Origin of the sequence: Thiomonas sp. OC7, assembly GCF_900634595.1 — a bacterium.
Classification (GTDB): domain Bacteria; phylum Pseudomonadota; class Gammaproteobacteria; order Burkholderiales; family Burkholderiaceae_C; genus Thiomonas; species Thiomonas arsenitoxydans.
The window spans coordinates 1,236,693-1,684,504 of the sequence record NZ_LR131953.1; the positions used below are offsets into that span (position 1 = coordinate 1,236,693).

General features: G+C 64.4%; 433 protein-coding genes, 6 tRNA genes, 3 rRNA genes, 4 pseudogenes and 3 riboswitches (2 of these 449 cut by a window edge). Of the genes and pseudogenes, 183 read left to right on the forward strand and 263 right to left on the reverse strand.

Annotated features, from left to right (window positions below):
- A protein-coding gene (locus BIO17B3_RS05920) for a helix-turn-helix transcriptional regulator (RefSeq protein ID WP_156053410.1) crosses the window boundary here: on the forward strand, nt 1-41 show its 3' end. The gene continues 787 nt to the left of window position 1, outside the view; the window shows 41 of its 828 coding nt (coding positions 788-828); its start codon lies off the left edge, out of view; it ends in the stop codon at nt 39-41.
- A 267-nt stretch (nt 42-308) separates the two neighbouring features.
- Here the strand turns inward: BIO17B3_RS05920 and aroC are convergent, their stop codons facing one another.
- Both aroC and mpl read right to left on the reverse strand, forming a co-directional pair.
- Nucleotides 309-1,403: a chorismate synthase gene (gene aroC, locus BIO17B3_RS05925; RefSeq protein WP_156053411.1), complete on the reverse strand. Its 1,095-nt coding sequence runs from the start codon at nt 1,401-1,403 to the stop codon at nt 309-311.
- A gap of 10 nt (nt 1,404-1,413) precedes the next feature.
- A complete protein-coding gene (mpl, locus tag BIO17B3_RS05930; RefSeq protein ID WP_156053412.1) occupies nt 1,414-2,910 on the reverse strand; it encodes a UDP-N-acetylmuramate:L-alanyl-gamma-D-glutamyl-meso-diaminopimelate ligase in 1,497 nt (498 codons plus the stop codon).
- Between the two features lie 108 nt (nt 2,911-3,018).
- Between mpl and BIO17B3_RS05935 the strand changes: the two genes are divergently transcribed.
- The 4 genes from BIO17B3_RS05935 (at nt 3,019) to BIO17B3_RS05950 (ending at nt 7,359) form a co-directional block, all read left to right on the forward strand.
- Nucleotides 3,019-3,696 (forward strand): nucleoside triphosphate pyrophosphatase, encoded by a 678-nt coding sequence (locus tag BIO17B3_RS05935; RefSeq protein ID WP_156053413.1) that lies wholly within the window; start codon nt 3,019-3,021, stop codon nt 3,694-3,696.
- On the forward strand, nt 3,693-5,198 hold the full coding sequence (gene rng / locus BIO17B3_RS05940; protein WP_156053414.1) for a ribonuclease G: 1,506 nt from the start codon (nt 3,693-3,695) through the stop codon (nt 5,196-5,198). The genes BIO17B3_RS05935 and rng overlap by 4 nt, the downstream gene beginning before the upstream one ends.
- Nucleotides 5,199-5,672: 474 nt before the next feature.
- Nucleotides 5,673-6,842 carry a porin gene (locus tag BIO17B3_RS05945; RefSeq protein WP_156053415.1) on the forward strand — a complete coding sequence of 390 codons (1,170 nt, stop codon included), beginning with the start codon at nt 5,673-5,675 and terminating at the stop codon, nt 6,840-6,842.
- A gap of 40 nt (nt 6,843-6,882) precedes the next feature.
- Nucleotides 6,883-7,359, forward strand: coding sequence for a DsrE family protein (locus tag BIO17B3_RS05950; protein WP_013106837.1), 477 nt, complete (start codon nt 6,883-6,885; stop codon nt 7,357-7,359).
- Between the two features lie 77 nt (nt 7,360-7,436).
- On the opposite strand, the gene BIO17B3_RS05955 is transcribed toward BIO17B3_RS05950, so the two are convergent.
- The 3 genes from BIO17B3_RS05955 to BIO17B3_RS05965 all read right to left on the reverse strand — a co-directional run bounded on the left by BIO17B3_RS05955 (nt 7,437) and on the right by BIO17B3_RS05965 (nt 10,759).
- Complete coding sequence (locus BIO17B3_RS05955; protein ID WP_013124062.1) at nt 7,437-7,979, reverse strand: SCP2 sterol-binding domain-containing protein; 543 nt, start codon at nt 7,977-7,979, stop codon at nt 7,437-7,439.
- Between the two features lie 105 nt (nt 7,980-8,084).
- Complete coding sequence (locus BIO17B3_RS05960) at nt 8,085-8,573, reverse strand: hypothetical protein (protein ID WP_156053416.1); 489 nt, start codon at nt 8,571-8,573, stop codon at nt 8,085-8,087.
- A gap of 170 nt (nt 8,574-8,743) precedes the next feature.
- Nucleotides 8,744-10,759, reverse strand: coding sequence for a PhoX family phosphatase (locus tag BIO17B3_RS05965; RefSeq protein WP_156053417.1), 2,016 nt, complete (start codon nt 10,757-10,759; stop codon nt 8,744-8,746).
- A 173-nt stretch (nt 10,760-10,932) separates the two neighbouring features.
- Between BIO17B3_RS05965 and mltB the strand changes: the two genes are divergently transcribed.
- The gene (mltB, locus tag BIO17B3_RS05970) at nt 10,933-12,084 is read left to right on the forward strand and encodes a lytic murein transglycosylase B (protein WP_232054197.1); all 1,152 of its coding nucleotides are present in this window, start codon (nt 10,933-10,935) and stop codon (nt 12,082-12,084) included.
- Here the strand turns inward: mltB and BIO17B3_RS05975 are convergent.
- From BIO17B3_RS05975 to BIO17B3_RS06030, 12 genes are all read right to left on the reverse strand, one after another.
- Nucleotides 12,075-14,870, reverse strand: coding sequence for an EAL domain-containing protein (locus BIO17B3_RS05975; RefSeq protein ID WP_156053419.1), 2,796 nt, complete (start codon nt 14,868-14,870; stop codon nt 12,075-12,077). The genes mltB and BIO17B3_RS05975 overlap by 10 nt on opposite strands.
- Nucleotides 14,871-14,996: 126 nt before the next feature.
- A complete protein-coding gene (locus BIO17B3_RS05980; RefSeq protein WP_156053420.1) occupies nt 14,997-15,932 on the reverse strand; it encodes a DMT family transporter in 936 nt (311 codons plus the stop codon).
- 82 nt (nt 15,933-16,014) lie between these two features.
- The gene (gene rfbC / locus BIO17B3_RS05985) at nt 16,015-16,578 is read right to left on the reverse strand and encodes a dTDP-4-dehydrorhamnose 3,5-epimerase (protein WP_156053421.1); all 564 of its coding nucleotides are present in this window, start codon (nt 16,576-16,578) and stop codon (nt 16,015-16,017) included.
- The gene (gene rfbA / locus BIO17B3_RS05990) at nt 16,575-17,462 is read right to left on the reverse strand and encodes a glucose-1-phosphate thymidylyltransferase RfbA (RefSeq protein ID WP_156053422.1); all 888 of its coding nucleotides are present in this window, start codon (nt 17,460-17,462) and stop codon (nt 16,575-16,577) included. Before rfbA ends, rfbC begins: the two co-directional genes overlap by 4 nt.
- 8 nt (nt 17,463-17,470) lie before the next feature.
- Entirely contained in the window at nt 17,471-18,379 is a 909-nt protein-coding gene (gene rfbD, locus BIO17B3_RS05995; protein ID WP_156053423.1) for a dTDP-4-dehydrorhamnose reductase, read from the reverse strand.
- Nucleotides 18,376-19,440: a dTDP-glucose 4,6-dehydratase gene (rfbB, locus tag BIO17B3_RS06000; RefSeq protein WP_156053424.1), complete on the reverse strand. Its 1,065-nt coding sequence runs from the start codon at nt 19,438-19,440 to the stop codon at nt 18,376-18,378. Before rfbB ends, rfbD begins: the two co-directional genes overlap by 4 nt.
- A gap of 96 nt (nt 19,441-19,536) precedes the next feature.
- On the reverse strand, nt 19,537-20,967 hold the full coding sequence (locus BIO17B3_RS06005; RefSeq protein ID WP_156053425.1) for an L-serine ammonia-lyase: 1,431 nt from the start codon (nt 20,965-20,967) through the stop codon (nt 19,537-19,539).
- A 15-nt stretch (nt 20,968-20,982) separates the two neighbouring features.
- Nucleotides 20,983-22,053 (reverse strand): low specificity L-threonine aldolase, encoded by a 1,071-nt coding sequence (locus BIO17B3_RS06010; protein ID WP_156053426.1) that lies wholly within the window; start codon nt 22,051-22,053, stop codon nt 20,983-20,985.
- An 11-nt stretch (nt 22,054-22,064) separates the two neighbouring features.
- Nucleotides 22,065-24,950, reverse strand: a complete 2,886-nt coding sequence (gcvP, locus tag BIO17B3_RS06015; protein WP_156053427.1) for an aminomethyl-transferring glycine dehydrogenase — start codon at nt 24,948-24,950, stop codon at nt 22,065-22,067.
- Between the two features lie 26 nt (nt 24,951-24,976).
- Nucleotides 24,977-25,351 (reverse strand): glycine cleavage system protein GcvH, encoded by a 375-nt coding sequence (gene gcvH, locus BIO17B3_RS06020; protein WP_156053428.1) that lies wholly within the window; start codon nt 25,349-25,351, stop codon nt 24,977-24,979.
- A gap of 69 nt (nt 25,352-25,420) precedes the next feature.
- Nucleotides 25,421-26,581 (reverse strand): glycine cleavage system aminomethyltransferase GcvT, encoded by a 1,161-nt coding sequence (gene gcvT, locus BIO17B3_RS06025; protein WP_156053429.1) that lies wholly within the window; start codon nt 26,579-26,581, stop codon nt 25,421-25,423.
- 81 nt (nt 26,582-26,662) lie between these two features.
- Nucleotides 26,663-26,773: riboswitch (glycine riboswitch) on the reverse strand.
- Between the two features lie 3 nt (nt 26,774-26,776).
- Nucleotides 26,777-26,873, reverse strand: a riboswitch (glycine riboswitch).
- 31 nt (nt 26,874-26,904) lie between these two features.
- Nucleotides 26,905-27,156, reverse strand: coding sequence for a TIGR04438 family Trp-rich protein (locus BIO17B3_RS06030; protein ID WP_156053430.1), 252 nt, complete (start codon nt 27,154-27,156; stop codon nt 26,905-26,907).
- Nucleotides 27,157-27,352: 196 nt separating this feature from the next.
- Here BIO17B3_RS06030 and BIO17B3_RS06035 point away from each other — a divergent pair, with 196 nt between their 5' ends.
- A complete protein-coding gene (locus BIO17B3_RS06035) occupies nt 27,353-27,679 on the forward strand; it encodes a c-type cytochrome (protein WP_013106855.1) in 327 nt (108 codons plus the stop codon).
- 234 nt (nt 27,680-27,913) lie between these two features.
- On the opposite strand, the gene BIO17B3_RS06040 is transcribed toward BIO17B3_RS06035, so the two are convergent.
- From BIO17B3_RS06040 to BIO17B3_RS06055, 4 genes are all read right to left on the reverse strand, one after another.
- Entirely contained in the window at nt 27,914-29,050 is a 1,137-nt protein-coding gene (locus BIO17B3_RS06040) for a branched-chain amino acid ABC transporter substrate-binding protein (protein ID WP_013124077.1), read from the reverse strand.
- A 180-nt stretch (nt 29,051-29,230) separates the two neighbouring features.
- On the reverse strand, nt 29,231-29,593 hold the full coding sequence (locus BIO17B3_RS06045) for a hypothetical protein (RefSeq protein WP_156053431.1): 363 nt from the start codon (nt 29,591-29,593) through the stop codon (nt 29,231-29,233).
- Nucleotides 29,590-30,015 (reverse strand): DNA polymerase III subunit chi, encoded by a 426-nt coding sequence (locus tag BIO17B3_RS06050; RefSeq protein ID WP_156053432.1) that lies wholly within the window; start codon nt 30,013-30,015, stop codon nt 29,590-29,592. Before BIO17B3_RS06050 ends, BIO17B3_RS06045 begins: the two co-directional genes overlap by 4 nt.
- Before the next feature lie 33 nt (nt 30,016-30,048).
- Nucleotides 30,049-31,512: a leucyl aminopeptidase gene (locus tag BIO17B3_RS06055; RefSeq protein ID WP_156053433.1), complete on the reverse strand. Its 1,464-nt coding sequence runs from the start codon at nt 31,510-31,512 to the stop codon at nt 30,049-30,051.
- A gap of 88 nt (nt 31,513-31,600) precedes the next feature.
- Between BIO17B3_RS06055 and lptF the strand changes: the two genes are divergently transcribed.
- The 4 genes from lptF to BIO17B3_RS06075 are packed head-to-tail and all read left to right on the forward strand — an operon-like array spanning nt 31,601 to nt 35,983.
- Entirely contained in the window at nt 31,601-32,734 is a 1,134-nt protein-coding gene (gene lptF / locus BIO17B3_RS06060; protein WP_156053434.1) for an LPS export ABC transporter permease LptF, read from the forward strand.
- Nucleotides 32,734-33,831: an LPS export ABC transporter permease LptG gene (lptG, locus tag BIO17B3_RS06065; RefSeq protein ID WP_013106861.1), complete on the forward strand. Its 1,098-nt coding sequence runs from the start codon at nt 32,734-32,736 to the stop codon at nt 33,829-33,831. The genes lptF and lptG overlap by 1 nt, the downstream gene beginning before the upstream one ends.
- A 22-nt stretch (nt 33,832-33,853) precedes the next feature.
- Nucleotides 33,854-34,804 carry a CysB family HTH-type transcriptional regulator gene (locus tag BIO17B3_RS06070; RefSeq protein ID WP_156053435.1) on the forward strand — a complete coding sequence of 317 codons (951 nt, stop codon included), beginning with the start codon at nt 33,854-33,856 and terminating at the stop codon, nt 34,802-34,804.
- Nucleotides 34,805-34,819: 15 nt separating this feature from the next.
- Complete coding sequence (locus BIO17B3_RS06075; RefSeq protein WP_156053436.1) at nt 34,820-35,983, forward strand: pyridoxal phosphate-dependent aminotransferase; 1,164 nt, start codon at nt 34,820-34,822, stop codon at nt 35,981-35,983.
- A gap of 1 nt (nt 35,984) precedes the next feature.
- Here the strand turns inward: BIO17B3_RS06075 and gluQRS are convergent, their stop codons facing one another.
- From gluQRS to BIO17B3_RS06105, 6 genes are all read right to left on the reverse strand, one after another.
- Nucleotides 35,985-36,869 (reverse strand): tRNA glutamyl-Q(34) synthetase GluQRS, encoded by an 885-nt coding sequence (gene gluQRS, locus BIO17B3_RS06080; protein ID WP_156053437.1) that lies wholly within the window; start codon nt 36,867-36,869, stop codon nt 35,985-35,987.
- Nucleotides 36,870-36,894: 25 nt separating this feature from the next.
- The gene (locus tag BIO17B3_RS06085) at nt 36,895-37,509 is read right to left on the reverse strand and encodes an SCO family protein (protein WP_013124085.1); all 615 of its coding nucleotides are present in this window, start codon (nt 37,507-37,509) and stop codon (nt 36,895-36,897) included.
- Nucleotides 37,510-37,520: 11 nt separating this feature from the next.
- Entirely contained in the window at nt 37,521-38,429 is a 909-nt protein-coding gene (cyoE, locus tag BIO17B3_RS06090; protein WP_013106866.1) for a heme o synthase, read from the reverse strand.
- 21 nt (nt 38,430-38,450) lie between these two features.
- Nucleotides 38,451-39,614, reverse strand: coding sequence for a heme A synthase (locus BIO17B3_RS06095; RefSeq protein ID WP_013124086.1), 1,164 nt, complete (start codon nt 39,612-39,614; stop codon nt 38,451-38,453).
- Nucleotides 39,611-40,261 (reverse strand): hypothetical protein, encoded by a 651-nt coding sequence (locus BIO17B3_RS06100; RefSeq protein ID WP_232054198.1) that lies wholly within the window; start codon nt 40,259-40,261, stop codon nt 39,611-39,613. Before BIO17B3_RS06100 ends, BIO17B3_RS06095 begins: the two co-directional genes overlap by 4 nt.
- Nucleotides 40,262-40,325: 64 nt before the next feature.
- Entirely contained in the window at nt 40,326-41,123 is a 798-nt protein-coding gene (locus BIO17B3_RS06105) for an SURF1 family protein (RefSeq protein ID WP_232054357.1), read from the reverse strand.
- Nucleotides 41,124-41,140: 17 nt separating this feature from the next.
- Between BIO17B3_RS06105 and BIO17B3_RS06110 the strand changes: the two genes are divergently transcribed.
- Entirely contained in the window at nt 41,141-41,344 is a 204-nt protein-coding gene (locus BIO17B3_RS06110; RefSeq protein WP_013106870.1) for a twin transmembrane helix small protein, read from the forward strand.
- Between the two features lie 52 nt (nt 41,345-41,396).
- Here BIO17B3_RS06110 and BIO17B3_RS06115 read toward each other — a convergent pair whose 3' ends face one another.
- The 7 genes from BIO17B3_RS06115 to BIO17B3_RS06140 form a co-directional block, all read right to left on the reverse strand.
- On the reverse strand, nt 41,397-42,257 hold the full coding sequence (locus BIO17B3_RS06115; protein WP_013106871.1) for a cytochrome c oxidase subunit 3: 861 nt from the start codon (nt 42,255-42,257) through the stop codon (nt 41,397-41,399).
- An 11-nt stretch (nt 42,258-42,268) separates the two neighbouring features.
- On the reverse strand, nt 42,269-42,481 hold the full coding sequence (locus BIO17B3_RS06120; RefSeq protein ID WP_013106872.1) for a DUF2970 domain-containing protein: 213 nt from the start codon (nt 42,479-42,481) through the stop codon (nt 42,269-42,271).
- Nucleotides 42,482-42,545: 64 nt separating this feature from the next.
- A complete protein-coding gene (locus tag BIO17B3_RS19355; protein WP_013124088.1) occupies nt 42,546-42,671 on the reverse strand; it encodes a hypothetical protein in 126 nt (41 codons plus the stop codon).
- An 8-nt stretch (nt 42,672-42,679) separates the two neighbouring features.
- Nucleotides 42,680-44,311 (reverse strand): cytochrome c oxidase subunit I, encoded by a 1,632-nt coding sequence (gene ctaD, locus BIO17B3_RS06125; protein WP_013106873.1) that lies wholly within the window; start codon nt 44,309-44,311, stop codon nt 42,680-42,682.
- A gap of 89 nt (nt 44,312-44,400) precedes the next feature.
- Entirely contained in the window at nt 44,401-45,267 is an 867-nt protein-coding gene (gene coxB, locus BIO17B3_RS06130; RefSeq protein WP_156053439.1) for a cytochrome c oxidase subunit II, read from the reverse strand.
- A 40-nt stretch (nt 45,268-45,307) separates the two neighbouring features.
- Nucleotides 45,308-45,865: a DUF2244 domain-containing protein gene (locus BIO17B3_RS06135; protein ID WP_232054199.1), complete on the reverse strand. Its 558-nt coding sequence runs from the start codon at nt 45,863-45,865 to the stop codon at nt 45,308-45,310.
- A gap of 199 nt (nt 45,866-46,064) precedes the next feature.
- Entirely contained in the window at nt 46,065-47,009 is a 945-nt protein-coding gene (locus BIO17B3_RS06140) for a methyltransferase domain-containing protein (RefSeq protein ID WP_232054200.1), read from the reverse strand.
- A gap of 61 nt (nt 47,010-47,070) precedes the next feature.
- Between BIO17B3_RS06140 and BIO17B3_RS06145 the strand changes: the two genes are divergently transcribed.
- Nucleotides 47,071-47,790 (forward strand): ComF family protein, encoded by a 720-nt coding sequence (locus tag BIO17B3_RS06145; RefSeq protein WP_156053440.1) that lies wholly within the window; start codon nt 47,071-47,073, stop codon nt 47,788-47,790.
- A 29-nt stretch (nt 47,791-47,819) separates the two neighbouring features.
- On the forward strand, nt 47,820-48,290 hold the full coding sequence (gene trmL / locus BIO17B3_RS06150) for a tRNA (uridine(34)/cytosine(34)/5-carboxymethylaminomethyluridine(34)-2'-O)-methyltransferase TrmL (protein WP_156053441.1): 471 nt from the start codon (nt 47,820-47,822) through the stop codon (nt 48,288-48,290).
- Between the two features lie 2 nt (nt 48,291-48,292).
- Here the strand turns inward: trmL and BIO17B3_RS06155 are convergent, their stop codons facing one another.
- The 5 genes from BIO17B3_RS06155 to BIO17B3_RS06175 all read right to left on the reverse strand — a co-directional run bounded on the left by BIO17B3_RS06155 (nt 48,293) and on the right by BIO17B3_RS06175 (nt 55,435).
- Complete coding sequence (locus BIO17B3_RS06155; RefSeq protein ID WP_156053442.1) at nt 48,293-49,069, reverse strand: enoyl-CoA hydratase; 777 nt, start codon at nt 49,067-49,069, stop codon at nt 48,293-48,295.
- A 72-nt stretch (nt 49,070-49,141) separates the two neighbouring features.
- Nucleotides 49,142-50,341 (reverse strand): acetyl-CoA C-acyltransferase, encoded by a 1,200-nt coding sequence (locus tag BIO17B3_RS06160; RefSeq protein WP_156053443.1) that lies wholly within the window; start codon nt 50,339-50,341, stop codon nt 49,142-49,144.
- 20 nt (nt 50,342-50,361) lie between these two features.
- Nucleotides 50,362-52,761, reverse strand: coding sequence for a 3-hydroxyacyl-CoA dehydrogenase/enoyl-CoA hydratase family protein (locus BIO17B3_RS06165; protein WP_156053444.1), 2,400 nt, complete (start codon nt 52,759-52,761; stop codon nt 50,362-50,364).
- A gap of 19 nt (nt 52,762-52,780) precedes the next feature.
- Nucleotides 52,781-54,577: an acyl-CoA dehydrogenase C-terminal domain-containing protein gene (locus tag BIO17B3_RS06170; protein ID WP_156053445.1), complete on the reverse strand. Its 1,797-nt coding sequence runs from the start codon at nt 54,575-54,577 to the stop codon at nt 52,781-52,783.
- A 69-nt stretch (nt 54,578-54,646) separates the two neighbouring features.
- The gene (locus BIO17B3_RS06175; protein WP_232054201.1) at nt 54,647-55,435 is read right to left on the reverse strand and encodes a TetR/AcrR family transcriptional regulator; all 789 of its coding nucleotides are present in this window, start codon (nt 55,433-55,435) and stop codon (nt 54,647-54,649) included.
- Nucleotides 55,436-55,578: 143 nt separating this feature from the next.
- Here BIO17B3_RS06175 and BIO17B3_RS06180 point away from each other — a divergent pair, with 143 nt between their 5' ends.
- Nucleotides 55,579-57,666, forward strand: coding sequence for a molybdopterin-dependent oxidoreductase (locus tag BIO17B3_RS06180; RefSeq protein ID WP_156053446.1), 2,088 nt, complete (start codon nt 55,579-55,581; stop codon nt 57,664-57,666).
- The gene (locus BIO17B3_RS06185; protein ID WP_156053447.1) at nt 57,663-58,154 is read left to right on the forward strand and encodes a protein tyrosine phosphatase family protein; all 492 of its coding nucleotides are present in this window, start codon (nt 57,663-57,665) and stop codon (nt 58,152-58,154) included. The genes BIO17B3_RS06180 and BIO17B3_RS06185 overlap by 4 nt, the downstream gene beginning before the upstream one ends.
- A gap of 27 nt (nt 58,155-58,181) precedes the next feature.
- Here BIO17B3_RS06185 and dsbD read toward each other — a convergent pair whose 3' ends face one another.
- The 21 genes from dsbD to rplN all read right to left on the reverse strand — a co-directional run bounded on the left by dsbD (nt 58,182) and on the right by rplN (nt 71,511).
- Nucleotides 58,182-60,176: a protein-disulfide reductase DsbD gene (dsbD, locus tag BIO17B3_RS06190; RefSeq protein WP_156053448.1), complete on the reverse strand. Its 1,995-nt coding sequence runs from the start codon at nt 60,174-60,176 to the stop codon at nt 58,182-58,184.
- A 250-nt stretch (nt 60,177-60,426) separates the two neighbouring features.
- Nucleotides 60,427-61,209, reverse strand: a complete 783-nt coding sequence (locus BIO17B3_RS06195) for an ABC transporter permease (RefSeq protein WP_156053449.1) — start codon at nt 61,207-61,209, stop codon at nt 60,427-60,429.
- Between the two features lie 30 nt (nt 61,210-61,239).
- On the reverse strand, nt 61,240-62,190 hold the full coding sequence (locus BIO17B3_RS06200; RefSeq protein WP_156053450.1) for an ATP-binding cassette domain-containing protein: 951 nt from the start codon (nt 62,188-62,190) through the stop codon (nt 61,240-61,242).
- A gap of 120 nt (nt 62,191-62,310) precedes the next feature.
- Nucleotides 62,311-62,706, reverse strand: coding sequence for a 50S ribosomal protein L17 (rplQ, locus tag BIO17B3_RS06205; protein ID WP_013106889.1), 396 nt, complete (start codon nt 62,704-62,706; stop codon nt 62,311-62,313).
- A gap of 128 nt (nt 62,707-62,834) precedes the next feature.
- Nucleotides 62,835-63,821, reverse strand: a complete 987-nt coding sequence (gene rpoA / locus BIO17B3_RS06210) for a DNA-directed RNA polymerase subunit alpha (RefSeq protein WP_013106890.1) — start codon at nt 63,819-63,821, stop codon at nt 62,835-62,837.
- 115 nt (nt 63,822-63,936) lie between these two features.
- Nucleotides 63,937-64,560, reverse strand: coding sequence for a 30S ribosomal protein S4 (gene rpsD / locus BIO17B3_RS06215; protein WP_156053451.1), 624 nt, complete (start codon nt 64,558-64,560; stop codon nt 63,937-63,939).
- A 175-nt stretch (nt 64,561-64,735) separates the two neighbouring features.
- Nucleotides 64,736-65,143, reverse strand: a complete 408-nt coding sequence (rpsK, locus tag BIO17B3_RS06220; RefSeq protein ID WP_013106892.1) for a 30S ribosomal protein S11 — start codon at nt 65,141-65,143, stop codon at nt 64,736-64,738.
- Nucleotides 65,144-65,159: 16 nt separating this feature from the next.
- Nucleotides 65,160-65,525: a 30S ribosomal protein S13 gene (gene rpsM, locus BIO17B3_RS06225; RefSeq protein ID WP_013106893.1), complete on the reverse strand. Its 366-nt coding sequence runs from the start codon at nt 65,523-65,525 to the stop codon at nt 65,160-65,162.
- Between the two features lie 33 nt (nt 65,526-65,558).
- Nucleotides 65,559-65,672: a 50S ribosomal protein L36 gene (gene rpmJ / locus BIO17B3_RS06230; RefSeq protein ID WP_013106894.1), complete on the reverse strand. Its 114-nt coding sequence runs from the start codon at nt 65,670-65,672 to the stop codon at nt 65,559-65,561.
- A gap of 18 nt (nt 65,673-65,690) precedes the next feature.
- A complete protein-coding gene (gene infA, locus BIO17B3_RS06235; protein WP_013106895.1) occupies nt 65,691-65,909 on the reverse strand; it encodes a translation initiation factor IF-1 in 219 nt (72 codons plus the stop codon).
- Between the two features lie 9 nt (nt 65,910-65,918).
- Nucleotides 65,919-67,238 carry a preprotein translocase subunit SecY gene (gene secY, locus BIO17B3_RS06240; protein WP_013124107.1) on the reverse strand — a complete coding sequence of 440 codons (1,320 nt, stop codon included), beginning with the start codon at nt 67,236-67,238 and terminating at the stop codon, nt 65,919-65,921.
- A 14-nt stretch (nt 67,239-67,252) separates the two neighbouring features.
- Entirely contained in the window at nt 67,253-67,699 is a 447-nt protein-coding gene (gene rplO / locus BIO17B3_RS06245) for a 50S ribosomal protein L15 (RefSeq protein WP_156053452.1), read from the reverse strand.
- Nucleotides 67,700-67,794: 95 nt separating this feature from the next.
- Nucleotides 67,795-67,980, reverse strand: coding sequence for a 50S ribosomal protein L30 (rpmD, locus tag BIO17B3_RS06250; protein ID WP_156053453.1), 186 nt, complete (start codon nt 67,978-67,980; stop codon nt 67,795-67,797).
- Nucleotides 67,981-67,985: 5 nt separating this feature from the next.
- The gene (gene rpsE, locus BIO17B3_RS06255; RefSeq protein ID WP_013106899.1) at nt 67,986-68,504 is read right to left on the reverse strand and encodes a 30S ribosomal protein S5; all 519 of its coding nucleotides are present in this window, start codon (nt 68,502-68,504) and stop codon (nt 67,986-67,988) included.
- A 13-nt stretch (nt 68,505-68,517) separates the two neighbouring features.
- Nucleotides 68,518-68,874: a 50S ribosomal protein L18 gene (gene rplR, locus BIO17B3_RS06260; RefSeq protein WP_156055242.1), complete on the reverse strand. Its 357-nt coding sequence runs from the start codon at nt 68,872-68,874 to the stop codon at nt 68,518-68,520.
- A gap of 14 nt (nt 68,875-68,888) precedes the next feature.
- Complete coding sequence (gene rplF, locus BIO17B3_RS06265; protein ID WP_156053454.1) at nt 68,889-69,422, reverse strand: 50S ribosomal protein L6; 534 nt, start codon at nt 69,420-69,422, stop codon at nt 68,889-68,891.
- 13 nt (nt 69,423-69,435) lie between these two features.
- A complete protein-coding gene (gene rpsH, locus BIO17B3_RS06270) occupies nt 69,436-69,834 on the reverse strand; it encodes a 30S ribosomal protein S8 (RefSeq protein ID WP_013106902.1) in 399 nt (132 codons plus the stop codon).
- Between the two features lie 91 nt (nt 69,835-69,925).
- Complete coding sequence (gene rpsN / locus BIO17B3_RS06275; protein WP_013106903.1) at nt 69,926-70,231, reverse strand: 30S ribosomal protein S14; 306 nt, start codon at nt 70,229-70,231, stop codon at nt 69,926-69,928.
- Nucleotides 70,232-70,240: 9 nt separating this feature from the next.
- Nucleotides 70,241-70,780, reverse strand: coding sequence for a 50S ribosomal protein L5 (gene rplE, locus BIO17B3_RS06280; protein WP_013106904.1), 540 nt, complete (start codon nt 70,778-70,780; stop codon nt 70,241-70,243).
- A gap of 11 nt (nt 70,781-70,791) precedes the next feature.
- Complete coding sequence (rplX, locus tag BIO17B3_RS06285) at nt 70,792-71,109, reverse strand: 50S ribosomal protein L24 (RefSeq protein WP_013124110.1); 318 nt, start codon at nt 71,107-71,109, stop codon at nt 70,792-70,794.
- 33 nt (nt 71,110-71,142) lie between these two features.
- Entirely contained in the window at nt 71,143-71,511 is a 369-nt protein-coding gene (gene rplN / locus BIO17B3_RS06290; RefSeq protein WP_013106906.1) for a 50S ribosomal protein L14, read from the reverse strand.
- A 716-nt stretch (nt 71,512-72,227) separates the two neighbouring features.
- Between rplN and hemA the strand changes: the two genes are divergently transcribed.
- The 6 genes from hemA (at nt 72,228) to ppk2 (ending at nt 77,981) form a co-directional block, all read left to right on the forward strand.
- Nucleotides 72,228-73,535: a glutamyl-tRNA reductase gene (gene hemA, locus BIO17B3_RS06295; RefSeq protein ID WP_156053455.1), complete on the forward strand. Its 1,308-nt coding sequence runs from the start codon at nt 72,228-72,230 to the stop codon at nt 73,533-73,535.
- Nucleotides 73,536-73,630: 95 nt separating this feature from the next.
- Nucleotides 73,631-74,707 (forward strand): peptide chain release factor 1, encoded by a 1,077-nt coding sequence (prfA, locus tag BIO17B3_RS06300; RefSeq protein WP_156053456.1) that lies wholly within the window; start codon nt 73,631-73,633, stop codon nt 74,705-74,707.
- Nucleotide 74,708: 1 nt separating this feature from the next.
- Nucleotides 74,709-75,629, forward strand: a complete 921-nt coding sequence (gene prmC / locus BIO17B3_RS06305) for a peptide chain release factor N(5)-glutamine methyltransferase (protein WP_156053457.1) — start codon at nt 74,709-74,711, stop codon at nt 75,627-75,629.
- Between the two features lie 35 nt (nt 75,630-75,664).
- Nucleotides 75,665-75,982, forward strand: a complete 318-nt coding sequence (gene grxD, locus BIO17B3_RS06310) for a Grx4 family monothiol glutaredoxin (RefSeq protein ID WP_013106911.1) — start codon at nt 75,665-75,667, stop codon at nt 75,980-75,982.
- Between the two features lie 56 nt (nt 75,983-76,038).
- Entirely contained in the window at nt 76,039-76,617 is a 579-nt protein-coding gene (locus BIO17B3_RS06315) for a UbiX family flavin prenyltransferase (RefSeq protein WP_156053458.1), read from the forward strand.
- Nucleotides 76,618-76,787: 170 nt separating this feature from the next.
- Nucleotides 76,788-77,981, forward strand: coding sequence for a polyphosphate kinase 2 (gene ppk2, locus BIO17B3_RS06320; protein WP_156053459.1), 1,194 nt, complete (start codon nt 76,788-76,790; stop codon nt 77,979-77,981).
- A gap of 23 nt (nt 77,982-78,004) precedes the next feature.
- On the opposite strand, the gene BIO17B3_RS06325 is transcribed toward ppk2, so the two are convergent.
- The 4 genes from BIO17B3_RS06325 to BIO17B3_RS06340 are packed head-to-tail and all read right to left on the reverse strand — an operon-like array spanning nt 78,005 to nt 80,501.
- Nucleotides 78,005-78,451, reverse strand: coding sequence for an HIT family protein (locus BIO17B3_RS06325; protein ID WP_156053460.1), 447 nt, complete (start codon nt 78,449-78,451; stop codon nt 78,005-78,007).
- A 3-nt stretch (nt 78,452-78,454) separates the two neighbouring features.
- Nucleotides 78,455-79,183: an anti-sigma factor domain-containing protein gene (locus BIO17B3_RS06330; protein WP_232054202.1), complete on the reverse strand. Its 729-nt coding sequence runs from the start codon at nt 79,181-79,183 to the stop codon at nt 78,455-78,457.
- A 2-nt stretch (nt 79,184-79,185) separates the two neighbouring features.
- Nucleotides 79,186-79,842 carry a sigma-70 family RNA polymerase sigma factor gene (locus BIO17B3_RS06335; protein WP_232054203.1) on the reverse strand — a complete coding sequence of 219 codons (657 nt, stop codon included), beginning with the start codon at nt 79,840-79,842 and terminating at the stop codon, nt 79,186-79,188.
- Between the two features lie 35 nt (nt 79,843-79,877).
- Nucleotides 79,878-80,501, reverse strand: coding sequence for a ferritin-like domain-containing protein (locus BIO17B3_RS06340; RefSeq protein ID WP_156053462.1), 624 nt, complete (start codon nt 80,499-80,501; stop codon nt 79,878-79,880).
- Between the two features lie 241 nt (nt 80,502-80,742).
- Between BIO17B3_RS06340 and BIO17B3_RS06345 the strand changes: the two genes are divergently transcribed.
- Together BIO17B3_RS06345 and BIO17B3_RS06350 are read left to right on the forward strand one after the other, a co-directional pair.
- Nucleotides 80,743-82,503, forward strand: coding sequence for a tetrathionate reductase family octaheme c-type cytochrome (locus tag BIO17B3_RS06345; RefSeq protein ID WP_156053463.1), 1,761 nt, complete (start codon nt 80,743-80,745; stop codon nt 82,501-82,503).
- A gap of 48 nt (nt 82,504-82,551) precedes the next feature.
- The gene (locus BIO17B3_RS06350) at nt 82,552-83,241 is read left to right on the forward strand and encodes a cytochrome b/b6 domain-containing protein (RefSeq protein WP_156053464.1); all 690 of its coding nucleotides are present in this window, start codon (nt 82,552-82,554) and stop codon (nt 83,239-83,241) included.
- Between the two features lie 269 nt (nt 83,242-83,510).
- On the opposite strand, the gene pncA is transcribed toward BIO17B3_RS06350, so the two are convergent.
- A complete protein-coding gene (pncA, locus tag BIO17B3_RS06355; RefSeq protein WP_156053465.1) occupies nt 83,511-84,128 on the reverse strand; it encodes a bifunctional nicotinamidase/pyrazinamidase in 618 nt (205 codons plus the stop codon).
- 2 nt (nt 84,129-84,130) lie between these two features.
- Nucleotides 84,131-88,120, reverse strand: coding sequence for a DUF3683 domain-containing protein (locus BIO17B3_RS06360; protein WP_156053466.1), 3,990 nt, complete (start codon nt 88,118-88,120; stop codon nt 84,131-84,133).
- 172 nt (nt 88,121-88,292) lie between these two features.
- Here BIO17B3_RS06360 and BIO17B3_RS06365 point away from each other — a divergent pair, with 172 nt between their 5' ends.
- Nucleotides 88,293-89,657 (forward strand): HD-GYP domain-containing protein, encoded by a 1,365-nt coding sequence (locus BIO17B3_RS06365; protein WP_156053467.1) that lies wholly within the window; start codon nt 88,293-88,295, stop codon nt 89,655-89,657.
- 43 nt (nt 89,658-89,700) lie between these two features.
- Here BIO17B3_RS06365 and BIO17B3_RS06370 read toward each other — a convergent pair whose 3' ends face one another.
- Nucleotides 89,701-90,381, reverse strand: coding sequence for an OmpA family protein (locus BIO17B3_RS06370; protein ID WP_156053468.1), 681 nt, complete (start codon nt 90,379-90,381; stop codon nt 89,701-89,703).
- Nucleotides 90,382-90,513: 132 nt separating this feature from the next.
- On the opposite strand from BIO17B3_RS06370, the gene BIO17B3_RS06375 reads away from it, so the two are divergent.
- The 6 genes from BIO17B3_RS06375 to BIO17B3_RS06400 all read left to right on the forward strand — a co-directional run bounded on the left by BIO17B3_RS06375 (nt 90,514) and on the right by BIO17B3_RS06400 (nt 95,987).
- Nucleotides 90,514-91,374, forward strand: coding sequence for a ferritin-like domain-containing protein (locus tag BIO17B3_RS06375; protein ID WP_156053469.1), 861 nt, complete (start codon nt 90,514-90,516; stop codon nt 91,372-91,374).
- 239 nt (nt 91,375-91,613) lie between these two features.
- Nucleotides 91,614-92,090, forward strand: a complete 477-nt coding sequence (locus BIO17B3_RS06380) for a 4Fe-4S dicluster domain-containing protein (protein WP_013124126.1) — start codon at nt 91,614-91,616, stop codon at nt 92,088-92,090.
- Nucleotides 92,091-92,115: 25 nt separating this feature from the next.
- The gene (locus BIO17B3_RS06385; protein WP_156053470.1) at nt 92,116-93,963 is read left to right on the forward strand and encodes an aldehyde ferredoxin oxidoreductase family protein; all 1,848 of its coding nucleotides are present in this window, start codon (nt 92,116-92,118) and stop codon (nt 93,961-93,963) included.
- A gap of 108 nt (nt 93,964-94,071) precedes the next feature.
- Entirely contained in the window at nt 94,072-95,358 is a 1,287-nt protein-coding gene (locus BIO17B3_RS06390; protein WP_156053471.1) for an NAD(P)/FAD-dependent oxidoreductase, read from the forward strand.
- Nucleotides 95,359-95,426: 68 nt separating this feature from the next.
- Nucleotides 95,427-95,678: a MoaD/ThiS family protein gene (locus tag BIO17B3_RS06395; protein WP_013107030.1), complete on the forward strand. Its 252-nt coding sequence runs from the start codon at nt 95,427-95,429 to the stop codon at nt 95,676-95,678.
- A 48-nt stretch (nt 95,679-95,726) separates the two neighbouring features.
- Nucleotides 95,727-95,987, forward strand: a complete 261-nt coding sequence (locus BIO17B3_RS06400; RefSeq protein ID WP_232054204.1) for a hypothetical protein — start codon at nt 95,727-95,729, stop codon at nt 95,985-95,987.
- Here the strand turns inward: BIO17B3_RS06400 and BIO17B3_RS06405 are convergent.
- The 8 genes from BIO17B3_RS06405 to BIO17B3_RS06440 form a co-directional block, all read right to left on the reverse strand.
- Entirely contained in the window at nt 95,956-97,146 is a 1,191-nt protein-coding gene (locus BIO17B3_RS06405; RefSeq protein WP_156053472.1) for a glycosyltransferase, read from the reverse strand. The two genes, BIO17B3_RS06400 and BIO17B3_RS06405, sit on opposite strands and share 32 nt — an antisense overlap.
- Nucleotides 97,147-97,419: 273 nt before the next feature.
- Nucleotides 97,420-98,550, reverse strand: a complete 1,131-nt coding sequence (gene neuB / locus BIO17B3_RS06410) for an N-acetylneuraminate synthase (RefSeq protein ID WP_156053473.1) — start codon at nt 98,548-98,550, stop codon at nt 97,420-97,422.
- A gap of 1 nt (nt 98,551) precedes the next feature.
- Nucleotides 98,552-99,256: an acylneuraminate cytidylyltransferase family protein gene (locus tag BIO17B3_RS06415; RefSeq protein ID WP_156053474.1), complete on the reverse strand. Its 705-nt coding sequence runs from the start codon at nt 99,254-99,256 to the stop codon at nt 98,552-98,554.
- 4 nt (nt 99,257-99,260) lie between these two features.
- The gene (locus BIO17B3_RS06420) at nt 99,261-100,691 is read right to left on the reverse strand and encodes a glycosyltransferase (RefSeq protein WP_156053475.1); all 1,431 of its coding nucleotides are present in this window, start codon (nt 100,689-100,691) and stop codon (nt 99,261-99,263) included.
- The gene (gene asnB / locus BIO17B3_RS06425; RefSeq protein ID WP_156053476.1) at nt 100,688-102,490 is read right to left on the reverse strand and encodes an asparagine synthase (glutamine-hydrolyzing); all 1,803 of its coding nucleotides are present in this window, start codon (nt 102,488-102,490) and stop codon (nt 100,688-100,690) included. The genes BIO17B3_RS06420 and asnB overlap by 4 nt, the downstream gene beginning before the upstream one ends.
- A 43-nt stretch (nt 102,491-102,533) precedes the next feature.
- A complete protein-coding gene (locus tag BIO17B3_RS06430; protein ID WP_156053477.1) occupies nt 102,534-103,091 on the reverse strand; it encodes a sugar transferase in 558 nt (185 codons plus the stop codon).
- A 17-nt stretch (nt 103,092-103,108) separates the two neighbouring features.
- The gene (locus BIO17B3_RS06435; protein WP_156053478.1) at nt 103,109-103,930 is read right to left on the reverse strand and encodes an aldolase/citrate lyase family protein; all 822 of its coding nucleotides are present in this window, start codon (nt 103,928-103,930) and stop codon (nt 103,109-103,111) included.
- Nucleotides 103,931-103,942: 12 nt separating this feature from the next.
- Nucleotides 103,943-105,427, reverse strand: coding sequence for a lipid II flippase MurJ (locus tag BIO17B3_RS06440; protein WP_156053479.1), 1,485 nt, complete (start codon nt 105,425-105,427; stop codon nt 103,943-103,945).
- Nucleotides 105,428-105,524: 97 nt separating this feature from the next.
- Here BIO17B3_RS06440 and BIO17B3_RS06445 point away from each other — a divergent pair.
- The 5 genes from BIO17B3_RS06445 to greB all read left to right on the forward strand — a co-directional run bounded on the left by BIO17B3_RS06445 (nt 105,525) and on the right by greB (nt 115,444).
- Nucleotides 105,525-105,602 (forward strand) — tRNA-Arg (locus tag BIO17B3_RS06445).
- Between the two features lie 167 nt (nt 105,603-105,769).
- Nucleotides 105,770-109,291 (forward strand): exodeoxyribonuclease V subunit gamma, encoded by a 3,522-nt coding sequence (recC, locus tag BIO17B3_RS06450; RefSeq protein ID WP_156053480.1) that lies wholly within the window; start codon nt 105,770-105,772, stop codon nt 109,289-109,291.
- A complete protein-coding gene (recB, locus tag BIO17B3_RS06455) occupies nt 109,288-112,890 on the forward strand; it encodes an exodeoxyribonuclease V subunit beta (protein ID WP_156053481.1) in 3,603 nt (1,200 codons plus the stop codon). The genes recC and recB overlap by 4 nt, the downstream gene beginning before the upstream one ends.
- A gap of 8 nt (nt 112,891-112,898) precedes the next feature.
- Nucleotides 112,899-114,881 (forward strand): exodeoxyribonuclease V subunit alpha, encoded by a 1,983-nt coding sequence (recD, locus tag BIO17B3_RS06460; RefSeq protein ID WP_156053482.1) that lies wholly within the window; start codon nt 112,899-112,901, stop codon nt 114,879-114,881.
- Nucleotides 114,878-115,444: a transcription elongation factor GreB gene (gene greB / locus BIO17B3_RS06465; protein ID WP_156053483.1), complete on the forward strand. Its 567-nt coding sequence runs from the start codon at nt 114,878-114,880 to the stop codon at nt 115,442-115,444. The genes recD and greB overlap by 4 nt, the downstream gene beginning before the upstream one ends.
- 25 nt (nt 115,445-115,469) lie before the next feature.
- Here greB and BIO17B3_RS06470 read toward each other — a convergent pair whose 3' ends face one another.
- From BIO17B3_RS06470 to BIO17B3_RS06485, 4 genes are read right to left on the reverse strand one after another with little or no spacing between them, the layout of a single operon-like run.
- Nucleotides 115,470-117,845 (reverse strand): bifunctional (p)ppGpp synthetase/guanosine-3',5'-bis(diphosphate) 3'-pyrophosphohydrolase, encoded by a 2,376-nt coding sequence (locus tag BIO17B3_RS06470; RefSeq protein ID WP_156053484.1) that lies wholly within the window; start codon nt 117,843-117,845, stop codon nt 115,470-115,472.
- A gap of 7 nt (nt 117,846-117,852) precedes the next feature.
- Nucleotides 117,853-118,056 carry a DNA-directed RNA polymerase subunit omega gene (gene rpoZ, locus BIO17B3_RS06475; RefSeq protein WP_013107045.1) on the reverse strand — a complete coding sequence of 68 codons (204 nt, stop codon included), beginning with the start codon at nt 118,054-118,056 and terminating at the stop codon, nt 117,853-117,855.
- 17 nt (nt 118,057-118,073) lie between these two features.
- Complete coding sequence (gene gmk / locus BIO17B3_RS06480; RefSeq protein WP_013107046.1) at nt 118,074-118,700, reverse strand: guanylate kinase; 627 nt, start codon at nt 118,698-118,700, stop codon at nt 118,074-118,076.
- 13 nt (nt 118,701-118,713) lie between these two features.
- Nucleotides 118,714-119,592, reverse strand: a complete 879-nt coding sequence (locus BIO17B3_RS06485; RefSeq protein WP_232054205.1) for a YicC/YloC family endoribonuclease — start codon at nt 119,590-119,592, stop codon at nt 118,714-118,716.
- An 83-nt stretch (nt 119,593-119,675) separates the two neighbouring features.
- Here BIO17B3_RS06485 and BIO17B3_RS06490 point away from each other — a divergent pair, with 83 nt between their 5' ends.
- The 6 genes from BIO17B3_RS06490 to BIO17B3_RS06515 all read left to right on the forward strand — a co-directional run bounded on the left by BIO17B3_RS06490 (nt 119,676) and on the right by BIO17B3_RS06515 (nt 124,629).
- Complete coding sequence (locus BIO17B3_RS06490) at nt 119,676-120,755, forward strand: serine/threonine-protein kinase (RefSeq protein WP_013107048.1); 1,080 nt, start codon at nt 119,676-119,678, stop codon at nt 120,753-120,755.
- Nucleotides 120,752-121,675 (forward strand): PP2C family serine/threonine-protein phosphatase, encoded by a 924-nt coding sequence (locus tag BIO17B3_RS06495; protein ID WP_156053486.1) that lies wholly within the window; start codon nt 120,752-120,754, stop codon nt 121,673-121,675. The genes BIO17B3_RS06490 and BIO17B3_RS06495 overlap by 4 nt, the downstream gene beginning before the upstream one ends.
- Before the next feature lie 24 nt (nt 121,676-121,699).
- Nucleotides 121,700-122,431: a ribonuclease PH gene (gene rph, locus BIO17B3_RS06500; RefSeq protein WP_013107050.1), complete on the forward strand. Its 732-nt coding sequence runs from the start codon at nt 121,700-121,702 to the stop codon at nt 122,429-122,431.
- A gap of 2 nt (nt 122,432-122,433) precedes the next feature.
- Complete coding sequence (gene rdgB / locus BIO17B3_RS06505; RefSeq protein ID WP_156053487.1) at nt 122,434-123,195, forward strand: RdgB/HAM1 family non-canonical purine NTP pyrophosphatase; 762 nt, start codon at nt 122,434-122,436, stop codon at nt 123,193-123,195.
- A gap of 19 nt (nt 123,196-123,214) precedes the next feature.
- The gene (gene hemW / locus BIO17B3_RS06510) at nt 123,215-124,504 is read left to right on the forward strand and encodes a radical SAM family heme chaperone HemW (protein WP_370512636.1); all 1,290 of its coding nucleotides are present in this window, start codon (nt 123,215-123,217) and stop codon (nt 124,502-124,504) included.
- 37 nt (nt 124,505-124,541) lie between these two features.
- A tRNA-Ser gene (locus tag BIO17B3_RS06515) sits at nt 124,542-124,629 on the forward strand.
- A 125-nt stretch (nt 124,630-124,754) separates the two neighbouring features.
- Here the strand turns inward: BIO17B3_RS06515 and BIO17B3_RS06520 are convergent.
- Nucleotides 124,755-124,979 (reverse strand): hypothetical protein, encoded by a 225-nt coding sequence (locus BIO17B3_RS06520; RefSeq protein WP_156053488.1) that lies wholly within the window; start codon nt 124,977-124,979, stop codon nt 124,755-124,757.
- A 170-nt stretch (nt 124,980-125,149) separates the two neighbouring features.
- Between BIO17B3_RS06520 and BIO17B3_RS06525 the strand changes: the two genes are divergently transcribed.
- Nucleotides 125,150-125,299 carry a hypothetical protein gene (locus BIO17B3_RS06525; RefSeq protein WP_156053489.1) on the forward strand — a complete coding sequence of 50 codons (150 nt, stop codon included), beginning with the start codon at nt 125,150-125,152 and terminating at the stop codon, nt 125,297-125,299.
- 93 nt (nt 125,300-125,392) lie between these two features.
- On the opposite strand, the gene BIO17B3_RS06530 is transcribed toward BIO17B3_RS06525, so the two are convergent.
- Both BIO17B3_RS06530 and BIO17B3_RS06535 read right to left on the reverse strand, forming a co-directional pair.
- Nucleotides 125,393-126,751: an AAA-associated domain-containing protein gene (locus tag BIO17B3_RS06530; protein WP_156053490.1), complete on the reverse strand. Its 1,359-nt coding sequence runs from the start codon at nt 126,749-126,751 to the stop codon at nt 125,393-125,395.
- Nucleotides 126,752-126,851: 100 nt separating this feature from the next.
- Nucleotides 126,852-128,564, reverse strand: coding sequence for an ABC transporter permease subunit (locus BIO17B3_RS06535; RefSeq protein ID WP_156053491.1), 1,713 nt, complete (start codon nt 128,562-128,564; stop codon nt 126,852-126,854).
- 221 nt (nt 128,565-128,785) lie between these two features.
- Between BIO17B3_RS06535 and BIO17B3_RS06540 the strand changes: the two genes are divergently transcribed.
- From BIO17B3_RS06540 to BIO17B3_RS06550, 3 genes are read left to right on the forward strand one after another with little or no spacing between them, the layout of a single operon-like run.
- Nucleotides 128,786-129,733: a cation diffusion facilitator family transporter gene (locus tag BIO17B3_RS06540; protein ID WP_172979053.1), complete on the forward strand. Its 948-nt coding sequence runs from the start codon at nt 128,786-128,788 to the stop codon at nt 129,731-129,733.
- Between the two features lie 43 nt (nt 129,734-129,776).
- A complete protein-coding gene (locus tag BIO17B3_RS06545; RefSeq protein ID WP_156053493.1) occupies nt 129,777-130,403 on the forward strand; it encodes a YbhB/YbcL family Raf kinase inhibitor-like protein in 627 nt (208 codons plus the stop codon).
- Between the two features lie 3 nt (nt 130,404-130,406).
- On the forward strand, nt 130,407-130,700 hold the full coding sequence (locus BIO17B3_RS06550; RefSeq protein ID WP_013124152.1) for a hypothetical protein: 294 nt from the start codon (nt 130,407-130,409) through the stop codon (nt 130,698-130,700).
- 33 nt (nt 130,701-130,733) lie between these two features.
- Here BIO17B3_RS06550 and BIO17B3_RS06555 read toward each other — a convergent pair whose 3' ends face one another.
- Together BIO17B3_RS06555 and BIO17B3_RS06560 are read right to left on the reverse strand one after the other, a co-directional pair.
- A complete protein-coding gene (locus BIO17B3_RS06555; protein ID WP_156053494.1) occupies nt 130,734-132,233 on the reverse strand; it encodes a sensor histidine kinase in 1,500 nt (499 codons plus the stop codon).
- Nucleotides 132,226-132,945 (reverse strand): response regulator transcription factor, encoded by a 720-nt coding sequence (locus BIO17B3_RS06560; protein ID WP_156053495.1) that lies wholly within the window; start codon nt 132,943-132,945, stop codon nt 132,226-132,228. Before BIO17B3_RS06560 ends, BIO17B3_RS06555 begins: the two co-directional genes overlap by 8 nt.
- A 249-nt stretch (nt 132,946-133,194) precedes the next feature.
- Here BIO17B3_RS06560 and BIO17B3_RS06565 point away from each other — a divergent pair.
- Nucleotides 133,195-133,958 (forward strand): IS5 family transposase gene (locus tag BIO17B3_RS06565; RefSeq protein WP_156052812.1). Its coding sequence is split into 2 segments (ribosomal slippage): nt 133,195-133,567 and nt 133,567-133,958, totalling 765 coding nucleotides; the frame shifts between segments, so codons are not numbered across the junction.
- Between the two features lie 294 nt (nt 133,959-134,252).
- Here BIO17B3_RS06565 and BIO17B3_RS06570 read toward each other — a convergent pair.
- Together BIO17B3_RS06570 and dacB are read right to left on the reverse strand one after the other, a co-directional pair.
- Complete coding sequence (locus BIO17B3_RS06570; protein WP_156053496.1) at nt 134,253-134,528, reverse strand: SemiSWEET family sugar transporter; 276 nt, start codon at nt 134,526-134,528, stop codon at nt 134,253-134,255.
- Between the two features lie 43 nt (nt 134,529-134,571).
- Nucleotides 134,572-136,017: a D-alanyl-D-alanine carboxypeptidase/D-alanyl-D-alanine-endopeptidase gene (gene dacB, locus BIO17B3_RS06575; protein WP_156053497.1), complete on the reverse strand. Its 1,446-nt coding sequence runs from the start codon at nt 136,015-136,017 to the stop codon at nt 134,572-134,574.
- A gap of 86 nt (nt 136,018-136,103) precedes the next feature.
- Between dacB and pyrF the strand changes: the two genes are divergently transcribed.
- From pyrF to BIO17B3_RS06600, 5 genes are all read left to right on the forward strand, one after another.
- Entirely contained in the window at nt 136,104-136,991 is an 888-nt protein-coding gene (gene pyrF, locus BIO17B3_RS06580) for an orotidine-5'-phosphate decarboxylase (RefSeq protein ID WP_156053498.1), read from the forward strand.
- Nucleotides 136,988-137,488: a cyclic pyranopterin monophosphate synthase MoaC gene (moaC, locus tag BIO17B3_RS06585; protein ID WP_013107081.1), complete on the forward strand. Its 501-nt coding sequence runs from the start codon at nt 136,988-136,990 to the stop codon at nt 137,486-137,488. Before pyrF ends, moaC begins: the two co-directional genes overlap by 4 nt.
- A 75-nt stretch (nt 137,489-137,563) precedes the next feature.
- The gene (gene tldD, locus BIO17B3_RS06590; RefSeq protein ID WP_013107082.1) at nt 137,564-139,027 is read left to right on the forward strand and encodes a metalloprotease TldD; all 1,464 of its coding nucleotides are present in this window, start codon (nt 137,564-137,566) and stop codon (nt 139,025-139,027) included.
- Between the two features lie 196 nt (nt 139,028-139,223).
- Nucleotides 139,224-139,670, forward strand: a complete 447-nt coding sequence (locus tag BIO17B3_RS06595) for a PsiF family protein (RefSeq protein ID WP_156053499.1) — start codon at nt 139,224-139,226, stop codon at nt 139,668-139,670.
- Nucleotides 139,671-139,763: 93 nt separating this feature from the next.
- Nucleotides 139,764-140,297: a cytochrome b gene (locus BIO17B3_RS06600; protein ID WP_156053500.1), complete on the forward strand. Its 534-nt coding sequence runs from the start codon at nt 139,764-139,766 to the stop codon at nt 140,295-140,297.
- A 12-nt stretch (nt 140,298-140,309) separates the two neighbouring features.
- On the opposite strand, the gene BIO17B3_RS06605 is transcribed toward BIO17B3_RS06600, so the two are convergent.
- Nucleotides 140,310-141,131: a PPK2 family polyphosphate kinase gene (locus tag BIO17B3_RS06605; RefSeq protein ID WP_232054206.1), complete on the reverse strand. Its 822-nt coding sequence runs from the start codon at nt 141,129-141,131 to the stop codon at nt 140,310-140,312.
- Nucleotides 141,132-141,150: 19 nt separating this feature from the next.
- Entirely contained in the window at nt 141,151-142,059 is a 909-nt protein-coding gene (locus BIO17B3_RS06610) for a tetratricopeptide repeat protein (protein ID WP_156053502.1), read from the reverse strand.
- Nucleotides 142,060-142,399: 340 nt separating this feature from the next.
- Here BIO17B3_RS06610 and BIO17B3_RS06615 point away from each other — a divergent pair, with 340 nt between their 5' ends.
- From BIO17B3_RS06615 to BIO17B3_RS06625, 3 genes are read left to right on the forward strand one after another with little or no spacing between them, the layout of a single operon-like run.
- The gene (locus BIO17B3_RS06615; protein ID WP_156053503.1) at nt 142,400-143,020 is read left to right on the forward strand and encodes a LemA family protein; all 621 of its coding nucleotides are present in this window, start codon (nt 142,400-142,402) and stop codon (nt 143,018-143,020) included.
- 6 nt (nt 143,021-143,026) lie between these two features.
- Entirely contained in the window at nt 143,027-143,887 is an 861-nt protein-coding gene (locus BIO17B3_RS06620) for a YgcG family protein (protein WP_156053504.1), read from the forward strand.
- Between the two features lies 1 nt (nt 143,888).
- On the forward strand, nt 143,889-144,395 hold the full coding sequence (locus BIO17B3_RS06625; RefSeq protein ID WP_156053505.1) for a TPM domain-containing protein: 507 nt from the start codon (nt 143,889-143,891) through the stop codon (nt 144,393-144,395).
- 1 nt (nt 144,396) lies between these two features.
- On the opposite strand, the gene BIO17B3_RS06630 is transcribed toward BIO17B3_RS06625, so the two are convergent.
- Entirely contained in the window at nt 144,397-146,721 is a 2,325-nt protein-coding gene (locus tag BIO17B3_RS06630) for an AsmA family protein (RefSeq protein ID WP_156053506.1), read from the reverse strand.
- A gap of 141 nt (nt 146,722-146,862) precedes the next feature.
- Here BIO17B3_RS06630 and BIO17B3_RS06635 point away from each other — a divergent pair, with 141 nt between their 5' ends.
- Together BIO17B3_RS06635 and BIO17B3_RS06640 are read left to right on the forward strand one after the other, a co-directional pair.
- The gene (locus BIO17B3_RS06635) at nt 146,863-148,071 is read left to right on the forward strand and encodes an FAD-dependent monooxygenase (protein WP_156053507.1); all 1,209 of its coding nucleotides are present in this window, start codon (nt 146,863-146,865) and stop codon (nt 148,069-148,071) included.
- A 27-nt stretch (nt 148,072-148,098) separates the two neighbouring features.
- Entirely contained in the window at nt 148,099-148,836 is a 738-nt protein-coding gene (locus tag BIO17B3_RS06640) for a DsbC family protein (RefSeq protein ID WP_013124174.1), read from the forward strand.
- A gap of 1 nt (nt 148,837) precedes the next feature.
- Here the strand turns inward: BIO17B3_RS06640 and BIO17B3_RS06645 are convergent, their stop codons facing one another.
- From BIO17B3_RS06645 to BIO17B3_RS06655, 3 genes are read right to left on the reverse strand one after another with little or no spacing between them, the layout of a single operon-like run.
- A complete protein-coding gene (locus BIO17B3_RS06645; protein WP_156053508.1) occupies nt 148,838-149,164 on the reverse strand; it encodes an AzlD domain-containing protein in 327 nt (108 codons plus the stop codon).
- The gene (locus BIO17B3_RS06650; RefSeq protein ID WP_156053509.1) at nt 149,161-149,916 is read right to left on the reverse strand and encodes an AzlC family ABC transporter permease; all 756 of its coding nucleotides are present in this window, start codon (nt 149,914-149,916) and stop codon (nt 149,161-149,163) included. The genes BIO17B3_RS06645 and BIO17B3_RS06650 overlap by 4 nt, the downstream gene beginning before the upstream one ends.
- A 9-nt stretch (nt 149,917-149,925) precedes the next feature.
- Nucleotides 149,926-150,786 carry an AraC family transcriptional regulator gene (locus BIO17B3_RS06655; RefSeq protein ID WP_156053510.1) on the reverse strand — a complete coding sequence of 287 codons (861 nt, stop codon included), beginning with the start codon at nt 150,784-150,786 and terminating at the stop codon, nt 149,926-149,928.
- Between the two features lie 146 nt (nt 150,787-150,932).
- Between BIO17B3_RS06655 and BIO17B3_RS06660 the strand changes: the two genes are divergently transcribed.
- Entirely contained in the window at nt 150,933-151,349 is a 417-nt protein-coding gene (locus BIO17B3_RS06660) for a DUF3806 domain-containing protein (protein WP_156053511.1), read from the forward strand.
- Nucleotides 151,350-151,394: 45 nt separating this feature from the next.
- On the opposite strand, the gene BIO17B3_RS06665 is transcribed toward BIO17B3_RS06660, so the two are convergent.
- From BIO17B3_RS06665 to ruvA, 3 genes are all read right to left on the reverse strand, one after another.
- Nucleotides 151,395-152,948 carry a cytochrome-c peroxidase gene (locus BIO17B3_RS06665; RefSeq protein ID WP_156053512.1) on the reverse strand — a complete coding sequence of 518 codons (1,554 nt, stop codon included), beginning with the start codon at nt 152,946-152,948 and terminating at the stop codon, nt 151,395-151,397.
- Between the two features lie 115 nt (nt 152,949-153,063).
- Nucleotides 153,064-154,812 (reverse strand): phospholipase C, encoded by a 1,749-nt coding sequence (locus tag BIO17B3_RS06670; protein WP_156053513.1) that lies wholly within the window; start codon nt 154,810-154,812, stop codon nt 153,064-153,066.
- A 233-nt stretch (nt 154,813-155,045) separates the two neighbouring features.
- A complete protein-coding gene (gene ruvA / locus BIO17B3_RS06675) occupies nt 155,046-155,618 on the reverse strand; it encodes a Holliday junction branch migration protein RuvA (protein ID WP_156053514.1) in 573 nt (190 codons plus the stop codon).
- 60 nt (nt 155,619-155,678) lie between these two features.
- Between ruvA and fabA the strand changes: the two genes are divergently transcribed.
- Nucleotides 155,679-156,194 carry a bifunctional 3-hydroxydecanoyl-ACP dehydratase/trans-2-decenoyl-ACP isomerase gene (gene fabA, locus BIO17B3_RS06680; protein ID WP_013107100.1) on the forward strand — a complete coding sequence of 172 codons (516 nt, stop codon included), beginning with the start codon at nt 155,679-155,681 and terminating at the stop codon, nt 156,192-156,194.
- Nucleotides 156,195-156,306: 112 nt separating this feature from the next.
- The gene (locus tag BIO17B3_RS06685; protein WP_156053515.1) at nt 156,307-157,338 is read left to right on the forward strand and encodes an MBL fold metallo-hydrolase; all 1,032 of its coding nucleotides are present in this window, start codon (nt 156,307-156,309) and stop codon (nt 157,336-157,338) included.
- 41 nt (nt 157,339-157,379) lie between these two features.
- On the opposite strand, the pseudogene BIO17B3_RS06690 reads toward BIO17B3_RS06685, so the two are convergent.
- The 22 genes and pseudogenes from BIO17B3_RS06690 to aceK all read right to left on the reverse strand — a co-directional run bounded on the left by BIO17B3_RS06690 (nt 157,380) and on the right by aceK (nt 179,544).
- Nucleotides 157,380-158,526, reverse strand: a pseudogene (locus BIO17B3_RS06690) (branched-chain amino acid ABC transporter substrate-binding protein).
- A gap of 110 nt (nt 158,527-158,636) precedes the next feature.
- On the reverse strand, nt 158,637-159,224 hold the full coding sequence (gene ruvC, locus BIO17B3_RS06695) for a crossover junction endodeoxyribonuclease RuvC (protein ID WP_156053516.1): 588 nt from the start codon (nt 159,222-159,224) through the stop codon (nt 158,637-158,639).
- Nucleotides 159,225-159,240: 16 nt separating this feature from the next.
- Entirely contained in the window at nt 159,241-160,791 is a 1,551-nt protein-coding gene (gene purH / locus BIO17B3_RS06700) for a bifunctional phosphoribosylaminoimidazolecarboxamide formyltransferase/IMP cyclohydrolase (protein WP_156053517.1), read from the reverse strand.
- 43 nt (nt 160,792-160,834) lie between these two features.
- On the reverse strand, nt 160,835-161,080 hold the full coding sequence (locus BIO17B3_RS06705; RefSeq protein WP_013107110.1) for a helix-turn-helix domain-containing protein: 246 nt from the start codon (nt 161,078-161,080) through the stop codon (nt 160,835-160,837).
- A 27-nt stretch (nt 161,081-161,107) separates the two neighbouring features.
- Nucleotides 161,108-162,160 (reverse strand): tRNA dihydrouridine synthase DusB, encoded by a 1,053-nt coding sequence (dusB, locus tag BIO17B3_RS06710; protein WP_156053518.1) that lies wholly within the window; start codon nt 162,158-162,160, stop codon nt 161,108-161,110.
- A gap of 418 nt (nt 162,161-162,578) precedes the next feature.
- The gene (locus tag BIO17B3_RS06715; RefSeq protein WP_156053519.1) at nt 162,579-162,797 is read right to left on the reverse strand and encodes a DUF1289 domain-containing protein; all 219 of its coding nucleotides are present in this window, start codon (nt 162,795-162,797) and stop codon (nt 162,579-162,581) included.
- Complete coding sequence (locus tag BIO17B3_RS06720; protein WP_156053520.1) at nt 162,794-163,294, reverse strand: YbaK/EbsC family protein; 501 nt, start codon at nt 163,292-163,294, stop codon at nt 162,794-162,796. The genes BIO17B3_RS06715 and BIO17B3_RS06720 overlap by 4 nt, the downstream gene beginning before the upstream one ends.
- 274 nt (nt 163,295-163,568) lie before the next feature.
- Nucleotides 163,569-164,516: a hydroxymethylglutaryl-CoA lyase gene (locus BIO17B3_RS06725; RefSeq protein ID WP_156053521.1), complete on the reverse strand. Its 948-nt coding sequence runs from the start codon at nt 164,514-164,516 to the stop codon at nt 163,569-163,571.
- 13 nt (nt 164,517-164,529) lie between these two features.
- Nucleotides 164,530-165,480, reverse strand: a complete 951-nt coding sequence (locus tag BIO17B3_RS06730; RefSeq protein ID WP_156053522.1) for a glyoxylate/hydroxypyruvate reductase A — start codon at nt 165,478-165,480, stop codon at nt 164,530-164,532.
- Nucleotides 165,477-167,558 (reverse strand): acetyl/propionyl/methylcrotonyl-CoA carboxylase subunit alpha, encoded by a 2,082-nt coding sequence (locus BIO17B3_RS06735; protein WP_156053523.1) that lies wholly within the window; start codon nt 167,556-167,558, stop codon nt 165,477-165,479. Before BIO17B3_RS06735 ends, BIO17B3_RS06730 begins: the two co-directional genes overlap by 4 nt.
- Before the next feature lie 26 nt (nt 167,559-167,584).
- On the reverse strand, nt 167,585-168,262 hold the full coding sequence (locus BIO17B3_RS06740; protein WP_156053524.1) for a DUF4126 domain-containing protein: 678 nt from the start codon (nt 168,260-168,262) through the stop codon (nt 167,585-167,587).
- Nucleotides 168,259-169,287, reverse strand: coding sequence for a biotin synthase BioB (gene bioB / locus BIO17B3_RS06745; RefSeq protein WP_156053525.1), 1,029 nt, complete (start codon nt 169,285-169,287; stop codon nt 168,259-168,261). The genes BIO17B3_RS06740 and bioB overlap by 4 nt, the downstream gene beginning before the upstream one ends.
- A 39-nt stretch (nt 169,288-169,326) precedes the next feature.
- The gene (locus BIO17B3_RS06750) at nt 169,327-170,127 is read right to left on the reverse strand and encodes an enoyl-CoA hydratase/isomerase family protein (RefSeq protein WP_156053526.1); all 801 of its coding nucleotides are present in this window, start codon (nt 170,125-170,127) and stop codon (nt 169,327-169,329) included.
- A complete protein-coding gene (locus BIO17B3_RS06755; RefSeq protein WP_156053527.1) occupies nt 170,124-170,651 on the reverse strand; it encodes a DinB family protein in 528 nt (175 codons plus the stop codon). The genes BIO17B3_RS06750 and BIO17B3_RS06755 overlap by 4 nt, the downstream gene beginning before the upstream one ends.
- A 28-nt stretch (nt 170,652-170,679) precedes the next feature.
- Complete coding sequence (locus BIO17B3_RS06760; RefSeq protein ID WP_013124195.1) at nt 170,680-171,078, reverse strand: PIN domain nuclease; 399 nt, start codon at nt 171,076-171,078, stop codon at nt 170,680-170,682.
- Nucleotides 171,079-171,082: 4 nt separating this feature from the next.
- The gene (locus BIO17B3_RS06765; RefSeq protein ID WP_156053528.1) at nt 171,083-171,391 is read right to left on the reverse strand and encodes a type II toxin-antitoxin system VapB family antitoxin; all 309 of its coding nucleotides are present in this window, start codon (nt 171,389-171,391) and stop codon (nt 171,083-171,085) included.
- 46 nt (nt 171,392-171,437) lie between these two features.
- Nucleotides 171,438-173,045 (reverse strand): carboxyl transferase domain-containing protein, encoded by a 1,608-nt coding sequence (locus tag BIO17B3_RS06770; protein ID WP_156053529.1) that lies wholly within the window; start codon nt 173,043-173,045, stop codon nt 171,438-171,440.
- Between the two features lie 8 nt (nt 173,046-173,053).
- Entirely contained in the window at nt 173,054-174,760 is a 1,707-nt protein-coding gene (locus tag BIO17B3_RS06775) for an AMP-binding protein (protein ID WP_156053530.1), read from the reverse strand.
- 31 nt (nt 174,761-174,791) lie between these two features.
- On the reverse strand, nt 174,792-175,397 hold the full coding sequence (locus BIO17B3_RS06780; RefSeq protein WP_156053531.1) for a 2-hydroxychromene-2-carboxylate isomerase: 606 nt from the start codon (nt 175,395-175,397) through the stop codon (nt 174,792-174,794).
- A gap of 23 nt (nt 175,398-175,420) precedes the next feature.
- Complete coding sequence (locus BIO17B3_RS06785) at nt 175,421-176,548, reverse strand: acyl-CoA dehydrogenase family protein (protein WP_156053532.1); 1,128 nt, start codon at nt 176,546-176,548, stop codon at nt 175,421-175,423.
- A 6-nt stretch (nt 176,549-176,554) separates the two neighbouring features.
- Nucleotides 176,555-177,733: an acetyl-CoA C-acyltransferase gene (locus tag BIO17B3_RS06790; RefSeq protein ID WP_156053533.1), complete on the reverse strand. Its 1,179-nt coding sequence runs from the start codon at nt 177,731-177,733 to the stop codon at nt 176,555-176,557.
- A complete protein-coding gene (aceK, locus tag BIO17B3_RS06795; RefSeq protein ID WP_156053534.1) occupies nt 177,730-179,544 on the reverse strand; it encodes a bifunctional isocitrate dehydrogenase kinase/phosphatase in 1,815 nt (604 codons plus the stop codon). Before aceK ends, BIO17B3_RS06790 begins: the two co-directional genes overlap by 4 nt.
- A 158-nt stretch (nt 179,545-179,702) precedes the next feature.
- Here aceK and BIO17B3_RS06800 point away from each other — a divergent pair, with 158 nt between their 5' ends.
- Nucleotides 179,703-180,857 (forward strand): aminotransferase class V-fold PLP-dependent enzyme, encoded by a 1,155-nt coding sequence (locus BIO17B3_RS06800; RefSeq protein ID WP_156053535.1) that lies wholly within the window; start codon nt 179,703-179,705, stop codon nt 180,855-180,857.
- An 80-nt stretch (nt 180,858-180,937) separates the two neighbouring features.
- On the opposite strand, the gene BIO17B3_RS06805 is transcribed toward BIO17B3_RS06800, so the two are convergent.
- From BIO17B3_RS06805 to BIO17B3_RS06815, 3 genes are all read right to left on the reverse strand, one after another.
- The gene (locus BIO17B3_RS06805; protein ID WP_156053536.1) at nt 180,938-182,116 is read right to left on the reverse strand and encodes an isovaleryl-CoA dehydrogenase; all 1,179 of its coding nucleotides are present in this window, start codon (nt 182,114-182,116) and stop codon (nt 180,938-180,940) included.
- A gap of 45 nt (nt 182,117-182,161) precedes the next feature.
- Entirely contained in the window at nt 182,162-182,611 is a 450-nt protein-coding gene (locus BIO17B3_RS06810) for a PaaI family thioesterase (RefSeq protein ID WP_156053537.1), read from the reverse strand.
- Nucleotides 182,612-182,725: 114 nt separating this feature from the next.
- On the reverse strand, nt 182,726-183,130 hold the full coding sequence (locus BIO17B3_RS06815; RefSeq protein WP_156053538.1) for a MerR family DNA-binding transcriptional regulator: 405 nt from the start codon (nt 183,128-183,130) through the stop codon (nt 182,726-182,728).
- 84 nt (nt 183,131-183,214) lie between these two features.
- Between BIO17B3_RS06815 and BIO17B3_RS06820 the strand changes: the two genes are divergently transcribed.
- Genes BIO17B3_RS06820 through corA form a run of 3 tightly spaced genes read left to right on the forward strand, consistent with a single transcriptional unit; the run spans nt 183,215 to nt 186,502 of the window.
- Nucleotides 183,215-184,270, forward strand: a complete 1,056-nt coding sequence (locus BIO17B3_RS06820) for an MBL fold metallo-hydrolase (protein WP_156053539.1) — start codon at nt 183,215-183,217, stop codon at nt 184,268-184,270.
- Between the two features lie 45 nt (nt 184,271-184,315).
- Nucleotides 184,316-185,527: a patatin-like phospholipase family protein gene (locus BIO17B3_RS06825; RefSeq protein ID WP_156053540.1), complete on the forward strand. Its 1,212-nt coding sequence runs from the start codon at nt 184,316-184,318 to the stop codon at nt 185,525-185,527.
- Between the two features lie 9 nt (nt 185,528-185,536).
- Entirely contained in the window at nt 185,537-186,502 is a 966-nt protein-coding gene (corA, locus tag BIO17B3_RS06830; protein ID WP_156053541.1) for a magnesium/cobalt transporter CorA, read from the forward strand.
- Nucleotides 186,503-186,509: 7 nt separating this feature from the next.
- Here the strand turns inward: corA and BIO17B3_RS06835 are convergent, their stop codons facing one another.
- From BIO17B3_RS06835 to BIO17B3_RS06850, 4 genes are all read right to left on the reverse strand, one after another.
- The gene (locus BIO17B3_RS06835; protein ID WP_232054207.1) at nt 186,510-186,965 is read right to left on the reverse strand and encodes a nuclear transport factor 2 family protein; all 456 of its coding nucleotides are present in this window, start codon (nt 186,963-186,965) and stop codon (nt 186,510-186,512) included.
- Nucleotides 186,966-187,019: 54 nt separating this feature from the next.
- Nucleotides 187,020-187,442, reverse strand: coding sequence for a diacylglycerol kinase (locus BIO17B3_RS06840; RefSeq protein WP_156053542.1), 423 nt, complete (start codon nt 187,440-187,442; stop codon nt 187,020-187,022).
- Between the two features lie 4 nt (nt 187,443-187,446).
- Nucleotides 187,447-188,487 carry a glycosyltransferase family 1 protein gene (locus BIO17B3_RS06845; protein WP_197737922.1) on the reverse strand — a complete coding sequence of 347 codons (1,041 nt, stop codon included), beginning with the start codon at nt 188,485-188,487 and terminating at the stop codon, nt 187,447-187,449.
- 74 nt (nt 188,488-188,561) lie between these two features.
- Entirely contained in the window at nt 188,562-189,521 is a 960-nt protein-coding gene (locus BIO17B3_RS06850; protein ID WP_156053544.1) for a UDP-2,3-diacylglucosamine diphosphatase, read from the reverse strand.
- A gap of 130 nt (nt 189,522-189,651) precedes the next feature.
- Here BIO17B3_RS06850 and BIO17B3_RS06855 point away from each other — a divergent pair, with 130 nt between their 5' ends.
- Nucleotides 189,652-191,208, forward strand: coding sequence for a CHAD domain-containing protein (locus BIO17B3_RS06855; RefSeq protein WP_156053545.1), 1,557 nt, complete (start codon nt 189,652-189,654; stop codon nt 191,206-191,208).
- Here the strand turns inward: BIO17B3_RS06855 and BIO17B3_RS06860 are convergent.
- From BIO17B3_RS06860 to argS, 7 genes are all read right to left on the reverse strand, one after another.
- Nucleotides 191,194-192,015 (reverse strand): hypothetical protein, encoded by an 822-nt coding sequence (locus BIO17B3_RS06860; protein ID WP_156053546.1) that lies wholly within the window; start codon nt 192,013-192,015, stop codon nt 191,194-191,196. The genes BIO17B3_RS06855 and BIO17B3_RS06860 overlap by 15 nt on opposite strands.
- Nucleotides 192,016-192,135: 120 nt before the next feature.
- Nucleotides 192,136-193,650: an RNA polymerase factor sigma-54 gene (locus BIO17B3_RS06865; RefSeq protein ID WP_156053547.1), complete on the reverse strand. Its 1,515-nt coding sequence runs from the start codon at nt 193,648-193,650 to the stop codon at nt 192,136-192,138.
- Between the two features lie 6 nt (nt 193,651-193,656).
- Nucleotides 193,657-194,430: an LPS export ABC transporter ATP-binding protein gene (gene lptB / locus BIO17B3_RS06870; RefSeq protein WP_156055245.1), complete on the reverse strand. Its 774-nt coding sequence runs from the start codon at nt 194,428-194,430 to the stop codon at nt 193,657-193,659.
- Between the two features lie 77 nt (nt 194,431-194,507).
- Nucleotides 194,508-195,143: a lipopolysaccharide transport periplasmic protein LptA gene (gene lptA, locus BIO17B3_RS06875; RefSeq protein WP_156053548.1), complete on the reverse strand. Its 636-nt coding sequence runs from the start codon at nt 195,141-195,143 to the stop codon at nt 194,508-194,510.
- A 122-nt stretch (nt 195,144-195,265) separates the two neighbouring features.
- A complete protein-coding gene (locus BIO17B3_RS06880) occupies nt 195,266-195,931 on the reverse strand; it encodes a thiol:disulfide interchange protein DsbA/DsbL (protein ID WP_013124216.1) in 666 nt (221 codons plus the stop codon).
- A 35-nt stretch (nt 195,932-195,966) separates the two neighbouring features.
- On the reverse strand, nt 195,967-196,593 hold the full coding sequence (locus BIO17B3_RS06885) for an SPOR domain-containing protein (RefSeq protein ID WP_013124217.1): 627 nt from the start codon (nt 196,591-196,593) through the stop codon (nt 195,967-195,969).
- 52 nt (nt 196,594-196,645) lie between these two features.
- Nucleotides 196,646-198,400: an arginine--tRNA ligase gene (gene argS / locus BIO17B3_RS06890; protein ID WP_156053549.1), complete on the reverse strand. Its 1,755-nt coding sequence runs from the start codon at nt 198,398-198,400 to the stop codon at nt 196,646-196,648.
- A 169-nt stretch (nt 198,401-198,569) separates the two neighbouring features.
- Here argS and BIO17B3_RS06895 point away from each other — a divergent pair, with 169 nt between their 5' ends.
- Nucleotides 198,570-198,950, forward strand: coding sequence for a PsiF family protein (locus tag BIO17B3_RS06895; protein WP_156053550.1), 381 nt, complete (start codon nt 198,570-198,572; stop codon nt 198,948-198,950).
- A gap of 78 nt (nt 198,951-199,028) precedes the next feature.
- On the opposite strand, the gene BIO17B3_RS06900 is transcribed toward BIO17B3_RS06895, so the two are convergent.
- The 10 genes from BIO17B3_RS06900 to BIO17B3_RS06945 form a co-directional block, all read right to left on the reverse strand.
- The gene (locus BIO17B3_RS06900) at nt 199,029-200,186 is read right to left on the reverse strand and encodes a septal ring lytic transglycosylase RlpA family protein (RefSeq protein WP_156053551.1); all 1,158 of its coding nucleotides are present in this window, start codon (nt 200,184-200,186) and stop codon (nt 199,029-199,031) included.
- A gap of 190 nt (nt 200,187-200,376) precedes the next feature.
- Nucleotides 200,377-200,811, reverse strand: a complete 435-nt coding sequence (locus BIO17B3_RS06905; protein WP_013107150.1) for a F0F1 ATP synthase subunit epsilon — start codon at nt 200,809-200,811, stop codon at nt 200,377-200,379.
- Nucleotides 200,812-200,901: 90 nt separating this feature from the next.
- Nucleotides 200,902-202,317: a F0F1 ATP synthase subunit beta gene (atpD, locus tag BIO17B3_RS06910; RefSeq protein WP_156053552.1), complete on the reverse strand. Its 1,416-nt coding sequence runs from the start codon at nt 202,315-202,317 to the stop codon at nt 200,902-200,904.
- A gap of 37 nt (nt 202,318-202,354) precedes the next feature.
- The gene (gene atpG / locus BIO17B3_RS06915) at nt 202,355-203,233 is read right to left on the reverse strand and encodes a F0F1 ATP synthase subunit gamma (RefSeq protein WP_013107152.1); all 879 of its coding nucleotides are present in this window, start codon (nt 203,231-203,233) and stop codon (nt 202,355-202,357) included.
- A gap of 68 nt (nt 203,234-203,301) precedes the next feature.
- A complete protein-coding gene (gene atpA, locus BIO17B3_RS06920) occupies nt 203,302-204,843 on the reverse strand; it encodes a F0F1 ATP synthase subunit alpha (RefSeq protein WP_013107153.1) in 1,542 nt (513 codons plus the stop codon).
- 16 nt (nt 204,844-204,859) lie between these two features.
- Nucleotides 204,860-205,399, reverse strand: a complete 540-nt coding sequence (locus tag BIO17B3_RS06925; RefSeq protein WP_156053553.1) for a F0F1 ATP synthase subunit delta — start codon at nt 205,397-205,399, stop codon at nt 204,860-204,862.
- Between the two features lie 12 nt (nt 205,400-205,411).
- Nucleotides 205,412-205,882 carry a F0F1 ATP synthase subunit B gene (locus BIO17B3_RS06930; RefSeq protein WP_013107155.1) on the reverse strand — a complete coding sequence of 157 codons (471 nt, stop codon included), beginning with the start codon at nt 205,880-205,882 and terminating at the stop codon, nt 205,412-205,414.
- 56 nt (nt 205,883-205,938) lie between these two features.
- Nucleotides 205,939-206,187 carry a F0F1 ATP synthase subunit C gene (atpE, locus tag BIO17B3_RS06935; RefSeq protein ID WP_013107156.1) on the reverse strand — a complete coding sequence of 83 codons (249 nt, stop codon included), beginning with the start codon at nt 206,185-206,187 and terminating at the stop codon, nt 205,939-205,941.
- A 70-nt stretch (nt 206,188-206,257) separates the two neighbouring features.
- Nucleotides 206,258-207,118, reverse strand: a complete 861-nt coding sequence (gene atpB / locus BIO17B3_RS06940; RefSeq protein WP_013107157.1) for a F0F1 ATP synthase subunit A — start codon at nt 207,116-207,118, stop codon at nt 206,258-206,260.
- Nucleotides 207,119-207,166: 48 nt separating this feature from the next.
- Nucleotides 207,167-207,643 (reverse strand): ATP synthase subunit I, encoded by a 477-nt coding sequence (locus tag BIO17B3_RS06945; RefSeq protein ID WP_232054208.1) that lies wholly within the window; start codon nt 207,641-207,643, stop codon nt 207,167-207,169.
- A 321-nt stretch (nt 207,644-207,964) separates the two neighbouring features.
- On the opposite strand from BIO17B3_RS06945, the gene BIO17B3_RS06950 reads away from it, so the two are divergent.
- The gene (locus tag BIO17B3_RS06950) at nt 207,965-208,411 is read left to right on the forward strand and encodes a CopD family protein (RefSeq protein WP_156053554.1); all 447 of its coding nucleotides are present in this window, start codon (nt 207,965-207,967) and stop codon (nt 208,409-208,411) included.
- Nucleotides 208,412-208,423: 12 nt separating this feature from the next.
- Here BIO17B3_RS06950 and waaF read toward each other — a convergent pair whose 3' ends face one another.
- The 16 genes from waaF to gspG all read right to left on the reverse strand — a co-directional run bounded on the left by waaF (nt 208,424) and on the right by gspG (nt 223,797).
- The gene (waaF, locus tag BIO17B3_RS06955; RefSeq protein WP_156053555.1) at nt 208,424-209,509 is read right to left on the reverse strand and encodes a lipopolysaccharide heptosyltransferase II; all 1,086 of its coding nucleotides are present in this window, start codon (nt 209,507-209,509) and stop codon (nt 208,424-208,426) included.
- 13 nt (nt 209,510-209,522) lie between these two features.
- Nucleotides 209,523-209,723, reverse strand: coding sequence for a zinc-finger domain-containing protein (locus tag BIO17B3_RS06960; RefSeq protein WP_013107161.1), 201 nt, complete (start codon nt 209,721-209,723; stop codon nt 209,523-209,525).
- Nucleotides 209,724-209,755: 32 nt separating this feature from the next.
- Nucleotides 209,756-210,691 carry a branched-chain amino acid transaminase gene (locus BIO17B3_RS06965; RefSeq protein ID WP_156053556.1) on the reverse strand — a complete coding sequence of 312 codons (936 nt, stop codon included), beginning with the start codon at nt 210,689-210,691 and terminating at the stop codon, nt 209,756-209,758.
- 79 nt (nt 210,692-210,770) lie between these two features.
- Nucleotides 210,771-211,268 (reverse strand): thiol peroxidase, encoded by a 498-nt coding sequence (tpx, locus tag BIO17B3_RS06970; protein ID WP_156053557.1) that lies wholly within the window; start codon nt 211,266-211,268, stop codon nt 210,771-210,773.
- 99 nt (nt 211,269-211,367) lie between these two features.
- Entirely contained in the window at nt 211,368-212,282 is a 915-nt protein-coding gene (locus BIO17B3_RS06975) for a 5'-nucleotidase (protein ID WP_013107164.1), read from the reverse strand.
- A gap of 3 nt (nt 212,283-212,285) precedes the next feature.
- The gene (gene gspF, locus BIO17B3_RS06980) at nt 212,286-213,500 is read right to left on the reverse strand and encodes a type II secretion system inner membrane protein GspF (protein WP_156053558.1); all 1,215 of its coding nucleotides are present in this window, start codon (nt 213,498-213,500) and stop codon (nt 212,286-212,288) included.
- Nucleotides 213,501-213,514: 14 nt separating this feature from the next.
- Nucleotides 213,515-214,939, reverse strand: coding sequence for a type II secretion system ATPase GspE (gene gspE, locus BIO17B3_RS06985; protein WP_013107166.1), 1,425 nt, complete (start codon nt 214,937-214,939; stop codon nt 213,515-213,517).
- 13 nt (nt 214,940-214,952) lie between these two features.
- Nucleotides 214,953-217,607, reverse strand: a complete 2,655-nt coding sequence (gene gspD / locus BIO17B3_RS06990) for a type II secretion system secretin GspD (RefSeq protein ID WP_232054209.1) — start codon at nt 217,605-217,607, stop codon at nt 214,953-214,955.
- A gap of 66 nt (nt 217,608-217,673) precedes the next feature.
- Nucleotides 217,674-218,603, reverse strand: coding sequence for a type II secretion system protein N (gene gspN, locus BIO17B3_RS06995; RefSeq protein WP_156053560.1), 930 nt, complete (start codon nt 218,601-218,603; stop codon nt 217,674-217,676).
- The gene (gene gspM, locus BIO17B3_RS07000) at nt 218,604-219,164 is read right to left on the reverse strand and encodes a type II secretion system protein GspM (protein ID WP_156053561.1); all 561 of its coding nucleotides are present in this window, start codon (nt 219,162-219,164) and stop codon (nt 218,604-218,606) included. It lies immediately after the preceding gene.
- Nucleotides 219,161-220,354, reverse strand: coding sequence for a type II secretion system protein GspL (gspL, locus tag BIO17B3_RS07005; RefSeq protein ID WP_156053562.1), 1,194 nt, complete (start codon nt 220,352-220,354; stop codon nt 219,161-219,163). Before gspL ends, gspM begins: the two co-directional genes overlap by 4 nt.
- Before the next feature lie 94 nt (nt 220,355-220,448).
- Nucleotides 220,449-221,522, reverse strand: a complete 1,074-nt coding sequence (gspK, locus tag BIO17B3_RS07010) for a type II secretion system minor pseudopilin GspK (protein ID WP_255421398.1) — start codon at nt 221,520-221,522, stop codon at nt 220,449-220,451.
- Nucleotides 221,509-222,258 (reverse strand): type II secretion system protein J, encoded by a 750-nt coding sequence (locus BIO17B3_RS07015; RefSeq protein ID WP_156053563.1) that lies wholly within the window; start codon nt 222,256-222,258, stop codon nt 221,509-221,511. The genes gspK and BIO17B3_RS07015 overlap by 14 nt, the downstream gene beginning before the upstream one ends.
- Nucleotides 222,259-222,621 (reverse strand): type II secretion system minor pseudopilin GspI, encoded by a 363-nt coding sequence (gene gspI, locus BIO17B3_RS07020; protein ID WP_321164557.1) that lies wholly within the window; start codon nt 222,619-222,621, stop codon nt 222,259-222,261. It abuts the gene before it with no gap.
- Nucleotides 222,622-222,737: 116 nt separating this feature from the next.
- Nucleotides 222,738-223,355, reverse strand: a complete 618-nt coding sequence (locus tag BIO17B3_RS07025; RefSeq protein ID WP_156053565.1) for a Tfp pilus assembly protein FimT/FimU — start codon at nt 223,353-223,355, stop codon at nt 222,738-222,740.
- Complete coding sequence (gspG, locus tag BIO17B3_RS07030; RefSeq protein WP_156053566.1) at nt 223,330-223,797, reverse strand: type II secretion system major pseudopilin GspG; 468 nt, start codon at nt 223,795-223,797, stop codon at nt 223,330-223,332. The genes BIO17B3_RS07025 and gspG overlap by 26 nt, the downstream gene beginning before the upstream one ends.
- A gap of 113 nt (nt 223,798-223,910) precedes the next feature.
- Here gspG and BIO17B3_RS07035 point away from each other — a divergent pair, with 113 nt between their 5' ends.
- From BIO17B3_RS07035 to BIO17B3_RS07060, 6 genes are all read left to right on the forward strand, one after another.
- The gene (locus BIO17B3_RS07035) at nt 223,911-224,504 is read left to right on the forward strand and encodes a type II secretion system protein N (protein ID WP_156053567.1); all 594 of its coding nucleotides are present in this window, start codon (nt 223,911-223,913) and stop codon (nt 224,502-224,504) included.
- Between the two features lie 152 nt (nt 224,505-224,656).
- Nucleotides 224,657-224,929, forward strand: a complete 273-nt coding sequence (locus BIO17B3_RS07040; protein WP_156053568.1) for an FmdB family zinc ribbon protein — start codon at nt 224,657-224,659, stop codon at nt 224,927-224,929.
- 87 nt (nt 224,930-225,016) lie between these two features.
- Complete coding sequence (locus BIO17B3_RS07045; protein ID WP_013107178.1) at nt 225,017-225,655, forward strand: DUF502 domain-containing protein; 639 nt, start codon at nt 225,017-225,019, stop codon at nt 225,653-225,655.
- Between the two features lie 81 nt (nt 225,656-225,736).
- Nucleotides 225,737-227,536: an aspartate--tRNA ligase gene (gene aspS, locus BIO17B3_RS07050; protein ID WP_156053569.1), complete on the forward strand. Its 1,800-nt coding sequence runs from the start codon at nt 225,737-225,739 to the stop codon at nt 227,534-227,536.
- A gap of 6 nt (nt 227,537-227,542) precedes the next feature.
- On the forward strand, nt 227,543-228,466 hold the full coding sequence (locus BIO17B3_RS07055; RefSeq protein ID WP_156053570.1) for a restriction endonuclease: 924 nt from the start codon (nt 227,543-227,545) through the stop codon (nt 228,464-228,466).
- A 3-nt stretch (nt 228,467-228,469) separates the two neighbouring features.
- Nucleotides 228,470-229,585, forward strand: coding sequence for a 3-deoxy-7-phosphoheptulonate synthase (locus BIO17B3_RS07060; RefSeq protein ID WP_232054211.1), 1,116 nt, complete (start codon nt 228,470-228,472; stop codon nt 229,583-229,585).
- 3 nt (nt 229,586-229,588) lie between these two features.
- Here BIO17B3_RS07060 and BIO17B3_RS07065 read toward each other — a convergent pair whose 3' ends face one another.
- The 4 genes from BIO17B3_RS07065 to BIO17B3_RS07080 all read right to left on the reverse strand — a co-directional run bounded on the left by BIO17B3_RS07065 (nt 229,589) and on the right by BIO17B3_RS07080 (nt 233,417).
- Complete coding sequence (locus tag BIO17B3_RS07065; protein ID WP_156053571.1) at nt 229,589-230,431, reverse strand: extracellular solute-binding protein; 843 nt, start codon at nt 230,429-230,431, stop codon at nt 229,589-229,591.
- Nucleotides 230,395-231,153 (reverse strand): ATP-binding cassette domain-containing protein, encoded by a 759-nt coding sequence (locus BIO17B3_RS07070; RefSeq protein WP_156053572.1) that lies wholly within the window; start codon nt 231,151-231,153, stop codon nt 230,395-230,397. Before BIO17B3_RS07070 ends, BIO17B3_RS07065 begins: the two co-directional genes overlap by 37 nt.
- The gene (locus BIO17B3_RS07075; RefSeq protein ID WP_013107184.1) at nt 231,150-231,845 is read right to left on the reverse strand and encodes an ABC transporter permease; all 696 of its coding nucleotides are present in this window, start codon (nt 231,843-231,845) and stop codon (nt 231,150-231,152) included. Before BIO17B3_RS07075 ends, BIO17B3_RS07070 begins: the two co-directional genes overlap by 4 nt.
- Nucleotides 231,846-231,947: 102 nt before the next feature.
- Nucleotides 231,948-233,417: a PLP-dependent aminotransferase family protein gene (locus tag BIO17B3_RS07080; protein ID WP_156053573.1), complete on the reverse strand. Its 1,470-nt coding sequence runs from the start codon at nt 233,415-233,417 to the stop codon at nt 231,948-231,950.
- A gap of 67 nt (nt 233,418-233,484) precedes the next feature.
- Between BIO17B3_RS07080 and BIO17B3_RS07085 the strand changes: the two genes are divergently transcribed.
- The 3 genes from BIO17B3_RS07085 to BIO17B3_RS07095 are packed head-to-tail and all read left to right on the forward strand — an operon-like array spanning nt 233,485 to nt 236,518.
- Complete coding sequence (locus BIO17B3_RS07085) at nt 233,485-234,471, forward strand: DMT family transporter (protein ID WP_156053574.1); 987 nt, start codon at nt 233,485-233,487, stop codon at nt 234,469-234,471.
- Nucleotides 234,472-234,474: 3 nt separating this feature from the next.
- Nucleotides 234,475-235,686 carry a PLP-dependent aminotransferase family protein gene (locus BIO17B3_RS07090; protein ID WP_156053575.1) on the forward strand — a complete coding sequence of 404 codons (1,212 nt, stop codon included), beginning with the start codon at nt 234,475-234,477 and terminating at the stop codon, nt 235,684-235,686.
- Nucleotides 235,661-236,518: a PhzF family phenazine biosynthesis protein gene (locus tag BIO17B3_RS07095; protein WP_156053576.1), complete on the forward strand. Its 858-nt coding sequence runs from the start codon at nt 235,661-235,663 to the stop codon at nt 236,516-236,518. The genes BIO17B3_RS07090 and BIO17B3_RS07095 overlap by 26 nt, the downstream gene beginning before the upstream one ends.
- 56 nt (nt 236,519-236,574) lie before the next feature.
- Here the strand turns inward: BIO17B3_RS07095 and BIO17B3_RS07100 are convergent, their stop codons facing one another.
- Nucleotides 236,575-237,048, reverse strand: a complete 474-nt coding sequence (locus BIO17B3_RS07100; protein ID WP_013107188.1) for a cytochrome c — start codon at nt 237,046-237,048, stop codon at nt 236,575-236,577.
- Nucleotides 237,049-237,552: 504 nt separating this feature from the next.
- Here BIO17B3_RS07100 and BIO17B3_RS07105 point away from each other — a divergent pair.
- The 3 genes from BIO17B3_RS07105 to BIO17B3_RS07115 all read left to right on the forward strand — a co-directional run bounded on the left by BIO17B3_RS07105 (nt 237,553) and on the right by BIO17B3_RS07115 (nt 239,161).
- Entirely contained in the window at nt 237,553-237,852 is a 300-nt protein-coding gene (locus BIO17B3_RS07105; protein ID WP_156053577.1) for an SWIB/MDM2 domain-containing protein, read from the forward strand.
- A gap of 74 nt (nt 237,853-237,926) precedes the next feature.
- A complete protein-coding gene (locus BIO17B3_RS07110) occupies nt 237,927-238,523 on the forward strand; it encodes a phospholipase D family protein (protein WP_156053578.1) in 597 nt (198 codons plus the stop codon).
- A 122-nt stretch (nt 238,524-238,645) separates the two neighbouring features.
- A complete protein-coding gene (locus tag BIO17B3_RS07115) occupies nt 238,646-239,161 on the forward strand; it encodes a peroxiredoxin (protein WP_156053579.1) in 516 nt (171 codons plus the stop codon).
- Nucleotides 239,162-239,170: 9 nt separating this feature from the next.
- Here BIO17B3_RS07115 and BIO17B3_RS07120 read toward each other — a convergent pair whose 3' ends face one another.
- Nucleotides 239,171-240,076 (reverse strand): LysR family transcriptional regulator, encoded by a 906-nt coding sequence (locus BIO17B3_RS07120; RefSeq protein WP_156053580.1) that lies wholly within the window; start codon nt 240,074-240,076, stop codon nt 239,171-239,173.
- A gap of 188 nt (nt 240,077-240,264) precedes the next feature.
- On the opposite strand from BIO17B3_RS07120, the gene aceB reads away from it, so the two are divergent.
- Nucleotides 240,265-241,851, forward strand: coding sequence for a malate synthase A (gene aceB / locus BIO17B3_RS07125; RefSeq protein ID WP_156053581.1), 1,587 nt, complete (start codon nt 240,265-240,267; stop codon nt 241,849-241,851).
- Nucleotides 241,852-242,076: 225 nt separating this feature from the next.
- Complete coding sequence (locus BIO17B3_RS07130; protein ID WP_156053582.1) at nt 242,077-243,279, forward strand: diguanylate cyclase; 1,203 nt, start codon at nt 242,077-242,079, stop codon at nt 243,277-243,279.
- A 108-nt stretch (nt 243,280-243,387) separates the two neighbouring features.
- Here the strand turns inward: BIO17B3_RS07130 and BIO17B3_RS07135 are convergent.
- Nucleotides 243,388-244,151 (reverse strand): IS5 family transposase gene (locus BIO17B3_RS07135; RefSeq protein WP_156052812.1). Its coding sequence is split into 2 segments (ribosomal slippage): nt 243,388-243,779 and nt 243,779-244,151, totalling 765 coding nucleotides; the frame shifts between segments, so codons are not numbered across the junction.
- Nucleotides 244,152-244,209: 58 nt separating this feature from the next.
- Here BIO17B3_RS07135 and BIO17B3_RS07140 point away from each other — a divergent pair.
- Nucleotides 244,210-245,079 (forward strand): annotated as a pseudogene (locus BIO17B3_RS07140) (IS3 family transposase); the annotation flags it as partial.
- Nucleotides 245,080-245,587: 508 nt separating this feature from the next.
- Here BIO17B3_RS07140 and BIO17B3_RS07150 read toward each other — a convergent pair.
- A protein-coding gene (locus BIO17B3_RS07150) for an IS5 family transposase (protein WP_156052812.1) occupies nt 245,588-246,351 on the reverse strand; the annotation gives its coding sequence in 2 pieces (ribosomal slippage) (nt 245,588-245,979 and nt 245,979-246,351; 765 coding nt in all).
- A gap of 92 nt (nt 246,352-246,443) precedes the next feature.
- Between BIO17B3_RS07150 and BIO17B3_RS07155 the strand changes: the two genes are divergently transcribed.
- The 3 genes from BIO17B3_RS07155 to BIO17B3_RS07165 are packed head-to-tail and all read left to right on the forward strand — an operon-like array spanning nt 246,444 to nt 248,370.
- On the forward strand, nt 246,444-247,178 hold the full coding sequence (locus BIO17B3_RS07155; RefSeq protein WP_156053584.1) for an SDR family oxidoreductase: 735 nt from the start codon (nt 246,444-246,446) through the stop codon (nt 247,176-247,178).
- Nucleotides 247,175-247,867, forward strand: coding sequence for a cupin domain-containing protein (locus BIO17B3_RS07160; protein WP_013107196.1), 693 nt, complete (start codon nt 247,175-247,177; stop codon nt 247,865-247,867). The genes BIO17B3_RS07155 and BIO17B3_RS07160 overlap by 4 nt, the downstream gene beginning before the upstream one ends.
- Before the next feature lie 38 nt (nt 247,868-247,905).
- On the forward strand, nt 247,906-248,370 hold the full coding sequence (locus tag BIO17B3_RS07165; protein WP_156053585.1) for a transcriptional repressor: 465 nt from the start codon (nt 247,906-247,908) through the stop codon (nt 248,368-248,370).
- A 7-nt stretch (nt 248,371-248,377) separates the two neighbouring features.
- Here the strand turns inward: BIO17B3_RS07165 and BIO17B3_RS07170 are convergent, their stop codons facing one another.
- From BIO17B3_RS07170 to lipB, 3 genes are all read right to left on the reverse strand, one after another.
- Nucleotides 248,378-248,833 carry a DUF3429 domain-containing protein gene (locus BIO17B3_RS07170; RefSeq protein ID WP_013107198.1) on the reverse strand — a complete coding sequence of 152 codons (456 nt, stop codon included), beginning with the start codon at nt 248,831-248,833 and terminating at the stop codon, nt 248,378-248,380.
- An 87-nt stretch (nt 248,834-248,920) separates the two neighbouring features.
- Nucleotides 248,921-249,886: a lipoyl synthase gene (gene lipA, locus BIO17B3_RS07175; RefSeq protein WP_013107199.1), complete on the reverse strand. Its 966-nt coding sequence runs from the start codon at nt 249,884-249,886 to the stop codon at nt 248,921-248,923.
- Nucleotides 249,887-249,914: 28 nt separating this feature from the next.
- A complete protein-coding gene (lipB, locus tag BIO17B3_RS07180) occupies nt 249,915-250,586 on the reverse strand; it encodes a lipoyl(octanoyl) transferase LipB (RefSeq protein ID WP_156053586.1) in 672 nt (223 codons plus the stop codon).
- A 180-nt stretch (nt 250,587-250,766) separates the two neighbouring features.
- Between lipB and BIO17B3_RS07185 the strand changes: the two genes are divergently transcribed.
- Entirely contained in the window at nt 250,767-251,441 is a 675-nt protein-coding gene (locus BIO17B3_RS07185; protein WP_156053587.1) for a class I SAM-dependent methyltransferase, read from the forward strand.
- A gap of 27 nt (nt 251,442-251,468) precedes the next feature.
- Nucleotides 251,469-251,633 (forward strand): hypothetical protein, encoded by a 165-nt coding sequence (locus BIO17B3_RS07190; RefSeq protein WP_013107202.1) that lies wholly within the window; start codon nt 251,469-251,471, stop codon nt 251,631-251,633.
- Between the two features lies 1 nt (nt 251,634).
- Here BIO17B3_RS07190 and BIO17B3_RS07195 read toward each other — a convergent pair whose 3' ends face one another.
- Nucleotides 251,635-252,234, reverse strand: coding sequence for a Crp/Fnr family transcriptional regulator (locus BIO17B3_RS07195; protein ID WP_156053588.1), 600 nt, complete (start codon nt 252,232-252,234; stop codon nt 251,635-251,637).
- 70 nt (nt 252,235-252,304) lie between these two features.
- A riboswitch (S-adenosyl-L-homocysteine riboswitch) is annotated at nt 252,305-252,384 on the forward strand.
- A 44-nt stretch (nt 252,385-252,428) separates the two neighbouring features.
- Here BIO17B3_RS07195 and metH point away from each other — a divergent pair.
- The gene (metH, locus tag BIO17B3_RS07200; protein WP_156053589.1) at nt 252,429-255,167 is read left to right on the forward strand and encodes a methionine synthase; all 2,739 of its coding nucleotides are present in this window, start codon (nt 252,429-252,431) and stop codon (nt 255,165-255,167) included.
- 273 nt (nt 255,168-255,440) lie between these two features.
- Here metH and BIO17B3_RS07205 read toward each other — a convergent pair whose 3' ends face one another.
- From BIO17B3_RS07205 to BIO17B3_RS07215, 3 genes are all read right to left on the reverse strand, one after another.
- On the reverse strand, nt 255,441-258,569 hold the full coding sequence (locus BIO17B3_RS07205; RefSeq protein ID WP_156053590.1) for an efflux RND transporter permease subunit: 3,129 nt from the start codon (nt 258,567-258,569) through the stop codon (nt 255,441-255,443).
- A 15-nt stretch (nt 258,570-258,584) separates the two neighbouring features.
- Nucleotides 258,585-259,769: an efflux RND transporter periplasmic adaptor subunit gene (locus BIO17B3_RS07210; protein WP_156053591.1), complete on the reverse strand. Its 1,185-nt coding sequence runs from the start codon at nt 259,767-259,769 to the stop codon at nt 258,585-258,587.
- 65 nt (nt 259,770-259,834) lie between these two features.
- Complete coding sequence (locus BIO17B3_RS07215; protein WP_156053592.1) at nt 259,835-261,337, reverse strand: efflux transporter outer membrane subunit; 1,503 nt, start codon at nt 261,335-261,337, stop codon at nt 259,835-259,837.
- 238 nt (nt 261,338-261,575) lie between these two features.
- Here BIO17B3_RS07215 and BIO17B3_RS07220 point away from each other — a divergent pair, with 238 nt between their 5' ends.
- The 3 genes from BIO17B3_RS07220 to BIO17B3_RS07230 all read left to right on the forward strand — a co-directional run bounded on the left by BIO17B3_RS07220 (nt 261,576) and on the right by BIO17B3_RS07230 (nt 264,706).
- Entirely contained in the window at nt 261,576-262,460 is an 885-nt protein-coding gene (locus tag BIO17B3_RS07220; RefSeq protein WP_156053593.1) for an AraC family transcriptional regulator, read from the forward strand.
- A gap of 93 nt (nt 262,461-262,553) precedes the next feature.
- Nucleotides 262,554-263,831: an O-acetylhomoserine aminocarboxypropyltransferase/cysteine synthase family protein gene (locus BIO17B3_RS07225; protein WP_156053594.1), complete on the forward strand. Its 1,278-nt coding sequence runs from the start codon at nt 262,554-262,556 to the stop codon at nt 263,829-263,831.
- A 113-nt stretch (nt 263,832-263,944) separates the two neighbouring features.
- The gene (locus BIO17B3_RS07230) at nt 263,945-264,706 is read left to right on the forward strand and encodes a glycine zipper 2TM domain-containing protein (RefSeq protein ID WP_156053595.1); all 762 of its coding nucleotides are present in this window, start codon (nt 263,945-263,947) and stop codon (nt 264,704-264,706) included.
- 271 nt (nt 264,707-264,977) lie between these two features.
- On the opposite strand, the gene BIO17B3_RS07235 is transcribed toward BIO17B3_RS07230, so the two are convergent.
- A complete protein-coding gene (locus BIO17B3_RS07235) occupies nt 264,978-266,504 on the reverse strand; it encodes a YifB family Mg chelatase-like AAA ATPase (protein ID WP_156053596.1) in 1,527 nt (508 codons plus the stop codon).
- Between the two features lie 9 nt (nt 266,505-266,513).
- Nucleotides 266,514-266,801, reverse strand: a complete 288-nt coding sequence (locus BIO17B3_RS07240; RefSeq protein WP_156053597.1) for an accessory factor UbiK family protein — start codon at nt 266,799-266,801, stop codon at nt 266,514-266,516.
- Between the two features lie 296 nt (nt 266,802-267,097).
- On the opposite strand from BIO17B3_RS07240, the gene BIO17B3_RS07245 reads away from it, so the two are divergent.
- The 14 genes from BIO17B3_RS07245 to clsB all read left to right on the forward strand — a co-directional run bounded on the left by BIO17B3_RS07245 (nt 267,098) and on the right by clsB (nt 281,399).
- Complete coding sequence (locus tag BIO17B3_RS07245; RefSeq protein WP_156053598.1) at nt 267,098-268,213, forward strand: outer membrane beta-barrel protein; 1,116 nt, start codon at nt 267,098-267,100, stop codon at nt 268,211-268,213.
- A 36-nt stretch (nt 268,214-268,249) separates the two neighbouring features.
- Complete coding sequence (locus BIO17B3_RS07250) at nt 268,250-268,588, forward strand: P-II family nitrogen regulator (RefSeq protein ID WP_013107214.1); 339 nt, start codon at nt 268,250-268,252, stop codon at nt 268,586-268,588.
- The gene (locus tag BIO17B3_RS07255; RefSeq protein WP_304940764.1) at nt 268,530-269,942 is read left to right on the forward strand and encodes an ammonium transporter; all 1,413 of its coding nucleotides are present in this window, start codon (nt 268,530-268,532) and stop codon (nt 269,940-269,942) included. Before BIO17B3_RS07250 ends, BIO17B3_RS07255 begins: the two co-directional genes overlap by 59 nt.
- Before the next feature lie 182 nt (nt 269,943-270,124).
- Nucleotides 270,125-270,583: a nuclear transport factor 2 family protein gene (locus tag BIO17B3_RS07260; protein ID WP_156053600.1), complete on the forward strand. Its 459-nt coding sequence runs from the start codon at nt 270,125-270,127 to the stop codon at nt 270,581-270,583.
- A 34-nt stretch (nt 270,584-270,617) separates the two neighbouring features.
- On the forward strand, nt 270,618-271,157 hold the full coding sequence (locus tag BIO17B3_RS07265) for a sigma-70 family RNA polymerase sigma factor (protein WP_156053601.1): 540 nt from the start codon (nt 270,618-270,620) through the stop codon (nt 271,155-271,157).
- A complete protein-coding gene (locus BIO17B3_RS07270; RefSeq protein WP_156053602.1) occupies nt 271,154-272,020 on the forward strand; it encodes an anti-sigma factor in 867 nt (288 codons plus the stop codon). Before BIO17B3_RS07265 ends, BIO17B3_RS07270 begins: the two co-directional genes overlap by 4 nt.
- A gap of 156 nt (nt 272,021-272,176) precedes the next feature.
- Nucleotides 272,177-272,947, forward strand: a complete 771-nt coding sequence (locus tag BIO17B3_RS07275) for an extracellular solute-binding protein (protein ID WP_156055248.1) — start codon at nt 272,177-272,179, stop codon at nt 272,945-272,947.
- Between the two features lie 81 nt (nt 272,948-273,028).
- Nucleotides 273,029-274,321 (forward strand): glutamate--cysteine ligase, encoded by a 1,293-nt coding sequence (gene gshA / locus BIO17B3_RS07280; protein WP_156053603.1) that lies wholly within the window; start codon nt 273,029-273,031, stop codon nt 274,319-274,321.
- A gap of 19 nt (nt 274,322-274,340) precedes the next feature.
- Nucleotides 274,341-275,369 carry a glutathione synthase gene (gene gshB / locus BIO17B3_RS07285; protein ID WP_156053604.1) on the forward strand — a complete coding sequence of 343 codons (1,029 nt, stop codon included), beginning with the start codon at nt 274,341-274,343 and terminating at the stop codon, nt 275,367-275,369.
- Nucleotides 275,370-275,405: 36 nt separating this feature from the next.
- Nucleotides 275,406-277,661: a sensor histidine kinase gene (locus BIO17B3_RS07290; RefSeq protein ID WP_156053605.1), complete on the forward strand. Its 2,256-nt coding sequence runs from the start codon at nt 275,406-275,408 to the stop codon at nt 277,659-277,661.
- 196 nt (nt 277,662-277,857) lie between these two features.
- Complete coding sequence (locus tag BIO17B3_RS07295) at nt 277,858-278,517, forward strand: peroxiredoxin (RefSeq protein WP_013124279.1); 660 nt, start codon at nt 277,858-277,860, stop codon at nt 278,515-278,517.
- 141 nt (nt 278,518-278,658) lie between these two features.
- Nucleotides 278,659-279,162 (forward strand): dihydroneopterin triphosphate diphosphatase, encoded by a 504-nt coding sequence (nudB, locus tag BIO17B3_RS07300; protein WP_156053606.1) that lies wholly within the window; start codon nt 278,659-278,661, stop codon nt 279,160-279,162.
- A 12-nt stretch (nt 279,163-279,174) separates the two neighbouring features.
- The gene (locus tag BIO17B3_RS07305) at nt 279,175-280,011 is read left to right on the forward strand and encodes an endonuclease/exonuclease/phosphatase family protein (protein ID WP_156053607.1); all 837 of its coding nucleotides are present in this window, start codon (nt 279,175-279,177) and stop codon (nt 280,009-280,011) included.
- 23 nt (nt 280,012-280,034) lie between these two features.
- Nucleotides 280,035-281,399 (forward strand): cardiolipin synthase ClsB, encoded by a 1,365-nt coding sequence (gene clsB, locus BIO17B3_RS07310; RefSeq protein WP_156053608.1) that lies wholly within the window; start codon nt 280,035-280,037, stop codon nt 281,397-281,399.
- Nucleotides 281,400-281,475: 76 nt separating this feature from the next.
- Here the strand turns inward: clsB and BIO17B3_RS07315 are convergent, their stop codons facing one another.
- Entirely contained in the window at nt 281,476-282,738 is a 1,263-nt protein-coding gene (locus tag BIO17B3_RS07315) for a GGDEF domain-containing protein (RefSeq protein WP_156053609.1), read from the reverse strand.
- Nucleotides 282,739-282,944: 206 nt separating this feature from the next.
- On the opposite strand from BIO17B3_RS07315, the gene BIO17B3_RS07320 reads away from it, so the two are divergent.
- From BIO17B3_RS07320 to BIO17B3_RS07330, 3 genes are all read left to right on the forward strand, one after another.
- A complete protein-coding gene (locus BIO17B3_RS07320; protein WP_232054212.1) occupies nt 282,945-283,988 on the forward strand; it encodes a sulfurtransferase in 1,044 nt (347 codons plus the stop codon).
- The gene (locus BIO17B3_RS07325; protein ID WP_156053610.1) at nt 283,973-285,127 is read left to right on the forward strand and encodes a YeeE/YedE family protein; all 1,155 of its coding nucleotides are present in this window, start codon (nt 283,973-283,975) and stop codon (nt 285,125-285,127) included. Before BIO17B3_RS07320 ends, BIO17B3_RS07325 begins: the two co-directional genes overlap by 16 nt.
- 91 nt (nt 285,128-285,218) lie before the next feature.
- On the forward strand, nt 285,219-285,407 hold the full coding sequence (locus BIO17B3_RS07330; protein ID WP_156053611.1) for a hypothetical protein: 189 nt from the start codon (nt 285,219-285,221) through the stop codon (nt 285,405-285,407).
- Here the strand turns inward: BIO17B3_RS07330 and rapZ are convergent.
- Genes rapZ through BIO17B3_RS07345 form a run of 3 tightly spaced genes read right to left on the reverse strand, consistent with a single transcriptional unit; the run spans nt 285,368 to nt 288,919 of the window.
- Nucleotides 285,368-286,327 carry an RNase adapter RapZ gene (rapZ, locus tag BIO17B3_RS07335; protein WP_156053612.1) on the reverse strand — a complete coding sequence of 320 codons (960 nt, stop codon included), beginning with the start codon at nt 286,325-286,327 and terminating at the stop codon, nt 285,368-285,370. The genes BIO17B3_RS07330 and rapZ overlap by 40 nt on opposite strands.
- A complete protein-coding gene (gene recN / locus BIO17B3_RS07340) occupies nt 286,324-288,000 on the reverse strand; it encodes a DNA repair protein RecN (RefSeq protein WP_156053613.1) in 1,677 nt (558 codons plus the stop codon). The genes rapZ and recN overlap by 4 nt, the downstream gene beginning before the upstream one ends.
- 25 nt (nt 288,001-288,025) lie before the next feature.
- On the reverse strand, nt 288,026-288,919 hold the full coding sequence (locus BIO17B3_RS07345; protein WP_156053614.1) for an NAD kinase: 894 nt from the start codon (nt 288,917-288,919) through the stop codon (nt 288,026-288,028).
- A 116-nt stretch (nt 288,920-289,035) separates the two neighbouring features.
- Here BIO17B3_RS07345 and hrcA point away from each other — a divergent pair, with 116 nt between their 5' ends.
- Nucleotides 289,036-290,055: a heat-inducible transcriptional repressor HrcA gene (gene hrcA / locus BIO17B3_RS07350; RefSeq protein WP_156053615.1), complete on the forward strand. Its 1,020-nt coding sequence runs from the start codon at nt 289,036-289,038 to the stop codon at nt 290,053-290,055.
- Between the two features lie 27 nt (nt 290,056-290,082).
- Here the strand turns inward: hrcA and BIO17B3_RS07355 are convergent, their stop codons facing one another.
- The 4 genes from BIO17B3_RS07355 to BIO17B3_RS07370 all read right to left on the reverse strand — a co-directional run bounded on the left by BIO17B3_RS07355 (nt 290,083) and on the right by BIO17B3_RS07370 (nt 293,967).
- Nucleotides 290,083-290,508, reverse strand: coding sequence for a universal stress protein (locus tag BIO17B3_RS07355; RefSeq protein ID WP_013124291.1), 426 nt, complete (start codon nt 290,506-290,508; stop codon nt 290,083-290,085).
- Between the two features lie 133 nt (nt 290,509-290,641).
- Complete coding sequence (locus tag BIO17B3_RS07360; protein WP_013124292.1) at nt 290,642-291,769, reverse strand: porin; 1,128 nt, start codon at nt 291,767-291,769, stop codon at nt 290,642-290,644.
- 288 nt (nt 291,770-292,057) lie between these two features.
- Nucleotides 292,058-293,302 carry a porin gene (locus BIO17B3_RS07365; RefSeq protein ID WP_013124293.1) on the reverse strand — a complete coding sequence of 415 codons (1,245 nt, stop codon included), beginning with the start codon at nt 293,300-293,302 and terminating at the stop codon, nt 292,058-292,060.
- A gap of 212 nt (nt 293,303-293,514) precedes the next feature.
- The gene (locus BIO17B3_RS07370; RefSeq protein WP_156053616.1) at nt 293,515-293,967 is read right to left on the reverse strand and encodes an OsmC family protein; all 453 of its coding nucleotides are present in this window, start codon (nt 293,965-293,967) and stop codon (nt 293,515-293,517) included.
- A gap of 74 nt (nt 293,968-294,041) precedes the next feature.
- Here BIO17B3_RS07370 and BIO17B3_RS07375 point away from each other — a divergent pair, with 74 nt between their 5' ends.
- Nucleotides 294,042-294,272 carry a hypothetical protein gene (locus BIO17B3_RS07375; protein ID WP_013124295.1) on the forward strand — a complete coding sequence of 77 codons (231 nt, stop codon included), beginning with the start codon at nt 294,042-294,044 and terminating at the stop codon, nt 294,270-294,272.
- A 300-nt stretch (nt 294,273-294,572) separates the two neighbouring features.
- On the opposite strand, the gene BIO17B3_RS07380 is transcribed toward BIO17B3_RS07375, so the two are convergent.
- Nucleotides 294,573-295,052 (reverse strand): YqaA family protein, encoded by a 480-nt coding sequence (locus tag BIO17B3_RS07380; protein ID WP_013124296.1) that lies wholly within the window; start codon nt 295,050-295,052, stop codon nt 294,573-294,575.
- Between the two features lie 61 nt (nt 295,053-295,113).
- On the opposite strand from BIO17B3_RS07380, the gene ilvA reads away from it, so the two are divergent.
- Nucleotides 295,114-296,664 (forward strand): threonine ammonia-lyase, biosynthetic, encoded by a 1,551-nt coding sequence (gene ilvA / locus BIO17B3_RS07385; RefSeq protein WP_156053617.1) that lies wholly within the window; start codon nt 295,114-295,116, stop codon nt 296,662-296,664.
- Nucleotides 296,665-296,718: 54 nt separating this feature from the next.
- Here ilvA and BIO17B3_RS07390 read toward each other — a convergent pair whose 3' ends face one another.
- From BIO17B3_RS07390 to BIO17B3_RS07410, 5 genes are all read right to left on the reverse strand, one after another.
- Entirely contained in the window at nt 296,719-298,761 is a 2,043-nt protein-coding gene (locus BIO17B3_RS07390) for an esterase-like activity of phytase family protein (protein ID WP_156053618.1), read from the reverse strand.
- An 81-nt stretch (nt 298,762-298,842) separates the two neighbouring features.
- The gene (locus tag BIO17B3_RS07395; protein ID WP_156053619.1) at nt 298,843-299,469 is read right to left on the reverse strand and encodes a DUF4136 domain-containing protein; all 627 of its coding nucleotides are present in this window, start codon (nt 299,467-299,469) and stop codon (nt 298,843-298,845) included.
- An 18-nt stretch (nt 299,470-299,487) separates the two neighbouring features.
- Nucleotides 299,488-300,492: a tRNA 2-thiocytidine(32) synthetase TtcA gene (gene ttcA / locus BIO17B3_RS07400; protein ID WP_156053620.1), complete on the reverse strand. Its 1,005-nt coding sequence runs from the start codon at nt 300,490-300,492 to the stop codon at nt 299,488-299,490.
- Nucleotides 300,489-300,890 (reverse strand): dihydroneopterin aldolase, encoded by a 402-nt coding sequence (locus tag BIO17B3_RS07405; protein WP_013107245.1) that lies wholly within the window; start codon nt 300,888-300,890, stop codon nt 300,489-300,491. The genes ttcA and BIO17B3_RS07405 overlap by 4 nt, the downstream gene beginning before the upstream one ends.
- Before the next feature lie 16 nt (nt 300,891-300,906).
- The gene (locus BIO17B3_RS07410) at nt 300,907-301,710 is read right to left on the reverse strand and encodes an SDR family oxidoreductase (RefSeq protein WP_156053621.1); all 804 of its coding nucleotides are present in this window, start codon (nt 301,708-301,710) and stop codon (nt 300,907-300,909) included.
- An 18-nt stretch (nt 301,711-301,728) separates the two neighbouring features.
- Here BIO17B3_RS07410 and BIO17B3_RS07415 point away from each other — a divergent pair, with 18 nt between their 5' ends.
- Complete coding sequence (locus BIO17B3_RS07415) at nt 301,729-302,961, forward strand: class I SAM-dependent methyltransferase (protein WP_156053622.1); 1,233 nt, start codon at nt 301,729-301,731, stop codon at nt 302,959-302,961.
- An 8-nt stretch (nt 302,962-302,969) separates the two neighbouring features.
- A complete protein-coding gene (locus tag BIO17B3_RS07420) occupies nt 302,970-303,161 on the forward strand; it encodes a DUF2905 domain-containing protein (RefSeq protein WP_156053623.1) in 192 nt (63 codons plus the stop codon).
- Here the strand turns inward: BIO17B3_RS07420 and BIO17B3_RS07425 are convergent.
- Nucleotides 303,142-304,350, reverse strand: a complete 1,209-nt coding sequence (locus tag BIO17B3_RS07425; protein ID WP_232054213.1) for an MFS transporter — start codon at nt 304,348-304,350, stop codon at nt 303,142-303,144. The genes BIO17B3_RS07420 and BIO17B3_RS07425 overlap by 20 nt on opposite strands.
- A 117-nt stretch (nt 304,351-304,467) precedes the next feature.
- On the opposite strand from BIO17B3_RS07425, the gene BIO17B3_RS07430 reads away from it, so the two are divergent.
- Nucleotides 304,468-305,409, forward strand: a complete 942-nt coding sequence (locus tag BIO17B3_RS07430; protein ID WP_156053625.1) for a LysR substrate-binding domain-containing protein — start codon at nt 304,468-304,470, stop codon at nt 305,407-305,409.
- Here the strand turns inward: BIO17B3_RS07430 and BIO17B3_RS07435 are convergent.
- From BIO17B3_RS07435 to BIO17B3_RS07470, 8 genes are all read right to left on the reverse strand, one after another.
- Nucleotides 305,327-306,241 (reverse strand): DUF3014 domain-containing protein, encoded by a 915-nt coding sequence (locus BIO17B3_RS07435; RefSeq protein WP_156053626.1) that lies wholly within the window; start codon nt 306,239-306,241, stop codon nt 305,327-305,329. The genes BIO17B3_RS07430 and BIO17B3_RS07435 overlap by 83 nt on opposite strands.
- Nucleotides 306,242-306,322: 81 nt before the next feature.
- Nucleotides 306,323-307,630: a glycerate kinase gene (locus BIO17B3_RS07440; protein WP_156053627.1), complete on the reverse strand. Its 1,308-nt coding sequence runs from the start codon at nt 307,628-307,630 to the stop codon at nt 306,323-306,325.
- Nucleotides 307,631-307,651: 21 nt separating this feature from the next.
- A complete protein-coding gene (locus BIO17B3_RS07445; RefSeq protein WP_370512644.1) occupies nt 307,652-308,581 on the reverse strand; it encodes a 2-hydroxy-3-oxopropionate reductase in 930 nt (309 codons plus the stop codon).
- Nucleotides 308,578-309,351, reverse strand: a complete 774-nt coding sequence (hyi, locus tag BIO17B3_RS07450) for a hydroxypyruvate isomerase (RefSeq protein ID WP_156053628.1) — start codon at nt 309,349-309,351, stop codon at nt 308,578-308,580. Before hyi ends, BIO17B3_RS07445 begins: the two co-directional genes overlap by 4 nt.
- Nucleotides 309,352-309,354: 3 nt before the next feature.
- Nucleotides 309,355-311,109 carry a glyoxylate carboligase gene (gene gcl / locus BIO17B3_RS07455; protein ID WP_156053629.1) on the reverse strand — a complete coding sequence of 585 codons (1,755 nt, stop codon included), beginning with the start codon at nt 311,107-311,109 and terminating at the stop codon, nt 309,355-309,357.
- A gap of 127 nt (nt 311,110-311,236) precedes the next feature.
- Entirely contained in the window at nt 311,237-311,686 is a 450-nt protein-coding gene (locus BIO17B3_RS07460; RefSeq protein ID WP_156053630.1) for a phosphate-starvation-inducible PsiE family protein, read from the reverse strand.
- A 42-nt stretch (nt 311,687-311,728) separates the two neighbouring features.
- Complete coding sequence (locus BIO17B3_RS07465) at nt 311,729-311,920, reverse strand: 4-oxalocrotonate tautomerase (protein WP_013107261.1); 192 nt, start codon at nt 311,918-311,920, stop codon at nt 311,729-311,731.
- Between the two features lie 34 nt (nt 311,921-311,954).
- Nucleotides 311,955-313,085 carry a 3-deoxy-7-phosphoheptulonate synthase gene (locus BIO17B3_RS07470; protein WP_013124310.1) on the reverse strand — a complete coding sequence of 377 codons (1,131 nt, stop codon included), beginning with the start codon at nt 313,083-313,085 and terminating at the stop codon, nt 311,955-311,957.
- A 469-nt stretch (nt 313,086-313,554) separates the two neighbouring features.
- Here BIO17B3_RS07470 and BIO17B3_RS07475 point away from each other — a divergent pair, with 469 nt between their 5' ends.
- The 6 genes from BIO17B3_RS07475 to rarD all read left to right on the forward strand — a co-directional run bounded on the left by BIO17B3_RS07475 (nt 313,555) and on the right by rarD (nt 320,123).
- Nucleotides 313,555-314,793 (forward strand): efflux RND transporter periplasmic adaptor subunit, encoded by a 1,239-nt coding sequence (locus BIO17B3_RS07475; RefSeq protein ID WP_013124311.1) that lies wholly within the window; start codon nt 313,555-313,557, stop codon nt 314,791-314,793.
- Between the two features lie 20 nt (nt 314,794-314,813).
- Nucleotides 314,814-316,016: an ABC transporter permease gene (locus BIO17B3_RS07480; RefSeq protein WP_156053631.1), complete on the forward strand. Its 1,203-nt coding sequence runs from the start codon at nt 314,814-314,816 to the stop codon at nt 316,014-316,016.
- Between the two features lie 8 nt (nt 316,017-316,024).
- Nucleotides 316,025-316,753, forward strand: coding sequence for an ABC transporter ATP-binding protein (locus BIO17B3_RS07485; protein ID WP_156053632.1), 729 nt, complete (start codon nt 316,025-316,027; stop codon nt 316,751-316,753).
- 38 nt (nt 316,754-316,791) lie between these two features.
- Nucleotides 316,792-317,931, forward strand: a complete 1,140-nt coding sequence (locus tag BIO17B3_RS07490; protein ID WP_156053633.1) for a carbohydrate porin — start codon at nt 316,792-316,794, stop codon at nt 317,929-317,931.
- 60 nt (nt 317,932-317,991) lie between these two features.
- Nucleotides 317,992-319,083 carry a redox-regulated ATPase YchF gene (gene ychF / locus BIO17B3_RS07495; protein WP_156053634.1) on the forward strand — a complete coding sequence of 364 codons (1,092 nt, stop codon included), beginning with the start codon at nt 317,992-317,994 and terminating at the stop codon, nt 319,081-319,083.
- Between the two features lie 116 nt (nt 319,084-319,199).
- Nucleotides 319,200-320,123, forward strand: a complete 924-nt coding sequence (rarD, locus tag BIO17B3_RS07500; protein WP_156053635.1) for an EamA family transporter RarD — start codon at nt 319,200-319,202, stop codon at nt 320,121-320,123.
- A gap of 30 nt (nt 320,124-320,153) precedes the next feature.
- Here the strand turns inward: rarD and BIO17B3_RS07505 are convergent, their stop codons facing one another.
- The 24 genes from BIO17B3_RS07505 to BIO17B3_RS07620 all read right to left on the reverse strand — a co-directional run bounded on the left by BIO17B3_RS07505 (nt 320,154) and on the right by BIO17B3_RS07620 (nt 338,689).
- Nucleotides 320,154-321,467 carry a Glu/Leu/Phe/Val dehydrogenase gene (locus BIO17B3_RS07505; RefSeq protein ID WP_156053636.1) on the reverse strand — a complete coding sequence of 438 codons (1,314 nt, stop codon included), beginning with the start codon at nt 321,465-321,467 and terminating at the stop codon, nt 320,154-320,156.
- 333 nt (nt 321,468-321,800) lie between these two features.
- A complete protein-coding gene (rpsQ, locus tag BIO17B3_RS07510; RefSeq protein ID WP_013107270.1) occupies nt 321,801-322,067 on the reverse strand; it encodes a 30S ribosomal protein S17 in 267 nt (88 codons plus the stop codon).
- A gap of 3 nt (nt 322,068-322,070) precedes the next feature.
- Nucleotides 322,071-322,277, reverse strand: a complete 207-nt coding sequence (gene rpmC, locus BIO17B3_RS07515; protein WP_013107271.1) for a 50S ribosomal protein L29 — start codon at nt 322,275-322,277, stop codon at nt 322,071-322,073.
- 10 nt (nt 322,278-322,287) lie between these two features.
- The gene (gene rplP / locus BIO17B3_RS07520) at nt 322,288-322,704 is read right to left on the reverse strand and encodes a 50S ribosomal protein L16 (RefSeq protein WP_013107272.1); all 417 of its coding nucleotides are present in this window, start codon (nt 322,702-322,704) and stop codon (nt 322,288-322,290) included.
- Nucleotides 322,705-322,728: 24 nt separating this feature from the next.
- On the reverse strand, nt 322,729-323,565 hold the full coding sequence (rpsC, locus tag BIO17B3_RS07525) for a 30S ribosomal protein S3 (protein WP_156053637.1): 837 nt from the start codon (nt 323,563-323,565) through the stop codon (nt 322,729-322,731).
- Between the two features lie 9 nt (nt 323,566-323,574).
- On the reverse strand, nt 323,575-323,904 hold the full coding sequence (gene rplV / locus BIO17B3_RS07530) for a 50S ribosomal protein L22 (protein ID WP_013107274.1): 330 nt from the start codon (nt 323,902-323,904) through the stop codon (nt 323,575-323,577).
- A 9-nt stretch (nt 323,905-323,913) separates the two neighbouring features.
- Entirely contained in the window at nt 323,914-324,189 is a 276-nt protein-coding gene (gene rpsS, locus BIO17B3_RS07535) for a 30S ribosomal protein S19 (protein ID WP_013107275.1), read from the reverse strand.
- Nucleotides 324,190-324,199: 10 nt separating this feature from the next.
- Nucleotides 324,200-325,024 (reverse strand): 50S ribosomal protein L2, encoded by an 825-nt coding sequence (rplB, locus tag BIO17B3_RS07540; protein ID WP_013107276.1) that lies wholly within the window; start codon nt 325,022-325,024, stop codon nt 324,200-324,202.
- Nucleotides 325,025-325,339 carry a 50S ribosomal protein L23 gene (gene rplW, locus BIO17B3_RS07545; protein ID WP_156053638.1) on the reverse strand — a complete coding sequence of 105 codons (315 nt, stop codon included), beginning with the start codon at nt 325,337-325,339 and terminating at the stop codon, nt 325,025-325,027.
- On the reverse strand, nt 325,336-325,956 hold the full coding sequence (gene rplD / locus BIO17B3_RS07550) for a 50S ribosomal protein L4 (protein WP_156053639.1): 621 nt from the start codon (nt 325,954-325,956) through the stop codon (nt 325,336-325,338). The genes rplW and rplD overlap by 4 nt, the downstream gene beginning before the upstream one ends.
- Nucleotides 325,956-326,618, reverse strand: a complete 663-nt coding sequence (rplC, locus tag BIO17B3_RS07555) for a 50S ribosomal protein L3 (RefSeq protein WP_013124322.1) — start codon at nt 326,616-326,618, stop codon at nt 325,956-325,958. Before rplC ends, rplD begins: the two co-directional genes overlap by 1 nt.
- 174 nt (nt 326,619-326,792) lie before the next feature.
- Nucleotides 326,793-327,104 carry a 30S ribosomal protein S10 gene (gene rpsJ / locus BIO17B3_RS07560; RefSeq protein WP_013107280.1) on the reverse strand — a complete coding sequence of 104 codons (312 nt, stop codon included), beginning with the start codon at nt 327,102-327,104 and terminating at the stop codon, nt 326,793-326,795.
- Between the two features lie 68 nt (nt 327,105-327,172).
- The gene (gene tuf / locus BIO17B3_RS07565; RefSeq protein WP_013107281.1) at nt 327,173-328,363 is read right to left on the reverse strand and encodes an elongation factor Tu; all 1,191 of its coding nucleotides are present in this window, start codon (nt 328,361-328,363) and stop codon (nt 327,173-327,175) included.
- Between the two features lie 49 nt (nt 328,364-328,412).
- Nucleotides 328,413-328,481, reverse strand: a tRNA-OTHER gene (locus BIO17B3_RS07570).
- A gap of 29 nt (nt 328,482-328,510) precedes the next feature.
- On the reverse strand, nt 328,511-330,616 hold the full coding sequence (gene fusA / locus BIO17B3_RS07575) for an elongation factor G (RefSeq protein ID WP_156053640.1): 2,106 nt from the start codon (nt 330,614-330,616) through the stop codon (nt 328,511-328,513).
- A gap of 20 nt (nt 330,617-330,636) precedes the next feature.
- Complete coding sequence (gene rpsG, locus BIO17B3_RS07580; protein WP_013107283.1) at nt 330,637-331,107, reverse strand: 30S ribosomal protein S7; 471 nt, start codon at nt 331,105-331,107, stop codon at nt 330,637-330,639.
- A gap of 96 nt (nt 331,108-331,203) precedes the next feature.
- On the reverse strand, nt 331,204-331,578 hold the full coding sequence (gene rpsL, locus BIO17B3_RS07585) for a 30S ribosomal protein S12 (protein WP_013107284.1): 375 nt from the start codon (nt 331,576-331,578) through the stop codon (nt 331,204-331,206).
- A 93-nt stretch (nt 331,579-331,671) separates the two neighbouring features.
- Nucleotides 331,672-331,784 (reverse strand): 5S ribosomal RNA (gene rrf / locus BIO17B3_RS07590).
- Between the two features lie 68 nt (nt 331,785-331,852).
- Nucleotides 331,853-334,726 (reverse strand): 23S ribosomal RNA (locus tag BIO17B3_RS07595).
- Nucleotides 334,727-334,877: 151 nt separating this feature from the next.
- A tRNA-Ala gene (locus tag BIO17B3_RS07600) sits at nt 334,878-334,953 on the reverse strand.
- A gap of 17 nt (nt 334,954-334,970) precedes the next feature.
- Nucleotides 334,971-335,047: transfer RNA gene (locus BIO17B3_RS07605), tRNA-Ile, on the reverse strand.
- Nucleotides 335,048-335,131: 84 nt separating this feature from the next.
- A 16S ribosomal RNA gene (locus BIO17B3_RS07610) occupies nt 335,132-336,660 on the reverse strand.
- The 16S, 23S and 5S rRNA genes sit together here with 2 tRNA genes alongside, the layout of an rRNA operon.
- 438 nt (nt 336,661-337,098) lie before the next feature.
- Nucleotides 337,099-337,974 (reverse strand): D-amino acid aminotransferase, encoded by an 876-nt coding sequence (locus BIO17B3_RS07615; RefSeq protein WP_156053641.1) that lies wholly within the window; start codon nt 337,972-337,974, stop codon nt 337,099-337,101.
- Nucleotides 337,975-338,017: 43 nt separating this feature from the next.
- Nucleotides 338,018-338,689: a response regulator transcription factor gene (locus BIO17B3_RS07620; protein ID WP_013107287.1), complete on the reverse strand. Its 672-nt coding sequence runs from the start codon at nt 338,687-338,689 to the stop codon at nt 338,018-338,020.
- Nucleotides 338,690-338,811: 122 nt separating this feature from the next.
- Between BIO17B3_RS07620 and BIO17B3_RS07625 the strand changes: the two genes are divergently transcribed.
- From BIO17B3_RS07625 to lnt, 3 genes are read left to right on the forward strand one after another with little or no spacing between them, the layout of a single operon-like run.
- Entirely contained in the window at nt 338,812-339,858 is a 1,047-nt protein-coding gene (locus BIO17B3_RS07625; RefSeq protein ID WP_156053642.1) for a PhoH family protein, read from the forward strand.
- Entirely contained in the window at nt 339,855-340,382 is a 528-nt protein-coding gene (gene ybeY / locus BIO17B3_RS07630; RefSeq protein ID WP_156053643.1) for an rRNA maturation RNase YbeY, read from the forward strand. Before BIO17B3_RS07625 ends, ybeY begins: the two co-directional genes overlap by 4 nt.
- Before the next feature lie 44 nt (nt 340,383-340,426).
- Entirely contained in the window at nt 340,427-342,079 is a 1,653-nt protein-coding gene (gene lnt / locus BIO17B3_RS07635; protein WP_156053644.1) for an apolipoprotein N-acyltransferase, read from the forward strand.
- Here the strand turns inward: lnt and BIO17B3_RS07640 are convergent.
- Entirely contained in the window at nt 341,971-342,429 is a 459-nt protein-coding gene (locus tag BIO17B3_RS07640) for a DUF2784 domain-containing protein (RefSeq protein WP_156053645.1), read from the reverse strand. The two genes, lnt and BIO17B3_RS07640, sit on opposite strands and share 109 nt — an antisense overlap.
- Nucleotides 342,430-342,616: 187 nt before the next feature.
- Between BIO17B3_RS07640 and BIO17B3_RS07645 the strand changes: the two genes are divergently transcribed.
- Complete coding sequence (locus BIO17B3_RS07645; protein ID WP_156053646.1) at nt 342,617-343,261, forward strand: TlpA disulfide reductase family protein; 645 nt, start codon at nt 342,617-342,619, stop codon at nt 343,259-343,261.
- Between the two features lie 13 nt (nt 343,262-343,274).
- The gene (locus tag BIO17B3_RS07650) at nt 343,275-344,594 is read left to right on the forward strand and encodes an MFS transporter (RefSeq protein ID WP_013124331.1); all 1,320 of its coding nucleotides are present in this window, start codon (nt 343,275-343,277) and stop codon (nt 344,592-344,594) included.
- An 85-nt stretch (nt 344,595-344,679) separates the two neighbouring features.
- On the opposite strand, the gene BIO17B3_RS07655 is transcribed toward BIO17B3_RS07650, so the two are convergent.
- The 3 genes from BIO17B3_RS07655 to BIO17B3_RS07665 form a co-directional block, all read right to left on the reverse strand.
- Nucleotides 344,680-345,624, reverse strand: coding sequence for a c-type cytochrome (locus tag BIO17B3_RS07655; RefSeq protein WP_156053647.1), 945 nt, complete (start codon nt 345,622-345,624; stop codon nt 344,680-344,682).
- Nucleotides 345,625-345,636: 12 nt separating this feature from the next.
- Complete coding sequence (locus BIO17B3_RS07660; RefSeq protein ID WP_013107295.1) at nt 345,637-346,302, reverse strand: c-type cytochrome; 666 nt, start codon at nt 346,300-346,302, stop codon at nt 345,637-345,639.
- Between the two features lie 194 nt (nt 346,303-346,496).
- Nucleotides 346,497-346,916 (reverse strand): YidB family protein, encoded by a 420-nt coding sequence (locus BIO17B3_RS07665; RefSeq protein ID WP_156053648.1) that lies wholly within the window; start codon nt 346,914-346,916, stop codon nt 346,497-346,499.
- Nucleotides 346,917-347,074: 158 nt separating this feature from the next.
- Between BIO17B3_RS07665 and BIO17B3_RS07670 the strand changes: the two genes are divergently transcribed.
- From BIO17B3_RS07670 to BIO17B3_RS07725, 12 genes are all read left to right on the forward strand, one after another.
- On the forward strand, nt 347,075-348,367 hold the full coding sequence (locus tag BIO17B3_RS07670) for a glutamate-5-semialdehyde dehydrogenase (protein WP_156053649.1): 1,293 nt from the start codon (nt 347,075-347,077) through the stop codon (nt 348,365-348,367).
- 17 nt (nt 348,368-348,384) lie between these two features.
- Nucleotides 348,385-348,684: a hypothetical protein gene (locus BIO17B3_RS07675; RefSeq protein WP_013107298.1), complete on the forward strand. Its 300-nt coding sequence runs from the start codon at nt 348,385-348,387 to the stop codon at nt 348,682-348,684.
- A gap of 22 nt (nt 348,685-348,706) precedes the next feature.
- On the forward strand, nt 348,707-349,174 hold the full coding sequence (locus BIO17B3_RS07680; RefSeq protein WP_013107299.1) for a DsrE family protein: 468 nt from the start codon (nt 348,707-348,709) through the stop codon (nt 349,172-349,174).
- 247 nt (nt 349,175-349,421) lie between these two features.
- Nucleotides 349,422-349,724, forward strand: coding sequence for a c-type cytochrome (locus BIO17B3_RS07685; RefSeq protein WP_156053650.1), 303 nt, complete (start codon nt 349,422-349,424; stop codon nt 349,722-349,724).
- A gap of 13 nt (nt 349,725-349,737) precedes the next feature.
- Nucleotides 349,738-351,030 (forward strand): FAD/NAD(P)-binding oxidoreductase, encoded by a 1,293-nt coding sequence (locus BIO17B3_RS07690; RefSeq protein WP_156053651.1) that lies wholly within the window; start codon nt 349,738-349,740, stop codon nt 351,028-351,030.
- 154 nt (nt 351,031-351,184) lie between these two features.
- The gene (locus tag BIO17B3_RS07695) at nt 351,185-351,649 is read left to right on the forward strand and encodes a DsrE family protein (RefSeq protein WP_156053652.1); all 465 of its coding nucleotides are present in this window, start codon (nt 351,185-351,187) and stop codon (nt 351,647-351,649) included.
- Nucleotides 351,650-351,697: 48 nt separating this feature from the next.
- Nucleotides 351,698-353,077, forward strand: coding sequence for a 16S rRNA (cytosine(967)-C(5))-methyltransferase RsmB (gene rsmB, locus BIO17B3_RS07700; RefSeq protein ID WP_156053653.1), 1,380 nt, complete (start codon nt 351,698-351,700; stop codon nt 353,075-353,077).
- Nucleotides 353,074-353,664 (forward strand): DUF4390 domain-containing protein, encoded by a 591-nt coding sequence (locus BIO17B3_RS07705; RefSeq protein WP_156053654.1) that lies wholly within the window; start codon nt 353,074-353,076, stop codon nt 353,662-353,664. The genes rsmB and BIO17B3_RS07705 overlap by 4 nt, the downstream gene beginning before the upstream one ends.
- Nucleotides 353,661-355,964 carry an ATP-binding protein gene (locus tag BIO17B3_RS07710; protein WP_156053655.1) on the forward strand — a complete coding sequence of 768 codons (2,304 nt, stop codon included), beginning with the start codon at nt 353,661-353,663 and terminating at the stop codon, nt 355,962-355,964. The genes BIO17B3_RS07705 and BIO17B3_RS07710 overlap by 4 nt, the downstream gene beginning before the upstream one ends.
- Nucleotides 355,965-355,976: 12 nt before the next feature.
- On the forward strand, nt 355,977-356,696 hold the full coding sequence (locus tag BIO17B3_RS07715; RefSeq protein WP_156053656.1) for a response regulator: 720 nt from the start codon (nt 355,977-355,979) through the stop codon (nt 356,694-356,696).
- Between the two features lie 113 nt (nt 356,697-356,809).
- A tRNA-Phe gene (locus BIO17B3_RS07720) sits at nt 356,810-356,885 on the forward strand.
- A gap of 152 nt (nt 356,886-357,037) precedes the next feature.
- Entirely contained in the window at nt 357,038-358,543 is a 1,506-nt protein-coding gene (locus BIO17B3_RS07725; RefSeq protein WP_156053657.1) for an amidase, read from the forward strand.
- Between the two features lie 43 nt (nt 358,544-358,586).
- Here BIO17B3_RS07725 and BIO17B3_RS07730 read toward each other — a convergent pair whose 3' ends face one another.
- From BIO17B3_RS07730 to BIO17B3_RS07745, 4 genes are all read right to left on the reverse strand, one after another.
- Entirely contained in the window at nt 358,587-359,789 is a 1,203-nt protein-coding gene (locus BIO17B3_RS07730; protein ID WP_156053658.1) for a hypothetical protein, read from the reverse strand.
- A 333-nt stretch (nt 359,790-360,122) separates the two neighbouring features.
- Nucleotides 360,123-360,674 carry a chorismate lyase gene (locus BIO17B3_RS07735; RefSeq protein ID WP_156053659.1) on the reverse strand — a complete coding sequence of 184 codons (552 nt, stop codon included), beginning with the start codon at nt 360,672-360,674 and terminating at the stop codon, nt 360,123-360,125.
- Nucleotides 360,675-360,725: 51 nt separating this feature from the next.
- Nucleotides 360,726-361,391: a dienelactone hydrolase family protein gene (locus BIO17B3_RS07740; RefSeq protein ID WP_156053660.1), complete on the reverse strand. Its 666-nt coding sequence runs from the start codon at nt 361,389-361,391 to the stop codon at nt 360,726-360,728.
- Between the two features lie 111 nt (nt 361,392-361,502).
- The gene (locus tag BIO17B3_RS07745) at nt 361,503-362,414 is read right to left on the reverse strand and encodes a LysR family transcriptional regulator (RefSeq protein WP_156053661.1); all 912 of its coding nucleotides are present in this window, start codon (nt 362,412-362,414) and stop codon (nt 361,503-361,505) included.
- Nucleotides 362,415-362,525: 111 nt separating this feature from the next.
- Here BIO17B3_RS07745 and metE point away from each other — a divergent pair, with 111 nt between their 5' ends.
- The 5 genes from metE to BIO17B3_RS07770 all read left to right on the forward strand — a co-directional run bounded on the left by metE (nt 362,526) and on the right by BIO17B3_RS07770 (nt 370,875).
- Complete coding sequence (gene metE / locus BIO17B3_RS07750; protein ID WP_156053662.1) at nt 362,526-364,907, forward strand: 5-methyltetrahydropteroyltriglutamate--homocysteine S-methyltransferase; 2,382 nt, start codon at nt 362,526-362,528, stop codon at nt 364,905-364,907.
- Between the two features lie 379 nt (nt 364,908-365,286).
- On the forward strand, nt 365,287-367,659 hold the full coding sequence (locus BIO17B3_RS07755) for a DUF1631 family protein (protein ID WP_156053663.1): 2,373 nt from the start codon (nt 365,287-365,289) through the stop codon (nt 367,657-367,659).
- A gap of 306 nt (nt 367,660-367,965) precedes the next feature.
- A complete protein-coding gene (locus BIO17B3_RS07760) occupies nt 367,966-368,901 on the forward strand; it encodes an extracellular solute-binding protein (RefSeq protein ID WP_156053664.1) in 936 nt (311 codons plus the stop codon).
- Nucleotides 368,902-368,952: 51 nt separating this feature from the next.
- Complete coding sequence (locus tag BIO17B3_RS07765; protein ID WP_156053665.1) at nt 368,953-369,783, forward strand: ABC transporter permease; 831 nt, start codon at nt 368,953-368,955, stop codon at nt 369,781-369,783.
- 39 nt (nt 369,784-369,822) lie between these two features.
- Nucleotides 369,823-370,875, forward strand: coding sequence for an ABC transporter ATP-binding protein (locus BIO17B3_RS07770; protein WP_156053666.1), 1,053 nt, complete (start codon nt 369,823-369,825; stop codon nt 370,873-370,875).
- 16 nt (nt 370,876-370,891) lie between these two features.
- Here BIO17B3_RS07770 and BIO17B3_RS07775 read toward each other — a convergent pair whose 3' ends face one another.
- Nucleotides 370,892-371,275 carry a winged helix-turn-helix domain-containing protein gene (locus BIO17B3_RS07775; RefSeq protein WP_156053667.1) on the reverse strand — a complete coding sequence of 128 codons (384 nt, stop codon included), beginning with the start codon at nt 371,273-371,275 and terminating at the stop codon, nt 370,892-370,894.
- A gap of 34 nt (nt 371,276-371,309) precedes the next feature.
- Nucleotides 371,310-372,185: a hypothetical protein gene (locus BIO17B3_RS07780; RefSeq protein ID WP_156053668.1), complete on the reverse strand. Its 876-nt coding sequence runs from the start codon at nt 372,183-372,185 to the stop codon at nt 371,310-371,312.
- 159 nt (nt 372,186-372,344) lie between these two features.
- On the opposite strand from BIO17B3_RS07780, the gene BIO17B3_RS07785 reads away from it, so the two are divergent.
- On the forward strand, nt 372,345-373,484 hold the full coding sequence (locus BIO17B3_RS07785) for a TDT family transporter (RefSeq protein WP_156053669.1): 1,140 nt from the start codon (nt 372,345-372,347) through the stop codon (nt 373,482-373,484).
- A 7-nt stretch (nt 373,485-373,491) separates the two neighbouring features.
- On the opposite strand, the gene BIO17B3_RS07790 is transcribed toward BIO17B3_RS07785, so the two are convergent.
- From BIO17B3_RS07790 to BIO17B3_RS07840, 11 genes are all read right to left on the reverse strand, one after another.
- Nucleotides 373,492-374,133: a molecular chaperone gene (locus BIO17B3_RS07790; RefSeq protein ID WP_156053670.1), complete on the reverse strand. Its 642-nt coding sequence runs from the start codon at nt 374,131-374,133 to the stop codon at nt 373,492-373,494.
- Between the two features lie 5 nt (nt 374,134-374,138).
- On the reverse strand, nt 374,139-376,349 hold the full coding sequence (locus BIO17B3_RS07795; protein ID WP_156053671.1) for a 4Fe-4S dicluster domain-containing protein: 2,211 nt from the start codon (nt 376,347-376,349) through the stop codon (nt 374,139-374,141).
- Nucleotides 376,346-376,945 (reverse strand): DUF3306 domain-containing protein, encoded by a 600-nt coding sequence (locus BIO17B3_RS07800; RefSeq protein WP_156053672.1) that lies wholly within the window; start codon nt 376,943-376,945, stop codon nt 376,346-376,348. Before BIO17B3_RS07800 ends, BIO17B3_RS07795 begins: the two co-directional genes overlap by 4 nt.
- Nucleotides 376,942-377,535, reverse strand: coding sequence for a DUF3305 domain-containing protein (locus BIO17B3_RS07805; RefSeq protein ID WP_156053673.1), 594 nt, complete (start codon nt 377,533-377,535; stop codon nt 376,942-376,944). The genes BIO17B3_RS07800 and BIO17B3_RS07805 overlap by 4 nt, the downstream gene beginning before the upstream one ends.
- Nucleotides 377,532-378,416 carry a formate dehydrogenase accessory sulfurtransferase FdhD gene (locus BIO17B3_RS07810; protein ID WP_232054215.1) on the reverse strand — a complete coding sequence of 295 codons (885 nt, stop codon included), beginning with the start codon at nt 378,414-378,416 and terminating at the stop codon, nt 377,532-377,534. Before BIO17B3_RS07810 ends, BIO17B3_RS07805 begins: the two co-directional genes overlap by 4 nt.
- 79 nt (nt 378,417-378,495) lie before the next feature.
- The gene (locus tag BIO17B3_RS07815; protein WP_232054216.1) at nt 378,496-378,804 is read right to left on the reverse strand and encodes a hypothetical protein; all 309 of its coding nucleotides are present in this window, start codon (nt 378,802-378,804) and stop codon (nt 378,496-378,498) included.
- 19 nt (nt 378,805-378,823) lie between these two features.
- A complete protein-coding gene (locus BIO17B3_RS07820) occupies nt 378,824-380,008 on the reverse strand; it encodes a formate dehydrogenase subunit gamma (protein ID WP_156053675.1) in 1,185 nt (394 codons plus the stop codon).
- A gap of 9 nt (nt 380,009-380,017) precedes the next feature.
- Nucleotides 380,018-380,251: a hypothetical protein gene (locus BIO17B3_RS07825; RefSeq protein WP_013107344.1), complete on the reverse strand. Its 234-nt coding sequence runs from the start codon at nt 380,249-380,251 to the stop codon at nt 380,018-380,020.
- Nucleotides 380,248-380,880: a formate dehydrogenase FDH3 subunit beta gene (gene fdh3B, locus BIO17B3_RS07830; protein ID WP_013107345.1), complete on the reverse strand. Its 633-nt coding sequence runs from the start codon at nt 380,878-380,880 to the stop codon at nt 380,248-380,250. Before fdh3B ends, BIO17B3_RS07825 begins: the two co-directional genes overlap by 4 nt.
- Before the next feature lie 31 nt (nt 380,881-380,911).
- Nucleotides 380,912-383,899, reverse strand: coding sequence for a formate dehydrogenase subunit alpha (locus BIO17B3_RS07835; RefSeq protein WP_156053676.1), 2,988 nt, complete (start codon nt 383,897-383,899; stop codon nt 380,912-380,914).
- 128 nt (nt 383,900-384,027) lie between these two features.
- Nucleotides 384,028-384,273: a hypothetical protein gene (locus BIO17B3_RS07840; protein WP_156053677.1), complete on the reverse strand. Its 246-nt coding sequence runs from the start codon at nt 384,271-384,273 to the stop codon at nt 384,028-384,030.
- A 206-nt stretch (nt 384,274-384,479) separates the two neighbouring features.
- Here BIO17B3_RS07840 and BIO17B3_RS07845 point away from each other — a divergent pair, with 206 nt between their 5' ends.
- Nucleotides 384,480-385,157, forward strand: a complete 678-nt coding sequence (locus tag BIO17B3_RS07845; protein WP_156053678.1) for a hypothetical protein — start codon at nt 384,480-384,482, stop codon at nt 385,155-385,157.
- Nucleotides 385,154-386,506: a (Fe-S)-binding protein gene (locus BIO17B3_RS07850; protein ID WP_156053679.1), complete on the forward strand. Its 1,353-nt coding sequence runs from the start codon at nt 385,154-385,156 to the stop codon at nt 386,504-386,506. Before BIO17B3_RS07845 ends, BIO17B3_RS07850 begins: the two co-directional genes overlap by 4 nt.
- Nucleotides 386,507-386,610: 104 nt before the next feature.
- Here BIO17B3_RS07850 and BIO17B3_RS07855 read toward each other — a convergent pair whose 3' ends face one another.
- Nucleotides 386,611-388,272 carry an MFS transporter gene (locus tag BIO17B3_RS07855; protein ID WP_156053680.1) on the reverse strand — a complete coding sequence of 554 codons (1,662 nt, stop codon included), beginning with the start codon at nt 388,270-388,272 and terminating at the stop codon, nt 386,611-386,613.
- Nucleotides 388,273-388,624: 352 nt separating this feature from the next.
- Complete coding sequence (locus BIO17B3_RS07860) at nt 388,625-389,599, reverse strand: sulfurtransferase (RefSeq protein ID WP_156053681.1); 975 nt, start codon at nt 389,597-389,599, stop codon at nt 388,625-388,627.
- Between the two features lie 590 nt (nt 389,600-390,189).
- Here BIO17B3_RS07860 and BIO17B3_RS07865 point away from each other — a divergent pair.
- Both BIO17B3_RS07865 and mscL read left to right on the forward strand, forming a co-directional pair.
- On the forward strand, nt 390,190-390,651 hold the full coding sequence (locus tag BIO17B3_RS07865; RefSeq protein ID WP_156053682.1) for a CZB domain-containing protein: 462 nt from the start codon (nt 390,190-390,192) through the stop codon (nt 390,649-390,651).
- Between the two features lie 134 nt (nt 390,652-390,785).
- Nucleotides 390,786-391,208: a large conductance mechanosensitive channel protein MscL gene (mscL, locus tag BIO17B3_RS07870; protein WP_013107353.1), complete on the forward strand. Its 423-nt coding sequence runs from the start codon at nt 390,786-390,788 to the stop codon at nt 391,206-391,208.
- 33 nt (nt 391,209-391,241) lie between these two features.
- On the opposite strand, the gene BIO17B3_RS07875 is transcribed toward mscL, so the two are convergent.
- The 3 genes from BIO17B3_RS07875 to BIO17B3_RS07885 all read right to left on the reverse strand — a co-directional run bounded on the left by BIO17B3_RS07875 (nt 391,242) and on the right by BIO17B3_RS07885 (nt 395,821).
- Nucleotides 391,242-393,263 (reverse strand): CHASE2 domain-containing protein, encoded by a 2,022-nt coding sequence (locus tag BIO17B3_RS07875; protein ID WP_156053683.1) that lies wholly within the window; start codon nt 393,261-393,263, stop codon nt 391,242-391,244.
- 15 nt (nt 393,264-393,278) lie between these two features.
- Nucleotides 393,279-394,991, reverse strand: coding sequence for a FecR domain-containing protein (locus BIO17B3_RS07880; protein ID WP_232054217.1), 1,713 nt, complete (start codon nt 394,989-394,991; stop codon nt 393,279-393,281).
- A gap of 80 nt (nt 394,992-395,071) precedes the next feature.
- Entirely contained in the window at nt 395,072-395,821 is a 750-nt protein-coding gene (locus tag BIO17B3_RS07885; RefSeq protein WP_232054218.1) for a response regulator transcription factor, read from the reverse strand.
- A 291-nt stretch (nt 395,822-396,112) separates the two neighbouring features.
- Here BIO17B3_RS07885 and BIO17B3_RS07890 point away from each other — a divergent pair, with 291 nt between their 5' ends.
- The 4 genes from BIO17B3_RS07890 to BIO17B3_RS07905 all read left to right on the forward strand — a co-directional run bounded on the left by BIO17B3_RS07890 (nt 396,113) and on the right by BIO17B3_RS07905 (nt 403,816).
- Entirely contained in the window at nt 396,113-397,999 is a 1,887-nt protein-coding gene (locus BIO17B3_RS07890) for an autotransporter assembly complex family protein (RefSeq protein WP_232054219.1), read from the forward strand.
- A complete protein-coding gene (locus BIO17B3_RS07895) occupies nt 397,999-402,207 on the forward strand; it encodes a translocation/assembly module TamB domain-containing protein (RefSeq protein WP_156053687.1) in 4,209 nt (1,402 codons plus the stop codon). The genes BIO17B3_RS07890 and BIO17B3_RS07895 overlap by 1 nt, the downstream gene beginning before the upstream one ends.
- 338 nt (nt 402,208-402,545) lie before the next feature.
- Nucleotides 402,546-403,337, forward strand: a complete 792-nt coding sequence (locus tag BIO17B3_RS07900) for a gamma-glutamyl-gamma-aminobutyrate hydrolase family protein (protein WP_156053688.1) — start codon at nt 402,546-402,548, stop codon at nt 403,335-403,337.
- 35 nt (nt 403,338-403,372) lie between these two features.
- Nucleotides 403,373-403,816, forward strand: a complete 444-nt coding sequence (locus tag BIO17B3_RS07905; protein ID WP_156053689.1) for an isoprenylcysteine carboxylmethyltransferase family protein — start codon at nt 403,373-403,375, stop codon at nt 403,814-403,816.
- Here the strand turns inward: BIO17B3_RS07905 and BIO17B3_RS07910 are convergent.
- The gene (locus BIO17B3_RS07910) at nt 403,748-404,509 is read right to left on the reverse strand and encodes a hypothetical protein (protein ID WP_232054220.1); all 762 of its coding nucleotides are present in this window, start codon (nt 404,507-404,509) and stop codon (nt 403,748-403,750) included. The genes BIO17B3_RS07905 and BIO17B3_RS07910 overlap by 69 nt on opposite strands.
- Nucleotides 404,510-404,617: 108 nt before the next feature.
- On the opposite strand from BIO17B3_RS07910, the gene BIO17B3_RS07915 reads away from it, so the two are divergent.
- Complete coding sequence (locus BIO17B3_RS07915) at nt 404,618-405,091, forward strand: hypothetical protein (RefSeq protein WP_156053690.1); 474 nt, start codon at nt 404,618-404,620, stop codon at nt 405,089-405,091.
- A gap of 30 nt (nt 405,092-405,121) precedes the next feature.
- Here the strand turns inward: BIO17B3_RS07915 and gstA are convergent, their stop codons facing one another.
- From gstA to BIO17B3_RS07940, 5 genes are all read right to left on the reverse strand, one after another.
- On the reverse strand, nt 405,122-405,736 hold the full coding sequence (gstA, locus tag BIO17B3_RS07920) for a glutathione transferase GstA (protein WP_156053691.1): 615 nt from the start codon (nt 405,734-405,736) through the stop codon (nt 405,122-405,124).
- Nucleotides 405,737-405,833: 97 nt separating this feature from the next.
- On the reverse strand, nt 405,834-406,565 hold the full coding sequence (locus BIO17B3_RS07925; protein ID WP_156053692.1) for a HugZ family protein: 732 nt from the start codon (nt 406,563-406,565) through the stop codon (nt 405,834-405,836).
- Between the two features lie 90 nt (nt 406,566-406,655).
- Nucleotides 406,656-408,005, reverse strand: coding sequence for an MFS transporter (locus tag BIO17B3_RS07930; protein WP_156053693.1), 1,350 nt, complete (start codon nt 408,003-408,005; stop codon nt 406,656-406,658).
- 70 nt (nt 408,006-408,075) lie between these two features.
- The gene (locus tag BIO17B3_RS07935; RefSeq protein WP_156053694.1) at nt 408,076-408,477 is read right to left on the reverse strand and encodes an ATPase with chaperone activity; all 402 of its coding nucleotides are present in this window, start codon (nt 408,475-408,477) and stop codon (nt 408,076-408,078) included.
- Nucleotides 408,477-409,457: an aldo/keto reductase gene (locus tag BIO17B3_RS07940; protein WP_156053695.1), complete on the reverse strand. Its 981-nt coding sequence runs from the start codon at nt 409,455-409,457 to the stop codon at nt 408,477-408,479. The genes BIO17B3_RS07935 and BIO17B3_RS07940 overlap by 1 nt, the downstream gene beginning before the upstream one ends.
- Before the next feature lie 201 nt (nt 409,458-409,658).
- Between BIO17B3_RS07940 and BIO17B3_RS07945 the strand changes: the two genes are divergently transcribed.
- From BIO17B3_RS07945 to BIO17B3_RS07985, 9 genes are all read left to right on the forward strand, one after another.
- Complete coding sequence (locus tag BIO17B3_RS07945) at nt 409,659-409,886, forward strand: hypothetical protein (RefSeq protein ID WP_232054221.1); 228 nt, start codon at nt 409,659-409,661, stop codon at nt 409,884-409,886.
- Between the two features lie 219 nt (nt 409,887-410,105).
- Nucleotides 410,106-410,342 (forward strand): addiction module antitoxin, encoded by a 237-nt coding sequence (locus BIO17B3_RS07950; RefSeq protein ID WP_232054222.1) that lies wholly within the window; start codon nt 410,106-410,108, stop codon nt 410,340-410,342.
- Between the two features lie 4 nt (nt 410,343-410,346).
- Nucleotides 410,347-410,661, forward strand: a complete 315-nt coding sequence (locus BIO17B3_RS07955) for a type II toxin-antitoxin system RelE/ParE family toxin (protein ID WP_156053697.1) — start codon at nt 410,347-410,349, stop codon at nt 410,659-410,661.
- Between the two features lie 400 nt (nt 410,662-411,061).
- On the forward strand, nt 411,062-412,855 hold the full coding sequence (locus BIO17B3_RS07960) for an N-acetylglutaminylglutamine amidotransferase (RefSeq protein WP_156053698.1): 1,794 nt from the start codon (nt 411,062-411,064) through the stop codon (nt 412,853-412,855).
- Nucleotides 412,856-412,862: 7 nt separating this feature from the next.
- A complete protein-coding gene (locus BIO17B3_RS07965) occupies nt 412,863-414,173 on the forward strand; it encodes a hypothetical protein (protein ID WP_156053699.1) in 1,311 nt (436 codons plus the stop codon).
- Nucleotides 414,174-414,361: 188 nt separating this feature from the next.
- Nucleotides 414,362-414,781 (forward strand): permease, encoded by a 420-nt coding sequence (locus BIO17B3_RS07970; protein ID WP_232054223.1) that lies wholly within the window; start codon nt 414,362-414,364, stop codon nt 414,779-414,781.
- Nucleotides 414,763-414,912 carry a hypothetical protein gene (locus BIO17B3_RS07975; protein ID WP_156053700.1) on the forward strand — a complete coding sequence of 50 codons (150 nt, stop codon included), beginning with the start codon at nt 414,763-414,765 and terminating at the stop codon, nt 414,910-414,912. Before BIO17B3_RS07970 ends, BIO17B3_RS07975 begins: the two co-directional genes overlap by 19 nt.
- 87 nt (nt 414,913-414,999) lie before the next feature.
- Nucleotides 415,000-415,692 carry a VIT family protein gene (locus BIO17B3_RS07980; protein ID WP_013107369.1) on the forward strand — a complete coding sequence of 231 codons (693 nt, stop codon included), beginning with the start codon at nt 415,000-415,002 and terminating at the stop codon, nt 415,690-415,692.
- A gap of 286 nt (nt 415,693-415,978) precedes the next feature.
- On the forward strand, nt 415,979-416,971 hold the full coding sequence (locus tag BIO17B3_RS07985) for a site-specific integrase (protein WP_231480411.1): 993 nt from the start codon (nt 415,979-415,981) through the stop codon (nt 416,969-416,971).
- Nucleotides 416,972-417,405: 434 nt separating this feature from the next.
- On the opposite strand, the pseudogene BIO17B3_RS07990 reads toward BIO17B3_RS07985, so the two are convergent.
- The 5 genes and pseudogenes from BIO17B3_RS07990 to BIO17B3_RS08010 all read right to left on the reverse strand — a co-directional run.
- Nucleotides 417,406-417,825 (reverse strand): annotated as a pseudogene (locus BIO17B3_RS07990) (IS1380 family transposase); the annotation flags it as partial.
- A gap of 105 nt (nt 417,826-417,930) precedes the next feature.
- Nucleotides 417,931-419,136, reverse strand: a complete 1,206-nt coding sequence (locus BIO17B3_RS07995) for a HoxN/HupN/NixA family nickel/cobalt transporter (protein ID WP_081857737.1) — start codon at nt 419,134-419,136, stop codon at nt 417,931-417,933.
- Nucleotides 419,137-419,206: 70 nt separating this feature from the next.
- Nucleotides 419,207-419,926 (reverse strand): Ni/Fe-hydrogenase, b-type cytochrome subunit, encoded by a 720-nt coding sequence (gene cybH, locus BIO17B3_RS08000; RefSeq protein WP_031403923.1) that lies wholly within the window; start codon nt 419,924-419,926, stop codon nt 419,207-419,209.
- A 57-nt stretch (nt 419,927-419,983) separates the two neighbouring features.
- Nucleotides 419,984-421,801: a nickel-dependent hydrogenase large subunit gene (locus BIO17B3_RS08005; protein ID WP_031403922.1), complete on the reverse strand. Its 1,818-nt coding sequence runs from the start codon at nt 421,799-421,801 to the stop codon at nt 419,984-419,986.
- Nucleotides 421,798-422,898 (reverse strand): hydrogenase small subunit, encoded by a 1,101-nt coding sequence (locus tag BIO17B3_RS08010; protein ID WP_031403921.1) that lies wholly within the window; start codon nt 422,896-422,898, stop codon nt 421,798-421,800. The genes BIO17B3_RS08005 and BIO17B3_RS08010 overlap by 4 nt, the downstream gene beginning before the upstream one ends.
- A gap of 438 nt (nt 422,899-423,336) precedes the next feature.
- On the opposite strand from BIO17B3_RS08010, the gene BIO17B3_RS08015 reads away from it, so the two are divergent.
- From BIO17B3_RS08015 to hypE, 18 genes are read left to right on the forward strand one after another with little or no spacing between them, the layout of a single operon-like run.
- On the forward strand, nt 423,337-424,038 hold the full coding sequence (locus tag BIO17B3_RS08015; protein WP_031403920.1) for a HyaD/HybD family hydrogenase maturation endopeptidase: 702 nt from the start codon (nt 423,337-423,339) through the stop codon (nt 424,036-424,038).
- 2 nt (nt 424,039-424,040) lie between these two features.
- Nucleotides 424,041-424,364, forward strand: coding sequence for a HypC/HybG/HupF family hydrogenase formation chaperone (locus BIO17B3_RS08020; RefSeq protein ID WP_031403919.1), 324 nt, complete (start codon nt 424,041-424,043; stop codon nt 424,362-424,364).
- Between the two features lie 15 nt (nt 424,365-424,379).
- On the forward strand, nt 424,380-424,790 hold the full coding sequence (locus BIO17B3_RS08025; RefSeq protein ID WP_031403918.1) for a hydrogenase-1 expression HyaE: 411 nt from the start codon (nt 424,380-424,382) through the stop codon (nt 424,788-424,790).
- Nucleotides 424,791-424,800: 10 nt separating this feature from the next.
- Complete coding sequence (locus BIO17B3_RS08030; protein WP_031403917.1) at nt 424,801-425,664, forward strand: hydrogenase expression/formation protein; 864 nt, start codon at nt 424,801-424,803, stop codon at nt 425,662-425,664.
- Nucleotides 425,661-425,882 carry a rubredoxin gene (locus BIO17B3_RS08035; RefSeq protein WP_031403916.1) on the forward strand — a complete coding sequence of 74 codons (222 nt, stop codon included), beginning with the start codon at nt 425,661-425,663 and terminating at the stop codon, nt 425,880-425,882. The genes BIO17B3_RS08030 and BIO17B3_RS08035 overlap by 4 nt, the downstream gene beginning before the upstream one ends.
- Nucleotides 425,879-426,355: a [NiFe]-hydrogenase assembly chaperone HybE gene (gene hybE / locus BIO17B3_RS08040; RefSeq protein ID WP_031403915.1), complete on the forward strand. Its 477-nt coding sequence runs from the start codon at nt 425,879-425,881 to the stop codon at nt 426,353-426,355. Before BIO17B3_RS08035 ends, hybE begins: the two co-directional genes overlap by 4 nt.
- A gap of 8 nt (nt 426,356-426,363) precedes the next feature.
- Nucleotides 426,364-427,476, forward strand: coding sequence for a nickel-dependent hydrogenase large subunit (locus BIO17B3_RS08045; protein ID WP_156053701.1), 1,113 nt, complete (start codon nt 426,364-426,366; stop codon nt 427,474-427,476).
- Complete coding sequence (hypA, locus tag BIO17B3_RS08050) at nt 427,469-427,810, forward strand: hydrogenase maturation nickel metallochaperone HypA (protein ID WP_031403913.1); 342 nt, start codon at nt 427,469-427,471, stop codon at nt 427,808-427,810. The genes BIO17B3_RS08045 and hypA overlap by 8 nt, the downstream gene beginning before the upstream one ends.
- A 1-nt stretch (nt 427,811) precedes the next feature.
- Nucleotides 427,812-428,735 (forward strand): hydrogenase nickel incorporation protein HypB, encoded by a 924-nt coding sequence (gene hypB, locus BIO17B3_RS08055; protein ID WP_031403912.1) that lies wholly within the window; start codon nt 427,812-427,814, stop codon nt 428,733-428,735.
- A gap of 8 nt (nt 428,736-428,743) precedes the next feature.
- Complete coding sequence (locus BIO17B3_RS08060; RefSeq protein WP_156053702.1) at nt 428,744-430,219, forward strand: sigma-54 dependent transcriptional regulator; 1,476 nt, start codon at nt 428,744-428,746, stop codon at nt 430,217-430,219.
- The gene (locus tag BIO17B3_RS08065) at nt 430,212-431,573 is read left to right on the forward strand and encodes an ATP-binding protein (protein ID WP_038167370.1); all 1,362 of its coding nucleotides are present in this window, start codon (nt 430,212-430,214) and stop codon (nt 431,571-431,573) included. Before BIO17B3_RS08060 ends, BIO17B3_RS08065 begins: the two co-directional genes overlap by 8 nt.
- Nucleotides 431,566-432,567: a HupU protein gene (locus tag BIO17B3_RS08070; protein WP_031403909.1), complete on the forward strand. Its 1,002-nt coding sequence runs from the start codon at nt 431,566-431,568 to the stop codon at nt 432,565-432,567. The genes BIO17B3_RS08065 and BIO17B3_RS08070 overlap by 8 nt, the downstream gene beginning before the upstream one ends.
- Before the next feature lie 39 nt (nt 432,568-432,606).
- Complete coding sequence (locus BIO17B3_RS08075) at nt 432,607-434,046, forward strand: nickel-dependent hydrogenase large subunit (protein ID WP_031403908.1); 1,440 nt, start codon at nt 432,607-432,609, stop codon at nt 434,044-434,046.
- A 5-nt stretch (nt 434,047-434,051) separates the two neighbouring features.
- The gene (hypF, locus tag BIO17B3_RS08080; RefSeq protein WP_051848829.1) at nt 434,052-436,415 is read left to right on the forward strand and encodes a carbamoyltransferase HypF; all 2,364 of its coding nucleotides are present in this window, start codon (nt 434,052-434,054) and stop codon (nt 436,413-436,415) included.
- 1 nt (nt 436,416) lies between these two features.
- Complete coding sequence (locus BIO17B3_RS08085) at nt 436,417-436,698, forward strand: HypC/HybG/HupF family hydrogenase formation chaperone (RefSeq protein ID WP_031403906.1); 282 nt, start codon at nt 436,417-436,419, stop codon at nt 436,696-436,698.
- Between the two features lies 1 nt (nt 436,699).
- Entirely contained in the window at nt 436,700-437,395 is a 696-nt protein-coding gene (locus tag BIO17B3_RS08090) for an SIS domain-containing protein (protein WP_031403905.1), read from the forward strand.
- Entirely contained in the window at nt 437,382-438,545 is a 1,164-nt protein-coding gene (gene hypD, locus BIO17B3_RS08095; protein ID WP_038167367.1) for a hydrogenase formation protein HypD, read from the forward strand. Before BIO17B3_RS08090 ends, hypD begins: the two co-directional genes overlap by 14 nt.
- Complete coding sequence (hypE, locus tag BIO17B3_RS08100) at nt 438,542-439,609, forward strand: hydrogenase expression/formation protein HypE (RefSeq protein WP_031403903.1); 1,068 nt, start codon at nt 438,542-438,544, stop codon at nt 439,607-439,609. Before hypD ends, hypE begins: the two co-directional genes overlap by 4 nt.
- A gap of 90 nt (nt 439,610-439,699) precedes the next feature.
- On the opposite strand, the gene BIO17B3_RS08105 is transcribed toward hypE, so the two are convergent.
- Nucleotides 439,700-440,020, reverse strand: a complete 321-nt coding sequence (locus BIO17B3_RS08105; RefSeq protein ID WP_031403902.1) for a hypothetical protein — start codon at nt 440,018-440,020, stop codon at nt 439,700-439,702.
- Between the two features lie 62 nt (nt 440,021-440,082).
- On the opposite strand from BIO17B3_RS08105, the pseudogene BIO17B3_RS08110 reads away from it, so the two are divergent.
- Nucleotides 440,083-440,960 (forward strand): annotated as a pseudogene (locus BIO17B3_RS08110) (IS3 family transposase); the annotation flags it as partial.
- Here BIO17B3_RS08110 and BIO17B3_RS08115 read toward each other — a convergent pair.
- On the reverse strand, nt 440,889-441,998 hold the full coding sequence (locus tag BIO17B3_RS08115; protein ID WP_031403900.1) for a dynamin family protein: 1,110 nt from the start codon (nt 441,996-441,998) through the stop codon (nt 440,889-440,891). The pseudogene BIO17B3_RS08110 and the gene BIO17B3_RS08115 sit on opposite strands and share 72 nt — an antisense overlap.
- A gap of 29 nt (nt 441,999-442,027) precedes the next feature.
- Nucleotides 442,028-442,354: a hypothetical protein gene (locus tag BIO17B3_RS08120; RefSeq protein ID WP_156053704.1), complete on the reverse strand. Its 327-nt coding sequence runs from the start codon at nt 442,352-442,354 to the stop codon at nt 442,028-442,030.
- Between the two features lie 92 nt (nt 442,355-442,446).
- Here BIO17B3_RS08120 and BIO17B3_RS08125 point away from each other — a divergent pair, with 92 nt between their 5' ends.
- Complete coding sequence (locus BIO17B3_RS08125) at nt 442,447-443,802, forward strand: IS1182 family transposase (RefSeq protein WP_156053705.1); 1,356 nt, start codon at nt 442,447-442,449, stop codon at nt 443,800-443,802.
- A gap of 256 nt (nt 443,803-444,058) precedes the next feature.
- On the opposite strand, the gene BIO17B3_RS08130 is transcribed toward BIO17B3_RS08125, so the two are convergent.
- Nucleotides 444,059-444,724, reverse strand: coding sequence for an MFS transporter (locus BIO17B3_RS08130; protein WP_370512645.1), 666 nt, complete (start codon nt 444,722-444,724; stop codon nt 444,059-444,061).
- Between the two features lie 44 nt (nt 444,725-444,768).
- On the opposite strand from BIO17B3_RS08130, the gene istA reads away from it, so the two are divergent.
- Entirely contained in the window at nt 444,769-446,349 is a 1,581-nt protein-coding gene (gene istA, locus BIO17B3_RS08135; RefSeq protein WP_156053707.1) for an IS21 family transposase, read from the forward strand.
- Nucleotides 446,336-447,100 (forward strand): IS21-like element helper ATPase IstB, encoded by a 765-nt coding sequence (gene istB / locus BIO17B3_RS08140; RefSeq protein WP_156053708.1) that lies wholly within the window; start codon nt 446,336-446,338, stop codon nt 447,098-447,100. The genes istA and istB overlap by 14 nt, the downstream gene beginning before the upstream one ends.
- On the opposite strand, the gene BIO17B3_RS08145 is transcribed toward istB, so the two are convergent.
- Nucleotides 447,095-447,812: the 3' portion of an MFS transporter gene (locus tag BIO17B3_RS08145; protein WP_156053709.1), read on the reverse strand. 38 nt of this gene lie beyond the right edge of the window; the window shows 718 of its 756 coding nt (coding positions 39-756); its start codon lies off the right edge, out of view; the stop codon is at nt 447,095-447,097. The genes istB and BIO17B3_RS08145 overlap by 6 nt on opposite strands.

Genomic DNA, 447,812 nt, shown 5'->3' on the forward strand with positions numbered 1-447,812 from the left:
CTTTGACCCCGCATTCGCGGCGGATCACTACTGATCAGTAGGTGTTTTTATACGCGCACGCAGCCTAAGGTGAAAACCAATGGAACAGCAATTGGCTGTTCCAGAGGGTCCCAGAAATCTAATCACCTAAGGAGAACGTCATGTCCAGACTACTTTTGTTCGCCGCTATTTTTGCCGTGCCACTTTTGCTCAGCGCATGCGGCACGCCACTACTCATGTGATGCCAGCTCACGCACCAGGGAGTCCATTGATCAAGTGGTCATCCCAGGGCGAGCAAAGCCGGGATCAGATCAGCAGCTTGGTCATCTTCAGGTGCCCGCAATAGGCGGCACGTCGAATTGCACGTCGCCGCATTGCGCGCGGTGGCGCAGGGCGTGGTCGATGAGGACGATGGCCACCAGCGCTTCGGCGATGGGCGCGGCGCGGATGCCCACGCAGGGATCGTGCCGACCATGCGTTTCCACCGTGGTGGGCGCGTTGTGCAGGTCCACGGACTGCCGCGGCAGGCGGATGCTCGATGTGGGTTTGATGGCGATGGAGGCCACCACGTCCTGCCCGGTGCTGATGCCGCCGAGCACGCCGCCGGCGTTGTTCGAGGTGAAGCCCTGCGGGGTGAGTTCGTCGCCATGCTGCGTGCCTTTTTGCGCCACGCTGGCGAAGCCCGCACCGATCTCCACACCTTTCACGGCGTTGAGCCCCATGAGCGCGTGGGCGATGTCGGCGTCGAGCTTGTCGTAGAGCGGCTCGCCCCAGCCTGCGGGCACGCCGCTGGCGGCAACCATGATGCGCGCGCCGACCGAGTCGCCCGATTTGCGCAGCGCGTCCATATACGCTTCCAGCTCGGGCACGATGTCGGCGTTGGGCGCGAAAAACGGGTTCTGATGCACCGCGTCCCAGGTCTGGAAGGGAATGGGCACTTCGCCGAGCTGGGTCATGCAGGCGCGAACCGTCACGCCGTACTGCGCGGCCAGCCACTTCTTGGCCACCGCACCGGCGGCGACGATAGGCGCGGTCAGCCGGGCCGACGAGCGACCGCCGCCGCGCGGATCGCGCAGGCCGTATTTGCGCCAATAGGTGTAGTCGGCATGGCCGGGACGGAAGGTGTTGAGAATGTTGCCGTAGTCCTTGCTGCGCTGGTCGGTATTGCGGATGAGCAGGGCGATGGGCGTGCCGGTGGTCTTGCCCTCGAACACGCCGGAGAGGATTTCCACCTGATCGGCTTCCTGCCGCTGCGTCACATGGCGGCTGGTGCCCGGACGGCGGCGGTCGAGATCGGGCTGGATGTCGGCCTCGCTCAACGCCATGCCCGGCGGGCAGCCGTCGATCACGCAACCGATGGCCGGGCCGTGGGATTCGCCGAAGGTGGTGACTGCAAACAGCAGGCCGAGGGTGTTGCCGGACATGGGAGGACTTTCAGGGTTGAGGGGGAAGGTCGCGCGCTTGCAAGGCTTGGAGCAGCTTGTCGTGCACCCCGCCAAAGCCGCCGTTGCTCATCACCAGCACGCGGTCGCCGGGGCGGGCGGCTGCGGCCACGGCGGCCACCAGCGCGCCGAGATCGTCGAACGCCTGCGCCTTGTCGCCCAGCGGCTGCAGCGCTTCGGCGAGGTTCCAGCCCAAGCCGCCGGCATAGCCAAAGCTCAGGTCGGCGTCGGCCAGGGCGCCGGGCAGCAGCGCCTTCATCGCGCCGAGTTTCATGGTGTTGGAACGCGGCTCGAACACCGCCAGAATGCGGCCTGAAGCGGCATGGGAATCGGCCAGCATGCGATGCCGCAGCCCGGCGATCGTGGTGGCGATGGCCGTGGGGTGGTGAGCGAAGTCGTCGATGACCTGCACGCCGCCCGCGGCGCCGCGCAGTTCCATACGGCGCCTCACGCCCTGAAAGCTGCACAGCGCGGCGCAGGCTTCGTCGGCGAACACCCCGGCGTGCTGGGCCGCGGCAATGGCGGCCAGGGCATTGCTGCGGTTGTGCGCGCCGGTTTGGTTCCAGCGCACTTCGCCCACGCGTTTGCCGCGCAGCCGCACCTCGAACTGCTGCTCGCCGCCCTGCGCGCTCCAGCCGTTCTCTTCGTCGTCAAAACGCACCACTTCGCTCCAGCAGCCGCGCGCGAGCACGCGCTGCAAGGCGTCCGAGCGGGCGTTGACCACGAGCTGCCCGCTGCGCGGCACGGTGCGCACCAGATGGTGGAACTGGGTTTCGATGGCGGCGAGATCGGGGAAGATGTCGGCGTGGTCGAACTCCAGGTTGTTGAGCACGGCGGTACGCGGGCGGTAATGCACGAACTTGGAGCGTTTGTCGAAAAAGGCGGTGTCGTATTCGTCGGCTTCGATGACGAAAAAGCCTCCCCCTCCCAGCCTCCCCCACGCTGTGGAGGAGGGGCTTTCCCCCTCCCCGCGCGCGGAAGAAGCGAGATCGCTCCCTCCCTGCTCGCGGGGAGGGTTGGGGTAGGGAGTCTTGTCGCCCCCCAAACGTGCCGAGGCCCCAAAGTCCAGCGGCACGCCGCCGATGAGAAAACCGGGATTCAGCCCGGCAACGTCGAGAATGTGCGACAGCATCGAGGTGGTGGTGGTCTTGCCGTGCGTACCGGCGACCGCCAGCGTCCAGCGGCCCTGCAGCACATGTTCGGCCAGCCACTGCGGCCCGCTGATGTAAGGCTGCCCGGCATCGAGAATCGCCTCCATCAAGGCATTGCCGCGCGACACCACATTGCCGATGACCCACAGATCGGGCCTGAGCGCGAGTTGATCGGCGCCGTAGCCCTCGACCAGTTCGATGCCCAACTGCTGCAACTGCGTGCTCATGGGCGGATAGACCTGCGCGTCGCAGCCGGTCACGCGGTGCCCGGACTCCTTCGCCAGCGCCGCCAGGCCGCCCATGAAGGTACCGCAAATGCCAAGAATATGAATATGCATGGCGGCAGATTCTAGGAGCCGCCGTCCGCACCGCCGCAAACCCGCATAAACCGGTTTTCACAGGCGTTTACACGGACAATAAGCGCTCCGTCGTTTTCCGCTCCCCGCATGCAGCCCAACCCGAACCGCACGTCCGCCATCACCGTCTATCTGGCCTCCGCCAGCCCGCGGCGTCAGGAGTTGCTACGGCAGATCGGCATGCCCTTCGCGCTGCTGGCGCCGCTGCCCGACGAAGACAGCGAGGCGCTGGAAGCCGCGCGGCCCGGCGAGCCCCCGGCCGACTATGTGCAGCGCGTCACCCGTCTCAAGCTGGAGGCGGCGCGCGAGCGTCTGGCGCGGCGCCGCCCCGAGGTCTCGCCCGACGCCGCCGTGTTGCTCTGCGCCGACACCACCGTGGCGCTGGACGGCGTGATTTACGGCAAGCCGGAAAGCGCCGACGACGCTGCGCGCATTCTTCGCATCCTCTCCGGCAAAACGCACCAGGTGCTCACCGCGGTGTGTGTGCAACGCGGCGCGGCGCGACACGCGGCGCTGCAAACCTCGCAGGTGCGCTTCGCCGCCTTGAGCGAGCAGGACATTGCTGATTACATCGCCAGCGGCGAACCCTTTGGCAAGGCCGGCGCCTATGCCCTGCAAGGGCGCGGCGCGGCCTTCGTCGAACACCTCAGCGGCAGCGCCAGTGGCATCATCGGCCTGCCGCTGTTTGAAACGCTGCAGCTGCTGCGCGCAGCCGGTTGGTCTGCCCACCCGCACAGCCCCACACAACAAGAGACAACGCGCCCATGAATCCCACACCCGAAGACATTCTCATCAACATCACCCCGCAGGAAACCCGGGTCGCCTTGGTGGCCCACGCGGCGGTGCAGGAGCTGCACATCGAACGCAGCCTGGAACGCGGGCTGGTGGGCAATATCTATCTGGGCAAAGTGGCGCGGGTGCTGCCCGGCATGCAGTCCGCCTTCATCGACATCGGTCTGGAGCGCACGGCCTTTTTGCATGTGGCCGACCTGTGGCAGCGCCAGGCCATCCCCGTGCCCACCGAGGCCGCCAGCGAAGCCGCGACAGCACCGCCCCTTCAGCCCATCGAAAAGCTGATCTACGAAGGCCAGACGTTGATGGTGCAGGTGCTCAAAGACCCGATCAACACCAAGGGCGCGCGCCTGACCACGCAGATCAGCCTGGCCGGACGCATGCTGGTGCACCTGCCGCAAGACAACCATATCGGCATTTCGCAAAAAATCGACGGCGCAGAGCTGCGCACCGCATTGCGCGAACGCATGACCGCCCTGCTGGCGGCGGATGCCGGCGATTCGCAAGGCTTCATCGTGCGCACCAATGCCGAAGACGCCAGCGACGCGGAGCTGGCCGAAGACATCGCCTATCTGCGCAAGACCTGGGCCGCCATTCAGCAGCGCGCCCACGTCACCAGCCCCAGCGCCCTGATCTACCAGGAACTCAGCCTGGCGCAACGCGTGCTGCGCGATCTGGTGAGCGACGCCACCCGCAGCGTGCAGATCGACTCGCGCGAAAACTTCGAGCTGCTTCAGAGCTTCGCCGCCGAATACATGCCCCGGGTCAGCGGCCGCCTGCAGCTCTACCGCGGCGAGCGCCCGCTGTTCGAGACCGCCAACGTGGACGAGGAAATCGAGCGCGCGCTGGGGCGGCGGGTCGATCTCAAATCCGGCGGCTACCTCATCATCGACCAGACCGAGGCGATGACCACCATCGACGTCAACACCGGCGGTTTCGTCGGCGCGCGCAACTTCGACGACACCATCTACCGCACCAATCTCGAGGCCACGCAAGCCATCGCGCGCCAACTGCGACTGCGCAATCTGGGCGGCATCATCATCATCGACTTCATCGACATGCACAACGCCCAGCACCGCGCCGCCGTGCTCGACGAACTGCGTAAATCGCTGGCGCGCGACAAGGTGAAAGTCACCGTCAGCGGTTTCTCGCAACTCGGTCTGGTGGAACTCACCCGCAAGCGCACCCGCGACTCGCTGGCGCACATGCTGCTGGAGCCCTGCCCCACCTGCGGCGGGCTGGGGCAAGTGAAAACGGCGCGCACCGTGTGCTATGAAATCCTGCGGGAAATCCTGCGCGAGGCCAAGCAATTCAACCCGCGCGAGTTCCGCATCGTCGGCGCCGCCGACGTCATCGACCTGTTCCTCGAAGAAGAAAGCCAGCATCTGGCCTCGCTCTCCGACTTCATCGGCAAGCCCGTCTCGCTACAGGTCGAGCCCGCGTTTTCGCAGCAACAGTACGACATTGTGCTGACCTGACAGCCCCCGCCTGTTTCCCGCCAGTCCTGAGCTGGTCGATACGGTTTGCCCAGCGCAATCAGCTTGGCAGCACGACGGCAAAGCCAAGGACGCGCCAGGCCACTTGCAACAAATCCGTCTTAATGTAACAGCGGAGATTTCGCCGTCTTGCCGCGATTGGACTGATCACGCCGTGTCAATTGGCTGCATTGCATGAATATTCTTTGCGAATTTTCTTATAGGAATGCCGAGGAATCGCGCAACCCATTGAAATTCTTAAAATATAAGAAAATAATTATTATATTTTTACACCATATAATTATTTTCTTATATTTAATGCCGCGAATTTGGCATAAATTTAATTCATATAAGTAACAAGAAAAATCAATTTGTTGAGAGTTGCAATCTCTATTTGAATCCGCCTTGCTGAAGTACTTCAGTCCAGAGCCGAGCAGCACGCTATCGGGTTCCAAAATAGATCAAGGAGGAGATTGCATGAAAAAAAGCATCATGGCAGCTGTAGTCATAGGGGCATGCTGTCAAATGGCCCACGCTAAGGAGGGTGCCCAGCTCTACGGCGTCATTGACATGGGCATTGAAAGGCTGACCTATGACAACACCAGCCTGAACCGGCTCGGTTCCGGCGTGCAATCCACAGACCGGATCGGGATACGAGGACAGGAAAATTTGGGAGGGGGTTTGCAAACATTTTTTGATGTCGAAACCGGATTTTGTGGAAACGGCACCAATTCGTTTCCAGGCAGCCTCGTATACAAGGGGGATAACAGTGCCGTGGGATCGAGTGTTTGCTCGGGTGGGGGGTTCATGGGTCGCCTCAGCCTGCTGGGGTTAAAAAGCCGCTATGGCGTTTTTAAGGCCGGTCGCTTTTACAGTCTGAATTATGACAATCTCGTCAAGATCGATCCATTCATGACAGGGATGACTGGGGCTGTGAAAAACATCGACCCCGCAGGCTATAACTACGTTCGATTTTCGCAGGCTGTTGGATACCGGACTCCCGATTTTGGCGGGCTAACGGCCGCCATGCTCTACGCATTTGGTGGACAGCCCGGAAGCTTCTCAAAGGGACAGTCTTATGAACTGAACGTGGATTATGAATCCAAAAAATTTACCGCTGGAATTGATTATCTAAAAAATAACCATCCGTACAGCGCAGGCAGCAAATTTAATCCTTATGTTGCACTGGCCTGGGAATTCGGTCCAGCTGCAACGCTCACCCAAAAGGGCTCGTTCAATAATGAAGTCGTCCAGCTCTATGGTGGATATGATTTTTCCGTCGCCAAACTGACTGCACTTTATTCTGACGAAAAATACGGCGATGGTCTGCCCTATGCGGCAGGACATTTCGTACCGGATTTGAAAATATGGATGCTTGGCGCAACTATTCCCCTGCCGCGAGGGAAATTTCTGGCTTCAATTTCCAGGCGCAGTGACATGAACAAATCTGACACCACTGCAACGCAAGTGGCCATTGGTTATCTTTATCCGCTCTCCAAGAGGACGAACATCTATACATCGTATTCACGCATCCGCAACGATTCGGCAACAGATTTGTATGTTGGCGATAACGGTTTCACCGCACAGGGAACCGTTGGCGGCGCGAGTGCCAGTGGTCTAACCATCGGCCTGCGTCATTTCTTCTGATGGCTCCAGCGCCATTACCCACTTTGTCCAAGGAAACATCATGAACATGTTCATCCGACGTGCGCTTGTTGGCGCAACGCTCACTACATTTGCATTCTTGCCCGGTCTGGCACACGCTGAGGATACGGTTCCGGCAATCGCCACGCAGTCGCACTACGGTGCGATCTTCCAGATCGACTCCGGTAGTCCAGGCGCTATCAAAAAGACCATCAACAATATAGAAAACCTGCTCCATGACCCCAGGCTCAAAGGCAAGGTCCAGGTCGAGTTGATCGCCAACGCCCAGGGATTCGCCGCCTACGTCAAGAACAATGGTTTTGAGAAAAAATTGCAAGTTCTGCAACAGCAGGGCGTGCTGTTAGCGCAATGTGCCAATACCTTGCGCGAGTTGCATGTGGATCGCAAGGATCTATATCCATTCATCACTGTGGTGCCGTCCGGAATGGGAGAAATCACCATTCGGGAAGCGCAAGGGTGGGCGTATATCCATCCCTCAGCACCGAAGCCTGGTCTATGATCGAGGCACATCAAAAAGATAGGGATGCACTGCGTCCCTGTCTTTTTGATTTCAGGCGCGTGAAACGCACCTCTTGCTTATTTCGGGCAGGTGGCCGTGCTGCCCGGCACTTTGCCGACCAGCAGCAGGAAAGAGGAGAACGGGTCCATGGCGCGCATGGCCACCATCTTCGGCCCCTGGAATTCGAGGCGACCGAACATCATGGCCTTCATCGGGCCGTATTCGCCCTTGCCCATTTCTTCCCACTGCTTGGTGTTGGCGTGCATGAGAAAGTCGACATCGAAATTAGGCTTGAGGGTGGGCGCGCCGCCGGAGACGCACATGGCCTTGTCGTTTTGCAACTGCAACTTGAGTTCAACCGCGGTGTCCTTGCCGCAATCGGTGCGGTACATCTCCACCAGCTTGTAGCCGCGGCCTTTGTCGTCGTGCATGAACTCGCCCTTGAGTCCGTTGGTCAGCTCGGGGGTGTTGTTCCAGGCGGTGCAGGCTTCGCTGGCCCATTGCGGTGACATCAGCACCGGGGTGTCGGCCCAGGCTGTGGCCGACACGCAGGACAGGGCCATACCGGCGGCCAGACCGAGGGCTTGCAGCGAACGGCGGGGGTTGAACAGTGTTTTCATGTAGGGTTGTCTCCAAGAGGGTTTGAAACACTCGCGCAGGGGATGGTGATGGAGCCCTGCCGTGGCGCGACGACACGGCGACAGGCTGGATTTCAAGCGGAAGGGTCAGTCAGGCAACAGCTCCTGCGCGCGCTGAGCGAAGGCTTGTGCTTGTTTCTCGTCGATGAACAAGCGGATGAATTTGACGCAGGCTTGCACGGCGGCAGCGCGGCCTTCCGGGGTGTCGGGATGTTGTTCGATTTTCTGCACCAGCCGCGCGGCCTGGGCGCCGAACTGTTCTTCGACGAGGGCGATGAGCAGGCCGTGGGGGGTCTGCTGCGGCGCGTCGGCGGCAAACAAGGAGACGGGCGCAACTGAGGGAGACGCGGCGGCGTTGCGCACCAGATAGCCCTCATCGAGCAAGCCGCGCAGCGCTAGAAGACAGCGCTCGGGGTCGGCGCCCGCTTTGAGCAACTCGGCCACCGGCCGATGGCCATCGGCCATGATGAGCAGATTGCGCTGCCCGGGCAGGAGATGGTGGGCACGGGTGGCGAGTTCTTCACGACCCTTGGGCGTTTTTTCCAGTATCCAGTCGAGCGGCAATTCAGCAGACATCTCCTTCGGGTGCGACTTGGGCGCCGCACCGGTCTCCTTGGTTTTGATCGCGCAACACGCTGCGCCACAGTCCCGGGAGTATGCCGATTTGTTGCCCGGCTGACACCGGGATGAACCCGCAGAAAAAAGGCCCGCACGCGGCGGGCCTGGATGAAACGTCTGCGGGATGCTCAGACTTTGGTGGTCTGCGGCAAGCCGGTGATGTAGCCCACGGCAGCGCCATAGCCGTTTTCGTAGTTCTTGTCGATCAGCGGCTCCAGAGTCTGGAACACCTTGGCGTGCAGGCCGGTGGTATTGGTCACACCGTTGGCGGTGACGGTCTTGATCTCCCAGTCGCCGGGGTGCTGGAAGTTGCTCATCACATACATCCAGCCGTTCACGTTATCGACGCCCTGCAAGCCAGTGCTCTCGGCACCCGCCGGGGTGGAGAGGATGCGGCTGAGTTGCTTGGTATCGACGTTATAGGCCCAGAGGAAGTTGTTGACGTGCATGCCGCTGTCTTCGCCGATGAACAGGGTGCGCAGCTTTTCCGAGAACTTGATGTTGTCGGGGTTGGCAATCTTGTTCGGATTGGCGAGATTGCCCAAGGCATCGGGCGTGGCCAGGTCTTCGCCCACCAGCGCGGCAGGCGCAGCCATGTCCACCGGCACCCACTCGCTGTTCATCGCGGCGCCGCTGGTGTCCACTTGCCCGGCCTTGAGGTTGAGGGCGTACACCGCACCGGCCTTCGGCCCGGCGACTTTGAAGCCGGGGATCGAGCCATCGACCATCGACGACTGGATATAGGACATGGCGGAGTAGGCGATCTTGTCCTTGGCGTTGACGGTCGTGCCTTCCATTTTGGTGAAGGCCATGGTGCCGCCCTTGAGCCCGGCGTAGCGGTGGGTTTCGAGGAAGGCTGCCGCCTTTTCCTGCCCCGGAACGAGCTTGATCCAGTTTTTCTTGCCGCCCAGCCAGACCTGGGTGTAGGTGGAATCGCCCGGGTCGGTGGTCTTGACGTCCATGATGCTGGGCGTGCCGCCGTTTTGCGCCGCGGCCTGCGCCAGCGCCAGCACTTCCGCGCTGGTGGCATGGCCGAGGTTCACCCATTTCAGCGTGAAGGTGCCGGTGCCCACACCCGGAGCGCTGGTCTGCGTTGCTTGAGCAACGTACAGCGTGCCAGCCGACAGGTCGGCGGCTTTATCGGCGATGAACAGGAACAGACCGCCGTTGGTGGCGTCGTCGCCCATCAGCGCGGTGCGCTGGTCGGGCATGACCTGGATGAGTTCATGCGAAATGCGGCCCATGCAGTAATGTTTTTTCACCGTGCCGGTGCCGTCGGCGTTGACGGTAACTTCGGGCAGATGGCCGTAAAGATAAGGATTGGCCTTGACCGGATCGCTCACCGCGGCGGCGTCGCCGTACAGATTGGTGATGAAGGCCTGGAACTGGGTGTTCTTGGCGATGGAGGCGGCGTCGGGCTCGTATTCTTCGCTGGACAGATGGGTGCCCCAGGGCGACAAGCTGGCGCCGCAGGTGATCCACAGGCCATTGGCCGGTGCGGTGGGCACGTTGTAATACTTCACCAGACTGAGCTTGCCGGTGGCCGGATCTTGGTCGAGGGTGAGCACGGCGATGGGCGAAGGCAGTTTGCCGTAGGCCGAGACACCCGCCTGATCCAGGCTGGTGTATTCGAACTGCACCACGGCGAACACGGTATTGCCCTTCACACCGGCAACCTTGGCGCCCGGCACGCTGAGCAGCGTAGTGCCGTCGGGGGCGTCAGAGAAGAACTGGCGTGCCGACGCCGGCACGGAGTTATCCATGATGGGCTTGCCGTTGATGTCGAAGTAGCTACCGGCGATCAGTGTGCCGCCGTTGCCGTTGGGCACTTGCTGGCCAGTGATGAAAAACGGTTGATAACCAAGTTGGTAAGTCTGGCTGCTGCCGTCGCTGTAGGCCACTTTGAGCGCTGAAGCGACGTTGGTGGTCGCCATGCTCGCCGGGTCGGCGATGCCGGGCGCGGCCATCGCGGTGAAGGCTGCGGCCGTGGGGGTGGCGGTGGCCGCAGTGGCCGCCGTCGAGCCGCCACCGCAGGCGGCGAGCAGGGCGGAACCGCCCAGGCCGACGCCCAGCGGCAGCAAAGGCGCGCCACCGAACAGCTTCAGGGCCTGGCGTCGTGAAGGATTGGCTGGGGATTGGGACATCTTGAACTCCATCAGGGAAGAGCCGACAACAATAGCGTTACGGCTGAAAACGAAAAGTTACAGTCCAAATGTGACAAGATGTTGAATCGTCTGCCGCGCCCTGCGCGTTTGCGTCCGGCGCAAAGCTCCATCGTGCGAACATGTCGGCATTGCTCTGCTCGCTGCCCGCTGCGATGTTCAAACTCCCGCAAGTCCCCTTCCCTCCCGGCAATATGGGCCGCCGCCGTTGCCTGCACGCCGGTGCCGGACTGGCTTTGGGCGCGCTGCTGCCCCCTGCCGCCCTGGCTCAAAGCGCTGGTGCGTCCGCGCCGCTTCCCGGCGCGAGCAGCGTGGCTCCAGCCGCAGCGCTGTCTTCGGCCCAACTGGGCGACTGGAATGTCGGCGCCGCACAGGCCTTGATTGCGCGCATTGTGGAGCGCAACAAGCTGCCCGAAGCCCTGGTGGCGCGGCTGATCGGCCGGGCGCAATACAGCGCCACGGTGGCCCGACTCATTCTGCCGGGGCCGCCGGGCAAGAAAAACTGGCGGGTGTACCGCAGCCGGTTTCTCGACAGTCTGCGCATCGGCTCGGGCAGTGACTTCATGCAGGAATTCGGCGTGTGGTTCCAGCGAGCGCAGGAGCGCTACGGCGTGCCGCCGCACATCGTCGCGGGCATCCTCGGGGTGGAGACGATCTACGGCCGCAATATGGGCAACTTCCGCGTGGTCGATGCGCTCTCCACCCTGGCGCTGCGCTACCCCACGCAAGCGCCACGCGACCGCAGCGCTTACTTCGGCGTGCAGCTCGGTGATTTTTTCCAGTGGTGCGCACAAGATGCACGCAACCCGCTGCAGGTGCGCGGCTCGTATGCGGGAGCCATCGGCATGCCGCAGTTCATGCCCGAGAGCATCTTGAAATATGCGGTGGACTTCGACCACGGCGGCGGCATCGATCTGATCAACGACCCGGCAGACGCCATCGGCTCGGTGGCCAGCTACCTAGCCGCCAAGGGCTGGGTGCGCGGCCAGCCAGCGCACTTCCCCCTGCAACTGCCGCCCGATCTGCCGCAAGCCAGTCTCGACACCTTGCTCGGGCCCGACATTACGCCAACCTTCACCGCCGACCAGCTCGTGGCAATGGGCCTGCCGCTGCTGCCGCAGGCCCGCGCCTATGCGGGCAAGCTGGCCGTGGTGCAACTGCCCAATGCCGACGCCGCGCCCGACTATGTGCTGGGCACGGACAATTTTTACGCCATCACCCGCTACAACCAGTCGGCGTTCTACGCGTTGGCGGTCATCGAGCTGGGCGAGGTAGTGGCTGCTGCTGCGGCGGCAGCTCAATCCTGAGGCGTGGCGCTGAGCTGGCGGATGCCCGCAAGCACGATGGCGCTGAGCTCGGCCACATCCTGCCCGTAGCGGCGGGCGGCGTTCAGCTCGCCCAGATCGAGCGCGGCCTTGGCCTGGCGCGCGAGTTCATGGATTTCGGCATGCTGCTCCAGCAGCAGCGCGTAGCGCGGGTCGCGGCCGTAATACAGCCGCCCTTGACCGTTGAGCCACAGGCCGAGGTGGCACTGGTTTTCCGCCGCCACGTCGAGCACATGGTCGGGAAACGGCACCTCGCCGCGCACCGCCTGCTGCAGCCGTTCCACCCGGCGTAGCTGAGCCACCTCGACTTCGTGCGGAAACTCGGCGGCGCGCAGATTGGCCGTGGGCCGCACCCAGGTCTGCACCCAGGTGGCCACGGCGTCGGCGGGCAGCGGGCGGGCAATGGCGTAGCCCTGCGCCAGGGTGCAGTTCATCGCCGCCAGCACCGAGAGATGCTCCAGCGTTTCGGCGCCTTCGCCAATGACTTCCAGCCCGAGCAGATTGGCCGCGGTGACCACGGCGGAGACGATGGCGAAGTCTTTCGGGTCGTTGACCATGTCGCGCACGAAGGACTGATCGATCTTGATCGATTGCGCCGGAAGCTGCTGCAAGTAAGTGAGCGAGGCCGCGCCGGTGCCGAAGTCGTCGAGCGCGACGCTCAGGCCAAGATCCTGGCAGCTTTGCAAAATCTGCCGCGCCTGCTCCAGGTTGCGCAGCGGCGCCGACTCGGTGACCTCGAGCATCAGCCCGCTCGCGGGAAAACCGGGATGGTTGTGCAGCGCCTGATGCAGATCGTCCAGAAACTCGGGCGCCAGAAGATGCTCGGCGCTGATATTGACGGCGATATGCAGCTCCAAGCCCTCGGCGCGCCACTGCACGCCCTGGGTCAGCGCCTGGTCGAGCACGAAGCGGCCGATGGCGCGCGCCAGCCGTCCGTGGTCGAGCACGCTGGCAAAGTCGGCCGCCACCATTTGCCCGCCCTGCTCGGTCTGCAGACGCAGCAAGGCTTCGACGCCCACCACCGCGGGCCGCGCCGGGTCTCCCCCGATGGCCACGATGGGCTGGTAATTGAGCGACAGCCGCCCTTGCTGCAAAGCGGCCTCCACGCTTTCGAGCAAATTTTTCTGGCGCTGAGCCTCGCGCTCGAAATCGGGCTTGAAACGCAGGTAGCGATCTCGCCCCGCAGCCTTGGCGGCATAGAGCGCCAGATCGGCGCGGCGCAGCAAGGTCTCGGCATCGCCACCGTCTTGCGGATAAAGTGCGCAGCCCAGACTCACCGAAATCGACGCCTGCCGACCCACGCCCAGATCGAAGGGCTGGCGCAGCGCCGAGAGGATGCGCTGCGCCGCCGCTTCGGCCGCGATTTCGCCGCTGCCCAGCCCCTCCGTCAGCAGCACGGCGAATTCGTCCCCGCCCATGCGGGCCATGACTTCACCTTCGCGCAGGATGGTCTGTAGACGCTGCGCGGTTTCGCGCAACAAAGCATCGCCGGCCGAGTGCCCATAGGCATCGTTGACTTGTTTGAAGCCATCGAGATCGAGCAGGAGCAGGCCGAATTCGCCCTGACGTCTCCAGGCGGTTTCAAGCGCCACCTGGAGCCGCTCGCGCAGCAGCGCACGGTTGCCGACCGCCGTGAGCGGATCGGTGATGGCCAGGGTGCGCAACCGCTGCTGCTGAACTTGCGCCAGCGCCTGTTCGCGGCCGATCTGACCCAAGGCGTAGCGATACAGCACCGTGAGCAGCAGCAACAGCAGCAACAGCCCGACCATCGGCGGCCAGATGGTGTGCAGATATTGCGTCCACAGCAGACTGCTCGGCACCGAAACCGCCACCGCCAGATCGGGATATCCCGGCAGCCGCTGCCAACTGCCGATGCGCATCGAACCGTCCGCCACCACCCAACCCTCGTAATGCGCACTATGGGTCGCCGGCTGATCGGTCAAAGACCGGACGAACACCCCAAGCTGCGGCTTGGAAAAGAACGACGCGTCTTTGGGCGCTGGCCAACGAGCGAGCACATAGCCATCGTTGCGCGCCAGCACGGCGGCAATGCCGCTGTAAGGCAGCGCCGTGTTCGCCAGGGTTTGCTGCAGAAAAGTCTGGGTGCTGACCGCGGCAATGACGTAGAACGCCGGATGCGTCTGCCCCGCGGGAATCTCGCGCACCAGCGGGATCACCCATTTACCCACCAGCGGCCCGATCAGAGGGCGACCGATGATGAGCCCGTTTTTCTGCGGCTGGGCGCGCAGGCGCGCCAGCGCGTGCTGCAGATCGGGATAGTGCTGCAGATCGGGGAGTTTGTCCGAGCGCAGCGAGCTGCCCAGCAGACGGCCGTCGGCCGACACAATGTTGATGGACAGCGAGCCCGGCAGCAGCGCCTGCCTGCGTTCGAGCAGAATCTGCAGCACTTCGGGGTGTTGCAGCAGATCGGCCTTGTCTTGAAGGTCGGAGCCGGTGGCTTCGAGCACCGACGAAAAACCCTGGAAGTAAGACTGCGTGGCGCTCACCAGAAAACTGGAGCTGGTGTCGAGCGAGCCATAGAGAATCTCCCGCTGCCCCCGCCAGGAGGTCACGGCATAGACCAGCGCCAGCACGACGAAGGTGATGAATAGCGCCCAGTAGGTGCGGCGAATCCAGCGCTGCACGATGGGCGTCGGCGCCAGTTGCGGCGCCTGACCAGAGGCAAACAGGGGCAGTTCAGTCTGCCGCTCCATCCCGAAAGTCAGGGTATCGGGTGAGGCGCCGTTGACGTTCGGCTCGGAAGTCATGCAATCGGGGCAGTGGACATCATCGGGGAGGATTTCAGGCTTGGTGCACTTTACCCTGCGCTGACAAACCACCACAACGCCCCATTCCCGGAAATCGGTAGAGAGCCGCGGATTGTGTGAAAGACTTCACAATTCCTGCTCCAGCGGCACTGGCTGCTGGCGCGCGTTGAGGGCGACGTGAATCCCGGCGAAGATCAGCAAGGCCGCCCACAAGTGATACCAGTGGATGGTTTCGCCCAGAAACAACCAGCTCAGCAGCGCGGCGAACAGAGGCGCCAGATTGCCGAAGTAAGACGGAATCTGCGCCCCGACCTTGCCCACCGCGCTGCCCCAGCACCAGTAAGCCAGCAGCGAAGGCAACACCGCCACATAGGCCAGCGCCAGCCAGACCGGGCCGCCCCAATGAGTCGTCTCACCGCCAATCCAGCGTTCGGCCAGCATGAAGGGCAGGATGGACAGCACGCCCCAGATCATCTGCGCGGCCAGCGAGGTCATCGGCGCGAGGCCCAGGGGCCGCTGCCGCAGTTCCCAGGTGTAGATGGCCCACAGAAACACGGCCACGAGCATGATGAGATCGCCCGGCGCGAAGTGCAGCGCCGTCAGATGCGCCAGATCGCCCTTGGCCACGACCACCGCCACCCCGGCGATCGACAGCATGGCGCCGATCCATTGCGCCCGTCCCACAGTCTGCTTGTAAAACGCCCCGCCGATCAGCAGGATGAACACCGGCGCGCTGGAAGTGATGAGCGAGACGTTGAGCGGCGTGGTGGTCTCCAGCGCCACGTATTGCAGCGAGTTGTAGCTGCCCACCCCCAGAATGCCCATGACCGCAAGCGACTTCCACTTGCTGCGCAACACCGCCCGGTTGCGCCACAGATCGGGGCCGACGATGAGCAGCGCCAGCAGCAGCGCGAACAACCAGCGGTAAAAGCTCAGCGCCATGGGGGGAATCTGCCCCACCATCAGCCGCCCCACGACGGCATTGCCAGCCCAGAACAGAGGCGGGAGGGTCAGCAGAAGAACCGTGCTTGGGTCAAGAAAGGAGTGGCTTTTGGAAGGCATGGGTGCATTATTTCAGTGCACCCGTCAATCTGCTCAACAAAGCGCACGCCGCAAGGGGGCCTGAGAGACGGTCAGTCAGCCCTCATTCGTACACCTCGGCCTGCGCCAGCCGGGGCGCCGCCGCATCCTTGGCGGCCAGACTCGGCTGGCCGCCCGGCAGGTGCAAACCTTTCAGCGGCCAGTCGATGGCCAGTTCCGGATCGTTCCAGGCGAGATTGCGGTCGTGTTCCGGGTACCAGTAGTCGGTGGTCTTGTAGAGGAAGTCGGCGGTTTCGCTCAGCACCACAAAGCCGTGGCCGAAGCCCGGCGGCACCCACAGCAGGCGCTGGTTCTGCGCGCTCAGTTCCACGCCCACCCACTGCTTGAAGCGCGGCGAGCTGCGGCGCAGATCCACCGCCACATCCCAGACCGTGCCGGTGACCGCGCGCACCAGCTTGCCCTGCGGCTTGATGAGCTGGTAGTGCAGGCCGCGCAGCACGCCCTGGGCGGATTTGGAATGGTTGTCCTGCACGAATTCCACATCCAGCCCGGTGTCCAACGCGAAGGTCTTGCGGTTATAGCTCTCGAAAAAAAAGCCGCGCTCGTCCCCAAAGACTTTGGGCTCCAGAATGAGCACTTCGGGCAGGGCGGTGGGAATGACCTTCATACCTTCTCCTCGGCCAGCAGGCGCAGCAGATATTGGCCGTAGCCGTTCTTTTTCATCGGGGCGGCGAGTTGTTCGAGCTGGGCGGCAGTAATCCAGCGTTGGCGGAAGGCGATTTCCTCCGGGCAAGCGACCTTCAGGCCCTGGCGCTTTTCAATCGTGGCGATGAACTGCCCGGCTTCGAGCAGGCTGTCGTGGGTGCCGGTGTCCAGCCAGGCGTAGCCGCGGCCGAGGGTCTGCACCTGCAGCGTGCCCTGCTGCAGGTAGACGCGGTTGACGTCGGTGATCTCCAGCTCGCCGCGCGGCGAGGGCTTGAGGTGGGCGGCGATGTCGCACACCTGCGGGTCGTAGAAGTACAGGCCGGTGACGGCGTAGCTGCTCTTCGGTTGGGCGGGTTTTTCTTCGATGCTGATGGCGCGGCCGGTGGCGTCGAACTCGACCACGCCGTAGCGTTCAGGGTCGTGCACGTGATAGGCGTAGACCGTCGCGCCTTGGGTCTGGGCGTGAGCCTCTTTGAGTGAGGCTTGCAGATCGTGGCCCCAGAACAGGTTGTCGCCCAGCACCAGCGCGCTCGGCGCGTTGCCGATGAAGTCGCGGCCGATGATAAAAGCCTGCGCCAGGCCGTCGGGGCTGGGCTGCACCGCGTACTGCAGGCTCAAGCCCCACTGGCTGCCGTCGCCCAGCAACTGGGCAAAGCGCGGGGTGTCTTGCGGGGTGGAGATGATGAGCACCTCGCGGATGCCTGCGAGCATGAGCGCGGACAACGGGTAGTAGATCATCGGCTTGTCGTACACCGGCAGCAGTTGCTTGCTCACCGCCTGGGTGACGGGGTAGAGCCGGGTGCCGGAGCCGCCGGCGAGGATGAGGCCTTTGCGGGCTTGGGTCATAGCGGAAGTCACAGCGGAAGTTCGTCGATCAGGCGTTGCACCTGGGTCTGCCAGGGCGGCAGAAACAGGTCGAAGGTGGTTTGGAGTTTGCTGCAGTCCAGCCGGGAGTTGACCGGGCGCGGGGCGGGCAGCGGGTAGTCCGCCGTGGTGATGGCCTGCACGTGTTCGGGCGCGCAGCGCAGCGGCAGGCCGCGGGCGGCAGCGGCAGCGATGACGAATTGCGCGTAGCCGTGCCAACTGGTGCTGCCCTGCGCGGTGAGGTGGTAGAGGCCGCTGGCCTGCTGTGCCAGAGCGGAGTCGGTGCGCAGGCGTTGCAGCATCTGCACGGTGGTGTCGGCGATGAGCTCGGCGCTGGTGGGGGCGCCGAACTGGTCGGCGATCACCCGCAGGCTGTCGCGCTCGGCGGCGAGCTTGAGCATGGTCTTGGCGAAGTTGCCGCCACGCGCGGCGTACACCCAGGAAGTGCGCAGGATGAGATGGCGGCAGCCGCTGGCGGTGATGGCCTGCTCACCCGCGAGCTTGCTGCGGCCGTAGGCGCTTTGCGGGTTGGGGGTGTCGGCCTCGGTGTAGCTGCCGGGCGCGGGTTTGGCGCCGTCGAACACGTAGTCGGTGGAGTAATGCACCAGCATGGCGTGGTGTTCAGCGGCCCAGGCGGCGAGCACGCCCGGCGCAGCGGCGTTGATGCGCTGGGCCAGTTCGGGGTCGGTCTCGGCTTTGTCGACGGCGGTGTAGGCGGCGGCGTTGACGATAAGCTCAGGCTGCTCGCGTTGCAGCACGATGCGCAAGGCATCGAGGTCGCCAAGGTCGGCTTGGGTGCGATTCAGCGGCCGCACCTCGCCCAGCGGCAGCAAGGCGCGACGCAGCTCCCAGCCGACCTGGCCGTCTGCGCCCAGCAGCAGGATGCGCGGCGGGTTCAAGCGGCGGCTCCGTACTGTTTGCCGACCCACTGGCGGTAGGCGCCGCTGGTGACGTGTTCCACCCAATCCGGGTTGTCGAGATACCACTGCACGGTTTTGCGCAGGCCGGTGGCGAAGGTCTCCTGCGGAGTCCAGCCCAGTTCGCGCTCGATCTTGCGGGCGTCGATGGCGTAGCGCCGGTCATGGCCGGGACGGTCGGTGACGAAAGTGATCTGCGCCCGGTAGCTGCTGCCATCCATCTTGGGGCGGAGTTGATCGAGCAGGTCGCACAGGGTGTGCACCACATCGAGATTCTTCACCTCGTTGCAGCCGCCGACGTTGTAGGTCTCACCTAGGCGACCGGCTTCGAGCACGCGGGCGATGGCGCGGCAGTGGTCTTGCACATACAGCCAGTCGCGCACGTTCTGGCCGTCGCCATACACCGGCAGGGGTTTGCCGGCCAGGGCGTTGTGGATCATCAGCGGGATGAGTTTCTCGGGGAACTGGTAGGGGCCGTAGTTGTTGGAGCAGTTGGTGGTGAGCACCGGCAGGCCGTAGGTGTGATGCCAGGCGCGAACGAGGTGATCGCTTGCTGCCTTGCTCGCGCTGTAGGGGCTGTTGGGCGCGTAGGGGGTGGTCTCGGTGAAGGCGGGGTCGGTGGGCGAGAGGCTGCCGTACACCTCATCGGTGGAGACGTGCAGGAAGCGGAAGGCGGCTTTCTCCGGCGCGGGCAACGCGGCCCAGTAGGCGCGGGTGGCTTCGAGCAGTTCGAAGGTGCCTTGCACATTGGTGCGGATGAAGTCGCCGGGGCCGTGGATGGAGCGGTCGACATGGCTCTCGGCGGCGAAGTGCAGGAGGGCGCGGGGGCGGTGCTGGGTCAGCAGCGCGGCCACCGCTGGGCGGTCGCAAATATCGACCCGCGCGAAGTGGTAGCGCGGGTCGGAAGCCACTGGGGCCAGGCTCTCCAGGTTGCCCGCATAAGTGAGCGCGTCGAGCACCAGCACGGGCTCGTCCATCTGGCCCAGCCAGTGGTGCACAAAATTGGCGCCGATGAAACCGGCGGCTCCGGTGAGGAAGATCATGAGGAAACGTCCGATGCAGGTCAGCAAAATTCTCAAAGCATAACCAAGGCTGCCGTTGCCGACGGCTGCCGGCTTCGGCGTACGCGGCAGCCGCGCTCAACATTCGACGATATTCACCGCCAGACCGCCGCGGGCGGTTTCTTTGTATTTGGTCTGCATGTCGGCGCCGGTGTCGCGCATGGTCTTGATGACCTGATCGAGCGAAACGATGTGGCGACCGTCGCCGTGCAGGGCCATGCGCGCAGCATTGAGCGCCTGCACCGAAGCGATGGCGTTGCGCTCGATGCAGGGCACTTGCACCAGCCCGCCAACGGGGTCGCAAGTCAGGCCGAGGTGGTGTTCCATGCCGATTTCCGCAGCGTTTTCCACCTGTTCGGGCGTGCCGCCGATGACAGCGCAGAGCGCACCGGCGGCCATGGAGCAGGCCACGCCCACCTCACCCTGGCAGCCGACCTCGGCGCCGCTGATCGAGGCGTTTTCTTTGTAGAGCAGGCCGATGGCGCCCGCGGTGAGCAGAAAGTCGGCCACGCCCGCCTCGCTCGCGTCCGGGACGAAGCGGGTGTAGTAGTGCAGCACGGCGGGGATGATGCCCGCAGCGCCGTTGGTCGGCGCGGTGACCACGCGACCGCCCGCGGCGTTTTCTTCATTGACGGCCAGGGCGAAGAGGTTGACCCAGTCGATGACTTGCAGCGGATCGCTCAGCGGCGTTGGCGGCATCGGCAGCGCGGAGGCATCAGTCAGCGCAACTCCGTGTGCACCGCTCAGGGTGCGATAGAGCTTTGGCGCACGGCGCCGCACATGCAGCCAGCCGGGCAACTCGCCTTCGGTGGCGCAGCCATGCGCGACGCAGGCTTGCATGACCTGCCAGATGTGCTGCAGGTCGCGGTTGATTTCGGCATCGCTGCGCCAATGCTGCTCGTTGCGGCGCATGACACCCGCGATGCTGAGTTGGTGCGCACGAGTGAGTTCCAGCAGCTCTGCCCCGCTGTGAAACGGCAGGGGCAGCACGGTGGTGTCGGGCGCGATGCGTTTTTGCTTTTCGCCATCGGCCGCGACGTCTTCGCTCACCACGAAGCCGCCGCCCACAGAGTAGTAAACGCGCTGATCAATCAGCGCTCCAGCAGCGTCATAGGCGGAAAATTGCAGGCCGTTGGCATGCAGCGGCAACTGCTTGAGCGCGAAAAAAACAATGTCGCGCGCGGGGTCGAAGTCCAGCGCTTGCGTGCCGAGCAGGCCGAGCCGGTGCGTGGTCTGCAGCGCCGCGATGCGCGCGGCAATGGTGTCCACATCCACGGTATCGGGCTGCTCACCCATCAGACCGAGGATGACCGCCTTGTCGCTGCCATGCCCCTTGCCCGTAGCGCCTAGCGAGCCATACAGCGCGCATTCCAGTCGGGCGACGCGGGACATGAGTTGGCTGCTTTGCAGATACAGGGCGAACAGTCGCGCAGCCCGCATCGGCCCCACGGTATGCGAACTGCTGGGGCCGATACCTACCTTGAACAGATCGAACACGGAGACGGCCATGACGTCTCCTTCAGATCAAGCCTGCGCCGTGCAGGCCGCGGTGAGATCGGCGGCAAAAGCATCGACCGATTCCGGCGTGGTGTCCCAGGCGCACATCAGGCGACAGCCGCCGTCGGCGATGAATTCATAGAAGCGCCAGCCCTGGCCGTGCAGGGTGTCGATGACGGCCCGCGGCAGATGGGCGAACACCGCGTTGGCCTCGGGCGGATGCATCACCCGTACGCCGGGCACCTCATGGATGGCAGCATAAAGACGCTGCGCCATGGCGTTGGCATGACGGGCGTGACGCAGCCAGTTGTCGTTTTCCAGCATGCCCAGCCAGGGCGCGGAAATGAAGCGCATCTTCGAGGCGAGCTGCCCGGCTTGCTTCACGCGCCAGGCGAAATCGGCGGACAGTTCGCGGTCGAAAAACACCACGGCTTCGCCCACGGGTAGGCCGTTCTTGGTGCCGCCGAAGCACAGCACGTCCACCCCGGCGCGCCAGGTGATGTCACTCGGATGACAGCCCAGCGTGGCCACGGCGTTAGCGAACCGGGCCCCGTCCATGTGCAGCTTGAGATGGTGGCGCTTGGCCATGGCGGCAATGGCGCGCACCTCTTCGACGCTATACACCGTGCCCAACTCGGTGGCCTGGGTGATGGAGACGACCTTGGGCTTGGGCGAATGAATGTCGCTGCGCTTGGTGGCCAGAAAGTCGATGGCCTCGGGCGTGAGCTTGCCGCGCCGCGCCTGCGCGCTTTCAGCCTCGGTGATCAGCAGCTTGGAGCCGCCGGAGAAAAACTCCGGACAGCCGCACTCATCGGTTTCGATATGCGCCACCGGGGTGCAGATCACTGCGTGATAGCTCTGGCACATGGCGGCCAGCGCCAGCGAGTTGGCCGCGGTGCCGTTGAACACGAAGTACACGTCGCAATCGGTCTGGAACAGATCGCGCAGCCGGTCGGAGACGCGGTGCGTCCAGCCATCGTCGCCATACGCCGGCTGATGGCCCGAGGCATTGGCCTGCAGCAGCCAGTGCAGGGCTTCGGGACAGATGCCGGCGTAGTTGTCGCTGGCGAAATGCTGGCGGAGTTCAGGGGGGTGCATGGTGCGTCTTTTTAGGTGTAGTCGCTGATGGGCAGGCAGGCGCACTGCAGGTTGCGGTCGCCCCAGGCGTTATCCACCCGGCCCACCGGCGGCCAGTATTTGTTGGCCCTCAAGGCGGAAATCGGAAAGGCGGCCTCCTCGCGGCTGTGGGCATGCGCCCAATCCGCGCCGAGCACGCTCGCTGCGGTGTGCGGGGCGGCCTTTAAAGGATTGTCCTCAGGAGGCCATTCCCCTTTTTCCACCCGGGCAATCTCGGCGCGGATGGCGATCATGGCGTCGATGAAGCGGTCGAGCTCGGCCAGCGACTCGCTTTCGGTCGGCTCGATCATCAGCGTGCCCGGCACCGGGAAGCTCATGGTCGGTGCGTGAAAACCGTAGTCCATCAGGCGCTTGGCGACATCTTCGTTGCTGATGCCGGTGGCATCCTTCAGCGGACGCAGGTCGAGAATGCATTCGTGCGCCACGCGGCCGTTCTCGCCGGTGTAGAGCACCGGATAGTGGTCCTTGAGCTTTTCGGCGATGTAGTTGGCCGACAGAATGGCCACGCGGCTGGCCTGCGTCAGCCCGTCCGCGCCCATCATGCGCATATACATCCACGAAATCGGCAGCACGCTGGCATTGCCCAGCGGCGCGGCGCTCACTGCCCCCACCGCTTCAGGGCGGTCCACTCCCGCAGTGCGATGCACCGGCAGGAACGGGGCGAGGTGGGCGCGCACGCCGATCGGCCCCACGCCGGGGCCGCCGCCGCCGTGCGGAATGCAGAAGGTCTTGTGCAGATTCAGGTGCGACACATCCGCACCGAACTCGGGCGGGCTGGCCAGGCCGACCAGCGCATTCATATTGGCGCCGTCCACATACACCTGCCCGCCATACTGGTGGATGATGTCGCAGATGGCGCGCACTTCGGTCTCGAACACGCCGTGCGTGCTCGGGTAGGTGATCATGCACGCGGCGAGTTGGTCGGCATGCTGCTCGGCCTTGGCGCGCAGATCGGCCAGATCGACGTTGCCCTGCGCATCGCAGGCGGTGACGACCACTCGCATGCCCGCCATCTGCGCAGACGCCGGGTTGGTGCCGTGGGCCGAAGAGGGAATCAGGCAGACATCGCGATGCCCTTCACCCCGGCTGGCGTGATAGGCGCGAATGACCAGCAGCCCTGAGTACTCGCCCTGCGACCCGGCGTTGGGCTGCAGGCACATGGCGTCGTAGCCCGTGGCGGCACACAGCCATTGTTCGAGCTGCTTGGCCAGTTGGGTGTAGCCGCGGGTTTGGTCTGCGGGCGCAAAGGGGTGAATGGCGGAAAACTCGGGCCAGGTGATGGGCGTCATCTCGCTGGTGGCGTTGAGCTTCATGGTGCAGGAGCCCAGCGGAATCATGGCGCGGTCGAGCGCGATGTCCTTGTCGGCCAGACGGCGCAGGTAGCGCAGCATTTCAGTCTCGCTGCGATACCGATGGAACACCGGATGGGTGAGGAATGCGCTGACTCGGGCCAGTTGCTGCGGCCAGCGCGGCGCCACACCCTTTTCTGCGGCGGCAAACAGCGCCTCATTCTGCGTCACGCCGAAGCAGGCCAGGATGTCGGCCAGATCGCCGCGGGTGACGGTTTCGTCCAGCGACACCGCGACATGCTGTGCGCCGATACGGCGGAAGTTGATGCCCCGCTTCAGCGCAGCGGCATGCACCTCTTCAGTGCGCGCGCCGGTGTGCACCGTCAGGGTGTCGAAGAACTGGGCGTTGAGCACCGGCAGGCCGACCTGCTCCAGCCCCTGCGCCAGCAATACGGTGTAGGCATGCACCCGCTGGGCGATGCGCTTGAGACCCTCAGGGCCGTGATAAACCGCGTACATGCTGGCCAGCACGGCGGGCAGCACCTGCGCGGTGCAAATATTGCTGGTGGCTTTTTCGCGGCGGATGTGCTGCTCGCGGGTTTGCAGCGCCAAGCGATAAGCCGGTTGTCCATGCGCGTCCTGGCTCACGCCGACGAGGCGGCCGGGCATCGAGCGCTTGAGCGCGTCGCGCACCGCCAGATAACCGGCGTGCGGGCCGCCCAGCCCCAGCGGCAGTCCGAAACGCTGGGTGGTGCCGCAGGCGATGTCGGCCCCGAGTTCGCCCGGCGACATCAGCAGGGTGAGCGCCAGGAGATCGGCCGCCACCACGACCAGCACGCCTTTGGCCTTGAGCGCGGCGATGCGTTCGCGGTCGTCGCGCACGGTACCGTCCACGCCCGGGTATTGCAGCAGCACGCCGAAATACTCACCTTCCAGCGCCTCGTCCACCGCACCGGTAACGACCTCGATGTCCAGCGGCGCGGCGCGGGTGTGCAGCACTTCGAGGGTTTGCGGCAGCACATCGTCAGCGACAAAAAAGCGCTGCGATTTGGAGGGCGACTTGCTCGAACGCAGCGCCAGGGTCATGGCCTCGGCGGCGGCGGTGGCCTCGTCGAGCATGGAGGCGTTGGAAACATCCATGCCGGTGAGATCGGCCACCAGGGTTTGGAAGTTGAGCAGCGCCTCCAGCCGCCCCTGGCTGATCTCCGGCTGATACGGCGTGTACGCGGTGTACCAGGCCGGGTTCTCCAGCACATTGCGCTGAATGACGCCGGGCATCAGGGCGTTGTAGTAGCCCTGGCCGATATAGCTGCGCATCACCCGGTTGCCGCTGGCGATGCCGCGCAACTCGCTCAGCGCCTGAGCTTCGTCGATGGCCGTCGGCAAATCGAACGCCTGCTTGCGACGGATAGCTGCAGGGATCACCGCGCTCATCAAACCCGACAGATCTTCAGCGCCCAGCGCCGACAGCATGTGCTGCTGCTCTGCCGCATCGGGGCCGATGTGACGGCGCTGGAAGGCCTGCGCATCTTCAAGATCGCGCAGCGCGGGTTGGGTGGACATCAACATGCGTATCTCCGGAAAGGCAGGTGTGTTCAGGCGTTCTTGAGCAGTTCGGCGTAGGCGGCTTCGTCCATGAGGCCGTCGAGCTGGCTCGGATCAGACAGCTTGATGCGGAAAAACCAGCCGCTGTCCTGCGGGTCGGTGTTGGCGAGCGACGGATCAGCGCGCAGGGTCTCATTGACCTCGGTCACTTCGCCCGAAACCGGGCTGAATACATCGGCCGCCGCCTTCACCGACTCGACCACGCCCACGGTGTCGTGCGCGGCGTAGGTCTTGCCCACTTCGGGTAGATCGACGAACACCACGTCGCCCAGCGCATCTTGCGCATGCGGGGTGATGCCCACGGTGGCGACGCCAGCGGCATCGACGCGAATCCATTCATGGTCGGGGGTGAATTTCAGGCTCATGGAAAACTCCGGATATCAAAAAGGGAATCAAATTAGACGCGGCAAGGCATCAAGGCTGCAATCGCGCCATCAACCACGCCAATAGCGGTGCGGCACAAACGGCATGGGTTGCAACTGCATGGGCACGGCACGGCCGCGCACCTGGGCGTACAGCGTGCCCGCGGGAACGGCAAACTCGGCGGCGACATAGGCCATCGCCACGGGGCCGCCCGCGCTCGGCGCAAAGCTGCCGCTGCTCACACGGCCCGCCGAGCGGCCATCGGCGGCCAGCAACTCCGTGCCCTCTCGCACCGGGGTGCGATCCAGACCGATAAGGCCGATGCGGCGCCGGGGCGCGAGATTCGGCTGATCGATTTGGGCCAGGATGACTTCGGCGCCCGGAAATCCTCCGGCGCGCGCGCCACCGTGGCGCCGCACCTTCTGAATCGCCCAGGTCAGCCCCGCCTCGACCGGCGTGGTCGAGGTGTCGATATCGTGACCGTAAAGACAGAGCCCGGCTTCGAGCCGCAAGGTGTCGCGTGCCCCCAAACCGATGGGCTCAACCTCGGGCAGAGAGAGCAGCAAACGCGCAAGCCGCTGCGCATCGGCGGCGGTCACCGAGATTTCCAGCCCGTCTTCTCCGGTGTAGCCACTGCGTGTGGCGAAAATGCGAATCGCCCCGCCCTCGGCCGGCACATCCATCCAGCGACCTGTCATGAACACCAGGTCGGCCGCCTCGGGCACCAGACGGGCGAAGGTCTGCACGGCTTGCGGCCCCTGCAGCGCCAGCAAGGCCTGCTCGGGCAGGGGCACAACCTCGCAGCGATCAGAAAGCGTCTGCAGCAAGGCCACATCCTGCACCTTGCAGGCGGCATTGACGATAAGGAACAGTTCCTGCCCGTCTCCATCGGCACGCTGACGCGGAATCACCATCAGGTCGTCGAGCACGCCGCCCTGCTCATTGGTGAACAAGGCGTAGCGCTGCTTGCCCTCGGGCAGCCCCTGGATGTCCATAGGCACCAAGGTTTCGAGCGCCGCAGCGGCGTCATCGCCGCGCAGCGCCACTTGCCCCATATGCGAAATATCGAACAGCCCCGCGCTTTGCCGGGTATGCAGGTGCTCGGCCAGAATGCCCTTCGGATATTGCACCGGCATGGCATAACCGGCAAATGGCACCATGCGCGCACCGAGTTCAAGGTGCAGGGCGTGCAGGGGCGTCAAAATCAGTTCGGAATCTGCGGAGTGGGACACGTCGGTTCTCGCGGGGGGTGAGACGCCTGAAGGCGCCAATGCCGCCGCATCTCTTGCCATCGCGGCGCAAGACACGGCACTCAACCCCTCGCTGTCCCGGGTACCTGAGAGATTGATCCGGCGAACCCGAGTTGCCAGACTTGCCCCTTCGGTGAGCGCTCAATTTCAGCGCCACTCTCCAGTGAGGAACACCTTGCGGTGTGGTCAGTCCTTTTGCCTGAGCGGTACACCCGGTAAGGGCTTACGCCTTCGGCGGCCGCATGACATCGCAGCGCTCTCCTGACAAAGCCAGTGTATCGCAGCCCGGCAAAGGCTTGCGCGGATTATTTTTTTCGGCGCTCTCCACCGCCCAGCCCCAGGCTTTCACGATACTTTTGCCGTCTTGCCTGCTGCCGATCGGCCATGTCGCCCATGGCCCGCTTTTTCGAGATGCCGAACATGGGGTCGATGATCTCCCACCAGATGAACGCCAGCGCCAAGGGCAGGAGCACCCACCACCAAGACCAGGCCGCCACGGGCCCGATGCTCAGGAGTTTGAGGACGATAAAGATCAGACCCAGAATGACAAACGCCATGACAGTGCACCCATGAGAGGAAATAGCGACAAGATACAAAAGGAAACACCGATTTGCACTGCGCGTGTTGCGTGAAATCAATCTGAAATGACACCTGAGCAATTCTCGCTGACTTCTTGTGCTGCGCGTCAACCGAATTGATTAAGATGCGTTACTTGGCTGTACCCGTTTTGTTTAACCCTACTGGAGGACTGGAATGAAAAAAGCTGTTTTCGCTGCTGCCCTGGCCGCTGCCGCCACCATGACCATGTCATCGGCTTTCGCCGCTGAAGACATGCTGGCTCTGGCCAAATCGAAGAACTGCCTGGCTTGCCACGCAGTGGACAAAAAACTGGTTGGCCCGTCCTACCAGGAAGTCGCCGCCAAGTACGCCGGCAAGCCGGGTGCGGTTGACACCCTGAGCAAGGCCATCCTGCACGGCGTGTCTGGCGTGTGGGGCCCGGTGCCCATGCCCGCCAACCCGCAAGTCACCCCCGCCCAAGCCAAGCAACTGGCCGAGTGGGTGCTGTCGCTGAAGAAGTAATTCATACGCATTCATAGGCGACACCCGCAATCAATATCTAGTGTTTCTAGTGTTGCCTTGAAGGACGTAGATCGATAGGTCTGCGCCGCTGAAAAGCCGAGATGCCGCGAGGTCTCTCGGCTTTTTTATGCGCGCCGCTCCCACAGACTGAGTCGGCGCGCATAAAAAAGCGCCCCGAAGGGCGCTTGGGTTTGATGGACCGCTGCCGCAACAGACGGTCCAATCGCACCGGGTTTACTGCACGGCCACCACACTCTTCTTGCCGTCCTTGTCGAACGTCGAGATGGTGATGGTGGCGTCCACCAACTCACCGGTCTTGGTGAAGTGAATATCTTTCTTGGTCACGCCGTTGTAGTCGATGTTCTGGATGAAGGGCAGGTACTTCTTCGGATCGACTGACTTGGCTTTCATCATCGCATGCGCCAGCACCATGGTGCCGTCATACGAGTAAGGCGAATAAAGCTGGAACGCGCTGGCGCCGAACTCGGCGTCATAGCGCTTTTTCCAGGCTTCGCCGCCCGGCATCTGGCTCAGCGGGGAGCCGCCTTCGGCGCAGGTGACGCCAGCAACGGCTTCACCCGCGAGCTTGCCCAGTTCCGGTGCGCAGATGCCATCGCCGCCCATCAGCGTGGCCTTGATGCCCAGTTGGCGCATCTGGCGAACCAGCGGGCCGGCCTGGGGATACATGCCGCCGTAGAAAATGATGTCCGGCTGCGAAGCCTTGATCTTGGTCAGAATGGCGGAGAAGTCGGTGGCTTTGTCGTTGGTGTACTCGCGATCCACCAATTTCATGCCGTCTTTCTGGGCCGTCTTGGCGAACACGTCGGCCACACCCTGACCGTAGGCGGTACGGTCATCGATCACGGCGACGGTCTTGGCTTTCAGCGTGTTCTTGGCGTAGTTGGCCAGACCTGCGCCCAGCGCGCTGTCGTTGGCGATGATGCGGAAGAAGGTCTTGAAGCCTTGTTGCGAAATCTTGGGATCGGTGGATGAAGGGGTGATGTTGGGGATGCCGGCGTTGTTGTAAATGCGCGAAGCGGGGAAGGTGCAGCCGGAGTTCAGGTGGCCGACGACGCCATTGACCTTTTCATCAACGAATTTTTGCGCCACGGTGGTGGCTTGTTTCGGGTCGGCTTGGTCGTCCTGGGCATCGACCTTCCACTCGACCTTTTTGCCGCCGATGACGATGTTCTGCGCGTTCAGATCTTTGATGGCCATTTTCACGCCGTTGGCGTTGTCCTGGCCGAAGCTGGCTTGCGGGCCAGACAGGGGAGATGCGCTACCGATGGTGACGGTGATGGTGTCCGCAGCGTAGGCGGTGCCAATGGCCATGGACAGGGCCAGCAGCGGAGCGACGTATTTCAGTTTCATGAATGAGCCTCCAATAGGAAAGACGTGTGTTGTGTTGTGAAGTCAGCTTGAATCTGACAGGGCGATACATTAACCGAGTTACAGAATTTTGAACAGATCGCCTTTACCAACACTAGCAAGCAATGTGCCTGCTGGCGTTTGGGTTGACCGTCTGACAAAACTATTTCAGTTCAAGCGGTTTCAAGCTTGCTGCAACGCCTCGGCGAGCGAGGCGCGCAGGGTTGGCTTGAGGGTGTCGAACAGTCTGGCGGCCAGTTGGGGGGCCAGCGCATCCAGCTCGGCGTAAACCAGCTCCAGCAACTGCTGCTGAAGCCCGGGTGCGATGCGTAGCCAGAGTTCGTCGAGGTCGATGGCGGGCACCTCCAGCAACGGAACGTCTTCAGACTGTGCAAGCTCGGGGCCGCGATAGACCGCCTGCGCATAGGCCGAGGGCTGGACTGCAAACGGAGGGTCGACGATGTCTTCCTCGATCACGGCATCCTGAGGTTCCAGACGCTCGGTGAGCACGGGCAAGACGACAGGGTTGGGCGGTAAAGATTTCATGATCGGGACGGGATGATGGCGGGATCGAATCCGGCGGCCCGATAAGCGCGCAGGCGTTCGCGGGCGGCGGGCTTGTCGGGCCCGTTTTCACTGACGAGTTCGATCACTCGCTCCAGAGATTCCCAGCCGGTCACCAGACCGGGGCCGAGATTCACCAGGGCAGTCACCCGCCCGGCCCGGGGCAGATCGGGCTGAGGCGCCAGGATGACCGGCGTTTTGTCAGCGAGCGGGTCGTCCTGCCAGACATGCGGCACAAAACTGCCGGGCTGAAAAGTCCACAACAACGGATCGAGTTCCGTGAGCAAGGGCTCGGGCGCGGCTACCAGCACGCGAGCGCCGCGCTGTGTCGCCGTGCGCAGCAGCCCACAGGCGTAACGCAGCGGGTCAGGCAGGTTCACACGAAACTCGACTGAGCAGGGCATGATGGCGCGCAACGGCGGGTTGCCGGACAACGCTTACTGCGCCTGCGACAGCAGGTAGCTGACCAGCAGCGGCACCGGGCGGCCGGTGGCCCCCTTGTTGGCGCCGCTGTTCCAGGCCGTGCCCGCGATGTCGAGGTGCGCCCAGCGGTAGTCTTTGGCGAAACGCCACAGGAAGCAGGCTGCGGTGATGGCGCCAGCAGGGCGCCCGCCGATATTGGCCACATCGGCGAAATTGCTCTTGAGCGCATCGGCGTAGTCGGTCTCAAGCGGCATGCGCCAGCAGGGATCGAGCGTGGCGCGACCGGCTTCGAGCAGCGCGTCGGCCAGAGCGTCGTCTGCGGTGAACAGGCCGCTGTTGACCTTGCCCAGCGCAATCACGCAGGCCCCGGTGAGCGTGGCGATGTCCACCACCGACTGCGGTTTGTAGCGTGCCGCGTAGGTCAGCGCGTCGCAGAGGATGAGGCGGCCTTCGGCGTCGGTGTTGAGAATTTCGATGGTCTGACCCGACATGCTGGTCACCACATCACCGGGTTTGATGGCACCGCCGTCGGGCATGTTCTCGGTGGCCGCGATCAGGCCGACCACGTTGATCTTGGGTTTGATGCGGGCAATGGCCTCGAACGCGCCCAGCACCGACGCGGCCCCGGACATGTCGAACTTCATTTCGTCCATCTCGGCGCCGGGCTTGAGCGAAATGCCGCCGGTATCGAAGGTCACGCCTTTACCGACGAGCACATGCGGCGCGTCTTTCTTGCCCGCGCCGCGATATTCCAGCACGATGAACTTGGGCGGCTGCACCGAGCCCTGCGCCACGGCCAGAAACGAACCCATGCCGAGCTTTTCCATTTCCGGACGCCCGAGCACCTTGCAGTCCAGCCCGTGGAATTTGGCCATCTTTTTCGCCATTTCAGCGAGATAGGTGGGCGTGCAGTAATTGGCCGGCAGATTGGCGAGTTCGCGCGTGAGGCGCACGCCGATGGCGACCGACTCGGCCTGCTGCAGGGCGGCTTTCGCCGAAGTCGGCACGGCATCGCCCCCCACGGCGCAGAGCTGAACGGCTTCGAGCGCAGGGGTATCGGCGTCTTCGACGTTACGCGTCGTATCGAAGCGGTAGAACACCTCGGAGAACACCGTGGGCGTGAGTTCAGCCAGGGTATCCAGGCCATTGACCGACAGCAGATGCGCCTGCTTGACCGGCAAGGTCTTGAGCATCTGGGCGGCGGCCTGCAGCGCCTTTTTCCAGTCGCGCAATTCCGGCTTGGCCGCCAGCCCCACGAGCAGCAGACGCCGCGCCGCGACTGCGGTGGGCCGGTGCAGTGATAGAACGGTGCCAGGCTTGGCCTTGAAATCGCCATCCACGGCCAGTTGGGCGATCAGGTTGTCGAGTGCGTCCGCATCGTTCAGACCGCTGGCGCCGCGCCCCTCGGGCACAAAGACCACCAGGGCATCGGTTTTGGTCTGAAGCGGCTTTTTGACGGCGGATATACTGAATTTCATGTTCAGGGTTCCTGAGTGAGTGTGGCTGCATTATTCCATCGCGCTTCGCTTTACGCCCCCCTCATCGTCCCTGCCGCCAGTTTTCCTCATGCTCCTCGATTTGACCCTGCGCCGTGAAATGAGCCGCAATTTCGGCGGCGCTTTCACCGTGCTGTTCACCGTGGTCATCACCCTGATGCTCATTCGCATTCTGGGTCAGGCGTCCGATGGTCAGGCCAGCCCGCAGGATGTGTTTCTGCTCATCGGTCTGACCGCGCTGAGCTATTTGCAGATCGTCATCACCCTGTCGCTGTTTCTGGCGGTGCTGCTCACTTTCACTCGCATGTGGCTCGATTCCGAGATGACCATCTGGCGCACCACCGGGGTAGGGCGGCTGCGGTTGATGGTCAGCGTGCTGCGCTTTTCGTGGCCCATTCTGCTGTTGATCGCCGCACTCACCCTGTTTGCCTGGCCCTGGGCCAACCAGCAGTCCACGGCGTTGCGCATTCGCTTCGAGCAGCGCTCCGACATTTCGCGCGTGGCGCCGGGGCAGTTCCGCGAATCGGCCTCGGGCAAGCGGGTATTTTTCATCGACAAGGGCGCGCAGGCCGGGGGGGTGGCGCACGACATCTTCATCCGCGATGACACCTCGGGCCAGACGGTGCTGATCACGGCGCGATCGGCGCAGGTGCAGCGCATCGATGGTCAGCCCTTTCTGGTGCTGAGCAACGGCAACCGCTACGCGCATACGCCGGGTCAGGCCAGCTACACCATCACTTCCTTCGATTCGCTGGACATGCGGCTCGATGCAACCACCGGTTTGAGCAATGTGGCGGATAACAAAACCGGGCCGGTCAACTGGCTCACGCAGCCCAACCGCAACGTACCCACCGAGTATCTGTTCAACCCGGCCATTCCCAACTGGCTGGGCGAACTGTCGTGGCGGCTGGGTGTACCGTTGTCTGCGGCCCTGCTGGCCTTGATGGCGCTGCCCTTGGCCTCGGGCTCGGTGCGTACCGGACGCGCGGGCAGCCTGATCAGCGCCATTCTGGTTTATCTGATTTATTTCAACCTGCTCAATGTGCTGCAAGGCTGGATCAGCGAAGGCCGGGTGGGATTTACCAGCGGCTTCCTGCTGGTGCATGGCGGCGCGGTACTGTTCCTGTTGCTGCTGCTGATGCGGGGCAACGGCTGGCTGCACCGCCTGTGGCCAGTCCGCGCACGATCCGGAGCACACGCCTGATGCGCACGGTACGCCGCTTTCTGCTGCTGCATGTGCTCAGCGCCGTGGGTCTGGTGACCCTGGCCTTTCTCGCGCTGCTGTTTTTCATCGACATGCTCAACGACCTGAGCAATCTGGGCAAGCCGGGTTTCAGCCTGAGCGGCACCCTGCTGCATGTCGCGCTGAGCATGCCCAGCCGCGCCTATGAAGTCTTGCCCATCGCCACTCTGGTGGGCGGCGTGTTCGCACTGGCCTCTTTGGCTGCGAGCAGCGAGTTCACCATTCTGCGAATTTCGGGACTGAGCCCGCGCGCGGCGCTGGGTTTGCTGCTGCAACTGGCCGCCGCACTGGTGGTCACCCTGTTCTTGCTCGGTGAGTGGCTTGCCCCGGCAGCCGGGCAGCTGTCGGCGCGCTTGCAGGCCGGGGGAGGGTCAGGCATCGGCACCCAATTGGCTTCGGGCGTTTGGCTGCGCAACGATTCAGACCGAAGCGGCAATCAGACCGTCAACATCAAGGCCATCAACACCCGAGGCGATCTCACTGACATCCACATCTATGTGCTCAATGCCCAGGCGCAGATTGCTGCCGAACTGCATGCGCCCAGTGGCCAGTACGAAGGCGGCGGCACCTGGATGCTGCACAACGTCACCCGCACCGAACTCCCGCAACAGACCGGCGCCGCCTTGAAAGTGACCCAGTTGCCGAGCTATCGCTGGCGGACCTCGCTCTCGCCCAGCGTGCTCGGAGTGCTGTTGCTGTCGCCCGACAAGATGTCGGCCATCGATCTGTGGCGTTACATCCAGCATTTGCGCGCCAATCATCAGGCGGCCGAACGCTATGAAATCCAACTGTGGAAAAAGCTGTTCTATCCCTTCAGCGCCGTGGTGATGTTGCTGCTCGCCCTGCCCTTCGCCTACCTGCACACGCGCTCGAAAGGCGTCAGCGGCAAAGTGCTCGCGGGCATCGTGCTGGGAATCGCGTTCATCCTGCTCAACACCTTGTTTTCCAGTCTGGGCATTTTGGGAACGTGGCCGCCGGCCATCACCGCGGCCATGCCCATGCTGTTGTTTGGCGGACTGGGGCTGATCGTGTTTGCCTGGCAGGTACGGTTCCGCTAAAACCGGCCGGACAAGGATAGCGATGAACTTGCACCAATTCCGTTTTCTGCAAGAGGCCGTGCGCCGTAAGCTCAACCTCACCGAGGCGGCGCGGGCGCTGCATACCTCGCAGCCCGGCGTTTCCAAGGCCATTATCGAGTTGGAGAGCGAGCTGGGGGTGGAAATTTTCAGCCGCCACGGCAAGCGCATCCGCAAACTCACCGAGCCGGGCATCGAGGTGCTGCGCAGTGTGGACATCATCCTGCGCGAGGTCGCCAACCTCAAGCGCATCGGACAAGACTACGCCGCGCGCGACGCGGGCCAGCTCACGGTGGCCGCCACTCACACCCAGGCCCGCTACAAACTGCCCTGGGTGATCGCCGAGTTCCGCCGACGCATGCCCGCCGTGCAGGTGCAGCTGCTGCAGGGCACGCCCGACCAAGTGGCGCAGGCCGTGCGCGAAGAACGCGCCGATCTGGGCCTGGCCAGCGAGTCGCTGCAAGATTCGCCCGACCTGCTCACCCTGCCCTGCTACAGCTGGCAGCATCTGGCCGTCGTGCCGCACGGGCACGCCTTGTGTGATCGCACCGAGCTCACCCTGGCCGAATTGGCCACCTTTCCGCTGGTGACCTACGAGCCCACCTTTGCCGGACGCCGCCAGATCGATGCCGCCTTCGCCCATGCCAACCTGCAACCGCAGATCGTGCTCGAAGCGCTCGATTCCGACGTGCTCAAAACCTATGTCGAACTGGGGCTGGGTGTGGGGCTGATCGCCGAAATGGCCATCTCGGCTGAACGTGACACCGCACTGCGCGCGCTTCCCGCCGGGCATCTGTTCGGTCAGCAGCTCACGCGCGTGGCGTTCAAGCGCGGCGTGCTGCAACGCAGTTTCGTGCCCCTGTTCACCGAGCTGATCTCGCCCCGCCTGCCGCGCAAATTGGTGGAGCAAACCCTGCGTGGTGAGCTGGACGGACAAGACGTGTTTTCCATCTGATCGCCGCCGTCCCCCATGTCGCTCCAAACTCACCAAACGCCCCACATTGCCTCGCGTCTGCCGCAAGTTGGCACCACCATCTTCACCGTCATGTCGGCACTGGCGCAGGAGCATGGCGCCATCAACCTCGGCCAGGGATTTCCGGATTTTTCCTGTGACCCGCGCCTCATCGACGCGGTGGATCAGGCCATGCGCCGCGGCGCCAACCAATATCCGCCCATGACCGGCGTTCCCGCCTTGCGGCAAGCGGTGGCCGACAAGATCGCCGCGCTGCACGGTATGCGCTATGACGCCGACGCCGAAATCACCATCACCGCCGGGGCGACTCAGGCCATTTTCACGGCCCTGCTCGCCGTGGTGCATCCGGGCGATGAAGTCATTGTGCTCACGCCCAGCTACGACAGCTACTTGCCCAACATCGCCCTGTGCGGCGGCGTGGCCCGCACCGTGCCCTTGCAAGCCGACTTCCGCCCGGATTTCGCCGCCATTGCCGCGGCCATCACCCCACGCACCCGTGCCTTGCTCATCAACAGTCCGCACAATCCCAGCGGCACGGTCTGGAGCGAGGCCGATATGCGCCAGCTCGAAGCGCTGCTCGCGCCCACCGACATCGTGCTGATTGCCGATGAGGTGTACGAGCACATGGTGTTCGACGGCGCACAGCATCAGAGCGCCGCGCGGTTTCCCGGCCTGGCCGCGCGTACCTTCGTGGTGTCGAGTTTCGGCAAAACCTTTCACGTCACGGGTTGGAAGGTCGGCAGCGTCGCCGCCCCGGCCGCGCTCACCGCCGAGTTCCGCAAGGTGCATCAGTTCAACGTATTCACCGTCAACACGCCCATGCAGCATGGCTTGGCCCACTATCTGGCCGACCCGGCGCCTTACCGCGATCTGCCCGGCTTCTATCAGGCCAAGCGCGACCGCTTCCGCGCCGGGCTCGCGGGCAGCCGGTTTGAACTGCTGCCCTGCAGCGGCAGCTACTTTCAGTGCGTGCGCTACGACGCCATCAGCGACCTGCCGGACGACGCCTTCTGCCGCTGGCTCACCGCCGAGATCGGCGTGGCCGCTATTCCGCTATCGGCCTTCGAGCCCGACGGACGGCAGCGCGGCGTGGTTCGTTTCTGTTTCGCCAAACAAGACGCCACACTGGACGCCGCGCTCAAACGGCTTGCTGCGCTGTAGGCTATTTGTCGCGCCACGCCTGCACCGCCTGCGCCAGCAGTTCGGGCAGGGTGTTGGAACGAACGTCCAGCCCCAGTACACCGAGCGCCTCCTGCACGCTCTGCGCCCCGCCCACGAAGGCTGCCGCGCCCTGGTGCTTGGAGAGTTTTTCTCCCTGCGCATCTCGCACCAGCGGGGTGTGCAGATAGCGCGGCGTCGGCAGCCCGAGCAGACGCTGCAGGGCGATCTGCCGGGCGGTTGACGCGGCCAGGTCTTCCCCGCGCACCACATCGGTCACGCCTTGCGCCGCATCGTCCACCACCACGGCGAGCTGATAGGCCCAGGCGCCGTCGGCGCGTTTGAGCACAAAGTCGCCCACCTCCTGGCTAAGCACCTGAGACTGCGCGCCCAAGCGGCGGTCGCTCCAGCGCAGGGGCTGCGCGGCATCGTCAGGCAGACGCACGCGCCATGATCGCGGACTGCGGCCGTGCAGCCCTGCGCGGCAAGTTCCGGGATAGACCGCCTCTTGCCCGCGCGCCGGCAGGCGGCCCTGCGCGCCAAGTAGCGCCAGAATGTCCGCACGGGAACAGCCACAGGGGTAAGCCCGACCGGAGGTGACGAGTTGGTCGAGCGCCTGCTGATAGAGCGCCTCGCGCTGCGATTGCCAAACGGGCGGCTGATCGGGCTGCAGACCGCAGTCCGCAAGTTGCTGCAGGATGCACTCAGCGGCGCCGGGCTGGTTGCGGGTGAAGTCCACATCTTCCACGCGCACCAGCCAGAGCCCGCCATGCGCGCGCGCGTCCAGCCAGGAGGCCAGCGCAGCGACCAGAGAGCCCGCATGCAGCGGCCCGGTAGGTGACGGCGCAAACCGGCCGACGTAAGTCTGTATCTGTAGGGATGTCGTCATGCCAGCGGACACTGGCGACCCGGGCTCAATGCCCTTCAATCAGGGCGTTGATGTCCTGTGCCAGATCTTTGGCCGAGACGCCCTCGCGCTCGAACAGCCGGATCTTGCCCTTGGGATCGAACACATAAAACCCGGCGGTGTGATCCATGGTGTAGCTGCCCGGCGTCTTGCCCGGCACTTTTTTGTAATAGACCTTGAAGTCTTTCGCCGTTAGCGCGATCTGCGCGGGCGTGCCGGTAAGCGCCAGGAAAGTCGGGTTGAAATGAGTGACGTAGGCCTTGAGGATTTCCGGCGTGTCACGCTCGGGGTCGACGGTAACGAACAGAAACTGCACATCGCGGGCTTTCTCGCCCAGATCGTCCATGGCCTGCGCCACCACCTGCATCGATGCCGGGCAGATGTCGGGGCATTGGGTATAGCCGAAGTACATCACCACCACCTTGCCGGCAAAGTCAGCCAGGGTGCGGGTCTTGCCATTGAAGTCGGTCAGCGAAAAGCCGTCGGCATAAGGCACCCCGGTGATGTCCACGCCGTGAAACACATAGGGCTTGCTGCAGGCCGCCAGCACCAAAGGTGCAAGGGGCGCAAAAGCGGCAGACAGAACCAGCGAGCGGCGTGCGGCAGAAAAGCGGGCGGGCATCAGACGAGCGTTCAGACGAAATGGAAGTGCAGGTAATGGTCCACCAGCAAGGCGGCGAAGAGCAGCGAAAGGTACAGGATGGAATAGCGGAAAGTCTTGCGCGAGAGCAAATCGCTGTACTCGCGCTTGAGCGCCCAGGCGTAGGCGATAAAAATGCCGTCGAGCACCACCGCGCTGGCCAAATAGATCAGGCCGCTCATGCCCAGCACATAGGGCAGCAGCGTCACCGCGCTGAGCAGCAGGGTGTAGAGCAGAATCTGCGTACGGGTGAACTCGGAACCATGCGTGACCGGCAGCATAGGCAGTCCGGACTTTTTGTAATCTTCCACCCGGTAAAGCGCCAGCGCCCAGAAATGCGGCGGCGTCCACAGAAAGATGATGAGAAACAGCAGCATGGCGTCGACCGAGACGTTGCCGCTCACTGCCGCCCAGCCCAGTACCGGCGGCATGGCGCCCGAGGCGCCGCCAATGACGATGTTCTGCGGCGTGGCCGGTTTGAGAAAGATGGTGTAAACCACGGCATAGCCGACGAAGGTGCCGAAGGTCAGCCACATGGTCAGCGGGTTGACCTGGGTGTAGAGCAGCCACATGCCGGCGGCGCACAGCACCCCAGAAAACGTGATGATGACCGGCGCGCTCAGTTCACCATTGGCCGAGGGCCGCCAGGCGGTGCGGCGCATCACCGCATCGATCTTCTGCTCAACCAGGCAGTTGAACGCAGCTGCAGCGCTGGCCACCAGCCAGATGCCCAGCGTGCCGAACAACACCGGCTGCCAAGCCGGCAGGGTGGGCTCGGCGAGAAACATGCCGATGACCGCGCAAAACACGATCAGCTGCACCACGCGCGGCTTGGTCAGCGCATAAAGCTGCGACGCAACTCGCAGGGGGCTGGGAGTGTTGTTGAGAACTTGATGATTCATGAGAGTCTCCTGAAGCAGGCCTCAATGCTTCGGCAAGGGATGGGGCGGCGTCACTTTGACGAAGGCCGAGCCGAGCGATTCCGAAGGCGCTTGTTGACGCGCGGTGGCGCTGACGCGGTAAATCCCCATGACGAGCAGCAGCATCAGAACGGCTGAGCCGCCGTTATGCGCCACGGCAACAATCAGGGGATGGCCCTCGGTGACCAGCACGATGCCGAAAACGACTTGCAGCACTACGGCAATTGCAATCCACATCGCCAGACGGCGCAATGCTGTAAATCGCCAGAGCGCCGCCACGGCCGCAAACACCGCCGCGGTGGCGACGATGGCGAACAGGCGGTGCCCCCATTGAATGGCCACCAGCGCGGCCTCGGTGATCGGCTGGCCGTCACCGGTCAGACCTAGGTGGCGCCAAAGCGTGAAACCCTGCGCCCAGTTGGCATTGGGGTCGAAACTTCCATTGCAGGTAGGAAAGCCGCTGCAGGCCAGAGCGGCGTAGTTGGTACTCGTCCAGCCGCCGAGGAAAATCTGAATGCCGACCGCGATCATCGCGATCCACAGCAAAGCGCGCGTGAGCGTACCGGCGTTCACGCTCACCAAATCTGCCCGGTTTCGCATCCAGAACCAGGCCAGTAGCGCCAGCAGGATGACGCCCCCCATGAGATGCAGGGTGACGATCAGGGGAATCAACTGCATGGTCACCGTCCATTTACCGAACAGGCCTTGCAGGACCACCCAGAAAAAGAGCACGATAGGCAAGCCGAGCTTGATGTCTTCTCCATGTTTTTTCGCCCAAATCGCCCGGGCCAGCAGCACCATGATCAACGTGCCGATAATGCTGCCGGCGTAGCGATGGATCATTTCCACCCAGGCTTTGAAGGGGCTCACATAGCCCTGGGTGCCGCCTTGCTCTTCTACCGCCTGCGCGATCTGCTCATGCGCCTGCAGCGGCGTGAACTTGGCATAACAGCCGGGCCAGTCGGGGCAGCCCAGGCCGGAGTCGGTCAGGCGCACATACGAGCCGAACATCACCAGATCGAGAGTGAGAAACACCAGTACCGCTGTGAGCTTGGACCAGCGCATTTTCAGCCCCATCCAGAACACCCCGGCCAGCACCAGCACCCACACCAGCGCCTGCACCCAGTGCAGAGAAAACTGCCAAATGGCATTGCTTGCGACACTCATTGGACGGGCTCCACATGCTTGAACTTGATACCGGCGTTGTTGTAGAGCAGCTTGGCGAGCACACGCCGCATCCGGGTGGGATCGGGGTTGGCCGGAAACTGCATCATCAGGTGGCCGAACGGATCGACTAGCCACGTCGGCCCCTGCAAGCTGCCGTCTTTGTGAGGCAGCCAACTGGCCAGTTGTTGCGGGTTGCCGCGCAAGATCAACGTTCCTTCGGCCGGCTCCAACACGCCTGGGTTGATCGGCGCATCGTCCGTCACCAGCCAGACGCGCACGACCTGGTCGCGGTTATCGCCCTGGGCGATGCGGATCTGCCGCATGTAAAACAAGGATTGTTGGCACTCTTTGTCGCAGGCGCCCGGCGCTGCCATCACCATCAGCCAGTAGCCCTCGAGCCGCTTCAGGTTGTAGGGTTGACCGTCCAGCGTTTTAAGGCCCAGATTCAAGGGAATCGGGCGCTGCGGCTCGACCAGACTGCCGTAAGGCGGCTTGCCCGCAGGATGGACGACGTAAAACAGAAAAAACGCGGCCACGATGGGCGCTGCCGCCATGGCGAACAACAGCCACAGCGTCAACATCGACCGCGGTTTGCGCACAGGCGGCTGGGCGGAGGGGGGCAGGCTGGAGGTCAAGGGAGAGCTCACGGTCGGGGCATCAAGTCAAAGGCGTCGAAACAATCAATCGGTCAATTAAGGGCTGAACGTGCGGTCACAGCACATGCGGTGCAGTCGGGCCTTCGGCGCCACGCTTTGACTTGGTCTTGCGCAAACGCTGAAAGACAAAATACAGCAGTAACACCACACCCGTGGCACTCATGCCAAACCACTGCGCGGCATAGCCATAGTTGGTGCCGACTCCGGTTTTCGCTGCGGGCCACTGCCTGCCAAGGCCATCGTGCAGGTCGCCTGACTGTCTCAACACGAAGGGCAGAAGCTTGATGTGATGAAAGTCCGCGTACTTCTGCAGATTGACGTTCTGGCGTATGACCTGGCCCGGCGGCTCGGCAAAAAACGAAAACCATTCTGATGGCGGCGGGGCAATAAGTCCATCGATCACTGTCAATCCTTGAGGCGTTTTATAGGGCTTGATCAAGTCCATCGCCTGAAAATTTCGCGGCACCCAACCGCGCAGCACCATCAAATAAGTATCGCTGCCTGCGAGTTTCAACGGCGTCAGCACCCAGAAGCCCACCTGCTCGTTCTGCTGTCGGTTCTGCAGGTAGATCGTCCACTGCTCGGCAAACACGCCACGCGCTTCAGCGCGCCGCCAGACATCGCGACTGAGCCGAACTTCGGCCTGACCGATCTGCAGCGGATGCGCCTTTTCACGCTGATCCATCTGCAAATTGAGCGCCTCTTTTTCGTGCGCGCGGCCCAGTTGCCAAAATCCGAGCGACGTTGTCACTCCGATCACCAACAGCCCCAAAATGATGATCAGCAACTCTTTGGGGCCAAAGGCCTTCTCAGACATCAGCATCCCGGAATCTGAGGTAATCTGTTTAGACATCTGCACAAGCCCGCACCATGAAAATCCTGATCCCCATCGCCTTCCTGCTCATCATCGGCAGCCTGTTTTCCGGCCTGTTCTTTGTGATGAAGGATAAGGGCAAAAGCAATCGCGCTGTGTACGCACTGACTTTCCGGGTGGGATTCTCGGTCTTGCTTTTTTTGATTCTGATCATCAGCTACAAGATGGGGTGGATACACCCACATGATGTCGGGCAATAACCCGAACAAAAATGCGCCGCAACGTGCGGCGCATTTTTTTGCTGAGTGGAGCTTAGAGCCAGTAAACCAAGACGTACAGCAGCAACCAGACCACGTCGACGAAGTGCCAATACCAGGCGGCGCCTTCGAAGGCGAAGTGATGATCTGCGGTGAAATTACCCCTGATCAAGCGAACCAGCACTACGGACAACATGGTCGCACCGAGAAACACGTGGAAACCGTGAAACCCGGTCAGCATGAAAAAGGTCGAACCGTAAATACCTGAGGTCAGTTTCACACCCTCAACGGTGTAAGCGTGGTGATACTCATAGCCCTGCATGAAAAGGAACAACACACCAAGCGCAATCGTCAGTGACAGCCAGAAAATAGCCTTACCGCGATGCGATGCCCGCAGCGCATGGTGAGAAATGGTGAGCGTAACGCCAGAACTCAGCAGCAGTGCGGTGTTGATGGTCGGAATAGGCCATGGGCCTAGCGCCTCATGCAAGGACGGAATCAAGCCGCCCGGACCGGTGGACGGCCAGGTGCCCGTGAAATTCGGCCACAGAATCTTGCTGTGCAGAGCCGAGAGATCCGGCAGAGAAAATTCGCGTGAGTAATACAGCGCGCCAAAAAACGAGGCGAAGAACATCACCTCGGAGAAGATGAACCAGGCCATGCTCCAGCGAAAGGAGGTATCGACGCGCTGGCTATGTTTGCCGCCCTCGCTCTCACCGATCGCCTGACCGAACCAGTGGTAAACGACATACACCAGCCAGAGGAAACCGGCCAGCAGCAGCCACTCCATGTGCTGTACGCCATTGAACCAGAGCCCTGCGCCAAACGCCATCGCCAGCAAACCCGCCGCCGTCAGCAGGGGATATGCGGAAGGCCCGGGCAGAAAATAGCCATGGGGCTGGGTTGTAGATGCCATATTGCCTCCTGTTATGTGCGCGCCGCGCTTGAAATCACTAAATTAACGATCAATATCAGTCCGACCACAAAGACCAAAGCAGCCAATAGTCCTGCCGCAATGATGTGCTCGGGTTTTGCATTCTGAAAATCTTTACTTCGCTCACTCGATTTGCGTATTCCGGCAAAAGACCAGAGTACGGCAACCAATGCGCGCAGGAAAGAAGGCTGAGAAGGTGAGCTCAACGCATATTTCCTTGATGAAAAGAGAGCGACAGCACCAGTACTGATGGCCTATCGCTCTCGTTCGTCAAAAACCGAGAACCTGTGCCTTGATCAGATAACCGAAGTAAATCGCCAAGGCAATACTGACCATAATCATTGCCGTTTTGAAATTCTGGCGGCGTTTTTCCGGGGGAAGTTGGCGATTACTCATATCTGATCTCAGTTATAACCCAGCACACGGGTGGCATCGGCATTCAGCTTGGGAGGGGTTTCATAAGTGTGGAACGGCGCCGGGGAGGGAACTTCCCATTCCAGACCTTCCGCACCTTCCCAGGGACGTTGAGGGGCTTTTTCACCCTTGCCGCGCAACACCGGAATCACCACTGCGAACAGGAAGTAAGCCTGTGACAGACCGAACAGCCAGGCGCCGATGGTGGAGATCTGGTTGAAGTCGGTGAACTGCACCGGGTAGGCCACATAGCGACGCGGCATGCCAGCCAGACCCAGGAAGTGTTGCGGGAAGAAGGCGATGTTGAACGAGATCATCGAGGTCCAGAAATGAATCTTGCCTGCGGTTTCGTTGTACATCACACCCGACCACTTGGGCGACCAGTAATAGAAGCCCATGAAGATACCGAACAGCGAACCTGCGACCAGCACGTAATGGAAGTGCGCGATCACGAAGTAGGTGTTGTGCACCTGCGTGTCGATGGGCACCATGGCCAGCATCAAGCCAGTGAAACCGCCCAGGGTGAACACGAAGATGAAGCCCACGGCGAACAGCATGGGAGTTTCAAACGTCATGGAACCGCGCCACATGGTGGCCACCCAGTTGAACACCTTCACGCCCGTGGGAACGGCGATCAGCATGGTGGCGTACATGAAGAACAACTGTCCGGTCGTGGGCATGCCCGCGGTGAACATGTGGTGCGCCCAGACCAGGAAGGACAGAATGGCGATGGAGGCCGAGGCATACACCATCGAGCTGTAGCCGAACAGGCGCTTGCGGGCGAAGGCCGGGATGACGGAGCTGACAATACCGAAGACCGGCAGAATCATCACGTACACCTCGGGGTGGCCGAAGAACCAGAACAGATGCTGATAGAGCACCGGGTCACCGCCGCCGGTGGCACTGAAGAAGCTGGTGCCGAAGTGGCGGTCAGTCAGGGTCATGGTGACGGCGCCAGCCAGCACCGGCATGATGGCCAGCAGCAGGTAGGCGGTGATCAGCCAGGTCCAGACGAACAGCGGCATTTTCATCAGCGTCATGCCGGGGGCGCGCAGATTGAGAATGGTCACGATGATGTTGATCGAGCCCATGATCGACGAAGCGCCCATGAGGTGGATGGCGAAAATCACCAGATCCATGCCCATACCTTGCTGCAGGGTGAGCGGGGCATACAGCGTCCAGCCCACACCCGGGGCGCCGCCTGGCACGAAGAACGAGGCCGTCAGCAGAATGCCTGCGGGAATCAGCAGCCAGAAGCTGAGGTTGTTCAGCCGCGGGAAGGCCATGTCGGGCGCGCCGATCTGCAGCGGAATCATCCAGTTGGCAAAGCCCACCAGCGCGGGCATGACCGAACCGAAGATCATCATGATGCCGTGCATGGTGCCGAAGGCGTTGAACAACTCAGGGTTCAGCAGCCAGACATACGGTTTCCACAACTCGGTGCGAATCGCTAGGGCCAGAATGCCGCCCTCGAACAGCATCCACAAGGCAAACAGCAGATACATCGTGCCGATGTCTTTGTGGTTGGTGGACATCAGCCAACGGCGCCAGCCGTGCGGATGTTCGTGGGCATGATCACCGGCGTGAGCCGATGGCGGTGCGTGATCGATGACTGCGCTCATAGTGCTTTCCTTTCCTGCCAATCCAGAAAATGTTGATACTTCGTTCTAAGCTCGACTACTTTTTATGGTTTGTCTCTCATCACACCTGCTCAGGTCTTGCTGGGCGCCGCGCCGTCGGCCGGAGGGGTGCTGTCGGGATGGGCTTTTTTCCACTGCGCGACCCATTGCTCGTACTCGGGCAGGGTCACCACCTTGATCACGATGGGCATGAAGGCGTGGTACTTGCCGCAGATCTGGGCGCACTGACCGTAGTAGGTGCCGGTTTTTTCGGCGGTGAACCAGGTCGAACGGACGAAGCCGGGAATCGCATCCATCTGCACACCCAGCGAGTTGACGTAGAAACCGTGCAGCACATCATCCGAGGTGGTGACGATCTTGATCTTCTTGTCCACCGGCACGACCAGTTCGTGATCGACGGCCAGCACGAAGTTGCTGGGCAGATCCTTGCCTTCGTAGATTTCCGAATAAGGCGTAGTCAGCGTGGACCAGAAGGAAATGCCCTTGCCCGGACCGGCCATGTAGTCGTAGCCCCACTTCCACTGCGCGCCAGTCGCTTTGACGGTCATGAAGGAGTCGCTATGGTTTTCCTGCGCGATCACGGTACGGGTCGCCGGAATCAGGATGGCAATCACGATCAGAATGGGGATGATCGTCCAGGCAATCTCGACCTTGGTGCTTTCATGGAAGTGGGCCGCTACGGCGCCCTTGGATTTGCGGTGCTTGTAAACCGAATAGAACATCGCCCCGAAAACCACGATACCGATCCCCAGGCAGACCCAGAGCATCATGTCCATCAGGAATTTTTCCTGCTTGGCAATGGGCGAAACCGGGTTCTGGAAATACAGCCCCAGCACCTGCGGCCCACCCGGCAGACTTTCCACTGCGGCATGGGCCGCGCCCATGACACCCAGCAGCGATGCTGCGGTGGTCAGACGGATTTGATGTATTGCTTTCATGTCGCCCCACTCTAAGAATTGGTCTCGTCCCTAAAACACTTCAAAGGGCCCGTAACGCGGCCCTCAAATCTTTTGCCAGCACGGCGCGCCGCTCGGGGCGCGAATACCGGCCGATGTAAACCGTGCGACCAGCCGAAGACACTTCGATCAGCCCACTATCCGGCAGCGACACCCGCACCCATTGCGGATTGAAGCTGACCGACTGCACCACACCCGCGTTTTCCCACTCGACCTGCAACTGCTGCGCCGATAGGCGCACTCGTTCGCGGTCCGTGGCATGACGCCCATACACCACCAGCGCCAGCGCCACCGAACCCAGTTCGATACCGGTGAACGGCAGCACCAGCGAACCGCCCACATCCCACGCGATGGACGCCACGATCAGCGACACCACGCACAGCGAGGCGTAAAACACGATCAGTTGTCGCGGTGACATGGAACAGTTGCGGCGGAACACCCAGTCGCGCATCCAGCCATCACCCGACTCCCGATAGGGCGCTTGGTCGCACGCCAGCTCATGCGCCACCCCAGCCTCGGCTGCAGGAACATCCTGCGGCGGGAGGTTGGATGCGCTTTGCGGAAGATCAGCGTGGTGCATTTGCGTCAATCGGGGTCACAACCCGGCATCTGAGCCGAGCCATGACGGGTCTATATGAGTGGGCGATTATAGGTGCGACAGAATGACGCATCGAAAATCAAGGCATCAGTTGATCTGATTTTGCGTGAGATCAAGATGGACGCGTTACATTTTGATCCATCTATGTAACCGCCATCCACCGCGACGATTTGCCGCAGTTTTAGCCCCGATGGGTACGGGTCGGCAATCCGGGTTGACGCGCAGTGTTGCGCAATTGTTCAACGCCGAAAGTGGCCTCTCCAGCCCGTGCCCGCTCGGTGCGCGGACGGAAAGCGTGTCCATAGACCAGTTCGAAAGACAGGGTGATGCGACCATCCGCCTGCGCTGTGGCGTTCAGGGCATCGACCAAAGCCTGCCAGGCCCGTGGGGTGCGTAGGCCTCGCGCATGCGCGGCGTGAGGCACGGCGCCGAGTGCGCGCAGCTCAATCAGCGCCGCCTGCGCCGACGGCCAGGTCATTCGCACCATCTCCATATCCATTACCGGGTCGGCAAATCCGGCCTGCACCAGTTCGTCGCCCAGGTCGTGCATGTCGGTGAACGCCATGGGCTGCGAGGAATGGCCGAGGGTGCGGCACACCTCGCCAAGCTCCTTGAGCGTGTCGGGCCCGAAGGTGGTGAAAAACAGCGCGCCCTCAGGCTGAAGCTGCCGCCGCCAGGCTTCGAGCACCCGCATGCGGTCATGGTGCCAATCGAGATAAAGGTTGGACCACAGCACGTCGGCCTGCGCGGGATATTCGGGGTCTGCCGCATCCACCGCCTGCACCTGCACCCGGCTGGGCCGCCCGAACCAGCGCGCCAGACCCGCACGAGCAAACCGCTTCGAGGCCAGTTGCGCCAGCAGGGGCGAGGGCTCGTAGCCCAGAATCAACGCGGCGGGATACTGCTTTTGCAGCAAGTCGAGCCCATCGCCCCAGGCACAGCCCGCGTCGAGCACGCGCTGCGCCTGCGCCCGCAGCAAAGGCAGACGTTCGGCCATGCGGCGCGCGGCTTCCTGCCAGATGTAGGGCGCGGGCCAGCGCGCCAGGCGATCACGCGCGCAGGCCGCAGCCGCCAGCCAGCGGGCCTGTTGTTGTGCGGCAAGGAATTGATCGGGGCGATCCATCATCTCATTCAAGGGACTGCGACGAAGGCGGCGACACCGCTGGCGCGGGCGATATAGTGCGGCGATGTCCGCACTTGAGCGTCCTATTTTGCCTGCCTCGCGCTGGTCTGCGCTCTGGCCCGGTCGCTGCGCCCATTGCGACGCGCGCAGCAGTCAGCCGCTGTGCGACGATTGCCTGCATGAAGACTTGCCCCTGGGCCCACGCTGCCCGCGCTGTGCGGTGGCGGTAGCGCAAGAGGGGCAGGTCTGCGGCCAGTGTCTGCTGCATCCCCCGCGGTGGACGGGCGCCCTGGCGCTGGGCGACTATCGATTTCCCAACGATCAGTTCATTCTGCGCATGAAGTTCGGCGCAGAACCCGCGCTGGGCCGCTGGTTTGGCGACCTGCTCGGTGCGAGCTGGGCGCAAGCCGACATGCCGCTGCCCGACCACATTCTGCCCATACCGCTTTCGCGCGAGCGCTTGCTGGAGCGCGGCTTCAACCCCGCGTGGGAAATGGCGCGGCGCATCGCTGCCACGCTGAACCGCCCTGGCGATGCCTACGCGCTGCAGCGGCTGCGGCATAGCGCCGCGCAAAGCAGCCTGCCGCTGGACGCGCGCAGCCGCAACATCCGCGGCGCCTACGCCTGCGATACCCGCTGGGACGGCCAGACTCTGCTGCTGGTGGACGATGTGATGACCTCCGGCGCCACGCTGCATGAAGCCACCCGGGTGCTGCTGCGCCAGGGCGCCGCTGCGGTCTGGGTCGCCATCGCCTTGCGCACTCCCCGCGATTCCACCCCCTGATCTTCCGCTGATCTTCCGCCCTGCGACCCATGTTCCACATCGTTCTTGTCGAGCCCGAAATTCCGCCCAACACCGGCAACGTCATCCGCCTGTGCGCCAATACCGGCTGCACCCTGCACCTGGTTGAACCGCTGGGTTTTTCGCTGGATGACAAACAGCTCCGCCGCGCCGGACTCGACTATCACGAATACGCCACGCTGCAAACGCACGCCAGTTGGGACGCGTTGATGCGAACGCTGCAGCCGCGCCCCGAGCGCCTGTTCGCTTTCACTACGCGCGGCAGTCGATTGATCGGCTCCGTGCGCTTCGAGCCGGGCGATTGTTTTGTCTTCGGCGCCGAAACCCGCGGCCTGTCCGATGCGGTGCGCGAGCAATTCGCCCCGACGCAACGGCTGCGACTGCCCATGCGCGAAGGCCAGCGCAGTCTCAATCTGTCGAACTCGGTCGCTGTCGCCGTGTTCGAAGCCTGGCGGCAGAACGGCTATGCCGGTGGAATTTAAACTCAGGTGATGGACGAGAAGTCGGGCTTGCGCTTTTGCAAAAACGCCATCATCGCCTCGCGCGCAGCCGGTGCGCCGAGTAGCGCCTGAAACACCGCCTCCTCCGAGCGCATACGCGCCAGCACGGCCTGCGGCCCCTGATCGCCCAGGCCTTTGAGCAGGCGCTTGGTCGCCCGCACCGAGGGCGCAGGCAGACGAGAGAATTTTTCGGCCTGCGCTACGGCAAATTCACGCAGATTTTCGATAGGCAGCACGCGGTTGACCAGGCCCATGCTCAAGGCCTCGGCAGCGTCGAACGGTTCGCCCAGCAAGAGCTTTTCGGCCGCGCGCTGGTACCCCGCAATCTGCGGCAGCAGCAGGCTGGACGCCGCCTCGGGGCACAGACCCAAATGCACGAAGGGCAGCACGAACTGCGCGTCATCGGCGGCATAGACCAGATCGCAATGCATCAGCAGCGTCGTGCCCACGCCGACGGCAAAGCCTTGGGCGGCTGCGACCAGCGGTTTGTCCAACCCGGCGAGATGGCGCAAAAACTGCAGCACCGGCGCCTCCTCACCCTGCGGCGGTGCGGAGAGAAAGTCCTGCAGATCGTTGCCCGCGGTGAAGCTGCCGCCTTCGCCTGCGATCAGCACCGCCTTGACATCCGCGTCGGTCGCAGCGCGTTCGAAGGCCTCGTTGGCCGCCTCGTACATCGCCAGGGTCAGCGCATTCTTTTTTTCGGGGCGATTGAACACGATGTGCAGCACCCTGCTGCGCAATTCCACCAGCACCTGACTCATGATGTTGTCTCCCAATTAAAAACCCGGGCGCGTCAGCCCGGGCCTTGGCCGAAGGGCTGCAAACGGCTGCAATCAGACGTTTTCGAAAATGCCCGCAGCGCCCTGCCCCGTGCCGATGCACATGGTCACCATACTGTATTTGGCCTTGCGGCGACGCATGCCGTAGATCGCCGTGGCCGCGCGAACCGCGCCGGTGGCGCCCAGCGGGTGGCCCCAGGCGATGGCGCCGCCCAGCGGATTGAGCACTTCGGGGTTGATGCCCAGATCTTTCACCACGGCGAGCGACTGCGCGGCGAAGGCTTCGTTGAGTTCGATCCAGCCGATGTCGTCGAGCTTGAGCCCGGCTTTTTCCAGCGCCGCAGGAATGGCGAACTTCGGGCCGATGCCCATGATCTCGGGCGGCACGCCGCGCACGGCAAAGCTGACGAAGCGCGCCAGCGGCACGAGGTTGAACTGTTTGAGAATCTTCTCGCTCACCAGAATGAGCGCGCCCGCGCCGTCCGAGGTCTGCGAGCTGTTGCCCGCGGTCACGCTGCCCTTGGCCGCGAACACCGGCTTGAGCCGGGCCAGCGCTTCGAGCGTGGTGTCGGCACGAGGGCCTTCGTCCACGGTCATCTTGCGGGTCTTGATGTCCACCTCGGCGGTGCCCAGACGGGGAAACTTCTCGACGATGTCCAGCGGGGTGATTTCTTCGTTGAACTCGCCTGCGGCAATGCCGGCCAGCGCCTTTTGGTGCGAGGCCAGCGCGAAGGCATCCTGCTCCTCGCGGCTCACCTTCCACTGCTGCGCCACCTTCTCGGCCGTCATGCCCATGCCGTAGGCGATGCCCACATGCTCGTTGTTGGCAAAGATGGCCGGATTGAAGCTGGGATGAAAACCGCCCATGGGCACGCGGCTCATGCTCTCGGTGCCCCCGGCGATCATCACATCGGCCTCGCCCACGCGGATGCGGTCGGCAGCCATCTGAATGGCCGTGATGCCCGACGCGCAGAAACGGTTGACGGTCACGCCGCCCACCGTGTCGGGCAGGCCGGACAGCAGCGCGCCGATGCGTGCCACATTCATGCCCTGATCGCCCTCGGGCATGGCGCAGCCGATGATCGCGTCTTCGATCAGCTTGGGATCGAGATTGGGAACCTGCGCCAATGCGGCACGGATGACGTGCACCAGCAAGTCGTCGGAACGATAGTTTTTCAGCAGCCCGCGAGGGGCCTTGCCCACCGGCGTGCGGGTGGCGGCAACGATGTAGGCGTCTTGAACTTGTTTGCTCATGTTGTTCTCCTGGTGGCGGATCAGTTACGCACCGGCTTGCCGGTCTGCAACATGCCCATGATGCGTTCCTGGGTCTTGCCCTGGCCGAGCAGTTCGCAGAAGTGCTTGCGTTCCAGCGCCATCAGCGTGACCTCGTCGGCCGGAGCGCCCTCTTCCACATCGCCGCCGCACAGCACGGTGGCGATGCGCGTGGCGATCTCGTCGTCGTAGGCGGAGATGAAGCCGCCGTCGCGCAGGTTGACCAGTTGCGCGCGGATGGTGGCGATGCCGTTGCGTCCGAGCACCGGGAAAGTCTGGCCCGGCATCGGCGGACGATAGCCCGCGTCGAACATCGCCCGCGCCTGGCCCACCGCCACATGCAGCAGTTCATGGGCATGCATGACGATGGCGTCGCTGGGCAGCAGATAGCCCAGATTGCGACTTTCCAGCGCCGACTTGCCCACTGTGGCCATCGCCGCGGCCTGGAAGCCCGTCTTGAGAAAATGCAGGATGTCACCGCCCTGCGCCTGCTCTGCGGCACGGCGGGTCAGGTAAGTGAGGCCGCCACCGCCCGGAATCAGGCCGACGCCCATTTCCACCAGGCCCATATAGCTCTCGAAATGCACCACGCGTTTGGCGCAATACACGCTCAGCTCAGTGCCTCCTCCCAGGGCGATGCCGCTGACCGCAGCCACCACCGGCACCTGGGCGTAGCGCAGGGTGAGCATCATGTCCTGCAGCTTCTTTTCTTCCGGTTCGATGGCTTTGGGGCCGCCGGCCATGAAGGCGGGCATCATCGACTGCAGATCGGCCCCGGCGCTGAACGGCCCGCCCGCGAGCGAGGTCGGCTGCCAGACCACTACGCCCTTGTAGCGGCCTTCGGCCAGTTCCACCGCCTTGTGCAGACCGGCGATGACCCCGGGACCGATGGTGTTCATCTTGGTCTTGAAGCTGACGACCAGCACGTCGTCGGCGCCGGGAGCCGTCCACAGGCGGATCGACTCATCTTCAAAAACGGTGCTGCCCGCGGTGCGCGGGTCGGGGGCGTTCTCGCCCAGCACGGCCTGCTTGAACGGCTGGCGGGCATAGACCGGCAGCTTAGAGCGGCCGATGTAGGCGTTGTTCGCCGCCGAGTAGGAACCCTCGGGTTTGTGCACGCCGTCCACCTGACCCACCCAGGTGGGCAGCGGTGCGCTGCAAAGCGTCTTGCCTGCGGCGATGTCTTCGCTGATCCAGTCGGCGATCTGCTTCCAGCCTGCGGCCTGCCAGCTCTCGAACGGGCCTTCGTTCCAACCGAAGCCCCAGCGGATGGCGAAGTCGAGATCGCGAGCGTTGTCGGCAATGTCGGCCAGATGCAGGGCCACGTAATGCCACACGTCGCGGAAGATGCTCCACAGGAACTGCGCCTGCGGATTGCTCGATTCGCGCAGCAGCTTGAACCGCTCGGCCGCGGGTTTTTTCAGCATGCGCACCACGATCTCGTCGGCCTTGCCGCCGCCAGGCACATAGTCGCCCTTGGCGGGGTCGAACTTCAGAATGTCGCGCCCGACTTTTTTGTAGAAACCGGCGCCACTCTTCTGCCCCAACGCGCCATTGGCGACCAGCGTAGCCAGCACGGGCGGGGTGGCATAGAGCGCGGCGAAGGGGTCTTTATCCGCGGGCAGGGTGTCCTGCATGGTCTTGATGACGTGGGCCATGGTGTCCAGGCCGACCACGTCGGAGGTGCGGAAGGTCGCGCTCTTGGCACGGCCGAGTTTGCTGCCGGTGAGGTCGTCGATGACGTCAAAGCCGAGACCGAATTTCTCGCCCTCCTTGATCACCGCCAGAATGGAGAACACGCCCACGCGGTTGGCGACAAAGTTCGGCGTGTCCTTGGCGCGCACCACGCCCTTGCCCAGGGTGGTGGTGAGGAAGGTTTCGAGCCGGTCGAGAATGGCACCGTCGGTGTCTGCGGTGGGGATGAGTTCCACCAGATGCATATAGCGCGGCGGGTTAAAGAAATGCACGCCGCAAAAGCGCTTGCGCAGATCGGCGTCGAACCCTGCCGACAACGCGGTGATCGACAGGCCCGAGGTGTTGGAGGCGAAGATGGTGTTCGCACCCAGATGCGGCGTGACCTTTTTGTAGAGATCGTGCTTCCAGTCCATGCGCTCGGCAATGGCTTCGATCACCAGATCGCAGCTCTGCAGCAGTTCGAGGTCGGTCTCGTAGTTGGCTTCGGTGATCAGGCCGGCCTCGGCCGCGTCGCCCAGCGGCGCCGGGCTGAGTTTCTTGAGGTTGGCCACGGCCTTGGTCACGATGCCGTTCTTGCTGCCTTCTTTGGCAGGCAGGTCGAACAGCACCACCGGCACCCGGGCGTTGATGCAATGGGCGGCGATCTGCGCGCCCATCACACCAGCGCCGAGAACGGCGACTTTGCGGATGTGTATCGTCTGTGTCATGTCAGCTCCTTCGGGGGATTCAGGCGAACACCGCCTCGGTGTCCATCAAGTTCTTTGCGCCGCTGCGTGCCATGCGGATCGCGGCGGCGGATTCTGGATACAGGCGCCCGAAGTAAAAGCGCGCCGTCTGCAGCTTGGCTTGGTAGAAGGGCGAGTCGTCGCCTTCAGCAATCTTGCGCTGCGCCACCTGCGCCATGCGGGCGAAGGCGTAGGCAAACACCACATGACCGGCCACGCGCAAATACGGCACGGCGGCCGCGCCGACTTCTTCCTTGTCGGCCATGGCCTTCATGCCCAGTTCCATGGTGAGTTTTTGCACCTTGTCGGCCAGATCGGCCAGCGGGTTGACGAACTCTTGCATGGCCTCGTTGACGCCTTCTTCTTCGATGAAATCGGTGAGGATCTTGCCGAACTTGCGCAGCCGCGCACCGCCGTCCATCAACACCTTGCGGCCGAGCAGGTCGAGCGACTGAATGGTGTTGGTGCCCTCATAGATCAGGTTGATGCGGGCGTCGCGCACGAATTGCTCCATGCCCCATTCGCGGATGTAGCCGTGCCCGCCGAACACCTGCAGGCATTCGTTGGTGGCCTGCAGACCGTTGTCGGTGATGAAGGCTTTGACGATGGGGGTGAGCAGCGAGACGAGGTCGTCGGCCTCCTTGCGCACCTCGGCGTCCGGGTGATGCAGCGACTGGTCGAGCAGCAGCGAAATCCAGTAAGCCAGAAAACGTCCGCCTTCGGCCCAGGCGCGCGCGGTGAGCAACATGCGGCGCACATCGGGGTGCACCAAAATGGGATCGGCCGGTTTGTCGGGCGCCTTCGGCCCGGTGAGCGCACGCATCTGCAGCCGGTCGCGGGCGTAGGCCAGCGCGTTTTGATACGCCACTTCAGTGAGGCCAAGCGACTGCATGCCCACGCCGAGACGAGCGCCGTTCATCATCACGAACATCGCCGCCAGGCCCTTGTTGGGCTCGCCCACCATCCAGCCGGTGGCGTCTTCGAGGGTCATCTGGCAGGTGGAGTTGGCGTGAATGCCCATCTTGTGCTCGATGCCGGAGCAGAAAATGCCGTTGCGCTCGCCCACGCCCGCATCGGCGGTCGGCACGAACTTGGGCACGATGAACAGCGAAATCCCCTTGCTGCCTTCGGGCGCACCTGGCAGCTTGGCCAGCACCATGTGAATGATGTTGTCCGCCAGGTCGTGTTCGCCACTGGAGATGAAAATTTTCTGTCCGGTGAGCTTGTAGCTGCCGTCGTCTTGCGGCACGGCCTTGGTGCGAATCAGGCCGAGGTCGGTGCCGCAATGCGGCTCGGTCAGGCACATGGTGCCGGTCCATTCGCCCGCAACCAGCTTGGGCATGTAGAGCGCCTTCTGCTCGGCGCTGCCATGCGCGTTCAGCAATTCGGTCACGCCCTGCGTCAGGCCGGGGTACATGGTCCAGGCTTGATTGGCTGCGTTCTGCATCTCGTGCACCGCGCTGCCCACCAGGTGCGGCAGGCCCTGGCCACCGAATTCGGCGTCCGCCGTCAGCGAAGTCCAACCGGCCTGCACGAACTGATCCCACGCCGCCTTGAAACCCTTGGGCGTGGTCACAGCATGCGTGGCGGCGTCGTAATGGCAGCCCTCGGCATCACCGCTGGCGTTGAGCGGCTGCAGCACCTCACTGCAAAACTTGCCCGCCTCTTCGCACACTTGGTTGATCAGGTCGGCATCGACCTCGGCATACGGCGGCAGCTCTTTGAGCAGGGTGGTGGCGTCAAGGACTTCGTGCATGACGAACTGCATATCGCGCAACGGCGGGGTGTATTGGGGCATAACTGTCTCCTGAAAATCGTGAATCGAAAAACGGGCTGAAAATGGGCTGAAAATGGACTGGAAACGCGCTCAATGGGGGGTGGAGTCGCTTGCGGGGTGCTCCTTGGCCAGACAAGGCAAAAGCAGGGGCAAGCCTTCGGGCGTGGCGTGGTCGCGCAGCAGCGCGTCAAGACTGCGGCAGGCCAGTTCCAGGCTGTTAGGCAACCTGAGCAGCCGGGCGTCGTGATGCAGCGCCAAGATGTAGCCGTGAATCTGGAACATGAGCTGTTGCGGATCGGTGTCGGGCTTGAGATGGCCCATTTCGATCGCCTGCACGATGGCGCGGCGCACCGCGTCGTGCCAGGTCTGGATCATGGCGACCAGCGCATCGCGCACCGTGCCCGGGCGGTCGTCGAATTCGACCGCGCTGGAGATGTAGATGCAGCCGGTCTCCATTTCCACGCTCACCCGCTGCAGCCAGCGCTGCACCATGGCCGCCAGACGCGGCATGCCGCGCGGCTGCTCGATGGCGCGGTAAAACACCTCTTGCTCGAACTGGTCGTGATAGTGGCGGATAACCGCGATCTGCAACTCTTCGCGCGAACCGAAATGCGCGAACACCCCTGATTTGCTCATTTCCATCCGGTCGGCGAGCACCCCGATGGACAAACCCTCCAGGCCGATGCGCCCGGCCATCTGCAGCGCGCAGTCGATGATGGCCTGCCGCGTCTGCCGCCCCTTGGCCGAACCGCTGCCGACTGGCTCAACTGGCAGACTGGCGCTCACGCTGCGTTTTGCCGCCGCTTTTGCCGCCGTTTTGGCGCCCGCCGTGCGGTGCGGCGTGCGGCGCGGAGAGATCGGGGAGTGACTGGCAGTCATTTTTGTCGTGTGCAGGAGAGATTGATAAAAAACGAACGGTCGTACTATTTCCGATTCTCACCACTTTGTCAACCGCTAACTGCGATCAGGGGATTTGCCGCCTAAACTGAGGTGCTAACTCCCTGACTTCAAAAACCGTCGCCATGCCCGACTCTTCCAACGCAGTCTCCGCCCAAGACACCATCGTGCGCGCCGCCTGCCCGCACGACTGCCCCGACACCTGCGCCCTGCTCGTCACCGTGCGAGATGGCGTGGCCATCAGCGTGCGCGGCGACCCCGAGCATCCCCCCACGCACGGCGCGCTGTGCGCCAAGGTCTCGCGCTATACCGAGCGCACCTATCACCCGGACCGCTTGCTGCAGCCGATGAAGCGAGTCGGCCCCAAAGGCAGCGGCCAGTTCGCCCCGGTGAGCTGGGACGAAGCGCTGGACGCCATCGCCGCCCGGCTCAAGGAGATTGCCGCCCGTGACCCGCAGGCCATCCTGCCCTACTCCTACGGCGGCACGCTGGGTTTCGTGCAGAGCGAAAGCATGGCGGCGCGCTTTTTTCACAAGCTCGGTGCCAGCCTGCTCGACCGCACCATTTGCTCCACCGCGGGCGAGGCCGGACTCAAGGCGGTCATCGGCGGCAAGATGGGGACGGACGTCGAGCAGTTCGAACACAGCAAGCTCATCCTCATCTGGGGCAGCAACAGCATCACCAGCAATCTGCATTTCTGGACTTACGCGCAGCGCGCCAAGCGCAATGGCGCCAAGCTGGTGTGCATCGACCCCTGGCGCAACGACACCGCCGAGAAGTGCCACGACCATGTGCAACTGCGTCCCGGCACCGATGCCGCGCTGGCCTATGCCTTGATGCACGAACTCATTGCGCACGACTGGCTCGATCACGACTACATCGCGCAGCACACCGTAGGCTTTGCCGCCCTGCGCCAGCGCGCGCTGGAGTGGCCGCCCGAGCGCGCCGCCGAGGTCTGCGGCGTGCCCGTCGAGCAAATTCGCCAACTGGCGCGCGACTACGGCACGCTCGCCCCGGCGGCCATCCGCATGAACTACGGCCTGCAGCGCGTGCGCGGCGGCGCCAATGCGGTGCGCGCCATTGCCTGCCTGCCGGCGCTCGTGGGCGCCTGGCGGCACGATGCCGGCGGGCTGCTGATGTCGAGCTCCAATCATTTCGCCGCCAACGGCGCCGCGTTGGAACGTCCCGATCTGCTGGCCGGACGCACCCCGCGCACCCTCAATATGGTGACCATCGGCGACGATCTGCTGCGGCCAGGCTCAGCCGAATTCGGCCCGAAAGTCGAAGCCGTGATCGTCTACAACAGCAATCCGCTGGCGGTTGCGCCCGAGGGCAACAAGGTGCGCGCCGGGTTCGCCCGCGACGATCTGTTCACCGTGGTGCTGGAGCATTTCCAGACCGATACCGCCGACTACGCCGACTACCTGCTGCCCGCCACCACCCAGCTCGAACATCTCGACGTGCACAAGGCCTACGGCCACCGCTACTGGATGGCGAACAACGCCGCCATCGCCCCGCTGGGGCAGGCCAAGCCGAATACCGAAATCTTCCGGTTACTGGCCGCGCGCATGGGCTACACCGATCCGTGCTTTGCCGAGAGCGATGAGCAGATCGCAGCGCAAGCCATCGCCCCTGATCCGCGCAACGGTGGCATCACCTGGGAGCAATTACGGGCCAGCGGCTGGGCCAAGCTGCCCGGCGCCGCCGCCCCGTTTGCACACGGCGGCTTTCCCACACCTTCGGGCAAGTGCGAATTCTGGTCACAACGCGAAGCGGATGCCGGGCGCGACCCCTTGCCCGAGGTGCTGCTGCCCTACGAGTCTGTCGCCTCTGCACCTGAGCTCGCCACGCGCTACCCGCTGGCGATGATCTCGCCCCCGGCGCGCAACTTCCTCAACTCCAGCTTTGTCAACGTCGACAGCCTGCGCAATCTCGAAGGCGAACCGCTGCTGCTGCTCCACCCGGATGATGCTGTAGCGCGCGGCATTGCCGACGGCCAGATGGTGCGCACCTTCAACGACCGCGGCGCCACCCTCACCCGCGCCCGCCTGAGCTCGCGCACCCGCCCTGGCCAGATCGTCGCTTTAGGCATCTGGTGGCGCAAGCTCTACGCCGATGGCAACAACGTCAATGCCCTCACCCACCAGCGCCTGACCGATCTGGGCAATGGGCCGTGCTTCTACGACTGCCTGGTGGAGGTAGCCGCAGCGTGAGCGAGTCAGCGCCGCTGCGCTTTGACGCCGAAAAAACCTTCGCGGCATTCGAAGGTCTTTGGTGCTCGGGCCAGCTCAGCGTCGCCGACATTGCCCGCCTGCCTGCTCTGGGCGTGGCCACGGTCATCAACCTCGCGCTGCCGACGTCTTCCAAGGCCTTGTCCGGCGAAGCCGAGCAGGTGACGGCCTTGGGAATGAACTATGTGCACATCCCGGTGCTGTGGGACGCGCCGAAACCTGTGCAGTTTGAGCAGTTCGCCGGGGTGATGGCTACGCTCGGGCAACAACCTGTCTGGCTGCATTGCGCAAAAAATATGCGGGCCTCGGCCTTCGTCTATCTCTACCGCCTGCTCATTCGTGGCGAAACTGAAGAACAAGCGTCGTGGCCGATGTCGCAGATCTGGGCACCGAACCCGGTCTGGCAGCAGTGGATCAGCGCAGTGCGCGCGTCACACCGCCACAGCTACGGCCGCGGCGCAGCGCACTGATCTCTGCCAAGCGTCGAAACAACGCGCTCAAACCCCCGCGCGCTTCATCGACGCCAGGAAGGTCTTGGCATCCTCGAATCCCACCACGCGGCCCACTTCCTTGCCGCTCTTGAAAAAGATGATGCCCGGCGGGCCGAACAGTTGGAAACGCTTGAGCAACGCCTTGTCGTCGGCGGTGTTGTTCGTCACGTCGGCCTGAATCAGCGTAAAGCCCGCCAACTGTTGCGCCACTGCGGGATCGGTGAAGGTGAAGTGCTCCATTTCCTTGCACGACACGCACCAATCGGCGTAGAAGTCGAGCATCACGGGCTTGCTGCTGCTGGCGACCACACGGTCGAGATCGGCCACCGTGTGAATGCGCTGAAACCGCACCGCGGGCGCGGCGCTCACCGCCCCCGCTGCGCCGCCGCCCAGCCCGGCTAGCGGCTGCAGCAGATTACGGTTGCCCGCCGCCAGGCCGACGATCAGCGCCGCGCCCGCCACGGCCAACGCCACACCGAAGCCCTTGAACAGCCGCTTCCAGCCGGAAACCTCGTCGGGAAGCCGGTCAAACACTCGCAGGAAGCTGGCGCTGATGAGCAAAAGCAGCGCCCACAGCACCATCAGCAGCCAGGTCGGCAGCACCGGGGCGATCATGTACAGCGCGGTGGCGATGAGCAGCACACCGAAGAAGGCCTTGACGCCATCCATCCATCCGCCCGCCTTGGGCAGCAAAGTGCCCGCGCCCAGCCCGACCAGCAGCAAGGGCACGCTCATGCCCGCCGCCAGCGAGAACAGCGCCACCCCACCGATGAGCGCGTTGCCGGTCTGGCTGATGTAGAGCAGCGCCCCGGCCAGCGGCGCGGCCACGCAGGGCCCGACGATGAGCGCCGAAATGCCGCCCATGATGAAAACCCCGGCGAAGTGTCCGCCCTGCATCTTGTCGGAGGTGGATGACAACTTGCTCTGCAGACTGCTGGGCACTTGCAGTTCGTAGAAACCGAACATCGACAGCGACAGCACCACGAGCAACAAGGCGAAGACCGACAGCACCCAGGGGTTCTGCAACGAGGCCGCCAGCCCTTGGCCCAGCAGACCGGCCGCCACGCCAAAGGCCGTGTACACAATGGCCATGCCCAGCGAATAAGCCACGGCCAGGGCGAAGCCGCGCCCCCGGGACACTTTGTCGCCCTGCCCCACGATGATGCTCGACAGAATGGGAATCATCGGCAGCACGCAGGGCGTGAAGGCTAGCAGCAGACCGAACACCAGGAACATGGGAATGATGCTGAGCAGGCTGCCCGACGCCAGCGCCTGACCAATGCGCGACGAGTCGCCACCCTGGGCGACAGCGGCCGCAGCAGCCGGGGCGGCGACGGCTGATGCCGTTGCAGCCGGAGCTGGCGCGGTCGTGGCAGAGGCCGAGGCCGCCGCCGGTTGTGCCGCGCTGGCGCCAGTCATCAAGCCCTGTACCAAGCCGCTGGCTCCGCTGCCGCTTGCCGCGGGTGCGCTACCGCTTTCGTCGTCGGGTTCGGAAATGCTCACCGTTCCGTTGCCGCCAAACCCGCTAAGACTGACGGTGGCGAGCTTTTCGATTGGCGGATAGCAAAGCCCCGCGTCGGCGCAGCCCTGATACGTCACCAACATCTTGAAGGTGGCCGGCGCCTTGAGCACGGGCAGGGGAATCGGGACTAGTCCGCGGTAGTGAAACACCTCGTGGCCGAGGTTCTTATCGAAAATTTTGTGCGCCGGAGGAAATTCTGGCTTGCCGAGTTCCACGCCCGGCGTCTGTGACTCGAAATGAAACCGCTCCTGGTACAGGTAATACCCGTCGTGCGCCTTGAACTGCAGCAGCACCGTCTTGGCATCCTGCACTTTGGCAGTGAACTGGAAGGCTTCGTCCGGCGGCAGGAAATCGGCCTGCTGAGCCTGCGCCACGGGCTGCAAAACGCCGGCCCAGAGCAGGAAAAAGCCCAGCAGAGCACGACTGAGCCCTGCCCAGAAACGCGGTGCTCGCGAAGTGGATGGAATGCTGTGGCGCATGAACGGTCTCCCTTGTCTTATCGTTTGGTCGCGTGCCGCGTGAGATCCTGACAGCCAGTCAGGCGTCGCGCAGCCGTCGAAGGTGAAATATAAGTCCAGTGGCATATTTGAATGCCTTAGGGCTTGCCCTGCTGCACCCGCTGAATTACCCGGCATCCGCGCTGGGGCTCATGAGAAAACGCAGGGCCGCCCCAAGCTTTCTCATCCCCCTCGGGGGGCCTGACGCGAACGCGGCAGGTTGGGGGCGCCCTCAGGCCCGAAAGCGTCTCTGCGTCAGCGTGCGCGCCACCCACCAAGCCAGCAGCAAATCAAACACCAGCACGGCCAGATGCAGCCCCGCCAGCGGGTCGAATTGTCCGAAAAACAGCGGGCGCACCAGTTCGACTGCGGCGTTCAGGGGCAGCACCTGCGCCAGCCACTGCAGCGGCTGCGGCAGCGCGGTCAGCGGAAAATAAACGCCGGACAGAAACGTCATCGGCGTGAGCACCAGGGTGAAGTAGTAGGTGAAAAAATCATAACCGCGCGCCTTGGCGTTGACGATGAGACCGATGGCGGAAAACACCAGCCCGGTGAGCAGCAGCAAGGGCAGCGCGATGAGCAGCGTCCACTGCCGGCTGATGCCCAGAACCACGATGACCGCAAGAATGGCCACGCCGCTGAATACGGATTTGGTCGCCGCCCAGGTGAGTTCACCCAGCAGCACGTCGTCGAGCGAGGTGGGGGTGACGCGGATGGCGTCCCAGGTTTTTTGCACATGCATGCGTGAAAACGCGGAATATAGCGCCTCGAAACTCGCGGCCATCATCACGCTCATGCAGATCGCGCCGGAAGCGAGAAACTGGATGTAGGGCACGCCATGAACCGTGCCGACCAGGGCGCCCACGCCAAACCCAAAGGCCAAAAGGGTGATCAGGGGCTCCGCGATATTGCCGATCAGGCTGGGAATGGCGAGCTTCTTCCACACCAGAAAGTTGCGCTGCCAAATGGGGAAGAAGCGCCACCTGTGGCGCTCAAGCAGAGTGAGATCAGACATGGTGCATCGGCAGATCGGGCGCGCGCGTCGTCAATCGCGCAGTTGCCGCCCGGTGAGTTTGAGGAAAACGTCTTCGAGATTGGCGCGGCGGTGCAAAACCCTCAGGCCGGGCAGCGCCTCCAGCGCGCGCAAGGCCTCGGCGCCATGCGTCATGTAGGCGAACAAACCATCTCCGCTGCGCTCCATGCGTTGCACATGCGGGCGCAGCAACTGCTCCGCGGCGTCGAGCCCCTCGCCGTCCATCTCGATGACTTCGGCTTCGACCTGGGCGGCGATCAAACCGCGGGGCGTGTCTTCCGCAATGCGGCGGCCGTGGTCGAGCACCAGAATGCGATGACACAGGCGTTCGGCCTCGTCCATGAAATGCGTCGTGAGCAGGAGCGATTTGCCTTGCGCGGTCAGCAGTTTGAGGCGCTCCCAGATCAGGTGGCGGGCCTGCGGATCGAGGCCGGTGGTCGGCTCGTCCAGAAAAATCAGATCCGGATCATTGACCAGCGCCCGCGCCAGACTCAGCCGCCGCCGCATGCCCCCAGACAACTCGCTGATGCGTGCCCGCGCTTTTGATTCGAGCGCGGCGAACGCCAGCAACTGCGGCAGCCGCGGACGCAACTCGGCGTCGCGCAAGCCGAAGTAACGACCAAAGACCAACAGGTTTTCCTCCACCGTGAAGTCGGGATCGAGGCTGTCGAACTGCGTCACCACCCCCACACGCCGGCGGGCCTGCCGGGCCGCTTGCGGCACGGGCTGCCCCATCAGCCGAATCTGCCCGCGGTCAGGCCGCGCCAGGCCGAGGCAAAGTTGAATGGTGGTGGTTTTTCCGGCGCCGTTAGGGCCGATGAGGCCGTAACACTCGCCGCGCGACAGCCGCAGACTCAGGCCATCGACCACCTGCAGCTGCCCATAGCTTTTATAGACCTGATCGAGTTCAAGCAGCACGGAGGGCGCGGGTGTTTCGGGCAGGCGGGCAGTGCTTTCTGGCATGGTGAGCATGCTACGGGCTCGCTGTGAAAACTGCTTCGGCCATGAAAAACGCCAGCAACTGCTGGCGCTTTTCAGGATGACGGCGAGAGGGCCCGCCGATACTTTTAGGTTCCGCCTGACTTATTCCGACTTGTCTTCGGCCGGCGCGGCGTCCACATCGGGCCGGTCAACGAGTTCGATCAGAGCCATCGGCGCGTTGTCACCCACGCGGAAGCCGAACTTCAGGGTGCGCGTGTAACCGCCCGGACGAGTCTGATAACGGGGACCGAGCACGTTGAACAGCTTGGCCACAGAGTCCCGGTTGCGCAGGCGGTCAAACGCCAGGCGGCGATTGGCCAGCGAGGGCTTTTTACCCAGGGTGATCAGAGGCTCGACCACGGCGCGCAATTCCTTGGCCTTGGGTAGCGTGGTTTTGATGGCCTCGTGCTCAATCAGCGAATTGGCCATGTTGCGAAACATGGCCTTGCGATGGCTGGAGGTGCGATTGAGTTTGCGAAGTCCGTTTCCGTGACGCATGGTGCTTTCCTTTCCTTATGAATTAGGCCAGCCGGATCAGGTACTGGCCCTGCACTGCCGGGTACTCCACCCGGCGAAACTTGTCATCAAAAAGCTTGTAATCAACGAGATTGATCACCGAGGTTCGCTCAGCGCTTGTCCAAGCCGCTGGGCGGCCAGTTGTCGAGCTTCATCCCCAGCGTCAGGCCGCGCGCGGCGAGCACTTCCTTAATTTCGTTGAGCGACTTGCGGCCCAGGTTGGGGGTCTTGAGCAGTTCGGTTTCGCTACGCTGAATCAGGTCGCCGATGTAGTAGATGTTCTCGGCCTTGAGGCAGTTGGCCGAGCGCACCGTCAGTTCGAGCTCATCAACCGGGCGCAGCAGGATCGGATCGTAAGTCTGTCCACCAGCAGCCGCCTCGGCGGCCTCAGTCGTCTCGGCGCCTTCCAGGCTGGCGAACACCGACAACTGCTCAACCAGAATGCGCGCAGACGAACGAATGGCTTCTTCCGCGCTGATCACGCCGTTGGTCTCGATTTCCATGACCAGCTTGTCCAGATCGGTACGCTGCTCCACGCGGGCGCTTTCCACGGCATAGCTGACGCGGCGCACCGGCGAGAACGAAGCGTCGAGCACGATATGACCAATGCTCTTGCCGCCTTCTTCGCCGAAATTACGCAGGGTACCGGGGACGTAGCCACGACCCTTTTCGACCTTGATCTGCATGTCGAGCTTGCCGCCTTGCGACAGATGCGCGATCACGTGATCCGGATTGATGATCTCGACGTCGTGAGGCGTCTGGATGTCGGCAGCAGTCACCACGCCTTCGCCTTCCTTGCGCAGCGACAGGGTGACTTCGTCGCGGTTGTGCAGCTTGAGCACCACGCCTTTGAGGTTGAGCAGCACGCCGATCACATCTTCCTGCAGGCCGTCGACCACAGAGTACTCGTGGAGCACGCCGTTGATGCTGACCTCGGTCGGCGCGTAACCCACCAGCGACGACAGCATGACGCGGCGAAGCGCGTTGCCAAGGGTGTGGCCGTAGCCGCGCTCGAAAGGTTCGAGCACCACTTTGGAACGGTTGTGACCGAGAGATTCGACCTGAATCGACTTGGGGCGAAGAAGTGCAGTTTGCATAAGGCTTCCTGTTCAATACCCTCCGCACGTTACGCGGATAAGGCTGAGGTGAGCGGCCGCTGCCAGCGTTGGCAAGGCACGAACACACCCCGGGAGTCCGGGGCGTGGATAAAAATTAACGCGAGTACAACTCGATGATCAGCGACTCGTTGATGTCGTTGCCAAATTCATCGCGGTCCGGGGCCTTCTTGAAGACGCCTTCCATCTTGGCGCCATCCACCTGCACCCAGGCAGGGAAACCATTCGACTCAGCCAGTTTCACAGATTCCTGGATGCGGACCTGATTGCGCGACTTTTCACGCACCGCGACCACATCGCCCGTCTTCACCAGCGCCGAGGGGATATTCAACACCTTGCCGTTGACAGTGATCGAGCGATGGCTGACCAATTGACGCGCTTCAGCGCGGGTCGAGCCGTAACCCATGCGATACACCACATTGTCCAGGCGCGATTCCAGCAGCATCAGCAGATTGGTGCCGGTATTGCCAGAGCGGCGTTGCGCTTCTTCGTAATAACGGCGGAATTGGCGCTCAAGCACGCCATACATCCGCTTGACCTTCTGCTTTTCACGCAGTTGCTTGCCGTAGTCGGACGTGCGGGCGCCTGAAGTGCGGCCGTGCTGACCGGGTTTGGTCTCGAGCTTGACCTTGGAGTCGATACCGCGGCGTGCGCTCTTGAGAAAGAGGTCTGCGCCTTCGCGGCGGGTGAGTTTGCCTTTGGCGCCAATAAAACGAGCCACTTGGAATTCCTTTCAATACTGCCATGCCGTGAATTGCATGGGAGCCCGAACAATCGGGCAGTGGACTTGAAAACGCGCCCTCGGCCGTCTAGACGACCAAAGGGCGCGGGGATAGTTCTACAAATCAGTGCAACAAAAATTCAACAAAACCTACCGACAAAACCTATCAACAAAATCAGACGCGGCGACGCTTCGGCGGACGGCAGCCGTTGTGCGGGATCGGCGTCACATCTTCGATGAGCGTGACCTTGATGCCGAGGTTGTTCAGTGCGCGCACCGACGACTCACGCCCCGGGCCCGGGCCTTTGATGAAGACTTCCAGGTTCTTGATGCCGTATTCCAGCGCCACACGGCCCGCCTGCTCGGCAGCAACCTGCGCCGCAAACGGGGTGGATTTGCGCGAACCCTTAAAGCCTTGCGCACCCGAAGACGATGCCGACAGCGCGTTGCCCTGACGGTCGGTGATGGTGATGATGGTGTTGTTGAACGACGCGTGAACGTGCGCAATGCCGTCAGAGACGTTCTTGCGAACCTTCTTGCGTGCGCGCTGGGCTGCGGAGTTTTGGGAAGACGGTTTAGCCATTTGCGATGTTCCTTACTTATTTCTTCAGCGTGATGCTGCCCTTGCGCGGTCCCTTGCGGGTGCGGGCATTGGTGCGGGTGCGCTGACCACGCACGGGCAGGCCGCGACGATGGCGGAAGCCACGATAGCAACCCAGATCCATCAGGCGCTTGATGTTGACGGAGATCTCGCGACGCAGGTCACCCTCGATGGTGAGCTTGCCAATGGCTTCGCGCACCTTCTCCAGATCGGCGTCGGACAGATCCTTGATCCGCTTGTTGTAGGGAACGCCCGAAGCATCACAAATGGCGCGCGCGGTGGTGCGACCAATGCCGTAAATCGCCGTGAGGCCGATTTCGGAGTGTTGATGTGGCGGAATGTTAATACCAGCAATACGTGCCATTGAATACCTCGAACTTCAAAAAATGATTTGGGCTCAACCCTGGCGCTGCTTGTGACGCGGGTCGGTGCAAATCACACGCACAACACCTTTGCGACGAATAATCTTGCAATTACGGCACATTTTTTTAACCGATGCGCTCACTCTCATGATGATCCTCTCTTGCTATTACTTGGCGCGGAACACAATCCGCGCACGTGACAAATCGTAGGGCGTCAGCTCAACCGTGACCTTGTCTCCCGGAAGAATGCGGATGTAATGCATGCGCATTTTTCCGGAAATATGCCCCAAAACCGTGTGGCCGTTTTCCAGCTTGACGCGGAAGGTTGCGTTCGGGAGATTTTCGAGAATCTCCCCCTGCATCTGAATGACATCGTCCTTGGCCATAAAACTCCGTTAACGCACCCCGCCAAGACCCGATTTGAAATTGGCTTTTTTCAGCAGGGCATCGTACTGATGCGACATGGCATAAGCTTGCACTTGCGCCATAAAATCCATGGTAACCACCACAATGATCAGCAGCGAAGTTCCACCAAAGCTGAACGGCACATTGTATTTCAATACAAGAAACTCCGGCAGCAGGCAAACTAAAGTGATGTAAATCGCCCCCACCAACGTCAGGCGCATCAGCACCTTGTCGATGAATTTGGCGGTCTGCTCCCCTGGCCGAATGCCAGGAATGAACGCGCCACCTTTTTTGAGCTGATCGGCAGTTTCACGACTATTGAAAACCAGAGCCGTGTAGAAAAAAGCAAAGAAAATGATCGCAGTGGCGTACAACAGGATGTAGAGCGGCTGCCCTGGCGAAAGCGCACCGGCAATATCCTTCAACCAGCCCATCCCTTTGGCAGCGCCAAACCAGCTCACTGCCGTTGCCGGAAGCAAAATAATGGACGATGCAAAAATCGGTGGAATCACGCCTGCCATATTCAACTTCAGGGGCAGATGCGAGCTTTGTCCACCATACACCTTATTGCCCACCTGCCGCCGCGCGTAGTTCACCAGAATCTTGCGCTGACCCCGCTCGACAAATACCACGAAATAGGTCACCAGCACCACGATGGCTAACACGAACAGCGCCACCAATACACTCATCGCGCCTGTACTGACCAACTCCATCAGCCCGGCGATCGCGGAAGGCAAGCCAGCCACAATACCCGAGAAAATAATGATGGAAATACCATTACCCAGACCACGCTCGGTAATTTGCTCACCCAGCCACATCAGAAACATGGTGCCAGAGGTCAGGGTCAGCACGGCAGATAGCTGAAAACCGATGCCAGGACTGATGACCAGGCCAGGGGAAGCCTGCAGCGCCACTGCAATACCGAAGGACTGAAAAAGCGCCAGCACCAAAGTGAAATAGCGCGTGTATTGTGTCGTCTTGCGCCGCCCTGCCTCACCTTCCTTTTTAAGGGCTTCGAGCGAGGGCACCACATAAGTGAGCAATTGCATGATGATCGACGCCGAAATATAAGGCATGATCCCCAGCGCAAATACCGTGAAGCGTGCCAGCGCTCCACCTGAGAACATATTGAACAGGCCCAAAATGCCGCTCGAATTGTTCTGGAAAAGTTGTTGCAGATGCGTCGGATCGATTCCGGGCACAGGGATGTGTGCACCAATGCGGTACACCACCAGTGCGCCGAGCAGGAACAGCAGACGACGACCGAGGTCGCCGTACTTGCCCTGCTGAGTCACGCCTGTGCTGGCCATGTCGAGACGTCCGTTCAGGCTGCTGCGACTTCGGCGATGCTTCCGCCTGCCGCTTCGATGGCGCTGCGGGCGCCCTTGGTTGCCAGAATGCCCTTTAGTTTGACAGCGCGAGCGATCTGACCCGAAGCGATAACCTTGACGGTGCGCGACAGATCAGGCACCAGTCCGTGAGCCTTGAGCGTGAGCATGTCGATTTCGTCTTCCTGCATGCGGTTCAGATCAGCCAGCGTGACCTGCGCGCTGTAGCGCGCAATCGGCGACTTGAAACCACGCTTGGGCAGACGGCGCTGCAAGGGCATTTGACCGCCTTCGAAGCCCACCTTGTGGAAACCGCCGGAACGCGATTTTTGGCCCTTGTGACCGCGGCCCGCGGTCTTACCGAGACCCGATCCAATTCCGCGGCCAACGCGGCGCTTGGCGTGCTTGGCGCCAGCGGCGGGTTTGATGGTGTTGAGTTGCATATTGAATCTCACTAATCGCGAATTTCACAAATTCTGCTGTTGCGCGCAAACCGAAGCTGGATCAGCCGCTGGTTTGCGCCCGATCTGAATCGGCTTTATTCGCAGATTTCAACCAGATAACTGACCTTGCGGACCATGCCACGCACGGCAGCCGTGTCTTCCAGCTCACGCACGCTGCCCAGCTTGCGCAGACCGAGGCCACGCACCGTCGCGCGATGCGAATCGCGCGTGCCGATCACGCTGCGAACCAGCTTGACCCTGATGGTTTTCTTGTCACTCATGATGTTCAACCCAGAATTTCTTCAACGGTCTTGCCACGCTTCATGGCGATCTCCTGAGCGGAGTTCATATTGGTCAAAGCGTCGAGCGTTGCGCGGACCATGTTGTAGGGGTTGGACGAACCGTGACTCTTGGCCACAATGTCGGTCACTCCCAGCACTTCGAACATGGCGCGCATGGGACCACCCGCGATGATGCCCGTACCCTGCACAGCAGGCAGCATCATGACGTTCGAAGCACCATGCTGGCCCATCACCTTGTGGTGCAGCGTGCCGCCCTTCAGGGGCACTTTCACCATATTGCGACGCGCTTGCTCCATGGCCTTTTGAACGGCCACAGGCACTTCACGCGCCTTGCCTTTACCCATGCCGATGCGGCCATCGCCGTCGCCCACCACGGTCAAGGCGGCGAAACCGAGAATACGACCGCCCTTGACGACTTTGGTGACGCGGTTGACCGCAATCATTTTCTCGCGCAGACCATCGTCGCGCGCTTCGTTGGCAAACTTGTTTTGAACTTTAGCCATGATGTGCTCGTTCTCAGAACTTCAGGCCGGCTTCACGCGCAGCCTCAGCGAGCGCCTTGACGCGCCCATGAAAGCGAAAACCCGAACGGTCGAAAGCGACGGTGTCGATGCCGACCGCCTTGGCCTTCTCGGCAATACGGGTGCCCACGGCAACCGCGGCTGCCAGGTTGCCTCCATGCCCGCCCAGTTGTCCGCGAACTTCCGCTTCCACGGTTGATGCAGAGGCGAGCACGCGGTCGCCCTCGGCGGAAATGATGTTGGCGTAAATATGCTGATTGGTGCGATGCACCGACAGACGAACCACACGCAGACGCGCGATACGGCGGCGAGTTGCCTGGGCACGGCGCAGGCGGGAAATGTTTTTGCTGATCATGATCCTGGCCCTTACTTCTTCTTGGTTTCCTTGATCACCACCACTTCGTCGGCGTAACGCACACCCTTGCCCTTGTAGGGCTCAGGCGGACGATAGGCACGAACTTCGGCAGCGATCTGGCCAACGAGTTGCTTGTCCACACCCTTAATGACGATCTCGGTGGGAGTCGGCGTTTCCACCTTGATGCCCTCAGGCATGTCCTTGACGATGGGATGGGAAAAACCCAGCGAGAGATTCAACTTGGCGCCTTGAGCCTGAGCCTTGAAGCCCACGCCAACCAGGGTGAGCTTGCGCTCAAAACCCTTGGACACGCCGTGCACCATGCCCGCAACCAGGGCACGCATGGTTCCCGACATGGCATGCGACTCGCGAGACTCGTCGACCGGGGCGAAAGTCAGTTCCCCATTTTCTTGGGCGATCCGCACGCCGGCGTATTGGGCACGCTCCAGCTTGCCGAGCCCGCCCTTGATGGCGATGGTCTCGGCACTGAGATTGACCTCAACACCTGCCGGCACTGCAACCGGATATTTGGCAATACGTGACATGTCTGTTCTCTCCTTAAGCGACGTAGCAGAGAACTTCGCCACCCACGCCGACTTGACGGGCCTTGCGGTCGGTCATCAGCCCACGGGGAGTCGAAACGATGGCAACGCCCAGGCCATTCATCACTTGGGGAATGGCTTCTTTGCCGCGATAGACGCGCAGGCCCGGGCGACTGACGCGCTCAAGACGCTCGATCACCGGTTTGCCCGCGTAGTACTTCAACGAAATCTCAAGATTCGCCTTGGCATCACTCTCACGACGGATATTGAAGCCGTCGATATAGCCCTCTTCGTGCAGGACCTGAGCGATTGCAGCTTTGATCTTGGAAGCTGGCATCGTTACCTTCGCCTTCTCGACCATCTGCGCGTTACGAATACGCGTCAGCATGTCGGCGATGGGATCACTCATGCTCATCAATACTCTCCTAAAAACTTTTGGCGTCTAGTCGGCAAGCAACGCAACAATCGATACGTGACAACCGAACTCAACTTGTCTGTGTGACCGATTACCAGCTGGATTTGGTCACGCCGGGAATTTCCCCGCGGAACGCCAGCTCGCGAATCTTGCTGCGCGACAACCCGAACTGGCGGAACGTACCGCGCGGGCGACCGGTGATGGCGCAGCGATTGCGCAGCCGGGTTGGACTGGAATTGCGTGGCATCTGCTGAATTTTCAAGCGCGCCTCGTAGCGCTCTTCAAAAGACTTGGAGGCGTCATCAACGATGGCCTGCAGTTCAGCGCGCTTCGATGCAAATTTTGCAACCAAGTCTTCGCGCTTCTTTTCGCGGTTGATCAGGGACAGTTTCGCCATGATGATTCTTCAGTTCTTGAAAGGGAAGCGGAACGCGGCGAGCAAGGCCTTGCACTCCTCGTCGGTTTTCGCCGTCGTGGTCACGCTGATATTCAGACCACGCAGCGCATCGATCTTGTCGTACTCTATTTCCGGGAAGATGATCTGCTCTTTGACCCCGATGTTGTAGTTGCCACGACCGTCGAAAGCACGCGCAGAGATGCCGCGGAAATCACGCACACGCGGCAGGGCGATGGTCACAAAACGATCGAGGAAGTCGTACATGCGACCACCACGCAAGGTCACCATGCAACCGATGGGCAGGTCTTCGCGGATTTTGAATCCGGCAATCGCCTTGCGCGACCTGGTGACAACCGGCTTTTGGCCCGCGATCTTGGTGAGATCACCCACCGCGTGCTCCATCACTTTTTTATCAGCCACCGCCTCGGACACACCCATATTGAGTGTCACCTTGGTCAGGCGGGGCACTTCCATGACCGACTTGTAGCCAAACTTGGCCATCAATTCGGGCACGACTTTGTCTTTATAAATCGTCTGCAGGCGCGACATAAATCCTCCGGTCAGCCCTTGATCTGCTCGCCACTGGATTTGAAGACGCGCACTTTGGCGCCATCACCCAGAGTCTTGAAGCCGACGCGATCCGCCTTGCCGGTCGCGGGGTTGTAAATAGCCACATTGCTTTGATGAATCGCCAGATCGCGGGACACCACACCGCCCGCCTCGCCCTTCATCGGATTGGGGCGCACATTCTTCTTGACCGTATGCACACCCTCGACCACGATGTGGTCGGCATCCACACGCGCCGCCACTTTGCCGCGGCGACCCTTGTCGCTGCCAGCAATGACAATCACTTCGTCATCTTTGCGAATCTTGTTCATCACAAATCCTTTTTCGACAGCTCAGAGCAGGGCTCAAAGAACCTCAGGCGCCAGAGACACGATCTTCATGAAGCGCTCCGTGCGCAGTTCACGCGTCACCGGACCGAAAATGCGCGTACCAATGGGCTCGAGTTTGGCATTGAGCAGCACGGCCGCATTGCCATCGAACTTGATCAAGGAGCCGTCCGCACGGCGGACACCCTTGGCGGTACGTACCACGACGGCACTGTAAACCTCACCTTTTTTCACGCGACCGCGCGGGGCAGCTTCTTTGATGCTGACCTTGATGATGTCGCCCACGCCGGCGTAGCGGCGCTTGGAGCCGCCCAGCACCTTGATGCACATGACGGATTTGGCGCCCGTATTGTCGGCGACATCCAGTCTGGATTGCGTCTGAATCATGTAATTTCCTTCACCCAACTTAGTCGCAAAAAATGCGCCAGTCTTGGCTCCCTGGTGCGGGAATTGATCTGTGTTGCTCAGTTTTTGTTCAGCAGCCACCGTGCGCCAACTTGCAGCATCACGAACTTCGGCTGGCTTCGCGCCTTTCCGCACCCTTTAAAGAGCTGCAAAACGGCGAAGCATTGAATTGTGCAAGGGCGCAAAGCCGTTGTCAACTCCTTTTTCGCGACCTTCCGCCTTTGATGCTCAAGAGCGTTTGGTGACGCGGCCACCCCGGCAAGCGACAGCACTGATGAGAGAGGCCGCCAGCAGGACGGCAGCGTAATCCCAGATCGATCCTTCTCGAAGCAATCCGCCCCCCACGAGTACGAGATGCAACAGCAATGCACCGATCGCCGCCCAACTCGCTCGGCGTCCCCAACTGGCGGCGCAGCCACTTCCCCAGGCCCGGTGCGCCAATCCCCCGGTCAAGGCGCCCACAAACAAGGGCATGAGGCTTGTCTGGATCAGCCACGATAAAAAGAGGGGGAGCATGAAAATTCTCTAAGAAATCGTGCAGGAAGAACGTCAGCAGTGCGCGAAACCTGCTGTTTGCACCGATGCACCAGGTCGTTTAATGGTGGACAATGTCGTCTTTGAAGGCCTCAAGCGCATTCTTGGTTTGATCAAGATCAGTCGCTCAAAGTCGCGACAGTTCTTAAAATCACGATCTGATTATGTTGCTCGCTGCCATCGGACTCAACCACCAAACCGCACCCGTCGGGGTACGCGAGCGGCTGGCGTTTTCTGCCGATACCTTGGTAGACGCGCTTCAACGGCTGAAGGTGAACATGCTGAACGGGCGCCGAAATGGCCCCATCGAAGCGGCCATTCTATCGACCTGCAACCGCACTGAAATCTATTGCGCGGCCGAAAGCGACCCGCGTGATGCCCTATTGCACTGGCTGTCCACCGAGCGCCAAGTGCAGTTCGATGACCTGGCCGACCATAGTTATCGCCTGGTACAAGACGGTACCGTTCGACACGCCTTCCGTGTGGCCAGCGGCCTGGATTCCATGGTGCTCGGCGAGCCGCAGATTCTGGGGCAGATGAAGGAAGCGGTGCGGGTCGCTTCGGATTCGGGCGCTCTGGGCAGCACGCTGAATCAGATGTTTCAGCGTACTTTTTCCGTGGCCAAAGAGGTACGCACCAATACGGAAATCGGCGCTCACTCGGTCAGCATGGCAGCAGCCAGCGTGCACCTGGCACAAACTGTGTTCGAGAGCCTTCAGGAGTGTCGCGTGTTGTTCATCGGCGCGGGCGACATGATCGAACTTGTGGCCACGCATTTTTCCGCGCACCATCCCAAGAGCATGGTGATCGCCAATCGCACCGTGGAGCGCGGCGCCCATCTGGCACAGCGGTTCGGGGCGGAAGCCATTCGGCTGACCGACATGCCGCAGCGGCTGGGCGAATTTGATGTGGTCGTGACCAGCACCGCCAGCAGCCTGCCGATCATCGGTCTGGGCGCGGTTGAACGCAGCATCAAACAGCGGCGGCACAAACCCATGGTCATGGTCGATCTGGCCGTACCGCGCGACATTGAGCCCGAGGTCGCGCAACTGCGCGATGTCTATTTGTATTCGGTCGACGATCTGTCTGCATTGGTGCGCAGCAATACGGAGAAGCGCCAGGCCGCGATCGAACAGGCCGAGGCCATTATCGAAAACCGGGTGCATGGTTTTCTCGAATGGCTTGATCTGCGCTCGCAGGTGCCCCTCATTCAACGACTGCAGTCGCAAAGCGAACAGTGGCAGACGCACGAGGTCGAACGCGCCCGACGTCTGCTGGCTCGGGGCGAGTCGCCCGAGGCCGTGCTGGACGCACTTGCGCGGGGCCTGTCGCACAAATTCCTGCACGGCGCCTTCACCGCGCTGCACCAGGGCGATCCGTCTCATCGCCAAGTCGTGGCGCAGGCGGTCGAGCGGGTGTTTCTGTGCCCGCACCGACGCGATTCCGATTCTCCCTCTGACTCGCAGGTCTAGCGCGTCCTCCACGCCCTCCAAATCCAGCGCTTCTTTCTTTTTAGCGCCTTCGGTTTACCGCCCGCGCACCCAGGCGCGGCTGTTCCACATCCCCCATGAAACCTTCTCTGCTGGACAAACTGGAGCAGATGCAACGCCGGGCCGACGAGCTTGACGCCTTGCTTGCCGCACCCGATTGCACCGCGGATCTGCAGCGCTTTCGCAACATGACGCGGGAACTGGCCGAGCTGCAAGCCGTGGTCGGGCTGTATGTGCAATACAAGACAAAAACAGAAGACCTGTCGCAGGCGGAATCGTTGCTGAGCGACCCCGACATGAAGGAGCTGGCACAACAGGAAATTCAGGATGCACGCGCTGCCCTTGACGCGCTTGAAGCCCAGCTTCAGGTCGCCTTGTTGCCGCGCGACCCGGACGATAGCCGCAACGTGTTCGTGGAAATCCGGGCCGGGACGGGGGGGGAAGAGTCCGCGCTTTTCGCCGCCGACTTGCTGCGCATGTATGCGCGCTATGCCGAGCGCAAGCGCTGGGCGACCGAAGTGATCAGCGAGAGCCCGAGCGATCTCGGCGGATACAAGGAAGTGATTCTGCGCGTCGCGGGTGAAGGCGCCTACGGTCTGCTGAAATACGAATCGGGCGGCCACCGCGTGCAGCGGGTGCCCAAGACCGAGACACAGGGACGCATTCATACCAGTGCGGCCACCGTGGCCGTGATGCCCGAGGTGGATGAGGCTCAGGCGATCCAGATCAATCCTTCCGACTTGCGCATCGACACCTTTCGCGCCTCGGGTGCGGGCGGGCAGCACATCAACAAGACCGACTCGGCCATACGCATCACCCACCTGCCCACCGGGCTGGTCGTGGAGTGCCAAGACGAGCGCTCGCAGCACCGCAACAAGGCGCGCGCACTGTCGGTACTGGCCGCGCGTCTGGCCGAGCGAGAACGACAGGCCCGGCAGGCAGAGGAAGCGGCCACGCGCAAAAGCCTGGTGGGCAGCGGCGACCGCTCCGACCGCATCCGCACCTACAACTTTCCGCAGGGCCGGGTCAGCGAGCACCGCATCAACTTCACCCTCTACAAAATCGACGCCATCCTGGACGGCGACCTCGACGAACTGCTCACCGCCCTGCGCACCGAAGATCAGGCCTCGCAACTGGCAGCCTTAGGAGCATGAGATGACAGCGCCGCGCGATCTGGCCGCTTGGACGCGAACCTGCGGCCTGCCCCGGCTGGACGCACAGGCCCTCATCGAGGCCGTACTCGGCTGGAGCCGCGCCCAGCAAGCCGCCCATCCCGAACGCCTGCTTGACTCGGCCGAACTGACCCGGCTGCACGCGCTGGCGACGCGCCTGCGCGACGGCGAGCCGCTGGCCTATGTGCTGGGAGAGCGCGAGTTTTTCGGCCTGAGTTTCGAAGTAACCCCCGATGTGCTCATTCCCCGCCCGGATACCGAATTGTTGGTGGAACTCTCCCTGCGCCATCTCGACGCCCTGCCCGCCACCCACGCGCCCACGGCGCTCGACATGGGCACCGGCAGCGGAGCGATTGCCATCGCCATCGCCCATGCCCGCCCGCATGTGCGGGTCTGGGCCTTGGACGCCAGCGCTGCCGCGCTCGCCGTGGCGCAAGGCAATGCGCGGCGGCTGCTCGATGCCCGGCGCGCAGGAGGCGAGGTGCACTTTCTCCAGTCCAACTGGTGGGATGCCTTGCAACCCCCGGCGACGACAGCGCGCTTCGACTGCATTGTTTCCAACCCGCCTTACATCGCTGCGCACGACCCGCATCTGCCCGCCTTGCGCCATGAACCCGCCCTCGCGCTGACCGGCCAGCATCCCAACCCGGACGGGCTGGGCGATCTGCGCCAGATCATTGCGCAGGCCGGCCGGTTTCTGCGGGACGAAGGCTGTCTGCTCCTGGAGCATGGCTACGATCAGGCGGCTGCCGTGCGCGATTTGCTGGAAGCTCACGGGTATCGCAAGGTGTTCAGCGCACGTGATCTGGCCGGTATCGAACGGGTGAGCGGCGGGATAGTCGCGGCTAGTTGCGGCGATTCTCGAAATAGGCTCCCGTCCGCAACAAAACCGGCCGCCCTCTAAAATTGCTTGATCGACATCAACCAGGAAATGCCGCCATGTCCAGTGTGCAAGAGCAAATTGATCAAATCGTCAAGAACAACGACGTAGTGCTGTTCATGAAAGGCTCGCCGCAATTCCCCATGTGCGGTTTTTCGGGGCGCGCGGTGCAGTTGCTCAAGTCGTGCGGCGTCAGCCAGATCAAGGCTGTGGACGTGCTGCAGGACGAAGGCATTCGCCAGGGCATCAAGGAATACGCCAACTGGCCCACCATCCCGCAGCTTTACGTCAAGGGCGAATTCGTCGGCGGCTCGGACATCATGGCCGAGATGGCGCAAAGCGGCGAGCTGCAAGCTCTGCTGGGCAGCCTGAAATAAGTGCGCATTCGTTTGACTGACATTCGCTTGACGCCCCCCTTCTGCCCGCCGCTCCCATGACCCGGCCAAGACTCATCGTGGCGCTGACCGGGGCGACGGGTATCGTCTATGGCGTGCGTCTGCTGCAACATCTGCAGCGGTTCGGCGGCGTTGAGACGCATCTGCTGATTTCCGCCGCCGGCGTGCTCAACCTCAAGGTGGAAATGGACCTCGACCGCAAGGCAGTCGAGGCGCTGGCGGATGTGGTGCATCCCGTCGGCGACATCGGCGCGACCATTGCCAGCGGCTCGTTTTCCTCCTTGGGTATGGTGGTGGCGCCCTGCTCCATGCGCTCTCTGGCAGCCATTGCCCACGGCTTTTGCGACAACCTCATCACTCGCGCGGCAGACGTGTGCCTGAAAGAGCGCCGCAAGCTGGTGCTGCTGCCGCGCGAGGCGCCGCTCAACCTCGCCCATCTGCGCAATATGACCGCCGTCACGGAAATGGGCGGCGTCATTTTCCCGCCCCTGCCCGCGTTCTATCTGCGGCCCGCCAGCATCGAAGCGATGGTCGACGCCAGCCTGGCGCGCGTGCTCGACCAGTTCGCCATCGCCCACGATCTCGGCCAGGAGTGGTCGGGAGTCAGGTCAAGCTGAACACAGCGCTCAAGGAAACGCAGGGCCGCCCCAAGTTTCCTTGACCCCCTCGGGGGGCGGGCTGGGCGCAGCCCGGCCCTGGGGGCGCTTATAAGCGCTGCCGTTTGTCCGATGTCATTGTGGGCGTCCGCACCCAGGGTCTATAAAGGCAGTATCCACTTGGAGATGCCATGAATTCACCCACCGCCCCACGTAAAACAACAGCACGGCCTGCGCGCAAGCGGGTCAGCCCGGCAAAGTCGGCACAGCAGCGCCAGGCCGCGCACAACACCGCCCACAACAAGGTTGCACAAGGCGACATTCCGCCGCATCTCACGCCCGCTGGCGTGCGCAAGTTCGTGATCGATCAGTCGCAAGAGGCGGCGCAGCAGGCTGAACTGGCGGCGCTCGACACCATCCTCAAAGGCCCGCCGCCTGCAGACCTCCACAACGAAGGTGTGCAAGCCATTCTGGAGGGTGACGCCCCCGACGATGCCGCGGCCATGCGGGCGGCGCTGGGCATGCCGGCAGGCGAGCCCGCCCCGCAACACACCAGTGATGAGCTGGCCGAAGACTGGCGCAAGGGCGGTTATCCCTACAAATTCAAGATGCTGCGGCGAGATTACGAACGGCAGAAATTCGTGCTGCAAACCGAGCTGCTCAAGCTGCAGGCCTGGGTGAAGGAAAGCCGACAGCGTGTGATCATTCTGTTCGAGGGGCGCGACGCAGCGGGCAAGGGCGGCACCATCAAACGGGTGATGGAGCACCTCAACCCCCGTGGCGCGCGCGTGGTGGCGCTCGAAAAACCTAGCGAGGTCGAACGCGGCCAGTGGTATTTCCAGCGCTATGTGCAGCATCTGCCCACGGCCGGCGAGATCGTGCTGTTTGACCGCTCTTGGTACAACCGGGCTGGGGTCGAACGCGTGATGGGGTTTTGCACCGACGCCGAGTACCACGAATTTCTGCGCCAAGCGCCGGAGTTCGAGCGCAATCTGGTGCGCAGCGGCATTCATCTCATCAAGTTCTGGTTCTCAGTCAGCCAGGACGAGCAGCGCCGCCGCTTCAAGGAGCGACAGGTGCACCCGCTCAAGCAGTGGAAGCTGTCGCCCATCGACATGGCCTCGCTCGACAAGTGGGACGACTACACCCGCGCCAAAGAGGCCATGTTCTTCCACACCGATACGGCCGATTCCCCCTGGACGGTGGTGAAGTCGAACGACAAGAAGCGCGCGCGCCTCAACGCCATGCGCTACGTGCTGCATTCGCTGCCCTACACCGGCAAGGATGTGACGCGCATCGGCGAGGTGGACAACCTCATCGTCGGCCGCGCCAACTTCATTCACGAGCGCGGTGAGCACGATCTGAGCAAGGGCGAGTACGTCTGATCGCCCTGATCTGATTTTCCGACTTATGCCCCACCGAAACGCTGTGCGAACGCGCGCTTCAAAACCGCATCCACCTCCGGCAGGCGTGCACCGAGGCTGGTCAGCATGGCCTCATCGGCCGGGCGCTGCGCGGCAGACCAAGCGGATTGCGGCCAGTAAGCGTCCCAGCGCCAGCGCGCGATGACATGCCAGTGCAGATGCGGCACCACATTGCCCAGGCTGGCGAGGTTGATTTTGTCGGGTGCCAGCGTTTCGCGCAGCGACTGCTCGGCCAGCGCCACCGCGTCCAGGCAGGTCAGGCGTTGCAGCGCGGTCAAGTCGCTGAACTCGGCCACATGCGCGTTCCACACCAACCGGTAAAACACCGGAAGCAGGGCGTCGTCTGCCCGGATCAGGCGGAATTCCGCACCGCGCCAGATCAGCCGCCCGCCGTCGGTCTTACAGAGTGCGCAGGCCGTCTCGCTCGACATCGCTCACGCGCGCTGCGCCGCGCCCACCATGATCACCGGCCCGGTCGGCAGGCCTGTGGGAGAACCACCGGGCGGCTCCACGCTGACGGCAAACGCCTTGGCCTGCGACAGATGCGACTGCGCTGACTCGGGAATGGGGTAGCGGCTCTGTCCCGCCGCCACGACGCCCAAAGAAATGGGGGCGCCCTGCGTGGGCAGCAGCCAGAGTTGGTAGCTCTTGCCGCTGGGTGGCGTCATGGCGCCAACGGCCGTCAAAGTCAGCTTGCCGTTCTGCACCGTCACAACGGCGGCCTGCCCGCCCGCGCCGTGCATCAACGCCGCCATCTGTACTGGCGCGGCCGTACCACGGCCGACCTCCGGGTTCTGCACCAGCACCACGACTGATAAGGCCACCGCAGCCACGGCCACGCCGCCAAGCCACAGAGACAAGCGCCGCCAGGCTTCAACGCCCCAGGACGTCGACTTGCCAACCCCCGCAGGCTGAGTCACGCGCGGGGAATCGAGGCGCGCGGTGATGCCCTGCCAGACCGAGTCGGACGGCTGACCGATTTGCGCTGCCGACAGCAAGCTGGCATCGAGCCGCGTGCGCCAGCCTTGCACCGCTTGGGCAAACTCAGGGCTCTGCTCCAGCAAACGCTGGGCGCGACGCTGCGCAGCCGGGCTGAGCCCGCCTGTGAGCCAGTCGGCCGCCAGCCGGTCGAGCAGATCGCTGTTGCGGTAGCGTGCGGGCATCGTCACCTTGCGCCCTCCCCCAGACAGTCGCGCAAAAACAGCACCGCGCGCCGGATCAGCGTTTTCACCGTGCCCAGCGGCAGAGCACGCTCGCGAGCGACTTCGGCGTGGGACTGCCCTAAGACATACGCCGCCGCGAGCAGATCACGCTGGCGGGGTTGCAGCTGTCCTAAACAATCCTCCATCGGTTGGCCCTGCAAGCGGGCTTCGAGCAGCGCTTCAGGCGTGCGGTAATCCGCGATTTCGGGCGGATCATCCGCCTCATCGCCCTGCAATGAAACGACATATTGCGCCTCGCGCTTATTGGCGCGCAGGCGATCGAGACAGGTGTTGCGCACCAGCGCGGAAATCCAGGCCTCCGGGCTGCCCAAAGCAGGCCGGTAGCTTGCGGCCTGATGCCAGACCTTCACATACGCATCCTGCATGGCCTCTTCGGCAAACGACCGGTCGCGCAGCAGCCGCAGGCAGATCGCCCAGGCCCGGTTTTGCGTGGCCGCGTACAACTGGCCGAACGCGTCGCGGTCGGCCAGGGCGGTGTAGGCAAGCAGGGATTGCAGGTCGGGCATGAGCGCAGCGTGGAGGGCAATCCGGCGTTCGCGGCGCCGCCCGATGAAGGCGTGCCGCAAAGCAGGCGGGTTTGCGGCGAATGTTACCGACATCGCGCCGCACCCGCTGTTCGGGATGCCCTCGGCGATCAGGCGATGAACGCCGCAGGCACCGGGTCTTTGCCCAAGGCGTTGAGCAGAATGGCCCAGTGCATAGTCTCGTCGCCCATGATGCTGGCCGCGGCCTTGGCGAGATCTTTGTTGTGGAATTGCGGCACCGCGCCCAGATAGGCACTGGCTGCGCCCTTTTCCAGCCCGGCGGCGAATTCCAGCACATCGGCCTGCGATTTGAGCGAGGCCGTGGGGAAGCCGTACTCATCTGGCTTCTTGGCCATGACCGGCGTGCCGCCCAGCTTGCCGATGGTGGACGACAGCACCTCGGCATGCGCTTTGTGCTGTCCCTGGAATTTCACGGCCACGGCGAGCACCGGTTTTTCCAGCAAACCCGATTCGGCGCCGACCTGATAGGCAGCGATGGCCTGATATTCCAACCCGAGTGCGACGTTGAGAATGGCGATGTCGTCCGTGGTCGACTGGGACATCGTCCCTGCCCAGCTCGTTGCTGGTGCCAGTGCGCTGGAAGCGGCCAGCCCCGCGGCGAACAGGCCGCCGACGCGGAAGAACTGACGGCGGCTGGCACCCTGCCCGCTGGAATCCTCGGGGGCGGCGGAAGGGGAAAGGGCGGTGTGGACTGCGGCTTGCGTGCGTTGCATGGTGAAACCTCCTGAAAGAGAAAAAACGAGAACAGCGCGGTCTGTGCGGCTGTTGCTTGAATTACGCGCCAGCGGGCAAAACGGATTCAAACCGCGCGATTCATTTATCCCAGATCAAAAGATTGCAATTCCGGCATATCGGGCTAGGAAATTTTTGCGTCTTGTCACTTTTGCAACTGTATGTATCTGCAACCATGCGCTCCTGATTGATCCGTTTCGCACACCGACTGGAGTGTTCGTCATGCCGTTTACCCACCGCTTCGCGCCTGCCGCCCGCTTCGGCTTCTGGCTTCGTCTGGCCGCCCTCTGCGCGGTTGCGACCAGCGCCCCGCTAGCCCTGGCCAACCCTGCTGCGTCTATCCCTCCGTCGGCGCCGCAGTCGGCGATGGCCGAAGTCGACATCCACTCGCCTTACCGCGTGGTGCCCAAAATGCCTACAGGCACAAAAACCACGGCGGATCACAGCAAGTTCAAGGAATTGCAGGGTCCGTTCAAAAACGGCTCCGAGGTCACCGCCGCCTGCCTGAGTTGCCACACCGAGGCGGCCAAGCAGATCAAGGGCACCATCCACTGGAAGTGGGAGGAGGTGGAGCAGGACTCCAAGCGCATCGTCGGCAAGAACAAGGTGATGAACAACTTCTGCGTGTCCACGCCGAGCAACCAGCAGTTCTGCACCGGCTGTCATGTCGGCTACGGCGATGCGAAAAGCGGCGAGTTCGTCGCCTTCAGCAAACGTCCCGATACCGATGTGGACTGCCTGGTCTGCCACGACCAGACCGGCAAATACGTCAAAGCGCCGTATCAGTCGGGCAACCCGCCCACGACCCGCATCGAAATGCCGCCTGGCTCGGGCAAGTTCATCGAACCGATCGATCTGGCCCTGATCGCGCAGCATGTGGGCGCGCCCTCGCGCGCCAACTGTGGCACCTGCCACTTCAACGGCGGCGGAGGAGACGGCGTGAAGCATGGCGACCTGGACAGCTCGCTGATTAATCCGCCCAAATCACTCGACGTGCACATGGCCAAGGACGGGCTGAACTTCCAGTGCCAGACCTGCCACGCCACCGGCGGACACGAGGTCAGCGGCAGCCACTACAAGCTCGACGCCAAGCACGAGGGCGGACAGTATGTGCGCGGCAGCCAACACAATATGGGCAGCGCGGCAAGCTGCCAGTCCTGCCACGGCGACACCCCGCACAAGGGCAATCTGGCGCAGGACCTGAACATGCACACCCGCAATATCGCCTGCCAGACCTGCCATATCCCCGAGTTCGCCCGCGGCGGCGTGCCCACCAAAATGGAATGGGACTATTCCAAGGCCGGCCAGCGCGGCCCGGACGGCAAGCCCCTGGTCATCAAGGACGAGCACGGCCACCCCACCTATCTAGGCATCAAAGGCCAGTTCAAGCTGGGTGAAAACGTCGTGCCCGACTACACCTGGTTCAACGGCGCGGTGAAGTGGATGAACATCGGCGAGAAGGTGACGCCCAACAAAGACGGCGTCGTCGCCATCAACCAGTACGGCGGCAGCGCGACCGATGGCAAATCACGCATCTGGCCGGTGAAGACCATGAAGGGCACCCAGCCCTACGACCCGGAGATGCACCGCCTGCTCGCCATCCACAACGCAGGCTTCGACGATGCGGCCTACTGGCACACCATGGACTGGCAGAAGTCCATCGCCGCCGGCATGAAAGAGGCGGGGCTGGAGTGGTCGGGCAAGTACGAATTCGTCAAGACCACCACCACCTGGCCGATCACGCATATGGTCGCACCCAAGGACAAGGCGCTGAGCTGCGCGCAATGCCACAGCAACAACGGTCGGCTGGAAAAGATCGACGGCATCTACGTCCCGGGTCGCGGCAAAGACCATCAGAACTGGATCGAAACCATCGGCTTGGGCGTTGCCGGGCTGAGTCTGGCCGGGGTGATGGTGCATGGCGGCATCCGAAGTTTTCTGTGGCTGCGCCGCCGCAACAAACCCGGAAGCAAGAGCCACTGACCCGCAGCCCGCAGTGCAACCTCACACAGACACTTCGAGGAATTCGTCATGTCACACAAAAAACACGTCATCCTGTTCAAGCGGTTCGAGCGCTTCTGGCACTGGAGCCAGGCCGGGCTGATCATCCTGCTGATGGTGACCGGCTTTCGCATCCACGGCCTGTATGACCTCGGCGTGGAGTTCCTTACCGCGCTGCGCATTCACACCTTTGCGGCTTGGGCGCTGGTGACCCTGTGGGTGTTCGCCATCTTCTGGCACTTCACCACCGGGGAATGGAAGCAATACATCCCCACATTCGACAAGATTTTTCTGGTCGCACGGCATTACGCCTATGGCATGTTCCGCGGCGAGGAACATCCCTATCACCAGACCGTCGCGCGCAAGCACAACCCGCTGCAGCGTCTGGCCTATCTGTGGGTGAAGCTGATGATCAATCCCATCATCTGGATCAGCGGCATCTGGCTGCTGTTCTTCGCCGACTGGGGCGCCTGGCCTATCTGGCGGCAATGGGGCATCAGCCTGCAGACTGTGGCCTGGGCGCACACCATCGGCGCTTACATGATGCTGATTTTTTTCATCATCCACGTCTATCTCACCACCACGGGCCACACGCCGCTGGCGCACATCATGGCCATGATCCGCGGCTATGAAGACGAGCCGGTGCATCACCATCCGCGGGCCAAGGCCGCCCCCTCGGTTGCTCCCACGGCCACGCTCACGCCGGGCGAAAACGTCTAGGGCCTGTTAACGCTATTGATGCCCCCGCGCCGGGGTCTGGGCGGAGGCAATGCGAGGCGCAGGCCGCGCCATGGTGTATTGCACCACAAGCGGACTGCAACGTGGCAGTGCGCCGCCCAGACCCCCGGCCCGAAGGGTTGCCCCCAGACGGGGCGTCTGCGGCGTTGTCGGTGCGAGGCAAGGCGACCAGCCTTGCCTCGCACCTCCGCCTTGCATCCCTCCCCGTCTGGGGGCAACGCGGGGGCATCAATAGCGTGAACAGGCCCTAATCAGAACGCGGTGGACATTGCGCGCCGCACCCCGGCGGCGCGCATCTGCGCCCAGGCCTGATCCAGCGAGCCGTTGAGATCGATGGCGCGGCAGGCGTCTTCCACCACGGTCACCTCAAAACCTGCAGCCCGAGCGTCCAGCGCGCTCCAGGCCACGCAGAAATCCGTGGCCAATCCGCACAACACCAGTTCGCGCACCTCCAGCTCGCGCAGATAGCCCGTCAAGCCGGTGGGCGTGCTGCGGTCGGCTTCCATGAAGGCTGAGTAACTGTCGATGCCGGCCCGCCAGCCTTTGCGAATGAGGACTTGAGCGTGCGCAATGTGCAGATCGGGGTGCAGGGCAGCGTCGCGTGTACCTTGAATGCAATGATCCGGCCACAGCACCTGCGGGCCGTAGGGCAAGGTAATGGTCTCGAAAGGCTGCCGCCCCGGATGCGCGCTGGCAAACGACGCATGGCCCGGCGGGTGCCAGTCCTGCGTCAACACCACCTGCGAAAACTTGGCCGCCAGCCGGTTGATCACCGGCACCACGGCTTCGCCATCCGGCACCGGCAGGCCGCCTCCAGTGCAAAAGCCGTTCTGCACATCGATCACCAGCAGCACGGGCGCAGGCTTCATGCTCACACCAGCACGCGCTCGATGCCGCCGTTGTTCGCAGCCTTGACGTAGTCGGCCATCCAGTCTTCGCCGATGAGGTGACGCGCCATTTCGATCACGATGTAGTCGGCTTCGAGCAAGCCATGCTGCAGATCGTTGCCATACCGCGTGAGCCCCTGCAGGCAGGACGGACAGGAAGTCAGAATCTTGATGTCCCCGGCAAAACCATCGGCGCGCAGCGCCAGCTCGTTCTTGCGCAGCTCTTCTTCCTTGCGGAAACGCACCTGGGTGGCGATGTCGGGCCGTGAGATGCCAAACGTGCCGCTCTCGCCGCAGCAGCGCTCGCTCTTGAGCACGCCGTCGCCCAGCAGCGCCTTGACCGTTTTCATCGGTTCCTGCGTTTTCATCGGACTGTGGCAGGGGTCGTGATAGAGGTACTTGACCTCGCCCGCCGCGCCGCCGGGGCTGAGGCTATAGCCCTTCTCCAGCAGGAATTCGTGGATGTCGATGATGCGGCAGCCCGGAAAAATTTTCTCGAATTCATAGCCCTGCAACTGGTCGTAGCAGGTGCCGCAGCTCACCACCACGGTCTTGATGTCGAGGTAGTTGAGAGTATTGGCCACGCGGTGGAACAGCACCCGGTTGTCGGTGATGATCTTCTCCGCCTTGTCGAACTGCCCCGAGCCGCGCTGCGGATAGCCGCAGCACAGATAGCCCGGCGGCAGCACGGTCTGCACCCCCGCATGCCACAGCATGGCCTGCGTCGCCAGCCCGACCTGGCTGAACAAGCGTTCTGAGCCGCAGCCGGGAAAATAGAACACCGCCTCGCTGTCCACCGAGGTGCCACGCGGGTTGCGGATGATGGGCACGAAATCCTTGTCTTCGATGTCGAGCAGCGCGCGCGCGGTTTTTTTCGGCAGGCCGCCCGGCATGGGCTTGTTGACGAAGTGAATCACCTGCTCGCGGATCGGCGGCTTGCCCACCGTGAGCTTGGGCGCCGCGGTCTGCGCCCGGGCGACGGGTTTGAGCAGGCGCGTGGCCAGGCGCTGCGCCTTGAAGCCCACGTCCACCATGGCGCTGCGCACCAGCTTGATGGTCTGCGGATTGGTTGCATTGAGGAAGAACATCGCCGCCGCGTTGCCCGGCTTGAAGCTCTTCTTGCCCATTTTGCGCAGCAGGTTGCGCATATTCATGGTGACATCGCCGAAGTCGATGTCCACCGGGCAGGGCGTCACGCACTTGTGGCAAACCGTGCAGTGGTCGGCCACGTCTTCAAACTCTTCCCAGTGCCGGATGCTCACGCCGCGCCGGGTCTGCTCTTCGTACAGGAAGGCCTCGATCAGCAGCGAGGTGGCGAGAATCTTGTCGCGCGGAGAATACAGCAGATTGGCGCGCGGCACATGCGTGGCGCACACGCTTTTGCACTTGCCGCAGCGCAGGCAATCCTTCACCGAGGCGCTGATGGCGCCGATGTCGCTTTGCTGCATGATGAGCGACTCGTGTCCCATCAAGTTGAAGCTGGGCGTGTAGGCGTTGCGCAAATCGGCGGGATACGCCGGATCGTCGAGCAGCTTGCCCTTGTTGAAACGCCCTTCGGGATCGACTTCGCGCTTATAGGCGCGGAAAGCGCCGATCTCGGCTTCGGTGAGGAACTCCAGCTTGGTGATGCCGATGCCGTGCTCGCCCGAGATCACCCCGCCCAGGCTGCGCGCCAGCGCCATGATGCGGGCCACCGCGTCGTGCGCCTGCTGCAGCATCGAATAGTCGTCAGAGTTGACCGGGATATTGGTATGCACATTGCCGTCGCCCGCGTGCATGTGCAGCGCCACCCAGGCGCGGCTCTTGAGCACGCGCTGATGAATGGCGTCGATCTCGCGGCGCAGCGGCTCGAACAAGCCGCCGGAAAACACCGCCGCCAAAGGCTTGCGCAACTCGGCCTTCCAAGAGGCGCGCAGGGAATGATCCTGCAGCAGGTGGAACAGGGTGCGGTCTTCGGTATTTGCCCCCGCAGGCAGCGCCAGCAATGCGGGCGATGCAGACAACAGCGCGCGCTGTGCATCGGGCAGTTCCGCCAAAGGCCTGTCGAGCTGATCGAGATAGAACGACCAGCGCGCATGCACTGCCGCCAGCAGTTCCAGCGCCTGGGCGCGCTTGGCCTCCAGGTCTTCCTTGGACAGCGCAGGCTCGCCATCGGCCAGCTCTTCGTTGCGCGCTAGCGGCAGCGTGCCGCGCAGCGTCCGGTCGATCTCGGCTACCAGCGCCAGCTTGTTTTTCAGCGACAGTTCGACATTGATGTGTTCGATGCCATCGACATATTCGCCCATGCGCGGCAGCGGAATCACCACGTCTTCGTTGATCTTGAAGGCGTTGGTGTGGCGGGCGATGGCTGCGGTGCGCTTGCGATCGAGCCAGAATTTTTTGCGCGCCTCGGCACTCACCGCGATGAAGCCTTCGCCCACCCGCGCATTGGCCATGCGCACCACTTCAGAGGCGGCGCGGGCCACGGCGGCTTCATCTTCGCCGACGATGTCGCCGAACAGCACCATCTTGGGCAGGGTGCCGCGCGCGCTCTTGGTGGCGTATCCCACGGCCTTCAGGTACCGGTCGTCCAGATGCTCCAGGCCCGCCAGAATGGCGCCGCCCGGCCGCGCGTCGAGAAAGGTCTTGATCTCGACAATGCTGGGAATGGCCTCGCGCGCCTGGCCGAAAAATTCCAGGCAGACGGTGCGCACATGCGGCGGCATTTTGTGCAGCACCCAGCGGGCGCTGGTGATGATGCCGTCGCAACCTTCCTTTTGCACACCCGGCAGGCCCGCGAGGAATTTGTCGGTCACGTCCTTGCCCAGACCCTCTTTGCGGAAGCGCGCGCCGGGAATTTCCAGCAGCCGCTGCTCCAGCAAGGTCACGCCGTCGGCCGCCAAGGTGCGCACCTCGAAGCGGGCCACATCCACATCGTGAATCTTGCCGAGGTTGTGGTCGAGCCGCTGCACCTCCACCCAGCGACCTTGTGGATCGACCATGCGCCAGGACGCCAGGTTGTCGATGGCTGTACCCCACAGCACGGCTTTTTTGCCACCCGCGTTCATCGCCACATTGCCGCCCACGCAGGAGGCGTCGGCCGAGGTGGGATCGACCGCAAATACCAGTCCGGCGGCGTCGGCCGCGTCGGAGACGCGCTGCGTCACCACCCCGGCCGGGGTCTGGATGGTGGGCACGGGATGGGCCACGCCGGGCAGTTCGAGGTATTCGACCGCGCCGATGTGGTCGAGCTTTTCGGTATTGATCACCGCGCTCTTCCACACCAGCGGAATCGCGCCGCCGGTGTAGCCGGTGCCGCCACCGCGCGGGATGATGGTCAGCCCGAGCTCGATGCAGCCCCGCACCAAGCCGGCAATCTCGTCCTCGCTGTCAGGACAGAGCACGACGAAGGGATATTCCACCCGCCAGTCGGTGGCGTCGGTCACGTGCGACACCCGCGCCATGCCGTCGAAGCGGATCGCGCCCTGCGCACTGTGTCGTCCCAGCACCTTGCGGGCGCGCTGGCGCAGCGCCGCGGCCTCGTCGAACCAGGCGGCGAAGGCGGCCACGGCCCCACGGGCGCGGTCGAGCAACTGACGCACCAAGGCGTCGCGCTGCGCGTCCGAGTTGCCACTGTGCGCGCTGTCGTCGCGGCGGCGGTCGATTTCGCGCAGGCGGTGTTCGAGCGCACCGATCAGCGCGGCACGCCGTTTGCGGCTCTGCAACAAATCGTCCTGCAAAAACGGGTTGCGCTGCACCACCCAGATGTCGCCCAGCACTTCGTACAACATGCGCGCCGAACGCCCGGTGCGACGTTCCTGCCGCAACTGGTTGAGCCAGTCCCAGGCTTGCTCGCCCAGCAGGCGCATGACCACTTCGCGGTCGGAGAAGGAGGTGTAGTTGTACGGAATTTCGCGCAGGCGGGGGGCGGCATCGGCCGCGTCTGCGCCCAAGGCGGGCATCAATTCAGGAGCGTGTGAAGCGGGGGCGTTCATCGCAGCGGCGTCCGGCAGGCGGAGCGGGGGAGATAAACCGCCATTGTAGGGAGGCTGTTATTTCCGTATGAGAACAACGCTCAGGGCATTTTCGTGACAAATTTCACGCAAGCGCCGATCAGATGGTGCAGCACAACAAACTCGGGAAATCCCTAGCTTCTATGCTGCCCGCATGGAAAATCTCAAACTCGCCGAACTGATGAGCGCCCTCAGTCACGCGCTCGACATGACCGAGGGCCAGCCCGAAGGCCACTGCGTGCGCTGCGCCTGGATCGGCATGTCGGTCGGTCGAGAAATCGGCCTGCCCGCTCCGCAGCAATGGGAGCTGTACTACACCCTGCTGCTCAAAGACCTGGGCTGCAGCAGCAATGCCGCCCGCATCTGCGAGCTCTACCTCGCCGACGATTTGCAGTTCAAGCGCGACTTCAAGCTGCTCGACGGCAGCCTGCCGCATGTGCTGCGCTTCGTGCTCGATCACACGGGTCTGCGCAGTGGCCTGGCCGAGCGCTTTCGCGCCACGCTCAACATCTTTCGCAATGGCAGTGACATCGCGCAGGAACTCATTCAAACCCGCTGCCAGCGCGGCGCCGACATTGCGCGGCAACTGCGCTTTCCCGAAAACGTCGCCCAAGGCATCCACGGACTGGATGAACATTGGGATGGCAGCGGCAAACCCGAAGGTCTGACGGGCGAGCACATTCCGCTCTACGCCCGGCTGGCCTTGCTGTCGCAGGTGGTCGATGTGTTTTTCACCGCCAGCGGCCCGGCCGAGGCGCGCGAGGAAATCCGCCGTCGGCGAGGCGGCTGGTTCGACCCTGAACTGGTCGATGCCTTTCTCGCCCTCTCGGAGCGCGAAGGCTTCTGGCAGACGCTGCGCGCCCCCGATCTCGACCACCAGGTTCTCGCACTGGAGCCCGCGCAATGCTGCGTGCCGCTGGACGAAGACTATCTGGACGAAATCGCCGCCGCCTTCGGTCAGATTGTCGATGCCAAGAGCCCCTACACCGCCGGACACAGCGCCCGCGTGGCACTCTATGCCGACCACATCGCCACCCAGCTTGATTTCGCGCCCGAGCGCCGCCGCTGGCTGTACCGCGGCGCACTGCTCCACGATGTGGGCAAGCTCGGCGTGAGCAATGCGATACTCGACAAGGCCGGAAAACTCGACGCGGCCGAATGGCAGGCCGTGCAGATGCATGCCACCTACACAGAGCGCATTCTGGGACGGATCAGCGCCTTCTCCGAGCTGGCCCGCGTCAGCGCCGCGCATCACGAGCGGCTCGACGGCACCGGCTACCCGCGCCGCCTTACCGCCGAACACATTGCTCTGGAAACCCGCATCATCACCACCGCCGACATCTTCGACGCCATTTCCGCCGACCGGCCCTACCGCGGCGCCGTGCCCATCCCGGAAACCCTGCAGATCATGTCCAAGACCGTGGGCACCGCGCTCGACCCCCAGTGTTTCGACGCGTTGTGCAAAGCCGTGGAACTGCTGGAGCGCCCGATACCGGAACCCATGGCCCTCGCCGCCTGAAGTGCAGCGCTGCTAGGGGAGCACCGCACAGGGAGGCACCGTCTCAGCGCTGGGCTGGCATGGCCACATAAATTTCCACCCGCCGGTTGGCGGCGCGGCCCTGCACCGTGGCGTTGCTCGCCACCGGGTTTTGCGGGCCCAGGCCCTGGGTGGTGACGCGCTGCGCCGCCACGCCGCGCGACACCAGGAAGTTCTTCACCGTCAGCGCGCGGTTTTCAGAAAGCGGGTAGTTGATCGCGTCGGTTCCCGTGTTGTCGGTGAAACCGAACACCTGCACGGTTTCAGAAGGGTTCTGATTCAGGCCGGTGGCCAGGCTTTCCAGAATGGGATACATGCGCGGGTTGAGCTGCGCGCTGCCCGTGGCAAAGCCTGCATCGGCCGGCACGTTCATCTTGAGACGATTGTCCTGCGTTTGCGTGACCTGCACGCCCGTCCCCGAGGCCTGCGCCTGAGCCTGCAAGTCCTGCTTTTGCTTCTCCAGATGCTGATTCCACAAATAGCCGCCTAAGGCGCCCACTGCCGCACCCGCTACCGCGCCAGTTGCGGCGCTCTTGCCGGTGTTGCCGCCCGCCGTCAAAGCGCCGATCACAGCCCCGGCAGCGGCGCCGATGCCCGCACCGGAGGCGGTGGTTTTCTGCGACTCATTCATGTTCGCGCAGCCGCCCAGCGACAGCGCGACGAGGCTGGCGGAGAGAACGACTGCCAGGGTTTTTTGGGACTTCATGAAGGGCTCCTTGTGCCAATGTGAAGAGGTCATGCCTTGTGACAAGTTTAGACGGGTTGGGAGGCGGATGAGGAACTGTGATGTCGAATTTTCAGTCTATGCTTGAAGCATGACAGGGTAGAAAGTCATCTTATGAACCGCGCCACTCCAACATCCCCATCCCCCGGCCGAAGCGCGTCAGACCATCAACCGCACTGGACGCTGGACTGGATCGATTACCCGCGTATCCGCACCGAGTCGGTTCACGACAACGTCGAACTGTTCTATCTGCTGGCCAGCGCTTCTTTTGTCGAGTCGGGCTCGGAAACCTACACCCGTAATCTGGTCGAACATTTCGACGCCTATCCCGCTATTTCCGACTGGCTGCAGCATCAGTGGGAACCGGAGGAACTGCAGCACGGCCGCGCGCTCAAGACCTATGTGCAGACCGTCTGGCCCGAGTTCGACTGGGAGGCAGCCTACGCTTCTTTTTTCAGCGAATACTCGCGCCTGTGCACCGTCGAAGAACTTGAAGACGACCGCGCACTGGAGCTCGTCGCCCGTTGTGTGGTGGAAACCGGCACGGCCACTTACTACCAGACCCTGCGCGACTTCACTTGCGAGCCGGTTCTCAACGAACTGGCCGAGCACATTCGTGTCGACGAGGTGCAGCACTACAAGCACTTTTACCGCTACTTCAAAGAGATCAACGCCGAGCGCAATCTGTCGCGCGCACGCATTCTCGGCGCGCTCAAGCGTCGGCTGGCTGAACTGCGCACCAGCGATTCCGATATCGCGCTGCGTCACGTCTGGCTGTTCCAGCCCCACTTCGATGCAGTCGGCGATGTACCTTTCGAGCATATCTGCCAACGTCTGCACCACCATGTGGGCGCGCGGCTTCCGATGGAGCAGGCGGTGAAGATGCTGCTCAAGCCGCTGGCGCTGCCGCACCGTATGGAGCATTTGATCGAGCGGCCTTTGACCCATCTGGCGCGGCGGGTGATGGCCGCGTGAATTCGGGCGCGAAAGCCCGCCGCGCGCTTCGTGGTTTCTCCCGTTGCACAGCAGGTGGATAACGCTCCGGCACATACCCGAGCGCCCTAGTCGGGCAAAGCATTTCGCCCGCTTTCACCCTTCAAAACCACGGCCTATATTGCGATGGTCAAAGCCGCATCAGGCCCGTTCGCAGTAAGTACCGGGCGTGCAGCGCGGTCAAGTGGCTCAGATGTCCATAACAATCGAGGAGATGCAAGATGCAAAAGTCCCTGCATATCGACCCTGACAAGTGCACGGGTTGCCTGCAATGCGAGATGGCCTGCTCGTATGAAAACTACGGAATTTTTAACACCTCAAAAAGTCGCATCAAGGTGTTCGATTTCCACGAGACTGGCCGCAAGGTGCCCTACACCTGCACCCAGTGCGACGAAGCCTGGTGTCTGCACGCCTGCCCGGTAGAGGCCATCAAGCTCGACGCCGCCACGGGCGCCAAGGTCGTGCTCGAAAATGTTTGCGTGGGCTGCAAGGTCTGCACCATCGCCTGCCCGTTCGGCACGGTGAACTATGTGGCCGATACCGGCAAGGTGCAAAAGTGCGACTTGTGCGGCGGCGAGCCGGCCTGCGCCGAAGCCTGCCCCACTGGCGCCATCACCTATATCGATGCCAGCTGGACCGGCTTGTCGCGCATGCAGCAATGGGCCGACAAGCTGGGCAACCAGAACGCCGCAGCCTGACCGCAATCACATTGAGGAGACGACCATGACCTGGGCCGGAAAAATTCTGCGCGTGAACCTCACGCAAGGCACCATCAAGAGCGAGCCGCTGAATAGGCAGTGGGCGCGCGAGTACATCGGCCAGCGCGGGCTGGCGACCAAGTATTTCGTCGAGGAGGTCGACGCCAAGGTCGATCCGCTCTCGCCCGACAACAAGCTGATTTACGCCACCGGGCCGCTCACCGGCACCATGGCGTCCACCGGCGGGCGCTATTCGGTGATTACCAAAGGCGCGCTGACCGGCGCGATCGCCTGCTCCAATTCGGGCGGCTACTTCGGCGCCGAGCTGAAGATGGCCGGATGGGACATGATCATCGTCGAAGGCAAATCGCCCAAGCCGGTGTATCTGTCCATCGAAAATGACAAGGCCGAACTGCTCGACGCCTCGCCGATCTGGGGCAAGACCGTGTGGGAAACCGAGCCCTGGATCAAGAACCATCACCAAGACCCGCTGATCCGCGTCAGCTCCATCGGCCGTGCGGGTGAAAACGGAGTGATGTATGCGGCCATCGTCAACGATCTGCACCGCGCCGCCGGTCGCTCGGGCGTGGGCACGGTGATGGGCAGCAAGAACCTCAAGGCCGTCGCGGTGCGTGGCACCCTGGGCGTGGGCAATGTGCGCGACCCCAAGGCGTTCATGGCTGCGGTCAACGCAGGCAAAAAAGTGCTGCACGACAACGCCGTCACCGGCCAGGGCCTGCCCAAATACGGCACCCAGGTGTTGATGAACGTGATCAACGAAATCGGCGCCCTGCCCACGCGCAACCACCGCGACGTGCAATTCGAAGGCGCGAAAGACATCTCCGGCGAAGCCATGCACGAGCCGCGCAAAACCGATGGCAAGCCCAATCTGGTTACCAATCAGGCGTGCTTTGGCTGCACCATCGCCTGCGGCCGCATCAGCAAGATCGACGAAACCCATTTCAGCGTCGAGAACAAGCCGCAGTATTGGGGCGCATCGGGCGGTCTGGAATATGAAGCCGCCTGGGCGCTGGGCTCGGCCAACGGCGTGAGCGACCTCGAGGCGCTGACCTACGCCAACTTCCTCTGCAACGAAGACGGCATGGACCCCATCACTTTCGGCGCCACCGTGGGCGCGGTGATGGAGCTGTACGACATGGGCCTGCTGACCAAGGAACAACTCGGCGTGGAAGCACCTTTCGGCTCGGCTAAGGCGCTGACTTACTTCGCCGAAATCACCGCCCGCGGCGAGGGCTTCGGCAAGGAACTGGCGCTGGGCAGCAAACGCCTGACGGCCAAGTACGGCCACCCGGAACTGAGCATGAGCGTCAAGGGCCAAGAGTTCCCGGCCTACGACTCTCGCGGCATTCAAGGCATGGGTCTGGCCTACGCGACCAGCAACCGCGGCGCCTGCCATCTGCGCGGTTACACGGTGGCTTCGGAAGTGCTGGGCATTCCGGTCAAGACTGACCCGCTGGTGGCCGACGGCAAACCCGAACTGGTCAAGGCGTTTCAGGACGCCACCGCCGTGTTCGACTCTGCCGGCATCTGCCTCTTCACCAGTTTCGCCTGGACGCTGGCCGACGTGCAGCCGCAGCTTGCCGCCGCCTGCCTGGAAGAGTTCACCATGGACGAGTTGAACACCATAGGCGAGCGCATCTGGAACATGGAGCGCGACTACAACAACCGCGCGGGCTTCACCGCCAAAGACGACACCTTGCCGCCGCGTCTGCTCAAAGAGCCCGCCAAGACCGGCCCGGCCAAGGGGCTGACCAACAAGCTGCCCGAGATGCTGCCCCGGTATTACGAGCTGCGCGGCTGGACTCCGGAAGGCACGCTCAAGCCCGAAACCCGCACGCGGCTCGGGCTTTGACTGGAGCCCCCTCCCCACGCGTGGGGAGGGTTGTGCACCCACCACCTCCCCTACGGTTTGGGGGGATGGTGGACGGCGTGAGATCGGCTCGGAATCGAGGCAGACCCCATGAAACATCACATCATCATCGGTAACGGCCCCGCGGGTGTCGTTGCTGCAGAAACCCTGCGCAAGCACAGCGCCACCGAAGACACCATCACCCTGATCGGCGACGAAGAAGGGCCGCCGTATTCGCGCATGGCGATTCCCTACCTGCTGCACGGCGACATCACCGAGCGCGGCACCTGGCTGCGCAAAGACCCGCAGCACTTCAGGCAGATCGGCGTCAGCCTGCGCCATGCGCGGGTGAAGTCGCTCGACGCGGCGCGCAAAACCCTCATCCTCGAATCCGGTGAAACGCTGTCCTTCGACACCCTGCTAATCGCCACCGGGTCCACGCCGACGCTGCCGCGTATTCCCGGCATTCACGCGCAGCGGGTGCATACTTGCTGGACACTGGAAGACGCCCGCGCCATCACCCAGTTCGCCGTGCCCGGCGCGCGGGTCATCCAGCTTGGTGCGGGCTTCATCGGCTGCATCATCATGGAAAGTCTGGTGCGCCGCCGGGTGCAGCTCACCGTGGTGGAAATGGGCGACCGCATGGTGCCGCGCATGATGGGTGAAACCGCCGGCGGCATGATCCGCGACTGGGTGCAAGACAAGGGCGTGACGGTGCACACCGGCGCGCGCATCGAGTCCATCGAATCCAACCCCAGCGATATGGCCGCCCCGTTGGCCGTGCGCCTGTCCACCGGCGAACGTCTGCCCGCCGATCTGGTGATTTCGGCGGCCGGCGTCAAGCCCAATATCGGTTTTCTCGAAGGCTCTGGCGTGCATTGCCTGCAAGGCGTGCTCACCGATGAACACCTGCAGACCAATGTTCCCGGCATCTTTGCCGCTGGAGATTGCGCCGAGGCGTTCGACATGCTTTACGGCAAGCCGATGGTCAGCGCCATCCAGCCCAACGCGGTCGATCAGGCTTATGTCGCAGCCATGAATATGGCCGGTCGGCGCACCCAGCTGCGCGGAGTGACGCAGATCAACGTGCTCGACACCCTGGGACTAATCTCCAGCAGCTTCGGCCAATGGCAGGGCGTGAAAGGAGGGCAAGGCGTGGAGCTGACCGACCGGGCAGGATACAAACACCTCAGCCTGCAATTCGAGGGCGATGTGATGGTGGGCAGCAACAGCATCGGCACGACGCAGCACATCGGCGTATTGCGCGGCTTGGTCGAAGGCCGGGTCAAGCTCGGCGCCTGGAAAGACCGCCTGCTGGCCGACCCCACCCGCCTGATGGAAGCCTACCTCGCCAGCGCGCAGGCGCAAGACCGTCGCGGCGATACGGTGCATCATTGAAGGCGAGTCACTCCCTCATGGATGCGCCCACCTCATCCCCTCTTGCCCAGGCTCAGCCTCAGACTGGCGTGCAAATCACGCTCAAGCTGATGGCCACCTTGACGGACTATCTGCCGCAGCCGCGGCAGGGCCATCAGATCACACTCAACATCGCGCCGGGCACCACCATTCAAGACGTGGTGGAGCGCTTTCGCCTGCCCTGGAAGCTGGTGCATTTGGTTCTGGTGAATGGTGTTTATATCGCGCCCGACCAGCGCGACACCCGCGTGCTACAGGAAGGTGAAACCCTGGCGATCTGGCCGCCCGTCGCTGGAGGCTGAGCACACTTCATGTACGGCCTAGGCGCCCCTGCTCATTGCGAACTCGATATGGCCATCACCCGCAGCGCGTTTGCGCGGCAGCTGACGATGGCGTTCCCCACTCTGCGCGCCGACGGCCCACAGGCTTACTCAGGGCATGATGCAGGTTGCGACTGGCACATCCGCCTGCATCCTGCCGAGCCCACCCGGCTGGGGCTGATCGTGCTCGAACGCTGGCTGGCCGAGGTGTCGCTCACTGCCGCAGACCCCGCCAAGCGCAGGGCGTGGTGGCAGCAGTTCACCGCCCATTTTCAAAAAGGCGGGGGGTAGCGCCCATCAAGCTCTGCGCATCAAGCTGCACCTGCTCGGCGCTTCGCAGAATGTCTTGCAGAATCTGCGGCACCTCGAAAACCGCCCGGTTGCGATACGCGGCCACGCGCGCGCGGCTCGCGGCAAGATCGTCGAGAAACGCGGGCAGCGCCGCCTCGATGCCGCGAAAGCTTGGCAGCACCAAGCCGAAGCCATTTTCACGCACCCAATCGGTGTTGTAGCGCTCCTGCGGCATAGTCCACGCGTTGCGCGTGACGATCACCGGCAGGCCCAGATGCAGCGCCTCGCTCAAGGAACCGGGGCCCGGCTTGCCGATGAAAAAATCGCCCAGCCGCATCACCTCGGCCACGGCGCTGGTAAAGCCCATCACATGGCGCGGCGCGGTAGTCGGCAAGGCGCGCAATTTGGTCGCCAGCTTGGCGTTGTGACCGCACATGAAAATGAGTTGAACATCGGGCAGGCGCTCGGCGATGGCCAGCATGCTGCGCGAGCCGTGCCCCCCGAACATCACCACCCCCACCGGACGCTGCGGATCAAAACCCATGGCCTGCAGACTGGCCGCCCGGTCGAAATCTACCGGCTCGGCGTAGAAATCGGGGCGAATGATCATGCCCGAGGTCGCATGCACTTTCTCGGCATCGAACCCGGCCTGCAAAGCCTGCTGCACGGCATGCGCCGAGCCGCAGATGAGGTGTTGGTCTTGCCCCTGTTCCATCCAGAAATGAGGCGGGAAATCGGCCAGATCGGTCAACAGGGTCACATAGGGCACGCCGGGCAAAGTGGCCGTCAGGCTCTCGAACAGCGAACGGTTGAAATTGGGAATCAGCGACACCACCAGATCGGGCTCGGTGCGCAGCCAATGCAGCTTGAGAATTTTGAGCAGGGTGGGATGCAGCAGCCGCAACGCCCCTTGCAGCAGCTTGAGTTCGTGCCGCAGGCCGATGGTGAGGCCGCGCGCCAATCGGGCGTTGTAATAGTCTTCCGGAGAGAAGGTGTATTTGCGTAGCGTGCCCTGCGGGTCGAGCACGTCGGTGAGGTTGACCAGCCGAACCTGCCAAGGCAAACCCGACTGCGCAATGCTTTTTTCCAGGGCCAGAGCCGAGGCGCGGTGGCCGCCTCCGGCGTTGAAATAAATCAGATCGATGTTTTTTGTGGGCATGATGTTTTGCAGCGAACCCGAAGATATCTACTTCATGTGACGAAATTACCACGTCATGGTTTCACGGTGCAGCGGTAATTTTGTAAATTTCGCGCAGTCCGGATTGAGAAAGTGCGCAAAATCAGGTTCCATATCGTGTGATGACGGAAATAAATCCGCTCTTCAGCCCCTTAGGAATATTGTGCAGAACGCTTTGCCGGTTTTACTCGCGACCGAGCAGACCCGCTTGGATGCGCCGGGCTGCTGAAGCCTGAAACGGCTTTAGGTTCCGTTTCAGCCCTTGAGGTTTTCCCACTGCAACACGGCGCCCGCCGGGGTGTCGGCGCGCAGGCGCTGGCCGATGACGGCATCCAGCTCGGCGGCGGGAATGCCGCTGGCGGGGCGGCGCAGTTGCAGGTGTTCGCGCTGCAGCACGGCGTCTGCGGGCAGGGCCGTGGCCAGCACCACGCTGCGGCGGGCCACGGCGCGCACGTCGATCTCGTCAGGCCGCGGGGCCTTGATGCCGTCGCCCAGCATGGTCTCGATGCGGCGGATGTCGCGCGCCAGCGCGGCGAACTCGGCCGGTTCGCTGGAAGCGCGATGGTCGGGGCCGGGTAGATTGCGGTCGAGGGTGATGTGCTTTTCGATTACGCAGGCGCCCAGGGCCACGGCGGCAAGCGCGGCGGCATTGCCCAGGCTGTGGTCGGAATAGCCGGTGGGCAGGCCGGTCTCAGTGCGCAGGGTGGCGATGGCGCGCAGATTGAGCGCGTCATCCGGCGCGGGGTAGGCGGAGGTGCATTGCAGCAGGGTGAGCGCAGAGGCCCCCACGCTCGTGCTTTGCCCTCGCTGCCCCCCGAGGGGGCTGCCCCCCCCGCCTTGGGGCGGCCCGGCAGCGGGGTCAGGCGTGTCTTCGCAGAGGGGTGAACCATATAGCGCCCACGCCGCCCGTACCCAGCCGACGGCCTGCTTGACTTCGGCCAGGGTGGCCATGCCGGTGGAGAGAATGAGCGGCAAGCCGGTGGCGGCGGCCTTGGCGAGCAGCGGGCGATTGACGATTTCGCCGGACGAAATTTTCAGCCGCCGCACGCCGAGGCTGACCAGCAGATCGACCGCGTCTTCCGAGAACGGGGTGGACATGAACTCGATGCCCACGCGCGCGCAATGCGTGGCGATGATCCGGTGTTGCTCGGCGCTGAGTTCGAGCTTGCGCAGCATGGCGAATTGATCGGTCTCGCCGGTGGCGCCTTGCTGGTAGGCGGCGGTGGCGGTGCCGGGCAGCGCGAGGTCTTCGGCGCGGAAGGTCTGAAACTTGACCGCGTCGGCCCCGGCGGCGCGGGCGGCGTCGACCAGTTGCAGCGCGAGGTCGAGTTGGCCGTTGTGGTTGACGCCGGCTTCGGCAATGAGAAAGACGCGGTTGTTGGGCATGTCAGGGTTTGAAATGCTGCTGGGTGTAACGCCACTCGGCTAGGGCGAAATCGTCGGCCGTATCGATGTCCACCGACCGCTCGGGCGGCATGATGCAGGCAGCGACCGTCACGCTCCACAGGCCGTGCTGCGCGGCGTGAGCCAGGGCTTCGCGTCGCCAGACGTAGATCGAGCCATTGAGCGCCCAGACTTTGGGCGCGCTCTGGCGGGCGGTGAGGCCGCCGCCCTTGCTGATGCTGACGCTGCCGTCGGGCTGCTCTTCGACGAGGTTGAAATAGGGGTTGAAGCCGCAGTCGAACACGCTGAGCACCAGCCCCGGCGCGTCCGGGGCATCGGCGCGGGCGAGGCAGCCGTCGAGATCTGCGGGGATGCGCAGCGGCGAGGTGGGTTGCAGATCGACGATGCGGGTGAAGATGCTCCGCTGCGCTTCGAGATAGGCCACGAGGTGTTCGATGACCGGAAGCTTGGGTGTGTCGTCGCGTGCCAGTTCCGCCGGGCGCAGATAAGGCACCACGGCGCCTGCCTCGCGGGCGATGTGCGCGATCTCTGGGTCGTCTGTGGACACATACACGGCGCTGATGGCGGGGTGCCGCAGCGCAAAGCGGATGCTGTGCGCGATGAGCGGCAGGCCCGCGAAGGGCAGAATGTTCTTGCCCGGCAGCCCTTTGCTGCCGCCGCGGGCGCAGATCGTGGCGATGGTGGTCATGGGCTCAGGCCGGGGCAGGCGGAGTGAGGTGTGGATGGGCTGCGAGCAGGGCCAGGGCCTGCTCGCTCACCTGGTCGGCGGCGGTGTTGGGCGCCCCCACGCTCGGGTTTTGCCCTCGCTGCCCCCCGAGGGGGTCATCCCCACCCCGGCCCTCCCCACAAGTGGAGAGGGAGCGGCCACTCCTCCCCCACGGCGTGGGGGAGGTTGGGAGGGGGAGACGCCCGCCTTGGGGCGGTCCGGCGGCGGGGCCGTCGCGGACGGCTGCGCGCTCCATGCTGGGCTGCGCGAGCAGGGCATCTAGCGTCTGCGGCAGATCGGTCAGGTGACAAGCGGCATCGGCCACGCCCAGCGCGAGATAGGGCATGGCGGGCGCGGTGATGGAATCGAGCAGTTGCAGCACGCGCCTGCCCGCCAGATGGGCTTCGAGCGCGACAGTAGAGGTGCCGGTGATGACGGCGTCCACCGCGTGCAGCAGCGGGTGCAGAGGCTCGGGCGGTAGGGACAGGCGGAGTTGCGGGTCGTCGTGCCGAGCAGGCAGGGTTTGCGAAGGGTGCGGCCGCACGATGAGGGTCCAGTCGGGATGCGCGCGCACGCTGTCGAGGCAAGCCTGCAGCACGCGTTCGGGCAGGCGCGGGTCGCCGCGGCGACCGGGAGAGGCCGGATGCGTGGCGGGCTCGGGCTGCAGCGCAAGCAGGATGAGGCGTTGCGGTGGAGCACCCAGCTCGGCGCGCAAGGCAAGCCCGGCCGCGCGGGTTTGCGGGGCATGGAGGGCATCGAAGGCCGGGTTGCCGGTGATGGCGATGCGCTCGGGCGGCCATCCGGCCCGGACGAGGTTGTCGCGCACGGCTTCAGACAGCACGCAGACCCGGCTGGGATAGCGCTTGCGCGCGGCGAAGGCATCGCCCGGCAAGGCGAACAGATCGAGCATGACCAGGCTGGGAATACCGGCCTCGGTGGCGGCATCGACCGCGGCAGATTCGCTGCGCGGTGAATTGGTCGCCAGTACCAGATCGGGCTGCAGATGGGCAACGATGCGGCGAAAGAAGTGCAGCGGGTGGAAGCCTTGCCGACCTTTGGCAGCGAGCAGCGCGTCGGCTGCGGCAAAGCCGAGTTGTTGCCGCAGGTCCAAGGCGTTGATGCCCAGATACGCCACGGTTTCGGCTTCAAGAATGTCGGGATGGGTGTTGCCCGGCTGCAGCGCGCGGCCCAATGCCAGGGCCTGGGCTTGTTCTTCGGGCGATAGCAAGTGCAGCAGATCGGCATAGCCCAGCGGCGCCTCACCCGCATCGCGCGCCACGCGGGCTGCGGTGGTGAGGGCCAGCAGAGTGATGTCGAGATCGGGCTGCCGTGAGCGCAACGCCCGCAGCACCGGCAGCATCATGGCGATGTGGCCGCCGCCATAGGCCACGGCGAGGATGCGCTGCGCCCGGCTCATGCGGGAAGCTCGGGCTCGAATTGCTGCGCCCACAGTTCCAGCGCCGCCAGGGCGCGCAGTTCGCGGGTGTGGTTCGCTGCGCCCGAGACATGGTCGTCGAACAGCTTGCGCACCGTGTTGGCTTCGAACAGCCGCGCGCCGAGCGCGTTCGGGGCGAACAGCAATTCGGCCAGCCAGGCCTTGCGCGGCCCGCGAAACCACTCGCCGATGGGAACGGTGAACATCTGCTTTTTGCGGTGCGCGAGGTCGGCGCCGATGAGGGGCTCGACCGCGCGCTTGAACCAATGCTTTTTGTCGCCGTCCTTCAGCTTGGTGTCGCCGGGCGCGCGGAAGGCGAACTCCATCAGGCGCCAATCGAGAAAGGGCGTGCGCGCCTCCAGTGACACCGACATGCCCATGCGGTCGGGCTTGACGAGGTTGTTGCCGGGCAGCAGCAACATCATGTCCAGAAACAGCATCTGGTTGACGCGGTCGAAGTGCGACGCCTGCTCGAACCAGGGCGCGGCCACGTCGCGCTCGCTGTCCACATCGGCCAGCTTGGCGCGCAGCCAGGGCTGCAGCAGCGCGGCGCGGGCCTGCGCGCCGAACAGGCCGGTGTGCTCCACGTAGTGCCGCGCGAAGTCGGCCGCAGGCAGATCACGCAGCGCGGGGTCGGCCATGAAGCTGGCGTATTTGTCGTAACCGGCGAACAGCTCGTCGCCGCCGTCGCCGGTGAGCACGACTTTCACATCTTGAACGGCGAGTTGGCTGACGCTGCGCGTGGGCATGAACGAGGCATCGCCGTGCGGCTGGTCGCAGTGCCACAGCGCGCGGGCCCAGTCGTCGAGCATGTCGGGCTGCACGATGCGCTCGCGGTGCGTGGCGCCGAAGCGCTGCGCGGCTTCGCGTGCGTAGGGCGATTCGTCGAAGCGCGGGTCGGGAAAGCCGATGCAGAAGGTGCGCGCAGGTTCGCGCACATGCCGCGCCATGAGCGCCACGACGGTGCTGGAATCGACCCCGCCCGAGAGAAAGGCGCCGAAGGGCACGTCGGCGCGCAGTCGCAGGCGCACCGCGTCGTCGAGCAGGTCGAGGAATTCTTCCTGCCACGCGCTGAAGGTTTGCGGCGCAGGTGTCTGCTCCGCGAGGCTCCACCAGCGGCGCGTGTGGCTGCCAGCGCCATCGACGGTGAGCACCGTGCCCGGCATGACGTGGCGCACGCCCGCGAACAGAGTGAAGGGCGGCGGAACGTAGTTGTAGGCAAGGTAGTGCTGCAGCGCGGGCAGATCGAGCGCGGGCCGGCCCGGCAGCGCGGCGAGCACGGCCTTGATCTCGGAGCCGAACAGCACCTGCCTGCCGTCGTCGTGCACGAACAGCGGCTTGACGCCGATGCGGTCGCGCACCAGATGCAGCCGGGGATTTTCTGGATCGCGCCCATCCCAGATGGCGATGGCGAACATGCCATTGAGCCGCGGCAGAAAGCCCAGTCCTTCGCGTTCATACAGTCGCAGCAAGACCTCGGTGTCGCTGTGATCGGAGTGGAAGCGCACGCCCTGGCGCTGCGCCTCAGCGCGCAGTTCCACATGGTTGAAAATCTCGCCGTTCTGCACCAGGGCGATTCGCCCGTCGTCGCTGACGAAGGGCTGGTGACCACCGGCGAGGTCGATGATGGAGAGCCTTCGGTTGCCGATCGTCACGCCCGAAGCGGTGAAGGCGCCGCTGTCATCCGGCCCGCGATGAACCAGGCTGGCGTCCATCGCGGCGAGGGTTTGCTCACTCAGGTTCAGGCCGGTACGGTCGAAAAATCCATAAATTCCACACATGGCGGGATTGTCGCGCTTTGACGGCGCGGGTCAGTTTCACGGGTCAGTTGGCGTTGCGCCGGAACAGTTGCACCACGGTGAGGCCGATGATGCGCAGATCGACCAGCAGGCCGTGGTGTTGTGCGTAGTCGAGATCGGCCTGCAGCCGCTGCTGCGGTGTGGCGCTCGAGCGGTAGAGGGCCTGCGCCAGCCCGGTGATGCCGGGGCGCACGCGGTGGCGCAGCGCCCATTGTTCTGCGGTGTAGTTGGCGCGCTGCGCCGGCACGTCGGGCCGTGGGCCGACCAGGCTCATGTCGCCGCGCAGCACATTGAGCAGTTGCGGCAGTTCGTCGATGCTCGTGCGCCGCAGGATGCGGCCGACGCGGGTGATGCGGGGATCATTCTGGCTCGTGTTGTAGGGGCCGCGTTGCGACGCGTCCACCACCATGCTGCGGAATTTGTAGAGCTTAAAGGGCTGCGTCCCACGTCCCACGCGGGTCTGGGCGAACAGCACCGGGCGGCCGGAGTCGAGCCACACGGCCAGCGCCGCCGCGACCATCAGCGGCGAGAGTAGCAACAGCGCCAGCAGCGCCAACAAGATGTCGAACAGACGTTTGGCCACGGAGGTTCAGCGCGGCGTCAACGTTGGCCCAGACTCTGGGCGACGCGGGTGATGAGGTCGATGGCCAGCAGGCGGTCGTTTTCGATCTCGGCGGGCTCGCGCTGCGCCAGCACCTGAACGGCATGATGCAGGCGATGGATTTCAGCGGCATAGATGGCCCGCCAGTCGGAATCGGGGGCTTCGATGCGCTCGCGGTTGAAGGTGCGCGACAGAATCACGCTGCGCGAGCCCAGCCTTAAGTGCTCGCCCAGCACCACACGCCCGGGCAGCAGGCCTTCGTCCAGCCGGGCGATGCCGCCGAAGCCGAAGCGTTTGCCCTGCTGCTGCGCCACGGCGGCGACGCGATCGACCACGCCGTCCGCCAGCGGCTGGAACATGAAGCGCAGGCCCAGTTCTCGGTGCAGATCGTTGAGACCGACGTAGATTTCGTCCAACGCGTCCAGACCCGCCCACTGCGGCAGGCTTTGCAGCGCATCGCGGGTTTCGAGCAGGGCGATGGTCTGGGCACGACCGGCCACCAGGGCGACGAACTGAGCCACGGCGTCGGCACTGCGGAACATCGGCAGCATGAGGTGGCTGGCGCCGCTGGCGATGGCCTGATCGATCTCGTTGGCGCTGGCCTCATGCAGGGGATTGATGCGCACGATCAGCGCCGCTTTCGGTACGGCCTGACGCACGCGGGCCACGTCCTGCGGCACATGGTCGGAAATGAAGGTGCCCAAGCCGCCCTGGCGCTCCTGCTTGCCGTGCTGCTCCAGATCGACCATGATCCGCGTCACGCCGCAGCCCACGGCGAAAGCGGCAAAGTCGGGATCGTTGGTGATTTGGATAAAGTCCATCTTGAGCAAGGTTCAGGCAGCGCGGCGTAGCCGACGGGAAGTGTAGCGATCGCGCACCAGCCGTCCCAGCGGATCGAAGCGCAGCAAGGCCCACACGCCGGCGGCGAACAGCACCGCGGCCAAGGCCAGATCCAGCGCCCAGGGCAGCGGCATCGATCGCAGCGCAGCGCCTGCCGCCGCCAGCACCAGCAGCGCAGCCAGCAACACACCCGCGTTGCGCCACTGCGCATCGGCCTGATGGCGCGCCAGCCGCCACCACAGCACCGCGGTGGCTGTCCCCCAGGCGGCGCCATACGCCGCCAAGCCGCGCCAAGACGTGACCGGCAGCAGGGCGCCAGCGAGGGCGAGCGCGGCGAGCCCCGCGCCGTAACCCAGCACCTGATCGGCGATACGGCGGTGGCTGTTGAGCCGCGTGGCCAGTACCAGTTGCGCGGCCTGCAGCGGCAACAACAGCAAGATCCAGCGCATGGCTTCGGTGACCTGCTGCTGGGCCTCGGCGGTCATGCGCCCCCAGCCGAACAGCAGGCGAATGACGCCCGGCGCCGCCACCATACCCGCCAGTGCGATGAGGGCGGAAAGCCACAGCATCGCCCGCAGCCATTGGCGCGTCTCCAACTGCGCGCGGGCGGAATCGCCCTGGCTCTCCGCCGCACTCAGGCGCGCCAGCGCCAGCGCCGAAGCAACGGCGAAAACGGTATGCAGCGGCAACTCGCCCACCCGCTGCGCATACTGAAACACCCCGAGTTGCCCCGGCCCCGCATCCGACATCAGGGCGCGCGCCGCCAGGGTGTAGAGCACCGTCAGCCCGGAGGCCGCGAGCGCCAGACCGAGCGCGTGCAGGCTGGCGGCGTCCGGCCAGGTGCGGCCCGGTGCCGCTGCGGGCAGCGCGGCGCGACTGGCCTTGCGCATCAGCAGCAGTCGCGCCAGCGCCGCGATCACCACCCCGCCGGCCACCCAGGCGAACTGGCCGGTTTGCGCCGCAACGATCAGTCCGCCGATCAGTCCGAGGTTGAACACCACCTGACCCGTGTACTGCCACTGCAAGCGCCCCTGGGCCTGCAGCATGGCGTTGCCCACCATCGCCACCGCCCCGGCAGGCAGGGCGACCAGGGCCGACCACCCCAGCGTCTGCGCCGCCAGCGCCGCCTCCGGTGCATTCAGCCCGGGGGCGAGCAGATGCACGATCGCAAGCCGCTCCCACCACACGACCATGCCCGCCAGGATGAACAGCAGGGCAGCCAGCCGCGACCAGCGCGCGCCCTCCGCCGCGATATGCGCCGCACCGCGCCCGGCCATGCGCGGCACCATCACGGCCGGAATGGCCGCCCCCCACAACAGACTCACCGCGAGATCGGGAAAGGACAGCACCACCAGCGCGGCGTCGGCGTGGCCGCTCAGGCCGAATTGCGTGGCCACCACCACGTCACGCACCAGCCCCAGCAGGCGGCTGGCCGCCAGAAGCAGCAGGCTGAGCGAGAAAATGCGCAACATCGACATGGACGGGCATTGTGCCTGCGACAGTCTCCTAGGCCGATGGGAAACACAAGGGGGCTTTACGCGCTCATCGAAGTATGTCTATAATTTTGGTTCTTTAGCGCCCGTAGCTCAGTTGGATTAGAGTACTTGGCTACGAACCAAGGGGTCGTGGGTTCGAATCCTGCCGGGCGCACCAGTTAAAAGCCGAACGCCTGAACCAGTCCTGGTTCAGGCGTTTTGTTTTTTGCGTCGCCCGGTCAGCGAAGGAGATGCGGCATGGCGACTGCGCATCACTGGTAAAAAGTGAGCAGGGTGAACAGTCCACAATAAGGGCTGTATGACCTGCTCCTGTTCTCTCTGCCCATGACCGACGATATCCGCCCCGGCTTGTTCATTCTGCAGGGCAATCGCCTGGAATTGCTGCGCGATGCCCTGCTGGAATGGCTGGCGCAGCAGCCGCTGGCGCCGCTGGAGGAAGAGGTCATTCTGGTGCAGAGCAATGGCGCTGCGGAGTGGCTTAAGATGGCGCTGGCCGCGCAGGGCGGCATTTGCGCCGCTACGCGGGTGGAACTGCCCGGACGGTTTCTGTGGCGCACCTATCGGCAGGTGCTGGGGCGTGCGGCCACGCCGTCGCAATCGCCGCTGGACAAGCCGCTGCTGACCTGGCGCTTGATGCGACTTCTGGGTGCCCCCAGGGCCGAGCTAAGCCCGGCCCGCCCCCCGTGGGAGTCAAGGAAACTTGAGGCGGCCCAGCGTTTCCATGAGGGCAGCACGCTCGATGTGGCCGTTTGCGCCCCGCTGCTCCAATATCTGCAAGATCAAGATCTGCCGCGCCGCCTGCAACTGGCTCAGCGTCTGGCCGACCTCTACGACCAGTATCAGATCTACCGCGACGACTGGCTCGACGCCTGGGCACAGGGCCGCGATGTGCTCATCGATGCGCTCGGGCGCGCGACGCCCTTGCCCGAAGATCAGCGCTGGCAGGCCTGGCTGTGGCGCCGGGTTTTGGCCGAGCTGAGCGAAACGGAGCGTCAATCCACCCGTGCGCAGGTGCAGCGCGCCATGCTGCAGGCGCTGAATACGGCCGATAACGCAGCAAGCCCGACCCGACCCGCGCTGCCGCGCCGGGTGGTGCTGTTTGGCGCTTCGCATCTGCCTGCCGTGGTGCTCGATGCCCTGGTGGCGCTGTCGCGGTATGTGCAGGTGCTGATCGCGCTGCCCAATCCCTGCCGTTATCACTGGGCCGACATCATCGAGGGCCGCGAGCTGCTGCGCGCGGCACCGGCTCGCAGGCCGCTGCGGGCGGGCGACCTGGCGCAGGTCAGTCTTGAGGCCATGCACGCCCACGCTCACCCGCTACTGGCGGCCTGGGGGCGGCAGGGCCGCGATTTCATGCGCCAGCTCGATGCCTTCGACGAGCAGGCGAACGCGGCAGACAGGCCAGGCCTGCCGCGGCACGACCTGTTCGACGACGCGCCCGGTGACACGCTGCTCGAACAGATGCAGGCCGCCATCCGCGATCTGCTGCCCTTGCCCGAACATCCGCGCAAGCCCATTTCTGCAGCGGATCGTTCGGTGGTGTTTCACATCGGCCACAGCGCGCAGCGCGAAGTCGAAATCCTCCACGACCAGTTGCTGCATCTGCTGGCGCAGCCCGGCGGCGAGCGCCCGCTGCGGCCGCGCGACATCGTGGTGATGACGCCCGATATCGCCCCGTTCGCCCCGGCCATCCGGGCGGTGTTCGGCCAGTATCCGCCGGGGGATGCGCGCTTCATTCCCTTCGACATCGCCGACCTGTCGGCGCGGGCGACCGAACCGCTGCTGCTCGCGCTGGACTGGCTGCTGCGCCTGCCGCAAGAGCGCATTCTGGCCTCCGACATCAGCGCCTTGCTCGATGTACCGGCCATTGCCCGGCGCTTCGGCCTGAGGCCCGAAGACCGGCCAAGGCTGACGCAATGGATCGCCGGCGCGGGCGTGCGCTGGGGGCTGGACGTCGACCATCGCGCCCATCTCGGCCTGGGCGCCTGCGGCGAGCAGAACAGCTGGCGCTTCGGCCTGCGCCGCATGCTGCTGGGCTATGCCGGGGCGGGCGAAGACGGCTTTGAGAACATCGTGCCCTTCGACGAAATCGGCGGGCTGGATGCCGCCCTCGTTGGGCCGCTGGCCGATCTGCTCGACGTGCTGCAAGCCTGGTGGCGTACGGCCCTGCAAAGCGCCACGCCGGGCCAGTGGGCGCAGCACGCGCGCGATCTGCTCGACGCCATCAGTCTGCCGCAAGACCTGCGCGAGCGCGAAACCCGCGCCCGCCTCGACGATGCGCTCTCGACCTGGCTCGACCATTGCGCCGCCGCGCGGTTCGACGAAGCCGTGCCGCTGCAGGTGCTGCGCGAGAGCTGGCTGAGCGGGCTGGACGAGGCCGCGGGCGGCGGGCGCTTTCTCGCCGGTGGGGTGACCTTCTGCACCCTGATGCCGCTGCGCGCCATTCCCTTCGAAGTCGTCTGCCTGCTGGGCATGAACGAGGGCGACTACCCGCGCCGCAGCCCGCGCAGCGACTTCGATCTGCTGCATCAGCCCGGGCAATACCGGCCCGGAGATCGCGCCCGGCGCGAAGACGATCGCTACCTCATGCTCGAAGCGCTGCTGTCGGCGCGGCGCATGCTCTATGTGAGCTGGGCCGGGCGCAGCCCGCGCGACAACACCGAGCAGCCGCCGTCGGTGCTGGTGGCGCAGTTGCGCGACTATCTCGCCGCGGGTTGGCAAGGCGAAGAACAGCGCGATCTGCTCGCGCAGCGCACCACCGTCCATCCCCTGCAACCCTTCAGCCGCCGCTACTTCGAGGGCGACGCCGCGCTGTTCACCTATGCCCGCGAATGGCGGCAGGCGCATGGTGGTGTGGCCGAGAACGGGCACGGGAACGGAAATGGGCCGATGCCGTTCGAGCCGCTCACCGAACCGCTGAGTCTGCAGCAACTGGCCCGCTTCCTGAAAAATCCGGTCAAGGCGTTTTTCCGTACCCGGCTCGACGTGGTGTTCGATGAACTGCAGACGCAGGACGACGACGAAGTCTTCGCGCTCGACGGGCTCGACCGCCACAGCCTGCTCAGCCACTTGATCGACGATCCGCAGGCCGCCGTGCATGAAGGCATCGAGGCCGCCGTCGCGCGCCGGGTGCGCCAGTTGCAGGGCGGCGGGGCGCTGCCCCTGCGCGCGCTGGGCGGCAGAGTGGCGCAAGGTCTGGAGCAAGAGGCGCTGCCGCTGCTGCGCAGTTGGTCCGAGCTGGCGCAGGCCTATCCGCAGGCGGTGGACAAGCGGGCGTTGATCGTCGAGTACCAAGACCTGCGGCTGGACGACTGGCTCGACGGCTTGCGCACAGGCGGCCAAAGCCCGATCTGGATGCAGCTCAGCGCTTCGAGACTGAGCGATGGCAAAGCGCAGGCGCGCACCGAAAAGCTGATCGACGCCTGGGTGCGGCAGTTGGCGGCCAGCGCCTGCGGTCATGCGGTGCAGGGCGTGCTCATTGGCGTCGATGCGCGGGTGGATCTGCCGCCGCTGCCCGCGGATGAGGCCAGAGATCACCTTCACACCCTGCTGGCCGCCTGGCAAGAGGGCATGCGTCGCCCGCTGCCGTTCACCGCCCGCACCGCGTTAGCTGAGCTGAAAAATGGCAAGGGGCAAGAGGTCTATGAGGGCGGCTATTCCACCTCGGGTGAAGTCGAGGAACCCTGCCTCGCGCGCACCTTCCCCGACTTTGCCAGCCTGAGCGCCGATGGGCGCTTCGAGACTTACCAAGCCAAGCTGTTCCAGCCCTTGTTCGACTGGGCGGCGCGGGCCGTTGTCATCCGCCACGGCCAGACGCCCGCTGCGGGCACGAAAGAGGCCGCATGACTGCCATCCCGGATCCCCTCGATGCCCTGACCTTGCCCCTGCAGGGCAGCCGCCTCATTGAAGCCAGCGCGGGTACCGGTAAGACCTGGACCATCGCCGCCCTCTACCTGCGCCTGGTGCTGGGCCACGGCGACGAAGCTAGCGCGTTTGCCCGCCCGCTGAGTCCTGAGCAGATTCTGGTGATGACCTTCACCCGCGCCGCCACGCGCGAACTGGCCGAGCGTATTCGGGCGCGTCTGGTGGAGGCGGCGCAGTGCTTCCAGGGCACCATTGCACCCAAGGCGGACGATGAATTTCTGCTGCGCCTGCTGGACAGCTATCCGCCGGGAAGTGCGCGGCAGACCGCCGCCTGGCGCCTGGCGATGGCGGCGCAGGCGATGGATGACGCGGCCGTGTTCACCATCGATGCCTGGTGCCAGCGCATGCTGCGCGAACACGCCTTCGACAGCGGTCATTCCTTCGACGAAGATCTGGTGGCCGACGAAGGCGAACTCACCACGCAGGCCGTGCGCGACTTCTGGCGGCAGCAGGTCTATCCGCTTTCAGGCGCGGCGCTGGGCGGCGTGCTCCAGGTGTGGCCGGACGTCGGCGCGCTGGAGGGCGAGGTGAAAACGCGGCTCCGCGCAGCCCAGGCCGGGGCGCCGCCGGTCGTTGTCAAGGACGCCTCGCTGCTCGACCTCTGGCAGCGGCTGGGCGAGCCGCAGCAGGCGCAGGTGAGCACGCTCAAGGCGCAATGGGCCGAGCGTATCGCGAGCATGCGGCAATGGCTGTGTGCGCTGGTGCAGTCCGAGGCCAACCCGCTGAGCAAGAACAAATATGGTTTGAAAAGTGTTTGCGGCTGGTTTGACGCGCTGCAAGCCTGGCTGGATGAGCCCGCGCAGCAGCGGCCCGATCTCGACGATAAAGAATGGGCCAAGCTCACGCCCGACGGCTTGCGCGCTGGCTGCAACCAGGGCAAGCAGGTGGAGCCGCCGACCGCGTTCAACGAGGTCGAGACGCTGCGCGCGGCGCTGGCCGATCTGGCGGACCTCGTTCCCGAACTGCAGACCTATGCGGCCGCGCAGGTCGATGTCCGGCTGCGTGCGCTCAAGGCGGCCAGCGGTCAGTTCAGTTTTCACGATCAGCTCGAACGTCTCCATGCGGCGCTGGCCGGGCCGCAAGGCGAGCGGCTGCGGGCGCGCATTCTGGAGCAATATCCCGTTGCGCTCATCGACGAATTTCAGGACACCTCGGCGCTGCAGTTCAGCATGTTTGATCGCCTCTACGGCATCACCACGGCGCAGACTTCGCAGAGCGCCGTGCTGCTCATCGGCGACCCCAAGCAGTCGATCTACGCTTTTCGCGGCGCGGATATCGCCAGCTATCTGCGCGCGCGGCAGGCCACGCAGGGGCGGCACTCGGCGCTGCAGACCAACTACCGCTCGACCGCGGAGGTGGTGCACAGCGTCAACCAACTGTTCGAGCGACGCGAGCAGGCCAAAGGCGTGGGGGCAGGCGCGGGCGCTTTTCTGTACCGGGCCGATGACGCGCCTGATGCGGACAGCCCCGTGCCCTTCATCGAGGTCGGTGCGCGCGGGCGGGCCGAGCAACTCGTCTGTCCCGAAGGACTGGTGCCCGCGCTGACCTGCAGCGTGCATCAGGAGCTGGAATCCAAGCGCGATGCCCGCGAGCGGTTTGCCGCGCATGCGGCTGCGCGCATCGTCAGTCTGCTCAACGATCCGCAGGCCGGCTTCCGTCAGGCCGACGGGGGCTTTGCGCGTCTGCGCCAGTCTGACATCGCCGTGCTGGTGCGCGATGGCGACGAGGCGCGCGCCATGCGCCGCGCGCTTCAACGCCGGGGCGTGGCTTCGGTTTATCTGTCGGATCGCGATTCGGTGTTTGCCTCACCGGAAGCCGCCGACCTGCTGCGCTGGCTGCGTGCCGTGGCTGAGCCGCGCGACGGACGTCTGGCCCGCGCCGCATTCGCCGCCCCGACGCTGGGGGCGACAATCGACGAACTGGCCGCGCTGGCAATAGATGACGACGTGTTCGAGAACCGGCTGGCTTTGCTGGCCGAACTGCAGGCCATCTGGCTGCGTCAGGGGGTGTTGCCCATGCTGCGCCAGACGCTGCACCGGCTCGATCTGCCCGCCCGCTGGTTGAGCGAGGAAGACGGCGAGCGCCGCCTGACCAATGTGCTGCATCTGGCCGAACTGCTGCAGACCGCCAGCGGCACGCTCGACGGCGAGCAGGCGCTGATTCGCTGGTTGCAGGAGCAGATGGCGGGCCAGTCCACCGAAGAACAGGTGGTGCGGCTGGAAAGCGAGGCCGATCTGGTGCGCGTGGTCACCATCCACAAGTCCAAGGGGCTGGAATATCCGCTGGTGTTTTTGCCGTTTGCCACCGCGTTCAAAGAGGCGAAGGACGGCGCCGACGACCGCGAGCGCCTGCGCGAAGACCTGCGGCTGCTCTATGTGGCGCTGACCCGCGCGCGGCATGCGCTGTGGGTCGGCATCGCCGCGCTGAAAGTCGGCAGAGGGTCGGACTGCATGCTGCATCACAGCGCCATCGGCTATCTGCTGGGAGGCGATGCGCCGCGCACGGGCACCGCCATTCCTGGCCTGCTGCGCGAGATTTTTGGCGGCAGTCCGGCAGTGCAGATCGTCGATGCGGCGCAGGAGGCCGAGCTTCAGCGCTTGCAGGCTGCTCGCCCCGCCCCGGCCTTGATCGAGCCGCCCAATTATCACGCCCAGTTCGAACGCAACTGGAGCATCGGCAGCTTCTCCGCGCTGGTGCGCGACCTCACCCCACGCTCGACCCAGCAACCCGCCTTGCAAGCGGCGGTGCAAGACGAACTGTGGACAGCCGAGCCGAGCGTGGAACCGCCCGCCCTTGCCGCCGCCCAGCCGTCTGCCGCGCGCCATCGCTTTCCGCGCGGCGCGCTGGTGGGCAAGTTCGTGCATGAACAACTGGCCTGGCTGGGCGAGAACGGCTTTGCCCTGTCAGCCCAACAAACGCAGGACAGCCTGTTGCAACGCTGCGCCCGGCAGGGTTGGGATGCGCCGCGTTCGGCCGATTTGCTGGAATGGTTGAGCGAAGTGCTGGCCACGCCCTTGCCGCCGCTGGGCGCGGCGCTGCCCGAGATTGGCACGCTACTTGCGGAAATGGAATTCTGGCTGCCGGTCGAGCGTGCGCGTGCGGCCGAGATCGACGCCCTGTGCCAGCATCACATCCTGCCGGGCCGCGCCCGCCCTGATCTGACCGAACGCACCCTGCACGGCATGGTGATGGGATTCGCCGATCTGGTGTTCCATCACGCGGGCCGCTACTGGGTGCTCGACTACAAGAGCAATGTCCTCGGCACGGACGACGCCGACTATTCGCAGGAGACGCTGGAAGACGCCGTGCTCGAACACCGCTATGACGTGCAATGCGCGCTCTACATGCTGGCCTTGCATCGCCTGCTGCGGGCCCGGCTGCGCACGACCTACGACCCGCAAATGCAGCTTGGCGGCGCGATTGATCTGTTCCTGCGCGGGGTTCGCGGGCCGCAGTCGGGCTGCGTGCACATTCCGCCCGACGGGGTCTTGCTCGACGCGCTCGACGCCCTTTTTGCCTAGCGACTCGCATGAAATCTGCCCTGACCAACACCCCGAATGCACCGACCCAGCGCGTTCTCGACGTGCTGCACGACTGGGCTGAACAGGGCGTGCTGCGGCGGCTGGACGCTGCGCTGGCCCGCTTCCTGGCTGAACTCTGCCCGCAAATGCCGCCAGAACTGGCGGTAGCCGTGGCGCTGCTCGCCGATCTGGAAGGGCGCGGTCATACCTGCGTGCTGCTGGGCGAATTGCCGCAACATTTCATCGCCTTGAAAGAGCGCGCCGCCACGGCGGGCGCGCCTGCCCTGTCGCCCGATGTGCACTGGCCCGACGACGGCGAGCGCCTGCTGCGCGAGTGCCCGGCCGTTTACTGCGAGGGCGAGCCGGACAACGGCGCGCCGCTGATATTGAGCGCAGTGCGGCTATATCTGCGCCGCTACTGGCAAGATGAGAACACCGTGGCCGCGCGGATTCACCAGCGTCTGCAGCCTGAAGCCGAGGTCGATGCACCCGCCGCTGCAGCCCTGCTGGCACGGCTTTTCCCGTCTGCCAACGATACGGAAGTGGACTGGCAGAAACTGGCGTGCGCGCTGGCGCTACGCGGACGTTTCACCCTGCTCACCGGCGGCCCCGGCACCGGAAAAACACATACCGCGGCGCGGCTGCTGGCTTTGCTGTGGGCTTTGAGATCCCAACCCGGCGCGCTGCGCGTGGCGCTGGCGGCCCCCACGGGCAAGGCTGCAGCCCGGCTCAAGCAGGCCATCGACCGCGAGCTCGTCAAGCTCGCCGCCCTCCCCGGCGTGGCCGAACTGTCGCAGCGCCTCGGCCCGGCACGCACCCTGCACAGCCTGCTTGGCGCGCGGCCCGATACCCGCCGCTTCGCCCGCAACGCCGCGCAGCCCTTGGAGGTGGATGTGCTGCTGGTCGATGAGGCGTCCATGATCCATCTGGAAATGATGGCCGCGCTGCTCGACGCCTTGCCGCCCACGGCACGGCTCATTTTGCTGGGCGACAAGGATCAGCTCGCTTCGGTGGAAGCCGGTGCGGTGCTCGGCGAGCTGTGCACCGGGGCGGAGCAGGGCCGCTACACGCCGCAAACGGCGCAGGCGCTGCAGGCTCTGTGCGGCGACCGTATTCCTCAGCCCTTCATCGACCCCGCCGGCCCCGCGCTGTTGCAGCGGGTGGTGATGCTGCGCAAAAGTCATCGCTTCGGCGGCCCCATCGGGCAACTGGCCCAGGCGGTGAACGCGGGCGACGCCGAGCGGGCGCAGACGCTGCTGCAGCAGACCGACGATGCGGCGGTGCGGCTGTTGGCCGTGCCCCAGTTGCTGGCGCCCGTTTTCGCCCCTGTTGCAGCCCCGGCGCTGGTCGATCTTGCGGTGCAGGGCCGCGATGGCGCCAAGGGCTATGCCCACTACGCCGAGTTGCTGCGGCAGGGGCCGACGGCTGAGGCAGATTGGGACGCCTGGGCGCAGCGCGTGCTGCAGGCTTTCGATCAGTGCCGCGTGCTGTGCGCGGTGCGCGAAGGGCCTTGGGGCGTGCAGGCGCTGAACGAGGCCATTGCCGCGCGGCTGGACGCGCTCGGCCTGCTGCACGGTCGCGGCGCGTGGTACGCGGGTCGCCCGGTGATGGTCACGCGCAACGATCACGATCTGGGCGTGCTCAACGGCGATGTCGGCATCGCCTTGCCGACGGGTACGCAGGGTTTGCGGGGGGTGTTTCTGCAGGGGCAGAGCCTGCGCTCGGTCAGCATCAGCCGTCTGGCCGATGTGCAGACGGCGTTCGCCATGACGGTGCACCAGTCGCAGGGGTCGGAGTTCGATCACACCGTGCTGGTGCTGCCCGAGCGCCACGCCGGGCTCAGCCGCGAGCTGATCTACACCGGCATCACGCGCGCGCGCCGCTTTTTCACCCTGGCCTGCGCAGACATGCAGACGCTGCATGAGGGCATCCAGCGCGTCACGCAACGGGCCAGCGGATTGCTCTCGCGCATCGATAAACTGCCTGCATGAACAAAGCCTTTGTCCGCGAACAAACCTCAGACGCCGACGACGACGAGGACGGCGGCGCCCAACTCCCGCCGCTGCCGCCGGGCGGCAAGAATTACCTCACGCCGCAGGGCTATGCCCGGCTGCGCGCCGAACTCAAGACGTTGGTCGAGGATGAGCGCCCGAAGGTCGTCGAGACCGTGTCGTGGGCGGCGAAGAACGGCGACCGCTCGGAAAACGGCGATTACATCTACGGCAAAAAACGTCTGCGCGAGATCGACCGGCGCATCCGCTTTCTCACCAAGCGGCTGGACATCGCCGAAGTGGTCGATGCCAGTCTGCAGCACGGCAACGATCAGGTGTTTTTCGGCGCCACCGTGCGCTACGCCGACGACAAGGGGACAGAGCACACCATCACCATCGTCGGCATCGACGAGACCGAGCCGCTGCAGGGCAAGATCAGCTGGATTTCGCCGGTAGCGCGCGCGCTGCTCAAGGCCCGCGAAGGCGACAGCGTGAGCCTGCCGACACCGGGCGGCATCGCGACGCTGGAAATTCTCGAAGTGACCTACCCGCCTCGCGGCTGAGGCCTGCGCGCAGCCTTGGGGGCGCTCAGGAGTTGCCTGAGCCCAAACCCGCGGTGCGGTTTTTCGCCCGGCTGGCGCGCACCACGAATTGCAGGCGACGCAAGGCGCGCAGCACGTCGGCCAGATGCTTGCGGTCGCGCACCTGCACGACGAAGCGCAGCTCGGTGGTGGCCTGCTGCGTGTCTTCGTCCATGGTGACGTGGGCGATGTCGCTGTCGTGCTCGCTGATGGCGGCCGCCACGCGGGCGAGCACGCCTTTGGTGTTTTGCACAATCACGCTCAGGCCGGTTTCGAAAGGCCGGGTGCATTCTTCCGCCCAGCTCAGATCGATCCAGCGGTCCGGGTCTTTCTGGAACAGACGGCGTGCGATGTCGCAGTCTTGCTGGTGCACGATCAGGCCTTCGCCCTTGCCCAGATAGCCGATGATGGCGTCGCCCGGAATGGGACGGCAGCAGGTGGCGTAGCGCACCGAGATGCCTTCGCTGCCGTCAAGCTGCAAAGAGGACTTGGCGTCGTGGGTAGCACGGCTTTCCAGACGTTCGATGGTGTCGAGCAAGGGCGCGGACAGCGCGTCCTGCGGGGAGACGAGCGCCACCACGCGCTTGGCCAGAATGTCGGCCACGCGCTTGCCTAGGCCGATGTCGGCGTACAGATCGTCGCGCGACTTGAAGCCCGTCCAGCGCAGCAGTTTGTCCCACACTGCGTCGTCGAGCGTGAGCAGATCGAGATGCTCGTGCCGCAGCGCGCTTTGCAACAGACGACGGCCTAATTCGACCGACTCGGCCTGCTGCGTGGTGCGCAGCGCGTGCCGAATCTTGGAACGCGCCCGCCCGGTGCGCACAAAGCTCAGCCAGCTCGGATTGGGGCGCGAGGCCGGCGCGGTGATGATCTCCACCACATCGCCGCTGCGCAACTCGGTGCGCAAAGGCACGAGCGCGTTGTTCACCTTGGCCGCCACCGTCTGGTCGCCCAGATTGGTGTGAATGGCATAGGCAAAATCGACCGGCGTTGCGCCGCGCGGCAGCGCCAGAATGCGCGACTTGGGCGTGAACACATAGACCGCGTCGGGCGCCAGATCGACCTTGACGGTTTCGAGAAAATCGGCCCAGTCGCGGTTCTCAGTCTGGATGTCCAGCAGCGATTGCAGCCAGGCATTGGTTTGCGCCTGCTGCGGGGTCGGCTTGTCTTCCGGTGTTTTGTAGAGCCAATGGGCGGCCACCCCACTCTCGGCAATGCGGTGCATCGCCTCGGTGCGGATCTGAAATTCGACGGGATTGCCGTTCGGCCCGATCAGCGTGGTGTGCAGCGACTGGTAACCATTGGCCTTGGGGATGGCGATGTAGTCCTCGAACTTGCCCGGCATGGGCTTGTACAGACTGTGAAGCACGCCCAGCGCCCGGTAACAGTCGAGCACATCGGGCACCAGCACGCGAAAGCCGAAAATGTCTTGAATATGCGCAAAGCTCAGGTGCTTGCTGCGCATCTTGCGGTAGATGGAATACAGCGTTTTTTCGCGGCCGAACAACTGCGAGGGCACTTGCGCCTCGTTCAGTGCCGCCTGCGCTGCCGCCAGAATCTTTTCCACTAAACCGTGCCGATTGCCACGGGCAGCCAGTACGGCGCGCGACAGCACGGCGTAGCGGTTGGGGTGGCTGTTGGCAAAGCCGAGATCCTGCAGTTCGCGGTAAACGAGATTGAGCCCGAGACGGTGCGCGATGGGCGCGTAAATGTCCATCGTCTCGCGCGAAATGCGCACGCGCTTGCTCGCGGCCATCGCGCCCAGGGTGCGCATATTGTGGAGACGATCAGCGAGCTTGACGAGGATGACGCGAATATCGCGCGCCATCGCCAGCAGCATCTTGCGAAAGCTCTCCGACTGGTTTTCCTCGCGGTTGGAGAACTGCAGCTTGTCGAGCTTGGTCAGCCCATCCACCAGATCGGCCACGGTGCTGCCGAAATGCTCGATGAGTTCGGCCTGGGTGATGCCCTTGTCTTCGGCGGTGTCGTGAAGCAGCGCGGCCATGATGGCCTGGGTGTCGAGCTTCCAGTCGGCGCAGAGCTCGGCAACCGCGACGGGATGAGAAATGTAGGGCTCGCCGCTGGCGCGGTACTGCCCGAGATGCGCCGCATCGGCGAAGCGGTAAGCCTCGCGAATTCTTTGCAGATCGGCTTCGGGGAGGTAGGCCTGAAGTTTGTCGAGCAGACTGGCCAGACTCACGCAGACGTGCCGGGTTGCAGCCGACTCATCGCCAGTCGCGATCGCCGCAGGCTCGGGCTCGGCCGTGGCATTTTTAGACCGCGCGCGCGGTCGCTTGATTGTGGCAACCTGATCCGCAGCAGGCACAGCCAGATCCGTGACCGAGGCTTTCGGATCGGGCGTGGCGGTGTGGCTGCTGGGCATGTTGAAATCAGGTGGGTACTTTTTTGAGCATCTCAATACCGGTCAGGCCCGCGGCGATTTCGCGCAGGGCGGTGACGGCGGGTTTGTCTTTCGATTCCAGCTTGGGCGAATGACCTTGCTCCAGCATGCGGGCGCGGTAAGTGGCGGCCAACACGAGCTGGAAGCGGTTGGGGATTTTTTCCAGGCAGTCTTCAACAGTAATGCGAGCCATGATGTCAGAGTTCCAGTTCAAAGGATGCCGAGGGCGCGAAAAACCTCGGGATGGGAAAGGCGTTGCGCGGCATAGCGTAGCCGCTGCGCGGCGACGACTTGCTTGAGATCGCGCAAGGCGTGCGTAAAGTCTTGATTCACAATTATAAAGTCGAAGTTCTTCGCCTGCGCCAACTCGATGCGGGCTTCACGCAGACGCTGCTCGATGACCTCGGGCGCGTCTTCCGCGCGGCGGGTGAGCCGTTGCCGCAGCTCCTCGAACGAGGGCGGCAGGATGAAGATGCTCACCGCGTTGTCGAATTGCTTGCGCACCTGCGCCGCGCCCTGCCAGTCGATTTCGAGCAGCACGTCCATGCCGTCGGCCATGCGGCTTTCCAGCCAGCGCTTGGAGGTGCCGTAGCGGTTGCCGTGCACCTCGGCCCATTCGAGAAATTCGCCTGCGTCGATGCGGCGCTGAAATTCGGGGTTGTCGATGAAGACGTAATGCACGCCATCGACCTCGGCGCCTCGCGGCGCGCGCGTGGTGCAAGACACCGAGAGCTGAATGCCCGAGTCCTCGGCGAGCAAGGCGTTGACGAGGCTGGACTTGCCCGCCCCACTGGGGGCGGCGACGACAAACAGGTTTCCGGGAAACTGGGAGGACACGTGGCAGCCTGATTTATTCGATGTTCTGCACCTGCTCGCGCATCTGCTCGATCAGGACCTTGAGTTCGAGCGCAATTTCGCTGAGTTCGAGCGCGGCGGATTTGGAGCCCAGCGTGTTGGCTTCCCGGTGCAACTCCTGGATGAGGAAGTCCAGCCGCTTGCCCAACTCGCCGCCCTGGGCGAGCAGATCGCGCAGGGTTTGCAGGTGGGCCTGAAGGCGGTCGAGCTCTTCGGCCACGTCGATGCGAATGGCAAAACTGGCGGCTTCCTGCAGGCGACGGTCGTTGAGCGTTTCGACGCTGGTCTCGGCGCCGGTCAAAGCCGCCAGCGCTTCTTCCCAGCGGGCGGTGAACCGCGCTTGCTGGCGCTCCACGGCGAGGGGCACGATTTCGCGCGCCCGGGCGGCATGTCGACCGATCTGTTCGATGCGATCGAGCAACAGGGTGCGCAGACGGTCGCCTTCGAGCGCGCGCGCCGCGACCAGCGCGGTCAGGGCCTGCTGGATGGCCAGGCTGGCGACCTGCGCGATTTCGGCGGCGTCGGCATGATCTTCCTGCGCGCTGCCGATGAAGCGCAGCACTTCACCGACCGAGAGCGGCGCGAGGTGCGGCGCCAGGGCGCGCAAGGCGGTATCGAAGGCCAGCAGCGGCGCGGCGGCGCTGGCGTCGGGCATGGCGGGCGCGCTTTGCGGCGCTTCGAAAACCGCGCGGCAGTCGATCTTGCCGCGGCGCAGCGTCTGGGTGATGGATTGCCGCATGGCGGCTTCCGCACCCCGCAGTTCTTCGGGCAGCCGGAAGGCGATGTCGAGAAAGCGGCTGTTGACCGAGCGCAACTCGATATGGATCTTGGCTCCGCTCGAGAGTTGTGCACTATTTTGGCCGTAGCCGGTCATGCTATAAATTGGCTTCAATCGCATCCCCTTTGCGCGTATTTTTCCACACTCCTTTCGCCGGTAGGCTGCTAGCCTTCGTTTTCATGGCCACCTCGTCCAAATCCAAACCCGCCCCACTCGCTCCTGAATCGCAAGTGGGCGGCTACCGCATTGTGCGCAAGGTCGCCAGCGGCGGTTTCGGCGTGGTGTATCTGGCACTGAGCTCCGATGGGCAGAAAGTGGCCATCAAGGAGTACCTGCCGGCCTCGCTGGTGGAGCGGGGGCCGGGCGAGTCGAGCCCGGTGGTGCCACCCGACAAACTCGCGCTCTACCGTCTGGGCCTGAAGAGTTTTTTTGAGGAAGGCCGCTCGCTGGCGCAGATCTCGCATCCCAGCGTGGTCAGCGTGCTCAACTTTTTTCGAGAAAACGACACGGTATATATGGTGATGAATTATCTGGAGGGCGCCTCGCTCCAGGAGTTCGTCATCACCGCAAGAGAACTCAAGCGCAAGAAGATTTTTCGCGAGTCGACCATCCGCTCGCTGTTCGATGACATCCTGCAAGGCTTGCGCGTGGTGCATCAGCACAAGATGCTGCACCTCGACATCAAGCCGGCGAACGTGTTCATCACCGATGACAACAAACCCATCCTGATCGATTTCGGCGCGGCGCGCGAAGTGCTCAACCAGCAGGACAAGCGCTTTCGCCCGATGTATACGCCGGGTTTTGCGGCCCCCGAAATGTACAAGCGCGAGGGGGCGTTCGGCCCGTGGACCGATATTTATGCCGTCGGCGCCTGCATCTACGCCTGCATGACGGGCTACCCGCCTTACGAAGCACCGCAGCGGCTGGAGAAAGACCGGCTGCAGGCCCAGCTCTCCAAGCTGCGGGGCGTGTATTCAGACAATCTGATCGAGATCGTGGAGTGGTGCATGGCGCTGGATGCCATGGCGCGTCCGCAAAGCGTGTTCAATCTGCAGCGCGAACTGGGTGCGGAAAACGCGCGGCGCTACACCAATCTGACCATGGGCGAGAAGCTCCGGCTGCACATCGACGAATTGGTCAACGACACCAAGTCGCAAGTACAGAAAGTGCGGGATGTCACCCGGTTTGGCGCGCCCGTCCAGGCGGTGCAAACTCCGGGGCCTGAGCAGGGCAAAGCAGCCGCGAGGGAGAAGAATTGAAGTTTTCGGTGTACCAGGTGAGCCGCCGCGGCGGTCGTGCGACCAACCAGGATCGCATGGGCTATTGCTACACGCGCGAAAGCGCCTTGTTCGCTTTGGCCGATGGTTTGGGGGGGCACCCGCGTGGCGATGTGGCGGCGCAACTGGCGCTGCAGACCATTGCCAATCTGTTCCAGCAAGAAGCGCGGCCGCGCCTGCGCGACCCGCAGGAGTTTCTGCGACGCTCGATTTTTCGGGCGCATGAGCAAGTCCAGCGTTATGCGCAAGAAAACGGGTTGACGGATTCGCCGCGCACGACGGTGGTGGTCTGCGTGCTGCAAAACGGCGCTGCGCACTGGGCGCATGTGGGCGATTCGCGGCTGTATTTCATGCGTAACGGCGCCATGCTCACACGCACCCGTGATCACTCGCATGTGGAGCAGAAACACAAAAAAGATCAGCCTAGCGGCCTCTCTTTGCTGCAACCTGACGGCCCGACGCGAAACATGCTGTTTACCTGCCTGGGATCGGGGCAGCTGCCCATGATCGAGGTGGGTTTGCCGCAGGCGATGCGGCGGGGCGACATCGTGCTGCTGTGTTCCGACGGGCTTTGGGGACAGATCCCCGAATCGGTTCTGGTGCGGCAGTTCGGCCAGCAGGTGCTCTCCGATGCGGTGCCCGAGGTGGTGGAAATGGCGCTGCGGCAAGGCGGCGCCGACTCAGACAACGTCACCGCCCTGGGCGTCGAATGGGAGGCCGATCCCGAAGAGCTGGAAACCTCTCTGCGCATTGAAACCGAGAGCATGCAAAGAGGTGGGTTCAAGTCCACCATCCAGAGCGAGCTGGGTGATCTGCAGGTCGAAGAAATGAACGACGCCGACATCGAACGTTCGATCGCTGAAATCAACGCCGCCATCCGCCAGGGTGCGGCGCGTAAATAACGCCTTTTCCTACCGATTACTTCCATGCAAAACACCCCTCCTGCGAGAGAAGGTCGCGGGCTTTCGGCGCTGCGCGCGATTGCCATCGAACGTCATTTCACCCGTCATGCCGAAGGTTCCGTGCTGGTGGCTTTCGGGCATACCCGTGTGCTGTGCACCGCCTCGGTTGAAGAGCGCGTGCCGCCGCACAAGCGGGGCAGCGGGCAGGGCTGGGTCACGGCGGAATATGGCATGCTGCCCAGGGCGACGCACACGCGCGGTGAGCGCGAAGCCAAGCGCGGCAAGCAGCAGGGTCGTACCGAGGAGATCCAGCGCCTCATCGGCCGATCGCTGCGCGCCGTGTTCGATTTTTCAGCCCTGGGTGAGCGGCAGATCACGCTCGACTGTGATGTGTTGCAGGCCGACGGCGGCACGCGCACCGCGGCCATCACGGGCGCCGCCGTGGCCGCGTGGGATGCCTGTCAGTGGCTCATGGCGCAGGGCCGCATCCCGCAGAACCCAATGCGTCAGTTGGTTGCCGCCGTCTCGGTCGGCCTGCTGGGCGACGATTACCGCCTCGATCTCGACTACGCCGAAGACAGCCAGTGCGATACCGATATGAACGTGGTGGGCACGGCCGACGGGGCGCTGATCGAGGTGCAGGGCACGGCCGAGGGCGCGCCGTTTTCGCGGCAGCAGCTCGACGGCATGATCGACCTGGCGCAACGCGGCATCGCCGAACTCGTCGCGCTGCAAAGACAGGCGCTGGAGATCTGACGGTGGCGGCGCCGACTTCCGCAACCTGGCGGATCGTGCTGGCGTCCGGCAATCCGGGCAAGCTCGCCGAGCTCTCGGCCTTGCTCGCGCCGCTGGGGTGCCAGGTGCAGGCCCAAGGCGAATTTCATCTGGCCGAGGCCGAAGAACCGCACCCCACCTTTGTCGAAAACGCGCTGGCCAAGGCGCGTCACGCCAGCTTTCACACCGGCCTTCCCGCACTGGCCGACGATTCGGGTCTTTGTGTGGAAGCGCTCGGTGGACTGCCGGGCGTGCGCTCGGCCCGCTTCGCACCGCAGGTCGAGGGGCCCCGTGCCGAACAGGACGCCGCCAACAACCGTTTGCTGTTGCAGCAGATGGAGGGCCAGACCCTGCGCCTGGCGCGCTTTGTCAGCATCGTGGTGGCGTTACGCCATGCGGCCGATCCTGAGCCGCTCATCGTTCGCGGCGAACTGATCGGGCAGATCGGGCGTGCGGCGCAAGGGCAAGGCGGTTTCGGCTACGACCCCTTGTTCGTGCTCGCGGATGGCCGCACCCTGGCGCAATGTGACGCGCAGGAGAAAAATCGCATCAGTCACCGCGGTCAAGCTCTGCAAACCCTGCTGCCTCTGCTGCGCACGCATTGGGGCTGGATGGCGGCGCCGTCAGAGCGCCCTCAGGGCTGGGCAATCCCCACCCCAACCCTCCCCACAAGTGGAGAGGGAGTGATCTCACCTCCCCCACGTCGTGGGGGAGGTCGGGAAGGGGACGGCCCTGCGTTACCTTGAGCATGACGTCTGGGTTTGCGTGAATCAAAAACACATTCCAATCGTTGACCACAGCGCCGCATCCGGCCCGGCCATCGATGCGGCGCCGCAGCGTGCAGCGCAATCCCTGCCGCACTACATGCGGCCCGGCACCTTGCAATTCAGCGCGCTGCCGCCCCTCAGTCTTTACGTGCATCTGCCGTGGTGTCTCAAAAAGTGTCCCTATTGCGATTTCAATTCGCATGAGTGGCGCGCCGGTGGGTCGATTCCCGAGCAGGCTTACCTGGCTGCGCTTCGCGCCGATCTCGATGCGACGCTGCCCCTGGTGTGGGGGCGGCGCGTCATCTCCGTCTTTATCGGAGGCGGCACGCCCAGTCTGTTCTCGCCCGAGGCCATCGACCAGTTGATCACCGACGTGCGCGCCCGGTTGCCCCTCGTCGCCGATGCCGAAATCACGCTGGAGGCCAACCCGGGCACCTTCGAGCGAGACCGGTTTGCGGCGTTCGCGCAGGCGGGCGTCAACCGCCTGTCCATCGGCGTGCAGAGTTTCGACGATGACCGCCTGCGCGCGCTGGGTCGCGTGCATGATGCACGCCAGGCGCACGACGCGGTGGCCGAGGCCGCGCGCCACTTCGCCAGCTTCAATCTCGACCTAATGTTCGCCCTGCCTCAGCAAGACATGCCGAGCTGCAAGGCCGACGTCCACGAGGCGCTGGCGCACCAGCCGCCGCATCTCTCGCTCTATCAGCTCACGCTCGAACCCAACACCCTTTTCGCCCGCCAGCCCCCCCTACTGCCCGACGACGATCTGGCCGCCGACATGCAGCATGCCGTGGCCGATCTGGCGGAGGCCGCCGGGCTGCAGCGCTACGAAGTCTCCGCTTACGCCGCGCCTGGGCACCGCTGTCGCCACAACCTCAACTACTGGCAATTCGGCGACTACGTCGGCATCGGCGCTGGCGCTCATTCCAAGCTCACTTTTGCGCATCGCATCGTGCGTCAGACCCGCTGGCGCCATCCCCAGCGCTACATGGAGCAGGCCGCGCAAGGCCTTGCCGTCGAAACCGAGGTCGAGGTATCGCGCAGCGACTTGCCGTTTGAATTCATGCTCAACGCCCTGCGTCTGCGCGAAGGCGTGCGTGCCGATCTATTTGCCGAACGCACGGGCCTGCCACCCTCTGCCATCGAAAAGCCCCTGCAAATCGCGCAAAGCAAGGGTTTGCTGGTCGATGATGCCGATGTCCTGCGCACGACCCCGCTCGGATTCGACATGCTCAACAACGCACTCGAACTGTTTCTGCCCCGATCAAGTCGCGTCGCGCCCAGATAGAATGAGCGGCTTGGCCCAGCGATAGGGCTGATCAACAGGAAGCGTGGCAGAGTGGTCGATTGCACCGGTCTTGAAAACCGGCAACGGGCAACCGTTCGTGAGTTCGAATCTCACCGCTTCCGCCAGGACATAGAACTAATCCCCTATTTCAAAGGCGGACAGAAGGCGCCATTGCTTGCGCGATTGAAGAAAAGCTGTCACCGCGGCATGGCATCCGGCGTGTCAGGACAGACCCGGAAAATTTCCGGGTCTAGTAGCCGGAGATTCCCGCGACCTTGCCGCCGAGAAGTCTGACTTTGGTTCGGGCGAAACCTACGAAGCGGCCTAGCGCGCCGTTGACCTCCAGGATGAACGCGTCGTCGTCTTCGCCGGGTGACTTGCCGCTGACCACAATCGGGTCGATGAGGTCGCGGTAGTCGTCGGGTTTGATGCGCGGCTCAAGCCGTTGCAGGCGGGTTTCAAGAGTTTTGGTCACAGGTCACAATTCCAATGCTTCGATGCGCGCCTCCAGTCGGCAGTTTGATGCCCGCGAATCAGGATTTGAAGCAAGGATGCTGAAAAATTGAAATTTGGAGGGAACCGTTGCGAGTGTGCGTAGAGTATTTCAGCAGCCTATTGAGCAAACAGACTGGACTGGGAGTCTCTATGAAATTCAAACTTGCCCTGATCGCCGCAGCCAGCGCCGCCGGTGGCATGGTCAAACACGCGGCCAGCGCCGCGCAAGGCGCCGCTGCGGTGTCGAGCGCTTTGTCTGATGCTGCCGACAAGGCCAAGGACGCTGTCAGCAAGCCCTGACTATTGCCGTATGCCGTCGCGGCTTACGCAGCGGCGTATCGGCATTTCCGTCTCAGACGGCGAACTTCGGTTCGCCGTTTTTTTCGCCTCGCCTCATTCCAGATCGGCCTCGGGGTTGTCGAGGCTGAAGACTTCGGCGTTGTCGTCGTAGGCGTAAATCTCGGCGTAGCGGCCCCAGTCGATGGCGGTGTCGAGCACGCGGCGGGCTTCGTCTTCGCTGAGGTGATCTTCCAGTTCGGTGAGAAAGCGCGAGTCGGGCGCGCGGTGGTTGAAACGCTCGTCGAGCACCGTGCGGATGCGCGCCACCAGCGGCACGCGCTCGATCAAGTGGCGGGCGAAAACCTGCTTGCGCTCCTGCAAACTACCATCGACAAAGGTGCGTCCGGCGGGCAGCAGCATGATGTCGCCATCTTCCACCTGGGCGAAGCCGAGCAATTCCACGCCTTCGATCAGCGGAAACAGGTCATCCACCGAAAAGTGCATGTCCTCGGCCAGCTCGGGCAGGCTGATGCGGGTGTTGGCATTGCTCTTTTCCAGCGCGTCGAGTTCTTCGAGCAGGCCGGCCAGGGCATTGACCGAGAGCGATGGCAGCCGCAGGCCGATGCCCGGCGCCTGTTTGCGCACCGCGTCACGCCCGGTCGGGCGGGCGGTCATGGCGCCGTAAATGCCCTCGACCAGATCGCGGAACTGCTGCGATTCGCGCTCGCGCGGGTGCGGCAGGTCGATGTGCATTTCGCTGATCACCCGCCCGGGATTCGATCCGAGGATGACGATGCGGTCGGCCATGAGCACGGCTTCTTCGATGTTGTGCGACACCAGCAGAATGCCGCGGGTGGGAATCTTGCGCTCCGCCCACAGATCGAGCAGGTCGGTGCGCAGGGTCTCGGCGGTGAGCACGTCGAGCGCGGAAAACGGTTCGTCCATCAGCAGCACGTCAGGGTTGATGACCAGAGCGCGGGCGAAGCCCACGCGCTGGCGCATGCCGCCCGACAGCTCGCGCGGATAGGCGGATTCGAAACCGTCCAGACCGATGAGGTCGATGGCGGCCAGCGCGCGGGCGCGGCGTTCTGCCGGCGGCACCTTGAGCGCCTCCAGCCCCAGTTCCACGTTCTGCAGCACCGTCAGCCAGGGAAACAGCGCAAAGCTCTGAAACACCATCGCCAGTCCCGGCACCGGGCCGTCGATCGGCTTGCCACGATGCAGCGCCGTGCCGCTGGTGGCGGAAACCAGCCCGGCCAGGGTGCGCAGCAGGGTGGACTTGCCCGAACCGGAGCGCCCCAGCAACACCAGAATTTCGCCGTCGCGCAAATCGAGATCGACGCCGTCGAGAATGACCAGTTCGCTGCCCTCGGGGGTGCGATACGACTTGCGCACATTCGCCAGATGGAAAATGGGTGTGGAAGACGCGGCGTCAGGTGCGCTGGGCAGTTCGGTGGCGTTCATGGCATTCATGCTGGGTCCTTCAGTTGCGCACGGCCGTTCCAAAGGAACCGAGGCCCCCTCGGGGGAAACGCGCGCAGCAAGTCAGGGAGGATTTCATATCAGGCGGCAATCAATCGAGCCGCACCCGCGTGGCGGCAATTTTGTAGAGGCGGTGCCAGACCAGACGGTTGATGGCGATGACGTACAGCGCCATCACGCCCACGCCAAGACCCACCTTCAGCGTCTGCCCCTGCTGGGTGGCTTCGGTGATGTAGGCGCCCAGCCCGGTGGCGACCAGGGTGTGACTGCCCCAGCTCACCACTTCGGCCACGATGCTGGCGTTCCACGCGCCGCCCGAGGCGGTGAGCGCCCCGGTCACGAATCCCGGAAACACGGCAGGCAGATAGAGCTTGCGCCACAACAGCCAGCCGCGCAAACCCAGATTACGGCCGGCTTCGCGCAAGTCGCTGGGCAGGGCAGACGCCGCGCCGATGACCGAAAACAGGACATACCACTGGCTGCCCAGAATCATCAGCGGCGCGGTGAACACGTTGACATTGAGATGCCAGTGCACGATGGCCACCACCACCAGCGGGAACAGCAGATTGGCGGGGAAGGCGGCGAGAAATTGCGCCACCGGCTGCGCCACGGCCGCCCAGCGCGGACGCAAACCGACCCAGATGCCCACCGGCACCCAGATCAGCGCCGAAATCGCCACCAGCACGAACACCTTGAGCGCGGTGAACGCGCCCAGCAACATCACATGACCGACCTGCAGCCAGCCGAAATCTCGCGGCAGCACCAGAAACAACGCCACGATCAGGCCGAGAGTGAACAGCACCATGCTGACGACAAACACCCGGTCGCCCCACACGGAAGGCGCGCGTTGCGGCGCTTTGTGCAGCGGCACCGCGGGCAACAGGCGCACGCTCATCTCCCACAGCACGGCGGGCAGCCGAGCCAGGCGCTGGGTGAGGCGGGTGCGTCGCAGAAAGTCGAGCACCACCGAACGCGGCGCGTCCACGCTGACGGTGTTGTCCAGACGGAACTTGTCGGCCCAGGCGACGATGGGGCGAAACAGCAGAAAGTCGTAAGACAGAATCACCAAGGCCATCGCCAGAATTGCCCAACCGATAGCGCCCAGATTCTTGGCCGCGATCGCCGCAGCGATATACGAGCCGATACCCGGCACGGACACCTGCTGCCCCGCCACGGTGAGCGCCTCGGCAGCGACGACGAAGAACCAGCCGCCAGACATGGACATCATCGCGTTCCACAGCAGGCCAGGGGCGGCATAGGGGAGCTCAAGCTTCCAAAAGCGCTGCCAGGCGTTGAGGCGGTAAAGCGTGGCGGCCTCGGTGAGGTCGCGCGGTACGGTCTTGAGCGACTGGTACAGGCTGAAAGTCATGTTCCACGCCTGCGACGTGAACACCGCAAAAATCACCGCGAATTGCAGCCCCAGCATGCTGCCCGGAAACAGGGCGATGAAGCCGGTCACGGTGATCGACAGATAGCCCAGAATAGGCACCGACTGCAGCACGTCGAGCAGCGGCACCATGATTTTTTCGGCGTAGCGATTGTTGGCCGCGATCCAAGCGTAGATCAGGGTGAACACGGTACTGGCGACCAGCGCGGCCAACATGCGCAGCACGGTGTAGAGCGCGTACTCGGGCAGATCCGCGGGTTTGAGCGACAACGCCACGGTCTCGCCCAGATGGAACGGTACTGCCATCTGCCGACTGGCGTGACCGATGATGAGCAGCATGCCGATGACCAGCGGCAGCGCGATCAGATCGCGGCGGTTGGGCAGCGGCAGCGCCAGTGGACGGAAATTGAAGGCCATGGATCAGGCAGGACGATTGAGGCGGCTTGAGTCGGAGGGTGACGCGCTGTGAAATTGGCAGCAAAAACAGCCGACTAGTCTAACGAGAGACGCGTGAAATTTCGATCACGCGAGCGTCATCGACTTTACACAGAAGTATCCGGGCATTTCAGCCGCCGGTTGATCGCTCTGCGATTCCGCCCGGATCAGCCCCATTCACGCAAGCCATGCACAATAACGGCATGCAAGCCAGAACCTATCTCCGCGCCTCGCTGCTCGCCGCCATCATCGTCATCAGCCTCAAGCTGCTGGCCTGGAAGGTCACGGGCTCGGTAGGCTTTTTGTCGGACGCGATGGAGTCCATCGTCAACGTCGCCGCCGCCGCATTCGCTTTGTTCATCGTGCGCATCGCCGAGGCGCCGCCCGACGCAGACCATCCTTACGGTCATACCAAGGCGGAGTATTTCTCCAGCGGCGTCGAGGGCCTGCTCATCGGCGTGGCCGCGGCGCTCATTCTGATCGAGGCCGCCAAGCGCCTCACCCATCCGCAGCCCATCAGCGACGTGCCGCTGGGCGCGGCGATCTCGGCCGCGGCCACGGTGATCAACCTCGGTGTCGCGCTGTGGATGCTGCGCGGCGCGCGGCGCCTGCGTTCCATCGTCATCGAAGCCGACGCCCGGCACCTGCTCACCGATGTCTGGACTTCCGTGGGCGTGATCGTCGCCGTGATGCTGGTGCCGCTCACCGGCTGGCTCTGGCTCGACCCGGTGATCGGCATCGTGGTGGCGCTGCACATTTTGCGCGAAGCGTTTTCGCTGGTGAAGCGCTCGGTCGATGGGCTGATGGACAAATCGATGGACGACGCCGACCTCGCGGGTTTGCAGGCCGTGCTCGACCGCTTTCGCTCCAACGACCTGCGCTTCGACCATGTGCGCACCCGCGTGGCCGGCACCCGGCGCTTCGCCTCCATGCACCTGCACATGCCGGGCGGGTGGTCGCTTCAGCGCGCGGCAGACTGCCGTTACGCCGTGGAAAAAGCGCTGATCGAGGCTTATCCTGGCATGACCGTAACCATTGAAATGCTGACCTCCGCACAGGAAAGCCTGCAGGAGGAAAATGCGCAGATGCAGGCTACGGGAACCATCAGCCATCAGGTCTGCACGCCTGGCGCCCCCTCGCATCCGCACTGAAACCCGACCGCCCTCGTCACCACGCACCGCCCCGGAGACACTCATGCAACTCACCAGCCCCGCCTTTGCCGATGGTCAGCCGATTCCGCCGCAATATGCGTTTTGCAAGCCGTCGGCGGTCGGCCATGTGGCGCTGTCGCAGAACTTGAACCCGCCGCTGGCCTGGTCGGACGTACCGCAGGGCGCGCAAAGTCTGGTGCTGGTCTGTCACGACCCCGACGTACCCAGCCGTGCCGACGACGTCAACCTCGATGGCCACACCGTACCCGCCGACCTGCCCCGGGTGGACTTCTATCACTGGCTGCTGGTGGACATTCCGACCTCGCGCAGCCACATCGCTGAAAAAGAATTCAGCCATGAAGTCACCCCGCGCGGCAAACCAGGCCCCGAGTGCTCGGGCGGCATGCGTCAGGGCGTGAACGACTACACCGCCTGGTTCGCCGGAGATCAGGATATGGCCGGTCAGTATTTCGGTTACGACGGCCCCTGCCCGCCCTGGAACGACAGCCTGCTGCACCACTACATCTTCACGCTGTACGCGCTCGGTGTGGCGCGCTGCCCGGTGGACGGTGCGTTCAACGGCGCGCAACTGCGTGCGGCCCTCGCCGGGCATGTGCTGGCCCAGGCCAGCCTCACCGGCACCTACACCCTCAACCCCGCCCTGCGCTGATCCATGTCCGACACCCCAGACGCTCCGCCCCCTGCGCCCCCGCAGAAAAAAAAGGGCATGAATGTGCAGCTCAGCGGGCTGCTGGGCATCCTGCTGGGCATCGTGGTGCTGGTGGGCATTTTCAGCCTGCTGCGTGGCCGCTTGGTGAACGAGCCGGTGGATGCGCCCCAGCTTCAAATGGCCAATGACAGCCCATGCATGGCCGATGGCCTCAAGGCGTTGGCCGCCAGCGGCAAACCCATCACCTACGGCCAGTTGGGCGATCTGAAAAAACAGTGCGGCGAAGATGGCGAATGATCAGTTCGGGTGCAGCGGGCGTGGAACACCGCCTTACTTCACCCGCCCGAACTGCACCTGCACCCTCAAGCCCTGAGCGGACGCGCCCCGCGGCAAATCGCTCAGCGTGATCTCGGCATCATGCTGGCGGGCGATTTCGCGCACGATGGCCAGCCCCAGTCCGCTGCCCTCGCTGCCGTTGTCCAGAATGCGATAGAACGGCTCGAACACCAGCGCACGTTCCGCTTCGGGAATGCCGGGCCCGCTGTCATCCACCTGAAGCTGCACCACGGGCGCGCTGCGCGCCTCATCAGCCGTCGCGCTGCGCAGCCTCAGGGTCACGCTGCCTCCGGGCGGGGTGTAAGTGATCGCGTTGTGCAGCAGATTCTTGATGAGCTCCTGCAACAACAAGGCGTTGCCGCGCACCGGCAGCGGCAGCGGGGGGCTGTCGAACTCCAGTTCCAGTTGCTTGTCGAGCGCCAGCATGGCCAGTTCCTGCATGGCTTCTGCGGCGGGCTGGCGCAGGTCGATGGTCTCGAACACGGCGCGCGCCGCACCGCCTTGATTTTCCGCGCGGGTGAGCGCCAGCAACTGATTGACCAGCCGGGTGGTGCGCTCCACGCTGCGGCCGATCTGCCGCAGACTGGCGCGCAGATCGGCCGGGTCGGTTTCGCGCTGCGCCAGCTCGGCCTGCATGCGCAGACCGGCCAGCGGGGTCTTGATCTGATGCGCGGCATCGGCGATGAAGCGCTTTTGCGTCTGCAGCGACTGTTGCAAGCGGGCGAACAGACTGTTGATCGAATCGACCAGCGGCGCGATTTCTTCCGGCGCCTCCTGTTCGTCGATCGGGCTGATGTCGTCGGCACGGCGGCGGCGGATGCGCGCCTGCAATTCGTTGAGCGGTGCGATGCCCTGCCCCAGCCCGAACCACACCAGCAAGATGAAAATCGGCACCACAACGAATTGCGGCAGGATGACGCCCTGCACGATGTCGCGCGCCAGCCGGGTGCGCGCCTCCGTGCTCTGCGCCACCTGCACCAGCACGGGACCGGTCGCGCTGGCCCCGTGCTGCACCCTCGGCCAGACCCACACCCCGGCCAGTCGTGCGCTGTGCGCGCCGATCTCACTATCACGCCAGATCACCGTCAGCGGAGCACCCGCCTGCGTGGGCGGCAAGCTCGCCGGGGCGGGCAGGCCCGCCTCGCCCGCCAGCAGCGCACCGGCCTTGCTGCGCACCTGGTAGCCGAGAATGCCGCCCACTGGCGGCTGTCGCAGCGTCTGCTGCCACAGGGCCGACTGCGCCGCGCCCTGCGCGCCTTCGGTCTGCACCTGCGCGGCAAGTTGCAGCAGGGTGTGCTCCAGTGCCGCGTCGTAAGGCTTGGCGGAAATGGCCTGCGCCACCAGATAAGTGATGCCGATGGACAGCGGCCACAGCAACAGCATGGGCGCGAGCATCCAGTCGAGAATTTCGCCAAACAGCGAGCGTGGATGATGCCGACGTTTGCGCCCTGCCGGCCCTTCGGTCGGCTCGCCGGAGGGCGAGATTTCAGGCATCGGCACGAGGAGGCGCGGCCGACTCGGCCGAAGGCGCGGCAACCGGGACGATTTTCTCCAGACAGTAGCCCAGACCGCGCACCGTGGCGATGCGCACCGGGCCGACTTCGATCTTCTTGCGCAGTCGGTGCACATACACCTCGATGGCGTTGGTGCTCACCTCCTCGCCCCACACGCACAGATGCTCGACGAGCTGGTCCTTGCTCACCAGCCGCCCGGCGCGCTGCAGCAGCACTTCGAGCAGGGTGAGTTCACGCGCCGAGAGCTCCACCACATGGCCGTCGAGCGTGACCACGCGGCCGGTGATGTCGTAGTGCAGCGGGCCGTGCTGGATCACGGCGCTGGCGCCGCCCATGCCCCGGCGCGACAGCGCGCGCACCCGGGCTTCGAGCTCCTGCAGCGCGAAGGGTTTGGCCATGTAATCGTCGGCGCCGAGATCGAGGCCGCGCACCTTGTCTTCCACGCTGTCTGCAGCGGTGAGAATGAGCACCGGCACGGTGGCGCCGCGTGCGCGCAGCTTGCGCAACACCTCGAAGCCCGACAGCCGCGGCAGCCCCAGGTCGAGAATCAGCAGATCGAATTCGCTGGACTGCAGCGCGGCGTCGGCGCTGTTGCCGTCGGCCACCTGATCAACCGCATAACCCAGAGCGCGCAGAGAGCGCAACAGGCCGTCGGCCAAGACCCGGTCATCTTCGGCAATCAGAATGCGCATGCTTGTCTCCACGATGTGCCCAATGCGCTGCCGTTGCGCTTGGATGTTTCGCGGATTTTAGGAGCCTGTCGGGCTTGGGGCGCGGATGGCAAAAAATGGCGGTGGGGATACCGTGGGGCAAAAAGTCGCTGGCACAGGGCGCCGCAGCGCCATTTTGCAGCCCGCGATTCCCAAGTCCGACAGGTTCCTAGATAGAGTCGTCACGAGTTGTGGCATGATGGCGCTGTTCATACCAACCGCGCTATTGAGATGCCCGAGACGCTTCATCGACACGATCTATCAGATCGGCACTGGGAATTGCTCGAACCCCACTTGCCTGGACGAGCGGGAGTTTGGGGCGGGGTTGCGCGGGACAACCGCCAATTCATCAACGCCGTGTTCTGGATTCTTCGCACCGGTGCGCCGTGGCGAGACCTGCCCGCCTCATATGGCGGCTGGAAAAACACCCATCGGCGTTTTTGCCGCTGGCGCGACAAGGGCATTTGGGAGTCGCTCCTGGAGCAGTGCATTGATGAGCCCGATTTCGAGTGGATCATGATCGATGCCAGTCACTGCAAGGTTCATCCGCACGCAGCGGGTGCGCGGGGTGGCAATCAGGCGATGAGCCGCACAAAAGGGGGCTCAACACCAAGATACATCTGGCCGTGGATGCGCATGGTCTGCCGCTCCGAGCGGTTATTACAGAAGGTACCCGAGCGGATTGTGCAGAGGCTGAGCGGTTGATGGACGGGTTCAAGATGGACTACCTGCTTGCCGACAAAGGCTACGACAGTGACGCCATCGTGGCGCATGCCCAAGCGCAAGGCGCGCAAGCCGTGATTCCGCCACGCAAGAACCGCAAGCAACCCCGCACGTATGACAAAGCACTCTACAAACTACGTCACCTGGTCGAGAACGCCTTCCTGCATCTCAAGCGGTGGCGGGGCATCGCCACGCGCTACGCGAAAAACGTCGCCTCATTCGTTGCCGCCGTGCAAATTCGCTGCCTTGCCCTCTGGCTGCAAATCTTGTGACGACACTATCTAGGAGACGAACTAGAAATTTCTGACCCGCGCAGACCAGGAGGCACACCAGAAGACACAAGTAGAACTCGCTACTTGTGGTGATATTTCTGGAGACTCATTGAATCAAAATATCAATGGATAGATTGTAAAGCAATTTTGAAGGAATTAAAACTTCAAAATCACCAAATTACTTACAAGTTTTTGGACGATCCAAGGAACATCGAAGTGACGCCCGATGATCTGTCTAAACCAGGTTCCAAACTCGCTGCGGCGCAGCAAAACGACGCCAAGCGCAGGCCAGACTCACCCCGCCTGTCGCGCGCCGTAGCGCAAGCGCATGATCAGCACGGCCAGCGCCAGCAGGAAAGTCACCGCGTTGGCTCCCACCAGAGGCCAGCTCCGCTGGATGACGCCATAGGCCAGCCAGAGCGCCACGCCCGCGGTGAACAGCGTGTACATGCCGAGCGAAATCCCCGAAACATCGCGCGTGCGAACCGTCAGCCAGGCCTGCGGCACGAAAGACACGGTGGTAAGAAACGCCGCGCCGTAGCCGATGAGATCGGTGAGGTGAAAGGCCATGAGGGACTCTCGAAAGATGGGGGGAGGTCGGCGAAGTGCGCGCTCAAGCCGTCTGCATGAAGCCGTTGATGAAGGCTTCCAGCGCAGGCCAGGCGCCGCCGGCGCGCGGGTCGTTGACCAGCGCGGCGAAGGTGTAGCGCTGCCCGGCACGGGTCTGCGCATACCCGGCGAGCGACAGCACGCCGTCGAGGCTGCCGGTCTTGGCGTGAATGCGCCCTGCGGTGTCGGGGTCGCGGAAATGGCGGCGCAGCGTGCCGTCTTCTCCGGCCAAGGGCAGCGACGAGATGAATTCGGGCATCACCGGGCTGTTCCACGCCGAGCGCAGCAGCGCGTTGAGATCGGCCGCCGAAATGCGCGCGATGCGCGACAGGCCGCAGCCGTTGTCCAGCACCAGGCCGGGCATGGACAAATTGTGGGTGGACAACCATTGCTCCACCGCCTGCTGCGCCAGGCCCCAAGTGGCCCGTTGCGCACCCGCCTGTAGCGCCAGGGTCAGGAACACCTGCTGCGCCATGACGTTGTTGCTGTATTTGTTGATGTCGCGCACCAGCACGGCGAGCGCGGGCGAGTCCCACACGGTCAGTTCGGTGGCGCCCGCAGGCAGGTTGGCGGTGCGAACCCGCCCTTTCCAATCGATGCCGACCTGCGCAAACAGCGCGGCGAGCAAACGCTGCACATAGGCGTTGTCGCTCACCTCGGGGGCGATGTTCCAGGTCTGCGGCCCGCAGGCGGCCGCAAAGCCCCCGGCGAAGCGCGGCGCGAAGGGCTGTTTCCAGTCGGCGCGCAGTTTGTCCTTCCAGTTGCCGCAGGCGCTGGCGGTGAGTTTGGGCGCTTCGCGCAGATCGAAGCCCGCCACTGGCGGCTCCACTGTGACACGCACCTGTTGCCCCTGAGCGTCGGGCACGAAGCCCAGGCGCAGCACGCCGAAGTTCACCAAAAAGGGATCGGGGCCGACGTTGTAGGGGGCGGTGGCGTCGCCGTCGAAGGCGCCGGGATTGTGCGGCGGAAGATCGAAAGCCTGACGGTCGATGAGCACGTCGCCGCGAATGCGGCGGATGCCCAGATCGCGCAGCCGTACCGCGATGCTCCACAGGTTGTCGGCCATCAGATGTGGGTCGCCGCTGCCGACAAAGGCCAGATCGCCCTGCAGCACCCCGGCGCGGATCGGCCCCGTGGCGTACACCGGCGTCTTCCACACATAGGCCGGGCCGAGGATGCGCAGGGCCGCGTAGGTGGTGACGAGCTTGAGCACGGAGGCCGGGTTCATCAACGCGGCGCCGTTGAACGCGATCTGGGGCGACGGGCTATCGAGCGCTTGCAGCACGAAGGCGCAAGACTGCTGCGGAATGCGCGCCGTCTCCAGCGCCTGCGCCACACCGGCAGGCAACGCCCCCGACCCGCCCAGCCCGACCTGCTGCGCCCGAGCTAGAAGCGGCATGCCGGTCACGGCCAGTGAGGAGATCAGAAAACGGCGGCGGCTGGGTAGCATGGCATGGGCGGCGAAGAAGATCAGTGGAATGGTAGAGGCTTGCGGAAAGGCTAGCTTCAAAACCCCTGCCTACAATGCGCCGCATCATGACGACCCGCCCCCCCTTCATCCACCAGTGGCAAGAGGCCGCCGAGCGCAACAATTCGGCGCTGTGCGTCGGCCTCGACCCGGAGCCCTCGCGCTTTCCGGTGCCGTGGACCAACGACCCGCTGCGGCTGTTCGACTTCTGCGCCGCCATCGTCGATGCCACGGCCGATCTGGTCTGCGCCTACAAGCCGCAGATCGCCTACTTCGCGGCGTTGGGCGCGGAGAGCCAGCTTGAACAGCTCATCGCCCACATCCGCAAGGCTGCGCCGAGCGTGCCCGTCATCCTCGATGCCAAACGCGGCGACATCGGCGCCACCGCGGAGCAATATGCCCGCGAGGCCTTCGTGCGCTTCAACGCCGACGCCCTGACGCTGTCGCCCTACATGGGCTTCGATTCGGTCGAGCCCTATCTGCGTTTCCCCGAGCGCGGGCTGTTCGTGCTGTGCCGCACCTCCAACCCCGGCGGCGCCGATCTGCAGACCCTGCCGCTTGTCGCATCGAACGCCAGCTCGGCCACAGGCGCCTCGGCCCACCTCGGCGATGAACTGCTGTTCGAGCGCGTGGCGCGGCTGGCCGCGCTGGACTGGAACCGCCACGGCCAGAACGGCCTGGTGGCTGGCGCCACCAACCCGGCCGACATCGAACGCATCCGCGCCGTCGCCCCCGAAGCACCGCTGCTCATCCCCGGCATCGGCGCGCAGGGCGGCGATCTCGCAGCCACCGTGCGCGCGGCGCGCGGCAACTTTCTCATCAACGCCTCGCGCAGCGTGCTTTACGCCAGCAGCGGGCGCGATTTTGTCGATGCCGCAAGACGCGAAGCCCGCCGTCTGCGCGACGCCATCAACCAGGAGGTGCACGCCGCCTCCACTGCCCCGAACACCCCATGAGCAACAGCAGCGCATCCACCACCGGCCTCACCCACTTCGACGCCGCCGGTCAGGCGCATATGGTCGATGTCGGCGCCAAGGATGAAACGCATCGCGTGGCCGTGGCCACCGGCTGCATCCGCATGCAGCCCGCCACCTTCGCCCTGGTGCAAAGCGGCAGCGCCAAAAAGGGCGACGTCATCGGCATCGCCCGCACCGCCGCCATCATGGCGAGCAAGCGCACCGCCGACCTCATTCCCCTGTGCCACCCCATCGCCCTCAACCGTGTGGCGGTGGACTTCGATTTGCAGCCGCAGGACAGCAGCATCCACTGCACCGTCACCGCCGAAACCCGCGGCCGCACCGGCGTTGAAATGGAAGCGCTCACCGCGGTGCAGATCGGCCTGCTCACCATCTACGACATGTGCAAGGCGGTGGACCGCGGCATGATCATCGACGGCGTGCGCCTGCTCGAAAAGCACGGCGGCAAGTCGGGCGACTGGGTCGCCTCGGTCTGAGCGCCCAGCCAAAGCCGAGACGCGCCTGAACCGCCCCGCGCGCAGGGACATGCCGCTGTTCCTACAATCGGACGCATGAACATGATGACCGAACCCGCGCTGTTGCGCCTCGACGAGGCGCGCCGCGTCTTGCTCGACCCCTATCAGATCGACGAAATCGCCTTGCAGCGTGCGCTGGGCAAGGTGTTCGAGCACAAGCTCGACTACGCCGACGTCTATCTGCAATACACCCGCTCCGAGGGCTGGAGCCTGGAAGAAGGCCTGGTGAAGTCGGGCAGCTTCGACATCGAACAGGGCTTTGGCATTCGCGCGGTACAGGGCGAGAAGACCGCCTTCGCCTATTCCGACGACATTTCCGAGCTGGCCTTGCTCGAAGCCGCCGACACGGTGCGCAGCATTGCCCGCGCGGGCAAGGGCAGCGCCAAAGTGCCCAGCGACACCCGCCGCAGCGCGGCGCGCGTGCTCTACGGCGCGACCGACCCGCTGGGCGCGCTCGACTCCAACGCCAAGGTGGCGCTGCTGCAAAAGGTGGACCGGCTGGCGCGCGCCAAAGACCCGCGCGTGGTGCAGGTCATGGCCAGCCTGGGCGGCGAACACGACGTGATGCTGGTGCTGCGCTCCGACGGTCTGCTGGCCGCCGACGTGCGCCCGCTGGTGCGCCTGAGCGTGAACGTGATCGTCGAGCAAAACGGACGGCGCGAGTCCGGCTCGTCGGGCGGCGGCGGGCGCTATAGCCTGGGCTACTTCGACGACGCCCTCATCACGAAATATGTCGATGAGGCGGTGAACACCGCGCTGGTCAACCTCGAATCGCGCCCCGCGCCTGCGGGCGAGATGAGCGTGGTGCTCGGCCCCGGCTGGCCCGGCGTACTGCTGCACGAGGCGGTGGGCCACGGCCTGGAAGGCGACTTCAACCGCAAGGGATCGAGCGCGTTCGCGGGCCGCATGGGCCAGCGCGTCGCCGCCAAGGGCGTGACCGTGCTCGACGACGGCACCCTGCCCGACCGGCGCGGTTCGCTCAATGTGGACGACGAAGGCAACCCGACACAGCGCAATGTGCTGATCGAAGACGGCATTCTGGTTGGTTATATGCAGGACATGCTCAACGCCCGGCTGATGGGCCGCGCGCCCACGGGCAACGGCCGCCGCGAGAGCTACGCGCATGTGCCCATGCCGCGCATGACCAACACCTACATGCTGGCGGGCGACCGCGATCCGGCGGAGATCCTCGCCAGCATCGACCGCGGCCTGTACGCGGTGAACTTCGGCGGCGGGCAGGTGGACATCACCAGCGGCAAGTTCGTGTTCTCTGCCAGCGAAGCCTGGTGGGTGGAGAAGGGCAAGCCGCTCTACCCGGTGAAAGGCGCCACACTCATCGGCAACGGCCCCGACGCGCTCACCCGCGTGAGCATGATCGGCAACGATCTGCGGCTGGACAGCGGCGTGGGCACCTGCGGCAAGGAAGGCCAGAGCGTGCCCGTCGGCGTGGGCCAGCCGACCCTGCGCATCGACGGCGTGACCGTGGGCGGCACGGGCTGAGCTCAACCCGACCTTCATCCAGGCTCAGCAGCCGGACCGCAGCGATGCGTTCCGGCTGTTTCATTTTTTACTTGCGGTGACATCGGTGAAACCTGCTTTACGGTGCATGATGAACGGCCGAACACTGGCTACAGTGCATCCAAGCCGGACGCTGATCCGGCCTTCCCTCCCACACTGCTGAAGAAAGGTTTGCTCGATGAAACACACCACCCTGCTCGCCGTTGCGCTGACCAGCGCTGCCCTGGCCTTCCCCACGATCGCCTCGGCCGGTTTGCTGAAAAATCACGAACAAAAAGTGCAGTGCGAAAAACAGGCCAAGGAGCAAAGCCTCAAAGGCAAGGATCGCACCGAGTTCATCAAATCCTGCGTGAGCAAGGCCCAGGAATCCGCCGCACCCGCAACGGAGCAAGCCCACCAAGAAACCAAGAAGGAAGAAGAGCATCACTCCATGCAAACCTCGGGCGCAGGCATGGCCGCGGCGGCGGGCGGCGGCGCGGGCAAGGTGTGGGTGAACGCCTCGACCAAGGTTTATCACTGTCCGGGCGACAAGTACTACGGCAAGACCAAGCACGGCGAATACATGAGCGAATCGGCTGCCAAAGCTGCCGGCGATCATCCGGCGCATGGCAAGACCTGCAACTAAGCGGGTGTGAACGGACTCAGCCCGCGCTAAGTGAGGCCGGTTAAGTTGTGGACATTCTGATTTTCAGCCGCCGCCCGTGCGGCCTTGCTCACTATGTCCACAATCGCCCTGTCCGAAGCGCGCTATCACCCTGTCTCCCGCCTGCTGCATTGGGCCATCGTGGCGCTGATCCTGCTGGAATATCCCCTGGCCTGGCTGATGACCGATCACCGCGGCGCGCCTGAAGATGCGCTGGCGGCCTGGCATATCGGCGTGGGCACGACCGTCCTCACCCTTTTCGTGCTGCGCCTGCTGTGGCGGCTGATCAAGACACCGCCGCCGCACCCGCCGATGCCCGCCTGGCAGGCGCTTGCGGCCCAGGCCACGCATGCGCTGCTCTATGCCGGATTCGTCTTGCTGCCGCTGCTGGGCTGGCTGGCCGCGTCGGCCCGCGAGTGGCCGGTGCATTGGCTGGGACTATGGCCGCTGCCCGCCCTGTTTCCGTCCAACGCCACATGGGCTGAGCTGCTGGGCGACGCGCATCAAGTGGTCGCTCTGGGGCTGCTCGGCTTGATCGGTCTGCACGTTGCTGCAGCGCTGTACCACGCCTTCATCCTGCGCGACGGCAGCCTGCGCCGCATGTTGTAAAAAACTCAGACCTCAAACCACCTTCAGCCCGGCCAGCTCGGGCTTGGGCTCGGGCGGTGGGGTTTTGAGCGCCTCGAGCGCCTGCACCACCAGACGCGCCACAATCAGATTGCGCACCGGCTTGCGGTCGGCCGGCACCACGTACCAGGGCGCCTGCGCAGTAGACGTGGCCGCCAGCGCCTGGCTGTAGGCGGCCTGATAAGGCTTCCAAAACTGCCGCTCTTGCAGATCGGACGGGTCGAACTTCCAGTGTTTGAGCGGGTTGTCGATGCGCTCCTGCAAGCGCTCGCGCTGCTCGTCAAAGCTCAGGTGCAGAAAACACTTGACGATGGCCGTACCCGATTCCGCCAGCATCTGCTCGAAATCGACGATCTGCCGCAAATAGCGCTTCATCTCGCCGTTCTTCAACTCACCGTGCACCCGGCGGATGACCGGTTCCTCGTAATGACTGCGGTTGAACACGCCGATGCAGCCCAGCGGCGGCACCTGCGCATGCACCCGCCAGAGAAAGTCGTGCCGACGTTCCTGCACGCTGGGCACGCTGAACGACGCAGCGTGGATGCCCAGCGGATTCACCCCGGTGAACACTGCCTTGGTCGTGCTGTCCTTGCCCGCCGAATCCATGCCCTGCAGCACCACCAACAGGGCTTGCTCGCGACGGGTGAACATCGCGTCTTGCAGCTCGCCGATCTGGCTACGCAGGCCGTCAAGCTCGGCCTCGATCTCGTCTTTGGAAGGGTCGCCCGGCAGGTCGATCTGCGTGGGGCGGTCCGAGAGGTCGAGGTTGTCTTCGGGGTCCACCCGCAGAGGGCGCAGATCGGTCAGTAGGGGCATATCAGAGGGCATGTCAGCTTCAGCGCCTCACACCCTTGGCCAGCAGCGCCAGATTTTTGCGGGCGCGTTCTTCACCCTGCGCGGCGGCCAGCGTCCACCAATGTCGCGCTTTCTCGACGTCAGGCAGCTTGCCCAACCCGCGGTAGTACAGCACGCCGAGGCTGAACTGCGCCTGCGCATCGCCCAGCTCCGCCGCCCGCTGGTACCAGCCGGCCGCCTGGGTGTAGTCGAGACTGCCGCCCCGCCCCATCGCCAGCAGACCGGCGAGTTCGCGCTGCGCCTCGGGCATATCCATCTCGGCGGCCTTGCGCAGCCAGGCCGCGGCCTGCGCATCGTCCTGCTCGACGCCCTGGCCGGTGACGAACAGATGTCCGTAGCGGTAGCAGGCTTCACGATGGCCCTGATGCGCAGCGAAAGAGAACATCGCCGCAGCGCCCGAAGGATCGGCCGGGCCGCAACGTCCGTTGAGCAAAAAAATGCCCAGATTGCACTGGCCGGCAGCATCGCCCGCCTCTGCGGCACGCTGATACCAGACCTGGGCCTGCGCGTCGCTGCGGGGCACGCCGCGCCCATGCTCGTACAAAAATCCCAGACCATTCATCGCCCGGGCCAGGCCCGATTCGGAGGCCTGCTGCCACAGGTTGAGCGCCTGCGCATCGCTTTGTTCCACGCCGCGTCCGTGAACGTAGAGCCAGCCCAGGTTGTACCGGGCCCCGGCAGAACCCTGTTCGGCCGCCTTGCGGTACCAGTGCGCCGCATGAACAAAGTCCTTGCGGTCGTGATAGTGGGCGCCCAGCCACTCTTGCGCGGCCGCATCTCCCTCATGCGCCAGGACTTCGAGCGGATGCTGCGTCTCTCTGAAGTCGAGGTGCTGGGGCGGTAGGGTGTGAATGCCGAGATCGAGCTCGGCGGACCGTGGGGTACTCATGGGCGCGGCGATTTTTTGCAGGCAAGCAGCATACCCCCGACTCGCCCTGGAGCGGAACATTGCGGCGATATGCTTCGTACTCTTGATTCAACCCAGAATTTCCATTAGGCGGGGCTACGCCCCTACATGGGCGCTGGCGGGCGGTTTGGGGCGTCTTCGCCCCCGCGCTTCGCCCCCGCGCTTCGCCCCCGCGCTTCGCGCCCATAGCTCGGGCTATGGGCTTGTCGCGCAGGGCCGAATCCATCCCCAACCCGCCGCACCATCATCCCATGTCCTAATGGAAAATCTGGGTTCAACGTGTTTCTTCCCGTGTTTGTTCCTTTTTTGCGGAGACTCTTTTATGCGCCGCTGGATATCCCTTCTCTTGCTTTCCGCCGCCCTGCTGAGCCTGAGCGGCTGCGGCTACAACGCCCTTCAGGCGTCCGACGAGCAGATCAAAGCGAGTTGGGCCGAAGTGCTCAACCAGTATCAGCGCCGGGCCGATCTGGTGCCCAATCTGGTGAACGTGGTCAAGGGTTACGCCGCGCATGAGAAAGACGTGTTCGTGCAGGTGACGGAGGCGCGCGCCAAGGTCGGCCAGATCCAGGCCACGCCCGAACTCATCAACGATCCGGCCGCCTTTGCCAAGTTCCAGGAGGCGCAGGCGCAGATGACCAGCGCGCTGTCGCGCCTGATCGCGGTGTCCGAAAACTATCCGCAGCTCAAGGCCGATGGCGTGTTCCGCGATCTGCAGGCGCAGCTCGAAGGCACGGAGAACCGCATCGCCGTGGCCCGCATGCGCTACATCGAAGCCGTGCAGAACTACAACAACCTGGTGCGCCAATTCCCCAGCAACCTCACCGCCATGGTGGTGGGCATGAAGGTCAAACCGAGTTTCACGGTAGAGAACGAGAAAGCCATTTCGGTGGCGCCCAAGGTGGACTTCGGCGGCGCCGCCCCCGCGCCTGCCGCATCGAAGTAAGGCCGCATGACGCTGTTGCGCGGACTCTGGAAGCGCTGGCTGCTTGCCGCGCTGCTGCTGTGCGGACTTGGCACGCTGGCCTGGGCCGCGCTGGCGCCGGTGCCCGCGCTTACCGCGCCGGTCACCGACCTCACCGGCACCCTCACCGCGGAGCAAACCGCCACGCTCGATCAGGAACTGCGAGCCTTCGCCACGCGCAAAGGCAGCCAGATCGCCATCCTCATGGTGCCCAGCACCGCGCCGGAAGCCATCGAGCAATACAGCATTCGCGTGGCCGAGGCGTGGAAGCTGGGCCGTAAGGCGCAAGACGACGGCGTGCTGCTGCTCGTCGCCAAGGACGACCGCGCCATGCGCATCGAAGTGGGCTACGGGCTGGAAGGCGCCATTCCCGACGCCATCGCCAAGCGCATCATCGCCGAGGTCATCACCCCGCAGTTCAAGCAGGGTGACTATTTCGGCGGACTGCAGGCAGGCGTGCAACAACTCATGAAGCTGATCGACGGCGAGCAACTGCCGCCGCCTAAGGCCACCTCGCCGGGCGCAGACCGATCCAGCGCGCAGGAAATCGGCTTCATGGTGTTGATCGGCGCGGTCGTGCTGGGCTCGGTGCTGCGCAGTGTGCTCGGCCGCGCCGTCGGCGCCGGGCTGAGCGGACTGATCGCTGGCGGCGTGGGGTGGTGGCTCGTCGGCTCCGTGCTGTTGGGGCTGACCTTCGGCGCGCTCGCCTTCCTTGCCGTGTTCAGCGGCATACGCATGGGTGCTGGTGGCTTCGGCGGCGGATTCGGCGGCGGCAATGACCGCGGCTCGGGCGGATTCAGCGGCGGCGGTGGCGGTTTTGGCGGGGGCGGCGCTTCGGGCCGGTGGTGAGATGCGTTGGTCCCGTCTGCTACGACACCTGCGCTTTGCGCCCTGGCAAACCCGCCGGGCGTTTCCGCAAGCCACGCTGGGCGCCATTGCCAAGGCCATCCACGCGGCTGAGCAGGCACACGGCGGCGAAATCCGCTTTGCGGTTGAAGGCGCGCTCGATCTGCCCGAACTCTGGCGCGGCCTGAGCGCCCGCGAGCGCGCCATCGAGGTGTTCTCGCACCTGCACGTCTGGGATACGGAGCACAACGACGGGGTGCTGATCTACCTGCTGCTGGCCGAGCGGGACGTGGAAATCGTGGCCGACCGCGGCATCCACCAACGGGTGCCGAGCGACGCTTGGGAGCAGGTGTGCCGCAGCATGGAAGCGCTGCTACGCCAAGGCTGCTTCGAGGCCGCCGCGCTGCAGGGCGTGGCCGAAGTTAGCGGCCTGCTCGCCCAGTATGCGCCGCCGCGCAGCGGCGAAAAACGCAACGAGTTGCCCGACTGGCCGGTGGTGCTGCGGCTGTAGTTCAAGGAAACAAACCCTTGAACAGGCCAGGAACCGCCTTCTGCAGCGGCTGGGCCTGGGCGGGTGCGAGCTGTTTCTGCAGTTCGTTCTGCAAGGTGTTTTTCAAGGTCTGCTTCAACAGATTCCCGCCCGCCTGCGACCACAACACGGTGTAGCTCGGCTGGGCAAAACTGCCCGCGATACGCACCGGCACGGTGACGCCGCGCAAGACCGCGAGATCGGCCCCGCCCTGTCCCTGTAGCGAACCGACGACGGCGGGCAGCAGTAGATAGTCCAGACGCTGCCGGGGAAGATCGAACCAGCCCTCGCCGCCCACGCGCAGCTGCGGGCTCTGTACCGACAGATCGCTGTTCTTCGCCACCCCGTTCTGCAGCACAAAGGTGGCGCCGAGCGCGGTGAAATCAGTCTGCTCACCCGCGGTGGCGGCGAACTGCCCATCCTTGCGCGCCGCCAGCAGGGCGCGGGCGTTGCGCAGCATCTGCGCCAGATTGAAGCCCTTCACAGCGCCGTTGCGCACATCGAGCCGCGCCTTGCCCGACAGGCTGGCGATGAGCGCGGGCAGCGTCTTGCCCTGTGCCGTCAGGTTCATCGTCCAGTTGGCCTTGCCGAGCAGAAAATCCTTGCCGACCAAGGCCTGCAACACCGGCTGCACGCTGACATCACGCCCGCTTTGCTGCAGCGTGTATTGCTGCTGCGCCAGATTCACCCGCAGATTCGCGTCCACACTGCCGCCAAAGCCCTGCGCACTGAAAGGCTGCAAGGCCAGCGTTTTGCGGTCACTGGTCAACTGGCCCTGCACCGCGCTCCATTGCATGCCCTTGAACACCAGGCTGCCAATCTTGAACTGCGCGCCCAGCCCGAGTTTTTGAAAGGCCGACAGGTCGATGGGGGCAGGCGCAGGCGCGGCGGCTTTTGGTTGGGCGGCGGGCGGCGGCAGCCAATCGTCGAGATTGAGGCGGTCGGCATTCACGTCGAGGCGCAGGGTGTCGGGCTGCGCCCAGCCGCCCGACAGCTTCATCCCGCTGCCGGCCACCAGGCCTTGGAGCTGAAACTGCGCGGTAGGTCCGTTCATGGGGCCGTTCGCGCCGCCGTCGTATTGCGCATTGCCCTGCAGCGCCAGGGTCTGCGGTTTGGCGCCGGGGGTGAGCTGGCCCGAGAGCTTGATCGCGGGCAGAACATAGTGCGCATGAGTGAGATCGAGCTGCAGCGGCGAGGCCAGGGTCAGGCGCATCGCCCCCGGCTTTCCGGCGGCGCCGCGCTGCACATCGCACTGCGCCACGGGAACGCGCAGCGCGCTCCAGGCGCCCGCGGCCTGCTGGGTATTGCACTGCAGCTGCAGCGCCTGCGCCGCGCCGATCTCGGCGCTGGCATCGAGCGGCCCGATCTGCACGGTGTCGCCCTTGGCATCGAGCGTTGGCAGGCTGATCTGCGCACTCAAGTTTTCCCCGCTCTCGGTGCGGCCGGTGGTCTTGACGCGCCATTGCCGCGCCGTCAGCGCCCACATCGAGCCGGTGCGCAGCTCGAGTTGATCGGCGTTGAGCTGGGTCTGCATCGACTTCAGTCCCGGCACATCGCCCTGCGCCGACAGCGCCAGATCGGTCAGCGCCACGCTGTGCTGCGCCGGGTCGGCCAGCAACTTGCCGCGCAGGGCGATGCGGGTTGCCAGCGCGGGCTGGACAAAGCGCGCCGTGGTCTCCAGATGAAAGGCCCCGGCGTTGCCGCCGTCCAGGCCGGAAAGGCCGACGTCGAGGCCGTCGAGCTGGCCGTGGAGCTTGGCCTTGTCGTCGTCGTAAAAGAGCACGCCCTGCTCCACCTGCAGACGGTGCACCGACAGGCCCAGCGGGCTGCGCGGGGGCGCGGATTCGGGCTTGCTGTCGGGCAGCAGGTCGGCGAAGTTGAAACGCCCCTGCGCGTCGCGGGCCACATGAATCTGCGGCTTGATCATCACCACCCGATCGACCACCAGCTTGCGCCGCAGCAGCGCGAATAGATCGAGGTGCAGTCGCAGGTCGTCAGCCCGCGCGAAAACGGCGGGAGAGTCGCGCTCGCTCAAGGAAAACGGCCCGGTGCGCAGCGTCAGTGGCGGAAACAGCGTGAGCTCGATCGTGCCCGGCAACGTCAACGTGCGGTGCTCGCGCTCCTGCACCACCTGGATCAACGTGGCCTTGTACTGGTTCGGATCGAAGGTGAGCAGCAAAATGCTCATGCCGCCCACCACCAGAATGACCGCGGCCAGCAGCGCCGCCAGCAGCCCCTTGAACAGCCGCATCGGCCAGCGCCTGCGCGGCGCGGGCGCTTCGGGCTGCGGCGCAGTGACCTCAGTCATGGGCGGGAATTACGCCCAGGCGCTGATGCGCCGGGGGCACAATGCGGGTTTTGTCGGTCAACATGGCGGCTGATTTTAGGCAGCTTGTCTGACAGCCCGAAGTTCCCAGAAACACAGCGCTTCAAGCGCAGCCATTCCATCATGTCCTCCCCTTCTTCCGACCTTCTGATCTGCGGCGGCGGCATTGCAGGCAAGGCCTGCGCGCTGGCGCTGGCGCAGATCGGGCTGCAGGTCACCCTGCTGGGCGCGCGCACGGCCGCCGCCCTGCCGACCCAGGGCTATGCCCAGCGCCTTTACGCGCTCAACGCCGCCTCAAGGCAATTGCTCGAAGAACTGCGGGTGTGGCCGCAGATGCCGCCTGAGCGCATTCAGCCCGTACAGGCCATGCACATCCGCGCCGATGGCGCCCAGCTCGCCTTCGATGCCCGCGACGCCCGCAGCGAGGCGCTGGCCTGGATCGTCGAATCCGACGCGATCGAAGCCGCGCTCGATCTGGCGCTGCGCTTCCAGCGTCGGGTTGTGATCGACCCGGCGCAGGCCGCGCGGCTGCAACGCCAGCCCGCGGCGGCAGGCTGGCAGGTGCAGACCGATGACGGCCGCACCCTGCAGGCCGCGCTGCTCATCGGCGCCGACGGCGAGCACAGTCTGGTGCGCAAGGTCTCGGGCATCGCGATGGATACGCACGACTACCTGCAGCGCGGCGTGGTCGCCAATTTCCTCTGCGCCGCACCGCACGATGGTGCCGCCTTCCAGACCTTCGCCGACGGCGGCGTGATCGCCCTGCTGCCGCTGGCGCCGATGCAGGGTCGGCCAATGGTGTCGCTGGTCTGGTCGGCCCCTGAGGCGCTGGCGCTGGAACTGCTCGACTTGTCGCCCGAAGCTCTGGCGCAGCGCGTCGAAGCGCACCTGCCCGCCTTGCGCGCGCAACACCTCGGGCCGCTGCAGGCCACCGGCCCCGCGGCAGCCTGGCGTCTGCAGCGCCAACTGGCCCGCCGCACCGTGGCCGACGGTCTGGTGCTGATTGGCGACGCGGCGCATCGCGTGCATCCGCTGGCCGGTCAGGGCCTCAACCTGGGTCTGCAAGACGTGCAGGTGCTAGCCCGCACCCTGCAACAGCGCGGCGCCGGCCAGGCCGTGCACGACCCGCGGCTGCTGCGACGTTATTCCCGCGCGCGGGCCGAACAGGTGCTGGCGCTCGCCACCACCACCGACGTCCTCGCCCGGCTGTACGCTGCGGGCAGCCGGGTACCCGGGCCGCTGCGCGCGCTGGGCCTGCAGACCGCCAATGCCCTGCCGCCCGTCCGGCAGTTGCTCACCCGCTATGCTTCGGGTCTTCCCTATCTTGCCTGACGCGCGTTTGTGCGCATTCCCGTCTAAATGAACTCTTCGCTCTCCCGCTCCGTTGCGCGCGTTCTGCGCGGTGTCGCGTTGTCCGCGGCCTTCCTGTCTCTGCCGGTCATGGCGCAAACCCTGGCCGAAACCCGCGCCGCACTCGAAAAGGCCATGCCGGGTCTGCCCGCCAGCGCCAAGATCATCAAAACCCCCTATGCTGGGCTGTATGAAGTGGACGTGGGCAGCAAGATTTTCTACACCGATGCCAAAGCCACCTTTTTGTTCGCAGGTGAGATTTTCGACACCAAGACCCAGACCAACGTCACCAAGGCCCGCATCGACGATCTGCGCCGGGTGAACTGGAAGGATCTGCCGTTCAAAGACTCGTTCAAGCTGGTGTTCGGTAACGGCAAGCGCCAGATCGCGATTTTTGAAGACCCGTATTGCCCGTACTGCCACAAGATGGAAGCCACGCTGGAAAAGATGAGCAACGTCACGCTGCATGTGTTCGTCGTGCCCATCATCCGCCGCGAATCGATGCAACAGGCGCGCGATATCTGGTGCGCCCCCAACCGCAGCAAGGCCTGGCTGGACTGGATGAACAAGCAAGTGCAGCCGCCCGCGGCCGCGGCGACTTGCGTCGACCCGCTCAAGGCCAATGTGGAACTCGCGGAGAAGCTGGGCATTTCGTCCACCCCCACGCTGATCTTCACCGATGGCGACCGCATGGAAGGCGCCCTGCCGCAAGAGGAAGTCGAAAAGAAGCTGGCCGCAGTCAAGTAAATCAAGCCAAGCCGAAGCGCCACAGCAGATACACCGCCATGCCGCCCGCGATGGCGGCCAGTAGTTTGCGCGTACCCAGTGCCAGCGCGGCACTGGTCAGCGCACCGGCCAGCCAGGGGTTGCGCCAACTCAAATCCCAGTGCTGGCCGTCGGGCAGCAACACCATGGGCACGACGATGGCGGTGAGCACCGCCACCGGCACATGGCGCAGCGCCTGCTGCACTCGCGGCGAAAACCTCAGCCGCCCGCCTAGACCGAACAGGGTATAGCGGATGGCAAAGGTCACCGCAGCCATGCCGACGATCACCGCCCACAGATTCCAGTTCATCGCACCCCTCCCGTCTCTCCCTCAAGGGCTGGACGGCGGCGACCATCCATCCACACCCCGACCGCCACCCCGGCGAAGGCGGCGAGCATCAGGCCGAGCTTGTACGGCAGATCGCGCGCCGCCAGTGCCACCACCGCCGCAGTGAGGGCCACGGCGATGCTGGGACGTTCGCGCAGCAGCGGCGCGACGATGCCCACGAAGGTGGCCACGAGCGCGAATTCGAGTCCGAGATGCGTCAAGGCCGGGCTGGCCTGTCCCAGAAAGGCGCCGACCGCAGTCCAGCCCAGCCAGTTGAGGTACATCGCCGCGCCCGACCCCGCCGTGTACCAGTGCTTGAACGGCGCGCCGTCATCGCGCACGTAGCGGTGATGCACCGCGGCGTAGGTCTCGTCGGTCAGCCAGAACGCCAGCAGCACCCGCCAGCGCTGCGGCAGCCGCGCCATCTGCGGCTGCAGGCTGGCGGCGTATAGCAAGTGGCGCAGGTTGACGACCAGAGTGGTGAACACCACGACCAGCGCGCTGGCGCCGGTACCCAGCAGACTCAGCGCGATGAACTGCGCCGATCCGGCGAACACCAGCGCCGACATGGCCAGCGCCCCGACGATGCCCAGCGGACTGGCCGACGCCAGCGCACCGAAAATCAGCCCGAAGGGCGCAGCGCCCAGGAGCAGCGGCAGGGTATCGCGCGCGCCGAGGAGAAATTCGGTGGAACGTCCCGCCGGGTGGGGCGAGGCAGAAGAAATCGACGTCATGCCGACAGACTAGCGGCGCGGCTCCATGCGGTCTTGAACGTTCTTGCTCTCGGCATAGCCCCCAGGCGTCACGCCGAAGGCGCGCTTGAACAGTCGGTGCAGATGCGACTGGTCGGCAAAACCCAGACTCGCCGCCACCTCGGCTGGACCCAGTCCGCCGCGCAGCAGGCGCTTGGCCTGCGCCAGCCGCCACTGGTTGCGCCAGGCATGCGGCGGCAGCCCGACGCTGCGCGAGAACACGCGGTTGAGGTGCCAGGGGCTCAGGCCCACTGAGCGTGCCAGATCGTCGAGGGTCAATGCTGCGTCGGGGTCGGCCCGCAACAGCTCCTGCGCTCGGCGCACGGCGGCATCCTCGCATCCTGTGGCAGGCTCGACCACCCCGGCGTGGCGCAACAGCGACGTCATGGCCTCGCGCCAGGCGCAGCTGCGAAGCAACGGGTCGCTGGTGGCGATCAGCGCGGCGTGCAAGCCCTGCAAAGCACGGAACAACGCCGGGTCGTCGAACACCACCCGATCGAACACCGGCAGCCGCGCATCGCCGTCGCGCAGCTCGGCCATGAGTTCGCCTAATTTCTGGGGCGCTGGGTAAAGTGCGCGGTAAGACCAACCGGACTCGCCGCCACTCTGGCCCGTATGCACCTCTGCCGGCGGGATCACGATGATGCTCCCCGCGTTCGCCACGCCTTCCGCCCGTCTGCAACGAAAGCGCTCGCTGCCTTGTTCGATCAAGGCCACGACAAAGGTGTCGTGCACATGCGGTGCAAACCGGTGATGCACATAACGCGCCGTCAGCAGCTCCATCCCTGCGAAATCCGGGGCGATGTGCATGCGGGCCGATTCGGTCTGCGGGGCGATGGCGGGTGAGGACATGCGCAGATTGTCCTGCAGACGCCGAGCGCTTCGACACAAAGTTGCGCCGCACAAAAACCCTGCCCCACACTCGGAAGCACATGATTTGTCACCGCATTGGGCGTACAAGCAATGGCACCCCCGAATCGACTTGACAGGAGACCGTGATGCGTCTGTTCCATCTTGAACCGTCCGATACCCAGCAGCTCGCGCAATGGTTGCAGCAGGCCGACGCGCTGGTGCTCGCCCAGGGCGGCAGCGATGTGCTCAGCGGCACTTTGCAGGATCTGCCCATTCTCCAGAACCTCATTGCGCAGCACCCGGCCGCGCCCACACCCGAGCAGCTGCACGCCGTTTCGGCCGCGCTCGGCCGTGTCTTGCTGCATGAGCAGGCGGGCAGCGAATGGGCCATCGTGCAAGGCGTGCATCAGCGCGGCTACGCCATCCGCCGCATGGGCACCCTGCACTGGGTGTCGCCCGAGGGCGCCTTGCGCTCGCATCTGCACGGCGGCGCCCGGCTCGACCTGCGGCAGCTGTTCGCCAGCTTGTGCGAGCGGCTCAACCCCCCGGCCATGGCCGCTTGAAGCGGCGCATCCTGCGGTGATGAAGCCGCGCTTGATGCGACCGGCTTATGAAGTCGGCTTGAGCGGCGTGTAGCCGTCGTTCAGGGTGTGCAGGAAGGCGATGATGTCGCGCATGTCCTGCGCGGTCATCGCGGGTTGTTCGCCCAGCTTGCGGTTGAGCGGCGGATCGGTCACGTCCACATTGGCGCGGTACTGCGGCGGCAGGTCGTCGTACTTGCGCACCTGGCCGCCCACGGTGGGGAAGATTTTGCCCGGCTGCACGTCGCGGAAGTTGTAGAAATCGAGCACCTGCTTGAGCGAGTGATAGACCCCGTTATGGAAATACACCGGCCGCTGCGCCACATTGCGCAGCGTGGGGGTGAGGAACATGCCGCAGTAGGCAGTCTGGTTTTTCAGGTCGGTCCGGAAGGGGCCGCACAGCCCGATATCGAAGTAGTGCGGGTTCTGGTTCGCCGGAATCTGTGGATTACGCGGCACGCCCAGCGCCTCGTACTGCGTGTCGGTGAACAGCGGCGGCAGGCCGGTGGCAGTGGGCTGGTCGAGATGGCAGGCAGCGCAATCGGCCTTGTGCACGTCGTTGAAAGCCAGGTAGCCGCGCATTTCCTGCGGCGTCAGACTCGCCTTGCCCTGCAACCAGGCGTCATATTTGCTGTTGAAGGCGTGAAACTTCGGGTCTTCGATCTGGTAGCGGGCGATGGCGAACAGCGCCTCGGAAACCGTCTGCTTCGGGTCTTCAAACACATTGGGACCGAAGAGTTGCAAAAACGTCTGGGCATACGGCTGGCGCTCGATGATGGCGGCCACCCGCTGCGGCGTGCCCGCGTCCATCTCCACCGGGTTGAACAGCGGGCCGTCGGCCTGCTGCTGCAGGGTGTTCACCCGCCCGTCCCAGAACAACCCGCCGGTGGGCACCAGATTTTGCGCAGCCTGCGCCGTACTCTGCGCGGTCTTCTTCGCCCGCTGGCTGGTCTGCCCCAGCGCCGCGAGTTGCTGCAGGGTGATGGTTTCGTTCTCCTCGTTGTCCGGGCCGATGGAGAACGGCTGCTGCCGGTAGAGGTAGGCCAGCGACGGCGGCGGGCGAAAGCCGGGTGAGGTCATATTCGGCCCGCCCAGCATCACCGGCCCGCTGCCCGGCGGCGGGGACTGCTGCGCCCCCACGCTCGCCGTCGGCTCGCTGCCCCCCAAGGGGGCGAAACCCGCCTTGGGGCGGCCCGGCGGCGGGTTGTACCCATTCGCCGGGTCATGACAAGACGCGCAAGACTGCTTGCCCGAGGCTGAAAGCGCCGTATCAAAAAACAGCTGACGCCCCAGTTGCGCCACGGCCGAGAGGGGCTGCTGCTGCGGAAGCACGAGTTGCACCGGATGCGGATTGCCGCCCAGCGCAAAGGTGAAGCTCTGCACCGGATGCTGCAGCCAAACGACGGGGGGAATGCTCGGTTGCTCGTGCATGCCCCAGGCCAGCGCGCCGCCGCCCCCCGCAAGGGCAACGACCAGCGCAATGGCCAGGCGGCGTGCCCAGTGCGAGCGGCGTGGCTTGCTCGCAGGCGCCTGCACAGCAGCCGAAGAAGCGACGGCAGGGGTGGATGAGGTAACGGACATGGTGCGGCTTCTCGGCGAATTTCAGTCTTTTCCGCGGGTCTCGTGGCGGACGAAACCCGCGGAAAAGACCGCCCCAAGCGGGGCAGTCTGCGGGGTACCAGCGGGACTTGGCCGATCAGCTTTGCTTGGTGAACAGCGAGACGTTGAACTGCGGCGTCAAGCTGCCCGCAGGCGGGGCGCTCAGCACCGTGCCCTGCGCCGGATCGATGAACACCTTGGGCGCGCTGCCCACCGACTTGGTGAAGTCGAACAGGTTGTTGATCGAGCCCGCCGTGGCGTCGAACGACCCACCGCCCAGGCGCTGGCCGCCGAGCCAGTTGTCCTCGATGAACCGCACGATGGACGCCTGACTGATGGGCGTGTTGCTCACATAGTTGGTCTTGGCCCAGGGCGAGATCACCAGGAAAGGAATGCGCGTGCCCGGACCGCAGCGCCCATTGACCGGCTTGCCGTTCACGCCACTGAGCGGCGTGCCCTTGCCGCACACGCCCGCCCCATTGAGCTGGTCAGCCTGGCTGTCGAAAGAGGGATTGGTGGTGTTGGCAAACGCATGGTCATACCACCCATCGGAATCGTCCCAGGTGACGATCACTGCGGTGCTGCTCCACTGCGGCTGCTGCTCCAGGAAGTTGACGACCTGCGTCACGAAGGCCTGTTCGTCCAGCGGGTCGGAATAGCCGGCGTGACCATCCTCGAAAGCCGGGGCCTTGAGATAGGCCACAGCGGGCATATTGCCGGCCTTCACTGCGGCAAAGAAGTCCTGCAGGCCATATTCGTGGTTGGCCGGATCGGCGGTCTTGTTGTCGGTCTCCAGGGTGTGGCCGATGGCCAGGGTCGAGCTTGGGCGGGCGTGCGTGGGGTTGGCCGTGCTCTTGTAGTACTGGAACCAGTTGTGGTGCTGGATGTAGTCGCCCACGGTGGAATTGACGACTGGTGAGAAGGTGCTGCGCTTGCAGCCCGTCGTGCCGTTGGGGTTGGTCGCGCCAAGGTTGAACCCGCCCATGAAACCGCCCCAGGAAATGTTCTTACCGTTGAGCAGATCGCCGATGTTCTTGCCCGACATCGAGACTTGATTCGTTGGGCTGGAACAGATGTCATAGGCCGGATCGACATCGTTGATCAAGCCGTAGCCGCCCTGCCCGTCACTGATGTAGTACGAATACTTGCTCAGGGTGAAAGACTGGTCCGTGGTCGCAACCAGTTGCACGCCATTGGTCTGGCCGCTCACCGCTTCGAGCGCGCCCGGGGTGGACGGGCCGTAGGTGTCGGTATAGGCGTCATCGCTCAGGGCGAAGTTCTGCGCGTAGTTCCACAGCGCGGTGACGGTGTTGCCGTCGTAGTAGCCCATGACCTGGCCCTTGGTACCGAAGGCGCCCACGCCGCCCGTCGTCGCCGCGCCGGTGTATTTCGGGAACAGGTCGGCCTTGCCGCCGTCGTAAGCCTGTTGCTCGGCGGTGTAGGCGTGGTTCTGGTCGGCGGTGGCGGCCTGGGTGCGGTCGAGACGGTAGGGCTCGGCGGCATCGGTGCCGTTGGCGGTGTTGGTGAAGTTGGGGTTGTTGCTCAGCAGATTGGCGCTGACCAGATTGTTGACCGCAGGCGTGCCGGCCTTAGCGGTGAATGCCGGTTCGCCCGCCGGGTTGGTGGCCGTGGGATAGGTGGCGTAGTAGTGGTCGAACGACACGTTTTCCTGATACAGCACGACCACATGCTTGATCGGCGTGGCCGTCGCGAGCGCGCGGGCCGCGGTGTAGCTGGTGCCGGGCACGGTGGGCGAGGCCGCGACAGAATTGGAACCGCCGCCGCAGGCGGCCAGCGTGATGGCAGCCACGGCAACCGCCGAGGCCAAGAGGGTTTTGCGCAACATGGTGAAACTCCCTGAAGAGTGTGAACGATGGATCGCGTGGGGCTGATCGCAGCCCGTGCTTCACGCAACGACCGTGATTCTTGAGAGCGCAAATGTCGCTTCCGTGACCAAGTTCCTCAGGGCAACAACTGGTTTCAATCCATACGGATGGATAACGGTTTGTCGCAACCAGACAAACTGCAGGCGTCCGGTTTCCGCCTTAGCCGCGCGCCCAATCTGGGCGTGAGGTAAGTTCAGCGCGCGAGGCTTTTCAGCGCCTGGCGGATGCCGTCGTCCACACTGCAGCCTTCCGGCAGCGCTTTGGCGGCGGCCGCTGCCTCGCGCTCGGAATAGCCCAGCGCGATGAGGGCCTGCAGCACATCGGAGGCGCTGCCCGCGGCGGCCGTTGCGGCCCCGCCCAGATCGGCACCGAGCTTGCCCTTGAGTTCGAGCAGCAGGCGTTCAGCGGTCTTTTTGCCGATGCCCGGCACGCGGGTAAAGTGAACGGCGTCCTGCTGCGTGACGGCTTGGGCGATCTCGCTCACGCTGAGACCGGAGAGCACGGCCAGCGCAATGCGCGGGCCGATGCCGCTGATTTTGAGCAGCTCACGAAACGTGGAGCGCTCCCCCGCAGTGGCAAAGCCGTAGAGCAAATGCGCGTCTTCGCGGATAACGGTGTGAATGAGCAGGGTGACGGCGTGCCCCACCGCGGGAAGGTCGTACAGCGTGCTCATCGGCACGTCCACCTCATAGCCCACGCCGCTCACGTCGAGCAGAATCTGCGGGGGGGATTTGTCGAGCAGGGTGCCGTGCAGTCGTCCGATCATGGGCGAAACTGTAGCAGCCGCAACCGCTAACATTCGCGGATTGTTCTGCGACGACACTCCATGACCCGACCTTCCTCCTACAGCAAAGAAGACCTCATCACCTGCGGCGAGGGCCGCCTGTTCGGCCCCGGCAATGCGCAGCTCCCTTTGCGCGAAATGCTGATGATGGACCGCATCACCCGCATCGCCAGCGAAGGCGGCACCTACGGCAAGGGCGTGATCGAGGCCGAACTCGACATTCATCCCGACCTGTGGTTTTTCGGCGTGCACTTTCAGGGCGATCCGGTGATGCCCGGCTGTCTGGGGCTGGACGCGATGTGGCAGCTCGTCGGTTTTTACCTCGGCTGGATGGGCGGGCTGGGCCGAGGTCGCGCGCTCGGTGTGGGCGAAGTGAAATTCACCGGCCAGGTGCTGCCCACCGCGAAATTGGTGCAGTACCGCATCGACCTCAAACGGGTGATCAACAGCCGCCTGGTCATGGGCATCGGCGACGGCGCCATGCTGGTCGATGGTCGCGAAATCTATACCGCCAAGGACCTGCGCGTCGGGCTGTTCACCTCCACCGAAGGGTTCTGAATCCGGGGCTGCACCCGGTGAGTGCAACCCCGGATGGGTAGTGTCCCTAGAGGCGGGCGGGCGCAAACAACGATACAGTCCAGATGTATCTAATTGTTATAGAGACTGCATCATGCGCCCTTCAACCCTCCCCGATCTTCAGCGCCGCCGCCTGATGGGCTGGGGCTTGAGTGCGGCCGGGCTGGCCGCCGCTGGCGCCGCCGCGCCGCACCTCGCCGCCTTCGCCGCTGACGCGGTGGACTTCATTCGCGGCCCCAAGGTGCCCGATGTGCCGTTCACCCAAATTTCCGACCATGTCTATGTGATCTACGCCGCAGATGGCTTTCCCACCGAGAGCAATCAGGGCATGATGAGCAATATCACCGCGGTCAAGACGGCCAAAGGCTTGGTCATCCTCGACTCTGGCGCCTCGGTGCAGATCGGCGAGATGGTCATCCGGCAGTTGCCCAAGGTGAGCGACAAGCCGGTGGTCGCGGTGTTCAATTCGCACTATCACGGCGATCACTGGCTAGGCAACGATGCTTTTGTGAGCGCCTACGGGCAAGACCTGCCGATCTACGCCATGCCGCAGACCCGCGAGCAGATTCTGGGCGCAACCGGCACCGAGTGGCAGCAGGCCATGCTCAAGTGGACCAACCAGTCCAGCGCGGGCACCCGCATCGTCGCCCCCAACCGCGACGTGAAGCACGGCGACGTGTTCGACTTCGGCGACGTCACGCTGCGCGCGCACCATTACGGCACCGCGCACACGCCGTCGGACGTCTGCCTCGAAGTGGTACAGGACAAGCTCACCTACGTGGGCGACGTGATGATGAACCGGCGTATCGCCAACATGGACGACGGCTCCTACCCCGGCTCGCTCAACTACATGGACAAGCTGGCGCAGAACATCCCCGGCAGCAACTGGCTGCCCGGTCACGGCCATGCGGGACAGGCCGTGATGGTCTGGCAGCGCGAGCTGTTCGCCGCCATCTGGGAACATGCGCAGAAAGCGGCGCACGACATGGCCGGCCCCGAAGCCGCCATCGCCGCCGCCAAGGCCGATCCGCGCGTGGCCTCAAAGGCCAAGGAGACGGCCGGGTGGGACAACAACATCGGCAAGTACATCAGCCTCGCCTATCTGGAGGCGGAACAAAAAGTCTGAGCGCGTTTTCTTCGCGGGCCGTCCCACTCCCCTACTCCTCTCTACTTCACCTGCTCCACCGCCAGCGGCACTTTCACACCGTGCTCGAACTCCGACAGGGTGATGCTGGGATCGGCGAGTTCGCCCCTGGTGGTGAAGTGAATGTCACTGTCGGTCACGCCGTCGTAGTCGATGTGGCGGATGTAGGGCAGATAGACCTTCGGGGCGCTCGACCCGGCCTTCATCATCGCATGGGCCAGCACCATCGCTGCGTCGTAGGCGTTGGGTGAATAGAGCTGGAAGGCGGCCGCGCCGAACTCGGTGTCGTAACGCGCCTTCCAGGCCTTGCCCTTGGGCAACTCAGAGAGCGGCGCGCCGCCCTGGGCGCAGATCGTGCCGTTGACCGCATCGCCCGCGACCTTGGCCATGATGGGCGCGCAGATGCCGTCGCCCCCCAGCAGGCGTGCCGTCATGCCGATCTGGCGCATCTGCCGCACCAGCGGTCCGGCCTGGCTGTACATGCCGCCGTAGAAGATCACCTGCGGATGGTCGGCTTTGATGCGGGTGAGGATGGCGGAGAAATCGGTGGCTTTGTCATCGGTGTATTCGCGGTCCACCACGTCCATGCCGAGCTTCTTCGCCTTGGCCGAGAACACATCGGCCAGTCCTTGGCCGTAGGCGGTACGGTCGTCCACCACCGCCACGCGCTGCACGTGAAGGGCGTCGTGGGCATACTCGGCCAGCCCGGCGCCCAGGGCGTTGTCGTTAGCGATCAGGCGAAAGAAGGTCTTGTAGCCCTGCTCGGCGATCTTCGGCGAGGTGGAAGATGGCGTGATCTGCGGAATGCCCGCCCGGGCGTAAATGCGCGCGGCCGGATAGGTGCAGCCCGAGGTCTGATGGCCGATGACGCCGCTCACGCCCTCATCCACCAGCTTCTGCGCCACCAGTGTGGCTTGAGTGGGCAGGCCCTGGATCTTCCGCATCCATCGCCCAGCGCACCGTCTTGCCGCCAATCCGGGCATGCTCGGCATTGAGCTGGTTCAGCGCCATTTGCACTCCGTTGACTGCATCCTGCCCACTGGCGGCCAAGGGGCCAGACAGCGGCACGGCAACGCCAAGCACCACGCGCGGCTCGGCCGCATGGGCCGACAGCCCCAGACCGGCAAACAGCGCCAAAGACACTCCAGTCAATCGCAACGATGAAGTCATGAGGTTCTCCTTGAGAGATCCGGCTTGAAAACAACGAACCCGGATCATCAAGCAAAAACCGCGCGCGGCCTGTAAGCAGATGCATCTACATCTGCACCAGCAGTCGGCCGTCAGCCGATCAGCCGCCCCCCGCGCACCCGCATGCCCCGCAGTTGCGCCGCGCTGAGCTTGCCACTGGCCACGTCCGCCGTGCCCACATTCGCTGGAGAAGACGCCCGATGCAGCGCCGCCAGGCCGCGCTGCGCATGCGCGTGGCAGATAGCCAGCCCGAGCGCGTCGGCGGCGTCCGGGCCGGGCTGGCCCGGCAAGGCCAGCAGCCGCGTCACCATCTCCTGAATCTGCGACTTGCTGGCGCGGCCGTAGCCGACGATGGATTTTTTCAGCTGCAGCGCGGTGTACTCGACCACCGGCAGCCCTTGCGCCACCAGCGCGGCAATGGCCGCGCCGCGCGCCTGCCCTAGCAGCAAGGTGGACTGCGGGTTGACGTTGACGAACACGATCTCCACCACGGCAACATCGGCGCCAGCCTGCCGCGCCACCTCGCTCACGCCGTCGAACAGCGTCTTCAGACGCTCGGGCAGCGTGCCCTTCGGGATACGAATGGCGCCGCTGGCCTGATAGCCCAGACGTTGGCCGTGGGCATCGATCACGCCGTAGCCAGTGGTGTTGAGTCCGGGGTCGATACCGAGGATGCGCATGGTGGTGCGCCGTGCCTCAGTGCCGGAAATGCCGCATGCCGGTGAGCACCATGGCCATGCCGTGTTCGTCGGCCGCTTGGATGACTTCGGCGTCGCGCATCGAGCCGCCGGGCTGGATGACGGCTTTGATACCGGCCTGCGCCGCGTTGTCGATGCCGTCGCGGAAGGGGAAGAAGGCGTCGGAGGCCATGACCGAGCCGGGAACCGGCAGGCCCGCGTGCTCGGCCTTGATGGCGGCGATGCGTGCGGAGTTGACCCGGCTCATCTGCCCCGCACCGACGCCGATGGTGGCGTTGTCCTTGGCATAGACGATGGCGTTGGACTTGACGAACTTGGCCACGCGCCAGGCGAACAGCAGGTCGCGCATTTCGTCGGCCGAAGGCTGGCGCTGGCTCACCACCTGAATGTCGCCGGACAGCAGCAGGTCTGCGTCCTGCACCAGCAGCCCGCCGTTGACGCGCTTGTAGTCCAGCCGCGCACCGGGCTGCGCAGGCCACTGGCCGCATTCAAGCAGGCGGACGTTCTTCTTGGCCGCGCAGATGTCGATGGCGGCCTGCGTCACCTTCGGGGCGATGATGACTTCGACGAACTGCCGCTCGACGATCGTCTGCGCGGTGGCGCCGTCGAGTTCGCCGTTGAAAGCGATGATGCCGCCGAAGGAGGATTCGGGGTCGGTCTTGTAGGCACGCTCATAGGCGTCCAGCAGGGACGTGCCGTAGGCCACGCCGCAAGGGTTGGCGTGCTTGACGATGACGCAGGCGGGCGCGGTGTCGAACTGCTTCACGCATTCCAGCGCGGCGTCGGCGTCGCCGATGTTGTTGTACGAGAGCTCCTTGCCCTGCAGCTGGCGGGCGGTGGCGATGCTGGCCTCGCGCGCGCCCGGCTCGACGTAAAACGCCGCGCTCTGGTGCGGGTTCTCGCCGTAGCGCAGGTCTTGCTGCTTGACGAAAGACAGGTTGAACTGACCGGGGAAGGAAGCACGCGTGCCGTCGTCCTTCAGCGCCGACAGGTAGTTGGAGATGGCCGCGTCGTATTGCGCAATGCGGTTGAACGCCGCGACCGAGAGGCGAAAGCGCGTGGCGTCGCTCACCCGGCCCGCCGCGCGCAGCTCAGCCACCACCACGGCATAGTCGGCCGGGTTGGTGAGCACGGCAACATGGTGATAGTTCTTGGCGCCCGAACGCACCATGGCCGGGCCGCCGATGTCGATGTTTTCGATGGCTGCATCGAGCGTGTGAGGCTTGGCCACAGTAGCCTCGAAGGGGTAGAGATTCACGCAAAGGATGTCGATGGCCGGGAGGTCGTGCGCGTCGGTCTGCGCCACATGCTCGGGCAAGTCGCGCCGCGCCAGCAGGCCGGCATGCACCTTGGGATGCAGGGTCTTCACCCGGCCGTCGAGCATTTCCGGAAAACCGGTGTAGTCGGCCACCTCGGTCACCGGCAGACCGGCGCCCTGCAGCATCTTGGCGGTGCCGCCGGTGGACAGCAGACGCACGCCCAGGGCGTGCAGATCGCGGGCGAAGTCGAGTACGCCGGTTTTGTCGGAAACGGAAATCAGGGCTTGCATGGAAGTCTCGGTGAATGGAAATGGGCGGGTGCGGCGGGGTGGGTCAGAGCAGCTTGTGTTCGGCAAGCTTCTTACGCAGGGTGTTGCGGTTGATGTCGAGCCAGCGCGCCGCGAGCGACTGATTGCCCTCGGCATGCTTCATCACCGTGGCCAGCAGCGGTTTTTCCACCGCAGCCAGCACCATGGCATGAATGCCGTGCGGCTCGGAGCCGCCGAGGTCGTTGAAATAGGCCTCGAGGCTATCGACGACACATTGTTCGAGCGTGGTTTTGCGGGGAACGGCGGGCATGGCGGGATGCGAGTGAACGGGACGGTTTCAGGCAGCCAGCGGCGCGGCCCTGGAACCCGAATCGAGGAAGCCGCGCAGCGCCGCGAGTTGCTCCGCTGCGCTGCCCAGCGTGTTGAAGTGACGGCGGAAGGTCTCGCCTTCGGGCAGGGCCGCAACGTACCAGCCCACATGCTTGCGCGCGGTGCGCACGCCGATGGCTTCGCCATACAGCGCATAGTGGTCGTCGAGGTGGGCGAACAGCCAGTCGCGCCACTGCTCGGGCGCGGGGTCGGGCAGCAGGACGCCGCGCTCCAGATAGGCCGCGACCTGGCCGAACAGCCAGGGCCGACCCATGGCGGCGCGGCCGATCATCACCGCGTCGGCGCCGCTTTGCCGCAGCACGGCGGCGGCTTTTTGCGGCGAGTCGATATCGCCATTGGCCACCACCGGAATGCCCACGCTGCGCTTCACTTCGGCAAGCGTGGCGTATTCGGCTTCGCCGCCATAGCCCTGCTCGCGGGTGCGGCCGTGCACCACCAGCATCGCGGCGCCTGCGGCTTCGGCCCTGCGGGCGATGCGCGGCGCGTTGCGCGCGGCTTCGCACCAGCCGGCGCGCATTTTGAGCGTGACCGGGGCGTCGAACGGGCGGGCGGCCGCCACCGCCGCCTCCACCAACCGCGCGGCGAGGTCTTCGTCCTGCATCAGCGCGGAGCCAGCCCAGCGGTTGCACACCTTCTTCGCCGGGCAGCCCATATTGATGTCGATGATGTCGGCGCCGCGCTCCAGGTTGTAGCGAGTGGCCTCGGCAATCTGCTCGGGGTCGGTGCCGACGATTTGCACCGCGATGGGCGCGGCTTCGCCGTCGTGATTGGCGCGCCGCGAGGTCTTGAGGGTGTCGCGCAGATCGGCGCGCGAGGTCACCATTTCACTCACACAGTAGCCCGCGCCGAGTTGCCGCGCCAGACGGCGGTAGGGCCGGTCGGTCACCCCGGCCATGGGCGCGGCGAACACGCGGTTGGGCAGAAGATGCCGTCCCAGACGCAGGCCGCCCGCGAGCCCGGTCAAGGGTGCGGAGAGGGTGAGAACGGCGGGGTTGGACATGGGCGCGGCGGGCAGTGTGCGAGCAGAAGGCGGGCAACGAAGGCGGGCAACGTCTGCGCTGCCGTTTTTTTGAGCAGATGATTTTAGGCGATCCGGCTGACCGCCAGCCCGGAACCGGCTCATGAGAAAACGTAGGGCCGCCCCAAGTTTTCTCATCCCCCTCGGGGGGGCTGACGCGAACGCGGCAGGTCTGGGGGCGCTCTCAAGAAAACGTAGGGCCGCCCCAAGTTTCCTTGACACCCCACGGGGGCGGGTTGGGCAACCCCCTCCCGGCCTCCCCCACTGCGTGGAGGAGGTGAGAACAGCGCTGTGCGGCGCTTCGAATGCCCCTCCCGCTCCCCGCCATGGGTGAGGTGAGATCACTCCCTCCCCACTTGTGGGGAGGGTTGGGGTGGGGATTGCCCGGCCCTGGGGGCTCTCAACGTGCGCTGAAAGGCCCCGGCTTGAGCGCGATGGGCTGCTCGGGGACTAGCCCCTGCACGCGCCGTTCGGCGATGCGCGCCCAGACGGCGCGCTTGCCTGCGTCATCCAGATTGGACCAGTCGCTGATTTCCTGCAGGGTGCGGGCGCAGCCCAGGCAAAGCCCGCTAGCGGCGTCCAGCGTGCAGATGTTGATGCAAGGAGAGGGAACTGTCATTGCGGCGCCCGCGTGACAGCGCTCGGCGCAACGCCCAGCCAACGCGGCAGGTCTTCGGGCCGCAGAGGAAAGACCGCATGCGGATGGCCCGCCGCCGCCCAGACGCGGTCGAAGCGCCAGAGGCTGTTGTCCACCAAGGCGATGGGCGGCTGGGTGTGGCCCACCGGGCTGACCCCGCCGATGGCGAAGCCGGTGGCGGCGCGCACGAAATCGGCATCGGCCCGCGCCAGCTGGCCCACCTGCGCGGCCACGGCCTTTTCGTCCACCCGGCGATCACCGGCGCAGACCACCAGCACCGCGCGGCCGCTGTCGATATGGCGGAACACGATGGACTTGGCAATCTGCCCCAGCGCCACACCGAGGGCGTCGGCCGCCTGCTGCGCGGTGCGGGCGGCGGCGTCGAGCATCACCGGCGGTTCGGCATGGCCCAACCCGGCAAGCGCGTCGATCACGCGCTGCACGGAGTCGGAAGGAGAAGGAATGGCCGTTGTTTGCATGATGAACCCAGATTTTCCATTAGACGGGGCTTTGCTCCTAAACGGGCGCTGGCGAACGGTTTGGGGTAAATCCATCCCCACCCAACCCTCCCCACGTGTGGGGAGGGAGTGATCTCACCTCCCCCATGGCGTGGGCGGGGGTCGGGAGGGGCATTCGAAGCGCCGCACAGCGCTGTTCTCACCTCCTCCACGAAGTGGGGGAGGCCGGGAGGGGGTTGCCCAACCCGCCCCGCCATCATCCCTTGTTCTCATGGAAAATCTGGGTTGAAGCGGCTCAGGCGGAGCAGGCGGGTTCGCCTTGCTCGGCGGCCCATTTGGCCAGCAGCGCCTTGCCCGCGCGGCTGTTGTTCGGGCGGTTGATAGCGCGGGTGATGAAGTCGCCGGCCTCGACCACCGCGCGCAGGTTCACCCTGGTGTCGATGCCCAGGCCGTGCAGCAGGTAGAGCACGTCTTCGGTGGCGACATTGCCGGTGGCGCCCTTGGCGTAGGGGCAGCCGCCCAGACCCGCAACGGAGGAATGAAAGCTGGCGACACCCATCTGCAGCGCCGCAAGAATGTTCGCCAGCGCCTGACCATAGGTGTCGTGGAAGTGACCGGCCAGCTTCTGCATGGGGAAGGCCGCCGCGCTGGCCTCGAACACCGCCTGCACCGCACCGGGCGTGCCCACGCCGATGGTGTCGGCAATGTCGATGGAATCGCAGCCGAGATCGGCCATGCGGCGCACGACTTCGGCCACTGCTGACGGCTCGACCGCGCCTTGGTAGGGGCAGCCCAACGCCACGGAGATGCTGCCGCGCAGCTTCACTCCCGCAGTCTTGGCGGCCTCGGCTACGGGACGGAAGCGCTCGATCGATTCGGCGATGGAGCAGTTGATGTTCTTCTGCGCGAAAGCCTCGCTCGCGGCGCTGAACACCACCACCTCGCCGACCCCCGCGGCCAACGCGGCCTCCATGCCCTTCATGTTCGGCACCAGCGCGGAATACACGGTGCCGCGACGACGGCGGATGCCCGCCATCACCTCGCTGCTGCCCGCCATCTGCGGCACCCACTTGGGCGAGACGAAGGCGGCGGCCTCGACATTGGGCAGCCCGGCTGCGGACAGGCGGTCGATGAGATCGACCTTCACCGCAACGGGAACGGGGTTGGCTTCGTTTTGCAAGCCGTCGCGCGGGCCGACTTCAACGACTTCGACGAATTTGGGCAAATGGTTCAAAGTGGACATGGCAATCTCCCGTTCAATAACCCAGCCGCATATCCACCACGCCGCCCGGTTTTTCGCCGCGTTCGATGGCGGCAATCTTGCGCATCACCTGCGCGGCGGACGGCCCGACCAGGGTCTGCGCGGCCACATGCGGGGTGACGCGCACCCGCGGATGGCTCCACAGCGCATCGGCCGCGGGCAAGGGCTCGGTGGCAAACACATCGAGCAGGGCGCTGGCCAGATGCCCGCCGTGGAGCAGATCGAGCAGATCGGCCTGGTCGATCACCGCGCCCCGACTGGCGTTGATGAGATGCGCGCCCTGCGGCAAGCGGCTGAGAACAGCGTAATCGAGCAGGCCGCGGGTGTCTGCGGTCAGCGGCAACAACACCACCAGCACCCGGGTCTGCGCCAGAAATTCATCAAGGCGGTCCAGGGCGTAGATCGCGCAGCCCAGCTCGGCAGCAAAGCGCGACTGCCCGCTGCGGCTGCAAGCCAGAATGGGAAAGTCCATCGCCGCCACGCGCCGGGCGGCGGCCGCGCCCATCTGCCCCAAACCGAGAAAGCCCACGCTGAAACTGGCGCGCGGCGGCAAGGGCAGCGGCTCCCAGCGGGCCTTGGCCTGCTGCGCCGCGTAATCGGTCATGCGGCGATAGGCATGCAACACGCCTTCGGCCACGTAATCGGCCATTTGGCGTCCCATGCCCGCGTCTTCCAGACGGATGAGCGGCACGCCGGGATGCAGGCGGTGCAGCGCCGGGGCGATGGCATCTACGCCCGCGCCCAGATTGAACACGGCGCGCAGCCCCATCTGCCCGGCGAGCCAATCGGGATCGGGCCGCCAGACCAGGGCGAATTCGGCCTGCGCGTCCGGGTCGCTCGGGGCGTCGATCACGTCGATGGCCAGGCCGATTTCCTTGGCGTGCTGCATCAACGCGTCGCGCCAGCGGCGAAACGGCTCATCCGGGTCCCAGACCGCCAATCTCATGCCTGCAAGTCCTCGGTTTTCAAAGCCTCGATGCGCAACAGCTCCACGCCTTCGCTGACCTGATCGCCCACCGCGTAAAGCACCTCGCTCACCTGCCCGGCCGACGGGGCGCTGAGCGTGTGCTCCATTTTCATCGCTTCGAGCACCAACAGTGGGGCGCCGACCTGCACCGTGTCGCCCGCTTGCACATGCAGGGCGATGATTCTGCCGGGCATGGGCGCGGTCAGCCGGCCGCCGGCCGAGCCCCCGTCGGAGCTGCCCAGATCGGCGCCCAGCGCTTGCAGCGTGACCTGCTCGCCGCCTGAGAACACCTGAAAAGACGTCTCGCCCAGCCGAACCACGCTCATCTGCGCACGCTCTTCACCCAGCGTGAGAACCAAGGCGAATTCCGTCGTGACATCGTTCACCCGCGTGCTTTGCGCGGAGCAGGCGAAGGGCTGCGGCTGGAGCGAACCCGGCGTCTGGATGCGCAAGGGCTGGCCTGTCGCCGTAAGCAGCGTGCACGCCAAAACACCCCACGGGCTGTCGAAGCGAAACACGCGCGGCGGCAGCACGCCGTTGGTAAACCCGTCGCAAATTGACCATGGCGACCAGGGCGACCAAGGATCGGCGCTCTGTTGCGCGCGCTCGTCTTCGAGCATGGCGCCGATCGCAGCGGCACAGGCCAAAGACTGCGGAATGGACGGCGGCGCGAGCAGCGCCTCGTGCTCGCGGGCGATCAATCCCGTGTCGAGCACGCCCCCGGCAAACGCCGCAACACCCAGCAGGCGGTGGAGAAACTGCGCATTGGTCTGCAAACCGGCGATGCGGATCGCGGCCAGCGCTTGGCGCAGCCGTCTGCGCGCCTGCTCGCGAGTCTCGCCCCAGGCGATCAGCTTGGCGATCATGGGGTCGTAGAACGGGGTGATGGTGTCGCCCTCGAACACCCCGCTATCGACTCGAATGCCCTCAGCTCCCACCGCACCGAAGGCGACATGCGGCGGCAACGCCAGCCGCCGCAACTGGCCGGTGGAAGGCAGAAAACCCGCCTCGGGATGTTCCGCGTAAAGCCGCGCCTCGATGGCATGCCCGCCGCAGCGCACCTCGGCCTGCGTGATGGGCAGCGGTTCGCCTGCGGCCACGCGCAATTGCCAATCGACTAGATCGAGGCCGGTGATCAGCTCGGTGACGGGATGCTCGACCTGCAGCCGCGTGTTCATCTCCATGAAGTAGAAGCGCTGCGGCGCCCCGCCTTCGCTGCATTCGACGATGAACTCCACCGTGCCCGCGCCCACATAACCCACGGCTCGGGCGGCGGCCACGGCGGCCTCGCCCATCTCGCGCCGCAGGGCATCCGGCAGGCCGGGGGCCGGGGCTTCTTCGATGACTTTCTGATGGCGGCGCTGCATCGAACAGTCGCGCTCGAACAGCCACAGCACATGGCCGTGCTGGTCCGCGAAGATCTGGATTTCGATGTGGCGCGGGTTGCGCACCAATCGCTCGATGAGCACCGCGTCGTTGCCGAAACTGCTCTGCGCTTCACGGCGACACGAGGCCAGCGCGGCGTCGAAGTCTTCGACGCGCTGCACCTCGCGCATACCCTTGCCGCCGCCGCCCGCACTCGCCTTGATCAACACCGGAAAACCGATGCGCACGGCTTCGGCCCTGAGCAACGCCGCGTCCTGCTCCGCACCGTGATAACCGGGCACCAACGGCACGGACGCCGTTTGCATCAGCCGTTTGGACTCAGCCTTGAGCCCCATCGCCTGCATGGCCTCGGGCGGCGGGCCGATGAACACCACCCCGGCCTCGGCGCACTGCCGCGCGAAGCCTGCGTTCTCGCTGAGAAAACCATAGCCGGGATGGATGGCCTGCGCGCCGCACTCACGCGCCGCCTGCAGGATGCGCTCACCCCGCAGATAGCTCTGCGCCGCCTCGGCCGGGCCGATGCACACCGCCTCGTCGCACGCCGCCACATGCGCCGCCCGCGCATCGGCCTCGGAATACACCGCCACGGTACGGATGCCCAGCCGACGGCAGGTGGCGGCCACCCGGCAGGCGATCTCGCCGCGATTGGCGATCAGAATTTTCGAGAACATTTCAGCACTCCGGTTCGTAGCTTGCATCAATCTGGTTTGTCTCGATACGACACGTCGGTCGCGCCGTGCGGGGGCTGCGTTGCGGCCGGTTCGGGTCTGCCGCTGAACATACGCACCATGCGCCCTATCAGCCCGCGCACGAAATGAAAGCTTTTGCGCGCCAGCCAGACCATGACGAGCAGCACCAGCACCAGGGCGATGAAAAACAGCACCGGGTGAAGCCAGGCCAGCCACAGCCCGCCCAGCACCAGCGCGTCTTCGCCCAGCGAGGCGCCCACATTGGAAAACGGCTCTGGCGAAGTGTTGATGGCCGCGCGGGTGGAGAGCTTGGTGCCGTGACTCACCGCGGCCAGACTGCCGCCCGCCGCCGCGGCGAGCGCCGCGACAAAGGTGTGATCCAGCCCGAACACACTGGCGGCGAGCACCGCTCCCGCCGGAATGCGCAGTAGGGTGGAGATGAAGTCGAGCAGGCTGTCCACGCCGGGAATCTTGTCGCCGACGAATTCGAGAAAAGCCAGAAAGCCGGTGATGCCCACCGCCACCGGGCTGGCCAGGCCCTGCAGGCCCGCAGGCAGTTGTACCCATCCGGCTAGGCCCGCGGCGCCGACGGCGAACATGACCAGAAAGGCCCGCAGGCCGCTGGCCCAGCCCAGCGCGGCGGCCAGCGCCAGGAGTTGCAGGGTGTCGAGCGCTGGCGGGGTCATGGCCGGGATACGGGTGACTCGGCTTGCAATGCGATCACTTTTGGCTTGGGCGTGGCCGATGGCATGGGCGAAGCTTGCGCACCGGCATGCAGGCCGAGGCGGGCGAACAAGGCGCGGTCGGCATCGACCTCCGAGTTGCCGGTGACCAGCAGGGTGTCGCCGTAAAAAATGGAATTGGCGCCGGCCAAAAAGCACAGCGCCTGAATGCCGTCGCCCAGTTCGCGCCGCCCGGCGGACAGCCGCACCCGCGCCGTGGGCATGGTGATGCGCGCCGCAGCCACGGTGCGTACGAACTCGAAGGGATCGAGATCTGGTGCGTGTTCGAGCGGCGTTCCGGCCACCCGCACCAAGGCGTTGATGGGCACCGATTCGGGGTGGGGATCGAGCCCGGCCAGCTCCGCCAACAGACCCGCACGGTCGCGCCGGGTCTCGCCCATGCCGACGATGCCGCCGCAGCACACCGCCATGCCGGCTTCGCGCACGGCCTGCAGCGTGTCCAGGCGCTCTTGGTAGGTGCGGGTGGTGATGATCTGGCCGTAGAACTCGGGCGAGGTGTCGAGGTTGTGGTTGTAGTAATCGAGCCCGGCATCGGCCAGGCGCTGCGCCTGCGCGGGCTGCAACATACCCAAAGTCATGCAGGTTTCCAGCCCGAGGGCCTTGACGCCTTCGACCATGGCGGCCACGGCGTCGAGATCGCGGTCTTTCGGCTCGCGCCAGGCCGCGCCCATGCAAAAGCGTGCCGCGCCCGCCTCTTTGGCCGCGCGGGCGTTGGCCAGCACGAGGTCAAGGTCCATCAGCTTGCCCGCCTTCAGCCCGACATCATGATGGGCCGATTGCGGGCAGTAACCGCAGTCTTCGGCGCAGCCGCCGGTCTTGATCGACAGCAGCGACGAGAGCTGAATATCGGTGGGGTCGAAGTGCGCGCGGTGGATCTGCTGGGCTTGCCAGAGCAGATCGGGCAAGGGCTGATCGAGCAGGGCTTCGATGCGCTCTGGCGTCCAGACGTCGGAAGGTTTCAGGGTCATGGCATAAGTGGAGATGGAGAGGGGAGATGAAGGACGCAGTCAACGCGCCTCGGGGTCGATCCAGTTCGGCTTGCGCTTGGCGAGAAAGGCGGCGATGCCCTCGCGCCCGTCGGTGCTCGCCCGGGCCACGGCGATGCGCTCTGCGGTGTCGGCCAGCAAGGCATCGCCCAGCGGGCGATGCGCCACTTCGGCCAGCAGCCGCTTGGCCGCAGCCAGCGCTTGCGGTGACGCATTTTGCAACTCGGCGCACCAGCGCTGCACCTGCGCGTCGAGCGCGGCAGCGTCTTCGGCCACTTCATGCACCAGACCGATGGCCTGCGCGGTGGCCGCGTCGAGCACTTCGGCGGTCAGGGTGTAGCGCTGCGCCGCGCGCGCGCCGATGGCGCGCAGCACATGCGGCATGATGGTGGCGGGGATCAGTCCGAGTTTGACCTCGCTCAGACAGAAGCGCGCGGTCTGCACCGCGACGGCCAGATCGCAGGCGGCCACCAGACCAAAGCCACCGGCGAACGCGTCGCCCTGCACCCGCGCGATCACGGGCTTGGGACATTCGGCCACGGCGCGCAGCATGCGAGCGAGTTGCAGGGCATCGTCGCGGTTTTGCGCATCGGTGTAAGCCGCCAACTGCTGCATGTAGCGCAGGTCGGCTCCGGCGCAGAACGCAGGGCCTTGCGCGGCAAGCACCACGCAACGTACTTCGGCCTCCTGGCCGAGTTCGACGAAGGCCGTATGCAGCGCGGCGATGGTGGCGGCGTCGAAGGCGTTGCGCACTTCGGGGCGATAAAGGGTGACCGTGGCAACGGCCCCTTTGCGGTCGATGATGACGGGGGATTCGCTCATGGCTTGGATGAGGCTGTCGCTTCATCGCGCAGCATGTAGATCAGATCGAGCACGGGCGAGGGATGCCCCATGGCAGTGAGCGCTGCGGTGATCTGCCCGCGGTGATGCGTGGCGTGGTTGAACACATGCGCCAGCGTGGCCGCGAACGGTGCGCTCATCGGCTCGCTCTTGCTGGTGGCGTAGTGGAAGGGCCGATCGAAATCGGCCTCGCTCAAGCGCTCGACATAAGGCTGCCAGGCCCGCGCGCTCTGCTTCAGCCGTTGCGCCAGTCTGGCGCGGTCGGGCTCGGCCTCGTCGTCGAGCTTCAAGCCCGCGGGCGACACGCTCTCAAGGAAGCGTCGCTGCCATAGCAAGCCTTCGCCCACCAGCAGATGATTGAGGGTGCCGTGAACGCTGTTGAAAAACAGCCCGCAATCGCGGCGGTAATCGGCTTCGGGGAGCAGCGCGACGTGCTCGTCGAGCAAGCGATGCGTGGCCCATACGTGATAGCGTGCCAGGGTGCGGAAATGGTCTTGGAGTGTCATCGGGAAATTCGCCGGGGAGCGCTTGCAGTCAATGCCGCCAGACCTTCAGGCCGCGCAGATCTTCCATGACGTCGAAGTCGGCGTCGTTGTGCAGCAGGGCGTAGTCGTGTTCGATGCAGTAAGCGGCCTGGAGCACGTCCACCGCGCTGCGGATGGTGTAGCCCATGGCCCGCAGAAGACGGTCGTGTTGCGCGGCCTGCAGGGCGTTGTCTTCTCCGCCGATTTCAACCACGGTGAGCGCAGTCAGGGTCTTGCGCGCGGCCAGGTAGTCGCGTTCATGGCGGAAGCCACGCAACACCTCGAACAGCACCAGATCGGCCACCGCCACCGGCGCCATATCGTCGAGCAGGAGCGCCAGATTCGCAACGCGCGGGGTGGCACGGCCATTGAAAAAATCGATCCACACCGAGCTGTCGACCAGGATCATGCGGCTACTCCTTGTTGGCGGGCGCTTTGGGGACGGGCGCCTTGCGGGCGGCTGCCTTGCGCCCAGCCGCCTTGGCAGGGGAGTTAGCCGCGCTGTAAGGCCCACGTCGCTCCTGCACCATGGGCGGCGCGGCGCCCTCGGCCAAGGGGTCTTCCCAATGCAGCTTGCCGCGCAGGGCGAGCAAATCGCGGTAGGCGGCGCGGCGGCGCAAGAGCTTGAGCCCCTCCTCGACCGCCTCCTTTTTGGTCTTGAACGGGCCGGCGCGCATGGCGGCGTCCATGAGCTCGTCGTCGATCTCGATGTTTGTGCGCATGATGTGTACCAATTCAATGAATGATGCACATTGTAGGGGACGACAATCACATGCGGAACACGCCGAAGCGGGCGCCTGGAATTGGGGCGTTGAGCGCGGCACTCAAGCCCAGCGCCAGCACGCGACGAGTATCGGCCGGGTCGATGACGCCGTCGTCCCACAGTCGCGCGGTGGCGTAATACGGGTGGCCCTGCGCTTCATATTGAGAGCGGACGGGCGCCTTGAAGGCTTCCTCTTCCTCCGCGCTCCAGCTGCCTCCCTTGGCCTCGATGCCGTCGCGCCGCACGGTGGCGAGCACGCTGGCCGCCTGTTCACCGCCCATCACGCTGATGCGGGCGTTGGGCCACATCCACAGCTGACGTGGGCCATAGGCGCGGCCGCACATGCCGTAGTTGCCCGCGCCGAAGGAGCCGCCGACGATGACGGTGAACTTGGGCACCTGAGCGCAAGCCACCGCCGTGACCAGCTTGGCGCCGTGACGGGCGATGCCTTCGTTCTCGGCCTTGCGGCCGACCATGAAGCCGGTGATGTTCTGCAGGAACAGCAGCGGAATGCGACGCTGGCAGCACAGCTCGATGAAGTGCGCGCCCTTGACCGCACTGTCCGAAAACAGGATGCCGTTGTTCGCCAAAATGCCCACGGGCATGCCGTGCAGATGCGCAAAGCCGCACACCAGCGTGGCGCCGAAGCGGGCCTTGAACTCGTCGAGCTCGGAACCATCCACGATGCGGGCGATGATCTCGCGGATGTCGAAGGGCTTGCGCGCATCCAGCGGCACCACGCCGTACAGCTCGCTGGCTGCATACAGCGGCTCGCGCGGCGGGCGCAAATCCACCGCCGCGCGCTCGGCCGGGCGCAGGCGCGAGACGATGCGGCGAGCGATGTCGAGCGCATGCGCATCGTTGCGCGCCAGATGGTCGGCCACGCCCGACAGCCGGGTGTGAACGTCGCCGCCGCCCAGATCTTCGGCGCTCACCTCCTCGCCAGTGGCGGCCTTCACCAGCGGCGGGCCGCCGAGGAAGATGGTGCCTTGATTGGCGACGATGACCGACTCGTCGCTCATGGCCGGCACGTAGGCGCCGCCCGCGGTGCACGAGCCCATGACCACCGCGATCTGCGCAATGCCCTCGGCGCTCAGCGTCGCCTGGTTGTAGAAAATGCGGCCGAAGTGGTCGCGGTCGGGAAACACCTCGTCCTGGTTGGGTAGATTGGCGCCGCCCGAATCGACGAGGTAGATGCAGGGCAAGCGGTTCTCGCGCGCAATCTCCTGCGCCCGAAGGTGCTTCTTGACGGTCATCGGGTAATAGGTGCCGCCCTTCACCGTGGCGTCGTTGCAGACGATCACGCACTCGCGCCCGCTGACGCGCCCGATGCCGGTAATGATCCCGGCACCGGGCGCCGCGTCTTCATACAGACCGTGCGCAGCCAGTGGAGAAAACTCCAGGAAGGGTGAGCCGGGGTCGAGCAGCGCCGCCACGCGTTCACGCGGCAACAGCTTGCCACGAGCGACGTGTTTGGCGCGAGCAGCCTCGCCGCCGCCTTCGGCCACGCGGGCCTGGCGCGCGCGCAGGTCGTCGACCAGGGCCTGCAGGGCGGCGGCGTTGGCGGTGAACTCGGCGCTGCGCGGGTTGAGTCGGGTATCAAGAATGGGCATGGGGGTCTTCAGGCGGTGCGGTCGGGGTGGAGCCCGAGTTCTTGCTGCATGGTTTCGCGAATCTTGAACTTCTGCACCTTGCCGGTAATGGTCATGGGAAACGCGGACACGAAGCGCAGGTAGCGCGGAATCTTGTAGTGCGCGATGTTCCCTCTGCAAAACGCGCGAATGTCCTCGTCCGTTGGAGACGTGCCGGCCTTGGGGATGATCCAGGCGCACAGTTCTTCGCCGTACTTCGGGTCGGGCACGCCGACCACCTGCACGTCCTGCACCTGCGGATGGCGGTAGAGGAACTCCTCGACCTCGCGCGGGTAGATGTTCTCGCCGCCGCGAATCACCATATCTTTGATGCGGCCGACGATGTTCACATAACCCTCGCTGTCCATCACCGCCAGGTCGCCGGTATGCATCCAGCCCTCGGCGTCGATGGCCTCATGCGTCTTCTCGGCGTCGCCCCAGTAGCCGTGCATCACCGAATAGCCCTTGGTGCAAAGCTCGCCGGTTTCGCCGGGCGCCACGGTTTCGCCGCTTTGCGGATCGACGATCTTGACCTCCAGATGCGGCTGCACCTGCCCCACCGTACTCACCCGCTTGTCCAGCGGGGTGTCGGTGGAGCTTTGGCAGCTCACCGGCGCGGTCTCGGTCATGCCGTAGGCGATGGTGATCTCAGACAGATGCATGTCGCGCACCACTCGCTTCATCACCTCGATGGGGCAAGGGCTGCCGGCCATGATGCCGGTACGCAAGGTGCTCAGATCGAACTCGGCAAAGCGCGGATGGTCGAGCATGGCGATGAACATGGTCGGCACGCCGTGCAGCCCGGTGCAGGCTTCGTCCTGCACGCACTCCAAGGTGAGCAGCGGATCGAAGCCGTCGTTGGGATAGACGATGGTGGCGCCGTGCGTGAGGCAGGCCAGGTTACCCAGCACCATGCCGAAGCAGTAGTGGTACAGCGGCACCGGAATGCACAGCCGGTCTTCGGCGGTGAGCTTCATCGCCTCACCGATAAAGAAACCATTGTTCAGGATGTTGCTGTGCGTGAGCGTGGCGCCCTTGGGAAAACCGGTGGTGCCGCTGGTGAACTGGATGTTGATGGGTTCGTGCGCGTGCAGCGTTGCCGCGGCCTCGGCGACCGCCGGGTCGTCGGCGCTGCCACGGGCGATCCAGTCGGCAAAGCGCAGCATGCCGGGTTCGTCGGCCTCGCCCAGATGCACCACCAGTTTGAGATCGGGCAAGCGCGCGGCGCGCAGTTCGCCCGGCGCGCAGGTCGCCAGCTCCGGCGCGAGTTCGCGCAGCATGGCGAGGTAGTCGCTGGTCTTGAACGAGGTCATGGTGACCAGCACCTTGCAAGCCACCTTGTTGAGCGCGTACTCCACCTCGGAGGTGCGATAGGCCGGGTTGATGTTCACCAGAATCAGACCGACCTTGGCCGTCGCCAGTTGCATCAGCACCCATTCCACGCTGTTATGCGCCCAGATGCCCACGCGGTCGCCCTTGTGCAAACCACTGCGCAACAAGGCGCTGCCCAGACGATCCACCTCGCGCTTGAGCTCGGCATAGCTCAGGCGAATGTTCTGGTGGCGCGAAACCAGCGCCTCTTGCAGGCCTTGGCGCTCGGCCATGGCGTCGAAAAAATCGCCTATGGTCTGCGTCAGCAACGGCTGGTCGGTGGCGCCGCAGGCGTAGGCCTGCACCAGCGGGGTTGGTTCGGTCATGATGATTCTCCGGTGTTCATTTTTGGCGACTTCAAAACCCGCCGGTCTGCAGCCAATGTTCGAGCTGCGGCAGCCGGTCTGCGCCCCAGAAGGGTTGATCGTCCACCACCATATAGGGCGCGCCGCACATGCCTTGCTGCAGCGCGCGGTCGCAGTTGGCCTTGAGCTGGGCCTTGATGGCGGGATCGGCGGTATAGCGTGCCACCGCGTCGCTCGCCAGCCCCTGCTCGGCGGCAAGGGCTTCAAGTACGGGCAATTCGGCGATGTTGCGGTTCTGCGCGAAATAGGCCGAAAAACAGCGATGCAGCCACGGCGCAGCCTGCGCAGGCAAGTCGCGTTGCAGGCCGATGAGCACCCGTGCGGCCTGATAAGTGGCAATCGGAAACGGCTCCGGCTGCACAAAAGGCACGCCCAGAAAGCGCGCCGAGCGCGGAATGTCGATGCGGGCATAGTCGCCCTTGAGCGGCTGATCGATCAGCGGCTTCGACCCTGTCGTCTGGAACACCGGCCCTAGCAGCATCGGCACCCATTCGATGTCGCGCAGGTGGCGCGCGGCAATGGCCTCGATCTGCGTGCTCGCCAGGTAGGCGTAGGGCGACGAAAAATCGAAGAAAAAAGTAATCGGGCTGACGGGCATGGGAGTCTCCAGTGAATCTCGTTTTACAGCGCACGGGCAATGAGCATTTTCTGCACATCGCTGGTGCCTTCGTAAATCTGGCAAACCCGCACATCGCGCCAGATGCGCTCGACGGCAAAGTCGGCCACATAACCGTAACCGCCGTGGATCTGCAGCGCCGCGCTGCACACCCGCTCGGCCATTTCGCTGGCCATCAGTTTGGCCATCGCCGCCTCCTTCAGACAAGGCAGGCCCGCATCCTTCAGGCTGGCAGCGTGCCACAGCAACTGCCGCGCCGCCTCGATCTGCATCGCCATCTCGGCCAGGCGGAATTGCACCGCCTGATGCTCGGCAATCGGTTTGCCAAAGGCGATGCGCTCGCGCGCATAGCGCAACGCCGCTTCGAACGCCGCGCGCGCCATGCCGACCGACTGCGCCGCAATGCCGATGCGCCCGCCCTCCAGGCCGGACAGCGCAATCTTGTAGCCCTCGCCTTCGGCGCCGAGGCGGTTGGCGGCGGGTACGCGGCAGCCCTCGAAGCGGATCTGCGCGGTGTCGCTGGCCGATTGCCCCGTCTTGTCTTCGAGCCGTTCGACGATGTAGCCCGGCGTGTCGGTCGGCACGAGGAAGGCGCTGATGCCTTTCTTGCCCGCGGCCCGGTTGGTTGCGGCCAGCACGATGGCGACCTGTCCGTTCTTGCCGCTGGTGATGAACTGCTTGACGCCGTCGAGGACGTAGTGGTCACCCTCCAACCTTGCCGTGGTGCGCAGGTTGGAGGCGTCCGATCCGGCCTGCGGTTCGGTCAGCGCGAACGCACCGATCCATTCGCCGCGCGCCACCGGGCGCAGCCACCGGTCTTTCTGCGCATCGCTGCCCCAGGCCATCAGGATGGAGCACACCGGGCAGTTGTTCACGCTCACGATGGTGCTGGTCGCGCCGTCGGCCGCGGCGATCTCCTCGACGGCCAGCGCGAGAGACAGGTAGTCGAGCCCGGCGCCGTCCCATTCGGCGGGCACGGCAATGCCCAGGCAACCCAGCGCCGCCAAGCCCTGCAACGCCTCGCGCGGAAAGCGGGCCTCGCGCGCCCAGTCGGCCGCATGCGGGGCGATTTCGGCTTGAGCAAAATCGCGTACCGCGTCGCGGATCATGCGGTGATCGTCAGAAAGCAGCATGACGATTCAGAGCAGTTCAACCGCCATTGCCGTGGCCTCGCCGCCGCCGATGCACAGCGCGGCGACGCCCTTCTTGAGCCCGCGTTGCCGCAGCGCGCCCAGCAGGGTGACGACGATGCGCGCGCCCGACGCGCCGATGGGGTGACCCAGCGCCACCGCGCCGCCGTGCACATTCACGATCTCATGAGGCAGCTTGAATTCGCGCATGGCCGCCATGGTGACTGCGGCGAAGGCTTCGTTGACTTCCCACAGGTCCACGTCGGCCGCCTTCCAGCCGGTTTTGTCGAGCACCTTCTGAATGGCCCCCACGGGCGCCGTGGTGAACCACTCGGGCGCCTGCGCATGCACCGCATGGGCGCGAATGCGAGCGATCGGCGCGCAGCCCAGCTTGTCAGCGGTGGACTGGCGCATCAGCACCAGCGCGGCAGCGCCGTCGGAAATGCTCGACGAGGTGGCGGCGGTGATGGCCCCGTCTTTCTTGAACGCAGGCTTGAGCGTAGGAATCTTGTCGAGCTTGGCCTTGAAGGGCTGCTCGTCGCGGGCGATTTTCACCTCGCCGCCCCGACCCGCCACCGTGACGGGCGCCATCTCCCACTCGAAGCTGCCGTCTTCGTTGGCTTTTTTGCTGCGCTCAGTCGAGGCAATGGCGAAGGCGTCCATCTCTTCGCGGCTGAAGGCGTATTTGCTCACGCAGCTTTCAGCGAACACGCCCATGGCCTTGCCGCGGTCGTAGGCGTCTTCCAGACCGTCAAGCGCCATGTGATCGTAAAACTGGGTGAGGCCGTATTTCACGCCCTTGCGCACGAAGGCCAGATGCGGCGCGTTGGTCATGCTCTCCATGCCGCCGGCCACCATCACATCGGCCGAGCCCGCAGCGAGCATGTCGTGGGCGAACATCATCGCCCGCATGCCCGAGCCGCACATTTTGGACAGCGTGACCGCGCCCGCCGATTGCGGCAGCCCGGCCTTGAGTGCGGCCTGGCGCGCGGGAGCCTGGCCCTGCCCGGCCATCAGGCAGTTGCCCATGAGCACTTCATTCACGGCGTCGCCCGCGATGCCCGCGCGCTGCACGGCAGCGGCGATGGCGGTAGCGCCGAGCTCCCAGGCGGGTACTGCAGTAAAGTCGCCGAGCAGGCCGCCGATGGGCGTGCGCGCGGCAGAAACCATCACGATGGGATCAGTCATGTCGAAGTCTCCTGAACAGGTTGAACGGGTGGGTTGGATGTCGCAAGAGCGCCCTCGCGGGGGAAGCGGCGGGTGGCGTCATAAGTGAACACGTCGTACAGATGGCCCTCGCGGATGCGGCTCTGGTGCTCCTGCCAGAAGGCGGCATCGAGCAGATCGGCGTGGTGCTTCATGAACACGGCGCGCACCTTGGGGTTGCCGAGCAGAAACTGGCCGAAGGTCTCGGGAAACACGTCGTGCGGACCCACGGCGTACCAGGGCTCGGCGGCCATTTCGTCTTCTTCGTTGCGCGGCGCGGGCACGCGGCGGAAGTTGCAGTCGGTGATGTACTCGATCTCGTCGTAGTCGTAGAACACCACCTTGCCGTGGCGGGTGATGCCGAAGTTCTTCCACAGCATGTCACCGGGAAAGATATTGGCCGCCACCATGTCCTTGATGGCGTTGCCGTATTCAATGACGGCGGCGTCGAGCTGGGCGTCGTCAGCCTCTTGCAGATAGATGTTGAGCGGAATCATGCGCCGCTCGATGTAGCAGTGCCGGATGATGATGGTGTCGCCGTCGTATTCGAGTTGCGAGGGGCAGAAGGTTTCGATTTCCTGAATCAGCTCGGGCGAGAAGCGCGCGCGCTCGAAGGCCACGTTCGAATATTCCAGCGTCTCGGCCATGCGGCCCACGCGGTCGTGCTGTTTCACCAGCAGGTACTTGCCCTTGATCTTGTCGCGGGTAGTGTCTTTCTGCGGCGGGTAAAAGTCTTTGATGACTTTGAACACAAAGGGAAAGGACGGCAGGGTGAACACCACCATCACCATGCCCTTGATGCCCGGCGCCACGATGAACTGATCGCTCGAATGCCGCAGGTGATAGAGAAAGTCGCGGTAGAACAGGGTCTTGCCCTGCTTGGCCAGACCCAGCGCGTTGTACAGCTCGGCACGCGGCTTGCGCGCCATGAGGCTGCGCAAAAACTGCACATAGGCCGACGGGATTTCCATATCGACCATGAAATAGGCGCGAGCGAAGGAGAACAGCAGCAACAGATCGTCTTCGGTGAGCAGCACCGTGTCGATAAAGAGCTGGCCGCGCTCGTTGTGCAGGATGGGCAGCGCCAGCGGAAATTCGGTGAAGCCGTTGATCACCTTGCCCACCGCATACGCGCCCTTGTTGCGGTAGAACAGCGAGTCGAGCATCTGTATCTGGAAGTTGGCGCGCAGCCGCACATCGTTGCCGAAGCGCTGGCGCACGGCGGCCAGCACCTGGCCCACGTCGCGGTCCAGATCTTCGAACGGCAGCGCAAGCTGAAAGTTCTCAATGGCGCGGCGCAGACAGGCATGCAAGGCCTCGTGGGTGTGCGGGTAATACACACGGAAGGTCGGCTTGGCCGCAGGCTCTTCGTTTTCGATGTACTCGGTGGACAGCGCCGGGCGCACGAACAGAAACTCGTTGTTGAAATGCTCGCGCCGCAGAATCTTGGTCGTCACCGAGTTGAAAAACGTCTCGGCCAGTTCGGGCTGGTGGTGATTGGTCAGCAGGCCGATGTAGTGCAGCTTGGCCTGCTGCCAGATTTCCATGGGCTGGTTGCCGGCATCGAGTTCGTTCTGCAGGCGCTCGGTCGCCTCGTCCACCCGCTGGTCGTAAAACGCGATGCGCTCGCGCTGCGCTGCCTGCTGCCCGGCCCAATCGGCCCGCTCGAAGCGCTGCTTGGCGGCTGCGCTCACTTGGCGGAACAGGCGGTAATGGCGATTGAAGCCGTCGAGCATGGTGCGGGCCATGGCAAAAGCCACGGGGGAATCGAGGCGGGGCGGGAATTGATTCATCGGGCATTGGCAACACGAAAACAGCCTGCCCACTGTAAGCCCGCGACGCTGGCAAGGCAAAGCGCCCAGCGCTTGACGCTGCTGCGTGCTAGGCTTTTCAGGCGGTCGGCATAGACACCGCGCCGACTTTTTCGAACCATAAGACCAGGAGATTTCTGATGCCCGCCTTGCTGCCCAATGTCGATCCCGATGGACTGCTGGAGTATTCGGTGGTTTACACCGACCGCTCGCTCAACCACATGTCGGCCAAGTTTCAGCAGGTTATGCGTGATCTGTCGTCCATGCTCAAACAGGCCTACAACGCGCAGGCGGCAGTCATCGTGCCGGGTAGCGGCACGTTTGCCATGGAGGCCGTGGCGCGGCAATTCGTCCAGGGCGCACAGGTGCTCATTGTGCGCAACGGCTGGTTCAGTTATCGCTGGAGCCAGATCATCGAGACCGGGCATTTGTCGGACAAAGTCACGGTTCTCAAGGCCCGCCGCGTGGCCGATGCGTCCGAGTCGCCCTTCATGCCCGCGCCCATAGCCGAGGTGGTCGCCACCATCGCCCGCGAAAAGCCCGCCGTCGTGTTCGCCCCGCATGTGGAAACCTCCGCCGGCATGATGCTGCCCGACGACTATCTGCGCGCCGTGGCCGACGCGGTGCATGCGGTGGGCGGTCTGTTCGTGCTCGACTGCATCGCCTCGGGTGCGATGTGGGTGGACATGCAGGCCACCGGCGTGGACGTGCTGGTCAGCGCACCGCAAAAAGGCTGGAGCGGCCAGCCCTGCTGCGGCTTTGCCATGCTGTCTGAGCGGGCTTTGCAACGGCTGGAGACGACCACGAGCGACAGCTTTTCCTGCGACCTGAAAAAGTGGCATCAGATCATGCAGGCCTACGAAAAAGGCACGCATGCCTATCACGCCACCATGCCCACCGACACCCTGGCGGAAGTACGCGACCAGATGCGCGAGGCGTTCAGCTACGGCCTGCCCGCGCTCAAGGCCGCGCAGATCGAACTGGGTCGCGCAGCGCGCGCTTCGTTGGAGCAGCGCGGCGTCAAGAGCGTGGCGGCGCCCGGCTTTCAGGCGCCGGGCGTGGTGGTGAGCTACACCCGTGATCCCGAAATTCAGAACGGCAAAAAATTTGTGGCGCAGGGTATGCAGATTGCCGCTGGTGTGCCGCTGGCCTGCGACGAACCGGCCGACTACATGAGCTTTCGCCTCGGCCTGTTCGGGCTGGACAAATGGAAGGACGTGCCCGCCGCCTTGCAGCGGCTGGACGCGGCGCTCGACGCCGTGGGTTTGCACCTGCCGGAAAAAACGCATCGCTAGCCGCCTCGGTAAGCGCCTCGGTAACTGAATCACCCGCCGCATCAGTCGCTCAGCCCTGTTCGCTATCCAGCTTCACGGCTTCACGCCGTTTGCGCGAACAGTTCCCGCCCGATCAGCATGCGGCGGATTTCGGATGTGCCCGCGCCAATCTCGTACAGCTTGGCGTCGCGCCACAACCGGCCTAGCGGGTAGTCGTTGATATAGCCGTTGCCACCAAAAATCTGGATGCCCTCGCCCGCCATCCAGGTGGCCTTTTCGGCGCACCACAGAATCACGGCCGCGCAGTCTTTTCGCACCGAGCGGGCATGGCCGTCGCCCAGTGCGTCGAGGTTTTTGCCCACGGTGTAGAGCAGGCTGCGGGCGGCCTGCAGCACGGTGTACATATCGGCCAGCTTGCCCTGGATGAGCTGGAACTCGCCGATGCTCTGGCCGAATTGCTTGCGTTCGTGCACATAAGGCACCACGCTGTCGATCACCGCCTGCATGATGCCCACCGGCCCGGCGGCCAGCACCGCGCGCTCGTAATCCAGGCCGCTCATCAGCACTTTGACGCCGCCGTTCAAATCGCCCAGCACGTTCTCTGCGGGCACCTCGCAATCCTGAAACACCAGCTCGCCAGTGTGGCTGCCGCGCATGCCCAGCTTGTCGAGCTTCTGCGCCACCGAAAAGCCCTTGAAACCCTTCTCCACCAGGAAGGCGGAGATGCCCTTGGAACTTGCGGCCGGATCGGTCTTGGCGTAGACCACCAGCACGTCGGCGTCCGGCCCGTTGGTAATCCACATCTTGCTGCCGTTGAGCACGAACCCATCACCTCGCCGGTCAGCACGCAGCTTCATGCTCACCACGTCGCTGCCCGCGCCCGGCTCGCTCATCGCCAGCGCGCCCACATGCTCGCCGCTGATCAGCTTGGGCAGGTACTTCGCCTTCTGCGCGGCGCTGCCGTTGCGGCGGATCTGGTTGACGCAGAGGTTGGAATGCGCGCCGTAGCTCAAGCCCACCGAGGCGCTGGCGCGGGAGATTTCTTCCAACGCCACCATATGCGCCAGATAGCCCATGCCCGTGCCGCCATCGGCCTCGGGCACGGTGACGCCCAGCAGGCCCAGGTCGCCGAACTTGCGCCACAGATCCATCGGAAACTGATCGGTGCGGTCGATTTCGGCGGCGCGCGGGGCAATTTCTTGCTCGGCAAAGTCGCGCACGGCCTCGCGCAGAGCAGCGATGTCTTCGCCGAGTTGGAAGTCCAGTCCGGGTAGTTGCATGAGGTCTCCTCGCTTGTTTGTTTCGCTTGTTTGTTCGACTTGGCTTCAATACCGCTTGGGCACTGGCGCGATGGTCTGCTGCATCACCGCGCAAACTGTCTCAGCGCCGTCCTCATCGCGGTGCATCACTTCGGCGGTGGTGACGATCAGCCGCTTGCCAGCCCGGATTACCCGCCCGTAGGCGCGCAGTTCACCGCCCGCAAAAGCCGCTAGAAAGTTGATTTTGTACTCCACCGTGGTGACTTCGTCGCCTTCGGGCGCCAGAGTCATCGCCGCATAGCCACCGGCCACGTCGGCCAGCGCGCCAATGGCCCCACCGTGGAAACCGCCCTGCTGCTGGCTGATCCGTTCTGAATGCGGCAGCCGTAGTTCCGCCCGGCCCAGCTCCAACCGCACCATCTCCACGCCCAACGCGGCCATCAAGCCTTGGCGGGCAAAACTCTGGCGAATAGCCGCCTCCTGCGCAGGCGATAGAACGGCGGGGGCGGTGGTCATGGTGGCAAGTCTCCGTGGGGCTGCTCTGCTGGCAGATTTCCGGCGATCTTACCTTCCGTTTACGTCAACGTGAATAGCCACTCCTCCAGCAATCCTCCAGAACCAGCGCTCCCCTCACCCGCCCTGCTTCTTGAGCAGTCCCCGCGCCTCGGTCTCGTAGGCGCGAATCTCCTCCAGCGTCGCCTTGAGATCGGCCATGCGGCCTTCAATGTCGGCGCGGTGCTCGGCCAGCACTTCCAGGTAGCGGCGCAGTTGCGGTGCGGTGTCGCGCGGCGACTCGTACATCATCACCAGTTCCTTGATCTCGGCCAGGCTCAGGCCCAGCCGTTTGCCCCGCTGGGTGAGTTTCAGCCGGGTGCGGTCACCCTGCGTATAGACACGCGCGCGGCCCTGGCGCCGCGGGCAGAGCAAGCCGGCTTCTTCGTAAAAGCGGATGGCGCGGGTGGTGAGGTCGAACTCGCGGGCGAGTTCACCAATGGTGAAAGTGGGGGCGGCAGGTGCAGCAGCGGCTTTTTTCATGCGTGCCTATACTCGTCTCCAGTTGACGTTAACGTCAAGTGTAGTTTGCGCCATCACGCTCCCAACCTTTTGAATCCGCCCGCCATGTCCGCCCAGCCCGCCTTTGATGCCATCCGCTACCCCTTTGGAGAAACGACGCCCGCATTGGGAGAAAGCATCGAGCTGGCGCCGGGGCTGCGCTGGCTGCGCATGGGGCTGCCTTTCGCGCTGAACCACATCAACCTCTGGCTGCTGGAAGACACCCTCGACGGCGTGCGCGGCTGGACGATTGTGGATTGCGGCATCGACTCCCCGCCTACCCGCGCAGCGTGGGAGCAGGTGTTCGCCACGCAACTGTGCGGCCTGCCGGTGCTGCGCGTGGTCGTCACGCACATGCACCCAGACCACGTCGGGCTGGCGCACTGGCTCACCGCGCGCTGGAATTGCCTGCTGTGGATGAGCGCCACCGACTATGCCGTCTCGTGCATGGCGGCGCGCGGCTGCATGACCATCGGCGGGGAGGCGATGGCGGCGCACTACGCCGCGCAGGGCCTCGCCGACCCGCAGACTCTGGCCGCCATCCGCAAGCGCACCGACTACTACAGCGGCCTGGTGCCCGCCATGCCCACGCGTTTCGTGCGCCTGCAGGACGGCGACGTGCTGCGCATCGGAGAGCGCGACTGGCGCTGCGTCGCGGGCTACGGCCATGCGCCGGAACACATCAGCCTATACAGCGAGGCCGACGCGCTGTTCATCGCAGGTGACATGCTGCTGCCTCGCATCTCCACCAACATCAGCGTGAATGACAACGAACCGCTGTCCAATCCTTTGCAACAATTTCTCGACAGCCTGGCGCGCTTTAGCGCCTTGCTGTCGGACGACACGCTGATCTTCCCCTCGCACGGCCTACCCTTCCGCGGCGCCCTGGCCCGCATCGCGCAGTTGCAGCAGCATCACCACGAGCGTCTGGCCGAAGTGATGCAGGCCTGCGCCACGCCGCAAACCGCGGCCGACCTGCTGCCCGTGCTGTTCAAACGCCCGCTGGACGTGCACCAGATAACCTTCGCCATGGGCGAGTCCATCGCCCATCTGCACAAGCTGTGGTTCGATGGGCAGTTGCGCCGCCTGGAAGACGGCGGGGTCTATCGTTTCGTGCGCTAACCCGCATTTCTACTGCCGCGGCGCAGTGATATTTTCAACGCCGCCATGCCCGACAACACGACTGTCGCCGACAACCCGCCGCCGCAAAACGCGGCCCTGGTGCTGCTGGGCGGCGGGGCGCGCACGGCCTATCAGGCCGGTGTGCTCGGCGGCGTGGGCGAGATTCTGCAGGCGCAGGGCTGGCCCGCGCAGCGCAACCCGTTTCCCGTGGTGTGCGGCACCTCGGCCGGAGCGATCAATGCGGCGTATTTCGCCAGTCGCTGCGCCGACTGGCCTGCCGCCCTGCATGAGCTGCAAACACTTTGGAGCACCCTGCAGGCGCACGAGGTCTTCGAAGTCGGCACAGGGCAACTGCTGCGCGGCGGCGCGCGCTGGCTCGGGCTCATGGTGTTCGGCTGGCTGTGGAAGCAAAACCCCCGCGCCCTGCTCGACAACACTCCGCTGGCCGACACCCTGGGTCGGCGGGTGCACTTCGAAGCGGTGGACGCCGCGATTCAGAGCGGCGCCTTGCGCGCGCTATCTGTGGCCACTTCCAGCTATACCAGCGGGCGGCACATCACCTTCTTTCAGGCCCGCCCCGAGGTGCAGCCCTGGCGGCGGCCTGGGCTGTGGGGCATTGCGCAGCCCATCGGCGTCGAGCATCTGCTGGCCTCCAGCGCCCTGCCCTTCGTGTTTCCCGCCACGCCGCTGTATGGCGAAGTCGGGCCGGAATACTTTGGCGACGGCGCCATGCGCCAGCTCGCTCCGCTGGCGCCCGCCATTCATCTGGGTGCAGAACGCGCACTGGCCATCGGCGTGGCCGAGCCGCATCCCGAGGCGGGGCAAATGCGCCGGCATCTGCCGCCCTACCCCAGCGTGGCGGAGATTGCGGCACACGCCATGTCCAGCGTGTTTCTCGACACCCTGCGCGCCGATGCGCAGCAGGCCGGGCGCATCAACCGCATGTTGTCGGATCTGCCGCCCCAAGTGCGCGCCGATCTGCCCTACCGCGCCCTGCCCACGCTGACCCTGCTGCCCTCCACCTCGATCGACGCCATTGCCGCGCGGCACTGGCACAGCATGCCCCGTGGCGCGCGGCTGCTGCTGCAATCGGTGGGCATGGGCACAGGCCGAGGATCGGCGCTGGCCAGTTATCTGCTGTTCACGCCGGATTACCTCTCCGCCTTGGTCGAACTCGGCCGGGCCGATGCGCTGGCGCAGCGCGATGCGATCACGGCATTTTTCAACCCCACCGCGCTCGACCCGCATTGCGCATAATGCAGCCCTATGCTCAATGTGTTCACCCTCAAGAATGGTCGCCTGGTGCAGCAGGAGATCGGCGACCCGCAAAGCCTCGCGGAGCTGCAGCCCGTCTGGGTCGATCTCGAATCGGCCGATCCACGCGAACTCGGCTGGGTCGAGGCCCGCTTCGGCCTGACCATCCCTGCCGACGTCCTTGACCAGGATCTGGAAGAATCCGCGCGGTTTTACGAGGAGGAAGACGACAACCAGCTCCACCTGCGTTCCGACTTTCTCATCAGCGACGAAGAGCGCCCGCGCAACGAGCGCGTGGCTTTCATCATCCACGGCAGCGTGCTGTTTTCCATCCACACCCACGATCTCACCGTGTTTCGCCTGCTGCGGCTGCGGGCGCGGCGCATGCCTGGGCTGATTGAAAACGCCACCGATGTGCTGCTCGCGCTCTACCTCACCGACGCCGAGTATTCGGCCGATACGCTCGAAGGCATTTACGACGATCTGGAGGCCATCGGCGCGCACATCCTCAAGCCGCGCCCCAGCGACCAGGACGCCTCGCAGGCGCTCACCGGCATTGCACAGCAGGAAGACCTGAACGGACGCATCCGCCGCAATGTGATGGACACCCGCCGCGCGCTGAGTTTTCTGCTGCGCAGTCGCCATCTCAGCGCCGATCAGTCGCAAGAGGCGCGGCAGATCCTGCGCGACCTCGACTCGCTCGACGGCCACACCGCCTTTCTGTTCGACAAGATCAACTTCCTGATGGACGCCACGGTAGGCTTCATCAACATCAACCAGAACAAGGTCATCAAGATTTTTTCGGTGGCCTCGGTGGCCATGCTGCCGCCCACGCTCATCGCCAGCATCTACGGCATGAATTTCAAACTCATGCCCGAACTCGACTGGCACTTCGGCTACCCCTTCGCCCTGGCGCTGATGGTGTTCTCGGTCATCGCGCCTTTCTGGTTCTTCCGCAAAAAGGGCTGGCTCGATTAGGGCCTGTTCAGCCGGTAGCGGCAGCGCGTTTCAGCCGTCGCACCACGGCGCCGAGTAAGGGCAGCGTGGCGTAGAAATCGCAGGCGTCCCAATAGTCGCGGTGGTCAATCACCAGCCCCTGCTCGTCGAGTACGAAGCGCGTGGCGCCGACCACGACCTGCGCAGACGCGCCCTTGCGCAGGGCGAAGTGGAAATCCCAGGTCATCCAGCCGACGTGGTTTTGCGCTGACGTGACCTCGTTCACCACAAAACGCGGCGCATGCAGTTTGGCGTACATATGCGCAAACTGCGCCGTGATGGCGGGCAGCCCCTGCACGCGATTGAACGGGTCTTGAAAAGTGGCCTGCGGGGCGTAAACCTGCGCCAGCACGTCGAGTTGGTCAGCGCGCAGTTGTTCAAACACGCGGGCAATGCGGTGCAAAGGCGAGGCGTGCAAAGGCGGGGCGGCGTCGTCGGTTTCCATGACGCGCATCTTAGGCAAGAGCGCGCTGCGATGCTGACTCAGACCCGGCCAGACTCAGACCCAGCGCGGCAGCAGCACAGCCGCCCAGATCAGCACGCACAGCAGCAGGGTGAGCAGCACGGCGGCGCTGCCGAGGTCTTTGGCGGTCTTGCTCAGGTCGTGCTGCTCCAGCGAGACGCGATCGACGGTGTACTCGATGGCGGTGTTGAGCAACTCGACAATGAGTACCAGCAGCACGCTGCCCACGAGTACGGCCCGCTCGGTCCAGGTGCGCCCGAGCCACAGCGCCAGCGGCAGCATGATGAGGGCCAGCGTGAGCTCCTGGCGAAACGCCGACTCGGTCTGCCACGCAGCGCGCAGGCCACTCATGGAGTTGATGCCCGCGTGATAGACGCGCGAAAGCCCGGTGCGGGTTTTGTAGGGATTGGGCGCCGCCTCCGGCTTGGGGAGGGGCGAACGTTCGCGCTGCTGGGCCATGGGTTCAGTGCGTCGTTTGCGTCGCACTATTTGGCGCACTACTCTCGCGCACGGCCTTGCGCAGATGATCGAGAAACTGCCGCGAGGCCGCTTCCCAGGTGAATTTGCGGGCATGCGCCAGCGCCACGCTGCGCGGAATCTGCAGGGCGCGCAGGCAGGCGGCCTTGAGGTCGTTGTCGAGCGCACCGGCCGGGCTTTCGCCAATGACATCGAGGGGGCCGGTCACGGGATAGGCCGCCACCGGGCAGCCGCAGGCCATCGCTTCGATCAGCACCAGCCCGAAGGTGTCGGTCTTGCTCGGAAACACGAACACATCGGCGCCGGAATAGACCTTGGCGAGCTCGTCCTGCGTGAGCACGCCGAGAAAGCGCACGCCGGGATACTGCTTGCGGATGCGTTCAAGCTCCGGCCCTTCGCCCACCACCCACTTGGTGCCCGGCAGGTCGAGCTGCAGGAAGGCGTCGATGTTCTTTTCCACCGCCACCCGGCCGACGTACAGAAAGATGGGCGGCTTGCCGTCGAGCCGTTCACCTTCGCGCGGGTAGAACATGCGGTGATCCACCCCGCGCGACCAAAGCCGCACATTGCGAAAACCATGCTCCTGCAAATCGCGCTGCACCACTTGCGTGGGCACCAGCACCGCGCGGCCGGCGTTGTGAAATCGCCGCAGATAGGCATAAGTCCACCCCAGCGGCACACGAAAGCGGGCCTGGACGTATTCGGGAAAGCGGGTGTGGTACGCCGTGGTCAGCGGAATGTCCAGACGCTGCGCGATGCGCCGCGCGGCCTGCCCCAGTGGCCCTTCGGTAGCCACATGCACCACGTCGGGCATGAACTCGGTCACCCGCTGCATGATGCGCGAACGCGGCCGCAGGCTGAGGCGGATTTCGGGATAGGTCGGACAGGGAATGGTGCGAAAACTGCCCGGCTCCACCACCTCGACCACTTGCCCCATGTCGCGCAGCTGCCCGATGGTGGTCTTGAGAGTGCGCACCACGCCGTTGACCTGCGGCTCCCAGGCGTCGGTGACGATGAGAATGCGCAGCGGCGGCGTGCCGGCGGCGGGGGGCCAGGGCTTTTCGGCCGCGGCGGCCACTTGAGGAGCGACTGCGGAGGCGATCATGCGTGGACGGGTTGTGTGGGTGCGGGATGTAAAGGGGCGGGATGCGTTGCAGTCTGCGGCGCCAGCTCCGCCAGCACCTGCAGCCCGGCGTTCCAGTGCAGCAGCTTGAGGCGGCCGTCGAAGTCTTCAGCCAGCGCGGTCAGGCTCTCCACCCAGTCGCCGCAGTTGGCGTAGATCTGCCGGTCTTCGCTGCGCAGCTCGGCGCGGTGAATATGCCCGCAGACCACGCCGTCGCACTGCTGGCGTCGCGCTTCGTCGCTGAGCAAGGTCTCGAAACTGGAGATGGTGTTCACCGCCGCCTTGACCTTGTGCTTGAGATACTGCGATAGCGACCAGTACGGCAGACCGAGCTTGAGCCGCGCATGGTTGAGCCAGCGATTGAGCTTGAGGGTGAACATGTAGGCGGCGTCGCCCAGATGCGCCAGCCACTTGGCGTAGAGCACCACGCTGTCGAACAGATCACCGTGCACGATAAGCAGGGTGCGGCCATCGGCGGTGACATGCCGCACCTGATTGATGACCTCGATGCCGCCGAAATGCAGCCCGTCGTAGGGCCGCGCGAACTCGTCATGGTTGCCCGGCACGAACACCACCCGCGTGCCCTTGCGCGCCTTGCGCAACAGCTTTTGCACCACGTCGTTGTGCGCCTGCGGCCAGTAGATGCCCTTTTTCTTGAGCTGCCAGCCGTCGATGATGTCGCCCACCAGATAAATGGTGTCGGCGCTGCAATGCCGCAGAAATTCGAGCAGCTGCGGCGCCTTGCAATCGCGCGTGCCGAGATGTATGTCGGACAGCCACAGGGTGCGCCATTTCAACTCCGGCTCGCCCTCACCGCCGGCTTGCGGGGCGTCGATGTGAGCTGCCGCGCGCAGGGTTTCCGCCGTGGCGCCGTCTTGCGGAATCACGGCACTGCTGCGCATCATTCGGGACAGGGTTTGGATCACCATGTCGCGCATTGCATAGCTTCAATGTGTCAATCTGGTGAACGTCACGGAAAAAATATCGCTACCCAATTGACGCTGCGACTTGTTTCACATCTAGCGAGCGGGTCAAATGACAACTTCATTCCCTCGAACCCCCCTCGCCATGAGCCAGGAACGCGAACTCAAATTCCGACTCGATCCCGCCCTGCATGACGCCGTGCGCCGCCATCCGGTCTTGCAATCGATGGCGCAGCCGCCCCGGGTTCAGGCGCTGCAAACCTGGTACTTCGATACCCCGGCGCACGCCCTGCGCGAGGCGGGCCTGGCCTTGCGGGTACGGCACCCGGGGGACGGGCGGCGCATTCTCACCCTCAAGAGCAGCCCCGCGCAGGGCCTGCAACTCGCGCGCGGCGAATGGGAGTTCGACATCGACGCCGACACGCCCGACGCCGCGTCGCTGCAACGCCTGAGCGAGACGCCGCTGGCCCGCCTGGGCGACCTCGATGCGCTCGCCAGCCAGTTGCAGGCGGTGCTCGGCACCCGGGTGCAGCGCACCCTATGGTGGGTCGATTGGGAAGGCTCGCAACTCGAGGTCTGCCTCGATCACGGCCAGGCGCTGGGCGGCATCACCCCACTCTCGCCCAGCCTCTTGATCAGCGAACTGGAGATCGAGTTCATCAGCGGCCATTGGCTCCACGCTTTCGAACTCGCGTGGACGCTGGCGCAAGACCTGCCGCTGTGGATCTCGCCCATCAGCAAAGTTCAGCTCGCAGCGATTGCCGCAGGCGCCGCCACGCTGCAACTGCCCGCGCTCGCTCGCGAACTGCCTCCGCATGAACAGGGCGGGCAGGCCGTGGCCGACGTGCTGCAGCAGGCAGCCGCCGTCATCGCCGTGGGCGCCGATCTGTTGCACGACAAGGCCCTGCCCGAAACCGTGCACCAGATGCGGCTGCAGTTGCGCCGACTGCGGGTGCTGCTGCGGCTGCTTCAGACCACGGGACCGAAGTCGCAACGCGCGGCCTGCCGCTGGCTGCGCGACGAATGGCGCTGGGCCGGACAACTGCTAGGCGCGGTGCGCGATGTCGACGTCTGCATTGAACAGGCCAGCGCGCCCGACAGCACACCAGCCACCGTGCGCGACGGTCTCGCCCAGCGCCGCGAGGCGCGTCTTCAAGCCCTGCTGACCTATCTGCGCAGCGCCCGCTTCGGCCGCGTGCTGCTGGCGCAGACGCGCTGGTCCGAGTGCTGGAGCGGCGGCCAGATCATTGCCGCCGAGACGTCCACCGAACAACTGGCCCGGCGACTTCTGCGCTTCCACCGCGACGACCTGCATTTGCACCCGCAGCGCTGGGCCGAACTGCTGGCCATCTGGGACAGCCTCGCCGCGACACCGATCGACGCCCCCTGGAGCGCGCTGCACGCCCTGCGCCTGCGCGCCAAGCAGTTGCGTTATGCGCTGGAATGGCTGGCCCCCTGGATCGGCCAGTCGCTGGGCGACGAAGGCAAAGCCTGGCTCAAACTCACCAGCGCCCTGCAAACCGACCTAGGCAAAGCGCTCGACACCTACCGGCTGGCGCGTTGGATGATCAGCGACCCAACCACTCCGCCGTCACAGCCCAACGCGTTCAGCGAACAGGCCATGCGCGATGCCTTCAAGCAGGCCCGCACCGGCTTGCAGCGCGCGCTCCAAGCCGCCCGCGGGAAGTCAGGAGAGCGTTGAACTTGCGGTTGAACCTGGGCTTGAACTTCTCTGCAACTGGTCCCGCCGTGTCGCAGTGAGGTAAATCACCAGGGCCAGAATCGCAACCAGGAACAGGGCACTGGTGCCCATGGTTCCCAGACCGAGCCCTCCTTCGGAACCGGGTTTGGACAACCAGTCGCCCAAGGTCGCACCCAGCGGGCGGGTGAGGATGTAAGCGATCCAGAACGTGGTCACGGCACTGGCCTTGAAGAGGTAGTAGGCCGCTGCCGTCAGCGCAATGGCGCCGCCAAACAGCAAGGCCGACAAGGCATAGCCGAGTTGCAGCCGCTCGGCGGCCAGATCGCCTCCGGCAGTACCCAGCGCAAAGGTGAACAGAATCGTCGCCCAGTAAAACCCTTCTCGTTTTGGCGTGGCAATGCTGTGGATGGACAGGTCACGCTCGCTGCCCCACCAGATCGCAAACGTCGCCAGCAAGGCCACCGCAAACAAGGCGGTGCTCACCGGCAGCGGCACGCCCAACTGATCGGTCAGATTGTCGGTCAGCAAGGTGCCCACCACGCTGATGAGCGTCACCGTCAACCAGTAAAGCCAGGGAACGTAACGGCTGGCGCGCATCTGCGCCGCCAGCACACCGATGAACAAGAGGGTCATCACCGCGCTGGTGGCGACCAGGCCCAGATGCAGATCCACCGCCAGATAGTCTGCGGCGGTTTCGCCCACCGTGGTGGCCATGATTTTGATCAGCCAGAAGTAAAGCGTGATGACGACCGGAACCTTGACCGCCAGCGCCCAACCGGGCTGCGCGGCTTTTACTGCGTTTTGCATGATGAACTCCCTGAATACCGTTTGCGTTGTTGTGGCGTCGCGTGCGGCGCGACCCCGGCATTCTGGAGAGGACGACTTAGCGCAAGGTGAGCGACTGGCTCCGCTTGCGGCTGCGGGCCCTTAGCCGCTCTTGCGCAGATTCGCCGGGGCGATGCGCAGCGCTTCGCGGTATTTGGCCACGGTGCGCCGCGCCACCTGCACGCCTTGCTGCGTGAGGCGTTCGGCGAGTTCGCTGTCCGACAGGGGTTTGGCGCTGTCTTCTTCAGCCACCAGGCGGCGGATGAGTTCGCGTACCGCGGTGGATGAGGTGTTACCCCCGGCCTCGGTGCTCAGGCCAGAGCCGAAAAAATACTTCAGCTCGACAGTGCCGAAGGGCGTGAGCATGAATTTCTGCGTGGTCACGCGCGAGATGGTCGATTCGTGCAGGCCGAGCTCGTCGGCAATTTCGCGCAGCACCATGGGCCGCATGGCCACGGGGCCGAAGTCGAAAAAACGCTGCTGGCGCTCGACGATGGTCTGCGACACGCGCTGAATGGTCTCGAAACGCTGCTGCACGTTTTTCACGAACCAGCGCGCCTCCTGAAGCTGTCCCTGCATGGCGCCGCCGCTGTCGCGTGCGCGGCGCATGGCGTCGGCATAGATCTGGTTCACGCGTAGCCGGGGCATGACCTCGGGGTTGAGCTGCGCCATCCAGCCTTGCGGGGTCTTGCGGGCGATGACATCGGGGGTCACGGCCTGCGCGGCATCGCGGCGGAAGGCGCTGCCTGGATGGGGGTCGAGTTGGGCGATGCGTTGCTGCGCCATGCGCAGCGCGGCTTCATCGGCTTCGAGCTGGCGTTCGAGCTTGCGCCAGTCGCGCTTGGCCAGCAGATCGAGATGACCGCCGCGGCAAATCTGCAGGGCAAGTTCGCGCACGGGACAAGACGCCTGACGCTGAAGCTGCAGGCAAAGACAGTCGGGCAAATCGTGGGCGGCAACACCGGCCGGGTCGAAGCTCTGAATCAGGCGCATGGCCGTGGTCAGCGCATCGGCCAGGTCTTCGAGCTGCTCGGCGTCTGCCGCGGGGGCGAGGGCCTGCGCCAGTTCCAGCGGGGTGTCAGGCAGGTAGCCGTCGTCGTCGAGCGAGTCGATGATGGCTTCTGCAGCCGCGCGGTCGGTGGGGCTCAGCGCAAGCCCGGCAAACTGACCGCGCAGGTGGTCGCGCAGATCGATGTGTTCGGAGGCGATGTCGAGCGCGCTGAATTCGTCGTCGTCACCCCCGCTGGCGGACTGGCCTGAGCTGACCCAGGAGTCGGCATCGGCATCGGTATCCGCACCGTGATCGGTTTCGCCGCTGCTGGCCGTCCAGTCCTGCGTGTCGAGTTGCAACTCAGCGGCGGGCTCGGCGGCTGCGTCATGCCCTTCGACCGATGTCTGAGACGGGTCGAGCGCCAAAGGCGGTGGCGACTCGGATGTCGGCGCGGCAGCGGGCGCCTCCTGCTCATCTTCAGGTTCGAGGAAGGGATTAGATTCGAGCAGGCCCTCGATTTCCTGCGTGAGTTCGAGGGTGGAGAGTTGCAGCAGCCGGATGGACTGCTGCAACTGCGGCGTGAGTGCGAGATGCTGGGACAGGCGCAGGTTCAGCGACGGCTTCATCGCGGCTTACATGCGGAAGTTTTCGCCGAGGTACACCTTGCGTACCGCGGGGTTGTCGATGATGGATTGCGGATCGCCCTGCGCCAGCACCTGCCCTTCGCTGATGATGCAGGCCCGGTCGCAGATGCCTAGCGTTTCACGCACATTGTGGTCGGTGATCAGCACGCCGATGCCCTGCTCTTTCAGGAACTGCACGATGCGCTGAATCTCGATGACCGCAATCGGATCGATGCCGGCAAACGGCTCGTCGAGCAGGATGAAGCGCGGTTGCGTGGCCAGCGCGCGGGCGATTTCCACCCGCCGCCGCTCGCCGCCCGAAAGCGCGGGGGCGGGGCTGTCGCGCAGATGTTCGACGTGCAGTTCGCGCAGCAGATGATCTTCGCGTTCGCGGATTTCGGCCTTGCCCAGGCGGCGCCCTTGCGCGTCGCGCTGCAACTCCAGCACCGCCCTCACGTTCTCGGCCACCGTCATGCGGCGGAAGATCGACGCTTCCTGCGGCAGATACGACAGCCCCATGCGCGCACGGCGATGCATCGGAGAATCGCTCACGTCCTGGCCGTCGATGTGGATGCTCCCCGCATCGGGTCGCACCAGGCCGACGATCATGTAGAACGACGTGGTCTTGCCCGCGCCGTTCGGCCCCAGCAGGCCGACCACCTCGCCGCAGCGCACGCTGAAGCTGACGTCGCGCACCACCTGCCGACCGGCATAGCGTTTCTGCAAATGCTGAACGTCGAGCTCGGGGCCGGTGGCCGCGCGGGACGACGGAGTTGAAGGCACGCGCGCGGCTTCCGCCGGGGCGACGGGCTCCAGGCCACCCCGCACCACGGTCTGCCCAGCGGAATGCGGCTGGACGCTCAAGGTTGCGTCCCCAGCTTCGGGGCGACTTTGAGCGCGGGAGGCGATTTGGGCGCCGTCGGCGCGGACGGGGCGGCGGGCTGCGGCGTCAACATCACCCGCACCCGCCCTCCAGGATTGGTGGCCGTGGCGCCCTGCGCACCGCCTTCGACGGTGAACACATCGGTGATCTGGTTGTAGGCAATCACATTGCCCTGGCTGCGGTCGGCCAGCTTGCCGTCGATCAGTCGGCTGAGCATGGCCTGGCCACGCAGCGTCACTACATCGGTCTTGCCGTCGTATTCGATGCGCTGCGCGGCGCCGTCCATGGTTTGCGTGGGCTGGCCGGGCGCGGTATCGAGTTGTTGCTGGAAGGTAGCCAACTGGCCCGGCGCGGCGATCGCCGTCGCGTACTGATAGCCGTCCGGCGCCTGGCGCACATCGACCGTGGCGGCGCGCAGCACCAGAGAACCCTTGGTGACAACCACGTTGCCGGTGAACACACTGGTCTGGTGCACGTCGTCGTAGCGCATGGCGTCGGCCTCGATGTGAATCGGGTGGTTCCGGTCGGTCTGCGCCGCAAGCACGGGCAGCGCCAAGCTCGGCGCACACAGCAGGGTCAACAACAGGATTCGGGCCACTCGTTTCATCGGCATGGGTTTTGCTTTAGTCGGGCCATTCTAGGGCCAGTTCAGGCGATTTCGCAGCAATTTTGCGGGGCTCAAAAAACACTGCCCGCGGTCTGCGGGCAGTGTTGAGATGTGACAGGGCGACGCGCTTACTTCTTCTCCGCCTGCACCTTCTTGATCAGGTAGTCCACGACCTCGAGCACCTTCTTGTTGTTGTTGGCTTCAGGCAGCGCCGCAGAAGTGGTGTAAGTGCCCTGAACCGCCATGGTCGGCACCCCGCTGATCTGATAGTCCGTCACCATTTGCGTGGCCTGCCGGACTTGCGCATTCACGCCGAACGAGTTGTAGGCATCCAGGAACGCTTTTTTGGGAATGCCCTGCTGTGCCAGCCAGTTGGCCATCTGATCGGCCGTGCCCAGAGGAATGTGCTGTTTGTGGATGGCGTTGAAAATCTTGGCCTGCATCGCATCGTCGAGCTTGCCCAGCGCCTTCAGTGCGTAGTAGAGGTGCTGTTGCGGCACGAACTGGGGAGAAAAAGCGACGGGCACGCGCTCGAGCACCACTCCGGCGGGCAGTTTTTTCTGCCAGGCTTCGAGCAGGGGGTCGAAGTCGGCGCAGTGCGGGCAGTCGTACCAGAAAAACTCGTACACCACGATTTTGTCCGACGGGCTTACCGGCTGCGGCACAGCCAGGCGGTTGTAGGCAAAACCCTCGTTGAAGGGGCTGCTCTTAGCGGGCGTCTGCGCCTGCGCGCCCGCAGCAAGAAAGCCCATTGAAAACACCATGAACACCACGGTAAGCCAGCGTTGAAACATGAGTCGTCCTTTGGTTTGAAGATCTGAATAGGGTTTTATGAACCGGTGCGCATCAGGGCGGTTTGAACCCCGTTATCGCCCAGAAGTTTCTGCGTCTGCTCGGCTTGCTGCGCCGAGGTGAATGGCCCCACTCGAACGCGATAGAGGGTGCGCCCGTTGACAACGCGCTCATCCACATGCGCTTCCTGACCGATCAGAGCCACCTTGGCGCGCTGACGCTCGGCGTCTTCGCGCGTGCTGTACGCCCCGACCTGCAGCACATACTGCACGGGGCCTTGGGCGGCCGGTTTGGTTGGGGCGGCCGGGGTTGTCGCGCCTCCCGTCGTCGGCGCGAGTGCCGCCTGTGAGGCCCCCGCAGCGGGCTGCCCCAGTTTGGCCAGCGCCTGAGGAGACAGCGGCTTGCTCGCCACCGTCACGGGCATGGAACCGCTGCCCGCAGGCGGCGCTGCGGTTGCGCCGCTCAAGCCCTGATTGGGATTCCAGTTGCTGGCCCCGGAAGCCGCACTGGCGGGACGCTCCTGGAATCGATTCATGAAGGGCAGCGGCGCCTTGGTGATGTAGAGGGCAACGCCGAGTGCGATACCCAGGCCGATGACCAGGCCGACGATCAGGCCGATCACGGTGCCGCCGAACTGGCCGCGAAGTGTGGTGCGTTTAGACATGGAAGACAGGAGTGTGCGTTGTCGATGGAGCCCTGCGGACGCGCCGTGACGCTTACATGCGCTGCGGCGCGCTCACGCCGAGCACGGCCAGTGCATTGTGCATCACCTGACGCACGGCGCGCAGCAGCCGCAGGCGCGCATGCCGCAGGGGAAGTTCGTCGACCAGCACGCGTTCGGCGTTGTAGAAAGCGTGGAAATCGGCAGCCAGATCGCGCAGATAGAAGGCCACCTGATGCGGCGCCAGTTCCTGTGCCGCTGCGGCCAGGACTTGCGGATAGCGCGCAAGCGTGAGTAGCAGCGCTCGTTCGCGCGGGGCGATCAGCAGTGACAAGTCGGCTTGCTCGATGAGCGCGGGCTGCGCGGCCTCTTGCGGGGCGCGGGCGGCCCATTGCTCGAACACCGAGTTCACCCGGGCGTGGGCATATTGCACGTAGTAAACCGGGTTTTCGTCGCTTTGCGCCAGGGCCAGATCGACATCGAATACGAATTCGGTATCGGCTTTGCGCGAGACCAGAAAAAAGCGCACGGCGTCTCGCCCTCGCTGCAAAGCCGCCTGGCGCTGCTCGTCGCTCATGTCGTCGCGCACGCCGCCCGACCATTCGATCAGGTCGCGCACGGTCACATAGCTGCCTGCGCGCTTGGAGATTTTCACCTCCTGCCCGCCCCGCATCACCGTGACCATTTTGTGCAGCACATAGTCGGGATAGCCGGTGGGTATGCCGAGGTCGAGCGCCTGCAGTCCGGCGCGCACCCGTGCGATGGTGCCGTGATGATCCGAGCCCTGAATGTTCACCGCGCGATGAAACCCACGCTGCCATTTGGCCAGGTGGTAGGCCACATCGGGAACGAAATAGGTGTAGGTGCCGTCGGACTTGCGCATCACACGGTCCTTGTCGTCACCGTATTGCGTCGTGCGCAGCCACAGCGCGCCGTCCTGCTCGTAGGTGTGGCCCGAGGCCTGCAAGCGCTGCACCGCGTCTTCCACCCGGCCATCGGTGTAGAGGCTGGATTCGAGGTAATAGTTGTCGAACCGAATGCCGAAAGTCTTGAGATCGAGATCCTGCTCGCGGCGCAGATAGGCCACGGCAAAACGGCGGATATTGTCCAGATCGTCGGCTTGACCATTGGCCACGATGGGCTGACCCTGGTCGTCTGGTACCGATTCACACGCCAGAAAGTCCCGCGCAATGTCGGCGATGTAGTCGCCGTTGTAGGCCGACTCGGGCCATTGCGCATCGCCCGGCTTGTACCCACGCGCCCTGGCCTGAACCGACAGCGCGAGCGTCTGGATCTGCACCCCGGCGTCGTTGTAATAAAACTCGCGCTGCACCGCCCAGCCTTGAGTGGTCAAGACAGCGGCAATGGCATCGCCCAACGCCCCCTGGCGACCATGCCCCACATGCAACGGCCCGGTCGGATTGGCCGAAACAAACTCCACCAGCATGGGCTGCTCGTGCCCCGCGCGTGAATGCCCGAACACCGCCGCACCCTGTTCGACTTCCACAATCACCTGCTGCAGCACCGCAGGATGAAGGTGAAAGTTGATGAATCCGGGCCCGGCGATTTCAGTGCGGGCGATGCCCTCGGCCAAGTCAGCATTTGTGCGCAGCGCATCGATGATTTGCTGAGCGACATCGCGCGGGTTGCGTTTGAGCGGTTTGGCCAGTTGCATCGCCAGATTGCTGGCCAATTCGCCATGATCGTCGCTGCGCGGACGGCTGAGTTCGATAGAGCCTGAAAACTCGGGCTGCAAGGCCGTTGCCGCTTGTTGCAGCGCCGTGGTCAACCGCGCGGTGAATTCGATCATTATGGGAATGTTGTGAAGACGCAAAGTCGGCATTTTATGGGTCTGTTGCCGTTCTTCGCGCCCGCACAACCCTATGGTGTAATGAATTGCCGGTTTGCAACCTTTCGTTGCACGGTTTGATCGCACAACCGCCTACTGCGGTCCGGTCACAACACAACTTGGAGGAATGATGAAAAAACTGATCGCCACCCTCGGTCTCGCCCTAGGCCTGATGGCCCTGCCCGCGCTCTCTCAAGCGCAAGGCACACCGCAGCAAAGCCGCATGGCCCAATGCAACAAGGAAGCCACCGGCAAGACCGGCGAGGCCCGCAAGACCTTCATGAAAGAGTGCCTGGCCAGCAAGCCCGCCGCAGCTGCCGAAACTGCCAAGCCTGCCAGCAAAGAAGCCTCCAAGCCCGAACGCAAGACAGAACAAAAAGCCGCTGCCGGCGAAAAGAAGCTGACCCCGCAGCAAGAGAAGATGTCGTTCTGCAGCAAAGATGCCAAGGCCAAAGGCATGAAAGGCGAAGAGCGCAAAAAATTCATGAGCGAATGCCTGCGCAAGAAGTAATTCAAACGCTTGCACGCGGTTTGCACGCACCTTCGGGTGCGTTTTTCATTTGTGGTCTTGGAAGCAGGAAGTGTGTCGCTACTGCTGCACCACGGAGTAGCCGCTCAATCCCAGTCCCTGTAATTTCTGCACTAGCGTGGCATCCGGTGCGGCGCCTGTGATCGGTCCGATCTGCACACGGTAGAACGTCTGACCCCGGATATAGCCGGGCACCACCAATACGTCGTCGATGCCTGCGGCCTGCAGACGCGCTTTTTCCGCCTCGGCATTGGCTTGCAGCGTGAATGCGCCAGTCTGCACATAGTTTTGCGGTGAAGCGGAGTTTGCGGGCAGGTTCAACGCAGGCTGCGGCATTGGCGGCTGAGCGCTGGTGGCAGCGGCAGGCAACGCAGCCTGTGGGTCAGAGACGGCCGGCACAGAGGTTGACAATGAGGCGGGCGTGAGCGGCGGCAACGCCTGCACTTCGATGGGCGCAGGCTCTGGCGCCTGCGGGGGCAAGCTCGCCCCGGGCGTTGGCATCGACGGCGCCTGCGTGACGGGCGCCGCAGCGAACTGCTGCGGCGCAAACGCGGGCTGATCCGACAAGGAAGTAGACGGCTGGCTCACGACAGGCGCCGACCCGGTTTGCGGCGATGGCTGCGGCGTGGCCGCCTGCGCGATTTGCAAGGGGGCGTTGGCCCCCTCGGGCAGGGCCACGATGCGCACCCGCGCCGTGCCCGTTCGGGTCACGCCCAGAGCCTGCGCTGCGCCCATCGACAAATCGAGCAAACGTCCGCTGACAAACGGACCCCGATCATTGACCAGCACCAGGGCGCTCAGACCGTTGTCGAGATTGGTCACCTGAACGCAGGTTGGCAGCGGCAAGACGCGGCTGGCGGCCGAAAAGTCTCGCGGGTTGAAACGCGTACCCATCGACGTGGTGGTGCCCGACTCCCAGCCGTACCAAGAGGCGATGCCTACTTCGTCGTAACCCTCAGCGCTACGTAAGGGGCTGTAGCTGCGGCCCCGCACGGTATAAGTGCGGTTGTAGGCCGCCCGCAGATTGGGCGGTGGAGCGTGGCACCCCTCCTGCACATTGATCGGCGCCCCGCTCGAGGCGCTGCGCTGCGGCGCACTGGCGCAGCCCCCTAAGGCCAAACCCAGCAACAGTGCAACGGCGAGCGCAGATCCAGGCAGGCGCTGCCTGCTGTCCCGACCTCCTTGGGCTGTCGTCCATACGCCCCCACCTGCGCTCATTCACCGACTCCACATTGCTCGCATCCAGTTCATCGTAACGGCGGCGAAGCGCAAAACAAAACAGCCCGCATGAGCGGGCTGTTCTTTTGCAACGGTTGACCCAAGAGAACTCAAGGAAACGTTCGGCCATCCCATGTTTCCTTGACCCCCACGGGGGGACGGGCTGGGCGCAGCCCGGCCCTGGGGGCTCTCAGTGCGCTCGGCCGCGAAGCCGGCGGATCGCCGCGAGCTGGGCGGCCAGCATGGCGAGTTCGCCTTCCACCACAGCGACGTCTTGCACTTCTTTGGCATGCGCGCGCGCGTCTTGCGCGGCCTTGAGCGCCTCGTTGGCCTTGGCCTCGTCGAGATCTTTGCCCCGAATGGCGGTGTCCGCGAGCACGGTCACCCTCTTGGGCTGCACTTCAAGAATGCCGCCTGCGACAAAGATGAACTCTTCCTTGCCGCCTGTGGCGTTGGCTTCGGCCAACTCGATTCGCACCGAGCCCGGCTTGATACGGGTGATCAACGGGGTGTGGCCGGGCAGAATGCCCAGTTCACCTGACTCGCCCGGAAGGGCGACGAAACGGGCTTCGCCGGAGAAGATGGATTCTTCGGCGCTGACGACGTCGACATGGATGGTGTTCATGGCTTCAATCCGGAACGTGATGCGGTTTCAGGCTCCGGCCGACGGTCTTTTGCGTCGTCGGCCAGATTGGATCGCTTCAAGCTCGCTGGGCTAGTTGAGTTTCTTGGCCTTCTCGAAGACTTCGTCGATAGTGCCGACCATGTAGAACGCCTGCTCGGGCAGGGCGTCGCATTCGCCGTTGACGATCATCTTGAAGCCGCGGATGGTTTCCTTCAGCGGCACATACTTGCCCGGCGAACCGGTAAACACTTCGGCCACGTGGAAGGGTTGCGACAGGAAACGCTGGATTTTGCGGGCGCGGGCCACAGCCTGCTTGTCTTCCGGCGAGAGTTCGTCCATGCCCAGAATGGCGATGATGTCGCGCAGTTCCTTGTAGCGTTGCAGAATGCCCTGCACCGCGCGGGTGGTGGAGTAGTGCTCTTCGCCGATGACGTTGGGGTCGATCTGACGGCTGGTGGAATCCAGCGGATCGACCGCCGGGTAGATGCCCAGCGAGGCGATGTCGCGGCTCAGCACCACGGTGGCGTCGAGGTGATTGAAGGTGGTTGCGGGCGACGGGTCGGTCAAGTCGTCCGCCGGCACGTACACGGCCTGGATGGAGGTGATGGAGCCGGTCTTGGTGGAGGTGATGCGCTCCTGCAGCTTGCCCATTTCGTCGGCCAGCGTCGGCTGGTAGCCCACGGCAGACGGCATACGGCCCAGCAGCGCGGACACTTCGGTACCGGCCAGGGTGTAGCGGTAGATGTTGTCCACGAAGAACAGAATGTCACGGCCTTCGTCGCGGAAACGCTCGGCCATGGTCAGGCCGGTCAGCGCCACGCGCAGGCGGTTGCCCGGGGGTTCGTTCATCTGACCGAACACCATGCCCACCTTGTCGAGGACGTTGGAGTCCTTCATTTCGTGATAGAAGTCATTGCCTTCGCGGGTGCGCTCACCCACACCGGCGAATACCGACAGGCCGCTGTGCTGCTTGGCGATGTTGTTGATGAGCTCCATCATGTTCACGGTCTTCCCCACGCCGGCGCCGCCGAACAGGCCGACCTTGCCGCCCTTGGCGAACGGGCAGACCAGGTCGATCACCTTGATGCCGGTTTCGAGCAGATCGACCGAAGGAGACAGATCATCGAACTTCGGCGCGGACTGGTGAATCGAGCGGCGCTCGTCGGTGGCGATGGGGCCGGCTTCGTCGATGGGGCGGCCCAGCACGTCCATGATGCGACCCAGCACCGCCGGCCCCACCGGGACCTGAATGGAATGGCCGGTGTTGTTGACCAGCATGCCCCGACGCAGGCCATCGCTGGAGCCCATGGCAATGGTGCGCACCACGCCGTCACCGATCTGCTGCTGTACCTCGAAAGTGAGGCCGCTTTCTGCCAGACTGCTGGCGTTGTTGTCCGCTAGCACCAAGGCGTCGTACACCTTGGGAATGGCATTGCGGGGAAATTCGATATCGATCACAGCGCCGATGCACTGAACGATTTTGCCTTGCGCTTGAGCCGTCGTCATATTGCTCTCCAATGGTTTCAATTCGGTTAGCCGAGGTTCACACCGCGGCGGCTCCGCTCACGATTTCCGAAAGTTCTTTGGTAATGGCTGCCTGTCGGCTCTTGTTGTAGACGAGCTGCAACTCACCGATCACGCTCTTGGCGTTGTCCGAGGCGGACTTCATCGCCACCATGCGGGCGGACTGCTCGCACGCCATGTTCTCTGCCACCGCCTGATAAATCAGTGCCTCGATGTAGCGCACCAACAGCGCATCGATCACCGGCTTGGCGTCGGGCTCGTAGATGTAATCCCAGCTATGGGACTTTTCATCTCCAGCCTTGGCCGTCAGCGCGTGCGCGGGGAGCGGTACGAGCGGCTCGATTTCCGGCGCCTGCTTCATGGTGTTGACGAAGCGGCTAAAGCCCAGATATACCGCGTCGAGTTTGCCGTCTTGGTAGGCGTCGAGCATGATTTTTACGGGGCCGATCAACTTTTCAAGATGCGGCTTGTCGCCAAGCTGTACCGCGTGCGACGTGAGATTCATGCCTAAACGCTGCAGGAATTGCAGGCCCTTGTTGCCAATGGCGCAGCACTCGATCTGCACGCCATCGGCCTGCCATTCCTTGATTTTGCCCAGAGCCATGCGGGTGATATTGGTGTTCAGCCCTCCGCACAGCCCTTTGTCAGTGGTCACCAAAATCAAACCCACGCGCTTGATCGGCTCACGTTTGATCAGGAAAGGATGGGTGTATTCCGGATTCGCCTGTCGCAGGTGACCCGCGATGACACGCACCGTGTCTCCATACGGACGCGCAGCGCGCATGCGCTCCTGCGCCTTGCGCATCTTGGAGGCCGCAACCATTTCCATCGCCTTGGTGATCTTGCGCGTGTTTTGCACGCTCTTGATCTTGACGCGTACTTCTTTCATTCCAGCCATTGAATTACTCCTGGGTCAGTCTGGGCAAAAACATCCATGCCCAGCTCCGTCCGTTTTCGTGGAATGAATTAGTACGCACCGTTTTTCTTGAATTCGGCGATCGCTTCCTTGAGCTTGGCCTCATCATCCTTGGACAGATCCTTGGAAGATTCGATGCTTTGCACCAAGGCGGCGTGCTTGGTCTGCAGATGATCGTGCAGGCCCTTTTCAAACGGCAGAACCTGCTTGACTTCGATGTCGTCAAGATAGCCGTTGTTCACCGCGTAGAGCGATGCCGCCATCTGCCAGACTTGCGCCGGCTGATACTGAGGCTGCTTCAGCAATTCGACCACTCGGCGGCCGCGCTCGAGCTGCTTGCGGGTCGCTTCGTCCAGGTCGGAAGCAAACTGCGCGAACGCAGCTAGTTCGCGATACTGGGCCAAGTCGGTACGGATGCCGCCCGAGAGCTTCTTGATGATCTTGGTCTGCGCCGCACCACCCACCCGCGACACCGAAACACCCGCGTTGATGGCGGGACGCACACCGGCGTTGAACAGATCGGTTTCGAGGAAGATCTGGCCGTCGGTAATCGAAATCACATTGGTCGGCACGAAGGCGGACACGTCGCCAGCCTGGGTTTCGATGATGGGCAAAGCGGTGAGCGAACCCGTCTTGCCCTTGACCGCGCCGTTGGTGAACTTCTCGACATACGCCTCGCTGACGCGGGCGGCGCGTTCCAGCAGGCGGCTGTGCAGGTAGAACACGTCGCCAGGGTAGGCTTCACGGCCCGGCGGACGGCGCAGCAGCAGCGAGATCTGGCGATAGGCCCAGGCCTGCTTGGTCAGATCGTCATAGATCACCAGCGCGTCCTGACCGCGGTCGCGGAAGTATTCGCCCATGGTGCAGCCGGCGTAAGGCGCCAGGTACTGCATGGCGGCGGAGTCTGAGGCGGAGGCGGCCACGACGATGGTGTATTCCATCGCGCCGAACTCTTGCAGCTTGCGCACCACGTTGGCGATGGTCGACGCCTTCTGGCCGATCGCCACATAGATACAGATCAGGTCTTTGCCCTTCTGGCTGATGATCGAGTCGACGGCCACCGCGGTCTTGCCGGTCTGGCGGTCGCCGATGATCAGCTCGCGCTGGCCGCGACCGACGGGCACCATGGCGTCGATCGCCTTGATACCCGTCTGCACCGGCTGCGACACGGATTGCCGCCAGATCACGCCAGGAGCGATCTTTTCGATCGGATCGAGTTGCTTGGTTTCCACCGGTCCCTTGCCGTCGATGGGCACACCCAGGGTGTTGACCACGCGGCCGATGAGCTCGGGGCCGACCGGCACGGAAAGAATCTCGCCGGTGCACTTGACCGTGTCACCTTCTGAGATTTGCTCGTAAGGGCCCAGAATCACCACCCCGACCGAATCACGCTCGAGGTTGAGCGCCAGGCCAAAGGTGTTGTTCGGGAATTCGAGCATTTCGCCCTGCATCACGTCGGACAGGCCGTGCACCCGCGCAATACCGTCGGTGAGGGACACGACCGTGCCCTCGTTGCGGATATTGGCGCTGGCGCCCAGACCTTCGATGCGGCTCTTGATGAGTTCGGAAATTTCTGCGGGATTGAGTTGCATGGGAGCCTCTAAGACTTTAAGCGGTGAGAGCGACTTTCATCTGCTCCAGCCGGGCGCGAACCGAGGTGTCGAGCACTTCGTCGCCTACAGCGACACGCACCCCCCCGATGAGCGACGGATCGATTTCCACAGTGGCGTGCAGCTTGCGGCCGTATTTGCGTTCGAGCGCCTGCAGCAAGCTGTCGAGCGCCTCGCCTTCCAGCGGGAACGCACTGGACACCACGGCCTCGACCTTGCCTTCGGCCTCGTCCTTGAGCACACGGAACTGCTCGGCGATCTGCCCGACTGCGGCGAAACGCCGGTTTTCGGCGAGCATCTCGACCAGATTTTTCAGCACCGGAGCAACGGTTCCCGGCAGAGCACCCAGAACCAGATCGGCGAGTTGCCGTGCGGAAACTTTCGGACTGCCCATCACCTCGCACAAAGCGGGATCTGCAGCAATCTGGGCGATCTGGTCCAAGGCGTCTGCCGCTTGCGTGGGCGGAGTACCGGATTCGCGCACGGCGGCAAAAGCGGCTTCGGCGTAAGGACGGGCAATAGTGGCGAGTTCAGCCATGGCGCACTCCGATTACAGCTCGGCCTTGAGCCGGTTCAGCAGATCGGCATGCACCTGCGGATTGATCTCGCGATGCAGAATGGCCTCGGCACCCTTGACTGCCAGCGCTGCCACCTGGTCACGCAATTGCTCGCGCGCCTTGACCGCCTGCTGATCAGCCTCTGACTTGGCCTGCGCCACGATGTTGGCTGCGACCTCCTCGGCCTTCTTCCGCGCCTCTTCGATCACGGCCTGAGCACGACGTTCGGCGTCAGCCAAGCGTCCCGCGCTCTCTTGATGCGAGCGGGCAAGTTCTTCCTCGACCTTGCGATTGGCCGAGGCGAGTTCAGACTTGGCGCGATCGGCGGCAGCCAGACCGTCGGCGATTTTTGTTGCGCGTTCATCGAGGGCCTTGGTGATGGGGGGCCACACGAATTTCTTCGTGAACCACGCCAGCAGCAAGAAAACGATGATCTGCGCAATGAGTGTTGCGTCCAGATGCATGGCGCTAACCTTTGCTTCAGATGGGTGAACAGATCGTTGCTGGAGTCAAGCGTGGCTTACTTCAGAACGAACGGGTTGGCGAAGGTGAACATCATGGCCAGACCGACACCGATCAGGAAGGCCGCGTCGATCAGACCGGCCAGCAGGAACATCTTGGTTTGCAGTTCGTTCATCAGCTCGGGCTGACGTGCGGCGGATTCGAGATATTTGCTGCCCATGATGCCGATGCCGATACAAGCGCCGTTAGCGCCCAGACCAATGATCAGACCTGCGGCCAGTGCGACATATCCGAGAACGTGTTCCATGCTTGCTCCTAGTGAGTTGAAGTGGTGAAGAAAAAAGAAATCAGAAAAAAACGAAACTAATCAAAACCGATCAATGGTGATCATGCGCCTGACCGATGTAAACCAGGGTCAGCATCATGAAAATGAAACCCTGCAGCACGATGACCAGCAGACTGAAGATCGACCAGGCCAGACCGGCTGCGATGTTGCCGAAGAACAGTGCCCAACCCGTCAAGCTGCTCAGGCCGGCAGCCCCCATGAGCGCGATGATCATGAACAGAATTTCTTCGGCGTAAAGGTTGCCGAACAACCGCATGCCATGCGAGAGGGTTTTCGCCAAATATTCGAGCAACTGCATGGCGAAGTTCAGCGGCCAGAGCAGGAAGTGGTTGCCAAACGGAGCGGTGAACAATTCATGCACCCAACCGCCGATGCCCTTGATCTTGATGCCGTAGTACAGGCTCAGCAACAAAATGGTGATCGACATGCCCAGGGCGATCGACAGGTCGGCCGTAGGCACCACACGCAAATACATATGCTCCGGGTCGTGGCCGGTCGCTGCGCCCGCGGTTTGCCAGAGGCGGGGCAACAGATCAACGGGCAGCAGATCCATGAGGTTCATCATCACGATCCAGACGAACGAGATGAACGCCAGCGGAGCCACGAATTCGCGCGACTTGGCATTGCGCACAATGCCGCGCGCCTGCTCGTCGACGAACTCAACCAGAAACTCGACCGCAGCCTGAAGCCTGCCCGGTTTGCCGCTGGTCATGTTTTTTGCGACGCGCCAAAGCACGTAGCACGCAATCACGCCCAGCAGCACGGAGAAGAAAAGGGAATCGATGTCGACGATGCCAAAGTCAACCACCCCGGTACGCGGACCACTGGTCCATTGCGTCAGGTGGTGAACGATGTACTCGCCTGCGGTGATGGTGTGTTGTTCTGCGGACATGGTCGACTATTTTGAGGAGGGCCGCCTGCGCGGCACGACTGGAATGGATCAGGCTGCGCAACTCGATTTCTTGCCGCGCAGAATCAGGGCGACCCAGTACACCTGCAAGGTCACGACGACGGCGATCAGCATCGCGGCCCAACTGAGGGGCTGCACGATGCGCGGCGCAAAAAACAGAAGCACGATGGTCAAACCGATTTTCAACAACTCACCCAGCGCAAAACCGTAAACCGCCACGCCGGGCTTCAATTTGGACAGCCAGAGCTGAATGGATAGGGCAAACAGTGCAGAGGGCACGGCGATGATGGCCGCACCATACAGGGCAGACCACACGACCGAGAGCTTGCCCGCCGCAAAAAACCCGCTCACCAAGGCTACGGCCAGGCCGACCACGGCCTGCAGCGCCACCACGCGCCAAACGGACACCTGCGGCTTGCGCAGAAGCAAGCTCTGCACTTCGGCGCGCGTCATGGGCGCAGCCGACGGCACGTCTTGCTCGTCTTTCCAGGGGTCTATGGATGGCACAGTTGGGTTCAAGGCAAAAACACTCTGGTCAGCTTTGTGGACGGCCGAATCGCCAGTCCACGAGTTGAACTTGGGTTAAAACGCTTCTACCAATCTGCGCAGCCAGCTGCGGATTGCAGCGGCGGTTGTTGCGACGGGTAACAATTGGCGTGAAGGTCAAACGGCGAAAGTATAGGGGAAAGTCGATACAGCACCAGCTTTTTTCGTGCGGCTGCATCTAACATTGTGTCGAGTCAACGTTCTGTCATTTCGCTTGACAGCCGCGTCGCCACTGACCTCAATTTGTGCAAGCGCGCATTTCATCCAATTTCGGGAACTTTCATGACGGCTCTGCTGGTCTTTTTACATCTTGTCGCCGCAGTGATCTGGATGGGTGGTATGGCGTTCATTCTGTTTGCCATGCGGCCCGCCGCTTTCGCCCTGCTTCAACCGCCTGTGCGCCCGCAGTTCATTCTGGCGACGCTGCAGCGCTTCTTCCCTCTCGTCTGGATCAGCATCGCGGTGATTTTGATTTCGGGATTGATCATCATGCTGCAGATCGGTTTCGCCCAGGCGCCCATGGGCTGGCATGCGATGCTGGGCATCGGCCTGGTGATGATGGCGGTCTTTGCGCACATCTACTTTGCACCGTACCGCCGCGCGCGCCAGGCCGCCTCCCAGCAGGACTGGCCCGCGCTGGGCCGCGCGCTGGAGCAGATTCACCCCTTGGTGGTGCTTAACTTCTCGCTGGGCTGGATTGCGATTGCGGTCGTGATGCTCTGGCGTTGAGCGCCTGAGCACTCAATGGGGTGCGGCAGCAGACATCAGTCGCGCCAGCTCACGCCAGACCGCATCGGGCGAGATGTGTTTGAGGCAGTCCAGATGCCCCAGCGGGCAGGTGCGTTGAAAACACGGACTGCAATCGAGATGCAGCCAGAGCGTTGCACTGCGATGCGCCGCAGGAGGCGTGTGGCGCGGATCGGTCGAACCGTACACCCCCACGGTCGGGCGCTGCAGTGCGGCGGCCACATGCATCAAACCGGAATCGTTACTCACCGCACCGCTGCAACTGGCAAGCAAGTCAATGGCGTCTGCCAGCCGCGTAGCGCCGCAAAGATTCACGCTGCCCGGCGCCTGCGCGGCAATCTCGGCTCCGGCCGCAGCATCCCGCGGGGCGCCAAGCACGGCAACGGCATAACCGGCTTGCTGCGCCTGTATGGCCAGTGCCGCATAGTGCGTGACCGGCCATTGCTTGGCCGGGCCGTACTCCGCGCCGGGGCAGAGGGCAATCCAGCGCGGCGGCAGACCGAACCGGCGGCGCGCCGCCTCGGCCTCGTCGGGAGAAATGTGCAGGGTCGGCTCTGGAATCGAAACCGGGCTGGACGCGCCGTCAACCTGCGCCAGCGCGGCGTAATGTTGGCGCATGTCCGGTCGGCCCTGACTCTCCGGCCGGGGAACGCGGCAGGACACGGGCGACAGCGCCATTGGCTCGGAGACTGCCCTCAACCGAGCCGATTCGTCAGCCTCAACCCGATCGGTCAGCAGCAGCCCGCGCGCTTCGCCGGTATAGCCAATGCGCTGCGGTATGCGTGCCAGCCACGGCACCAGGCGCGACTTGAGGTTGTTGCCGAGGATGTAGGCCCGCTGGAAACCCACACCACGCAATGGCTTTGCGATGCGCCTGCGTAGCGCGAAATCGAACTGACCATGCGCGAACGGCGCCTCGATGACCTCGCTCACCCCCGGCATGGCCCGCAATACCGGAGCCACGCCGGGCAGCCCTAGTGCGCTGATCTCTTCGCCTCGGGCAGCCAGCAAAGCCACCAAGGGCTGGGCCATCACCGCGTCGCCGATCCACTGCGGGGCGATCAGCAGAACACGGGTCATGCCGGACGTGCACTCAATGGCCGTGCACCACTTCGCCTTCGGCCAGACGGTAGCGGGTGCCGCAGTAGGGGCAGGCCGCTTCGCCGTGCGTCACGTCGATGAATACGCGCGGATGGCTGCTCCAGATCGGCATACTGGGATTGGGACAGTAGGCCGGCAGATCCTTGGCCTTGAGTTCGACCACGGGCATGTCGGGCTTGGGAATGGCGCTCATAGGCGGGTCTCGATCAGTGAGGGATTGCGTCGTCAAACCGCAGACAGCCAGCCTGCGTACTTGGGATTGCGGCCGCCGACGATGTCGAAGAAAGCATTCTGGATGCGCTCGGTGATCGGGCCGCGATACCCGGGGCCGAGGGTGATGCCGTCGAGCTCGCGGATGGGGGTGACTTCGGCCGCCGTGCCGGTGAAGAAGGCTTCGTCGGCGATGTAAACCTCGTCGCGGGTGATGCGCTTTTCCTTGATGGCCAGGCCAAGGTCTTCGCAGATGGCGAACACGGTCTTGCGCGTGATGCCGTTGAGCGCGCCCGAAGAAAGATCGGGGGTGTAGAGCACGCCTTCGCGCACGACGAAAATATTCTCGCCCGCGCCCTCGCTCACAAAGCCCTGCGGGTCGAGCAGCAGCGCTTCGTCGTAGCCGTCGCCCGTGACCTCCAGATTCGCCAGAATGGAATTGGTGTAATTGCTCACCGCCTTGGCGTTGCACATAGTGATGTTCACATGGTGGCGGGTGTAACTGCTGGTCTTGACGCGAATGCCGCGCTTGAGCCCCTCTTCGCCGAGATAGGCGCCCCACGGCCACGCTGCGATCATCAGATGAATGGTGTTGCCGCGCGGCGAGACGCCCAGCTTCTTGTCGCCGATCCAGGTCAGCGGACGGATGTAGCAGGAGTCGAAACCGTTGGCCTTGACCACGTCGATCTGGGCTTGCATAGCCTGCTCGATGGTGAAAGGAATCTCCATGCGCAGAATCTTGGCGCTGTTGAACAGGCGCTCGGTGTGATCGCGCAGGCGGAAGATGGCCGTGCCCTTGTCGGTCTTGTAAGCCCGCACGCCCTCGAAGGCGCCGCAGCCGTAGTGCAGGGTGTGGGTCAGAACGTGGACTTTGGCATCACGCCACTCCACCAACTGGCCGTCCATCCAGATTTTGCCGTCGCGATCCGACATGGATGTGGGCATGACCATGATGTGTTGTCTCCGCAGAATAAAAGAACCATTCTAGAAACTCCGCGCGGCAAACACACGCCACGCGGAGTCGGCTGCCTTACAGCGCCGCCAACGCCGCGTCGTAGTTGGGCTCGTGGGCGATTTCGTTCACCAGCTCGGTGTGCAGTACGGTGTTGTCCTTGTCGAGCACGACCACGGCGCGGGCGCACAGCCCGGCAAGCGGGCCGCCAGCAATGCCCACGCCGTAGGCCTGGGCGAAACTGCGGTCACGCATTTCCGAGAGGTTGACCACCTTGTCCAGCCCCTCGGCGCCGCAGAAGCGGGCCTGGGCGAAGGGCAGATCGGCCGAGATACACAGCACCACGGTGTCGGCCTTGTCGCTGGCCCGTGCATTGAAGGTGCGCACCGACTGCGCGCAAGTGGGCGTATCGATGGACGGGAAGATGTTGAGCACCTTGCGCTTGCCCGCGAAGTCGGCCAGGGTGCGGTCGGCCAGGTCTTTGTCGGTCAGGCGGAAATCGGGGGCTTTGCTGCCTTTGGCGGGCAATTCGCCGCTGGTGGGAACGGGGTTGCCCTGCAGATGGGTGGTGGCCATGCGAGTCTCCTTCGGGGTGTCGTCAGCGAGTGACAGAGCTTGGCATGGTAGAGGCGCCGCGACTTTTTTTCAGGCGGCGCTGCACGGGCCGAGCGGTCTTCAGGACTTGCGCGTGACTGCGGCGTGCACCTGCCCCGAGGGCACATGACGCGCGGCGGATTGCACATGCCCCGCTTGGTCGTCGAAGAAAAAATCGGGCTGAAATTCGCGCAGGAACGGCCCCTTGTCCAGCCCGCCGAGAAACATGGCTTCATCGATGGTGATGTTCCAGTGCATCAGGGTGCGGACGGCGCGCTCGTGCGCCGGAGCGCTGCGCGCGGTGACCAGCGCGGTGCGCAGGCGCATGGGGGTGGAGCCATCGGCGCTCGCCTTTTGCAGGCGGTGCAGGGCTTCGAGCAGGGGCTTGAATGGGCCCGGCGGCAGCGGCAGCGCGGCCTTTCGGGCTTCGTGCTGCTGGAAAGCGGGCAGACCTTCGGTCTGGAAGACGCGCTCGGCTTCGTCTGAAAACAGCACCGCGTCACCGTCGAAGGCGATGCGCACTTCATCGGGATGCGCCTCGGACGCACGCGCCGACTCGGGGTAAACCTGCGCCGCCGGATACCCGGCGTGCAGCGCAGCGCGAACATCGTCTGGCTCGGCCGACAGAAACAGATGGGCCTGCAAAGCGTGTAGATATTGGTAGGGCGCGCGGCCCCGCGTGAATACGCCGCGCTCGATGGGCGTGCCGTGGTGTTTGGCGGAATTGAACACCCGCAACCCGGACACCGGGTCGTTACGCGAGAGCAGCACCACTTCCACCCGGTCGCGCTGGGCGTCGCTGGTGTTGAAGGCCAGCAGCTTGCGTACCAGTTGGAACGCCACGCCGGGCTGCGCCGGGCGCTCCAGCCGGTCGAGCTGCAGCCGCATGTAGGCGGCGTCGTCGGCCTGCTCGAACACGCGGTTCTCCTCCTCGAAATCGAACAGGGCGCGCGAGGAAATCGCCACGACCAGGCGGTCGTTCAAATCGGCAGGCATGACTTATTTCACCAGGTTATTCATCTGGATGATGGGCATCATCACGGCCAGCACGATGAGCAGCACCATGCCGCCCATGACCAGAATGAGCAGCGGCTCCAGAATGGTGGTCAGGGTCATGGCGCGGCGCTGCACTTCCTGCGCATGCTGCACCGCGGCGCGGTCGAGCATCTGCGGCAGCGTGCCAGTTTGCTCGCCCAAACGGATAAAGGTGATGAGCACGGGCGGAAAGCGCTTGTGCAGCGCCAGCGACTGCGCCAGCGTTGCGCCCTCGCGCACCAGGGCAATGGCCTCTTCGGCGTCGGCCTTGAGCAGGCTGTTGCTCAGCGTGTCTGCAGCGGCCTGCAGCGCGCGCAGGATGGGCACGCCCGCCGCACCCAGAATGCCCAAGGTGCTGGCGAAACGCGCGGTGTTGATGCCGCGGATCAGCCGTCCGAACAGCGGGCTGCGCAGAATCATGGCGTCGAACGCCAGACGCGGTCCCGGCAGCTTCATAGCCTGCGCGAACACGACGCCGCCAACCGCGAGCACGATCAAAATTAGCCAGCCCCAGGCCCGCATGAAATCGGACACGGCGATGAGGCCGACAGTGAGCAGCGGCAACTTCTGGTGCGCGCCCTGAAACACGCCGACCACCTGCGGCACGACGTAGGTGAGCAGCAGCACCACCACGGTGACGGCCACCAGCACCACGATGGCCGGATAGGCAAAGGCCTGCACCAGCTTGCCGCGCAGCGCCTGCTGGTCTTCGAGGTAGTCAGACAGCCGCTCCATCACCAGACCCAGGTCGCCACTGTCTTCACCCGCGCTCACCAGCGCGCGGTAGATGGGCTTGAATTCGCGCGGATACTGAGCCAGCGCGTCGCCCAGGCTGTGTCCGGCGGAGACTTCGCTTTTGAGGTTGGAAAGCAGATTGCCAATTTCGGCGCGGTCGGCATCTTCGGCCAGGGCGGCAAGGGCTTTCTCCACCGGCAGGCCAGACACCAACAGGCCCGCGAGCTGGCGGGTGAACAGGGTGCGTTCCTGGTTGTTGAACACCCGGCGCGCAAACCGGCGGCCGCTGGCCTGCGCCGCTTCTTCGTGAATGCCTTCGACCTGCAACGGAATGAGCCCGCGGCTGCGCAACAGGGTGCGGGCGCCACGGGCGCTGTCGGATTCGAGCACGCCGGACTGTTCGGCGCCTGCGGTGTCAAGGGCGGTGAAACGGTAGGCGGGCATGGTGGAGCAGAAATTCAATCACGCGTCACGCGCAGCAACTCGGCCAGACTGGTGATACTGGTGTCGATATAGCGTTGCCCATCCTGGCGCATATTGCGCATCCCCGTGGCCTGGGCCAGGCGGCGCAACTCGGCCTCGGAGGCACGGGCGTGAATGGCGGCGCGCAGACCGTCGTCCACTTCGAACAGCTCGAACACGCCGGTGCGTCCGGTGTAGCCGGTGTGATTGCACGCGGGGCAACCCACGGGCACGAAACCCTGTCCATCGGGCGATGGCACTTTGCAGGCCGGGCAGAGCTGGCGCACCAGCCGCTGCGCCAACACGCCCAGCAGCGAAGAGGCAAGCAGAAAGGGCTCGACGCCCATATCGGTCAGGCGGGTGACGGCCGAGACGGAGTCGTTGGTGTGCAGAGTGGCGAGCACGAGGTGACCGGTGAGCGAGGCCTGAATGGCGATCTGCGCGGTTTCGAAATCGCGGATTTCGCCGATCATCACCACGTCGGGGTCTTGCCGCAGGATGGCGCGCAGGGCGCGGGCAAAGGTGAGGTCGATGCGGGCGTTGACCTGCGTCTGGCCGATGCCGGGCAGGTCGTACTCGATCGGGTCTTCCACCGTCATGATGCTGGTGGTGCTGGCATCGAGTCGGCTCAGCGCCGAGTACAGCGTGGTGGTCTTGCCGCTGCCGGTCGGGCCGGTGACCAGCAAAATGCCGTGCGGCGCGCGAATGAGGGCATCGAAGTGGTCGAGCATGTCGGGCGCCATACCCACGGCGCGCAGATTCAGCCGCGCCGCCGATTTGTCGAGCAAGCGCAGCACGGCGCGTTCGCCATGCGCGCAAGGCAGGGTGGACACGCGCACATCGAGAGTGCGGCCGCCGATGCGCAGGGCGATGCGGCCGTCCTGCGGCAGACGCTTTTCGGCGATGTCGAGCTGCGAAAGAATCTTGATGCGCGAAATCAGCGCGCCGTGCAGCGCCTTGTTGGGCCGCACCACTTCGCGCAGCGTACCGTCCACGCGAAAGCGCACCACCGAAGCGGTTTCATAGGGCTCGATGTGGATGTCCGAAGCCCCTTCGCGCGCGGCCTGGGTGAACAGCACATTGAGCATGCGGATGATGGGCGCGTCGTCGGCGGCTTCGAGCAGGTCTTCCACCGCGGGAATGTCCTGCATCAGCCGGCCCAGATCGACGTCGCCCTCCACTTCGCTGATGACCGAGGCGGCGCTGCCGTCGCGGGCGGCGTAGGCCGCGCCGATGCGCGCCTGCAGATCTTCAGCGGTGGTGCGGTGCACCGCGCACAGCACATGCTGGCGCTGCACCTCGGCCAGCGCCGCGGGCCGCGTGGCCTCGCACATCCAGAGTTCGACGCCCTGGCCGTCGTCTTCGGCCAGCACCGCCTGGTCGCGGCAGAAGGTATAGGGCAAGGGATGACGCACGGACATGGCGAGCGGTCGTTCAGTGCTGCGGCGTGAGGATGACGCGCAGTTGCTTGCCCTGCACCTCGGTGACGTAGCGCGTGGTCTGGGTCAGGTTGAAAATCACCCGGGTCTTGCCCTGGTCATCAACCACGCTGGCAGACTGCAGCGGCCCCAGATCAAAGCTCTGGCTCTTGCTGCTGAGCTGCGAATGGGCGCCCTGAAAATCGAGCACCAGCCGAATCGGATCGCTCAAGGTGAATGCGGTGGGCGGGGCGGCCAGGGGCTGAGAAAAGCCGAGTTCCACCACGGTCGCGTCAGCCTTGCTCTTCGCCTGAAGGCTCTGCAGGGCATTGGCTGCACCGGGCGCAGCGGGTGGCATGGCGAGGGACGTGGGCGAGGTAGAGGGCGAGGGCGCCGCGGCGGCGCTGCTGGCTGCGCCCAGCGACATGGGGGGCGTGGGCGCTGCCCCCGTATCGCCTTGAAGGGACGGCAGCACCGGCCCCGGCATCTCGGGCATGCCGAACTGCGCGGGCAGTTGCGCCTTGTCCTGCATGCCGCGCATGGTGTCGTAGCGTTGCTGGCTCAGCGCGTTGCCCTGATCTTCGGTGCGCACCACGATGGGCCGCAGGAACACCATCAGATCGGTCTTCTGCGCCGTGCGCGAATTGGAGCGGAACAGCGCGCCCAGCCCCGGAATGTCGCCCAGGCCCGGAATCTTGCTGTTGTTCTGGCTCACGTTGTCCTGCATCAGCCCCCCGAGCACGATGGTCTGGCCGTCGTTGACCAGCACGGCGGTCTGGATGGAGCGTTTGTTGGTGATGATGCCCGCCGCGTTGGTGGTGCTGGAAATGCTCGACACCTCCTGATAGACATCCATCTTGATGGCGCCGCCTGCGGTAATCTGCGGCCGCACTTTCAAGGTCAGGCCAACGTCTTTGCGCTCGATGGTCTGGAACGGCGTGACGGTGGCGCTCGATCCGGTTTGCGCATACTGGCCGGTGACGAAGGGCACGTTCTGGCCGACGACGATCTTGGCCTCTTCGTTGTCGAGGGTCATCAGGTTGGGCGCGGAAAGAATATTGGCGCCGTCCTGCGTCTGCAGAAAGTTCGCCAGCAGACCCAACGTGGCCATGCCCGCCACGTTGTGCAGAATGCCGATGTTCAGGCCATTGGGGATGGCCAGCGAACCGCTGGCGAGCGCCGTTGCGGCCGAACTGCCGCCGCCGGAAATGGCCGCCTGCAGATTGATGATGTTCGAGCCGCCAGTGCCGTAATTGCTGCCGCCGATGATGGCATTCTGATTGCCCGCGCTGCCGGCGATGGCCTGCCACTGAATACCGAGTTGCGCCGCCTTGTTGGCGTCGACCTCGGCGATCAGCGCCTCGACATAAACCTGCGCCCGGCGCACGTCGAGCCGCTCGATCACCCGGCGCAGTTGCATGTAAACCGGCTGCGGCGCGTTGATGATGAGGGCATTGAGCGAGTTGTCGGCATAAACCGTGCCGCCCTGCGGCAAGGTTACCGTCGAGTCGCTGCTGGTGGCGGCGAATTCCGGCGCCTGGCCCAGTCCCGGGCTGGTGGCGCCGGACGACCCATAAGAAGATGAGTTGCCGTTGTTGCTGCCGCCACTCATCGACTGCGATCCCCCCTGCGGCTTGGTCTGCGACTGCCCGCCCGCAGCGCTGCCCGTGCCTTGCGCGGCCAGCACCCCGCGCAGGGTGCGCGCCAGATCGGCCGCATTGGCATTGCGCAGATAGACCACATGGATGTTGTCCTGATCATTTTGCGGCCGGTCGAGGCGGCGGATCATCTGCTCGATCTCGGCGAGTTGCGCGCCATTGGTGGCCCGCACGATGAGCGAGTTGCTGGCCGACTCGGGCAGGATGACTGCGCGCATGGCCCCGCTGCCAGCGACGGCTGCCTGCACACCTGGGGTGCCCGGGCCGCTCGAGGTGACCGTCTGCATGTCGATGAGCTTTTGCAGCGTGGGCGCCAGATCGCTGGCCACCGCGTAGGTCAGCGGCACGACGGTGACTTCGGTGCCGGTGGGCACGTCGAGCGCGGCGATGATGCGCGCGATGCGCTTGAGGTTGTCGGCATAGTCGGTCACGACCAGCGCATTGCCGGAGGGGCTGACGTTGATGGTGTTGTTGGGCGAGATCAGGGGCCGCAACACGGGCAGCAGGCTGCTGGCCGAGGCATTGCGCAACTGGAAGATCTGCGTGACCACCTGATCGCCACGACCGGGAATGCGAGAAGGCGCCAGCCCGACGCCCACCGGCCCGCTCTGCAGCTTGGCGTCGGCCTCGGGCACGACCTGAAACACGCCGTCATGCTCCACCACGGCAAAGCCGGCCAGGCGCAACTGCGTGAGCAGCGCCTGGAAGACTTTCTGCGGCGGCACCGGTTTTTCGAATTGAATAGTGACCTGGCCCTTCACCCGCGGATCGACGATGAAGTTGCGCCCAGTTGCCGCGGCCACCGCCTGCACCGCGCTGGCGATGTCGGCGTTGACCAGGTTGATCGTGAGATCACCATTGGCGCTGCGTTTGGCTTGGTCAGTCTTGCCCGCCGTGCCCGAGGGCGCCTGCGCCATCACCGGTTGCAGCATGAGCAAAGGAACGAGCAGCAAGGCCACCACGCGGCCGATCCTGCGGCTGATCCCGCTGCGGGCATGAGAATTAGGGTTCAAGTCGGGATGCATCGCGGCGTTCCTTGATTCTTGTCGTGTTCTGTGGCTGTCGGGGTGCCGGCGCATTTAGATGGAGATTCGCACATGGTCACCCTCGCGACGTCCGAGGAGCGACAGCAGATTCGCCATCGCCGCTTCGTTGCCGGGCGCCGCCCGGCCGGTGCCGAGAAACTGCAGGGCCTGACCGTTCCAGACCCCTTTGCCCTGCAACAGCAGGGGCCCTTTGCTGCTTTGCAGATCGACTTGCGCATCGGCGCCCTGCCCGGTGATGCTCAGGGTATAGCTGCCGATGGGCGCCACCACACTCAGGCGGGATGCCACATCCGGCAGGTCGATCTGTACCTGCCCCCCGATCCGCATCCGCCCAGCGACCGATTCTAGGAGCAGGCCACGCAAGGTGAACTGCCCTTGTCCCCGTAGCGCAACGGTATTCCAGGGCGTGCCCAGCCCGTCGAGCACCGACAGCGGCAGGGCGCCCTGCCAGGGTGCATCTGGCGCGCCACCCGCCGGGCGCAGCGCCACGGTGGTCTGCGACCAGCCGAGCTGGGTGCTGATCTGCAGCGGCTGTGGCGAAACGTTGGGCCAGTCGATCTGCGCCAGCAGTCGGCCGCGCCAGAGATTGCCCAGACTGATGGTCCAGTGCAAGGTGCCGGGCAGCACGGTGGCGCCGCGGCTGCCCGCCCCGCCTTCGAGCACCAGCAGTGCCGAGCCGTCGCGCCAGGTGCCTTGCGCCTGGGCGAGCAAGACGTGCTGACCACTGGCCTTCCACACCGCCGCGCTCAGCCAGCTGGCCGGTGCCTGCCACAGCAGCGCCCACAGCACGCCCAGAAAAGCCGCCAGCCACAACCAGCGGCGGCTGAAGGCGCGTTGGCGTTTGACCGGTTTGCGGGATGACGAACGCCCGGACGAACGCCCGCGTGAGGATGACTTGGACGAACGCTTGCCGGAGGACGCCGCAGCGCGCGCCGGGTCGGGAGATTTGGGTGCGCTGGCCATTCATCCGCCACCCGATCCTTGCCGCGACAGATGCACCGTGCCGCTGAGCGCGCCGTCCGGGCCGAGCTTGAGATCGGCGCCGTCCACCTGCGCCGACCAGTCGCGTCGCGCCGTTTGCGCCAGCGCCGCCAGGGTGGCCGGTCGCAACGCAGAGAGATCCAGCGTCACCTCGCCCGGCAGCACCTGCGCCTGAACCTTGGCGCCGGGGTCGACACGCTTGAACCAGGCCACGATGGCCGCCTGCAGATCGCCGCTGAATGCCGGGGCGGAAGGCGCACTGCGCAAAGCGGCGATCTGCTGACCGTCCTGCTGCAGGGTTTGCAACTGCTGCTGCAGGCTGACGATGCGCTGCGGCGCGGTTTGCAGGGTATGCCAAGCGGGTTTGATCGCCAGCAGCCACAGCAGCGCAACCAGCACCAGCACCGCGGCAGAGCCGATCAGCACGCGCTCGCGCGGCGACATGGCGGCCCAGCGCTGACGCCCGAGCGCCACCGTCTGAGGAAGGCCCCGGTACCAGAGCCCCGACAACGTCGCCATGCGGCCGCCTTGCGTCGCGCTCATTGCGCCGCTCCCGTCACACTCAGCACATCGCCCTGCGCCACACAGGACAAGCCGGCCGGAGTGCACCTTGCTGCCGCCTGCGCGGCCGCGTCACCCGGCAGACTGAGCTGCAACTGGCCCGGGCTGAATTTCAGCACCGTGGGCACGATGCCCGGAGGCACCACCACGCTGGCGCGCCCCATGAGCACGTCGAGATCGCCGTCTCCGGGACGGCCGGTGCGCAGGCGCGCGTCGTTGAGCGCGCGCTGCACCTGCAGGCGCGCATCGAGGATGGCGGGCACACCGGGCAGCGCCTCGGCCGCCGTGGTGTCGAGCTTTTGTCGCAACTGACTTTCCTGCCGAGAGAGTTTGAAAGCGGCGGCATTCATGCCCACCAACTGCACGACCGCCAGCAGCCCCAGCAGGGCGCCGACACGTCGCCAGGCGGGTGTGGTGAGTTGCTCCATCACCCCGGCCCAACCTCGCGACAACGCGTGTTTGGGCGCCAGGTCGAACTGCCGCAGATTCCACGGCGACTGCGCCGCCCGCGCCATCCAGCCGGCGTCGCTGAGCGTGGCCGGTGTGAGTTCAGGCGGCAGATCGAGCCAGCTGAGTTGGGGCTGCGCCTGATCTTGCACCCAAAGATGTTCGGGCGTGACGGGCAGTGGCAGCGCCTGCGGCGCGGCGGCGTCAGCCGCGAGGATGAGCGGCAGCCAGGCCGCCTCGCCCTGCAGGTCGCGCCACAGCAGACGCGGGCCTTGCCCGGAAGTTTGCAGCAGCGCGTCGCCCGGTGCCAGCAAGGCGGCTTCGGGAACGATTTTCTCCGGCTCCTGCCCGGCCTGAGCGAGATCGGCAATCGCCTGCTGCAGCGCGGCCTTTTGCACCGCACAGGCCAGCGTGACGCTACCGTCTTCGGCGAGCGGCCCGACACTCAAATGCAGTTGCCCCGCGTCCTGCAGCAGACGGTCTTCGAGCGCCCCGTTGAGTGCGGCCTGCAGCCGGGAAGGCGCCATGGCGGGCAGCGTCGCTGCCATGACCGAGGCGTCGAGCGCATCGACCACGGCCACCACCCGGGCGCCACGCGGCAGCAGCGCAACTTGCTCCCGGCCGGCCGATTGCAGTTTGCCGTTGGCGCTCAGCAGCACGTACTCCAGCTCCGGCAGCGGGTGCGCGGTAGCCAGGGGCGGCAGGCGGAGAACCAGGGTTTGCATGATGGCGGCGATTGTAGAGAGGCTTTGTTGCAGTAAAGGTACAGGAAATACGCGATGTTGCAATGCATTCTTCAATCGCGTTTTGCGAGACAAATCAGTTTGATCCCTGTTCGACGTCAGGAGTAGCCGCCAACCAAGGGGGCACGCGCTGGATGCGCACCACCTGCGAGAACACCCCGGCTCGCTGAATCAGCGCGCGCTCGGCGTATTCCAGCTTGTCGATGCGCACACGGGCAATGGCGTCGAAGTAGCCGGTGGCCACGCTCACCAGTTGCGGATTGACGGTTGCGCCTTGCGGCAGCAGGGTTGAAATATCGCCCAGATTGCGAAAATACGCGCGCTTGCGCGCCTCGACCAAGGCCTGCGCCGTATCGGCGCTCACCCCGAGCACGGCAGCGAGCACCTCCGGGCTGGCGGTGTTGGCGTTCACCGGCGTGGCCTGCGGCAGCAGGGTGACGGCAGAGGCGAGCTTGGGCAGGGCCTGCGCCACGGTGGGGCCCAGCCGCGCCATATCCTGCAATTGCTGCAGCGGCAGTGGCGAATTTGCAACATTTGTCAGCGCCGCAGCGCCGATGGGGTTGCTCGCCGCCACGCCATTGGCGATGGTGGCCGCCACATTGGAGGGCAGTTGCAACGCGGCGCACAGGCGCTGGAAGGCCAGCAGCGCCTGCGGATCGATCGTCCCGGCCGGGGCCAGATCGCGCAGATTGAAACGGCTTTGCGCATCGACGATGCGCCCTTCGAGCCAGGCGTCGGGCAGACCCGCGCTGTCTTGCCCGCGCGCGGCGAGAAAGGTCGACAGCCGCGCCTCGGCCAGCGGCACCGACCAGGGCTCGCCGAGGTAATCGGCCGTCGAGGTCATGGCGTCTTCGCGCAGAATCAGCCGCGCCCAGTCGATCGCGCCGCGCAAAATCCAGCGCGCCTGCGTCTGTTCGCGCGCGGTCTGCTCGCGGGCGATGGCGCTCCACTGGCTCCAGAACATGCTAGAGACCATCACCGCAGCCAGCGCGGCGATCAGCATGGCGGTGATCAGCGCCGCGCCGCTTTGATGCCCGGCTTGATACTTGGTCGCGCGTCTCAGTGGACTACCCTCCTCGCTAGGCTCGACTCCCCAAGGGAGTTGAGCGCTCCTTCGGAGCGGCCGTGCGGAGCGCTCATTCGCGGTCATCCAGCAAAAAGTCGCGCTGCAAATCGCCCGTCAGCAGCTTGTCGGCGAACTGCAGCTGCAGGCGCACGGCCGCCGGGGTCGTCGCGCTGGCGGCCAGCGTGTTGGCGGCGGCCGCCGCGGCGCTGGCCGATGCGGCCGGCGTGCTGCTGCTGGCGTTAGCCGCATTGGCCGCCGTACCGGCATTGACCCAGGCGCCCGATTGCTGCAGCAGCCCGATACCGGCGTAGCGATAGAACTGGATCTGCATGCTCACCACGCCGGGCAGAATGGTCAGCAAAGGCGCGGTGGAGTTTTGCAAGGCCGCCTGCAAGACGGCGCGGCTATCGGTGGGCGCGCTCGCACTGCGCTTGAGCGCGCCGTCCTGCACCGTCCAGCGCACCACCTGCAGTTCGCCCGCATTCGGCGGCAGGCCGACGCCCGCGCCGACATCGGCGCGCACATCGCCGCCCAACGGTTGCGCGGGACGGCGCACGATGAACAGCCCGCCGCCGAGCACGCTCACCGCAGGCAGTCCGGGCCCCTGCGACACCGCATGGCGCAGGTCGTCGCCCAGCTGCTGCATGCCGTCGGCCAGACGCGAACTGGTGGTGAACGCGCGGCTGGCGTCGTCGCGGCTGTGCGCCACCGCGTCCAGCCCGCGCCAGCCCAGCACCGCCACCACCGCGAGAATGGTGACCGCGACCAGCAGCTCGATCAGGGTGAAACCCCGCTGTGCCGAAACAGGCGCCCGGTTCACTTACAGATTCCCGATGATGGTGACCACCTGCCACGCGCTCCAGCCGCTGGCATCGAGCACGTTGACCTGCACGCGGCGGAAGTTGGGGTTGGGCGTGGGCATCACATCCACCGCCACGGTGAACGGCACATTCGCCTGCGTGCAGGCGCTAGTGCTCTGTCCCACTGCGAGAAAGGTCTTGCTCAGGCGTTGATCGACCAGAAAATTCTGCGCGCACTGCTCGGCCAGAACGGTCATGCGATAGCGCTGCGCGTTGTCGGCCACGCCGCCTGCGGCACGCATGGCCGCCAGCAGCGCAATGGCCACCACAGCCAACGCCACCAACACTTCGAGCAGGGTGAATCCGCGGGAGCTTGCCCCCACGCTTGCCGCTGACGCGGCGGCGCTACCCCCCGAGGGGGCTGGCCCAGCCTTGGGGCGGCCCGGCGGCTGGGCCGACCTATTCAATGGGGGCGCTGGAACGCGAAGGGGTCCGCACATCATGATCGGCTTCGACTTACGACAAAAGGCGCAAAGCCGTCGGTTTCGATGCTGTCGCGCTCTCCGCCGTCAGACAGTACCAGGCGGACCGGGCCGCCCACCGGCTCGGAGCCGAACAGCAACCAACTCGGCGGAGTGCCCAGACTGCGCACCCCACCCTCGCTCAGACTCACCGACACCGTACCCGCCGAGTAAGCCGCCTCGCGCGGCTCGCCGCCGAGCGCGGCGCGCCAATCCTGCGGGGGAATTTCGCGGCCGCCGCCCACCCAGGGCCAGAGCCGCGGACGCAGCAGGTCGGAGTCCACCGGCTCCCAACCCTGCGGCCCGATCTGCACGAAGGCATAGCCCGTCGGCCCGCTGGCCCAGGCCAGAGGCACGCCGGTTTCGGCGGCGTGTTGACGCGCGGCGTCGAACAAAGCCGACAGCCGCTGCGCCTCACGCTGCATCTGCGCATTTTCGGAAGGCGGCAAGGCAAAAGCCGCCATCGCCGTGACCATGCCCACGATGATCAGCGCCACCAGCATTTCGAGCAGGGTGAACCCCCACGCTTGCCGCTGGCGCGGCGGCCTTGCCCTCAGGATGCAGCCGGGCTTATTGCCAGCTGCCAATGTCGGCATTTGCCCCTTCTCCGCCGGGTTTGCCGTCTGCGCCATAGCTGAACACATCCACCGGACCTTTCACGCCCGGGTTGAGATATTGATAGGGATTGCCCCACGGATCGGTCGGCAGCTTTTCGAGATAGGGCTTCCAGTTGTTGGGAATCGGCGGCGTGGTGGGCTTGACCACCAACGCCTGCAAGCCCTGCTGCTGGGTGGGGTAAATGCCGTTATCCAGTTTGTACAACTTGAGCGCCTGCATGATGGTGGCGATATCCGTCTTGGCGGCCGTTTGCCGCGCCTCGTCGGTGCGGCCCATGATGTTGGGCACGATGAGCGCCGCCAGCACGCCCATGATGACCAACACCACCATGAGCTCGATCAGCGTGAAACCGCGCGCTTTGCGACGGGCCGCGGGCGCGCGCAGCACCTCGGAAGAAACCTCCTTCAAACCTTCATTCATCGACTTCCACCTTTTGAAAAGCGCCGGGCGCGCCCTCGGTTTTTCCGCCTTGCTGATGACTCGTTGCAACAAGACGGCGCGAAGACACGTTCTGCGCGGATAATAAGTGTCTCATGTTGCGCACCTCACCCTCATTCCCTGCGCCCAGTGGCGTCTCTACCCGCGGCAGCCGCCGGGCCGCGGCGCTGCTGAGCGTCGTTCTCGCCTTCGCCTGCGCAGCGCTGGCCGTGACCTGGGTGTTGCGACTGGTCGCCTCGCCGCAAACGGTTCCCGCTGATGCCCAACTCATCGGCGCGCTGTCGCCCGAGCAGGCCGCGCAGCAGGCCGCGCGCCTGTTTGGCGCCACACCGGTGGGCGCGGCCAGCGCCCCCGCCGCACCCAGCCGCTTTCGGCTGTACGGGGTGATTGCCGGGGGCGATACCGGCTCGGCGCTGATTGGCATCGACGGCCAACCGCCCCGCGCCGTCGGCGTGGGAGACGCCATCGCACCGGGCGTGATTTTGCGCGCCACCGGCTACAAAATGGTCTGGCTGGAACGTGACGGCGTGCGTCAGGAGCTCAAAATGGATCCGCAGGGCGCTCAGGTCGGAGCCTTCGGTTTCCCCGGCGTCGCACCCCGTCTGCCGCAATTCACCCCGCCCGCGCTGGCGCCGCCCGGCATTGCACCGGCCAGCATCGCGCCGCCTACGGTGGATAACGAGAGATAAGGCCGAGGCTGCGTGGCCGCTGCCGCCCCGACAGGCGGGGCATTTTTATAATGCCGCCATTGTCCTGCGCCTGTTTGCCCCCATTTAAGACGGGTATTCTGGATTTGAAACGCCGATTTTCCTGGCGCCCCTATTTTGACGAGGTTTCCACCATGCCGATCTATGCTTACAAATGTGATGCCTGCGGCCACACCCTGGACGCGCTGCAAAAAATGTCCGATGCCCCGCTGACCGTCTGTCCGCATTGCGGCAAGCCCGCGCTGCACAAGCAAGTCACCGCGGCGGGTTTCCAGCTCAAGGGCTCGGGCTGGTACGCCACCGACTTCAAGGGCGGCGGCGCGGCGGCAACATCGACAGCGGCTGCAGCGTCTTCCTCCGACAGTGCCGCACCCCAGGCCTGCGGCGCCTCGTGCGCCTGCCATTAAATTCATTCTCTCCAGGGCTCTGATCCACCGGCCCTGCCCCCTTACTCAACCCCAAGCCTTCCGCGCCCCGGAAGGCTGTTTCATTCCATGAGCCTGAAAAGTATTTTCATCGCCGGCATGCTGGTCTGGCTGCCGCTGACCATCACCATCTGGGTGCTGTGGCAGTTGCTGGCCGTGTTCGACGGCATCTTCCGGGCCATGGTCAGCGCGCTGAGCACGGTGGCGCCCGGCCTGGCCCCGGCGCTGGACAAACTGGTGAACATTCCCGGAGTCGGCGTGGTGCTGGTGCTGGCGGCCATTTTTCTCACCGGCCTGGCCGTGGCCAATATGGTGGGGCAGTGGTGGCTGGCCCGCTGGGACGGGCTGATGGCCCGCATTCCACTGGTCAAGACCATTTACAGTAGCGTCAAACAGGTATCGGACACGCTGTTTTCCAGCAGCGGCAACGCCTTCCGCAAGGCACTGCTGGTGCAATATCCGCATCAGGGCTCGTGGACCATCGCCTTCATGACCGGTACGCCGGGCGGCGAGGTTGCGGGGCATCTGCAGGGCGATCATGTCAGTGTGTACGTTCCCACCACACCCAATCCGACCTCCGGCTTTTTTCTGATGTTTCCGCGCAGCGAAGTGATCGAGCTGCAGATGAGCGTGGACACTGCGCTCAAATACATCATTTCCATGGGTGTGGTCGTGCCGGGCGGGCCGAACAATCCGCAAGTGCATTGAGCGCCCGAGCTCCCATCCTTTCCCTTCCTGCCCCCTGCGCGCCGAAGCCGCAGGATCGTTTTCCGAAAGTACCTCTCCAACATGAGTCTGCGTAGCCAATATTGCGGTCAGGTGACCGAAGCCCAAATGGGGCAAACTGTTTCACTGTGCGGCTGGGTGCATCGCCGTCGCGACCACGGTGGGGTGATTTTCATCGACCTGCGCGACCGCGAGGGCCTGGTGCAGGTGGTGTGCGACCCCGACCGCGCCGCCATGTTCGCCACTGCCGAAGGCCTGCGCAACGAGTTCTGCGTGCAGGTGCAGGGCCTGGTGCGGCCGCGACCTGCTGGCACCGTGAACGAGGGCATGACCTCGGGCAAGATCGAGGTGCTGTGCCACGACATCACCGTGCTCAACGCCTCGGTCACGCCGCCGTTCCAACTCGACGACGACAATCTATCGGAGACCACGCGGCTGACCCATCGCGTGCTCGACCTGCGCCGTCCGCAGATGCAGCACAACCTCAAGCTGCGGTACCGGGTTGCGATGGCGGTGCGCCGCTTCCTCGACGGCCAGGGCTTCATCGACATCGAAACCCCCATGCTCACCAAGAGCACGCCCGAAGGCGCGCGCGATTACCTGGTCCCCAGTCGTGTGCACGACGGCGAGTTCTTCGCCCTGCCGCAGTCGCCCCAGCTGTTCAAGCAGATGCTCATGGTCGCGGGCTTCGACCGCTATTACCAGATCACCAAGTGCTTCCGCGACGAAGACCTGCGCGCCGACCGCCAGCCCGAGTTCACCCAGATCGACTGCGAGACCTCCTTCCTGAACGAGCAGGAAATCCGCGATCTGTTCGAAACCATGATCCGCGGCGTGTTCAAAGACGTGCTCGACATCGAGCTCGCCAACCCCTACCCGGTCATGACTTATGCGGAGGCCATGGCCCGCTTCGGCTCCGACAAACCCGATCTGCGCGTCAAGATGGAGTTCACCGAACTCACCGACGTCATGGCCGACGTGGACTTCAAGGTGTTCTCCGGCCCGGCCACCACCCCCGGTGGCCGCGTGGTCGCGCTGCGCGTGCCCGGCGGCGGAGAGATGAGCCGCAGCGAGATCGACGCCTACACCGAGTTCGTCAAGATCTACGGCGCCAAAGGCCTGGCCTGGATCAAGGTCAACGATGTGAGCAAGGGCCGCGATGGTCTGCAGTCGCCCATCGTCAAGAACCTGCACGACGCGGCGATTGCTGCCGTCTTGCAGCGCAGCGGCGCGCAAAACGGCGACCTGCTGTTCTTCGGTGCCGACAAGTCCAAGATCGTGGCCGACGCCATCGGCGCCCTGCGGGTCAAGATCGGCCACAGCGAATTCGGCAAGAGCCACGGCCTGCTCGAGAACGTCTGGAAGCCACTCTGGGTGGTCGATTTCCCGATGTTCGAGTTCGACGAGGACAACCAGCGCTGGGCCGCCATGCATCACCCCTTCACCGCGCCGAAGGACGGCCATGAAGAACTGATGGACACGGCCCCCGAGAAGTGCATCGCCAAGGCCTACGACATGGTGCTCAACGGCTGGGAGATCGGCGGCGGCTCGGTGCGCATCCACCGCGCCGAAGTGCAGAGCAAGGTGTTCTCCGCGCTCAAGATCGGCCCCGACGAGGCCCGCGCCAAGTTCGGCTTCCTGCTCGACGCGCTGCAATACGGCGCCCCGCCGCATGGCGGCATCGCCTTCGGCCTGGACCGCATCGTCACCATGATGACCGGCGCCCAGAGCATCCGCGACGTCATCGCCTTCCCCAAAACCCAGCGCGCCCAGTGCCTGCTGACCAACGCGCCCAGCCCGGTGGATGAGAAGCAGTTGAAGGAGTTGCACATCCGCCTGCGCAATCCGCAGCCGGTAGCGTAAGGCTGCATGAGCAAGCTCTTTTCCCGCTCTGAAGCGCTTGGCTCGCGGGTCATGTTCGCCGCCATGCAGGCGCTGCAGCAAGCTGATGGGAAGCTGCGTAGCCGGGACGTGGCCGCCCGAGTTGCTCAACAGCTTGAGTTTGACGACTGGGCGCAAGAGATTATCGAGAGCAACGGCCTGCCGCGTTGGCGCATGTATCTCCATTTCTTTTCGGTGGATTCGGTCAAGGCGGGATTCCTCTTGAAAGAAAAAGGCGTCTGGCAGATCACAGAGCCTGGAGCCGCTGCCTTGCGCGGTGGCGCCGAGGCTTATTTCCGCGCGGCGCAAACAGGCTATCGAGCATGGCGCAAAGAGCAAGTGCCCGCTAGCGCTGAATCGGCAGTGGATTTTGTCGAAACAGAGCCCACACTTCCGCCCGAAGAACGCTTTAAGCTCATCTCAAACGAAACCAATGCAGCGCTGAGCGCCGAGTTGCTGGAACGATTGAAAAGTTGCGATCCCGGCTTCTTCGAGGGCGTGGTGATTAAGCTGTTATTGAAGATGGGTTACGGCGGCAGCCATGCCGAAGCGGGTCAGGCGGTCGGACGCTCGGGCGATGGCGGCATCGATGGCGTGATCGCCGAAGACCGGCTGGGCCTTGATTCCATCTACGTTCAGGCCAAACGCTGGCAGGGCTCAGTGGGTGAGCCGCCACTGCGCGACTTTCTGGGCGCCCTGGTCAGCCGTGGCGCTAGCAAGGGCGTGTTCATCACCACGGGGCTGTTCACCGACAACGCGCAACAGTTCGCCCGCCGCAGCCCGCAGCACAAAGTCGTGCTGATCGATGGCCCACGGCTGGCCGAGCTGATGATCGAACATGATCTCGGCGTCTCGGTGGCGGCCACCTATCAACTCAAACGTATCGACTCCGACTTTTTCGCGGAAGATTGACCCATGCCCCGAATCGACGATCCCACCCATGACCACGAGGCAGGTGTGCTGGACGGCACGCTCGACACCACTCGCATCGACGATACCCGCATCAAGGCGGTGCGGGCTTTGATCTCGCCTGCGGTGCTGCTGGAAGAACTGCCGGTCACGCCGCAGATCGAGGCCGTGGTCGAGCAAGGCCGCGCCGCAGTCGCGAATGTGCTGCACGGCCGCGATGACCGGCTGGTGGTTGTGGTCGGGCCATGCTCCATTCACGATCACGATCAGGCCCTCGACTATGCGCGCCGCCTGCAAGCCACGGCGGCCGAGCTGAGCGACGCGCTCATTGTGGTGATGCGGGTGTATTTCGAGAAGCCGCGCACCACCGTGGGCTGGAAGGGTTATATCAACGACCCGCGGCTGGATGGCAGCTTCCGCATCAACGAGGGTCTGCAGCGCGCGCGCCAGTTGCTGCTGGAGATCAATTCGCTGGGTTTACCGGCGGGCACCGAGTTTCTCGATCTGCTGTCGCCGCAGTATTTCAGCGACCTGATCGCCTGGGGCGCCATTGGCGCGCGCACCACCGAAAGCCAGAGCCACCGCCAGCTCGCTTCGGGGCTGAGTTGTCCCGTGGGCTTCAAGAACGGCACCGACGGCGGGGTGCAGGTGGCGGCCGATGCCATGGTGTCGGCGGCCAGCGGCCATGCCTTCATGGGCATGACCAAGATGGGCGTGGCGGCGATTTTCGAAACCCGCGGCAATGCGGATTGCCACGTCATCCTGCGCGGCGGCAAGGCGCCGAACTTCGACGCCGCATCAGTCAACGCCGCCTGCGCCGCGCTGGCCAAAGCCGGGCAGCGCGAACAGGTGATGATCGACTGCTCGCACGCCAATTCGGCCAAGCAGCCGCGCAAGCAGATGGAGGTGGCCGCCAGCATCGCCGAGCGCATCGCCACGGGCGAGCGGCGCATCCTGGGCGTGATGGTCGAGAGCCACCTCTGCGAAGGGCGGCAGGATCTCAAGCCGGGTCAGCCGCTGACGCCGGGCATATCCATCACCGACGCCTGCCTGGGCTGGGACGACACCGTGCCGTTGTTGCGCGCTCTGGCCGATGCGGTGCGCAAGCGGCGCGAAGTCTGAGATTTACTGGCTTTTTGCGTCAGGAAAGAACAGCGGCTCGCCGCCGATTTTGTAGCCGGCGATCGCCTGCTGGCCTGCCGGGCCGGTGATCCAGTCGATGAAGGCGCGGCCCTGCGCCGCCTTGACTTGCGGATGCTTGGCCGGATTGACCAGCATCACGCCGTAAGGATTGAACAGCGCCTTGTCGCCTTGCAACACGATGGTCAGGTCACCGCGGTTCTTGAACGCCAGCCAGGTGCCGCGGTCGCTCAGGGTGTAGGCGTTCAGCGCCGCTGCGGTGTTGAGCGCCTGCCCCATTCCCGCGCCGATTTCGCGGTACCACTTGCCCCGGCCCTCCGCCACCGGGTCGATTCCGGCCTGCTTCCACGCGCGCAGCTCCGCGGCATGCGTGCCGCTCTTGTCACCGCGCGAAATGAACAGGGCTTGGCTCGAAGCGATCCGGCGCAAGGCCTCCGACAAGGTCTTGACTTGCATGACCCCGGCCGGATCGGACTTGGGCCCGACGAGCACGAAATCGTTGTACATCACGTCACGCCGGTCCACGCCCCAGCCTTCGGCGACGAAGCGGTCTTCCGCGGCGCGATCGTGCACGAACACCACGTCGGCATCGCCGCGCCGGCCGATGTCCAGAGCCTGTCCCGTCCCCACCGCCACCACCTTCACCGCGATGCCTGTGTCGCGGGTGAATAGCGGCAGGATGTGGCCGAACAGGCCCGATTGCTCGGTGGAGGTCGTCGAGGCGACGACGATGCTGGGCTGCGTCTGCGCCCCGGCGGCGAGCGACGCGAGTCCGAGCGCCGCAGCGGCGATCAGACGGATGAATGGCAAATGAAATCGCGTGAACATGCGGAGTCTCCTGGGGGAATGGCGCCGAGGCGCTGTGGGTTGAGTGATTGAGGTGCGCAAAAAGTCTGCAACTGGCCGTGATTCAGCCGCAGCACGCGCTGCGCCAGCGCGATTTCCTCTGGGCGGTGGGTGCTGAGCACCACGGTGATGCCTTGCGCGGCGAGTTCCTGCACGTCTTGCAGGATGGCTGCGCTGGCTTGCGGGTCGAGATGGCTGCACGGCTCGTCGAGCAGCAGCAGCGCGGGTTGCATCATCCAGGCGCGTGCCAGCGCCAGCCGCTGACGCTGGCCGGAAGACAGGCTGGCGGCGCTTTGCCGCCCTCGGCTGTGCAGCCCGGCGCGGATCAGCGCGGCCTCGATCAAACCGGGGTCTGATCCGCGCCCGGTCAAGGCCAGGCGCAGGTTGTCCGTCACCGTGCCGCGCAGCATGGGCGTGTGCGCAAACACCATGGCCTGCCCCGGATAGGCCATACCCTCCGACGGCGGCTCCTGTCCGGCAAAGAGCAAGCGACCGCAGGTGGGCCGCTCCAGGCCGTGGATGAGGCGCAACAGGCTGGTCTTGCCCGACCCATTGGGCCCGATCACCGCGGTGATGCCGCCGCGCGCGATCTGCAGATCGAGACTCCTCAGCACCCAGTTCGTCCCGCGGCGCAAACCCACGCCCTGCAGGCTGATGGGAAACAGCGCCGCGCAAGCCACGCCAGCGCCGCAAGAGCCGTTCATGCGCCCTCCCCATAGCGCGCCGCCGCATACTGCCGCAACAGGGCCGCAGCCGCATTGACCCCCAGCACCAGCGTCATCAGCACCGCGCCCAGCGCCAGCGCCAACGGCAGGTCGCCCTTGCTGGTTTCCAGCGCGATGGCCGTGGTCATGGTGCGGGTGTAGCCCTCGATATTGCCGCCTGCAATCATCACCGCACCCACCTCGGACACGGCGCGGCCAAACCCGGCCAGGGCGGCCACCACTAAGGCATGGCGACAATCCCACAGCAGCCAACGCACGCGCTGCAGCGCTCCCAGGCGCAAGGAACGCAGCGTGTCGCCGTGCAGCCGCCAGGATTCAGCAACGATCTGCCGCGTGACGGCGGCGATCAGCGGCGTGGTGAGTATGGTCTGCGCCAGCACCATGGCCGGCACGGAAAACAACAGCCCCAGTTCACCCAGCGGCCCGCTGCGCGACAACAGCAGATACACCAGCAGACCGACGATGACCGAAGGCAGCCCGAGCAGGCTGTTGAGCAGCGCCACCACCACGCCGCGCCCGGTAAACGCATGCACCGCCAGCCACGCACCCAGCGGCAAGCCCAGCAGCAGACCGAGCAGCACGCTGGCGCCGCTGACGCGCAGCGACACGCCGACGATGTGCCAAGTGGCCGCATCGCCCGCGGCCAGCAAGTGCCAGACCTGGGAGAACATGGGTGGAAGGAATGAGCGCAAGAGCGATGTACATTTGGATACTATCGCAACGCGCCGTTTCTTTCATCGCGCTGTCCGCCGTGTTGGCGACCGCATACGGCTTTAGCGCCGCGCGGCGGCAAAGGCACGCCAGAACGCCTCGTCCTGCGTCTGGGTGAAGTTGATGCGCATGCGGGTGGAAGGCTGCTGCTGCGGGTCGAACAGGTGGCCGGGCGCGAGCAAATAACCGGCGTCGAGCAGGCGCTGTGACAGCGTGGCCGTGTCCACGCCGGTGTCCACCCAACCCAGCAGGCCGCGTGGCGGGGTGACGAAGCGACAGCCCGCTTTCTCGGCCAGCCGCACCGCGCGTGCACGCGCCGCGTCCAGCCGGTCGCGCACCTGTTGCGTGGTGCGCCGCAACTGTCCCTGTCCCAGCACATGGGCAAGCACCCGCTCGGTGAGGGTGGGCGTGGTGAGCACGGCGAGCAACTTCTGATCGATCAGACGGTCGATGACGGCGGGCGCCGCCGCGACAAAGCCCACACGCCAGCCGGGCGCGAGGATTTTGGAGAACCCGCTGAGATAAATGGTGTGCTCCAGTTGATCGAGCACGCTCATGCGCGGGCTGCTGGGCTCGGCCAGCGCGGCATAGACATCGTCTTCGACCACCTGAAAGCCGTGGCGCTGCGCGAGCTGCAGCACGCGGTGTGCGCTGGCCGCGCTGAGGCTCTGCCCGGTGGGGTTGTGCAACACGCTCACGCAGACGAACAGACGCGGCGCGTGGGCGCGGGCCAATTGATCGAGGAGGTCGAGATCGGGGCCATCGGCCCCGCGGGGGACGGGCAGCAGCTTGAGCCCGTGGTGCGCCATCTGCGCGAACTGCATCGCCCAGCCGGGACTTTCGACCAGCACCGCGTCGCCGGGGCGGGTGAGGGCGCGCAACACGAGATCGAGCGCCTGCGATGCGCCATTGGTGGTCAGAATCTGCTGCGGCGGCACTTGCAGAGACAAGCCGGCCAATTGCCGCGACAAGGCTTCGCGCAAAGCCAGATCACCCAGCGGATCCCCGTAGTGCAGCGACGCCTGCCCCAGTTCGTTCGCGCGGGCGATGCGCCGCAAGGCCGCGCCCAGCGCCGCACTCTCCAGCCACGCTGCGGGCAACACACCGGAACCGGGCGCGCCGCGCAGCGCCACCGCAGCGCCCGCCCCCATCTGATGAAACATGCCGCGCACCAGCGCGGTAGCGTGCGTCGGCGCCAACATGGGCGCAGCGGCATCGGCCTGCGTGGCGCTAGGCCGCGCCAGCACGGGCGTGTCACCGGGCGCCCGAACGAAATACCCACGCTGCGCGCGCGCCTCCACCAGCCCGAGGGCCTGCAGCCGGTCATACGCCGCCACCACGGTTTGCGTGCTAAGCCCGTACCGCCGAGCGCATTCGCGCACCGACGGCAGGCGGCTGCCCGGGGGCAGCAAGCGGTTGCGGATGCGGGCGGAAAACTGGGCGCTGAGCTGCTCCGCCAAGGTGGTCGCCGCATGGCGCTGCAGCGTCCCCGCCTCGGGACCCAAGTTCACTGTATTGGCGATCTCATCCATACAGAGGCTGTTTTGTACTCATTAAGTGTATTGGTGGTGTATCGCATTGAACCCTAAGCTGCGTTCCATGTCCACACCACCCACACCCGCCGTTCGAAAGCAGCCACCGATCTCCGCGCAGGGCGAAGCGCTGGCTCTGGGCCTGTTGGGCGTGGGTCTGTTTGCGCTCTCGCTGCCGATGACGCGCCTGGCCGTCGGCTCGACGCAGGCGCCGCAACTCTCGCCCGAGTTCGTGGCGCTCGGTCGCGCGGCCGTTGCGGGCGTGCTCGCAGCCGTCTGGCTGGTGTGGCAGCGCGCGCCCTTGCCCAGCCGCCGCGACTGGGCTCTGCTGGCCGCGATGGCTGGCGGCGTGGTGTTCGGTTTTCCGCTGCTGACTTCCATCGCCCTGCGCGAAGTCGATGCGGTGCATGCCTCGCTCATTCTGGCGCTGCTGCCCTTGTTTACCGCAGCGCTTGGCGCGCTGCTGGCGGGCCAGCGGCCGTCTGCCGGGTTCTGGCTCTGCGCCATTTTGGGCGCGGCCCTGGTGATGGCCTACACCCTGCTGCACGGCACCGGACACTTCGCCTTGAATCTGCACTGGGCCGATGGCCTGCTGGTGGGTGCCATGCTGTCGGCTGCGGTGGGCTATGCCCTGGGCGGCCACCTCACGCGGTCTCGCCCTGCCGGGCAGGTCATCGGCTGGGCGCTGGTGCTCAGCCTTCCCATCACCGTGCCTGCGGCGTGGTGGCTGCGGCCCGCAGCCCCGGTGCAGCTCCCGGCCTGGGGCGGCTTCGCCTATGTCGCCGTGGTGTCGATGTGGCTGGGTTTTCTGGCCTGGTACCGGGCTCTTGCGCTGGGTGGCACCGTGCGCATCTCGCAGTTGCAACTGCTGCAGCCTTTCTTGTCGATGCTGGCCGCGGCAGCCTTGCTGCATGAAGTGCTCGATGCCACCACCCTGTTGTTCGCCAGCGCGGTGCTGGCCGTCGTTTTTGTCGCGCGGCGCATGCCAGTGCATGATGCGTCGCGTCCTGTTCCTCGTCCCGTTCCAAGTCCTATCCCTGACTCCCGGAGTTGACGCATGACCCTCACCCTGTCGCAGCGCAGCGCGCACTACACCCCTTCGCCTATCCGCGAGCTGCTCAATCTCACCGAACAGCCGGGCATGATCTCGCTGGCTGGCGGTCTACCCGCCCCGGAGAGCTTTCCGGTGCAGGCCCTGCGCGCGGCCTGTGTGGACGTCCTCGACACGCAGGCCCAGGGGGCGCTGCAGTATGGCCCGAGCGAAGGCATTGCCCCTTTGCGCGAGTGGGTGGCCGCGCACTTACGCGCACAGGGCATCGAGGCCCAGGCCGACGAAGTGCTCATCACCAGCGGTTCGCAGCAGGGCCTCGATCTGGTGGGACGTGTGCTCATCGACCCCGGCAGCACCGTGCTGGTGGAACGCCCGACTTACCTCGGCGCGCTGCAAGCCTTCGCGCCCTACGGCCCACGCTTTGCCGATCTCGACGAAGACGCCGGGGGCGCACTGCCGACGCTGGACGATCCGGCGCATGGCGGCGCGCGCATGGTCTATCTGCAGCCCAACTTCCGTAACCCCACCGGACAGACCATGACGGCTGCGCGGCGCACACAATGGGCGCGGGCCTTGCGGGGCCGCCCCATCGCCCTGGTGGAAGACAACCCCTACGGCGATCTGTGGTTCGACGGCCCGCCACCCGCGCCAGTGGCGGCGCAGCTTCCCGGCCAGAGCCTTGTGCTGGGCACCTTCTCCAAAGTGCTGTCTCCCGGGCTGCGTCTGGGTTATGTGCATGGGCCGCACGAGGTGATTGCCAAGATGGCCCTGGCGCGCCAGGCCGCCGATCTGCAGACCTCCAGTCTGACGCAGCGCCTGGTGCTCAAGGTGCTCGAAGGCGGGCTGCTGGATGTGCAACTGCCGCACATCCGCGCTCTGTACCGCGCGCAGCGCGACGCCATGCTCGCCGCCCTGTCCCGCCACATGCCCGGCAGCGTGCATTGGGAAACGCCGCAAGGCGGCATGTTCATCTGGCTGTCTCTGCCGCAAGACGCCGACGCCACCGCGCTGCTGCCGCTGGCGCTGCAACGCAAAGTGGCCTACGTGCCCGGCACGGCGTTCTACGCCGCGGGCGCCGTGCCGCGCAATACGCTGCGGCTGTCTTACGCCACCGCCACGCCCGCGCAGATCGAGACCGCCATTGCCCGCCTGGGTGAAGTCTTCTCCGCAACACACCCGCCAGAACCACGCCATGACACATCCGTTCTTACAGCTTGACGTCTTCGCCCCCGCGCCGCTGCGCGGCAACCCCCTGGCCGTGGTGGACCAGGCCGACGACCTCGATGCGGCCACCCTGCAATCGATCGCCTGCTGGCTCGGGCTGTCGGAGACCACGTTTTTGCTGAAGCCCAGCGCGCCTGAGGCCGACTACCGCGTGCGCATTTTCACGCCGGGAGGAGAGCTGCCCTTTGCCGGGCACCCCACCTTGGGCAGCTGCGCCGCCTGGCTTCAGCTGGGAAGAAAGCCCAGACGCGATGGCGTGGTAATCCAGCAATGCGGCGTCGGCCTGGTGGAGGTTCGCGTCGCGGCCCCTGATGCATCGGGCGCGAAGCAACTCGCCTTTGCGGCGCCGCCGATGCGCGAAATCCCCATCGAACCCACTTTGCTGCACAACGTGGCCCAAGCCCTGGGCTTGGAGCGCGACGACATCCAGCGCAGCGCCTGGCTGGACAACGGGCCGCGCTGGTTCTGCCTCTGGTTGCGCAGCGCCGAACGTGTGCTCGCGGTGGAGCCCGATCATGCCGCGCTCAAACGTCTGGGAGTGAACGTCGGCATGGCGGGGCGGCACGCTGCGGGAGGGGACGCCGCAATCGAAGTGCGCTTCTTCGGATCAGCGCTGAACGTGCCCGAAGACCCCGTGACCGGCAGCCTCAACGCCAGCCTGGCGCAGTGGCTGATCGGCTGTGGCGTACTGCCTTCGGCCTATGTAGCGGCGCAAGGCGCGAAGCTGGGACGCGCCGGTCGGGTGCACATTGAACGCGATGCCGCCGGGCAGGTCTGGGTCGGTGGTGCGGTGCAACCCCTCATCACTGGCACGCTCACGCTCTGAAAAAACAAACCCGCCGACGGCGGGTTTGTGCGGGACTGGACAACCCCAGAAAACGCTCAGAGTTCTTCGCGGAACGCGTCGTGGCAAGCCTTGCAGGTCTTGGCGGTTTCGCCGAACACCACCTTGATCTCGTCGAGCTTGCCGGTCTTGGCGGCGGCCACCAGCTTGGGCGTCATTTCCTGCAGCTTGTTGGCATCGGCCTTGAACTTGTCCATCTCTTTCCAGATTTCAGGCTTGGCGTGCGAATCAGGCAAGTCGGTGCCGGGGCCGAAAGCCTGCCACGGCAGATGCGACATGAAGGCCACGACTTCGGCGTTTTGCAGCGCGGCCTTGGCATCGAACGGTGCCTTGCCCTGCACCATGGCGCCGATGCGGCCAAAACTCGCCGCCATCACGATGAAGGCGGACTGACGGTACTTCACCGCGTCTTGCGGTTTGGCGAACTGCGCCTGCGCCGGCACACTGGCCAACAGACCACAGGCAAGCACGGCGGCGAACAGCTTTTTGGGATGCAACGAGGCTGGGTTCATGAAACAGACTCCTGGCTGAGTAAAACGGATGGGCGGAAAAACGCAGGGCCAATTGGCGCAGCGAGTGTAAGCAAAAGTGACCCTCGCTGCAGAGCACAGTCGCGGTTCCCCGGTGCGCTCTGAACAAACTCGCCGGGCCGCCCCAAGAGTTTGTTGCTCCTTGAGGGGAGAGCCGAGCGAAGCGAAGGGTTTCGGGGTGGGCATATCAGACGCCCACAAGACAACAAAACAACGCGCAAAACGCAAAAAACCGCCCATGCCGCGTCGGACACCCGCGCACTCGGCTTAATATGCGGCTGGTTGAGCACGATCCTCCGGCACGATGGCGCCGATCGGGGCGCAGTCATGCAGATCCGGAAGGCTTGGATCGGCTCAACTTTTTAGCGGGCCGGACTGTCCAGCCCGCAATCCATGACAACGGTGAATCTGCACGGCGCGCAGTACCCCCTAACGGGCCGCTGACGCCAGTGGATAACAAGCTCAACTTCTCGGAGTGCACTCAATATGGCCACTGCAAAACCCGCGGCAAAAAAGGCGACCGCCGCTAAAACAACCCGTCAGCCCAGCGCGGCGTTCATGAAACCGCTCACCCCCTCGGCGCATCTGGCCGCCGTCGTGGGCACCACGCCGCTGCCGCGCACCGAAGTGGTGAAAAAACTGTGGGAATACATCAAGAAGCACAATCTGCAAGACGCAGCGAACAAGCGCATGATCAACGCAGATGCCAAGCTCAAGCCGATTTTCGGCAAGGATCAGGTCAGCATGTTCGAGATGACCAAACTGGTCAGCGCGCACCTGAAATAAGTTGACGACACCACGGGCCGAAATCGCCCGCGGTCCAAGCCCGGCGCAGCCGGGCTTTTTCATGCGCATTCATCATGTCGTTCAAAGCTCTTTGCACCCGTTCTCTCTGCGCCCGCTTGCTGGCCTGCGCCCTGCTCGCCGCCGCCTGCGCGCTGCCAGCGCAGGCCCGCGCGCCTCAAGCCCTCGCCCTGCCGACGCAGGCCGCTGTCTCCAGCGCCTTCTCGCCTTCGGGCGGCGCGCTGGCGCTGGTGCTGCAGGCCATCGATCAGGCGCATAGCAGCATTCAGATGGCCGCTTATCTGTTCACCTCGTCCGACGTGGCCCGCGCGCTGGTCCAGGCGAAAAAACGCGGCGTACAAGTGCAGGTGCTGGTGGACTGGAAAGGCAATTTCGATGAAGACGCCCGCTACGCGCGGCACGCGCTGGGCATTCTGCGCAACGCGGGCATCGCCGTGCGCTCGGTCGACGTCTATCCCATCTTTCACGACAAATACATGGTGATCGACCGGCGCACCGTGCAGACCGGCAGCTTCAACTACACCTACTCCGCGGCGCATCGCAATGCCGAGAACGTCTTGGTGGTGTGGAATGCGCCCGAGCTGGCTGCGCAGTATCTGGCCGACTGGCAACGCAACTGGGCGCTGAGCCAGCCGGTTGTGTTGCCGTATTGAACCCGGATTGTTTGCGAATACCCGGAATTGCCGTGAGGCGCGCGGGGTTGCATGCCGCAGGGCTTGAGCGGCCTAAAATCGGTTTGCTGTATTTGTTTTGAATTTCTTTTGTAGGCGCCTTCATGAAACCCCTGTCCAAATCGCTTATCGCCGTCATCGTGCTGGCCGTTCTGGCCGTGGGCGGCTATCTCGGCTGGTCGGCGCTGGATCAAAAACCCGAGGCGCCCAACGCGAGCTTCAGCCTGCTCGACGGCAAAACGGTCGATCTTTCGGCTTATCGCGGCAAGGTGGTGCTGGTGAATTTCTGGGCAACGAGCTGCACCACTTGCGTGGGGGAAATGCCCGAGCTAGTGAAGGCCTACGACCAGCTCAACCCCAAAGGCTTCGACCTCGTGGCCGTGGCCATGAGCTACGACAACCCTGAGTTTGTGCGCAACTTTGTGCAGCAGCGCCAGCTACCGTTCACCGTGGCCTTCGATGCCAGCGGGCAGGCGGCCAAGGCCTTCAAGGATGTGCGCTTGACGCCGACGAGCTTTCTGATCGACAAATCGGGCCACATCGTCAAGCAGTACGTCGGCACGCCCAACTTCGCCGAGCTGCACCAACTCATCGACAATCTGCTGGCGCGGCAGGCTTGAGCCCCGGTTTCACATCGGCGCCCGCTGCGGCTGGGTGAAATGGTGTTTTAAATAGTCCAGCCACAGGCGCAGCCGCAGGGGCTGATGCTTGCGCTGGGTGAAGACCGCGAAGATGCCGTTAGGCGGCGCGGCAAAGTCTTCTAGAAGGGCCACGAGCTTGCCTTGCTCCAGGCTGGCGCCCACTTCCCACAGCGAACGCCAGGCGATGCCCCGGCCTTCGAGACACCACTGGTGCAGCACGGCGCCATCGGTGCAGTCCATGCGACCCGCCACGCGCACATGCAGGATCTCGCCCTCGGCCTGGAACATCCAGCCGCGCGGCTGGCTGCTCACGGATGAATACGCCAGGCATTGGTGACGGGCGAGATCGGACGGTGTGGCCGGAGTGCCGTGACGTTGCAGATAGCTGGGCGCGGCCACGCACACGCGCCGGTTGTCGGCCAGCCGCAGACTGACCAGCGAAGAATCGGCCAGATCGCCCACGCGCACGGCGCAGTCGTAGCCCTCGTTGACCAGATCGACCAGACGATCGGTCAGGTCGAGCGACAGACTCACCTCGGGATGCTGGTCGAGAAACCCGGGAATCAGCGGCGCGATGTGGCGGCGGCCAAAACCCGCCGGCGCGGTGATGCGCAGATGGCCGCTGGCCTTCACTCCGCCCGCGCTCACGCTGGCCTCGGCGTTCTGCAGCTCGGCCAGCAGGCGCTGGCAATCTTCGAGAAAGGCGCTGCCCTCGTCGGTCAGGCTGATGCGCCGGGTGGTGCGCAACAGCAATTTCACGCCCAGACGGGCCTCCAGCGCATCGATGCGACGGCCAATGATGGCTGGCGCCACGCCTTCGGCATGCGCCGCAGCGGTCAGACTTCCTTTGGTCGCCACCGCGACAAAGGTCTCCAACTGTTTGAGTTTGTCCATGCTCGCCGGAAATTGGGTCGGTAAAAGTCATCAATCTAGCGCATGTTCGGCGCCAGCCGGATAGATTTATGCCGCGGTGCAGCATAAACTCTGAGCATCCCAAAAAGATGGGCGGCTGCCGACGCGCTGCGCAATCCGTTGCGACGCGGCAGCCGCAAACCTTCACCCAAACTCACGGAGATCGCCAAATGACAACCCCTTCCGCCCCTCAGGGCGTCACCTTGAACGCCCCGCTGCAGCCGGGCTTCGACCGCATCCTCACTCCCGACGCGCTGGCCTTCGTCGCCCAGTTGCACCGCGCTTTCGAACCGCGTCGTCAGTCCCTGCTGGCGGCCCGTGCGGCCCGCACTGCCCGCCTCGACGCCGGTGAAAAACCCGATTTCCTCGCCGAGACTCGGGCGGTGCGCGAGGGCGACTGGAAAATCGCCCCGCTGCCCCAGGCGCTGCAGCGTCGCCGCGTGGAGATCACCGGCCCGGTGGATCGCAAGATGATCATCAACGCCTTCAACTCGGGCGCCGACAGCTATATGGCCGACTTCGAGGACGCCAACACGCCAAACTGGGCCAACCAGATCGAAGGGCAGATCAATCTGTTCGACGCCATTCGCCGCACCATCCACCTGGAGCAGAACGGCAAGACCTACGCGCTGGGCGACACCATCGCCACCCTGCAGGTTCGCCCGCGCGGCTGGCATCTGGACGAAAAACATCTGCTGGTGGACGGCCAGCGGGTGAGCGGCAGCCTGTTCGATTTCGGGCTGTTCTTTTTCCACAACGCCCGCGAGCTGCTGGCCCGCGGCGCCGGACCCTACTTTTATCTGCCGAAGATGGAAAGCCATCTGGAAGCGCGGTTGTGGAACGAGGTTTTCGTGCTGGCGCAGAACACCCTGGGCCTGCCGCAGGGCTCCATCAAGGCCACCGTGCTGGTCGAAACCATCCTCGCCGCGTTCGAGATGGACGAGATTCTGTTTGAGTTGCGCGAGCACAGCGCCGGGCTGAACGCGGGCCGGTGGGATTACATTTTCAGCGCCATCAAGAAGTTCAAAGTGGATCACGACTTCTGCCTGGCCGACCGTTCGCAGATCACCATGACGGTGCCGTTCATGCGCGCCTACGCCCTGCTGCTGCTCAAGACCTGCCACAAGCGCGGCGCGCCAGCCATTGGCGGCATGAGCGCGCTCATCCCCATCAAGAACGACGCGGAGAAAAATGCCAAGGCCATGGAGGGCATCCGCTTGGACAAACGCCGCGACGCCACCGACGGCTACGACGGTGGCTGGGTGGCGCATCCGGGACTGGTGTCGGTGGCGATGGAAGAGTTCGTCGCCGTGCTCGGCGATGCGCCCAACCAGATCGGCAAAACCCGCGACGATGTCAATGTGGGCGCCGCCGACTTGCTGGACTTCCGCCCGGAAGCCCCCATCACCGAAGCCGGGCTACGCAACAACATCAACGTCGGCATCCACTACCTCGGCGCGTGGCTGGCGGGCAGCGGCGCCGTGCCCATCCACAATCTGATGGAAGACGCGGCCACCGCCGAAATCTCGCGCAGCCAGGTGTGGCAATGGATTCAGAGCCCCAAGGGCGTTCTGAGCGACGGCCGCAAAGTCACTGCCGATCTGGTGCGCGCGATCATCCCGGAGGAACTCGCCAAGGTCAAAGCCACCGGCGCGACGGGTCAGTTCGACAAGGCCGCGCAGATCTTCGAGCAGATGGCCACTAGCGCCACGTTCACCGACTTCCTCACCCTGCCGCTGTATGAGGAACTGAGCTGAACGCTCTGCCGGGCCAGCAATAGCCCCCTGCACAGCCGCCCACCCTGGCGGCTGTTTTACATTTTGGCCTGTACGGCGCAGACGATCCTGCGGAAAGTAGCGTTGGAAAAATACATCGCTAGGAAATCCGGGGGATCTCCGACACCAAGGCAGCGCAAAATGCGATCTCACGTTCGATGCTGAAGAGGGGTTGACCCGCTTCGGCGCCTTCGCCTACCGCCCTTCATGCCCCACACCCTCACCATCGTCCAGTGGCTGCTGCTGGCAGTGGCTGTGCAGCAGGTCGTGTTCTCCACGGCCTGGCTGGCGGTGGCCCGGCTGGCGGGGCTGGCGCGCCAGAGCGCCTACTACTGGGCCGCGTTCTGCGGGCTGGGCGCGCTGTCCATCTTGCTGCTGGCTTTGCGCGGCAATGTGCCGCAAGTGCTGGGCTATCAGCTGGCGGATGTGCTGCTCGTCATCTCGGCCACGGCGGCGCGACGGGCCAGCGAATTGTTTTTCGACCGTCCGGGCCGGTTGCGGGAGCACGCGCTGATCATCGGTCTGGCGATTCTGGGCATCGGGCTGACGGGCACGTCCGTGGCGATGGAAGAGTGGCGCATTGCCATCGTCTGCCTGCTCATCGCCTGGATCGCGGCCCGCGGCGTCTGGGGCGTGCACGCCAGCATGGCGCAGGAATTCGGCCGCCCCGTCACCTTGCTGCTGCATGGCCCCACCCTGTTCATTGCGGCCACGCTGCTGTGGCGCGCCTTTGCCGTGTTCACTGGCAACGGCCAGGCGCTGGACTACCGCGAGGATGGCCTGCTCAACGAATTGCTCACTCTCACGCTGCTGCTCGTCGCCTCGTTTCTCAGCCTGATCTACGGCGGTATGCTGATGGCCCGGTTGGTACGCAGACTGCACGATCTGGCGCTGAAAGACCCGCTCACCGGGCTGCTCAACCGGCGGGCCGCGCAACAGTTGCTGGAGCGCGAATGGGCGTCTTACCGCCACAAAGACCTGCCGTTTTGCGTGCTGATGATCGACATCGATCATTTCAAGCGCATCAACGACGAATACGGCCACGCCGTGGGCGACCGGGTGCTGACCGGCCTGGCCACGCTGCTGCGCGAAGGCACGCGGCCGAGCGATCATGTGGCGCGCATGGGCGGCGAGGAGTTTCTGGTGTTTCTGCCGCAAACCGAACTGCCCTCGGCGCAAGCCGCCGCCGAGCGGCTGCGCCAGCACACGGCGGCGTGGGTTCTGCAGCCTGAAGAGCTGTCGATCACCATCAGCATCGGCGTGGCGCAAGCCGCGGCAGAAGACGGCGCTTTCGACGATCTGCTGATTCGCGCCGACCGCGCGCTGTACGCAGCCAAGTCGGCCGGGCGCAACCGGGTGCATCTGGCCGACCCCTTCGTGGACGAAGTCACCAGCCTCGCGACGGCTTAAAACCCGATCACGCCATTTGTGCACGACCCAGCGGACATGCCCGCACAGCGCGCGCGTGGATTTGGCGCCGCGCTGCAATGCGCCAGTGCGCAGATCTAGATAGTGTCGTCACAAGATTTGCAGCCAGAGGGCAAGGCAGCGAATTTGCACGGCGGCAACGAATGAGGCGACGTTTTTCGCGTAGCGCGTGGCGATGCCCCGCCACCGCTTGAGATGCAGGAAGGCGTTCTCGACCAGGTGACGTAGTTTGTAGAGTGCTTTGTCATACGTGCGGGGTTGCTTGCGGTTCTTGCGTGGCGGAATCACGGCTTGCGCGCCTTGCGCTTGGGCATGCGCCACGATGGCGTCACTGTCGTAGCCTTTGTCGGCAAGCAGGTAGTCCATCTTGAACCCGTCCATCAACCGCTCAGCCTCTGCACAATCCGCTCGGGTACCTTCTGTAATAACCGCTCGGAGCGGCAGACCATGCGCATCCACGGCCAGATGTATCTTGGTGTTGAGCCCCCTTTTGTGCGGCTCATCGCCTGATTGCCACCCCGCGCACCCGCTGCGTGCGGATGAACCTTGCAGTGACTGGCATCGATCATGATCCACTCGAAATCGGGCTCATCAATGCACTGCTCCAGGAGCGACTCCCAAATGCCCTTGTCGCGCCAGCGGCAAAAACGCCGATGGGTGTTTTTCCAGCCGCCATATGAGGCGGGCAGGTCTCGCCACGGCGCACCGGTGCGAAGAATCCAGAACACGGCGTTGATGAATTGGCGGTTGTCCCGCGCAACCCCGCCCCAAACTCCCGCTCGTCCAGGCAAGTGGGGTTCGAGCAATTCCCAGTGCCGATCTGATAGATCGTGTCGATGAAGCGTCTCGGGCATCTCAATAGCGCGGTTGGTATGAACAGCGCCATCATGCCACAACTCGTGACGACTCTATCTAGCCCCACGGGTCAAACGCGAGGCCATTGGCAAGATGATCAGCGAGCATCATTTGTCCGAGCGCCGAGCGTGCTGCCTCGTGGGGCTCAGCAGAGATAGCTATCGCCATGCGCCCCAGCAGGATGCGCTCAACACGGCACTGCACGGCAAGATCGTTGAGATCGCGCATGTCCGGCGGCGGTTCGGGTATCGGCGCATCCACGACCTGCTGCGCCCCGCATTTCCGGGCATCAACCATAAGCGGGTGTATCGGCTGTACAGCCAGGCCAACCTGGCTGTGCGCAAGCGCAAGAAGGTCCAGCGCGCGGCGGCCGAGCGCGTGCCGCTGCAACTGGCCAAAACGGTCAACGAGGTGTGGAGCATGGATTTTGTCAGCGACAGTTTGGTAAGCGGCCGACGGTTGAAGTGCCTGACCGTGGCCGACGACTTCAGCCATGAATGTGTGGACATTGCGGTCGACTACGGCATTTCCGGTGCCTACGTGACGCGCCTGCTCGATCAAGCCGCCCAATTTCGCGGCTACCCCGCAGCCGTCCGAACCGACAACGGACCGGAATTCACCAGTCAGGCATTCATGGCCTGGGCCACGAGTCGCGGCGTGCGCCACATCCTGATCGCACCGGGCAAGCCGACGCAGAATGGGTTCATCGAGAGCTTCAACGGCAAGTTCCGCGACGAGTGCCTCAACGAGCAATGGTTCGAGACGCTGCACCAAGCCAGAGTGACCATTGCTGAATGGCGCCGCGACTTCAACGAGGTGCGGCCCCACAGCAGTCTGGGTCGGATACCTCCGGCGCGATTCGCCGAGCAGCATCGCCAGCGCGCTGGCGATGCTGCTCACCCCGCAACCCCCAACGAGGTGAATTAACCTTGCAACCCGGACTCCTGACTTAACGTTGGTACGGCGCGAGGGGGCAGGTCAGAGCGACGCATTGACGCACTGCAGCGTGCGCTGGCGTACAGACATCCGCGCAACGCAGACCTAAAGTCTGTAGCTTCCATGCTTCCTGAAGCTGAATCATTCCGCGATGCAAGCCGCAGGAAGCCGCCTGAGCCAAGAGCCCATTGACATGACCAGACCTCGCACTGCAGCGACCCGCGCTTTTCTTCAAAAATGCGCGGTACTTTTTTCCGGAGCGCCATGGATGCTCAGCGGAGCCCAGGCGCAGATGCCAACCCCGCCGGCCCCTGTGCATGTCGGCAGTCATCTGTGCGGTGGAGTAGGCGATAGCAGTTTGACGCAATTGCAATCAAGGGCTACCGACTACAACCTGGGTTTCTGGATGGTCGGCGGGCCGAGTGGAGCCTATCTGGCGGATGTGCCAATCGAGATCCGGTCCGGCCGCCAGACGGTGGCCAGCTNCTAGATAGTGTCGTCACAAGATTTGCAGCCAGAGGGCAAGGCAGCGAATTTGCACGGCGGCAACGAATGAGGCGACGTTTTTCGCGTAGCGCGTGGCGATGCCCCGCCACCGCTTGAGATGCAGGAAGGCGTTCTCGACCAGGTGACGTAGTTTGTAGAGTGCTTTGTCATACGTGCGGGGTTGCTTGCGGTTCTTGCGTGGCGGAATCACGGCTTGCGCGCCTTGCGCTTGGGCATGCGCCACGATGGCGTCACTGTCGTAGCCTTTGTCGGCAAGCAGGTAGTCCATCTTGAACCCGTCCATCAACCGCTCAGCCTCTGCACAATCCGCTCGGGTACCTTCTGTAATAACCGCTCGGAGCGGCAGACCATGCGCATCCACGGCCAGATGTATCTTGGTGTTGAGCCCCCTTTTGTGCGGCTCATCGCCTGATTGCCACCCCGCGCACCCGCTGCGTGCGGATGAACCTTGCAGTGACTGGCATCGATCATGATCCACTCGAAATCGGGCTCATCAATGCACTGCTCCAGGAGCGACTCCCAAATGCCCTTGTCGCGCCAGCGGCAAAAACGCCGATGGGTGTTTTTCCAGCCGCCATATGAGGCGGGCAGGTCTCGCCACGGCGCACCGGTGCGAAGAATCCAGAACACGGCGTTGATGAATTGGCGGTTGTCCCGCGCAACCCCGCCCCAAACTCCCGCTCGTCCAGGCAAGTGGGGTTCGAGCAATTCCCAGTGCCGATCTGATAGATCGTGTCGATGAAGCGTCTCGGGCATCTCAATAGCGCGGTTGGTATGAACAGCGCCATCATGCCACAACTCGTGACGACTCTATCTAGCATCTGGCTTCGACAAAAAAAGAGATCCCCATGCATATCCGTTCCCTGAAAGATCAAGTCGCCGTCATCACTGGCGCCTCTAGTGGTATTGGCGCAGCCGCCGCGCGCGCTTTGGTGGCCGAAGGAATGTCCGTCGTGCTCGCGGCGCGCTCTGCCGACAAGCTCGAGGCCCTCGCCGATGAACTGGGCAGCCGCGCCCTGGTCGTCGCCACCGATGTGGGCGACGAAGGTCAGGTGCAGCAGTTGTTCGAAACGGTCAAAACCCGGTTCGGCGGCCTGGACCTGTTGTTCAACAACGCGGGCGTGGGTTATCACGGCGCCTTCGAGCACGGCCGCACCGAGGAGTGGAAGGCCACCATCGACGCCAATCTCTGGGGGGTGCTGTATTGCACGCGCGCAGCCATACCGCTGTTGCGTGGCCGCCCCGGCGCGATGATCAACACGGTTTCCAGCGTGGGCGGGCGGCGCGGCATTGAAGGCTGGGCCGTCTACAACGCCACCAAGTTCGCCGTCGTGGGCCTACACGACGCGCTACGCAAGGAGCTGGGGCCAGAGGGCATCCGGGTTTCTCTGATCGAACCCGGGGCGGTGTACACCGACTGGGGCCACAACGTTCCGGAAGATCAAATGAAGGCCCGGCGTGATGCCATCGAAGCCCTGCATGCCGACGACATCGCCCAAGCGCTGCTTTACGCCTTCGCCCAGCCGCCGCATGTCAACCCGCAGGAACTGCTGATCCTGCCGACCAAACAGGTTTCGCCATGAGTGCCGTGCTCGACCCCGCTGCCCCCGCATTGCTGCGCGCCGACTTTTCCCGCGCTGAAGTGGTGGACACGACCGCCCTGCCCTGGGTGGATTCGCCCGCGGTCGGCGTGCAGCGCAAATTGATCGAGCGTGACGGCGGTGAAGCCGCGCGCGCCACCTCGCTGGTGCGCTACGCGCCGGGCGCGCGTTTTGCCGCACACCTGCACCCGCTGGGCGAAGAAATTCTGGTGCTGCAAGGCACATTCGCCGATGAGCACGGCGTTTACCCGGTGGGCACTTATCTGAAAAATCCTCCCGGCTCGCGCCACGCGCCGTTCACCGAACAGGGCTGCACCCTGCTGGTGAAATTGCGTCACATGCAGCCCGACGATGGTGAGCGTGTGGTGATCGACACGCATCGCGCGCCCTGGCTGCCCGGCCTGGTGCAAGGGCTGAGCGTCAAACCGCTGTCCGACTTTGCGGGCGAGCATGCCGCGCTGGTGCGGTGGGCGCCCGGCACCGTGTTCACCGCGCATCGGCACTGGGGCGGAGAAGAAATCTATGTGATCGAAGGCGTGTTCGAAGACGAGCACGGCCGGTATCCGGCAGGCACCTGGATGCGCAGTCCGCACCTGAGCCAGCATGCCCCGTTCAGCCGGTCAGGCTGCACCATTTTCGTGAAAGTGGGCCATCTGCCGGAACAGGGCTGATACCGCCCGGTCGCGCGGCTTGTTGCATACTTGCAGGCATGACCGCTCATCACCATCACCATCAGGAAGCCTTGTCGCATGCCGAAGCCCTGTGCACCGCCCGGGGTGTGCGCCTCACCCCGCTGCGGCGTCGGGTGCTGGAGCTGGTGCAATCGCGCACCGAGGCGGTCAAGGCCTATGACCTGCTCGCGCAGTTGTCCACCGAGGATCACGCGGCCAAGCCGCCCACGGTGTATCGCGCCCTCGATTTCCTGCTGGAGCAGGGGCTGATTCACCGCGTCGATAGCCTGAACGCCTTTGTCGGCTGCAACCACCCCGACACGCCGCACGCCGCGCACCTGCTGCTATGCGCCCGATGCGGCCGGGTGGAAGAACTGCAAAGCGACGCGGTGGATGCCGCCATTGCCAAGGCCGTAGCGGCCACCGGTTTTGTCGCCCGGCACGCGCGGCTGGAAGTGCAAGGGCTGTGCGCGGCCTGCGCCGCCGCAACCCAGGACGATTAGGGCTTGTTCAGCCCGCAGGCTTGAGGGTATAAAGTCGGGCCAGCGTCAAACCGAGACCAAGCAGCGCGCCCAGCGTGAGCCACAGGCGCAGTTGCAAAAACCACGACGGCCACGGAAGCTGCTTGCGCAACATCACATCGGCCGCATAAGCAATGGCCAGGCCGATGAACAGCCCGGTCATGCCGTACACCCAGTTCGACGCCCAGGTCATGCGCCAAGCCCACAGCGGCAGCACCACGCCCCAGCCCAGCAGCAGCCAAGGACGTTGCACCTGACCTTCGGGAAGCACCAGCGCTGCGCCCCAGTAGAGCGCGCCGAGAAACGCCAGAATGGCCGCAGCGTATTGCGCCTGAATCACCACCACGGCGGTCAGCGAGGTCTCGGGTGCAATCCACGCGGCAAGGCCCAGAGCGATAAAGGGAATGAGCCCAGCCAGGCCCAGCGCATAGGCGGGAAACTTCATCAGGCGATCTCCAGAACGAATGAATTTTGAACCCGGATTGTCGCTGCCGCGAACTCGCAGCGCGGTGCGCTGGCGCAAGAAATCGGTTCAGATACCGGCCGCATGCGCCTGCTGATCGGCGTGATAGCTGCTGCGCACCAACGCGCCGACGGCGGCGTGGGTGAACCCCATCGCCAGCGCTTCGCGCTCGAACATCGCGAAGGTGTCGGGGTGCACATAGCGCGCCACCGGCAGATGGTGCCCGGTGGGCGCGAGGTACTGGCCGATGGTGAGCATGTCGATGCCGTGCGCGCGCATGTCGCGCATCACGTCGAGAATTTCATCGTCGGTTTCGCCCAAACCCACCATCAGCCCGCTTTTGGTGGGAATGCCGGGATAGCGCGCCTTGAAATCGGCCAGCAGTTTGAGCGAGTGGGCGTAATCGGCGCCGGGACGGGCCTGTTTATAGAGGCGCGGCACGGTCTCGAGGTTGTGATTCATCACATCAGGAAGCCCGGCGGCGAACAGATCGAGCGCCTTGTCGAGACGGCCGCGGAAATCGGGCACGAGCACTTCGATCTGCGTGGTGGGCGATAGCGCGCGGGTCGTCTGGATGCAGTCCACGAAGTGTTGCGCGCCGCCGTCGCGCAGATCGTCGCGGTCCACGCTGGTGATGACCACATAGCGCAGCCGCATGGCCGCGATGGCCCGCGCCAGATTGCCGGGCTCTTCAGGGTCGAGCGGGTCGGGGCGGCCGTGGCCGACGTCGCAGAAAGGGCAACGGCGGGTGCATTTGTCACCCATGATCATGAAGGTGGCCGTGCCTTTGCCGAAACATTCGCCGATGTTGGGGCAACTGGCTTCTTCGCACACGGTCACCAGCTTGTGCTCGCGCAACAGCCCTTTGATGGCGTAGAACTGCGACGAAGGCGCCGCCGCTTTGACGCGAATCCAGTCGGGCTTGCGCAGCGGTGCATCGCCAGCGGGCACGATCTTGATGGGAATACGGGCGGTCTTGGCCTGCCCTTTTTGTTTGATCGTGGGGTCGGCAAGCGGTGGGGTCGGCGAGGTCATGTAAAAGGGCGCGGTAGGCGAAAAACGCTCAAGGCTTCATGGTAGGCCCGCCGCCTTGCGTCTGCCAGAGCGCGGCGAATTCCTCGGCAAAGGCCGCGGCGACTTGCTCCACGGTGGCGTGCGCGCCCTTACTGGCCATGTCGAGGGTGCGCAGCCCGGCGTAGCCGCAGGGGTTGATCCAGGTGAACGGTTGCAGGTCCATCGCTACGTTGATGGCCACGCCGTGATAAGTGCAACCGTTGCGCACCTTGAGCCCGAGGGCCGAGATTTTCTCGCTAGACGCGAGGTAGATGCCCGGCGCACCGGGGTGGCGCACCCCTTCGATGCCCCAACGCGCCAGGGTGCGGATCACCGCCTCCTCGATGCGCTGCACGGTTTCGCGCACCATCCAGCGGCGGCGGCGAATGTCGAGCAGCAGATAGATCACCGCCTGACCGGGGCCGTGATAGGTGATCTGCCCGCCGCGATCGGTCTGCACCACGGGAACGCCGTGCGCATCGAGCAGATGCTCGGGCCGACCGGCCTGGCCCTGAGTGAACACCGGCGGATGCTCCACGCCCCAGATCTGGTCGGGCGTGGCCGCGTCGCGCGCATCGGTCAGCGCCCGCATGGCTTGCCAGGTCGGCAGATAGTCCTGTCGGCCCAGCCATTGCCAATTCAAAACGTGAACGGCGGTGGGTTCTGATGAGTTGGAGTTCATGCTAAGGTTGCGCTCAGTTGCGGCATTCACACTATAAAAACAGCAGGGAGATAAGCCCAAGACCGGCACTGAACCGGCATCAAATCCTTCGTTCGTCTTGGCTATTTGCTCGGCGCCGCGTGCGTCGGGGTTCTGGACGGCACGATTTGGATCCACTCTCAGGAATTGTCCTGTATCCGCATGAGTATCACTCCCCCCAGCCCTGTGAGCCCTGTGCGCGCCGGGCAGCAAATTCGTACTTTCCTGCGCGCCTGGGCACGCGACCCCATGGGTGTGGCAGCCGTGCTGCCCTCAGGGCGGCAGCTCAGCCAGAAAATGCTCAAGCCGCTTTCGCTGCTGCCCGAAAGCGATCCGGCCCAGCAGCGGGTGATCGAGCTCGGCGCGGGCACGGGCGCCTTCACCCGCGCGCTCATCGAGCACGGTTTGCACTGCGCCAATCTGCTGGTCGTCGAGCGCGATGCCTCGTTGCACGGTCTGCTGCGGCAGCGATTTCCTGATCTGCAGCTGATCCAGGCCGATGCCTGCGCGCTGCGAACCGCGGCACAGGCTTCGGGCTACCTGCTGGGCGGCCCAGCGGACGCGGTGATCAGCGGGCTGGGCCTGCTTTCCATGCCGCGTGCCACGCAACGCTCCATTCTGAACGAGGCGTTTTCCGTACTCCGGCCCGGCGGTTGCTTTGTGCAGTTCACCTACGGTCATGCCAGCCCGGTTTCACGCGCCTTGCGCGAAGAACTCGGTCTGCAGGTGCGACGCGCCGGGCTGGCCTGGCGCAACGCGCCGCCGGCCTCGGTTTTCGTTTTTCAACGCGCTTTTACAGCCGCACACACCTTCAGCCCGCCGGACGCGACACAATAAATTCCCCGCGATTTCAGGACGCTTGCCGTGGCCGGATTTTTCGTCTCCGTCATCATCTATCCCTTTGCCGTTTATGGCCTGCGCCGGTTTTTCACCGAGCGCCTGGGGATGGAAAACAACATCGGATTTCTGGTGTTTCTGCTCGCCAGCGTGGTGAGCTGGCTGGCTGCGGAAGCCGTGGGGCGGCTTTGATTCAATCCGGCGCCGTCGGATCGGCCAACTGGCTAGCCGAAAAACCCGACTTCGGCCCCAGCATCTGCGCGCGAATAGCCGGGTGCATGGCGCTGACCAGGCGCGACATCGAAGTGAGCTTGTTCGAGGTGTCGCGCAGATGCTCGGCCAGACGGCTGGCGATGCCCAGAGCGAGACGCGCCGCCGTTGCGGGATGCTCGACCAGCAGCCGCTCCAGCGCTTCGCGGCTGAGTTCGGCCAGGGCCACATCGGAATAGGCCACGCAACTCGCGCTGCGCGGCGCATCGAGCAAGACGCCCATTTCCCCGAACATCTGCCCGGCCTTGGCGATGGAAACCACCAGACTGTCGCCTTGGTGCTGCGGCGCTTTCTCCACACTCACCTCGCCATACAGCAGCATCAGAATGGTGCCGTCGTGCGTGTCGTCATCCTGCTGAATGAAGCGCGTGCCCGCCTGCATCCAGCGCACCTGCATCTGGTTGGCGATGAGTACGGCATCTTCCGCAGTCAGCCGGTGGCCGGGCTGACGCAGCAGCAACTGCGCAATGCGCGGCGCCCAAGTGGCGTGGACGGACTGCTGGGAAGGTCGGCGATCGGGCATGGCGATGGATGGGTTTACGAATGCATGGTAGGCCCGGTGCACCTCATTCCTATTGATATTTACAATAGGTCACTCCAAGGAGCGTTGCAGCGCCTGCCGCGAAGTGTGCGGCAGGGGTCAGGCTTGGGGTCTCAACGGCGCTCATCCCTTCTTCCCCTGCGCGGTGACGAAGGCTGACAACTGATCGAGATCCCATGTCCCAAGACGCAACCGCCCCCGCCCTGCCCCCGCTGCAACTCTCCGGCCTCGAGCCGCTCATCGTCGGCCCCGGCTCGCTGTTCGTCAACATCGGCGAGCGCACCAATGTGACGGGTTCCAAAGCCTTCGCCCGCATGATCCTCGCCGGGGAGTACGACAAGGCGCTGGCCGTGGCACGGCAGCAGGTGGAAAACGGCGCGCAGATCATCGATGTCAATATGGACGAAGCCATGCTCGACAGCAAGGCGGCGATGGTGCGCTTTCTCAACCTCATGGCCTCCGAGCCCGACATCGCCCGTGTGCCGGTGATGATCGACAGTTCCAAGTGGAGCGTGATCGAGGCGGGGCTGCGCTGCGTGCAAGGCAAGGCGGTGGTGAACTCCATCTCCATGAAAGAGGGAGAGGTCGAGTTCATCCGCCAGGCGCGGCTGCTGCGCCGCTATGGCGCGGCCACCGTGGTCATGGCGTTCGATGAGCAGGGGCAGGCCGACACTTTCGAGCGCAAGACGCAGATCTGCGAGCGCGCCTATCGCCTGTTGGTCGATCAGGTGGGGTTTCCGGCGGAAGACATCATTTTCGATCCCAACATTTTCGCCATCGCCACCGGCATCGAGGAGCACAACAACTACGCGGTCGATTTCATCAACGCCACGCGCTGGATCAAGCAGAACCTGCCCGGTGCCAAGGTGTCGGGCGGCGTGTCCAACGTGAGTTTCAGCTTCCGCGGCAACGAGCCGGTGCGCGAGGCCATCCACACCGTGTTCCTGTATCACGCCATTGCCGCCGGGATGGACATGGGCATCGTCAACGCCGGGCAAATGGGCGTTTACGACGACCTCGACCCCGAGTTGCGCGAGCGCGTGGAAGACGTGGTGCTCAACCGCCGCCCCGACGCCACCGAGCGCCTGCTCGAAGTGGCCGAAGCGGTGAAGGGCGCGGCCAAAGACGATACAGCCCGACTGGCCTGGCGCGAGCTGCCGGTGCGCCAGCGTCTGAGCCACGCGCTGGTGCACGGCATTACCGACTTCATCGTCGAAGACACCGAAGAAGTCTGGCAGACCATCCGTGCCGAAGGCGGGCGGCCGCTGCACGTCATCGAAGGCCCGCTGATGGACGGCATGAACGTGGTCGGCGACTTGTTCGGCGCGGGCAAGATGTTCCTGCCCCAGGTCGTCAAGAGTGCGCGGGTGATGAAGCAAGCCGTGGCCCATCTGCTGCCCTACATCGAAGCCGAGAAGCTGGAAATGCAGGCCGCCGGTTGCGATGTGCGCGCCAAGGGCAAGATCGTCATCGCCACGGTGAAGGGCGACGTGCACGACATCGGCAAGAACATCGTCACCGTGGTGCTCCAGTGCAACAACTTCGAAGTGGTGAACATGGGCGTGATGGTGCCCGCCAAGGACATTCTGGCCAAGGCGCGTGAAGAAGGCGCCGACATCATCGGGCTGTCCGGCCTCATCACCCCGAGCCTCGAAGAAATGCAGCATGTGGCCGCCGAGATGCAACGCGACGACTACTTCCGCAGCCGCAAGATGCCACTGCTCATCGGCGGCGCCACCACCAGCCGGGTGCACACCGCGGTGAAAATTTCCCCGCATTACGAAGGGCCGGTGGTGTATGTGCCCGACGCCTCGCGCAGTGTAGGCGTGGCGCAGAGCCTGCTGTCCGATCAGGCAGCGGCCTATATCGCCGAGATCGAGGCCGACTACGAAAAGGTGCGGATTCTGCACGCCAACAAGCGCGTAACGCCCTTGGTGCCACTGGCCGCCGCCCGCGCCAACAAAAGCAAAATCGACTGGTCGGGCTACACGCCGCCGGTGCCCAAGTTCATCGGCCGACGCGTGTTCCGCAACTACGACCTGTCCGAGATCGCGGCCTGCATCGACTGGGCGCCCTTCTTCCAGACCTGGGATCTGGCAGGCAAGTTTCCCGACATCCTCACCGACGACATCGTGGGCGAATCCGCTCGCCGCGTGTACAGCGACGCGCAGCGCATGCTCAAGCGTCTGATCGAAGGCCGCTGGCTCACCGCCAATGCCGTCATCGGGTTATGGCCGGCCAATAGTGTGAACGATGACGACATCGCACTCTATACCGACGAGAGCCGCAGCAGCGAGCTGATGGTGTGGCATGGCCTGCGCCAGCAGACCGAGCGCCCGGTGGTGGACGGCGTACCCCGCCCCAACCGCGCGCTGGCTGACTTCATCGCGCCCAAGGGCGTGGCGGCGGACTACATCGGCATGTTCGCCGTGACCGCCGGGCTGGGGGTGGAAGCGAAGGAGAAAGCCTTCCTCGCCGACCTCGACGACTATTCCGCCATCATGCTCAAGTCGCTGGCGGACCGCTTGGCCGAGGCTTTGGCCGAGCGCATGCACCAGCGCGTGCGCACCGAGTTCTGGGCCTATGCGCCCGAAGAATCGCTGAGCAACGCCGAGTTGATCGCCGAGAAGTACCGGGGCATTCGCCCGGCGCCGGGTTATCCCGCCTGCCCTGAACACTCGGTGAAAGGGGAGATGTTCGCCGCGCTGCAGGCGCAGGACATCGGCATGTCGCTGACCGAGAGCTGGGCCATGATGCCCGCAGCCAGCGTGAGCGGCTTTTATTTCGCCCACCCGCAGGCGCAATACTTCAATGTCGGCGCGGTGGGTGAAGACCAGAAGGCCGATTGGGAACGCAGAGCCGGTCGGCCGTTGGAATCGGTGGCGATACAGGCGTTGGAGCCTGCCAAGGTCTGAGTCGCGTTGCTGCACCGTGTTGTTGCACCGAGTTGCCACGGCTGAGTCCAGCAACGCTTTTGGCACGTTGCCGCGGTTCTCGGCTCGCTTTAGCCTCACGGTCTTGTGCGTCAGTCACACAGATCGATGCGCGAGATGACAAGCGGCAGCAGGAGAACGTGACACGAGAACCTCTGCATCACGGTCACCCCCAAAAAGACTTTTCTGGCAGAGCCAGGCCATAGGCTATGCAAGAAAAAACCGGCGAAAAGCCGGCTTTTTCAATGATGCCGCTCAGTGCGCCGTAGAGGCGCCGCCGCCGGGCGGATGCGCCAGCGGGTCATTTGCCTCCGCCTCGCGCAGCGCCTGGGCGCGGGCCTCGTGGCTATGGTCGGCGCCGAGCAGCATGTACATCGCAGGCACGACGAACAGCGTGAACAGGGTGCCGATGGACAGGCCGGTGGCGATGACCAGGCCCATATTGAAACGGCTGACCGCGCCTGCTCCGCTAGCGAAAATCAGCGGCATGACGCCCAGCACCATGGCGGCAGTGGTCATCAGAATCGGGCGCAGACGCATGCCTGCGGCGTGTTCGATGGCTTCGCGTTTACTTCGCCCTTCACGCTGCAGGTTATTGGCGAACTCGACGATGAGAATGCCGTGTTTGGAGATCAAGCCAATCAGCGTCACCAGCCCGACCTCGGTGTAGATATTGAGGGTGGCGCGGCCGATGCCCAGGTTGATGAACAGCAGCGCGCCCGAGATCGCCATGGGCACCGACACCAGAATAATGACCGGATCGCGGAAGCTCTCGAACTGTGCCGACAGCGCCAGGAAAATGATGATCATGGCGAAGCCGAAGGTCAGCACCAGCCCGCCGGTCTCTTGCTCGAACTGGCGCGACGGCCCGGCGAAGTCGTAGCTGTAGCCGACCGGCAGGGTGCGCTTGGCGAGGGTCACCAGATCGTCCAGCGCCTGCCCCTGGGCGATGGTGGGCAGGGAAACGCCCTGAATGGTGGCCGAGTTGAGCTGCTGGAAGTGGTTGATGGTTTCGGGCTGCACGCTCGAGGTCAGGTGCACGACGGTGGACAGCGGCACCATCGCCCCGCTGGCCGTGCGGATGTAGTAGTGCTGCAGCTGGCTGGCATTGAGGCGGTACTTTTGCGCGACCTGCGGAATGACCTTGTAGGAGCGGCCGTCGAGCTCGAAAAAGTTGACGTAACCGCCGCCGAGCATGGCCGACATCGCCGAGCCGATGTCCTGCATGGTCAGGCCGAGTTGCGCGGCCATATTGCGGTCGATGTGCAGGCGGGTCTGCGGCAGATCGATGCGCAGGTCAGACTGCAGGAAGATGAACTTGCCGGATTTCAGCGCGTCTTGCAGGAATTTCTGCGACACCTCGTAGAGCTTGTCCGCCGGTTCGGTGGTGGTGATGACGAACTGGATGGGCAGGCCTCGCGAGCCCGGCAGCGGCGGCGGCTGGAACACGGCGATCTGGCTGCCGGCGATGTGATTGAGCTTTTGCTGCAGCTCGGGCTGCATCTGCGTGGCCGTGCGGGTGCGCTCGTTCCAGGGTTTGAGCACCATGCCGCCGATCACTTGACTGGGGGTGTTGAGCTGGAACACATGGTCGGTTTCGGGGAAGGTCTTGAACACGTCATAGACCTGCTTGGCATAGAGCGCGCGCTGATCGAGCGTGGCCGTCGGGCTGTTGAACGATATGGCGATGAGCACGCCCTGATCCTCTTGCGGCGCCAGCTCCGACATCGAGGTGGAGTAGAGGAAATAGATGGAGCCCAGAATGATGACCGCCATCACCGCCGTCACCGGCAGAAAGTTAAGCGAGCCGTGCAGGGTGCGCTCGTAGCGGTTGTGCAGCCGGTCGAAGCTGTGATCGAGGAACAGCACCAGCCTGTCCTGCCAGCTATGGCTCTGCGGATCGGGCGCCTTGAGCAGCTTGGAGCACATCATGGGCGACAGGGTCAGCGCGATGATGGCCGAGATCACCACGGTGCCCACCAGGGTGAAAGCAAACTCGGTGAACAGCGCGCCGGTGAGGCCGCCCATGAAGCCGATGGGCACATACACCGCCACGAGCACGATGGTCATGGCGATGATGGGGTTGGCCAGTTCACGCGCGGCGCGCACGGCGGCGTCATGCCGCGACATGCCTTCTTCGAGGTGGCGGCTGATGTTCTCGACCACGATGATGGCGTCGTCCACCACCAGTCCGATGGCCAGCACGATGGATAGCAGGGTGAGCAGGTTGATCGAGTAGCCCAGCGCCAGCATGATGGTGAAGGTGCCCACGATCGACAGCGGGATGGCCACCAGCGGAATGATGACCGAGCGCAGCGAACCGAGGAAGATGAACACCACGGCGGTGACGATGAGCACGGCTTCGATCAGCGTCTTGATCACCTCGTCGATGGAGGAGGTGACGAACTTGGTCGAGTCGTACACGATCTGCCCCTTCAAGCCGGAGGGCAATTGCTGCTGAATATCGGGGAAGACCTTGCGCACGCGGGCCACAACGTCGAGCAGATTGGCGCCGGGCGCCACCTGAATGCCGACAAACACCGACGACTTGCCATCGAAGGCCACCGAGCTGTCGTAGTCGTCCGAGCCGAGGGTGACGTTGGCCACCTGATCGAGCCGCACCACCTGGCCGTCAACCGTCTTCACCACCATATTGCGGAAGCCGCTGAGCGACTTCAGATCGGTGTTGGCCGACACATTGATCTGCACCATCTGGCCTTTTGTGTTGCCCGTGGCCGAGAGATAGTTGTTGGCCGCCAGGGCCGAATACACATCGGCGGCAGTCAGGCCGTAGGCCGCGAGTTTGTTGGGGTCGAGCCAGGCGCGCAGGGCGAAATTCTTGGCGCCCAGAATCTCCGCCGTCTGCACGCCGTCGACCGACTGCAGCCTGGGCTGCACCGAACGGGTGATGTAGTCGGTGATCTGATTGGGCTTGAGCACATCGCTGTAAAAGCCGATGTACATGGCGTCGATGGTCTGCCCGATGGAGACCGTGAGCACCGGCTTCTGCGCGGCGGCAGGCAACTGGTTGAGCACCGAGTTCACCTTGGTGTTGATCTCGGTGAGCGCCTTGTCGGGGTCGTAGTTCAGCCGCAGGTTGGCGGTGATGGTGCTGCTGCTCTGCACGCTGCTCGACGTCATGTAGTCGATGCCGTTGGCCTGCGCGATGGCGTTTTCCAGCGGCGTGGTGATGAAGCTGGCCACCAGATTGGCGTCGGCGCCGGGGTAGGTGGTGGTGACGGTGACCACGGCGTTCTGCGTGTACGGATATTGCAGCACCGGCAGCAGGCCGACCGAGCGCAGGCCCAGCACCAGGATCACCAGGCTGACCACGACGGCCAGTACCGGACGATCAATGAAGATGTCTGTGAATTTCTTGTTCATCGCGCTCTAGCCGGTTCAGGAATTGGGCACTTGCGGGTTGGGGTTGTCGGAGGGCTGCACGCTGTTGTTGATGAGCACCGGGACGCCATTGCGCAGCTTGAGCTGCCCGGCGGTCACCACGGTTTCACCGGCCTTCAGCCCGCTGAGCACGGCCACCTGATCGCCGCGCGTCAGGCCGGTGGTGATGAAGCGCTGTTCGGCCACCAGCTTGGGTTTGCCGTCGGCGCCCTTGCCTTCGTCCTTGACCAGATAAACCGTCGCGCCATACGGGTTGTAGGCCACGGCCGCATTGGGCAGGGTGATGTAGTTGTGCGGCGCGCCGTCGGTCAGTCGTATCGTGGCGAACACGCCGGGCAGCAGCTCGCCCTTGGGGTTGGGAATGCGGGCGCGCACCGTGAGGTTGCGCGTGGCCGTGTTGATCTGCGGCTCGACCGCAATGACCTTGGCTTCGAAGGTTTTGCCTGCCGCCGCGTTGGTGGTGAGCTCCGCTTTCATGCCCACATGCACCAGATCAATCTGGTTCTGCGGCACGGTGAAGTCGATGTCCATCGGATCGAGCGCCTGCAGCGTGACCACCGCCGTGCCCGGCGCCAAATATTGGCCGAGGTTGACCTGCCGAATGCCCAGCACGCCCGAGAACGGCGCGGTGACAGTGGCCTGCGCCAGCACCGCCTTTTGCGCGTTGATCTGCTCGGCCAGCGCCTTGAGCTGGGCCTGCACGCTGGTCACATTGGCACGGTCGGTGTCAACCACGGCCTGGCTGATAGCCTGCACCTTGAGCTGCGCTTCATCTCGCTTGAGCGTGATTTGCGCCAGATTGAGCTGCGCCTGCAACTGCCCGACCTGCGCCTGCAGCTGCGCGAGTTGGGCGCGCTGCGGGGCGTCGCTGATCTGCGCCAGCACTTGGCCCGCGCGCACCTTCTCGCCAGAGCGGAAATGAATGGCGGTGACCACTCCTGCGATCTGCGGGCTGAGCGAGGCTTGCTGGCTGGCGCGCAGATTACCGAGCGCCTCGACCGTGGGCTGCCAGGATGACTCCTGCGCCACGATGGTCGAAACCGTCTGCGGCGGATTGGACATGCCCTTGATCGCCTTGGCAATCATGGTGCCCTTGAAGTGCTGGAACCACACCATCCCCCCAATCAGGACGGCGGCGATGATGAGCATGATGATCATGCGCTTGGTGGTGCCTTTGGTCATCTGTGAACTCCGTGTACTGGCTTTTGTAGGGGGCTGATCGGGAATACCGAGGGACTATTGAAGGCTTACTTGCTGGCCGACGCAGCGGCTGCGGGCGCGCTCTGCTCACCCAGCACGCCGCCGCCCATGGCTTGATAGAGCGCCGCGCTGTCGGCCAGACGCTGCGCCTGGGCCGAGATCAGGCCGATGCGGGTTTGCTGCGCCTGCTGCTGCGCGGTGAGCAACTGCAGATAACTGGCGGCGCCCAGCAGATATTGCTGATCGACGAGCTTGAGCGACTCTTGCGCTGCCGTATCGGCTGCGGCCTGCGCCTGCAGCGTCTGCGCGTCATTGTCGAGCGCGCGCAAGGCATCGGCCACATTGCGCAGGGCCTGCAGCACGGTCTGCTGATAGTTGGCTCCGGCCGCTTGCAGGCTGGCTTCAGCCGCGTTTGCACCGGCCTTCAAACCGGCATTGAACAGGGGTTGAGCCAGACTGCCGGCCAGCGACCAAACGGCCGAGCCCGGGCCGAACAAGGCGCCCATCGTGAGCGCCTGCGTGCCCAGACTGGCGCTGAGATTGATCTGCGGATACAGGTTGGAGACTGCCACGCCGTACTGCGCCGTGGCCGCGTGCAACAGCGCCTGGCTGGCTTGAATGTCCGGGCGCTGCTGCACCAGAGCGGACGGCACAACGACGGGCAGCGTTTGCGGCAAGGTGAAGTCGGCCAGGGTGAACCGGGGAATATCGGCCGCGCCCGGCGCCTGGCCGAGCAACACGGCCAGCAGATGATCGGTCTGCTCGAGCTTGTTGCGCAGCGGCGGGATGCTGGCGCGCGTCTGCTCCACCTGAGTTTGCAGCGTCAGCACATCGGTACGGGCCGCAGCGCCGAGGGCGAAGCGTTTGCGGGCGATGTCGAGCTGGTTTTGCTGCGCCTTGAGGATGGCCTCGGTGGCGTCGATCTGCGCGCCAAGCTGGGCCTGGGTGAACGCGGCGGTGACCACATTGGCCGCCAGGGTCAGCTTGGCTCCCTGGAGCTGGTACTGCTGATAGTCGGCCTGCGCGGCCAGGGCTTCGAGCGCGCGGCGGTTGCCGCCGAACAGGTCGAAGTTGTAGCCAACGGCGATGCTCGCGTTGTAGAGGTTGTAGGTGGTGGTGCGGTCGCCTGACTGGCCCGAACTCGCGGCATTCGCCTGATTACGGCTGGCGCCCAGTTTGGCGTTGACCGTGGGATAGAGGGTGGAGCCGGCCTGCGCTTGGTAAGTCTGCTGCGCCTGGCGCAGGGTGGCTTCGGCGGCGGCCAGCGTCGGGCTGCTGCGCTGCGCCGCGTCCACCAAGCCATCAAGGCGGGACGAGCCGTAGGCCCGCCACCAGTCAGGTGCGATGCGCTCGACCGTCTGAAAACGCTGCGCCCCACCCAGCGTGCCGGGGGCCGATGCGGTCTGCGCGGGCAAGGCCTCGCGGGTGTACTGCTGAACCGAGGGCGCCTTGGGCGTATGGAAATCGGGGCCGACCGTCGTGCAGCCGCCAAGCAGGGCGGCGCCAAGGGCAATCCATAAAACGCGAGGGGTCGCGGGCAAATTCTGCATAAGGCGGTCCGGAGAGGCGGAAGGCAATGGGGGAGACGAACCAGACGATTTTCACCGCGCTGTGCGCCCGGGAGCAGGGTGCTGGCGGATCAAAGGTCGGCTGATTCTAGGAGGCACTAGCGATTTCTGCCGGGTGCGCTCCCCCGATTGCATGGGACGAACGAGACGGATGCTAGGGGAGGACGATATGGCCGGGTTGCTTTACTATGCCAATGAATATCGCAAACACGCCACACAAATGCGCCACACAAACGCCGCTATGCCCCACACCGCGCCGACGTCCACTGATGGTGAATGCAGCAAGGCCGAGTTGCTCGACCGCATCAATCACCTGGGCGGCGCCGAGCTGATCGCGGTGAATGTGCGCAATCAGCTCGCCATGGACCCGCAGACCCATTGCCATGCCCGCGGCACGCTGTTTCTGCTCACCGAGGGTCTGGTCATCGTGGAAACCGCGCAGGGTCGCCAGCTTTCCCCCTCGCAGACCATCGGCTGGATGCCGCCCGGCGTGGAGCACGCGGTGCAGTCTTACGGGCCGACCGCGGGTTTCGGCGCCTTTCTCACGCCGCAGTTCTGCGGCGATCTGCCGGCCGAACCGACGAGCTACCCGGTCAACCCGCTGGTGGCGCTAGTGCTGCAAAAGGCGCTGAGCTGGCCGCACGACACCCCGCTCGATCTCACCCGCATGCGTCTGCTGCTGGTGCTGCTCGATGAATTACGCCAGTCGCCCGCCCGTCCGTTGCAACTACCCTGGCCGCAGGACGCCCGGCTGCTGAGCATCGCCCGCGCCCTGCTGGGCAATATTGCCAGCCCGCGCACCCTGGAGCAGTGGGCGCGCTGGGCCGACATCAGCGCCCGCTCGCTGAGCCGGAAATTCGTGCTGGAAACCGGCATGAGCTTCGCCCAATGGCGGCAATGGGCGCGGCTGACCCAGGCGCTGGAATGGCTGGCCACGGGCCGGGCGGTGAAGGATGTGGCGCTGTCTCTGGGGTATGACAGTGTGAGCGCCTTCATCAAGACCTTCCGCCAGGCGCTGGGCACCACGCCATCGGCCTACTTCCAGACGCAGCAGCGCAAGCAGGCGGCCTTGAGTCCTCGCGTCGCTGCAGATCAAGAGGCATAAGCTTCAAACGATTCGATCCTTGGATTTGCGCCAAATGCCCATTAGGCTTTGACCCACATTGGGCTTTGACCCATATCGACCGGAGACCTCCCCATGAAATTCGAAACCCTGGCCGTCCACGCCGGCTACAGCCCCGATCCCGTGACCCGTTCGGTCGCCGTACCCATTTACCAGACGGTGTCGTACGCCTTCGACGACACCCAGCACGGCGCCGACTTATTCGATCTGAAGGTCGCGGGCAATATCTACACCCGTATGATGAATCCGACCAACGACGTGCTGGAAAAGCGCGTCGCAGCGCTCGAAGGCGGCGTGGCGGCGCTGACGGTGGCTTCGGGCATGGCTGCCATCACCGCGGCGATTCAAACCCTGGCCGAGGCGGGCGACAACATCGTCTCCAGCAGCCGTTTGTATGGCGGCACCTACAACCTGTTCGCCCACACCTTTCCGCGGCAAGGGCTGGAGGTGCGCTTCGCCGACCCGCGCGACCCCGATGCCTTTGCCCAGCTGATCGACGCCCGCACCCGCGCGGTGTTTTGCGAAACCATCGGCAATCCGCTGGGCAATGTGACCGATATCGGCGCGCTCGCCGCGGTGGCGCACGCCCATGGCGTGCCGCTGATCGTGGACAACACCGTGCCCTCGCCCTACCTCTGCCGTCCGTTCGAGCACGGCGCCGACATCGTGGTGCACGCGCTGACCAAATACCTCGGCGGCCACGGCAACAGCATGGGCGGAGCCATCGTCGACTCCGGCAAGTTCGACTGGGCCGCGCACGCCGACCGCTTCAAGCTGCTGGTCGAGCCCGACGTGAGCTATCACGGTGTGAGCTACACAGCGCAGTTCGGAGCTGCCGCGTTCATCGCCCGCGCCCGCGTGGTGCCCCTGCGCAATATGGGCGCGGCGCTGTCCCCGCTCAACGCCTTTCTCATTCTGCAAGGCATCGAAACCCTGCCGCTGCGCATGGACCGCATCTGCGCCAACGCGCTGCACATCGCCACGCACCTGCAAAAGCATCCGCGGGTGGCCTGGGTGCGCTACGCCGGGCTGGTGGACCATCCCGATCACGACGTCGCCCAGCGCTTGATGCAGGGACGCGCCTCGGGCATCCTGAGCTTCGGGCTCAAGGGCGGCCGCGAAGCCGGGGCGCGTTTTCAGGATGCGCTCAAGCTGTTCACTCGGCTGGTCAACATCGGTGACTGCAAGTCGCTGGCCTGCCATCCGGCCACGACCACGCATCGCCAGCTCAACGCGCAGGAGCTGGCTGCTGCCGGGGTGAGCGAGGACATGGTGCGGCTGTCCATCGGCATCGAGAATCAGCAAGACCTGATCGCTGACCTGGATCAAGCGCTGGAGGCCAGCGGCCACTGATGTGCAGCGCTGCGGGCGGCTGTCGTCTGCGGCTATCGTCGGCGGCTGTCGTCAAATAGGCGGTCTGTTGCGTTAACCACGCACACATTTCATCGGAATCACGGGAGAGCAATATGTCATCCATTCCTCCGCAAGGGCCAGCCACGGCGGGAAAAGGCGTCTGGATCGCGGTTTTCGTCATGGGCGCCGTCATCGTGGCCTTGCTGGCCGCGGTGCTTTACAAGCTCAGCGATAGCTCGGGCAGCAAACCCGAAGTCGCCGCAGCCTCAGCGGTGGCCGCCCCCACCCAACCACTGGCCGCTGCGTCGCAACCGGCCAGCGCGCCGGTCGTGGCAACAGGCCTCGCCCCAAGGTCCGCCGCCGAATCGGCCCAGGCGCCCGCGCCTCAGCCTGTGGTCAAACAGCCCGTAGTCGCCCCGCAACCCTCCCGCGTGGCACAGCAGACGGCCGCGCCGCAGACCTTCGCGCCGCAACAGTTCGCTCCTCAACAAGTTGCACCGCAAACCGCGCCCGTTCCGGCCGCACCGCAGCAGCCCGTCTGCAATAACTGCGGCACGGTGACTGCGGTCACGCCGGTGCAGGTGCAGTCGCAGCAGACCAACCCGGTGGGCGTGATCGCTGGGGGACTCATCGGCGGCATCCTGGGCAATCAGGTCGGCGGCGGTGACGGACGCAAGCTGGCCACCGTGGCTGGCGCGATCGGCGGCGGCCTCGCGGGCAACGAAATCGCCAAACGGGTGGATGCGCAGACCGTCTACAACGTGCAAGTCCGCCTGGACAACGGTCAGGTACAGACGATGCAGCTCAAGGTCGCCCCGCCCGTGGGGCAGCGTGTGCAGATTGGCGCCGACGGCGGACTCAACCCGATTCAATAAAGTCTGCACGCTATTTCTTAACGGCCAAACACCGCCTGTTTACGGGGGGTCGCCACACTGTTCGCGGATGATTGACGGGAAAGATAGAGCGTTACAAAATGGGCTGAACTTTTTGCTTTTTTCCTGAACAGAACTGGTGCTACGTGGCTTGAGTTCATGCTCGATCCTGTGGCCCTCCAAGTTGCCCGGTAGTCTGCTCTACAGACTCTCCCCCCGATCCGGGCATTTCCAGCCAGGTGCGCAAAGCACCTGGCTTTTTTTTGTGCTCAGATCACTCCGATGCCAAGGCGCGGCGCAACTGCATGGCCTCGGCCAGATGGGGCAAACCGATGCGCTGCGAACCGGCCAGATCGGCGGTGGTGCGCGCCAGCCGCAGCACCCGATGCGCCGCACGCGAAGACCACCCCAGCCGGGTGATCGCCTGGCTCAGAAACGCGCTGCCGGCGGTGTCGAGGGCGCAGTGCAGATCGAGTTCAGCGCCCTGCAACTGGGCATTGAGTGCCCCTTGCCGCGCCTGCTGCCGATCAGCGGCTATGGCCACACGAGCGGCGATCTGCGCGCTGGTTTCGCCTTGCGGCAACTGCAGCAGCGCGTCAGGCGCAATAGCGCCGACTTCGACCTGAATGTCGATGCGGTCGAGCAAGGGGCCGGAGATACGCCCCTGATACCGCGACACCTGGTCGGGCGTGCAGCGGCAGGCCCTGGTGGCATGCCCCAGATAGCCGCAGGGGCAGGGATTCATCGCCGCGATGAGCTGAAACCGCGCCGGAAACTCGGCCTGCCGCGCCGCGCGGGAAATATGAATGCGCCCGGTCTCCAGCGGCTCGCGCAGGCTCTCCAGCACGGCGCGATCGAACTCGGGAAGTTCGTCGAGGAAAAGGACATTCTGGGTAGCCAAGGAAATCTCGCCGGGCCGGATCGTCCCCGCGCCGCCGCCCACCAGCGCCACCGCAGACGCGGTGTGGTGCGGGCTGCGCACAAAACGTCGCCCCCATTGTGTCGGATCGAAGCGTCCCACCAGACTGAGCACCGTCGCACTCTCCAGCGCCTGCGCGCGGGTCAAGGCGGGCAACAACCCGGCAAAGCGCTGCGCCAGCATGGACTTGCCGCTGCCCGGCGGCCCCACCATCAGCACATGATGCCCCCCGGCGGCGGCGATTTCCAGTGCGCGTTTCGCCGCGCTGTGGCCGCGCACTTCGGCCATGTCGGGGGCGTCGGCAGGCGCTGCCTCAACCTTGGCAGATGTGACCGGCTGCGCGGCGCCGTCCTGTTCGAGCAGATAGGCCACCACCTCCTGCAGATCACGAGCACCAAAAACAGCCGCGGCTTGCGCCAAAGCCGCCTCTTCGGCACTGGTTTGAGGCAAGACCAGACGAGGCTCAGCCGCCTCATCGCCCCCTTGCGCCCCCACAGCACACGCCATGGCCAACGCCCCCCGCGTGGGCCGCAACGCCCCGGTGAGCGACAACTCTCCTGCGAAAGTATGCCCCTGCAGACGCTGCGCCGGAATGAGTCCCTGCGCCGCCAGCAGTCCGATGGCGATGGGCAGGTCGAAGCGGCCGGACTCCTTGGGCAGATCGGCTGGCGCAAGGTTGACGACGATGCGCTTGTTCGACGGAAAACCCAGCCCGCTGTTAATCAGCGCGCTGCGCACGCGGTCACGCGCCTCGCGCACCTCGGCCTCAGGCAGCCCGACGATGGTAAAGCCGGGCAGACCGGGGGAGAGATGCACTTCCACCGTGACCGGTGGCGCCTCCATGCCCAGCAGTGCCCGGCTGGCGACTTGCGCCAGCGACATGGGCGCGGATCAGCGCCAGGCGTCTTCGGGCGACGCAGGCGCGCTCTGCGACCCGTTGTCCAGCCGGGCCTGCAGTTCGTGCACCTGGGCTTCGAGGGTATCGATCTGCTGGCGCGCGGCCAGCAGCATGCGCTGGGTGGCGTCGAACTCGTCGCGCGTCACCAAATCGAGCCGCCCCGCGGCGGAATGCGCCAGTGCACGCAAATTGCGCTGCGCATCGTGCAGCGGCGACTGTTCGATCAAGCGGCCGATCTGGTCGAAAAACGCGGTATTGCGTTGGCGAAAGCTGTCGTTCATGGTGGAACTCCTGAAATGACTCCTGGTGCGCATTGTGACCGATTTCCCCCGTCCGGCATGCGGCAGGCTATTGCGTTCTTGCGTCTTGCCAAGGATCGACCCGCCAAGATTCGCACCACTGGGGTGCATATTCATCAGGGCGCACATTATTGGTGCGTCAATTCGCTTCTCACAGAACGTAAAGCAAGTGACAACGATGTGACAGCCCCCACACAGACCTGGCACGAAAGCTGCTGATGCTCTCCGGCATTTCATGGTGGGCGTCTTGCCCGGCAGCACTCACAGGAGAAACTTGGATGAACAAAATCGCAATCGCCGCGGCCGTCGCCGCCGTTCTGGCCAGCTACGCGGGCGCAGCATCGGCACAAACCACCCCCGCCCCCGCAGCACCTGCCGCTCCCAGCCTGGGTGCGGTGCTCGCCGCAACCCCTGGCCTGAGCATTACCGGCTATGTCTACGGCACTTACGACTACTTCGACACCTCGTCGACCTTTCTGCGTGCCTATGACACCAAGCCCAATGGCTTCAATTCCAACGGCGCTGCCGCGACTGTGGCTTACCTGCCCAGCTCGGGTTTCGGTGGCCAAGTCACCGTGATCGGCGGCAACGACGCCAAGGCACTGAACGGCAGCAACTCGTTTTACCTGAACAACGCCTTCGTGCAATATGCCACCGGCGGACTGACCTTGATGGGCGGCAAGTTCGGCTCGCTGGCCGGCTTTGAGGTCACCAACCCAATGGGCAACGCCACGGTGTCGCGCAGCATCCTGTTCTGGGACATGGAACCCGGCTCGCTCACCGGCGTGCGCGCCAGCTACGCCGTGTCGCCTGCGCTGACCCTGATTGGCGGCGTGAACAACGGCTGGGTCAGCCCGCAGCCGAGCAACACCTCCAAGACCATTGAACTGGGCGCAAGCGGCAGCCCGAACTCCATGTTCTCCTATATGGCGGACTACTACCGCGGCCAGTCGCCGCTGTTCGGCGGCTCGACCAATGGCGTACTGCAACTGCTCGACCTCGTTGGCACCTTCAACGTCAACAGCGCGCTGACCCTGGGCGCCAACGTCGATCTGCTCTCCAAGGACGACGTGCCCCTGGCCAGCGGCGGCACCGGCACCGGCAAGTCCAACGGCCTGGCGCTGTATGCCACCTACGCGTTGACGAGCGAATGGGGCGTGGCAGCGCGTGGCGAATACGTCGATGACAAGGACGGCATGGTCTCCGGAACCAACGGCACCGCCAACAAGCTCAAGGAGCTGACTCTGGCGGTGAACTACACGCCGATGAAAAACGTCAAGCTGTCCGCCGAAGTGCGCCAGGACAAGTCCGACACCGCGATCTTCGCCAAAAAAGACGGCACCTCCACCACCAAGCAAAGCTCGCTTGAGTTGATGGCCGTTTACTCGTTCTGATCCCACGGGCCTGCGGGCCCATTGAAGGAGCCACACATGAAAATGATCACGGCCATCATCAAGCCGTTCAAGCTCGACGAGGTGCGCGAGTCCTTGTCGGGCATCGGGGTGACGGGCATCACCGTCACTGAAGTCAAGGGGTTTGGTCGGCAGAAGGGCCACACCGAGCTGTACCGCGGCGCGGAATATGTGGTCGATTTTCTGCCCAAGGTGAAGATCGAGGCGGCCGTGCCGGAAGCACTGGTCGAACGCACCATCGAAGCGATCGAAACCGCAGCGCGCACCGGCAAGATCGGCGACGGCAAGATTTTCGTCTCTGCGCTCGAACAGGTCGTTCGCATCCGCACCGGTGAAACCGGCGGCGACGCCCTTTGACCCTGCCTTTGACTCCCTCAACGAGGAATCCGACATGAAAAAAAGTCTCGCAATTCCCGCAGCGCTCGGCGCGATGCTGCTCGGCATGGGCAGCGCCTGGGCGCAGACCGCCCCGGCTGCTGCCGCGTCCAATCCGGCCGCCTTCATCAACTCCGGCGACAACGCCTGGATGCTGACCTCCACCGCGCTGGTGCTGATGATGACCATTCCCGGTCTGGCGCTGTTCTACGGCGGCATGGTGCGCAAGAAAAACGTGCTCGCCACGCTGATGCAGAGCTTCGCCATCACCTGTCTGGTGACGGTGCTGTGGATGATCATCGGCTACAGCCTGGCGTTCACGCCGGGCAACGGGTTCATCGGCGGATTGAGCCGGTTCTTCCTCAACGGCATGGGCCTGGATTCGGCCAACCCGCTGGCGCCGACCATCCCTGAGTCGACCTATATGACTTTCCAGATGACCTTCGCCATCATCACCCCGGCGCTGATCGTTGGATCGTTTGCAGACCGCATGAAGTTCTCGGCGCTGCTGTGGTTCATGGGCATCTGGCTGCTGGCCGTGTACGCCCCGATCGCTCACATGGTGTGGGGTGGCGGCTTCCTCGGCGGCGACGGCGTGCTTGACTACGCTGGCGGCACCGTGGTGCACATCAACGCCGGTATCGCCGGTCTGGTGGCTGCGCTGGTGATGGGCAAGCGCATCGGCTACGGCAAGGAAGCCATGCCGCCGCACAACCTCGTGCTGACCATGATCGGCGCCTCGCTGCTGTGGGTGGGCTGGTTCGGCTTCAACGCCGGTTCCGCCGTAGCGGCCAGCGACCGTGCCGGCATGGCCATGGCCGCCACGCAGATCGCCACTGCCGCTGCCGCACTGGGCTGGATGTTCGCCGAGTGGATTGCCCGCGGCAAGCCCACCATCCTGGGCATCACCTCCGGCGCGGTTGCCGGCCTGGTGGCCATCACCCCGGCGTCCGGCTTTGTCGGCCCTGGCGGCGCGCTGGCCATCGGCCTGATCGCTGGCGTGGTGTGCTTCTGGACTGCGGTCTATATGAAGGAAATGATCGGCTATGACGACTCGCTCGACGCCTTCGGCGTGCATGCCATCGGCGGCATCGTCGGCGCCATGCTCACCGGCGTGTTCGCGGTCAAGGCCATCGGCGGCACCGCCGGCGCCCTGGAAGGCAATATGGCCCAGATCCTGATCCAGGCCAAGGGCGTGGGCTTCACCATCGTCTACGACGCCATCGTCACCTTCATCATCCTCAAAGTCATCGACATGGTCATCGGCCTGCGCGTCACCGAAGAGCAGGAACGTGAAGGTCTGGACATCAGCCTGCACGGCGAGCAAGTGCTGTAACGGGGTTTTTTCCTCCGGACGGTTTGGCAGCAGGAGTGCTGCCGGATCGGAAGGCGTCTCCTCATCCCTACCCCGGGATGTTCCAACCGCCCCCTCGGGGGCGGTTTTTTCTTTTGGATGATGGAATAAGCCGCGATCGCAGGCGTCTATGCCATGTCACCCACCCCAACCGGAGTTCCGAGATGCACGCCTTGCAACGCTTCACCCCCCACCTGTCGGCCGCCTTCGCGCTGTCCGCGCTGAGCCTCACTCCTCTGGCCCATGCCGCCGAAGCCCCAGCTGAAGCCGCACGCGCCCACATCGCGGCGATTGCCGCGGGCCATGTGGACGCTATCACCGCCAGCTACGGCCCGGACGCCGTGCTCGAATGGGTCGGCGGCCCGCTCGATGGCCGCTACGCCGCAGCCGACGCCATCAAGACCACCTGGACCAAGTTCACCAAGGCCAACGGCCCGCTCACCGCGACGATCGACCACCTGCAGGAGGCCGCCAATCCCAACGGCGCCACCGTCACGGCCGATGTCGTGTTCCAGGGCAAGGCGGCGATTCCGGTGCGCTATGTGCTCACCTACCGCGACGGCAAGCTGGTCGATGAAATCTGGCAGATCGATCCCAAACTCGCTGCCAAGGGCGGATACTGATCGTTAGCGCACGCACGCATCCATTCCCGCCGTCATGGCCGACCGTCACCAACTGCTGACCGAGCAGATCCCGCACCTGCGGCGATATGCCCGCGTGCTCCACGCCGGGCGCATGGCCGACGCCGACGATCTGGTTCAGGACACGCTGGAGCGCGCCGTCAACAAATGGGGGCTCTGGCGCGGGGTGGGCAGTGTGCGGCCCTGGCTGTTCTCCATCATGCACAACCTGTTCGTCGATCACTGCGCCGTGCGCAATGCGCAGGCCACGGAGTCTCTGGACGTTCTGCCAGACGCCGCCCATCCGGCGCAAGCCGCAACGCAAGAGCTGCACCTCGAAGCCCTCGAACTGCTGGCCGCCCTGCAACGCCTGAGCGTGCCCTTGCGCGAGGTGTTGCTGCTGGTGGCCGTGGAAGGACTCAGCTATACGGAGGCGGCCAAAGCGCTCGGCGTGCCCACCGGCACGGTGATGTCACGCCTGTCGCGCGCCCGCAGCCAGCTCTGGCAACTCACCAACGGTGAAGGAGCGCAGCGCCCTGCCCTGCGCGTCATCGATGGGCAAAGGAGTGTGGGATGAATCCGCAACGCCCCGACCGCGACACCCTCATGGCCTACGCCGACGGCCAGCTCGACGCGGCCCGCAGCGCCGAGGTTGAGCGCTATTTGGAATACGAAGCCCGGCTGGCCCTGAATGGCGATGTGCCACCGCACGGCGCGCGAAGCTCCGTGAGCGCGGAAATCGCCGCCCTGCAGGCGCAGAACCTGGCGCTGCGCGAGGCACTCGCTCCCATGCTCGACGAACCGGTGCCCGCGCGCCTGTTGCAGCCTCTCGCGCCGCCTGCGCGCCCCTGGGCACGCGCGGCAGTCGTGGCGTTGTGGATCGGCGTGGGCGCGGCGGCCGGCAGCCTCGCCACCCGGGAGGCGCTGCAGCAAAACGGCCCCGTGGTCACCGCGCAGAACGAAGGCATGCAGCACTTCGTGCATCAGGCCGAACTCGCCTACGCCGTCTACACCCCGGACGCGCGCCGCCCAGTGGAAGTGCGCGAAGGCAGCGATCTGACCACCTGGCTGTCGCGCCGCCTGCAGCGACCCATCGTGGCGCCCGACACCCTGCCCGGCGGCCTAGTGCTCATGGGCGGCCGCCTGCTGCCCGGCATGCCGGGCAAGCCCGCCGCACAGCTCATGTACCAAGACGCGCAGGGCCACCGCGTCACGGTCTATCTGCGCGGCATGGCCAAGCCCACCGCCGAGATTTCATTTCGCATCGTGCCCGGAAAGCAAGCGTCCACCTTCTATTGGGTGGATCGCCAATGGGGCTACGCGCTGACCGGCGATCTGCCCCGCGCCCAATTGCTCGACGCGGCACGCGTGCTTTATCAGCGCTACACCGCCGACGATCCACCCGCCCTGCCGGGCTCCACAGCCACGCCGCAAGCCTGACCGCGCGACGCAGCTTTCAATTCCCCTCGCCCTGCAGACCGACGCTACGGCGTCGATCGACCAGGTTTTTTTCGACGTTCAGGAGTGCTCATGACCCAACCCACCTCACCCAACTCGTCCGCTGCTCAAACCCCCGACGCCGGACGCCGCGCCCTGCTGCGCACCAGCCTGCTCGGCGCCGGCTTGCTACTGGCCTCAGCCACGCCGCTGGCCCTGGCGGACAACGCCCCGTCGCTCAAGGTGTACGGCCCGGGCGGGCCGGCGCCCGCCATGAAGGAAGCGGCCACGGCCTTCGAGAAAGCCACGGGTATCAAGGTCGACGTCACCGCCGGCCCCACCCCGAAGTGGATCGACGCCGCCCGGGCCAACGCCGACCTGATCTTCTCGGGATCGGAAACCATGATGAGTGACTTCGTCACCGCCATGAACGGCCAGCTCGACAGCGCCGACGTCATTCCGCTCTACCTGCGGCCGCTCTCCGTTCTGGTGCGCCCGGGCAACCCCAAGCACATCACCGGCTTCACCGATCTGTTCAAACCCGGCGTCAAGGTGCTCGTGGTCAACGGCGCCGGACAGAATGGCGTCTGGGAAGACGCCGCCGGTCGCCTGGGCGACATCCGCAACGTGCGCGCGCTGCGCAAAAACATCGTCGCCTATCCAGCCAACAGCGCGCTGGCCCGCCAAGCCTGGATCGACCAACCCGACATCGACGCCTGGCTGATCTGGAACATCTGGCAAGTCTCCAACCCCAAGCTGGCCGAACAGGTGGCGGTGGAAGAGCCTTACCGCATCTACCGCGACACGGGCATCGCCCCGACCACGCGCGGCAAACAGCTGCCCGCCTCGCAGCAGTTCATCGCCTTTTTGCAGAGCCCGCAAGGCGCGACGATCTTTCAGCGCTGGGGCTGGACGACGAACGGCGCCTGAACCGGGGCAGATGCGGGAGCTCAGCGCGTTTGCGCTGCGTCTGCAAGAATCGGGGCTGTCCCCGCTTTTGCAAACTGAACAATGATCCCGCATCTCATCACCTCCTCGGGCGATCCCGTCCTCGAACTCGAACAGCGCATTCTGGAGGCGCAGCCCTCCATCGAGCGCTGGTTCCGCCTCGAATGGATGGAGCACACGCCGCCGTTCTACAGCTCGGTCGATCTGCGCAACGCCGGCTTCAAGCTCGCGCCGGTCGATACCAACCTTTACCCCGGTGGCTTCAACAATCTCTCCCCGGAGATGATGCCGCTGGCGGTGCAGGCGGCGATGGCGGCCATCGAGAAAATCTGCCCGGAGGCCAAGAACCTGCTGGTGATTCCCGAGAACCACACGCGCAACACCTTCTACCTCGAAAACGTCCACACCCTGATGCGCATCTTCCGCCAGGCTGGGCTGAACGTGCGCCTCGGGTCGCTCGACGAGACAGTCACCGAGCCCATGCACCTCAAGCTGCCGTCGGGCGGCGAGCTGGTGGTGGAGCCGCTGATCCGCAACAAACTGCGCCTCGGGCTGAAGGACTTCGACCCCTGCACCATCCTGCTCAACAACGATCTGTCGGGCGGCATCCCCCCCATCCTGCAGGGTCTGCACGAGCAATACCTGCTGCCGCCGCTGCATGCCGGCTGGGCGGTGCGGCGCAAGTCCAAGCACTTCCACGCGTATGACGATGTGGCGAAAAAATTCGCCAAGCTCATCGGCGTCGATCCGTGGATGCTCAACCCCTACTTCGCCCAGTGCGGCAAGGTCAACTTCCACGAGCGCCACGGTGAAGACTGTCTGGCCGAAGCGGTCGACAGCGTGCTGACCAAGGTGCGCAAGAAGTACAAGGAATACGGCATTCAGGAAAAGCCCTTCGTCATCGTCAAGGCCGACGCCGGCACCTATGGCATGGGCGTGATGACCGTGCGCGACCCCAGCGAAGTGAAAGACCTCAACCGCAAGGCCCGCAACAAAATGAGCGTGGTCAAGGAAGGGATGGAAGTCAGCGAAGTGCTGATTCAGGAAGGCGTGCCCAGCGTCGAGCGGCTGCAAGAGGCCGTGTGCGAGCCGGTGGTGTACATGATGGATCGCTATGTGGTGGGCGGTTTCTACCGCGTGCACGCCGACCGCGGGCCGGATGAGAACCTCAACGCCCCCGGCATGCACTTCGTGCCGCTGGCATTCGAGGAACAGTTCAACGTCACCCACCCGGAAGCGGCCCCCGGCACCAACGGACCGAACCGCTTCTATATGTACGGCGTGATCGCCCGGCTGGCCATGGTGGCCGCCAGCTACGAGTTGGAGCGCACCGACCCCGAGACCGAGCTGGGCTGAACCCCGGCCCGACAACATCATGCAACTGCTGTTCATCGCCGACCCGATCGCGTCCTTCAAGATTTACAAGGACACCACCTTCGCCATGATGCGCGAGGCGCAGGCGCGCGGCCATGTGCTCTGGATGTGCGAAGCCGCCGATCTGCACTGGAGGGGAGGGAACTCCTCCACAACCACCGTTCCGACGGGTGGGGAGGAGGCGATTGCAGCGCCAGTCACCGCCGTCTGCCGCCGCATCGAACTCACCGGGGCCACGTCGGGGCACGACTGGTACCGCGTGCTCGACCAGCGCCCGCTGGCCTTGCGCGAGGTGGATGCGGTACTCATGCGCAAAGACCCGCCCTTCGACAGCGAATATTTCTACGCCACCCATCTGCTGCAGCAGGCCGAGCGCGAAGGTGCGGCGGTGTTCAACAGCCCCCGGGCGCTGCGCGACCACCCGGAAAAGCTCGCCATTCTGGAGTTTCCACAGTTCATCACCCCTACCCTGGTCAGCAGCCGCGCGGCCGAAATCAAGGCGTTCTACGGCGAGCATGGCGACATCATCCTCAAGCCGCTCGACGGCATGGGCGGCACGGGCATCTTTCGCCTGCGGCAGCAGGCCGACGGCAGCCCCGATCCCAACCTCAACGTGGTGATCGAAACCCTCAGCGCCTTTGGTGCCACCACCGTGATGGCGCAGCGCTTCGTGCCCGCCATTGCGCAGGGCGACAAGCGGGTGCTCATCATCGACGGCGAGCCTGTGCCTTACTGCCTGGCGCGCATTCCGCAAGGCGGTGAGACACGCGGCAATCTGGCCGCTGGCGGATTGGGCGTGGCGCAACCGCTCTCAGAGACCGACTGGGCCATCGCCCGCGCGCTGGGGCCGGTGCTGGCCGCGCGCGGCCTGCTGCTGGTGGGCATCGACATCATTGGCGACAAGCTCACCGAGATCAACGTCACCAGCCCCACCTGCTTTCAGGAAATTACCCAGCAATCCGGCTGCGACGTGGCCGCGCGCTTCATCTCCGCGCTCGAAGCCGCCGTCACCCGAACCCGCACCTATTGACGCCGCGGGCGCGCGGTGGGCGACAATCCGCCCATCATGCCGATGCCGCAAACCCGTTCCGCCCGCATCCTGATGGCAGCCTTGCTGCTGACCCTCGCGGGGGTCACCGCCGCGCTGTATATCGCCCTGCATCAGCCCTGGCTGGGGCTCACCCTATCGTCCCGCGTCGATGCGTACAGCCCGGGCATCGAGGTGTTGCAAGTCGCCGGCAACGGCCCTGCCGCCGCCATCGCTAAAGGCTCGCGCCTGTTGTCGATCAGCGCCAGCGGGCAGCGCGTGGCCCTGCAGCCCAGCGACCTGATCGAAGAGCCTGACTATTTCGACACTTACGCCGAAGTCGAGCGCTTCTTTCAGCGTCAAACGCAGATCGCCGCGCTGCAGGCCCGTCCCCTGCTGCTGAGCTGGCAAGACCCTGCCGGACAGGTCTTCGAGCAGACCGTCGCGCCCCTGCCCAGCCGTCCGCTCGCCAGTCTGCCTTTGGTGTTCTGGTTCCAGTTGCTCTGCGGCGGCGTGGCCCTGCTCGTCGGCGCCTGGGTCTATGCGCTCAAACCCAAGAGCTGGCCGGGACGGTTGCTGGCGCTCTCCGGGCTGCTGTTTCTGCCTAACACTTACTCGGCCGCGATCTACAGCACCCGCGAACTGGCGCTGCCCGGCGGTCTGTTCGAGCTACTTTCGGCCGTCAATCATCTGGGGGCGCTGGGGTTCGGCGGCGCATTGGCCACGCTGTTTCTGGTGTACCCAGCGCGACTGGCGGCAGCGAAGTGGCTCTGGCCCGTGCCCATCATCGTGGTGGGCTGGTGGGCGATGGATGCCGCGCGTCTGGCGCCCAATGTGAGCTGGGGGGTACGCATTCCGCTGTTGCTCGAAATCCTGCTGGCCGTGGCGCTGGCCGTGGTGCAGTGGCGGCGCAGCGCCATTCGCGCCGCCGACCGCGCCGCGCTGCGCTGGTTCATGCTCTCGGCCATGCTGGGCGCGTTCACCTTTGTCGTCTTCACCTTCGGTTCGAGGATGATCGGGGTGTTCACGCCGATGCAGCAGGGCTATGCCTTCGGTTTTTTTCTCGCCATGTACCTCGGCCTGGCGCTGGGGGTCGGGCGCTATCACCTGTTCGACCTCGACCGCTGGGCCTACCGGCTGCTGCTCTGGGTGCTAGGGCTGGGGCTGATCATCGTGCTCGACATGCTGCTGGTGCTGTTGCTGAACTGGCGCCACGATATGTCGCTGATTCTCACGCTGCTGCTGGCCGGGCTGCTGTATCTGCCGATGCGGCAATGGCTGTGGGGCCGCATGATGCAGGGCGAGTTGCCGCCCATCGACAAGCTGCTACCCGAGATCATTTCGGTGGCCTTCACCGCGCAGACGCTGGAACGCGAGCGCCGCTGGCTCGGCCTGCTCGACCGGCTATACCAGCCGCTGCACAACCTGCCGATGCAGCGAAGCGAGGCCGACACCGGCCCCGGTCTGGCGCAGGACGGATTGGAGCTGCGCATCGCCCCGGCTGGCGGCTTGGCCGCGCGCCGTCTGCAGGGTCGCAGCGCTGGTCAGCGCCTGTTCACCGTGACCGACGCCGACCTGGCCACCTCGCTCGTGACCCTGTTCAACCAGGCTGCGGCGGGCCGCGACGCGCTGGAGACCGGCGTACAGCAAGAGCGCGACCGCATCGCCAGCGATCTGCACGACGACATCGGCGCCAAGCTGCTCACCCTGCGGCATCTGGTGCACGGCGAGCGCGAGCAGGCCATGCTGATGACCACCATCGACCAGTTGCGTGCCATCGTGCGCGGGCTGCGGCAGGCGGTGCAGCCGTGGGAAGAGTTCGCCGCCGACATCCGCTCGGAAACCGCGCAACGCCTGGCCGCCGCCGGCATGGCGCTCGACTGGCCGCCGCCGCTCATCGGCGGGCTCAACGCCGCTCGGCTGCCCCCTCAAGACGCCGCGCAGCAATACCACCTGCGCGCCCTGCTGCAAGAGGCGGTGAGCAACGCCATACGCCACGCCCGCGCCAGCCGCGTTTCCGTGCGACTGAGCATCGTCGATACAACCCGCATGCGGCTGGACGTTTTCGACGACGGCATCGGCATCGACCCGCAGCATGCCACCACCGGACATGGCCTCACCAGCATGCAGATCCGAGCCCGCGCCCTGGGCGGCCAGATCGCCTGGCGCCGCAATATCGACCGCGTACCGTCCAGCGCGCCCTCGGGCAAACCAGCGGAAAGCACCGCGCCGCCTTCGGGTCACGGCACCTGGGTGGAACTGGTGTTTCCCCTTGGGCCTGTTCACCCTATTTAGTCGCCTGTCACAACAAAGTCGATCCGGCCGCGCACAATGCGCCTCATTCAGTTTTTCAGAGCGCCGGTTTCGTTATATGTTTTTCCTAACCGTTCGATTGTGACAATCGATTGGATCAATTTTCGGGTTTTCCCTAGACTTCTTTCTCAACGGCATGCCCGCCGTATGTTTTCTTCTCACCACAAGGAGCTCAACCATGGAACAAACCACTGAAAATTTCGGCCTGCCCCGCCTCAACGAGCCCGCGCCCAACTTCAACGCCGTCACCACCCACGGCCCCCGCACCCTGGCCGACTACAAGGGCAAGTGGCTGATCCTGTTCTCGCACCCGGCCGACTTCACCCCGGTGTGCACCACCGAGTTCATGGGTTTCGCGCGTGAAGCCGAGACCTTCAAGTCGATGAACTGCGAGCTGCTCGGCCTGTCGATCGACTCCATCTTCGCCCACCTGGCCTGGGTGCGTTCGATCAAACAGCACTTCGGCGTGGACATTCCCTTCCCCATCATCGAAGACCTGAAGATGGAGGTCGCCCGCGCCTACGGCATGATCCACCCCGGCGCCGCCGACACTCAGGCCGTGCGCGCCACCTTCTTCATCGACCCCAACGGCATCCTGCGCGCCATGGTGTACTACCCGATGAGCAATGGCCGCTCGATCAACGAGTTCGTGCGTCTGCTGCAAGCCTTGCAGACCAGCGACAAGCACGGCGTGGCCACGCCGGAAGCCTGGTGCCCGGGCGACAAGGTCATCGTGCCCCCGCCCAAGACCTCCGCCGCCGCTGAAGAGCGCGTGAGCAAGGGCGCGGCGCAAGGCATGGAAGTGACCGACTGGTACTTCTCCAAGAAAACGCTGTAATTCATCAACGGGAACTCCCCGTTGCCTGAAGACCCAAGCCCCGGCCCGCCGGGGCTTGGGTTTTTGTTTTGCGCAAAGGCCGCAAGAAACGAGGGCGCGGCAAGCAAGCGTTTGCAGCCTGACTTCCTTAAGATGCGGGTCATGGATGCAACGACTCAGTCCCCCTTCTCCCCGTCCGAGACCGGACGCAAGATTCCGGTCTCGGTGCTGGTGGTGATTCACACTCCCGCACTCGATGTGCTGCTGATCGAGCGCGCGCTGCAGCCCGGCTTCTGGCAAAGCGTGACGGGCAGCATCGACGCCCCTGGCGAACCCCTGATGGACACCGCCCTGCGCGAAGTGGCCGAAGAAACCGGCATCCAGGTGGGCGGCAGCGCCGTGCCCCTATCCGCGCTGCGCGATTGGCGGCTGGCCAATGTGTACGAAATCTATCCGCTATGGCGGCATCGCTACCCGGCGGGCATCTGGAAAAACACCGAGCATGTGTTCAGCCTCGAAGTGCCCGCAGGCACTCCTGTCACCCTGGCCGCACGCGAACACCGCGCATGGGTCTGGCTGCCGTGGCAGGAGGCGGCCAAGCGCTGCTTTTCGGCCTCGAACGCCGACGCGATCCGCCAGTTGCCGCGGCGCTTTCCTTCGCGCTGAACAGGCCCGGTCATGGAACTGCGCGTCGCCTCCTACAACATTCACAAAGGCGTGCTCGGCCACGGCCCGGCCAAGCGCGCCAGCATTCTGGAGTTGCAGACGGCGCTGCAGGGGCTTGAGCCCGATCTGGTTTTTCTGCAGGAGGTGCAGTTTTTGCATCAGCGCAACGCGCGCCTACTGAGCGGTTGGCCCGCGCTGCCGCAGCACGACTTTCTGGCGCAGGCGCTGAACATGCACGCGGCCTACCGCACCAATGCCTGCACCCGGCATGGTGAGCATGGCAATGCGCTGCTCTCGCGCTATCCCATCATCGACATCGCCCACTGCGATGTATCGGACCACCGCTTCGAGCAACGCGGCCTGTTGCATGTGCAGGTGGCGCTGCCCAAGGGCGGGCCGCTGCACTGCATCGTGGTGCATTTCGGGCTGTTTGCCGCCAGCCGACAGCGCCAGACCGATCGTCTGCTCGACTACATCGCGGCGCGGGTGCCCGCGCAGGCGGCGCTCATCGTCGCGGGCGATTTCAACGACTGGCACGGCCGCATCGGCCCGCAACTGCTGCAGCAAGGCCTGGTCGATGTGAGCGAGCCGCCGCTCAAGACCAATGGCAAGACCTCGTGGCGCAAGCGCGTGCGCACCTATCCCGCGCGGCTGCCGCTGATGCCGCTCGACCGCATCTACGCCCGCGGTCTGAGTGCCAGCGAAATCGGTCTGGGCTGGGGTCGCGCCTGGGCCCGGCTGTCCGACCACGCGCCGCTGCTGGCCTCGCTGCGCTGCGACCAGCCAGACTGCCCCGAGTCGCCCCTGCCCGACCCGGCCGCCGCTGCGTCTGCGCCCATCGCAGCGTGAGCGCGTAGCCCGAGCGCCGCCCCTTGCCTGCCCCGTCCTTGCAAGCCGACACGCTGCCCCACCCTCTCGATGAACCGCTGCGCTGGACCGGCGGCGCCGCCCCGCGGCTGCTGCCCTACGGCAGCGCGCTATTCCCGGCCATGCAACAGGCCATCGAACAGGCTCGCGAAAGCATCTGGCTGCAGACCTACATCTTTCATACCGACGAGGCCGCAATGACTCTGGCCAGCGCGCTGTGCGATGCCGCGCGGCGCGGGGTGCAGGTGCGGGTGCTGGTGGACGGGCTGGGTTCGAGCCGCAGTGTCGAAGCGCTCTCCGGCCGCTTCACCGAAGCCGGGGTGGAGTTCATGGTGTTTCGTCCCTGGCGCAAATGGCTCGATGTCGTGCAGCGGGGTCGCTGGCGGCGGTTGCACCGCAAGCTGTGCGTGGTGGACGCGCACACCGCGTTCATCGGCGGCATCAACCTCATCGACGACCGACTCGATATTCACCACGGCTGGAGCGCGCAGCCCCGGCTCGACTATGCGGTGCAATACCACGGCCATCTCGCGCGCCAGACGCAGTGGGTGATGCAGCGGCTGTGGCTGCGCACCGTGCTCACCGGCAGCCTGCAGCGCCGTCTGCGCAAACTGCCCGGCCCCGGCGTGTTCGACACCTCGCCCAACCGCCGCGCCTACTGGCAGGAACTGCTGGACTGGGGCAGCGACATGCCCGTAGCCGACGAAGACGGCGCGCCACTGCCGCCCAGCAGCGCCACAGCGACCGCGCCCCGCACACCCGCACCCCGCCCCACCCCGCAGACCCTCGCGCAAAGCCTGGCCGCGCTGGTGGTGCGCGACAACTTCTCGCAACGCCGCGCCATCGAGCACAGCTACATCCGCGCCATCAACCGCGCCCGCAACCGCGTGCTCATCGTCAGCCCCTACTTCTATCCGGGGCTGGAGTTTCGCCAGGCGCTGAAAAATGCAGCGGCACGCGGCGTGCGCGTCGAGCTGCTGTTGCAAGGCCGTATCGATTACCGCATGGCGGCGTGGGCGGCGCGCGCGCTCTACGGCGAAATGTTACGCGCCGGGGTGCATATCTATGAATACACCCCCGCCTACCTGCACGCCAAGGTGGCGGTGGTCGATGCCGACTGGGCCACGGTCGGCAGCTCCAACATCGACCCGCTGTCGCTGCTGGTCAATCTCGAAGCCAATCTCGCCGTGCTCGACCGCGCCTTCGCGCTGGAACTGGGTGCGCATATCGAAAGCCAGATCGCGCAGTCCCTGCCCATCAACACGCCCGACCGTCTGCGCACGCGGGCGCCGTGGTGGCTGCGGCCGTTCGTGGCCGTCGCCGCGCGGGCCTTTGTCGCCCTGGCCGGTGGGGTGAAAAACGAATATTAGCCCCCCCGAAAGCCGCGCTGCACGCGGCTCTCCCCCCTGGGGGCAACGAAACACTTGGGGCGGCCCGGCGTGTTTCTTAGGCTCCCCCTTGGGACGATTCGCCGCACACGCAGTTGCGCCCCATCTGCTTGGCGCGGTAGAGCGCCCAGTCGGCGCGCACCAGCACATCGGCGGTGCGCTGATCGCCTGAGCGCGACTGGGTCATGCCGATGCTGACCGTGAGCGCCACTGCCTCGCCCTCGGCCAAGGCGATGGCCTCAGCGCTGACCGCAGCGCGCAGGCGCTCGGCGATCTGCCCCGCCTCGGCCTCGTCCGCGCCGTCAAGAATCAACAGAAACTCCTCGCCGCCCAGCCGTCCGAAAAAATCGCGGCTGCGCTTTTCGTCCTCGATGATCTGGACGAAGCGACACAGCACCCGGTCGCCCGCGGCGTGGCCGAAGCCATCATTGATGCGCTTGAAATAGTCGAGATCGAGCAACAGCACCGACAGCGACGCCTTGCGCTGCAACAACCGCTCGAGAATACCCAGAATGCTGGAGCGGTTGTGGATGCCGGTCAGGCTGTCGAAGGTCGCCAGATGTTCGAGCCGACGCTCCAGCGCCTTGCGCTCGCTGATGTCGCGCCAGATGCCTTCGACCCCGGCGTATTGGCCCTGCTCGTCGCGCAAGGCCTGGGTGCTGATGGAGATGTCGATGATCACCCCATCCTTGCGCCGCATGCGGCCCGGAAAATCATGCACCGCACCGTGCTGGCGAATCTCGGCCACCAGGGCGTCGCGCTCCGACAGATCGGGATAGAACGCCGCAGCGGGCAGGCCGATGATTTCCTCGGCGGTGTAGCCCAGCACGTTCTTCACCGCCGGGCAGACGTAGCGGGTGATGCCCTGGGCATCAGTGCGGTAGAACACATCCTGCATGGTGTTCATCATGCGCTGGAAGTCTTCGTCGGTCTGGCGCAGACGCTGCTCCATCGCGGCTCGCTCGGTCATGTCGAGAAAGGTCGCCAGCACCGCACGTTCATCGTCCACCACCACGATGGCGCTGCTCATGGCCAGCATCAGCGGCTGGCCGTCGCAGGTATAGGCGCGAATTTCAGTGACCGGGTTGATGCCGCCACCCTCGGCGTGACGCAGCCGCGCCAGCGCGCGGTGCAGGTCGAGCGGGTGAATGAAGACATCGACCTCGCGCCCGATGACGTCGGACGGCTGGCGCGCCCGCAACAGCCGCAGCGCTGCGGGGTTGGCGTAACGCACGGTATCGCCCACCAGCATCGCTACACAGGCCGGCAACTGGTCGATCCATTCTGCGCTGGGGCGACCCGCCTGGTCGGGGTCAGTCATGACGAACTTCAGGCGCCGGATGCGTAACCCGGTCTGGATGGCTTGGGGCGTGCATGATGGGTTCCACTCTGCGATGGGTATGAGAAAACAGGTTAGCACTGCGCAGAGCGCATGGTCCGGCGGGCTGATCTCATATGCCCTGCGGTTGGATGCGCATGACAACTCTGTATTTCCGTTTTCGCCGCCAGACTTCCAGAATGCAGTGCATGAACACGCCGTCCCCCGCCCCTTCTTCTCTTCAGCCCCCTCGCCGTTCCGCCTGGTCACGTCTGTGCCGCATCTGCGCCCTGGGCTGGCTGCTCGCCGCCTGGGCCTTGCAACAAGGCGTCAGCGCAGCGCCATCCGAGCCATCCGCGCCGGGCGCGGCGCAGACTTTCGGTCCGCTGATCTCGGCGCAAGCCCTGGCCACTCAACCTACGCAGGTGCGCATCATCGACCTTCGCGATGATGCGGCAGCGGCCAACGTGGCGCACATTCCCGGAGCACTTCCCGCGCCCTATGCCGACTGGCGTGGCCCCTCCAACAATCCGGGCCAGCTCTTGCCGCTGCCTCGGTTCACCGCTCTCGTGCGGCGACTGGGCCTGAACGCGGAAACCCCCGTGGTGCTCGTCGCCACCGGGGATGATCCCAGCGATTTCGGCGCACCCGCCCGCGTGTACTGGACGCTCAAATGGCTGGGACTGAAGCATCTCGCCATTCTCAACGGCGGCATGACCGCCTGGCAGGCCGCCGCGCTGCCGCTCACCCGCCAGCCCACGCCCGCACCGACGCCCAGCGCGTTCACCCCGCAACTCGACGACGCCCTGCTCGCCACCCGGTCCGAGGTGGCGCGCGATCTCGGTCACCCCCGCACGCTGCTGCTGGATGCCCGCCCCAAGGCTTTCTACCTGGGCCGCGAAAAAGCCCCCGCCGCAAGTCGCCCCGGCACCCTGCCCGGCGCGCTGGACTTCGACAATCTGCGCTGGTTTGAGCCGGGCAGCGGCGCCCTGCCCGCTGTGTCCACGCTGCAGCGAATCGCTGCTCAGTTGCCACAGCAGCCCGGCGCCGTGCAGACCGTCTCGTTCTGCAATACCGGCCACTGGGCCGCAACCAACTCGTTCGTGCTGTCCGAAGTTCTGCACCGCCCGCATGTGGCGCTCTACCCCGGCTCGATGGTGGACTGGTCGCGCGCCGACGCCCCCATGGCGCATGTCCCCACCCGCTGGCAGCAACTCCGGCAGCAACTGGAACAGACATGGCAAGCGCTCTGAGCTCAACGCATCACACCGCAGCAGCGCAGACGACACACCCAGCACAACGCCGCCTTAGCCGCAGCCTGTTGATGCTCAGCGGTCTGGCCGGGTTTGCCGCCATCATCTGGCTGGTCGGCTGGCGGCAGGGTCTGCTCTGGCTGATCGGTCTGGGCTATGGCGTGCTGCTTTCGGCGGCCGCCTTCGGCTTCACCACCGGCTGGAGGGTATGGATGACTCGGCGCGACCCCATAGGGCTTTGGACGCAATTCGTCGGCATCGCGGTGGCCATGCTCATCAGCGTGCCTCTGCTGGCCGCGCAGCCCGCGCTGCAGGGCGCCGACGGGCCGCTTTCCATTAGCCTGCTGATAGGCGCCTTCGTGTTCGGCGCCGCCATGCAGGTCGCCGATGGCTGCGGCTCGGGCACTTTGTACAAGGCCGGGCTCGGTCATCCGGTGAGTCTTGCCGTGCTGCCAGCGTTCGTGTTCGGCAGCTTTCTCGGCGCGGCGCAACTTCCAGCCTGGCTATCGCTGGGCGCTCTGCCGCCGGTCAATCTGGTGCACCGCCTCGGGGCCGCCGAAACGCTGATCGTCCAGCTTGCGGCCCTCGCCCTGCTGGCCGCGTTGTTGTGGAGGTTTCGCGCCACGCAACCTTCACGCTGGCGCGGGCCTGCGGTGTGGTGGGCCGCCATCGGCCTGGGGCTGCTGGCGGCCGCCAATCTGGTGGTTGCCGGGCAGCCTTGGGGCATTGTTTACGGCCTGGGTCTTTGGGGCGCCAAGATCGTGCAGGCGCTGGGCTTCGATCTGAGCGGCAACGCCTTCTGGGGCCTGCCGGCCCAGCAGGCGCAGTTGCACGCCACGGTATTGGCCGACAACACCAGCGTCACCGATCTGGGTTTGTTGCTGGGCGCGCTCATCGCTGCCAGCTGGCGCGGAAAAGCCAGCCCAGCGGTGAGCCTGCCCGCTCGGCAATGGCTGGCGTCAGTTGTTGCTGGCTTGCTGCTGGGCTATAGCTCGCGGCTGGCTTTCGGCTGCAATGTCGGCGCGTATTTCTCGGGCATCGCCACCGGCAGCCTGCACGGCTGGGTATGGTTCGCCTGCGCATTCGTGGGCAGCCTGGTGGGCGTGCGCGTGCGCCATCGTCTGGGCATGGCGGATTGAGCCCACCCCGAAAACTATCGCTGCACTCGGTTCTCCCCTCAAGGGGCGGACATTCTTGGGGCGGCGCGGCGAATGTCTTGAGGAACTCTCGATGAAACGCAAATTACCCTGGCTGATCGCCCTGTTCTGGGCCGCTGTGGTCTTGCTGCTGGTGCTGGACTGGCGCGTGAGCACGCCGCACGACCGGTTTGCCGAACCGCCTCCTCTCGCACTGGGCAACGGCCCGGCGGCGGACGCGGGTCACTGCTCGCTCGTCCCCGTCGCGCCCAACTCGCGGTGACGCAGCAGTACGGTGTACTGGCTGGCGAAAGCGCGGCTGAGTTGTTCGCTAAGAAACACCGAACGATGCTGCCCGCCGGTACAGCCGATGGCCACGCCGACATAGCTGCGGTGATCGGCGGCCAGCTTGGGTAGCCAGCGCTGCAAAAACCCGCTGATGTCGGCCTGCATCTGCAGCACCTCGGGCTGGCGCAGCAGAAATTCGGCCACGGGGGCGTCGCGCCCGGTCAGGGGCCGCAGTACCGGGTCGTAGTGCGGGTTGGGCAGCATGCGCACGTCGAACACATAGTCGGCGTCGAGCGGCACGCCGCGCTTGAACGCGAACGACTCGAACAGAACCACCATCTGGCTGTCCTGCACCCGCACGGTTTGCTTGATCCAGTCGCGCAACTGGGCGGACTTCATCTGGCTAGTGTCGATGTGTAGGCCGATCTCGGCCACCGGGCGCAGCAGTTCGCGCTCCATCTCGATGGACTCGATCAGCGCGTTGGCGTAGCCCTCGCCGCGGGCGGCAGCAGGGTTGCCGATCTGCTGCGCGGTCACGCGGCTGGTGAGCGGGTGGCGGCGGCGGGTTTCCGAAAACCGCTGCACCAGCGTGTCGGTGGCGCAGTCGAGGTAGATCGCGTGCACCTCGCAGCTGGCCCGCAAGTTTTCGAGCAGCCCCGGCACGTCGGCCAGCGACTCGGCGCTGCGCGCGTCCACCGCGACGGCCACGCGCTTTTGCCCCGAGGCGCGGGTCTGTTCGACCAGCGGGGTGATGAGTTGCGGCGGCAGGTTGTCCACACAGTAATAGCCAGAGTCTTCCAGCGCGGTCAGCGCCACCGACTTGCCCGAGCCGGACAGCCCGGAAATCAGCACCAGCTGGTGGGTCGCTCGCGCATCGGCAGGCGTTGGGACAGCAGCGGTTTCAGACGGGCTCATCGGGTTTCCAGGGACGGGGTTTCGCAAGCCGAGAGCAGCTCGCTGGCATGTTCCAGCGCGGCGCTCGATTGCGCGTTGCCGCCCAGCATACGGGCGATTTCGCTGCGCCGTTGTGACAGATCGAGCGCGTCGAGCAGGCTGGCGGTCTGCCCGTCCGTGCTGTGCTTGCGCACCGCGAAATGCTGCTGCGCGCAAGCGGCCACCTGCGCCAGATGGGTGACGGCCAGCACCTGCCGGTCAAGCCCCAGGCGGCGCAGCAGCCGTCCCACAGTTTGCGCCACGGCGCCGCCGATGCCTGCGTCCACCTCGTCGAAGATCAGGGTTTCGGTGTCTTGCAGGGCGCTGGTGGTCACGGCGACGGCCAGGGCGATGCGCGACAGCTCGCCGCCGCTGGCCACCTTGCCCAGCGCCCGCAGCTCCGCGCCGGGATGCGCCGCCACCTGCAGTTCCACCGCCTCCGCTCCGCGCGCGCCCACGGCGTCGAGCGGGGTGAGCGCCACATCGAAGCGCCCGCCGGGCATGCCCAGTTCCTGCATGGCCGCCTGCACCGCCTTGGCCAGTTGCTGCGCGGCCTTGCGGCGTTTCGTGCTCAGCTTGGCCGCCGCCTTCTGCAGCGCGGCCTGCGCGGCCTGTTCGGCGCTTTCCAGCGCGGGCAGGTCGATACTGCGGTCGAGCTGCTGGAGTTTGTCGCGCAGGGCGTGATGGGTTTGCGGCAGGTCGGCCGCCGCCACGCGATGCTTGCGTGCGAGATTCATCCAGCCCGAAAGCCGGGCGTCGAGTTCGGCCAGACGCTGCGGGTCGGCCTCGGTGCGCTCGGCCAGACGGCGCAGTTCGTGACTGAGGTCGCTCAGGCTGGTTTGCGCCGCGTCGATCTGCTGCACCAGCGGCTGCAGCCCGGCATCGACCTGCGCCGCTCGCTCCAGCGCCTGCTGCGCCTGCGCCAGCAAAGACAGCGCACTCACGTCCTCGCCGTCAAGCGCCCCCTGCGCCAGAGCGAAGTCTTCGAGCAGACTGCTGACATGCGCCAGTCGCTTGTGTTCGCTCTCCAGCGTGGCCCACTCGCCCACGGCGGGACGCAGACGATCGAGTTCCTCGCACTGCCACTGCAGGCGCTCGCGTTCTTCCGCCAACGCGCCGACGTCGCCTCTAGCCTGTTGCAAGGCCGCGTCGGCATCGCGCCACTGGGCCCAGGCGAGCGCGACGGCCCGGGCTTCGTCTTGCGCCCCGGCGTAGCCGTCGAGCAGGTGGGTGACGACTTCGCGCCGCACCAGCCCCTGATAGGCGTGCTGCCCATGAATGTCCACCAGCCATTCCCCCGCGGCCTTGAGTTGCGCGGCGGTGGCCGGACTGCCGTTGAGAAAGCCGCGCGACTTGCCCTGCGCGTCGATCACGCGGCGCAGCAGCAGCGTGTCGGCCTCGGCGGCGAATCCCTGCTCGTCCAGCCAGGCGACCAGCGGCGGGCTCAGGCTGAACTCGGCGCTGATCTCTGCGCGCTGCGCCCCCGCGCGCACCACACTGCTGTCGGCACGCTCGCCCAGCGCCAGCTTGAGCGCGTCGATCAGGATGGATTTGCCCGCGCCGGTTTCTCCGGTGAGCACGGTGAAGCCCCCCGCCAGATCGATGTCGAGCTCGGGAACGATGACAAAGTCGCGCAAATGCAGATGCAGCAGCATGTCTCAGGCGAAAAGACGCAAATGTTCAGGATTCATCGGGCACTTCATGCCAATGAAGTTTCCGGCGCAGGGTGGAGAAATAGCTCCAACCCGGCGGGTGAAGAAACACGCAGCGATGCGGCGCCTGCCCGATGCGGATGCGATCGCCGCCGATCAGCTCGGCATAGCTCTGCATGTCGAAGTTCACGCTCACGTCGCGCGGCGTGACGACCTCGATCACGATATCGGCACCGCCCGGCAGCACGATGGGGCGATTCGACAGGGTATGCGGCGCAATCGGCACCAGCACCACACCGTCCACGCTGGGGTACAGAATGGGCCCGTAGGCCGACAGCGCATAGGCCGTGGAGCCCGTCGGCGTGGCGACGATCAGGCCGTCTGCCCGCTGCACATACATGAAGCGCCCGTCCACCTCCACCTTCAGCTCCACCAGCCCCGACGCGCCGTTGCGATTGACCACCACATCATTCACCGCAATGGCGCTGAAAATGGTCTGCCCCGCACGCTCCACCGCGCCGCTGAGCATGGCGCGCTCCTCGCGCTCGAAGTCGCCGGCCATCAGTCCGTCGATCGCGGGCTCCCAGTCGCTGTCGGCGATATCGGTCATGAAGCCCAGCCGCCCTGCGTTGATGCCCACCAGCGGCACTTTCAGCGGAGCGAGCCTGCGAGCCGCACCCAGCATGGTGCCGTCGCCGCCCAGCACCACCGCCACCCAGCCGCCCTGCGCGGTGCGCTCGGCCAGTTCGCTGCTGCGCAGCACCGGGTAAGGCAGCTCGGTGTGCTGCGCGGTGAGCTCGCCCACCCACACATCCACCCCGGCCCGGCTCAGCCGCGCGGCGATCTCGCCAAGTTTGCGCTGCGCCTGCGGCGCCTGATATTTGCCGATCAGCAAGACCTGCTGGAACACGGTACGGGGCATGGAGTTCTTAGGTGAGGCACGGCGGAGAACACCGCCCTGACGGCAAATTACAGCACAGGCGCAAGTCCAGCGTAGCGCGTTGCGCCCGCGTGTCGTCTGCGCCCTAAAATTTGCGCATGGACGAACGCGCCCGACTGCTGCTCAAAACCCTGATCGAACACTACATCGCCGACGGTCAGCCGGTGGGTTCGCGCACGCTGTCGCGCGCTTCGGGGCTGGAGTTGTCCGCGGCCACCATCCGCAACGTCATGGCCGATCTCGAAGATATGGGCCTGATCGCCAGCCCGCACACCTCGGCCGGGCGCATTCCCACCCCGCGCGGCTACCGGGTGTTCGTCGACGCCATGCTCACCGCCCAGCCGCAGATGCCAACCGATCTGCTGCCGCAGACGCTGCAACAGCACATCGACACCGCCCCGCCGCAACAAGTGATGATGCGGGCGGCGCAGCTCATGTCCAGCCTGTCGCAATTCGTCGGCGTGGTGCTGGCGCCGCAGCGCAGCGCCGCGTTTCGCCACATCGAATTTCTGCAGTTGAGCGAACATCGCATTCTGCTCATCATCGTCAGCCCCGAGGGCGATGTGCAAAACCGCATGCTGCACTGGCCACACGCCCTCAGCCAGAACGAGCTCAACACCACAACCAACTACCTCAACGCCCATTTTTCCGGCCTGAGTTTCGAGCAGGTCGCGCAGAAACTCGGCAGCGAAGTCGAACACCTGCGCAGTGAACTCGTCGCCCTCATGCAGGCCGGCGTGCAGGCCGGCAGCCAGGCGCTGCAGCAGCCACAAGATCAAGTGGTCATCTCCGGGCAACAGCAATTGCTCGGCATCGGCGACTTTGCGGGCAATCTGGGCAAGCTGCGCCAGCTCTTCGATCTGTTCGAACAAAAAGCCCAGTTGCTCAAACTGATGGACGCCTCCGCCCGCGCCGATGGCGTGCGCATTTACATCGGCGGCGAAAGCGAGGCTGTGCCGTTCGAAGAACTCTCCGTCATCACCGCACCCTATGCGGCCGACGGCAAAGTGGTCGGCACCCTCGGCGTCATCGGCCCCACCCGCATGGCCTACGACCGCATGATTCAGATCGTGGACATCACCTCCAAGCTGGTGGGCAATGCGCTGAGCCAGCGGTAGGGCCTGTTAACGCGCCGCCGCGGCGGCTCACCGCACCAGCAGCACCGGCACCGTGGTGGACGCCACCACCTTGCTCGCCACAGACCCCATAACGAAGCCCTTGAGCGCCGAGTGGCCGTGCGTGCCCATGATGAGCAGGTCGGGCTGCAGACGCGTCACCTCGGCGGCGATCTGCTCGGCCGGGTCGCCCACCACAAAACGAGACTCGAACACCAGCCCGGCCTGTTTCAGCACGCCTTCAGCGGGCGCCAGCGCCTGCGCGCTGACGTCGCAGTAATACTCGTCCAGCGTGGCCTTGCTGAGCTGCGCGCGCGCCAGCGGCGTGCCGATGGGCAGCGCCACCGTGAGCAGGGTGATGCGCGGCGGCTCCTTGTATTGCCGCACCTGCTGCACCAAAACCTGCGCAGCCCGCGCGGTGTAAGTCGATCCGTCTACCGGTAGAACAATGTGCATTGGGCAACCCTCCTGTGCGGGCATTATGCCTGCCGCAACACGACCGCTCCCCGGCCTTTTTGCGATTTATACAGTCGAAAAAAAGCCGCCCGAAGGCGGCTTTCAAGGCAGTTGCTAGAGCAGCTTGCGCTGATCAGAACTTGTGACGGATGCCCAGGGCGAAGCCGCTGGACGATTGACCAGCAACACCCAGGTTCGCAGTGGAGGAATCGCCTACAGCCAGTGCCGTATTGGTGTCGTTGCTGATGTGCGAGTATGAGGTGTACAGGTTGGTACGCTTGGATAGGGAGTAGGTGTAACCGATAGCGTATTGCTTGGCCGTATTGTTTCCAGTGTCAGGGTTGGAAATCGTGTCCTTGACTTGCCCATAAGAAGCCAGCACCGCACCTGCGCCCACCGGGACGGAAGCGCCTAGCATCCATACAGTCCGCTTGCCGCTGGAAGCATCAACCTTCAGATCCTGATATAGACCTGTAACCTTGGCGATACCGAAATCATAGCCGCCAGTTACTTGCCAATGCTTGTCTGCGTTGCCGCTAGACGAATTCGCAGTCAAGCCATTGATATTGGTGATGCGCAAATAATCGAGCGTCGCGAACATCGGGCCGTTTTTGTACGCGCCGTTGAGTTCCCAGGCCCGGGTGGTGCTGCCACCTTGTGCCAGATTAACCGTTGCCGAGGTAGGAGCGAAAGAGTACACCGCAGTGCCAGTAAAGCCCATGAGATCAGGCGACACGTAAGCGACTGTTTGGTTCGCGCGTTGCACACTGGCGAATCGCACATTAGAGATGTTGTCGATGTTGCCCGTCAAACCAGCGCCAAACGGGTCAGCTGCGATTTCATCGTTCCACAAAGGAGTGTTCATACGGCCTGCAACAACCGTACCGAAACCGCCGGTCAGGCCGACAATCGACGTGCGCTGCATGAAGCCGCCGCCGCTGCAGTAGCCATTCGAATTGCCGCCAGTGCCGTTGGTGTTTTGATTGGTGCCTGCTGCGCAGAAACCGGTTTCAGCTTGGAAAATCGCCTTCAGACCGCCGCCCAGGTCTTCCGACCCCTTCAAGCCGATCCGAGAGGAGGACTGGCCGCCGGAATCCAGGCCCGTTGAAGACACGGTGCCCGTGCCCGACGAAGGCCGCAACCCGGTGAAATGGGTGACGCCCAGGTCGATGATGCCATAGAGCTGAACATTGCTGCCTTCTGCAAAGGCGCTGCTGGTAAAAGCGCCAACCACAGCCAGCGCGATGAGTGATTTTTTCATGATGGTTGCATCTCCAGGTTGTAAAGGGCCGACCGTGATGGCCGGTAAAGAGACGGGCTGCAGAGTTTTGCTCTGCTGTGCCCAGCTCGTCGCAGACCTAAAGCATTCCGCTTCCGAGACCTCAACAATTTAACAGTGCATCAGCGGCGATGCATATGGCAAGAGCAATTACCTCAGGTTTTTGTTGCCCCACAACAACAAAAAACAGCCCGCGGGCGGGCTGTTGAGTGCAGTCTGGCCGTCACGCCAGATTAGGTGATGCCCGCCAGAGCTGGCGGGCTGTCAGTCTCAGAACGAATGCAGAATGCCCACAGCGAAGCCGTTGGAGCCTTGGCCAGTGACACCCGCGCTGAAGTTGGTCGCGTCGTTGACGGCCAGTGCGGTGCCGGTGCGATTTGCGCCAGCAGAATCGTTGCTCATATGCGCATAGGAGGTGTAGAGCATGGTGCGCTTGGAGAGGTTGTAGCTGTAACCAATGGCGTATTGTTTCGCCTTGGAGGTGCTGAGTGATGTGCCCGTAGGTGCCAGCGACGTGCCGTATTGGCTGTACGACACCATCACCGCACCGGCGCCAACCGGCACGGTGGCGCCAAGCAACCAGGACGAATCGTTACCCGAGTAGTAGTCGGCGGTGCCGCGCTCATAAATGCCCGAGAGCTTGACCACGTTCAGGTCGTAAGAGCCGAACAACTGCCAGACCTTGTAAGCGCCATCGGCCACTGTGCTGCTAGGCGCAACGGTGACGTTGGTGACTTTGCTGTAGTTAGCGCCCACGGTCGCCGACCCGAAGGCATAGTTGCCGTTCAAAGACCACAGCTTGGTGGTGTTGCCGCCCTGGACTAAAGGAGCCGTTGCTGAGCCGTCGTTGAACGAGTAATCCGCCTGCACAGTCAGGCCAGACAGATTGGGAGAGATGTAGGTGATGGTTTGATTGCTGCGCAGTAGATAGTTGACTGCTGCACCTGAGGCATTTCCACCTTCGCCGCTCGGGCTAAGGCCATTAATGCCTAGGCTCAAGTTCGAGTACGCACCGGTAAAGCCCGCCTGGAACGGATCGTAGTTGACCTCGTTGTTGAACATGCTGGTGAAGTAGCGGCCCATCTGCACGGTACCGAAGTTGCCTTGCAAACCCAAAAGCGTGGTACGGCCCATGAAGCCGCTACCCGTACAGTAAGCAGAGCCGCCTGTGCCAGTCTGGTTGGTGCCCGCCGCACAAAAGCCGGTTTCCGCTTGGAAAATAGCCTTCAGGCCGCCGCCCAGGTCTTCTGTGCCCTTGAGACCGATGCGCGAGCCAGCGACCACGCCAGAGCTCAAGCCGGTATAAGACGCCGTACCACTTTTGCCTGAGGTGTCAGGTTGGCCGTTCACGGTCGGCGCCAGACCAGAGTAATGCGTCACACCCATATCGATAATGCCGTATAGCTGCACGCTGTCAGCCGCGAATGCCGAGCCCGAGAAGGCACCGACCACGGCCAGGGCGATAAGGGATTTTTTTGCGAAACCTTGGGTTTTAGTGAAACTTTGCGTTTTCATTCTGTGCTCCGTTAGGTTTGAAGTGTTCCGCTTCTCGACACACTCTCCAGGGCGATGTCTGAGCGGGCGGGGGAATGAACATGCAAACATTGATGTCATAGCATGCGTGTTAGAGATTTGATCGCGCTTGATGATTGTCCTCAAGCTTTTTTGCGGCTCTGGCCCAAAGTGTCATCAAAATGCAACATTGCAGACAGGCGCTGATGCGGCGGTCATTCCTGGGCCAACTCGACGCTGAAAGTCATCGTCGCCGTTTTTTCCAGCATGGCGCTGGCCGAGCAATACTTGGTATGCGAGAGCTCGACAGCCCGGCGAACCATGTCTTCGCGCAGATTCACTCCAGTCACGACGAAGTGCATATGGATGCGGGTGAACACCTTGGGATCGGTGGCGGCGCGCTCGGCGTCAAGTCGCACCTCGCAGCCGCGCACATCCTGCCGCGCTTTTTTGAGGATGTAGACCACGTCGTAGGCGGTGCAGCCGCCCGTGCCGGCGAGCACGGTTTCCATCGGCCGCGGCGCGAGGTTGTGGCCGCCGGGTTCGCCCGGTGCGCTGGCCGGGGCGCCGTCCATGCGTAGGGTGTGACCGGTTTCGGTGTGGGCGGTGAAGGCCATGCCGTCGTTGCCTTCCGCGTCTTTTCCTTCCCACTGCACGGTGCATTGCATCGATGTTTCTCCTGTTTCCTATTGAGGGGTGTTGCGATTGTCGGCGGTTCTGCAGGGGACCTACAATTGTTTGCATGGCTACCGTGACCTTAGACACGCACAAATTCATTCGCAAATTGCGCGAATCGGGCATGCCCGACGCTCAGGCCGAAGCGGTGGCTGATGCTTTTCGCGAAGCGCAAGGTGAGGCGGATCTGGCCACCAAACCGGATTTACGCGAGCTCGAACTGCGGCTGACGATCAAAATCGGCGGCATGCTGGTGATTGCAGTCGGCGTGCTGGCTGCAGTGCTGAAATTGCCTTAAACCCGAATTTCGTTGACTCGCGTCAATTTCGATGTGGGTGACATAGACGCGCAGAGGCAGATTCCCGCCAAAATCCAGAAAAATTCAATTATTTTTCAATGACTTACGCATAGAATAAGTGAATACTTATTTAACAATACCATGATGCACAGATGGGCTATGCAAGATACATAAGCATCCTCTAATATTGCATCATGCGTTGAGTTTGACGCACCAATTGTCTCCTCCACCTCCTCCTTTGGTGGATTCTTACCCGGGCCGATGATCATCATCCGCCCGGGTATTTTTTTGCCCGGTTTTTCATAGCGCCCAAGCCAGACCTGCCACAGTGATGTAGCGCAGGCTGCGGCCGAGCAGCATCCACGCGGCGCAGGCCCAGGCGTTGATGCGCAGCCAGCCGGCCACGACCACGAGGGCATCCCCGATGCCAGGCACCCAGGCCAGCACGGTGATGGGCGCGCCCCAGTGGCGCACTTGCGGCGCCCAGCGCCAAGCGTCGGGGGTCTGCCAATGGCGCACCCAGCGTCCGAGCGCGTAGGTGGTCATGCCGCCGAGGGTATTGGAGGCGGTGGCGACGAGCACAGCCAGCATGGTGTGTTGCGGCTGCGCGGCAATCACCACCAGCAGCACGGCTTCGGAACTGAAGGGGATGAGGGTGGCCGCCGCAAAGCTGAGCGCCGCCAACACGTAAAGCCCTCCCGGTCCGGAAGCGGACTGCAGCAATTCATGCCACATACCGAGGGCGGCGCCAGCCCAATCGGGCGGCATCAGCACGGCCATGTCTGCAAGGTGCGATCAGCGGGGTTCATAGAATCGGTTCTTTTGCTATGGGAAGATCCAAATGGCCGCGAAGCATACCGACTATCTACAGCGTATTTTGAACGCACGGGTGTATGACGTGGCGATTGAATCGGCGCTGGAGCCCGCGCGCAATCTGTCGCGCCGCCTGCACAACAAGGTGCTGTTCAAGCGCGAAGACACGCAGCCGGTGTTCAGCTTCAAGCTGCGCGGGGCGTACAACAAGATGTCGCGGCTGACCGAGGCCGAACGCAAGCGCGGCGTGATTTGCGCGTCGGCGGGCAACCACGCGCAGGGCGTGGCGCTGTCGGCGCACCGGCTGGGTTGCCGCGCGGTGATCGTGATGCCCGCCACCACGCCGAAGGTGAAAATCGACGCGGTGCGCGCTTTTGGCGGCGCCAGCGTGGACGTGGTGCTGCAAGGCGACAGCTATAGCGACGCTTACGCCCACGCCCTCACGCTGCAGGACAAACAAGGGCTGACTTTCGTCCACCCGTTCGACGACCCGGACGTGATCGCGGGCCAGGGCACCATCGGCATGGAAATTCTGCGCCAGCACCAGGCGCCGATTCATGCGGTGTTTTGCGCCATCGGCGGCGGCGGGCTGATCTCGGGGGTGGCCGCTTACATCAAGGCGGTGCGGCCGGAGATCAAGGTGATCGGGGTACAGACGGTCGATTCCGACGCCATGCTGCGCAGCGTGCAGGCGGGCCGTCGGGTCACGCTGTCTGAAGTGGGGCTGTTTTGCGACGGCACGGCGGTGAAGCAGGTCGGGCGCGAGACCTTCCGCCTGGTGCGCGATCTGGTGGACGATTTCGTCGTGGTCGATACCGACGCGGTGAGCGCCGCAATCAAGGACGTGTTCGAAGACACTCGCAGCGTGCTGGAGCCCTCTGGCGCGATGTCGGTCGCCGCCGTCAAGGCCTATTGCGCGCAGCATCAGATCAAGCGCGAAACCCTCGTGGCCGTGACCTGCGGGGCGAACATGAATTTCGACCGCCTGCGCTTCGTCGCCGAGCGCGCCGAGGTGGGCGAGGCGCGCGAGGCGCTGTTTGCCGTGACCATTCCCGAAAAGCCGGGCAGCTTTCGCCGCCTGTGCCGGCTGGTGGGTGCGCGCAATGTGACCGAATTCACCTATCGCATCAAGCGGCCGGAAGAGGCGCATGTATTCGTCGGCCTGACGGTCAACGGCCGCGAGGATGCGCAGAAAATGGCGCAGACTTTCGAGCGCGCAGGCTACGGCGTGCTCGACCTGACCGACAACGAACTGGCCAAAGTGCATGTGCGCCACCTCGTCGGCGGCCCCGCGCCGCGTAGCGCGCAGGGGCAGAGCATGGCGGAAAACGAGCGCCTGCTGCGCTTCGACTTTCCCGAACGCCCCGGCGCGCTGCTGCGCTTTCTCGATGCGCTCAGCCCGGACTGGAACATCAGCCTGTTCCACTACCGCAACCAGGGCGGCGACAGCGGTCACGTGCTGGTGGGCATTCAGGTGCCGCCCGCAGACAAAAAGGCGTTCAGCCAGTTTTTGCAGCAACTCGGCTACCACTACACCGAGGAAACCGACAACCCGGTGACGCGGTTGTTTTTGAATTGAAAAGCTCCCGCCTGTGCAAATCGCTCAGGCGGGAGTTTCATGGTTTAGCCGCGCTCAAGAGGCGTAGTCCAGCACTGGCTTGGGCAGTTTGATGAGGAACAGGCGCGAAGGCGTCTCCCACGGTTTGCCGCGGACGATGCGATAGGTGTAAGCGCCCGGAGCGGTGCACTTGCCCGTACCCGCCAGGATCTGGCCGCTGGCGTCCATTTCGCAATCGTCACCTTTGAGGATTTCGCCATTCGGGCCGACGATTTCCGCCGCAAGGCCGAAGTCGTTGTCGTTGGCCACAGCAATCGTCTGCGCGTCCACCAGGGCCATGCCCTCGGTCTTGCCGGATACCCAGCCAAAGCCGCTGCCTTCGACCATATCGAACAGCAGGGTCTTTTTCACCGGGATGATGCCGCCGTCGGTCAGCGCCTTGAGCGAGGTCTGATACTCGGGCTCCAGGCCGTTGATGGTCTTGCCGGTGAGGTCAGTCGCGCCGCTGAGGTCGATGAGGAAGATCATGTTGTGATCTTTGCCATCCGCTTGCGTGCCGCGCTCGATGATGAGGTAACGGTTGTCGTCGAGCGCCACGAGGTCGCCGATCTTGGCGTCCTTGTTTTTGCTGTAGGGAACGGCCCCGCTGGCATCGGTGAGGGGATACGCAAACATGCGGGTGCCGCCGCCCGGCTGAATTTGCACCAGGCGGGTGAACACTGCTTTGGTGGTTTTCTGCGTTTTGCCGTTGCTGTCTTTGGCGTCATCCATCTTGAGAATGCTCTGCACGCCGGCCAGCAGATTGCCGTTGGGTGCAAGAGCGATGGCTTCGATGCCGCGGTTGGGCTGGCGATACTTGACGATGTCGGGCAGGCCGCTGCCGGGCGCCAGCTTGGTCTCGATCCGGCGGCTGGCGGCGTTCACCTTGAACACGAAGGGGCCGTACTCGTCGGTCATCCACAGCGACTTGCCATCGGGCGTGGCAACCACGGCTTCGGGGTCGATGCCGTGCACGTCAAATGCGATGCCGCCCTGCGCGTTTTTGAGAATCTGCAGGGTGTCGCTGACCGGCGTTTCACCCGTCGATCCGACCGTGCCCGGAGGAATGGGGCGGCCGCTCATCGCAGCGCCGTCGATGTCCTTGAGCGGGGTGGTGCTTTCCAGCGTGGCGCGACGGTTGCCCTTGCCGGTGCCCACAGTCACCACGCCAAACTCGGGATTGAATGCGGGCGCGGGAAACGACTTGGTCGCGGTGGTGCTGCCGTCGGCGTTTCGCAGGTCTGGCGAATCTCCGTTAGGGCCGCGATCCGTTATCACCCAGAACTGCAGATTGCCCTGCTTGTCCACGCCCTTGAGAGCCAAACCCGAGCCCAGGCTGATGGGGAAGCCTTTGGGGAACTCGGCCTTGATGTAGTTCTGATTGCCGGGATAGGGCACGTTGAACCGGCTCTGGCTGCCGATGGCGTACTTGCTCACGCTGAGCTGCGCGCCCTGCGCCGCGCCCGCGCCCTGGTAAGTGAAGGTGCTGGTGACGGTGCGGCCAATCAGCGAGAGCGAGTCTTCGAGGTGCGCCTTGGCGTAACGCGGATCGGTGAGGCTGAGCTTAAAATCGGCGAGTTGCTGCTGGAACAGGGCGGTCAGTTGGGTGCGGTCGGACAGATCGCACTTGATGTTGGCAAAACGCTGGCGCACCACATCGCTAATGACGATGCCGTTGTTCGGGTCGCCGTCGTCATCGAGCGCCTGCAGCAGTTGCGCGGTGTTCTGGGTGCGGGGGGCGTCTTCGCCCTGCTCGTCGAGGTCGGCCAGCGCCACCACATCGGCGCCCTTGGCGCGACCCAGCAAGACGCCGCCGAGCTTGAAGATGGCGGTCTCGCCGGATTTGTAGAAGAACTGCCCCGCCGCGTTGGTCTGGCGCGGGGTGGCATCGCTGTCGGTGGTGTAGTCCACCCCGGCCACGGCGGAGTCGAGAAAGACCCCGGTTTGGACTGCAGCCTGGTGCACTGCAGCCAGCTGCTCAGGCGTGTTGGACGCGGTGGTGGTGCCCCCGCCGCCGCAGGCTGACAAAGTGAGTGCCGCGGCAACCGCCAGGGCTAAAGCAGATTTGGGGAAACGCATGGCTCGACTCGCTCAAAAGAGAAAGTCGAGACCATAAGTTGCAAATGTGACATTTTGTTTAATGCGCGATCCGTTCCGCCCTCAGCGCGGGAACAGCACCTTGTGCTCGCCGTACTCCGAAGGAAATCCACGCAGCACGGCCTGCGCCAGCGGCAGGGCCACCGAGGCCAGACCGCGTTCGTAACCGCCGGTGCTGGCGTGCGACTGCCAGATCAGCGCGCCGGTGGCGGTGTCGCGGATTTCGAGCGAGAGACTGCGCTCGTAATAGTTGGGCGGCGGCATCCAGCCGAACATCCCGCCTCCCCAGCCGCCCCAGCCTCCGGGAAAATACACCGCGCCGTTGGGCAGCAACACGGGCGGGGGCCAGACCGAGGGGCCGTAGGTGGCTTCGAGATCGAGACGCACGGTGTAGGCGTAGCGCGCGGTATAGGGCGCCGGTGTGCCCAGCAAGGGCACCATGCCGGCCTGGGTCATGGCGTCGAGCACGGCGGTCTGCAGGGTGTAGGCGTCGGCGCTGTCGGCATTGCCGGGCGCGGCCTGCACCTGCACCTTGGCGCCCACCAGCGCTTGCGGCGCGGGATGGGGGGTGACGACGGTGGCGCGCAAATCTGTCAGGCTAGCGCAGCCGCCGAGCAGCAGCGCGGGCACCAGCAACAGGCCGATGCGGACGGAATGCCAAAGGCGGGTTAGGCTGTTGGGTGAGCGCATGGCCTGTTCTCCTCTACTTCAAAACCATTGGACGGATTGTGCGCGCGGGAGTTCGCCTGCGCCGCTGCAAGGTTCCGCGTCGAAGGCGATGTCGCCCATCGGGTCGGGCACGCCCGTGGCCCGCAAGCTCGCGAAGTCGAACAAGCTACGGTCGGCCAGATGCGAAGGCACTACCTGCGTGAGCGCGTTGAACATGGTCTGCGTGCGGCCCGGCGTCTCGCGCTCCCATTGCCGCAGCATGGCCTTGACCTGTTTGCGCTGCGCATTCTCCTGGCTGCCGCACAAAGTGCAGGGAATGAGCGGAAAGGCGCGCAACTCGGCCCAGCGCTCCAGATCGGCCTCTTCCACATAGGCCAGCGGGCGGATGACCACATGACGGCCGTCGTCACTCACCAGCTTGGGCGGCATGCCCTTGAGCTTGCCGCCGAAGAACAGATTGAGGAAAAAGGTTTCGAGAATATCGTCCCGGTGGTGGCCGAGGGCGATCTTGGTCGCCCCCAGCTCGCCCGCCACGCGGTAGAGAATGCCGCGTCGCAGCCGCGAGCACAATCCGCAGGTGGTCTTGCCCTCGGGGATGATGGACTTGACGATGGAATAGGTGTCCTGCTCCTCGATGTGAAAGGGCACGCCGCGGCTCTTGAGATAGTCGGGCAGCACCTCTTGCGGGAAGCCGGGCTGCTTCTGGTCGAGGTTGACGGCCACTAGATCGAAGTCGATCGGCGCGCGTTCGCGCAGGCTCAGCAGAATGTCGAGCAGGGCGTAGCTGTCTTTGCCGCCGGACAGGCAGACCATCACCTTGTCGCCCTGCTCGATCATGTTGAAGTCCACCACCGCCTGCCCGATCAGGCGGTGCAGGCGCTTGGAGAGCTTGTTGTTCTCGAACAAGGCCTTGTGGGCGGCACGATAAGTGGCTGCGGCCTGCGGCGACTCGGCTGAGGTGTCAGACGAGACCCCCCTCCTCGCTTCGCTCGACTCCCCGGGGGAGTTGAGCGCTCCTTCGGAACGGCCGTGTGGCGCGCTCATGGCTGCAAATCCTTCACATGGAACACCTCCACGCCCACGCTCTCGCAATCGGGATAGACGTCGGGCTTTTCGGTCGACACCCGCACGGCCTTCACCCGCGGATGTTCGAGCATGATGCGCGCCACGTCGTCGCACAGGGTTTCCTGCAGATGGATGTGGCCGCGCGCGATACGCGCGGCGATCACGCTGCGCATGAAGTCGTAATCGACCACTTCGTCGAGCTTGTCCTGCTGCGGGGTGGACATGGCCAGCGGAATGAACAGATCGACATTGATGAGCACACGCTGCTCGCCCCGCTTCTCGAACTCGTGCACACCGATATTGATGTTGACTTCGTAGTTCTGCAAAAACAGGCGGCGGCAAGCGCGCAGGGCGGGGTGCGACAGGGCACTGAACATGGTGAGATTCCTTGAATTAACGGGGCGCCAGATCGCGTGCGGCAAACAGCACATCGCGCCCGGTGCCCGCGAGATGCTGGCCGCCATCGACCAGCAGGGTGGCGCCGGTCATGGCGCGGGCCTGCAGCGCGAAATGCACAGCCTGCGCCACGTCTTGCGGCGTGCTGCCACGCTGCAGCGGGGTGCGGCTATGCACGCGGGTGAATTCATCGTCGGTCATCGGGCCGGAAGGCAGCATCAGGCCAGGCGCCACGCCCACCACTCGCAGCACGGGCGCCAGCGCTTGCGCCAGCGCCACGGTAGCGGCCTGCAGCGCCGCTTTCGACAGGGTGTAGGAGAGATAGTCCGGATCGGGATTGGCGAGCTTCTGATCGAGCAAATTGACCACACAGCCCTGCGCGCCGCGCGCGCTCAACTGCGCGTGCAGCGCCTGCGCCAGCAGCACCGGGGCGATGGTGTTGACTTGGTAGTGACGCTGCGCCGCTTCCACGCTGAAGTGCTGCGCGTCGTCGAACTCGAACAGCGCGGCATTGTTCACCACCGCGTCCACCCGGCCCAAGGCTGCGACAGCCTGCGGCAACAGGTCTCGCGCGGCGGCGGGGTCGAACAGGTCGGCGCCGACGGCAGCGGCTTGCGCCCCCAGCGCCCGCGCCTCGGCACAAACCGCGTCGGCCGCCGGTTTTGAGCGGTGATAGTGCACCGCGACATCCCAGCCTTGTGCGGCAAGATGCAAGGCGATTTCCCGCCCCAGCCGGTGCGCGCCGCCGGTCACCAGCACCTTGGGTCGGGTAACGGGAAGGGTTGTGGCGTCGGGCGGCATGCTTTCTAGAATGTCTTGATGAACGAACAGTCGGCAAGTCTACCGGCGCCCGCCCCGATGGCGCTGGAGCGCAGCGCGCAACTCCTGGCGCAAATCAGGGCTGCTCTGCATGCGGGCGGGGGATGGTTGCCGTTCGATGCCTATATGCAACAGGCGCTCTACGCCCCGGGCCTGGGGTACTACACCGGGCAGGCCGGGCAGTTTGGCGACTTCGGCAGCGACAGCGACTTTGTCACCGCGCCCGAACTGTCCCCGCTGTTCGGCCGCACCCTGGCCGCTCAGGTGGCGCAAGTGCTGCAGCAGGGCGATCTGCACACCGTGGTGGAATTCGGCGCGGGCTCGGGCCGACTCGCCGCGCAGATACTGGGCGAACTCGATCATCTGGGCTGCGCGCCGCGGCACTACGCCATTGTCGAAGTCTCCGGCGCGCTCAAGCACCGCCAGATGCAAACGCTGCGCAGCGCCGTGCCCCATCTGTTCGACCGCGTGCAGTGGTGGACGGCCTTGCCCGAGACGTTCGAGGCCGTGGTCATCGGCAACGAAGTGCTCGATGCCATGCCGGTGAAACTACTGCACAGACACGAAAGCGGCTGGATGGAACGCGGCGTGGCGCAAGAGGGCGACGATCTGGTCTTTGCCGACCGCGCCACCGCCCTGCTGCCCCCCACCCCCGAAGCGCACGCCCTACCCATCGGCACCGTGACCGAAATCCACCCGCAGGCCCTGGCCTTCGTGCGTACCCTGGCCGACCGGCTTGCGCGCGGCGCGGCGCTGTTCATCGACTACGGCTTTCCGCAACGCGAGTACTACCACCCGCAGCGCCACATGGGCACGCTACAGGCGCACTACCGCCACCGCGTGCTCGACGACGTGCTGCTGTGGCCGGGGCTGGCCGACATCACCTCGCACATCGACTTCACCGCCATCGCCCTGGCCGCACAAGACGCCGGGCTCGATGTGCTGGGCTACACCAGCCAGGCCAGTTTTTTGATGAACTGCGGCCTGCTCGATCTCGTGGCCGCCGAACTGGCCGCCGGGCCGCCGCCCGTCGCTCCGAGCAGCGCCGCCGCGCTATGCGCGGCCACCGCCGCGCCCGGCGGCTCGCACTATCTGCGGCAGACCGCCGCCGTCAACAAACTGTTGAACGAGAGCGAAATGGGCGAACTGTTCAAAGTCATCGCCCTAGGCCGCGGGGTGGACGCGCACGCCATGCGCGGCTTTGCGCGCGGCGACCGCACCCATACGCTGTAGAGCCGACCATGCGCTGGCTGATCGTTTTCATTCTCGCGTCCATCGTGTTTTCGGCGATGCTGCCGCATTTGCGCCGCTTCGGCATCGGCCGCATGCCGCTGGACTTCACCGTCAAACTGTTCGGCCGGGAATGGCTATTTCCCTTCGGCTCCAGCATCCTGCTGTCTTTCCTCGCCTACGTCATCGCGCGGCTGGTGTAGCCCAAATCCGCCAAGCCGCAACACCGATGGCCAGTTGAGCAATCAGCACCAGCGCCACACACCCGGCCCAGCCCGCGTGCGCCCACACCCAGGCCGGGCCGAAAGCGCCCACGCTGCCGCCCACGTAGTAGCACAGCACATACAGCCCAACGGCGGCTGACCGCGCTTGGCCCGCGAGCGCGGGCACCTGCGCCGTGGCCATCGACTGCGCGATGAACACGCCGCCGGAACTCAGCGTCAGCCCCAGCACGATGGCCCACACCGGACTGAGCAGGGTCAGCAACATGCCCCCGCTGCCCAGCGCCACCGCCGCAACGAACACCCGCCGCTTGCCAAATTTCCACGCCAGCTTGCCCGCCAGCGGCGTGGCCACCATGCCCACCAGATACACGGTGAACAGCAGGCTCAGATCCTTGAGGTCAAAGCCATAGGGCGGCGCAGCCAGATGAAAACTCACATAAGTGAATGTGCAGACCTGCGAGAACAGAATGCCAAAGCCGATGGCGTAGGTGCCGAGCAGTTTGGGGTTGCGCAGATGCAAAGCGAAGCCGGACAGCGCGGCGCGCACCCCGCCGCGGCTTGCCGCAAACCGGCGCGATGCGGGCAAGCCGCGCGCAATCAACAGCAGGAACAGCAGATTGATGACACCCAGGACGACGAAGGCCGCCTGCCAGCCCGCGTGCGCGGTGACCATGCCCGCGATGAAGCGTCCGCTGAAGCCCCCGGCCACTGAGCCCGAGATGTAGAGCGCGGTCACCGCCGGAATTTCGGAGGGCGGCCATTCCTCGCTGATATAGGCCACCGTCGCGGTGAACACGCCGGGAATGCACAAACCTTCGATCGCCCGCCACACCAGCAGGCCGTGCAGCGAGGTGGCCGTGGCCGCCAGCAGGGTAGACAACCCCAGCCCCGCAAGCGAGACCAGCAGCACCCGCTTGCGGCCGAAGCGGTCTGCCGCGATGCCTGAAAACGGCGCCGCCACCGCGACCGCCAGAGTGGTGAAGGTGATGGTGAGGCTGAGCTCGGCCACGCTGGCGTGGAACACCGACTGCAGGCTGGGCAGCAGCCCCTGCGTGAGGTACATGGTGAAAAACGCGCACATGCCCGCCGCCGTCACCGCGGCGCGGCGCAGCCACTCGGGCGGGCCGGCGGCATCCTGAAGCGATGGGGACAAAGCGGTGGTGGACATGGGCGGGATGATTCGGGGGCGAGACGGCGAGGCCAGCTCGCCCCGCCTCATCACAGCTTAAATCCGCCTGTTTGATAGGTGAAATATCATTTTCTAAAACTTTGATCTGTTTTCGATATGGACTTGCGCCATCTGCGCTACTTCGTCGCCGTGGCCGAAGAGCGCCACTTCACCCGAGCCGCGCAGCGCCTGCACGTCTCGCAACCGCCGCTGAGCCAGCAGATCCAGGCGCTGGAAGCCGAGCTCGGCGTGCCCTTGTTCACCCGTGGGCGCGGCGGAGTGCAGCGCACGGCCGCCGGCGACGCCCTGCTGCCGCTGGCGCGCAGCATTCTCGACGCGGTGGAACACGCCGTTGCGCAGACCCGGCAGGTCGGCCGCGGCGAGACCGGCAGGCTGGCGGTGGGCTTTGCCGGCTCGATGCCCTTCACCGATGTGATGCCCCGGCTGCTGCGCGACTTTCGCGCCGCCTGGCCGCAGGTCGCGCTCGATCTGCGCGAGCAGCCTTCGCAATCGCAGATCGACGACCTGCTCGCGCACCGCCTCGATCTGGGTTTCATCCGCACCACGCAATTGATGCACGACCCCCGCCTGTCCACCCTGGTGGTGCAGCGCGAGCCCTTGTTGGCCGCTCTCCATGCCGACCATCCCCTGGCAGCGCGGGCCAGTCTGCGCCTGAACGATCTGCGCGATCAACCCTTTGTAATTTACAGCGCCAGCCTGGGCGCAGGTCTGCGGCAACAGACGCTGGCGCTGTGCGCCCAGGCGGGTTTTAGCCCGCACATCGCGCAAGAAGTGCACGAGATGCCCACCCTCATCGGGCTGATCTCGGCCGGATTGGGCGTGGGCATCGTCGCTGCGTCGATGCAGCGCGCCCAGTTGCCCTGGGTCGCCTACCGGCCGCTGGCCGATGTGCAGGCCAGCACCGAGGTGCTCTTGGTGTGGCGGCGCGATGACCCGCAGCCGCCGCTGCGCAACTTCATTGCGCAGGCGAAGGCGCTGTTGCCGCAGGCTGCATCTGCGCCCGCAAATCCTGACGGAACTGACGCAGCCAGTCCTTGACCGCGCGCTCGTTTTCCAGCCCCATGCGCATGAGGATTTTCTGCCCCGCCGGGGCGGCTTCGAGCGCCGGGTCGGCATAGGTGTAGAGCACCTTGGGCTGGCGCAACAGCACCGCACCCTGCGGCTCGGGTGCCTGCAGCAGATTGGCGATCACGGCCAGCAGGCGGTCGTTGAAAGCGCTTTTGGGATGCCCCAGCTCGCGCCACGCCTGCTCGCACAGCGGGTAGAGCTGCACATAAAGCTGCGCGGCGCGCTGCGGTGAGATGGCGGTGAGCATCTGCACATAAGGCGCATAGCGGCGGGCATTGTCCGGCGCGATGGCCAGATCGACCCCCTGCCCCGTGGTGCGCAGCACGCCGGGGACGGGATGCACCGGCCAGACCTGCTGCGGCACGGTCTGCCGGGTCAGGTTGTCCACCGTGGCGACGAAGTGCAGGATGAGATGGCGCGGCACCAGCCAGGCCAGCCCAGGCTTGCCGAGCAAGGCGCCGAGCTCTTGCAGCACCGTCGCATCGCTGTGGTGCAAGGCGGGCAGCGAGGCCGTGCTGGCGGGCAGTTGCAGCGGCGCTGATGCCACCGGGGCCACCGAGGCCGCAGGCTGGGGCGCACTGCTGGGCGCGGCGGCCGCGCTGCTTGTCTTTGCGGGGGCGGAGGCTGCCGTGGGTACAGCGGCCGTATGGCCCATCCAGGCCTGCGTCCACTGTTGCAGACGCCCGCGGTTGGCATAGCCCAGCACGGCCAGCGCCACGATCAACAACACGGCCACCAACCAGCCCACGCGGCGTGGCGGCGGTGGACGCAAGGGATCGTTGGACGGGGCAGACTGCGGCATGGCGACCTCCGGAGAACATGTCGCCTCAGTATGCCAGCATGCGCTGTAAACAGGTTTTACCGCGGGGCTTTTACGAAGGAATCAAAGCACCAGCACGGCGCGGAAATCGTTGACGTTGGTGTAAGTCGGCCCTGGCACCAGCAGGTCGCCGGTGGCGGCGAACAGGGTGTAGGCGTCGTGGCCGTCGAGCACGGCGCGGGGGCTCAGCCCGGCGGCGCGGGCGCGGGTGAGGGTGTCGGGCGTGATCCAGGCGCCGGCGTTGTCTTCGCTGCCGTCGATGCCGTCGGTGTCTCCGGCCAGCGCCCAGACGCCCGCCTCGCCGTCGAGGGCCAGCGCCAGGGCGAGCAGAAACTCGGTGCCGCGCCCGCCCTTGCCGGGCGTGCTGCCTTTGGCCACGGTCACGGTCGTCTCACCGCCGGAGAGGATGACGCAGGGCTTGGCGAAAGGCGTGCCGTGACGCGCCACGCTGCGGGCCAGCGCCGCATGCGCCAGCGCGATGTCGCGCGATTCGCCTTCCATGTCGTCGGCCAGGATGTGCGCGGGCAGACCCGCCTGCGCGCAAGCCTCTGCCACGGCTTGCAGCATTTGCCGCGGGGTGGCGATGAGTTCGACGCGGTTGCCGCTGAACACGGGGTCGCCCGGCTTGGGCGTCTCCAGCGCGCCGCTCAGCAGCCCGGCGCGGATGCTCGCGGGAATGTCGATGCCGTAACGCTCGATGATTTCCAGCGCCTGCGCGCAGGTGGTGGGATCGGGCACGGTGGGGCCGCTGGCGATGGTGGCGGGATCGTCGCCGGGCACATCAGAAATCAGCAGCGTGAGCACCTGAGCGGGGGCGCAGGCGGCGGCGAGCCGTCCGCCCTTGATGGCCGAGAGGTGCTTGCGCACGCAGTTCATTTCGCCAATGGTGGCACCGCTCATCAGCAGTTCGCGGTTGATGCGCTGTTTGTCGGCCAGGCTCAGCCCCTCGGCGGGCAGAGGCAGCAGCGCCGAGCCGCCGCCGGAGATGAGGCAGACGACGAGATCATCGGCGGTGAGACCGCGGGTGAGCGCCAGCATGCGCCGCGCGGCCGCTTCCCCTGCGGCGTCGGGCACGGGGTGCGCCGTTTCGACCAGTTCGATGCGGCCCGGCTTGCCGCGCAGCGCCGGCGGCACATACCCGTAGCGCGTCGCGACGAGCCCGGAAATCGGCGCGTCCTGCGGCCACAGCGCATCCAGCGCCTCGACCATGGCGCCGCTGGCCTTGCCCGCGCCGATCACCAGGGTGCGGCCCTTGGGCGGCGGCGGCAGAAACGGCGCCATGATGCTGCGCGGCTGCGCGCGGGCCACGGCCACGTCGAACAGGGCACGCAGAAACGCGACGGGCTGGGCGGAGGCGCTGGGCAGGGTCATGGGGCAGTCGCTGCAGTCGTCTCAGGCGTCCGGCGCAATGGTGTGGTGGCTCATCAGCTCGACGGCGCGGCACAGCGCGGAGTGATCGAGCCCGTCCATGCCATTGGCGGCGCAGGCCGACATGAGTTGCTGCGCCACAGCCGTGTTGGGCAGCGCCACGCCGAGTTGCTTCGCACCCGACAGCGCCAGGTTCAGATCTTTCTGGTGCAGGTTGATGCGAAAGCCCGGCTGGAAAGTGCGCTTGACCATGCGCTCGCCGTGCACTTCGAGAATGCGCGACGCCGCAAAGCCGCCCATCAGCGCCTGACGCACCTTGGCCGGATCGGCCCCGGCCTTGCTGGCGAACAGCAGCGCCTCGGCCACGGCCTGGATGTTGAGCGCGACGATGATCTGGTTGGCCACCTTGCAGGTCTGCCCGTCGCCATTGCCGCCGACCAGAGTGATGTTCTTGCCCATGAGTTTGAACAGGGGCTCGACCTTGTCGAACACCTCCTGCTTGCCGCCCACCATGATGGTCAGGCTCGCGGCCTTGGCGCCCACTTCGCCGCCGGAAACCGGCGCATCGAGATACTCGCAGCCCAGCGCGTTGATTCTGCGGGCAAAGTCCTTGGTTTCCACCGGGCCGATGGAGCTCATGTCCACCACGATCTTGCCCGGCGTCAGTCCCTGGGCCACGCCATCGTCGGCGAACAGCACCTTCTGCACATCGGGCGTGTCGGGCACCATGGTGAAAATGATGTCGGCCTTTTGCGCCACTTCGGCATTGCTGGCGCAAGGCTTCGCGCCCGCGTCGAGCAGGGCTTGCGGCACTTTGCTGCGGGTGTGGACGTACAGCGTATGCCCGCCCGCCAGCAGATGGCCCGCCATGGGCGTGCCCATGATGCCCAGTCCGATGAATCCCAGTGTTGCCATGTCGATCTCCGTTTTGTTGTGAACGTGTGTCTGTTTTATAGCGCGGCCAGCCAGCCCAGCCCAGCGGTCGTGGTGGTCTTGGGCTTGTATTCGCAGCCGATGTGGCCGGTGTAGCCGATACGGTCGAGGTGCTGGAACAGGAAGGCGTAGTTGATCTCGCCGGTGCCCGGCTCGTTGCGCCCGGGGTTGTCGGCCAGCTGGATGTGAGCGATGCGCGGTAGGTGCTTTTGCATCGTCGCGGCCAGCTCGCCTTCCATGCGCTGCATGTGATAGATGTCGTACTGCAGGAACAGGTTGTCGCTGCCCACCTCGTCCATCAGGGCCAGCGCCTGCGCCGTGCCTTGCAGGTAAAAACCGGGAATGTCGAAGGTGTTGATCGGCTCGATCAGCAGACGGATGCCGTGGGCGCCAAGTTGCGCCGCGGCGTAACGCAGGTTCTCGACGAAGGTGGCGCGCAGCACGGCAGGGTCGGCGCCCGCCGGGGCCTTGCCCGCCAGACAGTTGACTTGGGTGACGCCCAGCGCAGTCGCGTATTCGATGGCCTTGCCCACGCCCTCGCGAAATTCATCCACCCGGTCGGGCAGGCAGGCGATGCCGCGCTCGCCCGCATCCCAGTCGCCCGCGGGCAGGTTGTGCAGCACGATCTGCACCCCGGCTGCCAGCGCGGCGTTGCGCACCTGCTGCGCGGTGTGGGCGTAGGGAAAGAGAAATTCCACCGCCTTGAAACCGGCTTTGGCGGCGGCTTCAAAACGGTCGATGAAAGGCTCTTCGGTGAAGAGCATGGTGAGGTTGGCGGCAAATTGGGGCATGGTTCAGGCCTCTGCAGGAACGAGATCAATCACAGGATCGAATTCGGTGATGGCGTCGATTTCACCACCCATGGAGATATTGGTCACGCGCTCCAGAATGATCTCGACCACCACGGGCACGGCAAACTCCTTCATCAACTGCCGCGCCTGCGCCAGCGCGGGCTGAATCTGGTTGGGGTCGAACACGCGTATGGCCTTGCAGCCCAGCCCTTCGGTCACCTTGACGAAGTCGATACCGTAACCGCTGACTTCGGGCGAGTTGACGTTGTCGAACGAGAGCTGCACGCAAAAGTCCATGTCGAACTGGCGCTGGCCCTGGCGAATGAGGCCGAGGTAGGAGTTGTTGACCACGATGTGGATGTAGGGCAGCTTGAACTGCGCGCCCACTGCCAGCTCCTCGATGAGAAACTGGAAGTCGTAGTCGCCGGAAATGGCCACCACATCCGCGGTCGGATCGGCCACGCGCACGCCCAGCGCAGCGGGCATGGTCCAGCCCAGCGGGCCCGCCTGGCCGGCGTTGATCCAGTGGCGCGGCTTTTCCACCTTGAGCAACTGCGCCGCGGCGATTTGCGACAGCCCGATGGTGGTGACATAGCGCGTGTTGGCGTCGAAAAACTCGACCATCTCCTTGTAAACGCGGTGGGGCTTGATGGGAATCTGGTCGTAGTCCCACTTGCGCAACAGGGTCTGCACGCGCTCGCGGCAGGCGTTCGCCCAGGCGCTGCGGTCTTTGAGCTTGCCCGCCGCCTTGCGCTCGCGCGCCACGGCAATGAACAGTTCGAGCGCCGCCTTGGCATCGGAGGTGATGCCGTAATCGGGCATGAACACCCGGCCGATCTGCGTGGGCTCGATGTCCACATGCAGAATCTTGCGGCCCTTGGCATACACCTCGGGCGAGCCGGTGTGGCGGTTGGCCCAGCGGTTGCCGATGCCCAGCACCAGGTCGGAAGCCAGCAAGTTGGCGTTGCCGCCACGGTGCGAGGTTTGCAGACCGACCATGCCCGCCATGAGCGGGTGGCTGTCGCCAATCGCGCCCCAGCCCATCAGCGTAGGAATCACCGGCACGCCGGTCAACTCGGCGAACTGCACCAGCAGATCGGTGGCATCGGCATTGATCACGCCGCCGCCCGCGACGATCAGCGGGCGCTCGGACGCTTCGAGCATGTCCAGCGCCTTTTCAATCTGCGCCTTGGTCGCCGTGGGCTTGTACACCGCCAGCGGCGCGTAGGTGTCGGGATCGAATTCGATTTCGGCGAGCTGAACGTCCAGCGGCAGATCGATCAGCACCGGCCCCGGACGGCCCGAGCGCATCACATGGAACGCCTGCTGAAACACTTGCGGCACCAGCGCGGGCTCGCGCACGGTGACCGCCCACTTGCACACCGGCTTGGCGATGGACTCGATGTCCACCGCCTGAAAGTCTTCCTTGTACAGCCGCGCGCGCGGGGCCTGGCCGGTGATGCACAGAATGGGAATGGAGTCGGCAATGGCCGAATACAACCCGGTGATCATGTCGGTACCCGCCGGGCCGGAAGTGCCGATGCATACGCCGATATGGCCCGGCGCGGTGCGGGTGTAGCCCTCAGCCATATGCGACGCCGCCTCGACATGGCGCGCCAGCACATGCGCGATGTGGCCGTTTTTGCGCAGCGCGGAATACAGCGGGTTGATCGCCGCACCCGGCACACCGAAGGCCTGATGCACGCCTTCTTTTTCGAGCACTAAAACTGCGGCATCCACCGCGCGCATTCTGGCCATTATTCCCTCTCCTCGTTGGGGCGCCCGGCGAACGATGCGGGGCATTTCAGGCCGTGAGTCTATTGATGAGATAGCAGGAAGTGAATGGAATAAGAAAGCGAAAGATTCAGTACTTTTCGATAGGCAATCAACTTCCGGAGTCTGCTTCCTGCTCAACCGGCATCACCCGGCGCACCAGAAAGTAAGTGATGCCCACCGCCACGACCGCTGCGGTAATCAGGCCGTAAGTCCAGGCCCAGTTCCGCAACTGCCCCTGGCTCTCGACCGGAATGATGATGAGCTGACGCAACAGGGTGATGAGCGCTGCCTCGATGAACACCAGCACCGAAAAATTGCCGGTGCGCATGTAGCGGATTTCGGCGGAAATCAGCGAAGACAGCACCCAGAGGATGAACAGATTGCCCAGCGCATGCAAAAACCCCTGCGCCACCGCCCCGGAGCGCACGGTCTGCACCACGTCCTGCCCGAACTGCCAGATCAGCAGCAGGCTGGCCACGAGAAGCACCACGGCCATGAACACATGAAGCAGCTTGTTGGCCTGCTCCATCAGCGACTCGAACCCCTTATAGCCCACCATGTGGCGCTCCTGTCTGGTTCACTCGCTCACTCGCTCACTCGCTCACTCGCGCGGCTCGCTCCACAGCTTGCCGCCGGTGGCCCAGTGCGCCTTGGGCACCTCGTTGAGAATGATGTCCACCGCGTCGGGCGAACACTTGAGCGTGTCCACCACGGCCTGCGTGATGGCTTCAATCAGCTGTTTTTTCACCTCGGGGCTGCGGCCCTCGAAAAGGTCGATACGGATGGCGGGCATGGGGTCTCCTACGGTTGCATGACAAAGTAAAAGCTTACTTCGCTGACTTGTGTTTGCGCCGTGCTTTGACGCCGTCGGCCAGCACCTGCATCAATTCGACCGAATCGTCCCACGGCAGGCAGGCGTCGGTGATGCTTTGGCCGTACTGCAGCTTGGACGGGTCGTCCTTGCCTGCGGTGAACTTTTGCGCCCCGCCGTGCAGATGGCTCTCGGCCATGACGCCGAAAATGCAGCGCTCTCCAGCAGCCAGTTGCGCGGCGATGTCGCGCGCTACGTCGAGCTGACGCATGTGCTGCTTGGCGCTGTTGGCGTGCGAACAGTCGATCATCAGGCGGCAGTCGAGCTTGGCCTCTTCGAGTGCGGCGCAGGCCTCGCGCACGCTGGTGGCGTCGTAGTTCGGCGTCTTGCCGCCGCGCAGAATGACGTGGGTGTCTTTATTGCCACGGGTCTGCACGATGGCCACCTGACCGTTCTTGTGCACTGACAAAAAGGAGTGCGGCCGACGCGCAGCATGAATCGCGTCGATGGCGATGCGCAGACTGCCATCAGTACCGTTCTTGAAGCCGATCGGCGCCGACAGCCCCGAAGCCAGCTCGCGGTGCACCTGGCTTTCGGTGGTGCGCGCGCCGATGGCACCCCACGAGATGAGATCGGCGATGTACTGCGGCGAAATCACGTCGAGAAATTCGCTGCCCGCAGGCACGCCCAGACGATTGATGTCGATCAGCACCTCGCGGGCGATGCGCAGGCCTTCATCGATGCGGAAACTCTCGTCCAGATACGGATCGTTGATCAACCCCTTCCAGCCCACCGTGGTGCGCGGCTTCTCGAAATACACCCGCATGACGATTTCCAGCTCGCCCGCATGTTGCTTGCGCAACACGGCCAGCCGCTGGGCGTAATCGAGCGCGGCCTTGGGGTCGTGGATCGAGCACGGGCCGATGATGAGCAACAGCCGGTCGTCCTCGCCGTGGATGATGCGATGCAGCGCATGGCGGGTATCGGCCACCAGCGCTTCCACCGGGGTATCGGCGATGGGAAAGAATCGGATGAGATGCTCGGGCGGCGGCAGGGGCACGATGTGCTTGATGCGGGCGTTGTCGGTGCGGGAGGTCTTGTCCTCCTGCGGTTTGTGCAAGGTTTCTGCGGCGGATTTGGACGGCATCGGAAGCTCTCCTGCGGGCATGGTGGGCATGGAAGCCGCTGAAAGCGCGGCGGATTCACGGACTGCGGATAGATCGAACATGGGATTTTCGCCACCCGACGGCCGAAAAAAAAACCGCCGGGCTTTGCCGGCGGTTTTCGAGGATTTGTGGGCTGCGGTATTCAGTCGCGCTTCAGCCTCTCCCTCCGCCGGTGCGGTGCGAGAAATACCAAAAACCAAAAAACAAGCGGTTTGCGGTCATGGTGAGGTGATAGCGTTCTGCGTCTAAACACTTTGATTGAAGCAGAACGGGCACTTGCTGGCAAGCGTGGGCGTTTTTTGACCTCAAAATGGTTCCGCACTTTGTCGCAGCGCAACAGCGCCTGCGGCAGCGAGCAAACCCCACAGCGCAGCACTTATCTCCTCTCTATGATGTTCAACTTTCGCCCGGACGCCACTCCGGGCGTCGAAAATCTCCGCCGTTCAACTCATGCCCGCCCCGTCCAAAACCTCCCGATTTCCCTGGCAGCGCCTGCTTTGGGTGCTGCTCGCACTGGCCATTGCGGCCGCCGTGCTGTGGTGGCGCAGCCGTCCGCCCGTCGTGCCCGGCTACAAAATCGAAACCCGCAATCTGGTGCAAAACGTGGTGGCCACCGGCTATGTGATCACCCCGTCCAGGGTGCAGGTGGCGAGCGAAATCACCGGCACCGTGGTGAAACGGCTGGTCGATCGCGGCGCGCATGTCAAGGCCGGGCAGGTGTTGCTGGAACTGCGAGCCGACCAGACCTCGGCCCAGCTCGACCAGGCGCGGGCGGCGCTGCGCCAGCTGGTTGAACAATCACGTCCGCAGGCCGCCGCCGCGCTAGCGCAGGCCAAAGTGCAGGTCGAGCAGGCTGAGCGCGACCTGAAACGCGCTCAGGGGGTGTTCGACGCGGGAGGCGGCTCGGCGCAGCAACTCGAACAGGCGCAGACCGCCCTGCGAAACGCCCGCCAGCAGCGCGACAGCGCCCAGGCGGCCTACAACGCCGTAGCGCCCGGCGGCGCACAACAGCGCGTGCTCGAAGCCGCGCTCAATGCCGCCAGCGCGGTCAACGCGCGCAATGTGGTGCGCGCCGGGGTGTCGGGCGTGGTGCTGGCGCGCAATGTGGAAGTGGGCGATACGGTCACGCCAGGGCAGACGCTTTTCACTCTGGCGATGGACGGGGCGACGGAAATCCTGCTGCCGGTCAACGAACAAAGCATTGGCAATCTGCAGATCGGGCAGCAGGCGCAGTGTGTGGCGGATGCTTACCCCGACCGCAGCTTCGCCGCGCAGGTGAGTTTTCTCGCGCCGCAGGTCGACCGCACCACGGGCACTCTGGAAGTGCGCCTGCGCGTGCCCTCCCCGCCTGCCTGGCTCAAGCAGGACATGACGGTGTCGGCCGACATCGTCACCGCGCAGCGGCGCAATACCCTGGTCGTGCCCAACGACGCGCTGCGCAGCGTGAACGGCGATCAGGCCACGGTGCTGGTGCTGCGGGGCGGCAGGGCGCAGGCGCAGCAGGTCAAGCTGGGGCTGCAAGGGCTGACGCTGACGCAGGTGGTCTCCGGCCTGTCCTCTGGCGAGTCGGTCCTGGCGGGCAATAGTGTGGCGCCGGGAGAGCGCGTGCAGTTGCAGACGCTGCCGCTGCCCAGCGCCGCTGCCAGTTCGGCGGCTTCGGGCAACGATCTGCCCATGCCGGGCCGCTGAGACCGCGAGCCGCTTCGCCCATGCGCCTGTCCTGGAATATCGCCCTGCAGTTTTTGCGCGATGGCCGCGCGCAGTCGCTGCTCATTCTCATCGGCATCGCCGTGGGCTCGGCGGTGATCGTGTTCATCACCGCCCTGGTTACCGGGTTGCAAGGCAATATCGTCAACCGCACCCTGGGCAGCCAGCCGCAGATCGTGGTGAAGGCGCCCGATCTGGTGCCGCTGACCCCGCCGCCCGCGCCCGACACCACCTATTTGTCGCGCATCGACCCGCGACCGCAGCGCCTTCGCGGCATCGACAACGCCGCCGCGGTGCTGCATGCCATCCGCGGCATGCCCGACGTGAAGGCGGCCACCCCCGTGGTATCGGGCCCGGCATTTGCCCAGCGCGGCAATGCGGTGCGCGCAGTGGCCATCCTCGGCATCGAGCCATCGAGCTATGTGCACATCATTCCCATCAATACCGACATCGTTGCCGGACAGTTTGCCGTGGGCGCGGAAAAAATCCTCATCGGCTCGCGTCTGGCCTCCGATCTCGGCCTGAGCATCGGCGACACGCTGCGCCTGACCGGTCCCTCGGGCCAGGCGCAGGCGTTCCGCGTGGCGGGCATTTTCACCATCGGCGTTCGGGACGTAGACGAGCGCCAGGTTTATCTCGGCCTGCAGCAGGCGCAAACGCTGTTGGGCTTGCCCGGCTCGACCACTGAAATCGACCTGAGCGTGCACGATCTGTTCAGCGCGCAGGCGATTGCCGCACGCATCGCCCGCACCTTCGACGTCAAGGCCGAGAGCTGGATGACCACCAACAGTCAGTTGCTCAACGCGCTGCGCTCACAGTCGCTGTCCACCAACATCATCCGCCTGTCCATCGCCCTGTCGGTGGCGCTGGGCATCGCCAGCGTGCTGGCGGTCAGCGTGGTGCAGCGCACACGCGAAATCGGCATCCTGCGCGCCATGGGCGCCACCCGGCTGCGCATGATGTCGGTGTTTCTCATCCAGGGTGGGGTGCTCGGGCTGATCGGCTCCACCATCGGCGCGCTGCTCGGGGCGAGTCTGGTGTATGTGTTCAACACCTCGGGGCCGCGATTGTTTCCGGTCACCATCAGCCCCTGGCTGGTGCCACAGGCCATGCTGATCGCCACGCTGGCGGGCATCGTCGCCGCATTCGCGCCCGCGCGGCGGGCGTCGCACCTCGATCCGGTCGAGGCCATTCGCACCGTCTGACCCCTGCGATGACCACCGCCGCCAACCCATCCCCGCCCCCTGTGCTGCGCCTTGACGGCCTGCGCAAGGCCTATGGCGTGGGCACGCCGCTCGAAGTGGAGGTGTTGCACGGCATCGACCTCAAGCTGCAGGGCGGAGAGTTTGCCGCGCTCATCGGCCCGTCCGGTTCGGGCAAGAGCACGCTGCTCAACCTCATCGGCCTGCTCGACACGCCCACCCGCGGCGAAATTCATGTGCAGGGCCGCCCCACCGTGGATTTGAACGATACCGAGCGCACTGCCCTGCGCGGCCGCTCACTGGGCTTCGTGTTCCAGTTCCACCACCTCATCAACGCCTTCAGCGTGATCGACAACGTGATGATGCCCGCGTTGCTCGGCGGTGCAAAGCCCGATGCCGCCACGCGCGAGCGCGCCCTCGAACTGCTCGACGCCGTCGGGCTGGCGATGCACGCCCACAAACGCCCGACCGAACTCTCCGGCGGCCAGCAACAGCGGGTAGCCATCGCCCGGGCGCTGATGATCCGCCCGCCCATCCTGCTGGCCGACGAGCCCACCGGCAACCTCGACTCGCGCGCCGCCGACGAGGTGTTCGCGCTGTTCCGCCGCTTCAACCAGTCTTTCGGCTGCGCGGTGCTGCTGGTGACGCACGACCCGCGCATCGCCGCACGCTGCGACCGGGTGCTGGAAATGCTCGATGGCCGATTGGTGGCGGATCGTGTCCAGACGGCTCAAGCATAATCACAAATAAGAGTTGTTCTTATTTGTGAATCTCGCTGATGAACTGTTTGCGCTTTTTTCCAGTTGTCGGGGTCGTCGCCGCCGCTGCACTCGCTCCCGTTCGGGCGCAGACCACCGACAGTGGTCTGCAGCTTGCGCCCTATACCGCCCCTATCACGCCCCCGAGCCAAACCTGGAACCAGGGTTTGAGCACGTCTTTGCACCTCGACGCGGAAACGCTGGGGGTCATCGGCGGCAAGGGCGCGCGCCAGGCTATCTCGGTGGCCGCCTTTCAAGCTGCACTCACTCTGGACACAGCGCAGGCTGGCTGGTGGCAGGGCGGCCAGTTCGACCTCATGCTCATGGGCCTGCGCAGCCATGGCAATCTGCAAACGGTGACCAACACGGTGCAGTTGCCGAGCAACCTCTGGGCGCCCAATTTCCTTCGTGTCTATCAGCTCAGCTACCGCCAGCAGTTCGGCCCGGGCTTTGTGCAGGGCGGCATCATGGACGTGAACAATACGTTCGACACCACAGGCGTGGCCGGCCATTTGCACAATGCCTCATTCGGCATCGCCCCGACGCTGACCTCCAATGCCAATATCGCCACCTACCCCAATCCCGGCCTGGGGCTGATGGGCGGGCTCGCCTTGGGCAACGGCTGGTCGGCGCAGGCGGGCGTGTGGCAGGGCGACCCTCCGGGCATGACGGGCGCACTCCATCGCGGCGCGCTGTGGATCGCCGAGGCTGATCGATCCTGGGGCGAGGCCGAACACACGCAGGGCACGCTGAAACTGGGCGCCTGGCATCTGCAGCAAAGCACTTTAGCCTACGGCCCCGATAGCGACGGCTTGTATGCGGTGAATGAATGGCGCTGGAAAGACACCGACCGACGCGATTGGGCCGCTTTCCTGCAAGGCGGCTGGAGCCCGGCGGCGTCCAATCCGGTACAGGGCTATATCGGCGCGGGCGTGCGGATTCAGGGGCTGAACGCCGCCCGCCCTGCCGACGTACTCACCTTGGGCGTCGCACAGGCGCGTTTGCAGGCGCGGCCCAGCGAAACCGTGGTCGAGGCGGTGTACTCGCTGCAACTCGCCCGCCATCTCTACCTGCAGCCCGACATCCAGCACATTCAGAACCCCGGTGGCGAATCCGGTCATCAGTGGGTTGCGGGGCTGCGGGTGCACATCGAACATTAGGCGGCCCCCTACAATCCTTGGCTTCGCGCGCGATCCTGCGCGCTCATCCATCCCCACACCATGAGCCTGAAATGCGGCATCGTGGGCTTGCCCAACGTGGGCAAGTCCACCCTCTTCAATGCGCTGACCCAAAGCGCCATACCGGCGGAAAACTATCCCTTCTGCACCATCGAGCCCAACACCGGCATTGTCGAATTGCCCGATCCGCGGCTCGATCAGCTCGCCGCTATCGTCAAGCCGCAGCGCGTCCTGCCCGCGGTGGTCGAGTTCGTCGATATCGCCGGACTCGTGGCTGGCGCGAGCCAGGGGGAGGGGCTGGGCAACCAGTTTCTGGCGCACATCCGCGAGACCGACGCCATCATCAATGTAGTGCGCTGCTTTGAAGACCCGAATGTGATTCACGTCGCCGGCCGGGTGGACCCGATCTCGGACATCGCCGTGATCCAGACCGAACTCTGCCTGGCCGATCTGGGCACGGCCGAGAAAAGTCTGCACCGTATGAACAAACAGGGGCGCTCCGGCGACAAAGATGCCAAGCGCGTTGCCGATCTGCTCGAGCGCATCATCCCCGCGCTCAACGAAGCCCGCCCGGTGCGCGCCCTGGGGCTCAGCGCCGAAGAGCTGGCCCTGATCGCTCCGCTATGCCTCATCACCGCCAAGCCGGCCATGTTCGTCGGCAACGTGATGGAGGATGGCTTCGACAACAACCCCCACCTGGACCGGCTGCGCGAGTATGCGGCCCAGGAAAACGCCCCAGTCGTGGCCATCTGCGCCAAGCTGGAGAGCGAACTCGCCGGGCTTGATGCCGAAGAAAAACAAGCGTTTCTCGCCGACCTCGGACAGGAAGAACCCGGACTGAACCGCCTCATTCGCTCTGCCTACAAACTTCTTGGGTTGCAGACTTATTTCACCGCCGGGGTGAAGGAAGTGCGGGCTTGGACCGTGCATGTCGGCGCGACCGCGCCGCAGGCCGCTGCAGTGATTCACACCGATTTCGAGCGGGGCTTCATCCGCGCCCAGACCATCGCGTTTGACGACTTCATCCGGTACAGCGGCGAGCAGGGCGCCAAAGACGCGGGCAAGATGCGGGCCGAAGGCAAGGACTACATCGTCAAGGACGGCGACGTGCTGCATTTCCTGTTCAACGTCTGAGCCTACCTTTGCTGCCGCGCCGCGCGCGCTGCAAATCCTCACGGCTGCAGCTACAGTGTGCAGCCCGGCTTGCCGATATCTGTGATCGGCAAGCCCAAAACAAACCATCCGTTCACATGAATTCCGGCGTTGTTTACGCCCTGACGGCGTACGTCATCTGGGGCCTGTTTCCGCTTTACTTCAAGGCGCTCGAACAGGTTCCCTCCCTGCAGATCCTCGCGCACCGCATGGCGTGGTCGCTGCTTTTTGTCGCTTTGCTGCTGGCGGTTCTCAAGCGCTGGTCGTGGATGCGGCTGCTGCGTGAACAGCCCGCCCTGCTCGCCCGCTTTGCGCTCAGTGCCGTACTCCTTTCGAGCAATTGGGGCATCTATATCTGGGCGGTGAACAGCAACCATGTGGTGGACGCAAGTCTGGGCTATTACATCAATCCCTTGGTCAACGTGGCGCTCGGATCGGTTCTTCTGCATGAACGTCTGCGCGGTCTGCAGTGGGTTGCTCTGGCCATTGCTGCGGCGGGCGTGACGGTCATGGCGATCGAGGTCGGCCATGTGCCTTGGATCAGTCTCAGCCTGGCGCTCACCTTCGGCAGCTACGCGCTGCTCAGAAAGACCGCGCCGCTGGGCGCCCTCGAAGGCCTCGCCGTGGAGACCGCGGTGCTATTCCCGCTGGCTGTGGCCTATCTGTTCTGGTTGAGCACCCAGGGCATGAACGCGTTCGCCTCCGCCGACCTCTCTACGCGCTGGCTGCTGGTGGCCGCAGGCCCGATCACCACCATCCCCCTGCTGCTGTTCGCTGCGGGCGCTCGCCGCATGTCGATGACCTTGCTGGGGGTTTTGCAGTACATCACCCCCACTCTGCAGCTGGCACTAGGCGTCTGGCTTTATCACGAACCCTTTGCAGCCGCAAAGATGATCGGATTCGGCCTGGTCTGGGTGGGCCTTGCCGTGTTTCTGCTGGACGGTTTACGCGCAGCCTGGGGCCGCCCGGCCACGACGCTGCCGTCATTGGATGACGGCGTCGCGGCGCGCCCCAAGCTCTGAGCGCCCAGGGCCGGGCGCTGACAGCCGACTTCAGGGATAAAGGCCGCGTTCTTCGCGCGCTTGCAGCACTCGCTCGCAAGCCACCACGAATGCGGCGGTTCTCAGGCTGATTTTCAGTTGGTCTGCGGTATCCCAGATCCGGGCCAAGGCATTGCCAAGAATTTTGTCGAGGCGGGCGTTGATGTCGTCTTCGTCCCAGAAAAAGCTCGAAAAGTCTTGCACCCATTCGAAGTACGAAACCGTCACGCCACCCGCATTGCAAATCACGTCGGGGACGACAAGAATGCCCCGGCTTGCACAGACATCGTCTGCGCCGGGCAAGGTCGGGCCGTTCGCGCCTTCGAGTATGAGCTTGGCGGTGGTTTTGCGTGCGCGCTCGGCCGTCACCTGCCCTTCGAGGGCGGCGGGAATCAACACATCACAGCGCACATCCCAGAACGCTTCATCGTCGGCTTTTTGTGCGCCCGAGAATCCGGCGACGCCGCCATGACTGCTGACATGACGCAGCAACGCGGCAACATCCAATCCTTGTTCATGAATGATCGTGCCGGTGTGATCCTGCACCGCCACGATCTTCGCGCCCGCTTGCGCGAACAACTCCGCCGCTGTACCGCCCACGTTGCCGAAGCCCTGGACGGCGATCCTCAAACTTTTCACGTCAAGGCCCAGGCGCCTGATGGCCTCACTGCCGGTCACGAACACGCCGCGCCCCGTGGCCTTGACCCGGCCGAGAGAACCTCCCAGCTGAATCGGCTTGCCGGTCACCACCCCGGTGGCGGTGGCGCCCACGTTCATGGAATAGGTGTCCATCATCCAGGCCATGATCTGACCGTTGGTGTTGACGTCGGGCGCGGGAATATCCTGCTGCGGCCCGATGATGATGCCGATTTCGCTGGTATAGCGGCGGGTCAGCCGCTCAAGCTCCTTGCGCGACAGCTCTGAAGGGGTCACCCGAATGCCCCCCTTCGCCCCGCCGTAAGGCAGGCCAACGGCGGCGTTCTTGATGGTCATCCAGGCCGACAACGCCATCACTTCTTCCAGCGTGACATTGGGGTGATAGCGAACGCCGCCTTTGCCCGGTCCGCGCGACAGGTTGTGCTGCACCCGGTAACCCTCGAAGTGCCGCACCGAACCATCGTCCATTTCGATCGGCACATCGACGATGAGCGCGCGTTTCGGACGCTTCAAGGTTTCTCCCCAACGGGCCAGGTGACCCAGATGAGGCAGTACCCGATCGACCTGGGCCAAATAGGTCAGCCAGGGGCTGTCCGGCTCGGGATGGATGTACGACAGCGTGCAAACCGGCGGTGCGGTGACCTGTTCTTTGGACTTGGGTGTTTTCATTGCGTCTCCTGTGCTGTGTTGTTGTTCAGCCGAGACCGCCTTGTCCTTGTGAGCCTTGGCGGCATCAGCCGGGGCCATCAGGGCCCTCAACACACTGTAGTCCGTCGCGCGCGTACCGTACATCCTGTGCGGGTATGCAGAGGCAAGACGTGCAAGCAATTCTGACGGCGTGAGACGATCGGAAAAAAGAACAGTGCAAAAAGCCCGTCGCCCGCCTGCTCCGCATCTTGCGGAACAAACGGGCGACGGGCCCTGATCTATTTATACAGCCACCCTCGGCGCAACAAACGCAAAAGAGGCTGAAAAACGCAAACCAGCAGAAGAGAACTGCGATCAGATCACCTGACCTTTGGTGATCAGACGACTGACTACCCACGCCTTGGTCTTGGAGATCGGACGCGATTCCGCGATCTCGACCACATCGTTCAGGTGGTACTGGCCCGACTCGTCGTGCGCGCTGTACTTCTTGGAGCGCGCAATCAACTTGCCATAGATCGGGTGCTGAATACGGCGCTCGACCAGAACGGTGACCGTCTTCTGCCGCTTGTCGCTGACCACACGGCCGACCAGCGTGCGCTGCACTTTCTTTTGTTCAGTCATGGCTTAACCCTTGGCCTTCTTTTCTTGAATCAGGGTACGGACCCGCGCAATGGCGCGCTTGGTGTTACCCAGTTGGCACGTATTCTGAAGCTGCTGCGTGCCCTTCTGCATACGCAGATTGAAGTGGGCCTTGAGCAGACTGTCGAGTTCGGTCTGCAGCGCCGGAATATCCTTGGCGCGCAGTTCGGTGAGTTGAGCGGAAGTTTTCAAATCGCTCTCCTTAGGCGCCGATCTGGCGCGTGACAAAAATGGTGCGGAACGGCAGCTTGGCAGCAGCCAGCTCGAACGCTTCGCGCGCGATGGCCTCGGGCACACCTTCGATTTCGTACAGCACGCGACCGGGCTGGACTTCCGAAACGTAATACTCCGGATTGCCCTTGCCGTTACCCATCCGCACCTCGGCGGGCTTGATGGAAATCGGTTTGTCCGGGAACACACGGATCCAGATCCGGCCGCCACGCTTGACGTGACGGGAAATCGCGCGACGTGCCGATTCGATCTGGCGAGCGGTGATGCGGCCGCGGGTGGTCGCCTTCAGGCCGAACTCACCAAAGGCCACCGTGGCGCCGCGTGTAGCCAGGCCCGTGTTGCGGCCTTTTTGCTCTTTGCGGTATTTGCGACGAGCGGGTTGTAGCATGAAATTTCTCCTTAAGCGCTATCTTTATGCGCCAGTTGCGCCACCGGATGCACCACCCGATGTACCACCCGACTGAGCCGGTTTGCGCACGCGCTTGACAGCAACGGATTTTTCGCCATCGGCAGCCGGGGCGGCACGACGTGCGCCGGACGGACGGGCTGCGCCAGGACGGCGATTGCGACGATCTTCCACGGGGGCAGCCGGCTCGGCCTTGGCCGGGACGATAGCGCCCTTGGCCGGCGTATCGCCCTTGTAAACCCACACTTTCACGCCGATGACGCCGTAGGTCGTCTTGGCTTCAGAGGTCGCGTAGTCGATATTCGCACGCAGGGTCTGCAGAGGCACGCGGCCTTCACGGTACCACTCACGCCGGGCGATCTCGATGCCATTCAGCCGGCCAGACGACATGATCTTGATACCCTGAGCGCCCATACGCATGGCATTCTGCATGGCACGTTTCATGGCGCGGCGGAACTGAATGCGCTTTTCGAGCTGCTGGGTGATGGAGTCGGCAATCAGTTGGGCATCGATTTCGGGCTTGCGCACCTCTTCGATATCCACAGCGACCGGCACGCCCAAGCGCTTGGCCAATTCGGCCTTCAGGTTTTCAATGTCCTCGCCTTTTTTGCCGATCACCACACCCGGTCGGGCGCTGTAAATGGTGATGCGGGCGTTCTTGGCCGGGCGCTCGATGAGCACGCGCGACACCGAAGCATTTTTCAAACGCTTCGCCAGGTACTCGCGCACCATGATGTCTTCGCTGAGCATCTTGGCGTACTGGGTGCTCGGCGCATACCAGCGCGAAGCCCAGCCGCGGGTGACGGCCAGACGGAAACCGGTCGGATGAATTTTCTGTCCCATATGACGTCCTCAGTTCCCGACTTGAATGTAGATATGGCAGGTGGGCTTGCTGATGCGATTGCCACGACCTTTGGCGCGCGCACTGAAGCGCTTGAGGGTTGCCCCCTCTTCTACCATGATCTGAGTCACTTTCAGTTCGTCCACATCGGCGCCATCGTTGTGCTCGGCGTTGGCGATGGCCGACTCCAGCACTTTCTTGATGATGCCCGATGCCTTCTTGGGCGAGAACTCCAGGATGTTCAAAGCGGAGTCCACTTTTTTACCGCGAATCAGATCCGCCACCAGTCGGCCTTTTTGGGCCGAGAGGCGAACGCCGCGTAGGGTTGCACGAGTTTCCATGTGTCTGCCTTACTTCTTCGCCTTTTTATCGGCGGGATGTCCTTTGAATGTCCGCGTCAGCGCGAATTCGCCAAGCTTGTGGCCCACCATCTGGTCGGACACATAGACCGGAACATGCTGCTTGCCGTTGTGCACGGCAATCGTCACGCCGATGAATTCGGGCAGGATGGTGGAACGACGCGACCAGGTCTTCACCGGGCGCTTGTCTTTGGTGCTGACAGCAGCTTCAACCTTTTTCAGCAGATGCTGGTCGCAGAACGGACCTTTTTTGAGTGAGCGAGCCATGTGCTATCCCTTACTTCTTACGACGCGACACGATCATGCTCTGCGTGCGCTTGTTGTTGCGGGTGCGATAACCCTTGGTCGGCGTACCCCACGGGCTGACCGCCACGCGGCCTTCGCCTGTCTTGCCTTCACCGCCGCCATGCGGGTGGTCGACCGGGTTCATGGCCACGCCACGCACCGTCGGGCGAATACCTTGCCAACGCTTGGCACCCGCCTTGCCGTACTGGCGCAGGTTGTGCTCTTCGTTACTCACTTCGCCCAGCGTGGCGCGGCATTCGATGTGGATGCGGCGAACCTCACCAGAGCGCATGCGCACTTGAGCGTGAATGCCTTCGCGCGCCAGCAGCACAGCAGAAGCGCCAGCGGAACGCGCGATCTGGGCACCCTTGCCAGGCTGCATTTCGATGCAATGAATGGTTGAACCCACCGGAATATTGCGAATAGGCAGCGTGTTGCCCGCACGAATCGGCGCCTCGGAGCCGCTCATCAACGTAGCGCCCACTTCGAGATTGCGCGGCGCAATGATGTAGCGGCGCTCACCGTCGGCGTAGCACACCAGCGCGATGTGCGCGGTACGGTTCGGGTCGTATTCGATACGTTCGACCTTGGCCGGAATGCCGTCCTTGTCGCGACGAAAATCGACCACACGGTAATGGTGCTTGTGACCACCGCCGCGATGGCGCGTGGTGATATGACCATTGTTGTTGCGGCCGGCCTTCTGAAACTGGGGCTCGAGCAGCGAACGCTCGGGTTCGCCCTTGTACAGATGCGGGTGCGAGACCTTGACGACGGCGCGGCGGCCAGCCGAGGTCGGTTTGACTTTGACGACGGGCATTTAAATACCCTCCTGCGCGAAATTCAGCTCTTGTCCCGCCTTCAGGCAGACATAGGCCTTCTTGACATGATTGCGACGGCCCGTGCCACGCGCAGTGCGCTTGACCTTGCCCTTGATGTTGGCGACCTGGACCGACTCGACATCGACCTTGAACAGCAGTTCGACGGCAGCCTTGATCTCAGGCTTGGTCGCATCACGCAGGACGCGAAACACGACTTGATTGCGCTTTTCAGCGACCATAGTCGCCTTTTCCGAAATGACCGGCGCGCTGAGCACCTGCATCAGACGCTGCGGATTGAGAACGGCCTGCGTCATGACAGCATCTCCTGAAGTTGGCTGACTGCACCCTTGGTCATCACGACCTTCTTGTAAAACAGAAGGGACAGCGGATCGGCGTAACGCGGCTCGACCACCAGAACATTCGGCAGATTGCGCGCGGCGAGGAACAGATTTTCGTCCGCGCCGTCAGCAATGATCATCACCGACTCGAAGCCCATCGCCTTGCACTTCTCGGCAACCAGCTTGGTCTTCGGCGCCTCCACGGTGAAAGTGTCGACCACCACCAGGCGGCCTTCGCGCGCCAGTTGCGAAAACAGCGAACGCATCCCCGCGCGATAGGCCTTTTTGTTGACCTTGTGCGTGAAGTTCTCGTCCGGCGAATTCGGGAAAATCTTGCCGCCTCCACGCCACAGCGGCGACGACGTCATACCCGCACGAGCGCGGCCAGTACCCTTTTGCTTCCAGGGCTTGCGCGTCGAGTGCTTGACCACCGCACGGTCTTTCTGGGCACGGTTGCCCAGGCGCGCATTGGCCTGATAAGCGATCACGATCTGGTGAACCAGATCTTCGTTGAAGTCACGCCCAAACACCTCGGGGCTGACCTCAAACTTCTCAGCAGGCTGGCCCTGCGCATTGATGAAATCGAGCTGCATCACTGACCTCCTGTCGCAGACTTGACCGCGGGACGCAGAAACACAAAGCCCGAACGCGAGCCCGGCACCGCACCCTTGACGAGGATGAGCTGGCGCGCTTCGTCGATGCGAACCACTTCCAGGTTCTGCACCGTCACGGTTTCATTGCCCATCTGACCCGCCATGCGCTTGCCAGGAAACACACGCCCGGGGTCCTGCGCCATACCGATGGAACCCGGCGCACGCGTGGTGACCGAGTTACCGTGAGAGGCGCGGTTGGACGAAAAATTGTGGCGCTTGATGGAGCCAGCGAAGCCCTTGCCGATCGACACGCCCTGCGCATCGACCATCTGCCCCACCTGAAACAGCGAAGCGGGAACCGTCGCACCCAGCGCGTAATCGGCCGCTTTTTCAGCGGGCAGATCAAACTCCTTGAGGATTTCTGCCGGCTCGACCCCGGCTTTCGCCAAGTGACCCGCCTGGCCCTTGGTGAGGCGTGACGGCTTGCGAGAGCCGTAAGCTACTTGGACGGCGCTATAGCCATCCACATCTTGCGTGCGCACCTGCGACACCCGGTTGCCAGACGCATCCAGCACGGTGACGGCGATGGATGCCCCATCGTCGGTGAACACACGCGTCATTCCGACCTTGCGCGTGACAAGGCCCATTGAATGTGAGCTCATTGTTTTCTCCTACCCGGCTACGATTGGCCAGGCCCGTAAGTTATTCAAACGATTCAAGCTACGCGGCTTGAGTCAATTACTGCCAAACTTTACTGCCAGCTTTCTTTCGGGCCTCGCCAGAAAGAAAGCCTTAAATCATACATCAACCGCCCTGCGATCTGCAAGGCAGTGTGCTCACTGCAGTTTGATTTCCACATCGACGCCCGCAGGCAGGTCGAGCTTCATCAAAGCATCTACCGTCTTGTCCGTCGGATCAACGATGTCCATCAGACGCAAATGGGTGCGGATTTCCAACTGATCGCGTGAAGTTTTGTTGACGTGGGGCGAGCGCAGGATGTCAAACCGCTGCAGGCGGGTCGGCAACGGCACGGGGCCTTTAACAATGGCGCCGGTACGCTTTGCGGTATCGACGATCTCCATCGCGGACTGATCGATCAGCTTGTAATCAAACGCCTTCAGGCGAATACGGATTTTCTGATTTTGCATGATGTTCTCTTCAAAGAGCGAAGGCCGACGCCGAAAGTAAGCGGCGCCGGCCGATTCCGTTGAACGATTTACTCGATGATCTTGGCCACCACCCCGGCGCCGACGGTACGACCGCCTTCCCGGATGGCGAAGCGCAGACCCTCTTCCATCGCGATCGGGGCGATGAGCTTGACGGTGATGCTGACGTTGTCGCCGGGCATGACCATTTCCTTGTCCTTGGGCAGTTCCACCGCACCGGTGACGTCGGTGGTGCGGAAGTAGAACTGGGGACGGTAGTTGTTGAAGAAGGGGGTGTGACGGCCGCCTTCGTCTTTGCTGAGCACGTAGATCTCGGCGGTGAAGTGGGTGTGGGGCTTGACGCTGCCGGGTTTGCACAGCACTTGGCCGCGCTCGACGTCTTCGCGCTTGGTGCCGCGCAGCAGGATGCCGACGTTGTCACCGGCTTGGCCTTGGTCGAGGAGTTTGCGGAACATTTCGACGCCGGTGCAGGTGGTTTTCTGCGTGGCGCGAATGCCGACGATTTCGATTTCTTCACCGACTTTGATGATGCCGCGCTCGATCCGGCCGGTCACGACGGTGCCGCGCCCGGAGATGGAGAACACGTCTTCGACGGGCATGAGGAAGGCACCGTCCACAGCGCGCTCGGGCGTGGGGATGTAGCTGTCGAGGGCGTCGGCGAGGTTGAAGATGGCTTTCTCGCCGAGTTCGCCTTTGTCGCCTTCGAGGGCGAGTTTGGCGGAGCCTTTGATGATGGGGGTGTCGTCGCCGGGGAAGTCGTACTTGGACAACAGTTCGCGCACTTCCATCTCGACGAGTTCGAGCAGCTCGGCGTCGTCGACCATGTCGCATTTGTTGAGGAACACGACGATGTAGGGCACGCCGACCTGGCGGGCGAGCAGGATGTGCTCGCGGGTCTGGGGCATGGGGCCATCAGCGGCGGAGACGACGAGGATGGCGCCGTCCATCTGGGCGGCACCGGTGATCATGTTCTTGACGTAGTCGGCGTGGCCGGGGCAGTCGACGTGGGCGTAGTGGCGGTTGGCCGTCTCGTATTCCACGTGCGCGGTGTTGATGGTGATGCCGCGAGCCTTCTCTTCGGGCGCTGCGTCGATCTGGTCGTAGGCCTTGGCCGATCCGCCAAACTTGGCCGCCAGCACGGTGGTGATGGCCGCCGTCAGCGTGGTCTTGCCGTGGTCCACGTGACCAATCGTGCCCACGTTGACGTGCGGCTTGGTCCGCTCAAACTTTTCCTTCGCCATGATTCAAACTCCTCAAGCCTACAAAGATGGACAAATCGATAAATTCAACTGGTGCCCATGGCGGGAATCGGACCCGCGACCTCTCCCTTACCAAGGGNGTTGTTCCTTATCTGAATACGTTTGAAAGGGGTCGATTATTGGGGTCAATTACTTGCTGGCGCGAGCGCTGACAATGGCATCGGCCACGTTCTTCGGCGCCTCGGAGTAATGCTTGAACTCCATCGTGTAAGTAGCACGACCTTGCGACATGGAACGCAGCGTGGTGGAGTAGCCAAACATCTCCGACAGCGGCACTTCGGCCTTGATCGCCTTGCCGCCGCCGACCATGTCTTCCATGCCCTGCACCATACCGCGGCGTGACGACAGATCGCCCATCACGTTGCCGGCGTAGTCTTCAGGCGTTTCCACCTCAACGGCCATCATCGGCTCGAGGATCACGGGGCTCGCCTTACGGCAGCCTTCCTTGAATCCCATGGAAGCGGCGATCTTGAACGCCTGCTCCGAGGAGTCGACATCGTGGTAAGAACCGAAATGCAGCGTCACCTTGACGTCCACCACGGGATAGCCTGCGAGCACGCCGGAATTCAACGACTCTTCAACACCCTTTTGCACCGCAGGGATGTATTCACGCGGCACCACGCCGCCCTTGATCGCATCGACGAACTCGAAGCCCTTGCCGACTTCGTTGGGCTCTACCTTGAGCACAACGTGGCCGTACTGTCCCTTACCACCGGACTGGCGCACGAACTTGCCTTCGGCATTGTCCACCGTCTTGCGGATGGTTTCGCGGTAGGCCACCTGCGGCTTGCCGACATTGGCCTCGACGCCGAATTCGCGTTTCATGCGATCCACAATGATTTCGAGGTGCAGCTCGCCCATGCCCGAGATGATGGTCTGGCCTGACTCTTCGTCCGTTTTCACGCGGAACGAGGGGTCTTCCTGCGCCAGACGCTGGAGCGCCAGGCCCATCTTTTCCTGGTCGGCTTTGGTCTTGGGCTCGACAGCCTGTGCAATCACCGGCTCGGGGAACACCATCTTTTCCAAGGTGATGATGGCATCAGGACTGCACAGGGTCTCGCCCGTGGTCACTTCCTTCAGGCCCACGGCTGCAGCGATGTCGCCTGCGCGCACTTCTTTGATTTCTTCACGGTTATTGGCATGCATCTGCAACAGGCGGCCGATACGCTCCTTCTTGCCCTTGATCGGGTTGTAGACCGTATCGCCCGACGACAGCACGCCGGAGTACACGCGAATGAAGGTGAGCTGGCCCACATACGGGTCAGTCATCAGCTTGAACGCGAGCGCGGAGAACTTTTCGTCGTCAGCCGCCCGACGAACGGCCTCTTTCTCGTCATCGTCATGTCCGGCCACAGGCGGAATGTCGATCGGGGACGGCATAAAGTCGATCACCGCGTCCAGCATGCGCTGCACGCCCTTGTTCTTGAACGCGGTACCGCAAAGCATCGGCTGGATTTCGCTCGCGATGGTGCGCGCACGCAGACCCTGCTTGATCTCGGCCTCGCTCAACTCGCCGGTTTCGAGGTACTGGTTCATCAGCTCCTCGCTCGACTCAGCGGCAGCCTCAACCATTTTCTCGCGCCATTCCTTGCAGGTCTCCAGCAGCTCCGCAGGAATTTCTTCATAGTTGAACTTCATACCTTGGGATGCTTCATCCCAAATGATGGCCTTCATCTTGAGCAGATCGACGACACCTTTGAAGTTCTCTTCGGCGCCAATGGGCACGACGATAGGTACGGGGTTCGCCTTGAGGCGGGTGCGCATCTGATCGTAGACCTTGAAGAAGTTGGCGCCGGTGCGGTCCATCTTGTTGACAAAGGCCAAGCGCGGCACTTTGTACTTGTTGGCCTGACGCCAGACGGTTTCCGACTGGGGCTGCACGCCGCCCACGGCGCAATACACCATGCACGCGCCGTCCAGCACGCGCATGGAGCGCTCCACCTCAATGGTGAAGTCCACGTGGCCAGGGGTATCGATGATGTTGATGCGGTGGTCAGGCAGGGAACGATCCATCCCCTTCCAGAAGCAGGTCGTCGCAGCCGAGGTGATGGTGATTCCGCGCTCCTGCTCTTGCTCCATCCAGTCCATCGTGGCAGCGCCGTCATGCACCTCGCCAATTTTGTGATTGACGCCGGTGTAGAACAAAATGCGCTCAGTCGTCGTAGTTTTGCCAGCGTCGATGTGCGCAGAGATACCGATATTTCGGTAACGCTCGATCGGGGTAGTTCGTGCCATGATGAAATCCAGATAAATGTTTAGAAGCGGAAATGCGAGAAGGCTTTGTTGGCTTCAGCCATACGGTGCACTTCGTCACGCTTCTTCATTGCAGAGCCGCGACCTTCTGCGGCCTCAAGCAGTTCATTGGCCAAGCGCTGCTGCATCGATTTTTCATTGCGTTTCTTCGCAGCCTCACGAATCCAGCGCATCGCGAGGGCCATACGGCGCGAAGGCCGTACCTCGACAGGAACTTGATAGTTGGCACCGCCAACACGGCGGGACTTGACCTCAACCATGGGGCGGACATTGCCCATGGCAGCCGAAAACACTTCGAGGGGATCTTTGCCAGATTTTTCTTGAATCGTGTCAAAGGCACCATAGACGATGCGCTCTGCAACGGCTTTCTTGCCGGAGAGCATGACAACGTTCATAAATTTGGCAACATCTACGCTACCGAACTTCGGGTCCGGCAGAATTTCTCGCTTCTCTACTTCGCGACGACGAGGCATGATTTCTCCAATTCAGTTGGGCTGAGCCCAAGCCCTATTTGGGCTGCTTACTCCGCAAATGCGGACGGAAATCGATTTGCAATCAAGTAAATCGAGTTATTTCTTCGGGCGTTTGGCGCCATATTTCGAGCGTGACTGCTTACGGTCCTTCACCGCCTGCAGATCCAGGGCCCCGCGCACAATGTGATAACGCACACCAGGCAAGTCCTTGACACGGCCGCCACGCACCAGCACGACCGAGTGCTCTTGCAAGTTGTGCCCCTCACCGCCGATGTAGGAAATCACCTCGAAGCCATTGGTCAAGCGAATCTTCGCGACCTTACGCAGCGCGGAGTTAGGCTTCTTCGGTGTCGTTGTGTAGACACGGGTGCACACACCACGACGCTGCGGGCTGTTCTCCATCGCAGGGCTTTTGGATTTGATACGCTCGCTCACACGAGGAGAGCGAACCAATTGATTGATCGTCGGCATAGATCTTCCTCACTCCTGCTGGAGTACGGTAACTGGAACAAAACAACATGACAAAAGCCCGGCCATCAGGGGATGGCCGGGCTCGTTAGGGTAGCCTGACGATGTCCTACTTTCACACGCGAATGCGCACTATCATCGGCGCTGAACTGTTTCACGGCCCTGTTCGGGATGGGAAGGGGTGGTTCCAGTTCGCCATGGTCATCAGGCATAACTTGTCGACGAAAACTCGTCCAATTCAAAAGCTGATCGATTGCATCTCTATGGTCAAAATTATAGGATCAAGCCGCACGGGCAATTAGTACTGGTTAGCTCAACACATTACTGCGCTTCCACACCCAGCCTATCAACGTTGTCGTCTTCAACGACCCTTTAGGGAGATCAAGTCTCCAGGGAGGCCTTATCTTGAGGCAAGTTTCCCGCTTATATGCTTTCAGCGGTTATCTTTTCCGAACTTAGCTACCCGGCGATGCCACTGGCGTGACAACCGGTACACCAGAGGTTCGTCCACTCCGGTCCTCTCGTACTAGGAGCAGCCCCTCTCAAGCCTCCAACGCCCACGGAAGATAGGGACCAAACTGTCTCACGACGTTTTAAACCCAGCTCACGTACCTCTTTAAATGGCGAACAGCCATACCCTTGGGACCGGCTACAGCCCCAGGATGAGATGAGCCGACATCGAGGTGCCAAACACCGCCGTCGATATGAACTCTTGGGCGGTATCAGCCTGTTATCCCCAGAGTACCTTTTATCCGTTGAGCGATGGCCCTTCCATACAGAACCACCGGATCACTATGTCCTGCTTTCGCATCTGCTCGACTTGTCAGTCTCGCAGTTAAGCACGCTTATGCCATTGCACTATCAGCACGATTTCCGACCGTGCCTAGCGTACCTTCGAACTCCTCCGTTACGCTTTGGGAGGAGACCGCCCCAGTCAAACTGCCCACCATGCACTGTCTCCGAACCGGATTCACGGTCCAGGGTTAGAACCTCAAACACATCAGGGTGGTATTTCAAGGTTGGCTCCACGACACCTAGCGGCACCGCTTCAAAGCCTCCCACCTATCCTACACAGATCTGTTCAAAATCCAATGCAAAGCTACAGTAAAGGTTCATGGGGTCTTTCCGTCTTTCCGCGGGGAGATTGCATCATCACAAACATTTCAACTTCGCTGAGTCTCGGGAGGAGACAGTGTGGCCATCGTTACGCCATTCGTGCAGGTCGGAACTTACCCGACAAGGAATTTCGCTACCTTAGGACCGTTATAGTTACGGCCGCCGTTTACCGGGGCTTCGATCAAGAGCTTGCACCCCATCACTTAACCTTCCGGCACCGGGCAGGCGTCACACCCTATACGTCCACTTTCGTGTTTGCAGAGTGCTGTGTTTTTAATAAACAGTCGCAGCCACCTTTTCACTGCGGCCCCTTTCTGCTCAGCCTGTACGGCATCACATACCGGGGGCGTACCTTATCCCGAAGTTACGGTACAAATTTGCCGAGTTCCTTCTCCCGAGTTCTCTCAAGCGCCTTAGAATACTCATCTCGCGCACCAGTGTCGGTTTGCGGTACGGTCGTGTCTAGCTGAAGCTTAGTGGCTTTTCTTGGAAGCAGGGTATCAATCACTTCAGCAGCAAGCTGCCTCGTTATCATGCCTCAGCTAAGCCCCCCGGATTTGCCTAAGGGGCACGCCTACACACTTGAACCGGGACATCCAACACCCGGCTGATTTAACCTTCTCCGTCCCCACATCGCACTAGACATCGGTACAGGAATATTGACCTGTTTCCCATCGACTACGCATCTCTGCCTCGCCTTAGGGGCCGACTCACCCTACGCCGATGAACGTTGCGTAGGAAACCTTGCGCTTTCGGCGAAGAGGCTTTTCACCTCTTTTAACGCTACTCATGTCAGCATTCGCACTTCTGATACCTCCAGCATGCCTCTCAGCACACCTTCACAGGCTTACAGAACGCTCCTCTACCATGTGCTTACGCACATCCGCAGCTTCGGTATATAGCTTAGCCCCGTTACATCTTCCGCGCAGGACGACTCGATCAGTGAGCTATTACGCTTTCTTTAAAGGGTGGCTGCTTCTAAGCCAACCTCCTGACTGTCAATGCCTTCCCACTTCGTTTCCCACTTAGCTATATTTAGGGACCTTAGCTGGCGGTCTGGGTTGTTTCCCTCTTGTGTCCGGACGTTAGCACCCGGTGCACTGTCTCCCGCGCTGCACTCACCAGTATTCGGAGTTTGCATTGGTTTGGTAAGTCGTCATGACCCCCTAGCCAAAACAGTGCTCTACCCCTGGCGGTGATACGCGAGGCACTACCTAAATAGTTTTCGAGGAGAACCAGCTATTTCCGGATTTGTTTAGCCTTTCACCCCTATCCACAGCTCATCCGCTAGTTTTGCAACACTAGTCGGTTCGGACCTCCAGTACGTGTTACCGCACCTTCATCCTGGCCATGGATAGATCATCCGGTTTCGGGTCTACACCCAGCGACTAGACGCCCTATTCGGACTCGGTTTCCCTGCGCCTTCCCTATTCGGTTAAGCTTGCCACTGAATGTAAGTCGCTGACCCATTATACAAAAGGTACGCCGTCACCCCGTAGGGCTCCGACTTTTTGTATGCATACGGTTTCAGGATCTATTTCACTCCCCTCCCGGGGTTCTTTTCACCTTTCCCTCACGGTACTTGTTCACTATCGGTCGACTACGAGTATTTAGCCTTGGAGGATGGTCCCCCCATGTTCAGACAGGATTACACGTGTCCCGCCCTACTTGTCGCATACTTAGTTCTACATAAGGCATTTTACATACAGGGCTATCACCTTCTATGGCCGACCTTTCCATGTCGTTTTGCTATACCAAATGCTAAATTATGCAGGCTGTTCCGATTTCGCTCGCCACTACTATCGGAATCTCGGTTGATTTCTTTTCCTCGAGTTACTGAGATGTTTCAGTTCGCCCGGTTCGCTTCAATGACCTATGTATTCAGTCAAAGATACCCTTGCGGGTGGGTTTCCCCATTCGGAAATCTGCGGGTCAAAGCTTGTTTGCCAGCTCACCGCAGCTTATCGCAGGCTACAACGTCCTTCATCGCCTGTAGTCGCCAAGGCATCCACCGTATGCACTTAGTCGCTTGATCCTATAATTTTGACCACCGGTCAAATAGGATTGAACTCATATTTGCGATGCAATCGCAATGTATGACTTTTATCATACAAATATCAGCTTTTGAATTGTTAAAGAACACAACGATGGTTTCATCAAAAGAAAATTGATTTTCTTTTGGAGACTGGTGGAGGTGAACGGGATCGAACCGATGACCCCCTGCTTGCAAAGCAGGTGCTCTCCCAGCTGAGCTACACCCCCAGGGTAAACTCCAGTTCTGGTGGGTCTGGTTGGATTCGAACCAACGACCCCCGCCTTATCAAGACGGTGCTCTAACCGACTGAGCTACAGACCCGCTTGGGCCACGAAGTTCGGTATCGCAACCACCATCAACGTTGACAACCGATAAGTGTGAGCGCTCGACTTGATGCGTCTCTAGAAAGGAGGTGATCCAGCCGCACCTTCCGATACGGCTACCTTGTTACGACTTCACCCCAGTCATGAAGCCTACCGTGGTAATCGCCCCCCTTGCGGTTAAGCTAACTACTTCTGGTAAACCCCACTTCCATGGTGTGACGGGCGGTGTGTACAAGACCCGGGAACGTATTCACCGCGGCAAGCTGATCCGCGATTACTAGCGATTCCGACTTCATGCAGTCGAGTTGCAGACTACAATCCGGACTACGAGCGGTTTTAAGGGATTGGCTCCCCCTCGCGGGTTGGCAACCCTCTGTACCGCCCATTGTATGACGTGTGTAGCCCTACCCATAAGGGCCATGAGGACTTGACGTCATCCCCACCTTCCTCCGGTTTGTCACCGGCGGTCTCATTAGAGTGCTCTTGCGTAGCAACTAATGACAAGGGTTGCGCTCGTTGCGGGACTTAACCCAACATCTCACGACACGAGCTGACGACAGCCATGCAGCACCTGTGTCCAGGCTCTCTTTCGAGCACCAAACCATCTCTGGTAAGTTCCTGGCATGTCAAGGGTAGGTAAGGTTTTTCGCGTTGCATCGAATTAAACCACATCATCCACCGCTTGTGCGGGTCCCCGTCAATTCCTTTGAGTTTTAACCTTGCGGCCGTACTCCCCAGGCGGTCGACTTCACGCGTTAGCTTCGTTACTGAACAGTAACCCGTCCAACAACTAGTCGACATCGTTTAGGGCGTGGACTACCAGGGTATCTAATCCTGTTTGCTCCCCACGCTTTCGTGCATGAGCGTCAGTGCAGGCCCAGGGAGTTGCCTTCGCCATCGGTGTTCCTCCGCATATCTACGCATTTCACTGCTACACGCGGAATTCCACTCCCCTCTGCCGCACTCTAGTCAGGCAGTCACAAATGCAGTTCCCAGGTTGAGCCCGGGAATTTCACATCTGTCTTACCTAACCGCCTGCGCACGCTTTACGCCCAGTAATTCCGATTAACGCTTGCACCCTACGTATTACCGCGGCTGCTGGCACGTAGTTAGCCGGTGCTTATTCTGCGGGTACCGTCATCACCGAATGGTATTAGCACTCGATATTTCGCCCCCGCCAAAAGTGGTTTACAACCCGAAGGCCTTCATCCCACACGCGGCATTGCTGGATCAGGGTTGCCCCCATTGTCCAAGATTCCCCACTGCTGCCTCCCGTAGGAGTCTGGGCCGTGTCTCAGTCCCAGTGTGGCTGGTCGTCCTCTCAGACCAGCTACGGATCGTTGCCTTGGTAAGCCTTTACCTCACCAACTAGCTAATCCGCCATCGGCCGCTCCTATGACGTGAGGTCTTGCGATCCCCCACTTTCACCCGTAGGTCGTATGCGGTATTAGCTACGCTTTCGCGTAGTTATCCCCCATCACAGGGCACGTTCCGATGTATTACTCACCCGTTCGCCACTCGCCGCCAGGTTACCCCGCGCTGCCGTTCGACTTGCATGTGTAAAGCATGCCGCTAGCGTTCAATCTGAGCCAGGATCAAACTCTATAGTTCGATCATTTTTGCATTGCGAACAATGCACACTCAAGGAATTACGGAAAATTTCCGTACTTCATATGAGCGTTTGGTATATTTGCATCAAGCCAAACGCCCACGCTTATCGGTTGATTTCTTAATGAGCCCGCCCATTTAGGCGTTTGCTGCGTTTGCAGCGAAGACATCAATTATTGCACTACTTTTAATCCCGAGTCAAGCGAAAGGTTTTATTCTTTTCTTTGCTTCGGTCGCTGCTTTTTTGCAGCGAAGACATCAATTATTGCACTATTTTTAATTCCCGGTCAAGCAGAAGGTTATTCTGTATTCTGCTCGACTGCTTGGCGCGGTTAGCGCCGAGAGATGAGATTGTGCATGGGGCGAAACTGCCTGTCAAGCACTTTCGTGACAGCCCGGTGAAAGTCCCTTATTGCCACGGCGTCTCAACGCTGACTACGGCTAATGAGACTGGCTTTTCTTGGCTTCTTGGTAGGCACTGTAGAGTGCGGTCGCCACTGGCCCGGGCTTGCCTTGGCCCACTGCCTTGCCATCCAGTGTCGCGACGGAGAGCACCTCTTTTGTTGCGGAGGTGAGCAAAATTTCGTCGGCGCAGCGCAGCTCCCACTCGGAGATGGGGCGAAATTCGAGTTTGATGCCAATTTCGCCGCATAGCTCTTGCAGCAACCCGACACGAATGCCTTCCAGCTTGTCGTGATCCCGAAGGGGGGCCGCGAGTCGGCCGTTGCGCACCAACCAAACATTTGAGGCCGAGGCTTCGGTCAACAGGCCGTCTCTGATGAGAACTGTTTCAGTGGCGTTACTCTCTACAGAGAGTTGCCGGGCCAAGACGTTGCCGAGAAGCGAGATCGATTTGATATGCGCGTTTCTCCAGCGTAGATCGGGAGCCGTGATGCAGGCCACACCTTGGGCGCGCTTTTGTTCGGGCACGTGCGGAAACGGAAAGCTCATCATGAACACGGTCGGCTCGACACCTTGGGGAAACGCATGATCGCGCTTGGCCACGCCACGGGTGACTTGTATATATATGCACTGATCGTCAGGGGCGTTGCGCGCGATGAGTTCCCGTACCAGCGCCAGCCAGTCGTTGGCCTGACTGGGATTCTTGATACCCACAGCGTCGAGGCTGCGTGCCAGTCTTGCCAGGTGATCATCGGCGCGGAAAACCCGCCTGCCATAAACGGGAATCACCTCATAGACCCCGTCCCCAAAGATGAAGCCACGATCAAGTACGGATACTTGGCATTGAGCAAGCGGCTGAAAGGCGCCATTCAGATAGCACTCGGACTGATCGGTCGACATCGGGTTGAACGACATAGCGAATTTCCAGGAAAGAGCGAAGAGCCAAAGGGAGCAGGATTCAGCGCACCAAACCGCGCCGCACCGCCTCCAGAGCAGCTTCAGCGCGCGAAGAGATGTTTAGCTTGCGGTAGATCTGTTTGACGTAGTCGGCCACAGTGTGTCGCGACAGGCCGAGCTGAACGGCAATTTCTGGCAGGGTGTAACCCTTGCCCACCAGTTGCAGCACCTCGCTCTCGCGCTCGGTGAGCGCAATGTGTTCTTCTTGTGGCAGATTTGAAGAAGGAGCCGACATCGTGCGATGCAGATGGGTGAAATGCTGCACCATGCGACGGGCAATACTGGGCGATAAGGGTGGCTCGCCATCCTGGATGCGTCGAAGTTGGGCACGCAACTCGATTTTTGGGCGATCTTTGAGCAAATAACCGAAGGCGCCCGCTTGCAGCGCGGGGAAGAGATGGTCGTCGTCGTCGAAGATGGTGACCACGACAGAGCGGGCCTGGGGGCGGGTTTCGGTGAGGGTGCGGATCAATTCCAGGCCGCTGGCATCGGGAAGGCCCAGATCGACCAGCAGCAGATCGACAGGTTCGCGCTGCAGAATCTGCATGGCGTCGGCCATTCGCCCCGCCTCGAAAATGCGCACGCCAGGATAGTTTTCGCGCAGCAATTCAACAAACCCGGCCCGCACAGCGGGAAGGTCATCGACGACCAAAGCGCATTGCATGGTGCTCATCGGCTTCCGTTTCTGATTCTTGCGCCGAGCAGACAATGTCGGCATCAGCCCGATACTATCAACTCACGCCCCTGAATGCGGGGATTTGTGCGGCCATCGGCTGTGCAACCTTATTCGTTCCCATGCCCAACTCGCCCGTGCAACTTCGACACACTTTTTCCCCGCCCGACAATGCCCGCCTTGCCCAGCTCTGCGGCCCGCTGGATGAAAACCTCAGGCAGATCGAGGTCGCGTTCGACGTTCGCCTGTCGCGTCGTGCCGACACCGTGAGCATCGAGGGCGAAAGCGCCTCCGCCCGGCGCGCACTTGATCTGCTGCAAACGCTCTGGGGCCGGGCCGACGCACGCTTCAGTCTGGAAGACATCCAGCTCGAACTGGTGCAAGCCGCACAAGGGCAGCGCCCCAAACTCACCGCGGCCGACGACGAGCCGATGCTCTACACCCGCCGGGAAAGTCTGCACGGCCGCACGCCTAATCAGGTTCAGTACATCCGCAACATTCTTGAGCACGACATCACCTTTGGCATAGGCCCGGCGGGCACGGGCAAAACCTTTCTCGCGGTGGCCTGCGCCGCCGATGCGCTGGAGCGTCACGCCATCACCCGTCTGGTGCTGACGCGCCCCGCGGTCGAAGCCGGGGAGCGGCTCGGCTTCTTGCCCGGCGATCTGACGCAGAAGATCGACCCGTATCTGCGACCTTTGTACGACGCGCTGTACGACCTGCTCGGCATGGAAAAAACGCAAAAATTGTTCGAACGCGGCGCCATCGAGATCGCGCCGCTGGCTTTCATGCGCGGGCGCACCCTCAACCAGTCGTTCATCATTCTGGATGAGGCGCAGAACACCACGCCTGAGCAGATGAAAATGTTCCTCACCCGCATCGGCTTCGGTTCGCGCGCCGTCATCACCGGCGACGTCAGCCAAGTGGACTTGCCGCGCGGAACGCAAAGCGGTCTGGCGCAAGCCCAGAAGGTGCTGGCCGATGTGCGCGGCATCGCCTTCAACTCATTCACCAGCCAGGACGTGGTTCGACACCCCCTAGTGGCGCGGATCGTCGATGCCTATGAGGCGCACGACGTCGCGCTGAAAGGCGAGCCGCCGTCAGGCGCGAGCGCAGGCGATTTGGCCAGTGCCACCTCCTCCCGTCGACGGCCGCAGCGCTCCGTATGACTCGCGCTGCACGCCCCACGAAACCTGCGTTGCGGCTTTCGGTGCAGTTCGCCGATACGACGCACCGCGATCAGTTGCCGCGCGCCCTACTGCTGCGCTGGGTTCGCGCCGCCTTGCGCGTGGGCCTCGAAAGTCTCGATGCTCTACCGCAGGCCGGGGCGTCGCCCGAGGCGCATCAGATCACCCTGCGCTTTGTGGCTGCCGACGAAGGCCGGGCGCTCAACCGGGCCTACCGCGGCAAGGATTACCCCACCAATGTGCTGACCTTCGATTACAGCCACTGGCCGGTTCAGGCCGACATCGTGCTGTGCTGCCCGGTGGTGGCTGGCGAAGCGCTGGCGCAGCACAAGCCGCTCGGGTCTCATTACGCCCATCTGGTCATACACGGTCTGCTACACGCGCAGGGCTGGGATCATCAGACCGAGCTAGAGGCACAAGAGATGGAACGTCACGAGGTGACTGTGTTGCAACGCTTCGGCATTTCCGACCCCTACGCCGACGGCAGCGAAATGCCCGCAGGGTAAAGTGCGGGCGCTGCCCACTCCGCCCTTTCAGGCTTCTCATCCTCATGTCCGAACGTCCCGCCAAACGCGATACCCAGAGCGCAACCGCCAGCGCCCCGCCGCGCGGTCTGCAGCGCCAATTCACTCAACCCCGGTTCGCGCCGTTTGTCTCCATCGTGCTGGGCGTGCTGCTCGCCCAGACCTTCGGGCGGCCGCAGCTCGGCGGATGGTCGATTGTCATTCTGGCCGCCTGGATCAGCCTGCTGTGGGCCGATACGCAGCCCCTCCCAAAAGACCGGGCCAAGCGCGGCGCCTTGCTCGGTTTCAGTCTCGGGCTAGGCTGGTTCACGGGCGGGCTGTGGTGGCTTTATATCAGTATGGCGGTGTATGGCGGCATGGCGCCGCCGATTGCGGGCGGCGCCTTGCTGTTGTTCTGTGCCTATCTCGCCCTCTACCCCACGCTGGCCGCTGCACTTGCAGCCGCACTCGCCCCCGCGGCAGGACGCGAGCCCTGGAAACTGGCGCGCGCCATCGGCGCCGCGCTGGTGCTGGCCGGAGGGTGGACGCTGGCGGAATGGTTGCGCGGCACGCTGTTCACCGGATTTCCGTGGCTGGCCCTGGGCTATGCCCAGGTCGGCAACCCGCTCTCGGGCTACGCTCCGGTGATCGGCCAGTACGGCGTGAACTTCGCCGCCGCATTGGCCGCCGCGCTGTTGGCGCTGCTCTCGCAAGTGAGTCTGCGGGGTGCGCTGGTCAGTCTGGGTCTGCTGGTAGCACTTTTTTTCGGCGGCTTGCAATTGCAGCAGGTGCGCTGGACGCATGCGGTGGGCCCGACGCTCAAAGTCGCATTGCTCCAGGGCGATGTCGCCCAGTCGGAAAAATTCAAGCCAGAAACACTGGGCCCCACGCTGCAGCTCTACGGCAACTGGCTGAGTTCGCTCAAAGCCAATCTCATCGTCACGCCGGAAACCGCCGTGCCCGTGCTGCCCGAAGATCTCGACCCCGGCTATCTGCGGCAGATCGAGCGGGCGCTACGCGAGCACCACACCGCCGCGTTGCTGGGCATTCCGCTCACCCGCGGCGCCAATCAATACACCAATAGCGTGCTGGGACTGGGGGGCGCTGCGCCCTATCGCTATGACAAATCGCATCTGGTGCCGTTTGGCGAATTCGTGCCCTACGGTTTTCACTGGTTTGTCAAACTGATGGACATGCCGCTGGGCAGCTTTGCGCGCGGCGGGCTCGATCAGCCGCCCTTTGTGGTGCAGGGCGTGAAAGTGGCGCCGAACATTTGCTACGAAGACCTTTTCGGCGCGCAGATGGCGCAGCGCTTTCGCAACCCCGCGCACGCGCCGAATGTGTTCGCCAACCTGACCAATCTTGGCTGGTTCGGCAACACCATCATCATCCCGCAGCATCTGGAAATCGCGCGCATGCGTTCGCTGGAATTCCAGATCCCCGGCATTCGCGCCACCAACACGGGCGCCACCGCCATCATCAACGCCCACGGCCAGGTCGCCGCAGAGTTGCCGCCCTACACCGTCGGGGTACTGACCGGCTCGGTGCAGGGGCACGCGGGACTGACGCCGTTCGCCCGGCTGGCCTCACGCTACGGCGACTGGCCAGAGGTGCTCCTGGCGGCGTTCGCCTTGCTGCTGGGCTGGGCCTTGACCCGCCTGCAGCGCGGCGGCACCCACCACCACAACGCCAGGGTGTAGGCCCCCACGGCCAGATAGATGACGGTGAACACCGCCAGGGGCAGATTCCAGAAAATCAAATGATCGATCCAGGTCTGGATCAGGCCTGCGGTATAGCCGCGCTGTCCGGCGTCTTGCATCAGCGCGCTCTGCCACAAGGTGAGAAAGCAAGCACGCCCCAGCGCTGCCTGCGCCGCCACCACCGCCATCGACAGCAGATGCGCTGCGCGCCAGACGCAGCCGCGCACCCAGCGCCAACGCCGCCATGCGCCCAGCGGCACGACGATCAGACCGGCCACGTTGAACACAATCACGCCCAGATGCACCGCGAGAGCAAGGTGCGCCAGTTGCAGATCGAGTGAGGCAGGCATGGCGTAAGCGGGTCAGCAAAGATGCCACCATACGCCGAACAGGCACTACAACCCGTTACGTCGCCCTAAGCGCGGCCCGGCTATGTTGTCATCATTCGCCACGCCCGCGCCGTCTGCGTGATGACCTCGGGATGTCGGCGTCAGCCGCCGCCGATGGCGTGGTCATTTCATTTGTTGGAGCCGTTTCATGCAGTCTCTTACCGTTTTTTTGCGCCGCGCCAGCGCCGCAATCGTGCTCTGCGCCGCCTGCGCGCCCGCTTCCTGGGCGGCGGGATTCACCTTTACCCCCTACCCCACAGCGCACAAGTTGCCGCTGTCTCAGGTCACTTTCGAAAACGCGCAGGGCAAGCACATGACCCTGGCGGATTTCAAGGGCAAGGTCGTGCTGCTCAATATCTGGGCGACCTGGTGCCCGCCCTGCGTCCACGAAATGCCCACGCTGGACAAACTGCAAAAGCTGCTTGGCGGCAAAAACTTCGCTGTCGTGCCGCTTTCGGTGGACAAGGGCGGCATCTATACCGTGAAAAGCTTTTACGACGATAACTTCATCAGCCACCTGCCGATCTACGTCGACCCCACCACCCAGGTGCTCGACACCCTGAGCATTCTGGGCACGCCGACGACCATCCTGATCAACAAGCAGGGCGAAGAGATCGCCCGCACCATGGGGCCGGAAGATTGGGACAAGCCGGCTGTGATTGCCCAGATCAAGCATTACATGGCCTCCCCCGCAGGCTCGGCGGCCAAGCCGCCGCAACAGGCGCGCACCGTGGAAATTCGCGACACCCGCGTGGCGACCGCCGCAACCACAACAGGTGCTGCGCCGGAATAAGCGCGGCGGGAAAATGCAGACTGCAGCGCCCGAAGCATTCACCCAGCGGCCCGGTGACGCGTTCAACCACAAGCGCGGCGCCTGGGCGCAGATTTCTCCGGCGGCGCGGCGCATCATCCTCGCCCGCACTGCGCGGAGCATCGGTCAGGGCGCGCTGGTCGCCGCCTTCACCCTGTACCTGCACGCGCTGAACTGGAACGCGCCGCAGATCGGCGCGGTGCTCAGCGGCGGGCTGTTCATCGGCGCGGCACTCACGCTGTGGATCGGACCGTTGAGCGACCGGCTCGGGCGACGCCAGTTCCTGTTGGGATACGAGCTGGTTCTCGTCGTTTGCGCGGCTGTGGCCCTGCTCGCCGCCACACCCTGGCTGCTGGTGCCCGCGGCCTTGCTGGGCGGATTTGGCCGCGGCGCCAATGGAGCCGCCGGTCCGTTCGGGCCGCTGGAGCAATCGTGGCTGGCCCACGGCACGCCGCCCGCGCTGCGCTCACAGATTTTCAGCCTGAACTCCACGCTGGGCATGCTCGGCATGGCGCTGGGCGCCGTGTTGGGCGCTGCACCCCATTGGCTTAGCGCCCTCATGCCGACGGATTGGGCTTACCGCAGCCTATTCATCCTGCCGCTGCTGGGCTCGGCGATAGGGTTTTTTCTGCTGCTGAAAGCCGAAGACGCCCCGACAGCGACAAACCCTGAAGCTCGTCCGCTGGCCCTGGCAACGGTTCCCGAAGACCAAGATCAGGCGGATCGCCAAGCCCGTCACCTGCGCGAAAACGCCTTGCTCTGGCGGCTCGGATTGGTGAACGCGCTCAACGGCCTGGGCATCGGCATGGTCGCCCCGCTGATGGCCTATTGGTATCTGGTGCGCTACGGGCACGGGCCGGCCAGCATTGGGCCGGCCATGGCGGTGAGCTTTGTTTTCGCCGCTTTCGGCGCGCAGATCGCAAGCCGCCTGGCGCAGCGCTTCGGCGCGGTGCGGGCCGTCGTCGGCATGCGCACGATGGGGCTGATCATGCTGGTGCTCACGCCTTTGTCGCCGGTGTTCTCGATCGCAGCCGGTTTTTACGCCCTGCGCGCCACCGCGAATCAAGGCACCATGGGCGTGCGTCAGGCACTGACGGTGAGCCTGACGGGCGCGGATCGGCGCGGTCTGGCCGCAACGGTCAACAATGTGTCCATCCAGATTCCGCGCGCCATTGGGCCTTTGATTGCCGGGGTTTTGCTGCACCTGGGCTGGCTGATCGCGCCGTTTTTTGTGGCGGCCACGTTTCAGGCCGCCTATCTGGTTTTGTATCAGCGGTTTTTCAAAAACATCGAGCCGCGCGACGCGGCCCCCTGAAAGCGCAACGCCCCGCAGAAGCAGGGCGTCGTGACGGACATCAGGCGGAGCTCGACGATCACTCAGCGATGAATCCGCTGAACAATCAGCGAGGTTTGGGCGCCCCGATGTCGCCCAGCAGCTTGCCGTTGACCTTGGAGCCGTACAGGCTGAACTTGCTGTCGTGGAACTTGGCACGGGTGGCCGCCACGCTGCCCTGCCAGCGCGGGTCTTGCGGGCGCTCCTGCGCGTCCATGAAATAGGCGACGTCCCAGGCCTCCTGCGGGCTCAGGCTATAGCTCATGCCGTAGGGCATATTGGCGTAAATAAACTTGGCCGCGTTTTTGTAGCTGCCCATGCCCGCGCCCCAGTTGAACGACTTGGGACCCCACAGCGGCGGAAACACGGTTTCGCCGTTGACGTACTGCCCTTCTCCATTGGCGGCGTGACACAAAATGCACTTGGCCTCGTACACCTTCTGACCCCGCACATAGTCGGGCGCCTGCTGCGGCTCGGGCAGGTTCGGGTAACCGCGCCCCGCCACTTTTTCATCGACCGGCAGCCCCTTGGAAAGCCAGTAGGAATAGCTCTCCAGCGCCACCAGGGTTTTGCTGCCCAAGGGGGGCGCCTTGCCGTTTTGGCTGAACTTGAAGCAGCCTTGCAGGCGCTCCTCGAAGGTGTTGACCTTTTTGTTCTTGCCGCGATAAGCGGGATAGCTGACATACGCCGCCCATAGCGGCGCTGAGCCCGCCATGCGGCCGGCGTCGGTATGGCAGTTCACACAGCTCAGGGTGTTGCCGACAAAGTCTTTCGCGTATTTGGGCGTGTCGAGCATGATGTCACGCCCGAGCTTGACCATCTTGCCGAAATCATCATCGGGAATGGCCGACTCTGGCGGCGGGGTGAATTGGGCGCCTGTGCCCACCGCCGCATTGATTTCCGACTTCGGAGGCGCCATCGGCGCATCGGCCGCCAAGGCCGAAGCCGCAGAAGCGGCAAATAGACCAAGCGCGCACAGCGCCAGCGTCATAGGGGTTTGTTTGCGTGTCATGGTGCGCTCCGATCAATGTTTTGCCGAGGCGGACTTGGCAGCCGATTGGGCAGGACTCAGGGGCTGCGCCGCGAGCCATTGCGCCACGGCCTGCGTTTGCGCATCGGTCATGCGCAAGGCGACGGTGTGCATCAGGCCCAGCGGATCGCCGCTGCGGCTGCCATCCTTCCAGGCCTTGATCTGCGCCTCGATATAGGCGGCGCTCTGGCCGACCAGAGCGGGGAAGTTCTCACCCACGCCAACCGCTCCCGGGCCATGGCAGCGGATACAGGCGGGAATGCCTTTTTCCCAATCGCCGCGCAGCGCCAGCCGCTCACCCTCGGCCGCCGCCGCTCCGGTTGGCATGGGCGCGGGTTTGCCGCTGGGCTTGAGCTTGGAGTAATAAGTCGCCAGTGCGGTGACCTGCGCTGCACTCAGCGGTTTGGCCATGCCGGACATGATGGCGTTGTTGCGCGTGCCGTCGGCGAAATAGCGCAGTTGATCGGCTAGATATTGCTCGGGCAGACCCGCCAGCCGCGGATAACCCGCAGCCGCATTGCCCATGCCATCGGCGCCGTGACAGGCGATGCAGGACGCCGCTTCAGGCGGGGCGGCAGCCCAGCTCGCAGGCGCGGCCCAAAACAAGGCGCCGAGCGTGGCCACGGCCAGCACTCGGCGCATCGGGATGAATTGACGCATGGGGAGACTCCTCTCAAGTCGGTGCAGGGTTTCATATTGCGCGGCAAATGACGATTGCCGTTGCGGGAAAACCCTGTCAGGGTTGAGGAGAAGTCTAAAGGCGGTTGGCGGAATGAACAAACGCCTTCTGTCGATATCGATCAGAAATGCGATTGCTGGTCTGATCGAATCTGCGTCAAAACATTACCGGGGCTTCAACCCAGCAGCTTGCCCAGCATCTGCTGCGCGGTCGCCATCAGATCGCCCTCGGCCGGCAACTGGCCACCCGGCGTGAGTTTGTCCACCACATCGGGCAGCGCCTGCGACAACTCCCCTGCGGCCTGTTCCGGCTGAATGCCGAGTTTGCTGGCAATATCGCCCAGTGCGCCGCTGCCCAGCACCTGCTGAATCTGCTCGGCCGAAATCGGCAGATTCGAGCCCGTGCCCACCCACGACTGCACCAGATCGCCCAGGCCGCCCTGCTGGAACTTATCCAGCAGCCCACTCAGACCGCCGCTGTTGTTCATCAGCCCCATGACCACCTGCAGCATCGGGTTGTCCCCCGCTGCGCCCTGGGCCTGCTGGCCTCCCAGCATCTGCCCCAAACCCCCAGACACGCTATCGAACAGTCCCATGATTCACTCCTTGGTCGATAATTCAGTTCAGCAAGTCCAGCCCCCTTGGCGCACAATTGCACCTCGCTTGGGCGACCTGAATAGCTTATTAGGATTGCATGACCTTGAGTATCGTTTGTCGGCCCGAATTTTGAAACTTCTGCTTTATTTACAGTTTCATGGACGCTTCTTCTGAACAGATTCACACCCTGATGGCCGACCTCGGGGCTCGTGCTCGCGCCGCCTCGCGCGACATGGCCCGGGCATCAACCGCGGCGAAAGATCGTGCGCTGGTCGCGCTGGCCGCCGCCATCCGGGCGCATCGTCCCGCCCTGCAGGACGCCAATCTGCGGGACCTGCACGCAGCGCGCGAAGCCGGGCTGGAAGCGGCGTTCGTCGATCGTCTCACCCTGAGCGATAAGGTGGTCGAGCAGATGGCGCAAAGCTGCGAGCAGGTCGCCGCGCTGGCCGACCCGATCGGCGGCATTGACGGCGTGCGCCGCCGACCCAGCGGTATCAGCGTGGGGCAGATGCGGGTGCCGCTGGGCGTGTTCGGCATGATTTACGAGAGTCGGCCCAATGTCACCATCGAGGCCGCGTCGCTCGCCATCAAGAGCGGTAACGCGGTCATTCTGCGCGGCGGCTCAGAAGCCATACACAGCAACCGCGCGCTGGCCGATCTGGTGGCGCAGGCGTTGCAGACTGCGGGTCTGCCCGCCGACGCGGTGCAACTAGTGCCGACCACTGACCGTGCCGCCGTGGGGGCGCTCATCACCATGCCGCAATTCGTCGACGTCATCATTCCGCGCGGCGGCAAGGGGCTGATTGAGCGCATCAGCGCCGAAGCGCGGGTGCCGGTCATCAAGCACCTCGATGGCAACTGCCATGTGTATGTGGACAGCGGCGCCGATCTCGACATGGCCGTTCGCGTGACAGAAAACGCCAAGACCCAGCGCTACAGCCCGTGCAACGCAGCCGAGTCCTTGCTGGTCGCCCGCGATATGGCGGCTGATTTCCTGCCGCGCACCGGCGCCGCGTTCGTGCGCAAGGGCGTGGAAATGCGCTGCTGCCCGGCCAGCCGCGCCCTGCTCGCTGCCGTGCCTGGCGCCGCACCGCTGCTGCGTGATGCCACCGAGGCCGACTGGAGCGCCGAGTACCTCGCACCCATCATCTCCATCAAATTGGTGGAGGGGGTGGATGAAGCCATCGCCCACATCAACCGCTACGGCTCGCAGCACACCGACGCCATTCTCACCCGCGATCACCCCCGCGCCATGCGGTTTTTGCGCGAGGTCGATTCGGCCAGCGTCATGGTGAACGCCTCGACGCGGTTCGCTGACGGGTTCGAATATGGCCTGGGAGCGGAAATCGGAATTTCCACCGACAAGTTCCACGCCCGCGGTCCGGTGGGTCTGGAAGGCCTGACCAGCGTGAAGTGGGTGGTGCTGGGCGACGGCGAAGTACGCAACTGATTTTTTCTCCATCACTCATGACTTCCCCCCAGATCGAAACCGCCGTTCTCACCCTGCCCACCCTGCTGCGCATCAATGCCGCCATTGGCGCGGGTTTCGGCGTGCTCAGCGCCTTGCTCACCGCGGTGGTGAAGTGGCGCGACTTCAATGGCTTCGAGCTGCTGGCCATCCTGCCCGGAGCGGTGTTTTTCAATACTCTGGCGCTGGTGTTCGTCACCCTGGTGGGGTATTGGCTGTACCGCTGGCTGGCTGAGCGCCAGCACTGGAGCCTGCATCATCTGCACACGCGGCGCACCCATCCGCACACGTCAGCCTGACCCAAAAATCGAGGAGACCTCCATGAATCCACGCGACCGCATCAGACTGCTCGGCGCAGGCCTCATTGGCCTGGGTGGCGCCCAGCTCGCGCAGGCGCAGACGCAAGGGCCGGTGGCAGCGCAGCAGATTTCCAGCGAGCCGTGGAAAGTGGCGTTTCAAATCAGCGACAGCCTGGAGCAGGCCTATGAGGGGCTGATCAATATCCAGAACGTGCTGGAACTCGACCCCAAGATGCAGTTCATCGTGGTGGGTTACGGCAAGGCCATTCACTTTCTGCTCAACGGCGCCAAAACGCCGCAAGGCGCGCTGTTCTCCGGGATGATCGGCGATTTGGCCAATCAGGGCGTGCAGTTCAAGGCCTGCAACAACACCCTGACCTTTCTCAAAATTCCGCAAAGCGAACTGGTGCTCGAAGCGACGGTGGTTCCGGCGGGGGTTTATGAGCTGGTCAAGCTGCAGTCCGAGGGCTGGTACTACATCAAGCCCTGAGTCGATCCACGAGACGGCCTCAGCGGCAGGTTGCCACCTCTCGGCTGTCAGCACCCGCTCGACTTGTGTGACCCGGATCACACAGCCGCTCGCCTACGCACCCTGGTATTGACAGCGCTCAAGCGCGGCAAATTCCTGCTGGTTCACCCGAATGTATCCATTTGCTACATTTCGCTACCTTTTGCTTTAGATCAAAGACTTTTGATGTCTTCTGGTCTGCAGCTAAACCCCCTCAAGGAGGCATCGAATGTTGCGCAAACTGTTGTTGACGACGTCCCTGCTCTGCGCCACGGGCGCGGTGCAAGCGGCCGATCTGGTCACGCCGAGCCAGGCGCTGGCCGCCACCTGCTTCAACTGCCACGGGCCGCATGGCGTGTCCACCGCAGCCATTCCCTCACTGGCCGGGCGCACCTCGGCGTCGATCGTGGAGACCATGGCGGAATACAAGACGGTCAAACGCACTGGCACCATCATGCCGCAGATCGCCAAGGGCTACACCGATGAGCAGATCGCGGTCATCGCCACCTATTTCTCGCAGCAAAAACAGTAAGGACGCACACGCCATGCAATCCCGTCGCAAATTCCTGGCAGGCGCCGCCACTGTGGGCGCCATCGGTCTCGCACCCGCGCTGTCGGGCTGCGCCAGCACCACCCGCAGCGCCGCGGGCAAAGGCAAGGTCGTCATCGTCGGCGCCGGTTATGGCGGCTCGACTGCGGCCAAATACATCCGTGACTGGTCGGGCAACGCCATCGAGGTGACGGTGGTCGATCCGGGCGATGCCTTCATCTCCTGCCCTGTTTCCAATCTGGTCATCGCCGGCGCCAAGTCGATGCAGGACATCACCACCTCCTACGACGCGCTGCGCGACCGCCACGGCGTGAAATGGGTCAAAAGCATGGTGGAAAGCATCGACCCTGCCGCCCACACCGTCAAGCTCGCCAACGGCGACACGCTGAAGTACGACAAGCTCGTGGTCTCGCCCGGCATCGATCTGATGTTCGATACGGTCAAGGGACTGAAAGCTGCGAATGAAGCGGGCAAGCTGCTCATTTCCATGAAAGCCGGCCCGGAAACCGTGGCGCTGCGCCAGCAGATCGAGTCCATGCGCGACGGCGGGGTGTTCGCCATCTCGGTGCCCAAGGCCCCCTACCGCTGCCCGCCCGGCCCTTACGAGCGCGCCACGCTGGTGGCCGCCTACTTCAAAAAGCACAAACCCAAGTCCAAGGTCATCATTTTCGACGCCAACGACAAGGTGCAATCGAAGGAGCCGCTGTTCAAAAAAGCCTGGGCCGAGATGTATGCGGGCATGGTGGAGTACGTGCCCGACCGCAACGTGGTGGGGGTGAACGCGCAGACGATGGAAGTCGAGTTCGAAGTGGACAGCCCGGTGAAGGCCAATGTGATCAACGTCATTCCGCAGCAGCGCGCGGGGGTCATTGCCCAGCGGACCGGGCTGGCCAATATGAACGGTCGCTGGTGTGCGGTGAACTACATGACCTTCGAATCGACGGTGCACAAGGACATCCACGTGCTGGGCGACTCCATACAGATCTCGCCACTCATGCCCAAATCGGGTCACATGGCCAACCAGCACGCCAAGGTCGCAGCGGCGGCCATTGTGTCCATGCTCTACGACCAGCCGGTCAACAACCATCCGGTAGTGATGAACACCTGCTACAGCATGGTGAGCTTCGACAAGGCGATTCACGTCGCCACGGTGCACCAGTACAACGAGAAGGAAAAGACCTATCTCACCGTTCCCGGCTCGGGTGGCATCTCGGCAGGGCTGTCCGACGTCGAGTCGCACTACGCCGAGGCGTGGGCTACCAATATCTGGCGCGACAGCTTGTCCTGATCACACGCCCACGCGCCGCAGGGTCTGGTTTTGCCCGGATTGTGCGGTGCGTGTTTCGCAGGCATCATGTAATGGTCGATTTGATGTCGGCCCTTTATTTTTCGCGGCAACGCCAACAGAGCGCAATGCGACAACCATCCCAAGGAGGAGACAAATGGAGAACACCCCCAATCGCCGCAAGGCACTGGCTGCGGCAACCGTTGGCGCTGCTGCACTCATGGTCAGCACCACCGCGCGCGCTCAAGGCCGCGCAGACAAGGAAGGGCCCGTGAAAGTGGTCTATCACATCACGCAGGGTGACTCACAGGGCTCGCGCTGCCTGGGCAATGTGCGCAACCACCTCTCCGCAGACCCCACGGCGAAAATCGTGGTCGTCGGCAATGGGGCCGGGATTGATTTCATGCTCAATGGCGCGGTGGATGGCAAAGGTGCCGAGTTCGCCGGGCTGATCGGCGGCCTCGCAGCACAGGGCGTGTCGTTCCGCGTGTGCAACAACACCCTGACCTCGCGCAAAATCCCTAAAGACCGCGTGCTGCTCGATGCCACCATCGTGCCTTCCGGCGTGGCCGAGGCCGCCAATCTGCAATACCGTGAGGGCTACGCCTACATCTGCCCTTGAGCCTTCGCCGCTCAAACGGCTCATCCAGCGGGAGGCTGCACCGATAATGTGCCGGTGACCTCCCCTTCCCAACCTACCGTCCCGTCCGCCCAGCGCCCCTTGTGGCGCGATCTGATCGCCTGCGCGCAGTTGATTGGCGCGGTACAGGCGGGCGCCTCACTTTCCGCCGCCTTGCCCCAGGCCGCAACGCGCGGCAAGTGGGATGCCAGCCAGCGCGGCGCAGCGCAGGCGCTGAGCTTTGCCGTCTTGCGCCATCTCGGCACGGCGCGGGCCTTGCTGGCCGATCTGCAGCCCAAACCGATCCACCCGCCCCTGCTGCGCGATGTCTTGCAGGCCGCGCTGGCGCTGCTCCTGCCGGATGCCCCCGCGCACTACGCCGCACACACCGTGGTCAATCAGGCCGTCGAAGCATGCAAGCGCACGCCTTCGCTAAGTCATGCCCAAGGGTTTGCCAACGCCTTGCTGCGACGCTTTGTGAGCCAGACAGCCGACATCGAAGCGGTGCGAATGAGCACCCTGGAGGCGAGATGGAATCACCCGGACTGGTGGGTGCAGGCTCTGCAGTCGGCCTATCCCGCCAACTGGCTAGGCGTGCTCGAAGTCGCGCAGCGACAGCCTGCCATGACGCTGCGGGTGAACCCCCGGCTTCAGTCGCGCACCGACTATCAGGCCGCGCTCGCTGCGTGCGGGCTGACGAGCACGGCGCCAGACGACCCCCTGCTCGACCAAGCGCTCATTCTGAAGCAGGCGGTGGCGGTTGAGCGCCTGCCCGGCTTCGAGCGCGGCTGGGTGAGCGTGCAAGACGCCGCCGCGCAATACGCCGCCGCCCTGCTCGACGTCCAGCCGGGCCAGCGCGTGCTCGACGCCTGCGCCGCGCCGGGCGGCAAGACCGTGCATCTGCTCGAACGCTGCGATTGCGACCTGCTCGCCCTCGACAAAGACGCTCAGCGTTTGCGTCGGGTGGAAGACACCCTGGACCGCCTCGGCCTGCAAGCGCACACCCTCGCCGCCGACGCCGCCCATCCAGCCACCTGGTGGGACGGACAGCCCTTCGACCGCATTCTGCTCGACGCGCCCTGCAGCGCCTCGGGCATCGCCCGCCGCCACCCCGACATCCGCTGGCTGCGTCGCGCCGCCGACATTCCCGCGCTCGCGGCCACGCAAGCCGCGCTGCTCGACGCGCTTTGGCCGCTGCTGCGGCCCGGCGGCAAACTGCTGTACGTCACCTGCTCGGTGTTCCCGCAGGAGGGGGTGGAGCAGGCCCGGGCCTTCCTCGCCCGCCATGCCGATGCGATAGCATCGCCCGCGCCGGGGCAGTTGTTGCCGCAGGAACCCGCGCCCGATCAGACCGGGGATGAACCCGGCGCTGGCGCTGCGATTCATTCGCAAGACGGGTTCTTCTACGCCCTGTTCACCAAAGCATCGTGAAAACCCGCCCCGCCTCCCCCGACCCCATGCGCCGCAAGCTGCTGCGCAACGGCCTGGCGCTGGCCGCAGGCGTCAGTCTGTTCTCGCGAGCCGGGGCCACCTCGGTCGATACCGAACCGCTCATGCTGACCATGAGCCCGGAGGGTTTGTTTGTCACCACGGCCGCCGTGTTCGCCTTGCCGCGCAGCCTCGAAGACGTGCTCCACCGCGGCATTGCGCTTTATTTCGAGACCGTGGTCACGGTGGTGCGCCCGCGTTGGTACTGGTTCAACGAGGACATCGCTCAGGCCCGGCGTGAAGTGCGACTGGCCTATCAGCCGCTGCTGCAGCGCTACCGCGTCTCCGTGGGCGGGCTACAGCAGAACTATGACAGCCTCGACGAGGCGCTGGGCGTGGTGCAGCGCACCCGGCACCTGCGCGTGGCCGAACCCTCGCAGCTCACGGCCGGTCAGACCTACCAACTCGATGCGCGGTTCAAGCTCGATCTGTCGCAGTTGCCACGGCCGTTTCAGCTCAATGTCTCTTCTCAGTCGGACTGGAAAATCGAAGCGACCTTTCCGCCGCAACCCTTCGTGTGGACGCCATGACCCGGCCGAGCGGCAATGCCTGGGACAGTCGCACCTCGCGCTGGGCCACGCGCATGGCGCTGGCGCTGGGCCTGCCGCTGGCGGTGTTCCTAGTTTTTCTGCTGGCGGTATCAACCGACAACACGGGGCAACCCAGCCCATTCTTTGCCTGGCTGTACTGGATCAATTTTGTCGTGGCGGGGGTGTTGCTGTTGGTCGTGCTGGCACTCGGTCTTCGGCTGGGCTGGCGCCTGCACAAGCGGCGCTTCGGCAGCCGTCTGCTGTTCAAACTCGCCGCGGTGTTCGCCTTGGTCGGCGTGCTGCCCGGGGTCGTGATCTACACCGTGTCTTACCAATTCGTCGCCCGCAGTATCGAGACCTGGTTCGACGTCAAGGTGGAGGGCGCGCTCAGTGCGGGCCTGAACCTGGGGCGTACCACGCTCAATGTGCTGCAGAACGATCTGCAGTCCAAGGCCCGCAACCTGTCGGTACAGATCGCCGACGACCCGACCCTGCTGTCTCCGCTCTCGATGGAGCAGCTTCGGCAGCAACTCGGGCTGCAACAGATCACCGTGTTCGATGGCAATGGCACGGTACTCGTCACCGCGGGCGGAAACCCGTTCTCGCTGGTGCCCGATCTGCCCGGCCCGAACAGCATGCGGCAGCTGCGCACCATGGGCTCCATTGCCGACATCGAAGGCGGCGACGACGGCGCCAGTCAGACCCCACAAACGCTGAAGCTGCGGGTGGTGGTCAGCCTGCCCACGCGCCATTTCGTCCTGCCCGGGCATGGGCGCTATCTGCAACTCATCCAGAACGTGCCGCAAGCCATCTCCAGCAGCGCCCTCGAAGTGCAGCGCGCGTATGGCGAATATCAAGAGCGCGCCCTGGGCCGTGAGGGCCTGAAGCGCATGTACATCTCCACCCTCACGCTCACGCTGTTCCTCGCCGTGTTCCTGGCGGTGCTGCTGGCTGTGGTGCTGGGCAACCAATTGGCCAAGCCGCTGCTGCTGCTGGCCGACGGCATGAAGGCCGTGGCCGAAGGGGATCTGCGGCAGAAGCCCAACTTCCAGCGCAATGACGAGCTCGGCGTGCTGGTGCGCTCGTTCAATGCCATGACCAACCAGCTCGCCGAAGCCCGGGCTCAGGTGCAGTTCAATCACGACGCACTGGAAGCGTCGCGCGCTTATCTGCAAAGCGTGCTCGACAACCTCAGCACGGGCGTGCTCGTCCTGGGCAGCGATCAGCGGCTAGCCCTGGCCAACCCCAGCGCCACCCGGCTGCTGCGCGCGCCGCTGCAAGGCCTGATCGGCCAGCCGCTGAATCAGCACCCCAGCCTGCAGGCCCTGGCGCAGACCATCGCCGATGCCTTTACTTCGCTCGACGAACAAGAGGATGCGGGACCCAGCCCGCACTGGCTGCAGCAGATCGAGTACCCGCTGCCGGGCAGCGACGCCACCATCACCTTGCTGGCCCGGGGCGCCCGGCTGGCCTTGCCCGGACAGCCCGCATCGGTCGTTGTGTTCGACGACATCTCCGAGGTCATCTCCGCACAGCGCTCGCTCGCCTGGGCCGAAGTCGCCAGGCGACTGGCGCACGAAATCAAGAACCCGCTCACGCCCATCCAGCTCTCGGCCGAGCGCCTGCAAATGAAGCTGGCCGCCAAACTCGAAGGCGCCGATCGCGACATGCTCCAGCGCAGCACCACCACGATCGTCAACCAGGTTCAGGCCATGCAGCACATGGTCAACGACTTCCGCGACTACGCACGTCTGCCGGCCGGCAAACCCGAGGCCATGAACCTCAACGCACTCATCCAAGACGTGCTCAATCTCTACACCAGCCTGCCCGCACACGATGGCGCCAGCCCCGAAGAAAAGCCGCAGGTAAGGGCCGACCTGGCTGCCGATCTGCCCCACATTCTCGGCAACGCCACGCAGCTGCGGCAGGTCATTCACAACCTGCTGCAAAACGCCATTGATGCGGTCGCCGCACAGCCCGAGCGCAAGGTGCGCATCCGCACCGAGGCCCTGCCGACGCCCTCTGGCGCCGCCCTGCGCGTGCGTCTGAGCGTGAGCGACAACGGCCCCGGCTTCAGCGACAAAATCCTCAACCGTGCCTTCGAGCCCTATGTCACCAGCAAGCCTCGGGGCACCGGTCTGGGTCTGGCCGTAGTGAAAAAAATCGCAGAGGAACACCACGCCCGCATCGAGATTCAGAACCTGCAGTCAGAGGGGTCGGTTTGCGGCGCACGCGTTTCCCTTATATTCCCTGGGCTGGCGCAACAACATTCTGTGGATGCGCCCCAGCGGCAAGCATGAGAGTGAGTCGGTATGGCAAGTATTTTGGTAGTTGACGATGAGATGGGAATTCGGGAGCTGCTCTCGGAAATTCTCAATGACGAAGGGCACACCGTATCGCTGGCCGAAAACGCCGCGCAGGCCCGGCAGCTGCGCGCCCAGGCCCGGCCCGACCTCGTGCTGCTCGATATCTGGATGCCCGATACCGACGGCGTCACCCTGCTCAAAGAATGGTCCAGCAGCGGACATCTCACCATGCCGGTCATCATGATGTCCGGTCACGGCACCATCGACCACGCCGTAGAAGCCACGCGCATCGGCGCCATGGCCTTTCTCGAAAAGCCCATTGCCCTGCAGAAGCTCCTGCAATCCGTCTCGCAAGCGCTCACCAAACCTGTGGCCCGCAGCGCCAGCGGCGTCAACCCCGCATCACCGCTCGCGGTCATGCCCGGCGTCAGCGCCGTGCAGGCGCAGCAACCCGTGGCCCTGCCCGCAGAACGCGCCTTCCTGCTCGACCGCCCCTTGCGCGAAGCGCGCGATGAATTCGAACGCGCCTATTTCGAATTTCACCTCACACGCGAAAACGGCAGCATGACCCGCGTAGCCGAAAAAACCGGGCTCGAACGCACACACCTCTATCGCAAGATCAAACAACTCGGAGTCGATCTCGGCCGCGGTTCGCGCAACAGAAATGAACCCTCGTCCGTCCAGGACGACGAGGCCATTACGCATCTAGACCCCTCCGCCGAATAAGCCGCCACGAGCCGGACATTGCGAGTGCCCTGAAAAATTTTGCTAGGATGTTCGTTTTTCGAAAATGCTGCGCTCCGAAAAATCGCTTTTGCGCATGCAGTTTCTGAAATTTTGGCCAGGTAGCTCAGTTGGTAGAGCAGCGGATTGAAAATCCGCGTGTCGGCAGTTCGATTCTGCCCCTGGCCACCAAGTGGATTCAACAACTTAGCCCCGCCTAACCCGCGGGGCTTTGTTTTTTGCGCCAAATTTTGTGCCAAATCTCCCGCCTAAAGTGCGCTGAGGCCCCCCCTCACCGAGAGGCCTTTTTGTTTCCCGCTGGATGTGCTTTCATTGAGCACGACATGTCGACTCAAAACCCATCTGCCATTCCGTCTCACATTCCGGATGCCCTGGATCTTGCTGAGCGTATCCGCCGTGGCGAGTGTGATGCTGCGGAGGTCTTGCAAAGCGCAATCGCGCGCTGTGATGCGATCAATCCGCGAATCAATGCCGTCATCGCAGATTTGCGCGAGCACGCCAAAGCCGGGTTGAAGCACGCGCGCACCGGGGACGCCCCGTTTGCGGGTGTTCCGTTTCTGCTCAAGGACCTGAGCATGGATCTAGCCGGGTACGGTACCAGCCAGGGCAATGCTGCGTTGGCCCGCAGACCAGTGGCGCAGACCGACGCGGTCGTGCGGCGGTGGGAGCAGGCCGGGCTGTTGATTTTCGGCAAGACCAATACGCCGGAGCTGGGCTTGAAGGCCATCACCGAGCCGGTGGCGTTTGGGCCGACGCGCAATCCGTGGAATCTCGACCACACGCCCGGCGGCTCTTCTGGGGGTGCCGCGGCTGCGGTGGCGGCGGGTATTGTGCCGGCGGCGGCTGCGGGAGACGGCGGAGGGTCGATCCGTATTCCGGCGGCTTATTGCGGTTTGTTCGGGCTCAAACCTTCGCGTGGGCGGGTGAGTTGTGCGCCTCAGTTCGATGAGCAGTGGGAGGGAGCCGTCAGCACCCATGCGATTTCCCGCACGGTGCGCGACAGTGCGGCCCTGCTCGATGTCATCGCAGGCCCGGAGCCGGGCGATCCGTTCATCGTCCAGCCGCCGGCCCGGCCCTTTTCGCAGGAGCTGCAGGCGCCGACACAACGGCTGCGCATTGCACTGAGCACGGCTTCGCCCATCGGCGGCGCGGTCGATGCCGTCTGGTCGCGCGCCGCTTCGGATTGCGGGCAATTGCTGCAATCGCTGGGGCATCACGTCGAATGGATCGACCCCGTGGGCGACGGCATGCAACTGGCGCGCGATTACCTGACGATGTACTTCGGACAGGTGGCGGCGCAATTGACCTGGTGGCAGCAACAGGGCGTGCCCGCTTCGGCTTTCGAGACGGACACCCAGGCTCTGGGGTTGATCGGACGCGGCCTTGCGGCGGGCGACTATGCCCTGGCGCGTGCGCGCTGGAACAGCCCGATGCGCGCGCTGGGCCAGTTGTTCACGCGCTTCGATCTCTACCTCACACCCACCTGCGCGCAACCTCCGGCTCGCATCGGCGAGCTGGCGGCGCCAAGGTGGCAGCGCACGGCGTTGCAACTGATTCTGCGGTTCGGGCTCGACGGGGTGTTGCGCCGCAGCGGTCTGGTGGAGCAACTCGCCTTCGACAATCTGCACCGCACCCCGTTCACCCAGTTGGCCAACCTCACCGGCACGCCAGCGATGTCTGTTCCATGGGCCCTGGACGACAACGGTTTGCCCGTGGGCGTGCAGTTCGGCGCCGCCTGGGGGCGTGAAGACTTGCTGTTTCAACTGGCCACTCAACTGGAGCTGGAACGCCCCTGGGGACATTGGCGCCCACCAGTCTTTGCCGCATGAAAAAAAGGACGCCGAGGCGTCCTTTTTTGCCTACCGAGCGGCGTCAGGCCGACGCCAGTTGCAGGCGCGGCTTGAGCAAAATCTTGCCAAACAGGCGGAAGTACACCTGAATGGTTTTGAGTTGCACGGCGATCAGGGGCGCCATGAGCAGGTAATACATCCATGAGCCCGCGCCCACCAACTTGGGAATCACCAGACCGAAGCTGATGAAGAACATGCCGAACACGAAAAACGCCACGCCAGGGCAGATCAGCGCGAAGGCGCCCGCGTTGGATTTGGCGCCGCCGGCATAGTCGGCAAAGTAATTGACCTTTTTCATCACCGCATAGCCGATCAGTCCGAAGATCACCTGTAGCGACACGACCACCGTGGTGAACAGCAGCAGATCCGTCGGATGGTTGGCGTTGCCGAATTGATGCGACAGACCCATGGACCAGCGAATCCAGGTGATGCCCAGCAGAGTGAGAATGGGGATGACAATCCACAGACTGCCCGCGGCCTGCGGCTGAATGCCATGGCGCAAAATGGCGTCGAACCCGAGCACGATCTTGATGAGCAGCAACAGAATGGCCGTACTGGCGAAAAAGATCGACAGCACCATGGCGATGGCGTTGATCTCGCGGTGATGGCTCATGGCGCCGGGTGCAGCCAGGCCCACGGCCACCATCGCCAGAGCGAAGATCGACACCATCGGCGCCAGCGAGTTGTTCTCGGCGAAGTCGAACTGCGCATGCACGAACAGCCGGGTGAAGTAAGCGCCGAGAATGCGCAGGGCATAGATGCCCACGGCGAGGAAGGCGGCAATCGCGCCCGGATACATCCACTCCACCACGCTCCACAAATTCGGCACGAACACTGCGCCAAGGACGAAGGCGACGTTGATGGTCATCGCCAGGGTCAGCGGCACGGCCATGAGGTTGATTTCGGCGTTGGAGGTCAGCAGCTTTTTGTAGGCGTCGGTCTGGCGGAATAATTTGAACTCGCGCAGATTCCACGCCAGCAGCCAGAAATGCAGCACGGCAAACAGGATGATCGTCGCCAGATCGATCCCGATCAGCGCCGAATTGAGCGCATTACCCCCGGCCGTGAGCGCGGGCCACAGGTGATTGAACGTCACCATCGGCGTATCCGGGTGCGGCAGCAGGAACATGGGATAGATAAAAAACGACACCGCAAGCCCACCGGCGCCCAGTGCGGCGAGGAAGTACATCGGTGAATAGCGTTCTCGGAGGTTGTTGACCAGCATGGTGGTTCTCCTGGGAGAAAAAGGGGGGATTGCGCAACGCGTGACATTCCGCATCATTGCGTAGCAAGTCGTTACAACTACTGGCCGGAGTATATGAATTCAAGCCCTGCAATATTTGACGACACGCAATTTACACAAAATCCATACCGGGAAATAAAGGAGTTTTACCGTTGCCATGGGCCAGTCTGTGACTTTGGTCGCACTCATGAGAAAACGTAGGGCCGCCCCAAGTTTTCTTGTCCACCTCGCGGCTTGCAAGCCGCTCGGATTCGGCTCCGTCCAAGCTGCCGCAGGGCAGCTTGGAGCCGCGGGCCTCATCCCCCTCGGGGGCGCTCAGCCCGAGAAAAAAACCTCACTCACCCAGAGAGGCGTGCCGCCGTAAACGAAGGACGAACGCCGCGACCACAGCGTTTCCTCGCGGGCCCACCCGTTGCAGCGCGCCAGCCGCAGCAAGGGATGAGCCGCCGACAACCGCTTGACCCGCATGGCGCTGCGCCGGGTCTGGGGGCGCGTGAATACCGCATCGCCCACCGGCTTGACGCCCAGATGCCGCAGCAGCCGCCACGGCCCGCGCAGGGCGGACAACGCACACACGCTATGCCCCAACACCCGCGGCACGCCGTCGGCCACCAGCAGCACGTCGCGGCGCCAGACCTTGCGGCCTTGCGGCAGGCCGAGCAGCGGATATTCATCGCGCAGGGCGCGCGCCGGGCCTTGCCGCAGCAGCCGCAACTCGAAGCGTGCGCTGCTGCGCCGCAAACGCTGGGTGAGCGAGCCCGGATCAGTCAGCCAGCTCTCGATGCCGCTGCGCCGCGCGGCGGGCAACGCGGGCGGCCAACACTCAGCGGCAGGGGCGGAAATACGGCGGATGCGGTGCAGGGCCATGAATGGATTGCGCAAATCCGTCAGTATCGCGCACGCCCTGCGGTAAACCTTTCAGCCGACATGCTTGGCGAAAAAGGCCAGCGCTCGCTCGCGCGCCAGTTGGGCGGCGGCTGCATCAAAGCTGGCGCGGGCGTCGCAGTTGAAACCGTGGTCGGCTTCGTACACATAGAACTCGGCTTGAGGGTTGGCCGCGCGCACGGCCTCACGATCAGCCTCTGAGATGTGGGCATCGCGCAGGCCGTAGTGAAACTGCAGCGGCGTCTGGGTTTTTTCGCCCACCAGCTGCACATTTCGGCCGCCGTAATAGCTCACTGCGGGCAGGCCATCACGAATAGCCGTGAGGTAGGCAATGGTGCCGCCCCAGCAATAGCCCACCACACCGACCTTGCCTGCAGCGGCCACGGCTTTGGCTGCGGCCTGCACCGAGGCGTGAGCGCGGTCGAAACCCAGCGCAGAAACGAGGGCGATGCCTTTTTCCATGCCCGCTTGGTCGTAGCCGAGTTCGACGTTTTTCTCCACGCTGTCAAAAACGGCCGGCGCAATGGCGAGATAGCCCGCCGCCGCATAGCCATCGGCCACGCTGCGGATGTGCGCATTGACGCCAAAAATTTCCTGGACGACAACGATGCCGCCCTTGGGTTTGCCAGTAGGCTCGGCCACATAGGCGCCGATGGTCTGGCCGTCGGCGGTGTGCAGGGTGAGGGTTTTATGGGTCATTCGAAGCTCCTTCGAGGGGTTTTCAGGGGTTGGAACCAGCATAGATTGTGCGGCGTTGGCGCTGAACTTGCCGCTCCGGCCAGCTTGCCCCGGCGCCCTGATCGGCCATGGTCACAGCAGTTGCACGCCGTCGAGATGCGTGGCAACACTCTGGCGTGCCATTTCCACCAGATCTCGCACATAAGGCCGCTGCGCCAGGTCTCGCGGCACGGTGGCGTGCAATTCGCTCCACAGCCCGCGCGGGCCGATGCGGCGGGCCTGCACATAACCACTGTCCAGCGAGGGTTTGAGCGCCCAGTTGGGCAGCGCCGCCACGCCGCGCCTGCTGGCGACGAGTTGCAGAATGGCGATGGTGAGTTCCGCCGTGCGGCGCGGCAGGCTGATGCCCGCAGGCTGCAGCACCTCGCGGATGAGGTCGATACGCTCATCCGGCGCGGGGTAGGTGATCAGCGTCTCGCCCTGAAGATCAACGGCGCGCACGCTGCGCTTCGCACACAGGGCATGGCCAGGTGGCAGCGCTAGCAGAATTTCGAAGCGAAACAGCGGCAGCGAAACCCACTGCCGCCCTGGCGGGCGCAACGCGCCGATCACCACATCGGCCTTGTCCTTGCTCAGCAGCGTGAGCGGGTCGCGGTGAAAGCCCGAGACCAGATCGACCTCGACATCGGGCCAGCGCTGACGAAAGGCGTCGAGCACCGGCATCAGCCATTCGAAGCAAGTGTGGCATTCGAGAACCAACCGCAGGGTGCCGCGGGTATCGCCCTGAATACGCTGCAAGTCTTGCTCGGCGGCCTGCTGCGCCTCGCGCATCTGCCGCGCCAGCGCCAGCAGACGCTCGCCCGCCGGGGTGAAGCGCAGGCCGCGCACGTCGCGCAGCAACAACGGCATGCCGTAGTGACCCTCCAGCGCGCGCAACTGGTGCGACAGCGCCGACGGGGTGAGATGCACGGCCTCGGCCGCAGCGTTGATGCGACCGGTCTCGGCGATGGCGATAAGAGAGCGCAGATGGCGGAGTTCGAGCATGGCAGTCATAAGCTGAATGAAATTCAGCATAACCTAAAAATTCGTCGCTTGATTCACTTGAGCCCGATGCGCAAACTGCCGCCTGCATTCAATTCATCCTGGAGTAACGGCATGACCACCACGCACATCTTGGGCTATCCGCGCATCGGCCCGCAACGCGAACTGAAGTTCGCCCTCGAAAATTTCTGGCAGGGCAAGAGTTCGGCTTCTGAGCTGCAGGCCACCGCCGCGCAACTGCGAGCCGCGAACTGGGCCAAGCAACGAGATGCCGGATTGCGCTTTGCCGCAGTCGGCGACTTCGCCCTGTACGACCACATGCTCGATACCGCTGCGCTGCTCGGCGCACTGCCCGCGCGCTTCGGCTTCGATGCCCGCACACTCGGTTTGGAGCAGTACTTCGCGCTGGCCCGCGGCAATGCGGCGCAGCCCGCGATGGAGATGACCAAGTGGTTCGACACCAACTATCACTACCTCGTCCCCGAACTCGACTCTGCCTCGACGTTTGACGGCGGCTTTGATGCGCTGTTCGACCGCGTGCGCGAGGCGCAAGAGGCCGGGCATACGCCCAAACCGGTGCTGATCGGGCCGCTGACTTTTCTGTGGCTCTCCAAATCGCATCAGCCCGGCTTCGACCGCCTGAGCCTGGCGCCCGCGCTGTCGCGCGCCTACGCCCGGGTGCTGGCCCGGCTGGCCGAGCTGGGGGTGGAATGGGTGCAGCTTGACGAACCCGCGCTCACCCTCGATCTCGACACGCCCTGGCGCGACTTGCTGCCCACGCTTTACGCCGCGCTGCCCGCGCAGGCCGGGGCGCTGCGCCCCAAGTTGCTGCTGAGCACCTACTTCGAGTCGATCAGCTTCGCCCCGGCCACGCTGGCGGGCCTGCCGGTCGATGGCGTGCACCTCGATCTGGTGCGGGCGCCGCAGCAGATCGACCTCTGGCGCGAGGCGCTGCCGCCGCAGTGGGTGCTGTCTGCGGGCATCATCGACGGTCGCAATGTGTGGCGCAGCGACCTGGCCGCTGCGCTGCGCGCCTTGCGGCCGCTGCACGCCGCGCTGGGCGAGCGGCTGTGGATCGCGCCTTCTTGTTCGCTGCTGCATGTGCCCGTCAGTCTGGCCGCAGAACACGGCGCGGGCGCGCGGCTCAACCCCGAAGTGCGTCCCTGGCTGGCCTTTGCGGAAGAGAAGCTCGAGGAACTGCGTGTGCTCGCCACGGCGCTCGATCAGGGCGAAGACGCGGTGCGCGACGCGCTGCGGGCCAACGCCGAGGCGCTGGCGTCGCGCCGCAATTGTCCGCGCGTGACCCTGCCGCAAGTGCGCCGCCGCGTGGAGGCGCTCAGCGAGACCGACGCCCGGCGCAGCGCGCCCTATACCCAGCGCATCGCCGCGCAGCACGCGCGACTGAACCTGCCGCCACTGCCCACGACCACCATCGGTTCCTTCCCGCAGACCGCCGAAATTCGCGCTGCCCGCGCGGCCTGGCGCCGCGGCGAACTGCGGCATACCGACTATCTGCAGAAAATGCGCGAAGAGATCGCCGCCGTCATCCGCAAACAGGAAGACATCGGCCTGGACGTGCTGGTGCATGGCGAGGCCGAACGCAACGACATGGTGGAATTTTTCGGCGAACAGCTCTGGGGCTACACCTTCAGCGCGGGCGGCTGGGTGCAGAGCTATGGTTCGCGCTGCGTCAATCCGCCCATCATCTGGGGCGATGTGTGGCGGCCCGAGCCGATGACGGTGGATACCGCGCGGCACGCGCAGGCACTCACCCCGCGGCCGGTCAAGGGCATGCTCACCGGGCCGATCACCCTGTTGCAATGGAGCTTCGTGCGCGACGATCTGCCGCGCGATCAGGTGGCGCTGCAACTCGCGCTGGCGGTGCGCGACGAGGTGAGCGATCTGCAGAACGCGGGCATTGCCATCATCCAGATCGACGAACCCGCCTTCCGCGAGGGCCTGCCGCTCAAGCGCGACAACTGGCCGCAATACCTGAGCTGGGCGGTGCGAGCGTTCGGCGTGTCGGCTGGCGTGGCGCGCGATGACACGCAGATTCACACCCATATGTGCTACTCGGAGTTCAACGACATTCTGCCGTCCATCGCGGCGATGGACGCCGACGTCATCACCATCGAAACCTCGCGCTCGAATATGGAACTGCTCGACGGCTTCGGCGCCTTCGCCTACCCGAACGATATCGGCCCCGGCGTGTACGACATTCATTCGCCCCGCGTGCCTTCGGCGGCCGACATGGCCCGACTGCTGCGCCGCGCCGCGCAGCTCATCGCGCCCGAACGACTTTGGGTCAACCCGGACTGCGGCCTCAAAACCCGCGCCTGGCCGGAGACCGAAGCGGCGCTGCGGCATATGGTTCAGGCGGCACGCGATCTGCGCCATGAATTGCAGACGCACGGCCGCATCGCCCCGCCGCCTGCCGTTCCCGCAGACGTTAAGGCCAGCGCCCACAGCACCTGCTGCGCGCACGACTGCCACTGAGCGCCCCCAGGGCCGGGCAATCCCCACCCCAACCCTCCCCACAAGTGAGGAGGGAGTGATCTCACCTCCCCCATGGCATGGGCGGGGGTCGGGAGGGGCATTCGAAGCGCCGCACAGCGCTGTTCTCACCTCCTCCACGCAGTGGGGGAGGCCGGGAGGGGGTTGCCCAGCCCGCCTCCCGTGGGGATCAAGGAAACTTGGAGCGGCCCTGCGTTTCCTTGAGAGGCGCATAGCCTCGAGGCTATGAAGTTGGCGTGAAGCTGCAACGCACAGCGGGCAGATGAAACCCTGTCAAGGAGAAAAGCAGGAAAGCGCATGACAATTCGGTTTACAGTGTGAAAAATGCCCGTTTTCGCAGGGCAAAACCGTCTGAGAGCCCATGTTGCCTTCCGAAATTTTCCAGTCCTGCATCGATGACGCCATTGCCCGCTCGGACGAGTTGATGCGCTCGGTCGTGCGCCAGGTCATCGAGGCGCTGGAACAGCAGGCCGAAGCGGCGGGCAACGGGCGGGATCGGCAGCAGTTCTCCGACATGAGTCACGCGCTGCGGCAGAACGAAGGTCGACTGATCCAGGCCTTCGTCGAGCGCTTTCATCAGGTGCTCGACGAAGAAATTCTCGGCCAGAAGCCGGTCACGCGGCGCGAACTGCAGCTCGAGGCGCTCAGTCTGGTCGATGAATCCGATCTCGAGGAAGGGGTGGAAGTCTCGCGCCTCACGCACATGCTCGAATCCGAAGCCCAGTGGGAGGTGCGCGATCTGGGCGCGCGGCTCGACAGCCTGCGCGCGGGCGAACACGCCGCGCCGCAGACCAACCCGCTGCGGCCCGAGGTGTTCAGCAAATCGCTGCACCACGCGCTCGGCGTGGTCGATCTCGACGCGGAAGAGCGCCTGGGGCTGCTGCGAGCTTTCGGCAAGGGCATGTCGGCCGCACTCAAAGACACTTACTCGCTCTACAACAAACGTCTGGCTGAACTGCAGGTCGAGCCCGCGCAATACCGTCAGCAGCGCCGCGCGCCCGCACGCAGCGCCGCCGCCACAGCGGTGGACGAGCAGGCGCTGGTCAACGCCGCGCAAACCGGCGCGGAGCTGCATCTGGAAGCCTTGCAGCAATTGCTCGCCGGGCGTTTCGCCACGGCGCCTTCGGGCGCGCCGGACGGTGGCCAAAGCGGCTTTGCACCCTCCGGCTTCGGCCCGACCGGCCCGACCGGCCCTGCGGCTTCGGGCTTCGGCCCCTCGGTGCTCGGTCAGGCATATGGCCTCAACCCGCAGTTGCGCGATGCGCTCGACCGTCTGCTGCTGACCGACCGCCTGGGGCTGCGCGAGGTGAACTGGCGCGACGAACCCGCCGCCTCCGCCGCAACGGTGAACCTCATCGAGCAGCATCGGCAAAGCCTCTACGAGGTTGCCAACCGGCCGCTGGAGCGGCTCACCATCGACGTGGTCTCGCTGCTGTTCGATCACATCCTGGCCGACCCCAAGCTGCTGCCTGCGGTCAAAGCTCAGTTGGCGCGGCTGCAAATCCCGGTGCTGCGTCTGGGTCTGCGCGACGCCAGCCTGTTTTCCTCGCGCAATCACCCGACGCGCAAACTGCTCAACCGCGTGGCCGAATACAGCGCGGGTTTTTCCAGCGTGGAAGAGCCCGCGGCCCAGCGCTTCCTGCCGTTTCTGTCGCGCATGGTCGAGGCCGTGGTCAACGCCGAGGAAGACGACGCCACGGTGTTCGAGCAACAACTCGCCGACCTGCAGCGCCATATCGCCGAGAGCGCCGCCGCGGTGGAGCAGCAACAGGCCGATGCGGTCGATGCCCTGCGCCGCGCCGAGTTCCGCAGCCTGCTGCACGGCGCGCTGTATCGGCATCTGCACGAAGTGTTCGCCCGGCTGCACACCCATCCCCAGTTGCGCGAGTTCATGCTCGAGCATTGGTCCACGGTGTTGGCCGAATCCGTGCTGCGCTTTGGGGAAGACGCCGAGGTCACCCAGACCTACAAGCAGACCGCCAGCGATCTGATCTGGAGCGTGCAGCCCAAGACCGCCGAAGCCGATCGAAAGGCGCTGCTCAAACTGCTGCCTACGCTGGTGCAACGGCTGGGCCAAGGTCTCGACCTGATTTCCTTGCCCGCCGACAAACGCCAGGAGTTCATGTCCTGGCTGATGGACGCGCAGGCGCAGGCCATACGCGGTCAGGGCGAGGCGCAGCAAGCCACCTCGCGCGACGACGCCCTGCTGCTGCAGCGCGAATGGTCGCGGCTGCTGCACCCGCAGACCAATGCGGCGGCCGCCGCCGCCATGCCCGAAGCGCTGGTGCGCAACGAAGAAAAACTCACCAGCGGGCTGATCGAAGCCAGCGACGTGCCCGCCGAGTCGCAACCCATCGCGGCGGAGGCGGCCGATTCGCAGCAAGGCCCGGCCAGCGTGCCGCCAGGCGAGCCTGCGCTGCTCTCGCCCTCCGCGCTGCTCTCACCCTCCGAAGTGGCGGGGCTGATCGCCTCGCTCGACATCGGCACCTGGGTGCAGTTGCAGATTCAGGGGCGCAACGCGCGGGCGCAACTGACCTGGCGCAGTCCGCAAGGGCTGTTTTATATGTTCTCCAGCAAGGTGGGCGGCCGGGCGCATTCCATGACCCGCCGCGCGCTGGAGCGCATGGCCGCGCAGGGCCTCATTCTGCCGCTGGAAGCGCAGGGTCTGATGGATCGCGCCATGCAGGGCGTGGCCGAGCAATTGCGCGAACGCCAGTCTGGCGAACCCGGCTGAACCGGCCCGACCCTGGGCGCCCCCAGGGTCGGCTCGCCGACCCGCCCCCCGTGGGGGATGAGACCCGCGGCTCCAAGCTGCCCTGCGGCAGCTTGGACGGAGCCGAATCCGAGCGGCTTGCAAGCTGCGAGGTGGTCAAGAAAACTTGGGGCGGCCCTGCGTTTTCTTGAGAGTCCGCGGCCGCGCTGCGTTTACACCTGAAAACACTACGCTCCGGCCCACTTCGTTATATTTCGCGAAACATCGCGTTGAGCGCACAGTTGCGCTCGATCCGCCTGTTCTCGAACATCTACCAAGGAGCCATTGATGCATCGTCGTATTCTGTTGAAACTCTCCCTCGCAACCGCCATCGGCCTGGGCGGCATGACGGTCGCCTCGGCGGCCGAGCCGGTTTTGTCGGTGGCCTATGCCGGCTCGATGGGCGCCTTGATGGACAAGGCGCTCGGCCCGGCCATCGCCAAGCAGGACAAGGTGCAGTATCAGGGTCAGGGCGCCGGTGCATTCGGCCTGGCGCACCTGATCGCGGCCAAGCAGATCAACCCCGATGTGTTCGTCTCCATCACCCCCGGCCCCATCGAGGTGCTGCAAAAAGCCGGGTTGATCGACACCGCCGTGCCGGTGGCCAGTACGCAGATGGTGATTGCCTACAGCGACAAGAGCAAGTTCGCCGCCGACTTCAAGGCCGCTGCCGCCGGGAAGATGCCGTGGTACGAAGTGCTGCAAAAGCCCGGCATCCACTTTGGCCGTACCGACCCCGCCGTCGACCCGCAGGGCCGCAATATCGTGTTCACCATGCTGCTGGCGCAAGAGTTTTACAAGCAGCCGGGACTGGCCGACAAAATTCTGGGCAAGGTCGAAAACGAGCAGCAAATTTTCACGGAGCCCTCGCTGCTCTCGCGACTGGAGTCGGGCCAGCTCGACGCCACTTCGGGCTATTTGAGCGCGGTGATTTCGCACAAGCTGCCCTATATCAAGCTGCCCGGAGAGATCAATCTCAGCGATCCCGCCATGATCGAAAAGTGGTACAGCAAGGTGCACTTCGACATCAAGCTCCCCAACGCCAAGACCGACACCTTGTCTACCCAGCCGCTGGTGTTTTATGCCGCGGTGCTGAAAAACGCGCCCAACCCCAAGGCGGGCGCGGCTTTCGTCAAGTTGATGACCAGCGCAGGGGGCCAGGCGATGTTCAAACAATACGGCTATAGCGCTCCCAAGGGCGGCGATCTCCATCCGGCTCATTGAACGGCTCATTGACTCGATCTCTGAGCCTCGGGCTGCGACGACAATGACGGCATGACCCTGACCCCGCTGGACACCGCCGCAGCCCCGTTCTTTGCGCCGCACGCCAAGCAGGCGCCCGCGCGCCGCGCGTGGATCGTGGCGGGCGCCGGGCTGGCCGGGCTGCTGTTTCTCAGTCTGCCCTTTGCCGGGCTGTTCATCAGTACGCCGTGGCAGACGCTGCATCTGCAGCAAGGCGACCTGGGCTCGCTCTGGGTGTCGGTGAGCTACAGCCTGATCGCCGTGGCCCTCGTGGTGATGTTCGCCACGCCGGTGGCCTGGTGGCTGGCGCGGCACGACTTTCGCGGCAAGTGGATCATGGAGATGCTGGTGCTGCTGCCGCTGCTCACGCCGCCGCTGGCCATGGGCCTGTTGCTGTCGATGAGTTACGGGCCATACAGCTGGATCGGCCAGCCGCTGAATCATCTCGGCCTCAGTCTCACCAACACGCCCTCGGCCTTTTTGCTGGCGCAGGTGTATGGCAGCGCGCCGTATTTCATCGTCGCCGCGCGCTCGGCGTTTGAGGGGGTGCCGCGCGAGCTAGAGCAGATTTCGCTCACCCTGGGGCAGTCGCCCTGGCGCACCTTCTGGCGCATTACCGTGCCGCTTTCTGGGCTGGGTCTGGCCGCCGGGGTGGCGCTGGCCTGGGTGCGGGCATTGGGTGAGTTCGGCATTGTGCTGATCGTGGCGTATTACCCGCAGGGCATTCCGGTGAAGTTGTGGGTCAACCTGCAAGACACCGGCCTGCCCGCGGTGTACCCGCTGCTCTGGCTGTTCTTTCTCATCGGCCTGCCCTTGCCCCTGCTGCTCGGCGCGCTGTCGCGGCGCGGGCCGCGCGGTGGCTGAACCTTGCCTGAGCCTTGCCTGAACCCCCTGCCGGACATCATGCCCTCGCCCGCCAGCCTGCACGTCAATATCCAGATCCGCCAGCCGATCACGCTCGATGTCGATTTCGAGGTGCACGGCTTCACCGCTCTGCTCGGCTCCAGCGGCGAAGGCAAGTCCACGGTGCTGAAGGCGCTGGCGGGGCTCATTCCCAGCCAGGGCCCGCCTTTCTGCGCCCTGCCGCCGCAGCGCCGGCCCGTGGGCTATCTGCCGCAGGGGTATGCGCTGTTTCCGCATTTGCGCGCCTGGGAGAACGTGGCCTATGCGCTGGGCGGGGCGCTGGGCTCTCAGCGGCAGGCGGCCGTCAAGTTGTTGCAGTCGGTCGGGCTGGCGCAACAGACCGAGCTGCGCCCCGCCCAGCTTTCGGGCGGACAGCAGCAGCGCGTGGCGCTGGCCCGGGCGCTGGCGCGGCAGCCGCAGGTGCTGTTGCTCGACGAGCCCACTTCGGCGCTCGATGCCAGCACCCGCGACGACATCATGGCCGAGCTGGTGTCGCGCATGCACCAGCTCTCCATGCCGGCGCTGGCCGCCACGCACGATGCCAGCCTGGCGGCCATGTCGGACTGGGTGGTGCTGCTCTCGGGTCGGCAGGTCATTCAACAGGGGCCGCCTGCCGAGGTGTTCGCGCATCCGGCCAATCAGGCGGCTGCGGCGCTGCTGGGCGTGCGCAACCGCTTTACCGCGCGCGTGCTGCGCCACGCGGTTGAGCGCGGATTAACGCTGTTGCAGTGGGAAGAAGGCGGGCTGCCGCTGTGGGCGCCCTTGATGGCGTCGAGCGAGATCGGCGGCTTGGTGGACTGGGCCGTGTCGCCCGACGAGGTGCGTCTGCCCCCGCTCAAACCGGGCCAGTCCGCCGATCTGGAAAACCCGGTCTCAGGCCAGATCGAGCACCTGGTGGTTCAGGGCGCGAGCGCGACTTTGGCCATGCGCTGCGGCGACGCCCGGCTGTGGCTGCGCGCCCCGCTGCGGCTGATTGCCCACCACGGCCTGCGTGCGGGCGCGCCCGTGGTGGCGCATCTGCGCCCCGAGCATCTGATGTGCTGGCCGCACTGAAGCGCTTCCCAAAGCCTCACTCGCGCAGCAGTTTTTGCAGCACGTCGAGGTCGGGCTGAATGGCCCTGAGCGCCTTGCGTTCCATGCGCCGGTAGATCGACAGCACCTCGCGTCCCAGCGGGGTGAGCAGCGCACCGCCTCCGCCCGCGCCTCCCTTGGAGGCTTCGACCAACGGTTCTTTGTAAGCCTGATTGACGCTGTGAATCAGCAGCCAGGCGCGGCGATAACTCATGTCGAGCGCCCGCCCGGCGGCTGAAATCGAACCGGTGCGCTCCAGCGCTTCGAGCAGCGCGGCCTTGCCGGGCCCGAGCGCCGTGCCTTGTTTGATCTGCAAGCGCACCCTCGCCGTATCCGCGGGTGGCAGGGGCGCCTTGTCGTCTGCTGTGCCGTTCTCGTTCATGCATATAGCGTAGCGCTTCGCCGACGCCTACGGTTCAGTGCTGAACATGTGCGGCGGGCAGCCCATCCGGTACCGCTGCAAGAGTCTGCACCACATCGAGCCCGTAGCGGTCGCCCATGCCGAGTTCGACCTGCAGCGGCAGGCCATCGCTTTGCCGCAGCCAGATGCGCAAAGTGGCACTGCTCTGCGCGCTGTGAGCGTCGAGCAGAGTGCACGCCACCTCCTGGCCCTGCCATTTCAACGTGGTGCGCTGCGGCGTGATGTGGGCGGTCTGCACCTTGTCATTGATGAGCAAGGGCGCGGTGAAGGCGCGGGTAGGCAGCGGGCGCTGCAGATACCCCCAGCTCAGCGTCAGTGGATCGGTGAGCCCGGGCGGCGCGGGCTGCGTCGGCGTCGTCGATTCCGCCGGCGCTGACGCCGCCTGAGCCGCAGTCGTCACCTGCATACGCCCATGCTCGATCTGCATCAGCGTGGCCGGGCTATCCCCCCGCTGATTGCTGGCCGACAGCAGCTCGGGCTTGCCGTCGCGAACTTCTCCGCTTGCACCGCGCACCCAGTGCAGCCGACGCAGCAGCACGGCAAGCGCACCCCGCGGCGTGAGGGTGCTGTCGATGCGGTAGGCGCCGTTGCCCTGCGCAGGCCAGCTCACCTGGTCTTGCGCGGTGGCCACGCCCTCCTGTCCGCCCAGCCCGCCGAGCAAGACCAGCCATTGTGCGCCGCGGGAGTCGGACCCCTTGCCATCCTGTTGGAGATGCACCTGCCATTGCGCCGAGAAAGTGACCGCCTCCTTGACCGACTGCGCCGCAGCCAGGTGCGCAAAGCAGGCGGCCAAGACTAACAACAAGGCAGTGATACCGCCCAAACGCCAGGGCCGCAAGCCGGGGAGCCGCAAAGAGTTGAAAGTATTCATAGCAGTCCAACGCCCGATACGGCGCTTTGGCTGACACCCGCCATCTCGACAACGATCTACTGGAAAATATTGTTTAAATTATAAAAACTATTCGTTTTATTTATTTTAGGGTTCCGCCTAGTATGAAGCCATTCATTGATTACCGTTTGGCTGCCCATCATGTCCCCCTGGAAACCGCTCAACCGACTGCCCTCCCCCATCGAACTCGTGCGCCAATTCACGCCCAACTGGTTCACGGTGAACATGGGCACGGGCATCACCTTTTTGCTGCTGGCGCAGTTTCCGGCGCGCATCGCTGGCCTGCATGCCCTGGCTTATGGACTTTTCATCGCCGATGCCGCCATTTTCGCGCTCTTTACAGGTCTTTTCGCAGCGCGTTGGCTGTTTTTCACACAGGACGCGATGCCGCTACTGCGCCATCCCGTGCAGTCGATGTTTTTGGGCGCCATCCCCATGGCGCTCATCCCGCTGGTCAACGGGCTGGTGCTGTTTCATCCGGGGCAACCCGCCGCCGCCGAGTTGGCCACCCACCTGTGGTGGATCGATGCCGCCCTGTCGCTACTCACCGGCTGGCTGGTGCCCTGGTATCAGTTCACCGCGCAGGATCACAGCCTGGAGCGCATGACGGGCGTGTGGCTGCTGCCAGTCGTGCCCGCCGAAGTGGCGGCGTCGAGTGCGGGCTATCTGGCGCAGCATCTGCCCGCCGCGCAGGCGCAGGCGCTGATCGTCTCGGGTTATGCCTTGTGGGGCATGTCGGTTCCGATTGCGCTGGGCATTCTCACCGTGCTGTATCTGCGGCTGGCGCTGCACAAGCTGCCGCCCAAAGAACTCGGCGTCTCGACCTGGCTGAGTCTGGGGCCGATCGGCACGGGCGCTTTCGCGCTGCTCACCCTTGGCGCCGCAGCGCCGCAGGCTTTCGCAGGCACGGTGATGGCGCCCGTGGCCGCGCTGGCAGGGCCGCTGGGCGTGATCGGCGCGCTGATTCTGTGGGGCCTGGGTCTGTGGTGGCTGGTGACGGCCATTGCGCTCACGGCCATTCAGGTTCGGCGCGGTTTGCCCTTCAACCTGGGCTGGTGGGGGTTCACCTTCCCCGTGGGCGTCTATACCGCTGCCAGCCTGACTCTGGGACTGCGCACCGGCATGGCCTTCTTCACCGCATTTGCCGCCACGCTGATCGTCGCGCTGGTGGCGGCCTGGGCCGTGGTGGCGGTGCGCAGCGCCCACGGTCTGTGGCACGGCCATCTGGTGCAGGCGCCTTGCCTGAACTGCAAGCCGGAGCTGCCCGCAAAAACAGCGTAAAACCAGATCAATCCAGCAGATCGAACGCCATCTGCTCCACTTGGAGAAATTCGCGGGTAAAGCCTGCCACCGCACGGTAGAACCGCGCCGCGTGATCGCCCTCGATGGCCTCGCACATCTGGGCGCCCCAGGGCTGAATATGGCGCTGGAACAGATCGCGCTGCCGCGTCAGGTTGCACACCGCAGGGTCGTCCCCCGCAATGAGATAGCGCATGGTTTCGGCGAGGATGGCGAAGTGGTCTTCGCTTTCCCCCAAGTCGATGCGGCGGGCCAGCCCGATGTCCTGCAAATCCGCGCGCAGCCGGGCCAGCGGCTTTTCGTGCAGCGCGCCGGCCAGGTAAAACGAGCCATAGACATACACCGCAGGCCGCCCCGTGCCGCCGAACAGGATTTCGAATTCATCCCGAATCTCTTCGGGCGTCACCACGGCGGCGGTGTTCAGCAAATTGCTCCAGGCCAAGTGCAGTGCGCTTTGGTCAGCATTTTCGACCGCCAACATGCCCGCCAGTTGCGACAGCACTGGTTGCGAGGGCGGCGCGATGAACAGCAGCGCAAGCAATCCCCAGAGATCGGCGCGGGCGGCGTCTTCATCGCTGCCGGGCGCGGCCAGCTCCACATCAGGGTGTTGCATCGACAGAGGTTGCAGCATGGCGATCAGGGCAGGTCGTGAATGGTGGTGTCGGCGCGGGTATGCATGTCGATCACCCGGCAGTCGCTGCACATTTTCAGCCGATTGGCTGCGTCGCCCGCGAAGGCCGGGTGGCCGGAGAGCTTGGCCACCATTTGCTCGATGGCCTGCACCGTACCGAAGGGCTTGCCGCAGCGCACGCAGCGCCAGGGCTGGGCTTCGTTGAGCACCTGCGGCGCGCTGCGCTGAGGCCCCCAAAGCAGACGCGGCTCCAGACGAATGGCGTCTTCCGGGCAGGTGTTGACGCATAAGCCGCACTGCACGCAGTTCTTTTCGATGAATCGCAGTTGCGGCGCCAGCGGGTTATCGGCCAAAGCCCCCGCAGGACAGGCGCCGACACAACTCAGGCACAGGGTGCAGCGGCTGGCGTCCACCCGGATGGCGCCAAGGGGAGAACCCGCGCCATGCGGCAGGGGGATGACGGCCGCGCCCGACGCCACCTCTTGCGCGGGCGCATGGCGGATCAGATGGTCGAGCGCGAGATCGAGCGTGGCGCGCTTCTGCGGTAGGGCGGCGAACTGCGCCTGGATGCTGGGAACCGCACCTGTTGGTCGCGGCGGCGCCAGCAAGGCATCGAGTTCTCGCGCATCGGCAGTCTGCAACAAACGCAGCCGTGCCCCGCGATAGCCCATGCCGTGCAGCAGCGTTTCGGTGAGCTGCATCTGGCCTTGGAGGGCATGGAGGTAGGCCGGGGATTCAGTGTTGTCGGACAAGACCAGAATCTCTGCCGCGCCCCAGGAAAATGCGGACAGCCAAAGCTCCATGCCCACCGAGGCGATATGCCACAGCGGCACCGCAATAACGTGGGCGGGCAGGCCGCGAACGCGGGGATCTGCCGCCGCGAGCCGACCAAGCTGCCCGATGAGTTCCGCACCCGTTTCTTGGCTGTGGAACAGCAGCGTCGGCCGCTTCAGCCCGGCGCGCTGGGCGGTGAGCAGCAGGGTACGCAGCCGTGCGCCAATTTCCGGTGCGCGCGGGTAGGCGTAGGTGAGCGCCCCGGTAGGACACACCGTGGTGCAGGCGCCGCAGCCGACGCACAGATGCGGGTCGATCTCGATCTGCTCGACGAAGGGCTTTTTTTGCGCGGCGGTGGGTAGGATGGAATCGGCCTCGGCGATGGGGGGTGTCTGGTCGGGCCGCAAGCGGGCACGGCTGTGCACGGCCTGCGCGGAGCAGATGTCGATACAGGCGTGGCAACCCAGCAGGGTGTTACGGGAGTGCGCACAGAGCTTGGCGTCATACTGAAAAAACCGGGGCTTGTCGAAGCTACCCTTCAGATCGCGCAGTTCAGTCGCGGCGCGCACTAGCGCCAGCGGGTCGGAGCCCGGGGCGTAATAGCCCTGCGGCGGCTGATGCAGCGACAGGCTGGGCTGCGGCTGCAGATCGAGCACCAGATCGACTTGCAGCGTGTCCGCCCGAGGGCCGCGGTTGAAGTCGATGGCGCCGATGGCGCCGCAGGCCTGCACACAATCGCGATGACCGGTGCAGCGTTGCAGGTCGATCTGGTAGTCCAGCCCGATCGCGCCCTCGGGGCAGGCGGCAAGGCAGGCATTGCAGCGGGTGCAGACATCGAGATCGACCGGATTGGCGCTCTCGATATCCACCTCGAAAGCCCCCAGCCAGCCGCGCACGCTGCGCACGCGCCCGGCATGAACCGGATGTTCATGCTGCAGCGGCAATGCGGCGGGCGCAGCACGTCCACCCGGACGCCCGGTGTCGAGCAGGGTGAGTTCCAGGCCGTCGGCAAGGAGCTTGCGCGCCATGTCCAGCGACTCGGCATCGCCAATGACCAGGCAACGCCCCGCGCTGTGATAGCTCGCGGTCGGCACGGGTTCGGGCTCGGGCAACGCCGCGGCAGCAAGCAGGGCGGCGATTTTCGGGCCGGCAGCCTTGGCCTCACGACTCCAGCCTGCGGTTTCACGGATGTTGACAAACCGGATCGGCCTTACATCGGGCGGTGGCACGCCCTCGGTCTGCGACGCCAGTGCGGCAAATAGCTTGGCCTCTTGCGTGCAAGCGACGAGCAAGGGCTCGGTGCTCTGTGCGGCCTGCTGAAAGCGCACGATCTCACGGCGACACAGCTGGCTGTGCGGTTCGATGGTCTGGCCCAAAGCGGCAGTCAGCTGCGGGCCGTCCAGCGGCATGGTGTGGTTGCAATTGCAGACCAGAGTTTTCATGGGGTGGGAGGTGTTGCGTTCAGAGAGGCGTCTTGGGGCATGTCGGGAGTAGGCGCCGAGTCAGGCTGATCCGTGGTGTCGGCCTCATTCGCGGTGGTCGGAGTGCGGTTTTCCGAAGTCGAACCGAGGCACTCGGAAGCCGGTCGCTGCGCTGCGGGCGTTGCAAGGGCGGGGTCTGCCAGGTCGAGCCCCAAATTCGGAGTCAGTTTCAAGCGCGCCAGAAGGCCGGGCGGAACCGGGCTGGGGGTGTTGTAGTCGTCGATATAGGTATCGAGCCCATCCATCACGTTGAACTGCGGATCGGCAAACAGCTTGCGCAGGGCGGCACGGCGCACGCCTTCGTCCACACCTTTGGCGATGAACCGTGTCAGATCGGCGGTGTGATCGAGCGCTTGCAGCTCGTCCAGCGTGGGCGGTGGCGGCTGATCGTTTGCAGGCGCAGGAACAGGTTCGGGAACAGCGGCTAGTTCCTCACCCTTGTCCGGCGCAGGGGCGACGGGCGCCGCTGCGGGAACGGAATCTGTCCCGGCCTGCAGTTTGCGCCGCGACCAGCGCGATAGAAAACCGCGGTCTTCGGGAGAACTGGCTTCACTCATGGACAACAGACCGGTGGATCGTCTCCGTCGGCGCTAGGACTTGGCGCCTTGCTGCACGATACATCGCGTTCATCAGGGGCCAGAAAGCTTTGCGGACGGCGGCGCTTGCGTGGTTCGGGCTTGTAATGCAGCGAGGAAAAATCGGCCAGCCAGTTGGCCACCGCGGCCGGCAGCGGTGCAATCTCGATGGTTTCGCCGGCATCCATCCAGCGGGCCGCTTCGTTGTACGACAGAGTCACCGCCTGAATGACGGGCAAGCCTTCGGGCGCATGGCGCGGATCGTCGCATTCCGGCTCTGCCGCTGGCGTCCACCAGACAAACCAGCTGGGCTGCGGCGAGGTGAGGTTGAGGTGATAGCCCTCCGCCTCGTCCCGGAACAGTTGCACGCTGAAGCCGGGATACAACCATTGCGACTGCGTCCCGCTCCACTCCAGACAGATGGGCGCAGATTCCAGCGCCACACGGCCTGCCGTCGCAGGCAGGACATCGCGCAGACCCCAGCGCCAGCGCTGCCAGCGATTGTTGAGCTGGTCGCGCTGCATGAGCACGGCGATGGGCCATGCGGCAGGCGCGGAAACCGGTGCGCTCATGCCGATAACCGCTCCAGCGGCTCAGCAACAAAACGCTCAGGCGCGGTGTATTGCAGAAAGTGGCGATTGGTGCAGCGAGCGAACAGGGCGATGCCCAGGCGCTCGGCGATGTCATAGCCCATTTGCGTCACGCCCGATCGCGAAACCAGGATGGACACCCCCATCAACGCACATTTGATGACCATTTCCGAGGTCAATCGGCCTGTGGTGTAAAACACTTTGCCCTGGCCGCCCACGCCGTGCAACCACATCCAGCCAGAGATTGCGTCCACCGCATTGTGGCGGCCCACATCCTCGGTGAACATCAGCAGGCGGCTGCCCTCGAACAGGGCGCAGCCATGTACCGAGCCGGCTGATTTGTAGAGCGAATCATGCAGGCGCATGGCATCGAGCAGCGCGTATAACTCGCCTTGACTGATCCGGGTTTCAGCATCAAGCGCCGCGTTGTCCACTTCGTCCATCAGGCTGGCATAGACCGTGCCCTGTCCGCAGCCCGTGGTGACCACGCGCCGACCTGCGGTGCGCTGCGTCAAATCCGCAATGCCGCTGCGGCTGGTGATGGAGCAGGCCTCCACCTCCCAATCGACCTGCACGGAGGCAATATCGGCGATCGAGTGCACCAGACGCTGATTGCGAAGATAACCCAGCGCCAGCAACTCGGGGGCCGCGCCCACGGTCATTAGGGTGACGAGCTCCTGCTTGTCGAGATACAGCGTCAACGGCCGCTCTGCAGGAATTTGGGCCTCCTGCGTTTCCCCAAATTCGTTGCGTACCCTCACACCTCGGGTGAGGGCCTCTCGCGCCTGGCTGAGTTGCGGAACACGAGGCGGCAATGCAGACGCAGTGACGTGTTGCGAAGACACTAATTCAGATTGGGCCATCAATACATTCTTCTCGGGCGGTTGCAAATCAAGGCGTGACAACCTGTCGGCCCACATGACGGCGCCCAGACGCTGCTCCTTATTTCTGCGCGGCGGCTGCCGGGGCGGCTGCGTCAGATTGTGCGGCCACATACGGCCCGGGGTTCACACAGGGCGGGGTAGGAACCGGCGGCTGGGTCGCCTTGCCTTGTTCCTTGGCCTGAGCGTAATAAAACGCCGCCACTTTATCCTGGGTTTGACACAGCTGATAGGCGGCCACCTTGTCGGCCCATTTAGCTTTGGCTGCGGCTTCTTCTGCCTTCGCCTTGGCTTCCGGGCTTGGCGGCGGCAACTTGGCCCACGCCGTTGCGCCGCAAGCCAGCGAGACGGCCACTATTAGTCCACGCATGCATCGCATCATCATCTCCTCAAGCCTTGGGTTTGATCACGGGCACTGGCGCCTGCGCATTAGGGCCGCTGCGCTGGGCGGGAATTTTCCCGGACTTGATCGCATCCAGCCAGAGCGTGTGGTGCTGCTTCGCCCAGCTCTCGTCCACATAACCAGTGCGCATGCCATCGAGCGCGCCCTCCGTGCCAACGCTGCCGATGTAGATGTGGCCGAAGGCCATGGCCATGAACAAAATGGTGGCTGAGGCGTGGACGATTTCGGCCACCTGCATGGCACCGCGGGTGTAGGGAAAGTTGGGCACCAGTTTGTCGAGCACCAGGCCCGATGCCACTGCCAGCAGGCCCAAGAACAGCACCCCGACCCAGAACCAGATTTTCTCGCCCGCGTTGAACCGCGCGGATGGTGCTTCGCCGCCGCCAAACAAACCGCCCCCCTTTGCGAGCCAGGCCAGGTCGCTCTTGCTCGGCAGGTTGTCGCGCACGAAGGTCAGCAGCACGATCACCAGCGATAGCCCGAACAGCGGCCCGATGAAGTTGTGGATGGTCTTGAGCGCGTAGGTGAGCCAGCCGAAAAACGCCGAACCCAGAATGGGAAGCAGGAAGAATTTGCCAAACATGATGACGACGCCTGATACCGCCAGGGCGATGAACGAGAACGCCAGCACCCAGTGCATGAAACGCTCGAACGGCGTGAAACGCTCGATCTTGCGTCCCGTGGGTTTGTGCTCCAGCCGGATTTTTCCGCGGAACAAGTAGAACGCGCCAATACCCACCAGAGCGAGGATCAGCAGCCAGCCGCCGACTGGAATGAGCAGCAGATTACGGGTCTGCCGCCACGCTTCGCCTGCCGAGGTAAAGGCTGAGCCGGGATACGCCGTTTGCGGCTGAATCAGCACCCCGGCTTCGGGGTCGGGCAGGCTGGAGAAACCGGCTTGCTGCTTGATGTCGCGCCACATGGGTGCATTATTGCCAGGCTGCACTTGCGCACGCTCGCCATTGGTTTGCTGCAGATAGCCGGGGATGGTTGAAGCGCCCGGAGGGGCCGCAGCTTGATCTGCGCGCTGCGCCGTGCCAGTCTGCGGCCCCGGGGTGAGCGTTGCTGGCGCATCCGCCGCGAGCGCAGCAGACGCGCCCAAACTCACGCTCAAGCCCAGCGCAAGAGCAGCAACAAAAGCGGCAACAAAACGGGATGTGAATCTGAACATGGCCCGCTCCTAGCGCATGCGCACGTATTCGTTCTGGTTCTGGGCGCGACGGTTGATCTCGCGCTGCCAGCTGGCCTTATCCCCCACCTTCCAGTCCTTTTCGGTGAAAGCGGGATTGGCGCCCATCCACGGGTCTTGCGAAGGCGGTGCTCCGGTCTGGGTAAGGGTCTGTGGTTTCTGACTGCATCCGGCCGTCATGGCGAGCAAGACGGCTGCGAACATCAAGGACATGATGCGGTTCATGATGACTCCCCTTGCTTCGTCGGTGCGGGCTGTGCTTGCGCGTCAGCCTTGCCATATGCCGTCCCCCAACCCCACAGTTCGGCGCCGCCGCCGCGGTGCAGCACGCGGTCGCGCAGGATGTCGGCAATGACCTCGCCGTCCCCCGCCAACAACGCCTTGGTCGAACACATCTCGGCGCAGATCGGCAGCTTGCCTTCGGCCAGACGGTCGCGGCCGTATTCCTTGAATTGTTCCTCCGAGCCGTTGGGCGCGGGGCCGCCGGCGCAGAAGGTGCATTTGTCCATCTTGCCGCGCAGGCCGAATTCGCCGTTGGCCGGAAACTGCGGCGCGCCGAAGGGGCAAGCGTAGGAACAATAGCCGCAACCGATGCACACGTCCTTGTCGTGCAGCACCACGCCTTCCGGGGTGCGATAGAAACAACTCACCGGACACACCGCCATGCACGGCGCGTCCGAGCAGTGCATGCAGGCCACCGAGATGGACTTCTCGCCGGGTACGCCTTCGTTCATGGTGACCACGCGGCGGCGGTTCACGCCCCAGGGCACCTCGTTCTCGTTTTTGCAGGCGGTGACGCAGCCGTTGCAGTTGATGCAACGCTCGGCGTCACAGATGAATTTCATGCGGGCCATGGGGATTGTCTCCGTTGAGCGTGAGGGCGCATCAGGCGCGTTCGAGTTGGCAGACGGTGGTCTTGGTTTCCTGCATCATGGTCACCGCGTCGTAGCCGTAAGTCGTGGCCGTGTTGACCGCCTCGCCCAGCACGATGGGCGCGGCGCCTTCCGGGTAGTACTGGCGCAAATCCTTGCCCTGCCAGTGACCGGCGAAGTGGAAGGGGATGAACACGGTGGATCGGTCGACCGCCTCAGTGACGCGCGCGCGCACCTTGATGCGTGCACCGGTGGGCGTGCTCACCCAGACGTCATCGCCTTCACGGATGTTGCGGTCGTTGGCCACCGCCGGATTGACCTGCACGAAGGCGAACTGCTGCAGCTCGGCCAGCCAAGGGTTGGAGCGGGTTTCGTCGCCGCCGCCTTCATACTCGACCAGCCGCCCGGAGGTAAGGATGAGCGGAAATTTCTTGACGATGTCGATGTTCTTGTCCTGCACTGTCTTGTAGAGAGTCGGCAGGCGCCAGAAGGTCTTTTTGTCGTCGTAAGTCGGATACTTGACCACCATGTCGGGCCGCACCGAGAACAAGGGCTCGCGGTGCTGCGGAATCGGGTCGGGGAAGTTCCACACCACGGCGCGGGCGCGGGCATTGCCGAAGGGGTGGCAGCTATGGTTTTTCATCACCACGCGGATGATGCCGCCCGATTGATCGGTCTTCCAGTTCTTGCCGTCGGCCAGCTTTTTCTCGGCGTCGGTGAGTTCGTTCCACCAGCCGAGTTTTTTCAGCAGAGTGGAGTCGAACTCGGGATAGCCGGTCTGGATGTCCGCGCCCTTCGAGGCAGAACCGTCCGCCGCCAGCAAAGACTGGCCGTCGCGTTCGACGCCGAAGTTGGCGCGGAAGTTGCCGCCGCCTTCCATGACATTGAGCGAGGTGTCGTACAGATTCGCCGTGCCCGGATGGCGCAACTCCGGAGTGCCGTAGCAGGGCCAGGGCAGACCGAAGTATTCGCCGTCGAGCTTGTAGCCGGTTTCCTTGTCGATGCCGCCTCGGGCGCGCAGAGTCTTGACGTCGAACACGTGCATATTGCGCATGTGCGCCTTCAACCGCTCCGGGCTTTGTCCGGTGTAGCCAATGGTCCAGACCCCACGGTTGATCTCGCGCAGGATGGACTCGGTTTCCGGCTCCATCATGCCGCCCTTGCCCGGCACCATCTTGTAGTTCTTCACCAACTCCTTGCCGAAGCCGAGCTTGTCGGCGAGCTGGGTCATGATCATGTGATCGGTGCGCGACTCGAACATCGGCTCGACCACCTTCTCGCGCCATTGCAGCGAACGGTTGGACGCTGTCACCGAACCCGAGGTCTCGAACTGCGTGGTAGCCGGCAACAGGTACACGGCGCGCTTGGGGTTGAGCGGGGCGTCATCAGACGGCATGGCGGCCATGGCGGCAGTGGCCGATGGATAGGGATCGATCACGACCAATAGGTCGAGTTTGTTCATGGCCTTTTTCATGTCGAGGCCACGGGTTTGCGAATTGGGCGCATGCCCCCAGAAGATATGGGCGCGCAGGTTCGGCCCCTGATCGATCATGTCATTGGGCGTGAGCACGCCGTCGATCCAGCGCGAGACCGTCATTCCCGGCTTGGTCATCATGCCCGGAGCGAATCGGCCCTTGATCCATTCATAGTCCACCCCCCAGACCCCGGCGTAGTGTTTCCAGGCGCCCTCGATCACACCGTAGTAGCCGGGCAGAGAATCCGGGTTGGGGCCCACATCGGTTGCGCCCTGCACGTTGTCATGGCCACGATAGATATTGGTGCCGCCGCCCGACTTGCCGACATTGCCCAGCGCCAGCTGCAGGATGCAAGAAGCCCGCACGATGGCGTGGCCGATGGTGTGCTGGGTCTGCCCCATGCACCACACAATAGTGCCCGGCTTGTTTTCGTGAAGCATCTTGGCAATGGCAAACGTGGTGTCGCCATCCACGCCGGAAACCTCCTTGACCGCATCGGGGTTCCACTTTGCCAGCACGTCCTCCTTGACCTTGCCCATGCCCCAGACCCGGGCATCAAGATACTGCTGGTCTTCCCAGCCATTCTTGAAGATGTGATAGAGGATGCCGAACACCACCGGCACGTCGGTACCCGAGCGCAGCCTCACGTGCATATCGGCCTTGGCTGCCGTGCGTGTGAAGCGTGGATCGACCACGATGACCTTGCAGCCGTTTTCCTTGGCGTGCAGCAAGTGCAGCATGGACACCGGATGCGCCTCGGCCGCATTTGAACCGATGAAAAACGCCACCTTGGAGTTGGCCAGATCGTTGTACGAATTGGTCATGGCGCCGTAGCCCCAGGTGTTGGCGACACCGGCGACGGTGGTGGAATGGCAGATGCGCGCCTGGTGATCGCAGTTGTTCGTACCCCAGAAGGAGACCCACTTGCGCAGCAAATAGGCTTGCTCGTTGCTGTGCTTGCTCGAACCGACGACAAACAGCGCGTCCGGCCCGCTTTCCTTGCGAATCTCCAATAGACGGTCGGTGATTTCCTGCAGCGCCTGATCCCAGGAGATGCGCTGATACTTGCCGTCCACCAGCTTCATCGGATAGCGCAGACGGTGATCACCGCGGCCATGATCGCGCAGCGCAGCGCCTTTGGCGCAGTGTGCGCCTAGGTTGAGCGGAGATTCGAACACCGGGTTCTGCCGCACCCACACCCCGTTTTCCACCATGGCGTCCGAGGCGCAACCGACCGAACAGTGCGTGCAGACCGTGCGCCGGGTCACTACATTTTTGCTTCCGGCCGAACCCGGCGCTGGCGTATCGGCCGCGTCGGCCTTCTTCACCAAGTGCAGTTGCGAGCCGATCAAACCCGCTCCGAGCCCCAGCCCCACCCCAATGCCGGAGCGCCGCAGAAATGCACGACGGTCGATCGTCGGCAAGGCGCGGTTCAGGCTGCGCTTGAGCTGATCGACCCAGAGGGTCGAGGTGTCCGGGGACTTACCTTGGGTGTCCTTGCTTTCGGAACGACGAGTTAGCAGCATGTCTTCACTCCATTGTGATGCGTGGGAGCAGGTGGCGCGGCGGGCGAAACCCTGGCTTCAAAGGCTTGCCAGTAAGGCTTGAAAGTGGCGCCGCGCGGCAGATCGTATAGGTCGCATTTGCCAGGCGTTCAAAGCCGGGTTGTGCGGTAGTAGGCACGAATGTGCTCGGTCAGGTGGTAGCCCGTCTGCTGTGTGGCGTCAACCTTGGGCTCTGCTGCCGTCTTGGTCAAGACCGGCTGCGCCATGGCATCCGCCCTTGCAACACTTGCGCCAAAAACCGCCGCAGCTACGCCGCTCATTCCTTGCAGTAGCGAACGACGCTTGATCGCAGTTGCCGTATTGGCGTCGCCCGGGGGTATTCGTTTTTCAGTCATTCGAGTCTCCTTGCGGCAGGCCGCAGTGGGCCGCGGTGTGTTGCGCGGCGCGATTGATTTTTTTATGCGAACTGTAGCCCTATAACCGCGTCAACTCAACGCAATTTGCAATGCATACAAACATCCGGATTCGCGAATAAACAATCGCTTGCACTCCACTGCTCCGCAGCCTAATATCAAAACCCTTACAAAGCAAAGGGATTTTCATGGACCTCCTGACCCTGGCGCGTGGCCCGTTACTTGTCGGCAGCGTATTGATCTTCGTGCTGGGCATGCTGTGGCGAGCGGCAGGGTTGATTCGCCGTCCAACCAAGCTGGCCACATCGACCCCGCGGCGCCTCCATGTGCAAGGGGCGATCTGGTTCACGGTCCTGCGGCATATGTTGCCGCGCGCTGGCACTCGCCCAAACCCGACACTTGCCACGCTCAACCCCTACTTCTATCACTTCGGCCTGGCCTTCATCGTGTTTGGCTACGCACCACATATCGCCTTTCTTCACCGGCATCTGGGGGTGTCTTGGCCTGCATTGCCGGACGCAGTGATGTACCTCGCCGCGGGCGTCACCATCATCTCCTTGCTTGTGGCGCTTGCCATGCGCCTGATGGACCCGACTCTGCGACGGATCTCCAGCGCAGATGACTACATCTCCTGGGGCTTGCTGTTTCTGGTGATTTTCACGGGCATGGCCTTGATCGATCAGCCCTCCAGTGCCTATGCGGCGCAGGGATACTCCGCAGATCCAACCCGGCTGGCGATTCACCTCATGTCACTGGAATTGCTGCTGGTGTGGTTTCCCTTCGGCAAACTGTTCCATACCGTCAGTTGGTTTTTTGGCCGCGCCCAGTTCGGCGCATTCATGGCGCGCCGGGGAGTACGGGCATGATGAATCGCGAGATGTATGCACAGTTCGGCAACGCCATCGCCCATCTGGCGGAACAAGCGCCGAAGATCGAGATACCCGACGCGGAGCGTGTCAAGCGTGCCAAGACGGTCATGCTGGAAAAAATGGATCGCAACCTCGCGGTCGATCTGGAATCTTGCGTGCGATGCGGCTATTGCGCCGACGCCTGCCAGTTCAGCGTGCAAAACGATGACCCTGACCTCATCCCGACGCACAAGCTCGATCTGCTGCGGCGCGTCTGGCGACGCGAAGTCGCCCCCCTGTCCTGGCTGTGGAAACCGTTCACCCAGGATGTGAATGTCGATGATTTGCGGGAATGGCAGGCGCTGTGCTTCGACAGTTGCACCGAGTGCGGCCGTTGCAGCATGGTCTGTCCGATGGGCATCAACATCGCCCGCGGCGTGAATGTGATGCGCGAAGCGCTGGCCGCAGCAGGACTCGCACCAGACGAACTGCGCGCCGTGCAAAGCGAGCAAGACGCCCGCGGAACCGTGTTTGGAGCAGATTCCAGCCATCTTGCACAGGCCGTCGAAGCGGTGCGCAGCCGTGGAGTGACCGTGCATCTGGACAAACCCAAGGCCAAGGTGCTGATGCTGACGACGGTGCTCGACATCCTGTTGTTCCAGGACGCGCTCGAGGCGACGGCACGAGTGCTGAACGCCGCCGGGCTGGACTGGACGCTGCGCAGCAATGGTTATGAAGCGGCGAATTTCGGCTTGCTCTCTGGCGTAGAGGAGACGCAGAAAAAGGCGTCAGAAGCCGTGATCCGACAAGCCATCGAAGTAGGCGCCGAAATGGTGATCGTGCCAGAGTGCGGCCATGCCTACCCGGCCCTGCGCTGGGAAGGCGCTGAGGTGCACGGCGGACCGCTGCCTTTTCGCGTGCTGGCCATCTCCGAACTGATCGGGGAACTGGTGGAGCAAGGCAAGTTGCCTTTGCGCGGCGATGCGCACCAGACCCTGATGTTCCACGATGCCTGCAAACTCGGCCGACACGGCGGCGTGTTCGAGCAGCCGCGACTCGCTCTGCGCGCCACGGGAGCTGAGTTGTGCGAACCGCGGGATACCGAAGAAATGAACTGGTGCTGCGGCGGCGGTGCGGGCGGATTTTTGATCAACCGTGCGGCACCCCTGCGTGCGCAAGCTTTCGCCATCAAGCGGGCGCAGGTGGACAACAGCGACGCACAGGCCATCGTCACCTCGTGCGGCAGTTGCCGACTCAACTTCCTGGCCGGTGCCGAGCAAACCGAATGGGACAAGCCTGTGCTCAGCCTGGTTGAACTCATTGCCCAAAACCTCGTGGATCATCCCTCGCAGCAAGCGCCGTCCTGATCCGCGCAGCAGGCCTGCGAGCCAAAAGAAAAGCCCGCTGAAGCGGGCTTTTCCATGGTGCGAGTCTGCCCCCGGGCGCGGCTGCGCCGCGGGGGATGTTCCGGTCAGTCTGCCGCGTAGATGTCGCGATCTTTGGTTTCCGGCAGGAAGAACAGGCCGATGACAAAGGTGCCCGCAGCAATGATGACGGGGTACCACAGGCCGTAATAGATGTTGCCGTTCTGCGCCACAAGAGCGAAGGCGATGGTGGGCAGCAGGCCGCCGAACCAGCCGTTGCCGATGTGATACGGCAGGCTCATGGAGGTATAGCGGATGCGGGTCGGGAACAGTTCGACCAGCGCCGCCGCAATCGGCCCGTACACCATGGTGACGAAGATCACCAGCAGCGCCAGGATGGCGATCACCATCGGCGTGTTCATCTGCGCCGGGTCCGCCTTGGCCGGGTAGCCCGCCGCCTTGAGCGCGGCGCCGATTTCTTTCTTCAGCGCGGCCTCTTTGGCCTTGAACTCATCGGGCGGCAAATCCTTGGCGCCGACCACGGTGATGGTCTTGTCGCCAATCTGAATGACCGCCGGGCCGGTGCCAGACACGGTGTTGTAGTTGGCCGAGTTGGCCGCCAGCATCTGCTTGGCGATGTCGCAGGAGGAGGTGAACTTCGCCGTGCCGGTGGGGTTGAACTGGAAGGTGCACTGCGATTGATCGACCGTGAGCGTGACCGGCGAGTTCTGCACCGCCCGGTACAGCGCCGGGTTGGCGTAGTGGGTAAGCGCCTGGAACAGCGGGAAGTAGGTCAGCGCAGCAATCGCACAGCCCGCCAGGATGATGGGCTTGCGGCCGATTTTGTCTGACAGGGAGCCGAACACGACAAAGAACGGTGTACCGATCAACAAGGCTGCGGCAATCAGCAGGTTAGCCGTCACCGCATCGACCTTAAGCGTCTGCGTGAGGAAAAACAGCGCGTAGAACTGCCCCGTGTACCAGACCACGGCCTGGCCAGCTACCAAGCCCAGCAGGGCGAGGATGACGTACTTCAGATTGCCCCAGCGCGCAAACGCCTCGGTCAGCGGTGCCTTGGACGCCTTGCCATCGGCCTTCATTTTGATGAAGGCAGGAGACTCGTTGAGCTTGAGTCGAATCCAAACCGATACGGCGAGCAGGGCGATGGACACGAGGAAAGGCACACGCCAGCCCCAGGCGTTGAACGCGTCTTCGCCCAGCAGGGTACGGGTGCCGAGAATGACCAGCAGTGACAGGAACAGCCCCAGTGTGGCCGTGGTCTGAATCCACGAGGTGTAGGCGCCGCGCTTGTTGGCCGGCGCGTGTTCAGCGACATAGGTGGCGGCGCCGCCATATTCCCCGCCGAGCGCCAGGCCTTGCAGCAGACGCAGCGCGATGAGAATGACCGGTGCAGCCGCGCCGATGGCCGCATAGTTGGGCAGCACGCCGACGATGAACGTCGACAGACCCATGATCAGAATGGTGACGAGGAAGGTGTACTTACGGCCGATCATGTCGCCCAGCCGACCGAACAGCAGGGCGCCAAACGGTCGCACGATGAAGCCTGCGGCAAACGCCAGCAGCGCGAAGATGAACGCTGATCCCGCGTCCAGTCCGGCGAAGAACTGCTTGGCGATGATGGCCGCCAGCGAGCCGTAGAGGTAGAAGTCGTACCACTCGAATACCGTGCCGAGCGATGAGGCGAAGATCACCTTCTTCTCGCCCGCCGTCATGGGGCGCGCTTTTGCGCCCATTGCAATGGAAGCCATGCTCAAGTCTCCTGGATGTGGACGTGGGCGTGGCGTCGCTGCTGGGTCTTCCACCCGAGGCCCGCAACGCAACGCATCAACCCCGCGGCGCCAACGTGTTACAGCACGTCACGGGAATGACGGATTGTTTTCAGCCTAGCTGACCATGCGCTGACAGTCGGGCGGATGAAAATCTAGGGAAAACACGAAGCTGCAGTGCAGCAATTTCAGGGCTGCGCACCTTTCTTGCAAGTTTCATCGCATGAAATCACTCGCATCCGAACATTGTTGCATTGCGGTATTCCCGCATGCGCCAAAGCGTATGGACGAAAAAAAACCGGCACAAGGCCGGTTTCTGGAGCTGCGGACTGGCTCAGCCAGGCAGGCCCACGGTGGGGTTGCCGAGGTTGGTCCACTCGTTCATCGAACCGGCGTAAAGCTTGGAATTCTTGTTGCCGAGAATTTCATGCACCACGAACCAGGCGCCCGAGGCCAGGTGGCCGGTGTTGCAGTAGGTGGTCGTCGGCGCCGTGTCACTGATGTTGAAGTCGTGGAAGATTTTCTTGTAGTCGGCTGCGCTCATGAACATGGCCGCGCCATGATCCTCCTTGACGATGGCATCGATCGGGAACGACTTGGCGCCGGCCAGGTGGCCCGCCGTCTTGTTGATCGGCTTCTTGGCAATGCCCAGGTACTGGGCGGTGGGGCGGGCGTCGATGAATTGCTCGGTGCCGCTCTTCTCGCCTTCCTTGACATCATTCAGACCGGCCAACAGCGCCTTGTCTTCGCCCGTGGCTTTCCAGTCACCCATTTTCTTGGGCGCGGGCTTGATGCTCACCGGATAGCCGGCATTGATCCAGGCGTTGGTGCCACCGTTGAGGATGGCGATCTGATCAGCGGGCACGCCGAAATAACGCATCTGGAAGTACAGGCGAGTGCCGCGGTCCATTGCGAACACGGCGTTGCCGGTCGGCACGATGACGTAAGGCTTGCCGCTGTTCACGCCTGCCGCGTCCATGACCTTGGTGAAGTATTCAGCAGTCGGCATCATGGCCTTGAGCTTGACGCCGTCGACCGTGCGCTCTTCACGAATGTCGTTGAAGTTCACCAGATCAGCGCCCGCGATATGGCCGCCGCTCTTTTTCACAAAATGGTCTTTGCCCATGACCGGCTCTTCGTCATAGGCTTTCATGCTGCCGCCGCCACGAATATCGATGACGGTGACGTCGCTCTGGTGCGCCTTCAGCCACTGGGGCGTGACCAGCGGGCCAGGCACGTTCATGGCGAAAGCGGCGTGGGCTGCGCCCATTCCAATGGCGGCTGCGATCAGGGTTTTGGCAAGTTTCATTTGGCTCCTCACGAGGTTGGTTTCTTCGCCGATCTCAGTAGTCAGCGATGGATAGTCGCCGCACCGACCGACCGGTCTGCGCGGCACTGCATGCGCCACCCGCAACCAGGCTCGGCGCGGGCGGTACGACATTCGGTGGATGCTTGTTTTCAGCGCAGCGGCGAAACAAACGAAACGCCGCTGCAGGATGTCTCCAGATCGTTGTTTTTTTCCTCAGCCCTCCGGTGCCGCGAACGCAGCACCACAGTGCACTCCCTGCTCGATGGGGCGGCGTCATCCGGGGTACAACCGCATCACGCCTAGCCAAGCCTTACAGCAACGAGGAGCAAAACTTGGATGACTGCACTTTAAGCAGATGTCAACGCGGAAACTAGGGCCAGTATGTATCAACTGTGACCTGGCGTATCGGCGGCGCGCTTTGCGGCGCACCGGACATTCTGTGCAAAAAATCACACTTGACTGAATACAAGCGTAAAGCGGCCCGCACATTCCTAGACCGACCCTGAGCCTGATTTTTAAAGTCCTTCTCATGGCTGGCGGCAACCGCCCCGGCATGTTGCGTTCACAACCTCTCTCAAAAAGGACAACTCATGGGACTTCTCGCTTGGCTGCGCCGCCACGACCTCGGTCTGCTTCCCGCCACCGACACTCACCTGGCCCCCGAAATCGACCCGGAAGAAGACCACTTCGACGGGCTCTATCTGGGGCAGGCGGTGCAAGGCCATCTCAACTGGAAAAAGCGCCTCAAGGCTATCATCGTCGAGGGTCAGCAAGATGATGTGGACATCGCCTCGGTCGCCGTGGACGATCAGTGCGCTCTGGGTCAATGGCTGCATGGTCGCGCCAAGGGCCGATACGGACACCTGCCCGAATATGCGCGCCTGCGAAAGATGCACGCCGAGTTCCACCTCGCTGCGGCGCAGGTGCTGCTGAGCAGCCGCAACGCCCAGCGCGAAGAAGCCGAAAAATTGCTGCGTGGCCCGTTCAGCATGCTGTCTGATCAGGTTCAACTGGAACTGGTGCGGTTTTACGCCGCGGCGCGGCCGAATTGACCCTTCCCGGGCGATAGACTGTAAAAAACCCTCTAAAAAGGGGAGTGGCGCTGGGGAATTGCCAATTTTTCCCGCAAAATCCGCGCCGTGCGTGAGGTATTCACGCCATTACCCCAACAGTTGAGGAGCCCCGCATGTCCCTGATGAAAGATTTCAAAGAGTTTGCCGTCAAAGGCAATGTGATCGACTTGGCCGTTGCCGTGATCATCGGCGGCGCGTTTGGCAAGATCGTCGAATCGCTGGTCGGCGATGTCATCATGCCGATTGTTGGCGCGGTCATCGGCAAACTTGATTTCTCCAATCTGTTCATCGTCCTGGGCAAAGTGCCCGCCGGTACCGAAATGACCCTGGCGGCGCTCAAAAAAGCCGGCGTGCCGGTGCTGGCTTATGGCAGCTTCATCACCGTGGCCGTGAACTTCATCATCCTGGCCTTCATCATTTTCATGATGGTGCGCATGATTTCCAAGCTCAAGCACGCCGAGCCGCCGGCCCCTCCCGCACCCACGCCGGAAGACACCGTGCTGCTGCGCGAAATTCGCGACGCGCTGAAGAAGTAAATCAGGGTCTGTGCCCCGTCAGGCCGCCAACACTCAGGCTTGCCGGGGCAGTTCGACCCAGAACATCGCCCCCTCTCCGGGGTGCGATGTCACGCCGGCGCCGCCGCCATGCTTTTCGGCCACCAGCCGCACGTAGTACAGCCCTAAGCCGGTGCTGCCTGACAGCGGCGTGCCCGGCCCCTCATGGGCCCGGCTGAAACGCTGGAACAGCCGGGCCGACTGCTCCGGCGTCAGCCCCGGCCCCTGATCCCGCACCCAGAAGCGCACCGTGCGCGGCGCGAGTGTGGCGCCGAGGATCACCTTCGAGCCTGCCGGGCTGTGCTGCACTGCGTTGCGCAGCAGATTGGTGGTCAGACGCTCCAGGGCGTCGAAATCGCCCCGCACCCAGATCGGATCGTCTGGAATTTCTCGGACAAAGCGCACCCCTTGCGCCAGCGCCTCGTCATAAGCGAAGTCGGCGGCCTGATGCAGCACCGCGCCCAACTCGATTTCGACCAGGGCCGACGGCTCCAGCGACTGCGCGCGCGACAGATCGAGAAAGCCTTGTGAGAGGTTCAGCGCACGGCGAAGCTGGGTGAGCAGGCGGTCGCGCGCCGCAACATCCATCTTGCCGGACTGCAGCAGTTGCACGGCGCCAGCCAGAGGCGCGCGCACGTCGTGGCTGATGAAGGCCAGCGCGTCGTCGCGGCGGGTTTGCAGATCGCGCAAACGCTGCTGCGCGGCTTGCACCTCCAGAATGCGGCGCTCGAAACTCAGTCGCTTGGGCTTAGCGGGCGCATCGCCTTCTGGCGACTCGCGCACGGTGCGGCGCAACTGGCGCAGCTCACCGTCCAGATGGCGTCTGGCGGCCTCCAGCCGTCGCCAGCCCCACAAAGGGTAGGCGGAAAGCGCCGCCACCAGAGCCCCGCCGGGCGCGACCCACCAACCCGTCAGCATTGGCAGCGCGGCAGCGGAGCCCACCAGAACCAGCCCCCAAGCCACGCTGGCCATCAGCCCGCCCAGGGGCATGAGCCGCGGCAGCCAGAGCAAAGGCGCAAGCGCGAGCAGCGCCGTGATGAGCAAGCTCAAGGCCAGCGAGACGGTACGGATGAGCGTGCCATCGCGCAGCGCGATGAGGGTGTTGGCCAGCACCTCCACGCCGGGCATGGGCGCGCCCTGCGTCGTCACCGGGGTAGCCAGAAAATCGCCCAGACCCGCGGCGGTTGCGCCGATCAGCACCACCTTGCCGCGCAGGGCGCCGGGCGGCACGACGCCGTCGAGCACCGCGCTGGCGGACAGTCGCGGCACCGTACCGCTGGGGCCGACGAATCGCAGCCGCCGCTGGTCGGCGGCGGCCAGGGCGTAGGGATGGGACGGCACGGCGCTCTGCGCGGGCCGTGGCGCGCTGCCGCGCACGGGCTGATGGGCGATGGTGAGCAGGGTCTGCGCCATGAGAGGCCAGACCGGCGCGCCCACGCCCTCCCAGAGATAGACGCTGCGCGCCACGCCATCGCCGTCGAGCTGCACGCCGATGCGGCCCAGACCCGCCGCAGCCGCCGCAAGCTGGGGAATGGGCAGGCCTTCAACGATCTGCCCGCCGCTGCGCAGGCTGTCGAGCACCACCGGCAACGCCACCTTGCCGCAGGCCTGCAACGACTGAGCCAGCGCGGCGTTGCCAGCCGCGTCGCTGCCCGCTTCGGTGAAGGCGATGTCGAGCCCGACCGCGGCGGCGCCCGCGCGGCAGACCGCATCCACCAGCCGGGCGTCGGTAGCGCGGGGCCAGGGCCAGGCGCCCAGCCGGTCGAGGCTGTGCGAGTCGATGGCGACGATGACCACGCCCTGCGGCGGCACGACCGGCTGCAGCCGCTGCCCCAGATCGAACACCAGATGATCGATGCGCTGCAGCACCCCGCTGAGGCTCAGACCGAGCGCCAGAATCAGCAGCAGAGCGCCGATGCGCAGAATCTCCAGCCCAGGTCGCCAGCGGGCCGAGCTCGCCGTGCCGGATTCAGCAGGCCGAGCCAGCCGTCCGCGAGACTCGCCGAGGCGCAGCAAACGCGCGAATCCGGTTTTCACAGCGGCTCCACGACGTCACAGGGCGGGCAGCAAAGGAATCAGCAGCAGCCAGAGGTCGGGATAGCGCGGCGGCACATCGATGACCTGCACCACCGGCGGCCCCTGCGTGCCGTCGCTGTCGTCCACCAGCCGCGCGCCGAGGTAGCGCTTGCCCGAAGACGGCCGCGGCAAGGTCAGCGCGCCGCCCGGCGTTTGCATCTGCGCCAGCGCCGGTTGCAGGTTGGCGTGGTCAGATAGCGTCAGCGCGTAATGTTGTCCTGACGGCGCGGCAGGCAAGTCGAGCAGCAGATGATCGCGGTCGAACCGCATCGTCGCCTTGGCCAGATCGGCCGGCCCGGGGCCCGGCACATAGCGGAAGGTCTGCGGCGGGCTCCACGGCCCCTGCTGCCCCTGCGCGTCGATGCTGGCCACGCGCCAGTGCCAGACGCCCGCAGCCAGATCGGCGGGCGGCGTCCAGTGCGCGCCCTGCTGTTCGACGTCGTAAAGCGGCCGCGCGAAATCGTCCTGCGCGGCCAGTTGTAGACGGGAACGCGCCACGTCCAGCACCTCCGACCAGGCCAGCCTGGGCCGCGCCACACGCACCGTCGCCCCGGCCGCCGGAGCAGTCAGCATCGGGAAAAACGGCCGCGCGAACACGGTGAAGGCGTGCGACGCGTCCTGTCCCTGCAAGCCATTGGCGTCGACCGCGCGCAGCCGCAGCACATAGCGGCCGTTGGGCAGATCGGCCACATTGAGGGCATTGCCGGTACTGGTTTTCTGCACCAGCACCTGCGCGCTGTCGCGCTCGGCCAGCACCTGGCCGAACCACGACACCGCCCCGGCCTGCACGGGCAGGGTGAAGCGCAGCGGGAGCTGTTCAAACAGGCTCGGCAAGGCCGACACATCGGGCGACGGCAACAGTCGCACCGGCGGCAGCGGCGGCTGCCCCGCGCGCGCCAGCGAACCCATGCCCGCATCCACCCGCACCTGCGCGCCCGCAGCCTGCAGCTCGACCGCGCCGCCCAGGGTTTCCTCCCGCGTGGCATCGGCGCCCGCCCCGACGCGGAACTGCGTGCCGCGCACCACGGCCTGGGCCGACGGGGTGAGGATGCGCAGATTCTGATTGGGCAGGCGGCGTGGGTTGTCCTGAATGTCGATCTGCCCTTGCTGCAGACGCAGCCGGGTATCGGCCATCAGTCCGTCGGCGTAGAGGCTCACCGTGTCGAGCGTCAGGGTGCTGCCGGGCTGCAGCGCCAGACGGGTGCCGTTGGCCAGTTCGATGACAGCGCTGCCCGAATCCGGCACTTGAACCTGCGCGCCGGCGGCCAGGGTCTGGCCCGGTTGGGCGTCTTGCCAGGCCTCAGTCGCCTGCGCCCGCCAGCGCACCGCGCCGAAAGCCTGCACCAGTTGCGCCTTGGAGGGCTGCTGGCGCAGCAGGTCGGCGGGAAACAGCAAGACGGTGCCCGGCGGAATCTGCCGCGGATTGCCCACCCGGTTGTCGCGCTGGATCTGCGGCCACTGCGCCGGGTCTCGCAAATAACGCTGGCCCAGACCGATGAGGGTGTCGCCCGGCCGGACGGTGTAGCGCCACATCGGTTCGCCCGAGACACTGGTAGCCGTTGGCGCGGTTTGCGCCAGCGCCAGAGTCGGCACTATCACCCACGCGAAAACAGCCAGCAGCAAAGCGCGCAGGCGGGGGGATTGGCGGGCGGAAAGACGGGTGAAAAACAGGGGGGTCGAGAAACGCATCTGAGTCACATCCGGTTCGAGCCGCCGACAAAAAAGCGGCAAACCGACATTCTCGGTCCGGACGCGTTCAAGCGTCGGGTTCAATCGTCGAGTTCGGGCGGCACGGTCAGCGGCCCTTCGTCGGCGCTGCGGGCGCGCTCCAAGCGGTAGCCGCGGCCATAGACCGACACCAGGCGCCAGCCCGATTCCGGCTGCAAGCGCAATTTGCGCCGCAGGGCGCTGACATGCACGTCCACCGTGCGGGTTTCGACCTCCGGACGCAGGCCCCAGATGGTCTGGATGAGAAAGTCGCGGGTCAGCAGACGGTTGACGTTCTGCAGAAAGTGCAGCGCCAGATCGGTTTCGCGGTCGGTCAGTTCAACCCGCTCGCCCTGCACAAAAATCTGCCGCCGCGAGCAGTCGGCCTCGATTTCGCCCAGACGCAGCCGCGCCGCGGGCAAAGTGCTGCCCGAGCGGCGCAACACCGCCTGCAGCCGCGCCAGCAACACCGGGCGCGACAAGGGTTTGACCAGATAGTCGTCGGCCCCCGACTCCAGCGCCTGCACCACATCGGTTTCGGCATTGCGTCCGGTGAGGAAAATGACCGGTGGCACGTTGGCGCCCAGTTGCAGACGCAGTCGGCACAGCACATCCGGCCCGCTCAGGCCGGGCAGCATCCAGTCGAGCAGACAGGCGTCGGCGCCGCCGCGCTCGACGGCACGGGCGAATTCCTGCCCGTCCGTGTAGTACTGTACGTCATATCCGGCTTCGCGCAACCAGTCGGAAACCTCGTGGGCAATGAGCGGATCGTCTTCCAGGTACGCAATACGCAAGGCGAGAGTGGGTGGCACGGTTGAACTGAAAAATGTCATGCGGCTTGACAGAGATAGAGCAGAGGCGGAAGTCAAGGAAACCTGGGGCGACCCGGCGTTTTCTTGAGAAAACCGTGAATATGTTCACACTCCGCGGGGTAGTCGGCAAGTAATGTCAGGGCATGCTTTACAAAGTTCACGCCGGGAATCGACCCGGCGCAAGCTTGAAACATGATTTAAGAACGGATGCGGACTGGGCGCAGCCCGGCCCTGGGGGCGCTCATGGACCTGCCGACGCCGCCGACGACATGCGGCATGAATAATGCGGGCATGCATCGAAAACCGGCCAGAACGACGACCGCCGAGCACCAGATCGGGCTTGGCGGAGCCGTTTTGCCGAGCGCCATCGCCTTTTTTGGCTTCGCGCTCGGCGCCTTGTGCGCGGTCGCGGTGCTGGCGTGGCCGCAGACTGCGGCGGCACAGACCGCGAGCCCCTCACCTGCGCCGCCCGCTTCGGCAGCACAGACGGCTGCGCCGAAGTACGAGGTCGAGCTCGACGTGCCGGAGGACTTGCGCACCCTCTTATCTAACAATCTTGATCTGTTGCGCTGGCGCAACTTTCCGGGATTGCAGGCCGATCAGGTCGAGCGGCTGGCCGATGAGGCACCCGCCCAGGTGCAGCGCCTGCTCGAAACGCAGGGTTATTTTTCACCGCAGATCGCGGTGCGGGTCGATTGCCCGCCGGAGGCTGATGGGACAGGGCCGATTCGTGTGGTGCTGAGCGTGAATCCGGGCGTGGCCACTTTGGTGCACGCCGTCGAGGTGCAGGTCGACGGCCCCGACGGCCAGCCGGATGCCGCCCTGAGCGCGCGGCTGAGCCGCACCTGGACGCTCAAGCCCGGCTCGGTGTTTCGCGATGCCGACTGGGAATCGGCCAAGTCGCGGGCGCTCTCCAGTCTGCTGTCGGGGCAATGGCCGGCTGCGCGCATTGCCGACAGCCGCGCGACCATCGATCCGCAAACGCATCAGGCCCGCCTGCTGGTGCGGCTGGACACGGGCGCGGCCTATACCTTCGGCCCGCTCCACATCGCCGGGTTGCAGCGCTATCCGGCCAGCATCGTGGAGCGGCTGGCGCCGATGCAGCCAGGGCAGCCGTATTCGCAGACCGCGCTGCTCGACTATCAGGCCGCTTTGCAGAACAGCCCCTACTTCCGCAATGCCGTGGTCGATGCCGATGTGCGTCAGGCGCAGGACGGCGTGGCGCCGGTGGATGTGCAGGTGACGGAAAACCGGGCGCAAAAACTCAGTTTCGGCGTAGGGGTGAGCAGCGATACCGGGCAGCGGGTGCAGATGGGCTGGCGCGATCTCGACTTTCTGGGGCGCGCCTGGCGGCTGTCGAGCGAGGTCAAGCTGCAGACGCGCGAGCAGAGCGGCAATCTGCGGCTGGCATTCCCGCGCACCGCGAATGGCTATGACGACAGCCTCACCCTGTTGCAAGACCGCACCGACATTTCCGGCCTGGTCACGCGCAACAGCAGCATCGGGGCGCTGCGCGAGCGCACGCGCGGCCACATCGACACCGCGCTGGCGCTGCAGTATCAGGCTGAGAGCCTGCAGCCCGCGGGCGCCGCCTCCAGCGAGGTGCATGCGCTGAGCCTGAACGATAGCTGGACGTGGCGCGACATCAACAGCGTGCTCTATCCCAGCCGCGGCGCCATCATCAATCTGCAACTCGGCGGCGCCAGCAAGGCGCTGCTGTCGTCGGCCAACTTCATCCGGCTCTATGCGCGCGGGCTCGGCTACTTGCCCATCGACCGCAGCAACCAGCTGGTTTTTCGTGCCGAGGCGGGCGCGGTGCTGGCCAATGGCGCCAGCGGCATTCCGCAGAATTTCCTGTTTCGCGCCGGTGGGGCGAATTCGGTGCGCGGCTACGCCTATCAAAGCCTGGGTCTGGTGCAGGGCGACGCCATCGTCGGCGGCCGCTATCTATTTACCGCCAGCGCCGAGTTCGATCACTGGTTCACCCGCCAGTGGGGCGGCGCGGTGTTTTACGACCTGGGCAACGCGGCCGACACCTGGGGCGCGCTCAAGCCCGTGCGCGGCTATGGCGCGGGCGTGCGCTGGCGCAGCCCGGTGGGGCTGGTGTCGGTCGATCTGGCTTACGGTCAGGCGGTGCACCAATATCGCCTGAACTTCAGTGCGGGGCTGTCGTTCTGATGACCGAGCCGACCGCACCCGTCCCCGCCCCGCCGCCCAAGCCCCGCCGCCGCGGGCCGCGCCTGCTGCGCGTCTTGCTCTGGGCGCTGACGGCCACGGTCGCCGTGTTGATCGCCGCCGCAGCCGCCGTGGCTTGGCTGGGCAGCGAGAGCGGTCTGCAGTGGCTTGCGGCGCGCACGCCGCTGCGGCTGGGCAGCACGCAAATCACCCTGAAAGACGTGCAGGGCAGTCTGTGGAACTCGGTGCGCATCGGCCAACTGCAACTCACCACCCCCAGCTCCACCACCCTCCTGCACGACGCCCGGCTGCGCTGGACGCCGACCGCGCTGTGGCAGCGCACCCTGCACATCCAGAACCTGAGCGCGCAGCGCATCGACGTGACGCCAACCCAAGCCACCGCCTCGACCGGCGCGCCGCAACTGCCCGCCAGCCTGCGCCTGCCGCTGCGTATCGACATCGACCATCTGGCCGTCGGCGCACTGCAGATCGGCCCGCCAGGGGCGTTGCGGTCTTACGGCAGCCTCAGCGGCCAGATGCACTACGACCAGGGCCGCTACCGCGCGCAGTTCACCGCCCTCACCCCCTGGGCCCACGCCCAGCTCAGCGCCAGCCTGGGCGACGCGGCACCCTACGCGCTGCAGGCGAGCCTGAGCGCCACGCACATCGGCCTGCCCGGCAAGGCGGCTGAGCGCAACGCTGCCGATCTGCGCGCCCGCGGCGCCCTGCGCGACTTCACCCTCGACGGCACCCTGCAGATGGACGCCGCCCGCGCCCGCCTGCAAGCCCGGCTCACGCCATTCGATGCCACACCGCTGCGCAGCGCCCGGCTCAGCTCGAACGCGCTCGACCCCTCGGCCTTCGCCGCAGGGCTGCCCCGCGCCGCGTTGAATGTGCAGCTCGATCTCGGCCCGTCGAGCGCGCAAAGGCTGGTGGGCAGTCTGCGCGTGCGCAACACCCTGCCCGGCCCGATCGACCAGCAGCGCCTGCCGCTGCACAGCCTGAGCGCCACCCTCGCGGGCGATGCGCAGCAGGCCAGCGCGCACGATTTGCTCATCGACCTGGGCGCTGGCGGACAAATCCGCGGCACGCTGCATTGGGCGCAGCCCGAGCTGCAGGCCCGCCTGCAGGTCGCGCAGCTCAACGCCCGCGCGCTCGACGGCAAGCTGGCCGCCACCCGCCTGTCCGGCCCGGTGGTGATCGACGCCAGCGCACAACAGCAAAGCGTTCAGGCCACCCTCAGCCAGCCGGGCTGGGACGTTCGCGTGCAAGCGCAGCGCCAGGGTGACACCGTGCATCTGCGCCAGCTGCTGCTCTCGGCGCTGGGCGGCCGTCTGGAGGCCAGCGGCACCCTGTCCACCGCAGGCACGCAGGCTTTCGAGCTGAGCGCCCGGCTGCGGCAGTTCAACCCCGCGCAATTCGGCGCCTACCCCCAGGCCGCGCTGAACGCCGACCTCACTGCAAGCGGCGCCCTCACCCGCCGTCAGGCCAAGCTCGCGCTGCAACTCGCTCCCAGCGTGTGGCGCGGCCACACCTTCACCGGCCACGCCCGGCTCGCGCTCGACCCGCAACGCCTGTGGGACGTGGACGCCGCGCTCACCCTCGGCGCCAACCAACTCAGCGCGAAAGGCGCATTCGGCCAACCCTGCGACGCCCTGCAATGGACACTGCACGCCCCGCAACTCGCGCAGATCGACCCTGCCCTGCAAGGCAGCGCCCAAGCGCAGGGCCAGTTGCAAGGCGGCTTGCAAGCGCCCTCGGGCACCGTCTCGCTACAAGCGGACGAACTGCGCTGGGCCAACGCGCTCACGCTGCAACACCTCAGCGCCCAGAGCAACTTCAGCACCGACCGCGCACCGGCCGCCACCGCCTTGCCGTCCGCAAACGCCCTGCTCAACCGTCTCGCGGGCTCGCTACAGCTCGACCTCGACGGCCTGCGCTGGACCCAGAGCGCGCAAACCGTGCAGATCGGCAGTTTGCACACTCAGGCGCAGACCACGGCCGGGCTGGACGGACGACTGCAACTGGGCGCCCGGCTGCAAGACCTGCGGATCGCGTCAACTGCAAAAAGCAGCGCAGAAAAAGTGATCGATACCGCGACCCTGAACATCGCGGGCACCCGCACCCAGCACACTCTGCTGCTTGCCGTCAAAGGCCAGTTGCCCCGGCCCAACGCCACTGCGTCCACACCACAACCCACATCGCAGCCCGCCGCGCCGCCCTTGCCGCTCGATCTCCGGCTGAGTGCTGCTGGCGGCTGGCACGGCGACCCGCAAGGCTGGCGCGGCCAGATCACCACACTGGAAAACACCGGCCCGGTCGCGCTCAAACTCCAGGCTCCCGCAAAGCTCGATCTGGCGTTTTCCCCGCTGCGGCTGCAGGTTGAGCATGCCACTCTGAAGCTGCAGGCCGGGCTGATCGATCTGGACAGCCTGCAGCTCGCCCCCGGCGTGTTGCGCACCGCGGGTCGTCTGCAGACCGTCCGCTCCGCCGACCTGCTCGCCCTGGGCGGCATCACCCCGGCGCGGCTGCGCGACACGCTGGTGCTTTCGGGCCGCTGGCAGATCGACGCCGGTGCAACCGTGAACGGCCAGATCCATCTGCAGCGCGACAGCGGCGATATCGCGCTGCAACTTGCCGCCGCTCCCGCCAAGCCCGTGGGCACGGTCACCCTCGCCCCGACCTGCGACGCCACCTTCGGCGCCGCCGCATCGCGCGGCGGCTTCATGCCGCTGGGCATCGGCCAGCTGGTGCTGGACATTACGGCGCAAGACAGCCGCGTGCAGGCGCAGGGCGTGGTGCAGACCGCCATGGGCACGGCGCAGGCCAGCTTGGCCACCGAACTCAGCCGCCGCGGCGAGCTGTGGGGCATCGCGGGCAGCGCACCGCTGCAGCTCGACGCGGGCGCCGATATGCCCAGCCTGGCCTGGGCCGCGCCGCTGATCGGCTACGACTATCGCGCCGAGGGCCGTTTGCAACTCGCGGTGCAGGGCCGGGGCACGCTGGCCCAGCCGCAATACAGCGGCAGTCTCGATGGCCGGGCCCTGCGTCTGGCCTGGCCCGCGCAAGGCCTCGATCTCAAAAACGGCGTGCTGCGTGCCCATTTCACCGGCGACCGGCTTCAGCTCGATCAGCTCCAACTCCAGGGCGGCAAAGGGCAGCTCACCGCCACCGGCGACGCGCGGCTGCAAAACGGTCTGCCGCGCGCGACCCTGGACCTCAAGGCCGACAAGCTGCAACTGCTCAGTCGGCCCGACCGACAACTCATACTTAGCGGCACGGCGCAGGCCCGGCTGGCCGACAAGGTGCTGGCCCTCACCACCGATCTCACCGCCGACAGCGCCGACATCGCCCTGCCCCGCGCCACTGGGCCCACACTGAGCAGCGACGTGGTCGTCATCGGCCAGACGCCTGCAGCAAGCAAGCCCGCGGCCGCCATGCCCAGCGCCGTGCGCTTCGATGGCACCTTCAACCTGGGCTCCAACTTCCACCTCTACGGCCAGGGTCTCGACGCCACGCTGGGCGGCAGCGTGCGCGTGCGCGCCGACAACGGTGCCACGCCCACGGCGACCGGCAGCATCGAAGTCGTCAAGGGCGAATACACCGCCTACGGCCAGCAACTGCAGGTCACGCAGGGCCGCATCAACTTCGCCGGGCCGGTGGACAATCCCGGACTGAACATCACCGCTACCCGCCCCAATCTGCCCACCGGCATCGAAGTCGGCGTGACCATCAGCGGTAGCGCGCGGCGCCCGCTGGTCAAGCTCAGTTCCACCCCCGCCATGCCCGACACCGAAATTCTGTCGTGGTTGGTACTGGGTCAGCCGCTCGACCAGGTGGGCGCGTCCGACATTGGGCTGCTGCAGACCGCGGCGGCGGCGCTGCTCGGGCCCAGCGAGGGGCAGCCGCTGCAAACCCGGCTGGCACACGCGGTGGGGCTGGACAGCATCAACGTGCAAAGCGCGTCCAGCAGCAACGGCACGAGCAGCACCAATGGCGCCGCGACCGCGGCATCTGGCGGCGTGCAAAGCACCATTGTCACGCTGAGCAAGCGCCTGTCGGCCAACACCCTCGTCACCTTCTCGCGCGGAATCGACGGGGTATCGAGCATTTTCACCATCCAGCACCAACTCACCCGGCGGCTGTCGGTGCAGGCTCAGACCGGCACCGAAAACGCGCTCGATCTGTTCTACACCTTCGAGTTTCAATGAACTAGGGCCTGTTAACGCTATTTATGCCCCCGCGTTGCCCCCAGACGGGGAGGGATGCAAGGCGGAGGTGCGAGGCAAGGCTGGTTGCCTTGCCTCACACCGACAACGCCGCAGACGCCCCGCCTGGGGGCAACCCTTCGGGCCGGGGGTCTGGGCGGCGCACTGCCACGTTGCAGTCCGCTTGTGGTGCCACACACCACGGCGCGGCCTGCGCCTCGCAGTGCCTCCGCCCAGACCCCCGGCGCGAGGGCATAAATAGCGTTAACAGGCCCTAAGGGAACGCCTGGTCACTCCGGTCGTCATAAGATGAATCCATCCTTGCCACAGCGAGCACTCTCATGGCGACCAAACCTCTGAAAATCGGCATTTCGGCACGCATCGACCATCCCCAGCCCGGGCAGGCCGGGCTGCGCAGCAAAACGCTGCAGTATCTGGAGCAGTCGGTCGCGCACTGGGCCATGTCGCGCGATGTGCTGGTGTTCATGGTGCCCACGGTGGCGACGGGCGGCGGCATTGTGCGCAGCAATATCCGACTGAGCGACTACGCCGACGCGCTCGACGGCCTGATTCTCCAGGGCGGCTCGGACATGAGCCCGCACAGCTACGGCGAGGAACCGCTCAAGCCCGAGTGGGCGGGCGACCCGGTGCGCGATGGCTATGAGATGGAACTGCTGCATGAGTTCATCGAAGTGCGCAAGCCCGTGCTCGGCATCTGCCGCGGCGCGCAGCTCATCAATGTCGCCATGGGCGGCACGCTCTACCAAGATCTGCCCACGCAACTCACCCACAGCCACACCCAGCATCTCAGCGACGCCTACGACCGCCATTTCCACCCGGTGCGTTTCACCGAAGGCGGCCTGCTGGCCCGCCTCTACCCCGAAGTCGACCCCGCCACGCTCAACATCGTGTCGGTGCATCACCAGGCGGTACGCTCGCTCGGTCGCGACCTGGTGGTGGACGCCATCAGCCCCGAAGACGGCCTGCCCGAAGCCATACGCGGCACCGGCCGCAACTTTCTGCTGGGCCTGCAGTGGCACCCGGAATTCCACCACCCGTCCAACCCCGAGCTGCTCGACTGCACCCCCATCCTCGACGAGTTCCTGCGCAACGTGCGCAAGCGCCGCTGGTAATGCGCAGCGCCTGACAAGCCTGAAAGACACTCACCATGCAGACGCACACCCTCGCCCGGCTCTGGGTGACTGCCCAGTTCGGGCTGCTCGCCCTGATGTTCGGCTGGCCCGCGCCGCATTGGCGCCTGAGCTGGCCCGCGCTCGCGCTGCTTGCAGCCGGCGCGGTGCTGGTGCTCTGGGTGTTCTGGCACAACCGACCGGGCAATTTCAACATCGTGCCCGAACCGCGCCAGGGCGCGCATCTGGTGACCACCGGGCCTTACCGCTGGATGCGCCACCCCATGTACGTCGCGCTGATTCTGTTCATGGCTGGCGTCGCCACAGCGGCGCACAGCCCGGAGCAGTGGGCGCTGTGGATCGCGCTGGGCGTGGTGCTGAATTTCAAGGCGGCGATGGAAGAGCGCCTGCTCTCAGGCGTCTGGCCCGATTACGCCGGTTATGCGCGCGTCACCCGGCGTTTCATTCCTGGCCTCTGGTAAGGCCGCAGCCAGCAGAAACGGAAACGCCAGTCCGCCGCATACCGCCTGCAGCAACATCGCGCCCAGCGCGCTCCAGCCCGGCAGAAAGCTCCAGCTCGGGCTGAACGCCACCGCCGCCAACGGCAGCAACAGCGCGGCCACACAAAGTTGATAGAAGCGCCAGCGCATCAGGTCTTGTCGCTGCATCTGGGCGCAGCGCACCTGATGAAGCCCGAGCACAAAAGCCAGCGCGGCGGCCAGGGTCAACAGCCCCACCCCGCCTTGCCCCGTCGCCCAGGCCCAGACGGCGAGCAGCGCCACGCCTGCCGCGAAGCCCAGCCGCGATCGCCAGCGCCCTTGCGCCGCAGCCCGCATCAGCACCGCCATCAGCCCGAACAAGAGCGCCACGCGCCACAGCGCGGAGCGGTCTACGGCGAGATACAGGCAGGCCCATTGCACAGTAAACAGCGCTCCGCCCCAGAGCGCGGGCAGCAGCGACGCGCCCTGCGCGAACAGCGCAATGCCACGCCAGCGCGTCCACAGCCAGAGCAACAGCATGGCCCAAGCCACCGCAATAGCCGCCTGAAACAAGGCCGCCACCTGCCCGGCCGCGTGTTGCACGCTGCCGTACTGCAGCAACCAGCACAGCAAGGCGGCACTCAGCATCCCCAAAGATCGGGGTTTGAACGCAATAGGGGCAGAAACAAACGACATGCGTCCATTGTGACTGAACCCAACCGACAAACGGCTTGTGAGACACGTCAAACCACGCATCACGCAACTCTGCTGCAATGAAGCCACTTTGCTGATCTGCCCCACGCCATGAACTGGAACTCTCTCGCGCAATTCATCCATCTGCTCGCCGTGGTCATCTGGATCGGCGGCATTCTTTTCATGGATGGCCTTCTGGCGCCCGCGCTCAAACGCGCCATCGCGCAGGCCGAGCCGCGTGCTCGGCTGCTTTATGGGCTATTCCGCAATTTTTTCGCCGTGATCTGGGGCGCGGGCGCGTCGCTGGTCATCACCGGCTACGGCATGGTGTTCTTGCGCGGCGGGTTTGGCGTGCTCAGCACCGCGCAATGGGTGATGGTGGTGCTGGGCAGCCTCATGGTGCTGCTCGCGCTATATATCTTTTTCGTGCCCTTCCTGCGCATGCGCAGCGCCGTTGCGCGCAGCGACTGGGGCGCGGCCTGCGCGCAGGCCGCGCAGATTCGCACGCTGTCTGCGATCAACATCGTGCTTGCCGTGCCCACCATTCTGTCGGGCGTCTGGGCGATTTTCGGCGCACCGTTCTGACGCGGTGCGCCGCGGGCACTGAATCAGCGTTCAGCTCTTTTTCGCCTCGCGCTCGGCAGCCAGGGTGGCGGCCACGCCAGGACGCGCTTCCATGCGCGCCTTGTAGCGCACCAAGGCGGGCCAAGGCGACAGATCCACGCCGACAAAACCGGCCCAGGTCAGGATGGTGTAGAGATAGGCATCGGCCACGCTGAAGCCGCTGGGCAGCAGGTAGTCGTGTTGCTCCAAGGTCTGGCCGATCAGGGCGAAGCGCTCGGCCAGCTTGGCCTTCTGCGCGGCGATCAGGTCGGCGCTGCTGGCCGGGTTGAACAGCGGGCTGAACTGCTTGTGCAACTCGGTGGAGATGAAGTTCAGCCATTCCTGCAACTGATAGCGCGCCAGTGTGCCGTTGGCCGGGGCGAGATGCATTTCGGGTTTGCGATCGGCCAGGTATTGCACGATGGCCGGGCCTTCGGTGAGGATGGTGCCATCGTCGAGTTGCAGGGTGGGCACATAGCCCTTGGGGTTGATGGTGCGGAAGTCGCGCCCATCGCTGGTCTGCTTGGTCTTGAGATCGACCTTGACCACGTCATGCGGCAGGCCGAGCTCGTGCAGAACGATGTGCGGTGAGAGCGAGCAGGCGCCGGGGCTGTAGAAAAGCTTCATATCAGAGTCTCCAGGAAGTGTCGCTGTCGCCTTGTTGCCTTGGCGACGGGGACATCATCGTAAGTCGGGGCGCGGTTTTCTGCAGGCGCTGCCCAACTCACGCCGGGGCCGTGGTGCGGGCCTGTTTCGCCAGTTCGACCAGCGCCGCACGGGCGGCCTCGGCGTCGAGCACGGGCTCGGGGAAGTTGACGCGCAGCACATGGCCGTCGGCGCGTACGTCGAAGCCATCGCAGTCGATGCCGACCATCGCCGCGTCCAGTACCTCCACGCCATGCACATGGCGGCAGTATTCGCGCAGGTTGTGCGCATGGTCGGCGTTCATGTGCGCGAGGATGCCCTCCTCGGCAGCGGCCAGCGCGGGCGCGGCGGGCGGGGCGTAACGCTCGGGGCGAATCCAGTGGATCTTGCCGAAGCCGCCGATGAAGCGCACGTCTTCCACCCGCAAACGATAGAAGTGAAAGTCGTGCATGGCGAAATAGCTCTCGGCCTGCGGCAGATAGCGCAGGTAGCGCGCGCCGAAGCCCGCCTTGTCGCTCAGGCGTTCAGCGCGGCCGACCAAAGTGACGCGGCCAGCGGCCTGCATGTCTTCGGCGCAAGGATGCACGATGAGGCTCACCCGAGGATCGGCGTCGATGTTCTTGGTGTGTTCGGCCAGGGTGGAAATGAGAATGACGGGGTGTCCCTCGTGGTCGAGCACATAGGGCGAGACCGAGCCGAAGGGAAAGCCGTCCAGCCGCTTCGACAGCGTGGAAAGCACGCCATTTTGATGATTGCGAACAAACAGACGGGCCTCCTGGCCCAGAGCAAGCGCGCGTTCGGTATCAGCCATGTTGCCGTTCCTCCATGTTTGTTGATGCGATTGCAGCAGCCTAGCCTTAACCTCGGCTGAATGCGCTCTGAAACGGCCTTTGCGACCGCTTCACTCGCCCGGGTTTTGCACGTCGCGGGCTTCGATGATGTCGCGCAGCCAGTAGATCAGCACCACGCCCGGTACGGCTGCGGCGACGGTGAAAAGATAGAAGTTCGGCCAGCCCAGCGCATCGACCAGATAGCCCGTAGCGGGGCCGACATACACCCGCCCCACCGCCGACAGCGCCGACAACAGCGCAAACTGTGTGGCGGAAAAGCGCACGTCGCACAGCGCCGACAGCAGAGCGACAAACGCCGCCGTGCCCATGCCGCCGGTGAAGTTTTCCACGCCGATCGCCAGACCCATGAGCGCCAGACTTTGCGGCGAAATCGCCAGCACCCAGTAGGCCAGATTGGAAGCGCCCTGCAACACGCCGAACAGCAACAGCGCCCGCCACAGCCCCAGCCGCGCCTGCAAGGCCCCGCCCAGCAGCGCGCCGACGATGGTGGCGACCAGCCCCATGCTCTTGTTCATCAGGCCCACATCCGCCGGGCTGAAACCCACGCCGCGAATCAGAAAAGTGGTGGACAAGGCCCCGGCGAAGGCGTCGCCCAGCTTGTAAAACACGATGGCCAGCAGCAAGGCCCAAGCCCCCTTGCGGCTGAAAAATTCTTGCCAAGGCTCGACCACCGCCTCGCGCAGGGTGCGCGGCGGTTTGGCATGCAGCGGCGGGCGCGGCGCCCACAGGGTGACGAGGGTGAGCACGAGCATCAGCCCGGCCATGAGGGCGTAGATGCCGCGCCAGCCGGTCACATCGGTGGCGAGCCACAGCGCCAGACCGCCGGAGACGATCATCGCCAGCCGGTAGCCCAGCACCAGCACGGCGGCCCCGGCGCTGCGCTCGGCGGCGGGCAGCACATCGGTGCGATAGGCGTCGATCACGATGTCTTGCGAGGCCGAGAAAAACGCCACGCCCACGGCCAGCAGCAGCAGCGGCACGGCACGGGCGCTGGCGGCGTCCACGCCGAGCCGCTCGGCCGCATGCACCAGCCCCGGCCAGGCCGCTGCCTGATCGGGGCCGGGCACGCCGACAAAGGCCATCAAACCGAGCATGGCCGCCAGCAGCAGTTGCGCCAGCAGCAGCCAACCGCGCCGCCGCCCCAGCCAACGCCCCCAGAACGGCACGGCATAACGATCCATCGCTGGCGACCAAAGGAACTTGAACACATAGGCCTGCCCGACCAGGGTGGCAAAGCCGATGGCCTTCAGGCTCAGCCCTTCGACCGTGAGCCAGGCCTGCAACGTGCCCGCCGTCAGCGCCAGCGGCAGCCCTGAAGAAAACCCAAGCAGCAAGACCGCGGCGATGCGGCGGTTGCCGAAAACCGCCCAGGCCGAAACGGCGGGCGGCGTGTCGTTCATGGAATCTGCGGGGGCGGACATCGAGGGATGAAAGCATTAGGCCAGGGCGCAGGATACCCAAGCCCGACGTTCAACCTTCTCCCATCTCTCCCGGCAGGGGCCAACCCAACAACTCGGCCAGACGATTGACCACCCATTGCGCCTCCGCAGCGTTCACGCCGGAGTCGGGCGTGCACAGGCCGCGCCACACCCGCGACAGCACGTCGTCGTCGGTGACGTGCAGGCTGGACTTGATCTCCGCGGCGTGCTCGGTCAGCATCGTGGCGAGGTCTTCGCAGAACTCGTAGCGCGCGGTGATGACCTCGCGCGGCGCGCTGGGGCGGCTGCGGCGCGGCGCCAGATAAAGCGCGATGAACGAGGGCGGAACGACGAGCTGCGAGTCGTTCAGGCTGAAACCGCCCCCAGACTCGCTGCGCTCGTTCCCCCCCGAGGGGAGGTCAGTTCCTTCGGAACGGCCGTGCGGAACTGACATCACTCGAACCCGACGACCGGATGCGGCTGATACGGCGCCTCCAACGCCGCCCGCTCCTCGGCACTGAGCGAGACCGACAGGGCGGCCACGGCGTCGAGCAGATGCTGCGGCTTGGACGCGCCGATGATGGGCGCGGTCACGCCCGGCGTGCCCAGCAGCCAGGCCAGCGCCAGTTGCGCGCGCGGCACGCCCCGTTGCTCGGCCAGCTTGCCCAATGCCTCGACGATGTCGCGGTCGTTGTCCTGCGTGCGCGCGAACAGTTTGGCGCCGAACGCGTCGCTGGCGATGCGCGGCGTGTGTTCCCCCCAGGGCCGCGCCAGACGACCGCGCGCCAGCGGGCTCCAAGGCAGCACCGCCACGCCTTGATCGCGGCACAGCGGCAGCATCTCGCGCTCTTCCTCGCGGTAGAGCAGACTGAGTTCGGGCTGCATGCTGACAAAGCGCGTCCAGCCATGTTGCCGCGCCACCTGCTGGGCTTTGGCGAACTGCCAGGCGAACATGCTAGACGCGCCGATATAGCGCGCCTTGCCCGCCTTGACCACGTCGTGCAGCGCCTCCATGGTTTCTTCGATGGGGGTGTGCGGATCCCAGCGGTGGATCTGGTAGAGATCGACATAGTCCATGCGCAGTCGTTTCAGGCTGGCATCGATCTCGAACAGAATCGCCTTGCGCGACAGGCCACCGATATTGGGCGCCTGCCTCGACGGAAAGCGCACCTTGGTCGCCACCACGATCTCCTCGCGGCGGGTGAACTCGGGCAGCACGCGGCCGAGAATCTCCTCGGAGGTGCCGTCGGAATAGGAATTGGCCGTATCGAAAAAATTGATGCCCAGTTCCACCGCCTGCCGAATCAACGGACGGCTGGCGGCTTCATCGAGCGTCCAGGGGTGGTTGCCGCGCTCGGGCACGCCATAAGTCATGCAGCCCAGACAAATGCGCGAGACTTCAAGGCCGGTATGGCCCAGTCGGGTGGTTTTCATAGGGGATTCTTTCAAGGTGTGCGGGCTTTTACGTCTATAGCCACTCGGTATTTTGCGGCGCCTGCAAAACCCCCGCACAACGCGCGCAGCAAGGGGCCGTCTGCGGCCAGCGGCTGCCGCTCGGGGTCAGCTCGATTATTTGGGCCAATTACTTGGGCTGAGTTGTGTTGCGGTTTGGAGGTGCATAACAGCCCGCCCGAGTTGACCGCGCTGTCTAACAGCTTGGTCATCAATGATTTCGACGTGCAAGCGGCGGCTTTTTTTGGAAATCTCTCCCGGCAGTTTCCAGCCAGAAAAAACAGCCTCAACCGGATGATCGCTGCTCATGCCATCTCCTTGGGGATCACGTTAGTGACCAACAACGTCGCCGATTTTGCGCTTTACGCCGATGCCGGGCTGGTCGTCGAGAACTGGACGACTTCCGCCTGACGCAGAAGACTTGTGTTGTCGTTCCACTGCAGGGCACCGAACCTCGGCTGGGTCTGCTGTTGCTTTCTTCGGCGGATCGTTGATAACCAGACGCTTCCAACCGACCGGCGCAGGGCCAGGAGTGGCTTGCGGCATTCTTGCCGCCGTATTCATATTCATTTATATTGAATACGCTAAAGATGACAGGAGCCAAGCATGTCCCGAACAACGACCACGACCATGACGGTGCGTCTCAGCGGGCCACTCAGTGAATTCGTCGCCACCAATGTGGGCGAGCAAGGTGATTACGAGAACATCAGCGAATACATGCGCGACCTGATCCGCCGTGACAAAGCGCGAAAAGAGCAGGAGGCTTTTGACCGGCTGAAGGCCGAGCTGGCCCATGCCTTCGCCGCCCCGGAGAACTCTTACCGCCCCCTATCTGCCGCCGAGGTGATCGCGCGCAACCGGGGCTGACGGCGTGGCCCAAATACGGCTTCAGGAAGCGGCGTCCTGGAGGCTCGACGAGATCTACCGCTACACGCGCGATCGCTGGGGTACGGAACAAGCCGACCGCTACATCAACGGGCTGTTCGAGGCTTTCGACGGCATCGATTCCCACCAGACCCATTCCAAGCCTATTCCCGCCGACTTTGGCATTGAAGGTTATTTTTTCCGCTACGAACGGCATTTTGTCTATTGGCGCCGCCTCTCGAATGGGGACATTGGCATCGTGACCCTCCTGCATGAGCGGATGCACCAGATCGACCGGTTCCGGGACGATTTCGGCTTGTAGGCTTGTAGTTGGACTGGGCGACAGAAATCAGCATCACCACAATGCGCCGAAATTCAAACGAGATGCACGCAGCGTCAAGTTTGAATTTCGACACATTCCGACTGGCTCAGAGCAAACCCGGCGCATCGCTCAAATCGACCTCGACGCCTACACATGACAACCTCCGGGAGTTGAATGGGTCTTGGGGAATGCGCGTGTATGGCGTGAGCTGCTCCTGACCCGCTATAAATTCGATTCGGGATGACGCGCGCGGTCCCACCCTCCGTGCTGCATCGACACGATCGCCTGCGCCTATGATTCGGCCATGGATTTGCAGCCGACACCCGCCGAAACCTGCGTCACGCTGCGCAAGCCGCTTGCCGCGTCCACCAGCCCCAAGACCTCAAGCGCCTGACGCGATATGTGCGGCATCTGCGGTGAATTGCGCTTCGACGGCCAGGCGGCCGATCTTCCCGCCGTCGAGCGCATGCGCGATGCGCTCAAGCCCCGCGGGCCTGACCAAGCTGGTCAGTGGCACGGCGGCCCGGTCGCGTTCGGACATACCCGACTGTCGATCATCGACCTGAGCCAGGCGGGCGACCAGCCCATGCGCGACGCCGACACCGGCTGCGTGCTGGTGTTCAACGGCGTCATCTACAACTACCGCGCGCTGCGCGGCGAACTGGGCAAGCTGGGCCGGCGCTTCGTCTCCAGCGGCGATACCGAGGTCCTCCTCAAGGCCTACGCGCAGTGGGGCGAAGACTGTGTGCGCCGGCTCGACGGCATGTTCGCCTTCGCGCTGTGGGACCCACGCCGCCAAAGCCTGCTGCTGGCACGCGACCGCTTCGGCATGAAGCCGCTCTACCTCGCGCAGGACGGCACGCGCCTGCGCTTCGCATCGAGCCTGCCGGCGCTGCTCGCCGCAGGTGGCGTCGATACTGCGATCGACCCGGTCGCGCTGCATCACCTGTTTTCGCTGCACGCCGTGGTGCCGGCGCCTCGTACCATCCTGCGCGGCGTGCGCAAGCTGGAGCCGGCGCACACCCTGCGCGTGCAACCCGATGGCATGCGCTGGCTGGCGCGCTACTGGGAACTGAACGCCACCCGCCCAGACCCGCTGCCCAGCGAACGGGAGTGGATCGACGCCACGCGCGACACGCTGCAGGCCGCGCTCGACAGCCATGTGCACGCGGCCGACGTCCCGGTGGGCGTGCTGCTGTCCGGCGGCCTGGATTCGAGCCTGCTGGTGGGCATGCTCGCGGGCGAGGCGCGCAATCTGCGCACCTATTCAATCGGCTTCGAAAGCCTGGATGCCGACACCGAGAAGGCCGACGAATTCGAGTACTCCGATCTCGTGGCGCAGACCTTCGGCACCCGCCACCACAAACTGTCCATCCCCAACAGCGCGGTGCTCGAGCGCCTGCCGCAGACCATCGCGCGCATGTCCGAGCCGATGTTCAGCCACGACGTCGTGGCCTTCGATCTGCTCGCCGAATGGGTGAGCGGCGACGTAAAGGCCGTGCTCGCCGGCCAGGGGGCCGACGAGGTGTTCGCCGGCTATTTCTGGTACCCCCGCATGCAAGTCGAGGCGGGCCTGCCGGTGGAGCGTTTCTCGCAGCATTACGTCGACCGCGATCATGCGGAATGGCTGCGCTTCATCGACCCGGCACACCACGTGCCGGACCTCACGCGCGAGTTTCTGGAGTCCGCATTGCAGCGCCCGCAAGGCGACTCCTTTCTCGACCAGGTGCTGCGGCTGGACGTGACCACCCTGATCGTCGACGACCCGGTCAAACGCGTTGACAACCTGCCGATGGCGCATGCGCTGGAACTGCGCGTACCCTTCCTCGACCGCGCGCTGGTCGAGCTGGCCGCCCGCATGCCACCCGAACTGCGCTTGCAGGCAGGCGGCAAGTTTCCGCTCAAGGCCGTCGCGCGCGGGGTGCTTCCCGATGCCGTGATCGACCGGCCCAAGGGCTACTTTCCCGTTCCCGCGCTCAAGCACGTGCGCGGGCCGTTTCTGGCGCGCATGCGGGAGCTGCTCGAGTCGCGCGCCTGCCGCGAGCGCGGGCTCTACCAGCGCGGCTTCGTCGATGCTCTGCTCGCCGCACCCGAAGCACCTGCACACTTCACCCGCATCCAGGGCAGCAAGCTGTGGCATGCCGCCTTGCTGGAATGGTGGCTGCAGATCCACGTCGACGGCGCTGCACACTGAATCGACCGTGATCGAACGTCTCAACCGCGATTGTTTCTGCATCAGCCTGGACCGAGTCAAGCTGGCCCAGGCGCTGGAGACCGAACTGGGCCAGCCCGGGCTGTACGCCCTGGTGCAGCAGCGCAATCCGCATCTGTTTTCGGCGCAGCCGGTGTTCGTCGGCCACGCACACGCGCAGCGCATGCGCGACGTGGTGCTGGCCGTCGAGCACGTCGCCGCGCTGCCGGCCTTCCAGCGCGCCGTGCTCGCCCGTGCGCCGGAGTCCGCCAGCCACGATCCGGGCAATCCGGGGATGTTCCTCGGCTTCGACTTTCATCTCGAAGCAGGAAAGCTCGGCCTCATCGAAATCAACACCAACCCAGGTGGCGCACTGCTGTCGGCGGTGCAGGCGCGCGCGCAGCGCGCCTGCTGCGAGGACATGCGGGACATGGTGCCGAGCAGCGAGGCGGTCGATGCGTTCGAGGAGGCAATCGTCGCGATGTTCATACGCGAATGGCAGGCAGCCGGACGACAAGGCAGGCCCGCATGCATCGCCATCGTCGACACCGTGCCAGAGGAGCAATACCTCTACGCCGAGTTCCTGCTCTATCAGCGCCTGTTCGCACGCGCGGGAATCGAAGCCGTCATTGCCGATCCGGGGCAGTTGCGCTGCGACGGCACGCTGCTCAGCGTGAACGGTCGACGCATCGACCTGGTCTATAACCGACTCACCGATTTCGCGCTCGACGCGCCCGAGCATGCGGCCTTGCGCCGCGCCTGGGAGTTCGATGCCGCAGTCGTCACCCCGCACCCGCGCGCCCACGCCCTGTTCGCCGACAAGCGCAACCTCGCGCTGCTGTGTGACGCACCAGCCCTGCGCGAGATGGGCGCCGACGAGACCACCGCGGCCTTGCTCGCGGCGCAGGTGCCGCACACCGAAATCGTCGCCCCGGACAACGCCGAGCGCCTATGGGCGCGACGTCGCGATCTGTTCTTCAAGCCCTGGGCCGGCTTCGGCAGCCGCGCTGCGTATCGCGGTGCCAAGCTCACGCGCGGCGTGTGGCAGACCATCGTGCAAGGCGACTACGTGGCGCAATCCCTGGCCCCACCGGGTGAGCGCCGCATCGGCAATGCCGCGGATTCCCGAAGCCTCAAGTTCGATCTGCGCGCCTATGCCGATCTCGGCCAGGTGCTGTGGCTATCGGCGCGGCTTTACCAGGGTCAGACCACCAACTTCCGCACGCCCGGCGGCGGGTTCGCCCCGATGTTCGAGGAAGCAGCCGCAGGCAGTCCGAACCAAGACAAGGCGACAGGAATACCCCCCGGGGCGACTCGCTGATCGCCTGCGCCGGACGTCGCAACTACCGGCACGCTTGGGTCCTGCCACATGCTGTATATGGCCGTCTGGTTTTTGCTCTACGGCCAACTCGAATCTGCCACCGGTGCCTTCATGCACTGGCTCACGGGGGCCACGGGCCTGCGTCAACCGGTCATCTCTACGGCGCGGTCGGCTTTTTCGCCTTCGAAGTGCCCAAGGTGCTGATGCTGCTGGCGCTCATCGTGTTCGCCGCCAGTGTGATCCAGACCTTTTTCACCCCGGGGAAGACCCGCGCCATCCTCGCGGGCAAACGTCAGGGCGTGGGCAATGTGCTGGCAGCCAGCCTGGGCATCGTCACGCCGTTTTGCTCGTGCTCGGCGGTGCCGCTGTTCATCGGTTTTCTCACCGCCGGTGTGCCGCTGGGCGTGACCTTCTCGTTTCTGGTGTCAGCGCCCATGGTCAACGAAGCGGCGCTCGCCCTGCTCTTCGGCATGTTCGGCTGGAAAATCGCCGCGAGCTGGTCGAACCCTGGGTGTTCGACATTCCGTCGGTCAGCAACGCCGCGGCGAGACTCGGCTGGGACGCCCGCTTCGCCCAGGGCTGGCAGCATGTGCGCGACATCGTGCTGAAGGTCGCGCCGTACATCGTCGCCGGTGTCGGCGTGAGTGCGTGGAGCGTGTCGGGTGCGCCCGTGGGCGACAATGACGACATCAGCGCCCTGGCAGGGTTGGCTGCGGTGGAGTGCGATCCGGCGTGCTGAATCCGTCGATCCACTTGATTCGTCCCTGACCTGGCCCCCAGCAGTCGCGCTGATCCTATTCTTCCAGCCCTCATTCCCGCCATCGCCATGTCCAGACTCCATGTGGAAAGCCACCGCACCCAGCACATCGGCTGGCTGCGCGCCGCAGTGCTCGGCGCCAATGACGGCATCGTTTCCACCGCCAGCCTGATCGTCGGCGTCGCCGCATCCAGTGCGACCCATGGCGGGGTGATCGTGGCGGGCGTGGCCGCGCTGGTCGCAGGGGCGATGTCGATGGCAGCAGGGGAATATGTCTCGGTGAGTTCTCAGTCCGACACCGAGCAGGCCGACATCGCGCGCGAGCGCCAGGAACTGGCCAGCGACGGCGCGCGCGAACACGCGGAACTGGCGAACATCTACGTTGAGCGCGGCCTGGACCCCGACCTCGCACAAAAAGTGGCGGCACAACTCATGGCCAAGGATGCATTGGCTGCGCACACGCGTGATGAACTCGGCATTTCCGAAGTCGCCAGCGCCAATCCCTTGCAGGCGGCGTTCACCTCGGCGCTGTCATTCACCGTGGGGGCGGCGTTGCCCCTGCTAACCGCAGTGGTCACGCCAGGCCCGCATCTTTCGTGGTTTGTGAGTGCAACGTCGCTCGTGTTTCTCGCCGTCCTCGGCGGCCTTGCCGCCTACACGGGCGGCGCAAGCGTCATGCGCGGCGTCGCGCGCGTGACCTTCTGGGGCGCCCTGGCGATGGCGATCACCGCCGGTGTGGGCATGGTCTTCGGCGCTTCCTGACGCCTTGCGTGCCGACTTCTGCGCACGCTGCCGGTTCGGCGCCAAACGATCTGGCGTCCTCCGACCTGAGGTATGAACTCAGACGCTCTGTTAGGCGAGGGCTGGTGGGCGGTTTGGAGCGTCTTTGCCCCCGCGCTTCGTAGCCAGAATTGCATTAGGCTTGCAAGCCAATGATTGCAAGGTTTCCAAGTTTTTGACAAGGCTATTTGGGGGAATCCAGGGGGAATGCATGGCGCATATCGAACAACGCAAAAACGGGTGGAGAGCACAAATCCGCAGGCGGGGCATGCCATCGCTCAGTCGGACTTTTGACCTCAAGGCTGACGCCGAAGCATGGGCACGTGAGGTCGAGCGCGAAGCGCAGCGCGGCAACATCGCGGCGCTGAACGATCAGGCGCAGCGTGTGACTGTAGCGGAGCTGTGCCAACGCTACCGGGTATCGGTGCTGCCCACGCTGCGCGATGCGGCCAGGCCAACCCTGCTGCGCAACATCGAGACGCGCTTCGGAGCATTTTTCCTGGGCAACATCCGCAGCATCGATGTTGCAGCATGGCGCGATCATCTGATCGCCGAGGGCTATGCCCCGAAGTCCGCAAAGCATCATCTGGTCGCCCTATCCACTCTCTTCGCATTCGCCGAGCGCGAGCTGTCGATCCCGCTCCCTGCCGGCAACCCAGTGCGCACGGTTCGCAAGCCCGCCGAGCCAAAGGCACGGGATCGGCGCTTGCGGCCAGGTGAACTCGATTACTTGCTCAAGGGCGCAGATCAAGGGCGGGCGCTTGGCCTTCGCCAAGTCATCGTGCTGGCAGTAGAGACCAGCATGCGCATGGGCGAATTGCTCGGCTTGGAATGGGAACGGATCGATCTGCAGCGGCGCACGGCGCACTTGATGGACACCAAGAATGGCGAGAGCCGCACCGTGGCTCTGTCCAGCGCTGCCGTAGAAGCCCTGCAAAACCTGCCACGCAGGATCGATTGCAAAGTGTTCTCGTGGAAGCCAAACAAGGAAAACGGTAGCTTTGAAAAGCTCTGGCAGCGCTGCAAGGCCCGCGCCCTGGCTGCGTATCAAGCCGACTGCGCCAAGTCTGCCAAGAAGCCCGATCAGGCATTCCTGGCCGAGTTGCACTTCCACGATCTGCGCCACGAAGCCACGTCGCGCTTGTTCGAGAAAGGCCTTGGCGTCATGGAAGTGGCTTCGATGACCGGCCACAAGTCACTCGCCATGCTCAAGCGCTACACCCACATCGAGGCGGAGAAGTTGGCGCAGAAGCTAGGGTAAGCAAGCACTCAAACGACGATCTCAAGCGAGGTACGGGCATCTGAAATGGCGTGTTGGAACTGCATGTTGGTTCTGTCGGTCAATCAGGGTGAGGGCGAGTTGGATGTCAAATCTCGCATCCTGAAGGGCTCCGGCCAGATTTGCCGATGCTGGAACAGGTCGAGTAGACGGCAATCGTAATAGAGTGGGCAGATAACATTCCTGAATCCGTGACCTTGGATAATCCACTGACCTGAGATCTGATCGTGGCGTGCCAATTTTCCCGATTGCCCACAGATTCATGGGTCGATCACCGTGGCGATGATGCTTTTGGGGCCGTGCGCAGACGATGGGCCCCCTTGATCGGTCATTTCGGATGGGTTGCGCGCAGCCATTCTCCCGCCGAGTCCTTGATGTTGGTGTCCAGTGGGGTTGAACAAGCGCGTGCTGCGTCTTCAGCCGCTGGCGGCGAACTGCGCATGCAGATCGCAAAAGGCACGGGCTGCATTGTCGTTGGCGCCCAGTCCCAACCACAGCCGCCCGCCATGGTTGATCACGCGTGCTGCGCGGATGACAATCTCCTGGATCACAGTCTTCAGACGCCGTCGCCTGGCCGCATGGCGCACCGGTGCATGCGGCCCCAGCAGCCCTTGCTGACCCATGAGGCGCAGCACGTTCATCGTCAGGGCCGCAAGCTGGCAGACAAGATCGTTCGTGTCGAACTTCCCCGAGGGCAGTCGCTCCAGATCCATGTCGGTTTTGAATTCCGCATGGAACTGCTCGTGCGTGGCGTGCCCGGCGTACAGGTCGATGATCGCCTCGGCGCTGATGGCCTTGGGCAAGCTTGTCGTCCAGCCCTCCAAGATGATCTCGGGGTGTTGCCGCCGACGGTGAATGAGCCAAATCTCGGCGGACTAACGACGTCTCTCGCTGAGCCGCTTACCGCAAGACGATACCGAAGCTTCATGCGCGTTCCGCAATCATTGGTATGGCTCACCGATTTGTCGGTAGGCTGGCTCAGTCTGCGGCCGGCGCGAACAGTGAAAGTGCTCGTGGCTGGTCCCGTCGTCGTGGGCATGCTCGTGGCGGTGCAGCGTCGGCTCAGCAACCGCCTGGGTCGCTCGACGCTTGTAGCCCAGCGCCCACGCGACCAGCGACGACAGCCACGCGACCAAAAACAGACCGACGATCAGATAGCCCAGATCACCGAGGTTCAGGTTCACGATAGCATCGGCTACCCTGCCCTGCCAGCCGATGGCGGGGATGATCACCTGCAGCAACTCAACGCCACCCAGGACGAGGGCGACCAGCACCGACAGCAAGGTGGTGCTGATGTTGTAGAAGATCCGACGTAGCGGGTTGGCCAGCGCCCAGCCGTAGGCCTTGGTCATCAGAACGCCGTCTGTGGTGTCCATGGCGGACATCCCCGCGGTGAACAGAATGGGTAGCGACAGCACGGCCGGAACCGGTAGGTTGCCCGTGGCAGCGCCTGCGGTCATGGCCAGCAGGCCAATCTCGGACGCCGTATCGAACCCAAGGCCGAACAGGAACCCCACCGGATACATCTGCCAGCTTTGCTTGATGACCCGCTGCAACCGTCCGCCGAACAGCCGGTAGAACAGGCCGCGCTTGGCCAGCAAGGTATTCACATGATGATGGTCGTGCACCCCGCGTCGAGCTCCGTTCCATACCTTGAGCAGATCGAGCAGGATCAACAGGTTAAGCGCCCCGATGATCACCAGAAAGATGCCGGACACGCCCGTACCCAGGATACCGCCAATGTGCTGCATCTCCGGCATATGGGTCTTCACAGCACTCACCATGAACGCGGCGAACACCGTCAGCAGGAAGACCACCGTGGAATGGCCCAGAGAAAAGAAAAAACCGACGCCGAGGGGCTTGCTGCCCTCCTGCACGAGCAGCCGCACGGTGTCGTCGACAGCGGCGATGTGGTCGGCGTCGAAGGCGTGGCGTAGCCCGAAGAGGTAGGCCGTCAGCCCCAGACCGATCATCGCAGGGTAACGCTCGGCGTAATAAAGGTAGAGCCCCCATCCGGCAAGGTGCAGCACGACGATAAAGCCGTAGTAGCCGGCGAGCTGCGCCCACTCATCTCGATCAAACCTCAAGGCGCCCAGCCCGCGCGCACGTGGGCGGGGCGTCAGCACGGCTGTTGCATCGCAGTTCAAGCGATCAATCCCAGAATGTCGGTTAGATGGCAGGACGCGGCCGACATGAGCACCGCCCCGAGGAGTTTACTCAGAACTCGTCACCCTTGACACGGCGGGTGTCCTTGAAGGTCCGCCAGCCGCTGATCATGGAACTGACGATGGACTGGCGCGACATGATGTCCTCGCGAATAGCCACGTAGATGTGCACGAGGATGAACGTGATCAGGTACCACATCGCTAAATGGTGCGCGGTGCGCACAGCCTGGGGCTGTCCGAAGATCGGGGTGATCCATGACGAAAACCAATCGTATTGCCATGAACCTTCCAGCGTTCCCTCGCCGAATAGGGCGAGCCCAGTGAGGATGATGAAGATCGATCCCCACACAAACATGACGTGCATCGCCAGAATGGCGAGCGGGTTGTGACCTGAATACTTGTTCGGCTCGCGGGCGAGAAACAGGTACCACTTAATCTCATGCCAAACACCGCGCCAGTACTCGCCTCGAAAGAAGGGCGGCAGAAAGATTTCGCGGGCATGCAAATTGCCCGCGAAGGCCCAGTAGATGCGAAATAAAAAGCCAATGATGAAGATGTACGCTGCCGTGAAGTGGGCGAAACGGATGTAGCCCATCAGGAAGTGGTCGTAGGCCTGGCCCGGCTGACTGGGCAACGGATGGCCGATAAAAAACCCTGTCACGCACAACGTCGCGATGGCAAAGAACTGGATCCAGTGCCATAATCGGATCGGTGCCTCGTAAACATACACCGCCGGCTCGGCATGGGTTTGATGCGTGGACTGCGCGCTCATGTTTGTCTCCTGATTGGTCAATGGCGCGTGGCCCGGCCAAAGGCGCAGGCCACGCTGTCAGCGCACCTTCACCCGGGTGAGTTCACTTCCGTCCTCGCTCATCACATGAGTGGAGCAGGCCAGGCAGGGGTCGAAGCTGTGCAGGGTGCGCAAGATCTCGACTGGCTCGTCCGGGCGCTCCATCTTGGTATTCATCAGGCTAGCCTCGAAAGCGCCAATGTTCCCGGCTGGATCGCGCGGCGATCCGTTCCAGGTGGTTGGCACCACGGCCTGGTAGTTCTCGATGCGACCATCTTTGATGCGCACCCAGTGACCCAGCGCGCCACGCGGGGCAGACACTGTCGCAACGCCCTTGGCCTCCTTGGGCCAGGTGCTCGGGTCCCACTTCTCCATGTTGGCGGTCGCCGTGTCGCCCGCCTTGATGTTGGCGATGAGGTCGTTCCAGTCATCCACCATCATGTCGGCGCAATACTCGGCCTCCAGGGCGCGCGCCAAGGTGCGGCCGATCGTGGTCTGCAAAACGGCCTTTGCATCCAAATTCGTGCCGGCAAGTTGGTTGAAGAACGCCACGCCGCGGTCCACCTGTTCGCGTTGATGCGGGAACTTCTTGGCGTATGCCAGCGTGTAGCGAGATAGCGGCCCAACCTCCACCGCATGACCTTTCCAGCGTGGCGCCTTGATCCATGAGTATTTGGCCGACTCGTCGATCTCCTGGATATTGGTCTTGGTACCTTTGGTGTTGGGGCCGAGCTCGAATTTCGGATCGGTTATGCCGTCCCAGGGGTGGAGTCCCTTGTTCTCCTGCCCCGGGTAGGTGTACCAGGAGTGGGTCACGAACTCCTGGACCTGGGCCGGATCGCGCGGATCGACCTCGAACACCTCATCCCAATTGCCGTTGAGGATGACGCCGCCAGGCATCTGGTTGGTTGACTTGTCGTATTGCACCTTGGCGTAGTCTCCGTAGTCCATCACGCTCTTGGCGCCCAGCCCACCGCCGTACAGCCAATCCTTGTAGAAGCTGGCGATAGCAATCACGTCGGGCACGTAGACGTTCCTGCAGAATTCCACCATCTCATGGATGCGGCTGCGCACGAACTCAAGGCGCTCCATATTCAGTGGAGCGCCTGCGGCGAGGTCGCCGTCCATATTGATGGCGCAGGGCACGCCGCCCACCAGGTAATTGGGGTGTGGGTTTTTGCCGCCGAAGATGGTGTGCACCTTCACGAACTCGCGCTGCATGTCCAGCGCTTCGAGGTAATGCGTGACACCCATCAGGTCGGCCTCGGGCGACAGCTTGTAGGCCGGGTTGCTCCAGTAGCCATTCTTGAACGGCCCAAGCTGGCCCGAGTCCACGAACTTCTTGATGCGCGACTGGATATCACGGAAGTAGCCGGGGCTGGATTGCGGATGGTTCGGCGACACCGTCTGCTGCAGCACCGACGTTGCCTTCGGATCGGCCTTGAGGGCGTTCAAAGGGTTTACCCAGTCCAGCGCGTGCAGGTGATAGAAGTGCACCACGTGGTCGTGGACCTGCAGGGTCTTGGCCATCATTTCGCGAATGAGATAGGCGTTCTTTGGAATCTTAATATTTAGCGCGTCTTCGACCGCACGCACAGACGCCAGCGCGTGGCAGCCGGTGCAGACGCCGCAAATGCGCTCCACGAAGGCCCAGACGTCGCGCGGGTCACGACCCTTGACGATCACTTCCAGGCCCCGCCACATGGTGCCGGTGGACACCGCGTTGCGGATCATGTTGTCCTGGTCGACATTGACCTCACAGCGCATGTGGCCCTCGATCCGGGTGACCGGATCGACCACCACGCGCCGACCCGAGGTGTCCAGCGTGTAGCCGTTGGGGGTGGTCACCGTGCTCATTCGTTATCTCCCTTGTGTTCCGTCTCGCTCTGCTTGCTGCTGCGCAAACGTTTGACTGCGCTGACCACGGCGTGCACCGCCACGGCTCCGCCCACCACACCGGCGGCAGCCGCTCCGATTTCATCGGCATTGGCTTCGACGCCGAAGGGCTTGATGTCGGTAAGGTGGGCGTACCAGGAGCCCTTGTCCCAGAACCCGTCCTCCGAACAGCCGATGCAACCATGGCCGGACTGGATGGGAAAGGACACGCCGTCGTTCCAGCGCGTGGTCGAGCAGGCGTTGTAGGTGGTCGGTCCCTTGCAGCCCATCTTGTAGAGGCAGTAGCCGCGGCGCGCGCCCTCGTCGTCGAAGGCCTCGACGAACTGGCCGGCATCGAAATGCGGCCGGCGGTAGCACTTGTCGTGAATGCGCTGGCTGTAGAACATCTTCGGCCGACCCTGGCGGTCGAGCTCGGGCATGCGGTCGAACGTGAGCATGTAGGTAATCACTGCGGTCATCACCTCGGCGATCGGCGGGCACCCCGGCACCTTGATGAGCGGCTTGTCAGTGATGACCTTGTGCACCGGCGTCGCCCGCGTCGGGTTTGGCTTGGCCGCCTGCACGCAGCCCCAAGAGGCGCATGAGCCCCAGGAGATGATGGCCTTAGCGTTGCTCGCCGCGTAGCGCAGCTTCTCCACGAAGGGTTGGCCGGCGATGATGCAGTACATGCCGTCCTCGTTCAGCGGCGGATTGCCTTCCACGGCAAGGATGTAGTTGCCTTTGTACTTGGTGACAACCTCCTCGACGATGGCCTCCGCCTGATGGCCGGCAGCGGCCATCAGGGTGTCGTCATAGTCCAGCGAAATCATGGACAGAATCACGTCCTTGGCCAACGGGTGACCCGAGCGGATGAACGACTCCGAGCAACAGGTGCATTCCAGCCCATGAAGCCAGAGCACCGGCAGGCGAGGTTTGTTCTCCATCGCGTAGGCGATTTCACTCGCGTATTGCGGGCCCAGGCCCAGCGCCGCCGCCGTCAGGCTGCAGTACTTGAGAAAACTGCGACGTGAAATGCCCTGGCGCCGCATGACTTCGTAGAACGTTTCCGTAACCGACATGGCCTGCCTCCTCCTAGTTTTGCGGCTCCACCGGAAGCCCTTTGTGCTGCCAGTCGAATGCAATTCGTGTGCCAGTGCATTACCCCTAGAAAAATCAAAGAATTAGCTGTGCAGAACCGTGGATTTCATGGTTTACCCCAGGTCGCCGCATAGCCGGCGTCGATGCGGCACTGGAAGCCAGCTAACCGCTCCTGCCACTCTGGCGACCACCGCCATTTCAGTGCATACCTTTATTCCATTTCATTCGCTTATGTGGAAACCTGTTTTGCAGTTATTCCAGGCCGCATTGGAAAGCCAGCGTCAGATCTGAATGCAATCAGGCACTTAGCGCGACCAGCGGGGCTGGCATTGCATTTGCTCACTTCGATGGAAAGCGCATCCCGGCAGGCCGGTTTCCACCCCTGACCGCGGAGCAACCAGATGCAAGGAGACAACGCCATGCTGGACAATCAACCGTCGGTGCTCATCCTGGGCATCGGCAACCTGCTTTGGGCCGATGAAGGATTCGGAGTGCGTGCCGTGGAGGCACTGCATCGCACCCATCACTTCGACGACAACGTGCGCCTGATGGACGGCGGCACACAGGGGATCTACCTCGTCCACCATGTTCAGGACGCGGACATACTGCTGGTGTTCGACGCGGTCGACTACGGCTTGGAGCCCGGCTCGCTGCACTGCGTGATCGGCGAAGACGTGCCCCGCTTCATGGGCGCGAAGAAGATGAGTCTGCACCAGACCGGATTCCAGGAGGTTCTGATGACGGCTGAGCTGCTCGGCGGCAAGCGGCGCCAGCTCGCGTTGGTCGGCGTGCAGCCCCATACGCTGGAGGACTTCGGCGGAAGTCTCACCGAGTTGGTCAAGGCGCAGATCGAGCCGGCCATCACCGCAGGCCTGCGCTGGCTGGCACGGCTGGGCGTGGAGGCCAGGTACCGCGCCGAACCGCTGGCCCAGTCCGAGCAATTAAGCCCGCAGGCGCTCGACCAGACCCGCTACGAGGCAGGCCGGCCTGACGCCAAGACCGCTCTGCGCACCGGGGATCCACGTGTGCTGGCAGACCCGGACATTCGCTTCGATCCTAAACACCAGCACGACGCCTGGCCGCGCCTGAGCGTCAACGTTGACAGCCGTCGCCCCCTCTGATCATGTGCATCGGCCGCCCCATGTGCATCGTCGAGATGCACGAGTTCTTCTCCCTGTGTGCCGGCCCAGGCGACGCACAGGAAGCGGTCGACATGTCCCTTGTCGGCCCACAACCTTCGGGAACCTGGGTACTGGTCTTCCTCGGCCATGCGCGCGGCTTGCTCGAACCCGAGGAGGCCCTGCGCATCCAGGATGCCCTCGCCGCGCTTGATGCCGTGATGCGCGGTGAGGCCCCCGACGTCGACCGCCTCTTCGCCGACCTGGTGGGGCGCGAGCCCCAACTACCTGATCACCTGCGCGGCGCAGCCGCCCCTCCTGACCGCTGAAAGGAACCACCCCCAATGTCAACCTCGCTGATCGACCGTCTGACCGAAGAACTCGGCTATCCGCGCGTGACCACGAAGACAGTCGACGCCGTGCTGCGCGCAGCCGACAACACCGTGCTGTTCTTCACCGCGGATCCCGCCAATACCCCCGAGGCCAACGACGTTGCCGTGGTGCTGCCCGAGTTGGTCAGGCATTTCCATGGCCGCATTACGCCGGCCGTCGTCGCACGGGAAGACGAGCGCACCCTGCAGGCAATGTACGGCTTCGAACTGTGGCCTTCACTTGTTTTTCTCCGCAAGGACCAGTACCTCGGCACCATCTCCAAGATCCAGGACTGGGCTGACTACCTGGAGCAGATCCAGGGCTTTCTCGACGCGGGCCCGGTGCGGCCACCTGCCCCGCGCATTCCCATCATCCCCGCCTGAACACACGACCATGCCAAAGTCCATCGACATTCCAATCGTCGCCGTCGGTCCCGGCAGCCAACCTGTAGAAGATGACACCCTCGAATACATGGCCATGCCCAAGGAGATGTACACACACGACTCCATCTCCCTGCCCGAGCCCGAAGATCTGCACCATCGCCACCGCGTGCGCGACCTTCTAGAGGACTTGCTCGTCACCGCCCGCGCCTACGCGCCAGGCGAAGAAGATGCCATCGCTCATGATCTCTCAAGTCTCGACGCGGATGACCTTGCCTGCATCAACCAAATCCTCGGCGCAGGCGAGGTCAGCGTCACCATCGACCAGCCCGGCGGTGCCATCCTGGCTCAGGAAGCCGTACTCACCGGCGTGTGGCGCATTCGCCGAGTCGATGCGGTGCAGAACGTGCTGACCGACCATATCGAAATCGCCGACATACCTCAGTCCGTGCGCTCCAGCAACTCTGCCGCGCTGTCTGAGAGCCGGCTCGATCCCAACGCCGCGCCCATCTCTGGCGTGCAAAACGCGCCGGCGCTGCTGAGCGAGATCGCGGACAAGATGGCCAACTACTCGCACGGCGATCCCTCACACGTCATCAATCTCACCCTGCTGCCGCTGACCCGCGAAGACCTCATCCACCTCGGCACCGAGCTAGGCGTGGGGCCGGCCACCATTCTCTCGCGCGGGTACGGCAACTGCCGCATCGGCGCAACTCGTCTGCCCAACGTGTGGTGGGTCAAATACTTCAACTCGCAGGACGCGCTGATCCTCAACACCATCGAGATCGTCGACGTGCCGGAAGTCGCACTAGCGGCGCCAGAAGACTTCGCAGACACTGCCGATCGCCTGCGCGAAATCCTCACCCTGTTCCAATGAACACTTTCGAAGGTTCCTACATGGGCGACGCCTCTCGCTTGCGCAACCACGCGCGGCTGGAGTGCCGCATCTGCTGGTACGTATACGACCCCGCCGTGGGCGACCCGGTATGGCAAATTGCACCGGGCACCCCGTTCAGCCAACTGCCGCAGCACTGGCGCTGCCCCGAATGCGACGGCGAGGCCATGCACTTCATGGTGGTACGGGACGAGACATGAGCACCAATGCTCACATCGGTCCCATCGGCCGTTCGCTGGAGGAGGCATACCGCCACGTCCAGAACACGCACATGCTGGGCCTGCCCATCGTCAACCCCGCACTGCGGGTCGAGGCCGTCGGCCTGCGTGAATGGGACGGGTTGTGCGTCGGCGTGATCGTCACCCCCTGGTGCATGAACGTGTTTGCCCAGTCGCTGCCCGGTGGGCGGGAATTGCCACCCGCCCAGGTGGGCACTACGCGGGCGATGGATCTACCCACCGGCAGCTACGGCCTGCTCGCAGCCCATCTGCCGCAAGTCGGACACCACCTCAGTGGCTCGCTCTTCTCGCCGATGGACGCATTCACCAACCAGGAACAAGCCGTGGCCGCCGCACGCGACGCGCTCGCGCTGATGTTCGACACCGACACCGACGACGAGCCCGCAGGCATCGCCTCCCGGCGCAGCTTCCTGTTCGGCCGCTCCGAACGCTGAGCCCCGCCATGCACGCTGCTCAGCAACACCTACACATCCACCTCGGGGACGCCGCCCCGGGTGGACGGGTCGTGCACATCAATAACCAGCGTCCGGTGCAGGCCATGCGCTTGCTCGAAGGGCGCACCGCCGCCCAGGCCGTGCAGCTTCTGCCCCTGCTGTTCAGCCTGTGCGGCCATGCCCAGCTCGCCGCCGCGCGTGATGCTCTGCGAGATTCGCTGCCGCCGATGAATGCAGCCCAGCGCCGCGCCCTGCACTGCCGCGTGCAGTTCGAGACCGTGCGCGAGCACCTGCTGCAGATCCACCGCGACTGGCCCGTGCTGTGCGGCGCCCCACCCAATCCCGACGACCTCCGACAGATCGTCTGCCGCACCGATGCCGCCACGGCAGACCCGGCTGCCCTTGACGCCCTGGTCGACTGGGTGGGATACCACACCATGGGGCTGCCGCCTGCCGAGTTCCTGGCGTTCGACGCGATCGACGCAATGCGCCGCTGGGCGCGGTCGACAGTCGAGGCAGCGGCGCCGCGCTGGCTCGACGCCCTGTACGGCTGCGCGACCGCCCTGCCCGCCATTGAACTGCCGACGCTCGAATCGCTGCCGCCCGACAGCCTCTGCACTGCGCTCGTTGCCGACGACACCTTGGAGTTCGTCAGCCAGCCCACCCACGCCGGCGCCTGCCTAGAAACCGGCCCGGCCGCCCGGCACCGCGACCACCCGCTGGTGACTGCCGCAGCCCTCCATGGCCTGCTCGGGCGCTTGGCCGCACGACTGGTGGATCTTTGCACCGTGCTCGTCACCCTCAGGCAGGGCGACGATACCGCCCCGCCCCCGCCCGCAGCGGCGGGCCTGGGCTGGGTGGACAGTGCACGCGGACGCCTGATCCACCATGCCGAACTCGACGCTCACCAGCGCATCGCGCATTACCGTATCCTGGCCCCCACCGAATGGAATTCCCATCCGCAGGGCTTGGCCGCGCAGTTGCTTGCAAGCATCGGGCCCGGTACGCTGGAAACCGTGCAGAAACAGGCGCGACTGGTGGTCCAGACCATCGACCCTTGCGTGCTGGCCACCCTGCAGTTCACCACACCGCAAGCCGCGCCGGAGCCCGCCCATGCATGAAATGTCGCTGTGCGAAAGCATCGTGCAGATCATCGAAGAGCAGGCCAGCGTCCAGCAATTCAAGCGGGTGCGGCGCGTGATTCTCGACATCGGTGCCCTGTCGTCGGTGGACGCGGACGCACTGCGCTTCTGCTTCGACGTGGTTGCCGCGCACGGCGTGGCGCAGGGCGCCGAGCTCGAGATTCACACCACACCCGCGCAGGCCTGGTGCATCCCCTGCGCCACGCGGGTGGACATCCCCCAACGCTTCGACCCCTGTCCGCTCTGCGGCGGCCACCAAGTGGTGGTAGAAGGAGGCGACGACATGTGCATCAAGGAACTGGAGGTCGACTGATATGTGTACCGTTTGCGGTTGTTCCGAGGACGAGGCCCGCGTCGATGGCCACGCGCTGGCCGGCACCGATGCCGCGCATCATCACTCGCACGACCATGGCCATGACCATGCGCACGAACACGATCATGCGCACGACCTCACCCATGCGGTGGAAGCGGTGGCGGGCGGTGCCAACCACCACTACGGCAACGGCCCGGCGCGTGCGCATGCGCCGGGGTTGAGCCAGTCGCGCATGGTGCAGATCGAACAGAACATCCTGAGCAAGAACCACGGCTATGCTCACGACAACCGGCTGCTTTTCCGGCAGCGCGGCATCCTGGCGCTGAACCTCGTCTCCAGCCCCGGATCGGGCAAGACCGCCTTGCTTACCCGTACCCTCACCGCCCTGCGCGGCGAATTTGATCTGGCGGTAATCGAAGGCGACCAGGAAACCTCGCTCGACGCCGACCGCATCCGCGCCACCGGCGTGCGCAGCGTGCAGGTCAACACCGGCAAGGGCTGCCACCTGGACGCCCACATGGTCGGCCACGCCATCACCCAACTCGACCCGCAGCAGGGAGGCGTGCTGTTCATCGAGAATGTGGGCAACCTGGTCTGTCCAGCGGCCTTCGATCTCGGCGAGGCGCACAAGGTGGCCATTCTCTCGGTGACCGAGGGCGAGGACAAGCCGCTGAAATACCCAGACATGTTCCACGCTGCGGACGTCATGCTGATCAACAAGATCGACCTCCTCCCCCACCTGGATTTCGACGTTGATCGCTGCATCGACGCCGCACTGCGCGTCAACCCTGATCTGCAGATCCTGCTGGTCTCGGCGCACAGCGGCGAGGGGCTGGACGCATGGTACGAATGGCTGCGCCTGTCGCGCCGCACCCGCCTGATCGGCCGCCCGCTGCCTCTGCGTGCCGACGCCCCCACCGCCTGAACCGACCCATGGCCGCCAAGCCCACCATCCTGGTCGTCGACGACGAAGTGCGCTCGGTCGAGGCACTCACGCGCGTGCTCGAGGACGATTTCGACGTGCTCAGCGCAACCAGCGCCGCAGCGGCGGGAGCGCTGCTGGAAAAGGAGTGGGTGCAGGTCATCCTGTGCGACCAGCGCATGCCCGAGACCACCGGGGTGGAGTTCCTCTCCCGGGTACGTCAGCAGTGGCCCGAGGTGATCCGCATGATCCTCTCCGGCTACACCGATTCGGAAGACATCATCGAGGCGATCAACGAAGCTGGCATCTACCAGTTCATCAGCAAGCCGTGGACACCCCCGGACCTGCTTCTCAAACTGCACAACGCGGTGGACCTGTTCCGCCTGCAGCGCGAAAACGAACAACTCTCCATCGAGCTGAAGCTCAAGCCTGCCACCCTGAGCGACAGCCTGCAGGAAAAGCGCCGCGTGCTGCAGGCCCGTTTCGACTGGGACCAGGGCATCATCCGCGCGCCCGACAGCCTGCTCAACGCGGTGTGCGACACGGTGCGCACCGTCTCCACCTACGACGTCAACGTGCTGGTGTGCGGCGAATCCGGCACCGGCAAGGAGTTGTTCGCCCGTGCCCTGCACTACAACAGCCTGCGCGGCGACAAGCCGTTCGTCGCCGAGAACTGCGGCGCCCTGCCAGACGACCTGTTGGAAAGCGAACTGTTCGGTCACAAACGCGGCGCCTTCACCGGCGCGGTGGAAGATCGCATCGGCTTGTTCGAGCGTGCCAACGGCGGTACGATCTTCCTTGACGAAGTGGGCGACATTTCCCCCGCCTTCCAGGTCAAGTTGCTGCGAGTGCTGCAGGAGGGCGAGATCCGCCCGCTGGGCAGCAACACCCGCCGCACGGTCGACGTACGGTTGCTGGCCGCCACGCACCGCGACCTCAAGGAGGAGGTGCGGTCGGGCCGCTTCCGGCAGGATCTGTTCTTCCGGCTGGCAACCTTCAGCATCGCCATTCCGCCGCTGCGCGAGCGCCGCACCGACATCCCGGTGCTGGCGCAGTCGCTGCTGCAGGAGGCCATGCGCACACTTGGAAAGACGGTGCGCGGCATCACGCACGAAGCGCTGGCCTGCCTGCAGGCCTACGACTGGCCAGGCAATGTGCGCGAGCTGCAGAACGAGATCAAGCGGATGCTCGTGCTGGCACCCACCGACCAGCTCGGCGCCGAGCTGATCTCCCCGCATATCCTGCGCGGCACCACCGAGGAGGCGGCCGAGGCGCTCGAACTGCTCGCCGGCATCGACGGCTCACTCAAGGAGCGGATGGAGTCTCTGGAGGCGCGCATCGTGAAGGAAACCCTCATCCGCCATCGCTGGAACAAGACTCGCGCGGCGCAGGAGCTGGGGCTGTCGCGCGTTGGCCTACGCAGCAAGCTCGAACGTTACGGACTGGAGAAGATCGAGCAGATCGAGGAGTGGGCCGACCATGGCTGAGCTGCGTCGCAAGGCCCTGCGCGAGTCCGGCGTACCCACGTCGCAGCCCGCCCAGATGGGACTGAGCGAGGAAGCGTGGATCGAAGTGATCCACCGCATGGACGAGATCTACGCCGACCTGGTGCGCTACCAGGTGGACCTCGAAGAAAAGAACGCCGCGCTGGAAGAGGTGCAACGTTTCATCGACAGCGTGCTGTCGTCCATGTCCGACGTGCTCGTCGTCGCCGACGTGCAGGGCCGCATCCAGCGCGCGAACAAGGCAATGGTCAATCTGCTCGGCCGCAGCGAGGCCGAGCTGGTCGGGACCAACCTGTCTGCGCTGTTCAGCACCTCGGCAGGCTTGATGATCGCCAACTTCCCCGACCACATCCGCACCGGCGACATCCTCGATTGCGAGATCGAAATCCTTGCGGCCGGCGGCGAGGCGGTTCCACTGGCCGTGAACTGCAGCCCACGCTATGACAGCGAGGGTACGCTTTCAGGCATGGTCATTACCGGCCGCCCGCTGGGCGAACTCCGCCGCGCCTACCGGGACCTTCAAGACACCCATCGCCAACTCAAGACCACGCAGCAGCAGTTGCTGCAGTCGGAGAAGATGGCCTCGCTCGGCCGCCTGGTGGCGGGCGTGGCACACGAGCTGAACAACCCCATCAGCTTCGTATTCGGCAATATGCACACCCTCAAGCGCTACGGTGGACACCTGCGCGACTACCTGGAGCTGGTGCAGCGGGGCGCCACCCCTGACGTGCTGGAAAAGGCGCGCGTCCAGAACCGCATCGACCGCATCCTGAAGAATCTCGGACCGCTGATCGACGGCTCGCTCGAAGGCGCCGAGCGTGTCAGCGACATCGTGCAGAACCTGCGCCGCTTCGTCACGCCGCAGCGGCAGAAGCGCCGCACCTTCGATCTCTGCCGCCTGGTCGAGTCCAGCCTCACCTGGGTGAGCAAGGCCGTTCGGCAGACCCCGCAGATCCACCTCGACATGCCCGCTGAACTGCCGGTGCACGGCGGCGAAGGCTATGTGCAACAGATCCTCATCAACCTGATCCAGAACGCCTACGACGCCATGGAGGGACGGGGGCAGCCGCGGCTCGATCTCCGCGTGGCCGCCGCCGGCGACTTCGCCCAGGTGCAGGTACGCGACCACGGGCCCGGCATCGCCGAGGACAACCTGTTGCGGGTGTTCGACCCGTTTTTCACCACAAAGGCCGTCGGCAAGGGAACCGGTCTGGGTCTGTACATCAGCTACGGCCTAGCCACCGACCAGTGCGCCGGCGCGCTCAGCGTGCGCAATCACCCCGATGGCGGCGCCGAGTTCACTCTTGACATCCCGATGGAGGCCCAGCATGGCTGAACGTCTGAGTCTGCTGTGGTTGCAATCCGGTGGCTGCGGCGGCTGCAGCATGTCGCTGCTCAATGCGGAAGGGCCGGACCTCTACACCGCACTCGACCTCGCGGGTATCGACCTGCTCTGGCATCCCTCGCTGAGCGAGGCCAGCAACGGCGAGGTCGTCGCCCTTCTGCGGGCCATCATCGATGGCACGCGGCGGCTGGACATCCTCTGCCTCGAAGGCTCGGTGATGCATGGCCCCGGCGGCACTGGTCGCTTCCACATGCTGGCCGGCACCGGCCGTCCGCTGCGCGACTGGCTGGCCGAACTCACCGAGAGGGCGCGCTACACCGTGGCTGTCGGCAGCTGCGCGGCCTTCGGCGGCATCACCGCCGCGGGCAGCAATACCGCCGAGGCCACCGGCCTGCAATACGACAGCACCCGTCACGGCGCGCTGCTGCCCGCGCAATGGATCTCACCCGGCGGCCTGCCGGTGGTCAACGTCGCCGGCTGCCCGGTGCATCCCGGTTGGGTGACCGACACGCTCGCCCAGCTCGCCCTGGGCGAACTCGGCGACGACACCCTGGACGAACTCGCCCGCCCGCGCAGCTATACCGACCATCTGGTGCATCACGGCTGCGCGCGCAACGAGTTCTACGAGTTCAAGGCCAGCGCCGAAAAGCCCTCCGACCAGGGCTGTATGATGGAACACATGGGCTGCCTCGGAACCCAGGCGCGGGCGGACTGCAACCTGCGGCCCTGGAATGGCGGCGGCTCCTGCCTCAAGGGCGGCTATGCCTGCATCAACTGCACCGCGCCGCGCTTCGAGGAGCCGGGCCGCCCCTTCACCGAAACGCGCAAGATCGGCGGCATCCCGGTCGGCCTACCCAGCGACATGCCCAAGGCCTGGTTCGTCGCGCTGGCCTCGCTCTCCAAGGCCGCCACACCCGACCGCCTACGCAAGAACGCGGTGGCCGACCACATCAAGGTGCGCCCCTCGGTCAAGCGGAGCAAGTGACATGCGCATGATCGCCAACACCACTGAGGAATCGCGCGCGTGACCCGACGCATCTTCGGTCCGTTCAACCGCGTCGAGGGCGACCTCGAGGTGCAGGTGGAGATCGCCGACGGCGCGGTATCCGCCGCCTGGGTCAACTCGCCGCTGTACCGCGGCTTCGAGCAGATCCTGCACGGCAAGGATCCGCGCGACGCCCTGGTCTATACCCCGCGCATCTGCGGCATCTGCTCGGTGTCGCAGTCGATGGCCGCCGCCGCCGCGCTGCGGGCCGCGATGGGCGTGACAGAGGCCGACAACGGTGCGCTGGCCGCCAACCTGGTGCTGGCCTGCGAGAACCTCTGCGACCACCTCACCCACTTCTACCTGTTCTTCATGCCGGACTTCGCCCGCGCTGAATACGCCGATCGTCCGGACTTTCCGGCCACCACCGCGCGCTTCAAGGCGCAGACCGGCACCGCCTCGCGCGACATGCTGCCCGCGCGCGCCGCCTTCCTGCATCTCACAGGCATCCTCGCCGGCAAGTGGCCGCACAGCCTGGCGCTGCAACCAGGCGGCACCACCCGCGCCATCGAACCGCAGGAAAAGGCGCAGCTGCGCACCATCGTCGCGCTGTTCCGCCGCTTTCTCGAAACCACCCTGTTCGCCGACCGGCTGGAGCAGGTGTCCGCACTCGATTCCGCCGCCACGCTGCACACTTGGGCGCGGGCCCATCCGCAAGGCGACTTCGCCCATTTCCTGCGACTGTCGGACGCGCTCCGCCTCGACCAGCTCGGCCGCGGCGGCGGCCGCTTCCTAAGCTACGGCGCCTATGCCCTGCAGGGCAGTCACTTGCTCGCGCGGGGCACCTGGGACGGCGCGTCCAAGCCGCTTGACACCAATGCCATCACCGAGGACATCTCCCACGCCTGGCTACATGGTCAGACAGGGCCGATGCATCCGCTCCACGGCTGCACCCTCACCAGCCTCGACAACCCGGATGCCTACACCTGGTGCAAGGCACCGCGGCTGGACGGTGCCGTGATGGAAACCGGCGCCCTCGCCCGCCAGATGGTCGACGGCAACCCGCTCGCCCGCGATCTCGCGTTCAAGGGCAGCAACGTGCAGGCCCGGGTGGTCGCCCGCCTGCTCGAACTCGCCCGCGTGGTACCCGCGATGGAACAGTGGGTCGCGACGCTCCAGCCTGGCGCACCGTTCTGCAACGCCGCCGAGATGCCAGACGAGGCGGACGGCACCGGCTTGGTGGAAGCCGCCCGCGGCAGCCTCGGCCACTGGCTGCGCATCCGCAAGGGGCGCATCCTGAACTACCAGATCATCGCCCCGACCACCTGGAACTTTTCGCCGCGCGACACCGCAGGCACTCCCGGTGCGCTGGAACAGGCGCTGGTGGGTACGCCCGTTGGGGCGGACGGCGCCGACAGCGCTGCCGTGCAGCACGTCGTGCGTTCATTTGATCCGTGCATGGTTTGCACCGTGCATTGACCGCCATGGGCGCCGCAGAATTCCGCGTCGACACCGCGCCGACTGCCGTCCAGGGCCGGCTGCTGCGGGTACGCGGCGTCGTGCAGGGCGTGGGATTCCGGCCCATGGTGTGGCGGGTGGCCCGGGCGCTCGGCCTCGCCGGGAGCGTGCATAACGACGCGGACGGCGTGCACATCGCCGCCTGGGGCGCACCGGGCGCGCTCGCCGCGCTACCGGCTCGGCTGCGTGCGGACTGCCCACCGCTGGCACGCATCGAAGCCATCGAGGTCACGCCGCTGCCCGCCGGCATGCCGCCTGAGGACTTCACCATCGCCGCCAGCGAGGGCGGCCGTGCCACGACCGACGTCGCTCCGGACGCCGCTACCTGCCCAGACTGCTTGGCTGAGGTGAACAGTCCAGCCGACCGCCGCTGGCACCATGTGTTCGCCAACTGCACCCACTGCGGGCCGCGCCTGTCCATCGTGCGCGCTGTGCCCTACGACCGCGCCAACACCGCCATGGCCGGATTCGCCATGTGTCCGCGCTGCGCCGCCGAGTATGCCGACCCAGCCGACCGGCGCTTCCATGCTCAGCCTATTGCCTGCCCAGACTGCGGCCCGACCCTCTGGCTGGAGCAGGGTGGCGAGCGCGTCGCGGGCGACCCAATTGCGACGGCCGTCGATCTGCTACGCGCTGGACGCATCCTCGCGGTCAAGGGCGTCGGCAGCTTCCATCTGGTGGTCGATGCCACGAATGCCGGCGCGGTGGACGCGCTGCGTGTTCGTAAGCACCGCCCGCACAAGCCTCTGGCGCTGATGGCTCGCGATCTGGACATGGTGCGCCGCTACGCCGCGATCACGCCCGATGACGAACACGCCCTGTTAGGCCCTGCAGCGCCAGTCGTGCTGCTCGAGGCTACGAGCTCGCTCGCGTTGCCCGAGACCATCGCCCCCGATACCCGGCTGCTCGGCTTTATGCTGCCGATGAGCCCGCTGCATCACCTGCTTCTCGCCAGCTTCGACACTCCGCTGGTCTTCACCTCCGGCAATGCCTCGGGCAAGCCGCCGTGCATCGACAACGCCGAGGCCCTCGACCGTCTCGACGACATCGCTGACGCCTTCCTGCTGCACGACCGCCCCATCCTCAACCGCCTCGACGACTCGGTGTTGCGCCGCATCGGCGGTACGTTGCAACCGCTGCGACGTAGCCGCGGCTATGCCCCCGGCGCGTTGCCGCTTCCCGAAGGCTTCGGCGACGCACCGGCCATCACCGCGTTCGGCGCGGAACTGAAGAACACCGCCTGCCTGCTGGGCGTTGGCCGCGCCATCCTGTCCCAGCACTTCGGCGACCTCGGCGACGCCAGCGCGACAGCCGATGCGGCATGCGGGCTGGATCGCCTGTCCCGGCTGTTCGACCACCAGCCCGCCATCGTCGCGGTGGATCTGCACCCCGGCTACCACGCCACCCGCCGCGGCCGCGGACTGGCTGCGCGCGATGGCCTGCGCCTCGCCGAGGTGCAGCACCACCACGCCCATATCGCCGCCTGCATGGCCGACCATGGCCATGCACTGGATGGTCCGCCCATATTGGGCCTGGCCCTCGACGGTCTGGGCCTGGGCGACCACGGCATGCTTTGGGGCGGCGAGCTGCTGCGCGTGGACTACACTACCAGCACCCGTCTCGCCAGCCTGCGACCAGCCGCCTTGCCCGGCGGCGACGCCGCCAGCCGCCAGCCCTGGCGCAACCTTGCCGCGCAACTCCTGGCTCTTCCCGCTGCGTCCGAATTGCTCGCCCGCCACGCCGACCTGCCCGCAATGCGGCATCTGCACGGCAAACCACTCGACACTCTGGCCCGCATGGTTTCCACCGGCACCCACGCGCCGCTGGCCTCCTCCACCGGCCGGCTGTTCGATGCGGTGGCCGCCGCACTCGGCTTGCATGCGGAGGTACAGACCTTCGAAGGCCAGGCCGCGATGGCGCTCGAATCCCTGGCGACCTCGAGCACGGATGCCGGCGCCTATGCCTTCGCGCTGACCGAAGTCGACGGCCTGCTGCGCCTGGACCCGGCACCGCTGTGGCCCGAGCTGCTGGCAGATCTGCAGCGTCACGCCGCGCCGGGCACTGTGGCCCGCCGCTTCCTGAACGGCCTAGCCGCGGCTTGGGCGCAGGCCATCGCCAGCGTTGCAGGCAGCAGTGCCTTTGCCGCTGTCGCACTATCGGGCGGGGTATTCCAGAATGCGCTGTTCAGTCAACTTCTACAGGACCAATTGGTCAACATCGATCTCCCGGTGTGGATGCACCGGCGCGTGCCGGCCAACGATGGCGGCCTTGCTCTGGGGCAGGCGGTGATCGCCGCCGCCCGCGCTCTTCAACCGAATTGGAGCAACTGATATGTGTCTTGGAATTCCCGGCCGCATCGTCGACATCGTCGACGCCAACGCCTGCCTGGCGACAGTGGAAGTCTCCGGCGTGCGGCGCCAGGTCAACATCGCCTGCGTGGTCGACGCCGACCACCCGCCCGCGTCGTGCGTGGACGACTGGGTGCTGGTGCACGTGGGCTTCGCGATGAGCCGCATCGACGCCGACGAAGCCCGCAAGACTCTGGATCTGCTCGCCGAGCTCGGCGAGATGGAGGCCGAGCTCGACGCCATGCGCCAGACCTCGGGAGCCTGAGATGGACACGCCCTCTGCGCTCGAAGGCCTCTACCCCTTCCTCCACGGCCATCCCAAGGACGCCACGCAGGAACACGCGGCGCTGCTCGAATCGGTGCGGCGCAAGAGTGCGGACAGCATGGCCGCCAAGGAACGCTTCTACCGCGACCATGCCGAGGAGGTGGTGGCCTGCGCCCGCGCCCTGGCCGCCGTCTATGCCGGCGGCGGGCAGATGTTCGCCATGGGCAACGGCGGCTCCAGCTGCGACGCCGCACACTTTTGCGTGGAGTTCCAGCATCCCGTCACGGCGGGACGCCCGGCGCTGCCGGCGATGAATCTGGTGATGGACATGGCCATGTTCTCCGCAGTATGCAACGACATCGGCGTGCGCCACGTGTTCGCCCGCCAGCTCGAAGCGCATGCGCGCTCCGGTGACGGCCTGGTGGGGCTTTCCACCAGCGGCAACTCCGACAACCTGATGCAGGCCTTCGCCAAGGCGCGCGACATGGGGCTGCGCACCATCGGCTTCGCCGGCGGCGACGGCGGCGCGATGCGCCGCAGCGGCCTGCTCGACCACTGCCTGGTCGTCGACACCGACTCCATCCACCGCGTGCAGGAAGTGCACGTCTCGCTCTATCACATCCTCTGGGATCTGACCCACACCCTGCTGGCCGACCAGCGCGGCGCAATCAAGGACACCGACCATGCAGTACGTTGACGAATTCCGCGACCCGCAAAAGGCGCGCGCCCTGGTACACCAGATCGGCGTGCTGCTCGAGCGCATTCCCGCCGCGCACAGCCGCCCGCTGCAGATCATGGAATTCTGCGGCGGACACACCCACACCATCTTCCGCTACGGCCTTGAGCAGATGCTGCCCGAGCACATCGAGATGATCCACGGCCCGGGCTGCCCGGTGTGCGTGCTGCCGATGGGCAGGGTCGACGACTGCATCGCCATCGCCCAGCGCCCGGAGGTGATCTTCACCACCTTTGGCGACGCCATGCGCGTACCCGGCTCGCAGAAGAGCCTGCTGCAGGCCAAGGCCGACGGCGCCGACGTGCGCATGGTGTATTCCCCGTTGGACGCGCTGGACCTCGCCCGCCGCAACCCGGACCGCGAGGTGGTGTTCTTCGCTCTGGGTTTCGAGACCACCATGCCCAGCACCGCGCTCACCGTGCAGCAGGCCGAGCGCGAAGGTCTCCGTAATTTCTCACTGTTCTGCAACCACATCACCACGGTCCCGACCATCAAGGCCATCCTCGATTCGCCCGACATGCAGATCGACGGCTTTCTGGCACCCGGCCATGTCTGCATGGTGGTGGGCGAGGCGCCGTTTGCGTTTGTCGCGCGGGACTATCACCGCCCCATCGTGATCACTGGCTTCGAGCCACTGGACATTTTGCAGTCGCTGTGGATTCTGATCCGCCAGATGGCCGAGGGCCGCTGCGCGGTGGAGAACCAGTACGCCCGCGTGGTGCCCGCCGGCGGCAATCCGCCGGGGCTGCAGGCCATCAGCGACGTGTTCGAACTGCGCGCGTTCTTCGAATGGCGCGGCCTTGGATCGATCGACCATTCCGGCGTGCGCATGCGCAGCAAGTACGCCGCCTTCGATGCCGAGCACAAGTTCGCGGTGCCCAACCTGCGCATCGCCGATCCAAAGTCCTGCCAGTGCGGCGAGGTGCTCAAGGGCACCATCCGTCCCTGGGAGTGTAAGGTCTACGGCGCCCCCTGCTCACCCGAAACGCCACTGGGCGCGCTGATGGTGTCGTCCGAAGGCGCTTGCGCCGCCTATTACAACTATGGCCACCAGCCCCGCCGGGTGCAGCCCGACGCGCGCCTGGCCGCCCACTTAGACACTGCCGAATGAACGCTCCAGACTCCTTCCCGCGCCGGCGCAGTGGCAAAGTCGTCGACGATCAAATCACCCTGTCACACGGCAGCGGCGGCAAGGCCATGCGCGACCTGATCGACGACCTGTTCGTGCGCACCTTCGACAACCCGATGCTCGCCACCCTCGAAGACCAGGCGCGCATCGACCTTGCCGAACTTACCGCGCACGGCAACCGGCTGGCGATGACCACCGACTCCTACGTTGTCACCCCGCTGTTCTTCCCCGGCGGCGACATCGGCAAGCTCGCCGTGGCCGGCACCGTCAACGACCTGGCCGTGAGCGGCGCGCGCCCGCTCTACCTCACCTGCGGCATGATCCTCGAGGAGGGGCTGCCCATCGCCGAGCTGCGCCGGGTGGTGGCCTCCATGCAGGCTACAGCGGTGGCGGCGGGAGTGCGCATCGTCACGGGCGACACCAAGGTGGTGCCACGCGGCGGCGCGGACAAGCTGTTCATCAACACGGCAGGCATCGGCATCATTCCCCACGGCATAGACATCCGCGCCGACCGTGCCCGACCCGGCGACGTGGTACTGATCAACGGCCACATCGGCGACCACGGCGCGGCCATCGTCGATGCCCGGGGCGAGCTGGCTCTGGAGAGCGGTGTGGAGTCGGATTGCCAGCCCCTGGGCGGGTTGATCGCCGCCATGCTCACCGCTTGCCCGGACATCCACTGCATGCGGGACGCCACCCGCGGCGGCGTGGCGACCGTGCTCAGCGAGTTCGCCCAAGCAAGTCGCTGCGCTATCCGTTTGGAAGAAGACGCCCTGCCCATTCGCGAAGCTGTGCGTGGAGTATGCGAGATCCTCGGGCTGGACCCGTTGTATCTCGCCAACGAAGGCAAGATCGTCGCCATCGTCGCACCCGAGCATGCCGAGGCGGTGTTAGCCGCGATGCGCGCCCATCCCGCCGGACGCGACAGCCGTGCCATCGGCACCGTGCGCGAGGCGCCGAAAGGTACCGTCGTGCTCGCCACGCATTTCGGCGGCGACCGCAGGGTGGACATGCTCTTCGGCGATCAGCTGCCGCGGATCTGTTGAACGGCAGAATTGAGTCTCCCGGGGTCTCGAGGGCGCTCTGACCATGGCTTCGGTGGGCAGCACAGTCACGAAGTTTGGAGACCCCAGTGGTCAGCCGATTGGCGAATTGGGAACCTTCTGCGTAAGCAATGGGATGGACGCTCCTGGCAGTTGAGTGGTTGTTGATACCTCCACTTTGGCACAACGATGCCGCGGAAGGTGGGAGCGTCCATCCCATTGCTTACGCAGCAGCGGGTCGACCCCGGCATCGCCGCAGGCGATCACGTTGGCCTGGCTGAAGAAGCCGAAGAACGAATGGAGCCCCGCTGCGTGGTTCGTATCTGGGTCCGCATGCTGGTCGTGCAACAAGGCCGTCTGTAGATGTGCAGTCTGTTCCTCGTTCGGGTGCGCCTTGAATTCATGCAGAGGCAAGAAAAATCGCCATCAAGGAAAAACCATCCACATCTCTTGACTGCGGGGGGAGTCCCTGTAGATTTTTTAGAGGGAGCGCTCACCAAGGCGGGATTGCTGAGCGCAAGACGATGATCGACCGAGACCACAAACTCAGCATCACGCGTCAGGCCCAACTGCTGGGCATGAGCCGCGGTGCGGTGTACGTCCTACCCCAGCCCACGAGCCCAGCCGACTTGGCCCTGATGCGCCAGATCGACGAACTGCATCTGGAGCATCCCTTCATGGGCGCGCGCATGCTGCGTCGGCAGTTGGCCCAAGAGGGGTGGCAGGTGGGCCGGCGTCACGTCGGCACACTCATGCGGCGCATGGGCATCGCGGCCCTGGCCCCGCAGCCTGGCACCAGCAAAAATGCGCCCGGCCACAAGATCTACCCCTACCTGCTGCGCCGACTGACGACTGCGCGCTCCAATCAGGTCTGGGCGCTCGATACGACCTACATTGCGATGGCAAGGGGTTTCGTCTACCTCACCGCCGTGGTGGAGTGTTCAGCCGCCGGGTCTTGGCCCACAAGGGGGCCATCACGCTGGAGGCTTGCCATGCCAAGGAGGTCATCGAGCAGGCCTTGGCCCGCTGGGGCACGCCCGAGATCGTCAACACCGATCAGGGCAGCCAGTTCACCGCCACCGAGTTCACCGACGCCGCGCTGGAGCGTGGCTGCCAGCTCAGCATGGATGGGCGCGGGGCCTGGCGCGACAACGTCTTCGTGGAGCGACTCTGGCGCAGCGTGAAGTACGAGCGGGTGTATCTCAAGGCCTACGGCAGCGTGATCGCCGCGCGGGCCGACATTGCCGAGTACATGACTTGGTACAACGGCAGCCGGGCGCATTCACGCTTGCAGGATGCCACGCCGGATGCGCACTACTTTGCCAACCTGCCGACCGAAAAACAGGCCGCATAAGATGGAAGTCCCCGGTGCGCCCCGAGTTGTCCACCGCGGCTTGCGTTCGTCGCAAGCGACGCCGCCGCCGTGGACAACTCTGCACACGAGACCGATGTCGCAGCGTTCGATGCTGGCCATGGTGTCCCCACCCGAAAGGGTTTCCGGGTGATCCACGCCGGGGATATCGACAAGGGCAATGTCCCCGCTGAGCAGATCAACCGGCAGGCGGATCTCCAGACACGTCGCATGGCGCGCATTGCCTAGATTTTGTTGGGCGCTCACGAACTCGGCGATACGCCCGAGGTCGAAGCTCTCTATGAGCGCATCGGCAAACTCCGCTTGGCCAATGGGCGAGGCTCCGTAGACGATGCGCACGGGAACCGCCGTGATGGGCGTGACACCGACCGGAAGCACGGGCTGACCAAGAATCCGGTTGAGAAGCTCAGATTTCCCGGCCTTCACGCGGCCAAATGCGGCGACCTGCAGGATCGGAACATCCAACCGTGTTCCGAGCATCGCGACAGGGCGACGAAGCACGACGAGATCGTAGGTGTCGACGATGCGCTCGATCTCTGCGAAAAGGGCTCCCATGGCCAGTAGCTGGCCCTCGCGCATCAAACGCGCGGACCGAACTGCATTCCCGCCCTGCGCCAAGTAGGCGTCCATGGCGTCGAGCCGCGCCGCTAGATCGGAAACGAGGGCACGAAGCTCCCGCGCCTCGTCGTCTGCAACCTCGCCCCGAGCGGCAAACCGGAAGGGATCGAGGCCGTCCAGGGCACGCTGCGCATCGATCAGCCCTACTCGTGCGGATCGCAGCGAACCCAACGTGGCATGCGGGGCGGAGATACTCAGGCGCTTGAGCGACGCCCGCACGACTGCGCGCAGGTCGCGGACATGGTCTGCCACCAGCCGCTCCTGGACCGGAGCCGCATCCGGGCTGCAGGGTGGAAACAGCCGGTCTCTCGCTCCTGGGCCCAGGCGACTGCACACCCCGGCCAGGACCTCGTCGATCTGCCGGAGGACGGAAAGCAACTCGGTGCGACGGGCGTCGTTCATGCCTCTGGTCGTTCGTTCTCATGCCGGCCTCACCGGGCGGCTGACGCTCCGGGCCCGGCGACCCTCGTGAACAGGGGCAAGGCAGCGAACTGGCATGCCAGGCAGAAGGCCGCCATGGTGGCGATGGGCCACTGGTAGAGCGCCCCGATGACCACGCTACCGGCGAACCAGGCGATGCCGTTGCCGGTGGTGAACAGCCGGTAGGCTGAAGCACGACGCTGCGACGACACCCGGTGCGCCAGCGCTGCCTGGGTCCCCGATTCATGCACCCCCATGCCAAGGCCCCACAATGGCGCGCCGACCATGGCGAACCCGAAACTGCCGTAGCACACCAACGACACCAGCGGTGCGAACAAGGCGCCGGCTAGGAGGCTGTCGGACTTTCCAGGCTTACGCCTGATGGATGAATCCGAGACAATGGCGACAGTCCATTGAGGAGTTCCTCGCGATGAGTCGCTTCGTTTGTGTTGATCGAGACACGGCCTACCTTCTGCCGCCTTCGGTGGACGAGTGGTTGCCCAGTGATCACCTCGCGCGCTTTGTGGTCGAAGTGATTGATCGGCTCGATCTGGACGATCTGGTCAAGCAGTACGCGGGCCGGGGCTCGGCCGCGCATCACCCTTCGGTGCTGCTGGGGCTGCTGATCTACGGGTATGCCAACGGGGTGCATTCGAGCCGCAAGATCGAGCGCGCGACCTACGACTCGGTGGCGTTCCGCTTTGTGGCGGCCAATACGCATCCGGACCACGATACGCTGGCCGCGTTCCGGCGGCGCTTTCTGAAGGAGATCGAGGCGCTGTTCGTGCAGGTGCTGGTGCTGGCGCGCGAGATGAAGTTGCTCAAGCTCGGTCACATTGCGCTGGACGGCACCAAGATCCGAGCCAGCGCGAGCAAGCACAAGGCGCTGTCGTGGGGTCACGCCAACAAGATCGAGGCGCAGTTGCGCCAGGAAGTCCAGGACCTGTTGGCGCGGGCGGAGAAGGATGATCGATCCAGCGCGCCCGATGGCATGGATGTGCCCGCCGAGATCGCGCGCCGCGAGGACCGCCTGAGCGCCATCGCGCAGGCCAAGGCCAAGATTGCGCAACGCGCCGCCGAACGATTCAAAGCGGAGCAGCAGGAGTTCGAGACCAAAGAGGCCAAGCGCCGGGCCCAGCGCGAGGCCGGGAAGAAGCCGCGCGGGCGGGACCCTGAGCCGCCCCAGGCCGGACCCCAGGACAGCGACCAGGTCAACCTGACGGACGAGGAGTCGCGCATCATGCCGGTGTCCGGCGGCGGCTTCGAGCAGAGCTACAACGCCCAGGCCGGCGTGGACATCGAGACGATGATGGTGGTCACCGCGCACGTCACGCAGGCCTGCAATGACAAGCGCGAAGTGGTGTCCACGCTCGAGCAGATTGCGGCGTTGCCCGGGGCGCTTGGCAACGTGCAGACCCTCGTTGCCGACAACGGTTTTTGCAGCCAGGCGAACGTGCTCGCCTGCGTGCAGGCGGGAATCGAGCCGCTGCTGGCGATGAAGCGCGAGTCGCATCACGTGCCCCTGGCCGAACGGTTTGGGCCCGACCCCGACGCGCCGCGAACTGCGGAGCCGGTCGCCAACATGGCCCACCGCCTGTGCACACAGGCAGGCCGGGCGCTGTACAAACTGCGCAAGCAGACCGTCGAGCCCGTGTTCGGCATCATCAAGCACGTCATGGGCTGGCGTCAGATGAGCATGCGCGGGCTGCACAAGGCGCAAGGCGAGTGGAACCTCGTGACCATGGCCTGGAACATCAAGCGCATGCATGTGCTGCGCGCCGGGTGACGAGCAAAGAGGGAAAGTGCGCCCAGATCGCGCCCCGCACGACCTGCTCTGCGCCCCAACGGGCCGCCCAGGAGCCTGTGCAAGTGATGAAGACGCTGGCGGCGTGCCTGGCCGCGCATAAACCGCGCGGCTCACCGCCGCCACCCGCCCCTCGGGCTCAAGTCCGACGGTCTCCTAGGGTGCGGGAAATAGGCAAGATGCGCCATACGCGATGACATCGCAATATACGCATAAGCTGCCATGAGTGGCGCCGTGGTTACGGCGAGTGTTTCAGTTGTGCGTCGCTCGCAGCCAAGCTGGCGAACAGCGGCAAAGCGGCCAACTGTGTGCCGAGACAGAACACCACCAGCCAGTCCAGCGACACTGGATAAAGCAGGCCGATGACCACGCTGCCACCAAACCAGGCGATGCCGTAGGCGGCAGTGAACAGGCCGTAGGCCGAGGCGCGGCGTTGCGGGTTAACGCGCAGCGCCAGGGCGGCCGGAATGATGGACTCGTGCACACCCATGCCCAGGCCCCACAACGCCACGCCGAGCCAGGCCCACATCGGCCCGGCGAGAAACACCAGCGGCGCGAACAGCGCACCGGCCACGGTGAGCGGCAGCAACAGGCGGGTGCCGATGCGATCGAACCAGCGGCCCAGCAACAGCGAACCACCGCCCGACACCGCCATCGCCAGGGCATAGGCCTCGGCAATCCATGTGCCGGGCAAGGCATCGTATCGATGCAGGTGGTAGGCCAAAAGCGGATAGTCGGCGAAGCCGGCGGCCACCAGGCAGGCTGCCACCAGGTACAGCCAGAAGCCGCCCCGATGGCCACCCAAACTCCCCCACCTTTGGCCACCTAAATTCCCCCACCCTGGCCACGGCGCGATGATGCGCTGACAGGCCGGCGAGCACGCCGGCGGCCAGAGGTCTGGCAGGACGTTACTTTCCCCTCCCTCAACGTCGAGGGAGAGGCACGGAGGTGAACGTCTTGAAGCCGCATTTGCAAACGACCATCTGGACGCTGCTGCGCAAGGGCAGCAGCCAGCGGGAGATCGCGCGCTTGACGGGGATCGACCGCAAGACGATCCGCGCCTACGCGCAGCGCTTTGCCGAGGGCGAAGCAAACTCCCCCGGGGTGGCCACCGGCCCCGGGGAGCAAACTCCTCCACCCCGGCCACCGGCTCCGGCGTCCTCGACGCCGTCGCTGTGCGAGCCGCACCGGGCCTTCATCGAGGCCCAGCTGCGTCTGAAGCGCAACGCCACGGCCATCTACCAGGACCTGGTCGATCTGTACGCGTTCGCCGGTCACTACAACTCGGTCAAGCGCTTCGTGGCCCGGCTCAAGGTGCGCGAGCCCGAGCAGTTCGACCGCCTGGAGTTCGCCCCCGGCGAGGAGATGCAGGTCGACTACGGCGAGGGCGCGCTCACGCGCGTGCCCGGCAGTTCGCGCTACCGCCGCCCGCGTCTGTTCGTGGCCACGCTGCGCTACTCCCGGCGCAGCTTCCGCCGTGTGGTGTGGAAGTCGAGCCAGCAGGTCTGGGCCGAGCTGCACGAGCAGGCCTGGCGCTACTTCGGCGGCTCGGCCCACTACGTGGTGCTCGACAACCTCAAGGAAGGCGTCGTCAAGCCCGACCTGTACGAGCCCGAGCTCAACAAGGTCTACGCCGCCACGCTCAAGCACTACGGCGTGGTCGCCGACCCGGCGCGCGTGCGCGACCCCAACCGCAAGGGCAGCGTCGAGAACGCCATTGGGCACACCCAGGCCACCGCCCTCAAGGGCCGTCGCTTCGAGAGCCTGGAGGAGCACAACGCCTTCCTCGAGCACTGGGAGACCAAGTGGGCAGCGCCGCGCATCCACGGCAGCGCGCGCCGGCAGGTGCAGGCCATGTTCGAGGAGGAGCGCGCCCACCTGCAGGCGCTGCCGGTGCTGGGCATGCAGTACTTCACCGAGGCCGAGCGCACCGTCGCCGACGACAGCTGCGTGCGCGTCGACCACTGCAGCTACGCCGCCCGTCCGGCGCGCATCGGCACCCAGGTGCTGGTGCGCATCTATGCCCGGCGCATCGAGATCCGCGACCTCAAGACCCAGGAGCTGCTGCGCACCCATGACCGCGCCGAGCACCCCGGCACCGTGGTCCTGCCCGCCGAGGAGCGCGTGTTCAACCCCTCGCGCGAGACCCGCCGCATCCTGGCCCAGGCGCGCGCCATCGGCGCCGAGGCCCTGCGCCTGTGCGAGCTGTTGTTCGCCGTCGAGGGCCGCGTGGGTCAGCGCAAGCTCTGGGGCATCGTCTCCCTGGCCGAGCGCTACCCCCGGCGCCTGGTCGACGCCGCCTGCGCCCGGGCGCTGCACGAAGGCGTCTACAGCTATCGCCACGTCAAGGCGCTGACCGAGAGGCTCGTCGCCGACGCCTTGCAGGCCCTCGACGCCGCTCCGAGCGCCGAGCCGCTGACCCAGCAGCACGAGCTGATCCGCCCGGCCGAGGAGTACGCCGATCTGTTCGCCCGTGCCGCCGCCGACTCTCTCACCCACGACAGGAGCCACCAGCATGACCCTCAATGAGATCGAACGTTCCCTGCGCGAGCTGCGCCTCTCCGGCATCGCCGACACTTTGTCCACGCGCGTGCTGCAGGCGCAGAGCAGCCAGGAGCCGTTCCTGGTGACCCTGGGCGCCATGCTGCAGGACGAGCTCGACCGGCGGCGATCCCGCCTCAACGACCGTCGGTTCAAGCAGTCGCGCCTGGACGAGAAGGCCACCCTGGCCGACTTCGACTGGCGCTTCAACCCCAAGCTGCCGCGCGCGGCCTGCTTCGAGCTGCACACTCTCAAGTTCATCGGCGACGGCGCCAACGCGCTGATCATCGGCAAGCCCGGCACCGGCAAGAGCCATGTGGCCAAGGCCGTGGCCTACCAGGCCACGCTGCAGGGCTATGACGTGCGCTACGTCGAGGCCGACACCGAGTTCGCCCACTACGCCCTGGCCAGCACCGCCGAGCAAGCATCCATGCTGCGCGCCTGGATCGAGCCCGACCTGCTCGTGCTCGACGACCTGTTCCTGGCCCGGCGCATCGGCGACGCCGCGGCCGAACTGCTGCAGGCCATCGTCCACCAGCGCTACAAGCACCGCCGCTCCATCATCGTCACCTCCAACCGCGTCGTGCAGGACTGGGGCAAGTACCTCGGCGACGCCACCATGGCCACCACCATCCTCGACCGCCTCATGCACCGCGCCGCCATGCTCGAGTTCGAGGGCCGCAGCTACCGCCTCAAGGAGGCCGCAGCGCGCATCGCCGTCACCGCCGATGCCTCATAATCCGCCCGTCCTGCATGGAGGAGTTTGACTGGCCATAAGTGGGGGAATTTGAAGTGGCCATCGGGGGCCGCGACCATAGGTTCTGCTCGGTGCGGCGTCGGGCCGCGGCGTCGGCTCCAGATCTTGCGGCCGTGGGTAGGTGTGTCTGGCCCTGAGCACCAGGGTCAGATTGATGAGCGCGGGGATGAGCAACAAACCGTAAACCAGGCGGTAGTCATGCTGCCACAGCAAGACCGCCGCCACGAGTAGCGGCCCGAGCACGGCGCCGGTCTGGTCCAGCGCTTCGTGCAGGCCGAAAGCCCAGCCGTAGCCGCCCAGGCTCTGCCCGGCATGCGCCAGCAAGGCGTCGCGCGGCGGGTTGCGCAGGCCTTTGCCAATGCGCTCGAGCACGAGCAGCAAGGCGGCCTGGGGCCAGGTGTGGGCCAACGCCAACGCCGGCACTGACAGCATCTGCACGCTGTAACCCACAAGGATGATGGGCCAGAAAGCCTGGGTTCGATCAGCGGCGCGACCCGACAGCAAACGCAGCGCATACCCCGCCAGTTCGCCAAGCCCGCTGACACTGCTGATGACAAGGGCCGAAGCGCCGAGCAGACCGAGATAGGGGCCGAGGACGCTGCGCGAACCTTCGTAAGTGCAGTCGGCGAACAAGCTGAGCACGCCGATCGTCAGCACGAAGGCCAACGCCTGGCGCTTGCGTGCCGGGCTCACT

Excerpts from the sequence above, each read along its gene's own strand:
- BIO17B3_RS07890 (WP_232054219.1), top strand. The coding sequence starts at position 396,113 with ATGCATCGAAAACCGGCCAGAACGACGACCGCCGAGCACCAGATCGGG.
- BIO17B3_RS06325 (WP_156053460.1), bottom strand. The coding sequence starts at position 78,451 with ATGTCGAGCGAGACGGCCTGCGCACTCTGTAAGACCGACGGCGGGCGG.
- BIO17B3_RS06490 (WP_013107048.1), top strand. The coding sequence starts at position 119,676 with ATGGCCACCTCGTCCAAATCCAAACCCGCCCCACTCGCTCCTGAATCG.
- atpD (WP_156053552.1), bottom strand. The coding sequence starts at position 202,317 with ATGACGACGGCTCAAGCGCAAGGCAAAATCGTTCAGTGCATCGGCGCT.
- prmC (WP_156053457.1), top strand. The coding sequence starts at position 74,709 with ATGACAGCGCCGCGCGATCTGGCCGCTTGGACGCGAACCTGCGGCCTG.
- BIO17B3_RS06650 (WP_156053509.1), bottom strand. The coding sequence starts at position 149,916 with ATGACGTCGATTTCTTCTGCCTCGCCCCACCCGGCGGGACGTTCCACC.
- BIO17B3_RS07895 (WP_156053687.1), top strand. The coding sequence starts at position 397,999 with ATGACCGAGCCGACCGCACCCGTCCCCGCCCCGCCGCCCAAGCCCCGC.
- BIO17B3_RS06165 (WP_156053444.1), bottom strand. The coding sequence starts at position 52,761 with ATGACACAGACGATACACATCCGCAAAGTCGCCGTTCTCGGCGCTGGT.
- BIO17B3_RS07655 (WP_156053647.1), bottom strand. The coding sequence starts at position 345,624 with ATGACACGCAAACAAACCCCTATGACGCTGGCGCTGTGCGCGCTTGGT.
- rpsQ (WP_013107270.1), bottom strand. The coding sequence starts at position 322,067 with ATGACTGAACAAAAGAAAGTGCAGCGCACGCTGGTCGGCCGTGTGGTC.
- BIO17B3_RS06570 (WP_156053496.1), bottom strand. The coding sequence starts at position 134,528 with ATGGCCTTTCACCTCACCGATCTCATCGGCTACGGCGCGGCGTTTCTT.
- BIO17B3_RS06750 (WP_156053526.1), bottom strand. The coding sequence starts at position 170,127 with ATGAGCGAATCCCCCGTCATCATCGACCGCAAAGGGGCCGTTGCCACG.
- BIO17B3_RS07620 (WP_013107287.1), bottom strand. The coding sequence starts at position 338,689 with ATGAGCACCATGCAATGCGCTTTGGTCGTCGATGACCTTCCCGCTGTG.
- BIO17B3_RS06895 (WP_156053550.1), top strand. The coding sequence starts at position 198,570 with ATGAAAAAACTGATCGCCACCCTCGGTCTCGCCCTAGGCCTGATGGCC.
- mscL (WP_013107353.1), top strand. The coding sequence starts at position 390,786 with ATGTCCCTGATGAAAGATTTCAAAGAGTTTGCCGTCAAAGGCAATGTG.
- BIO17B3_RS07295 (WP_013124279.1), top strand. The coding sequence starts at position 277,858 with ATGGAACAAACCACTGAAAATTTCGGCCTGCCCCGCCTCAACGAGCCC.
- BIO17B3_RS06160 (WP_156053443.1), bottom strand. The coding sequence starts at position 50,341 with ATGAGCAAACAAGTTCAAGACGCCTACATCGTTGCCGCCACCCGCACG.
- lptG (WP_013106861.1), top strand. The coding sequence starts at position 32,734 with ATGCGCACGGTACGCCGCTTTCTGCTGCTGCATGTGCTCAGCGCCGTG.
- BIO17B3_RS07090 (WP_156053575.1), top strand. The coding sequence starts at position 234,475 with ATGACCCTCACCCTGTCGCAGCGCAGCGCGCACTACACCCCTTCGCCT.
- BIO17B3_RS07810 (WP_232054215.1), bottom strand. The coding sequence starts at position 378,416 with ATGGCCCAATCTGAATTAGTGTCTTCGCAACACGTCACTGCGTCTGCA.
- BIO17B3_RS07250 (WP_013107214.1), top strand. The coding sequence starts at position 268,250 with ATGAAAATGATCACGGCCATCATCAAGCCGTTCAAGCTCGACGAGGTG.
- BIO17B3_RS07375 (WP_013124295.1), top strand. The coding sequence starts at position 294,042 with ATGGCTACCGTGACCTTAGACACGCACAAATTCATTCGCAAATTGCGC.
- gcvH (WP_156053428.1), bottom strand. The coding sequence starts at position 25,351 with ATGAGCCTGAAATTCACCCCCGACCATGAATGGATTCGCGTCGATGCC.
- BIO17B3_RS06930 (WP_013107155.1), bottom strand. The coding sequence starts at position 205,882 with ATGCATCTGGACGCAACACTCATTGCGCAGATCATCGTTTTCTTGCTG.
- BIO17B3_RS08015 (WP_031403920.1), top strand. The coding sequence starts at position 423,337 with ATGCTGGACAATCAACCGTCGGTGCTCATCCTGGGCATCGGCAACCTG.
- asnB (WP_156053476.1), bottom strand. The coding sequence starts at position 102,490 with ATGTGTGGAATTTATGGATTTTTCGACCGTACCGGCCTGAACCTGAGT.
- rarD (WP_156053635.1), top strand. The coding sequence starts at position 319,200 with ATGAATTCCGGCGTTGTTTACGCCCTGACGGCGTACGTCATCTGGGGC.
- gstA (WP_156053691.1), bottom strand. The coding sequence starts at position 405,736 with ATGAAGCTTTTCTACAGCCCCGGCGCCTGCTCGCTCTCACCGCACATC.
- BIO17B3_RS06545 (WP_156053493.1), top strand. The coding sequence starts at position 129,777 with ATGCAACTCACCAGCCCCGCCTTTGCCGATGGTCAGCCGATTCCGCCG.
- cyoE (WP_013106866.1), bottom strand. The coding sequence starts at position 38,429 with ATGAATCATCAAGTTCTCAACAACACTCCCAGCCCCCTGCGAGTTGCG.
- greB (WP_156053483.1), top strand. The coding sequence starts at position 114,878 with ATGAACAAAGCCTTTGTCCGCGAACAAACCTCAGACGCCGACGACGAC.
- metH (WP_156053589.1), top strand. The coding sequence starts at position 252,429 with ATGTCCCAAGACGCAACCGCCCCCGCCCTGCCCCCGCTGCAACTCTCC.
- rplO (WP_156053452.1), bottom strand. The coding sequence starts at position 67,699 with ATGCAACTCAACACCATCAAACCCGCCGCTGGCGCCAAGCACGCCAAG.
- BIO17B3_RS08115 (WP_031403900.1), bottom strand. The coding sequence starts at position 441,998 with ATGAACGACGCCCGTCGCACCGAGTTGCTTTCCGTCCTCCGGCAGATC.
- atpE (WP_013107156.1), bottom strand. The coding sequence starts at position 206,187 with ATGGAACACGTTCTCGGATATGTCGCACTGGCCGCAGGTCTGATCATT.
- rpsE (WP_013106899.1), bottom strand. The coding sequence starts at position 68,504 with ATGGCTAAAGTTCAAAACAAGTTTGCCAACGAAGCGCGCGACGATGGT.
- BIO17B3_RS07785 (WP_156053669.1), top strand. The coding sequence starts at position 372,345 with ATGTCCCCCTGGAAACCGCTCAACCGACTGCCCTCCCCCATCGAACTC.
- BIO17B3_RS06070 (WP_156053435.1), top strand. The coding sequence starts at position 33,854 with ATGAACTTGCACCAATTCCGTTTTCTGCAAGAGGCCGTGCGCCGTAAG.
- rpsN (WP_013106903.1), bottom strand. The coding sequence starts at position 70,231 with ATGGCGAAACTGTCCCTGATCAACCGCGAAAAGAAGCGCGAAGACTTG.
- BIO17B3_RS07910 (WP_232054220.1), bottom strand. The coding sequence starts at position 404,509 with ATGTCGTTTGTTTCTGCCCCTATTGCGTTCAAACCCCGATCTTTGGGG.
- BIO17B3_RS07130 (WP_156053582.1), top strand. The coding sequence starts at position 242,077 with ATGCCCCACACCCTCACCATCGTCCAGTGGCTGCTGCTGGCAGTGGCT.
- BIO17B3_RS07360 (WP_013124292.1), bottom strand. The coding sequence starts at position 291,769 with ATGAAAAAATCACTCATCGCGCTGGCTGTGGTTGGCGCTTTTACCAGC.
- rpsM (WP_013106893.1), bottom strand. The coding sequence starts at position 65,525 with ATGGCACGTATTGCTGGTATTAACATTCCGCCACATCAACACTCCGAA.
- BIO17B3_RS07075 (WP_013107184.1), bottom strand. The coding sequence starts at position 231,845 with ATGTTCTCCCAGGTCTGGCACTTGCTGGCCGCGGGCGATGCGGCCACT.
- BIO17B3_RS08090 (WP_031403905.1), top strand. The coding sequence starts at position 436,700 with ATGGACACGCCCTCTGCGCTCGAAGGCCTCTACCCCTTCCTCCACGGC.
- BIO17B3_RS06555 (WP_156053494.1), bottom strand. The coding sequence starts at position 132,233 with ATGCCTGAAATCTCGCCCTCCGGCGAGCCGACCGAAGGGCCGGCAGGG.
- BIO17B3_RS06840 (WP_156053542.1), bottom strand. The coding sequence starts at position 187,442 with ATGGCCCAGCAGCGCGAACGTTCGCCCCTCCCCAAGCCGGAGGCGGCG.
- BIO17B3_RS07025 (WP_156053565.1), bottom strand. The coding sequence starts at position 223,355 with ATGCCGACATTGGCAGCTGGCAATAAGCCCGGCTGCATCCTGAGGGCA.
- BIO17B3_RS06335 (WP_232054203.1), bottom strand. The coding sequence starts at position 79,842 with ATGTCGGTAACATTCGCCGCAAACCCGCCTGCTTTGCGGCACGCCTTC.
- BIO17B3_RS07370 (WP_156053616.1), bottom strand. The coding sequence starts at position 293,967 with ATGCAATGCACCGTGCAGTGGGAAGGAAAAGACGCGGAAGGCAACGAC.
- rpsL (WP_013107284.1), bottom strand. The coding sequence starts at position 331,578 with ATGCCGACGATCAATCAATTGGTTCGCTCTCCTCGTGTGAGCGAGCGT.
- BIO17B3_RS07815 (WP_232054216.1), bottom strand. The coding sequence starts at position 378,804 with ATGCGTGGACTAATAGTGGCCGTCTCGCTGGCTTGCGGCGCAACGGCG.
- BIO17B3_RS06685 (WP_156053515.1), top strand. The coding sequence starts at position 156,307 with ATGCGCCCTTCAACCCTCCCCGATCTTCAGCGCCGCCGCCTGATGGGC.
- BIO17B3_RS07165 (WP_156053585.1), top strand. The coding sequence starts at position 247,906 with ATGACCGCTCATCACCATCACCATCAGGAAGCCTTGTCGCATGCCGAA.
- BIO17B3_RS07710 (WP_156053655.1), top strand. The coding sequence starts at position 353,661 with ATGACCCGGCCGAGCGGCAATGCCTGGGACAGTCGCACCTCGCGCTGG.
- BIO17B3_RS06330 (WP_232054202.1), bottom strand. The coding sequence starts at position 79,183 with ATGCCCGCACGCTACCGCAACAGCGATCTGCTCGACCGGCTGGCGGCC.
- BIO17B3_RS07080 (WP_156053573.1), bottom strand. The coding sequence starts at position 233,417 with ATGGATGAGATCGCCAATACAGTGAACTTGGGTCCCGAGGCGGGGACG.
- BIO17B3_RS06435 (WP_156053478.1), bottom strand. The coding sequence starts at position 103,930 with ATGGACTTTATCCAAATCACCAACGATCCCGACTTTGCCGCTTTCGCC.
- BIO17B3_RS06815 (WP_156053538.1), bottom strand. The coding sequence starts at position 183,130 with ATGAAAAAAGCCGCTGCTGCACCTGCCGCCCCCACTTTCACCATTGGT.
- BIO17B3_RS06095 (WP_013124086.1), bottom strand. The coding sequence starts at position 39,614 with ATGAGTGTCGCAAGCAATGCCATTTGGCAGTTTTCTCTGCACTGGGTG.
- rplE (WP_013106904.1), bottom strand. The coding sequence starts at position 70,780 with ATGTCGCGCCTGCAGACGATTTATAAAGACAAAGTCGTGCCCGAATTG.
- bioB (WP_156053525.1), bottom strand. The coding sequence starts at position 169,287 with ATGACCCTGAAACCTTCCGACGTCTGGACGCCAGAGCGCATCGAAGCC.
- BIO17B3_RS06400 (WP_232054204.1), top strand. The coding sequence starts at position 95,727 with ATGGCCATCACCCGCAGCGCGTTTGCGCGGCAGCTGACGATGGCGTTC.
- BIO17B3_RS06770 (WP_156053529.1), bottom strand. The coding sequence starts at position 173,045 with ATGCCCATTCTTGATACCCGACTCAACCCGCGCAGCGCCGAGTTCACC.
- BIO17B3_RS06385 (WP_156053470.1), top strand. The coding sequence starts at position 92,116 with ATGACCTGGGCCGGAAAAATTCTGCGCGTGAACCTCACGCAAGGCACC.
- BIO17B3_RS08010 (WP_031403921.1), bottom strand. The coding sequence starts at position 422,898 with ATGTCGGTTACGGAAACGTTCTACGAAGTCATGCGGCGCCAGGGCATT.
- BIO17B3_RS07355 (WP_013124291.1), bottom strand. The coding sequence starts at position 290,508 with ATGCACATTGTTCTACCGGTAGACGGATCGACTTACACCGCGCGGGCT.
- BIO17B3_RS06540 (WP_172979053.1), top strand. The coding sequence starts at position 128,786 with ATGCAAGCCAGAACCTATCTCCGCGCCTCGCTGCTCGCCGCCATCATC.
- fusA (WP_156053640.1), bottom strand. The coding sequence starts at position 330,616 with ATGGCACGAACTACCCCGATCGAGCGTTACCGAAATATCGGTATCTCT.
- aceB (WP_156053581.1), top strand. The coding sequence starts at position 240,265 with ATGACAACCCCTTCCGCCCCTCAGGGCGTCACCTTGAACGCCCCGCTG.
- fabA (WP_013107100.1), top strand. The coding sequence starts at position 155,679 with ATGACCCGACCTTCCTCCTACAGCAAAGAAGACCTCATCACCTGCGGC.
- rplB (WP_013107276.1), bottom strand. The coding sequence starts at position 325,024 with ATGCCCGTCGTCAAAGTCAAACCGACCTCGGCTGGCCGCCGCGCCGTC.
- BIO17B3_RS07095 (WP_156053576.1), top strand. The coding sequence starts at position 235,661 with ATGACACATCCGTTCTTACAGCTTGACGTCTTCGCCCCCGCGCCGCTG.
- rplD (WP_156053639.1), bottom strand. The coding sequence starts at position 325,956 with ATGCAGCTCGATTTCATCAATGCGCAGGGCCAGCCTGCTGAGAAGTTT.
- aroC (WP_156053411.1), bottom strand. The coding sequence starts at position 1,403 with ATGTCCGGCAACACCCTCGGCCTGCTGTTTGCAGTCACCACCTTCGGC.
- recN (WP_156053613.1), bottom strand. The coding sequence starts at position 288,000 with ATGCTGCTGCATCTGCATTTGCGCGACTTTGTCATCGTTCCCGAGCTC.
- BIO17B3_RS08125 (WP_156053705.1), top strand. The coding sequence starts at position 442,447 with ATGAGTCGCTTCGTTTGTGTTGATCGAGACACGGCCTACCTTCTGCCG.
- ilvA (WP_156053617.1), top strand. The coding sequence starts at position 295,114 with ATGGCCGCGAAGCATACCGACTATCTACAGCGTATTTTGAACGCACGG.
- BIO17B3_RS07925 (WP_156053692.1), bottom strand. The coding sequence starts at position 406,565 with ATGGCTGATACCGAACGCGCGCTTGCTCTGGGCCAGGAGGCCCGTCTG.
- BIO17B3_RS07775 (WP_156053667.1), bottom strand. The coding sequence starts at position 371,275 with ATGAACGAGAACGGCACAGCAGACGACAAGGCGCCCCTGCCACCCGCG.
- BIO17B3_RS07405 (WP_013107245.1), bottom strand. The coding sequence starts at position 300,890 with ATGTTCAGTGCCCTGTCGCACCCCGCCCTGCGCGCTTGCCGCCGCCTG.
- trmL (WP_156053441.1), top strand. The coding sequence starts at position 47,820 with ATGTTCCACATCGTTCTTGTCGAGCCCGAAATTCCGCCCAACACCGGC.
- BIO17B3_RS08065 (WP_038167370.1), top strand. The coding sequence starts at position 430,212 with ATGGCTGAGCTGCGTCGCAAGGCCCTGCGCGAGTCCGGCGTACCCACG.
- BIO17B3_RS07430 (WP_156053625.1), top strand. The coding sequence starts at position 304,468 with ATGGACTTGCGCCATCTGCGCTACTTCGTCGCCGTGGCCGAAGAGCGC.
- rpmD (WP_156053453.1), bottom strand. The coding sequence starts at position 67,980 with ATGAGTGACAAGAAAACCATCAGGGTCAAGCTGGTTCGCAGCGTGATC.
- dacB (WP_156053497.1), bottom strand. The coding sequence starts at position 136,017 with ATGCTACCCAGCCGCCGCCGTTTTCTGATCTCCTCACTGGCCGTGACC.
- fdh3B (WP_013107345.1), bottom strand. The coding sequence starts at position 380,880 with ATGGCCCGCATGAAATTCATCTGTGACGCCGAGCGTTGCATCAACTGC.
- BIO17B3_RS07695 (WP_156053652.1), top strand. The coding sequence starts at position 351,185 with ATGGAGAACACCCCCAATCGCCGCAAGGCACTGGCTGCGGCAACCGTT.
- BIO17B3_RS07210 (WP_156053591.1), bottom strand. The coding sequence starts at position 259,769 with ATGACCAAAGGCACCACCAAGCGCATGATCATCATGCTCATCATCGCC.
- BIO17B3_RS06835 (WP_232054207.1), bottom strand. The coding sequence starts at position 186,965 with ATGGAAACCGACGACGCCGCCCCGCCTTTGCACGCCTCGCCTTTGCAC.
- BIO17B3_RS07880 (WP_232054217.1), bottom strand. The coding sequence starts at position 394,991 with ATGCGTTTCTCGACCCCCCTGTTTTTCACCCGTCTTTCCGCCCGCCAA.
- BIO17B3_RS07380 (WP_013124296.1), bottom strand. The coding sequence starts at position 295,052 with ATGGCCGTGCTGATGCCGCCCGATTGGGCTGGCGCCGCCCTCGGTATG.
- BIO17B3_RS07035 (WP_156053567.1), top strand. The coding sequence starts at position 223,911 with ATGTTGCGCACCTCACCCTCATTCCCTGCGCCCAGTGGCGTCTCTACC.
- hemA (WP_156053455.1), top strand. The coding sequence starts at position 72,228 with ATGTTGCTCGCTGCCATCGGACTCAACCACCAAACCGCACCCGTCGGG.
- rpsS (WP_013107275.1), bottom strand. The coding sequence starts at position 324,189 with ATGGCTCGCTCACTCAAAAAAGGTCCGTTCTGCGACCAGCATCTGCTG.
- BIO17B3_RS06670 (WP_156053513.1), bottom strand. The coding sequence starts at position 154,812 with ATGTTGCGCAAAACCCTCTTGGCCTCGGCGGTTGCCGTGGCTGCCATC.
- BIO17B3_RS06800 (WP_156053535.1), top strand. The coding sequence starts at position 179,703 with ATGCCCGCCTTGCTGCCCAATGTCGATCCCGATGGACTGCTGGAGTAT.
- BIO17B3_RS07905 (WP_156053689.1), top strand. The coding sequence starts at position 403,373 with ATGCAGACGCACACCCTCGCCCGGCTCTGGGTGACTGCCCAGTTCGGG.
- BIO17B3_RS06135 (WP_232054199.1), bottom strand. The coding sequence starts at position 45,865 with ATGCACCACGCTGATCTTCCGCAAAGCGCATCCAACCTCCCGCCGCAG.
- BIO17B3_RS08020 (WP_031403919.1), top strand. The coding sequence starts at position 424,041 with ATGTGCATCGGCCGCCCCATGTGCATCGTCGAGATGCACGAGTTCTTC.
- BIO17B3_RS07365 (WP_013124293.1), bottom strand. The coding sequence starts at position 293,302 with ATGAAAACGCAAAGTTTCACTAAAACCCAAGGTTTCGCAAAAAAATCC.
- BIO17B3_RS07260 (WP_156053600.1), top strand. The coding sequence starts at position 270,125 with ATGCACGCCTTGCAACGCTTCACCCCCCACCTGTCGGCCGCCTTCGCG.
- BIO17B3_RS06760 (WP_013124195.1), bottom strand. The coding sequence starts at position 171,078 with ATGATCCTGGTCGACAGCTCGGTGTGGATCGATTTTTTCAATGGCCGT.
- BIO17B3_RS07480 (WP_156053631.1), top strand. The coding sequence starts at position 314,814 with ATGCGCCTGTCCTGGAATATCGCCCTGCAGTTTTTGCGCGATGGCCGC.
- ruvC (WP_156053516.1), bottom strand. The coding sequence starts at position 159,224 with ATGCGCATCCTCGGTATCGACCCCGGACTCAACACCACTGGCTACGGC.
- gspN (WP_156053560.1), bottom strand. The coding sequence starts at position 218,603 with ATGGCCAGCGCACCCAAATCTCCCGACCCGGCGCGCGCTGCGGCGTCC.
- rpoZ (WP_013107045.1), bottom strand. The coding sequence starts at position 118,056 with ATGGCTCGCATTACTGTTGAAGACTGCCTGGAAAAAATCCCCAACCGC.
- BIO17B3_RS07205 (WP_156053590.1), bottom strand. The coding sequence starts at position 258,569 with ATGAACAAGAAATTCACAGACATCTTCATTGATCGTCCGGTACTGGCC.
- BIO17B3_RS06965 (WP_156053556.1), bottom strand. The coding sequence starts at position 210,691 with ATGGTCATGCCCACATCCATGTCGGATCGCGACGGCAAAATCTGGATG.
- BIO17B3_RS07645 (WP_156053646.1), top strand. The coding sequence starts at position 342,617 with ATGCAGTCTCTTACCGTTTTTTTGCGCCGCGCCAGCGCCGCAATCGTG.
- lptA (WP_156053548.1), bottom strand. The coding sequence starts at position 195,143 with ATGCCGATGAAACGAGTGGCCCGAATCCTGTTGTTGACCCTGCTGTGT.
- BIO17B3_RS06550 (WP_013124152.1), top strand. The coding sequence starts at position 130,407 with ATGTCCGACACCCCAGACGCTCCGCCCCCTGCGCCCCCGCAGAAAAAA.
- BIO17B3_RS06415 (WP_156053474.1), bottom strand. The coding sequence starts at position 99,256 with ATGACCACCATCGCCACGATCTGCGCCCGCGGCGGCAGCAAAGGGCTG.
- BIO17B3_RS06370 (WP_156053468.1), bottom strand. The coding sequence starts at position 90,381 with ATGAAGTCCCAAAAAACCCTGGCAGTCGTTCTCTCCGCCAGCCTCGTC.
- rpmJ (WP_013106894.1), bottom strand. The coding sequence starts at position 65,672 with ATGAGAGTGAGCGCATCGGTTAAAAAAATGTGCCGTAATTGCAAGATT.
- BIO17B3_RS07055 (WP_156053570.1), top strand. The coding sequence starts at position 227,543 with ATGAGCAAGCTCTTTTCCCGCTCTGAAGCGCTTGGCTCGCGGGTCATG.
- BIO17B3_RS05950 (WP_013106837.1), top strand. The coding sequence starts at position 6,883 with ATGAACATGTTCATCCGACGTGCGCTTGTTGGCGCAACGCTCACTACA.
- gspG (WP_156053566.1), bottom strand. The coding sequence starts at position 223,797 with ATGAATGAAGGTTTGAAGGAGGTTTCTTCCGAGGTGCTGCGCGCGCCC.
- BIO17B3_RS07825 (WP_013107344.1), bottom strand. The coding sequence starts at position 380,251 with ATGAACCGCATCATGTCCTTGATGTTCGCAGCCGTCTTGCTCGCCATG.
- istB (WP_156053708.1), top strand. The coding sequence starts at position 446,336 with ATGACCCTCAATGAGATCGAACGTTCCCTGCGCGAGCTGCGCCTCTCC.
- waaF (WP_156053555.1), bottom strand. The coding sequence starts at position 209,509 with ATGACCCGTGTTCTGCTGATCGCCCCGCAGTGGATCGGCGACGCGGTG.
- BIO17B3_RS07640 (WP_156053645.1), bottom strand. The coding sequence starts at position 342,429 with ATGCCTGCCTCACTCGATCTGCAACTGGCGCACCTTGCTCTCGCGGTG.
- rpsJ (WP_013107280.1), bottom strand. The coding sequence starts at position 327,104 with ATGCAAAATCAGAAAATCCGTATTCGCCTGAAGGCGTTTGATTACAAG.
- BIO17B3_RS07105 (WP_156053577.1), top strand. The coding sequence starts at position 237,553 with ATGGCCACTGCAAAACCCGCGGCAAAAAAGGCGACCGCCGCTAAAACA.
- BIO17B3_RS05965 (WP_156053417.1), bottom strand. The coding sequence starts at position 10,759 with ATGTCCCAATCCCCAGCCAATCCTTCACGACGCCAGGCCCTGAAGCTG.
- atpB (WP_013107157.1), bottom strand. The coding sequence starts at position 207,118 with ATGTCCGCAGAACAACACACCATCACCGCAGGCGAGTACATCGTTCAC.
- gshB (WP_156053604.1), top strand. The coding sequence starts at position 274,341 with ATGCAACTGCTGTTCATCGCCGACCCGATCGCGTCCTTCAAGATTTAC.
- BIO17B3_RS06925 (WP_156053553.1), bottom strand. The coding sequence starts at position 205,399 with ATGGCTGAACTCGCCACTATTGCCCGTCCTTACGCCGAAGCCGCTTTT.
- BIO17B3_RS05960 (WP_156053416.1), bottom strand. The coding sequence starts at position 8,573 with ATGTCTGCTGAATTGCCGCTCGACTGGATACTGGAAAAAACGCCCAAG.
- atpA (WP_013107153.1), bottom strand. The coding sequence starts at position 204,843 with ATGCAACTCAATCCCGCAGAAATTTCCGAACTCATCAAGAGCCGCATC.
- BIO17B3_RS06825 (WP_156053540.1), top strand. The coding sequence starts at position 184,316 with ATGCCCGACAACACGACTGTCGCCGACAACCCGCCGCCGCAAAACGCG.
- BIO17B3_RS06620 (WP_156053504.1), top strand. The coding sequence starts at position 143,027 with ATGACGCTGTTGCGCGGACTCTGGAAGCGCTGGCTGCTTGCCGCGCTG.
- BIO17B3_RS06155 (WP_156053442.1), bottom strand. The coding sequence starts at position 49,069 with ATGAGTCAGGTGCTGGTGGAATTGCGCAGCAGGGTGCTGCACATCGTG.
- BIO17B3_RS07065 (WP_156053571.1), bottom strand. The coding sequence starts at position 230,431 with ATGTTCACGCGATTTCATTTGCCATTCATCCGTCTGATCGCCGCTGCG.
- gspF (WP_156053558.1), bottom strand. The coding sequence starts at position 213,500 with ATGCCCGCCTACCGTTTCACCGCCCTTGACACCGCAGGCGCCGAACAG.
- rpsK (WP_013106892.1), bottom strand. The coding sequence starts at position 65,143 with ATGGCTAAACCGTCTTCCCAAAACTCCGCAGCCCAGCGCGCACGCAAG.
- metE (WP_156053662.1), top strand. The coding sequence starts at position 362,526 with ATGACCACCACGCACATCTTGGGCTATCCGCGCATCGGCCCGCAACGC.
- rpoA (WP_013106890.1), bottom strand. The coding sequence starts at position 63,821 with ATGCAAACTGCACTTCTTCGCCCCAAGTCGATTCAGGTCGAATCTCTC.
- BIO17B3_RS07715 (WP_156053656.1), top strand. The coding sequence starts at position 355,977 with ATGGCAAGTATTTTGGTAGTTGACGATGAGATGGGAATTCGGGAGCTG.
- BIO17B3_RS07320 (WP_232054212.1), top strand. The coding sequence starts at position 282,945 with ATGAACACGCCGTCCCCCGCCCCTTCTTCTCTTCAGCCCCCTCGCCGT.
- BIO17B3_RS06640 (WP_013124174.1), top strand. The coding sequence starts at position 148,099 with ATGAACTCTTCGCTCTCCCGCTCCGTTGCGCGCGTTCTGCGCGGTGTC.
- BIO17B3_RS06865 (WP_156053547.1), bottom strand. The coding sequence starts at position 193,650 with ATGAAGCCGTCGCTGAACCTGCGCCTGTCCCAGCATCTCGCACTCACG.
- BIO17B3_RS07225 (WP_156053594.1), top strand. The coding sequence starts at position 262,554 with ATGAAATTCGAAACCCTGGCCGTCCACGCCGGCTACAGCCCCGATCCC.
- BIO17B3_RS06470 (WP_156053484.1), bottom strand. The coding sequence starts at position 117,845 with ATGCCCAGCAGCCACACCGCCACGCCCGATCCGAAAGCCTCGGTCACG.
- lptF (WP_156053434.1), top strand. The coding sequence starts at position 31,601 with ATGCTCCTCGATTTGACCCTGCGCCGTGAAATGAGCCGCAATTTCGGC.
- rplP (WP_013107272.1), bottom strand. The coding sequence starts at position 322,704 with ATGCTACAACCCGCTCGTCGCAAATACCGCAAAGAGCAAAAAGGCCGC.
- BIO17B3_RS07915 (WP_156053690.1), top strand. The coding sequence starts at position 404,618 with ATGAACTGGAACTCTCTCGCGCAATTCATCCATCTGCTCGCCGTGGTC.
- BIO17B3_RS08025 (WP_031403918.1), top strand. The coding sequence starts at position 424,380 with ATGTCAACCTCGCTGATCGACCGTCTGACCGAAGAACTCGGCTATCCG.
- tpx (WP_156053557.1), bottom strand. The coding sequence starts at position 211,268 with ATGGCCACCACCCATCTGCAGGGCAACCCCGTTCCCACCAGCGGCGAA.
- BIO17B3_RS07245 (WP_156053598.1), top strand. The coding sequence starts at position 267,098 with ATGAACAAAATCGCAATCGCCGCGGCCGTCGCCGCCGTTCTGGCCAGC.
- BIO17B3_RS07730 (WP_156053658.1), bottom strand. The coding sequence starts at position 359,789 with ATGCTGGTCAACAACCTCCGAGAACGCTATTCACCGATGTACTTCCTC.
- BIO17B3_RS07395 (WP_156053619.1), bottom strand. The coding sequence starts at position 299,469 with ATGCGCTCACCCAACAGCCTAACCCGCCTTTGGCATTCCGTCCGCATC.
- gspK (WP_255421398.1), bottom strand. The coding sequence starts at position 221,522 with ATGACCGCGAATGAGCGCTCCGCACGGCCGCTCCGAAGGAGCGCTCAA.
- BIO17B3_RS07505 (WP_156053636.1), bottom strand. The coding sequence starts at position 321,467 with ATGAAAACACCCAAGTCCAAAGAACAGGTCACCGCACCGCCGGTTTGC.
- BIO17B3_RS07960 (WP_156053698.1), top strand. The coding sequence starts at position 411,062 with ATGTGCGGCATCTGCGGTGAATTGCGCTTCGACGGCCAGGCGGCCGAT.
- BIO17B3_RS06055 (WP_156053433.1), bottom strand. The coding sequence starts at position 31,512 with ATGAAATTCAGTATATCCGCCGTCAAAAAGCCGCTTCAGACCAAAACC.
- cybH (WP_031403923.1), bottom strand. The coding sequence starts at position 419,926 with ATGAGCGCGCAGTCCACGCATCAAACCCATGCCGAGCCGGCGGTGTAT.
- BIO17B3_RS06725 (WP_156053521.1), bottom strand. The coding sequence starts at position 164,516 with ATGTCCACTTTGAACCATTTGCCCAAATTCGTCGAAGTCGTTGAAGTC.
- BIO17B3_RS05980 (WP_156053420.1), bottom strand. The coding sequence starts at position 15,932 with ATGCCTTCCAAAAGCCACTCCTTTCTTGACCCAAGCACGGTTCTTCTG.
- moaC (WP_013107081.1), top strand. The coding sequence starts at position 136,988 with ATGAGCAACAGCAGCGCATCCACCACCGGCCTCACCCACTTCGACGCC.
- BIO17B3_RS06050 (WP_156053432.1), bottom strand. The coding sequence starts at position 30,015 with ATGCCCTGCTCAGTCGAGTTTCGTGTGAACCTGCCTGACCCGCTGCGT.
- BIO17B3_RS07790 (WP_156053670.1), bottom strand. The coding sequence starts at position 374,133 with ATGCTGCAACCTCTGTCGATGCAACACCCTGATGTGGAGCTGGCCGCG.
- BIO17B3_RS19355 (WP_013124088.1), bottom strand. The coding sequence starts at position 42,671 with ATGAGTAATCGCCAACTTCCCCCGGAAAAACGCCGCCAGAATTTCAAA.
- hypF (WP_051848829.1), top strand. The coding sequence starts at position 434,052 with ATGGGCGCCGCAGAATTCCGCGTCGACACCGCGCCGACTGCCGTCCAG.
- BIO17B3_RS07085 (WP_156053574.1), top strand. The coding sequence starts at position 233,485 with ATGTCCACACCACCCACACCCGCCGTTCGAAAGCAGCCACCGATCTCC.
- BIO17B3_RS05945 (WP_156053415.1), top strand. The coding sequence starts at position 5,673 with ATGAAAAAAAGCATCATGGCAGCTGTAGTCATAGGGGCATGCTGTCAA.
- BIO17B3_RS07060 (WP_232054211.1), top strand. The coding sequence starts at position 228,470 with ATGCCCCGAATCGACGATCCCACCCATGACCACGAGGCAGGTGTGCTG.
- BIO17B3_RS07615 (WP_156053641.1), bottom strand. The coding sequence starts at position 337,974 with ATGTCGTTCAACCCGATGTCGACCGATCAGTCCGAGTGCTATCTGAAT.
- BIO17B3_RS07475 (WP_013124311.1), top strand. The coding sequence starts at position 313,555 with ATGCCCGCCCCGTCCAAAACCTCCCGATTTCCCTGGCAGCGCCTGCTT.
- BIO17B3_RS06660 (WP_156053511.1), top strand. The coding sequence starts at position 150,933 with ATGCGTCTGTTCCATCTTGAACCGTCCGATACCCAGCAGCTCGCGCAA.
- dsbD (WP_156053448.1), bottom strand. The coding sequence starts at position 60,176 with ATGCGCCACAGCATTCCATCCACTTCGCGAGCACCGCGTTTCTGGGCA.
- BIO17B3_RS07325 (WP_156053610.1), top strand. The coding sequence starts at position 283,973 with ATGGCAAGCGCTCTGAGCTCAACGCATCACACCGCAGCAGCGCAGACG.
- BIO17B3_RS07680 (WP_013107299.1), top strand. The coding sequence starts at position 348,707 with ATGAATCCACGCGACCGCATCAGACTGCTCGGCGCAGGCCTCATTGGC.
- BIO17B3_RS07155 (WP_156053584.1), top strand. The coding sequence starts at position 246,444 with ATGCATATCCGTTCCCTGAAAGATCAAGTCGCCGTCATCACTGGCGCC.
- neuB (WP_156053473.1), bottom strand. The coding sequence starts at position 98,550 with ATGCCCAACAACCGCGTCTTTCTCATTGCCGAAGCCGGCGTCAACCAC.
- BIO17B3_RS06405 (WP_156053472.1), bottom strand. The coding sequence starts at position 97,146 with ATGCCCACAAAAAACATCGATCTGATTTATTTCAACGCCGGAGGCGGC.
- BIO17B3_RS07440 (WP_156053627.1), bottom strand. The coding sequence starts at position 307,630 with ATGACCCTGCCCAGCGCCTCCGCCCAGCCCGTCGCGTTTCTGCGTGCC.
- BIO17B3_RS06645 (WP_156053508.1), bottom strand. The coding sequence starts at position 149,164 with ATGAACTGGAATCTGTGGGCGGTGATCGTCGGCATGGCTGCGGTGACC.
- BIO17B3_RS06360 (WP_156053466.1), bottom strand. The coding sequence starts at position 88,120 with ATGAACGCCCCCGCTTCACACGCTCCTGAATTGATGCCCGCCTTGGGC.
- ruvA (WP_156053514.1), bottom strand. The coding sequence starts at position 155,618 with ATGATCGGACGACTGCACGGCACCCTGCTCGACAAATCCCCCCCGCAG.
- BIO17B3_RS06175 (WP_232054201.1), bottom strand. The coding sequence starts at position 55,435 with ATGACTGCCAGTCACTCCCCGATCTCTCCGCGCCGCACGCCGCACCGC.
- BIO17B3_RS07415 (WP_156053622.1), top strand. The coding sequence starts at position 301,729 with ATGAACGAACAGTCGGCAAGTCTACCGGCGCCCGCCCCGATGGCGCTG.
- lipB (WP_156053586.1), bottom strand. The coding sequence starts at position 250,586 with ATGAACTCCAACTCATCAGAACCCACCGCCGTTCACGTTTTGAATTGG.
- BIO17B3_RS07100 (WP_013107188.1), bottom strand. The coding sequence starts at position 237,048 with ATGAACCCAGCCTCGTTGCATCCCAAAAAGCTGTTCGCCGCCGTGCTT.
- BIO17B3_RS07465 (WP_013107261.1), bottom strand. The coding sequence starts at position 311,920 with ATGCCCGCCATCCGTATCGACCTTTTCGAGGGCCGCAGCCCCGAGGTG.
- BIO17B3_RS07290 (WP_156053605.1), top strand. The coding sequence starts at position 275,406 with ATGCCGATGCCGCAAACCCGTTCCGCCCGCATCCTGATGGCAGCCTTG.
- atpG (WP_013107152.1), bottom strand. The coding sequence starts at position 203,233 with ATGGCTGGAATGAAAGAAGTACGCGTCAAGATCAAGAGCGTGCAAAAC.
- BIO17B3_RS07485 (WP_156053632.1), top strand. The coding sequence starts at position 316,025 with ATGACCACCGCCGCCAACCCATCCCCGCCCCCTGTGCTGCGCCTTGAC.
- BIO17B3_RS06735 (WP_156053523.1), bottom strand. The coding sequence starts at position 167,558 with ATGTTCTCGAAAATTCTGATCGCCAATCGCGGCGAGATCGCCTGCCGG.
- BIO17B3_RS06045 (WP_156053431.1), bottom strand. The coding sequence starts at position 29,593 with ATGAAATCTTTACCGCCCAACCCTGTCGTCTTGCCCGTGCTCACCGAG.
- BIO17B3_RS06630 (WP_156053506.1), bottom strand. The coding sequence starts at position 146,721 with ATGACTGAGGTCACTGCGCCGCAGCCCGAAGCGCCCGCGCCGCGCAGG.
- BIO17B3_RS07425 (WP_232054213.1), bottom strand. The coding sequence starts at position 304,350 with ATGTCCACCACCGCTTTGTCCCCATCGCTTCAGGATGCCGCCGGCCCG.
- lipA (WP_013107199.1), bottom strand. The coding sequence starts at position 249,886 with ATGACCTCGCCGACCCCACCGCTTGCCGACCCCACGATCAAACAAAAA.
- corA (WP_156053541.1), top strand. The coding sequence starts at position 185,537 with ATGCTCAATGTGTTCACCCTCAAGAATGGTCGCCTGGTGCAGCAGGAG.
- BIO17B3_RS08045 (WP_156053701.1), top strand. The coding sequence starts at position 426,364 with ATGCACGCTGCTCAGCAACACCTACACATCCACCTCGGGGACGCCGCC.
- BIO17B3_RS07740 (WP_156053660.1), bottom strand. The coding sequence starts at position 361,391 with ATGACCCATAAAACCCTCACCCTGCACACCGCCGACGGCCAGACCATC.
- mpl (WP_156053412.1), bottom strand. The coding sequence starts at position 2,910 with ATGCATATTCATATTCTTGGCATTTGCGGTACCTTCATGGGCGGCCTG.
- gcvP (WP_156053427.1), bottom strand. The coding sequence starts at position 24,950 with ATGTTGATGTCCACCCAACCCGCGCTGCGCGATCTTGAAGATGCGCAG.
- BIO17B3_RS06530 (WP_156053490.1), bottom strand. The coding sequence starts at position 126,751 with ATGAATGCCATGAACGCCACCGAACTGCCCAGCGCACCTGACGCCGCG.
- BIO17B3_RS06790 (WP_156053533.1), bottom strand. The coding sequence starts at position 177,733 with ATGACTGATCCCATCGTGATGGTTTCTGCCGCGCGCACGCCCATCGGC.
- hrcA (WP_156053615.1), top strand. The coding sequence starts at position 289,036 with ATGGACGAACGCGCCCGACTGCTGCTCAAAACCCTGATCGAACACTAC.
- gcl (WP_156053629.1), bottom strand. The coding sequence starts at position 311,109 with ATGGCCAGAATGCGCGCGGTGGATGCCGCAGTTTTAGTGCTCGAAAAA.
- BIO17B3_RS07490 (WP_156053633.1), top strand. The coding sequence starts at position 316,792 with ATGAACTGTTTGCGCTTTTTTCCAGTTGTCGGGGTCGTCGCCGCCGCT.
- BIO17B3_RS06610 (WP_156053502.1), bottom strand. The coding sequence starts at position 142,059 with ATGAGTACCCCACGGTCCGCCGAGCTCGATCTCGGCATTCACACCCTA.
- BIO17B3_RS06010 (WP_156053426.1), bottom strand. The coding sequence starts at position 22,053 with ATGCACCCCCCTGAACTCCGCCAGCATTTCGCCAGCGACAACTACGCC.
- pncA (WP_156053465.1), bottom strand. The coding sequence starts at position 84,128 with ATGAAGCCTGCGCCCGTGCTGCTGGTGATCGATGTGCAGAACGGCTTT.
- BIO17B3_RS06605 (WP_232054206.1), bottom strand. The coding sequence starts at position 141,131 with ATGCCCCTACTGACCGATCTGCGCCCTCTGCGGGTGGACCCCGAAGAC.
- BIO17B3_RS07160 (WP_013107196.1), top strand. The coding sequence starts at position 247,175 with ATGAGTGCCGTGCTCGACCCCGCTGCCCCCGCATTGCTGCGCGCCGAC.
- hypA (WP_031403913.1), top strand. The coding sequence starts at position 427,469 with ATGCATGAAATGTCGCTGTGCGAAAGCATCGTGCAGATCATCGAAGAG.
- BIO17B3_RS06715 (WP_156053519.1), bottom strand. The coding sequence starts at position 162,797 with ATGACAGTTCCCTCTCCTTGCATCAACATCTGCACGCTGGACGCCGCT.
- BIO17B3_RS07045 (WP_013107178.1), top strand. The coding sequence starts at position 225,017 with ATGAGCCTGAAAAGTATTTTCATCGCCGGCATGCTGGTCTGGCTGCCG.
- rplX (WP_013124110.1), bottom strand. The coding sequence starts at position 71,109 with ATGAACAAGATTCGCAAAGATGACGAAGTGATTGTCATTGCTGGCAGC.
- BIO17B3_RS07690 (WP_156053651.1), top strand. The coding sequence starts at position 349,738 with ATGCAATCCCGTCGCAAATTCCTGGCAGGCGCCGCCACTGTGGGCGCC.
- BIO17B3_RS08070 (WP_031403909.1), top strand. The coding sequence starts at position 431,566 with ATGGCTGAACGTCTGAGTCTGCTGTGGTTGCAATCCGGTGGCTGCGGC.
- BIO17B3_RS06600 (WP_156053500.1), top strand. The coding sequence starts at position 139,764 with ATGTCCACAATCGCCCTGTCCGAAGCGCGCTATCACCCTGTCTCCCGC.
- BIO17B3_RS07940 (WP_156053695.1), bottom strand. The coding sequence starts at position 409,457 with ATGAAAACCACCCGACTGGGCCATACCGGCCTTGAAGTCTCGCGCATT.
- BIO17B3_RS07195 (WP_156053588.1), bottom strand. The coding sequence starts at position 252,234 with ATGCCCGATCGCCGACCTTCCCAGCAGTCCGTCCACGCCACTTGGGCG.
- BIO17B3_RS07435 (WP_156053626.1), bottom strand. The coding sequence starts at position 306,241 with ATGCCGCAGTCTGCCCCGTCCAACGATCCCTTGCGTCCACCGCCGCCA.
- gspE (WP_013107166.1), bottom strand. The coding sequence starts at position 214,939 with ATGTCCGTGCGTCATCCCTTGCCCTATACCTTCTGCCGCGACCAGGCG.
- BIO17B3_RS06950 (WP_156053554.1), top strand. The coding sequence starts at position 207,965 with ATGACGGCTCTGCTGGTCTTTTTACATCTTGTCGCCGCAGTGATCTGG.
- BIO17B3_RS07040 (WP_156053568.1), top strand. The coding sequence starts at position 224,657 with ATGCCGATCTATGCTTACAAATGTGATGCCTGCGGCCACACCCTGGAC.
- BIO17B3_RS05935 (WP_156053413.1), top strand. The coding sequence starts at position 3,019 with ATGCAGCCCAACCCGAACCGCACGTCCGCCATCACCGTCTATCTGGCC.
- BIO17B3_RS07755 (WP_156053663.1), top strand. The coding sequence starts at position 365,287 with ATGTTGCCTTCCGAAATTTTCCAGTCCTGCATCGATGACGCCATTGCC.
- BIO17B3_RS07410 (WP_156053621.1), bottom strand. The coding sequence starts at position 301,710 with ATGCCGCCCGACGCCACAACCCTTCCCGTTACCCGACCCAAGGTGCTG.
- prfA (WP_156053456.1), top strand. The coding sequence starts at position 73,631 with ATGAAACCTTCTCTGCTGGACAAACTGGAGCAGATGCAACGCCGGGCC.
- BIO17B3_RS07330 (WP_156053611.1), top strand. The coding sequence starts at position 285,219 with ATGAAACGCAAATTACCCTGGCTGATCGCCCTGTTCTGGGCCGCTGTG.
- BIO17B3_RS08030 (WP_031403917.1), top strand. The coding sequence starts at position 424,801 with ATGCCAAAGTCCATCGACATTCCAATCGTCGCCGTCGGTCCCGGCAGC.
- aceK (WP_156053534.1), bottom strand. The coding sequence starts at position 179,544 with ATGAATCAATTCCCGCCCCGCCTCGATTCCCCCGTGGCTTTTGCCATG.
- hybE (WP_031403915.1), top strand. The coding sequence starts at position 425,879 with ATGAGCACCAATGCTCACATCGGTCCCATCGGCCGTTCGCTGGAGGAG.
- gshA (WP_156053603.1), top strand. The coding sequence starts at position 273,029 with ATGATCCCGCATCTCATCACCTCCTCGGGCGATCCCGTCCTCGAACTC.
- recB (WP_156053481.1), top strand. The coding sequence starts at position 109,288 with ATGACTGCCATCCCGGATCCCCTCGATGCCCTGACCTTGCCCCTGCAG.
- BIO17B3_RS07220 (WP_156053593.1), top strand. The coding sequence starts at position 261,576 with ATGCGCCACACAAACGCCGCTATGCCCCACACCGCGCCGACGTCCACT.
- BIO17B3_RS07900 (WP_156053688.1), top strand. The coding sequence starts at position 402,546 with ATGGCGACCAAACCTCTGAAAATCGGCATTTCGGCACGCATCGACCAT.
- BIO17B3_RS06195 (WP_156053449.1), bottom strand. The coding sequence starts at position 61,209 with ATGTCTGATCTCACTCTGCTTGAGCGCCACAGGTGGCGCTTCTTCCCC.
- ttcA (WP_156053620.1), bottom strand. The coding sequence starts at position 300,492 with ATGAGCGCGCCACACGGCCGTTCCGAAGGAGCGCTCAACTCCCCCGGG.
- BIO17B3_RS06975 (WP_013107164.1), bottom strand. The coding sequence starts at position 212,282 with ATGCCTGCCGATTTGAACGACCGCCTGGTCGTGGCGATTTCCTCGCGC.
- BIO17B3_RS06105 (WP_232054357.1), bottom strand. The coding sequence starts at position 41,123 with ATGTCTAAACAGATTACCTCAGATTCCGGGATGCTGATGTCTGAGAAG.
- BIO17B3_RS07675 (WP_013107298.1), top strand. The coding sequence starts at position 348,385 with ATGACTTCCCCCCAGATCGAAACCGCCGTTCTCACCCTGCCCACCCTG.
- BIO17B3_RS06375 (WP_156053469.1), top strand. The coding sequence starts at position 90,514 with ATGAACCGCGCCACTCCAACATCCCCATCCCCCGGCCGAAGCGCGTCA.
- BIO17B3_RS06340 (WP_156053462.1), bottom strand. The coding sequence starts at position 80,501 with ATGCAACGCACGCAAGCCGCAGTCCACACCGCCCTTTCCCCTTCCGCC.
- BIO17B3_RS07625 (WP_156053642.1), top strand. The coding sequence starts at position 338,812 with ATGCCCAACTCGCCCGTGCAACTTCGACACACTTTTTCCCCGCCCGAC.
- BIO17B3_RS06200 (WP_156053450.1), bottom strand. The coding sequence starts at position 62,190 with ATGCCAGAAAGCACTGCCCGCCTGCCCGAAACACCCGCGCCCTCCGTG.
- BIO17B3_RS06720 (WP_156053520.1), bottom strand. The coding sequence starts at position 163,294 with ATGCAAACAACGGCCATTCCTTCTCCTTCCGACTCCGTGCAGCGCGTG.
- BIO17B3_RS07235 (WP_156053596.1), bottom strand. The coding sequence starts at position 266,504 with ATGTCGCTGGCGCAAGTCGCCAGCCGGGCACTGCTGGGCATGGAGGCG.
- BIO17B3_RS06755 (WP_156053527.1), bottom strand. The coding sequence starts at position 170,651 with ATGACACTCCAAGACCATTTCCGCACCCTGGCACGCTATCACGTATGG.
- BIO17B3_RS06525 (WP_156053489.1), top strand. The coding sequence starts at position 125,150 with ATGAAATTCAAACTTGCCCTGATCGCCGCAGCCAGCGCCGCCGGTGGC.
- rfbA (WP_156053422.1), bottom strand. The coding sequence starts at position 17,462 with ATGACCCAAGCCCGCAAAGGCCTCATCCTCGCCGGCGGCTCCGGCACC.
- rplC (WP_013124322.1), bottom strand. The coding sequence starts at position 326,618 with ATGAGCTCACATTCAATGGGCCTTGTCACGCGCAAGGTCGGAATGACG.
- rfbC (WP_156053421.1), bottom strand. The coding sequence starts at position 16,578 with ATGAAGGTCATTCCCACCGCCCTGCCCGAAGTGCTCATTCTGGAGCCC.
- BIO17B3_RS06860 (WP_156053546.1), bottom strand. The coding sequence starts at position 192,015 with ATGCAAAACGCAGTAAAAGCCGCGCAGCCCGGTTGGGCGCTGGCGGTC.
- hypB (WP_031403912.1), top strand. The coding sequence starts at position 427,812 with ATGTGTACCGTTTGCGGTTGTTCCGAGGACGAGGCCCGCGTCGATGGC.
- BIO17B3_RS06040 (WP_013124077.1), bottom strand. The coding sequence starts at position 29,050 with ATGAAACTGAAATACGTCGCTCCGCTGCTGGCCCTGTCCATGGCCATT.
- rplV (WP_013107274.1), bottom strand. The coding sequence starts at position 323,904 with ATGGAAACTCGTGCAACCCTACGCGGCGTTCGCCTCTCGGCCCAAAAA.
- tuf (WP_013107281.1), bottom strand. The coding sequence starts at position 328,363 with ATGGCGAAGGAAAAGTTTGAGCGGACCAAGCCGCACGTCAACGTGGGC.
- BIO17B3_RS07760 (WP_156053664.1), top strand. The coding sequence starts at position 367,966 with ATGCATCGTCGTATTCTGTTGAAACTCTCCCTCGCAACCGCCATCGGC.
- ppk2 (WP_156053459.1), top strand. The coding sequence starts at position 76,788 with ATGAATTCACCCACCGCCCCACGTAAAACAACAGCACGGCCTGCGCGC.
- BIO17B3_RS07420 (WP_156053623.1), top strand. The coding sequence starts at position 302,970 with ATGCGCTGGCTGATCGTTTTCATTCTCGCGTCCATCGTGTTTTCGGCG.
- BIO17B3_RS07650 (WP_013124331.1), top strand. The coding sequence starts at position 343,275 with ATGCAGACTGCAGCGCCCGAAGCATTCACCCAGCGGCCCGGTGACGCG.
- BIO17B3_RS06560 (WP_156053495.1), bottom strand. The coding sequence starts at position 132,945 with ATGCGCATTCTGATTGCCGAAGATGACCGGGTCTTGGCCGACGGCCTG.
- BIO17B3_RS06885 (WP_013124217.1), bottom strand. The coding sequence starts at position 196,593 with ATGTCTAAACGCACCACACTTCGCGGCCAGTTCGGCGGCACCGTGATC.
- BIO17B3_RS07305 (WP_156053607.1), top strand. The coding sequence starts at position 279,175 with ATGGAACTGCGCGTCGCCTCCTACAACATTCACAAAGGCGTGCTCGGC.
- rpsC (WP_156053637.1), bottom strand. The coding sequence starts at position 323,565 with ATGGGACAGAAAATTCATCCGACCGGTTTCCGTCTGGCCGTCACCCGC.
- BIO17B3_RS07800 (WP_156053672.1), bottom strand. The coding sequence starts at position 376,945 with ATGAGTGAAGCCAGTTCTCCCGAAGACCGCGGTTTTCTATCGCGCTGG.
- BIO17B3_RS06740 (WP_156053524.1), bottom strand. The coding sequence starts at position 168,262 with ATGACCCCGCCAGCGCTCGACACCCTGCAACTCCTGGCGCTGGCCGCC.
- BIO17B3_RS07985 (WP_231480411.1), top strand. The coding sequence starts at position 415,979 with ATGCCATCGCTCAGTCGGACTTTTGACCTCAAGGCTGACGCCGAAGCA.
- BIO17B3_RS06345 (WP_156053463.1), top strand. The coding sequence starts at position 80,743 with ATGCCGTTTACCCACCGCTTCGCGCCTGCCGCCCGCTTCGGCTTCTGG.
- BIO17B3_RS07980 (WP_013107369.1), top strand. The coding sequence starts at position 415,000 with ATGTCCAGACTCCATGTGGAAAGCCACCGCACCCAGCACATCGGCTGG.
- rph (WP_013107050.1), top strand. The coding sequence starts at position 121,700 with ATGCAAAACACCCCTCCTGCGAGAGAAGGTCGCGGGCTTTCGGCGCTG.
- BIO17B3_RS06140 (WP_232054200.1), bottom strand. The coding sequence starts at position 47,009 with ATGATGGATCGCCCCGATCAATTCCTTGCCGCACAACAACAGGCCCGC.
- BIO17B3_RS07950 (WP_232054222.1), top strand. The coding sequence starts at position 410,106 with ATGACGGTGCGTCTCAGCGGGCCACTCAGTGAATTCGTCGCCACCAAT.
- BIO17B3_RS06595 (WP_156053499.1), top strand. The coding sequence starts at position 139,224 with ATGAAACACACCACCCTGCTCGCCGTTGCGCTGACCAGCGCTGCCCTG.
- BIO17B3_RS06535 (WP_156053491.1), bottom strand. The coding sequence starts at position 128,564 with ATGGCCTTCAATTTCCGTCCACTGGCGCTGCCGCTGCCCAACCGCCGC.
- BIO17B3_RS06035 (WP_013106855.1), top strand. The coding sequence starts at position 27,353 with ATGAAAAAAGCTGTTTTCGCTGCTGCCCTGGCCGCTGCCGCCACCATG.
- BIO17B3_RS06440 (WP_156053479.1), bottom strand. The coding sequence starts at position 105,427 with ATGTCGATGTTGCGCATTTTCTCGCTCAGCCTGCTGCTTCTGGCGGCC.
- BIO17B3_RS07865 (WP_156053682.1), top strand. The coding sequence starts at position 390,190 with ATGGGACTTCTCGCTTGGCTGCGCCGCCACGACCTCGGTCTGCTTCCC.
- BIO17B3_RS06635 (WP_156053507.1), top strand. The coding sequence starts at position 146,863 with ATGTCCTCCCCTTCTTCCGACCTTCTGATCTGCGGCGGCGGCATTGCA.
- BIO17B3_RS06810 (WP_156053537.1), bottom strand. The coding sequence starts at position 182,611 with ATGACCACCGCCCCCGCCGTTCTATCGCCTGCGCAGGAGGCGGCTATT.
- rng (WP_156053414.1), top strand. The coding sequence starts at position 3,693 with ATGAATCCCACACCCGAAGACATTCTCATCAACATCACCCCGCAGGAA.
- BIO17B3_RS07470 (WP_013124310.1), bottom strand. The coding sequence starts at position 313,085 with ATGCCGTCCAAATCCGCCGCAGAAACCTTGCACAAACCGCAGGAGGAC.
- BIO17B3_RS06785 (WP_156053532.1), bottom strand. The coding sequence starts at position 176,548 with ATGCTGCTTTCTGACGATCACCGCATGATCCGCGACGCGGTACGCGAT.
- gspL (WP_156053562.1), bottom strand. The coding sequence starts at position 220,354 with ATGCAAACCCTGGTTCTCCGCCTGCCGCCCCTGGCTACCGCGCACCCG.
- BIO17B3_RS07840 (WP_156053677.1), bottom strand. The coding sequence starts at position 384,273 with ATGACTGAAAAACGAATACCCCCGGGCGACGCCAATACGGCAACTGCG.
- BIO17B3_RS06765 (WP_156053528.1), bottom strand. The coding sequence starts at position 171,391 with ATGCGCACAAACATCGAGATCGACGACGAGCTCATGGACGCCGCCATG.
- BIO17B3_RS07850 (WP_156053679.1), top strand. The coding sequence starts at position 385,154 with ATGATGAATCGCGAGATGTATGCACAGTTCGGCAACGCCATCGCCCAT.
- BIO17B3_RS06960 (WP_013107161.1), bottom strand. The coding sequence starts at position 209,723 with ATGAGCGCCATTCCCAAGCCCGACATGCCCGTGGTCGAACTCAAGGCC.
- BIO17B3_RS06350 (WP_156053464.1), top strand. The coding sequence starts at position 82,552 with ATGTCACACAAAAAACACGTCATCCTGTTCAAGCGGTTCGAGCGCTTC.
- ybeY (WP_156053643.1), top strand. The coding sequence starts at position 339,855 with ATGACTCGCGCTGCACGCCCCACGAAACCTGCGTTGCGGCTTTCGGTG.
- dusB (WP_156053518.1), bottom strand. The coding sequence starts at position 162,160 with ATGTCCAACCCCGCCGTTCTCACCCTCTCCGCACCCTTGACCGGGCTC.
- BIO17B3_RS07315 (WP_156053609.1), bottom strand. The coding sequence starts at position 282,738 with ATGACTGACCCCGACCAGGCGGGTCGCCCCAGCGCAGAATGGATCGAC.
- mltB (WP_232054197.1), top strand. The coding sequence starts at position 10,933 with ATGTTCAAACTCCCGCAAGTCCCCTTCCCTCCCGGCAATATGGGCCGC.
- BIO17B3_RS07665 (WP_156053648.1), bottom strand. The coding sequence starts at position 346,916 with ATGGGACTGTTCGATAGCGTGTCTGGGGGTTTGGGGCAGATGCTGGGA.
- gspM (WP_156053561.1), bottom strand. The coding sequence starts at position 219,164 with ATGAGCGCGACGCAAGGCGGCCGCATGGCGACGTTGTCGGGGCTCTGG.
- BIO17B3_RS06775 (WP_156053530.1), bottom strand. The coding sequence starts at position 174,760 with ATGACCGAACCAACCCCGCTGGTGCAGGCCTACGCCTGCGGCGCCACC.
- BIO17B3_RS07745 (WP_156053661.1), bottom strand. The coding sequence starts at position 362,414 with ATGCTCGAACTCCGCCATCTGCGCTCTCTTATCGCCATCGCCGAGACC.
- BIO17B3_RS06420 (WP_156053475.1), bottom strand. The coding sequence starts at position 100,691 with ATGAGCCGGGCGCAGCGCATCCTCGCCGTGGCCTATGGCGGCGGCCAC.
- argS (WP_156053549.1), bottom strand. The coding sequence starts at position 198,400 with ATGATCGAATTCACCGCGCGGTTGACCACGGCGCTGCAACAAGCGGCA.
- BIO17B3_RS06665 (WP_156053512.1), bottom strand. The coding sequence starts at position 152,948 with ATGTCCGTTACCTCATCCACCCCTGCCGTCGCTTCTTCGGCTGCTGTG.
- BIO17B3_RS06390 (WP_156053471.1), top strand. The coding sequence starts at position 94,072 with ATGAAACATCACATCATCATCGGTAACGGCCCCGCGGGTGTCGTTGCT.
- nudB (WP_156053606.1), top strand. The coding sequence starts at position 278,659 with ATGGATGCAACGACTCAGTCCCCCTTCTCCCCGTCCGAGACCGGACGC.
- BIO17B3_RS07110 (WP_156053578.1), top strand. The coding sequence starts at position 237,927 with ATGTCGTTCAAAGCTCTTTGCACCCGTTCTCTCTGCGCCCGCTTGCTG.
- BIO17B3_RS07735 (WP_156053659.1), bottom strand. The coding sequence starts at position 360,674 with ATGGCCCTGCACCGCATCCGCCGTATTTCCGCCCCTGCCGCTGAGTGT.
- BIO17B3_RS06145 (WP_156053440.1), top strand. The coding sequence starts at position 47,071 with ATGTCCGCACTTGAGCGTCCTATTTTGCCTGCCTCGCGCTGGTCTGCG.
- BIO17B3_RS07070 (WP_156053572.1), bottom strand. The coding sequence starts at position 231,153 with ATGAACGGCTCTTGCGGCGCTGGCGTGGCTTGCGCGGCGCTGTTTCCC.
- BIO17B3_RS07270 (WP_156053602.1), top strand. The coding sequence starts at position 271,154 with ATGAATCCGCAACGCCCCGACCGCGACACCCTCATGGCCTACGCCGAC.
- BIO17B3_RS07805 (WP_156053673.1), bottom strand. The coding sequence starts at position 377,535 with ATGAGCGCACCGGTTTCCGCGCCTGCCGCATGGCCCATCGCCGTGCTC.
- BIO17B3_RS06820 (WP_156053539.1), top strand. The coding sequence starts at position 183,215 with ATGTCCGCCCAGCCCGCCTTTGATGCCATCCGCTACCCCTTTGGAGAA.
- BIO17B3_RS07860 (WP_156053681.1), bottom strand. The coding sequence starts at position 389,599 with ATGAAACTTGCCAAAACCCTGATCGCAGCCGCCATTGGAATGGGCGCA.
- BIO17B3_RS07845 (WP_156053678.1), top strand. The coding sequence starts at position 384,480 with ATGGACCTCCTGACCCTGGCGCGTGGCCCGTTACTTGTCGGCAGCGTA.
- rplQ (WP_013106889.1), bottom strand. The coding sequence starts at position 62,706 with ATGCGTCACGGAAACGGACTTCGCAAACTCAATCGCACCTCCAGCCAT.
- infA (WP_013106895.1), bottom strand. The coding sequence starts at position 65,909 with ATGGCCAAGGACGATGTCATTCAGATGCAGGGGGAGATTCTCGAAAAT.
- BIO17B3_RS07345 (WP_156053614.1), bottom strand. The coding sequence starts at position 288,919 with ATGCCCCGTACCGTGTTCCAGCAGGTCTTGCTGATCGGCAAATATCAG.
- BIO17B3_RS07660 (WP_013107295.1), bottom strand. The coding sequence starts at position 346,302 with ATGCGTCAATTCATCCCGATGCGCCGAGTGCTGGCCGTGGCCACGCTC.
- tldD (WP_013107082.1), top strand. The coding sequence starts at position 137,564 with ATGAACATGATGACCGAACCCGCGCTGTTGCGCCTCGACGAGGCGCGC.
- ychF (WP_156053634.1), top strand. The coding sequence starts at position 317,992 with ATGAGCCTGAAATGCGGCATCGTGGGCTTGCCCAACGTGGGCAAGTCC.
- ctaD (WP_013106873.1), bottom strand. The coding sequence starts at position 44,311 with ATGAGCGCAGTCATCGATCACGCACCGCCATCGGCTCACGCCGGTGAT.
- rfbB (WP_156053424.1), bottom strand. The coding sequence starts at position 19,440 with ATGATCTTCCTCACCGGAGCCGCCGGTTTCATCGGCGCCAATTTTGTG.
- rapZ (WP_156053612.1), bottom strand. The coding sequence starts at position 286,327 with ATGAGCCCGTCTGAAACCGCTGCTGTCCCAACGCCTGCCGATGCGCGA.
- aspS (WP_156053569.1), top strand. The coding sequence starts at position 225,737 with ATGAGTCTGCGTAGCCAATATTGCGGTCAGGTGACCGAAGCCCAAATG.
- BIO17B3_RS06615 (WP_156053503.1), top strand. The coding sequence starts at position 142,400 with ATGCGCCGCTGGATATCCCTTCTCTTGCTTTCCGCCGCCCTGCTGAGC.
- BIO17B3_RS07670 (WP_156053649.1), top strand. The coding sequence starts at position 347,075 with ATGGACGCTTCTTCTGAACAGATTCACACCCTGATGGCCGACCTCGGG.
- BIO17B3_RS06880 (WP_013124216.1), bottom strand. The coding sequence starts at position 195,931 with ATGTTTCAACGCTGGCTTACCGTGGTGTTCATGGTGTTTTCAATGGGC.
- BIO17B3_RS06380 (WP_013124126.1), top strand. The coding sequence starts at position 91,614 with ATGCAAAAGTCCCTGCATATCGACCCTGACAAGTGCACGGGTTGCCTG.
- lnt (WP_156053644.1), top strand. The coding sequence starts at position 340,427 with ATGTCCGAACGTCCCGCCAAACGCGATACCCAGAGCGCAACCGCCAGC.
- BIO17B3_RS07820 (WP_156053675.1), bottom strand. The coding sequence starts at position 380,008 with ATGTTCAGATTCACATCCCGTTTTGTTGCCGCTTTTGTTGCTGCTCTT.
- BIO17B3_RS06110 (WP_013106870.1), top strand. The coding sequence starts at position 41,141 with ATGAAAATCCTGATCCCCATCGCCTTCCTGCTCATCATCGGCAGCCTG.
- BIO17B3_RS06005 (WP_156053425.1), bottom strand. The coding sequence starts at position 20,967 with ATGGCCGTCTCCGTGTTCGATCTGTTCAAGGTAGGTATCGGCCCCAGC.
- BIO17B3_RS06170 (WP_156053445.1), bottom strand. The coding sequence starts at position 54,577 with ATGCCCCAATACACCCCGCCGTTGCGCGATATGCAGTTCGTCATGCAC.
- BIO17B3_RS06625 (WP_156053505.1), top strand. The coding sequence starts at position 143,889 with ATGCGTTGGTCCCGTCTGCTACGACACCTGCGCTTTGCGCCCTGGCAA.
- BIO17B3_RS05955 (WP_013124062.1), bottom strand. The coding sequence starts at position 7,979 with ATGAAAACACTGTTCAACCCCCGCCGTTCGCTGCAAGCCCTCGGTCTG.
- BIO17B3_RS07685 (WP_156053650.1), top strand. The coding sequence starts at position 349,422 with ATGTTGCGCAAACTGTTGTTGACGACGTCCCTGCTCTGCGCCACGGGC.
- BIO17B3_RS07185 (WP_156053587.1), top strand. The coding sequence starts at position 250,767 with ATGAGTATCACTCCCCCCAGCCCTGTGAGCCCTGTGCGCGCCGGGCAG.
- rplW (WP_156053638.1), bottom strand. The coding sequence starts at position 325,339 with ATGACGCAGGCCGTTCTCAATCCGCAGCGTCTGATGCAGGTGCTCAGC.
- BIO17B3_RS07215 (WP_156053592.1), bottom strand. The coding sequence starts at position 261,337 with ATGCAGAATTTGCCCGCGACCCCTCGCGTTTTATGGATTGCCCTTGGC.
- BIO17B3_RS07835 (WP_156053676.1), bottom strand. The coding sequence starts at position 383,899 with ATGCTGCTAACTCGTCGTTCCGAAAGCAAGGACACCCAAGGTAAGTCC.
- rplN (WP_013106906.1), bottom strand. The coding sequence starts at position 71,511 with ATGATTCAGACGCAATCCAGACTGGATGTCGCCGACAATACGGGCGCC.
- hyi (WP_156053628.1), bottom strand. The coding sequence starts at position 309,351 with ATGCCCCAATTTGCCGCCAACCTCACCATGCTCTTCACCGAAGAGCCT.
- BIO17B3_RS07935 (WP_156053694.1), bottom strand. The coding sequence starts at position 408,477 with ATGTCAGTTCCGCACGGCCGTTCCGAAGGAACTGACCTCCCCTCGGGG.
- rplF (WP_156053454.1), bottom strand. The coding sequence starts at position 69,422 with ATGTCACGTATTGCCAAATATCCGGTTGCAGTGCCGGCAGGTGTTGAG.
- BIO17B3_RS06115 (WP_013106871.1), bottom strand. The coding sequence starts at position 42,257 with ATGGCATCTACAACCCAGCCCCATGGCTATTTTCTGCCCGGGCCTTCC.
- BIO17B3_RS06655 (WP_156053510.1), bottom strand. The coding sequence starts at position 150,786 with ATGTCCTCACCCGCCATCGCCCCGCAGACCGAATCGGCCCGCATGCAC.
- BIO17B3_RS07780 (WP_156053668.1), bottom strand. The coding sequence starts at position 372,185 with ATGAATACTTTCAACTCTTTGCGGCTCCCCGGCTTGCGGCCCTGGCGT.
- BIO17B3_RS07765 (WP_156053665.1), top strand. The coding sequence starts at position 368,953 with ATGACCCTGACCCCGCTGGACACCGCCGCAGCCCCGTTCTTTGCGCCG.
- gluQRS (WP_156053437.1), bottom strand. The coding sequence starts at position 36,869 with ATGACGACATCCCTACAGATACAGACTTACGTCGGCCGGTTTGCGCCG.
- grxD (WP_013106911.1), top strand. The coding sequence starts at position 75,665 with ATGTCCAGTGTGCAAGAGCAAATTGATCAAATCGTCAAGAACAACGAC.
- BIO17B3_RS06485 (WP_232054205.1), bottom strand. The coding sequence starts at position 119,592 with ATGACCGGCTACGGCCAAAATAGTGCACAACTCTCGAGCGGAGCCAAG.
- BIO17B3_RS07770 (WP_156053666.1), top strand. The coding sequence starts at position 369,823 with ATGCCCTCGCCCGCCAGCCTGCACGTCAATATCCAGATCCGCCAGCCG.
- BIO17B3_RS06780 (WP_156053531.1), bottom strand. The coding sequence starts at position 175,397 with ATGCCCGTCAGCCCGATTACTTTTTTCTTCGATTTTTCGTCGCCCTAC.
- BIO17B3_RS07795 (WP_156053671.1), bottom strand. The coding sequence starts at position 376,349 with ATGAAAACTCTGGTCTGCAATTGCAACCACACCATGCCGCTGGACGGC.
- pyrF (WP_156053498.1), top strand. The coding sequence starts at position 136,104 with ATGACGACCCGCCCCCCCTTCATCCACCAGTGGCAAGAGGCCGCCGAG.
- recD (WP_156053482.1), top strand. The coding sequence starts at position 112,899 with ATGAAATCTGCCCTGACCAACACCCCGAATGCACCGACCCAGCGCGTT.
- BIO17B3_RS06365 (WP_156053467.1), top strand. The coding sequence starts at position 88,293 with ATGGAAAATCTCAAACTCGCCGAACTGATGAGCGCCCTCAGTCACGCG.
- BIO17B3_RS06030 (WP_156053430.1), bottom strand. The coding sequence starts at position 27,156 with ATGGCGTTTGTCATTCTGGGTCTGATCTTTATCGTCCTCAAACTCCTG.
- BIO17B3_RS07115 (WP_156053579.1), top strand. The coding sequence starts at position 238,646 with ATGAAACCCCTGTCCAAATCGCTTATCGCCGTCATCGTGCTGGCCGTT.
- BIO17B3_RS06855 (WP_156053545.1), top strand. The coding sequence starts at position 189,652 with ATGAGCCAGGAACGCGAACTCAAATTCCGACTCGATCCCGCCCTGCAT.
- BIO17B3_RS08035 (WP_031403916.1), top strand. The coding sequence starts at position 425,661 with ATGAACACTTTCGAAGGTTCCTACATGGGCGACGCCTCTCGCTTGCGC.
- BIO17B3_RS06315 (WP_156053458.1), top strand. The coding sequence starts at position 76,039 with ATGACCCGGCCAAGACTCATCGTGGCGCTGACCGGGGCGACGGGTATC.
- BIO17B3_RS06805 (WP_156053536.1), bottom strand. The coding sequence starts at position 182,116 with ATGCAACTACCCGGACTGGACTTCCAACTCGGCGAAGACATCGCTGCT.
- BIO17B3_RS07230 (WP_156053595.1), top strand. The coding sequence starts at position 263,945 with ATGTCATCCATTCCTCCGCAAGGGCCAGCCACGGCGGGAAAAGGCGTC.
- BIO17B3_RS07240 (WP_156053597.1), bottom strand. The coding sequence starts at position 266,801 with ATGAACGACAGCTTTCGCCAACGCAATACCGCGTTTTTCGACCAGATC.
- hypD (WP_038167367.1), top strand. The coding sequence starts at position 437,382 with ATGCAGTACGTTGACGAATTCCGCGACCCGCAAAAGGCGCGCGCCCTG.
- BIO17B3_RS05975 (WP_156053419.1), bottom strand. The coding sequence starts at position 14,870 with ATGACTTCCGAGCCGAACGTCAACGGCGCCTCACCCGATACCCTGACT.
- BIO17B3_RS06900 (WP_156053551.1), bottom strand. The coding sequence starts at position 200,186 with ATGAGCGCAGGTGGGGGCGTATGGACGACAGCCCAAGGAGGTCGGGAC.
- BIO17B3_RS06850 (WP_156053544.1), bottom strand. The coding sequence starts at position 189,521 with ATGCGCGACATGGTGATCCAAACCCTGTCCCGAATGATGCGCAGCAGT.
- BIO17B3_RS07725 (WP_156053657.1), top strand. The coding sequence starts at position 357,038 with ATGTCGACTCAAAACCCATCTGCCATTCCGTCTCACATTCCGGATGCC.
- BIO17B3_RS06730 (WP_156053522.1), bottom strand. The coding sequence starts at position 165,480 with ATGAGATTGGCGGTCTGGGACCCGGATGAGCCGTTTCGCCGCTGGCGC.
- BIO17B3_RS07120 (WP_156053580.1), bottom strand. The coding sequence starts at position 240,076 with ATGGACAAACTCAAACAGTTGGAGACCTTTGTCGCGGTGGCGACCAAA.
- BIO17B3_RS07265 (WP_156053601.1), top strand. The coding sequence starts at position 270,618 with ATGGCCGACCGTCACCAACTGCTGACCGAGCAGATCCCGCACCTGCGG.
- rpsG (WP_013107283.1), bottom strand. The coding sequence starts at position 331,107 with ATGCCTCGTCGTCGCGAAGTAGAGAAGCGAGAAATTCTGCCGGACCCG.
- BIO17B3_RS07930 (WP_156053693.1), bottom strand. The coding sequence starts at position 408,005 with ATGAACGACACGCCGCCCGCCGTTTCGGCCTGGGCGGTTTTCGGCAAC.
- BIO17B3_RS06705 (WP_013107110.1), bottom strand. The coding sequence starts at position 161,080 with ATGCCCGCCGTTCCCCGCAAAACCACGCTCGAACAATGTGTCGTCGAT.
- BIO17B3_RS07170 (WP_013107198.1), bottom strand. The coding sequence starts at position 248,833 with ATGAAGTTTCCCGCCTATGCGCTGGGCCTGGCTGGGCTCATTCCCTTT.
- BIO17B3_RS07390 (WP_156053618.1), bottom strand. The coding sequence starts at position 298,761 with ATGCGTTTCCCCAAATCTGCTTTAGCCCTGGCGGTTGCCGCGGCACTC.
- rpsH (WP_013106902.1), bottom strand. The coding sequence starts at position 69,834 with ATGAGCATGAGTGATCCCATCGCCGACATGCTGACGCGTATTCGTAAC.
- BIO17B3_RS08085 (WP_031403906.1), top strand. The coding sequence starts at position 436,417 with ATGTGTCTTGGAATTCCCGGCCGCATCGTCGACATCGTCGACGCCAAC.
- BIO17B3_RS08005 (WP_031403922.1), bottom strand. The coding sequence starts at position 421,801 with ATGAGCACGGTGACCACCCCCAACGGCTACACGCTGGACACCTCGGGT.
- BIO17B3_RS07460 (WP_156053630.1), bottom strand. The coding sequence starts at position 311,686 with ATGGTGGGCTATAAGGGGTTCGAGTCGCTGATGGAGCAGGCCAACAAG.
- secY (WP_013124107.1), bottom strand. The coding sequence starts at position 67,238 with ATGGCCAGCACAGGCGTGACTCAGCAGGGCAAGTACGGCGACCTCGGT.
- BIO17B3_RS06085 (WP_013124085.1), bottom strand. The coding sequence starts at position 37,509 with ATGCCCGCCCGCTTTTCTGCCGCACGCCGCTCGCTGGTTCTGTCTGCC.
- BIO17B3_RS06180 (WP_156053446.1), top strand. The coding sequence starts at position 55,579 with ATGCCCGACTCTTCCAACGCAGTCTCCGCCCAAGACACCATCGTGCGC.
- recC (WP_156053480.1), top strand. The coding sequence starts at position 105,770 with ATGACCGACGATATCCGCCCCGGCTTGTTCATTCTGCAGGGCAATCGC.
- coxB (WP_156053439.1), bottom strand. The coding sequence starts at position 45,267 with ATGAAAGCAATACATCAAATCCGTCTGACCACCGCAGCATCGCTGCTG.
- BIO17B3_RS08060 (WP_156053702.1), top strand. The coding sequence starts at position 428,744 with ATGGCCGCCAAGCCCACCATCCTGGTCGTCGACGACGAAGTGCGCTCG.
- BIO17B3_RS06905 (WP_013107150.1), bottom strand. The coding sequence starts at position 200,811 with ATGAACACCATCCATGTCGACGTCGTCAGCGCCGAAGAATCCATCTTC.
- purH (WP_156053517.1), bottom strand. The coding sequence starts at position 160,791 with ATGCAAGCCCTGATTTCCGTTTCCGACAAAACCGGCGTACTCGACTTC.
- BIO17B3_RS07855 (WP_156053680.1), bottom strand. The coding sequence starts at position 388,272 with ATGGCTTCCATTGCAATGGGCGCAAAAGCGCGCCCCATGACGGCGGGC.
- BIO17B3_RS06075 (WP_156053436.1), top strand. The coding sequence starts at position 34,820 with ATGTCGCTCCAAACTCACCAAACGCCCCACATTGCCTCGCGTCTGCCG.
- hypE (WP_031403903.1), top strand. The coding sequence starts at position 438,542 with ATGAACGCTCCAGACTCCTTCCCGCGCCGGCGCAGTGGCAAAGTCGTC.